The 399,754-nt window shown below is 36.8% G+C and carries 310 protein-coding genes, 4 tRNA genes and 2 pseudogenes; 183 read left to right on the top strand and 133 right to left on the bottom strand.

Annotated features, from left to right (window positions below):
• Positions 1 to 93 precede the first annotated feature (93 nt).
• The 10 genes from MR062_RS05945 to MR062_RS05900 all read right to left on the bottom strand — a co-directional run bounded on the left by MR062_RS05945 (position 94) and on the right by MR062_RS05900 (position 7,056).
• The gene (locus tag MR062_RS05945) at positions 94 to 519 is read right to left on the bottom strand and encodes a hypothetical protein (RefSeq protein WP_242203172.1); all 426 of its coding nucleotides are present in this window, start codon (positions 517 to 519) and stop codon (positions 94 to 96) included.
• Between the two features lie 221 nt (positions 520 to 740).
• Complete coding sequence (locus MR062_RS05940) at positions 741 to 1,604, bottom strand: hypothetical protein (protein WP_242203171.1); 864 nt, start codon at positions 1,602 to 1,604, stop codon at positions 741 to 743.
• Between the two features lie 146 nt (positions 1,605 to 1,750).
• Entirely contained in the window at positions 1,751 to 2,374 is a 624-nt protein-coding gene (locus tag MR062_RS05935; protein ID WP_242203170.1) for a Type 1 glutamine amidotransferase-like domain-containing protein, read from the bottom strand.
• Positions 2,375 to 2,540: 166 nt separating this feature from the next.
• Complete coding sequence (locus MR062_RS05930; RefSeq protein ID WP_242203169.1) at positions 2,541 to 2,954, bottom strand: hypothetical protein; 414 nt, start codon at positions 2,952 to 2,954, stop codon at positions 2,541 to 2,543.
• Between the two features lie 10 nt (positions 2,955 to 2,964).
• Positions 2,965 to 3,378, bottom strand: coding sequence for a DMP19 family protein (locus MR062_RS05925; protein ID WP_242203168.1), 414 nt, complete (start codon positions 3,376 to 3,378; stop codon positions 2,965 to 2,967).
• Between the two features lie 212 nt (positions 3,379 to 3,590).
• A complete protein-coding gene (locus MR062_RS05920; protein WP_242203167.1) occupies positions 3,591 to 4,001 on the bottom strand; it encodes a hypothetical protein in 411 nt (136 codons plus the stop codon).
• A 156-nt stretch (positions 4,002 to 4,157) separates the two neighbouring features.
• Positions 4,158 to 4,526: a hypothetical protein gene (locus MR062_RS05915; RefSeq protein WP_242203166.1), complete on the bottom strand. Its 369-nt coding sequence runs from the start codon at positions 4,524 to 4,526 to the stop codon at positions 4,158 to 4,160.
• A 154-nt stretch (positions 4,527 to 4,680) separates the two neighbouring features.
• Positions 4,681 to 5,202 carry a hypothetical protein gene (locus tag MR062_RS05910; RefSeq protein ID WP_242203165.1) on the bottom strand — a complete coding sequence of 174 codons (522 nt, stop codon included), beginning with the start codon at positions 5,200 to 5,202 and terminating at the stop codon, positions 4,681 to 4,683.
• A 133-nt stretch (positions 5,203 to 5,335) separates the two neighbouring features.
• Entirely contained in the window at positions 5,336 to 5,782 is a 447-nt protein-coding gene (locus MR062_RS05905) for a hypothetical protein (RefSeq protein ID WP_242203164.1), read from the bottom strand.
• A 140-nt stretch (positions 5,783 to 5,922) separates the two neighbouring features.
• Positions 5,923 to 7,056, bottom strand: a complete 1,134-nt coding sequence (locus MR062_RS05900; RefSeq protein ID WP_242203163.1) for a tyrosine-type recombinase/integrase — start codon at positions 7,054 to 7,056, stop codon at positions 5,923 to 5,925.
• A gap of 243 nt (positions 7,057 to 7,299) precedes the next feature.
• On the opposite strand from MR062_RS05900, the gene MR062_RS05895 reads away from it, so the two are divergent.
• Positions 7,300 to 7,373 (top strand) — tRNA-Ala (locus MR062_RS05895).
• Positions 7,374 to 7,665: 292 nt separating this feature from the next.
• Here MR062_RS05895 and MR062_RS05890 read toward each other — a convergent pair.
• On the bottom strand, positions 7,666 to 8,211 hold the full coding sequence (locus MR062_RS05890; protein ID WP_242203162.1) for an RNA polymerase sigma factor: 546 nt from the start codon (positions 8,209 to 8,211) through the stop codon (positions 7,666 to 7,668).
• Positions 8,212 to 8,349: 138 nt separating this feature from the next.
• Here MR062_RS05890 and MR062_RS05885 point away from each other — a divergent pair, with 138 nt between their 5' ends.
• The 7 genes from MR062_RS05885 to MR062_RS05855 all read left to right on the top strand — a co-directional run bounded on the left by MR062_RS05885 (position 8,350) and on the right by MR062_RS05855 (position 22,241).
• A complete protein-coding gene (locus MR062_RS05885) occupies positions 8,350 to 9,534 on the top strand; it encodes a FecR family protein (RefSeq protein WP_242203161.1) in 1,185 nt (394 codons plus the stop codon).
• Positions 9,535 to 9,793: 259 nt separating this feature from the next.
• Positions 9,794 to 12,985: a SusC/RagA family TonB-linked outer membrane protein gene (locus MR062_RS05880; protein ID WP_242203160.1), complete on the top strand. Its 3,192-nt coding sequence runs from the start codon at positions 9,794 to 9,796 to the stop codon at positions 12,983 to 12,985.
• Between the two features lie 17 nt (positions 12,986 to 13,002).
• Positions 13,003 to 14,655, top strand: coding sequence for a RagB/SusD family nutrient uptake outer membrane protein (locus MR062_RS05875; protein WP_242203159.1), 1,653 nt, complete (start codon positions 13,003 to 13,005; stop codon positions 14,653 to 14,655).
• A 6-nt stretch (positions 14,656 to 14,661) separates the two neighbouring features.
• Positions 14,662 to 16,296 carry a discoidin domain-containing protein gene (locus tag MR062_RS05870; RefSeq protein WP_242203158.1) on the top strand — a complete coding sequence of 545 codons (1,635 nt, stop codon included), beginning with the start codon at positions 14,662 to 14,664 and terminating at the stop codon, positions 16,294 to 16,296.
• A gap of 203 nt (positions 16,297 to 16,499) precedes the next feature.
• The gene (locus tag MR062_RS05865; RefSeq protein ID WP_242203157.1) at positions 16,500 to 17,513 is read left to right on the top strand and encodes a LamG-like jellyroll fold domain-containing protein; all 1,014 of its coding nucleotides are present in this window, start codon (positions 16,500 to 16,502) and stop codon (positions 17,511 to 17,513) included.
• A gap of 181 nt (positions 17,514 to 17,694) precedes the next feature.
• Positions 17,695 to 19,515: a DUF3472 domain-containing protein gene (locus tag MR062_RS05860; RefSeq protein WP_242203156.1), complete on the top strand. Its 1,821-nt coding sequence runs from the start codon at positions 17,695 to 17,697 to the stop codon at positions 19,513 to 19,515.
• 137 nt (positions 19,516 to 19,652) lie between these two features.
• The gene (locus MR062_RS05855; protein WP_242203155.1) at positions 19,653 to 22,241 is read left to right on the top strand and encodes an alkaline phosphatase D family protein; all 2,589 of its coding nucleotides are present in this window, start codon (positions 19,653 to 19,655) and stop codon (positions 22,239 to 22,241) included.
• A 256-nt stretch (positions 22,242 to 22,497) separates the two neighbouring features.
• On the opposite strand, the gene MR062_RS05850 is transcribed toward MR062_RS05855, so the two are convergent.
• The 5 genes from MR062_RS05850 to MR062_RS05830 all read right to left on the bottom strand — a co-directional run bounded on the left by MR062_RS05850 (position 22,498) and on the right by MR062_RS05830 (position 32,779).
• Positions 22,498 to 25,263: an alpha-amylase family glycosyl hydrolase gene (locus MR062_RS05850; protein ID WP_242203154.1), complete on the bottom strand. Its 2,766-nt coding sequence runs from the start codon at positions 25,261 to 25,263 to the stop codon at positions 22,498 to 22,500.
• 174 nt (positions 25,264 to 25,437) lie between these two features.
• Positions 25,438 to 27,111 carry a SusE domain-containing protein gene (locus MR062_RS05845; protein WP_242203153.1) on the bottom strand — a complete coding sequence of 558 codons (1,674 nt, stop codon included), beginning with the start codon at positions 27,109 to 27,111 and terminating at the stop codon, positions 25,438 to 25,440.
• 25 nt (positions 27,112 to 27,136) lie between these two features.
• Positions 27,137 to 28,240 (bottom strand): SusE domain-containing protein, encoded by a 1,104-nt coding sequence (locus tag MR062_RS05840; protein WP_242203152.1) that lies wholly within the window; start codon positions 28,238 to 28,240, stop codon positions 27,137 to 27,139.
• A 16-nt stretch (positions 28,241 to 28,256) separates the two neighbouring features.
• Entirely contained in the window at positions 28,257 to 29,858 is a 1,602-nt protein-coding gene (locus MR062_RS05835) for a RagB/SusD family nutrient uptake outer membrane protein (RefSeq protein WP_242203151.1), read from the bottom strand.
• A gap of 11 nt (positions 29,859 to 29,869) precedes the next feature.
• A complete protein-coding gene (locus tag MR062_RS05830; RefSeq protein ID WP_242203150.1) occupies positions 29,870 to 32,779 on the bottom strand; it encodes a SusC/RagA family TonB-linked outer membrane protein in 2,910 nt (969 codons plus the stop codon).
• Positions 32,780 to 33,130: 351 nt separating this feature from the next.
• Between MR062_RS05830 and MR062_RS05825 the strand changes: the two genes are divergently transcribed.
• The 9 genes from MR062_RS05825 to MR062_RS05785 all read left to right on the top strand — a co-directional run bounded on the left by MR062_RS05825 (position 33,131) and on the right by MR062_RS05785 (position 48,036).
• Positions 33,131 to 34,204 carry a LacI family DNA-binding transcriptional regulator gene (locus tag MR062_RS05825; RefSeq protein WP_242203149.1) on the top strand — a complete coding sequence of 358 codons (1,074 nt, stop codon included), beginning with the start codon at positions 33,131 to 33,133 and terminating at the stop codon, positions 34,202 to 34,204.
• A gap of 134 nt (positions 34,205 to 34,338) precedes the next feature.
• Positions 34,339 to 35,694, top strand: a complete 1,356-nt coding sequence (locus MR062_RS05820; RefSeq protein ID WP_242203148.1) for an MFS transporter — start codon at positions 34,339 to 34,341, stop codon at positions 35,692 to 35,694.
• Positions 35,695 to 35,700: 6 nt separating this feature from the next.
• Positions 35,701 to 36,399 (top strand): beta-phosphoglucomutase, encoded by a 699-nt coding sequence (gene pgmB / locus MR062_RS05815; RefSeq protein WP_242203147.1) that lies wholly within the window; start codon positions 35,701 to 35,703, stop codon positions 36,397 to 36,399.
• A complete protein-coding gene (locus MR062_RS05810) occupies positions 36,371 to 38,677 on the top strand; it encodes a glycoside hydrolase family 65 protein (RefSeq protein WP_242203146.1) in 2,307 nt (768 codons plus the stop codon). The genes pgmB and MR062_RS05810 overlap by 29 nt, the downstream gene beginning before the upstream one ends.
• Positions 38,678 to 38,941: 264 nt before the next feature.
• Entirely contained in the window at positions 38,942 to 41,050 is a 2,109-nt protein-coding gene (locus tag MR062_RS05805; protein WP_242203145.1) for a glycoside hydrolase family 97 protein, read from the top strand.
• 10 nt (positions 41,051 to 41,060) lie between these two features.
• Positions 41,061 to 43,016: a glycoside hydrolase family 13 protein gene (locus MR062_RS05800; RefSeq protein ID WP_242203144.1), complete on the top strand. Its 1,956-nt coding sequence runs from the start codon at positions 41,061 to 41,063 to the stop codon at positions 43,014 to 43,016.
• Between the two features lie 82 nt (positions 43,017 to 43,098).
• Positions 43,099 to 44,310 (top strand): alpha/beta hydrolase, encoded by a 1,212-nt coding sequence (locus tag MR062_RS05795; protein ID WP_242203143.1) that lies wholly within the window; start codon positions 43,099 to 43,101, stop codon positions 44,308 to 44,310.
• A 194-nt stretch (positions 44,311 to 44,504) separates the two neighbouring features.
• Positions 44,505 to 46,385 (top strand): alpha-amylase family glycosyl hydrolase, encoded by a 1,881-nt coding sequence (locus MR062_RS05790; protein ID WP_242203142.1) that lies wholly within the window; start codon positions 44,505 to 44,507, stop codon positions 46,383 to 46,385.
• A 1-nt stretch (position 46,386) separates the two neighbouring features.
• Positions 46,387 to 48,036, top strand: a complete 1,650-nt coding sequence (locus tag MR062_RS05785) for an alpha-amylase family glycosyl hydrolase (protein ID WP_242203141.1) — start codon at positions 46,387 to 46,389, stop codon at positions 48,034 to 48,036.
• Position 48,037: 1 nt separating this feature from the next.
• Here MR062_RS05785 and MR062_RS05780 read toward each other — a convergent pair whose 3' ends face one another.
• The 4 genes from MR062_RS05780 to MR062_RS05765 form a co-directional block, all read right to left on the bottom strand.
• Complete coding sequence (locus MR062_RS05780) at positions 48,038 to 48,877, bottom strand: alpha/beta hydrolase family protein (RefSeq protein WP_242203140.1); 840 nt, start codon at positions 48,875 to 48,877, stop codon at positions 48,038 to 48,040.
• Positions 48,878 to 48,879: 2 nt separating this feature from the next.
• On the bottom strand, positions 48,880 to 51,645 hold the full coding sequence (locus tag MR062_RS05775; RefSeq protein ID WP_242203139.1) for a PD-(D/E)XK nuclease family protein: 2,766 nt from the start codon (positions 51,643 to 51,645) through the stop codon (positions 48,880 to 48,882).
• Between the two features lie 70 nt (positions 51,646 to 51,715).
• Entirely contained in the window at positions 51,716 to 53,104 is a 1,389-nt protein-coding gene (locus MR062_RS05770) for an OmpA family protein (RefSeq protein ID WP_242203138.1), read from the bottom strand.
• A gap of 247 nt (positions 53,105 to 53,351) precedes the next feature.
• Positions 53,352 to 56,489: a UvrD-helicase domain-containing protein gene (locus MR062_RS05765; protein WP_242203137.1), complete on the bottom strand. Its 3,138-nt coding sequence runs from the start codon at positions 56,487 to 56,489 to the stop codon at positions 53,352 to 53,354.
• A gap of 259 nt (positions 56,490 to 56,748) precedes the next feature.
• On the opposite strand from MR062_RS05765, the gene MR062_RS05760 reads away from it, so the two are divergent.
• Entirely contained in the window at positions 56,749 to 57,357 is a 609-nt protein-coding gene (locus MR062_RS05760) for a superoxide dismutase (protein ID WP_242203136.1), read from the top strand.
• A gap of 1,014 nt (positions 57,358 to 58,371) precedes the next feature.
• On the opposite strand, the gene MR062_RS05755 is transcribed toward MR062_RS05760, so the two are convergent.
• The 4 genes from MR062_RS05755 to purN form a co-directional block, all read right to left on the bottom strand.
• Complete coding sequence (locus MR062_RS05755) at positions 58,372 to 60,270, bottom strand: amidophosphoribosyltransferase (protein ID WP_242203135.1); 1,899 nt, start codon at positions 60,268 to 60,270, stop codon at positions 58,372 to 58,374.
• A 77-nt stretch (positions 60,271 to 60,347) separates the two neighbouring features.
• Complete coding sequence (locus MR062_RS05750) at positions 60,348 to 61,289, bottom strand: PfkB family carbohydrate kinase (RefSeq protein WP_242203134.1); 942 nt, start codon at positions 61,287 to 61,289, stop codon at positions 60,348 to 60,350.
• An 81-nt stretch (positions 61,290 to 61,370) separates the two neighbouring features.
• Entirely contained in the window at positions 61,371 to 62,012 is a 642-nt protein-coding gene (locus MR062_RS05745) for a ribonuclease H1 domain-containing protein (RefSeq protein ID WP_242203133.1), read from the bottom strand.
• 107 nt (positions 62,013 to 62,119) lie between these two features.
• Positions 62,120 to 62,686, bottom strand: a complete 567-nt coding sequence (purN, locus tag MR062_RS05740; RefSeq protein ID WP_242203132.1) for a phosphoribosylglycinamide formyltransferase — start codon at positions 62,684 to 62,686, stop codon at positions 62,120 to 62,122.
• Between the two features lie 183 nt (positions 62,687 to 62,869).
• On the opposite strand from purN, the gene MR062_RS05735 reads away from it, so the two are divergent.
• From MR062_RS05735 to pyk, 5 genes are all read left to right on the top strand, one after another.
• Positions 62,870 to 63,103: an acyl carrier protein gene (locus MR062_RS05735; RefSeq protein ID WP_008269813.1), complete on the top strand. Its 234-nt coding sequence runs from the start codon at positions 62,870 to 62,872 to the stop codon at positions 63,101 to 63,103.
• 12 nt (positions 63,104 to 63,115) lie between these two features.
• Complete coding sequence (gene fabF / locus MR062_RS05730; protein WP_242203131.1) at positions 63,116 to 64,366, top strand: beta-ketoacyl-ACP synthase II; 1,251 nt, start codon at positions 63,116 to 63,118, stop codon at positions 64,364 to 64,366.
• 91 nt (positions 64,367 to 64,457) lie between these two features.
• Positions 64,458 to 65,198: a ribonuclease III gene (gene rnc / locus MR062_RS05725; RefSeq protein WP_242203130.1), complete on the top strand. Its 741-nt coding sequence runs from the start codon at positions 64,458 to 64,460 to the stop codon at positions 65,196 to 65,198.
• Positions 65,199 to 65,318: 120 nt separating this feature from the next.
• Complete coding sequence (locus tag MR062_RS05720; RefSeq protein WP_242203129.1) at positions 65,319 to 65,804, top strand: IPExxxVDY family protein; 486 nt, start codon at positions 65,319 to 65,321, stop codon at positions 65,802 to 65,804.
• The gene (gene pyk, locus MR062_RS05715) at positions 65,804 to 67,246 is read left to right on the top strand and encodes a pyruvate kinase (protein WP_242203128.1); all 1,443 of its coding nucleotides are present in this window, start codon (positions 65,804 to 65,806) and stop codon (positions 67,244 to 67,246) included. Before MR062_RS05720 ends, pyk begins: the two co-directional genes overlap by 1 nt.
• Before the next feature lie 574 nt (positions 67,247 to 67,820).
• Here the strand turns inward: pyk and dinB are convergent.
• The gene (gene dinB / locus MR062_RS05710; protein ID WP_242203127.1) at positions 67,821 to 68,918 is read right to left on the bottom strand and encodes a DNA polymerase IV; all 1,098 of its coding nucleotides are present in this window, start codon (positions 68,916 to 68,918) and stop codon (positions 67,821 to 67,823) included.
• A 60-nt stretch (positions 68,919 to 68,978) separates the two neighbouring features.
• On the opposite strand from dinB, the gene MR062_RS05705 reads away from it, so the two are divergent.
• Together MR062_RS05705 and MR062_RS05700 are read left to right on the top strand one after the other, a co-directional pair.
• A complete protein-coding gene (locus tag MR062_RS05705; protein WP_242203126.1) occupies positions 68,979 to 69,449 on the top strand; it encodes a CYTH domain-containing protein in 471 nt (156 codons plus the stop codon).
• A gap of 137 nt (positions 69,450 to 69,586) precedes the next feature.
• A complete protein-coding gene (locus MR062_RS05700) occupies positions 69,587 to 70,123 on the top strand; it encodes a YciI family protein (protein ID WP_242203125.1) in 537 nt (178 codons plus the stop codon).
• A gap of 1 nt (position 70,124) precedes the next feature.
• Here the strand turns inward: MR062_RS05700 and pbpC are convergent, their stop codons facing one another.
• From pbpC to MR062_RS05680, 4 genes are all read right to left on the bottom strand, one after another.
• Positions 70,125 to 72,476, bottom strand: coding sequence for a penicillin-binding protein 1C (pbpC, locus tag MR062_RS05695; protein ID WP_242203124.1), 2,352 nt, complete (start codon positions 72,474 to 72,476; stop codon positions 70,125 to 70,127).
• Between the two features lie 199 nt (positions 72,477 to 72,675).
• Complete coding sequence (locus MR062_RS05690) at positions 72,676 to 73,038, bottom strand: endonuclease domain-containing protein (RefSeq protein WP_242203123.1); 363 nt, start codon at positions 73,036 to 73,038, stop codon at positions 72,676 to 72,678.
• A gap of 352 nt (positions 73,039 to 73,390) precedes the next feature.
• Positions 73,391 to 78,952 carry an Ig-like domain-containing alpha-2-macroglobulin family protein gene (locus tag MR062_RS05685; RefSeq protein ID WP_242203122.1) on the bottom strand — a complete coding sequence of 1,854 codons (5,562 nt, stop codon included), beginning with the start codon at positions 78,950 to 78,952 and terminating at the stop codon, positions 73,391 to 73,393.
• Between the two features lie 129 nt (positions 78,953 to 79,081).
• Positions 79,082 to 80,137: an isoaspartyl peptidase/L-asparaginase family protein gene (locus MR062_RS05680; RefSeq protein ID WP_242203121.1), complete on the bottom strand. Its 1,056-nt coding sequence runs from the start codon at positions 80,135 to 80,137 to the stop codon at positions 79,082 to 79,084.
• 237 nt (positions 80,138 to 80,374) lie between these two features.
• On the opposite strand from MR062_RS05680, the gene amaB reads away from it, so the two are divergent.
• From amaB to MR062_RS05655, 5 genes and pseudogenes are all read left to right on the top strand, one after another.
• Positions 80,375 to 81,928, top strand: a complete 1,554-nt coding sequence (amaB, locus tag MR062_RS05675; RefSeq protein ID WP_242203120.1) for an L-piperidine-6-carboxylate dehydrogenase — start codon at positions 80,375 to 80,377, stop codon at positions 81,926 to 81,928.
• Between the two features lie 58 nt (positions 81,929 to 81,986).
• Positions 81,987 to 82,561, top strand: a pseudogene (locus MR062_RS05670) (zeta toxin family protein).
• Complete coding sequence (locus tag MR062_RS05665; protein WP_242203119.1) at positions 82,558 to 82,710, top strand: hypothetical protein; 153 nt, start codon at positions 82,558 to 82,560, stop codon at positions 82,708 to 82,710. Before MR062_RS05670 ends, MR062_RS05665 begins: the two are co-directional and overlap by 4 nt.
• Before the next feature lie 169 nt (positions 82,711 to 82,879).
• Entirely contained in the window at positions 82,880 to 84,256 is a 1,377-nt protein-coding gene (locus tag MR062_RS05660) for a DUF1800 domain-containing protein (RefSeq protein WP_242203118.1), read from the top strand.
• Positions 84,257 to 84,258: 2 nt separating this feature from the next.
• Positions 84,259 to 85,449, top strand: a complete 1,191-nt coding sequence (locus tag MR062_RS05655; protein WP_242203117.1) for a DUF1501 domain-containing protein — start codon at positions 84,259 to 84,261, stop codon at positions 85,447 to 85,449.
• Positions 85,450 to 85,582: 133 nt separating this feature from the next.
• On the opposite strand, the gene MR062_RS05650 is transcribed toward MR062_RS05655, so the two are convergent.
• The gene (locus MR062_RS05650) at positions 85,583 to 86,716 is read right to left on the bottom strand and encodes an ATP-binding protein (RefSeq protein WP_242203116.1); all 1,134 of its coding nucleotides are present in this window, start codon (positions 86,714 to 86,716) and stop codon (positions 85,583 to 85,585) included.
• A gap of 39 nt (positions 86,717 to 86,755) precedes the next feature.
• Complete coding sequence (locus MR062_RS05645) at positions 86,756 to 87,508, bottom strand: SDR family NAD(P)-dependent oxidoreductase (protein WP_242203115.1); 753 nt, start codon at positions 87,506 to 87,508, stop codon at positions 86,756 to 86,758.
• Positions 87,509 to 87,899: 391 nt separating this feature from the next.
• Here MR062_RS05645 and MR062_RS05640 point away from each other — a divergent pair, with 391 nt between their 5' ends.
• The 10 genes from MR062_RS05640 to MR062_RS05595 all read left to right on the top strand — a co-directional run bounded on the left by MR062_RS05640 (position 87,900) and on the right by MR062_RS05595 (position 99,084).
• Positions 87,900 to 88,991: a DUF4382 domain-containing protein gene (locus MR062_RS05640; protein ID WP_242203114.1), complete on the top strand. Its 1,092-nt coding sequence runs from the start codon at positions 87,900 to 87,902 to the stop codon at positions 88,989 to 88,991.
• A 211-nt stretch (positions 88,992 to 89,202) separates the two neighbouring features.
• Positions 89,203 to 90,204 carry an AAA family ATPase gene (locus MR062_RS05635; protein ID WP_242203175.1) on the top strand — a complete coding sequence of 334 codons (1,002 nt, stop codon included), beginning with the start codon at positions 89,203 to 89,205 and terminating at the stop codon, positions 90,202 to 90,204.
• Positions 90,205 to 90,290: 86 nt separating this feature from the next.
• Entirely contained in the window at positions 90,291 to 91,157 is an 867-nt protein-coding gene (locus MR062_RS05630; RefSeq protein WP_242203113.1) for a DUF58 domain-containing protein, read from the top strand.
• 16 nt (positions 91,158 to 91,173) lie between these two features.
• On the top strand, positions 91,174 to 92,832 hold the full coding sequence (locus MR062_RS05625) for a BatD family protein (protein ID WP_242203112.1): 1,659 nt from the start codon (positions 91,174 to 91,176) through the stop codon (positions 92,830 to 92,832).
• Positions 92,832 to 93,839 carry a vWA domain-containing protein gene (locus MR062_RS05620; RefSeq protein WP_242203111.1) on the top strand — a complete coding sequence of 336 codons (1,008 nt, stop codon included), beginning with the start codon at positions 92,832 to 92,834 and terminating at the stop codon, positions 93,837 to 93,839. Before MR062_RS05625 ends, MR062_RS05620 begins: the two co-directional genes overlap by 1 nt.
• A gap of 248 nt (positions 93,840 to 94,087) precedes the next feature.
• Positions 94,088 to 95,122: a vWA domain-containing protein gene (locus tag MR062_RS05615; RefSeq protein ID WP_242203110.1), complete on the top strand. Its 1,035-nt coding sequence runs from the start codon at positions 94,088 to 94,090 to the stop codon at positions 95,120 to 95,122.
• Between the two features lie 111 nt (positions 95,123 to 95,233).
• Entirely contained in the window at positions 95,234 to 96,100 is an 867-nt protein-coding gene (locus tag MR062_RS05610; RefSeq protein ID WP_242203109.1) for a tetratricopeptide repeat protein, read from the top strand.
• A 63-nt stretch (positions 96,101 to 96,163) separates the two neighbouring features.
• Complete coding sequence (locus tag MR062_RS05605) at positions 96,164 to 96,541, top strand: four helix bundle protein (protein WP_242203108.1); 378 nt, start codon at positions 96,164 to 96,166, stop codon at positions 96,539 to 96,541.
• Positions 96,542 to 96,560: 19 nt separating this feature from the next.
• On the top strand, positions 96,561 to 98,333 hold the full coding sequence (locus tag MR062_RS05600; protein WP_242203107.1) for a BatD family protein: 1,773 nt from the start codon (positions 96,561 to 96,563) through the stop codon (positions 98,331 to 98,333).
• A 1-nt stretch (position 98,334) separates the two neighbouring features.
• Positions 98,335 to 99,084: a tetratricopeptide repeat protein gene (locus MR062_RS05595; protein ID WP_242203106.1), complete on the top strand. Its 750-nt coding sequence runs from the start codon at positions 98,335 to 98,337 to the stop codon at positions 99,082 to 99,084.
• Between the two features lie 106 nt (positions 99,085 to 99,190).
• Here MR062_RS05595 and MR062_RS05590 read toward each other — a convergent pair whose 3' ends face one another.
• The gene (locus tag MR062_RS05590) at positions 99,191 to 99,724 is read right to left on the bottom strand and encodes a CvpA family protein (RefSeq protein ID WP_242203105.1); all 534 of its coding nucleotides are present in this window, start codon (positions 99,722 to 99,724) and stop codon (positions 99,191 to 99,193) included.
• A gap of 129 nt (positions 99,725 to 99,853) precedes the next feature.
• Between MR062_RS05590 and MR062_RS05585 the strand changes: the two genes are divergently transcribed.
• From MR062_RS05585 to pheS, 7 genes are all read left to right on the top strand, one after another.
• Positions 99,854 to 100,210 carry a hypothetical protein gene (locus MR062_RS05585; RefSeq protein WP_242203104.1) on the top strand — a complete coding sequence of 119 codons (357 nt, stop codon included), beginning with the start codon at positions 99,854 to 99,856 and terminating at the stop codon, positions 100,208 to 100,210.
• A gap of 14 nt (positions 100,211 to 100,224) precedes the next feature.
• Positions 100,225 to 100,788, top strand: a complete 564-nt coding sequence (locus MR062_RS05580) for a Crp/Fnr family transcriptional regulator (protein WP_242203103.1) — start codon at positions 100,225 to 100,227, stop codon at positions 100,786 to 100,788.
• Positions 100,789 to 100,930: 142 nt separating this feature from the next.
• The gene (locus MR062_RS05575) at positions 100,931 to 101,125 is read left to right on the top strand and encodes a tautomerase family protein (RefSeq protein WP_242203102.1); all 195 of its coding nucleotides are present in this window, start codon (positions 100,931 to 100,933) and stop codon (positions 101,123 to 101,125) included.
• Between the two features lie 5 nt (positions 101,126 to 101,130).
• A complete protein-coding gene (locus MR062_RS05570; RefSeq protein WP_242203101.1) occupies positions 101,131 to 101,874 on the top strand; it encodes an SDR family NAD(P)-dependent oxidoreductase in 744 nt (247 codons plus the stop codon).
• Between the two features lie 11 nt (positions 101,875 to 101,885).
• On the top strand, positions 101,886 to 102,650 hold the full coding sequence (locus tag MR062_RS05565; RefSeq protein WP_242203100.1) for a type 1 glutamine amidotransferase domain-containing protein: 765 nt from the start codon (positions 101,886 to 101,888) through the stop codon (positions 102,648 to 102,650).
• Positions 102,651 to 102,652: 2 nt separating this feature from the next.
• The gene (locus MR062_RS05560) at positions 102,653 to 103,021 is read left to right on the top strand and encodes a nuclear transport factor 2 family protein (protein ID WP_242203099.1); all 369 of its coding nucleotides are present in this window, start codon (positions 102,653 to 102,655) and stop codon (positions 103,019 to 103,021) included.
• 305 nt (positions 103,022 to 103,326) lie between these two features.
• Entirely contained in the window at positions 103,327 to 104,346 is a 1,020-nt protein-coding gene (gene pheS, locus MR062_RS05555; protein ID WP_242203098.1) for a phenylalanine--tRNA ligase subunit alpha, read from the top strand.
• Positions 104,347 to 104,349: 3 nt separating this feature from the next.
• Here the strand turns inward: pheS and MR062_RS05550 are convergent, their stop codons facing one another.
• Positions 104,350 to 105,345, bottom strand: a complete 996-nt coding sequence (locus MR062_RS05550; protein WP_242203097.1) for a serine/threonine dehydratase — start codon at positions 105,343 to 105,345, stop codon at positions 104,350 to 104,352.
• 94 nt (positions 105,346 to 105,439) lie between these two features.
• Here MR062_RS05550 and MR062_RS05545 point away from each other — a divergent pair, with 94 nt between their 5' ends.
• Positions 105,440 to 105,835 (top strand): hypothetical protein, encoded by a 396-nt coding sequence (locus MR062_RS05545; RefSeq protein ID WP_242203096.1) that lies wholly within the window; start codon positions 105,440 to 105,442, stop codon positions 105,833 to 105,835.
• Positions 105,836 to 105,846: 11 nt separating this feature from the next.
• On the opposite strand, the gene MR062_RS05540 is transcribed toward MR062_RS05545, so the two are convergent.
• Together MR062_RS05540 and MR062_RS05535 are read right to left on the bottom strand one after the other, a co-directional pair.
• Positions 105,847 to 107,064, bottom strand: a complete 1,218-nt coding sequence (locus MR062_RS05540) for a glycoside hydrolase family protein (RefSeq protein WP_242203095.1) — start codon at positions 107,062 to 107,064, stop codon at positions 105,847 to 105,849.
• Positions 107,065 to 107,067: 3 nt separating this feature from the next.
• Positions 107,068 to 108,069, bottom strand: coding sequence for an NAD(P)H-dependent glycerol-3-phosphate dehydrogenase (locus tag MR062_RS05535; RefSeq protein ID WP_242203094.1), 1,002 nt, complete (start codon positions 108,067 to 108,069; stop codon positions 107,068 to 107,070).
• A 133-nt stretch (positions 108,070 to 108,202) separates the two neighbouring features.
• Between MR062_RS05535 and MR062_RS05530 the strand changes: the two genes are divergently transcribed.
• Complete coding sequence (locus tag MR062_RS05530; protein WP_242203093.1) at positions 108,203 to 109,138, top strand: nicotinic acid mononucleotide adenyltransferase; 936 nt, start codon at positions 108,203 to 108,205, stop codon at positions 109,136 to 109,138.
• Between the two features lie 675 nt (positions 109,139 to 109,813).
• On the opposite strand, the gene nadD is transcribed toward MR062_RS05530, so the two are convergent.
• The 8 genes from nadD to MR062_RS05490 all read right to left on the bottom strand — a co-directional run bounded on the left by nadD (position 109,814) and on the right by MR062_RS05490 (position 122,257).
• Positions 109,814 to 110,398, bottom strand: coding sequence for a nicotinate (nicotinamide) nucleotide adenylyltransferase (gene nadD / locus MR062_RS05525; RefSeq protein ID WP_242203092.1), 585 nt, complete (start codon positions 110,396 to 110,398; stop codon positions 109,814 to 109,816).
• A gap of 14 nt (positions 110,399 to 110,412) precedes the next feature.
• On the bottom strand, positions 110,413 to 111,000 hold the full coding sequence (gene gmk / locus MR062_RS05520; RefSeq protein ID WP_242203091.1) for a guanylate kinase: 588 nt from the start codon (positions 110,998 to 111,000) through the stop codon (positions 110,413 to 110,415).
• Between the two features lie 38 nt (positions 111,001 to 111,038).
• Positions 111,039 to 111,896 carry a YicC/YloC family endoribonuclease gene (locus tag MR062_RS05515; protein WP_242203090.1) on the bottom strand — a complete coding sequence of 286 codons (858 nt, stop codon included), beginning with the start codon at positions 111,894 to 111,896 and terminating at the stop codon, positions 111,039 to 111,041.
• 207 nt (positions 111,897 to 112,103) lie between these two features.
• Positions 112,104 to 115,430, bottom strand: coding sequence for a VCBS repeat-containing protein (locus MR062_RS05510; protein WP_242203089.1), 3,327 nt, complete (start codon positions 115,428 to 115,430; stop codon positions 112,104 to 112,106).
• Positions 115,431 to 115,542: 112 nt separating this feature from the next.
• Positions 115,543 to 117,111, bottom strand: coding sequence for a SusD/RagB family nutrient-binding outer membrane lipoprotein (locus tag MR062_RS05505; protein WP_242203088.1), 1,569 nt, complete (start codon positions 117,109 to 117,111; stop codon positions 115,543 to 115,545).
• A gap of 13 nt (positions 117,112 to 117,124) precedes the next feature.
• Positions 117,125 to 120,517 carry a SusC/RagA family TonB-linked outer membrane protein gene (locus MR062_RS05500; protein ID WP_242203087.1) on the bottom strand — a complete coding sequence of 1,131 codons (3,393 nt, stop codon included), beginning with the start codon at positions 120,515 to 120,517 and terminating at the stop codon, positions 117,125 to 117,127.
• A gap of 81 nt (positions 120,518 to 120,598) precedes the next feature.
• A complete protein-coding gene (locus MR062_RS05495) occupies positions 120,599 to 121,600 on the bottom strand; it encodes a FecR family protein (protein WP_242203086.1) in 1,002 nt (333 codons plus the stop codon).
• A gap of 87 nt (positions 121,601 to 121,687) precedes the next feature.
• Positions 121,688 to 122,257, bottom strand: coding sequence for an RNA polymerase sigma-70 factor (locus MR062_RS05490; RefSeq protein ID WP_242203085.1), 570 nt, complete (start codon positions 122,255 to 122,257; stop codon positions 121,688 to 121,690).
• Between the two features lie 331 nt (positions 122,258 to 122,588).
• Here MR062_RS05490 and MR062_RS05485 point away from each other — a divergent pair, with 331 nt between their 5' ends.
• The 11 genes from MR062_RS05485 (at position 122,589) to MR062_RS05435 (ending at position 140,344) form a co-directional block, all read left to right on the top strand.
• The gene (locus tag MR062_RS05485) at positions 122,589 to 123,704 is read left to right on the top strand and encodes a formylglycine-generating enzyme family protein (protein ID WP_242203084.1); all 1,116 of its coding nucleotides are present in this window, start codon (positions 122,589 to 122,591) and stop codon (positions 123,702 to 123,704) included.
• Between the two features lie 46 nt (positions 123,705 to 123,750).
• Positions 123,751 to 124,665: an endonuclease/exonuclease/phosphatase family protein gene (locus MR062_RS05480; protein ID WP_242203083.1), complete on the top strand. Its 915-nt coding sequence runs from the start codon at positions 123,751 to 123,753 to the stop codon at positions 124,663 to 124,665.
• A gap of 576 nt (positions 124,666 to 125,241) precedes the next feature.
• Positions 125,242 to 126,723, top strand: coding sequence for an alpha-L-fucosidase (locus MR062_RS05475; RefSeq protein WP_242203082.1), 1,482 nt, complete (start codon positions 125,242 to 125,244; stop codon positions 126,721 to 126,723).
• A gap of 11 nt (positions 126,724 to 126,734) precedes the next feature.
• Entirely contained in the window at positions 126,735 to 128,963 is a 2,229-nt protein-coding gene (locus MR062_RS05470) for an alpha-L-fucosidase (protein ID WP_242203081.1), read from the top strand.
• A 16-nt stretch (positions 128,964 to 128,979) separates the two neighbouring features.
• Positions 128,980 to 131,364, top strand: coding sequence for an alpha-L-fucosidase (locus tag MR062_RS05465; RefSeq protein ID WP_242203080.1), 2,385 nt, complete (start codon positions 128,980 to 128,982; stop codon positions 131,362 to 131,364).
• 5 nt (positions 131,365 to 131,369) lie between these two features.
• Positions 131,370 to 132,050: an SGNH/GDSL hydrolase family protein gene (locus MR062_RS05460; protein ID WP_242203079.1), complete on the top strand. Its 681-nt coding sequence runs from the start codon at positions 131,370 to 131,372 to the stop codon at positions 132,048 to 132,050.
• A gap of 4 nt (positions 132,051 to 132,054) precedes the next feature.
• Positions 132,055 to 133,641 (top strand): sulfatase family protein, encoded by a 1,587-nt coding sequence (locus MR062_RS05455; RefSeq protein ID WP_242203078.1) that lies wholly within the window; start codon positions 132,055 to 132,057, stop codon positions 133,639 to 133,641.
• Between the two features lie 16 nt (positions 133,642 to 133,657).
• Positions 133,658 to 134,479 carry a glycoside hydrolase family 16 protein gene (locus MR062_RS05450; protein ID WP_242203077.1) on the top strand — a complete coding sequence of 274 codons (822 nt, stop codon included), beginning with the start codon at positions 133,658 to 133,660 and terminating at the stop codon, positions 134,477 to 134,479.
• Positions 134,480 to 134,495: 16 nt separating this feature from the next.
• Complete coding sequence (locus tag MR062_RS05445) at positions 134,496 to 136,646, top strand: glycoside hydrolase family 31 protein (RefSeq protein ID WP_242203076.1); 2,151 nt, start codon at positions 134,496 to 134,498, stop codon at positions 136,644 to 136,646.
• Between the two features lie 165 nt (positions 136,647 to 136,811).
• A complete protein-coding gene (locus MR062_RS05440) occupies positions 136,812 to 138,206 on the top strand; it encodes a sialate O-acetylesterase (protein ID WP_242203075.1) in 1,395 nt (464 codons plus the stop codon).
• Between the two features lie 20 nt (positions 138,207 to 138,226).
• A complete protein-coding gene (locus MR062_RS05435; protein WP_242203074.1) occupies positions 138,227 to 140,344 on the top strand; it encodes a GDSL-type esterase/lipase family protein in 2,118 nt (705 codons plus the stop codon).
• 42 nt (positions 140,345 to 140,386) lie between these two features.
• Here MR062_RS05435 and MR062_RS05430 read toward each other — a convergent pair.
• A tRNA-Leu gene (locus MR062_RS05430) sits at positions 140,387 to 140,468 on the bottom strand.
• A 16-nt stretch (positions 140,469 to 140,484) separates the two neighbouring features.
• Positions 140,485 to 140,679: a GIY-YIG nuclease family protein gene (locus MR062_RS05425; protein WP_242203073.1), complete on the bottom strand. Its 195-nt coding sequence runs from the start codon at positions 140,677 to 140,679 to the stop codon at positions 140,485 to 140,487.
• A gap of 265 nt (positions 140,680 to 140,944) precedes the next feature.
• On the opposite strand from MR062_RS05425, the gene MR062_RS05420 reads away from it, so the two are divergent.
• The 3 genes from MR062_RS05420 (at position 140,945) to pth (ending at position 143,296) form a co-directional block, all read left to right on the top strand.
• Entirely contained in the window at positions 140,945 to 141,886 is a 942-nt protein-coding gene (locus tag MR062_RS05420) for a ribose-phosphate pyrophosphokinase (RefSeq protein WP_242203072.1), read from the top strand.
• A gap of 55 nt (positions 141,887 to 141,941) precedes the next feature.
• Positions 141,942 to 142,580 carry a 50S ribosomal protein L25/general stress protein Ctc gene (locus MR062_RS05415; protein WP_242203071.1) on the top strand — a complete coding sequence of 213 codons (639 nt, stop codon included), beginning with the start codon at positions 141,942 to 141,944 and terminating at the stop codon, positions 142,578 to 142,580.
• 149 nt (positions 142,581 to 142,729) lie between these two features.
• Positions 142,730 to 143,296, top strand: a complete 567-nt coding sequence (gene pth, locus MR062_RS05410; protein ID WP_242203070.1) for an aminoacyl-tRNA hydrolase — start codon at positions 142,730 to 142,732, stop codon at positions 143,294 to 143,296.
• Positions 143,297 to 143,306: 10 nt separating this feature from the next.
• Here pth and MR062_RS05405 read toward each other — a convergent pair whose 3' ends face one another.
• The gene (locus MR062_RS05405) at positions 143,307 to 146,048 is read right to left on the bottom strand and encodes a zinc-dependent metalloprotease (protein ID WP_242203069.1); all 2,742 of its coding nucleotides are present in this window, start codon (positions 146,046 to 146,048) and stop codon (positions 143,307 to 143,309) included.
• Between the two features lie 94 nt (positions 146,049 to 146,142).
• Between MR062_RS05405 and MR062_RS05400 the strand changes: the two genes are divergently transcribed.
• Positions 146,143 to 146,661, top strand: coding sequence for a hypothetical protein (locus tag MR062_RS05400; protein ID WP_242203068.1), 519 nt, complete (start codon positions 146,143 to 146,145; stop codon positions 146,659 to 146,661).
• Between the two features lie 46 nt (positions 146,662 to 146,707).
• On the opposite strand, the gene MR062_RS05395 is transcribed toward MR062_RS05400, so the two are convergent.
• Entirely contained in the window at positions 146,708 to 149,500 is a 2,793-nt protein-coding gene (locus tag MR062_RS05395; RefSeq protein WP_242203067.1) for a reprolysin-like metallopeptidase, read from the bottom strand.
• 83 nt (positions 149,501 to 149,583) lie between these two features.
• Between MR062_RS05395 and MR062_RS05390 the strand changes: the two genes are divergently transcribed.
• The 10 genes from MR062_RS05390 to MR062_RS05350 all read left to right on the top strand — a co-directional run bounded on the left by MR062_RS05390 (position 149,584) and on the right by MR062_RS05350 (position 159,213).
• The gene (locus MR062_RS05390; RefSeq protein ID WP_242203066.1) at positions 149,584 to 150,522 is read left to right on the top strand and encodes a bifunctional riboflavin kinase/FAD synthetase; all 939 of its coding nucleotides are present in this window, start codon (positions 149,584 to 149,586) and stop codon (positions 150,520 to 150,522) included.
• A 57-nt stretch (positions 150,523 to 150,579) separates the two neighbouring features.
• Positions 150,580 to 151,851: a serine--tRNA ligase gene (gene serS / locus MR062_RS05385; protein ID WP_242203065.1), complete on the top strand. Its 1,272-nt coding sequence runs from the start codon at positions 150,580 to 150,582 to the stop codon at positions 151,849 to 151,851.
• A gap of 149 nt (positions 151,852 to 152,000) precedes the next feature.
• Positions 152,001 to 152,123, top strand: coding sequence for a hypothetical protein (locus MR062_RS17630; protein WP_262916818.1), 123 nt, complete (start codon positions 152,001 to 152,003; stop codon positions 152,121 to 152,123).
• A 178-nt stretch (positions 152,124 to 152,301) separates the two neighbouring features.
• Entirely contained in the window at positions 152,302 to 154,077 is a 1,776-nt protein-coding gene (locus MR062_RS05380) for a tetratricopeptide repeat protein (RefSeq protein WP_242203064.1), read from the top strand.
• A complete protein-coding gene (locus tag MR062_RS05375; RefSeq protein ID WP_242203063.1) occupies positions 154,078 to 154,593 on the top strand; it encodes a GNAT family N-acetyltransferase in 516 nt (171 codons plus the stop codon).
• Positions 154,594 to 154,757: 164 nt separating this feature from the next.
• Positions 154,758 to 155,342 (top strand): helix-turn-helix domain-containing protein, encoded by a 585-nt coding sequence (locus MR062_RS05370; protein WP_242203062.1) that lies wholly within the window; start codon positions 154,758 to 154,760, stop codon positions 155,340 to 155,342.
• 52 nt (positions 155,343 to 155,394) lie between these two features.
• Positions 155,395 to 155,718, top strand: coding sequence for a DUF4286 family protein (locus MR062_RS05365; protein WP_242203061.1), 324 nt, complete (start codon positions 155,395 to 155,397; stop codon positions 155,716 to 155,718).
• A gap of 69 nt (positions 155,719 to 155,787) precedes the next feature.
• The gene (gene rsmA, locus MR062_RS05360; protein ID WP_242203060.1) at positions 155,788 to 156,573 is read left to right on the top strand and encodes a 16S rRNA (adenine(1518)-N(6)/adenine(1519)-N(6))-dimethyltransferase RsmA; all 786 of its coding nucleotides are present in this window, start codon (positions 155,788 to 155,790) and stop codon (positions 156,571 to 156,573) included.
• 110 nt (positions 156,574 to 156,683) lie between these two features.
• Positions 156,684 to 158,090 carry a magnesium transporter gene (gene mgtE, locus MR062_RS05355; RefSeq protein ID WP_242203059.1) on the top strand — a complete coding sequence of 469 codons (1,407 nt, stop codon included), beginning with the start codon at positions 156,684 to 156,686 and terminating at the stop codon, positions 158,088 to 158,090.
• A gap of 139 nt (positions 158,091 to 158,229) precedes the next feature.
• Positions 158,230 to 159,213 carry a 2-hydroxyacid dehydrogenase gene (locus MR062_RS05350; RefSeq protein WP_242203058.1) on the top strand — a complete coding sequence of 328 codons (984 nt, stop codon included), beginning with the start codon at positions 158,230 to 158,232 and terminating at the stop codon, positions 159,211 to 159,213.
• Between the two features lie 80 nt (positions 159,214 to 159,293).
• Here the strand turns inward: MR062_RS05350 and MR062_RS05345 are convergent, their stop codons facing one another.
• On the bottom strand, positions 159,294 to 160,514 hold the full coding sequence (locus MR062_RS05345) for a serpin family protein (RefSeq protein ID WP_242203057.1): 1,221 nt from the start codon (positions 160,512 to 160,514) through the stop codon (positions 159,294 to 159,296).
• A 266-nt stretch (positions 160,515 to 160,780) separates the two neighbouring features.
• Between MR062_RS05345 and MR062_RS05340 the strand changes: the two genes are divergently transcribed.
• The 8 genes from MR062_RS05340 to MR062_RS05305 all read left to right on the top strand — a co-directional run bounded on the left by MR062_RS05340 (position 160,781) and on the right by MR062_RS05305 (position 165,100).
• Positions 160,781 to 161,242 (top strand): DUF4199 domain-containing protein, encoded by a 462-nt coding sequence (locus MR062_RS05340; RefSeq protein ID WP_242203056.1) that lies wholly within the window; start codon positions 160,781 to 160,783, stop codon positions 161,240 to 161,242.
• A 2-nt stretch (positions 161,243 to 161,244) separates the two neighbouring features.
• Positions 161,245 to 161,700 (top strand): DUF1801 domain-containing protein, encoded by a 456-nt coding sequence (locus MR062_RS05335; protein ID WP_242203055.1) that lies wholly within the window; start codon positions 161,245 to 161,247, stop codon positions 161,698 to 161,700.
• A gap of 8 nt (positions 161,701 to 161,708) precedes the next feature.
• Complete coding sequence (locus MR062_RS05330) at positions 161,709 to 162,095, top strand: VOC family protein (protein ID WP_242203054.1); 387 nt, start codon at positions 161,709 to 161,711, stop codon at positions 162,093 to 162,095.
• 24 nt (positions 162,096 to 162,119) lie between these two features.
• Positions 162,120 to 162,884 carry a sulfite exporter TauE/SafE family protein gene (locus tag MR062_RS05325; protein WP_242203053.1) on the top strand — a complete coding sequence of 255 codons (765 nt, stop codon included), beginning with the start codon at positions 162,120 to 162,122 and terminating at the stop codon, positions 162,882 to 162,884.
• Positions 162,885 to 162,937: 53 nt separating this feature from the next.
• Positions 162,938 to 163,330: a TM2 domain-containing protein gene (locus MR062_RS05320; protein WP_242203052.1), complete on the top strand. Its 393-nt coding sequence runs from the start codon at positions 162,938 to 162,940 to the stop codon at positions 163,328 to 163,330.
• A gap of 95 nt (positions 163,331 to 163,425) precedes the next feature.
• On the top strand, positions 163,426 to 163,749 hold the full coding sequence (locus tag MR062_RS05315) for an ArsR/SmtB family transcription factor (protein WP_242203051.1): 324 nt from the start codon (positions 163,426 to 163,428) through the stop codon (positions 163,747 to 163,749).
• 317 nt (positions 163,750 to 164,066) lie between these two features.
• The gene (locus MR062_RS05310) at positions 164,067 to 164,588 is read left to right on the top strand and encodes a DUF6428 family protein (protein ID WP_242203050.1); all 522 of its coding nucleotides are present in this window, start codon (positions 164,067 to 164,069) and stop codon (positions 164,586 to 164,588) included.
• Positions 164,589 to 164,677: 89 nt separating this feature from the next.
• Positions 164,678 to 165,100: an arsenate reductase ArsC gene (locus MR062_RS05305; RefSeq protein ID WP_242203049.1), complete on the top strand. Its 423-nt coding sequence runs from the start codon at positions 164,678 to 164,680 to the stop codon at positions 165,098 to 165,100.
• A 63-nt stretch (positions 165,101 to 165,163) separates the two neighbouring features.
• Here MR062_RS05305 and MR062_RS05300 read toward each other — a convergent pair whose 3' ends face one another.
• A complete protein-coding gene (locus tag MR062_RS05300; protein ID WP_242203048.1) occupies positions 165,164 to 169,252 on the bottom strand; it encodes a hybrid sensor histidine kinase/response regulator transcription factor in 4,089 nt (1,362 codons plus the stop codon).
• 309 nt (positions 169,253 to 169,561) lie between these two features.
• Here MR062_RS05300 and MR062_RS05295 point away from each other — a divergent pair, with 309 nt between their 5' ends.
• Both MR062_RS05295 and MR062_RS05290 read left to right on the top strand, forming a co-directional pair.
• Entirely contained in the window at positions 169,562 to 170,920 is a 1,359-nt protein-coding gene (locus MR062_RS05295) for a Gfo/Idh/MocA family protein (RefSeq protein WP_242203047.1), read from the top strand.
• 66 nt (positions 170,921 to 170,986) lie between these two features.
• Entirely contained in the window at positions 170,987 to 172,333 is a 1,347-nt protein-coding gene (locus tag MR062_RS05290; protein ID WP_242203046.1) for a DUF3472 domain-containing protein, read from the top strand.
• A 224-nt stretch (positions 172,334 to 172,557) separates the two neighbouring features.
• Here MR062_RS05290 and MR062_RS05285 read toward each other — a convergent pair whose 3' ends face one another.
• From MR062_RS05285 to MR062_RS05275, 3 genes are all read right to left on the bottom strand, one after another.
• The gene (locus tag MR062_RS05285; RefSeq protein ID WP_242203045.1) at positions 172,558 to 174,384 is read right to left on the bottom strand and encodes a GNAT family N-acyltransferase; all 1,827 of its coding nucleotides are present in this window, start codon (positions 174,382 to 174,384) and stop codon (positions 172,558 to 172,560) included.
• A 22-nt stretch (positions 174,385 to 174,406) separates the two neighbouring features.
• Complete coding sequence (locus MR062_RS05280; protein ID WP_242203044.1) at positions 174,407 to 175,657, bottom strand: aspartate kinase; 1,251 nt, start codon at positions 175,655 to 175,657, stop codon at positions 174,407 to 174,409.
• 160 nt (positions 175,658 to 175,817) lie between these two features.
• Positions 175,818 to 176,303 carry a GNAT family N-acetyltransferase gene (locus MR062_RS05275; RefSeq protein WP_242203043.1) on the bottom strand — a complete coding sequence of 162 codons (486 nt, stop codon included), beginning with the start codon at positions 176,301 to 176,303 and terminating at the stop codon, positions 175,818 to 175,820.
• Positions 176,304 to 176,556: 253 nt separating this feature from the next.
• Between MR062_RS05275 and fbp the strand changes: the two genes are divergently transcribed.
• Positions 176,557 to 177,564: a class 1 fructose-bisphosphatase gene (gene fbp, locus MR062_RS05270; RefSeq protein ID WP_242203042.1), complete on the top strand. Its 1,008-nt coding sequence runs from the start codon at positions 176,557 to 176,559 to the stop codon at positions 177,562 to 177,564.
• A gap of 51 nt (positions 177,565 to 177,615) precedes the next feature.
• Here fbp and MR062_RS05265 read toward each other — a convergent pair whose 3' ends face one another.
• The 8 genes from MR062_RS05265 to gltB form a co-directional block, all read right to left on the bottom strand.
• A complete protein-coding gene (locus tag MR062_RS05265) occupies positions 177,616 to 179,478 on the bottom strand; it encodes a SulP family inorganic anion transporter (RefSeq protein ID WP_242203041.1) in 1,863 nt (620 codons plus the stop codon).
• Positions 179,479 to 179,593: 115 nt separating this feature from the next.
• Positions 179,594 to 180,259, bottom strand: a complete 666-nt coding sequence (locus MR062_RS05260) for a DUF2490 domain-containing protein (protein ID WP_242203040.1) — start codon at positions 180,257 to 180,259, stop codon at positions 179,594 to 179,596.
• Positions 180,260 to 180,278: 19 nt separating this feature from the next.
• Entirely contained in the window at positions 180,279 to 180,908 is a 630-nt protein-coding gene (locus tag MR062_RS05255; protein ID WP_242203039.1) for a carbonic anhydrase family protein, read from the bottom strand.
• Between the two features lie 31 nt (positions 180,909 to 180,939).
• On the bottom strand, positions 180,940 to 181,764 hold the full coding sequence (locus tag MR062_RS05250) for a universal stress protein (RefSeq protein ID WP_242203038.1): 825 nt from the start codon (positions 181,762 to 181,764) through the stop codon (positions 180,940 to 180,942).
• A gap of 5 nt (positions 181,765 to 181,769) precedes the next feature.
• Entirely contained in the window at positions 181,770 to 183,362 is a 1,593-nt protein-coding gene (locus MR062_RS05245; protein ID WP_242203037.1) for a SulP family inorganic anion transporter, read from the bottom strand.
• Between the two features lie 96 nt (positions 183,363 to 183,458).
• Positions 183,459 to 183,740: a hypothetical protein gene (locus MR062_RS05240; RefSeq protein ID WP_242203036.1), complete on the bottom strand. Its 282-nt coding sequence runs from the start codon at positions 183,738 to 183,740 to the stop codon at positions 183,459 to 183,461.
• A 367-nt stretch (positions 183,741 to 184,107) separates the two neighbouring features.
• Positions 184,108 to 185,571 carry a glutamate synthase subunit beta gene (locus MR062_RS05235; RefSeq protein ID WP_242203035.1) on the bottom strand — a complete coding sequence of 488 codons (1,464 nt, stop codon included), beginning with the start codon at positions 185,569 to 185,571 and terminating at the stop codon, positions 184,108 to 184,110.
• Positions 185,572 to 185,575: 4 nt separating this feature from the next.
• Entirely contained in the window at positions 185,576 to 190,090 is a 4,515-nt protein-coding gene (gene gltB, locus MR062_RS05230; protein WP_242203034.1) for a glutamate synthase large subunit, read from the bottom strand.
• 513 nt (positions 190,091 to 190,603) lie between these two features.
• Here gltB and MR062_RS05225 point away from each other — a divergent pair.
• The 11 genes from MR062_RS05225 to MR062_RS05175 all read left to right on the top strand — a co-directional run bounded on the left by MR062_RS05225 (position 190,604) and on the right by MR062_RS05175 (position 200,188).
• On the top strand, positions 190,604 to 191,605 hold the full coding sequence (locus tag MR062_RS05225; protein ID WP_242203033.1) for an outer membrane beta-barrel protein: 1,002 nt from the start codon (positions 190,604 to 190,606) through the stop codon (positions 191,603 to 191,605).
• Between the two features lie 76 nt (positions 191,606 to 191,681).
• The gene (locus MR062_RS05220; RefSeq protein WP_242203032.1) at positions 191,682 to 192,020 is read left to right on the top strand and encodes a P-II family nitrogen regulator; all 339 of its coding nucleotides are present in this window, start codon (positions 191,682 to 191,684) and stop codon (positions 192,018 to 192,020) included.
• Positions 192,021 to 192,043: 23 nt separating this feature from the next.
• Positions 192,044 to 193,261, top strand: a complete 1,218-nt coding sequence (locus MR062_RS05215; protein WP_242203031.1) for an ammonium transporter — start codon at positions 192,044 to 192,046, stop codon at positions 193,259 to 193,261.
• Positions 193,262 to 193,604: 343 nt separating this feature from the next.
• Positions 193,605 to 194,585, top strand: coding sequence for a hypothetical protein (locus MR062_RS05210; protein ID WP_242203030.1), 981 nt, complete (start codon positions 193,605 to 193,607; stop codon positions 194,583 to 194,585).
• 69 nt (positions 194,586 to 194,654) lie between these two features.
• Positions 194,655 to 194,996 (top strand): lipocalin/fatty acid-binding family protein, encoded by a 342-nt coding sequence (locus MR062_RS05205; RefSeq protein ID WP_242203029.1) that lies wholly within the window; start codon positions 194,655 to 194,657, stop codon positions 194,994 to 194,996.
• Between the two features lie 451 nt (positions 194,997 to 195,447).
• Positions 195,448 to 196,017, top strand: a complete 570-nt coding sequence (locus tag MR062_RS05200) for a class I SAM-dependent methyltransferase (RefSeq protein WP_242203028.1) — start codon at positions 195,448 to 195,450, stop codon at positions 196,015 to 196,017.
• Positions 196,018 to 196,268: 251 nt separating this feature from the next.
• Complete coding sequence (locus MR062_RS05195) at positions 196,269 to 197,102, top strand: metallophosphoesterase (protein ID WP_242203027.1); 834 nt, start codon at positions 196,269 to 196,271, stop codon at positions 197,100 to 197,102.
• Positions 197,103 to 197,129: 27 nt separating this feature from the next.
• Positions 197,130 to 197,531, top strand: coding sequence for a DUF3995 domain-containing protein (locus MR062_RS05190; RefSeq protein WP_242203026.1), 402 nt, complete (start codon positions 197,130 to 197,132; stop codon positions 197,529 to 197,531).
• A 198-nt stretch (positions 197,532 to 197,729) separates the two neighbouring features.
• The gene (locus MR062_RS05185; RefSeq protein WP_242203025.1) at positions 197,730 to 198,533 is read left to right on the top strand and encodes a class I SAM-dependent methyltransferase; all 804 of its coding nucleotides are present in this window, start codon (positions 197,730 to 197,732) and stop codon (positions 198,531 to 198,533) included.
• A 168-nt stretch (positions 198,534 to 198,701) separates the two neighbouring features.
• Positions 198,702 to 199,619 carry a carbon-nitrogen hydrolase family protein gene (locus MR062_RS05180; protein WP_242203024.1) on the top strand — a complete coding sequence of 306 codons (918 nt, stop codon included), beginning with the start codon at positions 198,702 to 198,704 and terminating at the stop codon, positions 199,617 to 199,619.
• A 23-nt stretch (positions 199,620 to 199,642) separates the two neighbouring features.
• Entirely contained in the window at positions 199,643 to 200,188 is a 546-nt protein-coding gene (locus MR062_RS05175; RefSeq protein ID WP_242203023.1) for a nuclear transport factor 2 family protein, read from the top strand.
• Positions 200,189 to 200,287: 99 nt separating this feature from the next.
• Here the strand turns inward: MR062_RS05175 and MR062_RS05170 are convergent, their stop codons facing one another.
• Positions 200,288 to 202,876 carry a phosphoenolpyruvate carboxylase gene (locus MR062_RS05170; protein WP_242203022.1) on the bottom strand — a complete coding sequence of 863 codons (2,589 nt, stop codon included), beginning with the start codon at positions 202,874 to 202,876 and terminating at the stop codon, positions 200,288 to 200,290.
• A 262-nt stretch (positions 202,877 to 203,138) separates the two neighbouring features.
• Here MR062_RS05170 and MR062_RS05165 point away from each other — a divergent pair, with 262 nt between their 5' ends.
• From MR062_RS05165 to nrdD, 3 genes are all read left to right on the top strand, one after another.
• Positions 203,139 to 204,956: a hypothetical protein gene (locus MR062_RS05165; RefSeq protein WP_242203021.1), complete on the top strand. Its 1,818-nt coding sequence runs from the start codon at positions 203,139 to 203,141 to the stop codon at positions 204,954 to 204,956.
• A 303-nt stretch (positions 204,957 to 205,259) separates the two neighbouring features.
• Entirely contained in the window at positions 205,260 to 205,709 is a 450-nt protein-coding gene (gene nrdG, locus MR062_RS05160) for an anaerobic ribonucleoside-triphosphate reductase activating protein (protein ID WP_242203020.1), read from the top strand.
• A gap of 4 nt (positions 205,710 to 205,713) precedes the next feature.
• Positions 205,714 to 207,579, top strand: coding sequence for an anaerobic ribonucleoside-triphosphate reductase (gene nrdD / locus MR062_RS05155; RefSeq protein WP_242203019.1), 1,866 nt, complete (start codon positions 205,714 to 205,716; stop codon positions 207,577 to 207,579).
• Between the two features lie 38 nt (positions 207,580 to 207,617).
• Here nrdD and MR062_RS05150 read toward each other — a convergent pair whose 3' ends face one another.
• Entirely contained in the window at positions 207,618 to 208,091 is a 474-nt protein-coding gene (locus MR062_RS05150) for an RrF2 family transcriptional regulator (protein ID WP_242203018.1), read from the bottom strand.
• A gap of 130 nt (positions 208,092 to 208,221) precedes the next feature.
• Here MR062_RS05150 and nadA point away from each other — a divergent pair, with 130 nt between their 5' ends.
• From nadA to MR062_RS05135, 3 genes are all read left to right on the top strand, one after another.
• Positions 208,222 to 209,148 carry a quinolinate synthase NadA gene (gene nadA, locus MR062_RS05145; RefSeq protein ID WP_242203017.1) on the top strand — a complete coding sequence of 309 codons (927 nt, stop codon included), beginning with the start codon at positions 208,222 to 208,224 and terminating at the stop codon, positions 209,146 to 209,148.
• A gap of 5 nt (positions 209,149 to 209,153) precedes the next feature.
• Entirely contained in the window at positions 209,154 to 210,707 is a 1,554-nt protein-coding gene (gene nadB, locus MR062_RS05140) for an L-aspartate oxidase (RefSeq protein WP_242203016.1), read from the top strand.
• Positions 210,708 to 211,196: 489 nt separating this feature from the next.
• Positions 211,197 to 212,114 carry an amidohydrolase family protein gene (locus MR062_RS05135; RefSeq protein ID WP_242203015.1) on the top strand — a complete coding sequence of 306 codons (918 nt, stop codon included), beginning with the start codon at positions 211,197 to 211,199 and terminating at the stop codon, positions 212,112 to 212,114.
• 172 nt (positions 212,115 to 212,286) lie between these two features.
• On the opposite strand, the gene MR062_RS05130 is transcribed toward MR062_RS05135, so the two are convergent.
• The 3 genes and pseudogenes from MR062_RS05130 to MR062_RS17730 form a co-directional block, all read right to left on the bottom strand.
• Positions 212,287 to 212,619: a single-stranded DNA-binding protein gene (locus MR062_RS05130; RefSeq protein WP_242203014.1), complete on the bottom strand. Its 333-nt coding sequence runs from the start codon at positions 212,617 to 212,619 to the stop codon at positions 212,287 to 212,289.
• A gap of 490 nt (positions 212,620 to 213,109) precedes the next feature.
• A complete protein-coding gene (locus tag MR062_RS05125; protein ID WP_242203013.1) occupies positions 213,110 to 213,742 on the bottom strand; it encodes an NYN domain-containing protein in 633 nt (210 codons plus the stop codon).
• Positions 213,743 to 213,968: 226 nt separating this feature from the next.
• Positions 213,969 to 214,106, bottom strand: a pseudogene (locus MR062_RS17730) (transposase); the annotation flags it as partial.
• Between the two features lie 91 nt (positions 214,107 to 214,197).
• Here MR062_RS17730 and MR062_RS05115 point away from each other — a divergent pair.
• Together MR062_RS05115 and MR062_RS05110 are read left to right on the top strand one after the other, a co-directional pair.
• Positions 214,198 to 214,617: a JAB domain-containing protein gene (locus MR062_RS05115; protein WP_242203012.1), complete on the top strand. Its 420-nt coding sequence runs from the start codon at positions 214,198 to 214,200 to the stop codon at positions 214,615 to 214,617.
• Between the two features lie 38 nt (positions 214,618 to 214,655).
• Positions 214,656 to 215,636, top strand: a complete 981-nt coding sequence (locus MR062_RS05110; protein ID WP_242203011.1) for a thioredoxin family protein — start codon at positions 214,656 to 214,658, stop codon at positions 215,634 to 215,636.
• A gap of 294 nt (positions 215,637 to 215,930) precedes the next feature.
• On the opposite strand, the gene MR062_RS05105 is transcribed toward MR062_RS05110, so the two are convergent.
• The gene (locus tag MR062_RS05105) at positions 215,931 to 216,125 is read right to left on the bottom strand and encodes a cold-shock protein (protein WP_242203010.1); all 195 of its coding nucleotides are present in this window, start codon (positions 216,123 to 216,125) and stop codon (positions 215,931 to 215,933) included.
• A 498-nt stretch (positions 216,126 to 216,623) separates the two neighbouring features.
• Here MR062_RS05105 and MR062_RS05100 point away from each other — a divergent pair, with 498 nt between their 5' ends.
• The 3 genes from MR062_RS05100 to MR062_RS05090 all read left to right on the top strand — a co-directional run bounded on the left by MR062_RS05100 (position 216,624) and on the right by MR062_RS05090 (position 218,263).
• On the top strand, positions 216,624 to 216,914 hold the full coding sequence (locus MR062_RS05100) for a JAB domain-containing protein (protein WP_242203009.1): 291 nt from the start codon (positions 216,624 to 216,626) through the stop codon (positions 216,912 to 216,914).
• Between the two features lie 589 nt (positions 216,915 to 217,503).
• Entirely contained in the window at positions 217,504 to 217,896 is a 393-nt protein-coding gene (locus tag MR062_RS05095) for a DUF1801 domain-containing protein (protein WP_242203008.1), read from the top strand.
• Between the two features lies 1 nt (position 217,897).
• Positions 217,898 to 218,263 carry a DUF2200 domain-containing protein gene (locus tag MR062_RS05090; RefSeq protein WP_242203007.1) on the top strand — a complete coding sequence of 122 codons (366 nt, stop codon included), beginning with the start codon at positions 217,898 to 217,900 and terminating at the stop codon, positions 218,261 to 218,263.
• Positions 218,264 to 218,395: 132 nt separating this feature from the next.
• On the opposite strand, the gene MR062_RS05085 is transcribed toward MR062_RS05090, so the two are convergent.
• Positions 218,396 to 218,614 carry a hypothetical protein gene (locus MR062_RS05085; protein ID WP_242203006.1) on the bottom strand — a complete coding sequence of 73 codons (219 nt, stop codon included), beginning with the start codon at positions 218,612 to 218,614 and terminating at the stop codon, positions 218,396 to 218,398.
• Between the two features lie 102 nt (positions 218,615 to 218,716).
• On the opposite strand from MR062_RS05085, the gene MR062_RS05080 reads away from it, so the two are divergent.
• Genes MR062_RS05080 through MR062_RS05065 form a run of 4 tightly spaced genes read left to right on the top strand, consistent with a single transcriptional unit; the run spans position 218,717 to position 220,905 of the window.
• Positions 218,717 to 219,259, top strand: a complete 543-nt coding sequence (locus tag MR062_RS05080) for a DinB family protein (RefSeq protein WP_242203005.1) — start codon at positions 218,717 to 218,719, stop codon at positions 219,257 to 219,259.
• A gap of 9 nt (positions 219,260 to 219,268) precedes the next feature.
• Positions 219,269 to 219,793 (top strand): DinB family protein, encoded by a 525-nt coding sequence (locus MR062_RS05075; RefSeq protein ID WP_242203004.1) that lies wholly within the window; start codon positions 219,269 to 219,271, stop codon positions 219,791 to 219,793.
• A gap of 2 nt (positions 219,794 to 219,795) precedes the next feature.
• The gene (locus MR062_RS05070) at positions 219,796 to 220,146 is read left to right on the top strand and encodes a hypothetical protein (RefSeq protein WP_242203003.1); all 351 of its coding nucleotides are present in this window, start codon (positions 219,796 to 219,798) and stop codon (positions 220,144 to 220,146) included.
• 51 nt (positions 220,147 to 220,197) lie between these two features.
• The gene (locus MR062_RS05065; RefSeq protein ID WP_242203002.1) at positions 220,198 to 220,905 is read left to right on the top strand and encodes a hypothetical protein; all 708 of its coding nucleotides are present in this window, start codon (positions 220,198 to 220,200) and stop codon (positions 220,903 to 220,905) included.
• Here MR062_RS05065 and MR062_RS05060 read toward each other — a convergent pair.
• On the bottom strand, positions 220,888 to 221,376 hold the full coding sequence (locus tag MR062_RS05060; protein WP_242203001.1) for a CBS domain-containing protein: 489 nt from the start codon (positions 221,374 to 221,376) through the stop codon (positions 220,888 to 220,890). The two genes, MR062_RS05065 and MR062_RS05060, sit on opposite strands and share 18 nt — an antisense overlap.
• Positions 221,377 to 221,682: 306 nt before the next feature.
• Between MR062_RS05060 and MR062_RS05055 the strand changes: the two genes are divergently transcribed.
• Positions 221,683 to 223,962, top strand: coding sequence for a M20/M25/M40 family metallo-hydrolase (locus tag MR062_RS05055; protein ID WP_242203000.1), 2,280 nt, complete (start codon positions 221,683 to 221,685; stop codon positions 223,960 to 223,962).
• A gap of 216 nt (positions 223,963 to 224,178) precedes the next feature.
• Positions 224,179 to 224,892, top strand: a complete 714-nt coding sequence (locus MR062_RS05050) for a hypothetical protein (RefSeq protein ID WP_242202999.1) — start codon at positions 224,179 to 224,181, stop codon at positions 224,890 to 224,892.
• Positions 224,893 to 225,098: 206 nt separating this feature from the next.
• On the opposite strand, the gene MR062_RS05045 is transcribed toward MR062_RS05050, so the two are convergent.
• Both MR062_RS05045 and MR062_RS05040 read right to left on the bottom strand, forming a co-directional pair.
• Positions 225,099 to 228,554, bottom strand: a complete 3,456-nt coding sequence (locus MR062_RS05045) for a T9SS type A sorting domain-containing protein (RefSeq protein WP_242202998.1) — start codon at positions 228,552 to 228,554, stop codon at positions 225,099 to 225,101.
• A 5-nt stretch (positions 228,555 to 228,559) separates the two neighbouring features.
• Entirely contained in the window at positions 228,560 to 229,075 is a 516-nt protein-coding gene (locus tag MR062_RS05040; RefSeq protein WP_242202997.1) for a hypothetical protein, read from the bottom strand.
• Between the two features lie 386 nt (positions 229,076 to 229,461).
• Here MR062_RS05040 and MR062_RS05035 point away from each other — a divergent pair, with 386 nt between their 5' ends.
• From MR062_RS05035 to MR062_RS05015, 5 genes are all read left to right on the top strand, one after another.
• Positions 229,462 to 230,052, top strand: a complete 591-nt coding sequence (locus MR062_RS05035) for a HupE/UreJ family protein (protein WP_242202996.1) — start codon at positions 229,462 to 229,464, stop codon at positions 230,050 to 230,052.
• A gap of 284 nt (positions 230,053 to 230,336) precedes the next feature.
• Entirely contained in the window at positions 230,337 to 230,768 is a 432-nt protein-coding gene (locus tag MR062_RS05030; protein WP_242202995.1) for a deoxycytidylate deaminase, read from the top strand.
• The gene (locus tag MR062_RS05025; protein ID WP_242202994.1) at positions 230,768 to 232,357 is read left to right on the top strand and encodes a S41 family peptidase; all 1,590 of its coding nucleotides are present in this window, start codon (positions 230,768 to 230,770) and stop codon (positions 232,355 to 232,357) included. The genes MR062_RS05030 and MR062_RS05025 overlap by 1 nt, the downstream gene beginning before the upstream one ends.
• Before the next feature lie 100 nt (positions 232,358 to 232,457).
• A complete protein-coding gene (locus tag MR062_RS05020; RefSeq protein ID WP_242202993.1) occupies positions 232,458 to 232,682 on the top strand; it encodes a type II toxin-antitoxin system ParD family antitoxin in 225 nt (74 codons plus the stop codon).
• A gap of 2 nt (positions 232,683 to 232,684) precedes the next feature.
• A complete protein-coding gene (locus MR062_RS05015; RefSeq protein WP_242202992.1) occupies positions 232,685 to 232,987 on the top strand; it encodes a type II toxin-antitoxin system RelE/ParE family toxin in 303 nt (100 codons plus the stop codon).
• Here MR062_RS05015 and MR062_RS05010 read toward each other — a convergent pair.
• From MR062_RS05010 to MR062_RS05000, 3 genes are read right to left on the bottom strand one after another with little or no spacing between them, the layout of a single operon-like run.
• Positions 232,984 to 233,592 (bottom strand): FAD-dependent oxidoreductase, encoded by a 609-nt coding sequence (locus MR062_RS05010; RefSeq protein WP_242202991.1) that lies wholly within the window; start codon positions 233,590 to 233,592, stop codon positions 232,984 to 232,986. The two genes, MR062_RS05015 and MR062_RS05010, sit on opposite strands and share 4 nt — an antisense overlap.
• Complete coding sequence (locus MR062_RS05005) at positions 233,592 to 233,795, bottom strand: hypothetical protein (protein WP_242202990.1); 204 nt, start codon at positions 233,793 to 233,795, stop codon at positions 233,592 to 233,594. Before MR062_RS05005 ends, MR062_RS05010 begins: the two co-directional genes overlap by 1 nt.
• Positions 233,796 to 233,806: 11 nt before the next feature.
• Positions 233,807 to 234,388 (bottom strand): MarC family protein, encoded by a 582-nt coding sequence (locus MR062_RS05000; RefSeq protein ID WP_242202989.1) that lies wholly within the window; start codon positions 234,386 to 234,388, stop codon positions 233,807 to 233,809.
• 101 nt (positions 234,389 to 234,489) lie between these two features.
• Here MR062_RS05000 and MR062_RS04995 point away from each other — a divergent pair, with 101 nt between their 5' ends.
• From MR062_RS04995 to MR062_RS04980, 4 genes are all read left to right on the top strand, one after another.
• Complete coding sequence (locus MR062_RS04995; protein WP_242203174.1) at positions 234,490 to 235,053, top strand: DUF3109 family protein; 564 nt, start codon at positions 234,490 to 234,492, stop codon at positions 235,051 to 235,053.
• A gap of 293 nt (positions 235,054 to 235,346) precedes the next feature.
• Positions 235,347 to 236,327 carry a ribonucleotide-diphosphate reductase subunit beta gene (locus MR062_RS04990; RefSeq protein WP_242202988.1) on the top strand — a complete coding sequence of 327 codons (981 nt, stop codon included), beginning with the start codon at positions 235,347 to 235,349 and terminating at the stop codon, positions 236,325 to 236,327.
• Between the two features lie 189 nt (positions 236,328 to 236,516).
• The gene (locus MR062_RS04985) at positions 236,517 to 239,003 is read left to right on the top strand and encodes a ribonucleoside-diphosphate reductase subunit alpha (RefSeq protein ID WP_242202987.1); all 2,487 of its coding nucleotides are present in this window, start codon (positions 236,517 to 236,519) and stop codon (positions 239,001 to 239,003) included.
• A gap of 527 nt (positions 239,004 to 239,530) precedes the next feature.
• Entirely contained in the window at positions 239,531 to 241,303 is a 1,773-nt protein-coding gene (locus tag MR062_RS04980) for a Na/Pi cotransporter family protein (RefSeq protein WP_242202986.1), read from the top strand.
• Between the two features lie 156 nt (positions 241,304 to 241,459).
• Here the strand turns inward: MR062_RS04980 and MR062_RS04975 are convergent, their stop codons facing one another.
• The 3 genes from MR062_RS04975 to MR062_RS04965 all read right to left on the bottom strand — a co-directional run bounded on the left by MR062_RS04975 (position 241,460) and on the right by MR062_RS04965 (position 246,037).
• Positions 241,460 to 242,320, bottom strand: a complete 861-nt coding sequence (locus MR062_RS04975) for an OmpA/MotB family protein (RefSeq protein WP_242202985.1) — start codon at positions 242,318 to 242,320, stop codon at positions 241,460 to 241,462.
• Between the two features lie 135 nt (positions 242,321 to 242,455).
• Positions 242,456 to 244,756: an inorganic phosphate transporter gene (locus MR062_RS04970; protein ID WP_242202984.1), complete on the bottom strand. Its 2,301-nt coding sequence runs from the start codon at positions 244,754 to 244,756 to the stop codon at positions 242,456 to 242,458.
• A 72-nt stretch (positions 244,757 to 244,828) separates the two neighbouring features.
• Entirely contained in the window at positions 244,829 to 246,037 is a 1,209-nt protein-coding gene (locus MR062_RS04965) for a porin (RefSeq protein ID WP_242202983.1), read from the bottom strand.
• A 389-nt stretch (positions 246,038 to 246,426) separates the two neighbouring features.
• On the opposite strand from MR062_RS04965, the gene MR062_RS04960 reads away from it, so the two are divergent.
• Positions 246,427 to 246,747 (top strand): toxin-antitoxin system YwqK family antitoxin, encoded by a 321-nt coding sequence (locus tag MR062_RS04960; protein ID WP_242202982.1) that lies wholly within the window; start codon positions 246,427 to 246,429, stop codon positions 246,745 to 246,747.
• Positions 246,748 to 246,821: 74 nt separating this feature from the next.
• Here the strand turns inward: MR062_RS04960 and MR062_RS04955 are convergent, their stop codons facing one another.
• The 3 genes from MR062_RS04955 to MR062_RS04945 form a co-directional block, all read right to left on the bottom strand.
• Positions 246,822 to 249,056 (bottom strand): hypothetical protein, encoded by a 2,235-nt coding sequence (locus tag MR062_RS04955; protein WP_242202981.1) that lies wholly within the window; start codon positions 249,054 to 249,056, stop codon positions 246,822 to 246,824.
• Positions 249,057 to 249,162: 106 nt separating this feature from the next.
• Positions 249,163 to 251,943, bottom strand: coding sequence for a TonB-dependent receptor (locus MR062_RS04950; RefSeq protein WP_242202980.1), 2,781 nt, complete (start codon positions 251,941 to 251,943; stop codon positions 249,163 to 249,165).
• 296 nt (positions 251,944 to 252,239) lie between these two features.
• The gene (locus MR062_RS04945) at positions 252,240 to 252,635 is read right to left on the bottom strand and encodes a carboxypeptidase-like regulatory domain-containing protein (RefSeq protein WP_242202979.1); all 396 of its coding nucleotides are present in this window, start codon (positions 252,633 to 252,635) and stop codon (positions 252,240 to 252,242) included.
• A gap of 160 nt (positions 252,636 to 252,795) precedes the next feature.
• Between MR062_RS04945 and MR062_RS04940 the strand changes: the two genes are divergently transcribed.
• Together MR062_RS04940 and MR062_RS04935 are read left to right on the top strand one after the other, a co-directional pair.
• Positions 252,796 to 254,142 (top strand): deoxyguanosinetriphosphate triphosphohydrolase, encoded by a 1,347-nt coding sequence (locus MR062_RS04940; protein WP_242202978.1) that lies wholly within the window; start codon positions 252,796 to 252,798, stop codon positions 254,140 to 254,142.
• 175 nt (positions 254,143 to 254,317) lie between these two features.
• Entirely contained in the window at positions 254,318 to 257,512 is a 3,195-nt protein-coding gene (locus MR062_RS04935) for a PA domain-containing protein (protein ID WP_242202977.1), read from the top strand.
• A gap of 157 nt (positions 257,513 to 257,669) precedes the next feature.
• On the opposite strand, the gene dxs is transcribed toward MR062_RS04935, so the two are convergent.
• The 4 genes from dxs to MR062_RS04915 form a co-directional block, all read right to left on the bottom strand.
• Positions 257,670 to 259,430 carry a 1-deoxy-D-xylulose-5-phosphate synthase gene (gene dxs / locus MR062_RS04930; protein ID WP_242202976.1) on the bottom strand — a complete coding sequence of 587 codons (1,761 nt, stop codon included), beginning with the start codon at positions 259,428 to 259,430 and terminating at the stop codon, positions 257,670 to 257,672.
• Positions 259,431 to 259,449: 19 nt separating this feature from the next.
• Complete coding sequence (locus MR062_RS04925; protein ID WP_242202975.1) at positions 259,450 to 260,373, bottom strand: energy transducer TonB; 924 nt, start codon at positions 260,371 to 260,373, stop codon at positions 259,450 to 259,452.
• A gap of 78 nt (positions 260,374 to 260,451) precedes the next feature.
• Positions 260,452 to 261,822: a sensor histidine kinase gene (locus tag MR062_RS04920; RefSeq protein ID WP_242202974.1), complete on the bottom strand. Its 1,371-nt coding sequence runs from the start codon at positions 261,820 to 261,822 to the stop codon at positions 260,452 to 260,454.
• On the bottom strand, positions 261,812 to 263,158 hold the full coding sequence (locus MR062_RS04915; RefSeq protein ID WP_242202973.1) for a sigma-54-dependent transcriptional regulator: 1,347 nt from the start codon (positions 263,156 to 263,158) through the stop codon (positions 261,812 to 261,814). Before MR062_RS04915 ends, MR062_RS04920 begins: the two co-directional genes overlap by 11 nt.
• A 202-nt stretch (positions 263,159 to 263,360) precedes the next feature.
• Here MR062_RS04915 and MR062_RS04910 point away from each other — a divergent pair, with 202 nt between their 5' ends.
• From MR062_RS04910 to MR062_RS04875, 8 genes are all read left to right on the top strand, one after another.
• Entirely contained in the window at positions 263,361 to 264,611 is a 1,251-nt protein-coding gene (locus tag MR062_RS04910) for an efflux RND transporter periplasmic adaptor subunit (RefSeq protein WP_242202972.1), read from the top strand.
• Positions 264,612 to 264,707: 96 nt separating this feature from the next.
• Positions 264,708 to 265,385, top strand: coding sequence for an ABC transporter ATP-binding protein (locus MR062_RS04905; protein WP_242202971.1), 678 nt, complete (start codon positions 264,708 to 264,710; stop codon positions 265,383 to 265,385).
• A gap of 53 nt (positions 265,386 to 265,438) precedes the next feature.
• Positions 265,439 to 267,871: an ABC transporter permease gene (locus MR062_RS04900; protein WP_242202970.1), complete on the top strand. Its 2,433-nt coding sequence runs from the start codon at positions 265,439 to 265,441 to the stop codon at positions 267,869 to 267,871.
• A 2-nt stretch (positions 267,872 to 267,873) separates the two neighbouring features.
• Complete coding sequence (locus tag MR062_RS04895) at positions 267,874 to 270,249, top strand: ABC transporter permease (RefSeq protein ID WP_242202969.1); 2,376 nt, start codon at positions 267,874 to 267,876, stop codon at positions 270,247 to 270,249.
• A gap of 10 nt (positions 270,250 to 270,259) precedes the next feature.
• Entirely contained in the window at positions 270,260 to 270,928 is a 669-nt protein-coding gene (locus tag MR062_RS04890; protein ID WP_242202968.1) for an ABC transporter ATP-binding protein, read from the top strand.
• Between the two features lie 8 nt (positions 270,929 to 270,936).
• A complete protein-coding gene (locus MR062_RS04885) occupies positions 270,937 to 272,352 on the top strand; it encodes a TolC family protein (RefSeq protein WP_242202967.1) in 1,416 nt (471 codons plus the stop codon).
• A gap of 239 nt (positions 272,353 to 272,591) precedes the next feature.
• The gene (locus tag MR062_RS04880; RefSeq protein WP_242202966.1) at positions 272,592 to 273,041 is read left to right on the top strand and encodes a nucleoside deaminase; all 450 of its coding nucleotides are present in this window, start codon (positions 272,592 to 272,594) and stop codon (positions 273,039 to 273,041) included.
• 69 nt (positions 273,042 to 273,110) lie between these two features.
• Complete coding sequence (locus tag MR062_RS04875; RefSeq protein WP_242202965.1) at positions 273,111 to 273,695, top strand: FISUMP domain-containing protein; 585 nt, start codon at positions 273,111 to 273,113, stop codon at positions 273,693 to 273,695.
• Here MR062_RS04875 and MR062_RS04870 read toward each other — a convergent pair.
• The 8 genes from MR062_RS04870 to aspS all read right to left on the bottom strand — a co-directional run bounded on the left by MR062_RS04870 (position 273,692) and on the right by aspS (position 279,885).
• Entirely contained in the window at positions 273,692 to 273,928 is a 237-nt protein-coding gene (locus MR062_RS04870; protein ID WP_242202964.1) for a hypothetical protein, read from the bottom strand. The genes MR062_RS04875 and MR062_RS04870 overlap by 4 nt on opposite strands.
• Before the next feature lie 3 nt (positions 273,929 to 273,931).
• Entirely contained in the window at positions 273,932 to 274,738 is an 807-nt protein-coding gene (locus tag MR062_RS04865) for an META domain-containing protein (RefSeq protein ID WP_242202963.1), read from the bottom strand.
• A gap of 2 nt (positions 274,739 to 274,740) precedes the next feature.
• Positions 274,741 to 275,166 carry an META domain-containing protein gene (locus MR062_RS04860; RefSeq protein ID WP_242202962.1) on the bottom strand — a complete coding sequence of 142 codons (426 nt, stop codon included), beginning with the start codon at positions 275,164 to 275,166 and terminating at the stop codon, positions 274,741 to 274,743.
• Between the two features lie 2 nt (positions 275,167 to 275,168).
• A complete protein-coding gene (locus MR062_RS17725; RefSeq protein WP_394800523.1) occupies positions 275,169 to 275,342 on the bottom strand; it encodes a Pr6Pr family membrane protein in 174 nt (57 codons plus the stop codon).
• Positions 275,343 to 275,464: 122 nt separating this feature from the next.
• Positions 275,465 to 275,797 carry a helix-turn-helix domain-containing protein gene (locus MR062_RS04855; protein WP_242202961.1) on the bottom strand — a complete coding sequence of 111 codons (333 nt, stop codon included), beginning with the start codon at positions 275,795 to 275,797 and terminating at the stop codon, positions 275,465 to 275,467.
• Positions 275,781 to 276,134 (bottom strand): type II toxin-antitoxin system RelE/ParE family toxin, encoded by a 354-nt coding sequence (locus tag MR062_RS04850; RefSeq protein ID WP_242202960.1) that lies wholly within the window; start codon positions 276,132 to 276,134, stop codon positions 275,781 to 275,783. Before MR062_RS04850 ends, MR062_RS04855 begins: the two co-directional genes overlap by 17 nt.
• Before the next feature lie 90 nt (positions 276,135 to 276,224).
• Positions 276,225 to 278,012 (bottom strand): chloride channel protein, encoded by a 1,788-nt coding sequence (locus MR062_RS04845; RefSeq protein WP_242202959.1) that lies wholly within the window; start codon positions 278,010 to 278,012, stop codon positions 276,225 to 276,227.
• 118 nt (positions 278,013 to 278,130) lie between these two features.
• Entirely contained in the window at positions 278,131 to 279,885 is a 1,755-nt protein-coding gene (gene aspS / locus MR062_RS04840) for an aspartate--tRNA ligase (protein ID WP_242202958.1), read from the bottom strand.
• Between the two features lie 174 nt (positions 279,886 to 280,059).
• On the opposite strand from aspS, the gene MR062_RS04835 reads away from it, so the two are divergent.
• The 4 genes from MR062_RS04835 to MR062_RS04820 all read left to right on the top strand — a co-directional run bounded on the left by MR062_RS04835 (position 280,060) and on the right by MR062_RS04820 (position 290,433).
• Positions 280,060 to 282,639 (top strand): carboxylesterase family protein, encoded by a 2,580-nt coding sequence (locus MR062_RS04835; RefSeq protein ID WP_242202957.1) that lies wholly within the window; start codon positions 280,060 to 280,062, stop codon positions 282,637 to 282,639.
• Between the two features lie 289 nt (positions 282,640 to 282,928).
• Positions 282,929 to 285,865, top strand: coding sequence for a TonB-dependent receptor (locus MR062_RS04830; RefSeq protein WP_242202956.1), 2,937 nt, complete (start codon positions 282,929 to 282,931; stop codon positions 285,863 to 285,865).
• A 300-nt stretch (positions 285,866 to 286,165) separates the two neighbouring features.
• On the top strand, positions 286,166 to 289,135 hold the full coding sequence (locus tag MR062_RS04825; protein WP_242202955.1) for a SusC/RagA family TonB-linked outer membrane protein: 2,970 nt from the start codon (positions 286,166 to 286,168) through the stop codon (positions 289,133 to 289,135).
• Between the two features lie 17 nt (positions 289,136 to 289,152).
• Complete coding sequence (locus MR062_RS04820; RefSeq protein WP_242202954.1) at positions 289,153 to 290,433, top strand: RagB/SusD family nutrient uptake outer membrane protein; 1,281 nt, start codon at positions 289,153 to 289,155, stop codon at positions 290,431 to 290,433.
• Between the two features lie 95 nt (positions 290,434 to 290,528).
• Here MR062_RS04820 and MR062_RS04815 read toward each other — a convergent pair whose 3' ends face one another.
• From MR062_RS04815 to MR062_RS04795, 5 genes are all read right to left on the bottom strand, one after another.
• Positions 290,529 to 294,032, bottom strand: a complete 3,504-nt coding sequence (locus MR062_RS04815) for an efflux RND transporter permease subunit (RefSeq protein ID WP_242202953.1) — start codon at positions 294,030 to 294,032, stop codon at positions 290,529 to 290,531.
• 63 nt (positions 294,033 to 294,095) lie between these two features.
• Positions 294,096 to 294,458: a four helix bundle protein gene (locus MR062_RS04810; RefSeq protein ID WP_242202952.1), complete on the bottom strand. Its 363-nt coding sequence runs from the start codon at positions 294,456 to 294,458 to the stop codon at positions 294,096 to 294,098.
• Positions 294,459 to 294,648: 190 nt separating this feature from the next.
• Positions 294,649 to 295,818 carry an efflux RND transporter periplasmic adaptor subunit gene (locus MR062_RS04805; protein WP_242202951.1) on the bottom strand — a complete coding sequence of 390 codons (1,170 nt, stop codon included), beginning with the start codon at positions 295,816 to 295,818 and terminating at the stop codon, positions 294,649 to 294,651.
• Between the two features lie 110 nt (positions 295,819 to 295,928).
• Positions 295,929 to 297,338: a TolC family protein gene (locus MR062_RS04800; protein ID WP_242202950.1), complete on the bottom strand. Its 1,410-nt coding sequence runs from the start codon at positions 297,336 to 297,338 to the stop codon at positions 295,929 to 295,931.
• 14 nt (positions 297,339 to 297,352) lie between these two features.
• Entirely contained in the window at positions 297,353 to 297,955 is a 603-nt protein-coding gene (locus MR062_RS04795) for a TetR/AcrR family transcriptional regulator (RefSeq protein ID WP_242202949.1), read from the bottom strand.
• 275 nt (positions 297,956 to 298,230) lie between these two features.
• Here MR062_RS04795 and MR062_RS04790 point away from each other — a divergent pair, with 275 nt between their 5' ends.
• The 5 genes from MR062_RS04790 to MR062_RS04770 all read left to right on the top strand — a co-directional run bounded on the left by MR062_RS04790 (position 298,231) and on the right by MR062_RS04770 (position 302,138).
• On the top strand, positions 298,231 to 299,205 hold the full coding sequence (locus tag MR062_RS04790; protein ID WP_242202948.1) for a polyprenyl synthetase family protein: 975 nt from the start codon (positions 298,231 to 298,233) through the stop codon (positions 299,203 to 299,205).
• Complete coding sequence (locus MR062_RS04785) at positions 299,205 to 299,552, top strand: hypothetical protein (protein WP_242202947.1); 348 nt, start codon at positions 299,205 to 299,207, stop codon at positions 299,550 to 299,552. Before MR062_RS04790 ends, MR062_RS04785 begins: the two co-directional genes overlap by 1 nt.
• A 63-nt stretch (positions 299,553 to 299,615) precedes the next feature.
• Positions 299,616 to 300,050 carry an RrF2 family transcriptional regulator gene (locus MR062_RS04780; RefSeq protein WP_242202946.1) on the top strand — a complete coding sequence of 145 codons (435 nt, stop codon included), beginning with the start codon at positions 299,616 to 299,618 and terminating at the stop codon, positions 300,048 to 300,050.
• Between the two features lie 51 nt (positions 300,051 to 300,101).
• Positions 300,102 to 300,833, top strand: coding sequence for an iron-sulfur cluster repair di-iron protein (gene ric / locus MR062_RS04775; RefSeq protein WP_242202945.1), 732 nt, complete (start codon positions 300,102 to 300,104; stop codon positions 300,831 to 300,833).
• A 111-nt stretch (positions 300,834 to 300,944) separates the two neighbouring features.
• Complete coding sequence (locus tag MR062_RS04770) at positions 300,945 to 302,138, top strand: hypothetical protein (RefSeq protein WP_242202944.1); 1,194 nt, start codon at positions 300,945 to 300,947, stop codon at positions 302,136 to 302,138.
• 62 nt (positions 302,139 to 302,200) lie between these two features.
• Here the strand turns inward: MR062_RS04770 and MR062_RS04765 are convergent, their stop codons facing one another.
• The 16 genes from MR062_RS04765 to MR062_RS04690 all read right to left on the bottom strand — a co-directional run bounded on the left by MR062_RS04765 (position 302,201) and on the right by MR062_RS04690 (position 317,741).
• Positions 302,201 to 303,976, bottom strand: a complete 1,776-nt coding sequence (locus MR062_RS04765) for a nitric oxide reductase activation protein NorD (protein ID WP_242202943.1) — start codon at positions 303,974 to 303,976, stop codon at positions 302,201 to 302,203.
• Between the two features lie 118 nt (positions 303,977 to 304,094).
• Positions 304,095 to 304,868, bottom strand: a complete 774-nt coding sequence (locus MR062_RS04760) for a CbbQ/NirQ/NorQ/GpvN family protein (RefSeq protein WP_242202942.1) — start codon at positions 304,866 to 304,868, stop codon at positions 304,095 to 304,097.
• 91 nt (positions 304,869 to 304,959) lie between these two features.
• Complete coding sequence (locus MR062_RS04755; protein WP_242202941.1) at positions 304,960 to 306,303, bottom strand: cbb3-type cytochrome c oxidase subunit I; 1,344 nt, start codon at positions 306,301 to 306,303, stop codon at positions 304,960 to 304,962.
• A 14-nt stretch (positions 306,304 to 306,317) separates the two neighbouring features.
• Positions 306,318 to 306,752 (bottom strand): c-type cytochrome, encoded by a 435-nt coding sequence (locus tag MR062_RS04750; RefSeq protein WP_242202940.1) that lies wholly within the window; start codon positions 306,750 to 306,752, stop codon positions 306,318 to 306,320.
• Between the two features lie 24 nt (positions 306,753 to 306,776).
• Entirely contained in the window at positions 306,777 to 307,493 is a 717-nt protein-coding gene (locus tag MR062_RS04745) for an SCO family protein (protein WP_242202939.1), read from the bottom strand.
• A 4-nt stretch (positions 307,494 to 307,497) separates the two neighbouring features.
• Positions 307,498 to 308,274, bottom strand: coding sequence for a formylglycine-generating enzyme family protein (locus MR062_RS04740; protein ID WP_242202938.1), 777 nt, complete (start codon positions 308,272 to 308,274; stop codon positions 307,498 to 307,500).
• A 12-nt stretch (positions 308,275 to 308,286) separates the two neighbouring features.
• Positions 308,287 to 309,717, bottom strand: coding sequence for a copper-containing nitrite reductase (nirK, locus tag MR062_RS04735; RefSeq protein WP_242202937.1), 1,431 nt, complete (start codon positions 309,715 to 309,717; stop codon positions 308,287 to 308,289).
• A 175-nt stretch (positions 309,718 to 309,892) separates the two neighbouring features.
• Positions 309,893 to 310,675: an ABC transporter permease gene (locus tag MR062_RS04730; protein WP_242202936.1), complete on the bottom strand. Its 783-nt coding sequence runs from the start codon at positions 310,673 to 310,675 to the stop codon at positions 309,893 to 309,895.
• Positions 310,668 to 311,375: an ABC transporter ATP-binding protein gene (locus tag MR062_RS04725; RefSeq protein ID WP_242202935.1), complete on the bottom strand. Its 708-nt coding sequence runs from the start codon at positions 311,373 to 311,375 to the stop codon at positions 310,668 to 310,670. The genes MR062_RS04730 and MR062_RS04725 overlap by 8 nt, the downstream gene beginning before the upstream one ends.
• The gene (locus MR062_RS04720; protein WP_242202934.1) at positions 311,369 to 312,613 is read right to left on the bottom strand and encodes a nitrous oxide reductase family maturation protein NosD; all 1,245 of its coding nucleotides are present in this window, start codon (positions 312,611 to 312,613) and stop codon (positions 311,369 to 311,371) included. The genes MR062_RS04725 and MR062_RS04720 overlap by 7 nt, the downstream gene beginning before the upstream one ends.
• A 96-nt stretch (positions 312,614 to 312,709) precedes the next feature.
• Positions 312,710 to 313,147: a nitrous oxide reductase accessory protein NosL gene (locus MR062_RS04715; protein ID WP_242202933.1), complete on the bottom strand. Its 438-nt coding sequence runs from the start codon at positions 313,145 to 313,147 to the stop codon at positions 312,710 to 312,712.
• Positions 313,148 to 313,166: 19 nt separating this feature from the next.
• Entirely contained in the window at positions 313,167 to 313,766 is a 600-nt protein-coding gene (locus MR062_RS04710; protein ID WP_242202932.1) for a hypothetical protein, read from the bottom strand.
• A gap of 177 nt (positions 313,767 to 313,943) precedes the next feature.
• Positions 313,944 to 315,908, bottom strand: a complete 1,965-nt coding sequence (nosZ, locus tag MR062_RS04705) for a Sec-dependent nitrous-oxide reductase (RefSeq protein ID WP_242202931.1) — start codon at positions 315,906 to 315,908, stop codon at positions 313,944 to 313,946.
• 28 nt (positions 315,909 to 315,936) lie between these two features.
• Complete coding sequence (locus tag MR062_RS04700) at positions 315,937 to 316,512, bottom strand: fasciclin domain-containing protein (protein WP_242202930.1); 576 nt, start codon at positions 316,510 to 316,512, stop codon at positions 315,937 to 315,939.
• Between the two features lie 9 nt (positions 316,513 to 316,521).
• On the bottom strand, positions 316,522 to 317,022 hold the full coding sequence (locus tag MR062_RS04695) for a c-type cytochrome (RefSeq protein WP_242202929.1): 501 nt from the start codon (positions 317,020 to 317,022) through the stop codon (positions 316,522 to 316,524).
• 176 nt (positions 317,023 to 317,198) lie between these two features.
• A complete protein-coding gene (locus tag MR062_RS04690; RefSeq protein WP_242202928.1) occupies positions 317,199 to 317,741 on the bottom strand; it encodes an alpha-ketoglutarate decarboxylase in 543 nt (180 codons plus the stop codon).
• Between the two features lie 137 nt (positions 317,742 to 317,878).
• Here MR062_RS04690 and MR062_RS04685 point away from each other — a divergent pair, with 137 nt between their 5' ends.
• Together MR062_RS04685 and odhB are read left to right on the top strand one after the other, a co-directional pair.
• Entirely contained in the window at positions 317,879 to 320,623 is a 2,745-nt protein-coding gene (locus MR062_RS04685) for a 2-oxoglutarate dehydrogenase E1 component (protein WP_242202927.1), read from the top strand.
• 50 nt (positions 320,624 to 320,673) lie between these two features.
• Complete coding sequence (gene odhB / locus MR062_RS04680; protein WP_242202926.1) at positions 320,674 to 321,888, top strand: 2-oxoglutarate dehydrogenase complex dihydrolipoyllysine-residue succinyltransferase; 1,215 nt, start codon at positions 320,674 to 320,676, stop codon at positions 321,886 to 321,888.
• 1,457 nt (positions 321,889 to 323,345) lie between these two features.
• Here odhB and MR062_RS04675 read toward each other — a convergent pair.
• Positions 323,346 to 323,978, bottom strand: coding sequence for a response regulator (locus MR062_RS04675; protein WP_242202925.1), 633 nt, complete (start codon positions 323,976 to 323,978; stop codon positions 323,346 to 323,348).
• Between the two features lie 48 nt (positions 323,979 to 324,026).
• A complete protein-coding gene (locus MR062_RS04670; RefSeq protein ID WP_242202924.1) occupies positions 324,027 to 324,467 on the bottom strand; it encodes a retropepsin-like aspartic protease in 441 nt (146 codons plus the stop codon).
• Between the two features lie 80 nt (positions 324,468 to 324,547).
• On the opposite strand from MR062_RS04670, the gene MR062_RS04665 reads away from it, so the two are divergent.
• The 8 genes from MR062_RS04665 to MR062_RS04630 all read left to right on the top strand — a co-directional run bounded on the left by MR062_RS04665 (position 324,548) and on the right by MR062_RS04630 (position 329,696).
• Complete coding sequence (locus tag MR062_RS04665; protein ID WP_242202923.1) at positions 324,548 to 325,315, top strand: TatD family hydrolase; 768 nt, start codon at positions 324,548 to 324,550, stop codon at positions 325,313 to 325,315.
• A gap of 4 nt (positions 325,316 to 325,319) precedes the next feature.
• Positions 325,320 to 326,351: an asparaginase gene (locus MR062_RS04660; protein ID WP_242202922.1), complete on the top strand. Its 1,032-nt coding sequence runs from the start codon at positions 325,320 to 325,322 to the stop codon at positions 326,349 to 326,351.
• A 79-nt stretch (positions 326,352 to 326,430) separates the two neighbouring features.
• A tRNA-Ser gene (locus tag MR062_RS04655) sits at positions 326,431 to 326,518 on the top strand.
• A 73-nt stretch (positions 326,519 to 326,591) separates the two neighbouring features.
• A complete protein-coding gene (locus MR062_RS04650; protein WP_242202921.1) occupies positions 326,592 to 327,368 on the top strand; it encodes a MotA/TolQ/ExbB proton channel family protein in 777 nt (258 codons plus the stop codon).
• A 20-nt stretch (positions 327,369 to 327,388) separates the two neighbouring features.
• On the top strand, positions 327,389 to 327,823 hold the full coding sequence (locus MR062_RS04645; RefSeq protein ID WP_242202920.1) for a hypothetical protein: 435 nt from the start codon (positions 327,389 to 327,391) through the stop codon (positions 327,821 to 327,823).
• Between the two features lies 1 nt (position 327,824).
• Positions 327,825 to 328,433, top strand: a complete 609-nt coding sequence (locus MR062_RS04640; RefSeq protein WP_242202919.1) for an ExbD/TolR family protein — start codon at positions 327,825 to 327,827, stop codon at positions 328,431 to 328,433.
• A gap of 22 nt (positions 328,434 to 328,455) precedes the next feature.
• Positions 328,456 to 328,938, top strand: coding sequence for an ExbD/TolR family protein (locus MR062_RS04635; protein WP_242202918.1), 483 nt, complete (start codon positions 328,456 to 328,458; stop codon positions 328,936 to 328,938).
• A 68-nt stretch (positions 328,939 to 329,006) separates the two neighbouring features.
• A complete protein-coding gene (locus MR062_RS04630) occupies positions 329,007 to 329,696 on the top strand; it encodes a porin family protein (protein ID WP_242202917.1) in 690 nt (229 codons plus the stop codon).
• On the opposite strand, the gene MR062_RS04625 is transcribed toward MR062_RS04630, so the two are convergent.
• From MR062_RS04625 to polA, 14 genes are all read right to left on the bottom strand, one after another.
• Positions 329,691 to 330,296, bottom strand: coding sequence for a hypothetical protein (locus tag MR062_RS04625; RefSeq protein ID WP_242202916.1), 606 nt, complete (start codon positions 330,294 to 330,296; stop codon positions 329,691 to 329,693). The genes MR062_RS04630 and MR062_RS04625 overlap by 6 nt on opposite strands.
• The gene (gene rpoN, locus MR062_RS04620; protein WP_242202915.1) at positions 330,296 to 331,753 is read right to left on the bottom strand and encodes an RNA polymerase factor sigma-54; all 1,458 of its coding nucleotides are present in this window, start codon (positions 331,751 to 331,753) and stop codon (positions 330,296 to 330,298) included. The genes MR062_RS04625 and rpoN overlap by 1 nt, the downstream gene beginning before the upstream one ends.
• Before the next feature lie 116 nt (positions 331,754 to 331,869).
• Positions 331,870 to 333,306, bottom strand: coding sequence for an asparagine--tRNA ligase (gene asnS / locus MR062_RS04615; RefSeq protein ID WP_242202914.1), 1,437 nt, complete (start codon positions 333,304 to 333,306; stop codon positions 331,870 to 331,872).
• Positions 333,307 to 333,530: 224 nt separating this feature from the next.
• On the bottom strand, positions 333,531 to 335,936 hold the full coding sequence (locus MR062_RS04610; RefSeq protein ID WP_242202913.1) for an efflux RND transporter permease subunit: 2,406 nt from the start codon (positions 335,934 to 335,936) through the stop codon (positions 333,531 to 333,533).
• A gap of 59 nt (positions 335,937 to 335,995) precedes the next feature.
• Entirely contained in the window at positions 335,996 to 337,267 is a 1,272-nt protein-coding gene (locus MR062_RS04605) for a hypothetical protein (protein WP_242202912.1), read from the bottom strand.
• 85 nt (positions 337,268 to 337,352) lie between these two features.
• Positions 337,353 to 337,907 (bottom strand): ribosome recycling factor, encoded by a 555-nt coding sequence (gene frr, locus MR062_RS04600; protein ID WP_242202911.1) that lies wholly within the window; start codon positions 337,905 to 337,907, stop codon positions 337,353 to 337,355.
• A 42-nt stretch (positions 337,908 to 337,949) separates the two neighbouring features.
• Positions 337,950 to 338,657: a UMP kinase gene (gene pyrH / locus MR062_RS04595; RefSeq protein ID WP_242202910.1), complete on the bottom strand. Its 708-nt coding sequence runs from the start codon at positions 338,655 to 338,657 to the stop codon at positions 337,950 to 337,952.
• Positions 338,658 to 338,864: 207 nt separating this feature from the next.
• Positions 338,865 to 339,839 carry a translation elongation factor Ts gene (gene tsf, locus MR062_RS04590; RefSeq protein ID WP_242202909.1) on the bottom strand — a complete coding sequence of 325 codons (975 nt, stop codon included), beginning with the start codon at positions 339,837 to 339,839 and terminating at the stop codon, positions 338,865 to 338,867.
• 111 nt (positions 339,840 to 339,950) lie between these two features.
• Positions 339,951 to 340,724 carry a 30S ribosomal protein S2 gene (gene rpsB / locus MR062_RS04585; RefSeq protein ID WP_242202908.1) on the bottom strand — a complete coding sequence of 258 codons (774 nt, stop codon included), beginning with the start codon at positions 340,722 to 340,724 and terminating at the stop codon, positions 339,951 to 339,953.
• Positions 340,725 to 340,931: 207 nt separating this feature from the next.
• A complete protein-coding gene (rpsI, locus tag MR062_RS04580) occupies positions 340,932 to 341,318 on the bottom strand; it encodes a 30S ribosomal protein S9 (RefSeq protein WP_242202907.1) in 387 nt (128 codons plus the stop codon).
• Positions 341,318 to 341,773 carry a 50S ribosomal protein L13 gene (rplM, locus tag MR062_RS04575; RefSeq protein ID WP_242130770.1) on the bottom strand — a complete coding sequence of 152 codons (456 nt, stop codon included), beginning with the start codon at positions 341,771 to 341,773 and terminating at the stop codon, positions 341,318 to 341,320. Before rplM ends, rpsI begins: the two co-directional genes overlap by 1 nt.
• Positions 341,774 to 341,972: 199 nt before the next feature.
• Entirely contained in the window at positions 341,973 to 342,971 is a 999-nt protein-coding gene (locus MR062_RS04570) for a hypothetical protein (RefSeq protein WP_242202906.1), read from the bottom strand.
• A 185-nt stretch (positions 342,972 to 343,156) separates the two neighbouring features.
• On the bottom strand, positions 343,157 to 343,444 hold the full coding sequence (locus MR062_RS04565) for a YciI family protein (protein ID WP_242202905.1): 288 nt from the start codon (positions 343,442 to 343,444) through the stop codon (positions 343,157 to 343,159).
• A gap of 64 nt (positions 343,445 to 343,508) precedes the next feature.
• Positions 343,509 to 346,388 carry a DNA polymerase I gene (gene polA, locus MR062_RS04560; RefSeq protein ID WP_242202904.1) on the bottom strand — a complete coding sequence of 960 codons (2,880 nt, stop codon included), beginning with the start codon at positions 346,386 to 346,388 and terminating at the stop codon, positions 343,509 to 343,511.
• Positions 346,389 to 346,560: 172 nt separating this feature from the next.
• Here polA and MR062_RS04555 point away from each other — a divergent pair, with 172 nt between their 5' ends.
• From MR062_RS04555 to MR062_RS04540, 4 genes are all read left to right on the top strand, one after another.
• Positions 346,561 to 347,283 (top strand): copper homeostasis protein CutC, encoded by a 723-nt coding sequence (locus MR062_RS04555; protein WP_242202903.1) that lies wholly within the window; start codon positions 346,561 to 346,563, stop codon positions 347,281 to 347,283.
• Between the two features lie 165 nt (positions 347,284 to 347,448).
• Positions 347,449 to 348,687 (top strand): metallophosphoesterase, encoded by a 1,239-nt coding sequence (locus MR062_RS04550; protein WP_242202902.1) that lies wholly within the window; start codon positions 347,449 to 347,451, stop codon positions 348,685 to 348,687.
• Between the two features lie 407 nt (positions 348,688 to 349,094).
• A complete protein-coding gene (locus tag MR062_RS04545; RefSeq protein ID WP_242202901.1) occupies positions 349,095 to 349,391 on the top strand; it encodes a thioredoxin family protein in 297 nt (98 codons plus the stop codon).
• A 136-nt stretch (positions 349,392 to 349,527) separates the two neighbouring features.
• Positions 349,528 to 350,154, top strand: coding sequence for a carbonic anhydrase (locus tag MR062_RS04540; RefSeq protein WP_242202900.1), 627 nt, complete (start codon positions 349,528 to 349,530; stop codon positions 350,152 to 350,154).
• Positions 350,155 to 350,271: 117 nt separating this feature from the next.
• Here the strand turns inward: MR062_RS04540 and MR062_RS04535 are convergent, their stop codons facing one another.
• Together MR062_RS04535 and MR062_RS04530 are read right to left on the bottom strand one after the other, a co-directional pair.
• On the bottom strand, positions 350,272 to 350,943 hold the full coding sequence (locus MR062_RS04535; RefSeq protein ID WP_242202899.1) for a polysaccharide deacetylase family protein: 672 nt from the start codon (positions 350,941 to 350,943) through the stop codon (positions 350,272 to 350,274).
• A gap of 3 nt (positions 350,944 to 350,946) precedes the next feature.
• Positions 350,947 to 354,324, bottom strand: coding sequence for a glycosyltransferase family 117 protein (locus tag MR062_RS04530; protein ID WP_242202898.1), 3,378 nt, complete (start codon positions 354,322 to 354,324; stop codon positions 350,947 to 350,949).
• A 151-nt stretch (positions 354,325 to 354,475) separates the two neighbouring features.
• Between MR062_RS04530 and MR062_RS04525 the strand changes: the two genes are divergently transcribed.
• From MR062_RS04525 to infB, 4 genes are all read left to right on the top strand, one after another.
• A tRNA-Gln gene (locus MR062_RS04525) sits at positions 354,476 to 354,548 on the top strand.
• Between the two features lie 664 nt (positions 354,549 to 355,212).
• Positions 355,213 to 355,674, top strand: a complete 462-nt coding sequence (gene rimP, locus MR062_RS04520) for a ribosome assembly cofactor RimP (RefSeq protein WP_242202897.1) — start codon at positions 355,213 to 355,215, stop codon at positions 355,672 to 355,674.
• Between the two features lie 14 nt (positions 355,675 to 355,688).
• Positions 355,689 to 356,921, top strand: a complete 1,233-nt coding sequence (gene nusA, locus MR062_RS04515) for a transcription termination factor NusA (RefSeq protein ID WP_242202896.1) — start codon at positions 355,689 to 355,691, stop codon at positions 356,919 to 356,921.
• Positions 356,922 to 356,984: 63 nt separating this feature from the next.
• Positions 356,985 to 359,735 carry a translation initiation factor IF-2 gene (infB, locus tag MR062_RS04510; protein ID WP_242202895.1) on the top strand — a complete coding sequence of 917 codons (2,751 nt, stop codon included), beginning with the start codon at positions 356,985 to 356,987 and terminating at the stop codon, positions 359,733 to 359,735.
• A 112-nt stretch (positions 359,736 to 359,847) separates the two neighbouring features.
• Here the strand turns inward: infB and MR062_RS04505 are convergent, their stop codons facing one another.
• On the bottom strand, positions 359,848 to 360,237 hold the full coding sequence (locus MR062_RS04505; protein WP_242202894.1) for an SPOR domain-containing protein: 390 nt from the start codon (positions 360,235 to 360,237) through the stop codon (positions 359,848 to 359,850).
• 215 nt (positions 360,238 to 360,452) lie between these two features.
• Between MR062_RS04505 and MR062_RS04500 the strand changes: the two genes are divergently transcribed.
• From MR062_RS04500 to queG, 10 genes are all read left to right on the top strand, one after another.
• The gene (locus tag MR062_RS04500; RefSeq protein ID WP_242202893.1) at positions 360,453 to 361,748 is read left to right on the top strand and encodes a cytochrome c3 family protein; all 1,296 of its coding nucleotides are present in this window, start codon (positions 360,453 to 360,455) and stop codon (positions 361,746 to 361,748) included.
• 73 nt (positions 361,749 to 361,821) lie between these two features.
• Positions 361,822 to 364,920, top strand: coding sequence for a TAT-variant-translocated molybdopterin oxidoreductase (locus tag MR062_RS04495; RefSeq protein WP_242202892.1), 3,099 nt, complete (start codon positions 361,822 to 361,824; stop codon positions 364,918 to 364,920).
• A gap of 29 nt (positions 364,921 to 364,949) precedes the next feature.
• Positions 364,950 to 366,401 carry an NrfD/PsrC family molybdoenzyme membrane anchor subunit gene (gene nrfD / locus MR062_RS04490; protein WP_242202891.1) on the top strand — a complete coding sequence of 484 codons (1,452 nt, stop codon included), beginning with the start codon at positions 364,950 to 364,952 and terminating at the stop codon, positions 366,399 to 366,401.
• A 9-nt stretch (positions 366,402 to 366,410) separates the two neighbouring features.
• Positions 366,411 to 366,941 carry a DUF3341 domain-containing protein gene (locus MR062_RS04485; protein WP_242202890.1) on the top strand — a complete coding sequence of 177 codons (531 nt, stop codon included), beginning with the start codon at positions 366,411 to 366,413 and terminating at the stop codon, positions 366,939 to 366,941.
• A 7-nt stretch (positions 366,942 to 366,948) separates the two neighbouring features.
• Positions 366,949 to 367,500, top strand: a complete 552-nt coding sequence (locus MR062_RS04480; RefSeq protein WP_242202889.1) for a c-type cytochrome — start codon at positions 366,949 to 366,951, stop codon at positions 367,498 to 367,500.
• A gap of 21 nt (positions 367,501 to 367,521) precedes the next feature.
• Positions 367,522 to 368,877 carry a quinol:cytochrome C oxidoreductase gene (locus MR062_RS04475; RefSeq protein ID WP_242202888.1) on the top strand — a complete coding sequence of 452 codons (1,356 nt, stop codon included), beginning with the start codon at positions 367,522 to 367,524 and terminating at the stop codon, positions 368,875 to 368,877.
• 30 nt (positions 368,878 to 368,907) lie between these two features.
• On the top strand, positions 368,908 to 369,981 hold the full coding sequence (locus tag MR062_RS17785) for a cytochrome c oxidase subunit II (RefSeq protein ID WP_242202887.1): 1,074 nt from the start codon (positions 368,908 to 368,910) through the stop codon (positions 369,979 to 369,981).
• Between the two features lie 27 nt (positions 369,982 to 370,008).
• Entirely contained in the window at positions 370,009 to 371,799 is a 1,791-nt protein-coding gene (locus MR062_RS04465) for a cytochrome c oxidase subunit I (protein WP_242202886.1), read from the top strand.
• A 116-nt stretch (positions 371,800 to 371,915) separates the two neighbouring features.
• Positions 371,916 to 372,938, top strand: coding sequence for a Holliday junction branch migration DNA helicase RuvB (ruvB, locus tag MR062_RS04460; protein WP_242202885.1), 1,023 nt, complete (start codon positions 371,916 to 371,918; stop codon positions 372,936 to 372,938).
• A gap of 87 nt (positions 372,939 to 373,025) precedes the next feature.
• Positions 373,026 to 373,946: a tRNA epoxyqueuosine(34) reductase QueG gene (gene queG, locus MR062_RS04455; protein WP_242202884.1), complete on the top strand. Its 921-nt coding sequence runs from the start codon at positions 373,026 to 373,028 to the stop codon at positions 373,944 to 373,946.
• On the opposite strand, the gene MR062_RS04450 is transcribed toward queG, so the two are convergent.
• The gene (locus tag MR062_RS04450) at positions 373,930 to 374,982 is read right to left on the bottom strand and encodes a LacI family DNA-binding transcriptional regulator (RefSeq protein ID WP_242202883.1); all 1,053 of its coding nucleotides are present in this window, start codon (positions 374,980 to 374,982) and stop codon (positions 373,930 to 373,932) included. The genes queG and MR062_RS04450 overlap by 17 nt on opposite strands.
• Positions 374,983 to 375,152: 170 nt before the next feature.
• Between MR062_RS04450 and MR062_RS04445 the strand changes: the two genes are divergently transcribed.
• The 13 genes from MR062_RS04445 (at position 375,153) to MR062_RS04385 (ending at position 397,990) form a co-directional block, all read left to right on the top strand.
• The gene (locus MR062_RS04445) at positions 375,153 to 377,780 is read left to right on the top strand and encodes a TonB-dependent receptor (protein WP_242202882.1); all 2,628 of its coding nucleotides are present in this window, start codon (positions 375,153 to 375,155) and stop codon (positions 377,778 to 377,780) included.
• A 90-nt stretch (positions 377,781 to 377,870) separates the two neighbouring features.
• On the top strand, positions 377,871 to 378,248 hold the full coding sequence (locus tag MR062_RS04440; protein ID WP_242202881.1) for a glutaredoxin family protein: 378 nt from the start codon (positions 377,871 to 377,873) through the stop codon (positions 378,246 to 378,248).
• 1 nt (position 378,249) lies between these two features.
• Entirely contained in the window at positions 378,250 to 379,599 is a 1,350-nt protein-coding gene (locus MR062_RS04435; RefSeq protein WP_242202880.1) for an MFS transporter, read from the top strand.
• Positions 379,600 to 379,633: 34 nt separating this feature from the next.
• Complete coding sequence (locus MR062_RS04430) at positions 379,634 to 380,563, top strand: carbohydrate kinase family protein (RefSeq protein ID WP_242203173.1); 930 nt, start codon at positions 379,634 to 379,636, stop codon at positions 380,561 to 380,563.
• Positions 380,564 to 380,572: 9 nt separating this feature from the next.
• Positions 380,573 to 382,135 (top strand): sucrose phosphorylase, encoded by a 1,563-nt coding sequence (gene gtfA / locus MR062_RS04425; RefSeq protein WP_242202879.1) that lies wholly within the window; start codon positions 380,573 to 380,575, stop codon positions 382,133 to 382,135.
• Positions 382,136 to 382,261: 126 nt separating this feature from the next.
• The gene (locus tag MR062_RS04420) at positions 382,262 to 384,562 is read left to right on the top strand and encodes an NADP-dependent malic enzyme (protein WP_242202878.1); all 2,301 of its coding nucleotides are present in this window, start codon (positions 382,262 to 382,264) and stop codon (positions 384,560 to 384,562) included.
• 276 nt (positions 384,563 to 384,838) lie between these two features.
• Entirely contained in the window at positions 384,839 to 385,420 is a 582-nt protein-coding gene (ruvA, locus tag MR062_RS04415) for a Holliday junction branch migration protein RuvA (protein WP_242202877.1), read from the top strand.
• 6 nt (positions 385,421 to 385,426) lie between these two features.
• Positions 385,427 to 392,815, top strand: a complete 7,389-nt coding sequence (sov, locus tag MR062_RS04410; protein WP_242202876.1) for a T9SS outer membrane translocon Sov/SprA — start codon at positions 385,427 to 385,429, stop codon at positions 392,813 to 392,815.
• Between the two features lie 352 nt (positions 392,816 to 393,167).
• Positions 393,168 to 393,548 (top strand): glycine cleavage system protein GcvH, encoded by a 381-nt coding sequence (gene gcvH / locus MR062_RS04405; protein WP_242202875.1) that lies wholly within the window; start codon positions 393,168 to 393,170, stop codon positions 393,546 to 393,548.
• A complete protein-coding gene (locus MR062_RS04400; RefSeq protein WP_242202874.1) occupies positions 393,541 to 393,918 on the top strand; it encodes a VanZ family protein in 378 nt (125 codons plus the stop codon). The genes gcvH and MR062_RS04400 overlap by 8 nt, the downstream gene beginning before the upstream one ends.
• Positions 393,919 to 393,977: 59 nt before the next feature.
• Positions 393,978 to 394,700 carry an energy transducer TonB gene (locus MR062_RS04395; RefSeq protein WP_242202873.1) on the top strand — a complete coding sequence of 241 codons (723 nt, stop codon included), beginning with the start codon at positions 393,978 to 393,980 and terminating at the stop codon, positions 394,698 to 394,700.
• 141 nt (positions 394,701 to 394,841) lie between these two features.
• Complete coding sequence (locus tag MR062_RS04390; RefSeq protein ID WP_242202872.1) at positions 394,842 to 395,624, top strand: energy transducer TonB; 783 nt, start codon at positions 394,842 to 394,844, stop codon at positions 395,622 to 395,624.
• Between the two features lie 263 nt (positions 395,625 to 395,887).
• Entirely contained in the window at positions 395,888 to 397,990 is a 2,103-nt protein-coding gene (locus MR062_RS04385; protein ID WP_242202871.1) for a gliding motility protein RemB, read from the top strand.
• Positions 397,991 to 398,256: 266 nt separating this feature from the next.
• Here the strand turns inward: MR062_RS04385 and MR062_RS04380 are convergent, their stop codons facing one another.
• Positions 398,257 to 399,117, bottom strand: a complete 861-nt coding sequence (locus tag MR062_RS04380) for an MBL fold metallo-hydrolase (RefSeq protein WP_242202870.1) — start codon at positions 399,115 to 399,117, stop codon at positions 398,257 to 398,259.
• Between the last annotated feature and the right edge of the window lie 637 nt (positions 399,118 to 399,754).

Genomic DNA, 399,754 nt, shown 5'->3' with positions numbered 1-399,754 from the left:
ACAATAATAAAAGAAGGCATTCCTTTTTAGGAAATAAAACTATAAGAGAATTTGAATTAGATATGTATAACCAGAAACAGGCAGCTTAGTCATTCAACTTAAAGTCCATTTTTTTGTTGCAAGTCCATTTTCTCCGCTTTCTCCATATCCCAATTCGAGTCCGTTTTTCTTTTTTCCTAAATATTGACAACTATACGTTAGCTTTCCATTTTTAAATTGTTCAACAAGGATTTTTATTCCGTTGTCATTATAAGTTATAGTTTCAAAAACTTCACCATTCAGATGGTATTTAATTTCTTTTGAAAGAACTAATGGTTTATTCGGATTGTATATTGTTTTATTTGAAACTCTTATTTCTTTTCCATTGTAATATAAATTACTTGACAGAATAACTCCATTTTTGTATTCCTCTTCATAAACTAAATGTCCATTTTTCCGTTTGCTTTGAGCAATACCAGTTAAGAGTTCGTCATTTGAACTTTTATAAACTAAATTATTGTCAATGTAAACTTCTTTCATTCCAACTATTTCTTGCGAAATCAGTTTGTTGAAAGTAAAAAACATTAATAAAATCAGAAAGTTTTTCATTTAGACATAATTATTGCCAACGTGTTTGTGTATGATTTCGTTGCGTATTTCAGCAACTAATTTAGCAAATACAAACCGAATAGAAAATCCGCGAGGATTTTCGTAAGTAAGCCTGTACTAGCAATGAATTATACACGGTGTTGGCAAATCGTTTATTTTAATTCACTTGACAATTTATTTATTGATTCAATTACTTTTTTCAGCTTTAAAGGTGCTTTAGAGTAAGAATAATTTTTTAATTCATATTGTTCAACCACATTGGTGATAACCAAAGATGTAATTCTTGAGCACAATAAAGTCACAGTAGAAAATGAACTTTCGTATTCAGAACTATCATTTACCGCAGATTTTAATTGACGAATGCTTATATATTCCGAGTGAATATGATTTGAATACAAAGAATGAGTTCTTGATATGTTACCAATTTTTATTAATGGATATATTTCGTCCAATTTAATTAATCTTGCATATGATGGATTTATAAATCTTTTTCTCTGAGAAAAAGGTAATCTTTTGAATTCATCCAACTTTCTGATTTTCCTTAATTCTTCAGCCAGTTCATTCCTCATTTTTTTAATCGGTTCAAAATCCTTTGGATGCTTTTTAGTCAGCTCAATTTGTTTCCTCAATCCCTGTATTTTATAAACATATGCTCTTATTTCTTTGGAATATTCAGAGTCGACAAAAAATATGTAAGATAAATTTATGAATGTTTCTATTTGAAGCCTTGCAATAGAGTAAACAGCTGTTAGGTCATTTATTTTTAGTTGCTTATCCCGAATTTCAATTAATTTCCCACTTGTAAGGGTTAAAAGTGTTTCATTATGAAATATTATTTGAAATAGCAATTTTTCAAAAAGTCCAGCATCCTCAAATTTTTTTCCATTATCATATAAATCTTGAGTACATTCTATCAGAAGAGAATTTAATTCAGTAAGAATTGCTTTTTGATTTGACAAAGACAAGTCATTAACTAATATTAAGGCTTCTATGCTTGTTCTTTGTTGTTCGTTCATAAATGTTTGCCAACGTTTCGTATAAGAATAGTGCGGTGTTGAGTCAGAGGGTTTTCCGCAGGAAAATCAGAGTGACCAAAAACGCACTAACCTTTGATATTGTACTAAATTACGCATTATTTTTATACTTTGTTGGTAACAGTTTTTTATTCAATTATTAAGACCTCTCCATCTCTCAATGCTTTAAAAAGCCATTTATTATCTATACATCTTTTAACTTCTCTTCCAATTTCCTCCGATTCAGGATGGTTAGAATCATAATGAGGTAATATGCCATAGTTGAATAGATTTAGTCCGTCCCAAATAGTTTCGCTAATTTCTTGATAAGGAAAATCATTAGGATTATCCACAAATTGAATATATTTTAAAGAGTCCGAAAGAATACATACTCCAGCACTATAGCCTCCATAAAAAAAGTCGCTTCGTTTCTGTAATTCTTTAAAAATATTGTCAAATCCACTTAATTTCATTGCCTGTCTTAAAACGAAAGTGTTTCCGCCACTAATCCAAATTCCATTTAGTGAAGCAATTTTATTTCTTAATTTATTCTCTTTCCCAAAATAATTTTTTAAGTCCAAATGTTCACTAATAAAACCTAAACTGTCCATAAATTCCATTTCTTCTTTTAAATGGTCATCCCTAATTTCTGGATTAGCAGTTGTCCAATCTTTAGAATTATTTATATGACCAATTTTTGCACCTTGAGGAAGTAAGTCTTTCAGTTTTTCAACTTTTTCGCCAAATTTGTAAGAAGATAAATAGTATTTCATTGATTAGTTAAGATGTCAGCTCAAATTGTTACCAACGTCTCGGCTATGAGTAGTTGCGTGGGTTAGCACTTAACCTTGCAAGTACACACCAAACTGAAAATCCGCGAGGATTTTCAGAAGTAGGCGAGAACAAGCAATTACTTATAGCCAATGTTGTAGTGCGTTTTTAATTAATTATTTTTTTTAGATTTTCGGTGTATTTTTCTGGTTCTATAAAATCAATGAAATGTCCATAAATCGGACTAATCCATTTTTTCTTTTGGTTACTCCGAATTACAATCATGTTAAAGGTTTTATTGTAATCAACTTTTTCAATGTCATTCCAATAAATTTCTTTTTTCTGTCCAATCTCGTTCTTAATAGTCATTGATTTATCACCGATTACAATTCTATACTTTAAATAATGTAATGTTAGGTAAAATCCGATTGATGAAAATCCGATAAACATTGCAAGAACACTCAAAAGTCCGCCATTTTCATATTCCTTAAGTACAAAAAATAGAACGTAGATTAATATGAGGGAAATTGCGAAGCAAAACAGCCCAAAATAGAGAATCAATTTTCCAGGTTTTAAATCCATTTAAAGGTTTTTATTTTCCAATTCCGCTGTTATTTATATGTTCCAGTAGAGCGTTTTCCAATTTATCTGATACTTCCCAAAATTTATTGTCCATTTCCTCAATGTAATCTTCAAATTCGTCTTCATCATACTTGTCAAATTCCTCTTGTCGAGCGTCTGGTCCTTCAGGAACTCCGTTTGGTAAAAAGGTTTTATTGAATTCACGTAATTGATTGGCTACCGAATTGAAATTCAGATATTCTAAATCCGCAATTGTATCTGCGTTTTTGTCCGCACCATAATTCATATAATGGTCCCATAATCCGCCAGTTGTTAAAGGCTCAATGTTAAACCAAACACGTTGTTCACGAGTCAATTTTTCATAATTAGTAAATCCAATTTCAACTATTTTTTCCCACGCATCTTGGGCTTCGTCTCTTGTCATAATTTCGGTTTTCTTAAATGCACTACAACGTTTATGTATATGAAAAGTTGCGTGCTTGCGAGCGAGGATTTTCCGAAGGAAAATCAGAAGCTAGCAAAAGAGCAACTAACATTGGTTTAGCTAAAACTAGCAATTTTTTATATACAATGTTGTAAACAGTTTTTTTATTCAATTCAGTTTTGTCCGATTAATGTTTTCTATTTATCATAAATTTAATTGGTTCTTTTCTCAGCATATAACTCTAATCGGTCAGATTTTAAATTCAGATGCAGGGTATGAAACTTACCATTTGTTACTTTTTTTAAATTCACTTCATATACACCATTTAATCTTTTGTCAGAAGAATTGGTGATTGTGGCTACTGTATCGTTATTTTTTTCTAAGATAGTTATGTCAGCAGAAATCTTAATATTTTTATTATGGTTATCAATGTACAATTTGTTGAATTTATTTACAACCATTAAGTTCGTAATAAATCCTTTGTTAGAAATGTTATCTAAAATATTACTCTCATCTATTTTGATGTAATACAAAGCCCAATTATTCCTATAATCTTCAGGGATTGTTTTTCCTTTATTACAACAAAATGTCAGAATAAAAAGGAAGAAATATATTGGTTTCATACTGTTTCTCAAATTGTTTACAACGTTTAGGCTAAGGTTTGTTGCGTTAGTTGGAGACTAAGATAGTAAAAAGAGCCTTACAAAGTTTAGCGCGAAAATTTTCCGAAGGAAAATCAGAAGCAATAAACTTTAGCCATTGTTGTAACACGTTTTTTTTTATTCAGTTTTTATTATCTCTACATATTTTTCATTAAAAACATAAATCAAAATTCCAATGGTCAGAAGTAAAGCTTTGTTCAATAATACGGTTGTTTCTATCTCATCACCCAGAATGATTTTTACAATTTTTGCTAAGAATGAAAGTCCGTAGCTTAAAATCAGAATAATAGCCCAAATTTTAATTCCGATTTTGGCATATTTATGCTTGGAGAAAATCAAATACAATAAAATTCCTTGTAGTGTTATTGGAATTAATGCTTTGGTTATTCCAGTAGTCAGTCCGTAAATATTCCATAACAATTTTAGAATAATATATCCGATTAATGCATATTCAAAGGCTTTTTCTTTAAATCTGATTTTTTCCATTTAGTTTGGGTCAAATGTGTTACAACGTCTCGGCTATGAGTAGTTGCGTGGTTTAGCACTAAACTTTGCAAGTACACACCAAACTGAAAATCCGCAAGGATTTTCAGAAGTAAGCGAAAACAAGCAATTACTTATAGCCATTGTTGTGCGTTCGTTATTTTTTATTTGTTAAGTTCTTTTGAAATTCAGCATTTCGCTTTTCCCATTCTACTTTATCTAATTTATAATACTTTTCAAAGTCCGACAGCATTTTCAAGTAGTCGGCTTTTGTGAATTCGAGTTTAGTCATTTTCTTAAACCACTCAACTTTAAAACCTACTTTTTCAGGCTCAAAATCAGTTGTTTTATCAAGTCCGATTTTATTCCATTTAATAATATCTCCGCAATTTTGTATTTCGGCTACAATTAATGTGCAAGAAAAATCACAGTCATCAGGACACATCAATATTGGACAAATTGTGGTTTCATTTTCATTCGGCAGGATTCTTTTTTGGACAACTTCTTTCTCTTTTGGTATTTCCATTCCAAAAAGTAGAGTAGGAATTGTTCCTCCATAAAATTTGTCAGGATATAATTCCTCAAGTTTTTCGTCAAGCCAAAAGCTATCAATCCGATAATTTGCAAAATCATCAGCTCCATATTCGCTTTTATCTATTTCAACTTTTATCGTATTCATTGGTTTTCTCTAATGACGCACAACGGTTCGTATAACCGTCAGTTACGGGTTAATATGCGTTAATATTCGGTTTGGCACAAGCTTTAGCAATTCCGAGTGGATTCGGACGTAGTCGAATCCGCCGTAATTGCGGTTATACATTGTTACCAAACGGTTTTATCTTTTTTTTGTGTTTTCCTTTTTCAGTTATACAACCACAATCAATTTCCGAAATCGGTTTAATTGCGTTCCTTTTTATTTTCCATTCCGTTAGACTTAAATCAGGGATTATTGGAATTCCGATTCCAGGAATATTTGAATCTAAGGAATCCCTTTCCTTTTCTAAATATTCTTTGGTAAATTCTCTGTCATTTCTAAATCGAATACGATTTTTATCTACCGAATAAGTTCCAGTGATTTCCGATTGACAAGCACTCAACCCGTATTTATAATTAAAAATTCCGTTTTCTCGTAATTCCATTATCGACCATCTTTCGAATTCATTGTCAACCGAGTAATAAACTCCAATTAAGTCAGTTGTTTTATTTTGCTCAAATGGCAATAAAAATGCAAATAATATGATGCAAATAATGGTTCTCATTGAGTTTCTTCAACTGTTTGGTAACTTGTTTATATGCGGAATTTTCACCTTTATATCCGCCCAATTAGGTTGGCTATGCGGAAGTTTTGGTGGTGTATATATGTTTTAGTTTCCAACATGGTAAAGATGAAAATTCTTATTTAAAGCAATTTAGTAATCATTTGCAGATTATCAAATGGATTTTTTATTTTTTTTATGCTCAGTTCGCTTACATGGGTGTAAATCATTGTAGTTTTTGGGCTGCTATGTCCCAAGAGTTCTTGGATATATCTTATGTCCGTCCCGTTTTCCAGTAAGTGGGTTGCAAAACTATGCCTAAGGGTATGCAGGGTAATATGCTTTTTTAGCCCTGCCTTTTTTACGGCCTGCCTTAAAACCTTTTGCGCACTGGTACAACTGTATGGTTTCCCTTTTTGGCCTTCAAATAAATAGGTCTTGGGCCTGTACAGCTTGTAATAGTTTCTAAGTAAGGTTAAGAAGGTTTCAGACAATAAGGTATATCTGTCTTTCTTGCCTTTTGCTCCTTTAATATGGATAAGCATGCGTTTGCTGTCTATATCACTTGCTTTTAAATTTAAGGCCTCGCCAATCCTTAGGCCACCAGAGTAAAGAAGGCACAATAATGTTTTGTGCTTTAGGTTATTGACGGCATCAAAAAGGGATGTAACCTCATCTATGCTTAAAACAACAGGGAGTTTCTTTTCTTTTTTTGGACGTTTTAAAGCTAAGGCCTCTACTTCTATGCCTTTATAGTCCAGATATTTTTTAATACCGTTAATACATTGGTTTTGATAGGATATGGACTTGTCGGCCCTTACGATAAAGTCGTAGTTAAAAGATTCGATAAGCCGTTTGGTATAGTTATTAGTGTTTTTTAGGTGTGAGTAGCGTTTAAAAAATGTGGTCACTTCAACATAGGTATTAACCGTATTGTTGCTTAACCGTTGCTGCTGTAGCCATTTTTTGAATTTTTTTAAATCTTCTTTTTGGGCATAGTCCAAACGCGGTAGGGTGATGCTCAAGGTTTTTTGGGTCGTTGGCTTTTTGGCTTTTAGCGCACTGTAGTCCACCTTACAATTAATACGGCGCAAATGGGCGTAAACAATCCTTTTGTTTTCTGGCGAATGTTTAATGTAAAAGGTCTTGTGTGATTTGCTCCATTTAACCTCAAGCAATTGCTTTAAATGTTGTTTAATGTTTTCATCATAGCCAAAGGATATGGCAATTTGCTGTTCGTTTTTATGGAATAAAGGGCTTAGCTTAACGGTTTTCATAGAAAATAAATTATGGTAAAATATTCACAACAGTAAAAGTTAAGTCTTACAAATATAAAGAATGAAAACCAAACATCTCTTATGCTTGGGCAGATTAAGAATTATTTTAACTGGTGGTGGGTTTTGGTGGTGGGTTTTTGCATTAAAATGTATATATTTGCGCAGTTTTGCAGGTTAATGGTACCATAGCTTAAAAGCTATAACTGTTTGTAAAGGCTTGTAAACACTGTAAATAAAGGCAAAGGGGATGTAGCTCAGTTGGCTAGAGCGCTTGACTGGCAGTCAAGAGGTCGTCGGTTCGAGCCCGATCTTCTCCACTAGCAATAGCAAGGCTTTCAAGAGATTGGGAGCCTTTCCTGTTTTTGTTAAGCAAGCGATTAGGATCGGGCGAGAAGCGATGCATTGAGCCTGCCGAAATGTTTATCCTGAGTTTATCGAAGGGAGCCCGATCTTCTCCACCAGTGATAATAAGGCTTTCAAGACATTGGGGACCTTTCTTGTTTTTGTCTTTAAATGCCATTGACATATAAATCAAAAATCACAAAAAAGAGTAATGCATTAGTTTGAGTAAGCTTGCCTTATTGAGAAACCATGATTTTTTAAAATGTATTAGATAAAAAGTATCAAATAATAATTATCCTTTAAGAGTTCCCTAAGCTTTCTATAGGCATTTTTCTTTGCCGTATGTACCGTATGTGGTGAAATCTTTAATTGTGTAGCAATTTCTGGGTTTTTTAGCCCTTTCAATGAGAGCTCTAGAATTTCCTTTTGCCTTTGAGGTAAATTGTCAACGGCATTTCTAACAATCCTGAAGGTTTCTTTGTCAATTAAATTAGTTTTAAAAAACGATTCAGATTGTAGTTCCTTTAAAGCAGATAAATCAATATTACGCTTTGACTTCTTAAGTATGTTGATACAGTTATTTTTAATAATAACATATAAAAAGCCTTTGGCACCACGAATATCGTTAAACTCTGTACGTTTTTCCCAAAACTTTATCAGTGCTTCCTGGGCTACATCCTTACTTTGGTCCTCACTTTTAAGGTATTTATTGGCAAAGGAACATAAGATAGGGTAATAATCATCAAAAAATACCTTGAAGGATTTCTTGTCACCGCTTTGTATATCAGAAAGTATGTTTTGAGTTGAATCCATTAAAGGAAGTTCATATTGGTGTAAATATATGAAACTAGATTGCCTAAAATTTAAAGTTTTTTAATTTTTTTTTGAATCGGAATACCCATGTTTCTGTTTTGAATTGTATTAAAGGGTAGATGGTAATCTATAAAATAAATGGATCAAGAAAATATATATATAGAAATATCTAAACTAATCGCCCTAAAGCTCAATGGCGATTTGGAAAGTCATGCTGAAAAGCAACTTAATGATTGGTTAGAGGAGTCTGAAGAAAACCGGCAAATTTATTCCAGAATTATTTCGGAAGGCTGGTATCAATCCAATCTGGCCGAGTATGAGAAATTTGAAATTGAAGAAGGTTGGGATAGGGTAAGGTCTAAGGTTAAAACGAAGAACAAATTAATACCATTATGGTCCAATGTTTGGAAATATGCTGCTGCGGCAATCATAGTATTAGGCTTGGGATTTGTTTTTAAGGATAGATTGTTCAATGCATCTATTGATCAGGATGTTATTCCGGTAATTGTTGATACAAAACCTATTGAGCCAGGCACAGATAAGGCAACCTTGACACTCGAAGACGGATCGAAAGTGGCTTTAGAAAAGGGAAACACCTTTAAGGCCAATAATGTTAATAGTAATGGAGAGAAGATCGTTTATGAAGCGAGTAAGCAAAAAAAGAAAGCGCCGGTCTATAATTATCTAACGGTACCTAGGGGAGGTCAGTTTTTCATAGAACTTTCCGATGGCACTCAGGTTTGGTTAAATTCAGAATCGGAATTAAAATACCCTAAAGCGTTTGTTGAAGGAGAAACACGTGAAGTGGAATTAGTTTATGGGGAAGCCTATTTCGATGTTTCGCCAAGCACAAAACATAACGGCGCTAAGTTTAGAGTGGTAAACCGTTCGCAAGAAATAGAGGTTTTGGGAACAGAATTTAATGTTAAGGCTTATAAAGATGAGACTAACATTTATACAACGCTGGTAGAGGGAAAAGTTGTTGTGGATAACGGTACTTCAAAACAAAGCTTAACGCCCAGCGAACAATACAATTTAAATATAGAGACCAATAGCTTTACAGTTGCGAAAGTTAACGTTAAAAAAGAAGTGTCATGGAAAGAAGGCATATTTAGTTTTATAGACATGCCTTTAAAAGATATCATGAAAGTGATATCCAGATGGTATGATGTTGATGTGGTTTTTGAAAATAAAAATTTAGAATCCGTTGAATTTGTTGGAGTTTTAGATAAAAAACAAAGTATAGAAGATATTTTGTCTATAATAAAATCGACCTCTATAAATGACTATGTTATAGACAATAAAACCTTAATATTAAAATAATGCCGCCTGTTGTGCGCTTGATATAAATATAAAAGCCTTAATCTTAAATAAATAATTAAAAAAATATATGCTAATGACATAAATGATACAGAAGAACTAAAAAAAAAGGATAAGGTTTCACCCGCCAAAGTAAAGACCCTATCCCCTAAAATTTTATCAATTAATTAAAATGTTTAACTAACTAATAACAAACAAATTTATGGAAATTAAGTTAACTAACCTCTGTTTTCAAATACGAAAACGGACTTTAATGATCATTATGAGGACATTTATATTCTTATGTTGCACATTTGTCTTTTCACTGGCACCAAATGATTTAGTTTCTCAAAACTCTAAAGTTAAAGTTGAGGAGGATAAAGTATTAACTGTTGATGAAGTCTTCCAATTGATTATGGAGCAAACAGATTATAAGTTCTTTTATGAAAAAGGAATTTTTAATGACTTCCCAAAAGTTAAAATCAACAAAGGAACAATAAGTGTGAACAAACTGCTAAAACAAAGTTTGTCGCAAAAGAACCTTGATGTAACGTTAACCGATAATGATGCAATACTCATAAAGGAAAAAGAGACTTCACTGCTGGACCAGGCGCAACAAATAGAAGTTTCTGGAGTTGTTACAGGACCATCCGGTCAGCCCATGCCAGGAGCAACCATACTGGAAAAGGGGACCACTAATGGAACACAAACAGATTTTGATGGTAATTTCACGATTAAAGTAAGCAATAAGTATGCTATCTTGGTAGTATCGTACGTTGGTTATTTTTCTCAGGAAGTTTTGGTCGATGACAGTGAAAGTATTTCCATAACTTTAAAAGAAGATACCACCGAACTTCAGGAAATAATTGTTGTAGGGTATACGGCCAAAAAGAAATCAGACGTGACCTCTTCCGTAGCCAAAGTGACATCCGAAGAGCTAAAGGATATTACAGCTCCTAATGTTTCAACCATGCTACAGGGGAAAGCCTCGGGGGTACAAGTGGTTCAAGGGTCTGGGCAACCAGGGGCTTCACCTACAATTCGTATAAGAGGGGTGTCTTCAATAAGCAGCAGCAATGATCCTTTATGGGTTGTAGATGGCGTTATTGTACATTCGGTACCTAATTTAGATCCTAACGAAATAGAGAACATTAGCGTGTTAAAAGATGCTTCTGCAACGTCGTTATATGGATCTAGAGGTTCTAATGGCGTAATTGTGGTGACCACCAAACGAGGGAAAACAGGAAAAACACAACTGACCATATCCAGTAAAACAGGGTTTTCAATATTTAATCAAGGCAACTTTGAGGTCATGAACTCCCAACAACTTTACGATTATTATGGATTGTTTGCCAATCAAAATGCCATTCCGAGTTGGTACACACCAGAGTTGTTAAATACCGATTATAACTGGTTGAAAAATGGGACTCAAACCGGTGTTATAAAAGATCATTCATTAACATTATCGACAGGAAATGATGTCTCAAAAACTTTTGTGCTACTTGGCTATTACGATGAGACCGGAACCGTAAAAGGCTATCAGTACGATAGGCTAAGCTTAAGGGTTAACCATGAGGTTAAGGTGATGGATAAATTAACCATAAAGCCCAAGTTGGCCGTAAATTATACAAATCGAGATAATAAGCAGCATTCATTATATCAAATGTATAATAATTTACCTTGGGACAAACCATTTGATGAAAATGGAAATGTAAGGAATCCACAAGAGCCAGGTGTTACATGGTATGGTAGAGATCAGTCTAACTATTACGAGGGGCTTCAGACCAATTATAGCAAAGGCTCTGAGTTCAACTTATTTGCCGATTTTGATTTTGAGTTAGACTTGTTTAAAAATGTAAAATTCATTTCCACAAATGGTTATACTCTATTCATGACCAATGGGATGTCTTATACAGATCCGCTTTCCAACGCTGGAAAAGCCAAAAATGGGGAACTGTCTAATTCTAATGCCAAGCGTATTACCCGTTTTACCAATCAAATGATACGCTATAATAACACTTTTGGAAACTTAAGGGTTAATGCACTGGCAGCTTATGAATACAACGATTATGTTTATGAGAGTTTCTTTGCCGAAAAGTACAACTTAGTGTCAGGAACAGAAATTTTAGATAATGCCAGTGAGCCAGGAAATGTAGGAGGGACCAAAAATGACTATGCCTTACAATCGTACCTGTTTAATGCAGAACTTATATATGACGATCGTTATATGGCTCAGTTTTCCATTAGGAGGGATGGCGCTTCAAACTTTGGGGATAACAATAAATATGGTAACTTTTTCTCCGTAAGTGGAGGTTGGAATATCCACAAGGAAAACTTTTTTAACGTGCCATGGGTAAATGCCTTAAAATTAAGAGCTAGTTATGGTTCTGTGGGAAATCGTCCTACCTTTAACTATCCACAATATTCCTATTACAGTTTGTTGTCAACGTATAATGCTGCACCAACCACTACGCCTGGACAGCTTGGTAATGACGACTTATTATGGGAAGTGTCCTATCAAACCGATGTGGCTATAGACGCCCGAATCTTTAACAAGTTAGGATTAACCCTAGAATATTATAAACGCGATACATCCGATCTTATACAGCGTGTATCCTTACCAGCCACTGCCGGATACAGCTATCAATACCAAAACGTTGGAGCAGTAGTTAACGAAGGTGTAGAGGCCATTGCTAATTTAGATCTATTTGAAAATGCTGATGGTTTTAATTGGAATGTTAGTTTCAATATTGGTGCCAATAAAAATAAAATCACAGAATTGTATCAAGGCGAAGACCAGTTTTCTGGTAGTAAGATAAGACGCGAAGGATTGGATTCTAACTCATGGTATTTAAGAAAATGGTTAGGGGTAAATCCTAGTACAGGTAAACCACTTTGGGAAGTGATTGATGAAAATACTGGTGAAAAAAGTACAACCTCCGATGTTGAAAAAGCGACACGACAAGTAGTAGGAACATCTACCCCTGATTTTTTTGGAGGGTTTACTACCAAGTTTAGCTATAAAGGCTTGTCATTAAACGCCAATTTCACTTTTGTTAAAGGCGGTAAAATATATAATTCCACTCGGGAGTTGTTCGACTCGTCGGGAGCCTATCCTACATATAACCAAATGGTTTTACCAGATGAATGGAGTATTTGGCAACAACCGGGAGATTATGCAACACACCCGCTGCCCTATTATGGAGGCGATGGGTCTTCCAACAAAACGTCTTCAAGATATTTGGAAGATGGTAGTTTCTTAAGAATGCGTAACATAACACTTAACTATAGTTTAGATCCCGACTTGGTGAAAGCTATAGGGCTAAGCAGCGCTAGTCTCTATATTTCTGGAGATAACCTTCTAACTTTTACAGGGTTTACCGGTGTAGATCCAGAAGTTGGTATTGGTGGTGTTAGTGGTACGATATACCCTGTTTCAAAGCGTGTTAGCTTAGGTGTGAACTTATCATTTTAATTAAAAAATTGAGAAGAATGAAAAAATTTATAGCAGTATTAGTATTAGCCACGGCATTGTTTGCTTGTGATATAGATAGATTTCCTTATAATGCCATAGCAACTGAAGAGTTGTTTGAAAGTGAGGGTGCTTTGGCATCTGCAACTGCCGGTAACTATGCCATTTTGAAAGGAGATGACAATGGTTTTGGATTTATTCACCAAACCCATAGAATACCAGAATATGCGGGCGATAATGTGTCTTTAAGTGGAACGACTACCAACCCGTTGTTCTATACTTACAATTACTTTAATTCTACAACCACTTACCTTACCAATACCGTTTGGTCTGTAGGTTACAAAGCTATTGTGGGGTGTAACAGAATTATTGAAATGGCCGAAGAAGGTGTTTCTCAAGGCTTAGACCATCAAATAGGAGAAAATTACTTTCTAAGGGCTTATGCCTTGTTCTATATGAATAATGTATTTGGACGCCCTTATTCGCAAGGGACTTCAAATTTGGGGGTTCCCATTAAATTAACGACACGAGAAGATGACAATCCAGACCGTGCTACGGTGGGAGAGGTTTACGATCAAATCGTTTCAGATTTATTAAAGGCCGAATCCTTAATGAGCTTACCAAAGGATAATATCTTTGCTACAAAAGAAGCTGCACAAGCTTTGTTATCGCGTGTATATTTATATATGGAACAAAATGATAAGGCCATTGAGTATGCGAATAAAGTTATTGGTAAATTCAGTTTGGTATCTACAAGCGATTTTCCAAAGTATTTCGAAATGGTACCAGAAGAAAATCCTGAAACCATATTTTGTTTCAAATACACCGAAACAGAATATAACGAGAGTAACCCATGGCGTGCTGTTGGGTCATTATATGCTAGAATTGATGGTGTAGGTTGGGGAGAAATGTATGCTTCTAAGCCCATTATCGATTTATATGATCAAAATCCAGGAGATGTAAGACGATCATTCATATGGCCACAATATCTAGAAGATGATAATGGAAACTTGATTCCTGCCGTGTATTGGGTAGATAATTCGTATAAATACCAGTTTAGGGATACCTATGTAGAAAATGGTAAAACCTATTTCGATGATGGTAATACACAATACGAAGTGCTGTCTGAAACCCAAGGTAACCAAACAAAATACTATTTCACTTCTAATGGTACGAAAATCTATGTCACCAAAGATTTTGATATGGAAAAAAGAAATGGGTATCCTAGATTTTATATTACCAAAGCTTCTTTACAAGAAGGGATCGGCCACTTATGGTCACCAGTAATATCTCGTTTGGGAGAGGTGATTTTAAATAGAGCGGAGGCCTACGCCAAATTAGGTAATGTAAACTTAGCATTGGCCGATGTAAATACCATAAGAGCTCGTGCTGGTATTCCAACCTATAACAGTCCTTCCGATTTCCCAGCAGGGAAAACATTGATAGATGTTGTTTTAGATGAAAGACGAATGGAGTTAGCTTGGGAAGGTCATCGCAAATACGACATATTTAGAAATAATAAAACGTTGGATAGAAGGTATCCCGGTACCCATTTAAGTGGCGCCAATCCTTATGAAATGGTATTGCCAACTGATGATCGTGTAGTTGAGTATGTGCCTCAGGCACAAATTAATGCGCAGCCATCATTAATACAAAATCCACCTTTAAATTAATTGAATATGAAAAATATATTAAAATTACTTACTGTATTTCTACTTGCTGTTTCCTGTCAGCCAGATGCAGTGATATATAAACCTGAAGCTATAAAAATTGATGAATCTCCGGGAGCATCATATATAGAAAATCCTTTAGATATATGGTCAGTGAACCAAGAAGGACAATATGCCCTTAATGTGGTATTCTTTAAGCCTACCGATATGGAATTTACCAATGAAAATTTCAAAAATGTAAGCAACATGATGTTGTTTATACAAAGCTGGTATGGTGTGCAAATGAAAGCCAATGGTTATAACAAAACCTTTGGTTTAATGACCAATCAAGACGGAGAGGTACGTATTAATGTAATAGATGGAGCAGAAGCCAGTACGTCTTATGATTCTCAAGATTCTTCCAAAATTAAAGCAGAGTTAAATGCTTATTTTGCCGATGCACCCGATAAAAAAAGCAGTGACCATTATTTAGTTTTAGGCTTTAAGGATAGTGGTGTAGGGTTTTATGCAAATGGAAAAATTGGATTTGCGACGTCTCCAGATTTTGTTTTGTCCGAAACAGGAAAGACCATTGACGGATTGGAACTTTTAAAAGCTGCAAATTTGGGAGGTATAATTCATGAGTTGGGGCATGCCCTTAACTTACCGCATGCGGCTCATAAAGGCAGTGATAGTAAAATATCCTTAATGAGTTTTGGTAACCAGGCCTATCAAAATGGAAATGAAGAAAATGTATTTTTAATTCCTTCTAGTGCGGCTATTTTAAATACTTGTCAAGTTTTTAACAAAACCAATGATGGTATTGCCTATTATGCACAAAGCCCTGGAGTAACCTTAAGCACATATAAGGTGATTAAAGATGATGCTAACGGTAAATTAATGGCGTCGGGTACATTTAGTGCAGATGTTATGCCTACAGCGTTGTACATAGGAGAAGACGGATTTCCATATTCTAATGTAAACGAAAGTTATGATATGGTCACCTTCGTGAAAAAAATAGGGGTTCCCAATGCGGACAACCTCTATGAATTTAGTGTAGAGATACCTTATTCCGATTTATTTAATGGCTATAAAGATGATGCTAAAGATGCCATGGAGAATACCTTAAATATCATTTTTGAAAACGGAGAACGTATTGAGGCCTATAGTTATGAATTTACGATGGACTTAATTTCACAAGTTCCAAATAATGATGTTGTCTTGGATTATTTGGCATGGGAACTGTCCGATCGTTCCTCCTGGGCGGCGACAGCTAATACCTCCAGCCAACCCATAGGAAATATTATTGATAGTGATATTGCTACGTATTGGCACTCAGGGTATCCATATCGTTTTAGTGAAAAACCACCACATGAATTAACGTTTGATATGGGTGAAATGAAGAATTTCGATCAAATTTATATGTATAGCGACCGTTCTGGGGGGTACTTCTTGCCAAAGCAAATAAAAGTGCAAACCAGTACAGATGGTGTAACTTATACCGATGCCGCAGATTATAGCGTTCCAGACAAACCATCTGCAAAACACTTCGTTATTAAACTTAATAGCCCTGTTAATGTGCAGTACTTTAAACTTCTAGTAAGTGAAGTATATACATTTAACGGTGTAGACAACTTGTTTGTTTGCGAAGTCGATGTAAAATAATAATAAAACTTAATTATTAATCTATAAAAAGCATCCTTCATTAAATTACAAAAACTTAATAAGGATGCTTTTAATTCTTAAAACCCTTAGTGCTATTACAGCAGCAATGGCTTAAAATTTTGTCACTCTTTTATTGGAGGGATAGGAGTCCCATGTTTGTAGACGATGCGGTCAGCCATTGAAATATATTAAAAACTTAAAAGATGAAACGGAATATTACTTTTTGGAGGACCGCTTTATGTTTAGGCATGAGTATCATACTTGGCTATAACATACAAGCTCAGGATGCTAATTTAGTGGCACGTTACAATTTTACTAATAATTATAACGATTCAAGCGCCTCTGGTTTAAATTTAACGGCTACAGGGACAATAACTTATGTAGACGACAAGGATGCCACTGCCAATAGTGCCATTAATGTAGGCAACACCACTAGTTATTTAACCTCTAGTGCTAATAGTCCAATATCTGGTACTATGGCTAGAACCTATACTGCTTGGTTTAAATCAACAGACACCAACGGTTTTAAAGGCATTGTTGGCCAGGGGAGTGGTGCAGATACGAAATTTACGTTGGGTATTTCTGGAGCCTTTTACGGCGATGTCCTGCTCTTGGATTTAGGAAACAAGGATATCCGTTATGGAGATGCCGCTAGCAACCAGGACAATAATTGGCACTTTGCGGCCTGTACCTATGTTAATAATGGCGATGGGACCGGAACGGCACGCTTGTATTTTGATTTTGATGGCTCGGGTAATGTTGTAGAAGTAGCACAAGTAGTAAACGATGCCGCTTGGGGAAATAATGTAAATACAGCCGTAGCACCCCTTGCTGTTGGAACCGATGGTACAAGTACGTCAAGAGGCTTTAATGGGTCATTAGATGATGTACGCGTGTATTCAAGGGTGTTAACGCCAGCTGAGCTTACACAGGTAAAGAACGGCAATACCCTGTCTTTAAAGAACAGTATCTTTTCCAGCCATAAGATCGAAGCCTTCCCGACCAGAGTTGAAGAGGTCCTAAATTTTAAAATGGATTTGGTAGCGCCCATAACCATTAGTATTTATAGTGTTGTGGGAAAACAAATCCTTTCAACACAGTATAAAGACCATGCCGGTAATATTCAAATAGATTTTGATGGGTATTCAGCTGGTTTATACATCGCTAAGCTTGAGTCTGAAGGGAAATCAGGAACCATTAAGTTTATTAAAAATTAATGAGGATGCTCACTTCCTAGAGTAGTTTCATACATAGGCTACAAGCATAAAGTGAGCATACTGTAATTTAAATAAAAGATCAGTATAGAGTTCAGGTGTACTTCATAAACATCTGTTTTAAGTAAGGGGTATAACCAACCTTTTATCAATAATAATTATTAACTAACATAATCTTTAAATTATGAAAACAATTAAATTAATAGCATTTTTAGTTTTGACCACTTTAATGGTTTTTTATTCTTGTGATGACGAAAACGTTGTAGTAGAGCAAAGCGTTGAAACACAAGGGAGTTTAGCAAAAGGAAAACCAGTAAAATACAATTTTACAATATCGGTGCCAACCGAAGGTAATAGCTGGGTGGTTGGCAATCCAACGGCAACGACTAATATTATTGGAACTGGGGGAATAAGTAATTGGACCAATTCAGCAGATATTATTCGCACCTATTTTTATGCCACACAAACGGGTGATATACAATTAGGGTTACAAGCAATGTTTAGTTCCAATACAAAATTAAATGTTACACTGGATGGGGTGACCCAACAAACCACGTTTACATCAAGTAATGGATCATTTAATACATATTCCATTGGCACTTTTACCATTAACCAAACAGGATACCATTATGTTGAATTAGAAGGTGTTTCTTCCAATTCAGGGGATTTTGGGGATATTTCAGATATCTTGCTGGGAGACTCAACTTGGGACACAAGTATTAGTTTTATAGGTTCTAGCTCGTTTTATTTTGGTAGAAGAGGACCTTCTGTTCATTTAAGGTACACCAAACCAGCTGGTAAAGATATAACATGGTTTTATAACGAAGTAACTGTTCCTGTTAATAAGGATGTTGTAGGATCTTATTTTATGGTGAATGGTTTTGGTGATGGTTATTTTGGCATGCAAGTAAATTCAGAAAGTCAAAGAAGAATATTATTCTCGGTATGGAGCGCTTACCAAACCCAAGATCCAAGTCAAATTCCTGCAGAATATACAGTAATTCCTTTGGGTTACGGTGATGGAGTGACCGTTGGGGAGTTTGGGGGTGAAGGCTCTGGAGCCCAAAGTTATTTCAACTATGACTGGGTAGCAGGGAACACCTATAAATTTTTGTTAAAGGGTGAATCCACACAAAGCAACAGTACCGATTACACGGCCTATTTTTATGCGCCAGAAATTGGGGATTGGAAATTAATCGCTAGTTTTAGAAAGCCTTTTCCAAATTATGTTCATATTAATAACATGCATTCGTTTTTGGAGAATTTCAAAACAGAAATGGGAGATCAAGAGCGCGAGGCATATTATACTAATCAATGGGCTTACGATACCCAAGGCGTGTGGAATGAAATGACAACCGCAAAATTCACAACAGATAATACAGGAAATAATGGAGTACGATTAGATTATGATGGTGGACTTGACGGCGCAGGTGGTTTTTATCTTAGAAACTGTGGTTTCTTTGATGATAATGAAATTCCAAATACATATTTTACAAGAACAGCTGGTGGAATAGCTCCCTATATAGACTTTTCACAGCTAGAAGTACCTACCTTATCTCTTAATTTGTTAGATAGAACGAGCTGGACCATAGCAGACTATAGCTCTCAAGAAGATAATGGAGGAGAGGGAACAACAGGAAGAGCAGCAGATATTCTTGATGGAGATATAAATACCTATTGGCATTCATGCTGGTCTGGATGTACATCGGTAGCGCCACATCATATCGTTGTCGATATGGGGCAATCCAATACGGTAGATGGTGTGCAGTTTATACAAAGACAGAATTTGGGAAGAGCGGTCAAGGATATGGAACTCCAGATAAGTGATGACAATGTGAACTGGCAAAGCCTGGGCGATTATATATTGCAAAATATAACTTCAGAACAAAACATAGATTTTAGTCAAACACAAACGTTTAGATACTTGAAGTTTATCGCTAAAACATCCCATGATGGTAACCATAATGCTTCATTAGCAGAACTGGCTCCCTATATATATCAATAAAGTTAAATTTATTGATAGTAGTAATAAAATTTAGATTAATAGCAAACTAAATTTCCAAAGACCAGTATTAGCATGTGTTTAATACTGGTATTTTTGGTTTTTAATAAAATGTGAAATTTATATAAAATAATAATTTAATGCATCGCAGAGACTACATCAAAACAATTTTACTGGGATCGGTATTGCCCATGGCCTCGTGCTATAGCCCATTCTCCAAAAAAAAGCCCGTCACATTTAAGAGCGAATGGCACCTGTGGCACGACATGAAATGGGTGGGCCCACAGTATTGGGGCAATAGGTTGCAGGACTGGATCTTAAAGGACGGCCAAGCGGTCTGTACGTACAAGGGCAAGAACAGAAACCTACATTTGCTTACCCTCCAGAACCCCAAAGGGGATGCGGCGTATGGGACCAAGGTTACAATAGCAGTTTTGGACCAACAATTGGATGGGACAAAAGGCTGTTTTGGACTGCGATTGGGAGCCAAGGGACGCGTGGACGATTACCGTTCGGCCGCAGTATTTGGTAAAGGTTTGGATGTAGGGTTGAACCTTGAAGGTAATTTGGTAGTAGGGGACCAGGTCTTGAAAACAGGCTTGGGCACATTGCCAGGGCAATTTACGTTACAGGTCATTGTGGATAGCAAGAACGAAAATAGCCAAGCCCTTAACATCAATGTAATAAATACAGCATCTGGAGCTGTTATATATACGGCCAAGGATATAGAGGTGGCACAAGAACAGCTTGCAGGTAACTTTGCCCTATTATCTGATGTTGGTGTAAAGGGAGGGGATAATCATAAACCATTAGTGGGCTTTAAGGATTGGTCCATAGATTCCAAGGCACTATATGTCAATGATAATAATATATTTGGGCCCATATGCTTTGCGCAGTACACATTGCACCGCGGCAAATTAAAATTAACGGCACAGTTGTCCCCCGTAGAAGAGATAGAGGGCCATAAAGTGTTGTTGCAATTTAAAAGGGACGGTCAATGGGCCACTCAGGAAGAACAGACCATAAAACAATCCGGACGGGCTGTAAACTTTTCGATAAGCGATTGGGATGCCATATCAAACGTACCGTACAGGGTGCGCTTGCAGATCCCGTTAAGGGAAGGCATGCACCAATACGATTATGAAGGGACCATCCAGGCAGAGCCCATAAACAAAACCGATTTAAAAGCGGCCGTTTTTAGCTGTAACTTCGATTTTGGCTTTCCCGATGCCGATATCCATGAAAGCGTGTCCAAGCTCAATCCAGATGTATGTTTGTTCCTTGGCGACCAGTTTTATGAGGGTACCGGTGGTTTTGGGGCCCAATATACGGGCGACTACGACAAGACATGTCTGGACTATTTAAGGAAATGGATGATGTTTGGCTGGTCCTACCGGGAACTGTACAGGCACAGGCCCTGTGCCATCATTCCGGACGACCACGATGTATACCATGGCAACGTATGGGGCGAAGGCGGTAAGCTGGCAGATAACAGTAAAGGATTTGGGGCGTCTTCACAAGATAGTGGGGGCTATAAGATGGCTCCAGACTGGGTGAATATGGTGCAGTTTACGCAAACCAGCCATTTACCGGATCCTTACGATGCCACACCGGTCAAGAACAACATAGGGGTGTATTATGCCCATTGGAACTACGGCGGCGTTAGCTTTGCCATTTTAGAGGACAGGAAGTTTAAATCGGCACCGTCCCATGTGCTTCCAGAAGAGGCCAAAGTGGTCAATGGATGGATACAGGGCGAGAATTTTGATATAAAGGAGTACCGCGACCTGGATGCCGAACTATTGGGGGAACGGCAGGAGGCGTTCCTGGAGTCCTGGGTTGGGGACTGGTCCCATGGCGCACAGATGAAGGCCGTGTTGTCGCAGACCAATTTTGCCACAGTGGCGACATTGCCAGCAGAGGCCAAGTCCGATAATGTAGTGCCCCAACTGTACATTCCCGAAGTGGGGGAATATATTAAGGGTGACAAGCCTACCGTGGATATGGACTCCAATGGCTGGCCGGCCAATAAAAGGGACAGTGCTGTAGAAATTATTAGAAAGGGCTATGCCTTCCATATAGCAGGGGATCAGCACTTAGGGTCGTTCATACAATATGGTGTAGATGACTTTGGTGACAGCGGTTATGCCTTTGCAGGTCCCGCTTTAAACAATGTCTGGCCCCGACGGTTTTGGCCATCGGTGGACAGCTCGGCCCATACCTATGAGAATCCCGCCTATACGGGTGACCATATAGATGGCTTTGGCAATAAAATGACGGTCAGGGCGATTGCCAACCCCCATAACATGCACAAGGAGCCCGCCATATTGCACAACAGGGCGGTAGGTTATGGTATTGTGACGTTCAATAAGGCAGAAAGGACGATAAAGACGGAATGCTATAGGCGTTTTGACAATCCGTTGGAAGAGGGCTCACAGTATCCGGGTTGGCCGCAAACGGTTTCCCAGGAGGCAAATTATGGGCGTAAGGCCAAAGGGTATTTGCCGGAAATTAAAGTTCAGGGCCTTGAAAGTCCAGTGGTCCATATTATCAATGAAAGGACCAAGGCGTTGGAATATGCCATTCGCATTAACGGGCAAACATTTGAGGCAAAGGTCTTTGATGGGACATCAAGTTATACAGTGAAGGTGGGAGAGCCAGATAAAAATCTGTGGCAAGAACAAAAGGGCTTTACGGTTGATAGTGAGGCTGCTGATTTTGTGTTTTAAGTCAGTAGTTTATAGTTTTTTTGATCAAAGGAAATACAGAAACCTAAAGAAAGGACCCTTATAGATTCTAATGAAAAGAGGGTGTCTAAAAAGTAGGTTCTATGTCATATTGAGCTTGTCGAAATATTTTTAACTTACTGATAATCAATATCAGTTTCGACAGAGCCTGTGCTGAGCGGAGTCGAAGTACTCAACTTGACAAACCAAATTATAATGCCTTTTTAGACACCCTCTTTTACAAATAAACAAACTTAACTTACATTTTAGCCATTTTAAAATGGCCTTGCAATCCATCACTATTAATTAATTTAATCATATATATGCTTTTGGGTAGTTCCGAAATATCAAAAGCTTTACCTTTTGGGTAATTCCCTTTAAAGGATTTTACCAGTTTTCCTGTTAAATCGTAAATGTTTAAGGTGCTTATATGGTCATTAACTGCAAAGGTCTCTTGAGCAGGGTTAGGATAGACCCTGGCCGAAAGCAATGGTTTAGACTTTTCTGCGCTTAAGCTTTGGGTTTGGGAATATAATCGATATTCTCCTGGTTGTAAACTAATACTGGCCGTAGGGTTGGTAACGTTAATGGAGGTGCTGGAAAAGGTATCGTACCATGTTCCTGTAGATGGAAAATTAGGATTGACCGATTGTGCGGTCACATCGAAATTAGCAATGATAACAACATCCAAATTCCCAACATTATCATTTAAATTGATGCGTTTAACAAGACCGCTAACATTTAAATTAAAATCATTGGTGTTAAAGGTTGAAGGGTATTGTTTTTTTAACGAAATCATTTTCGCCATAACGTTATAAACATCAAGCCTGTCGCTATTGGTGTCGTAACCTAATGTCCAAGCCACGGGTTTTCTATCCAATCGGCAAGAGCCATCGGTAATATCGCTATCACAGTTAATACTTTTATCATACCCCAGTTCACCAAATTGCCAAAGCATTTTAGGGCCGGGAATACCATAAAAAATGGCCGCGGCAGCTTCTTGCCTGTCCAGTGCAGTGCCTAAGTCTTTTACATTATAGCCTCCGCTGGAATTGCCATAAGCTAAATTTTTAACCATAAGGCGTTCTTCATCATGACTTTCCATATAGCCTACTACATGAGGGTTGTTCCATCCCCTGTTTTTATAGGATAACCATGAAACATCGGCACCATCGGCATACCCCATCGTATTTTGGTTAAAGCTATGGTTTAAATTACCCCAAAGCATAATGCCATAGTTGGCCAGTTCGGTTTCTTCACTGTTATCGGATAAATGTTCGAAAATAACATAGGCTTCATTTCCAGGGTTGTTTGCCCAAACATGATCGGCATAGGCTTTTAGGTTTTCAATTCTTGCGGCATCGTAGGCACTGGCCCAATTATCCGCTCCAGTATAAATGGTATTCGAAAACCCTTTTGTAAAATCAAACCGGAACCCATCAATATTATATTCATTCATCCAAAAACTTAACACATCATTAAAGAAGTTTACGGTATAGTTGGATTCGTGGTTAAAATCGTAGCCCCAATGTGCATTCGTATTGTCGACCAAATTGTGGTTTTGATTATAATAAGGGCTGTCGGAGGCCGGACGGTTATTGGTACTGTCCCAATACATTTGTAAAAGCGGTGATTGGCTATACGAATGATTAAAAACGACATCCACAATTACTGCCATACCGCGTTGGTGACATGCATCAACAAAGGCCTTTAGATCGTTGGCTGTGCCATAAGCTTTATCTAAAGCCATGTAAAATGAAGGGTTGTAACCCCAGCTGTCGTTGCCTTCAAATTCGTTAATTGGCATAAGTTCTACAGCATTTACACCTAAGTTTTCAAGATAGTCTAAATGTGTCATTGCGTCTTGATAGGTGTCACTTTCTGTAAAATCGCGAAGCAGCATTTCATAAATAACAAGGTTTTCCTTATTAGGTCTTGTAAACGATGTGTTTTGCCAAGAATAATCTGTTTCGTTGATTTTAAAAGTAGAGACAATACCCATTGTTTCACCTGTTGGATAGGCCATTAAGTCGGGATAGGTACTATTGGGAATATACTGGTCGTTATCTGGGTCTAAAACTTTATGCGAATAGGGATCGGCTACTTTTATACTATAATCAATAAAGTACTGATAAGCATATTCGGTATCTGGATCTAATCCACTAACAGTTAACCAAAAGGTATCATTATCTTTTTTCATTTGATAGCTTTGATCCAACATCCAATTGTTAAAGCTTCCTATTAAAAATACATCAGTTTTTGAAGGAGCTTCTAATACAAATGTTACTGTACCATCTCCATTATCGTTAAAGCCATTTTCTAGCCCAGAGGGCAAGGTTTCATTTTGAGTAGTTGTTTTTACATAAACTGAAACTTCGTGTGTTTTTACTTCACTGTTTTCGGTAGCGATCGCTTCAATAGTATAACTTCCAGCAGAGGTAAATGTATATGCTTTTGAAATTGTAGTCGTGTTTAATGCTGTTTGTTCGGAAACAGTATTCACTTTTAATTCTAAATCGGCATTGATACTGGCTTCTGCACTTATAGTGATGTTGTCGTTTAAATTGAAAACAGCTTCGTCTGAAGGATTGGTAATAGTAATATTTAAACCTGCTTCATAAATTTTAATAAAGATATCTGGGCTGGTTTGTGCAGTTCCGGCACTGTTTCTAAAGACCAGGGCAATATCTGTAACGGTATCACTTCCCGAACCGTAAAAGGTTGGAATGTCTGGAGTGATTACAAGTTCGTAGGTGTTGGTTCCCAATCTCGTCAATTTGGGTTGTGTTGTATTATTGCCCCAACTACCTATAACATATTTCCAGTCAGTCGGTCCTGAGGACGCCGTGGTTATAACACCGGTATGGGCATAGACATCTCCTGTATAATCTTCTAGGCCAGTTCCAACAGCATTAAATGTAATTGTAATCTCATCGGATGCCGTTGGTATAACAGGGGAAGTTGTAACCTGTGAATAGATTATAGAAGAAAAAAGTAAACATGTTATATAGATTAGATTTTTCATTTTAATTTTTTTGAAGTGTGACAGTTTAAGTCATAAAAGGAATGAAAATGAAGAATCTCAAATAAATCAAATGGTTGATTTTATGAGGATTGAGATTCTTCATTTCTACTGCATTTTAATTTCGCAGTATTAACAACACTTAATCATAAACGTTAAGACTTTTATAGTCCTAATTTAATTTTTGGTGTATGTGGGGTTATTAGGGTCTGAGAAATCTAACACAAAGGAGTATGTTCCTGCTGTAGTTACAATATTGGCCCCTCCAGCCTCTAAAGTGCCATCACCACCATTGTCACCATAGTTTACAGCCCAATCGTTATTGGCCCTAAACTTAAACTCCCCATCTATTAAGGTAACGTCGTTAAGAATCCAGATATCGTCAAACGGACGCGACCAATCTCTTGTAAACTGTGCATCTGGTGTCGCTCCCCAATCGTTATAAGCACCACCAACAAGGCCCCATACATAGTCAATTTGCTCTAGAGTATAGGTGTTGTCGTTCATATCTACAGTGGCAATGTATATACCGGCAGAGACAACAATATTAGCTCCCCCTGCATCTAAAGTACCATCGGCGCCGTCATCACCCCAATTGGTTCCCCAATCATTATTCATTCTAAATTTCATTTCACCATCCATAAGGGTAACAATACCTCTAAACACATCAGAATATTGGTCGTATTGTAACATAAAGTCTGGTGTGGCTCCCCAATCATTATAAGCGCCACCAACTATGCCCAATGAAAAGGCTTCAATGGTATAAGTTAGGTCGTTAAGGTTCATGGTTATTTTATAATCCCCTTCGGTTACGGCAATATTTGCACCGCCATCTTCTAATGTTCCATCGCCACCATTATCACCATAATTATTGGTCCAATCGTTGTTTTCCCTAAACTTAATTTCGCCATCTATTAAATGAACATAAGCAACAAGTATGCCTGGCGTATCGGTAGACCAGAATGGTAAATCTGGCGTAGCGCCCCAGTTATTGGCAGCAGAACCAACAATACCCCATGTGGTGGATAAATCGAGAACGGTTAGATAAGTCGTTACAGAGATAGTTTTGGTTTCTGAAATTCTTTCAATAGATGCTCCAGAAGCACTATCTGTAATGGTCGCTTTAACCCTTATGTCTAAATTGCCGGCAGTATCTACCGGAATACCACTTTGAATGGCTACGGCATTTAATTGAGCGTGTGTTAAAGCTAAACTGTTGGTGTTGCTAACATTTCCAGCTTCAATAATGGTAGCAAAGTCTGTTCCTGCTGAAGCAGCCTCCAAAATATAGTCTACGGTTACACCTAACGACGATTCTAGAACAGGGTCGTCCCATGCTACGTTCATTGCTGTCATGTCGTTATTGTCCAATGATAGAACAAACGAATCGCCATTGTTCACATTATTTATTACGGGAGGGTTAACCGGATAAGTGGTTACCAATAATAGAATGGTGTTGCTCGTTTGGCTTCCTGCAGAAACCCTCATATAAATAGCGATGTCCTTAAAACTGTTAACTCCAGTATTTACAATGGCATTATTAAACTCTGTAACCGACATTGAGAAATTATTCTTATCGGTAGTGCCAAGTGTTGCTGGACTTGTAAAAGCTTCGTCTGTAGCCATTTCTACAGTGTATGAACCGCCATAAAGCTCATCGCTCCATGTAATGGTAAAAGCAGGATTGTCTGGTAAGGCAAAATTCAAAAATACGCTGCTAATACCTGGAGTGTTTAAAACAAAGGCAGGTTCTGGTTCGATTATATTTAGGCTTTCTTCGGTTTCGCAAGAATTAAAAAGCAATACCGAAAATAATAGTAGAAAGCTTATTTTGTTAATATAGAATTTCATGTCTTTTCGTTTAGGTTAATTAACACTATAGGTTTAATGGAATAAGAATGTAACGTCCTGTTAAATCATTAAACCAAATATCATAATCGTCTTCTACAACAACTGGTATAGCGCCACCGCCATTTGTTGCTACGCCCGAAAACGATGTTGTGCTTCCCCAAGAATCTCCAGATCCTGTAACAAACGAAACATCGCCTGGGGTTAAGTGTACTGAGTTGGCAAACCATATGTGTCCATCGAATGCCAAAGCGGTCATTGTAGTAGTTTCAACACTGGAGCCTTGTACCGATAAGGATGCTGGACTGGTAATTCCTGTAGCATCAAAAGGTTCGAAAGTAAAAGTGTTACTAGCAAAGTTAATGGTGAAGGTATAAAAGCCTTCAGGAATGCCGTCTCCACCGCCATATGGGAATCTTTCTGGGTCGGTTCCACCTCCTGGGTTAACGCCTACAGTCGAGCCATCGTCTGTGCCCCATTGTGGTTGCCAAAGCCCTTTTGTTTGGAGAACTTTAAAGTGTCCGTTGTCTGAAAACCTTCCAGTATAATAATAAACACTACTATTGTTTTCATCCCTAAATAATGGTGGGTTGTTGTTGTTGTTGTTCCACCCTGGAGCTGTAGCATCTCCTACCATATAATAATCATTAAATACGTAGTTGAAGAAAGGATATACTTGAAAGTTTATTACGTTTGAAGCAACAGGTTCACTTTGTTGTGTTCCTATTGAAGCCACGACTCTGGTGAATAACGTGGCCCATTCAAATGGATTTAAACCTGCATTACCAGCAGCGGCATTAATTTCACTAACCGATAATGTTAAAGCACTTTGCCCAGTTATGGTTGCAGCCACGACAGGATTGGTAAAAGCATCGTCATTAGCAAATTGAATGCTATAGTTAACGGCTGTTTGTTGTCCGTAATCAGACTCGGCCCAGTTTAATGTTAAAGCTGGGTTTGAGGTGTTAACAGGATCTAGTTCTATTTGAGTAAAGTTTAACTCGGCTAAAACTGGAGCTGTTGGAGTCGATATATGGAATGTGTCTGTTGTATCATCGCAGGATGTGGTAAAAAATAGCATAACCAGACCTATGATACTAACAGCTGAAAATTGTTTTAAATGTTTCATCATCTTTAAATTTTTAATGTTAATACCCTGGATTTTGTGTTAGGTTTGGATTGGATGCTAAGCTTCCAGATGGGATGGGATAAATAGCCATATGCTGCGGTAAGGCAATACCATTACTTCCATTGCCTTTCCAGGCCCAGTTGTAATTGCCTCCAGTAAACCTTCCAAACCTAATAAGGTCTTGTCTCCTATGGGCTTCCCAATGCAATTCGCGAGACCGCTCGTCTAAAATATAATCTAAGGTCATTTCTCCAGCAGTCAATGTAGCTGGGTTGTTGGCTCTAGATCTAAGGGCATTGAGGTATTGAAGCGCAGTAGATTCGCTTCCACCACCACCTCTTAGATGTGCTTCGGCATACATTAAGTATACATCGGCCAATCTAAATAAAGGAAAGTCGGTATCAACAAAGGTTTGGTCTACACCAAAACTTCCTGTAGATGTAGCGTTAGAATATTTTTGGATGATATACCCTGTGTCCTTGTCTGAGATATCGTCTATATCAATAGGTCTATCTTCGGTAATAAGCGTATTTCTATCGTCATCGCCAAAGGCACCGTTAAATAATTCGGCAAACTGTTTGCGAACCCTTAGGGCACCACCCCATCCGCCTGCTCCAACACCAACTTCAGTGCCATTTTGCTCAATACTTCCTACAGAGCCATTGATCATGACTGTAGTCGGCCCATAGTTTTGGGTTGTAATACCATCTGAAACAATAGGGAATATAATTTCCTTGGTAGCAGAATTGGTATTGTTATCTGCCATAAAATTGTGCAAGTAATTATCGGCCAAAGCATAACCGCTATTAATGATCTTTTCACAATAGCTAATACAATCGCTATACTTATTTTCGTTAATATAAACATCGGCATTTAAGTATATTTTTGCTAGTATCATATGGGCTACCCCTTTGTCGGCACGGCCGTATTCATTTTGTCTGGCGTCTACCAAGTCTGGTTCAATGGCCAATAATTCAGACTCTACAAAGCTGAATAGTTCTGCCCTGCCATAGGCAGGAGGTTGTGAGTTAAGGGCGTCATCTTCTGTAACAAAATTAGCTTTTCCAAAGATGTCCATCATGTAATAATATGCCATGGCTCTCATTAATCTGGCTTCGGCCCTGTAAGTTGGGATTTCATTTCTAACGGCTGCAGAAACATTTCTGGCATCTAATTTCTCTTCGGTTGTTTCCCTTAAAAAGTCATTGGCCAAAGCAATGGATAGATGGGCCCTACTAAACATACCCAGTAATAATGGGTTTTGAGCGGTCCAAAGATTTCTTTGGATTTCTCTTGTGCCAGGGTCGTTTTCATAAGACCAAATCATTTGATCTGCAGATAATGTTTGTACGTATAATAAAACACGCCCAAACTGACTGGTTCCTGCATCAATGTTTTTTAGGTTAGAGCTTCCCGCTCCGTCTGTTCCCGTTAAGGCTAAATTGGCATAGATACCTGCCAATACTTGTTTGTAGGCACCTTCATCGGTGTATAAATCTTCGCTTAAGGTGGTTTGGTCGTCATTTGGAACGATATCTAAATCACCTGTACATGAGGTTAATGCTATAACGAATAGAAAGATAAAACCAAATGCGTTTTGTATTTTAAATCTTGTTTTCATAGTTGTTTTTTTTAAAATTTAAAATTAGCTCCAGCTAAAATGGTTCTTGGTCTTGGGTAGATTAAGTTGTCTATCCCGTCAAATACTTCAGGGTCTAGACCCGAGTAGTTTGTAATGGTGAACACATTTTGAATACCGCCCCACAGTCTTAGGCTCTTTAATCCTTTTGATAGGTTGTTGAAAGTGTATCCTAAAGTGATATTATCCATTTTTAAGAATGAAGCATCTTCTAAATAAATATCGGAGATGATAACATCTGATGTTCTTTGGAAATTGGTGTTTAACACAGCACTAGGAAGGTTTCCTAATACAGCATTATCCTGAAGTTGTTCCAATTGTGCTCTAGAGGAATTAACATTGTTATACACATAGTTACCAAGATTAGCCCTCATGTTAAATGTTAAGTCGAAATTTTTATAAAATATATTGGACTGGAAGCCTAAAATAACATCGGCACCAGGATTCTCCTTTAAATAACGGTCGTCGTCATTAATAATGTTATCGCCATTAGTATCTAGGTAAGCCCCTTCTATTGGGTTTCCAGAGGTGTCGTATAACTGTTTAAAGACACTAAACGAATTAGGAGCCTCACCAATTCTATGTAATTGAATGTTGTTCCCTGTACCACCAGAGATACCTCCGGTCCTAACATCTTCACCAAGCGCTAAGGTTTTAATTTCCCTATCCAAGAAGGTAGCATTGAAATTAAAGTCTATGTTAAGATCATCTTTTTTAACCACATCGGCATTAACAGAAAATTCGATACCTTGAATTTGTAATTCACCAATATTTTGTATCACACTGTTTGAAAAGTTGGCGCCATCGGCAACGGCGGCAACAAAGAGAAGATCTTTAGAGTTTTTTTGGAAAAGGTTCAAAGCACCTGATAAACGGTTGTTAAATAATCCGTAATCTATACCAAACTCTAGGGTAGTTGTTTCTTCCCATTTTAAGTCAGGATTAATTTCTGAAGCAATCAACGATTGTATGACTTGATTGTCGAATTGATATTGGGAGTTTTCATTACCTGCTCTATAACGGTTTAAGAAGATAGACTTGTCAGGTATACTTTGTTGTCCAGTTATTCCATAGCCTGCTCTTAATTTTAAATTAGAAACAACGCTTGAATTTTTTAAGAAATCTTCGTCACTAATATTCCAGGCCAAGGCCGCAGCTGGAAAATCTCCCCATCTGTTTTTTTTAATAAAACGGGAAGTGCCATCACGTCTATAAGTTAGGGTTAATAAATATTTGTCTGCAAAAGTTAAATTGGCGCGACCAAAATAACCTATTAACACGACGTCTGGATCTGCATAAGTGTCGGGAAAATTGTTAGGATCTAGTATGTTTCCTGTATGGTTCCCGTTAAAGGTGAATTTTTGATAAGAGTACCCTGCTGTAAATTCAGTGCGCAGGTCATTAAACGCTTTAGTATAGGTTAAATAACCATCCAATAATTTGTTGGTCCTTTGTTCAAAACGTCTAAAAATATTACCCTTTACTTCATCGTTTGTAGCTACCAAGGGAGAGGTCCAATTTATTTCTTTGGATTTTGTTTCATCAAAACCAATGTTTAGAACTGCTCTTAATTCTGGAAGAAAATGAAACTTATAATCTAGGTTTATATTTCCATAACTTCTGTTGGAATCCCCTCTGTTATCGGTTTGTAATAGTGAAGCTACCGGGTTTGTTGTCCCGTTAGAAACAATAGAACCACTTCTATGTTGATAAAACCCTCCAAAAGGCGAGGATGGGTCGTAAACAGGTTGAGTTGGATCATACCTTAAAGCAGCACCTATTAGTCCTGAATCACCAAAGCGGTTATCCTCGAACGATAAGTTGGCGTTAATGTTAATTTTTAAATGGTCATCAAAAAAGCTGGGGTTTAATGCCAAACCTAAATTTCTACGCTCAAATTCTGAGGTTAAAAGAGCACCTTCTTGGTTCGTGATGCCAAAAGAGAAGCGTGTTGGAATGGCTTTAAATAATGAGCCTTGTAAAGATAAGTTGTGCTGTGAGGATACAGTATTTCTAAAAATTTCGTCTTGCCAGTTGGTGTTGGCATTACCTAAAAGGCTTTCGTCTAATGTCGTACCATTTACAGGTTGCGAACTTACCAGGTTTCGGTATTCATTCGCAGAGAACACGTTTATTCTATCGGTTAATTCACCAAAACTATATTGTGAATCTAGAGTAGCACTAAACGTTGACTTTCCTTTTTTGGTCACAATAATAATCACTCCATTAGCCGCTCTGGAACCATATATGGCAGTTGCAGAGGCGTCTTTTAAAACTGAGAATGAATCTATATCGTTAGGGTTGATGCTGGCCAAAACACCTCTGGAGCCTTTGTTGGTATCGTTAGTGATAGGTAATCCATCAATAATGATTAAAGGGTCGTTTGATGCATTAATGGAAGAACCGCCACGAATCCTGATTTGAGATCCAGATCCCGGTGCACCGCTTGTATTAATGCTTACACCAGAAATACGCCCGCTTAAAAGGTTTTCTGGGGTTACTATGTTGCCTCTGGTAAAGTCTTCTGCAGTAATGGCTTCCACAGAACCTGTAGCATCCTTTTTGGTTGTGGTACCATAACCAATAATTACGATTTCATCCAGTTGGGCTGCATCTTCAACCAATTGAATGTTGAGTAGCGCTTGACCAGAAAAGGTAATTTCTTGGGCTTGGTAACCCACATAGGAGAATACAATAATATCTCCCGCATTGGCTTCTATTTGATATTGACCATCAAAGTCGGTCGCTGTACCTGTAGAAGTGCCTTTAACGACCACATTAACACCAGGTAAAGGGATGGAAGTCGACTGTTCGGTTACTGTTCCTGTTACTAAGGTTTGGCCCAATACAAACATGGGAGCCAAAAGCAGAAAAAACAGTAAACTATTAGTAGTTGTTTTCATACGAGTTAGTTTATAAATGTCTTTTAAATAGTTTGTTATATTTTCACTTCTCGAATCAAACTTATGTAAAGAAAATGTTAAAAAATAATTATAAATTACGAAAAATTTAGCGAAAACGTTTTCGTGTTGACAACTTTCTATTTATAGGCTGTAAAATTGATGATAATTCATGTTTATAGCTTTTTTAATTTGTTTAAATTGCCTATGAATACTTACCAAATAATTATTACCTTGGAATGGATTAAAAAGGATGAAACCAACATGTTTAAAATCATCATTAAACACAAAGCGGAATGATTATTTTAAACATCAAAGGCTACATGTTACCGTTGAAGAACAATAATAATACGGATGAAAAGAAAAATTACATTAAAGCAAATTGCTAGGGAATTAGACGTCTCTATTTCAACGGTTTCAAAAGCGCTTAGTGGCAGTAAGGAAATAAGTGAGGATACCACACAAAAAATTCAGGCCTTTGCTAAGCTCTATAACTATAGGCCTAATAATATAGCCTTAAGTTTAAAGAACAGGAAAACAAAAACGATTGGGATTTTAATACCGGAGATTGTCCACCATTTTTTTTCTACGGTTATTCGAGGTATCGAACTCATAGCCAATAGACGTGGCTATAATGTTATTGTAGGCCTGTCTAACGAGTCCTTTACCAAGGAAATTATCAATATGGAAATGCTTGCTAATGGTAGCATAGATGGGTTTATATTGTCCATTTCCAAAGAAACCTTACTTAAGCAGGATTATCATCATTTTCATGCAACCATGAATCAAGGTATTCCTATTGTGATGTTCGATCGTGTGGTTAATGAAGTGGACTGCGATAAGGTTATTGTTGATGATTTTAATGGCGCCGTAAAAGCAGTGAACAAACTTATTGAAAACCAGTGTAAACACATTGCGTTAATCACAACAATGGATTATGTAAGTGTGGGTAGGCTGCGTACTCAAGGTTATTTAGAAGCCTTACAAAACAACAAGATAGAGGCCGATCCCAATTTAATATTAAAGGTAGATGATAGCTTGAACGTAGATAGCCATTTAGAGGATTTAGAAATGGAAATAGAGTACTTTTTTAAACACAATCCGGCTATAGATGGAGTCTTTGCCGTAAACGAACTGTATGCAGTTACAGCGATGAAGGTCGCCCGAAAATTGGGACGCACTATTCCAGATGATGTGCAGGTTATAGGATTTACAGATGGGGTATTATCCAAACACGCTACACCAAGCCTTACTACGGTGAGCCAACATGGTCAAAAAATAGGAGAGCAGGCCGCTAATTTGTTAATAGACAGGTTGGAAGCTTTAGATGCTGAATCCAGTCAGTACCTTGGAAATACAACGTCGAAATCGGACTTTATTAAGGTGGTTATAGAGACCGAAATTATTGAAAGAGAATCCACTAAATAAAATTTTATTTGGAAATAACAAAAAATCTTTTATATCTTTGACCCATAATCAAGACTTATATTTTCACTTCTCACCATAAGTTTTGATAAGTACATACCGCTTATCAAATAGTATTAATTAAAATATACTATTTAATGGAAAAGCGTAGATTAAGTTTCTGGGAAATCTGGAACATGAGTTTTGGGTTTCTGGGAATTCAGATGGGTTTCGCCCTTCAAAATGCCAACGCAAGTAGAATACTTCAAATTTTCGGAGCCGATGTTCATGAACTGTCATGGTTTTGGATAATAGCCCCGCTAATGGGACTAATTGTTCAACCAGTTATTGGGCATTACAGTGATAAAACTTGGAGCAGATTTGGGAGACGCAAACCATACTTCTTAGTAGGAGCTATTCTAGCATCTATTGGTTTAGTATTTTTACCTCAAGCAGATATTTTTATAGCTTTTTTACCAGCCCTTTGGGTGGGAGCAGGCATGCTCATGATTATGGATGCCTCGTTCAATATTGCCATGGAACCATTTCGTGCTTTGGTAGGGGATAATTTGAGGACAGACCAACGAACTTTAGGTTTTAGTGTACAAACTGCGCTTATAGGGTTTGGCGCTGTATTAGGTTCATGGTTGCCATATGTGCTTACCAATTGGTTTGGAGTATCAAATGAAACTACCGAAGGCACAGTTCCTTTTAATTTAATTTTATCTTTTATAATTGGTGCTATTGTCTTAGTGGGATCAATCCTTGTTACACTTACTACCACTAAGGAGTATTCTCCTGAAGAGCTTGCTGGTTTCGAGGAAAACCAATCAGATTCAAACGCCGAATTAAAAGAGGAAAAAGAAACATCGAACTTGTTGGATATTTTTGACGACTTCAAAAAAATGCCAGCCACCATGCGCCAATTGGCTTGGGTTCAATTTTTTTCCTGGTTTGGTCTTTTTGGTATGTGGGTTTTTGCAACCCCTGCAATTGCTCAACATATTTATGGTTTGCCACATACCGATAGTAGCAGTGGAAGCTATCAAAATGCTGGCGACTGGGTGGGTATCTTATTTGGGGTTTACAATTTCGTTTCTGCATTTTACGCTTTTGCATTGCCATATATAGCGAAGAAAGTAGGACGTAAAAAAACACATTCAATTTCTCTTATAATAGGTGGTTTAGGATTACTGTCTATCTACATCATGCCAGATAAAAATTGGTTGATTCTATCCATGATTGGAGTTGGTGTTGCATGGGCAAGTATTTTGGCTATGCCTTATGCTATTTTGGCAGGATCAATTTCGCCAAAGAAAATGGGAGTATATATGGGAATATTTAATTTCTTCATTGTAATCCCTCAAATCATTAACGCCTTAATAGGTGGGCCGCTAGTTAAATATGCCTATGGAAACCATGCCATATTCGCTTTAGTAATGAGTGGCGTTAGTTTTTTAATTGCTGCATCCTTAGTGTTTAAGGTTAAGGATGTAGACGATATAATTCAATAAAAAAAAATGAACAAGATAGGAGTCATATTCGATTTAGATGGGGTGATTGTAGATACCGCAAAATATCACTTTTTAGCATGGAAAAACCTTGCTGACGATTTAGGGATAGCCTTTACCGAAACCCATAACGAACTGTTAAAAGGGGTTAGTAGGGTAAGGTCTTTAGAGATTCTCCTGGAGATTGGCAACTTAGAGCTGCCAGAAGCAAAAAAGCAAGAGATTTTAGTGAGTAAAAATGAAGATTACTTAGGCTATATCACTAAAATGGGACCAGAGGAAATTCTGCCAGGCGTTAATGGGCTTTTGGATACTTTAGACGATTTAGGAATTAAATATGTGCTGGGTTCTGCCAGTAAGAATGCAACGTTAATACTTAAGCAAGTTAATTTATTGCATCGCTTTTCTGGAATTGTAGACGGTAACAGTGTGTCTAAAGCCAAGCCAGATCCCGAAGTTTTTCTCATAGGGGCAAAACAATTAAACCTACAGCCAGAACAATGTATTGTTTTTGAAGACGCCATTGCAGGGATTGAAGCGGCAAACCAAGCCAACATGATTTCCATAGGAGTTGGCGACAAAGAAACGCTTAATGAAGCAGATTATAATTTTAACAATTTAACTGAAATACCAGAAAATTTCTTCTCTCAGTTTATTTCAGACAAAAGAAAAAATAATAATGAATCAAGATTATATAAAACCAGATAATTGGTCTATTATCGAAGAAGGCTTTGACACTAATCGCGTCAAGTCTTCCGAGAGCCTATTCAGTATCGGTAATGGTGCTATGGGGCAACGTGCCAATTTTGAAGAGCACTATTCTGGACCAAGCTTTCAAGGAAGCTATATAGCAGGGGTTTACTATCCAGATAAAACACGTGTAGGCTGGTGGAAAAACGGCTATCCAGAATATTTTGCCAAAGTGCTTAACGCGCCTAATTGGATTGGGGTTAATGTGACGGTAAATGGCGAAACTTTAGATTTATATGCATGTAAAACCGTAAAAAACTTTAGGAGAGAACTTAACATGAAAGAAGGTTGGTTATCTAGAAGCTTTACGGCCACACTTCAGAATAACATACAAGTTCAGGTAAGCACAAAGCGTTTTTTAAGTTTGGATTTAGATGAACTTGGGGCTATTAACTATGAAGTTACTCCAATAAACTCGGATGCAGATATTGTTTTTGAACCCTATTTAGATTCTGGTATTACCAATGAAGATACCAATTGGGACGATAAATTCTGGAATACCCTAAAGGTTAGTCATGGGACTAATCAAGGATTTATCGAGGCCAAAACCATGAAAACAGAATTTCATACCTGTACCTTTATGGAGGCCATGGTATTTGCCAATAACAAACAATTAGAGATACAGCCCGAAATTAAAACAACAGAAAAAACAGTGGCATTTGCTTATCATTATCCAGCAAAGCAAGGCGAGTGTTTTACCATACAAAAGTTTGGAGGCTATACGGTTGATAGAAACCATGATAAGACCAAATTGGTAGAAGCCGCTAAGCAGGTTTTGAAAAATGCCACGGAAAAAGGGTTCGACCAATTGTTAGAAAGCCAAAAACAAGCATGGGCAAGCATTTGGAGCATGTCCGACATTACCATCTCGGGCGACGAAAAGGCACAGCAGGGCATTCGCTTTAATATCTTTCAGTTAAATCAAACCTATCTAGGAAAAGATTCCAGATTAAACATAGGCCCTAAAGGGTTTACAGGTGAAAAATATGGAGGGAGTACCTATTGGGATACCGAAGCCTATTGTATACCCTTTTATATGGCGACCAAAGACCAAAAAGTGGCAAGAACGCTTTTGGAGTACCGCTACAACCATTTAGATAAAGCCATAGAAAATGCTGAGAAATTAGGATTTACTAATGGAGCGGCACTATACCCTATGGTAACGATGAATGGTGAAGAGTGCCATAACGAATGGGAAATTACATTTGAAGAAATTCATAGAAATGGAGCCATTGCCTTTGCTATTTTTAATTACCATCGTTATACAGGCGATTATAGTTATGTTCCAGAAAAAGGACTGGAAGTGCTTATAGGCATAGCCCGTTTTTGGCAACAACGAGCCACTTATTCAAATGATAAAAAGCAGTATGTTATCTTAGGAGTAACCGGGCCAAACGAATACGAAAACAATGTAAACAATAATTGGTACACCAACTATTTGGCACAATGGTGTATTAACTATACCATTGAGAATTTAGATAAGATTGAAACTGAATATCCTTCAGATTTCTCTAGGATAACCAAAAAGGTAAAACTTACCCCAAAGGAAGTAGCGCTTTGGAAAGCCGTTGCAGATAATATGTATTTCCCCTATTCTGAAAAACACCAAGTTTATTTACAGCAGGATGGATTTTTAGATAAAGAACTCATTACGGTAGCCGATTTACCAAAAACCGAAAGGCCCATAAACCAAAAATGGAGCTGGGACCGTATTCTGCGCTCACCATACATAAAGCAGGCCGATACGCTTCAAGGACTTTACTTTTTTGAAGACCAGTTCACTGTGGAAGAAATAGAGCGTCATTTTGATTTTTATGAGCCTTTCACCGTTCACGAAAGTTCTTTGTCGCCTTGTGTGCATAGTATCCAAGCGGCGAAATTAGATAGAATGGACCAGGCCTATACCTTCTATTTGCGTACCTCGAGGTTGGATTTAGACGATTATAACCACGAAGTTCACGAAGGTCTTCATATTACCTCAATGGCAGGAACATGGATGAGCATTGTAGAAGGTTTTGGTGGCATGCGAATTAAAAATAATACGTTGTCGTTTACGCCTAAAATCCCAACACAATGGGAGGCCTATTCCTTTAAGGTGAACTATAGGGGATATATCCTTAAGGTAAACGTTTGTCAAGATAAAATCAATTTTGAGTTGGAGAGCGGTGCATCATTACAATTATTAGTTAACGATAAATTGGTCACCATTGAACCTAACAGTTTGGTTACCGTATAATTTTTTAGCGCATGAGAAAACATTTTTGAGCATCATTAAAACCTCCTCGTCTTCGGTTTCTTAAATGAAACCGAAGCCACTCCTCCTTTATAAGGAGGAGAGGTAGAATACATCAACAAACATAGCTCCTTCCCTTTTTAAGGGAAGGTGGCTTTAAACTCAATCAAGAGTTTAAAGTCGGAAGGGTATTATTAAAATAATACACAACCAAAGAAAAAGAGCGAAGAATTTTTGTCATACACTAAACATAATTTTATAAAAAATATGAAACACTTATTAAATATAATCTTTTTATGGGCCACGGTTTTGGTGTCTGCACAAGAGTTAAAATCGCCTAATGGTGAGCTTGCCATGCAATTTTCAATTCAGACTGAAGGCATTCCAACATATAAGCTATCTTATAAGGATAAACCAGTAATACTTTCCAGTAGTTTAGGGTTGGAATTAAAAAATGATGATAAGTCGTTGTTAAATGATTTCGAAATCACAGAAACAGAAACGGCAACCTTTGATGAGACTTGGGAACCCGTTTGGGGAGAAAGTAAAACCATTAGAAACCACTACAACGAATTGGCGGTAACGCTTAGCCAAAAAGAAACCAATAGGGTTATGCGCATTCGTTTTCGTTTGTTTAATGACGGATTGGGGTTCCGGTACGAATTTCCAAGTCAAAAGAACTTAGTGTATTTTATAATCAAGGAAGAGCGTACCCAGTTTGCCATGACAGGCGACCATACGGCCTTTTGGATTGCAGGTGATTACGATTCTCAGGAATACGATTATACCGAATCGAGACTATCGGAAATCCGCCAAAAGTTTGATACTGCGGTAACACATAATGCTTCACAGGAACAGTTTTCGAAAACAGGGGTGCAAACGGCATTAATGATGAAAACCGATGATGGCTTGTATATTAATTTACACGAAGCCGCCCTAATAGACTATTCCTGTATGCATCTTAATTTAGATGATGAAAATATGGTTTTTGAATCTCACTTAACGCCCGATGCCGTAGGAGACAAAGGCTATATGCAAGCCCCATGTACTTCCCCATGGCGCACCATAATGGTTAGTGACGATGCACGGGATATTTTGGCTTCAAACATCACCCTAAACTTAAACGAACCCTGTAAAATAGAAGATACCTCTTGGATTAAACCAGTAAAATACATGGGTGTTTGGTGGGAAATGATCACCGGTAAAAGTTCATGGGCCTATACCGATGAGTTGGCAGCCGTTCAATTGGGGGTTACCGATTATTCTAAAGTAAAACCTAACGGAAAGCATGCCGCCAACAATACCAAGGTAAAGCAGTATATCGATTTTGCAGCCGAACATGGATTTGATGCCGTATTGGTTGAAGGTTGGAATGAAGGCTGGGAAGACTGGTTTGGGAAATCTAAAGACTATGTTTTTGATTTTGTAACGCCTTACCCCGATTTTGATGTCGAGGAAATACATCGATATGCAAAATCAAAAAATGTAAAAATGATCATGCACCATGAAACTTCAGGTTCGGTTCGTAATTACGAACGCCATATGGACCAAGCCTACCAATTTATGAAAGACCATGGTTACGATGCAGTAAAGAGTGGTTATGTGGGCAATATACTGCCAAGGGGAGAACACCATTACAGCCAATGGCTAGTAAACCATTACCAATATGCAGTTGAAAAAGCTGCGGAATATCAAATTATGGTCAATGCACATGAAGCCATAAGGCCTACCGGAATTTGCAGAACCTACCCTAACTTAATAGGTAATGAATCGGCAAGAGGTACGGAGTTTCAGGCCTTTGGAGGCTCTAAGGCAAATCATGTTACCGTATTGCCGTTTACACGGTTAATAGGAGGGCCTATGGATTATACGCCTGGTATTTTTGAAATGGACATCAGCAAACTCAATCCAGATAACAATTCACATGTGAATAGTACTATTGCCAATCAGTTGGCCTTGTATGTTACCATGTATAGCCCGTTACAAATGGCGGCCGATTTACCCGAACATTACGAGCAGTTTATGGATGCTTTTCAATTTATTAAAGATGTTGCCGTAGATTGGGATAAAAGCGTGTATTTGGAAGCAGAACCGGGCAGATACATAACGGTTGCAAGAAAAGAAAAAGGAACTAACAATTGGTTTGTTGGAAATGTTAATGGTGAAGCCACCAGAACATCAATCATAACATTCGATTTCTTGGAAAAGGGCAAAAAATATCTGGCTACCATTTATGCCGATGCCAAAGACGCTCATTATAAAACCAATCCACAGGCCTATACCATCAAGACCAAAACAATAACCAGTAAGTCAAAACTGTCACAGTTATTGGTACCTGGAGGAGGTTATGCTATCAGTATTAAAGCACTGAATTAAAATAAATACAATGAAGTATTTCAGAAACCAAAGATTACCATATCCTTTTGTTATTAGCCTAATATTGGGGTTTATCTTGCTCAACGTGTCCTGTAAAGAAGGTGAAGATAAGGAAGCTCCAAGTGAAAAAGCAGAAATAACCATTACAGAAAGGCAAGACATTCAACGTGTCGAGCCTCCCAATTGGTGGGTAGGGTTTAAGAAGTCGCAATTACAGCTACTGGTAAAACACACTAATATTTCAGAAGCCCTTCCGAGCATGTCATATCCGGGAGTAACTATCAAAAAAGTCCATAAAGCCGATAGTCCTAATTATTTGTTTATCGATCTCGACATTGATAGTGCTGCCAAAGCGGGAAAATTTAATATCACATTCAAACAAAACAATAAAACCGATTTAGTTTATACTTATGAATTAAAATCCAGGGAAAAACCAGCCGAGGATTACAAGGGCTTTGATAGTAGCGATGTGATTTATTTAATTACCCCAGACCGATTTGCCAATGCCAACCCAAGTAATGATATAGTAGAAACGTTAAAAGAAAAAAGTATCGATAGAGCGCATGATTATGCCCGCCACGGTGGAGATATAGAGGGTATAACCAATCATTTAGATTATATAGAAGACTTAGGTTTTACAGCTGTTTGGCCCTGCCCTTTATTGACTAACGATATGCCTAAAGGGTCTTACCATGGCTATGCTATGACCAATTTTTATGAAGTGGATCCACGGATTGGGACTTTGGCAGAATATAAAGAACTATCCCATCAATTGCATGAGAGAGGGATGAAGCACGTTATGGACCAAGTGGTTAACCATTGTGGATTGGAACATTGGTGGATGAAAGATTTACCGTTTAAAGATTGGATAAGCTATCAAGAAGCGTTTGAAAAAGAAGGGCGCCCAATAATCACTAATCACCGAAGAACTACCAACCAAGACCCTTATGCTTCAAAAGTCGATAAAAAATTAGAAACTGGAGGCTGGTTTGTTTCTGAAATGCCCGATTTAAACCAACAAAATCCATTTATGGCCAACTACCTTATACAAAACAGTATATGGTGGATAGAAACCTTACAGCTCAATGGTATTCGTCAAGACACTTACCCCTATTCAGATAAAACCTTTTTGAGTAACTGGGCAGGTGCAATTATGGAAGAGTATCCTAACTTTAGCATTGTTGGCGAAGAATGGAGTTATAATCCGTTGCTTATAGCGTATTGGCAAGAAGGCCATGCAAATAAGGATGGTTATGATTCTAATCTTAAATCAACCATGGATTTTGCGATGCAATCCAATATTGTTCAGGCATTAAATGAAGATGAGGCCTTTGATAGAGGATTGATTAAAATGTATGAAGGTCTGGCAAACGATTTTTCCTATGCCTCGCCCAAGGATATATTGATATTTCCCGATAACCACGATATGAGTCGTATTTTTACCCAATTACATGGTGATATTGTAAATACTAAAATGGCTTTAAGTTACATGTTAACACTTCCCAGGATTCCACAAATATACTATGGCACTGAAATTTTAATGAACGATTTTAAAAAACCGGGAGACCATGGTTTAATTCGTACCGATTTCCCTGGTGGCTGGACTGGCGATGCTATTAATGCTTTTACGGGAGAGGGATTAACCGAAGCCCAAAAAGACATGCAGTCGTTTCTAAAAAGAGTGTTGCATTACAGGAAGGATAGTGAAGCTATCCATAAAGGAGAAACCATTCATTTTGCGCCTAAAAATGGGGTATATGTACTGTTTAGGGTATATGGTGATGAAACCGTGGTACACATCATTAATAAAAATATTGAACCAGTGACTTTGAATTTGGATAGGTTTAATGAAGTAGGGTTATATGGTAAAAAGTTAATCAATATTATTAATGGTGAACGTGTGGGTTGGAAAGATAGCTTGAGACTTGAAGAGCAAGGCAGCCTTATTCTAACAACAAAATTATAGAAACAAAGACCTCACAGGTTTTAAAAAAGTATACCAATAAGTAAATTAAATCTAATACCCAACGATCTAGAGAGCTCCATATATGAAACCACTTGGCATTGTTGCATTCATAATAACGGTATTTTTTTCCTGTAAAAAAGAAAAAAATACCGATTCAGAGAATCCAATCTTGGGCAATGAGGAGGTCACCTTTATCATAAAAGACTTGCCTGAAGACCACGATTTTAGTTCAGATATTTATCTGTCGGGCGATTTTGAAGGTTGGTCTGGCGGCCGTGAACAATTCAAATTAAAGAAAGAGAGCAAACAATACCGTATTACCATTCCCAAATATCGGGAGTTTATAAACTTTAAATTTACTAATGGAAGTTGGGAAACCGTAGAATGTCAATTAGATGGTAACCCCATTGAAAATAGAAGCTACACGTTTACTAATAAAAATGAAACGGTTGCTATAAATATATCAAATTGGAACAGCAAAGCACAAGACGAAAGGCCGTCGACAGCTTTAAATAATGTGCATGTATTTGATGAGGCATTTGCTATGCCACAATTAAAAAGAACAAGAAAAGTTAGTGTTTATTTACCGCCAAATTACGAAACGTCAAATCTAAGCTATCCTGTGTTATACATGCAAGACGGGCAAAATGTTTTCGATTTAAAAACATCGTTTAGTGGTGAATGGGAAGTCGATGAAACCTTAAACAAACTCTATAACGAAAACCATTTTAGTTTAATAGTTGTGGCTATAGACCATGGCGGAGATACACGGTTAAGCGAGTATTCACCATGGGATAATGTAAAATATGGAAAAGGGGAAGGCGAAGCCTATGTCGATTTCTTAGTAAGTACACTAAAACCAGCAATCGATAAAGCATATAGAACGAAACCGGACAGAGAAGACACAGCCATTATGGGCTCGTCTATGGGAGGCTTAATATCACACTATGCGTTTTTTAAATATCCAGATTTTTTTGGGAAAGCTGCAGTTTTTTCGCCTTCATTTTGGTATGCCGAAGACTGTTTTGAATTTACAAAACAACATGCCAATTTAAGTGATTCTAAAGTGTACTATTTAGTTGGAGGAAAGGAAGGGGAAGATACGATTGAAAACGTGCGTAAGATGGAACTCTTGTTAAGCATGAACAATTTTCCAGAATACCATTTGGATATCGAGATCATAGAAGCAGGAATGCACAATGAGTCCTTTTGGAAAGCTGAGTTTAAAAAGGCCATAGAATGGCTGTTTAATCGAAAAGAATTCCTCGAGGCTATGCCTCTGGGTGTCCGTTGAAATTGTCATTCCCGTGAAATCGAAGATTCATGAATACAAAAATTTAAGAATATGTATATATGAATAAAACGGGAATCTAAATAAGAGAATTTCGGTTTTTGGCTTATAAAGGTTAAAATGAAGCGAGCGAAATATCTCTATGACTCTGCCTCTGTGATAGTTCGTTTCAAGAAATTTTTTATTGTTGATTAAATATGAGAAATAAGTTTATAGTTTTAATTAGTACAGTTTTTCTAATCTTAACCAGTTGTGCTAACAAAGCGCAAAAACAATCATCTGAAAATACATTAGCTGTAAACGACCAGAAAAAGAAAGTGGTTTATCAGGTGTTTACACGTTTGTTTGGAAATACCAATACAACAAATAAGCCTTGGGGCACTATTGAAGAGAATGGCGTTGGAAAATTCAACGATTTTACCAATAAGGCCCTAACAGAAATAAAAGATTTAGGGGTAACGCATATTTGGTATACAGGAGTGTTGCATCATGATGTTATTAGGGACTATACGGCATACGGTATTTCCAACGACGATCCCGATGTGGTTAAAGGACGTGCCGGTTCGCCCTACGCCGTAAAAGATTATTACAATGTAAATCCAGACTTGGCAGTTCATGTCGAGAACCGATTGGAAGAATTCCAGGCACTTATTGACCGAACCCATAATGCCGGACTAAAAGTAATCATAGATATTGTACCTAACCATGTGGCCCGAAATTATAAAAGCATATCCAAACCCAATGGTGTTAAAGATTTTGGTGAAGAGGACGATACTTCAGTCACATATCATGTCAACAACAATTTTTATTACAACCCGAAAGCGTCGTTTAAAGTCCCTGTATGGGAAGAAGGTTATCTGCCACTTGGAGGAGAACAGCATCCATTAATAGATGGTAAATTTGATGAAAACCCCGCAAAATGGACCGGCAATGGTTCGCGGTTATCACAGCCCAATATGGGGGATTGGTACGAAACGGTAAAAGTAAACTATGGGGTGTCACCCGAAGGCAAAAAGGATTTTGACGAGCTGCCCGCCGGATTCGATAACAAAGGCTACAAAGCACATTTTGAATTTTGGAAAGATAAAACCGTGCCCAATTCCTGGATAAAATTCAAGGATATAGCCTTGTATTGGTTGGAAAAAGGCGTTGATGGCTTCCGGTTTGATATGGCAGAAATGGTGCCTGTTGAATTTTGGAGCTATATGAATTCTGCTATTAAAATGAAAAACCCTGAAACCTTTTTGTTGGCCGAAGTTTATAATCCAGCGCTTTATAGAGATTACATTAAAAAAGGGAAAATGGATTACCTCTACGATAAAGTACAATTGTATGATACCATAAAGCATGTGGTGCAAGGTTACGGCAAGACGGATAATATTCCTCCAATTTTTGAAGGTTTGAAGGATATTGAACACCATATGTTGCATTTTCTGGAGAACCATGACGAGCAACGTTTGGCTAGCCCAGATTTTGCTGGACAAGCAGAAAAAGGCAAGCCGGCAATGGTGGTTTCGGCGACTGCTACAACAGCGCCTACCATGGTCTACTTCGGACAGGAAGTTGGAGAGGATGGCTCTGAAGAAACCGGATATGGAGACCCTACACGAACGTCTATTTTCGATTATGCTGGTGTGCCAGCCCATCAGCGATGGATGAATAACGGCGCTTTTGATGGCGGACAATTAACCGAAGAAGAAAAAGCACTTAGGGATTTCTACAAACGCTTGTTAAACTTTACCATACAGAGCCCTGCTTTAACTGGGGAATATCGGGATATTCATTCATATAATCGTAAAAACACCAAAAACTATAACGATAAATTGCTATCTTTTGTGAGGTGGAGCAATGAAGAAAAACTCATTATCATCTCCAATTTTGATGCTAACAAGGAATATAGCTTTAACCTAAAATTACCAGAAAGCCTTATTGATAAATGGGGCTTAAAACATGGTAAATACCAATTAAAAGATATGTTATACAATCAATATAGTTCTAATTTAACAATTCATAAAGACCAAGCAAGCATACCCATTACAATACATCCTTTGGAATCCTTTATTTTAAAAGTACAGTAATATGCGTTCATTAATTTTTGGCATTTTAATAACGGTAACCCTAACAGGGTGTGTCCATAAAAACCCTGAAGAGCAACCAGAGCCGCCCTTTGTTTGGGAAGCTACCAATGTGTACTTTTTATTGATCGATCGTTTCAATAATGGGGATGCAACCAACGATATTAATTTTGACAGAACATTAGAAACAGGTAAACTAAGAGGGTTCGAAGGAGGCGATATAAAAGGCATCACCCAAAAAATAAAAGAAGGATATTTTACCAACTTAGGAGTCAATGCGATATGGATGACACCCATTGTGGAACAAATACATGGGGGTACAGATGAAAATACAGGGCTTACCTATCCATTTCATGGGTATTGGGCTAGCGATTGGACGGCTATAGATCCCAATTTTGGTACAGCGGCAGATTTACATGAATTGGTAAGCGTAGCACATCAATACGGTATACGGATTTTGTTGGACGCCATAATAAACCACACTGGCCCCGTTACAGAACAAGACCCTGTATGGCCAGAGGCTTGGGTAAGGACAGAGCCACAATGCACTTATAAATCTTTTGAGTCGACCATAACCTGCACTTTAGTAAAAAATCTACCCGATATAAAAACCGAAAGTAATGCCAATGTAGACCTGCCTCCCCAATTGATTGAAAAGTGGAAAGCAGAAGGGCGCTACGAGCAAGAAGTGACAGAATTAGATGCATTCTTTGAACGTACAGGATACCCAAGGGCACCACGATTTTATATTATGAAGTGGCTAACCGATTATATTACCAAGTTTGGTATTGATGGTTATAGGGTTGATACCGTAAAACATGTCGAGCCTTATGTATGGCAGGAATTTAAAGATGAATGCGATTATTCGTTTTCAGAATATAAAACGAATAATCCAGATAAGGTATTAGATGACAATGCGTTTTATCTAGTAGGAGAAGTGTATAATTATGGTATTTCAAGTACTAAGGCCTTCGATTTTGGAGATAAAAAAGTAAATTATTTTGATGATGCCTTCAGTAGTTTGATCAATTTTGAACTGAAATGGAATGCGGCCCAGCTAACTACAGAAGCGATGTTTAAACGCTATTCAGATATTCTGAATTCAGAACTAAATGGATATGGCGTATTAAATTATTTAAGTTCACACGACGACAGTCAACCTTTTGATGCTGCTCGTAATAAGCCTTTTGAAACAGCCACCAAACTATTATTAACACCAGGCACAGCACAGATTTATTATGGTGATGAATCGGCACGAGCCTTAATTGTTGAAGGCACACAAGGCGATGCTACGTTGCGCTCGTTTATGAATTGGGAGGCGATAAAGAATAATTCAAGAACACAAGATATTTTGAGGCATTGGCAAAAGTTGGGGCAATTCAGAAAAAACCATCCTGCTGTAGGTGCTGGCAAGCATCAAATGATTACCCAGAAACCTTATGTGTTCTATAGAAGTTACCAAAGCAATAACTATAAAGATGTTGTTGTTATAGGGTTGGATTTGCCCAATGGCGAAAAAGTATTGGACGTCTCAAAAGTATTTGAAGATGGCGATCAATTACAGGATGCTTATTCGGGAAAAACAATACAGGTAAAAAAAGGTAAAGTAGTCATTAATACTCCTTTTAATATTGTATTGCTGGAGAAGCAATAGCCTATAATATAAAAGCAATGGTGTGATTAATAGCCATTAATAAAGGCTCTGGCAAATAATCTTTATCCCAAGGATGCGATGCTCCAAAAACATGGTTAGCGCCTTCAATAACATATAGTTCACTGTTGTTGTTCCATTCGTGAAGTTGATAGGCTTCATCTATAGAAACACTGGTGTCTGCGTTACCGTGAATGATTAAATACGGGATGTTTAATTGTGAGACAGCGCGTTTAATGGTAAGTCGCTCTTCATTAGCAATAAAGTCTTCGTAAAACTGATAGTAATGTGGCATTTGTTGTTTGGTGCGTCCGTTTAAAACATATTTTACACCTGTTTTTTGCCATTGTTCCAAATCGCCTATTGTCGCCGTTCGTTTTCCAAAATCACAAACCCCTGCAAGGCTAACCACTTTCGTGATACGTTGGTCTTCTTGGGCTTTTATGGTAACTATACCGCCTCCCCGGCTATGGCCAATTAAATTGATATGGTCTAAATCGCCTACGGATTTTATGGTATTGTCATTAAAAACCCAATTGATTACAGACTCTAAGTCGTCCAGTTCCTTGGTGTAATTGTTATTGCCAAAAGCCTCTAAATCTGGAAAATCAATAGGTTGTTCTATGGTGCCACCATTATGTGAAAAATTGAATTTTATAAAGCAAAAGCCTGCTTCGGCAAAGGCCTTGGCCATTAAGTTCCAGGCGCCCCAATCTTTAAATCCTTTATAACCATGGCAAAAGATAACGATGGGCTTAATAGTGTCGTTTTCAGCATAAAATACATCAGCAAGTATGGGCTTGTTGTGTTTTCCTTCTATAATTATATGCTTCAGTATATTCATAATTAAACCTCCTTTTCAATAAAATTAATAGATGGGTTACAAATTTCGATAATAAGATGTTTGAGTTCTGTTTCAAAAAGGGAAAGGGTTTCTGGAGTAATTAAAGCTTCTTTTGTAGCGCCATAACCTATTTTGTCTTTTTTTGTGAATTTAATAAACCCTGAGCTTAAGTTTTTAAACGATACAATACCAGCTTCAACAGGTAATTGTATTTGTTTGGATTGTAACATCATGTAGGCGTATGTAAGCACTTGAAAGCTTTTGCTATACCTGGTGTAATCTGTTGTGATGTCTTCCCAATCTATAACTTCAACTTGGTTTTGCTGTACGTTTCCCGTTTTATAATCTATAATTCGTGTTAGGCCGTTACATTCATCAATTCGGTCCACTTTACCAGTAAGGTTTATTGGAAATCCTATTTCTGGAATATGGATGGGAACCAGATTATTGGCTTCAATAGCCAGTATTTTTATAGTATTTCCAGCTTCTAAATTTTTTAATTCCAAATCTAAAAAGTTAGCAACATAGCGTTTGGCAATTTCAAAGATGATTAAATTTTTACCCTTAGAAATATCACCTTCTTTGTATTCATTTTTAAAATGATGCGTTACTGTTCTGGAAATATTTGACCTGAAGGTTTTTATAATTTCTGGTGTTAGAAATTGTCCTTCCAAAGGTTTATAAAAATCTTCCAAAGTGTTATGAACCACTGTTCCTAAAGTATTAGCAGCAATAGTTTCTTCAACATCCTCTAATTCTTTTATGCCAAGTATTTTTTCATAATAAAAATCTATTGGGTTGCGCATATAGTGGGTTAAGGAAGAGGGCGAAAAGCCTTTTGCTGCGATAGATTTTAGTTTATGAATAACATCTTCTGATTTTTGTATTATGTTTAGCGATGGTTTAATTATAGGTACATCTGGTGCTATAATGCTGTGGTTAATATGGTGGATGTTTTCTATTTCCAATTGCGTTATGAACCTGCTTTTTTCGCCGCCAACCAGCACATCTGCTTCAGTATTGTATAATATATAAACATTTTTGGCCCGTTGTAATAATCGGTAAAAGTGATAGGTGTAAACAGCGTCTTTTTCTTTGAAGGTGGGTAAATTGTTTTCCAATTTAACATCAAAGGGAATAAATGAATTATTGGTTTTTCCGGCAGGTAACAAGCCTTCGTTTACAGATGAAATAATGATGGTCTCAAAATCCAAAACACGGGATTCCAGCATTCCCATAATTTGAAGCCCTTGCAGCGGTTCGCCTTGAAAATCTAAGGTTTCCGAATTCAATAATTCCTTATATATCCCATATAGTGTCGATACACCCTTAATATGGTTATATGCTGAATTTAATCTTGACAATTCATTGAATAAGACGTTAAAGCGGAATACATATTCTAAGGCCAATAAATTAGATGATTTGTTTTCATCGAGATGGGCCTTTAATAATAAAATTAAGGTAGTACAGTTTTCAATAACACGATCTATAGATGTTTCCCAGCCTGAAAACAAAATGTCCAGAAGATCATGAGAACCTGAGGTCATTCCTTTCAGTTGTGCGTTGGAGACATATACTAAATTGTTGGTGTTTATAGTATTGATGATAGTGATGGCATGATCTTCATTTTCATGTATAAATAAAGGCCTTATAAACTGATGGGATAATATTTTAATGATGTCTTTAAAATAAAATGTCTTGGAGTCCCTTTTATGAATTTCGAATAAGCTTTGAAAAAGTGAGGCCAATGGTACGGACTTTAAGGGAAGACCCATGGTAATATTTAAAGCGTCAAGGTCTTTAGGTAGCGAGTTTAAAACAGGAATTAGCAGGTTTTCATCCCCTAGAATAACGGCTGTATTTTGTAGTGATGTTTGTTGTTGCTTTAACTTTTTAAGAATGCTACCAATGTATTTGGCCTGTCCTACTTGCTTGGGAATACCATATACCGAAATGTTTTTCTTGGTACTGTAATGATTGGTTATCCAATTAAATGGGTGGTGGTTAAAATAATTCCATTGGGCTTTATGTTGTCTTACAAATAGACCTGCATCGTGTATGTTATTTTCTATAAATACTTGGTCTATATCCCAATAAATTTGAGCCAAGTTGTTTTCCAGTAATTCTTGAATGATTATTTCTTCGGCTGTGTTTAAGGCATTAAATCCTAAAAAGATGTGGTTTTTGTTAGAGTTGCTTTGAATGTAATTAGATATGTTTTTGGCGGCTTCGCGATATATCAACCCTTGATAACCTATCTGCTTTTTTAACATGGATTTGGTGAAATGGGTATAATAGCTGAAGAGTTTATTCCAGAAAGCCAGATATTTTTTAATGAAATCTGTTTGTTGCTCTTCTAAGGACCAATGCTGATGTTCAATTTCTTTTATGGCACCCAGGTAATTAAAAATCTTTTCTTGAGGCACCAAATAGCGATCTATTTCATTAAAATCCTGAAGTAGGAGCTGTCCCCATTTAGAAAAAGACTCAAACGATTCTGTAGCTTCTTTAGGGGTTAATTGCAGGTAACTGTTATAAAACAGAAAAAGAAGTTCGGTGTTGGTTGTTTTCTTTAGCTGCGATAAATCTTCTACAAATTCTTCAATACTAAGAATTTTAGGAGAAAATATAGGTTGGTCAATAAAATGATGAAGTTGGTGTTTTAGAAAAAGTCCAGCCCTTTTACTTGGTAAAATAAAAGTTGTTTCGGTTAAGTTTATTCGCTTTTCTTGTAAGTCGGTTAGAACATCAAAAATAAATGTTGTCATTATATAAAAATAAAAAACGCTTCGGATATCCGAAGCGTTTTTAAACTTATTTTAAAATTGTTTTAGCTTATTATTTTGCTAAGTTAATTTCAACACGTCTGTTGTTAGCTCTACCAGCTCTAGTTTTGTTAGTATCGATTGGCTTAGACTCACCGTAACCAAGTGCAGAAAGTCTAAATTCGTCAACACCATTCTTAACTAAGTAATCTTTTACAGAAAGCGCTCTAGCTTCAGATAAAGATTGGTTTAATTTTTCGCTACCTACGCTATCGGTATGTCCTTCAACTGTAAATTTAGCAGTTGGGTACTCATTAAGGATACCAATAATATCTTTCAATACTTCTTCAGATTGAGATTTGATAGTAGATTTACCAGTATCGAATAAGATCGTTTTAGCGTACTCGTTTAATGTCTTTTGAACTTCTTCAGTAACTTCTGGACATCCGTTGTTAGCAACAGTACCTTTAACGTCTGGACATTTATCGTCTTTGTCTAAAACGCCATCACCATCGGTATCTGGCCAAGGACAACCTTTATTGGCAGCAGGACCAGCAGTGTTAGGACAAGAATCATCACCATCTGTAACACCGTCACCATCAGCATCTGGACAACCAGCTAAAGATTTTAAACCAGCAACTGAAGGACAGTTATCGTTTTTATCGGCAACACCGTCACCATCAGAATCTGGACAACCGTTAAATTCAGCAGCACCAGCTTCGTTAGGACAATCGTCTTTGCTATCTTCAATACCATCACCGTCAGAATCTGGACAACCATTAAAAGCTTCTAAACCAGCAACGTCTGGACAAGCATCGTCTTTGTCGTAGATGCCATCACCATCTGTATCTGTTCCTCCAAATTTAATAGAGATACCAGCAGAATGTTGGAAATGTGTATCTAAATAGTCTTCGAAAGCATGCTTGTATGAAGTCTGTAAAGTAAGACCAATGTTTTCGCTAAACCATACATTGAAACCTAAAGTACCATTTAAAGTACCAGCTCCAACTTCGTCAACCCAAGTGTAACCACCACCTACACCAATATATGGATCAAAGGTTGTGTCTTCTAAGAAGTTGTACTTAATAGTTCCGTCTACACCATAGTAAGATAAATCGTCTGCTTCTGCTGCATCAGGAGTACCAGGAACCTCTCCCCAGCTCTCAATTTTATTGATTGATCCTGTTACACCAAAAGAAAATCCATCACTTAAGTATTTAGAAACAGAAATAGTGGTTAATGATGGTAAAATGTTGTAGTTGTCTGTGTCAACAAACTTACTAAAGATAGTTTCACTAGCTTCACCATTTCCAGTGAATAATGCACCATCTCCTGAAGGGAATGCATCTACTGCATTTACACCAATAGTAATTTGCCATGGGTTGTTTTTGTCTTGCGCATTTACGTTGCTATACCCAAGTACAAGCAACATAGCGAACAATAATCTGCTAAGATTTTTCATATTCAAAAAGTTTAATTTTTAAGTGTTAATTGCAAACAAATGTAAGTTGTAAAAATTTATTAACAAAGACAAATATATAAAAATATTGAAGACAGTATCAATCCTTATGTATTATAAACTCAACTTTCTTAACAAGAAAATACGATTAAAAGGACGTTTTAGGTGTTTATATCCGTGGAAAAATCTTTAATACCTGTATGTAAAAGCTGTAAATAGACTGTGGTTATGTTGTTGTTTTTTAGTTGGTTTATACTTTTTCTACTTCAATATTTTTATTTGTATATACCAAAAATTTGTGTTTAACTTTATAATGCATTTCTTCTAAAACATCTTGATATAACTGTAACTGTTGCTTGTGTGATTTATTGGCTTCTCCCGTTTTATAATCTATGATTATGGCTTCATTTTTGGAATTTACCACAACACGATCTGGTCTCAAAACAATATTTTGATGGGTTATAATATCTTGTTCATTATAAATGTTAAGATTGGTGTTAAAATAAGGGCTTAATTCTGGGTGTTGTACTATGTTTAAAACTTGTGTTTTTAATAATGTAGCTTGTTGTTTGTCCATCATGCCTTGGCTAAGATGTTGTTCAATTACAAGGTCAACATCGTCTTTTGTGGATATTTGGGACATAATATCGTGTAATAAGTTCCCTTTTTCGATAGCTTTTTCTTGATTAGTATCCCATAAAAACCCAGATTTAGTAACAATATTAATGTTATGGTCTCTTTTGTTCGTAGAAATGAATTCCAACGATGTTTTGCTTGGTATATCTAATACTTCCTTCTTTAAGGTGCTTTCCAATTTTCCAAAACGATAGGTTAATTGGGAGTCGTCCCATAAGTTAAGATGTTGCAAATAATTAATTAGCAAACCAGAATATTTTTTCGACCTAGCCTCATCTTTTAACATGCTATCGTTTTTAGAGATAACATAGAGTTGTTCAACGGCGCGCGTTAAAGCCACATACAACAAATTTATGTTGTCTAACTCTTGTTCTGACTTATGGTTATTATATATGGTCTTGCCAATTTCCCCATAATGTTCAAAATCTTTATTAAAATTGATTAGTGTATGGCTAAAGCCATGGTAGGTCTCCGGGTTTATAGGAAACCATTCTTTAGGCTCGCGTTCCAAATAAATATCTAAATCGGCATAAGGAAAGATGACTACTGGAAACTCAAGCCCTTTAGATTTATGAATGGTCATTATTTGTATGGCCTGCTCTTCTTTGGGGGATATTATGGTAAAGGTTTCTTTCTTTTTATCGAAATAATCCAAAAAGGCCAGTAAATCTGAACCTAGTTTTTGGGAGAATTCCAAAACCAAATCAAGGTAGAATTGCACATAAGCATTACCGTGTTTTACCAAGTTAAAGCTTCTAATAATAGTTTCTACTAACTCGTACAAAGGTAGTTGCAATAAGCTATCGTAACTTAAATGCACCTCATAGGCTTCAAGACTTTTAAATAGGTTTGGTAGCGGTTGGTTTATATGCTTACTAAAAAAAGAATGTTTATCATCTTCGTTGAATGCATTGGCTAAGTAATTTAGAACAGCAACTTTAACCGTGAGGTTTTTGGGTTGTGTTAATAGCGTTAATACATTATTTATAAAGGTAACTTCGGGAGCATGGGCAAGCATTAAGCCATCTTCTGAAATAACATTTATATCGTCGTGAGTCGATAAAAATGAAGCCAAATGTTTTTCGTCCTTTTTATAACGTGTAAGTATGCAAATATCTTTAAGTGTATATCCGTTTTGTAAGCATTCACGAATGGTTTGTAAAACCTTATTGGCATACAGTTCGTCTTTGTCGTCATCTTTTTCAATGTTTAAAAAAGATAATTCCACATAACCCTGTTCTTCTGTAGAAGGGTTTTGGTGCGAGCTTTTATATAGGCTTTTATAATCTTCTTTGCTAAAAGTATTATCCGATAAAAACGTAAAAAAGCCATTATTAAAGGAGACAATTTCCTTAAAACTACGGTAATTAAATTCAAGGTTGTTAACCTCTTGTTCAATTTGAAAAGGTAACGTTGATTTATTGAATAAATTAATAAACTGTTCGGCTACACCGCCACGCCACCGGTAAATGGCCTGTTTGGCATCGCCCACGATCATGGCGCTACCGTTTTCTGAAGACAGGGCATTGTCCAGAAGAGGTATTATATTTTCCCATTGCAGTTTAGAAGTGTCCTGAAATTCGTCAATAAAATAATGTCTAAACTTTTCGCCTAAGCGCTCATAGATAAAGGGCGTGGGCTGGTTTTTAATTTCGTTGCTTATAATGCTGTTAAATTCAGAAATCAGCAATTTGTTTTGTTCTGTTTTTAAGGCTTCCAGTTCGTTGCTTATAGCGCTTAAAACAGATAGAGGGATAATGTTTTTGTGAAAAGCGGTTAAGAATTTTAGTTGAAAAACATTATGTTTAGTAGCATCGAAGGCTTTTGCTAATTGAGGCTGAATGTCATCTATGGTAGCGGCTATGGCAGTGGTGACTCGCTTTGGGTAAAGGGTTTTGGTCGCTAAATCTTCTTGCCACTTGGCATTAAAGTTAAGATCGAAATTTTTGTTGCTCAGTTTGGTGAAATGTTTCGGGAGATAACCTGATGAAAAATCGGCATGCTCTAAACCAGCTTCATCTATTAAAGTTAAAATGCTATTTGCCTTTTGGGTAATTTGTTCCTCTAATGCTTTTATTGAGTCAATTAAGAGTTGCTTAAGGGCTTTAAAATCACCCAAACTTTTAGGGGTTAATGTTTTAACAAACGGAGCGTCGTTTTCGTTAAAAAGAAGCCTGCCTATTTTGTTAAAGTCTAAGGTAATATCCCAGCTCTTATCATCATCGGCTTTTTCAATGGCAAAATCAACCAGTGTTTTTGTTAAGGTATCATCACTTCCTGCTTTAGCAATCAAGCGGTTTACAGCTTCATTTAAAAGTGTGTCTTGGTCTAGTTCAACTTCAAAATTCAAAGGTAATTTTAAGTCGTACGCAAAAGTTCTTATTAATTTATGGGTAAAGCCGTCAATGGTAGATATGTTAAATGCCGCATAATTATGAACCATAATATGTAGCAATCGTTTTGCCTTGCTGTGGAGTTGTTTAGGTTCAATAGCCAATTCTTCGCATATAGCTTCAAACATGCTATTAGGGTGTTCTATAATGGTATCTTCTGAAAATTGCTTGAGTGTACCAATAATGCGATCCTTCATTTCGGCCACAGCCTTATTGGTAAAGGTTATCGCTAGTATGTTTTTAAAGCGGAAGACATTATTGGATTGGAATAAAATTTTTAAAAATTCCTTTACTAGTGTATAGGTCTTACCACTTCCTGCAGAGGCATTATATACTGTAAAAGGGCTATGGTTTTGCATCAATTAAAATTTGATTAAAAGTACGTGAATTTTTTCATTTGAAAATCCAAGGCGAACAAATGAAAACAAAATTATGGGCTAACAAAGTGGTTGCAGAGCATAGTCGAAAGTTAGGTTATTGATGTGAAACTAAATTTAATTTTTCACAGAAAATAGATAAAAACTATTAATGGTTGGATAACAATTTATTATTTTTAATTAATCTGTTTTATGCGTAAATTTGAAATCGTTTAATATTAAAATCTTAAAACAAAAAATTATGGCTTTTGAATTACCAGAATTGGGATATGCTTATGATGCTTTAGAACCTCATATAGATGCACGTACAATGGAGATACACCATTCTAAACATCATGCAGGGTATACAAACAATTTAAACAATGCTATTGAAGGAACCGATTTAGATGGTAAGTCTATTGAAGATATCCTTGCTAATTTAGATATTAATAATGCTGCCGTAAGAAATAATGGTGGTGGATTTTATAACCATTCTTTGTTTTGGAGTGTAATGAACCCAGAAGGTAAAGGTTATTTATCCGGAGAATTAAAAGATGCTATTGAAGCAGCTTATGGCTCTAAGGAAGGATTTGAGGAGGCTTTCTCAAAAGCAGCAGCTACACGTTTTGGTTCAGGTTGGGCTTGGTTATGTGTGCATAAAGGAGGAAAAGTAGAAGTTTGTTCTTCTCCAAATCAAGATAACCCATTAATGCCAGGTGTAGGCTGTGGTGGTACCCCTATTTTAGGGTTAGATGTTTGGGAGCATGCCTATTATTTAAATTACCAAAACCGTCGTCCAGATTACATTAAGGCGTTTTTTAATGTTATTAACTGGAACGAAGTTGAAAGACGTTACGCTGAAGCAAAGTAAGCAGCGAACCAATTCTGAGTTGATCAGAATTGTGTGAGTCGCTTATCCTGAGCTTAGCCGAAGGATCTCTTTAAGTGAAAGAGTAATTCAGCGAACCAATTCTGAGTTGATCAGAATTGTGTGAGTCGCTTATCCTGAGCTTAGCCGAAGGATCTCTTTAAGTGAAAGAGTAATTCAGCGAACCAATTCTGAGTTGATCAGAATTGAGTGAGTCGCTTATCCTGAGCTTAGCCGAAGGATCTCTTTAAGAGAAAGAGTAATCCAGCGAACCAATTCTGAGTTGATCAGAATTGAGTGAGTCGCTTATCCTAAGTGTCACATTAAATGATTATTTGTAATGTGAACATGAAGGGATGCTTATTATAAATTAAGAAGTCGCCTAAAATTTATTTTAGGCGACTTCTTTTTTGGGGAAATTCCAGAAAATGAAAAAGGTGAACTTTCGTTCACCTTTTTGCCCCAAATCTACCATAAACTTAACCTACTTATGTTATGGTGGCACAAATTTATGTTAGTGGTACTATTAAAAAAAATAATTTAGGTAAACGGCTAATATATTGGCTTAAGGGGGATTAGGATTTGCTGTAGAGGGTTAGAATAGTGCACAAAAAAAAGGCGAACGAAAGTTCACCTTTTTAGCCCCAAATCTACCATAAACTTAACCTACTTATGTTATGGTGATCCGAATATATGGGAGCTTAATACAACGGAAAAATATTTTAGGTAAACTACAAATATATCGGCTTAAAAGAGTTTTATAAAAACTTGATGTAAAAGAAAGCTGTCTTATAGGGAGTTGAAGAAAAAACTTAAAAAAAAGCATAAAAAAAGGCGAACGAGAGTTCACCTTTTTTTGCCCCAAATCTACCATGAACTTAACCTACTTATGTTATGGTGATACCAAGGTAAATCTAAAAAACATAATTCGCTTATTTTCTAGATGAACGGCACTTTTTTTAGATTAAAAGCTTATTTTAATAGATTAAAGGTCAAAATTATGTTAACTCAAAAAAATCAATAAGCACGCTCTTTGTTGCCTTCGTAAAAGTTAATAAAAGCTCTATTTACAACCCTGTTTCCTCCAACTGTTGGATAGTTGCCTGTAAAGTACCAGTCACCTAAGTCATTAGGGCAAGCTTTATGCAAATTGTCCACACTTTGGAAAATAATTTTTACTTCAGATTCTATGCTTTCATCGCTTAGTAACTGTGCTATTTTATCTGAAATTTGCTCGTCTGTAAATGGAGCATAAATTTCTTTTACAAAATTTTGCACATATTTATCGTCCAGTTCGGTTTGCTCGATACATTTTTTATAAACATCCTCTACAATATGGTATTGATCGGAATCCTTTAAAAGTTCCAGTGCTGCTTGAAATGCGACCAAACTTTCTAAGTTAGCCATATCGATACCATAACAATCTGGATAGCGAATTTGTGGAGCAGAAGAAACCACCACAATTTTTTTAGGATTTAACCTGTCCAGCATTTTTAAGATACTTTTCTTAAGGGTTGTACCACGAACAATACTGTCGTCTATGATAACGAGGTTATCATTTGGTTTAATAACACCATAGGTTACGTCGTAAACATGTGCTACTAAATCATCCCTGCTACTATCTTCTGTAATAAAGGTTCTAAGCTTAACATCTTTAATGGCTATTTTTTCTACTCTTGTGCGTTCTGATAGAATGTCGGTTACTTCTTCGGCCGAAATGGAACGTTGTCCGCTTAAAATGGCTGCCGTTTTCTTTTTGTTAAGTAAAGCTTCGGCCCTTTCAATCATACCAAAAAATGATGTTTCGGCAGTATTGGGAATATAAGAGAATACCGTGTTTTTTGTATCGTTGTTGACGGCATCCAATACCTGTGGCATTAGCAATTCTCCAAGTTTTTTGCGTTCTTGGTAGATTTCGGCATCACTTCCGCGGGAAAAATAAATACGTTCAAAAGAGCATGATTTTCTTTCTAATGGTTCCAGTATTTTTTTAATGGATACCTTACCCGATTTTTTAGTAATGATGGCATGCCCTGGATCCAGCTCCTGTACGTCTTCAAACTTTACATTGAATACAGTTTGAATTACTGGACGCTCTGAAGCGATTACCACAACTTCGTCGTCTTTGTAGTAATAAGCGGGTCTTATACCTGCTGGATCTCTTAAGACAAAAGCATCTCCATGGCCAATAAGTCCAGCCATAGCATAACCGCCATCCCAGTTTTTGGCAGCACGTTTTAAAATCTTGGATACTTTTAAACGTTCTGCTATAAGTGGTGAGGCTTCCCTTTTGTTATAACCCTCTTTTTTTAGGTTTTTATAAATTTTGCTAACAGCATCATCTAGGAAATGACCAATTTTTTCCATAATGGTTATGGTATCGGTGTATTCTTTAGGATGCTGTCCCAGTTCTATAAGGTTGCTAAAAAGTTCTTTAACATTGGTCATGTTAAAGTTTCCGGCCATTATAAGGTTTCTGTGCATCCAGTTATTTTGCCTTAAAAATGGATGTACACTCTCTACGCTGTTTTTTCCAAAAGTGCCATAACGTACATGTCCCAGTAGCAATTCGCCTATATAAGGAATATGCTTTTTTTGTAAGGCAACATCGTTACTGTATTCGGGGTGCGCTTTAAATTCGTTGTTAATGCGCTGGTTAATTTGAGCAAATATATCTTGAATGGGCTGCTGCTGAATGGAGCGAATTCTACTAATATATCTATCGCCAGGCTTAGTGTCTAATTTAATACTTGCGAAACCAGCACCGTCTTGCCCTCTGTTGTGCTGTTTTTCCATCATAAGGTACATTTTATTTACCCCATAAAAAGCAGTGCCATACTTTTCCTTGTAGTATTCTAAAGGTTTTAAAAGTCTAATTACGGCTATTCCGCATTCGTGTTTTAAAGCGTCACTCATTTTTAGTTTTCAATTTATTCGCTTCCAGATGGTTATTGGTTGCGAAAATATTATGTTAATTAAAAAACGCGCTTCTTTTAAGCGCGTTGAGATTCTGTTAATTCTATATCAAACTGTGTTAATTGCTTAAACTGCATTAATCGTTTATGTACTTCGTTGTTAGATAAATTAATCATGCGTTCTGTTCCAAATTTTTCAACGCAAAACGAGGCTAAAGTAGAACCATATATAATAGCGTTCTTCATGTTTTCAAATGAAAGGTCTCCTGTTTTGGCTAAATAACCTGCAAAACCACCAGCAAAGGTGTCACCAGCTCCAGTTGGGTCGAAAACTTCTTCTAGCGGAAGTGCTGGGGCATAAAATACATGCTCATCATGAAATAATAAAGCACCGTGCTCCCCTTTTTTAATTACCACATATTTTGGGCCCATGGCTTGAATTTTTCTGGCAGCAACCACCAGTGAATATTCGCCAGTTAGCTGTCTCGCTTCTTCATCGTTTATGGTGATAACGTCTACACGCTTAATAACGTTTAATAAATCGTTTAGAGCGCTGTCCATCCAGAAGTTCATGGTATCTAAAATAGCCAACTTAGGTTTTTCTACCATTTGGTCCAATACACTTAATTGTGTTAGTGGGTGTAAGTTGCCTAACATAACAATTTCGGCATCTTGGTAATTGGCTGGAACTTTGGGGTTAAAATCTGCTAGCGTGTTGAGCTCTGTTACTAAGGTATCCCTAGAATTCATGTCGTTATGATAACGACCGCTCCAAAAGAAGGTCTTTCCTTCCTTAATAATTTCAACACCGGAAAGGTCGATGTTTCTATCAGATAATAAATCTAAGTAATCTTGAGGGAAATCGCCACCAACTACCGATACCGCGGCGGTATCTACATTAAAATGTGAGGCGGCCAGCCCAATAAAAGTTGCGGCACCACCAAGAATTTTATCGGTTTTACCGAAAGGCGTTTCTATAGCATCAAAAGCTATGGTGCCAACTATTACTAATTTACTCATAAATGAGAAGCGCTAATTTTTTGCAAATATAAGCCTTTAAATAGTAATACAAGAATATTTTTATGGGGTTAAAGGGATGGGTTATTTTCTGCCAAAATCCGCGGGAATTTCTCCCCAGGCTTTGGTTTCCCATTTCACAATAACAGTTGTATAGGTGTTGGTATTTAGCCAATTAACAGCTCGATCAACTAACTCGAAAAGCGTTTTGTTCTTTTCTGTGCGTTCTAGTTTTGTATTGCACGTTTTCTTTTTAACCCAACTTATTGCTGTTTTGGAGTCGGTATAAATAATACGATCGCTATTATTTTTTTTCAATAGGGCTAGGCCATGTACTATAGCTAAAAACTCTCCTATGTTATTAGTGCCTTCTTCAAAAGGCCCTTGAATGAATAATTGTTTTTTTGTTTTGGTATCTACGCCACGGTATTCCATTTTACCTGGGTTGCCACTCGATGCTGCGTCAACCGCAATGGAATTATAGTTTGGTAGGCCAATCTTTTTTAATTCAGTTTCAGAAAGTTCACTTTTAAAAGCAGCCTTTTTACCTATATAGTCTTTATGGTTGCCTTTTAGGGCTTTTTTAGCAGCGTCAAACGATTCAAAAGCTTTGTATATGGCACCTTGGTAGTCTTTTATTTGGGCCTTACAGTCGTTCCACGTTTCAAAAACACCAGTTTTATGGCCTTTCCAAACCGTGTAATATTTTTTCTTTTTTTTGCTCATTTTGTCATTCCGCGTGTTATATTGAGTTTGTCGAAATAAAGGCAGGAATCTATTTTCATTTTGACGCATTAATATAAGACATGTCGACTGCGTTCAATATGATAGTATTATTGCTTTAAAAGTTTCTCCACTACCTTAGGGAAGTGTTCCATTTCCAGTTCATGGATTTTAGCAGCAACAGTCTCGGCCGAATCGTTTGCTGACACATCACATTTAGCTTGAAATATAATGGCGCCTTCATCATAATTTTCGTTTACATAATGTATGGTGATGCCGGTTTCGGTTTCATTATTGGCAACAACGGCTTCATGCACGTGCATGCCGTACATGCCTTTGCCTCCATATTTAGGTAATAAAGCAGGGTGTATATTAACGACTTTATTGGGAAACGCATTTAAAATGGATTCGGGCATTTTCCATAAAAAACCAGCAAGGACAATTAAATCAGGATTGGCGCTCTTTAAAATATTTAGAACGTCATTAGTTTTAGAAAAAGCTATTCGGTTAAAGGATAATGCGCTAACCTTAAGTTTTTTTGCTCGGTCTAAAACTTTAGCCTGTGGATTATTTGTAAGCACTTGTATTACAGAGGTGTTACTGCTGTTTTGAAAAAAGGTAATTAAGTTTTCGGCATTAGACCCACTTCCTGACGCAAAGATGACGATACGTTTCATATATACCTGTGATGTTAAATTATTCGAACAAAAAAAAGAATAATTATTAACAATTAGAAGGGAAAATTTAAATACTTAAAAGTTATTTTAGTAAATTACAGACACATTTTTAAAGTAAACACGTGTTTTAAAAATAAAGTTTTTTATTTTTGCCAACTAATTAAAACTTAAAATTAAAAGATTATGTCAGACATTGCATCAAGAGTAAAAGCGATTATCGTTGACAAATTAGGTGTTGATGAAAACGAAGTAGTAACAGAAGCTAGCTTCACAAACGATTTAGGAGCAGACTCATTGGATACTGTAGAATTAATCATGGAATTCGAAAAAGAGTTCGATATTCAAATACCAGACGACCAAGCTGAAAATATCGCTACAGTAGGTCAAGCTATTTCTTATATAGAAGAAGCAAAATAAGCACAATACTTTATGGAATTAAAGCGAGTTGTAGTCACAGGATTAGGGGCTTTAACACCAATTGGCAATACCAAAGACGAATATTGGGAAGGCCTAGTTAGTGGGAAAAGTGGTGCTGCGCCTATAACATATTATGATACCGAAAAGTTTAAGACCAAGTTTGCTTGCGAAGTCAAAAACTTTAACGCGACCGATTTTATAGACCGGAGAGAGGCTCGTAGAATGGATAAGTTTGCACAATACGCTATGGTTGCAGCCGATGAAGCCATTGCAGATTCCAAATTAAATCTGGACGAAGTCAACAAATTGCGTGTTGGTGTTATATGGGGTGCAGGAATTGGAGGATTGGAAACCTTTCAGCAAGAAGTTTTAAACTATGCTGCAGGTGATGGTTCACCAAGATTTAACCCGTTTTTTATTCCTAAAATGATTGCAGACATTGCGCCTGCAAACATCTCTATCAAGCATGGCTTTATGGGACCTAACTATACTACGGTTTCTGCATGCGCCTCTTCTGCTAATGCAATATTCGATGCGCTAAACTCTATTCGTTTAGGACATTGTGATGTAGTAGTTACTGGAGGAAGCGAAGCAGCAGTTACCATTGCAGGTATGGGAGGTTTTAATGCTATGCATGCGCTTTCAACCCGAAACGAAAGTCCAGAATCGGCTTCACGTCCATTTGATGGAACGCGTGACGGTTTTGTATTAGGCGAGGGTGCTGGAGCTTTGGTGTTAGAGGAGTATGAACATGCTAAGGCTAGAGGGGCTAAAATTTATGCTGAAATAGCGGGAGGGGGATTGTCCTCCGATGCTTATCACATGACAGCACCTCATCCAGATGGTATAGGGGTTATAGCCGTGATGAAGAATTGCTTGGAAAATGCTGGCTTAAAACCAGAAGATGTAGACCATATTAATACCCATGGAACTTCTACGCCTTTAGGAGATGTGGCCGAGCTTAAAGCAATTTCAAGTGTATTTGGGGATCATGCTAAAAACATAAATATTAATTCAACCAAATCAATGACAGGACACCTGTTGGGGGCAGCTGGTGCAATAGAAGCTATTGCTAGTATTTTAGCAATAGAGCATGGTATTGTACCGCCTACAATAAACCACAGTACGCCTGATGAAAATATTGATCCTGAATTAAATTTAACCCTAAATGAGGCGCAAAAAAGAGAGGTTAAGGTAGCCATGAGTAATACTTTTGGATTTGGAGGACACAATGCCTGTGTAGTATTCAAAAAAATAGACTAAATCCCGAATGAAATAAGCCAATAATAAATTAAACTTTACAGTAAAATGACACATGGTTTATTATATCTGAAAATAAAATAACAATTATCAGATGAGCATCATTCGCAACATATTAAATTCCCGTTATAAAGGTAGCGGGAATTTTTTTATGGAATTAAGAAAAATCCTCGGGTTCAAGCCTAAAAATATAAAGCATTACGTTACTGCTTTCACCCACCGTTCCATGAATATTAGGGATAAAAAAGGGAATGTCATTAACTATGAACGGTTAGAGTTTTTAGGTGATGCCATGTTAGGGGCTGTAATAGCCTCCCATTTATATACCGAAGTACCGAGTGGAGACGAAGGCTATTTAACCAAAATGCGTTCTAAGGTGGTAAGTAGGGAGCATTTAAATGAACTGGGGAAGGAACTGCATTTAATAGACTTGGTTGAAAGTAAAATTCCTCCAGGACAATTTGGAGATAACATACACGGTAACTTATTCGAAGCTTTAGTTGGAGCCATATTTTTGGATCGAGGTTATAAATACTGTGAAAACTTTATTTATAAGCGTATTATAACACCTTATGTAGATATTGAAAAATTAGAAGGTAAAGTAATAAGCTATAAAAGTTTATTGATAGAATGGTGCCAAAAGGAAAAGAAAACATTTGGTTATAATGTTTATGAAGATACAGGTAACGACGATGTTAGGCATTTTTCCGTTAAGCTATCTATCGATAATAAAGTGGTAGCTAAAGCACGGGCTACCTCTAAGAAAAAGGCCGAAGAAAAAGCATCAAAGCGCGCCTTTTTTGCTTTTCAAAAAAGCATCTCTAAAATGATTTAAAAAAAAGGCCTGTTGAGAAATTAACTATAACGTTTTAGTTTATTTAATTATTAACATTAGCCAAACTTAAATACCATTAGCGTATTAAATACTATATTTACAGCCTGTTAATGTAAAACTATGGCTGTTCGCAAGCTTGTTCTTGATGATTTTTTTGATGAGGAACAATATACTTTAATAGGTATTCATTGTACTCTAGAGGATTATCGTATAGCTTATCTGCTCAATAAACATTTAGAGATTAATTTATTGAGAAAGCCTGTGGACTTAGATTTTGATAATGGTAAATCTACGTATTCAATTTTTGAATGGGAGGATGATAGACATCTAAAAACATGGAGTTTAGTGTCTAATATTTGCAAGAGGGAAGAATTTCAAGACACAACATATACATCGTTGTTCGAAACTCAAGAACCTATTACAAAAACCTTTAATTTAATACCAGAATACAAGCGGGTTAACTTTTTTTTAAAGATTGAAAATGAGTATACCGACTCTAAAGAGAAGTATATTGTAAACCAAATTCTTAGTATACCACAAATCGTGACAGCTTATAGTATTGACGCAAGTCAATTAAAATCTAAAGACAATTTAATATTTAGTTAATGCCAACAAGAAAGAAAACAAAAATAGTAGCAACATTAGGTCCTGCTTCAAGCACGAAGGAAGTTCTAAAAGGAATGCTAGAAGAAGGAGTAGATGTATTTAGGATCAATTTTTCGCATGCCGATTATGAAGATGTAAAAACGCGTATTAACATCATCCGTGAGTTAAATGATGAATTAGGGTACAATGCTGCAATTTTAGCAGATTTACAAGGGCCTAAGCTTCGTGTAGGAGTGATGAAAGAAGAAGTGGTGGTAAACCCAGGCGACGAAATAACTTTTGTAACTGGTGAGTCTTTTGAGGGGACTAAAGAGCGTGTTTACATGACTTACGATCGCTTTCCAAAGGATGCAAAACCTGGAGAGCGTATTTTATTGGATGACGGTAAGTTAATTTTTGAAGTAGTTTCAACAGATGGTGATACCGAGGTAAAAGCCAAAGTAATACAAGGAGGGCCTTTAAAATCTAAAAAAGGAGTAAACCTTCCAAACACGAATATTTCACAACCTGCACTTACCGAAAAAGACATTAATGATGCCGTTTTCGCAATTAGTCAGGATGTGGATTGGATAGCCTTATCGTTTGTAAGACATGCAGAGGATTTAATGCAGCTAAGGGATTTAATAAGCCAGCATACTGATTATAAAATTCCAATTATAGCCAAGATCGAAAAGCCAGAGGCCATTGAGAATATCGATAAGATTGTGGCACATTGCGATGGATTAATGGTGGCGCGTGGCGATTTGGGTGTAGAAATACCTGCCCAAGAAGTGCCTTTAATACAAAAGCAATTGGTGCTTCGTGCCAAAAAGGCCAGGATTCCTGTAATTATTGCAACGCAAATGATGGAAACCATGATTTCCAGTTTAACGCCTACCCGTGCCGAAGTGAACGATGTGGCCAATTCGGTTATGGATGGGGCCGATGCAGTAATGCTTTCAGGAGAGACCTCGGTGGGGAGTTATCCGGTACAGGTTATAAAGCAAATGTCTGGTATTCTAAGCAGTGTAGAGGACTCCGATTTAATTCAAGTGCCCCAACTGCCACCACATATAAGAACTAACCGTTACATTACAAAGTCTATTTGTTACCATGCAGCAACTATGGCCAACGAAATAGATGCCAAGGCCATTTCAACACTAACCAATAGTGGATATACGGCGTTTCAAATCTCGGCATGGAGACCCTCATGTCATATATTAGTGTTTACATCCAATAAACGCATACTTACCCGATTGAGCTTATTGTGGGGTGTTCGTGCGTTTTACTACGATAAGTTTGTGAGTACCGATGAAACGATTGAAGATGTTAATACCATTGCCTGTAAAAAAGGTTACTTGGGTGTGGGCGATATGTTAATTAGCCTTGCAGCAATGCCTATTCAAGAAAAAGGCATGGTAAACACGTTAAGAGTAACAGAAATAAAATCCTGTGATTTTTAGAAGATATTAAAAGTTTTTAAACCAAATCTTATTGTTATTTATATAAAACCCGTCTAGATTAAGGCGGGTTTTTATTTATAAATAAGTGTATGGCTAAGCACACGATAAACATAATCTTCCCTTGTCTGCAATTCATCTATTCCTTTTTGGCAAGGGGCCAATAGTTTAAAAATTTGGGCGTTACCTAACGGCCCGGGCTTTCGGCAGTCGCTCCTTTCAGGGAGCTCCAACAATGCCTCAATCCCTAACGCACCCGCCTCAGTGGGCACTGCTAATTGCAGTCGGTAGTTGTTTGGTGGCAAATTAACCGAAGACCGATACCGGGTGCCCCATTCGCTAAGTTACTTAACACTTAATACAGAGTACTTAATACTAATTACCGTTCTGCTGCTGCGTTAGGGATTGAACGGTATGTTTGAGCTCGCCAACGCAGGAGGCAGCGAGTAGTGAAAGCCCGGCCCACGACCCATAGGGAGGGGGAACGCCATTATTTGGGTCATAGCATGCTTGCGCTTTTTAGTTTCCCGCTATTAACTTTTTGGGTAATTTTTTGTTAGGCACTAAAATTGTACGGCTAAAACCCAAACTTTAATTGAACACTAACACTGTCTTGTTTAGGCTTGGCTTTAGTTTCTGTATTTAAATTTGATAATGAAATGCCCAACAATCTAACGGAGTTACTTAGTTTTTCCTGATATAACAAATCCTTGGCCGTATCGAAAATAATGCTTTTGTCGCTAATATAATAGACCAATGTTTTACTTCGGGTTTGCAAGGTAAAATCGCTGTATTTTATTTTTAGGGTCACCGTCTTGCCAGCAACTTTACTTTTGGTTAACCGTCGTGATACCTCATCGGCTATCTGATCTAGTTTTTCCAACATAAAGACCTCGCTGGATAGGTTTTCACTAAAGGTACGTTCGGCAGCCAAACTTTTTCTAATACGGTTGGGCTTAACTTCGCTATTGTGTATGCCACGAACCACATCGTAGTAATAGCGCCCCGATTTTCCAAAATGCGCATCTAAATAGTCCAAGGATTTTTGTTTTAAATCGAGCCCCGTAAAAATGCCGAGTTGATACATTTTTTCGGCGGTCACTTTACCAACGCCATAAAACTTTCTAATGTCCAATTGTTCCAAAAATTCCAGAACATCTTCGGGGTTTACGGTTTTTTGGCCGTTGGGTTTATTGTAATCACTAGCCACCTTGGCAATAAACTTATTAATGGAAATGCCTGCCGATGCAGTAAGGCCTATTTCATTAAAGATTCGTTCCCGAATCTCTTTGGCAATTAAGGAAGCACTAGGGTTTCCTTTTTTATTTTTGGTAACATCCAGATAAGCTTCATCAAGGGAAAGGGGTTCTACCAAATCGGTATAATCATAAAATATGCGACGTATTTTTTTAGAAATTTCGGAATATCGCTCAAAATTTGGACGTACAAAGATTAGCTCAGGGCAGAGCTTGGCAGCCAAATTACCAGACATGGCACTTTTAACACCAAACTTCCTGGCTTCATAACTCGCTGCGCTTACTACACCGCGCTTACCGCCACCACCTACAGCTATGGGCTTTCCTTTAAGATTGGGGTTGTCCATTTGCTCTACAGAGGCATAAAAGGCATCCATATCCACATGAATAATTTTTCGTATGGGAAGATCATCAATCATAGTCAACCAAATTTACAATATAAAGTTTCATCAAGTCACTCAAATTTCCAATCTTTGGATATGACAATAGAAATAGAACGCAAATTTTTGGTGACTTCTGAAGCGTACAAAACCGAAGCTTTTAAGAAAACACGAATTATACAAGGGTTTTTAAACACCCATAAGGAGCGTACCGTACGTGTAAGAATTAAAGGAGATCAAGGTATTATTACTGTTAAAGGAAAATCTTCTCAAGATGGATTATCGCGTTTTGAGTGGGAAAAGGATATAACAAAACAAGAAGCCGAATCGCTTTTAAAGCTTTGTGAACCAGTTGTTATTGATAAGATGCGTTATGAAGTTAGAGCAGGAAACCATATATTTGAAATAGATGAGTTTTTAGCAGATAATGAAGGTTTGGTAATCGCCGAGGTAGAATTAAAAGATAAAAACGAGCTTTTTTTAAAGCCCGATTGGTTAGGCAAAGAGGTGACTGGAGATGTAAAGTATTATAATTCGCAATTGAGTATCAATCCTTTTAAAAAGTGGTGAATATAAATAGGAATGTAAATTTAATACCGATTTAAGAACCTCACCGTATTCGTTTTCTGATGGCTGAGCGTAGTCGAAGCCAAGAAATCAAAGACGGAAGGGTTGAAAATAAAATGCTTAAATAAAACCTATAGGATATGAAAACAATATTAATTTACCTTTCAATAGCCTTGTTTTTGTTTGCTTGTAAAAATGAAACAAAAGCAACAGAAAATACTATAAATGAAGAGGTAGTTGAAGAAGCGATAGATTCGATAATTGAAGTTGTCGAGGCCCCTATAAAAAAGTCGACAAAACAATTAAAAGAAGAGTTAGACGCTAAAGGCTTTAAAACGTTCGATTATGTTGATGAAAAAACACAGGATACCATTTTAATGCAGCAATATTTTATTGCCTTTCTAAAACGGGGGCCTATACGCGGACAAAATGAAGAGGAAGCAGCCGATTTACAAAAAGCACACTTAGCCCATTTAGGAAAAATGTACGAGCTGGGCTATGCAGATATTTCTGGGCCTTTTGGAGACGATGGGGATATACGTGGCATTACCATTTACAATGTGCCTACCTTAAAAATGGCCGATAGCTTAGCCAAAGCAGATCCGATGGTTAAAGCGGGGCGGTTGGAAATTGAAATTCACCCTTGGTGGGCGGCTAAAGGATTTCCATTGCGATAGGTTATTCAGATATTGTAATTTGTCGTTTAGCCTCATTCCCAAACGTGTCAACGACAGTAATTATATGGTTACCTGCATTTGGCTTAATGGCTAGTTCATGAATATCTTTGGTACTTCCTATATAGGTTTCATCCAAATACCAAAACACAGTACTTTCGGGTTTAGAATGGGCTATTTTAACAATAAGTGCATTGGTGTTGCCATTAAAATCCTTGGGCAAGAAAATGGTGTTGTCTTCTTTGGGGTAAATAAAATCAATGGCAATGGTGTTGTTGCTCAGGCAATCACTCCTAAACTTAGGCAAGGGTTTGTAAAACGGATTTTTAGTTTTGTAGTAGTATGCCATTAAGGGGGGTAATACAAACCAAGATTTATGCGTGATGTTCGATAGGTTTTCACAGGAGGTGTTAACCTGATATTGTTCTGTTTTATCTAAATGAACCAAAATGTGGTATGGGCAAGGTTTTGTTTTTAAACCACTATTCTGGATAAACTTTTCCTCGGTATCATTACAGTTTATGGATGCTCTATGGCCACTTTGTTTGCAAATGGTTACTTTCTGCATGTCATCAAAAGGTTTGGCAAACCAGTCGCTGTTGGGCAAGACATCAAACACGTCAAAAAGTATGGGGGCCGCTGCCTGGATGCCTACCAGCCCAGGGCGCCCTTCGCCATCGGCATTACCCACCCAAACGCCAACCACATAATCTTTGGTTGTACCAATAGCCCAGGCATCACGAAACCCAAAACTGGTACCCGTTTTCCAAGCAATGGGCCTGGAACCATCAAAAAACTCCCAACTTTCGTCACCTTCAGGACGGTTAACTTCTTTTAAACTTTCATAAGTTAAATAAATGGAAGCTGCATCAAAAAGTGTTTTCTCTGAAGTTTTGTTTCCAAAGTCAATAGCTTCTGAAGCTAAAAATGTTGGTTCGCAAAATTCATTTTCAAAATACTCACTGGAGGTATCAGAAAAGTGGTTTAATGTGGAAGATAAGGCTGCATAGCTTTTGCATAAATCCCATAAATTACTCTCGGCGCCACCTAAAATGAGGGACAGCCCATAATGGTTGGCATTGTACTTTAAGTCGTTTAGGTTTAATTGTTTCAGATAATGGTAAAATCGGTCCAAGCCAAACTGTTGCAGCATTTTTACTGCAGGTACATTTAACGAGCGTGATAATGCTCTGCTTGCGGGGGCAGCGCCATCGTAGGTTTTGTTATAATTTTCTGGGTTGTAATTTCCAAATTGTGTTGGGGTGTCGGCTACCAAGGTATTGGGCAATATGTCACCTGCATCTAGCATGGCCACATATAAAAAGGGTTTTAAAATACTGCCTGTGCTTCTGGGTTTGTCAATAATGTCCACATCCTTTTGGTGTGCTTTATCGGTAGGTGAGTTGCCTACATAAGCCATAACTTGGCGGGTATGTACATTTATAACCAACACGGCTGCATTATGGATTTCGTTTTGTTTAAGTTGGTTATAATGACTTTTTACAATTTGATTCACTTGCAATTGAAGTTGAACATCAATTGTAGTATGCACTCGCTTTCCAGAATATTTTTCCGAAACTTTTTGTAATAAATGGGGCGCTATTTGTGGTAATGCATAAGGTTTTTGTGGCAGTGTTTCTGTAATGGCCAATTTATAGGTTAAGGAGTCCAAAACTTGATGGTCTAAAAGTTTTTTAAGCAAGCCATTGCGTTTTTGTAACAAACGCTCTTGGTTTTTACCGGGATAAATTAAACTGGGCGCATTGGGCAGTACTGCTAAGGTGGCACTTTCGGCCCAAGATAAATGATACGGGTCTCTATTGAAGTAACGCCAGGAAGCGGCATCCAACCCTACAACATTGCCCCCAAAGGGGGCGTTACTGGCATAGTAAGCCAGTATGTTGTCTTTTGAAGTTCTTAATTCTAACCTAGTGGCTAAAATAAGTTCCTTAAATTTTTCGAGATAAGTACGTTGCTGCCCCTTTCTGGACAATCGAATCACTTGTTGTGTAATGGTACTTCCACCCCGTTTTACAGTTCCAGATTTTAAGTTTTCCCTCAAGGCCTTAAAAATGGAAATAGGGTTAAATCCAGGGTGTTTATAAAAGTATTCGTCTTCAAATTGAATGATGCATGTTTTGAATTTTTCCGGGAGGCTATCGTTATGTGGAAACCGCCATTGTCCGTCGTTGGCAATCTGCGCACCTAATAACTCATTATTTTTACTCGTTATAACGGTTGCGGTAGGAGCGTTAAAAAGCTGTTTGGGCAGGCAGAAATAATAGGTTATTAGGAGCATCGCAATAATGGCAGATTTTATCTTATGGTGTTTTATGTAGCTTACTATGTTGCTCATTGTTTTTATTAACCCTTCCGTCTTTGATTTCTTGACTTCGGGTACGCTCAGTCACCAAAATCAAATTCACCTTCCCTTCATTTCGACAAGCTTAATGACCGGGAAGGAGTTGTGTTTGTTGATTTATTTCAAATCCCCTCCTTATTTAAGGAGGAGTGGCTTCATCCCAGTATGATGGGATGAAGACGAGGTGGTTAATTTATTCTTTAAAATGTCTAGCAATTTCTTCTAAGACTTCAGTTAAATTTTCAAATATCATTTTGTTTTCAAACCGTAGCACTTTAAATCCTGAATTTTCCAAGATGAGGGTACGTTCATAATCATAATCTTGTTGTGCGAAATCCAAATGAATTGCTCCATCGAGTTCTATGATTAACTGTTCGGAGGCACAATAAAAATCTACTATATAATTTTTAATGCTATGCTGTCTTCTAAATTTTCTGCCTTTTAATTGTTTACGTTGCAATGATTTCCATAATGTGGCTTCGGCTGAAGTCAAGTTGTTGCGTAATTCTTTTCTCCTTTCTTCCAAATGTTTGCGATTATGGATTTTGTTGTTCATGGTTTTTGTTTTTAACCCTTCCGCCCTGCGGGCACCTTCCCTTTAAAAGGGAAGGAGTTGGTTTAAGCTAGCCTACAATTCGCTCCCCTTTAAAGAAATTAGTTAATGTTGATTTATAACTCTCCTCCTTTTTAAGGAGGAGTGGCTCTGGTTTCATACAAGAAACCAGAGACGAGGTGGTTTGTTTATTCTTTAATAACCCTTCCATATTTGATTTCTTGACTTCGGCTACCTGCCCGTCCGGCAGACGAGTGCTCAGCCACCGGAAATCAAATCCACCTTCCCTTGCTAAGGGAAGGAGTTGGTGCAGGCTTAAAATTTTCCTCTTTTAAAGGAAGACGAGGTGGTTAATTTATTTTTCAACAGTTATCCATTGTCCTTTGGTCCTAACCAAATAATCATTGTCGTACATGGCTTCGACTTGTGTGCCTGGCAAATAATACTTTCCTAGATATGAAGCATTAAGCATTATGTTAAAGGTTTTGGTGCTGTTCTTGCCTTTTTTATCCAAATCGAAATAAAAATTAACGCGATCGTCCCTAATGTCCGTATAGCGTGCTGTACTCGTAGTAGTATCTCCAAAATCGGTGAATCGGGTGTTGACAATTTCCCATCCAGACGGAAAAACTTGGGTTAAGGCTACATCGTTTACAGCTTCATCTTTAAGATTGCTTACGTTTACGTTAGCTACAAAATCCTGTCCTTGCATGAGCTTAGAGATATCAAGTTTATTGCCGTTTAAATCAGAGTAACTTACAGAAACACTCAAGCCACGTTGTTCTGTTAATTCTTTGCCTAATGGTAATTTACCCGAATTTAAAACATGAACATAGATAATGTTATCGCCATTATTGGTAAACGTTAATATATTGCTGCCTTCCATAATGTTTAATTCACGTTGGGCAATGGCGTTTTTGGTGTTAATGGTTTCTGTATTACCATTAATGGCATAGCTTAAATTTAAGGATTTACCGCCATTGGTATTGACCGTTTTAGCCATAGCCAATAAGCTATAAGCGGTGGTTTGGGTGCTCATCCAACGATTGCTGGATAAATCTTTGGCAATGTATTCGGCGAGTTTCCTTGTTTTTGGGTTTTTGGTAAGCACCATCGTTTCTAAAGCCATGGCGCGGTTGCGGTCTACAGAGCCATAGGTATAATAATTGTTTTTAACCGGTTTGAAATCAATATTAGCTAATTTCGAAATGGCATCACTGGCTTCTTGCTGTCCTGCTAGGGCATAAGCAGCGGCCAAGCGCCATTTGGCTTCATTGGAAATTTCACTAAACTCCCTTAGGCGGTTCATGGCAGCTAAATCTGGACTTCCTGCCAAGGCCAAAGTGTATAATCTATAGGCTTGGGCCAAATCGGAATGGTAACGTCTATAACTAGGGCGCCAATTACTTGCTGCTTCTTTTTGATAACGTAACCAATTGCTTTTAAAAGTTAAGGGTAAGGCAAAGCCTTTCTTTTCGGCTTCAATCATAAAGTGACCGGCATAACTGGTGCCCCAATCGTTAGTTGAGTTTTCTCCCATCCAATAGCTCATGCCTCCATTGGGCTGCTGAAAATGGGCCAAGCGCTTAATACCGTTTTCAATATTGGTTTGTATTCTTTGCTTTTTGTCTTGGGTTAAATCGAAAATATCGCTTAAAAATAACTGGGGAAACACACTGGATGTGGTTTGTTCCACGCAACCATGCGGATATTGGATGAGGTATGCCAAACGCCCTGAAAAATCCATAGGCGGTAAGGTTGAAAACTCCACCGTCGCACTATTGGTACCATCTACACCAAAGGTTGAAAATTCTAGTGAACCTTTCGTTTTAGCATTTAAAGTGTGGTCTATGGCTTTTGAAGTTATTGGGTTGGGGTTAACTACATCCAATTCGACTTTGTAAGTCGATTGTTCACCATGGCCTGAAGCGATTACCTCTACGGTATTGATGCCTTTGGCTTTACTAACGTCCAATTCAAAATAGGCCATTTGCTCATCGGGTTTTGTGAAGCTTAGGGATTTTTTGGAGTCGCCAACTACCGAAATACCGTTACTCAGTTTTAGCGATACTGTAACATTTTTTACTTTGTTTTCCATCGCAAAAATGGTTACGGGGAGTGTTACTGTTTCACCAGGGCTTAATTTTCGTGGCAGTGATGCTAATACCATTAAGGGTTTTTTAACTTCAACAGATTTGTCGGTACTGCCATAGGCTTCGTGCTCTGGGTTACCGGCAACCACCATAGTTCTAACGGCTCCAATATAGTTGGGCATTTTTAAGGTATGTGATACTTTATCTCCAGCTTTTAGTTCAAACGGACCCAAGTAGGTTACTACAGGTTTAAACCTATTGGCTTTTTTGTTTTTTCCCGCTGTAGCGCTTCCATCACCGCCAATAGCAAAGACTTGGTCTATACTGCCCGAATAGGCGCCAATAACATCATCGAAAACATCCCAAGTTTTTACACCTAGGGCTTCCCGTGCATAAAAGGCGTTCCAGGCATTAGGGGTTTTAAATCGAGTTAAATCCAATAGCCCTTCTTCTACCATGGCTATAGTATAGGTCATGGGCTTATTGCTTTTTTCAGAAACGGTTACTTTGAAGGTTTCCTTTGGACGTAAAACACTCGGCATTTTAAGTTGAGGTTCCAATCTGGTATTGGGGTCTTCAACCATTATAGGGATAACACCGAACAAACGTATGGGTAAATCGTTGGCGGTCATGGCATGGGGTTGTAATAGGGAGATATTGATAAATACATTTGGCGCCATTTCTGAGGTTACGGGAATAGTTACAGTAGTTTCACCCAGTTGTGTTTTCACCCATTTGAAATCCAAAACTTCTGTGCCGTTTTCTATGCTAACCAAAGCTCTACCCTCACTACTGGACTGAAAGGTAACTTTGGCCGTTTCCCCTACTTGATATTGTTCTTTGTCGGCTGAAAAGATTAACATTTTTGCGGCATCTTTATTGGCCGAAGAAGCATTCTGCCACCAGTTTTTATAGAAATAGGCCGTACGCCCTGTAGCATGACCACTTACGGGATCTATGATTCTAATAAGGTAGCGTCCGCGGTCTTCGTTTGGAATGTTAATGTTTAGATTGGCCATACCTTGGGTATTGGTGCTTATTTTTCGACTTAAATAAGGTCTATGGTAATTACTGGATACGTAACTCGACAGATCGTCGTAAGAGGAATTCCACCACCAGCGCCATTCTACTTTATAGATTTTAACTTCTAGATTATCGCGTTTTACAGGTTTTCCTTGGGCATCCACCACGACAACATCAAAGGTTTGGTTTTCGTCTGTAAAATAAGAGCCATAAGCATTGCCCTTAGGTGAGCGTAACCCCACAAAAGTGCTATAGGGGGCATATTTTTTGGTGAAGGCATCTATGGAAAAGTCACCTCCGCTTTCGAAAGCCCTAACCAAAAACTGAACATTTAACATGCCTGGAGCATTTTTGCCTACAGTTAGTTTGTTGTTAATGTTGGCAATGCCTTCTTCATTAATGTTTCCTTCAAACACATTAATATCTTCAGTCTTAAAATTACGGGTAGGATCATTAAAGATATAGTCCTTATAGTTTTTAAACCCAGTGTGCGAGGTACTGAATTTTGCTTTAACTTCGGCTTTTAGGTTCTTTGCTACTGCACCATGGAGCCACTTTACATCGAGTTTGCCTTTTAAAGGTTCGTTGTTAGTTAGGACATCGTTTTCAAAATCGATTTTAATTTTTAATCTATTGGGCTTTACGGTTTCAATTTTTAGGGTTTTGTTAAAGGTCGCCCCGCCTACCGATACTTTGGCATTGTAATTCCCGGTTTTATCCTCGGCTGAAGTAGGTACTATAAACTTGTAAAAATTGTTAAGGTTATCACTGGTTATGTTTTTATACACTAGTTTCCCGTTGGGATCTGTGATTTCCATTTTAACTGGGTGTCCTTTGGGCAGTTTGTTGGCTTTGTCATTGAGCATAAAAGTAAGATGAAGTGTGTCTCCTGGGCGCCACACCCCGCGCTCGCCATAAATATAGCCTTTAAGTCCGCGTTGTAGTTTGTTTCCGGATACATCAAATTTGCTTAACGATAATGTATTGCCATCATGAAGCTTAATGTAAGTATTGTTGTTGCCTTTTGAAACGATGGCAAAGGCAGCTTTTTTATCTAAATCGATTAAAGTCAACCCTTGTTCATCAGTCATTCTGCTGGCTAATTCTTGTTGCTGATAGTTATATAGGGCCACTTTGGCATTGGCCTCGGGATTGGTGTTTAAAATGTTGGTGACTGCAAAATAATAGGAATTGTTGGTGCCCTGTTTAGCAATTACCCCAAGGTTTGAAGCCAGTAGGTTTTGTGATACTATCCTGTTTTCGTTGTAATAGGCATCGTGGCATGGGTTGTTCTCTTCACGCCAATTATATGTGTAATTTTTATAGCGATAGAGGAGATTGTCCCAGTAGGCTTCTTCACGTAATTCGTCATCTTCAGTATAACTGGTATCGCCAGACCCTTCTTCAAATTCCTCATCATAATAGTTGTCGTAATCATCATTTTCAGAAATTTGATTGGCGTCACAATTGTATAACGAATAACTTTTGTTAAAGCTTAGCTCCACACGGTAAATGGCTCCGGGGTCTGCCGTAAAGAATTTAGACAGATCGATACTGTAAGCTTTCCATTTTCCTAAATTTTCGGCGGGGGTCTGTAAGGTAATGGTTTGTTTGGCAATGCGGCGCCCCACTTTTTTAATATCATAACTGTTGCTGCTGTTAAGGCTGTTATCCTGTAAAAATTGAAGGATATTATCTTCAAAAATTTTAATGATGCGTACGTCTACGGCACTCAAGTTCACCGCTTCGAAATTGAATTTCAGTTCTTCGGAATTTGGTAAAATAGTTCCGCTATTGACCAAGCGTACTTGAGGTTTTAAATCTTCAAAGGCAATCGTTTCAGAAAACGGTTTTTTGAGTTTATAATCTTCGGTGTTTTTTATGCCCTGAAATACATCAACCTGTATGTTGCCTACCAATTTGGTGTCTGGATATACTTTAAGTACATTGCCATCAACCACATATTTTGGATGCTGCACACCCTGAATGGATACTAAACCATCAAAATTTTGCTGTTTTTTTAAGGGATCTGAAAAGTTGATGGACAGGTATTGTTCTGGTAATTGGATGACATTTACTTCGGTAATGGTGAAATTGTTTTTACTGGGAATGGCAATCGTATTTTTACCTTTATTTGAAGCTTTTATGGCCTTTCCGTCCCATTTCACCAAGATTTCACTATCCTCAGCCGTTCTGTTAATGCTGTCTATTTTAAATTCGAAAACCTTGGCATGGTCATTCAATTCATTAAAAACAAGATTTAGCTTTTGGTTATTTTGTGAGGCTTCTACCAAAAGTTTGGCATCATCGATTGAAATAAGGTCTGCCGATTTAATAAGGCCTTCAATATATTGCCAATCCTTGTTGTACGATTGTAAACTTTGGGTAACAACATTGAAATTGGGAGTGATGGTCTTAAATTGAAAGGTGTAATTTTCGTAGCCCTTCGGGATATTTTTATAAATAGCATTAAGTTTTACCTTAACCGTATATTCGGTGTTGGGCTCCAAATGTTCGTTGGGCGTAAAAACAAGCGTATGAGTATTGGTCACGGTTAGTGTGCCTTCTGTAGAAGGTTTTATGGTAACCAGTTTGTCGGTTAAGGTGTCGCCTGTTGTCCAGCCTTGAACTTCGTTTGTCAAGCTAATTTGTATTGGACTTGCAACAGAAACCATTCCAGATGTGGTGTAACTAATATAATCCCTGAACTTAAAAAGGTTGTCGGTTTCGGTGTCTTTCTTTTTACAGGATATTGCTAAGAAGGCAATACATACGACTAGGAAAAGCTTTTGTATGGGCATGGCTTGATGGGTTTTTGTAAAAATTAAACTTAAAAGGTAAACGTAAGTGAATTCCGTATTAAAACTACGTTAATTTTTCCATCTTTAGATTTGGGCTACTTGTTAAATTACTCTTAAAGTTATAAGGTACTAGTCTTTGTATAAGCCAATGTACAATTCACCTTTATTGTTCATAGAAGCCCGGTACATTCCAGCGGTATTGAATTCCATAACCATATTGCCATATTGGTCTATGGCAATAATGCCTCCCGTGCCCCCTAGTTTGGTCAGTTTTTTTTGAATCACTTCTTTTGAGGCCTCTTGTAAAGTCAGGCCCTTGTATTCCATAAGAGCCGAAATGTCATGGGCCACCAAAGCACGTATAAAATATTCACCCCAACCCGTACTCGACACGGCACAGGTATTGTTATTGGCATAAGTGCCAGCACCAATTATGGGCGAATCGCCAATACGCCCCCAACGCTTGTTGGTCATGCCACCAGTGGAGGTTCCGGCAGCTAAATTACCATGCTTGTCTAAAGCAACACAGCCCACGGTACCAAATTTAGAATCTTTGATATCGGCATCATAAAACGATATTTTGGTATCGTGGTCTAATTTCGATTGCTCTTGTTCTTTAATTTTTTGAAGGGATTTAAAGCGGTTTTCTGTATAAAAATAACTAGGATCAACAATCTCCAGCCCTTGTGCTTTGGCAAACTGTTCGGCCCCTTTGCCCGAAAGCAACACATGGGGGGAATTGTCCATCACGGTCCTAGCCAAATTGATAGGGTTTTTTACGGTTGTGGTACCTGCTGATGCCCCTGCATTTATTGTCTTTCCATCCATAATAGAGGCATCGTGCTCGTTAGTGCCCTCATGTGTAAAAACAGCACCTTTTCCTGCATTAAAAAGCGGTGAATCTTCCAAAACATTAATCGTATTTTGAACGGCATCTAAACTACTGCCTCCATTTTTTAGGATGTCGTAGCCTGTTCGAATGGCCTTTTCCAAAGTCTCCCGATAGGCGATTTCCTTTTCTGGAGTTATATTTTGTTTTAAAATGGTTCCAGCACCACCGTGAATGACTATAGAAAATTCAGCCTTTTTAGGTTCTTCTGAATTTAAGTTTGAGGTTGTTTTTTTCTCATGCTTACAGGACATAAAAAGTAAGACGCCAATAAAGAAGTACAGGTAAGGTTTCATGTGTTAATATTTATTTTTTTCAAAAGTCACGCTTCGACAAGCTCAGCGCAGGTATGTAACATCCTAATTATCATTCTCGCTATGAATATAGTTTAATAATGGATGTTTCATTTCTAAATTTTATAAGGTTCAACGGCCATAAAGTTAGTCATTTTACCATTGATGAATTTCAGTAAAATCAACTTATTATTGTTATATTCGCAAATAATTCCAATTTAAATAATAAAACTATAATTCATGCAAACAGTAGCAACCAATTTTGGTATTGACTTAGCATTAAAAACACTAGGGGTAGAAGCAGTAAATGAAGGAACTTCAACAGGTTCAAATAACTTTTCAAACGGAGAACTAATTGAAAGCTATTCACCAGTTGATGGACAGCTGATAGGTAAAGTGAAAACAACTGCCAAAGCAGATTATGAACAGGTTATGGCTGCTGCTACTTCGGCTTTTAAAATATGGCGGTTAATGCCAGCACCTCAAAGAGGCGAGATTGTACGCCAGTTTGGTGAAAAATTACGGGAGAAGAAAGAGGCACTGGGCAAGTTGGTGTCTTATGAGATGGGAAAAAGCTATCAAGAAGGCTTGGGAGAAGTACAGGAAATGATTGATATTTGTGATTTTGCCGTAGGGTTATCACGTCAGTTGCACGGATTGACTATGCATAGCGAACGCCCAGGGCATCGTATGTACGAGCAGTACCATCCGCTTGGGGTGGTTGGTATTATTTCGGCGTTTAATTTTCCTGTAGCCGTTTGGTCATGGAACACAGCTTTAGCATGGGTTTGTGGTGATGTTTGTGTTTGGAAACCGAGTGAAAAAACACCGCTTTGTGGTGTGGCCTGTCAAAATATAGCAGCCGAGGTGTTTGCCGCAAACAATTTACCGGAAGGGATTTCCTGTTTAATAAACGGCGATTATAAAGTAGGTGAATTTATGACTAAGGACACCAGAGTACCTTTAATCTCTGCGACGGGATCTACAAGAATGGGTAAAATTGTGGCCCAGGAAGTTGCAGGTCGTTTAGGTAAAAGTTTGTTGGAACTAGGTGGTAATAATGCCATTATTGTAACACCCGATGCCGATATAAAAATGACGGTTATTGGTGCTGTTTTTGGTGCTGTAGGAACCGCTGGGCAACGTTGTACAAGTACCCGTAGATTGATTATCCATGAGTCTATTTACGATAAGGTGAAACTAGCTATAGTTGATGCTTATAAGCAATTGCGTATAGGTAATCCACTAGATGAAACCAATCATGTAGGCCCTTTAATTGATGTCGATGCCGTAAGAATGTACAATGCTGCTTTAGAGCAGGTTGTTGAAGAAGGAGGTAATATAGTAGTTGAAGGTGCCGTGCTGTCTGGAGAAGGCTACGAAAGTGGTTGTTATGTGAAGCCAGCTATTGCAGAAGCAGAACCACATTTTAAGATTGTACAACACGAAACCTTTGCTCCTGTATTGTATTTATTGAAATATTCCGGAGGTGTTGAAAATGCCATAGCGATTCAAAATGAAGTGGCACAAGGCTTGTCTTCGGCCATAATGACGAATAACTTACGTGAAGCAGAGCGTTTCTTGTCGCATGCGGGATCGGACTGTGGTATCGCTAATGTAAACATAGGAACTTCTGGTGCCGAAATAGGTGGTGCTTTTGGAGGGGAAAAAGAAACTGGAGGCGGACGCGAATCGGGGTCAGATGCCTGGAAAGTCTATATGCGCCGTCAGACCAATACCATAAACTATACTGCCGATTTACCCTTAGCACAGGGCATTAAGTTTGATTTGTAATGAGAACATAATGGTCTATAAGTTATAGCTGTTGAAAAAATATTAAATTTGTAGAGGAATGAAAGGTAAAAACCTTTACATAATTGCTGGATGTAATGGAGCTGGAAAGACAACGGCTTCTTATACAATTTTGCCAGAGATTATTGAATGTAAGGAGTTTGTAAATGCTGACGAAATTGCTAAAGGACTTTCTCCTTTTCAGCCCGAAAAAGTATCGTTTGAAGCAGGACGAATAATGCTAAATCGAATTAACGAATTGTTAGGAGGAAATGAAAATTTTGCATTTGAAACGACATTGTCAACCAGAAGCTATAAAAAGAAAATAATAAAGGCCAAAGAAAAAATTATACTGTAACATTACTTTTCTTTTGGTTAAATAATATAGAATTAGCAAAAGAGCGGGTAAAAACGAGAGTAAAAGAAGGAGGGCGTAACATTCCGTCAGACGTAATCGAAAGAAGATATTTGAAAGGGATTAAAAATTTATTCGAGATTTATATTGAAATTGTGGACGGAACCTTAATTTTTGATAATTCTTATGGAAAACACGAGCTAATAGCTCAAAAAATTGAAAATGAAGAAGTGATGGTTTTTGATGCTGATAAATTCAATCAATTAAAAAAAATGTTATGACAAAGAAAGATGAACAAATAGAGTTAAAAGAGAAAATCGTAAAAGGACTTGAAAAAGTATACGAAAGACTTATTGAGTTTAAGAAAGAGAAAAATAGTGAGCTTGTGATTATGAAGGATGGGAAAATCGTAAAAATCAAGCCCGAATAAAAAATTGCACTATGCAAAACATAATAGTATAGGCAAAGTTTTAAATGATTTACCAGAAAAACCGTTTCAATATACTGAAACGGTTTTTTTTGTTTATAGACATGTTGTTAAACCATTATAACATATTTCAGTCTAATGGATTAACACATCACTTGCTATGATTAGGCTTATGAAACGTAAACACATTCAGCATTTATTTTGGCGCGTTGGTTTTGGTATTTTACCAGAGGCCAATGATACCTTATCTAAAAAAAGCAAAAAGGCGATAGTCAATCAAATATTTAAAGATTCTCAATACGTTATCCCTTTAAAAATTGATACTTCAGAAATTGATAAGTTTTTAAATAGCGATCAAGTCATGGTTGCTGAAAACCGTAAAAAACTTCAAAAGCTAAGTAGGGAGAAAACCATTGATTTGAATGTGTCGTGGATAAATAGGTTAAAGCATTCCGAAGCAATACTTCGGGAGAAAATGACCCTGTTCTGGGCTAATGTTTTTGTTTGCGAAGATAATAACGTGGTTTACATTCAGCAGTTCAATAATACATTACGACAACATGCTCTTGGTCATTTTGGAGATTTTGTTAAAGCGATTTCCAAAGAGGCGGCGATGACCAAATACCTGAATACCAAACAAAACCGCAAACAAAGTCCCAATGAAAATTTCGCCAGAGAACTTATGGAATTGTTTACTTTGGGAGAAGGCCATTATACCGAAGAAGACATAAAAGAAAGCGCCAGGGCCTTTACAGGTTATAGCCATAACCTAAAAGGTGAATTTGTATTTAGGAATAGGACGCATGATATAGGAAATAAAACGTTTTTTGGGAAAACAGGGAACTTTACAGGGGATGATATCATAGACATTATTTTAGAAGAAAAGCAGTGTGCAAAGTATATCTGTGAAAAGGTATACCGCTATTTTGTTAATGACACCATTAATGAAAACCATGTAAACGAGATGGTAGCTGTTTTTTATGGGGATTATGATATTGAAAAGTTAATGCGTTTTGTATTGCTGTCCGATTGGTTTTATGATGAGGAAAATATGGGATCGAAAATTAAGTCGCCCATTGAGTTTTTGGTAGGCATGAATACCATAGTGCCTTTCACATTTCAAAACAAAAAGCAATTGTTATACTTACAAAAGCAGTTGGGGCAAATGCTTTTACACCCGCCAAATGTTGCTGGATGGAAAGGAGGCAAAAGCTGGATTGATAGCAATACTGTTGTGCTTCGTTTAAAATTACCTTCACTAATATTGAACAATGCTTATATCTCTAAAGCAAAAAACAACGCCTCAGATTTTAAGGAAACAAAGAAAGCAGCGTTTAAAAAGCAGTATGGAAGATTTATAAAAACGGTTGCAAATTGGGAGGTGTTCAATACAAATTTTGATGAGGTCACCATGGAAGCGATGGACGAATATATTTTAAATTGTGATATTCAAAAAGAAGCGCGCGTATATTTGAATACCTTAGATAAAGGTTCTAAGCAGGAATATTGTATACAACTCATGTCCTTGCCAGAATATCAAATGTGTTAATTATGGATAGAAGAAAATTTATAAAACATTCAACTTTGGCCAGCAGTTTGTTTTTCGTGCCAAGTTTTGTAAAAGGGTTCGAACAGGTTGCCAGCAATCGTTTGGGGTATAAGCGTTTGGTGATTATTCAGTTGTCTGGAGGTAATGATGGGTTGAATACGGTTGTGCCTTATAGAAACGATCTGTATTATAAAGCGCGTCCCAAGTTAGCAATTCCCCAAAACAAGATTATAAACCTAAATGATGAATTAGGATTACACCCCAGTTTAACACCATTAAAAAGGCTTTACGATAATGGTTGTCTGTCCATTATTAATAATGTAGGCTATCCCAATCCGGTTCGTTCCCATTTCAGATCGATGGATGTTTGGCAAACGGCAAGCGATGCCAATACGTTTTCCCAAACAGGATGGTTGGGCCGTTATTTAGATCGATATGGAAAACATCCTTATTCTGCAATTGAAATAGACGATAGCTTATCGCTCGCCCTAAAAGGAGAACATCTAAACGGTATAGCGACGCAAAATCCTAAAGTGCTGTATAACCTTTCCAAAGACCCTTATTTCAAGAACATAGGGACACATTATAACGATGCCCATTTAAGTGAACATAATTTAGGATATTTATACAAAACCATGATTGAGGCGCAATCTTCGGCGCAATACATTTTTGAAACCAGTAAAACTGGTACAAATAAAATGGAATATCCGAATAATAAATTTGGCAATCAATTAAAAACGACGGCACAACTCATTAATTCTGGGTTAGAGACCAAAGTGTTTTATACGTCACTAGGTGGCTTCGATACCCATGTGAACCAGTTAAATACACAAGGTAGGCTATTAAAAATGTATGCTGAAGGAATCGAAACCTTTGTTAACGATTTAAAATTGAACAATACCTTTAAAGACACTTTAATATTAACCTTTTCTGAATTTGGTCGACGGGTAGAGCAAAATGCCAATGTTGGTACAGACCATGGTACTGCAAATGCTGTTTTTGTAGTAGGCGACCAGTTGAAGAAACAAGGTATTTATAATGGTATGGCCAGTTTAAGTGATTTAGACGACATTGGTGACCTAAAATTCGAAATCGATTTTAGAACCATATACGCTACGGTTTTGAATAAATGGTTAGATGTCGATGATGAAAGCGTGCTTAAGAGATCCTTTACGTCTTTAGATTTTATTTAATACTACAAAAAAACCTTGTTCCAAATCCGAGGTTATCGGTAGAAACAAGGTTTGTATCATAAAAGATTAATAGCGGTACAAATGTAAGAAATTTTAATTAACATATGTTAATTAAATGTAAAGTTTTTACAATTTAGTTATATTGAACTTTTCGTAGCACGCGTAGCGATTCTTTGTATAGGGTGTAAAGGTCGTTATTATAAGATTTTAGGTAAGGTTTGGCTTCGTTAAGCTTAATAATAGCTTCAGGAAAAGTATTAAAATGACAGATTAAATAAGTTAATGGTAAGCTTTTTAAATCCATTTCCTCATGCTTTGTTAGTGTAAGTCCTTTTTTTAATTTTTCCAAAATGGCATTATTGGTATTGTAAATATGAAAGAGCATTTTTTTATCAAACTGGGGAGGCTCAAATAATAACTTGGTTTCAATATTATAATTGGCGTTGTCTGAGAAGTAAATAAGGGTTTCTTCAAGTTTATAATATTTGTTTGTATTCTGAAGCCCAAGATTTACGTATTCAATAATTTTAAAACTATCGTTGCTTATTTCAATAGAAACTTCATCCAAGGCAGAAAAGAAAAGCTTTACCTGTTCATTTATCAATTCTATATCTACCCTAGAGTAAAATGTTTCATCCTTGACTACTTTTTTTTGCCCCGCCCAGCATACCACAAAGTATTCTTTAAACACCTTATATCTCGGATTGTAATCAACACGTTTGTTCATAAAATCAATCACGCCATCTAAAGTATGTTCAATATTATTTTGCGCATTATTTTCTATGGCAGCAACAATTTTAGAGTTAATATCTTTTACTTCAATATCAAATACTTTGGGCATACTCATACTGCCTTCTCGAAAAAACACTGCTCCGCCATAATACTTCCAAATGTTTTTTCTTAGTGATGTAATACTATTGTTTGGCCTAATGGTAACTAAACCAACCACTTTATTTCCAGATAAATGAGGGAAAGGAATATTTTCGTATTGCACTATAGGGGGGTTACTCAAATAGGCATTAATGAGGTTTTGGATTTTGCTATCATCAAAAAAGTCAACACCTAAAATGCGATTGTCTTCATCTTCAACACCAATAACAATATACGAATTGTTTTTAGGGTTGCTGTTGGAGAGCGCACAAATATGTTTTAGAAATTTAGCTTTGCCCTCTTTGTGGCTTATATCGATTTTTCGCTTTTTATCGTAAAAGCTATTTTCGTCGTTATGCGCTAAAAGGTGTTTTATAAGAAGGCGCTTGTTAATCATGGCTATAGGCCTTTAAAAATTAAGAATTCGATTTGTTGTTTATAACTCTTTTTTTACGGTTGTACTGTTAGCTTGTGCTGTTGGAAATACTAATAAATCGGCAATGTTTACATGTTTAGGACGCGAGATAACAAAATAAATAATCTCTGCAATATCCTCTGCCTGCAAGGCTTCAAACCCGTTGTAAACCGTGTCTGAAATGATGTCGCCTTTAAATCGTACTTTAGAAAATTCGGTTTCTACCAAACCAGGGTTTATAGCGCCTACTTTTATCCCAAACGGATTTAAATCAATGCGCATCCCTTCGGTGATGGCCAGTACGGCATGCTTACTTCCGCAGTAAACATTACCTTTTGGATATACTTCCTTCCCTGCCGACGAACCAATATTTATAATATGGCCCGATTGCCGTTCGGTCATTTGAGGAATAATAGCTTTACTTACATACAATAATCCTTTAACATTAATGTCCATCATGGCATCCCAATCCTCAATACTTCCAGATTGAATAGGGTCTAGTCCGTGTGCGTTACCTGCATTATTAATTAGAATATCGATGGTATTAAAGTTGTTGGGAAGCGAATTGATGGCGTTTTCAACATCGGTTTTATTTCTAACATCAAAATGTAAAGTATGGACTTTGGTTAGTGGTTCCAACTCTTTTTTAATGGATTGAAGACGCTCTTGTCGTCTTCCGCATAGTATTAATTGAAGGCCGTGTTTAGCAAATTCATAAGCAGTTGCTTTCCCAATCCCACTTGTAGCTCCGGTAATTAATGCAGTTTTTGTCATTTTTATGGCAATACTTTTTGTTTGTTAATTTCTAGGTATCATGTTTATTTGACCTTTGAAATTCATGTATAAAAATACTTAAAACAACATTAATATAGTAATATTGTTTTTTGCATTTTGGGAATGGTCTCAATTAGCACCGTGCTTAAAACCAGATAGTTTTTTGCCAATGAACATAACTTTTAAGTTATTAGCATAATAGCTTTTCAACGAAAAAACTATGTCATTTATCGAGATAGGCAACACTTCGTATATTTTTTTTACAGTTCATGTAATAAACTGTAAAAAGGGCTGTTAATATCGTAATATTGTTATTAAAAATTGAACTTATAGTCCAAGATGTATTTTTATTCGTAAATATACTTGTAAACTAAAAAATGATATTCATACTATGAAAAATTTAAAATTAATCATTCCATTATTTATTTTATCCCTTTTCGTTTCTTGTAATGATTCCAACTCCGATGGAGCAGCAAAGAGTGCACCTACAATTTCTGTAAGATTGGTTGATAATCCTGGCGATTATGAAGCCGTTAATGTAGAAGTTGTTGATGTCATGATTAAAATGGATGACGATAGCGATAGTGACGAAGGGTGGATCTCCCTTGAAGCCAATAACGAAACGGTTAACCTTTTAGATTTTACCGGAGGCATTAGTAAAGTGCTTGTAGACCGTTTTCCTATTCCAGCTGGAACATTAAGCCAAATGCGTTTAGTATTGGGTGATGGTAATACCATTGTTATTAAAGACGAAAATGACGAGGATGAAACCTTCGATTTAAAAACACCCAGCGCACAGCAATCTGGTTTAAAAGTTAAAATAGATGTGCTTATTGAAGAAGGTTTTACCTACGATTATGTATTGGATTTTGATGTTGAAAAGTCTATTGTGCATGCTGGAAACTCAAGTAATATTATATTGAAACCTGTACTTTACGCCAGTGCCGAGGTTTCTTCTGGAATTATTGAAGGAACTGTTGAGCCTTCAGAGGCATTGCCGGCAATGGTTTCAGTATTAGTTGATGATATGGGTAATGAAGACCCAAACGATGATTTTATAGTTTCTGCTAACACCGATGAAACCGGTGCTTTTGCACTGTGGGGAGTGCCAGCAGGTACTTACGAAGTGATGGCAGAATCAACAAATTCTGATTATGCAGTAGGTAGTGCCATGGATGTTGTAGTCGTGAATGGTGAAATTACTACCATTCCCGAGCCTATTGTTTTAATGTTGAAACCGGGAACTATTAGTGGTACCGTATCAGGAGTTGCAGAAGGTGTTACCATATCTATAGCTATAGATGATGCAGACACTACTACAGTTGAAGCAGATGCAGAAGGAAAATACCTTATTGAAAATGTTGCTCCAGGAGATTATAAAGTAACTATTTCGGCAGAAGGTTATGTGACTCAAGAGTTTGATGTAACCATAGATCCAGATGAAGATGAAGTAGTAGATGCTACTTTAGCAGCAGTATCGTAGTACATCATATTACAAAATAGATTAAAAAGAGCAATGCTTAAAAGTATTGCTCTTTTTTTATGAAATAAAATGGGTTAAAGACCCTTAAATTATTTAACCTATCATTAACAACTATTTTAACCAACCATTAACATCATGTGCGAAATTATTTTAACAATTTGCAATGCTCAAATAAGCATGCTATATTCGGGCTTTTAAAAATTAAAACATGATGGAAGATACAGGTACAATTGATATTAAGACAATTAACGAGAAAATTGAAAAGGAAAGTGCTTTTGTTGATTTACTTACGCTGGAGATGAATAAGGTTATAGTAGGCCAAAAACACATGGTAGAGCGCCTACTTATTGGTCTCTTGGGGCAAGGGCATATCTTATTGGAAGGCGTGCCGGGTTTGGCAAAGACCTTAGCCATCAATACCTTGGCGCAAGCGGTAGATGGTAGTTTTAGCCGAATACAGTTTACGCCAGATTTATTACCTGCCGATGTTACCGGAACTTTAATTTATAATATAAAGGCCAACGATTTTTCCATAAAAAAAGGACCTATTTTTGCCAACTTTGTGTTGGCAGACGAGATTAACAGGGCTCCGGCCAAAGTGCAATCGGCATTATTGGAAGCCATGCAGGAAAAGCAGGTGACTATAGGTGACGATACTTTTGTATTGGACAAACCATTTTTGGTTATGGCAACGCAAAACCCTGTTGAGCAAGAAGGAACCTATCCGTTACCAGAAGCACAGGTAGACAGGTTTATGTTAAAAACAGTTATCGATTACCCAAAACTGGATGAAGAACAACTCATTGTACGGGCCAATTTAAAAGGCGCTTGGGATAAGGTAAACCCAGTGGTTTCCCTAGAGCAAATTTTAAATGCGCAAAAGGCCGTTAGGGATGTGTATATGGATGAAAAGATTGAAAAATACATTCTCGACATTATTTTTGCAACACGATACCCAGAGAAATATAAACTTGCCGATTTAAAACCTTTAATTTCATTTGGGGCATCGCCTCGAGGAAGTATCAACCTGGCTACCGCTGCCAAATGCTATGCTTTTATTAGACGCCGTGGTTATGTTATTCCTGAAGATGTTCGTGCTGTGGTACATGATGTGTTACGACACAGAATTGGTATTACTTATGAGGCAGAAGCCGAAAATGTTACTTCAGAAGACATTATCAATAAAATAGTAAACGAAATAGAAGTGCCTTAATCAGTACTCGGTATTCAGTTTACAGTTGGCAGTTATCATAATTTCTGCAACTGAATACTGTTTACTGCTCACTGCATACTGAAAAAATGGATACTAAAGAATTACTAAAGAAAGTACGTAAAATAGAGATCAAGACACGTCGTTTGTCCGATCATATTTTTGGAGGCGAATACCATTCTACCTTCAAAGGGCGTGGTATGACTTTTAGTGAAGTTAGGCAATACCAATTTGGCGATGATGTAAGGAATATCGATTGGAATGTTACAGCACGTTATAATGAGCCCTTCGTAAAAGTTTTTGAGGAAGAACGCGAACTTACCATGATGCTCATGGTAGATGTGTCGGGTTCCGAACTATTTGGTACGGTCGAGCAGTTTAAAAACGAAGTAGTTACCGAAATAGCGGCAACTTTGGCTTTTTCGGCAACGCAGAATAATGATAAAATAGGGCTGATTCTATTTTCAGACCAAATCGAATTATACATTCCACCAAAGAAAGGACGCTCCCATGTGTTACGTATTATACGGGAGCTTATAGAGTTTGAGCCCGGAAGTAAAAAAACCAACTTAACCGAAGCCTTAAAGTTCCTTACCAATGTGATGAAGAAAAAAGCCATTGTTTTTGTGATGTCCGATTTCATGGTAGATGACTATGAGCATACCATGAAAATCGTTTCGGGAAAACATGACGTAACGGGTATACGGGTGTATGATAAACATGAAGAAGCGATCCCGAATTTAGGAGTGGTACAAATGGAAGATGAGGAAACGGGAGAGCTTATGTTGGTCAATACGGCTTCAAAACGAGTGAGACGCCATTACGAAAAGTATCATAGGGATAAGGTTAATTATTTTAAGGAAAGCTTTTCTCGTTCTGGCGCAGGGACTATAGACTGTAGGGTGGATGAAAGCTACGTGAAAAAACTATTGGGCTATTTTAAACAAAGAGGATAAACTGAGTTAACGATTTATGAATTACGAATTACGAGTTATGAAAGCAAAATCTTCTGTCTTCGGCCTTCCGTGTTCGGTCTTTTTTTTAGTCTTTGTTCTTTGTTCTTTGTTCTCAAACGCTCAAGTCAAATCAACTATAGACTCCACCTCAATAAAAATAGGAGAGCAAATCACCTATAAGATTGAAGTAGAAACCGATACTACAAGTCTGGTGGTTTTTCCGGAAGGACAAACATTTTCGCCATTAGAAATGATTGAGTCCTACAAAATTGATACCGTCAAAACCAACGATAAATACAACCTTATAAAAAAGTATGGCCTAACCCAATTCGATTCTGGAGCTTATACCATTCCAATACAAAAAATACTTGTAGGCGATAAAACTTTTTTTACCGATTCGTTGAAGGTTGAGGTCAATAATGTGGTTATAGACACGACCAAACAAGGGCTTTATGATATTAAACCCATTATAGCCGTTAAGAAAAAAGGAAGCAATTGGTGGAAATATGTACTGCTAACCTTATTAATAATTGGAGCAATCGCTTTTTTAATGTATTGGTTTATTTGGCGCCAAAAGCCATTAACCGAAGCTGAAAAAATAGCCTTATTGCCACCTTATGATAGGGCAAAGTTAGCTTTAAAAAAATTGGATGAGAGTCATTATTTAGAGCAATCCGAACTCAAGGAATATTATTCAGAATTAACCCTTATCATTAGAAAATATTTGGATGAAAAGGTTTATGACCATTCTTTGGAGAGTACTACAGACGAATTGATAAGTAGGTTGCAATTGTTGAAGGAAGGCAATCAAATCGATTTAAGCAAAGAGACCATAAAGAATATTGAAAACATATTAAAACGTGCCGATTTGGTGAAATTTGCAAAATCGGCTCCAGATATTGCCTTGGCCGAATTGGATAGAAAAACAGTCGATGCAGAAATAGACCACGTAAAAGAAGTATTGCCCGAGCCAACAGAAGAAGAAAAACTCCTAGATGAAAAATATAGAGAGGAATTAGCCAGCAAGAAAAAACGCCGCAAAATAATTATAACTGTAGTCGTTGGGGTGTTATTGCTTATCATGACGTTGGTTGGATTCTCACTTAAGTATGGATTTAACTATGTAAAAGATACCATTATTGGCCACGACAGTAAAGAGTTGTTAGAAGGCGAATGGGTAACCAGTCAATATGGCGTGCCTCCGGTAACTATTACAACACCAAAGGTCTTAAAACGGATAGAATTGCCTATTCCAGACAATTACAAGGCCTCAGTGAGTATGTCGTCGTTTGTGTATGGTACTTTATTGGACGAATTTAGTATAGCTGTCAATACAACTACATTGGGGCAAGCGCCAGAAGGCGGTATCGATATAGAAAAGGCTATTGAAGGTAGTTTGAAAGGGATGGAGTCACAAGGTGCCAAGGATATTGTAAAACTAAACGATAAGTTTACAACACCTAATGGTGCAGAAGGCATTAAAACGTATGGTTCTTTAAAATTTGATGTGCTTAAAACAGGTAATTTTGTTGAAGCCAATTATGTTATGTTGCATTTCACATCAGAAAATGTGCTTCAACAAATTGTAATAACCTATCCCGTAAACGACGTGTATGCCGACCAAATGATAGAACGTATTTTAAATTCAATAGAATTAAAACCAGACGAAGAATAATGTTAGAAGGTATTGAGTTTGTAAATAAAGAGTTTTTTTGGGTATTATTAGTACTGCCCTTGGCCATATTATGGTATGTGGCAAAGCGCAATAAACAAACCTCCGAACTTAAGATATCCAGCTTGCAAGGGTTTAAGACAACCACATCATGGTTGCCTAAATTAAGGCATGGACTCTTTATTTTGAGGCTCTTGGCAATAGCCTTGTTAATAACGGCTTTGGCAAGACCACAAACCGTTGATGTGTCAACCAAAACAAAAACAACACGGGGGATAGATATTGTTATGGCCATTGACGTGTCTGGAAGCATGCTGGCCAAAGACTTGTCCCCTAATAGATTGGAAGCCTTAAAAGACGTGGCGGCCAATTTTATTAAAGGTAGACCAAACGATAGAATTGGGTTGGTGGAATATGCTGGAGAGAGTTATACCAAAACACCAATTACTAGTGACAAAGCCATTGTGCTTCGTTCCTTAAGAAGTATAAAATACAATAATGTTATTGAAGATGGTACCGCTATAGGTATGGGCTTGGCTACGGCAGTAAATCGCTTAAAGGATAGCAAGGCTAAAAGCAAGGTTATCATTTTATTGACAGATGGTGTTAACAATTCTGGGTTTATAGACCCCAAGATAGCCAGTGAGCTAGCTGTAGAATATGGTATAAAAACGTATACTATTGGAATAGGGACCAATGGAATGGCCCTGTCGCCAGTGGCAATAGACCCAAGAACAGGTGATTTTCAGTATCGTCGTATTCAAGTGGAAATAGATGAAGCCCTTTTAAAAGAAATAGCCGACGTTACAGGCGGTAAATATTTTAGGGCGACCAATAACAAAAAACTAGAAGATATTTATAAAGAAATCAATAAACTTGAAAAAACAGATATAGAAGAATTCAAGTTTTATAATTACGAAGAAAAGTACAGGCCATTAGTGTTATTGGCCGGAGCTTTGTTGCTTTTTGAGTTTTTGTTACGCTTTAGCATATTTAGAAGTTTTGTTTAATAATACATATTGAAAAACAATGGGCAATACTATAAACATAAAGGTTAATTATAAGGCCATTGTCATTTCGAACATAGTGAGAAATCACAAAAAAGGATTTTTAATTTATAGCTGAAAGTAACCCAATGGATTCTTAAGGAGAAATAAAGCGATTAAAGTGATGTAAATTATTAGTGAACCTGTCTATCGGTAGATAGGTTTGTGGCCAAACAACTAAACAAATCCACAAAAAACAAATAAAATAATTAATGCAATTAGAAGAAAAAATATGGTTTTGGATTTTAGGGATTATCCCCGTTATCGTGTTATTCTTTTTGGTTTTGCAACTATGGAAACATAAAACACAAAAGAAATTTGCAGATAAGGCTCTTTTAAAAAGATTGAGCCCCAATAAATCATTGTTTAAATCGGCATTAAAAGTGGCTATGCTTTGTTTAGCCTTTGCGTGTATTGCCATAGCTATGGTAAATCCTAAGGTAGGAACAAAATTAGAAACCGTTAAGCGCGAAGGGGTCGATATTGTTTTTGCAGTAGACGTGTCTAAAAGTATGTTGGCCGAGGATATTGCGCCTAATCGTTTGGAAAAAGCGAAACAATTAGTTACCCAGATTATAAACAATTTGGCCAGTGACCGTATTGGTATTATAGCATATGCAGGTAAAGCTTTTCCACAGTTGCCCATTACAACCGATTATGCGGCGGCCAAAATGTTTTTGCAAAACATGAATACCGATATGTTGTCGTCGCAAGGAACAGCAATTAATGAGGCCATTAATTTGGCTAAGTCCTATTATGACGACGAAGAACAAACCAATAGGGTGCTAATTATCATTTCAGATGGTGAAGATCATAGTGAAGAAGCTGCTGCCGTAGCAGAAGAAGCCCATAACGAAGGTATTAGAATTTTCACTATAGGAGTAGGCGATGTTAAAGGAGGGCCTATACCTGAGAAAAAGAATGGTATTGTAGTGAGCTATAAAAAGAATAATGAAGGTGAAACGGTCATTACTAAGCTAAATGAGGACACTTTAAAAAGCATTGCCCAAGAGGCTAATGGCGCATATATTAACGGGAAGAATACCACCGATGTTGTAGAAACCATTAGGGAGATATTAAATAATATGGATAAAACCGAGTTTGAAGCCAAACAATTTTCCGATTTTAAAGCGCAGTTTCAATGGTTTTTAGGGTTTGCCATTTTCTTTTTGGTGCTCGATATTTTTCTTTTAGAAAGAAAAACAGCGTGGCTAAAGAAGTTGAACTTGTTTAATGAAAACCTTTAGTTTCAGTGAATGTGAAAATCTTGTAAAGGAGATTCAAAAAAATAATTTATAAAATTTTTAACGAACAGCACAAGAGTGATTTTATATATTGCTATAAAGAATAGATTAAAAATGAAGAGGATAGTTTTTGTTGCGTTTATGTTTATTGTTGGGGTTTGCAATGCCCAAGAGGAGAGCAAAACCCAAGAGTTGACCTTTAAAAAGGCTAATAATTATATTTTTGAAGGTAACGAGCTTGCTAGCAAGGAAGATTTTGTTGAAGCCGAAATGGCATATAGGAAGGCTATTTCGGAGCAACCTTCAACTGTTGGTGGAAATTACAATCTAGGCAACTCGTATTATGAAAAGGGAAATTACGAAGAAGCCTTATTCCGTCATCAACAAGCCATTAAACATGCTACTTCCAAGTTGGAAAAACACATGGCCTATCACAACATAGGTAATATTTTAATGCAAAACAAAAAATGTAAGGAAGCTGTAGAGGCTTTTAAAAATGCATTAAGGAACGATCCTTCAGACGACGAAACCCGTTACAACCTTGGTTTGGCAAAAGCCTGTGCCGAACAACAAAAAGATCAGCAGGATCAAAACAAGGACGACGAGAACAAGGATAAAAACGACGAGAATAAAGATCAGCAGGATCAAAAAGACAAGCAAGACCAACAAGATAAAAAAGATCAGGAAGGCGATAATCAGGAAGATCAAAAAAACCAAGATCAAGGCGAAGACGATAAAAAAGAAGGCGAAGACCAAAAAGATAAAGATGGTGAGCCTAAAGATGAAAAAGAAGATAAAGGCAAGGAAGGGGAAAAAGACCAAAAGAAACCACAGCAACCTAAGCCACAACCAGGTCAGTTATCACCACAGCAAGTAAAAAGTTTGTTGGAAGCCATGAACAACCAAGAGCAAAAAGTGCAGGATAAAATTAATGCCGAAAAGCAAAAAGGCGTAAAAGTAAAGACTGAAAAGGATTGGTAAATTTTTGATTTCGGATTAACAATTGACGATTTAAGAATTTATGTCCTAATTTATAATGAACGAATGAAAACTAGCGATCTAGAAGATAGAATAATTGATTTTGCAGTTGATATAATAGATATTACTGAGTATATAAAAAACAGTTATGCAGGTAGCTATTATGGAAACCAAATTATACGATCTTCAGGGTCTCCGGCATTAAACTATGGAGAGGCTAGAAGTGCTGAATCCCATAAAGATTTTGTTCATAAAATGGGAATTTGTTTAAAAGAGTTAAGGGAATCATATAATTGCTTGAGAATAATTAAAAAAGCCAATCTTTATTTTGGAAATGAAGAGCAAATAAATAAGGTTATAGACGAAAACAATCAATTAATTTCAATTTTTGTAGCCAGTATAAAAACATCCAAGAACAATAATTCAAACCTCAAAAATCGTTAATCGTTGTTCGTTAATTATTATGTATAGTTTCAAAAACATATCAATTTTAATATTTCTATTAGTAACACCTTTTGCTTTTTCACAAGTGAAATTTGAAGCTAAGGTTAGTAAAAAAACACTTGGAGTAAATGAGCGGTTACGGGTAGATTTTGAGATGAACCAAGATGGCGACAATTTCAATCCACCTAGTTTTTCTGGGTTTAATGTTGTTGGTGGCCCAGGTCAATCGGTTAGCAATTCTTGGATTAATGGCAAAAAAACCTTTAAAAAGACATACAGTTATGTCTTGGCGCCAAAAAAACGAGGTGATTTTAAAATAGGCCAGGCATCAATAACTATTGATGGAGAAACCTATAAAACCATTCCCATAAAAATTACGGTTACTGCTGCAGTAGAAAAACCAAAAGACCCTAATGACCCTAGTTATATTGCCTCAGAAAATATCCATTTGGTTACCGAAGTATCTAATACCAATCCATATTTAAATGAGGCTATAACAGTAGTTTATAAGCTTTACGTGTCACCAAGTATCAATCTATACGATATAGATGTGCTGGATATTCCTAAGTTTAACGACTTCTGGAATCAAGAAATTAAGTTAAAGGAGTTAAAGCTAGAAAATGGCGCCTACAATGGTGAAGACTACAATTATGTTGTTTATAAGAAAGTGGTGTTGTACCCTCAAAAAACAGGGAAACTAAATATAGAACCATTAAGTTTAAATATTGTTGCAGCTGTGCCAACCAATAGGCGCGATATATTTGGTAGTCGCATCATGCAGCGTTTAAGTACAACTGCGACGAGTAGCAATAGGGCTATTAACGTTAAACCATTGCCAGAAGCAGGAAAACCAGTCGATTTTACGGGTGCAGTTGGTGATTTTTCATTTAAAGTAACGGCATCTAAAACCCAATTGGATGCTACCGAGTCTTTACAAGTTAAAGTTAATGTTAGTGGTAAAGGAAACCTAAAGCTTTTTAATTTGCCAAAGATTTCACTGCCCAGCTCTTTAGAAGTTTACGAACCAGAGCATACAGAAAATGTAAGGACCAATTTGGATGGCATGCAAGGCAGTATTTCAGATAATTATACTGTTGTGCCTCAATACAAAGGGAAATATCCTATACCAAGCATTTCGTTCTCTTATTTCGATTTAAAAACCAAAAGTTACAAACGCGTATCGTCCAACGAAATTGTTATCGATGTCCAAGATGGTCCGGTAAATTCGGGTGATGCTAACAATGATACAGTTTCAGGAAGTGTTAAACAACGTGTGGTTCTAAATAACGATCAGTTTAAGTTCATTAAAACCAAAACGAATTTTACTGCAATTAAGTCATCTCATTTCTTTAAGACCAATTTATTTTGGTCTTTGGTAACACTGCCATTTTTGTTAATACCGCTGGCAATGTTAGTTAGAAAAGAGAAAGCTAAAAGAGCTGCCGATGTGTATGGTAATAAAATAAGAAAAGCAGATAGGTTAGCCAGAAAATATTTAAGTAAAGCCAAGAAAGAGCTTGGAAAAAAGGAGGCCTTTTACATTGCCTTGGAAAAAGCCTTGCATAATTATCTTAAGGCAAAATTACATATAGAAACAAGTGAGTTTAGTAAAGATAGAATTAAAGATTTATTAAACGATAAAGGTGTAGACGCTGAAGTTATTAATGATTTCAATAGCATATTAGAAAATTGTGAGTTGGCAAGATATACACCAATCACAACGGTTACCATGCAAGATGATTACAATAAAGCAGCAAAAACAATAGCATTAATAGATAAACAGGCACGATAACATGAAGCGTTTTTTATTTATAGTATCAGTTTTATGGAGCTTTGGTTTAATGGCCCAAAACAGTGTGTTATTCGATAAAGCCAATACGTTTTATAATGATGGTAAATATGCCGAAGCTATAGATGCTTACAACCAAATTTTAGATACGGGTAAGCATTCTGCCGAATTATATTTTAATTTAGGAAATGCCCATTATAAACTTAATAATATAGCGCCAAGTATTTACTTTTATGAAAAGGCATTGCAGCTATCACCTAATGACGAGGATATAAAAAACAATTTGTCGTTTGCCAGAAATATGACCATAGACGATATTGATATTATTCCAGAAACAGGCATGGCCAAAATAATAAACAGCCTTACCCATTATTTAAGTTTTGATGGTTGGGCAAAGACTGTTGTGGTGTTTGTGTTTTGCTTTGTTATTTTGTTTTTAACATACTATTTTGCCTATAGTACCTTAAGAAAGCGTATTGCTTTTTTGGCTAGTATGGCTTCTTTATTTCTGTTTTGTATCACATTGGCTTTAGCATTTCATAAATATAATTTAGACCAAAAAGATAGGCCAGCTATTGTCTTTGCTTCAGAAAGTAAAGTAAAGAGTGAGCCCAACACCAGAAGTGAAGAATTATTCAGGTTGCACGAAGGTACCAAAGTACAAATTATGGATACCATTAGTGATTGGAAAAAAATTAAACTTTCCGACGGTAAAACAGGCTGGGTAACTAATGAAGATATTAAAGCCCTTTAATTTAAATAGCTCTCCTATTTTTTAAGGAAGAATGGATTCTTTTAAAAAATTTAAAGTCATGGCGGTCGCTCTATGTCTTAATATCAAGTTAACAGAAAAGAGTTTGTTAGATAATTCCACCGTTTGAAGGGGTTTCTCCATTTTCTTCTTCTTCTTCTTCAGCGTTAATTATGGAAGGTAAAATTAAAGGAATAAGAGACTTAACGGGTTTGTAGAGCATCGATTTATTTATTGCTTCTTCATCCATAAAGGATATTGGGGTATTTACTTTTTCAAAAATTATTAATACGACACTTAAAATTAGGGCGTATTTTAGTCCGCCAAACACAGAACCGAGCATTCGGTTTAAAAGGCCTAATGCAACAAAATTAGCTAGTTTTGTTAAAGCCTTACCGGCAAGCGCAATGGCCAATACAATAATAACGAAGGTAATGGCAAAGGCAGTAATGTTAATGGTTTTTTCTTCCCAGTCCACTTTTTCCATCAAGAATTCGGCAGCAAAATTGCTAAAATGAATGGCGCCATAAACCCCAGCAATTAGGGCAACCAATGAAGCTACCTCCACAAAAAGCCCTTTTATAAATCCGCGTACCAGGCCAAACAAAATTAGCGCCCCCAAAACTATATCTATAACACTCATAGTTGCTACTTTTTGTAAATATAGAGATAAATTCTTTTTTACCGTTAGATGTTATAAATAGACCAATAGCTTTTGTAACTTTGAACCCAAAACTTCAAACATCGTACGTTTAATTATTTACTTTGAGCTATGTCTAGGGACCAACAATTAAAAGAACGCTGGGAATTGGTAGTTAAAAAGCTGTCCAGTCAATTTGCCGATGGCGAAGTAATGGATCTTGATGCTATTATTTATTTAATTGGCGTACAGGAATTGGGGCAATTGCATAGAGATTTTAAAAAAGACCAAAAGCTAGACTTGATGCATATTGCCATTTGTAAGCTTTTAACCCCTTATGGTTATTACGAGCTCGATTTTGTTGATAACGATGGCTGGCCACATTACAAAGCTAAAGCCGAACTGCCCTTTTTAAAGGCTGGTGAACAAAGTGTGTTAATGAAAGAAGCTATAGTAAACTATTTTTTGGAAACAGAGTTTATAGACTAATTAGCAACAAATAAATGATTCATCCTCTTAGACAACATATTGAAGAAATAATTCCCCTTACTGATGAGGAATTTGATTTTGTTTTGAGTCATTTCGTATCAATAAAAAAACGCAAGCATCAATATCTTATTCAAGAGGGAGATTACGTCAACAAAGAATATTGGGTAATTAAAGGCTGTCTAAAGACCTACTTTAATGATGATTCAGGTAAAGAGCATATTCTTCAATTTGCTATGGAAAATTGGTGGAGCACCGACTATGAATCATTCATAAACAAGGCTCAATCTAAAACCTCGATAGATTGTCTTGAAGATAGCGAATTGCTATATATTACCTATGAAAACCGTGAAAAGCTTACGGCCGAAATGCACAAAATGGAACGATTTTGGGCTAAAAAAAGTAAAACAGGTCGAATAGCACTTCAAAACAGGATACTTTCGTTATTAAAAAATTCTGCCAAAGAGCGGTACGACCTGCTTCTTGAACAATACCCTCAGCTTTTTCAGAGAGTTCCTAAAAAATTAATAGCCGCTTATTTAGGTGTTTCAAGAGAAACATTAAGCAGGCTCAGCTCCTAGTATTTACTAGCTCAACACCTATTTATTGCAAAACCGTGCCGTGTGATTTACATCACATGTAAATAGTGATATACCTCCTTCTCTTTTATTCGACTTCACAGCAACTTTGTATTGTAATTATTAATCATAAAAACATACGACTATGCCGTACATTAACATTAGAGTCACAGATGAAGAAGTGACAGCAGAACAAAAGGGACAATTAATAGCAGGAGCAACTCAATTGGTTGTAGATGTGCTTAAAAAAAATCCCCAAACAACACATGTTGTAATAGATGAAGTACCAATTGAAAATTGGGGAGTAAACGGGAAACAATATTTAGGGGCTAAGAAATAGAAACCATGAAAAACAAAACAGTAATTATCACAGGGGCCTCATCTGGAATTGGGAAAGAAATGGCGAGGTATTTTATCGAAAAAGGAAGTAACGTTATCATGAACTCTTCTAATGATGAAAATTTAAAAACCAGTTATATGGAATTAGGATCTCCCTTAAATGCAACTTATTTCGCAGGAGATATTAGTAAGCAAGAAACAGGGAAAAGATTAGTAGAATTGGCAATCAAAAAATTCAATTCTGTAGATGTTCTAATTAATAACGCAGGGGTATTTGCCCCAAAACCATTTTTAGATGTAGATGAAAAGGACTTAGAGCTTTATTGGAATGTAAACTTAAAGGGAACATATTTCACCTCTCAGGCAGTTATTCCCCAAATGATAAAACAGCAAAAAGGTTCCATCATAAATATAGGAACAGTATTAGTTGAACACGCTATTGGGGGATTCCCAGCAACAGCACCCGTATCAAGTAAAGGCGCAATCCATTCTTTAACACGACAATTGGCTGCAGAATTTGGAAAAGATAATATTAAAGTTAATACCATTGCTCCAGGAATAATAAGAAGCCCATTGCAAGGAAAAATAGGAGTTGAAGATGCCGACAGCTTAGCAGGTTTACACTTATTAAACAGAATAGGTGAAGTAAACGAAATTGCAGAAGCAGCATACTATTTAGCTTCAGCTGATTTTGTAACTGGAGAAACCATAAACATAGCTGGCGGGCATACTGTCGGACACTCAATTTAAATTTTAAGAAGATGAACAATTTATATAAAATCGCTTTGATTGGAATATTGACCATAATATCAAGCGTTAGTTATTCTCAAGAATCAAATAAAATAAAAATTTTATTTGTTGTAACCTCACACGACCAATTAGGTGATACAGATAAAAAAACGGGACTTTGGATAGAAGAGTTTGCAACACCATATTACTATCTAATCGATCAAGGTATAGAAGTAGTTATTACATCACCTAAAGGTGGTCAGCCACCGATAGATCCGAAAAGTACCCTTGTTGATTATCAAACAAAATCAACTAAAAGATATTATGCTGATTCCAAAGCACAATTGATTTTTAGTAAAACTCTAAAATTAGCGAAGGTGAAGCATGAGGATTTTGATGCTGTTTTTTATCCTGGAGGGCATGGTCCGCTTTGGGATTTATCTAAGGACAAAAAATCTATCGAATTGATAGAATCCTTTTATAATAACAACAAACCGATAGCCTTTGTTTGTCATGCTCCAGCTGCACTTCAAAAAGTAAATGATTTAAATGGAGACCCTTTGGTAAAAGGAAAAAAAGTAACTGGTTTTACTAATGGAGAAGAAAAAGCTGTCGGACTTACCGATGTAGTTCCATTTTTAATTGAGGACATGTTAAAAGAAAATGGGGGAATTTATGTAAAGGGGGATGATTGGTCAGCCTTTGCAGTCGAGGACGGTTTATTGATCTCAGGACAAAATCCTCAATCAGCAAATTTAGTTGCAAAAATGTTAATCGAAAAATTAAAAAAACATTAATTATGTACGATAAAAATTCAACCGAAATTAAAGCTGTTATTTCCGATTATTTCAATGGAATATATAATGGTGATGCAACTCTGCTGGAAGATGTCTTTCATACAGAAGCGCTACTCTTCGGAGATATCAATGGAGTTCCTTATTTCAAAACTGCACCAGAATACATAGCCGGGGTCAAGAGCAGAAAAAGTCCTAAAGAATTAGATGAGGATTTAAAAATGAAAATAATTGGAATAGATATTATGAGCGAAATTGCCATGGTTAAATTACATGTCCCTATGCTCGGCTACAACTATTACGACTATTTGTCTCTAACCAAAATCAACAATGATTGGAAAATTGTTAATAAGATTTTCACTCATGTAGAATAAACAGTTGCTAGCAATGTATAAAAGCAATAGCGGTTTGGGCGATAACTCGAGCCGCTATTTTGATTTAATTTAGTGTTTTTCAATCCGAAGGATAGTGCGTATCTTCCGCTACTCCTCTTATACTAACCATATGTTATAATCACTTTAGAGAAATCATTTTCTCCGATGATGGTGTTTGAAAAACGATATTAAACGTTATTTCAGGAATCACTTTTACACGGGCGCATCCTCGTAATGCCAATATTTTCATTAAATTTGCCCTCAGTTTTTGAATACTGAAATAGATTCATTACAAGTAAGATATCATGATAGATAAGATAAAAGAGCTTATTGAAGAAGCAGAAGCTTTTAAAGCGCAAACAAAAGAAGAAGTTGAGACTTTCAGAATAAAATATTTAGGATCCAAAGGATTGCTAAAAGAATTTTATGGCGAGTTAAAAAATGTCGCTAACGAACAGAAAAGAGAGTTTGGGCAAATTATTAATCAGCTTAAAAACACTGCTGAAGAAAAAGTCAATACCTTAAAATTGGAGTTAGATAGTAAAGAGGAGGTTAAGGGTATTTATGGAGATTTGTCGCGTCCAGGAGAACCTATTCAGCTAGGGGCACGTCACCCTATTTCTATTGTGAAGAATCAAATTATCGATATCTTTTCCCGTATTGGTTTTAATGTAAGTGAGGGACCGGAAATAGAAGACGATTGGCATAATTTTACGGCCTTGAACCTTCCGGAATACCACCCTGCACGCGATATGCAGGATACCTTTTTTATCCAGACCAATCCAGATATTCTATTGCGTACCCATACCAGTTCTGTGCAGGTGCGTTATATGGAAAACAATAAACCGCCTATACGTACCATTTCACCAGGAAGGGTGTATAGAAACGAAGCCATTTCGGCACGCTCGCATTGCTTTTTTCACCAGGTAGAAGGCCTCTATATTGATAAGGATGTTAGTTTTGCCGACCTTAAGCAAACCTTGCAGCATTTCACTACCGAAATGTTTGGCAAGAGTAAAATACGTTTACGCCCATCTTACTTTCCGTTTACAGAGCCTAGTGCCGAAGTGGATGTGTATTGGGGCCTGGAAACCGAAACAGATTATAAAATGACCAAAGGCACCGGTTGGTTGGAAATTATGGGCTGTGGTATGGTAGATCCCAATGTTTTGGAAAACTGTGGTATAGACTCTAAGGAATACTCTGGTTTCGCTTTTGGTATGGGAATCGATCGTATTGCTTTATTGCTTCATCAAATTAGTGATATTCGCCTGTTAAGTGAAAATGATGTGCGCTTTTTAGAGCAGTTTAAAAGTGCCTTATAATATTTAGCGTTTATACGGTTCGGTTGTCAAACAATCGTTTTCCCATATTTTTTTGGTGGTTTCTTGGTCTATATTGGCTCCAGATAAAATAATGACTACCGTTTGTTTTTGCTGTTGTTTTTGTAGCCATTGAAAAGCAGCTTCCATAGAAAGGGCACTAGTGGGTTCAATACGTAATTTAAGTAAATGGGTAAGCCATTGTGTCCAATAAATGATGGCTTCTTCAGTAATTTCATAAAAGCCATCTAGCTGTTTTAAGTATTCAAAAGTAATATCGCCTACGGCCAAGGTCATCGCGCCGTCGGCTAAAGTTTTAGGCGCTTCGGTTAAATGTTGAATGGTATTTTTGCGAAGTGATTCGGCAGCATCATTTCCCATTAGGGGTTCGGCACCAATAACCTGCGTTGTTTTCGATAAGCCTTTTGCGGCGATTAAAGAGCCAGATAACAAACCGCCACCACCACAAGGGGCAAATACCGCTTCAACAGATCCTATGGCCTTTATGGCCTCAAAAGCGGCTGTGCCTTGACCGCAAATTACCTGTTCGTGATTGTAGGGCGGAATCCAATAGATGCTTTTTTCTTCTGAGGTTTGTTTCACTAATGCATCTGCCTCTTGCCTGGTTTGGCATAAAATAACTTCGGCTCCATAGGCTTTAGTGGCCTGGATTTTAACTTTTGAAGCATAAGCAGGCATGTAAATGGTCGCTGGAATATTAAACCGTTTAGCAGCCCATGCCACAGCTTGTGCATGATTTCCAGAACTGTTGGCTACGATATGTTTTGGGGTAAGGTCGTTTTCAATTAACCAAGCTATAGTATTGCTGGCGCCCCGTGCTTTAAACGCCCCAATTTTTTGAAACCCTTCAGCTTTAAAATAAATGGTGTGTCCCAACCATGCATTCAATAATGAAGAAGTAATAACCGGAGTTTCATTGATAACGCCATCGATTCGCGACTTGGCTTTAACGATATCTTTTAGTGCTAGTTGGGTGTTCATAATTTTAAAGAAAGGTGTCTTCAAATCAAATATATCAATATTACTATAATAATGGTCGAAATCCATTATTTTTGAAGCCTTAATTTAGTTTCTAATGAAAAAGGATATCCAAATTCCACAAGTAGAAGGTGTTTATATTGCGGTAGTAAACGAATTTAATGAGGTATATAATACGCAAGACTGGAGTGCTTATATTATTAACGATAAAGAGGTAGACATAGAGATGGTTATTATTGTAACCAGTGGATATTCACAAGATAAAACGACATCGGTGTTTAGAAAACGTATTGATGTGCTGCCCAAAAAGAGTTACGCTAAGATTGAGTTGATGCAAGAGGAGCTATTTGCACTTAACAATACCTTTAAGGTTTCCTTTTTTGAAGGCAATCAAATGTTTGATAATACCTATGTATTTAGAAAAAATACGATAAACGAAAAAGCATTACGACCCGTACCTTTAATGCAGGTTAAAGGGGTTTTGGTGAAGTAATTTACTAAAGTTTATTTAGTATCCCTTACCTCTAAAGGAATCTGCACATTAAACGAACTACCATCTTTACGATTGTTAACATTTACTAAAGCAGAGGCGCAGTAAAGCGTCGTTGGAAAACCGTTGTCATCAATTAACAACTGTGGGCGTTCCAAACGATCGACCTTAATGGTATCACCATTGTTAAGTATCAGTTGTTTTTTCATAAACAATGGATTTTGGGTTTTTGTCCATATGATACCATCATTCGATTCTAAAACAGCTAATCCAGGTACAGCATTCGTGATTTTCCCCGTAAAGTCTTTAAATACCACATAGAATTTTTCATGTTGATTGTGATACCAGACATAAGGATCTTCAGCCGAAGCAATAGAGCCATCGTCCATTTTTATATCAAAAACATAAGGGTCTAAGGGGGTGAATGGGCCTGTTGGGGTATCTCCTATGGCAACGCCATGTACACCACGCCATGAAGGAAGATATACATTGCCTTTAAAGTAAAGCAGGTATTTACCGTCTGAAGGCCGTTGTACAACCGATGGGTTAACCACAATAATATTATCTGGTTTAGTAATTGTGCCTTCGGGAGAAGGATTGACAATATTGTTAGGCTTAACACGGGTTCTGGGCGATAATAACGGTGCGTTTGGACGTTTGAAATTACCAGAAACTAATTGTTGGAAGTTATCGAATGCAATAACGCCTATTTTTTGGTTTTGCTGTATGCGATCCCTTTTACTTAATTTCTCGCCTGGCGAACCTTTGGGTTGTATTCCTGGATCCTTAGAACCTATGTAGTACAGGTAATATTTATTATTGAACTTTTTAAGATGCGGATTATGGACCATTTGTGCGTCCCAAGCTAGGGAATCTCCAGTTAAAGCACGCCCTTCCAACACTACCTTTTGAAATTTAAAGCCTCTATTCGGATATTCCGATACAGCATAGGCTATTTTAGAATGTAATACCCACGATTGACTAAAACTAGGAATGGAATCGCCACATTCCCAGGTGCTATACAACATATGGTATTTACCATCCTCCCCTTTAACCACGCTTCCGCCCCAAACAAAATGTGTGGAATCGTTTAAAACAGAAGTTCCTTCTAAAATATCACCATTAATTTTAGCGTCTATAGGCTGAGCGAAAACCTTTAATTCGTTAGGTTTTTTAGAGTTACAACTTAATAATAATACGATTAAAGTGATACTAAATAGGCGCAATATCATGGGTTAATCCAATTTCTCGGTTAGTTTTTTAAATACCTTTTTAGGGTTTTTGTTTTCGTAAAGCACACCGTATACTGCATTTATAATAGGAAGTCGAGTCTTTTTTAAATTTTTTAGGTTTAATTCATGTGCGCTTTTGGTGGCGTAGTAACCTTCTGCAACCATATTCATTTCCATCATGGCACTTTTTACCGTGTAACCCTTGCCTATCATATTGCCAAACATGCGGTTTCTGGAAAATGTAGAATACCCCGTTACCAACAAGTCCCCCAAATAGGCGGAGTTATTTATGTTGCGTTTTATTTTATGCATCTTTTTAATGAATCGTTTCATTTCCCTAATGGAGTTGCTCATTAAAACACTCTGGAAATTATCGCCATAACCTAAGCCATGGGCAATACCAGCAGCAATGGCATAGATATTTTTTAGCATAACGGCATATTCTACGCCTACAATATCATCGCTAATTTTGGTTTTTATATAATCACTGGAAAGGTTTTTGGCTATAGCCCTTGCTTTGTTGGGATCAGCACAGGAGATGGTTAGGTAAGACAAACGTTCTAAGGCGACTTCTTCGGCATGGCATGGGCCTGCAATAACGGCAATATTCTCGAAAGGGATGTTATAGGTTTCATTAAAATGCTCGCCAACCAATAGTCCTGTTTCTGGGACAATACCTTTAACCGCAGAAACCACTATTTTATTGGAAATATCTACATTAAGCTTTTCCAGTTCGCTATAAATAAAGGCCGAAGGAATTACAAAAATTAACACATCGGCATAAGATGCCATTTCATTAATGTCGTTGCTTAGTTTTAATTGTTCTAAATGAAATTCAACCGAGCTTAAGTAATTGGGGTTGTGCTGTTCTTTTAATAAATGTTCTTTGGTGTATATACTTCGCATATACCACCCTACTTCATCTAAATTTTCACATAGCATTTTTACTATGGCCGTGGCCCAGCTACCAGCACCAAAAACAGCATATTTTAAAGGGTTGTCCATAAGAAGAGAAATGATTATAGGGATCAAAAATAAACAAAATATTGCTCTTGGCTAAGGTAGCATTTTATAATGTTTTTGATTTTTGGCACGTGTTTTGGAATTACTTCAGAAGAAACCCAAAACATGTTTGATTATGAAGACTGTAAAATTACTCTTAAGTATCTCGTTGTTTGCAACATTATTTACTTCCTGTTATACTGAAGTTATCGTTGAGGACGAACCCGGAATTTCAATTCATCAATTGCTAGCGTCCCATGAATTATGGTACGTAGATATTAATAAAACGGTAGGCTATGGAGAAACGCCCTTTTTGCAAAAAGCATTTACCATTTCATTTAGAAATGGGGTAGTGTATGCGAACAATAATATTGTTGGTATTGGAGACACGGGGAATGGTTTTGGTATTGATATAGGTGAATATGAAGCTTACGATATGATTTTAGATGTATATCATGATATTGATGGGTTTGAGACCTTTGATGTCTATCAGGTAGATAGTAATACCATAGAACTTTACAACCTTAATAATGATACCTCTTATTTTTTAGAGGGGTACCAACGCAGCAATTTCGATTATGATTTTGTGTTTTATGATAACATTCATTATTTCTTACAGGAATATGAGGCTTGGGAAAAGACCTATACTAGCGAATATGGTGCTATTAATGAGTTTGATAATGAAAATTATCTGCAATTTTTAGCTGGAGGAAACGATTCGACATTTCAGAGTTCACAAGACGAAGTAGGGATGGACCCTGCAAACTTGGTATGGGATTACACAGGCGTTTATGGTGTTGGTGACGTCACAGGAAATATGTACCTAAAAACTTTAACATTAGATTATGATTATTTCAATAATGAATATTTCGAATTGAGCGTTATTAATGATGGAAAGATAGAGTTATTTCACCCTGCTTCCGAAACGGTATACGAGTTTGAAGGACGTGGTTATATACAGTATTTAAAGACTGCAAAAACGAAAGGAGAAACCGCTACAGGAACAACAGATAAAATGCGTAAACCTAGAAAAGACAAAGTGCCCAACCCGAGGGATAACACTAGGGTTTAAATAAAAAATAAATGGATGAGATCCTGTTCTGCAGCAGGATACGTTCAACTAGCTAATTTGAATGTTGTTTTCACAACTCAAATTAGAATTTCACATTATTTTGGTTGGTTATTTAGTTGAAAAGCCGTTTAAAGCAACTTGTTTTAGGCGGTTTTTTTATTAGGGATTTATGTGATTACAGGTTAAAAGGTTCTTTTACGCTGATTTACATTTGCCATATTAGATAGTTTAAAATCTATAGAATAAAAATATTTTTATTTCAGAAAGCATAATAATTCTATTTGGGTAAAAAACAAGATTGATAATAACCCAACGTTAAAAGCAGTTAAAAAGAGTCTTTCAAATTCAAACGTTTTCTTAAAAACCATTACCCCAATATTAATCAGTTGAATGATTCCAGCGATTAGTAAAGCAATCATTAAAAAAGCCTCCCCAAAAAAAATAAAAGCCCCTTCATTGTCTTTCCACAAATGGCTTGCATTTATAGCTACAAATAGGACCGAGATTATAAATGAAAATAATAGTTGCCTTTTCAATATTTGGTTTTTATAAATTAACCATAACTTCAACATAAAAAGCATTTAACAATTACTTTTTAGCAGGTGGTTGGTCATGAATAAGTGAGGCGACAACGAAAATAGTTGGAAATTTTTACAACACCAAAAAATGTAATCGTTAAGTTGACTTGTAAAAATTCATTTCATCCAAGTACTCCCAAACCAATTCAGGTAACATGGGCTTTACGTCTTTACCGTCCTTAATAGATTGACGGATAAAAGTTGATGATATTTCCATAATGGGAGCATCAATAAAATGTACTTTATTGTGCTTGTGAAATTGGGTATCTATAGTTCCCTGTGAAACCCTAGGATAGACATACAAATGATGGTTTTCGAGGATGAGTTCGTAGTTTTTCCATTTGTGGAAACTCTTTAAATTGTCTTCGCCCATAATCAAGGCAAATTCATTTTTTGGGTATTTTTCTTGTAAATGTACCAGCGTATTTATGGTATAGTTGGGTTGGGGCAGATTAAATTCAATGTCGCTAGGTTTTAGGTTGGTATACTCTTTTGTAGCGCGATATACCATTTCCAAACGTTGGTAATTGTCCAATAAGCTGTTTTTCTTTTTAAAGGGACTGTGCGGGGTCACTACAAACCAAACTTGATCGAGATCGCTGTATTCCACTATATGGTTGGCAATTATTAAATGGCCTACATGTATAGGGTTAAAGGAACCAAAGAACAAACCAACTTTCATTATTAAAGAATTAGTTAAGAGTTAACAAAATCACCTATAATGGTTTCGGCATCTTTGAGCGCTTTTTCCAAATGGTCATTTTCTATAATCACATCAAATAAAGGTGCTGTTGCTAATTCTGCTGATGCTTTGGCAACACGCATATTAATTTTATCCTCGCTTTCGGTCTTGCGCTTCTTAAGGCGTATTTTTAGTTCGTCTATACTGGGTGGTTTTACAAAAACAGCAATGGTTTGCTCTGGATATTTACGTTTTATGCGTAAACCACCAGACACGTCAATATCGAAAATAACATGTTTGCCTTTCGCCCAAATACGTTCCACTTCACTTTTTAAGGTGCCGTAAAAATTATCGCGATATACTTCTTCCCATTCCAAAAACGCTTCATTCTTTATTTTGTTTTTAAATTCCTGAGCCGATAAAAAGTAATAGTCTTTGCCGTCGACCTCGGTACCCCGTTTTGCTCTGGATGTTGCCGAGATTGAAAATTCTAAATTTAAACGGTCTATGCCTAATAAGTGTCTAACAATAGTGGTTTTTCCAGAACCTGAAGGTGCCGAAAATACAATAAGTTTACCTTGTTTAGAGTTGTTGTTTTCCACGAAAGTTTTTAAATTTTTTATACTGAAGAAGGTACTTCCTAAAGTACGTTTAATAATTGTTCCTTTATTTTTTCGAGTTCATCTTTCATTTGAACCACTAACTGTTGCATGGGGGCATAGTTGCTCTTGGAACCAATAGTATTAATTTCCCGACCCATTTCCTGACTTATAAATCCGAGCTTTTTGCCATTGGAGTCTTTAGAGTTTAAACACTCAATAAAATAGTTTAAGTGGTTTTTTAAGCGCACTTTCTCTTCGGTAATGTCCAATTTTTCAATGTAGAAAATAAGCTCCTGTTCAAAGCGGTTTTCGTCGAACTTATCTTTTAGGTCTTCAACACCTTTGTTTAAACGTTCCCGCACCCCTTCAATACGTTCGGGATCCATTTTAATAACATCATCTAGGATAGCATTTATAGTGTTAACTCTATTTCTAAAATCGGCTTCCAGAACTTTACCTTCATCCAAACGGTGATCGTTTAAATCGTCTATGGCTTTTTTAATTTCGGCTTCAATGATTTGCCATTCATTTTCATCAATTTCTTCACGAACTGTATTTAGGGCATCGGGAAAACGAACGGCCATTTTAAGAAGCTCTATTTCATCCCCATTAACAACATTTCTTAATTGTTCTATATACTGTTTTACAACAGGGGTATTTATTTGAGTTGAAGTATCTTCTGCAGTTGTTTCAACATAAATGGAAAAATCAACTTTACCGCGTTCCAATGCATTGGCCAGCAATTTTCTAATCGCCAATTCTTTTTCCCTATATAAAGAAGGCATTCTCGCATTGAGATCAAGGTTTTTGCTGTTGAGCGATTTAAGCTCTATGGTTAATTTTTTTGTTGGTAATTGCAATACAGATTTTCCATAACCTGTCATTGAATGTATCATAAACGGATGTTTTAAGTTATGCAAAAGTACATGAATTTTTTCATTAGAAATGTGTATGGCCTTTTTTGAGCATACCTTAGCCATAGGATTAAAACAAGTTTATGTAAATCTTTCTGCCTATTGGCAGAAAGATAGTGGTTATATTTTTCTTAAATTTTATGTTTTTTAGCGGCGATGATTAGTTCTTTTGAAGTTAGGGACATTAATTTAAGGAGTGTATTCAATAGCCTGAAGATAATCGTTGTTGTTGGCAACCAAAATAATTTGTTTGTCACCAACCTTAATAGTTTTCATTTGTTTGGCATCCCCAGGCGTAAAGAAACCACTTTCTTTAATTGATGTAGGGTGGAAATCACCTGCTCCATTACCTTTTAGCAGCAACCCTGTGCCTGCATCATTCCTGGGTGTTTCAATTTCTGAGGTAAATAGGTTTCCTGTTATAAGTAGGTCTTTATTACCATCGGAATCATAATCGTTAATTAGTATGCTGTTGATTGATGAAACCTGTGCCAGAGAGGGCAGCGGTTTAATGTTAAAATGCCCCTCGCCTAGGTTTTCAATATATGCTGAAGCAAAGGTTTTGGATTTTAGGTTTAAAGCATCACTTAGTGATGTTCCGTAAATATCGGCCAAATCTGAATTGCCAAACGCTTCATAGGTAGGGAATTTTTCTTTTAAAGAGGGGATTTGTTGTGTAGAGCAACTTTTTCCCCTAACAGGAAATGCTATACCATGTTCGTAATAGCTTAGCACGATATCAAGACTGCCATTGTTATCAAAGTCGTAGCTATATACTTCGAAAGGTTCTTCAACAGAAGCTTTGTATTTATAATTTAGGCCTAGATTGCCTACAATTAAATCGCTGTCTTGGTCATTGTCCATATCGGTCACTTTAACACTGTAATACCAACCTTCACTATTAGGTATTGATTGTTTATTAAATTTACCTTCTTTAGTCTGGTAAAAGAAGGTTATGGGCATCCATTCTCCCACAACCACAAGGTCATTTAATCCATCTTTATTGAAATCTCCCCAATCGGCTGAGGTAACCAGTCCCAGATTTTTAAGGTCTGGAGCTTTTTCTTTGGCTACATTAACGTAATGTCCTCCTTTGTTTTCCAGAATACAACTGGTAGCGGGCAACGGGTATTTACGGGGTGTTAGCCTACCACCAATAAAGAGGTCTATATCACCATCCTTGTCAAAATCATTGGGGATGACACACGATCCGCTGGTATAGTCTTTTGGAAGTTTATTTTGGCTTTTAGAGAATTTACCTCTACCATTATTTATATATAATCGGTCTTGTAGCTCTGGGGCATCTACATTAAATTCATTACCTCCACTAACAACATACAGGTCCAGATCGTTATCGTTGTCTACATCAACAAAGGTAGCCCCCATATCTTCACTTGCCTGATCCTGTGTCCATGCGCCTTGTTGAATTTCGTTAAAAGTTCCATTGTTATTTTGAATGAAAAGTTTTCCTGAAGCCCCTGCAGCACCACCTAAAAAGAAATCATCTTTGTTGTCGCCGTTGACGTCGCCCACAGCTATAGCCGGGCCAAATTGAGACATTTTATGGGGTAATAAAACTTCATACTTGAAATCATCGTTATTATTTTCGATATGCCTTATTTGAGAAAGATTTAAAGCTGCGGTAACTTCCTTAAACATGGTTGTTTTTGGTGCACTCTGTTTATCCGTTTCGTTTTCGGAAAGGTCTTTTGAAATTTGATATACTTTATTGGCTTCCAGATTATTTATTGTTTTTTCACTCCCATCAGGCCACTGGATAACTGCTTTTTCTATTGTATTCTGATCTCCAATACCGAAGTGAGCGATATCTTCGCATTTCGACATGTAGCCTCGAGAGTTCACTATTTGGTTAACCTGCCATATCTTATCTGCTTTATATAGGATTATTTTTGTGCCATAAATAATTCCATTTTCATCTGTAGACATTTTAAATCTCAAATAATTCCCTGTCTTATTTTCTACAGCATTATTTCTATAGAGTAAAGCATTATCATCGATGTTATTAATCACAAGATCCAAATCGCCATCATTATCAAAGTCTGCATAGGCTGCACCATTTGATAATGTTGGGAGTTCCATGCCCCAATCCTTAACTTTGTTGCTAAAGGTTAAATCGCCATTGTTTTTATATATGTAATTTGGGAGCTTATCTGTAGGAGCCATTTCAACAAATTCCATGACGTCTATCATTTTTGTTGGGTCCATATTTTGTTGTTGAGCAACTTTTTTTATGCTATCCAGTTTTTGTTGGTATTTGTTAAGTAGGTCACTATTACGAATATTACTTTTTATACCATTGGTAACAAAAAGATCTTTAAAACCGTCATTATCAAAATCGGCAAAAAGGGGTGCCCAACTCCAATCGGTGTTCGTTACACCTGCTAATTGCCCCAGTTCACTAAATGTCCCATTCCCATTGTTCCTTTGTAGCGTATTAAACATGTACTGGTAATGGCCTCCTTTATTGACAATATTCCAAAATTTTTCCGGTTGCATGCCTCCCATGTGGGTCTTTATTCTTTTGTGATCTTCTGCTACCATATCTACAACAACGATATCTAGATTGCCATCATTATCATAATCTGCAATATCGCTTCCCATACTAAAGAAGGATATATGTTTCGTAGCTTCACGAATGTTATCTTTAAATGTGCCATCTTTTTGATTGATGTACAAATGGTCGGCCACATCGAAATCGTTGGAAACGTATATATCTTGCCAACCATCATTATTAAAATCTCCAACTGAAGCTGATAGCCCAAAGCCAAAATTTCTGATATTGCTGGATATAGTTTGGTCTTCAAATGTCCCATTGCCGTTATTTTTGTAAAGCCTGTCACTAAAAAGTATATCGGAGAAGCGTGTTACATTCATTTTATCACCAATATTTGGAATACTTGGAGGTTGGTTTACCACATAAACATCTAATAATCCATCATTGTCATAATCAAAAAATATTGCTTGTACAGAAAATCCTTTGTCATTTAATCCAAACTCGGCTGCTTTTTCGGTAAATGTTAGGTCGCCATTGTTAATATAAAGTTGATTGGCGCTTTTGTGGTTTTCAAGATAGATGCTTCTGCAAACGTAGATGTCTTGGTCACCATCATTGTCTATATCTACAAAGGTGACTCCCATAGACCATTTGTTGTCTTGGCTAATGCCAGCTTTAATTGAGATGTCTTCAAATTTAAAATCTCCTTTATTTAAAAACAACCGATCCCTTACCTGATTTCCTGTAAAAAAGATATCTTGAAGCCCATCATTATTGATGTCTCCAACAGCCACACCACCTCCAGATATGAATTCTGAATTTATCATATGGTTGTTTTCCCTAGTTTGTTTGACGGTATTGCTAAAAATTAAATTAGAATGATCTTGAGAAATTATAGTAAATAGTGAATCACTTTTTATTTTTTCCTTTGTTTTATTTTGGCACCCAGAAATAATTAAGAGTATTGCTAAGTGAACCATGATTGTTCTAATATGTATCATTCTATTTTGATTTTTAAAATTAATTAGGAAATTGTTGCAGTATCATTTTAATGAAAAAAACGCCTGTAAAATGAGACTATTCTATAGGCGTTTTATCATTAAATTAACTAAACTACTTTTTATCCCACCATAATTTGGTGTTGTTTTTATCATTCCCTCCTAATTCAGGACTTGCTATTGCGGCATTTACTGCTTCTGAGTTTGTGTTGAATTCACTAGTTGTATAGATCATTCTTCTCATAATTTCATTTGCGGCAACATCAGGGTTTTCAGATTGAACTCTTGCATATTGCTTTGGATATCCTGTTCTTCGTAATTCAGCCCAGGCTTCCCATCCATTTGGATATAATGCTAACCATTTCTGTGTTATAATTTGTTCAAGTTGTTTTTCTGGGTCGCTATAAAATGCTACAGGGATATCTGTTACAGGCATAGCTCCAGAAGCATAAGGGACGGGTACATTGTTACTTGTTATGTAGGCTTCAATATCAGAGGCGCTAGCTCCTGTTTGTTGAGCCATAGACATTCTAATACCATCGGCATATAAGTCGCTGGCGGTTCCACCCATGTTCCATCCTTCCAATGCTCCTTCAGCTCTTAAGAAGAATACTTCAGCTGCATTCATTATTTCTATTGGAGGGTTTTCACCTCCTTTGGCCACATCGATGTATTTTGTTGCCAAATCTGAATGGCTAGCATTTTGACTGGTCTGTAAAGTGACCTTAGTTTGGCCATTCAATAAGCCTTCATAGGGATTCCCATCACCATCGGAATCACCATCTATAGCAGGCGCAAAATAGGCACTAATACGAGGGTCGTCATAACCTTTTAAGATACTTTCCATGGTAGCGCTCATTCTAAATTCTCCCCAATCGGTAATGGTCTCTAAAGGATTTCTATTGGTGTCATCGACAACCACACTGGCATTATCGTCATTTGTTAAAAATACACCATCAGCCACCGCTTTTTCAGCCTCGCTTTTGGCTTTTGCTGCATCAACATATTTAATTCTCAAAGCCAAACGTAGACGAAGGCTATTTGCAAACTTTAGCCACTTGTCTGCATTTCCGCCGTAGATGCGATCGCCTGCAGCGAATGAAGTAGCTCCAGAATTTGCTTTTAATTTACTAACCGCATCATCCAAAGTTGTAAAGAAATCAGTGTAGATGCTTTCTTGAGAATCGTATGGAACGGATAACTCTTCATTTCCAAATTGGCTATAAGGGACTGGTCCCCAATAATCTGTAATTCTATGGTAAGCATGTACTCGCCATATTTTTGCCATGGCATTACCTACATCATTACTATTGGCAGCGGATAGGTCTTCTATTAATTTTACTTGAGGAGCAGCTTCTCCATAAAAGGAGCTCCACGCTAAATCTGCCCATCTACCTACTTGTACATAGCGATCGGAGTCAAATCCAGATGCGGTGGTTGCAAAGTACTGGCACCAAATGTCTGAGAACAAATTTTGAGATATTTGGAAGCGCCAGTGTAAACCATTTACCGATGTGTATTGGGCTTGGGCAAATACCTGAGCTTGTAATGCTTGGCTACTTTCTAATTTATCGGTACTTAAAGTTAGCGGATTGGTGTTCAGTTCTTCGAAATCGCCAGTACAATTGAATATTATAATAGGCGTAAAGAATACTATAATTGATTTTATTATTGTGTTTTTCATTGTCATGTCTTTTTTAGAATCCTAATTTTAAATTTAATCCGATACTTCTTGTGGATGGAGGCGCAAATGATTCAAATCCATCTGCACTTGTATCAGTGCCTGTAACAACTTCTGGATCGACAGTAGCGCTGTTAGAAAAGAAGAATAAATTTCTGCCAACCAAAGATATTTTAGCCTTTTTAAAGGGGGTCTTGTCTAGCAACGATTGTTTAAAACTATATCCTAATGTAATTTCACGCATTCTAATATTTGATGCATCTTCAACGAAAGCTTCTCCCACAGGGGAATTTCTACCGCCTAAGTTTGCCCATAAAGTTTCAGAGTCAACTTGAATATTATTAGGGGATCCATCTTCTGTCACGGCAGTATTATTAGAAAATATGTTCTGGCCAAATACCAATGAGCCATCTCTGCCAGCTAGGGTTCTGTTAAGTGCGCCGTCAGAAAGTAAAATAGCATTGGTGAATGACACTACCTGTCCACCTTGGCGGATATCAATTAAGAAACTTAAGTTGAAATTTTTATACCTAAAAGTATTGCTTATACCACCCAACCAATCGGGGTTGTAGTTTCCAATGTTAACATCTTGACCGGAGGTGATTAATGGAACTCCATTGGAGCCAACAATAACTCTTCCTTGATCATCTCTTTGGAATCCTCTGGAAAATATAGTTCCCCATGCTTCACCTTCAATTAGCTTAAATTGTCTAACAAATTCACCACCAAAGCTTAAACTTTTGATGCCTTCTGCTAATCTTGTAACCTTGCTATTGTTTTTGGTAAAGTTTACTGCTACATCCCAAGAAAAGTTTTCTGTTTTTACTGGTGTACCCGTTAAGATTAATTCAATACCGTTATTTTGAATATCTGCACCATTTATAAATTTGGTAGAGATACCAGATGTAGTGGTAACTTGTTGGCCAAATAATTGGTCAATACTATTGGTTTTATAATACGTAAAATCAAGGCCTAAGCGGTTTTCTAAAAAGCGTGCATCAAAACCGAATTCAAAAGATTTTGTACGTTCTGGTTTTAAGTTGGCATTAGGAAGTGTTGTTGATAGTTGTATGAAACCACCAGGAACTAAGTTAGCGGTCCTTACCAAGCTGAAGGCTTTTGTATCATTTCCTACTTCTGCATAAGAAGTTCTTAGTTTTAAATAAGAAAGAAAATCAGGCAATGATACTAAGTCTGAGACAACAGCACTTACACCAGCAGAAAAATAGTCAAACCTATTATTTGCTTTGGGTAAAGTAGAACTCCAATCGCTTCTGTAGGTCAAATCCAAGAAAAGAGCATCATTATAGCCTAACCGACCAAAACTATATAAAGAGTTAACCTCTTTACGGCCTAAAGTTTGGCTTGCTGTTAAGTTGGACGCATTACTAATGGCAAAAATATTAGCAGCGTTTAATCCGCCATTGCTTGTAGACACGGTTTTAAAATTAGAAATCCTATGGTTTCCACCTACGCTAAGGTCAAAGGAAAGTTTATCATTTATTTCTTTGGTATAGGTTAATAAAAAATCAGAGTTCCATTCCAAAGAATTCCCATTTTCAGTAAGGTATTCTCCATTATCAGCAATAATATAAGAATCATTGTAATCTTTATCCTCTCGGGAATTTGTTTGTTGATCGACAGATGTCCTTGCAAGCAAACTTAAATTGTCATTAAAATTATAAGTGAGAGAAAGATAGCCTATAACTCTATTGATTGTAATTTCATTTAAGTTCCTGTTAATGGTCCAGTAAGGGTTAGCGCCACCATTATTTCCGGGGTCCCAATAATTCTGTCTTATATTTCCGGTGGCTGCTTCAATATATTCGAAGGTACGAATATCAGATGTTCTAATGTTTCTAGGTAGTCTGTAGGCATGGCGTAATGGATTTGCAAAGCTTTCTCCAGTGTCTAATTGATTATCAATACTTGTTCTTATGTAGTTAACTTTTGCGCTTAGGTTTAATTTATCGTTAATTAGTTTGTTATCAATTTTTAGGCTTACGTTATGTCTTTCTAATTCATTTCCAGGAACAATTCCTTTTTTTATGTCGTTTGTATAACCAAAAAAGGTTTGGTTCTTTTCACTTCCAGAACGTACAGAGATGTTATTGGCAATACTAACTCCAGTATTAAAAAAATCTTTAACATTGTTTCTCTGAGCAGAATAAGCATAAGGGTTAGTACTTAATTCGGGACTCGGTGACCAGTGTGCAACAGAGCTGCCGTCTAAAGAAGGTCCCCAGGAGCCTAAAGAAGCAGGATTGTAAACACCGCCACTTCCTTGGCCATATTGATTTTGATAATCGAAGAGGATATTGGCTGTTTCGGTGGTAATTGTAGAGCTTAAATCAACACTTACTCTATCTTTACTGCCAGACTTTGTTGTTACGATTATAGCTCCGTTATTTGCTCGGGCACCATAAAGAGCAGCTGCATTAGCTCCTTTAAGTACGTTTATCGATGCTATATCATCTGGACTTAAATCAGAAATATCACCTCCTAGTGGAACACCATCAACAATGTATAGCGGTTGACTACTGCCTGCAATTGATCTATTACCTCTTAGTACAACTTTGGAAGCACCGCTAACACCATTTCCTGAACGCTGAATTGATAAACCAGCTACTTTACCCGATAGGCTGTTTACTAAGTTTTGATTTGGTCTTGCCTCATCTATACCATCTACATCTACATTTTGAGTAGCATAGGTTAATGATTTTTTTTGCCGTTTAACACCAAGCGCAGTTACTACAACTTCGTCTAAACTTTCGGCATCTTCAACCATAACCACATCAATGGAGTTTGTGTCCCCTACGGTAACCGAAACAGATTTCAAACCTACAAACGAAAATTCCAAAATATCGCCTTTTGATGCTTGAATGGTATAATTCCCATCAAAATCTGTTTGTGTTCCAACTGTTGTATCCTTAATTATTATGTTTACCCCAGGAACAGGGGCTCCATTAGTATCGGTTACAGTTCCTTTGATTTCATTTTGAAGTACACTTTCAAAGAATGTTTTAATTTCTTCATGAGACTTCTCGTTGTTTACAAGGTCGTCAATAACTTCAATAATAGACGTATTATCTCTAGGGAATAATATAATTTGGTCCTTTAATAGCCTGTAGTCTATATTGGTGGTTTCAAACAAGTTGTTAAGAACTTGAGTAAGCTCTTGGTCTTTTGCTTCCAAAGACACTTTTTTTGTTACGTCAATTAAGCTGTTGTTGTAAAAGAAATTGAGTTCGGTTTTCGTTTCTATTTCAGCGAAAACTTTTTCAAGTTCAATGTTCTTCACATCAATTGTAACATTTTGTCCATTGGCCTCAACAGCAAAAAGCCTTGTCATGGTAACAAAAAGTAAGAGCATGTAAATTTTCATAATCCGTAAAAGATTTTTTTTCATAATTTTGTTTGGTTTAGAGGGTTATTACTTTCCGGAGTGATAATTTGAACTGGAAAGAGAATGTGGAGGCATTCTCTTTCTTTATTTTATATCATCCCAGAGTTTTATTTCCTTGTTTTTAACAGAGTACTTAATAGGTGAGGAAATGGTTAACACCTTAAGTACTTCATAAATACTTAAATTGTCGAATGTACCTGTATACTCATAGTTTAATAGTTTTTGTGAATTAATATTAATTTTAACGTTATATTTTCTTTCTAAGTCAATTGCAACTTCATGCAAGGGCGTTTTGTTAAAAATTAGGCTGCCATCTTTCCAGGCCACAACATCGTGTGATTTAACCTCTTCAATTTCCATCTTGTTTTCTTTTTTATAGAAAACGGCTTTTTGGGAAGGAGCTAATATAATAGGGGTCTCTTCGTCTTTTATAAGCTCTACTTTTCCTGTCACAAGCGTGGTTTCTATTTTTTTGTCCTTGCTATAGGATTTTACATTAAAAGAAGTGCCAAGGACTCTTATTTTAAGATTGTTGGAGTTAACAATAAAAGGTTTGTAGATGTTTCTTTTAATATCAAAAAAAGCTTCCCCAACAAGGGTAACTTCCCTTAGGCTGTCATTAAATTCTTTGGGGTATATCAACTGACTGTCTGCATTGAGTATTATTTTGGAACCATCTGGTAGATAAACTTCTTTTCTATCGCCTCTTTTTGTAGTAAAGCGCACGCTACCATCAGATTTAGCAATAGTTGCTTTTTGGGGATTTTGAATAATGGTTTCCGAATTGTTAACAAGAACACTAGAATTCCATAAAAGAGCTATTATAACTATTGCAGAAGCACATCCATATAATAATAGTTTCTTAGGCTTTCTCTTTTTTATACTGTTTTTAAACCTTTCAAAAAAGACGCTATTATTTACTGGGTTATTAGGAATGTTTTTAAATGTGGATACAACATGCTCAGCCTTTACCATATTGAATTTCTTATGGTTGTCTGGATGCTTTCTAATCCATTCTATCGTTTTTCTTCTTTCGATAGCATCTAATTCATTATTTAAGTACTTTATAAGTTGTTTTTTGTTCATTTTAAAGGTCTGCTATTAATATGACGAAATTAACCATGGGTATCCCCTAGTCGAAATGTGTTTTTTTACGAAGAGACAAGTTTTATGTTATAGAAAATGAAAAAAATCTCGAAGCGATACCCTTAAATGTTTAAGGGCTTTTGTTAAATGGTTTTCTACTGTTTTTGGAGAAATATTCATTTTTTTTGATATCTCTTTATGTTTAAGTCCTTCAATTCTACTCTTAATAAAAACGTCTTTGCATTTTTCAGGAAGGAGGTTGATGGACTTTAACACAGCTTCATTTAACTCCCTCTCAAGAACCAAAGAAGCGGCATCATCGGAAAGTGCATTATAATTTATGGAAGCTTCTAACTGAAGTAAATTGTTTTCAATATTCAATTGTTGCTTTTTGGTTCTTAAATAGTCTAAGCATGCATTTTTAGTGAGCGTGTATATATATCCGTTTAAATTGGATTTAATATTTTTCTTAGACCAGATTTTAATAAATACATTCTGTATTATTTCTTCGGCATCCTCTCTATTGGCTATATAATTAGAGGCTAAGAACAAAAGTTTTGATTGGTATAGGTTAAATAATATTTCAAAAGCAGCGACGTCACCTTCATTAATTGAATTGATGAAATCTTCATTATTTATGCTAGCTATATTGCTCAAAAAGAAGCTTTTAATTTAGGTTGGTGAAATATTATGATGGTTTGACCAAATTTAATGTAAAATTATTGAAGAAATCAATTAATTTTTATAAATATTTATTTTGAAAGGGTTTAATATGTTGTTGTTCAGTGCTTTGTATTGTGTTAAACTTTGCTTGGAAGGAGGTTTAAAGTTGGATTTTTAACAAATACATAAGTGTGTATAATTCTAGATGAATTTTTGTTATTTTCTAATCAATGTCTTTAAAGCTTCAATATTAAATATTTTCAACCTATAGATGTGATTTAATTTATTGATAACTACATTTGTCTTTAAAGATTAAAAAAGCCTAATGAAGAATTCAAAGTTTCTTGTTGCAATAATTTGTGGTGTTTTTATGATAGTATCTTGTAAAAACACAAAATCGGAATCCATAAAGTCTAATGATGATGAAAGAGGAGCTATTATTTCAAAGACCGAGCGTGATAGTCTTATTGCAAATCCGCCTAAAGGGATGGTATGGATTCCCTCAGGGACTTTTTTGCAGGGTGCTGTACCACAAGATAAAATGGCGATGAAACATGAAAAACCCCAACACGAAGTTTATGTAGATGGGTTTTTTATGAATATTACTGAGGTTACCAATGCCCAATTTAAAAAGTTTGTAGACGAAACAGGATACATTACCATTGCCGAACGTGATATTAATTGGGAAGAGATGAAAAAGCAATTGCCAGAGGGTACACCAAAACCACATGATAGCATATTACAGCCAGGATCATTATTGTTCAAGAAAACAAAATCTTCTGTTCCCAATCTTTACGATTTTTCGCAATGGTGGCAATGGGCTATAGGTGTAAATTGGAAGCACCCCAGCGGACCAGAAAGTACTTTGGATGGCAAGGATAACCATCCAGTAGTCCACATTGCCTATCAAGATGCCTTGGCCTATTGCGAATGGGCTGGCCATCGCTTGCCCACAGAAGCCGAGTGGGAATATGCCGCTAGGGGTAAAAATAAAGATGTTACTTACTTTTGGGGGGATGATCGTTCTAAATTGTCTCAAATGGCAAACAGTTGGGAAGGTGAGTTTCCAGTGTATAATACTTTAGAAGATGGTTTTGAAAGGACAGCGCCAGCAAAATCCTATCCGCCAAATAGTTTTGGCCTCTACGATATGGCCGGAAATGTTTGGGAGTTCACTTCAGATTGGTATAACGTGAACTATTATCAAGAGCTTGCCAATACCAATGGACTAACAAAAAACCCTAAAGGAGCCGATAAAGCTTATAATCCGAACAATCCATATTTACAAGAAAAAATAATTAAAGGAGGTTCTTTTTTATGTAGTGATTCCTATTGCGCAAGTTATAGGGCTTCTGCTAAAATGGGAACAAGCATGGATTCTTCTGCAGAGCATATTGGGTTTAGAACAGTAGTGACTATGGAAATGTTGAGTAGGGATTAAATCGTTTGTCCAAAAGCAGTAAAGTAAATTTTATTAAACAATAAAAATGATTTTAAAAAAAGTTAACATTCTATTCTTTTGTTTGATGGTGGTGGTATTATCGGCTTTTAAGTATGAAACTGGTAATGGTTTAGAAAGAACCACTATAAAAGTAATTAGTTATAACATTTGGAATGGCTTTGACTGGGGTAAGGATGTCAATAGAAAAAAAGCATTTATAAGTTGGGTAAATAAACAAAAGCCAGATGTGTTAGCGCTTCAAGAACTTTGCGGATACACTCATGAGAAATTATTGGAAGAAGCTAAAGCTTGGGGGCATGGTTATGCAGAAATTTTAAAGACAGATGGTTACCCCGTTGGAATTACTTCGAGCAAGCCAATAGAAATAAAAGAAAAAATTCTAGAGAATATGCATCATGGTGCATTGCATTGTAAAACGGCTGGAATTGATTTTTTTGTTGTGCATTTCTCGCCATTTAGTTACAAGAAGAGACTGGAAGAGGCAAAAATTATTCTGAATAGACTGTCAAAACTATCAAGTGAAGAAAGTAGATACATGATTTTAGGAGATTTTAATGCGGTTTCACCTTTAGATGCCGATTTATATAAGGATAAACCAACTGTGGTCGCTTCCATGCAAGAATCGGAAAAACAACATGAACACGTTCGAAACCTTTTTAATGACCAGTTAGAATATGGGGTGTTAAGTACATTTTTAAGTTTTCCCTTAATGGATGTTACTCAAAAGTATACCCAAGGATGGGATGACCGCATAAGTTTCCCTACACAGGTTTTTGAAGTAGAAAAGGGCAAGGGTAGAAGCGAAAACTCCATCCGTATAGATTATATTTTAGTTTCACCTATACTGGCTAAAAAATGTATTAATGCAACAGTGGCAAATAAGGAAGATACTTTTTATCTGTCAGATCACTATCCAGTAGTAGCAGAATTCAGTAAATAAAGGTTTTTAAATAATGGTAGTTGAGTGAAAAGTGTGTAAAAAAATTAGGAGCAAAGCCTTGGCCTTACTCCTAAAAAACTACAAAAACCATTTTTGATTTAAACTAAACTATTTACTAACTCAAATAATCTTAAACTATGGTACAAATTTACAAGTAGACATCATTGAAATCTACTAATAATAAGACTAGAACTAATACTTTTTTTGCACTTATAAGAGGCTTGTAGCATTTTTCATCATAAAATTGTTTAAACGAACTTGGGGTTTTGGAATATAAATGAAGTTGAGGGCTCCATTGTCTAGATATGAGATTTCTTTAAAGTTGCAATAAGAGGAGTTTAAAGAGTTATTTGGGCAAAAATAATACATACTTTGGTTTTATTTATAGTAGTGAATTAGGTTTTGTGAGCTTAAGTTTGTGTAATTTCCCTTATAAATTAAGAGTGGGGTTTATAGTATAAAGAAAGTTCAATAAGAAAATAAAACTTTTAACTATCAAAGGTTTTGTGCCTAAGGACACTTTTCAATGCTTTCATAAATTGGAGGGTGGCCATTAATAATCAATAGATAAAGCTTATGAAATATTCTCAATCTATTTTAATTTTAGTTTTTACCTTAAGCGTTTTAGTGTGTAAAGCACAAGATAAAGTTTATGAACCTACTTGGGAGTCTTTAGACACAAGACCAGTTCCAAATTGGTTTCAGAATGCTAAATTTGGGATATTTATTCATTGGGGACCTTATTCGGTGCCTGCATGGTCTCCTAAAGGAACGTATTCCGAATGGTATCAATATTGGTTGCAAAGCAAATCCCTATTTGGAAATGGAAAGTTTAAAGGGGATGAAGTCGTTAATTTTCATAATAAAACCTATGGTGAAAATTTTAGCTATTATGATTTTGGTGAAATGTTCAAGGCCGATTTGTTCAATCCAGACGATTGGGCAGAACTCTTTGAGAAAGCCGGGGCTAAATACATTGTATTAACTTCTAAGCATCACGACGGATTTACGCTATGGCCCAATGAACAGGCTAACGACAGGGGCTTTGCTTGGAATAGTATGGAAGTTGGCGCTAAACGGGATTTGGTAGGTGAACTATCTACTGCAGTAAAAAAAACCGATGTTAAAATGGGTTTGTATTATTCCCTTTATGAATGGTACCACCCTTGGTGGCAAAATGATAGAGAACGTTTTGTAAACGATCATTTTATACCGCAAATAAAAGATTTGGTAGTAAAGTATGAACCAGATATTTTGTGGCCCGATGGTGAATGGAGTATGGAAGCCGATAAGTGGAAGACTAAAGAATTCTTGGCATGGCTGTTCAATGAATCTAATGTAAAGGAAACGATTGCTATTAATGACAGGTGGGGTAAAGGTGTGAGAAAACATCATGGGGGGTATTTTACTACCGAGTATGAAGCCGCAACACCAGAATTTAATAAGCCTTGGGAAGAATGTCGCGGAATGGGCTTTTCATTTGGATATAACCGAAACGAAGATGCACAGGATTATAATAGCCCTAAAGCTTTGGTGTTAACATTAATAAATATTGTAAGCACAGGCGGTAATCTATTGTTAGATATAGGTCCTGATGATAGAGGTAGAATACCCGTTATTATGCAGGAGCGTTTATTGCAAATAGGCGGTTGGTTGGAAACCAATGGCGAAGCAATTTATGGTACGCGTCCCTGGAACCACTCGTTTCAGTGGTCTTTAAACGGAGAAAAGAATTATATGCCCAAGCAACATTATTTAGGGGGCGATGTTATTTTAAAACAGACCGTCGACCCAGAACCGGGATATGCTGTTAAAGAGTTGTTTTTTACACAAAATGATGAGGCTTACTTCGCCATATCGCCTAAATGGTCTGAAGAAGTAACGATAAGAAATTTTAAGGGATCGGAGCAAGCAAAAATTACATTGCTCGCTACTGGTGATGTATTAAAAGGGAAACAGGTCGGAGATGATTTTATAATCGAAATGCCGAGTTACCAACCTAATAAAATGAAAGCAACGGATGTTTATGCCTATGCTATTAAAATAACAAAAAAATAAAGTATTAACCCATGTACAGACTATCCAGTTTACTAATTGTTTTATTGATTTCCGTTTCTTGCAATCAAAAAAGAGGATTGGTATTAAATACCAATAATACTATTGAAATTAAAGAAGGCGAATCTAAAGATTCCATTGTATTAAAAGCGGCTCATGTGGTGCCTACGCCCAATCAGTATGAAGCACTTAAAAATGAATTTATAGCGTTTATACACTTCGGCCCTAATACGTTTACTCGTATGGAATGGGGCAATGGTATGGAAGATCCTAAGATTTTCGATTTAAAAACCTTAGATACCGACCAGTGGTGCGAATCCATGAAAAGTGCCGGAATGAAGATGGTGATCATTACCGTAAAGCACCATGATGGCTTTGTGCTTTGGCAAAGTCGCTATACCAAGCACGGCATTATGTCTACAGGGTTTAAAGATGGAAAAGGTGATATTTTAAAAGAACTGTCACAATCCTGTCAAAAATATGGATTGAAGTTAGGTGTGTACCTATCGCCAGCCGATTTATATCAAATAGAGAATAAAGAAGGCCTTTATGGTAATTTAAGTAAATATACAGATCGAACCATACCTAGACCTGTTGAAGGACGTCCGTTTGCCAATAAGACAACTTTTACGTTTAATGTAGACGATTATAATGAGTATTTCCTAAATCAGTTATTCGAACTGCTTACCGAGTATGGTCCCATACATGAAGTGTGGTTCGATGGCGCCCACCCAAAACGGAAAGGCGGGCAAAAATACAATTATTTGGACTGGAAGGAATTAATAAGCGCTTTAGCTCCAAAGGCTGTTGTTTTTGGTAAACAGGATATACGTTGGTGTGGTAACGAAGAGGGTAGAACACGAGATACCGAGTGGAATGTTATACCGTATAAAACCAATCCGCATGAGATGAATAGCTTTGCCGATATTACGGGTGAAGATATAGGAAGCCGGGAGAAGTTGTATGATGCCAAGTTTTTACATTACCAACAAGCCGAGACCAATACCTCCATTCGCGAAGGATGGTTTTATAGGGACGATGATAAACAAAATGTACGTAGTGCAGATGATGTGTTCGATATTTACGAGCGTTCGGTAGGAGGGAATTCCACTTTTTTATTGAACATACCACCTAATAGAGATGGCCGTTTTTCAGATGAAGATGTTAAGGTACTAAAAGAAGTGGGGCAGCGTATAGAGGCGACCTATGGAACCAACTTGTTTGAAGGAGCCTCTGGACCAAATAAAGTGTTGGATGCAGACATGGAAAGTTATGAATTGTTGGATCCTTCAAATGAAATAATCATTACCACCCAAGAACCTGTGACCATTAACCGCCTAGTGCTTCAGGAAGCCATAGCAACGCATGGAGAACGTATTGAAGCACATGCCCTTGATGCTTGGGTCGATAATACCTGGAAAGAAATTGCAAAAGCCACCAATGTGGGGTATAAAAGTATCCTGCGGTTTAAGGAGGTGACTTCCAATAAATTTAGAATTCGAGTTACGGCATCACGTTTTGTGCCTGCAGTTTCAAATATTTCTGCGCATTATTATAAAACGCGGCCCCCACAATTGGCCATTTCAAGAACCTTAGACGGTAAGCTTAATATCGCGCCCAAAAAGCATGATTTTGGTTGGAAACCGCATGGGGAAGACGCCATTAATAATTTGAACACAGGATATGAGATCCGCTATACAACCGATGGAACGACACCAACAAAATTGTCCAAATTATTTAATGATTCTGAAATTGTAGCATCAACCCAGGTTAAAGCCCTTGCCATTGATAAGGAAGAATTGGGCAGCGTAGCATCCTATGTGTTTGGTATTTTGAAAACTGACTGGAAGCTTGTTGGAACCGATAGCGATGCCAACAAACATCCGGGAACCGATGCTTTTGATGAAAACCCAGATACCTATTGGCAGTCTGAAGCAAAAGGGGATGCACATTATCTTACTGTCGATTTGGGACGTTCTTATAACCTAAAAGGCTTTGCGTACACCCCTCAAACAAAACATGCGGAGGGCATGATCGAGCAAGGAACCTTTAAAGTAAGTGAGGATGGTAAACAATGGCAAACAGTTGAAGCCTTTGAGTTTGGAAATCTAATCAATGACCCTGTAAAAAGAAGTCATTACTTTAAGAATACAGCTGTGGGTAGATTTATTAGAATAGAGTCTAAAGCTATTGCGGGAGGAAAGCAAACAGCAGCTATTGCTGAGTTGGATATATTTGAATGAACACATGTACGCTTGAATGGAGCAAATCGTAAAATATAATGTGATAGTCGTTTTATTCTTTTTAGTTAGCCTAGGTTGGGCTCAAAAGAATACAGATGAATTGCGCTTATATGATAATTTCAAACCCATAACTGCCGATAATGTTTTTAAAACAGAGGGCTATTACAATTGGGGAACTTCAATACTAAAAGGAAAGGACGGTCTTTACCATATGTTTTATGCCCGATGGAAAAAAGACTATGGGTTTACAGGTTGGCTTACCCATTCTGAGATTGCACATGCCATTTCTAAAAATCCCGCCGGCCCATGGCAATTTAAGGAGGTGGTTTTAGAAGGGGCTCGTAATAACCGATGGGATGCAATAACAGCACATAACCCTAAAATAAAATATTTCGATGGGAACTATTATCTGTATTATATAGCGACCAATTTGGGAGATAAAAAATTTACAGAAGAAGAACTCATAGAAACAGCCCATACAGGCTATAACCATCCAAACTGGAAAATTTTACGCCCAAACCAACGTGCCGGTGTGGCGGTTTCCAGTTCTATTAATGGTCCTTGGAAGCGTATGGAGGCCCCGTTAATAGAGCCTTCGGGACCTATAGCAACACTTACCGTAAACCCAGCTATCGATAAAGGGAAAGATGGCAACTATTATTTAATCGTTAAAGGTGATAAGCCCAATGAAAAACGTTTTATAAGAAATCAAGCAGTTGCTGTTTCAAAATCACCTACAGGACCTTTTAAAATGATGGATGAGCCCGTAATCGATTATATCGATACCGAGGATATGTCTGTATGGTACGATGAAAGTAGAGACCGTTTTTATGGTGTTTTTCATGCACATGGCTTTATAGGTATGGTCACCTCGCCAGATGGGGTGCATTGGAAAAAGGCCAATGAATATGTGTTAATGCCCAAAAAGTTAAAAATGGCAGATGGTACTATGCTTGTTCCCGATCGTTTGGAACGACCCTTTATTTATCATGAAAACGGAAAACCAAAAATATTAAGCCTTGCGGCCAAAAAAGGAAACGAATCCTATAGTGTTTTTATCCCCATTGAAGAAACAGCATATCCCAAACCAAACAGTAGGCAACTGGCTTGGCAAGAAGCAGAAATGGGCGTGGTTTTTCACTATGATCTGCATGTGTTTGATGGTGTAAAATACGGACAAGGAAATAATAGGATAGATCCTGTTCCCGATTATCAGATCTTTAATCCCAAACACTTGGACACCGACCAATGGGTTAAGGCGGCCAAGGATGCCGGTGCTAAATTTGCCATATTAACAGCAACGCACGAGACCGGATTTGCCTTGTACCAATCCAATGTTAATCCCTATTGCTTAAAGGCAGTAAACTGGCGTGACGGTAAAGGGGATATTGTAGCCGATTTTGTAGCATCCTGTAGAAAGTATGGGGTTAAGCCCGGTATTTATTTAGGTATCCGATGGAATTCCTTTTTAGGGGTTCATGACTTTAAGGTCAATGGCGAAGGTGCGTTCCGGGAAAATCGTCAGAAGTGGTATAACCAGATGATAGAAGGTATGGTAAAGGAGCTGTGTACCAATTATGGAGAACTTTTTGAAATTTGGTTTGATGGTGGTGCCGATCATCCCGATAATGGCGCCCCAGATGTATTGCCTATAGTAAGGCAGTATCAGCCAAATTGCCTGTTTTATCATAACGGGCAACTGGCAGAAGCACGTTGGGGTGGATCCGAATCTGGAACAGTTGGCGATCCGTGTTGGGCAACATTCCCTTATATAGCAACAGGTGCAGGAGAAAGTGCTAGAAAGAATATAGCAACTAATAGTTTTCAATTACTGAAAGAAGGCGACCCTAACGGCAAATTTTGGATGCCCGCCATGGCCGATGCACCCTTAAGAGGCTATAATGGACGTCATGAGTGGTTTTGGGAACCCGGTGATGAAGCACATATTTTCCCTTTGGAAAATTTAATGGATATGTATTACAAATCTGTAGGCAGAAATTCAACCCTTATTATGGGCTTAACACCTAATACCGATGGTCTGTTACCAGAGCCCGATGTTAAACGATTAAAAGAATGGGGCAATGAGATTAAAAGGCGATTTTCTAACCCGTTAAAAACAACATCTGGCACAGGAAACAAATTAACCATTAAGTTAAAGCAAGCCACAGAAATCAACCATATTATTATCCAGGAAGATATTACTCATGGCGAACGTGTAAGGGCCTATGTTGTGGAAGCTTTCGTTGATGGTAAGTGGAAATTGTTGTATAGCGGAGAAAGTATTGGGCACAAACGAATAATACAGTTTGAAACGGTGAAAGCTAGTCGGTTAAGACTTAGAATTTTAAAGAGTGATAGAGAACCTCGGATAAAGAATTTTAGTATTTTCAATGTAAATTAGGTAAAGTGGGACAAAAAAAGCAGCCATATAAACTAATCTACGTAATACTACTGTTAACCGTATTTGTTACAAGTAGTTTTTATGATGACAAACCCAAAATACTAATCATAGGAGATTCTATTTCTATTGGTTATATGCCTTTTGTAAAGGAAAGTTTATCAGGTGTAGCCGTTGTGGAGCATAACCTTGGCAATGCACAACATACAGGTACGGGGTTAAAAAACATTGAAGCTTGGATAGGTGATACCAATTGGGATATTATCCAGTTTAATTGGGGGCTTTGGGATTTGTGTTACAGGCACCCCGATTCAAAAGTGTATGGTAACAGGGACAAAATAAACGGAACCATTACCTATACAGTGAAAGAGTATGCCGATAATTTGGAGGCTATAGTACAGATGATTAAAAAAAAATCGAATGCAAAGCTCATTTTTGTAACAACCAGTTATGTGCCTAATCAAGAGGCTGGAAGATATACAAATGATGCTAAAAAATATAATAAGGCCGCTAAGAAAGTTATGCGAAAATATGATGTGGTTGTTAACGATATATATAAGGCATCAAAAGTTATTCATAAGGAATATGGCATAGGAGACCATGATGTCCATTACACCAAAGAGGGGTATATGAAGTTGGGCGAAAAAATATCAGAATTTTTATTAACTCAAATAATGACTAAAATTTAAGCGAATGAAAATAAAGTTGATAATTGTCGCACTTTGCATTTGTATATTACAGGTTTCTTGTGATAAAAAACAGAAAAAAGAGATAGAACAGGAAACTGTAAACCCTCCTAATATTGTTTATGTACTGGCAGACGATTTAGGGATTGGCGATGTTAAGGCCTTTAATGCCAATGGTAAAATAGAAACACCTAATTTGGACAAATTGAGCGCTGATGGTATAATATTCACCGATGCCCATACCTCTTCATCGGTTTGTACACCTACGCGTTATGGAATCCTTACAGGGCGATATAATTGGCGAAGTGAACTCAAAAATGGTGTTCTAACGGGAACCTCCAAAGCTTTAATTCCGAATGGCAGGGCTACAGTAGCATCATTTCTTAAAGAAAATGGCTATTACACTGGTTTTATAGGGAAGTGGCATTTGGGATGGGATTGGGCAAAGACACAAAGTGATAGCTTATTAGGAAATGGATGGGATCCAGGAGACTTTAAAAATATCGATTTTTCAAAGCCTATAACAAATGGGCCAAACGATGTAGGCTTCGATTATGCCTATGGACATTCCGGATCCTTGGATATGGCCCCTTATGTATATGTTGAAAATGGTATGCCAACTGCTATACCCGATACCATAACGGTCAATAAGGCAAAATACTCATGGTGGCGGGAAGGGCCTACAAGTCCCGATTTTGTTCATGAAGATGTAACGCCCAACTTTTTTAGAAGGTCGTTTAATTTTATTAAGAAACAGGCTCAAGAAGAAAAGCCATTCTTTTTATATCTGGCACTGCCATCACCCCATACACCTATTTTGCCAACCGAGGAGTGGCAGGGTAAAAGTGGGTTAAACCCTTATGCCGATTTTGTGATGGAAGTCGATGACTATATGGGACAATTGCAGGCAGCCATACAGGAAGCGGGAATTGAGGATAATACCATCGTCATTTTTACAAGTGATAATGGTTGTTCGCCACAAGCAGATTATGAGGTTTTGGCAACATTTGATCACGATCCAAGTAGTATTTATAGAGGGCACAAAGCCGATATTTTTGAAGGAGGCCATCGTGTGCCGTTTATTGTAAAATGGCCGAGTAAAGTAAAAGCAGGGTCTGTTTCGAACAAAACAATATGTACTACAGATCTGTTTGCAACCTGTGCCGATATTGTAAATGCAAAGCTGAATGATAATGAAGCAGAAGATAGTTTTTCGCTATTTCCGTTATTAATGAATAATGAACAGGAGTTTAAGCGAAAGGCAACCATTCATAGCTCTATAAATGGAAGTTTTGCCATTCGGCAGGGTGATTACAAATTGGTGATGGCTCCGGGTTCTGGTGGTTGGAGTTTTCCAAGGCCCAACTCAAAGGAAGAAAAGACATTACCAGAGATTCAATTGTATAATTTGGTAACAGACCCAGGAGAAACACAAAACATTTATAAAGAGCACCCTGAAAAAGTAACCGAGTTAAAGACTTTATTGGAAAAGCAAATCCTGGAAGGAAGAAGTACACCGGGTAAACCACAGAAAAATGATGAGGTAGACCACTGGAAACAGATTGATTGGATAACCAAAGTTCATAGTGATTAAAAAAAAGAGTAGCCCCATGACCAAATTTATAATTGTTTTATTTGCCTTAGTATTGGTTAACTGTAATACGTCTCGATCAGTTATTACAGATGAGTATATTTTCGTTCAAAAGGATACCTTGCAGACATCGAAGTGGCAAGTGGTGTGGGAAGATCATTTTGACCAATCACATATTGATACAACAAAGTGGGCAAAAATTCCTCCGAATAAAGCCGATTGGGGAAATTACATGTCCGATAGCCCTGATTGCTATAGCATTTCAAATGGTAAACTACACTTAAAGGGGATTGTTAATCCAGATACTATCGCCGATTCTCGGCCATTTTTAACAGGAGGCATTTATTCCAAGGGTAAGTTTGCTTTTCAATATGGAAAAATTGAAATACGAGCCAAATTGGAAAGTGCAAAAGGAGCCTGGCCGGCCATCTGGTTATTGGCAGAGCAAAAGAAGTACGGGAAGTACCCAAGAAATGGAGAGATTGATATTATGGAACATCTCAATTTCGATAATATAGTCTATCAAACCGTACATTCCTATTATACCTTGGAGCTCAAACAGAAAGAACATCCACTTTACTATAAAACAGCAAATATAAATCCAGACGACTTTAATACCTATGGATTGGAATGGTATCCAGATCAATTGGTGTTTACGGTTAACGGTAAAATAGCACATACTTACCCTAAATTAGAAGGTGCCGATCCTACCCAATGGCCGTTCGATCAGCCTTTCTACATATTAATCGACCAGCAATTGGGAGGTTCCTGGGTAGGTGATGTTGAGCCTAATGACCTTCCAGTAAATATGATCATAGATTGGGTGAAAGTGTATCAATGAAGTTATTATAAAACAGATGAAAAACTTAAAGATATTTTTTCTTTTTACGACAACATGGTTCTCATATTCTATGATAGCTCAAAACTTAGAATGGAATGAAATACACAATGGTGTTTGGCGAGCTAAAATAGGAGCCGAGCAACATATTAGTTTATTAAAGGCAGCAGAGGTTAAGCCAGATGTAAAGGCATTGGATAACCTTTCGGATGTAACATTTCCTTTAGATAAAGCCAAAATAAGTGCCGAAGTCATTAGCGGTAAAACTTATTTACGATTTCCTCTGGAAAAGGAAGAAGAACTTTATGGATTAGGATTAAATTTTAAGACACACAATCAGCGGGGAAGGATTTTAAATCTCCATGTTGACCATTATGGTAATGGTGACTCAGGTCGTACACATGCCCCGGTTCCTTTTTATGTGTCAACAAAGGGTTATGGTGTATTAATTGATGCTGCTAATTATTTAACGGTATATGCCGGTACAGGTGTGCGTGTCGAAGCCGATGAAAGGCCAGTATTAAGAAATCGAAATTCAGACCCCAAATGGGAGGCTCAGCCATATTCTGATGCAGTTGAAATATTAGTGCCGGCTAATGGAACGGAAGTGTATGTTTTTGGAGGCAACTCCATGCTAGAAGTCGTGCAGCGCTATAATCTGTTTTCAGGAGGAGGCTATTTACCGCCAAAATGGGGACTGGGTTTTACACAGCGTGTTCCAACCTTATTTTCGGCAAAGGATATTTTAAACGAAGTGGCCGATTTTGAGCATCATAATTTTCCTTTGGACTTTATTGGAGTGGAGCCCGGATGGCAATCTATGGCTTATCCCTGTACTTTTGAATGGGAGAAAACACGTTTTCCAGACCCTGAAAAATTCATCAGTACATTGCTAGATAAAGGGATACGAGCTAACTTATGGTTAAATCCTTACGTGTCTCCCGTAGGCAGTCTATATCCAAAGGTTAAGCCTTTATCGGGATCGCATACCGTATGGAATGGAGTTGTACCAGATTTAACTCTAGATAAAACAAGACATTTATTTAAAGAACACTTTTATAAAAACCATTTGGATATTGGGGTTAGTGGCTATAAAATTGATGAGGTAGATGGTTTCGATCAATGGTTATGGCCAGATGTAGCCACATTTCCTTCAGGAACAACAGCAGAAGAAATGCGGCAAGTATATGGGCTTTTAGTGCAGAATATGACAGCCAAATGGTTTAAGGAGATGAACCGGCGTACCTATAGTTTGGTTAGGGCTTCCAATGCAGGGGCCAGCAGCTTCCCATATGTGATCTATGACGATTATTACAGCCATAAAGATTTTATAACAGCCTTAATAAATAGTAGCTTTATTGGGGTGCTATGGACTCCCGAGGTGCGTGCCTCAAAGAGTGCCGAAGAATGGTTAAGGCGTATGCAAACAGTTTGCTTTTCGCCAATGGCCATGTTAAATGCTTGGGCAGATGGGACTAAACCCTGGTCATTCCCCGAAGTAGAAGCGCAAGTACGTGATGTGGCACAATTACGCATGCGTTTATTACCTTACATGTATACCTCTTTCGCCCGATATCGTTTTGAAGGAATACCACCATTTCGGGCCATGCAATTGTTGGAAGGATTTGTGTTTAAGACCGAAAAGATAGAGGGGAAACTGGATGGAACCGATAATCCCTATGCAGGACATAAAACCAAAGAGGTACGTTACCAATACATGATGGGAGATGCTATTTTGGTAGCGCCTATGTTTGTAGGTGAAACGTCCCGAGAAGTAGTGCTCCCCAAAGACAAATGGTATGATTTTTATACTGGAGCATTTGTAGGGGAAGAAGAAATAATCACCATTGAACCGGGATTGGACAAGATTCCTCTTTTTGTAAAAAATGGGAGTATTATTCCTATGACAGAAGCTAGAAATAGGGCGCCGAAGACAGATGAAAAACTGGATTTGACTATTCGGCATTATGGCGATAAAGAAGGACAGTTTACTTTGTATGATGACGATGGCCTGAGCTTTGATTTTGAGAACGGACAATTTTCTCAAGTTGAGATTAAAGTGGTTAGAGACAGATCTGGACACTTTATAGGAAGTATCTCCAAACCGGAAAGAGGTAAGCCCTATGGTTATAATAGAAAAGTCGCGTGGGAGTTTATGACTCAAAAATGACAACATCCAATAATGCATGAACTAGATTGTTAGGTATGAATAGGGAGTCCTATATACTATATAATGAAGAGATGGATTATATTTTGTTAGATGAACATGATAAGTAATCTTATAAGGCTTAAACAAAAGACTATTTCATAATCAAGTACCAATATTAATATACATATGAAAAAAATAATTCTGGGGTTGGTTTGTTCCCTGTCAATTACAAGCTTTACTTATGCTAAAATATGGTTGCCTTCCATTTTATCAAACAATATGGTATTGCAACAACAAAGTGAAGCTACTATATGGGGTTGGACAACCAATGCGGCCGAAACAATTACAGTAACAGCTTCGTGGCATAGTGAACCTTTTACAACAAAAGCTTATCAGGGCGTATGGTCTTTAAAGTTACCAACACCTAAAGCTGGTGGACCATACACCATTACCATTACAGGACATGAAGTATTGGAGCTAAAAAATGTGCTGATAGGAGAAGTTTGGTTTTGTTCTGGGCAGTCCAATATGGAATGGTCGCCTTTAAAGGGATTGGTTAATGCCGAGCAGGAAATAAAAGCAGCAAATTATCCTAAAATAAGGTTGTTTTCCGTAAACAAAAAAAAGTCGGAATATAAACAAGATGACGCAGAAGGGGTTTGGGAGTTCTGCAGGCCAGAAACCATGAAGAACTTTAGTTCTGTTGCTTATTTTTTTGGGCGAAAATTGCATAATGAATTAGATGTTCCAATAGGTTTGGTTAATTCCAGTTGGGGAGGAACACCTATTGAAACCTGGATAGATAAAGCACAAATTGAAGCACATCCAGACTTGAAAGCGGCGTCTCAAAAAATTAAAGACTATGTTTGGTGGCCTCGAGATCCTGGAGTAACCTATAATAGCATGGTGCATCCGTTTACCAATTTTGATATAGCAGGATGCTTATGGTATCAAGGGGAATCTAACAGGCAAAATGCTAAATCCTATTATAAATCGCTGCCACTTATGATAGAAACCTGGAGAAATGCATGGGGTAAGGGACTTCCGTTCTATTTTGTGCAAATAGCACCATTTGCATATAATGATTTTAAAGACGATGTGCCATTGGTAAGAGATGCACAGTTACAGACCATGATAACCGTAAAAAATACGGGAATGGTCGTAACAAATGATATTGGAAATCTAAAAAATATCCATCCAACAAATAAACAGGAAGTGGGTAAACGGTTGGCACTTTGGGCCTTGGCCAAAACCTATGGGGTTAAACATGTAGTATATAGTGGCCCTATATACAAGCAAATGGAAATCAAGAGAAATAAAGCGATTATTTATTTTGACCATGCCGAAGGCGGATTGAACTCAAAAGGAGAAGAACTAAAGGCTTTTTATATTGCAGGGGCAGATAAGGAATTTCATCCAGCGAAAGCAAAAATTATAGGGAACGTTGTAGAGGTGTATGCAAAGAAGGTTAAGTATCCAGTGGCTGTTCGGTTTGCGTTTTCAGACGATGCATTGCCAAATTTATTCAATGCTTCGGGATTGCCAGCTTCAGCATTTAAAACCGACACTTGGATAGAATAAGATTTAATCTAGATAAAATTATGAGTAAACATTTTATTTTATTGGCGCTTTTTTTAGCTCTTTTCAGTTGTAAAGACAACGAGCTAATAAAGATTGCCTGTGTGGGTGATAGTATTACTTTTGGTTCGGGCATTGCAAATCGTGAAATGAATGCCTACCCTAAGCAATTGCAGGCCCTGCTTGGAGAACATTATCAGGTTAAAAATTTTGGGGTTAGTGGCAATACACTTTTAAAGAAAGGAGATCGTCCTTACTGGAATTCAGATGCTTATCAAGAAGCTTTAGCGTTTAATCCTGATGTTGTTTTTATTAAATTGGGAACAAACGATTCCAAGCAACAAAATAGGGTGTATTTAGAAACCGATTTTGAAACCGATTATAAAGCACTCATACAATCGTTTAAGGAAAGGAATAGTAACGTACGTGTGGTATTATTGCTTCCAATACCTTCTTTTTTAAAGGATTCTACAAGCATTTGGGATCCTGTTATAAAAAACAAAATTATTCCGTTAACACAAAAGGTGGCCTATGAAACCAATAGCGAGCTTATAGATTTATATCAGTTGTTTATTGATAGTCCTAATCTTTTGCCAGATACAATACACCCTTCTTCATTGGGGGCAACACGTATAGCGAGACGTATTTATGAAGCAGTAACACAAGATATTTCAGATCATTTTAATATCACTTTAGATCGGTTCGTAGATAAACAGGTACAGAATTTCCATGGATACAGACAAACCAACTTTAAATGGAATGGAATTGATTGTAAAATAGTTGAACCTAAATTCGTGACCGAGGAACGTCCTTGGGTAATGAGAGCCAGGTTTTGGGGACATGAACCCCAAACCGATATAGCCCTTTTAGAAAGAGGTTTCCATATTGCGTATTGCGACGTAGCCAATTTATATGGTGCGCCAGAAGCGGTGTCGCGATGGGATGCGTTTTATGAATTTATGACAACCAACGGATTTTCAAAGAAGGTCATTTTGGAAGGCATGAGCCGTGGCGGACTAATGGTCTATAACTGGGCTGAAAAGAACCCAGAAAAGGTAGCCTGCATATATGCAGATGCGCCAGTTCTAGAGGTCAAAAGCTGGCCTAAGGGAGATGGTATTTATAAAGGAAGCCCAGAAGATTGGGAGCAATTAAAACAGGTTTATGGTTTAGTGTCGGATAGTTTGGTTGCGACATTTCAGGGCGATCCCATTCATAAAACAAAATCAATAGCTTCGGCAGGAATACCCATGCTTCATGTTTGTGGGTTAACCGATAGTATTGTGCCAGCCGATGAAAATACCGAGCCATTTGTAAGAGCAATACAACACTATGGCGGACAGGTAGAAGCCATATATAAAGAGAATAATGGGCACCATCCACACAGTTTAAAAAACCCAACGCCTATAGTTGATTTTATATTAAGAGCTACCAATAGAAAAATAAATTTTGCGGTATTGCCGGCACCAGGATCTGAATACCGTTCGGGAGCTGGTTGGAAAAAAAGTAAGGGTTGGTGGTCCCAAATGAAGGATATCGATTCTTTATGCCAAGCTACAAAGGATATTGATCTGTTACTGATAGGAAATTCCATAACCCAGGGCTGGGGAGGTAACCGTACTTTTACAACCCATAAACCGGGCCAGGCTGCAGCCGATAATTATTTTAAAGATTTGAAATGGATTTCGGCCGGGATATCTGGCGATAGAACAGAACATGTGCTTTGGCGGATTAAAAACGGCCATTACAATTATGCATCTCCAAAACTGGTGGTGTTAACCATTGGTGTCAATAATTTTCCTTTTAATACAGCCCAGGAAATTAGTGCAGGCATAATAAAGGTTGTCGCATTGACCAAAGCAACATTTCCCAAGTCTAAATTATTATTATTGGGACCACTTCCCACAGGATTGGACAAAAATTCAGATAGACGAAAAAAATATAATGACATTCATGAATCCATTCAATATTTAGGAGATGAACCATCGGTATATTATTATAATTTGGAGCAGTTTTTTTCTGATGATAATGGAAACTTGAAAGAACAATGCTATAGTGGCGATGGTATCCATTTAAAATCTGGTGGCTATAGCGTTTGGGGGCAATTTATTAGAGAGAGGTACGACGAATTAATCAAATAAAAAAACCTCAATCTAATAATAATTAGTTGAGGTTTTAGTCTGTACTCAAGGTGGGAATCGAACCCACACTTCCGAAGAAACTGGATTTTGAATCCAGCGCGTCTACCAATTCCGCCACTTGAGCTTAGTAAGGTGCAAATTTAACTTTTATCTCGAATTAAACGAAGCTTTTCTTTGCCTATTCCAGATTTCCAATATATTTCTCTTTTTCTGGCTTCGTGTCTTTCAACGTCTAGGGCTTCAGAATACATTAATTCTAAAGGTCTGTTAGCCTTGGTAGTTTTTTCTCTACCTTGATTATGTCTTTCAACTCTAGCCTCAAGATTTGTGGTCATTCCAACATAAATATAATTTCGTTTTAAACTTGAGATAGCATAAATATAAAACATAATCAGAACTTTTCAAGAAGCGCGCCTGCCTGTCGGCAGACAGGTCTACCAATTCCGCCACTTGAGCATTTCGGACAGCAAAAATATATATTTTTCTGGAAATAATCATAAAAATAGCATTCAATATACTTTTTAGGTTAAAATAAATGTATAAATTTGCACCTCGTTAAAAATAATGCGTCTTTGTGCGCTTAAAAACAAGAAGTTAACTATGCCAATTGTAATTACGGAAGCAAAAATTTTTGCATGTACACAAAGTAAAGTTCTAGGAGAGAAAATAGCTAAAGCTTTTGGAACAGAACTGGGCAATGTTATTACTTCTAAGTATAGTGATGGTGAGTTTCAGCCATCTTACGAAGAGTCTATAAGGGGGACACGTATTTTTATTATCGGTTCAACCAACCCAGGGCCAGAAAATTTAATGGAAATGTTGTTAATGATCGATGCTGCCAAACGAGCTTCAGCGAGACATATTACAGCAGTATTACCTTATTTTGGTTGGGCAAGACAAGATAGAAAAGATAAACCAAGAGTGCCAATTGCGGCTAAATTGGTGGCTAAAATGCTAGAGTCTGCAGGGGCAACTCGCATCATTACAATGGATTTACATGCCGATCAAATACAAGGATTCTTTGAAAAACCTGTAGATCACCTGTTTGCCTCTACTATTTTCTTACCTTATTTAAAGAGTTTAAACCTAGATAATTTAACTATAGCTTCTCCAGATATGGGAGGGTCTAAAAGAGCTTATGCATACTCAAAGGCACTTGAAAGTGATGTTGTAATTTGTTATAAGCAACGGGCTAAAGCCAATGTGATATCCCATATGGAATTGATTGGAGATGTAACAGGAAAGAATGTAGTCTTGGTAGACGATATGGTAGATACAGCAGGGACCTTGACCAAAGCGGCAGATTTAATGATGGAGCGCGGTGCTTTAAGTGTTAGGGCTATTTGTACACATCCTATATTATCTGGTAAGGCTTATGAAAATTTAGAAAATTCTAAACTGGAAGAGCTTATCGTAACAGACTCTATTCCTTTATCACAAGAAAGTGATAAAATTAAGGTGTTAAGCTGTGCCGATCTGTTTGCCGATGTCATGCATCGTGTACATGAGAACAGTTCCATTAGCTCTAAATTTATAATGTAGCTTCGACGTGCTCAGCTACCAAAATAGTATAATTTAAATTAATATATAAACAAAAATGAAATCAATTACAATCAACGGATCTCAAAGAGAAAGCGTGGGCAAAAAATCAACAAAAGCCTTACGTAATGCTGGTCAGGTTCCTTGCGTATTATACGGAGGAGATAAGCCAGTGCATTTCTCTGCACCAGAATTAGCTTTCTCTAAACTTGTATACACGCCTAATGCGCATACAGTTGTGATTGCTTTAGAAAGCGGAGAAACTTTTAATGCCATTTTACAGGACATTCAGTTTCACCCTGTAACCGATAGAATCTTACATATAGATTTCTATCAGTTGTTCGAAGACAAAGAAATAACCATGGATATTCCAGTACAATTTGTTGGAAACTCAAGAGGTGTTAAAAATGGTGGTGTTTTACGTAAAAATAAGCGTAGCTTAAGAGTAAAAGCCTTACCTGCTAACTTGCCAGATTTTATCGAGGCAGATATTACGCCGCTTAGAATAGGTAGTAAATTATACATCACTACTTTAGAAAACGATGCCTATAGGTTTATGCATCCAGATAATACAGTAGTTTGTCTAGTAAGACGTTCTAGAGCTTCTATGGATGTTGAAGACGAAGATGATGAAGAAGAAGAAACAACAGAAGCAACTGCAGCTGAAGCTCCAGCAGCAGAAGCAGCACAAGAATAGAAAGCTGTTTTAGTAAATAATAGAAAGCATCCTAATTTATTCGGGATGCTTTTTTATTTTTACACAAATTGAGACAAACAATGTTTAGGTTGATTAAGAATTTGTTTGAAAAGAAAACCAAATCTTTTATAGTTGAAGAAGGAAACCCTATGAAGAAATTTTTAATTGTTGGTTTAGGAAATATAGGTGAGAAATATGCAAATACACGCCATAATATTGGGTTTAAAATCCTGGACCATTTTGCAAAGGAAGAGCAATTAACCTTTGAGGCTCAAAAGCTGGGCGATATAACCACTTATAAGCTAAAAGGGAGGACCTTTATATTTCTAAAGCCAAGTACTTACATGAACTTAAGCGGAAAGTCGGTACTATATTGGTTAACAAAAGAAAAAATTCCATTGGAAAACCTGCTGGTTATTACAGACGACCTAAACTTGCCTTTTGGGAGTATACGACTCAAAACCAAGGGGAGCGATGGTGGTCATAATGGGTTGAAAGATCTTCAGGATAAACTTAATACCACCAAATACAATCGCTTTAGATTTGGTATAAGCGATACTTTTAGCAAGGGCAGGCAGGTTGATTATGTATTGGGTGAATGGAGTGTCGAAGAAACCGAAAAACTACCCGAACGTCTAGATAAATCTATTGCACTTATAAAATCATTTGCATTATCTGGAGTTAATAATACGATGAATGTGTTTAATGGGAAGTAAATAAGCCCTCTTAATCTATAACAATTTTTTTGGTAGATTGCCGATTGCCATCATTCACATTTAAAATATATATCCCCGTTTGCGCATTTTTAAGGCTTATGGTTTCGTTAAAATCACCTGAACCCTTGTAGCTATTATTGTAAATTTGTCGACCTCTAATATCAAAAACTTCCACCTTAATTAGATTAGATAGGGAACCTTTAAGAGTGATAGTAAACTCGCCTTTGTTTGGGTTAGGAAATATTTTTAGACTGGATATGTTGTTAAATGCTGGATTATCTAATGTTAAGCTTGTAGTGCAAAGCTCTATGTACCAAGAATTTAATGTTCCTGTGTCTCCATCTGCTAAATCAATAATGCCCAAGGTCCAATTTCCAGAAGGGTTTTCTCCATTAAAGTTATTTAAGGCATCGCCTGTTGGTTTATAAACTTCATTGTTTTCTGTGTAGGCACAATCAATTTGGGTTGAGGAATCGTCAAATTTAACCATTAGGCTTCCTGTAGAACAAAATGATTGAGTGGTTAAGTTTATTTGGGTCGATTCGGGGCTTACTAAAGCTATTTGTAAGTCTCCTTTATAGGTATGTGTAATATTGACTCCTACATTCAAATCGGTTATAGTTGAAGATTCGCTTACACTAATGGTACTGGTCTCAAAACTGTTGCCATTGTCGGGAATAGAAATAGGTAGATTTGTTCCGCCGCTGTATTGATTACAAGTTTCAGTTATGGTGTATCCAATAGAAAAATTTTCTTCGTTAATAGAAAAAAATATGTTCTGGGAAGGATCTGCTTCAATCATAATTCTGCAATATGGAGCTGCAACGCCTGAAGGAAAAGTGATGTCAGCATTACCATCATTATTAGTTGTAGTTAATATTGTAGGATATGTTAATCCGCCATCAATAGATAGTCTTATGTTAACCATAGATGTATTGATAGGGCTTAAATTAGTGTCGGCTACATTCCAAGTTATGGTTTGGGTGCTGCCCACAGGATAGCTGATGTAAGCATTTTGTGAAGTGACTTTGAAAGGGCCATTGGCATCAATAACTGTTATGGTCATTTCGTCATTGTCGGTCTGTCCGTAGTTGTTGTCTTTTCCATTATCCCTTACCGTTAATTGGAAATTTAAACTTCTGGGTACAGACGCTAATTTTTCCCAAGTTGTAGAACCATTAGAAAATCTAAGGTCTTTAAGATTAGGAATATATCTTACTGGATCTGAAGTTGGTTCAAAAGACCTTACGAGAGGGCCTGTAGTATTATTTTCTGAAATACTACCTTGAGATGTTGCTAAGTCAAATTGTTCCCATGTATAGGTATGTGTGCCTGTACCGTCAATATCTGTTGAAGATCCTGTAAGTTTATAAGGTGTTGATACTGGTATAGTATAATCTATTCCTGCGTTAGCTGTTGGAGCTGTATTCCCCGATGAGGCTTCTGTGTCACAATTACTGCTATTGCCACTGCTTATGTTAGCCCAAATCATTTGAAGACTTTTTTGGTGGAAATAATCGTCGCCATTAAGCTGTACGTTATCTGGAGCACATAAACCAGCATAAGACATAATAGTACTGCCACTTCCGGGTTCATAGGCATTTGTAGAGGACCATTCTGTTGCGGAACATCCGCCACTATTGCTTGACCAGGTATGCGGAGCTCCAAATTGATGCCCCATTTCATGGGCAACAAATTCGACATCAAACACATCGCCAACAGGAGCAGATAACCCAGTAACACCTTTAGCTTTGCTTCCTGACACACATGGTGAATTGAGGCTGGCTATACCTCCGCCTCCTGTACTAAACACATGGCCTATGTCATAATTCACAGAGCCTATTGCGTTATCTATAATGGTTTGGTTTTCGCTTAGCATAGTTTGCCCATTATCATTGGTATACCCGTCGGGTTCTGCTATAAAGATGATATTGGTATTGTCTACCATTTGCATGGTGAGGGATATTTCGCGTTCAAATATCCCATTTACCCGATTCATGGTAACCATCATAGCTGCTTTTACCGCATTTTTCTTTTCGGTATCTGTTCCTCCCGATACACCGGCTGCATCAATATGATATGTAGAATACTCAACTGTTGAAGCTAGTGCCAAGTCATATGTTCGTAAAATACCATCATTTGCATTTCTTGTCGAGTTTGATTTTGAGGATGAAGTATTTTTAAAATGTCCTAAATCATCAATATACTTGCAGTAAAAAGGGGGGGGTAAATTAACTAAGTCACTTTTATTATAAGATATATAATATTTGTTGTCGAGGCCAGCGGGATCTATTAGTTGAAGGCCTTTTTCTGATGACAATGTCATAGCGTGTAATCCAAAAGGGGTAATGCTGAATCTTATTTTATTCCCATTATTAGTTACGCTGGTGCCAACATAAGTTCTTAATTCTGGATGTTTTTTTTGAAAATCAGGTTTAAATAATGGTGCTTCATTAATTCTAAATGCTTCTAAGGTACCTTCACTGTTAGGAAAACTTATTATGATATCAGATGTTGTGTTATTGTTTCTTAGAGGGGCGTCTTTCAAAAGGGTTTTCAAGCTTTCAATGTCTAATTGATAGTAAGAAGCTCTATTCTGTTTTACATCTTTATTAGGAAGTTTTCCATTAAAAGCTTTTTCTTGAGAGGTTTTAGTCCATATTGTTTTTCCGTTTTGAGTATAAAGGGTGCTTGAAAAAAATAACAGTATTAAAAGAAAAACTATAGTAAAGTTAGAGAAAGCCTTTTTCATGAGACAAAAGTTTAAGGGACATAAAAATAACGTCTAAATTTGTTAATGGCAAAAATTAATATATAACATTATCTAAATTAATATATTTTTGAATATGAGATATTTAAGTGTGGTTGTCTTGATTGTTGCTCTTTTGTCATGTAAAACGAAAGAGCATATTAATAAAAAAAAGACTAATGAAGTTACTGTTAATTGGTGTCCAGATAATGGAAGGTGTTCTTTTGAAGTTTTTTCAAACAAAGAATTATTAATTAAGTACGACGAGTTCAATGAACTTTATTCAAGTATTGTTGATGGCAAAAATATTGTTCTAAAGATTGAATATGTAAGAAATGAAATGCCTAATACAGTAGATGGAGGGTTAAGGGAGCAAGTTTTTTTAGAAGTAAATCCAAAGACAATTAAAGAGGAGGCAAAAGATTCGAAAAGCATTAAGATAATATATGCTAGGTGGTGTTATTGTAAAGGACAGGCGGGATATTTTAGACCAAGTAACAAAGAGGTTTACTTTAAAAAAGTTAACAATGAAAGATATGAGTTAAATTTAGATTTCAAAATGAAAGAAATTCCACAATCAATTTCACATATTGTTCAAGTTTTTAATTTGCCTTAATACTAGTGGTAATTTGTTTTAAACCATGTCAACAATTATTTTCAAGCTACCAAATATTAACCTTTTTCTTGGTCTTTATATTGCCATCACTTATAGAGAGAACATACATTCCAGACTTTACATTTTTTAAATCAATAGCTTCCCTAAAGTTTACTGTTTTTGGGTAGGTTTTATGCAAAACAATACGGCCTCTTGTGTCACTAGCTATAATAACAATGTCTTGCTTGGATTTAGAAGTGAAAGCAACGGTAAATTCGCCTTCATTGGGGTTTGGGAATACTTTAATGCCTTCAACTTCATCACCAAGATTGGGATTTGTTATGCTAGTGGTTTGGGTGCATATTTCCATCCCCCAGGAATTTAATTTACCATCGTCTACAGAGGCCTGGTCGGCAACAGAAATACGCCAATTTCCCTTTGCGTTTAATCCATTAAAGACTTCTAATAAGCTTGCTGGAGCATAAGTGTTATTAGCGGAGGTATTATTGCAATTGATGTTATCTGCCCAATCTTCAAAATTTATAATAATATTATCCTCGGAATAACAATTTCTGTTCCATATTTTCGACAAAGTTGTTCCGTTGGGATGGGTAATTGTAATAACAAGGTCGTCAACATAGGAATGGGTAATATCTGTGCTAACTTTAACATGGCTAATAATGCCATCATCTGGCACATTAATGGTATGGTTTGTCACGGTGGTTTCGTTAATGTCCAAATTTAAGTTAGCAGGGGAACTATAAGCTTCTGGACAGGTTGTGTCTATGCTGTAATTAATGGCGAAGGCTTCATTGTTAATGGCATAAAAAATATTGTCTACGGCTTCCACTTTAATCCTGCAAAAAGGAGCCGATACTTTGGGGACTACAATCTCCTCTGTGCCATCATTAGGGGTGTTGCCAGCGAGGGTTATAGGGTAGGTTAATCCGCCATCTGTAGACAATAAAATGTTTACATGCGAGGTGTTTATAGGGCTACTATCGGTGTTGGCCTTGTCCCAGGTGATGGTTTCCAATGTATTTGGTGTCCATTCTATGCCGTCAATAGTTTGGGAAGATACAGTAAAAGGCCCAGCAGAATTATTAACGGTAATGGTCATTGTGTCAAAGCTCGATTGTCCATTGGACATAACTGTGGCAGGACTTTTGTCACGAACGGTAAATGCCCAATTAAGGGTTCGGTTAACTGTAGAAACCGATTCCCAAGAGCTTCCTATGCCAGGATTCGATTCGGTAAGTTTACCGTTTAGTACACTTTTTATATTGGGGATGTATCTGAATGGAGATGTGGTTGGAGCTAAGGATCGGTTTAAGGAACCATTGGCCAATGTAGCATTGAAATTGGCGCTGGTAACCACACCATCGTCTATCTGTTCCCAACAATAGGTATGGTTGTCGTTGCCATCGGCGTCTGTAGCACTACCTTTTAATACATAGGCCGTTCCGCTAGGGATAATGTAATCGGGTCCTGCATTGGCAAGAGGTGGATTATTGCTAATGGCTTGGTTTGTTTGACAATTCTTAGTACTTAGGTTTTCCAAAATTTGTTTAATGCTGTAAAAATGAAAATAAGCATCACTATTTAATTGGACATCATCATTCTCGGTAATACCAGCATAGGCCATAATGGTGCTTCCGCTACCAGGTTCAGCGTTCACTCCAGTACCTTCACTTTCATAGGACCATGTATGGTTGGCTCCCATTTGATGCCCTATTTCATGTGCTACAAAATTAAGGTCGAAAGTATCCCCTTCCGGGACATCATTAGCAGGAGAAGTAAAGGCGCTACCTTTATTCTTGTCGGTAGTAGACGAAGTGTCGTTAGTACAAACACAGCCAATACAGCCTGCATTTCCCCCGCCGCCACTGGCTCCAAACAAATGACCAATATCATAAGCTGCATTACGTTCGGCCAGTGAATTGCCCAAAGCACTTGTCGTGGACAGTTCATTTTGCAATTGTAGGCTCCATCCATTTAAATTATTAGAGTTATCATCATTAGCTCCAATATCGGCATCGGAATATGGATCGGTAGCGGCATCGGTATAAATTAAGCCATCGTTATTGGCAATAAGCTCAAAAGTTACGGCCATGTCGGTCTCAAATATTTGATTGACCCTTGTTAATGTCGCATTGATGGCTGCTAAGGCATCTGCAACTGTGCCTCCGTGGTATGCCGTATATTCACCAGTAACAGAAGTGGCAATTCTAAATTTGCGAAGCGTTTGGTCGTTAGCACCCCCTTCATTAGTTCCCTTTGCACTGTTATTCGGTTTATTATTTATGGCGTCATTTATGGCGTCAATGGTTTTACATTTAAATAGGGATGTAGAACGGTATTTGCTACCTCTGTCATATAACATATATTGCTCGGATCCTTTAGAAATAGGTTGCATAAACAAAGTAGGTTTATCGGGATAAGAGATCATGGTTTGAATTCCCTGGGGTGAAACACTCATGCGTATTTGCGTATTGGGGTCGTTTAGCGCAGTGCCTGCATACGATTTAATATTAGGGTATTTAGCTGCCAGTTCAGGAGCAAAAACGGAAGCTTCATGAATTTTAAATGACTCCAGTATGCCATTTGGCCCAGGAAGACTAATAATAGTGTTGCTTTTATTATTGCTGCTTTTCTTTAAGGAAGCAGAGGCTAAATTTTTAGCGAGTAAATTTGCATCAAGTTCAAAGAAATGAACGTTGTTTTTGTCGAGATGAAACTTAGATAAGTTTTGAGGGTTTTTAATGCTTTCAATACGTTTCCATAAAGAATCTTGGGCAGATACTGAAAAGACAAACAAAAACATTGTCATTGACAAAACATAATGTAGTTTTGTTTTCATAAAAAAAATTTAGGGCAAATTCATTAAATACCGAATTAACAAAGCTAACTTTTTTTAATTAATTAGACAATATAACTCGTTGGATGAGAGAGGTAAAAGATATTAAGGCCTATAAGTCGGAAGAACCAACCGTTGTAACCATAGGTACATTCGATGGTGTTCATATTGGCCACCAAAAAATTATTTCACGCTTAATAAACACCGCCAAAAAAGAAGGATTGAAGTCGGTTATACTTACTTTTTTTCCGCACCCAAGAATGGTATTGCAAAAGGATGCCAATATAAAGTTAATCAATACTATAGATGAGCGTTATGCTATTTTGGAATCGTTAGGGCTGGACTATTTGTTTATAAAAAAGTTTACCCCCGAATTTTCCCGTATTGGAGCGGAAGATTTTGTTAAGGAACTGCTAGTAGATAAATTGCATGCCAAAAAGGTTATTATTGGTTACGACCATAGGTTTGGGAGAAACAGGAATGCCAATATAGACGATTTAAGGCGTTTTGGAGATCAGTACGGTTTTGAAGTTGAAGAGATTTCTGCCCAAGACATTGATGAGGTAGCCGTAAGTTCCACTAAAATTAGAAGAGCATTAAGTGAAGGTGATATCGCAAAGGCTAATGCTTATTTGGGATATCATTTTGTGATTGTTGGTACAGTAACCAAAGGTAAAGGTTTGGGTAAACAATTAGGGTTTCCCACAGCTAATGTTAATATAGAAGAAGATTATAAGTTAATTCCAAGACAGGGGGCCTATATTGTGAGCTCGGTAATTGATGACGATTTGGTTTATGGTATGATGAATATAGGGGTTAACCCTACTGTTGATGGTAAAAACCTGTCTATTGAAGTACATTTTATAAATTTCAATAAAGATTTATACGGAAAGCAGATCAAGATAGAATTATTGGAACGTTTGCGGGATGAACAAAAGTTTGAATCTGTCGATTTACTAAAAGCCCAATTAAAAAAAGATGAAATGGCAGTAAGAAGTTATGTTTTAAGTACAGATAATAACTAAAGAAAAATTTCTTTACGCTTACGAATTCATTAAATTTGTCGCTTAAATTTTCAAGACATGTTACAGGTCCCATTTATTAGAGAAAACAAAGATTTGGTTATTGAAGGACTGGCAAAACGTAATATTGACGCTGCCGATATAGTAGACCAGGTTATTGCCCTAGATGAAGAGCGAAGAAGCATCCAGGCCGAATTGGATAATACCTTAGCAGAATCTAATAGTATTTCGAAGGAAATAGGACTGTTGTACAAAGCTGGAGAAGTAGAAAAGGCCAATGCTTTAAAGGCGAAAACAGGAGAGTTAAAAGAGTCGTCTAAAATACTTAATGAAACCTTAAACAATAAAGTAACCGAATTAAATGAGTTGCTTTATAAAATACCCAATGTACCAAACCGTTTGGTGCCAGCTGGAAATACCGAAGAAGATAACGAAGAGGTGTATCGCGAAGGCGACATACCTACATTATTTGATGGCGCATTACCACATTGGGAATTGGCCAAGAAGTACGATATTATAGATTTCGAACTCGGAAATAAAATTACCGGAGCCGGATTTCCGGTTTATAAAGGTAAAGGAGCACGACTTCAACGTGCTTTAATAGCCTATTTTTTAGATAAAAATACCGAGGCCGGTTATACCGAATACCAATTGCCACATTTGGTTAATGAAGCCTCTGGTTTTGGTACAGGACAGTTGCCAGATAAAGAAGGACAAATGTACCATGTAACGGCAGATAACTTATACTTAATCCCTACAGCAGAGGTGCCGGGAACCAATATCTTTAGGGATGTACTACTAAACGAAAGCGACTTACCTATTGGTATTACAGGTTATACGCCCTGCTTTCGTCGTGAAGCAGGAAGCTATGGCGCCCATGTAAGGGGATTGAATCGATTGCACCAATTTGATAAAGTTGAAATTTTACGTGTAGAGCATCCTACCAAATCCTATGAAGCATTAGATGGTATGGTGAACCATGTAAAAACCATTTTGCAGGAATTAAAATTACCATATCGCATTTTAAGGCTTTGTGGAGGGGATTTAGGATTTACATCGGCATTAACTTACGATTTCGAAGTCTTCTCAACAGCACAGGACAAATGGTTGGAAATCTCATCGGTGTCTAACTTTGAAACCTTTCAGGCCAATCGTTTAAAGTTGCGTTTTAAAAACAATATTGGTAAGAATGAACTTGCTCATACCCTTAATGGAAGTTCATTGGCCTTGCCTAGGGTGTTGGCAGGTATTTTGGAAAATTATCAAACAAAAGACGGTATAGAGATTCCCGAAGTGCTTAAACCATATACAGGTTTCAGTATTATAAAATAGTAGGTCTTTACTTTCAAATTGAGATAATGTTAATAGAAATAATCGGCAAAATGCATTTTTATATGTTTTTTTGCATTTTTCTTTGTTAATCTTTTGATTTTCATTAGAAATTTCCCAAGTTAGCATACCAAATCTTAAATTAACCTACCATGAAGAATGTTAAACGCATTATTTTGCTTATTGCACTTGTATTTTTCGTAAGTAAAGTTTTGTTTTCAGATTTTGAACTTGTAAAGTCTGAAAATAAAATTGCTGCTATTATCGGTAAATAACACAGGGATTATTTAATTAAGAATTATTGTCCCCAATCGAGTAATTATATCGTTTTTTAACTAACGGTAGTTAATAGGCAAATTTATTTTGGTTGGTTGGTGCCCGAATTTTTATTCGGGCACTTTTTTTATGTTAATATTAGCAATGTGGCCAACCCACATTTGTTATATTTACAGTATGAGATTCATTTTTATCATATGTTTTCTTTATACCATTGCAGGGGTGGCACAAAATGATGCTATTGCCAAAGACTATTATAGTAAAGGCGAATTTGAAAAAGCATTAGTTGAGTATAAAAGACTTTACGCACAGTCACCATCCAATATTAACTATATCAATAAAATAGTAAGTACACATCAGCAATTAGAACAATATGATGATGCCGAAACCTTTTTGCTAAAAATAATGGAACGCATTAATTATCCGGCATTTTTTGTTGAGTTAGGATATAATTTTCAGCTGAAAAATGACTTGGATAAAGCGAATAGTTATTACAATAAGGCACTAGCAAGTATAGAAGAAAACCCTAACCATGTGTTTGGCATTGCCAGAATGTTCCAATCGCATACGCTTTTAGACCAGGCTATTGAAGCTTATAATAAAGCCACGTTAATAAAGCCGGAATTTAATTTCGATTTACAGTTGGCACAACTTTATGGTGAGCAGGGTAACGTTGAAAAAATGTTTACCAGTTATATCGATTTTATTGCAGCAAACCCCATTGCCCTAACCAATATAAAACGGGCAATAAACGATTTTATAACTGAAGATAGTACCAACGAAAATAATATACTCTTCAGAAAGATTCTACTCAAAAACATTCAGGAAGAACCAAATTTATTATGGAATAAATTACTGAGTTGGCTTTTTATACAGCAGCGGGATTTCAAAAAGGCATTTGCCCAAGAGAAGGCTATTTTTAATCGTGAAGCCGAAAGCTTATCAGGATTGGAACAATTAGCACATATAGCATTAAATGATGGCCAGGACACTATTGCTTTGGAGGTGTTTACGTTTATAATTAACACCGCACAGGATATTGACACCCAATTAAGAGCCCATCGTAATATCATGCTTATAAAAACAAAACTGGCCAATAAAGAAGATTATAAAACTATTAATGAGCAATACCTTAACATTTTTGAACAATATGGAAAGTTGCCCCAAACACTGGACATACAAATCTCGTATGCCCATTTTTTGGCATTTAATATGGATAGCCCAGAGCAAGCGACCCAATTTTTGGAAATGGCTTTAGAGTTGCCACTAGCTCCATTGCAAAAAGCACAGGTTAAATTGGAATTAGGGGATATTTTATTGCTTCAGGAAAAGTTCAATAAGGCGCTCATCTATTTTTCACAAATCCAACGGAATTTAAAGAACAGTACCATTTCACAAGAAGCACGCTTTAAAGTGGCTAAGGCCAGTTATTATAAAGGTGATTTTAAATGGGCAGAAGCACAGCTCAAAATTTTAAAATCATCAACCTCACAACTTATCGCCAACGATGCGTTGGATTTAAAGTTACTTATTTCAGATAATAAATATGAAGATTCCACCCAAACCGCTTTAAAGCTATATGCCAAGGCCGATTTGTTAGCCTTTCAAAATAAAAACGAGGCTGCCATTGCATTGCTCGATAAAATTTTAAAGGAACACAAAACAGAGCCTATTGTCGCCCAAGCCCTGTATAAGCAAGGGCAGTTATTTGAAGGCCAATTACAGTTCGAAAAAGCCATGACCAATTACGAATTGGTAGTAGCCAATTACCGCGATGGTATTTTAATAGACGATGCCCTGTACAGGCTGGCCAATATTTACATAAAACAATTTAACGACAAAGAGAAGGCTAAGGCCCTGTTGGAACAAATTATTTTTAATCATGCCGATAGCATTTATTTTGTAGAGGCTAGAAAACTATATAGGAGCTTGCGTGGTGATGTAATAAATTAAATGATGGCTATAGCAGAAACATCACGATTAGTGCTTTCTAAAATAACATTAAAAGATGCCTCCTTTTTTGTTGAATTGATGAACACGCCAGGCTTTTTGAAATTTGTGGGAGACAGAAATATAAAAACTACAAAGGATGCCAAATCGCATTTAAGGAACAGATTTTTAAAAAGCTATAAAGAACACGGTTTTGGATATTATAAAATAACATTAAAAGAGCAGCCCAATGCTCCTATTGGTGTTGTGGGACTATTAAAACGAGAGGTTTTAGAATACCCCGATGTTGGCTTTTCCTTGATCCCGCAGCATGAAAAACAAGGATATGCCTACGAAGCTTCGGTGGCGGTTTTAAAATTGGCCAAAGATAAATTTAACCTTAAAACAATAACAGCCATTACAAATCCAAATAATGATAAATCCATTAAATTATTGGAAAAATTAGGGTTAACTTTCGAAAAAAGGGTAAATCCTTTTGATGAAGCCGAAGAACTCTTGTTGTTTTCAAAAGTTTTATAACAAGACATGATTTGTATAGAAAACCTTCAGATAGGCGTTAATTAGTTTTTGAATATATTAAAAACACTGGGTTTTGACACTTATGACGTAAATATGACACTCTAAAGACGCAATCAATTGAGTTCTTTTGGAGGTAATTTTACGCAAAATTAAAACCTAATAAAATGAGCGAATTGAATTTAGCACAACGCGTAAAAGAATTAAGAAACAGAAAAGGACTATCTCAAGAAGATTTAGCAGAAGAGTCTGGCTTGAGTTTAAGAACCATCCAAAGAATCGAAAATAGTGAAACAGAACCAAGAGGGGATACTTTAAGAAAATTGGCTGAGGCCCTAAATTGTTCTCCAGAAGACATTATAGACTGGAAAATTCAGGAAGATAAAGGTTATTTAGCTTTGTTGAGTATGTCTGCTTTGGGGTTTTTGTTTTTCCCGCTTTTGGGCATCATTATACCTTTAACCTTATGGGTTTTCAAAAAGGATAAAGTAAAGGGAGTAGACCTATTAGGGAAGTCTATTTTAAACTTTCAAATAACTTGGACGCTTTTGTTGTTTTCTTTTTATATTTTTCTGTTTTCTGGTGCTTTTGGACTTTTAAAGGGGTTAGACTTTTCATTTGGTCCAATAAAAATAGTACTGTTGATTATTGTTACTTATGGGTATAATTTGATGGTAACCTTAATTAATACAATAAGGATTTATCAAGGTAAATCATTTAAATATATACCAGCGATTAGAATTTTGAGGTAAATTATTTTGAAGATGGTCTAGAACAATAGACCTTTGCAAAAACACTTCCAAGATGTATATATATAACGTAACGGTAAACATAGATAAAAGCATTCACGACGAATGGTTGGTTTGGATTAAGCAGCACATCCCACAAGTATTGAGTACGGGAAAATTCGATAAAGCCACACTTACTAAGGTTTTGGTGGAAGAAGAGATGGGTGGGGTAACCTATTCCATTCAATACCGTTCCTACTCCCGTGAGGCATTAGATGCCTACTACAGAGAAGACGCCGATAGGTTAAGAACAGAAGGGCTTAAAAAGTTTGCAGATAAAATGTTGGCCTTTAGGACAGAACTTCAAATTATTGATGAATATTCGGTAGAATTTAAGTAATTGTCATTCCTACGGAGGCAGGAATCCATTCAGATAGCTTACTTTTGTTTTTAATAATAGCTCAAAACCGTGGCCAATAATTACCAAGTTAAAGCAAAAAAACATTTAGGACAGCATTTTTTAAAAGATGAAAATGTAGCCCGTAAAATAGCCGACACCTTAACCTTAACAGGTTATAATAAGGTGTTGGAGATAGGCCCGGGTATGGGTGTGCTTACCAAGTATTTGTTGGAAAAAGATCTAAAGACCTATGTTATTGAAATCGATTCGGAATCGGTTGAGTACCTTAAAGCTAATTATTTAAATTTAGCGCCACGGATTATAGAAAAGGACTTTTTAAAGTACGATTTAAACCAAGTTTTTAATAACGAACCTTTGGCCATAATTGGCAATTTTCCATATAATATTTCCTCACAAATCGTATTTAAAATGTTGGATATGCGAGAGCAAATACCTGAGTTTTCAGGGATGTTCCAAAAAGAGGTAGCACAACGTATTTGTTCTAAGGAGGGTAGTAAAGTGTATGGTATCTTATCAGTATTAACACAGGCGTTTTATAACGCCGAGTATTTGTTTACTGTGTCGCCATCGGTGTTCAATCCGCCACCAAAAGTAGATTCGGGAGTGTTACGCTTAACAAGGAAAGAAAACTATGCCTTGCCCTGTAGCGAAGCCTTATTCTTTAGAGTGGTTAAGCAAGCATTTCAACAACGCCGAAAAACGTTGCGTAACAGTTTAAAAACATTCAATTTGCCAGATAATTTAAAAGCAAATAGTATATTTGGCAAACGCCCGGAGCAATTAAGTGTGCCAGAGTTTATAGAACTCACCCAATTAATTGAAAATGGCCTATAGGTCATTGAGGTTCTCGAAATGATCCAGAGGGTTTTCTTGTTGGTTTCGAAAGCCTCAACCAACATTGAGAATAATTCCGAAATTAATACGGAATAGAATAGGTGAATTACATGTCCGAAGAAAAGGAAAACATACAATTTGAATTAACCGATGAGCTTGTAGAACAAGTTAAGTTACTTATTGAATCCAAAAACAATAAGGAACTTAAAAAGTTGTTGGACGAGTTTCATTATGCCGATATAGCCGAAATTCTGGATGAATTAAATCTGGAAGAAGCAATCTATATCATTAAGTTGCTGGATTCTGAGACGACTTCCGATGTGTTAATGGAACTCGATGAGGACAACAGGGAGAAAGTCTTAAAAAACCTGTCGGATAAAGAGATAGCCGAAGAAGTTGAAGAACTGGATACCGATGATGCGGCCGATATTATTGCTGAGTTACCAGAAGAGCGGCAACAAGATGTTATTTCCCAAATTGAAGACGAAGAGCACAAAGCCGAAATTAAGGAGCTTTTAGCTTACGACGAAGATTCTGCAGGAGGGCTCATGGCCAAAGAGCTCGTTAAGGTTTATGAAACTTGGACCGTTGCTGGTTGTTTACGACGCATAAGAGGGCAAGCCAAAGAAGTAACGCGGGTACATTCCATTTATGTAGTGAACAAACATGAGAAATTAATTGGACGCCTCTCGTTAAAGGATTTAATCGTAGCCAAGAGCGAACAAAAAATAGCAGACATCTATATTTCCAATGTAGATTATGTAAATGTAAATGATGATGCTGAAGATGTTGCCAGAGTCATGCAAAAATACGATTTGGAAGCGATTCCCGTAGTAGATGATAATTTCATATTGCTCGGAAGAATTACCATTGATGATATTGTAGATGTTTTAAAGGAAGAAGCCGATAAAGATTACCAACTCGCAGCAGGTATTACTGGAGATGTAGATTCAGACGATAGTATTTTAGATCTTACCAAAGCGCGTTTACCTTGGCTGTTTTTAGGATTGGTAGGTGGTGTGGGGGCCTTTTTAATTATGGAAGCTTTTCACAATACATTTAAAGGACCAGAGGCCGTAGAAATAGTTACAGGTTTTAGCAAATATGCAGTGTTGTTCTTTTTTACTCCGCTAATAGCAGCAATGGCTGGAAATGTTGGTGTGCAATCTAGTGCCATTATTGTACAAGGGTTAGCTAACGACGATATAAAAGGAAGTATTAATAATCGGTTATTAAAAGAAATGTTTTTAGCTTTATTAAATGGTTTGGTATTGGCTATATTTCTATTTCTTTTTGTTTGGGGGTATAAAGGAGAGCTAAATACCGCTTTTGCTATTTCAGTATCCTTGGTGGCTGTTATAATAGTAGCAGGCTTAATAGGTACTTTTGTACCGTTGTTCTTAGATAAAAGAGGTATAGACCCAGCCATAGCAACAGGACCATTTATAACCACTAGCAACGATATTTTTGGCATCCTTATTTATTTTTGGATCGCAAAACTTATTCTAGGTATATAATATTTGGGCGCCTGCCTGTAGGTTGCCCTTAGAGTTTATTGGGAGCACAGTCCTAAGATTATAATATTTAGCATGACAAAAGGATTTTACTGTAACCGCTAACACAAAACTTTGTAATTTTACGGTCTAAAATTCAACCATGAAAATCCTTCACCTCGACACCAATCATGAGCTTTTAATTAATCAATTAAACGATTTGGGATTTACCAATCATGAAGATTATACCGCTTCAAAAGAAGCTATAGAAGTTAAGGTTAAAGATTATGATGGTATTATCATTCGAAGTCGTTTTACAATAGATAAACAGTTTTTGGATGCAGCCACCAACCTAAAGTTTATTGGGCGTGTGGGAGCTGGTTTAGAGAATATAAATTGTGACTATGCTCAACAAAAAGGAGTACATTTAATTGCTGCCCCAGAAGGTAATCGTAATGCCGTAGGTGAGCATACTTTGGGCATGCTATTGTCGTTGTTCAATAAACTTAATAAAGCCGATGCCGAGGTAAGGCATGGTAAGTGGCTGCGTGAAGAAAATAGAGGTATTGAGCTCGATGGTAAGACCGTTGGTATTATAGGCTATGGCAATATGGGTAAGGCCTTTGCAAAAAAACTACAAGGGTTCGATGTTGAAGTGTTGTGCTACGATATTAAAGAGGGTGTGGGAGATAATCTTGCCAGACAAGTAAGTTTAGAGCTGTTTCAGCAAGAAGTAGATATCGTTAGTCTGCATACACCACAAACACCGTTAACGTTACATATGGTTAATGCAGCGTTTATTAATGGCTTTAAAAAACCGTTTTGGTTTTTAAATACAGCACGAGGGAAAAGTGTAGTAACTACCGATTTAGTGAAAGCCCTGCAATCTGGAAAAATTTTAGGCGCTGGATTGGATGTTTTGGAATATGAAAAAGCATCGTTCGAAAACCTGTTTAAATATAATGTCGGTTCGAGTGCGGTCACTGAGCATAGTAGAAGTGCAGTCGAGAACTTGCCCGATGCTTTTTCATATCTAATAAAGGCCAAAAATGTATTGCTTACACCACATGTTGCGGGTTGGACTATAGAAAGTAAAACCAAATTGGCACAAACCATAGTCGATAAAATTAAAGCTAAATTCTGTTAGGATTTGTTATAAAGTTGAGGTTAAAGTTCTCTTCACCCATTATCATTGCCCATTTTTCACTATTAATTATTCATTATTAATTATTCGTAGCTAGGATTGCCTACTTTTCCCATAAAACAAATGGAGCCGGTTTCTTTTTCTGTGATTATGAATATAAAAGGTTTATCTAACAATACGTGCTTTACACTACCGCTTGATGTCGTTTCTATTCCTACTGCAGTAACAGCAGCAGCCTCTGTTCCTTTTTCGTTTACTTCAATAAAAGTTTTTTGTATTACAAAAGATATTTTTGTGCTTACATCGCTTATACCACCAAAATTTGCTCCATCGCTAAAAGCAATGCCAAGACCTAGATTTTTTAAGGCGTCGTTGAATTGTTTTTCATAAGAAAAAGTAAACTTGGGGAGTGTGAGTTTTAAATTTTGAGGACTATAGTTATCTTGCCATTGTTTCCAGTTTTCAATAGTTATTGATGATATAACGTCATCAATGGTGCTATTAGCTTCCGGAAGTATAAGGGTCATAGTATATTTATCATTTTTATAAGGAAGTTCTACAGCAGAAAAAGTTGCGTTGGAAAAGTATTTTAAACTTTGATCCATAGTCATCATGTCTACTTGTTTTGTTGAACCGTCGCTTAGATGAAAAGGTAATGGTTCTGTGTCATTTGGGTTAAATTTAAACTTCCAGTCGCTTTTAAAGTAAAGTGCATTAATTACATAAAGCACTGCATTTTGTGAAATTTCATTTAATATTTTAGGAAGCTTTCCCTGTGTATTGTTTGAAACCCAATTATTTATTGATTCTAAAGTGTTGGGATCACTAAAATCTTTGTTTTGAACTTCTGCATAATAGTACGCTTTGTTAACATTCAGGAAAGATGTTTTGACAGGAAATGAGTTATTGGCCCAAATAGAATTGGCAATTTCAAAAGTTGTTCCAGAAGATGTATGGGTAAGATGATCTATAATACTTTTATTGACCAAGTTGGTTTCTGGTGTGGTGACATTGTCATAGTTAAATACGTCGACAAATGCTTGCTTGGTATCTCCATCGGCACCATTATATACCATGTTTAAAGCAAGAGAAGCGCTAGCAGGAGAAATCATAAAATTAGTTTCAGTCTCCGATTGGAAAATGTCATTAAATAAAGAAAAAGCAAAATCATTGTTTGCAGTCACAATGTCTTCACTCTTTGCAATGGATTCGAAAGGGGTTAATGGGGAATCATCAGTTGTAGTACAGGCCAGAAAAGTAATTAGACTTAAAAAAATAGTTAGACAAAAATTAATCGATTTCATAGTTATATTTATTAATTAGCAATGTTATTATTTTCTAGATGTGAAAAAATGCTAAAGGTTGCGAGGTTCGTCAGAAAAATTAACTAAATCCTTTGGGATAGTGGTGTGATATCATATGGACTATACAAACCATAATCAATAAAATAAAGCACTCAGTCATGGAGAGGAGCTAGGAGACGAGCCAATCTTTTTGTATTTTTAATGGCGTTCATTCATTGGCCTTTGTAAACATTGTAGAATAAATGTTTAAGTAAAATTCAAATTAAATGAAGACCACAATAATTAAATACGGCATTTTTGGGTGTTTTACAGGGTTTGTGATATTTCTGTCACATTTAACATTTGCCAAACACTTAAGTTATGACATACTTGAAATATTGGGGTATGTCTCAATCTTTTTGTCCTTATCATTCATTTATTTTGCGATCAAACACTATCGGGATAATGTAAATGAAGGCGTTATATCTTTGGGAAAGGCCATTTTAATTGGGACGCTTATTTCGTTGTTGGTTGGTATTGGCATTGGTGTTGCCGATTTTATATACACTCAATTTTTAAATCCCCATTTTTATGCCGATTATACCCAAAAACTTATAGATGAAGGAAGAGGCGATGAGGTTTTTGAAATGACAAGTCTACTTGGGGCACTATTAATGGTGGCATTGGTATTGGTTATTGGTTTCATTATATCTTTACTATCAGCATTAATCTTACAACGTCATAAATAATTATGAAGTATACTGCATCAACGCCAGAAGCATATATCGCTCAGATTCCAGAGAATAGAAGGGAAGCTGTGCAAAAATTACGTCAGGTCATTCTTGAAAATTTACCACAAGGCTTCGAAGAAGGTATGAACTATAATATGATAGGGTATTATATTCCACATACTGTTTACCCCCAAGGTTACCATTGCAATCCTAAACAGCCATTACCATTTATGAATATCGCTTCACAAAAGAACTCCATAAATGTGTACCATATGGGTATTTATGCTAAAGAAGATCTTAAGCATTGGTTTGTTGAAGTCTATAAAGAACAGTCGTCTAAAAAGTTGGATATGGGGAAAAGCTGTATACGATTTAAGAAGGTCGAAGATATTCCTTTTGATTTAATTGGGCAATTGGCTGGTAAAATATCGGCCAAAGAGTGGATAGCTTATTATGAAGCAGCTGTAAAAAAATAATAATACAAATGAAAAATCACGTTACAGGAATAGGAGGGATTTTCTTTAAAACTAAAGACCCTAAAGCAACTAAGGAATGGTACAAAAAACATTTGGGATTTAACACTGATGATTATGGATGTACCTTCTGGTGGAAGAACAAACAAGGGAACGATTGTTCTACACAATGGAGCCCTTTTGCTCAAGACACCAAATATTATGAGCCTTCAAAAAAGGACTTTATGTTCAATTACCGGGTTGCAGATTTAGAAAACCTACTTAAAACATTAAAAGAAGAAGGTGTAACTATTGTTGGGGAAATCGAGGAATACGATTATGGTAAATTTGGCTGGATATTAGATAACGATGGCAATAAAATAGAATTGTGGGAGCCTGTAGATAAGGCTTTTTTGTAACTTCGCCACCTTAAAAGAGCGCGGTTGTCTTACTTACAAATACTAGAATCTTATCACCTAACAGCATTACAATGGATTGCCATAAGTATTGCTGTTTTTGTATTGGGCCTTTCAAAATCTGGAATAAAAGGGATAGGGATCATCATTATTTTGGTACTTGCCTTTGTGTTTGGAGAAAAAGCATCTACAGGTATTTTACTACCCATGTTGGTAGTTGCAGATATTTTAGCGGTTATTTACTATAATAGGCATGCACAGTGGCAGTATATTTTTAAGCTATTGCCGTGGATGGTTGTGGGGGTGCTTGTTGGTGTTTGGGTAGGAAACGATATCTCTGAATTGCTTTTTAAACGCATTATGGCCGTTATCATTATTGCTTCGGTGATAGTCATGTTTTATTCGGAGCATAGAAATTCTACATCTTTACCTAAAAGTAAACTGTTTTCTAGTGCTATGGGTTTTTTAGCTGGATTTGCTACAATGATAGGAAATTTAGCTGGCCCTATTGCCAATATATACTTTTTGGCCGTGCGTTTTCCAAAAAATGAATTTATCGGTACGGTAGCATGGTTGTTTTTTATCATTAATGTGTTCAAACTCCCCTTTCATATTTTTGTATGGCACACGGTAAGTAAGGAAACCTTAGTGTTAAACTCGGTTATGGTGCCGGTCGTCATAATTGGGTTTTTTATGGGCGTATCTATAGTAAGGTTAATTTCAAACTTAAATTACAGACGTTTTGTCTTAATTGTTACCGCCTTGGGTGGTATTTTAATGCTATTTCGGTAGAAGATGACTTATTTTTTGCTAAATTTAGGCTGCTAATTTTAAACCAATAAAGAATGTCAGACGATAAGAATTTAAACGATATGCTAGACGATGCTAAAGAAAAAGCTAGCGAATTTGCAAAAGAAGCAAAGGAATCGGCTTCGGAGTTTGCCGAGGGGGCCAAAGAAACATTTGTTTCAAATGATAATAAAAAAATATTAGCTGGAGTTTTAGGGATTCTATTTGGAGGGCTAGGAATACATAAGTTTATTTTAGGATACAATAAAGAAGGCGGTATCCTTTTAGGAGCTACATTAGTTGGAATTCTTTTAACTTGTGTTGGTGTTGGAATTCTATTTGTTTGGATACCTGGAGTGGTGGGTTTTATAGAAGGCATTATCTATCTCACTAAGTCTGATGCTGAGTTTTATAACACTTATCAAGTAGGTAAGAAGCCTTGGTTCTAAGGGACAAAAAATATGAAAAAGCCAAAAAAATGTATTTGGCTTTTTTTATTTCATTTTATTATCGTAATATTGCAATATTAAAATGATAAATAATTATGGGAACTACTAAATCGCAAATATTTACAGAGCAACAAAACGATTTGGCCCAACTTTTTAAAGTTTTGGGACATCCTGCACGAGTTGCTATTTTACAGTATATAAGTCATCAAAATGCTTGTATCTGTAACGATTTGGTTGAAGAAATTGGTTTGGCCCAGGCTACCATTTCTCAACACTTAAAAGAATTAAAGGGTCTAGGCCTACTTAAAGGAGAAGTAGAAGGAAAGCGTATGTGCTATTGCATAGATATTGATCGTTGGAATAGTATCCAAAATCAATTGAACAGTTTTTTTAATACCACAAAATCTAATTGTTGTTAAACCTTAAATAAATAGAGTTATGAAATGCCCAATAATAATTAGTATGTCACCGATTATGAATAATTAGGGCATTACACCTGCCTGCCGACAAGGCAAGTCTAACCTTTTAAAAACAAATATTATATACAGATGAAACGAATCAATAAAAAATACGGATCGCAACAACCGTCTACCACGTTGTCAAACGAATTAAATTCAACCAGAAAATGTTGCAAGCATAGTCGCAAAATGTTAGTAGGATATTTTGAAGCTATGTCATTAGTTAAATAATTAATAAAAACCGCCTGTTGGATATGCAGGCAAATAAACATAAACACATGAAAACGCAAGACTTATTCACCATACTTGAAAACAATAAAGATAAAGCCTTATTGTTTGAATATACTCCAAGCCTTTTTGTAGGAGCCAATTACCACATTACCGAGGTTAAGCATGTTAACATAGATTCTGTAGACTGTGGTGCACAAACCGATGCATGGAAAGAAACCATAATCCAACTATGGGAAAGTCCCAACGAATTGGATAAAACAGAATATATGTCGGTATACAAAGCATTGTCCATTTTAAAAAAAGTGGCAAAAATGAAACCTTTTGCTTTAACTTCAGAGGTTAAGTTTGAATATAGCAATGCCACCTTTCATACCGCGCAGTTATTTGTTAACGATTTCGACATACGGGATAATAACTTAATTTTTAAATTAGCGGTCGAAAAAACAGATTGCAAGGCAAAGTCCACTTGTGGCACTTCGGCCTCGTCCAACACAAATGTTTCAACCCAACCAGAAGCTGTATTGGCTGAGACAGAACCCTGTTGTTCACCTGGAGGTAACTGCTGCTAAACTATTGCCATTCCTGCGGAGGCAGGAATCCATAATAAGAAAAACGATTTAAAATAGATTCCTGCCTCCGCAGGAATGGCAAGTTGAGTATGAAAAACATTTTAGTATTATGTACAGGAAATTCCTGTAGAAGCCAAATGGCACATGGGTATTTAAACCAATTTTTAGAGGGCAAAGAAGCAACTGTTTATAGTGCAGGCATTGAAACGCATGGGATTAACCCGGGAGCTGCTGCTATAATGAAAGAAGATGGAATAAGTATAGACCATCATACATCGAACCTTGTGGAAGAGTATGCCCATATTAACTTTGATTATATCATTACGGTTTGCGACCACGCAAATGAAAACTGTCCTTATATTCCCAGTAAGAATGCTGTAAGGTTACACCACAATTTTTTCGACCCTTCAAAAGTAGTGGGGACAGACGAAGAAAAACACGCCGCTTTTTTAAAGGCAAGGGAGGAAATTAAAACCTATTTTAAGAAATTTGTCGAGGAGCATTTATTATAATGAATAAAGGTTTTGGTCAAACACAAATAGTCCTATTTGCCTAAGATTGCCCAATAGGAGACGTTAATAATAAGAGTCTACCTTGTACTTGTTTAAGTAGTCTGTAACGCCTACTTTTTGTGCTTCTTTTTTGAATTCGGCAGGCGCTTTTTTAAAGGATTTTTTAAAGCATCTTGAAAAATACTTTGGATCGTTAAAGCCGGTCATAAATGCAGATTCTGAAACTGTATAACCGTATTTGGCAAGTAAGATGGCTGCTTTTTTTAATCGGATTAATCGAACAAAATCTAATAAACTATGGCCGGTTAAAGCTAGGCATTTTCTATAAATACTGGAATATCCCATATTTAACATATCGGTCAATTCCTCCATCTTAAAGTTGGCATCATCAATCCTTAAATTAATGTTGGCCACAAGGTTTTCAAGAAAGATTTCGTCTTGTGATTTTTTTTGTTTTAAATTGGGACTGCTTATAAGTTCTTTACGGTACTTTGAGATTAAATGTTCTTTAGACTTAATAATATTCTTTACCTTAAGCTGTAGCTCGTTAGTGTTAAAAGGTTTACTAATATATTCAATAGCTCCAGACTGTAACCCTGTTAATTTAGATTTTGTTGAGTTCTTAGCTGTTAATAACACCACGGGAATGTGCTTGGTTAAGTGATCTTCTTGAAGTTTTCTACACATTTCAATCCCATCTAGTTTGGGCATCATAATATCACTTAAAATAAGATCGGGAAAGTTGCTTTTAGCATAATAATAGCCCTCTTCACCATTTTCGGCTAAAATGATATTATAGTCTTTGGAAAGGATGTCCTTTAAAAAACTTTGAAGGTCATAATTGTCTTCTACAATTAAAACGGTCTTTTTTAATACATCTTCATCACTTTTTTCATTTGGTGATATGGCATTTTTTTCTTTTGCAGTTGTACCTATAACTTCTTCAGGTTCATCTGCAACAATGCGTTCCGAATCGTTATAGGAATCCTTTGAAATAGGGATAATGACAGTAAATACTGTGCCATTAACAGGTGAAGATTCAACTTCTATCTTTCCTTTATGCAAGTCTATTAATTCTTTGGTAAGTGCTAAGCCTATACCCGTTCCCTTATTGTTTTTACTGGTCTTCGATTGGTAAAACAATTTAAAAATATCATTCAGCTCTTCTCTGGGAATACCATGGCCAGAATCGGTTACGGTAAGCTTTATCATCTTTTTAGAGTTAATAGGCGTAACGGTTAATTGGATATTACCTTCTTGCGGTGTAAACTTAAAGGCATTGGATAGCAAATTATAAATAATATGCTCTAATTTTTCTTTATCATACCATACTTTTGATAGATTTTTAGGGCAATTGATAACAAAATCGATATGCTTTTTTCGAGCTAATTCTTTAAAAGATAGGCCAAGGGCTTCAATATTTTCATGCAAATTATTTTTAGTAACATTCAGTCTAATGTTATCTAATTCCTTATCCCTAACCAAGGTCAATTCGCGGGCAATACCAGAAAGGCGTTTGGCATTATAGGCAATAATATCAAGTCGTTGTTTAAGTAGTAAATTCCCATTGGCTTCAGCACGTTTCAACATGTCCTCAATAGGACCCAAAATCAACGTAATTGGCGTTTGGATTTCATGGGACATCTTAGCGAAGAAATTCATCTTGGATGCATTTAACTCGCTATCTTTTTTGTGGTTTATTTTTTCTAAGAGCAGGTTCTTTCTTAAAGCATACCAACGTTTTGTTCCATAAGCTATTGCCCCTAACACACATAGGTATATTATATAGGCTAAGGGTGTATTCCAGAAAGGTGGTGCTATGGCAATATCAATCTTTTTTACAGGAATATCCCATATCCCTTTTTTTGTTCCTGCCTTTACTTCAAAAGTATAATTCCCTGCAGGTATATTGGTATACGTTGCTATACGCTCTGTATTACTGGTAATCCAATTAGAATCAAAACCATTTAAGCGATATGCATAATGGTATTTAGGGTCTAGAACATTGTCGCTAACCGCAGAAAACCAAAATGAAAAGGAAGATTGCGTGTTTTTTAATTGTAAGGATGTAACATCGTATAGCTCACTTGGGATTTGTTCTGGGATTAAAGCACTCGCGGGTTGATTTAAAATTTCTATATTGTTTATTTGAAGTGTTGCTAGCAATGGGGTTTTGTCTAAATCTCTCGGGTAAAAGTAATTAAGCCCTTTAAAGCCGCCAAAATATAACATGCCATCGGGTGCTTTAAAGGCACTTCTGGACATAAACGCATTATCTTGTAACCCATCTGCTTTATAATATGTTTTGATAATGGAGTCTTTTACATTAAAATGACAAATACCATTACCGGAGCTTAACCATAAATTATCATGGTCTTCTGTTAATACAGCAGAGAACGATTTATCAGCTAGAACTTCTGTATCTTTAAATGAGGTATGAGTATAATGGTTTGTGTTAAACTTTAATAATTTCCATTTGCTGTTTATCATCCAAATGATATTGGAGTCACCTAAAGCCATAGATTTAATTCCTGTTGCACTGTCTGGAGAAGTACGATTTACAAAAGATGAGGCCCTGAAGTTGTCTTTATTTTCAAGAAACTGGAATAAACCACCTTCATATAGGCCTAACCAGACAGTCCCGTTTTGGTCTTCAATAATAGATTCAACAATACTTCCTTTTAGTCCGTACGCGTTATATTCAAACGAACCTAAAACCCTTTGGTCTTTGGTATATACATTTATAGAAACATCAGACCCAACCCAAATGCGTCCTTTAGAATCTTTGTAAACCGTTCTAACATCTGAGGCTTTTAATTTTTTTGAATTGGATACCTCTACTTTTTTAAAACTATCGTTTTCTGTATTACAAACCCATAAGCCATTTTTATAAGTTCCCAACCATAAATTAGAATTATCGTCTTCTGTTATAGATTGAATGTAAAGCCCTTTATTTAAAAAAGTGTCGGTTAGGTATTGTTTTTCCTCTGTGCTTCCGTCTTTATTGAAGGTGATTTTTGTGATGCCTTCACCATCGGTTCCAACCCATAATACACCTTTGGAGGTTTTGTACATACTAAGTATGCGCAACGGGGAATTGGTTTGGGAGCCTTCATGATAGTGAATACTATTATTGGCATTGGGCAAAATATTTACTTTACCATAATTGGTTATTACCCATAAGTTCTTATGGGCATCTTCATGAATATCTATAACCGTATTTGTACTTAATGAAGATTCGTTTGCATTTTGCTTTGTAAATAATGAAACTTCACCGCTAATCGTGTCTATTCTATATAAACCCCCGCCGTCTGTGCCTCCCCATACATATCCATTACTATCATTATATAAGACATAAAATAATTCCTTTCTTATATTGAATAAGTTTCCTTTAAAAAAAGTGTCTTGTATAAATTGCCTTTTTGCTATATCATAAACAAATAGCCCATTGTTTTCGGTTCCAATCCAAAGTTTACCCAGTTTGTCTGTGGCCAAGGTCAAACCTCCGGGGTACCCTTTAAAGGGAGCATCTAATACTTCCAGTCGTTTTAGTTTAGTGGAATAGTCAAGAATGGTTCCTGTTCCATATCCAATACTTAAAAATAGTTCGTTATCCGGACCTACTTCAATAGCATTGATGGCATTTTCAGGAAAACGATTTTTAGGAATTTTAACTATACTGTCCATAACAGCATTTGCATAACGGTATACAGTACCCTCTTGAGTACCTAACCAAATAGTATTGTTTTTTGCTTTTATAACATTAATAGTAGCTCCTTTTAGTAGGGGAGTAAGGTCCTCAAAATGTTTGCTTTTTGCATTGTATTTTGTCAATAAGCCTTGCTGTGAAATCAACCAAATGTTCTTAGCGTTGTCTAGAGCGATATCTTTAATATAATCACCAGGTTCTCGTTGGGGAAAAATAGTGGAATTACCTATAGCCTTATATCTATACCCGTCATAGATTAACAGACCTCCACCATGTTTCATCCATATATTTCCCGATATATCCTGTACAGTTTTAGTTACTCTAATTTCACGATTGTTTAGCGTTGGGGAAATATGACTAAAGTTTGTATGGTTTTGCCCGGTAGTTGTTAATGCAAAAAGTAACACACCTGCCAAAAACATATAAAATTTATACTTGCTCATAAGTTATATACTTAAACCATCAAACTGCTTAAAAAAGCACATGGAAACAATTAATATCTAAAGTAAATAGTATTATTCAGGTACTATTTAAAGTACTCAATAAAGATATTAATAATACATCTTGTAATTCAGGTTGTTACCACAAATTGAGATAACAATTTAATCAAAAAGGTGGATGTTTTCGGCAACTCTTGGAAAAAGCTAAAAATGTCCGCCTTTATGCGCAAAATAACACCATGTAAATAAATATACAAATAGCATCTTTGGGATATCAATTAAAAGAGTATTCAATTTTACCATAAAACACTTATGACTTCAAGACGAAATTTTGTTAAGACAACAGCACTTGCTGGAGCAGGAGCGGCTTTACTTCCAAACTTGTCGTTTGGATCCATGTTGGGCTCCAATGATCAAAAACTTAAGTTGGCTTTTATAGGTGTTGGCCTAAGAGGGACCAACCATTTGAACAATGCACTGCACAGAAAAGATATAGAGGTTACGGCCATCTGCGATATTGACTCTAATAGAATCAGTATAGCCCTGGACAAAATAGAAAAGGCAGGCCATAAGAAACCAGAGGTTTTTGGTAGCAACGAGCTAGACTACAGAAACCTTTTGGAGCTTAAAAATGTCGATGCCGTTATAATAGCGACCCCATGGTTATGGCATACCCGTATGGCCAAGGACGCGATGTTGGCAGGAAAATATGCCGGACTGGAAGTATCTGCTGCAAATACCTTGGAGGAGTGCTGGGACCTGGTAAACACGCACGAGCAAACTGGTACGCATATGATGATACTGGAGAATGTGAACTACCGTCGCGATGTATTGGCCGTACTTAACATGGTCAAGCAAAATGTATTTGGAGAACTGGTACATTTTAGATGTGGCTACCAGCACGACTTACGTTTCGTGATGCTCAACGATGGTAAAACGGCTTACGGTAAAGGTGTGGAGTTCGGGGATAAAGGTATTTCTGAATCTGTATGGCGGACCCAACATTCCGTATTACGAAATGCCGATGTATACCCTACGCATGGTGTGGGACCAATTGCAGCGATGTGCGACATCAACAAGGGCAACCGATTTGTATCGCTAACCTCCCATGCCACTAAGAGCAGGGGGCTGCACAATTATATTGTAGATCATGGTGGTAAGGATCACCCCAATGCCAAGGTTAACTTTAAAATGGGGGATGTGATAACCTCCACCATTGAAACGGCCAATGGAGAGACCATTATCGTTACCCACGATGTATCACTGCCAAGACCTTATTCATTAGGTTTTAGGGTACAGGGTACAAATGGCTTATGGGAAAAGGATGGTGATAGGATTTATATAGAAGGGCAATCGAAACCACACCGTTGGGACGATTCCAAAGAATGGTTAGAGAAGTACGACCACCCGTTATGGAAAAAGTATGGCGAGCTGGCCACAGGTGCCGGGCACGGTGGTATGGACTTCTTCGTGATGAATGCTTTTGTAGAGTCTGCCAAACAGAATATTGCACCGCCATTGGATGCCTACGATGCAGCGGCATGGAGCGCCATTACGCCACTGTCTGAAGCCTCAATCGAGAACAATGGTGAGCCACAGGACTTTCCAGATTTTACTAGAGGCACTTGGATAAAGCGCAAACCCTATAACTGGATGAAGGACAGTTTTTAGTTGTATCTAATTCTAGATTGTTTAAGGACGAAAATAATAATGTAAATGCCTAGTAAAAGTAAATTAATGCATTTAAGAAAAATCAATATTATAGTTGGTTGCTTTGTTGTTATAACAAGTTTGATGGGCTGTCTTTCTAATGCCAAATCGACTACAGTACAAAATATAGTAACTAAGGAAAGTATTGATAGTACGCAGGTACACATTCCAACGGCGGGAAATAGCTGGGTGGTGAATCGATTGGATGACAATGCATCTGTAATAGGAAAAGAGGGCATCCACAATTGGAAAAACTTAAATAGTGTTATACGCACCTACTTTAAAACGACTTCTTCTGGAAAGCTAAGTATTGCTTTACGTGCTAAAACCAACGAGGGGCCTTCAACAATTAAAGTCTCTATTGGAGATGTCAGCAAAACTGTTGATATAGACAACAAAGCCTTTACTTATGTAAACGTTGGAGGTTTTATTGTTTCTGAAGGTTATAATTATGTAGAAATACAAGGTCTAACTAAAACTGGAGAAACCTTTGCAGATATTACAGACATAGTGTTGAATGGTGAAGCTGTTAAGAGTAAACCGTATTATGTTAATGAAGACTTTTATTTTGGGCGACGTGGACCATCTGTTCATTTAAGGTACAATACACCAGAAGATAAAGAGGTGCTATGGTATTATAACGAGATAAATGTGCCCGAGGGAGAAGACGTTCTGGGGTCTTACTATATGGCCAATGGATTTAAGGATGGTTATTTTGGAATTCAGGTGAATTCTGAAAATGAACGTCGTATCCTGTTCTCGGTATGGAGTCCTTACGTGACGCAAAATCCTAAAGATATTCCAGATGAATATAAAATAAGACTCTTAGGAAAAGGTGAAGGTGTTACTACTGGCGAGTTTGGTAATGAAGGCTCTGGAGGGCAGAGCTATAAGGTGTTTAACTGGAAGGCTGGAAATACCTATAAGTTTTTATTAAAAGGCGAACCAACCAAGAATAATGAAACAGATTATACGGCCTATTTCTTTACGCCCGAAGATAATACATGGCACTTAATAGCGAGTTTTAGAAGGCCAAAAACGTCCAGATACTTACAACATTTCTATTCGTTCTTGGAAAACTTTAGAACCGATACGGGACATATTTCAAGACAAGCGAACTATCTAAACCAATGGGTATATACAACCGATGGTCAATGGACAGAGCTAACGGAGGCTAAGTTTACAGCCGATGCTACAGCGCGGAAAGAATCTAGAATGGATTACGCGGGAGGTGTAAATGGAAATGCATTTTATATGAAGAACTGTGGCTTTTTTAATGAAACCACTAAAATTGATTCTGAGTTTATAAGAGAAGCCAATGGCGTGGCTCCAAATATTGATTTTGCTAAGCTTGAAGTGCCGAGTATAAAATAGGAATAATATAAAGTTGTTTGTACAACATAAAAATATAGTAGTTTTTTAATTTTTTGAGTTAGTTTTTTTCAGTCACCTAAAAAGTGTTATAATGAATTTTTGAGATAAAGGATTCATTACTTTTTAGGTGGCTTTGTTGTTTGTTAAGGCTTTTAAATAGCTGTTAACAGCTTGCTAAATAGCAAGAATTAAATTGAAGTGTTGCAAATAAATAACGGTTAAGCCTAACTCCCATTATTTTCCAGTTTACGCTCCAGTTCGGCTTGAAATTCTTCCATAACGGGGCGAACGGTACTTTCGGGCAGATCGGCAATTTTAATGTACATTAAACCATCAACGGCATTATTAAATAAGGGGTCAACATTAAAGGCCACTAATTTAGCATTCTGTTTGATGTATTTTTTTAGCAGAACGGGTAAGCGTAAGGCTCCTGGTTCTACCTCGTCGATAATCTTATCGAATTTGTTTAAATCGGCTTCGGTTTCATCAAATACAAAGTCTTTATCGGCATCCTTAAGTTTTACCTTAAACTCCTTTTTAGGGTGTACGTATTGTGCAATATAAGGGTCGTAGTAATGCGATTTCATAAACTCTATCATCAACGATTTCGAGAAGTTGGAAAACTGATTACTAATACTTACACCACCAATTAAGTACTTATGCTCTGGATAACGTAATGTGGTATGCACGATGCCCTTCCAAAGTAAAAATAAAGGCATAGGGCGTTGTTGGTATTTTTTAATAATGAAGGCACGTCCCATTTCTATGGACTGGCTCATCATTTTGTAGAGTTCGGGTTCAAAGCGAAATAGGTCCTGTAGGTAAAACCCATTAATGCCATAACGGTCAAAAATTTGGGAGCCCAATCCCATACGATAGGCACCAACTATAACTTGTTGTTCGTTATCCCATAAAAACATGTGGTGGTAATACCTATCGAAATTATCTAAATCTATGGCTTCGTTTGTCCCTTCACCCACTTCCCGAAAGGTTATTTCCCTTAGGCGCCCAATTTCCCTTAAGATGTTTGGAATGTGTTCGGGCTGGGCCAAAAACACCTCATAATTTTTACTTATAAGCAAGCGGTTATCGTTTTCACGAAGCGCTTCAACCTCATTGCTCATGGAGTCACCATCAACAGGGGTAATTATATTCTTTGGGAGCTTAGGTGCTTTTAATGATGATGAAATGTTTTCCAATATTTTTGACTTATCCTCAAAAGCATTGGATAACATATAGGTTTTTTTACGTATAAAATTAGAGAACTCCTCAAGGCCTTCATATTCTTTTTGGTCGTTTACAGCAATAGGTTTCCCTATTCTAACCTTTATAACCCGTCGCTTTTGGGTTAATAGTTCCGAAGGTAGTTTAGCGGTTCTAAAGGTATCGCTAATTTTAGATAGCTTATAAAACAGTTTACTGTTCTTAGCATGAAAATAAATAGGTACGATGGGTACCTCGGCTTTTTTAATGAGTTTCATGGCCGCTTCTTCCCAAGGCTTGTCAACTACAAGCTTACCGTCTCTATAGGTCGATACTTCGCCAGCTGGGAATATGCCAAGCGGATGCCCTTCCCTTAAATGCAGAATGGAATTTTTAAAACCAGATACACTCGATTTAATTTCCTTTCGGTCCTCAAAAGGATTTACGGGCATAATATAGGGCTTAAGCGGGGCTATACGGTGCAGTAAAAAATTGGCAATTATTTTAAAATCCTTACGCTGTTCCAGCATCAATTTTAAAAGTAAAATACCGTCAATTCCGCCTAATGGATGATTGGAAACCGTAATATAGGCTCCTTCTTTGGGGAGGCGCTTTAAATCTTCTTCGGGGATTTCAAATTTTATCTGAAAATCGTCTAGAATACCATTTAAAAAGTCTAGGTCTTTAAGGTGTTTATTGCTTCGGTAAATTTTATTGAGAGTAGATATTTTAAGGACTTTCATTAATATCCATCCTATGAAAGTTCCTATAACACCATATTTATCCATTTGGATAGCTTTGGCAACTTCTTTAGCTGATACTAATCCAGAATGTTGTGGTTTGGTCATGGGCGTAAATGTACTAAAAAAACTATTTTGTAACTACTTGAACGGTTTCTTGTGTTAATTGTTTTAATAACACCATTTTGTCGGTTTCAATTTGAGCAATAGCCTTATCATTATAATGCCTAATCGTGTATAAAGACACATTTTCGTGACAAGTTACTTTAAATTTTGCTTTTAAATGCAACAATAATTCTTCAAGGTTATTGTAAATATTGTCAACGCACACCGAAAAACTAATTGCCGAATTTTGAATTACGTCCACTTTCATTTTATATAGGTGCAGTAGGTTAAAAATATGACTAATATTCTCTTCAACAATATAGGAAAAGTCTAAAGAGGATAAGCTAATGAGTACTTGATTTTTTTTAACAATAAAGCAAGGTGTCATGGGGTCTAAAACCACCTCTTTGCTAATTTTTGTGCCTTTGGCTTCGGGGTTTAAAAACGATTTAACATGTAAGGGGATTTCCTTGCGCTGTAATGGTTGCAAGGTTTTTGGGTGTATTACCGAAGCACCGTAAAAAGCCAACTCAATGGCTTCGCGATACGATATTTTATGAAGCAGTTTGGCATTTTCAAAATAACGGGGGTCGGCATTTAACACTCCAGGAACGTCTTTCCAAATGGTGACACTTTTGGCATTTAGGCAATAGGCAAAAATAGCAGCGGTATAGTCACTTCCCTCCCTGCCCAAGCTGGTAGTAAAGTTATTGGCATCGCTACCTAAAAATCCCTGCGTAATGTTTAAGGTACCCTTATTAAAGTTTGATGCGATTAAACCTTGGGAGGCTTCCCAGTTTACATTGGCACGGCGGTAATAGGTGTCGGTTTTTATAAATGACCTAACATCTATCCAATTATTTTTTAACCCGATATGGTTTAGGTATTCGCTAATTATGGTGGTAGAAAGTAACTCACCATAACCAATAACCTGATCGTAAACAAAGTTGTAATCTGGAGATTTATTGATGCTTAAGAACGAGTTTAATTCGTTAAAAAGTGCACTTACTTTTTTAAATGCTGAGTGGTTTTCATCATCGAACAACTCCAAAAGAATCTCGTTGTGATATTTTTTCACTTCTTGTAGCGCACTTTGTAATTCGGACTTATTGTTAAAATAATTTTTAATAACTACCTCTAGCGCATTGGTGGTTTTTCCCATTGCTGAAACTACCACTAGAGTATTGTCGTAACCTATGGTTTGCAATACAATGGCTAGATTTTTTACGCCATTGGCATCCTTTACCGATGCTCCACCAAATTTAAATATTTGCATTTTGAGTTAATGGTTATGAGTTATTAGAGTTGTATTGTTGCCACGAATTCACAAATGGGTTTTTGATTGAAGCTTGCCGAAAGATAAAACTTCTTAAAATGATGTTGGCTTAATTAATTCAACCAAATTGCGACTACTTAATAACCCAATAACTTAATTCTTAATTATCAATATTATCAATATATCTTTTAATCCCAGCTTCATTTAAGTGTACCACATCCCATTCGCGCATTACGTTGGCACCTTTATTTTCATAAAACGTAATTGCAGGTTCGTTCCAGTCCAATACTTCCCAATTCACACGTTTTACACCTAAGTTATGGGCATATTTTATAACTTCATCCAAAAGCGCAGTGCCTATACCACTTCCTCGCATGGCTTGGCTTACTATTAAGTCTTCCAAATGGATGGCTTTACCCTTCCAAGTGGAGTAACGGTTATAAATTAAAGCGATGCCTTCAATTTTCGAATTTACTTCGGCAACAAAGCAGTGGAATGCTGGTTGCGTGCCAAAACCATCGCGTTGTAAATCTTCTACAGTAACCTCTACGGCATCGGGTTCTTTTTCAAAAACAGCCAGTTCTTTTATCAGTTCAAGTGCTGCTGGCATGTCATGTTTTGTGGCTTCTCTTATTGTGTAATTCATAGTTTTTAAATAAATTCAAAAGTATGTGATTTTTTTTATTTGAAGACTTACCTAAGATAAATGAAAAAAATCAGATACTAACAAAGTGGTAACCAATGTGAATTAAATTTTTGTTTTTTTAAGTGCATACAATGTTTTGATTTTTACAGTGGAAATATAACTTAAAGTTAATTATTTTGGACTATTATTAATTTACGAAAACGTTGTAGTTAGATAAAATTTATTGGATATTTGCACCATAAAACGGCTATACATGACCTACAAAAAACAAACTCTAGGAGAATTTATTATTGAAAACCAAGCGGCTTTTAAGTACTCGTCTGGAGAACTGTCCAGTTTGCTTAATTCCATTCGACTAGCAGCTAAAGTGGTGAATCATGAGGTGAATAAAGCAGGTTTGGTAGATATTATAGGTGATGTTGGTGATACGAATATACAAGGGGAGAACCAGCAGAAGTTAGATGTTTATGCCAATGAAAAGTTTATACAAACCCTAACCAAGCGGAATATTGTTTGCGGTATTGCAAGCGAAGAGGAAGACGATTTTATTAGCATTAACAGCCAAGACGAAAACCATCAGAACAAATATGTGGTTTTAATTGATCCGTTGGATGGGTCATCGAATATAGATGTTAATGTTTCGGTAGGGACCATTTTTTCAATATACAGGCGTATTACACCAATAGGAACACCTGTTAGCCTTAAAGATTTTCTCCAGGAAGGGCATAAACAGGTGGCGGCAGGTTATGTGGTTTATGGAACGTCTACCATGCTGGTATATACTACTGGTGAAGGGGTTAATGGTTTTACGCTTAATCCCGCTATAGGGACGTTTTACTTATCGCACCCCAATATGCAGTTTCCTGTAGACGGCAATATTTATTCTGTTAATGAAGGGAACTATGTTCATTTTCCGCAGGGAATAAAAAATTACATTAAGTATTGTCAAAAAGAGGAAGGCGATAGGCCCTATACCTCACGCTATATAGGATCTTTGGTGTCCGATTTTCATAGGAATATGATTAAAGGTGGCATTTATCTCTATCCACAAAGCTCCAAAAACCCAAACGGGAAATTACGTTTGCTTTACGAGTGTAACCCTATGGCATTTCTAGCAGAACAAGCTAATGGTAAAGCCAGTGATGGATTTACCCGTATTTTGGATATTGAACCTACAGAGCTCCACCAACGTGTGCCCTTTATTTGTGGTAGTAAGCATATGGTTGAAAAAGCCGAAGCCTTTATGCGAGGGGATGAATAACAGAATTAAAAAGTGTCATCCCATACAGGTATAGCATGACACTTTAACTTTTTAAACTTCTTTTATATTCGCTTTTATCCAACTGGTACAGCTCTTAAAACTGGAGAAAATATGTTCTTTAGCTATTAAGTCTGGAATAATGTCAATGCGCTCCATCATATATCTTGGTTGATTAAGCACATTAACCAATAATACAGTAATGCCAGATTTTTCTAAATCTACCAGTACATCTTCCATAGCGTATAAACCAGATTGATCCATATATTGCATTCTCCCCATCCTTATAACCACCACTTTGGCGGTACTGGGGATTTGTTTGGCCAGTTGTTGAAAATCACTGGTCGACCCAAAAAACAAAGGGCCTTTAATATGTTTTATAAACACTTCCTCTTTTAAGTTTTCGGGGAAATTGGCCTCATCGTCCCAAGCTTTTTCTTTTAAGAGCGGTTTTACATCAGAGCGTTCGGCAGTTAAGTCGCCTATCTTTTTCATAAACATTAAGGAGGCAATAACCAGTCCTATACCAACAGCATAAACTAAATTCCAAAATGTTGAAAGCAATAAGACAGTAACCATGATAAGAACTTCTGAACTTAACTTTAAAGGGCCAAAACTTATATCCCTTGGCAAACTAGGTATGGCTTTTAGGCCTTTATAATCCATAACTCCAATGCCAACGGTAATTAATATTCCTGCTAAAACAGCGGCGGGAATTTTAGAGGCTATTGGGCCTAAACCCAATAAAATAACAAGTAACATAATACCGGCTATCATACCAGAGAGTTTAGTTTTTCCTCCAGAGGTTATATTTACAACGGTTCTAATGGTTGCACCTGCACCAGGAAGTCCGCCAAAAACAGCAGCTATACTATTGCCAATACCTTGACCAACCAATTCTTTATTAGGTTTATGCTTGGTTTTGGTCATGTTATCGGCTACCACACTGGTTAATAATGAATCAATAGCACCTAACAACGCTAATGTTAATGCCGTAAACACATATGGCGTAACACTGGTTAAGCTAAAACCGGTAAATATTTCTAAATTGGGTATTGGAAAACCACTTGGGATTTCTTCAATGGGTCTATAATCCAATCCAAAACCAACAGCAATACCAGACATAACTATTAAGGCAACCAAGGTACTGGGAACCGCTTTGGTAATATATTTAAAACCATAAATAATAAAAATGGTTCCTAAGGCCAGAATTAGTTCTAGCCAACTAATATTTTGCAGTGCCCGCGGTAGCATTTTAATGACCCCTAAGGTGTTTTTTCCTTCATTTTTAGCTATTGTTGCAGCTTCATTTAAGATTTCCGCTTCAGTAATTTCATTAGCTCTTTTTATGGTTTCCTTAAAATCCTCTAAAACTAAAATGCCTTCTTTGGCTTCAGCCTCAATGATGTTTTTTAGGATAATATCTTCAGCTTGAATTTTAAAGGATTTCACAAACTCCACATCTTCTTTAGGGTAATACCCAATAGACGGCAAAATTTGGGTGAGCAATATAATAACTCCAATAGCTGTCATAAAACCAGAAACTACGGGGTAAGGTATGTATCGTATATATTTCCCAAGGCCTAATATACCAAGACCTACTTGCATTAAGCCTGCCAATAAAAACACGGTAAGAATTATAGGTAAAGCTTTGTTAACATCACCATCGTTAACAGCTATTATAGTAGCGACCACCACCATACTTACAGCTGTCATAGGTGCTGTAGGGCCCGATATTTGTGTATTGGTGCCACCAAATAGAGCTGCGAAAAAGCTAATGAAAATGGCGCCGTATAGACCTGCGGTTGGTCCTAAACCAGATGATACCCCAAAAGCTAAAGCTAAAGGCAGTGCAACAATACCTGCTGTAATGCCTCCAAAAGCATCACCTTTAATGTTTGAAAACAAATTCTTCATAGTGTTAGTATTTTTATTTTTACTAATTTAATTTTTTTAAACAAATAAACAGTACAATGAAAAGCTAATACCAGAAGAATTAAAGGTGTTTTATTCCTATAATGTCGTACTGGTATTAGAAATTCACAAAAGTGATGATGTTTATTTGGTCCCTTCCAGAGTTCTCAAAAAACTGGTTCATATAACCTAGTTCTATTTTCACAGCATCTGAAAACTTATACCCTAAACCTCCGTACAAGCGGTTTCTGTCGAAAACCGAAGACTCTGAGTTTAGGAAAATTTCGTTGTATGCCGATAAATAAAGTGGGTTTTTACCAGATTCCTTATATTGTAAAGGCACATTTATGCCCAAAAAATACCGAAAACGCAATTTAAAATCACTTTCAACAAAGCGTTGTTCAAATCGGTAACGGTGATTTAATTTTACCTTCCCTATAGCTTGTTTAGCAATGAATTGTTGAAATATCCTGTGCTCATTTATGGAAACTTTATCGTCTTCATTTATATAATTTTCAGAAAGGATATAGCCATAGCCTAATAATACATTGTTTTTGTTGTTGTTAAAACTATATCCTAAACCAGTACGTAATAACAATTGCTCTAAATCACCAATGGCATTGTAATTTCTGTATTGTACTTCGTTATGAATGTTCCATTTATTGTTTAGTTTTTTGTTTCCAATATAGATTAACCAATTTCCAAGATCGCTGTCCTGACCATGGATATTAAGTAATGGCATTAACATAAAAGTCAATGCCATTACCGCTATTTTCTTTTTCATAAATATCATAGCGTACTTGTTATTCGTAAAAGTTTACAGCACCCGTTTTAATGTCATACATCGCTCCAATAATCTTAATTTCCCCGTTCTTTTCCATTTCAGATAGGATTGGGCTTTCCTCGTGGATTCTTTGTATTGTGAGCTGTACATTTTTTTCAGATACATTGTCAACAAACTCCAAATTTGAAGAGTTTCTAAGGTTTTCGTCTTTAGGTTCTTCTACGGCATTAACAGCAGGCGTAATCTTTTCAATAAGTTTGGTTAAATTACCCATTTCGGCATGGTCGCAGGCCCCTTTAACAGCACCACAACTGGTATGTCCTAATACTACGATTAGCTTAGTTCCTGCTAATTTGCAGGCAAACTCCATGCTGCCTAAAATGTCTTCATTTACAAAATTACCAGCTATACGTACGCTGAATATATCGCCCAAACCTTGGTCGAATACCAACTCTGCCGATACGCGCGAATCTATACAGCTTAAAATAGTAGCAAAAGGAAACTGGCCTTCGCTGGTATCGTTTACTTGTTCTAATAGATTTCTATTGGCTTTTAGGTTATTTTGAAATCGTACATTACCTTCTTTTAAAAAAGTTAATGCTTTATTTGGGGTCATTGTGGCTTGTGTTTCTTTTGTATGTGCTTTCATAATGTATGTTTTTAATGTTATTATTTTTAATTTAGGCTAAACTTGTATGGTTTTCTGCTGAAAGAAGAAGTGATACATTGAGTTCATTTATCATGGTATTAAGATCTTTTTTCAGCATGTTATCGCCATTAGATTTACTTTTAGTTCTATCAATATACAATAGGTTGACATTACTCTTTTCTAAATAATTTGAAAGGGTTGCTATTGCATTGTTGTTTTGACCAAATACAAACTCTACGGTTTCAGTATCAATCGCTAAACGGTCATCCGTTGTTGCATTAAGGTCATCCACTATTTTAAATGATTTAATCGGCTTTTGGGTTTGTGATATTAATGGCTTTAATAAATCTATATCAGCCATTTGGTTATTGCCGTTAAGAACCCCTAAATTTAATATTTTATTAGGGGTAATGGTATTGCTTTCATCAGTAATTAAAATAGTGCCTGGATGATACTTTAAAATATACTTAGTTAAGTTCCCGCCTGCCATTTTTAATAGCTTAGACTTTCTTTTGCCTATTACAATAATATCAGGTTGTTGTTCTTTAATATATTTTTTTATTTCATCCTTTATCTGACCTACAACAAATGAATAATTTATAGGGACACAAAAATCTTTTGCAACCGCTTGGGTTAGGGTTTTAAGCGTTTTATTCACTACAGTGTATTTCCCATTAATTTCGCGCATTGCAGACAGCTGATTGTCTTTTTTTACGACGTCGGTGGGATTTTCTAAGCAAAGTAAATTTATTTCAGCATTAATAAGCTTAGCTAAACTAACCGAACTATTTAAAGTAGCGCTAATAGTGTCTTTTAACTCTGTAAGTACTACTATTTTATATGTTTTGTTTGCCATGATCTTTAATTTAAACTTAAACTAGATTTAGGTCTTTCGTTAAAGAACTGTATAAAACTTGGGGGATTTTCGACAACACCACGTTTTGAAACAAGCTTAATATCTATATTTCTCTCTTTAGCTTTAAATGCAAAGTCTTCCAATATTTCTATTATGTCGTTGTCTAAATATCTGGTTTTTATTAAGTTTAATTCCAAATACGTGTCTTTTGGTAAACTATCCAGTTCTTTTAAAATGGCACCTTTGTTAAAAAAGGTCACTTCTTCGGCAAGGGTCATTTTTATTTTGTGCTTTCCGTTGCTTTTATCTTCAATATGAAGAAAATGGGAATTTTGGTAGCTCTTCAATAAGATAACAACTATACCTACTGCCAACCCAAGTCCAATACCCCAAAGCAAGTCAATGAATATAATACCTAAAACGGTTACGGTAAAGGGTATGGATTGTTTCCATCCTAAATCGTACATCTGTTTGAAAAGCTTTGGTTTAGCTAGTTTATAGCCAACAATTAACAAAATGGCAGCCAGTACAGACAGCGGGATCATATTTAACAATCTTGGAATTAATATTACCGAGATTAGCAATAAGATACCATGAATTATAGCAGACAATTTTGAAACGCCGCCCGATTGAATATTGGCAGAACTCCTAACAATAACTTGTGTAATGGGTAAGCCTCCAATTAATCCTGACAATATATTACCTGTTCCTTGGGCTAATAACTCCCTGTTAGTAGGGGTTACATTTTTATGTGGATCCAATCTATCGGTGGCTTCAACACATAATAAGGTTTCCAAACTAGCTACTAAAGCAATGGTAAAGGCTACAATCCATACATCTGGGTTAAAGATTACACTAAAGTTAGGGAAGCTAAATTGAGCCAAAAAGGAGCTGGTATCCTCTGGAACAGGTACACTTACCAAGTGTGACTGTGCTATGGAAAGAGCATCGTTTGATTTTGTTAACGAAAAGAATATAATACCAACCACAACGGCTACTAATGGCCCTTGAACTAATTGAAAGATTTTTGCTTTCTTGGTTAGTACTTTATCCCAAAGAATTAAAATGGCCAGGGCAATAATACCAACAATCATTGAACCTAGGGTAATGTTGTCGGTTATATTTAGTATGGATGTAAAGGTGTTTTCGCTAGAGGAACTAAAAAAACTGTCGGCACCTTCTGGTTCTGCATCATAGCCAAAAAAATGGGGTATTTGTTTTAAAATGATAATGATACCAATACCTGTAAGCATCCCTTTAATAACCGAAGATGGAAAGTAATAACCAATGACCCCCGCTTTTAAAATTCCAAATAATATTTGAATGATACCTCCCAACACTACGGCCACTAAAAAATTCTCATAACCACCTAAAGTACCTATGGCTGCTAGAACAATGGCCGCCAATCCGGCTGCTGGACCACTAACACCAATTTTAGAACCACTAAGGGCCCCAACTACAACACCTCCAATAATTCCTGCAATTAATCCTGAAAAAAGTGGCGCACCACTAGCTAAAGCAATACCTAGACATAAAGGTAAAGCAACAAAGAATACAACTATACTCGCTGGTAAGTCGTTTTTTATAGTTTTAAACATAAAAAATTAAGTTAATTTAATTGAATAATAAGATAGCTGGAACAACCTGTTTTTTTAAGAAAAACAGACCGTACCTAAATAAAAAAAACAAAAAAATTAACTTAAATCTGGTGGAGGAGAAATAAGATTTAAATGGGGTTTGGTGTATTTTTTAAAGAAATATTCTAAATTGTTTTCTGATTCAATTAAGTTAAAATCAGATTCAATTGCATTAGCGGCGAAAAAAAGTATTTTTTCTCCACCTTTTTCCTCTTCTTCTGCTAAAGAATAGAAAACAGAAATATCAATAGAATCATCAAGTATAGTAATGATTGATGGCGCTGTAATGAAGCCCATAAAAATTACCATAAAAAATGTTACTATTGCGTTTTTGTTCATATTGATATTTGAGATGCAAATATAATATATCTCTTTTTTGAAACTGTTAAAGGATGTTTAAAATTGATAAATGCCATTCAGAACGAATTAAATGAAGCGAAAAACCTTTAAATAAAAGAGTCTTCTGTCGACTTTCAAGTCTCCTTATGTAAGGCACTAATATATTTTAGTTACCCATTGTACTTTTAGGTTAAAATGATTTTAAGAATGTCAGTTCGAGTGTCCGCCAAAGGCGAGACGTATCGAGAACAATTGAACTTTCGACTATACAGGCTTCTCGACACAAAATTCTTCCAGAATTTCACTCGAAGTGACATCCTGAACCCTTAAACAAGGTTCGAGCTAAAACATAGTGGGTTTTAACTTTTTATAAAGCCACCAAATCACCACTAGCATCTTTGGTGGTTAAGTCTGATTTGCCCATAAGGAAAATATCAACTTGTCTAGCGGCTTCACGGCCTTCTGAAATGGCCCAAACAATTAATGATTGTCCACGACGCATATCACCAGCAGTAAAGATGTTAGGGATATTGGTTTGGTATTTGCCATACTCTGCTTTATAGTTAGATCGGGCATCCTTTTCAATACCTAGTTTATCTGCAAGCGTACTTTCGGGTCCTGTAAATCCTAAAGCTAATAAGGCTAAATCGCAAGGCCATGTTTTTTCGGTGCCTTCAATTTCTATTAACTGAGGACGCTCTCCAGGAACCATTTTCCATTCAACATTTACCGTTTTTAATGCAGTAAGCTTTCCGTTTTTATCGGTAATAAACTCTTTGGTGTTAATTAGCCAGTTACGTTCTACACCTTCTTCGTGAGATGATGAGGTTTTTAACTGAAGGGGCCAAAATGGCCATGGCGTTGTTGGCGAACGGTGTCCTGGCGGTTTAGGCATAATCTCGAAATTGGTAACCGATTTAGCTCCTTGGCGGTTAGAGGTTCCAATACAGTCAGATCCTGTGTCACCACCACCTATAACAATAACATCCTTTCCGGTAGCCAATACTTGATCTTTTACTTCCTTACCAAACAATACTTTGGTTTGTTGGGTTAAAAAGTCCATAGCCTGTACTACGCCATCGGCATCAATACCAGGTGTTGGTAAGCTACGTCTTTCGGTTGCACCACCACAAAGTACTGTGGCATCAAAAGCCTTTAATTCTTCAACATCGTAATTAACGCCAACGTTAACATTGGTTTTAAAGGTAATGCCTTCAGCTTTTAAAATGTCAATACGTCTGTCTATAATTTCTTTTTCTAGTTTAAAATTAGGAATCCCATAACGCAATAGGCCACCAATTTCATCGTCACGTTCAAAAACGGTTACCGTATGACCTGCCCTGTTTAATTGTTGGGCAGCAGCCAAACCAGCAGGGCCAGAACCTACAACGGCAATGGTTTTTCCTGTTCTTGTTTTTGGAGGTTGTGGCTTGATCCAACCTTCTTTAAAGGCGCGCTCAACAATCATCTTTTCTATATTCTCAATAGACACCGGGTCTTCAATAATGCCTAAGACACATGATTTTTCGCATGGTGCAGGGCATAAGCGTCCCGTAAATTCTGGGAAATTATTGGTAGAATGCAGTAGCCATGAAGCTTTTTGCCATTCTCCCTGATGCACCATATGGTTAAAGTCTGGAATTAAATTTCCTAATGGGCAGCCACTATGGCAAAAGGGAATACCGCAGTCCATACAGCGCGACCCTTGTTTGGTTAATTCTGGCTCGCTTAATGCAACTGTAAATTCTTTATAATGCTTTACACGATCCTTTACAGGGGCGTATTGCTCATCTTGTCTTTCAAATTCTTTAAATCCTGTTACTTTTCCCATGACACTATGCTATTGTTAGTTCTTCCACCATTGGTTCTTCTGTCTCGATGCGCTTTAAAGCGACTTTGTATTCTTTAGGCATTACCTTAACGAATTGTGGTAAATAGTCTTCCCAGTTAGCAAGGATGGTGGCTCCTTTGTCACTGTTTGTATGGGCCACATGCTTTGCTATAAGGCTTTTCAATTCGGCTTCATCTGCCTCATTAATTGGATCGAAGTCAATCGTCTCTTCATTGCAAAGGCCTTTTGTAAATTGACCGCTTTCATTTAGGACGTATGCATAACCACCACTCATACCAGCGGCAAAGTTTCTTCCAGTTTTACCTAGTACGACCACTTTTCCTCCTGTCATGTATTCGCAACAATGGTCGCCTACACCTTCAACAACCGCAGTGGCTCCCGAGTTACGAACAGCAAAGCGTTCACCTGCTATACCGTTAATATAGGCCTGACCTTCAACAGCACCAAATAAACATACATTACCTACAATAATATTTTTATCGGCAACAAAAGTTGCTTCGGTTGGTTTTTTAACGATAATCTTAGCTCCAGATAATCCTTTTCCAAGATAGTCGTTAGTATTACCTTCTAGTTTAAAGGATAAACCATGAGCTCCAAAGGCTCCAAAACTCTGTCCGGCTGAACCTGTGAAATTAACATTCAAGGTATCTTCAGGCAGTCCTAAATGGCCATATATTTTAGAGATTTCATTACTTACTATGGCACCTACAGTACGGTCGGTGTTTTTAATTTTGTAAGCTAATGTGGTTTCCTCTTTTCTGTATATAGCTCTATGTGAGTCTTTTAATATTTCAAAGTCCATAACCTCATTTAAATTATGGTCTTGTTGTTCTGTATTTCTTATAGGCAATTGGTTATATTCGGCAGGTCTGTGTAAGATATTCGATAAATCCAAACCTTTAGCCTTATAGTGTTTAATGGCCTTATTGGCATTTATTTTATGTGTTTGCCCTACCATTTCGTCTAAGGTTCTAAAGCCTAGTTGCGCCATAATACCTCTTAATTCCTCGGCTATATAGTAGAAGAAATTAATAACGTGTTCTGGCGTGCCTTTAAAGTTTTTACGCAATTCCTTGTCTTGTGTGGCTACACCAACCGGGCAGGTATTTAGATGGCATTTACGCATCATAATACAACCTGAAGCTACTAACGGAGCTGTAGCGAATCCGAATTCTTCGGCACCAAGAAGGGCGGCTATAGCAACATCGCGACCTGTTTTTAACTGGCCGTCACATTCTACAACAATTCTACTTCTTAGTTTGTTTAATACAAGGGTTTGTTGTGCTTCCGATAAACCAAGTTCCCATGGTAAGCCAGCATGTTTTAATGAAGTTAGAGGTGATGCACCGGTACCTCCATCGTAACCAGAAATAAGTACAACATCGGCTTTTGCTTTGGCTACACCGGCAGCAATGGTACCTACACCTACTTCTGATACTAATTTCACGTTGATTCTAGCGTCCCGATTGGCATTCTTCAAATCGTAAATCAATTGCGCTAAATCTTCAATAGAATAAATATCGTGATGCGGTGGTGGTGAAATCAACCCTACAAAAGGCGTTGAGTTACGTGCAGCAGCAATCCAAGGCAATACTTTTTCACCTGGTAGCTGTCCACCTTCCCCTGGCTTAGCACCCTGGGCCATTTTAATTTGAATTTCCCTGGCATTGGTAAGGTAATGTGATGTTACACCAAAACGTCCCGAAGCCACCTGCTTGATTGCAGAGTTACGGCTATCGCCATTAACATCTGGATGGAAACGTTTTCTGTCTTCCCCTCCTTCACCAGAATTGGATTTACCACCAATACGGTTCATGGCTATGGCCAGGTTTTCGTGGGCTTCGCGGGAAATAGACCCGTAAGACATGGCGCCTGTTTTAAAACGCTTCACTATTGCTGTCCAAGGCTCTACCTCTTCAATAGGAATTGGGTTTAAGTTGTCGAACTCGAACAGACCTCTTATGGTCATTAAATTTTCAGACTGTTCGTTAACCGCCTTGGCATAGGTATCGTAACTCGCTTGGTCATTCAATCTAACCGCTTGTTGTAGTTTGGCTACTGTAGTTGGGTTGAACATATGGCGTTCGCCATTACGTCTCCAGCGGTAATCGCCCCCTATGTTAAGGCCTAAACGTTTGTCTATATATTTATCTGGATAAGCGTATTTATAACGCTCATTAATTTCTTTTTCGATCTCATACAAGCCAATACCTTCAATTCTGGATGCCGTGTATGGGAAATATTTTTCTACGAATTGTGAGTTGAAACCAACAATTTCGAATATTTGTGAACCTCTGTAGGAATGTAGTGTAGAGATTCCTATTTTGTTCATAATCTTTAACAGGCCTTTACCTATGGCTTTGTTAAAGTTTTCTACCGCTTTATCCTCGTCCATTCCAATTATAAAGCCTTCCTTAACCTGCATTCTTATGATTTCGTTAACCATGTACGGGTTAATGGCACTGGCACCATAACCAAATAAAGTGGCAAAGTGGTGTGGTTCGCGAGGTTCGGCCGATTCGATAATAATATCGAAATAGGAACGCTTACGTAAACGGTTTAATTGGTGGTTTACGTAAGAACAAGCTAAAAGCGCAGGGATAGGAGCAAACTCTTGGTTTACACCTCTATCGGAAAGGATAATGATATTGGTCTTTCTTTCCAGAGCTTTTTCAACTTGTTTAACAATATCTTCTAAAGCATCTTCAAGTCCGTTTAACCCTTGTGCTTTAGGATAAAGCATTTGAATGGTTTCGGCTTTGAAGCTTTCAATTTGAATGGTCCTGATTTTTTCTAAATCGGCATTAGAAATTACCGGGTTTTGTATGCGTAGTTTTCTACACTGTCGTTCGGTAATACTAAATATATTGCGGTCTTTACCGAGATTTAAACTAATGTCGGTTACAATTTCTTCGCGAATACCATCCAACGGTGGGTTGGTAACCTGGGCGAACAATTGTTTAAAGTAGTTGGAAATTAATTGTGGTCTATCCGATAAAACAGCCAAAGGCGTATCTGTACCCATCGAGCCAAGAGCTTCTTTGGCATTCACGGCCATAGGTGTAATGATCTCCTGGATGTCTTCGAAAGTGTAATTGAATAAACGCTGTCTTGTTTTTATATCAATAGTTTCAATAGGACAGGTTTCGTTGGTATAAGGTACATCCCTTAAATGCAACCTAGTTTTGTCCAACCATTCTTTATAAGGGCGTTCTGAAACGATTTTGTTCTTGATTTCTTCATCATCAACAATACGGCCTGCGTTCATATCTACCAAGAACATTTTTCCTGGTTCCAATCTACCATGTTCTTCAATATCGGAAGGATCGATATCCACAACACCAACTTCCGAAGACATGATTAGTTTACCACTCTTTGTCAAGGTATAACGCGATGGTCTTAAACCGTTCCTGTCCAATAGGGCGCCAATATAATCACCATCGGTAAATGGTACCGATGCAGGGCCATCCCAAGGTTCCATGATACAACAGTTGTATTCATAGAAAGCCTTTTTCTCTGCGCTCATGGTTTTGTGTTTTTCCCAAGCTTCGGGAATCATCATCATCATGATTTCAGGTAGCGAACGGTCGGTATGTGTTAAAAGTTCAACCACCATATCCATGGAAGCCGAGTCAGACTTGCCTGGTAAGATGATAGGGAACAATTTATCTATTTGAGGGCCAAATACCTCACTTCTCATAATTTCTTCGCGCACGCGCATTCTACTAACATTGCCACGAAGGGTGTTTATTTCCCCATTCTGACACATAAAACGGAACGGTTGTGCCAATTCCCATGTAGGCATGGTGTTGGTAGAAAAACGTTGGTGTACCAAAGCTAGTCTGGTTACCAAATCCTTTTCCTGTAAATCGGTATAATAAGGACCAATATCTTCTGGCATGATAATACCTTTATATATAATGGTCGTAGTCGATAAACTAGGAACATAGAAATATGAGCTTTGCGAAATCTTTGATTGGCTAATGGCGTGCTCTGTTATTTTTCGAGCAGCATATAATTTAGCTTTAAAGATATTTTCGCTAATATCTTCTGTTTTGCCAATAAAGACTTGTTCTATTGAAGGCTCTGAAGCCAAAGCAATCTCACCTAATTGAGAAGGATCTACGGGTACCTCTCTCCATCCTAAGATGGTTAAGCCTTGCGCCAATATCTCTTTTTCAAAAGTGTCTTTACAATATTGGTATTGGTTTGCAATTTTAGGTAAGAATACCATACCTACAGCATATTCTCTTGCGGCAGGAATATCGAAATTACAAACGCGTTTAAAATAATCGTGAGGGATGTCTATTAATAAACCAGCTCCGTCACCAGTTTTTCCGTCGGCACTAACGCCACCTCTATGCTCTAATTTTACTAGAATTTCTAGGGCGTCATGTATAATTTGATTTGTTTTTTCCCCTTTAAGGTTACAAATAAATCCGGCGCCACAGTTTTCGTGTTCAAATTCAGGTAAATAGAGTCCTTGTTTCTTCAGCATAATCAACAAATTTTGGTTTAAAAATTTGAGTTGGAAAGGCTAAGATAGACACTAAGATTCGAATTGCAATGAGGGCAATTTCATTATTTCGATTTTAGGAGCTATGTGAATATAAAAATAAGTATATAACAATTAAAGAAGGAATTTTTAATAAATATTCAATAGGTAAAATTAAGGTATAAATGTATAAATATGAATTTATTCTAAAGAAAATTGACATTTCTAAAAATATAGTTACAAAATAAGAGCAAATGTTGGGAATAATCTAACCTTTTTGATTGTAGAAAAATCAAAAAATCAAAATATTACATTAGTACCCCTAAAAAAAGAGGGGTAAAATTTAAATATTGATAAAAATATGTTTTTAACCCATGAAATTTATGGGGGTATTAGTTTTTTAATATAGTTTTACGCCAGTCTTAAGGAAATTTTAGGTCTAATTGCAAAAAAAATAACTATAAACCAACTCAATTTTTAGGCCTAAAGCATTAATAACTTAAAATGAAAACTATTATGAAAAAAATTATTACACTTTCAATGCTTTTAATGGTAACTGCATTATTTGCCCAAGAAGAGGAAACAAAGAAAAAAGTTTCTATAAGCGGAACCGTAGATGCTTATTACCAAACCAACCTAACCTCTACAGATAGAGCCATTTTTGGTGATGCGGGAGACGAGTTTCAATCGTTTGGAACCTCATTTGCTAATGAAACAGGCTTTGCTTTAGGGATGGCCAATATTATAGCGTCTTACGAAGGTGAAAAAACAGGTGTTGTTGCAGATGTGGTTTTCGGACCTCGTGGAGATGCAGCTATTGGAGGTTATAACCTTAATCAGTTATATGCTTACTGGAATGTATCTGAAAGCACTACATTAACTATGGGGCGTTTTAATACTTACTTAGGTTACGAAGTTATTTCCCCAGCAGGAAACTTTAACTACAGTACCTCTTACTTATTTTCTAACGGGCCATTCTCTCATGTTGGTATTAAAGCCGACTTTGCTTTAAGCGACGATTTTAGCTTAATGTTAGCCTTAATGAACCCTACAGATGTTAATAACAATTTAGTAGGAGGTTATGCATTAGGAGCTCAATTAGGTTACGCAGGTCAGTATTTAAACCTTTATTACGACGATAACGAAGTTTTAGGGTTTGAAATTGATTATACCGGAGGGTTCGATGTTTCAGATTCTTTCTTTTTAGGTATTAATGCAGCCTATGCCGATAATGAAGGTAATGGTTTCTATGGCGCAGCGCTTTACCCACAATTATCAGTTTCTGATGACTTCTCATTAGGTTTAAGAGGGGAGTACTTTAATTGGATGATCGACGGTGTGTCTGATGAACCAAATGTATTTGCTACGACCTTAACAGCTAGCTATACAGTAGAAAACCTAACTATTAAACCAGAATTAAGATTAGATAGCAATTCAGAAGAAGTATATTTTGATAACGATTTGATGCCAACAAAGAGTTTAGGTACTTTTTTAGTGGCAGCCATCTATTCATTCTAAAGATTATAACAAAGCATTGCTAAAACATTTAGCAATGCTTTTTAAAATAAATGTCTAACCATAAACATGCTTAAATATGAAAAAAATTGAAGCAATTATTAGAAAGTCCAAGTACAGTGCAGTAAAAGAAGCGTTGCATGAAGTTGGGGTTAATTTTTTCTCCTACTGGGATGTTACCGGTATTGGGAACGAAAAAGAAGGTCATGTGTATAGGGGGATTTCCTATAGCACAAGCGATATACAACGTCGGTTTTTATCTATTGTTGTGAACGACGATTTTGAGGAGGCTACTATTGAAGCTATCCTTAAAGCGGCGTCTACGGGAGAAGTGGGCGATGGAAAAATATTTGTATCAGACATTAAGGAATGTTACAGAATTAGAACAGGAGAAAAAGGTGGGGAGACCTTAAGATAATATAAGCATCAAACATTAAAATTATGGAATTACTTACAATAAATAATGTATGGATGATGATCTGTACAGCACTTGTTTTCTTTATGCACTTAGGTTTCGCATTTTTAGAAATAGGTTTAACAAGACAAAAGAACACAATAAACATATTGTTTAAAAATATCTTTATCATCACGATAGGATTGCTTTTATACTACTTAGTAGGGTTTAATTTAATGTACCCTGGAGAATTTAATGGTTACCTTGGTTCTATAGTACCGGGTATTGCCCCTCCAGAAAATGGAATGACTCCAGATTATGCTAGTGGCGGTTACACGTGGTGGACAGACTTCTTGTTTCAAGGGATGTTTGCTGCAACAGCTGCAACCATTGTTTCTGGTGCCGTTGCCGAGCGTATAAAGATTGGACCATTTATGATTTTTACAATAATATATGTAGGGTTAATTTACCCAATTGCCGGTTCTTGGAAATGGGGCGGTGGATTCTTAGATGAATTAGGGTTCTACGATTTTGCTGGTTCTACTTTGGTACACTCTGTTGGTGGATGGGCTGCTTTAGTTGCCGTATGTGCATTGGGCCCTAGAATTGGTAAATTTAAGGATGGTAAGCCTCAAGCGATACCAGGTCATAGCATACCACTTGCAACTGCTGGTGTGTTGATCCTTTGGTTAGGATGGTTTGGATTTAACGGAGGTTCTGTACTTTCTGCCGATCCAGAATTAACCTCTTTAACTTTAGTAACAACCTGTTTGGCTGCTGCTGCCGGTGGTGTTGTAGCTGCTTTAGTTTCGTTCTTAAAGTTTAAAAACTTAGACCTTACCATGTTCTTAAATGGTATTTTAGGTGGTTTGGTTGGTATTACAGCAGGAGCAGATGTTATGACTCCAGAAAGCGCTATATTAATTGGGGCTATTGCTGGTGCATTAATAGTATTTGCCGTTAGCTTTATAGATAGATTACGTTTGGATGATCCTGTAGGTGCTATTGCAGTACATTTAGTATGTGGTATGTGGGGAACGTTAGCTGTTGGTATATTCTCAACAAACCCAGACCATACATTATACGCTCAATTTATTGGTGTGTTATGTTATGCTGCTATCTGTTTGGTTTCTGCATTCTTAATATTCTTTGTGATGAAGAAAACAGTTGGTATCCGCGTTTCTGAAAAAGAAGAATTGGAAGGTCTTGATGCCCACGAACATGGCATGGATGCTTATCCAGATTTTAGATTGAATGAGCATTAAATAATGACTTAATCAGTTTAATTAGTGTTAAAACGCCTTGCGAAAGCAAGGCGTTTTTTTATGGGGTTATTTAAGCTGTTAAAATGAAATACTATAGGGGGTGGTAGGGTGTTTAACTGTGTGCTTTATGGTTTGTGGTAACTCTCTGAAAAAGTTAAAAATCATATAATACATATGTTAAAAAACGAATAAAACTTTCTTTATAATAATAAAAAACTTACATTTCAGATGTGCTATGAAAGCAATAGCTTTTGTTGCTTAGTTTTAGGCATTTATTATACAAGGTCGGAATAAGCAGAAAATGGCTTTAAAGTGAAGTAAGATAAAATCTAAATCAATTAAAATGAAAGAAAAGTTTTGTGTAATCTTGTTAATATTGATTTTTTCTTCATTTTTAGGCTGTACTAGTGATGAAAATATTAATCTCCACAGAGAAACAATAATACAACCTAGATTTCTGGAACAAGATTTACAATGGGGAAATCTGTTTGCTAAAACAATTACCAATGCAGTATACCAATTAGAAGCAAAAAAGACAACTAATTCAAATGATGTATTCAACAGCATAGCTAAGGATATTAATAACTTCTATAAAATTCCAAGTAGAAAAGACTTAAAACTAACTAATAAGAAGAATAGTGAGTATACAAATGAAATAATTACCGCTATATTAGTTAATAATGCTAGGTCTTTAACATCTGCTCAAAAAAAAATATTAATCCGAATTGATAATGCTAAGAAAAAAAGCGAATCTTTTAGTGAATTCGTGAAAAAATTAACCCAAATTAATGAAGACATATATATAAATATACCTAAGAAAGAACAAAAAAAGCTTTTCTTTGTTACATCAACTCTTTTTTTTGGGTTCAAAGCTATAAATGATTATCACTTTAAGAAAGTTTCAATATCGAGTATCATTAGTAAAACATATTCACCTTTATTTTCAGTATTTGGTATAAATACCGCTTACGCTCAAGAAGATAATAATGATGATGATGATGATTGGTGGGGTGAGTGTGATGGGCAATTGCTTTCAGTATGGACAATAGCATTAGCTGAACCTACACCTATAGGTGAAGTTGTTGCTACTTTAGCAACAATTTATATTGGCGGTGTACTAGTAGCTGAATTAATTACTGAATGTTTTCAGAGTGATGAAATTAGTACACCTTTAATTGACATTAATACATGTATAGATGCTTATGTAACCTGTACAGAAGTCACTCCTTATGATGATTGTTCTACATGCTTGAGTTTCTGTGGAACTCAGGGGTATTGGCCATCAGATATATGTCCTTTGAGGTATGTTCCTGCACCAGAATAGTTTATAAGAGCATATCTTGGGCATTTTTTAAATTAAGTGTTAAAAAAAATCTAATAATTAAACAAAATAATGATAGGACTTGAATTACAAACGGATAATAAGACAATATCTGCCTCAATAGAAAATGGTGGTGTACAAATATTTGTTAACAAAGTATCAGGAAACAAAAATGGTAATACAGGGTTAACCTTTACAGCATACAATAAAGAGGATGGAAATATGATAACATTTTATAAAAAAAACGAGTTATCTTTAGGAGATAAATTTATTATCAAAGTTGTTGACGTTATTGAAAATTCTCCTTATATAGAAATTAACCCCCTAATAATGTCAAAGGAAAAGTTAATTGAACAAAAATTAATGAACTATAGAGTTCTTAAAAAGGAATTAGAAGAGCTTAATCTAATTTAAATAATGCTCATAGCCGGTGTATCAAAAATAGCAATTCAAGAGCCGAACCAAGTCTTTGGTTCTTGAAATGCAGCTTTTGGTATAATACGTCAGACTAAATTTGATATTTTAAAGATACATCCTTTACAAAGTTAAGGGGACATATTTTACACTTATTGGATTATAAAATACTTTAATGAAAATAAATAACTATTGTTAACATAGTCTTCCATAAAACTACTAACCGCTCTAGGCTTTCATAATAACAGAACCATAACCAAAACCGTTAGGCTGCATTCGAATTATTACATAATATGGCCAATTAGATACCTACAAATTAATTATGGCTTAATTATCTTGTTGCGTATTTAGCGTGTTTTATTATCTTCGGTTTATGGATAAACCCTCGCAGCGTTTCCCATTATAAACGCTTACTGAAGAGCGTTAGTAATTAATAATAGCATGATAAGACATGAGTGAGCATTACTATAAGACCAAAGCATCTGTTGAAGAATATATCAAATTAGCAAAAGATGTTAATGGAAGCCAATTAATTGCTAAGTTAAACAATTACCTTTTGCCCGGTGCTTCCTTGCTTGAGATTGGTTCTGGCCCAGGAACAGATTTTCAAATTTTGAGGCAGGATTACAGTGTTGTGGGTTCCGATTATTCAACAGAATTCCTTAAACGGTTAATGCAAAATAACCCCAAAGCGGAATTTTTAAATTTAGATGCCATAACGCTAGAGACCGATAAGAAATTTGATGGTATATATTCAAATAAAGTTCTACAGCATTTAACCAACGAAGATTTAAAGCGCTCCATTTTAAGACAAGTTGATGTATTGCATGACAATGGCATAATTTGTCATTCGTTTTGGAAGGGAGAAGGGGATGAGATTTTTAAAGGCTTACTTGTTAATTATCAAACCAATGAAAGCTTAAGACTTTTGTTTGGGAACTATTTTGAAATTTTGCTTATTGAAGCATATAATGAGTTTGAAGATGGAGATTCGTTAGTGTTAATTGGGAAGAAAAAATAGCGAACACATGCTGTGCAATTCGTAAGGATTTAAGATTAGAGTGTTATTGCCTGCTTGATTTTTATATAGAAAATCTTTAAACAAAATGTGTCATTACTTTAGTTAAGCAGTTAACTTCAAACCAAAACAAATGAATTTAACAAAGGAACAGTTACAGGATTTTTTTGCAAGAATTGAAAAATGGAACCCCAAATCAAGCCCAAAGTTTGGGGTTTGAAAAAGTAAAAAACCAGATATAAGATATTATAACTATGGCTTTACCACTAAATAGATATACAATATGGATTGCCTTATTTGTACTCAATATCTCTTGTGCCAAAAAGGAGCAAAAGCCATTTTCCTTTGTTCAATTGTGTGATACGCAATTGGGAATGGGAGGTTATATGCATGATTTAAAAACATTTAAACAGGCCGTTAAACAAATAAATGCGCTTAACCCTGATTTTGTTGTCATATGTGGCGACCTGGTCGATAAGGCTACAGATAGCTCCTATGCCGATTTCAAAAGCATTATGAAAGGGTTTAAGGTGCCTTGCCATGTCGCACCGGGAAATCACGATATAGGTAATACGCCCAATGATACCACGCTACATTATTACCGAAAAACCATAGGAAAGGATTATTACCAATTCCAACATAAGGATTATTCGTTTATTGTAACAAATACCCAATTGTGGAAAGTTAATGTTAAGGATGAATCGGAAACACATGACCATTGGTTTAAAGAAACACTTAAGGCGCAGCAAGACAAACAGTATCCGGTATTTGTTGTTGGGCATTATCCGTTATATCTAGAGTCTCCCGAAGAAGAAGAGCAATACTTCAACCTTCCTATGGAAAAAAGACAGGAACTACTGGACTTATTTGTACAGCACAAGGTAGTAGCGTATCTCTCTGGCCATACGCATAAGTTGGTGGTCAATAATTATAAAGATATCCAACTGGTAAGTGGTGAAACTACCAGTAAGAATTTCGACGATAGGCCTTTTGGCTTTCGGCTTTGGAAGGTTTCACCAGATTCGATAGCGCATCATTTCGTGGCCTTGCTATCGCCAATTGAGAAACAGAATAAAACAACTCATTAAAATATGGTTCTATCAATATTATTAAGTATGATCTTCATTGTACTCGGATTAATTCATTTCAATTGGGTTGTTGGAGGAACGTTTGGATTCGCACAATCCCTACCAACCAATGAAAATGGAAAAAGGCTATTGAATCCTAAAAAAATAGACAGTGCTCTTGTTGGGATAGGCTTAACAGCATTCGGAATGTTTTACCTGTTTAAATCTGGACTTATTGCCTATAATTTGCCCGAATGGTTAATGACCTATGGAAGTTGGATAATACCTATAATATTTCTTTTGCGGGCTGTTGGAGAATTTAAATATGTTGGCTTTTATAAACGTGTGAAAACTACTGAGTTCGCTAAGTGGGATACAAAATTGTTTTCGCCACTTTGTTTGGCAATTGGAGTATTAGGTATTATAATACATGTGCTTGAACCAGCTTAACTAACCATAATGTGTTAAGGGAATAAACCTGTTGAAAATGGCAAGCCCCGCTTTATCATTGTAAATTTTTGTAACCCTAAATTTCTTATATTTACAATAGCTCGGGACCTATCAAGAAACATTCAATGATTATGTATTACAGCAGGATTAAGACCGTGCCCTTTGGATACGATTCATAAAAATTTGCATTAGCATATTATGAGCAAGAAAGTAGATCATTACGGACCACAGTACTCCAATTTTGTGACCAATCTTTATAAAGAGATAAGGCAGGAAACATATGGGTCAGATATTGGTCAGAATGGTTGGATTACCCAAGAGGAGCAAGATCTTTTTATTGAATGGTTAAGCTTAGACAAAGAAGATGTACTGCTGGATGTCGCCTGTGGTTCAGGAGGGCCTACCCTACGCTTGGCCGAACGTATGGGTTGTTTCATTACCGGTGTAGATATTCATGAAGATGGCATTAAAGCTGCAAAAAAGCAAGCCAAAGAAAAAGATCTCACAAGCCAATCAAAATTTATGGTAATTGATGCCAGCGGCAAGCTGCCATTTGAAAATGCATCTTTTGATGCTGTTATGTGTATAGACGCCATCAATCATTTGCCAAATAGACTTCAGGTTCTAAATGAATGGAACCGTGTACTTAAGTCAAATGGGAAACTGTTGTTTACAGATCCAATTACGGTAACAGGATCACTTTCAAAAGAAGATATCGAAATTAGATCATCAATAGGATATTTTCTTTTTGTAGCAGACGGCGTTGACGAGAAGTTATTAAGTGAATCAGGGTTTAATATTGTGCATAAAGTAGATAGAACTGAAAATATGGCTCAGATGGCTTTAAAGTGGAGAAACGCTAGAGCAAACAAAGCAGATTTACTCATTAAGGCCGAGGGTAAAGAGGTATTCGAAGGGCAGCAACAATTCTTTGAAGTATGTGCTAGACTGGGAGCACATAAAGATTTGTCAAGATTTGCTTTCTATGCAACTAAAAAATGACAATGAATAAAAGATGGGTATTTATTCCAATGGCCATCAGTTTTTTAAAAAAACAGTCGGACAGGGAAAAGTTGCCTAAAGATTAGGAAGGGGTTAAATGAGTTACATTGAAGTAAGACGCAACCAAACAAAGCATAAAGCAATTGCACTAATTAGAAAATATACAATATGACTAAGATTACAAAGGTTGCAGCAGCTCAGTTGTCACCTGTATTCCTAAACAAAGAAAAAACGGTTGAGAAAGCATGCCAAGCTATTTTAGAAGCAGGTAAAAAAGGGGCTGGTTTAATTGTTTTTCCAGAGGCATTTATCTCTGGTTACCCAGATTGGGTGTGGCTAATCCCCAATAGCAAAGGCGCAGAATTAAATGAGCTGTATTTGCAATTGGTAGCAAACGCTGTTTCTATTCCAGATGAAACCACTAGTAGCCTTTGTAAAGCGGCCAAAGCAGCAAAAATAAATGTTGTTATTGGTCTCAATGAACGCAATACCGAAACCAGTAATGCGAGCTTGTTCAATAGCTTGTTGTTTATTGATGACAAAGGAGCAATTATTGGTAAGCATAGAAAGTTAATCCCAACGGGCGGGGAACGCCTTATTTGGTCACAAGGCGATGGTAGTACCTTGTCTGGCTACCATACTTCAGTTGGAAAAATAGCAGGATTGGTTTGTTGGGAAAACTTTATGCCTTTGGCCAGAAATGCCATTTACGAATTGGGAACTCAAATTTTGGTGTCCCCTACCTGGGACAAGAGTCCTAACTGGTTACAAACTATGCAGCATATAGCCAGAGAAGGGGGCTTGTTTGTAATAAGTACCTGTATGGCTTTAAAAATGGAAGCTATTCCAGATACCCATGAATTTAAAAAACGTTACCCAGAAGGCAGGGAATGGATAAATACCGGGAATAGTGCCATTATAGCACCTAACGGAAAAATTATTGCGGGGCCATTAGAGGCTGAAGAAGGCATTTTATATGCAGATATCGATCTGGATGAGATCGTAAAGGCAAAACGTATGTTTGATGTCGTGGGGCATTATTCTAGACCCGATGTGTTTCATTTTTCTGTAAAAAAGAAAGGATAGCAATTTTTTCAAACTCCTAACTTATGAATTCTATTATTAAACAGAGATTGTCCTATTGTAAAAGGGGTATTCTTGTGGCTATTATGTGCTCCAGTTTGTTCAGTTCCATTTTATATGCCCAAGAGAATATAAACTTTAGCAGTCCGGAACACCTCGTAAGCCACCTTTATGACCAAGTAACCTTTCCAGCTGGGAAAACCCCCGATTGGGATTATGTGCGAACCTTATTCTTAAAAGAGGCCATCGTAGTAATGCGTTTAGGGCCAGAAAAAACAGAAGCCTTGACCTTAGAGGGTTGGGTTTTGGATTTTGAGAATTTCATAAAGAACTACAATGTTAAAGAGACGGGCTTTGAGGAAAAGGTGGTAAAAATTAAATCAATGGTTTTTGGAAATATAGCCCATGTACTTGTTTTATACACTTCATATATCCCAGGTAAAAGTAAGGCGCCTAGAGAGGGTGTGGATAGCTTTCATCTAATGAAGCAAGAGGGGCGTTGGTGGATTGTTTCTATTCTTAATGAAATTCCAACTAAAAGTAGACCAAAACCTGAAATACTTTTAGACTAATTCAATTTAAATAAAACCCGAGTTTGGGTATTAAACTTCTAATAAAAAAGGCGCCATTACATGAATGGCACCTCTTATAAAAATGTAATCTTCTTTTATTTACGCCGAATTCCTACTGGCATTAATATTACCAAATAAAGAACGGGTAACGATTTTTTCAAAAATCTTAAGTTGCTCTTCGTCCTTAACATCGGCTTTATTCAATTCCTGAACCTTTTTAAGGGCGTATTGCTGTATCGTCAATAGAGGTAATACAATAGATTCGCGTACCTCGATGGAGGCTTTGCCCGAAGGTTCATTTTCCATTAGTTCCTTATAACCTGCTACTTTTAAGAGTAGGCGTTTAGTGGTTAGGTATTCGTCGTATATAATGCCCCAAAATGCACCAAATTCTTCGTCTTTCGACATGTATTTTGTAAGATCGAAGAACGATTTGGTTAGGGACATCATACTGTTTTCCAATAAAGTTTTAAAGAACTTAGAGTTATTGTAAAGTTGTATAACCTTGTCTAATTCTCCTCTATCTTCATAAGCTTTTATGGCCGTGCCCACACCAAAAAATCCTGGTACGTTTTGTTTTAACTGGCTCCAAGACCCTACAAATGGTATGGCCCTTAAATCGGAAAATACCAATTTATCAGATTTAGAACGTTTAGATGGACGGCTACCAATATTAGTTTTAGCATAGTATTTTAAAGTACTCATGCGTTCCAAATACGGAATGAACATAGGGTGACTTTTAAAATCCTTATAGGCTTGGTAACTGGTTTCGGCCAAATCGTTCATTACGGCTTTATCGTCGGCAGATATCGGAATTTTATTTTTTCCGAAGCGGTTAAACAATCCGGAACTTATAAGTTGCTCCAAGTTGTATTGCGAAGAATCCAAAGTTCCAAAGTTAGAACTAATGGTTTGTCCTTGTATGGTTAACTGTACTTCTTTGTCTTCTATGGTTGGGCCTAACGAAGCATAAAAATTATGGGTCTTTCCGCCACCTCTTGCTGGTGGTCCACCACGGCCATCAAAAAATATGGCTGTAATATCATATTTTCTGGACATTTCGGTAAGGAGTTCCTTGGCCTTGTAAATACCCCAGTTGGCCATTAAGTACCCACCATCTTTAGTACCGTCTGAAAAGCCTAACATAATGGTTTGTCTATTGCCGCGTTTGGCCAAATGCGCTCTATAGGCCGGGTTGCTATACAATTGCTCCATAACGGCAGGGGCATTTTCTAGGTCAGGAATGGTTTCAAATAATGGAACCACATCAACTGTTAAATCGTCTTTAAAGGCTGCCATTTTTAGCATAGCAAACAACTGCATAACATTTAAAGCCGTTTGGTTGTTACTAATAATGTAACGGTTAGCACCTTTTTCCCCGTTATTAGACTGAATGTCTTTAATGCACTTAATAGTCTTAAGGGTATTGACCACCATTTCATCATCGAATACACTTAAATCATCTATGTCATCGTTTGCTTTCGATAGGATCTCTATTTGTTCAGCTTCACTTAAATCGTGATAATTTTTAGGGAAGAATGAACTGCCTTTTTCAATCAAGTGGTCAATAACCGTAGTGAAAACGGTATGGTGTATTCTACTATCTTGCCTAATGTCCAATGTGGCAAAATGGTAACCAAAAAGATGGATTCTGTTAATTAAAGTGTTTATTTGAGAAACGTATAGCGATTGGTGTTCTTCAACAACCAGGTTTCTTATGCTTAGTAATTCCTTAATGAGTTCTTTATAAGTAATAGCATCTTCCTTATAAGGATCTAGGCTGTAATTGTACATAAGGGTTTCCAGCCTTACAATGCGTTCCTCAACATCCCTAAAGGTTAGGCGTCGTCTTAAATTCTTTAAGTCCTGATAGTATTTTTTAAGGACAGCCTGTTTAAGCTTTTTGGCTACTTTTAAGGTTGTGTCTGGCTTAACAAAAGGGTTGCCGTCACGGTCACCACCAGGCCAGAAGCCAATGTTAATGATTTCGTTGTGCTTCTTGCCGTCGTCGTAAATATTTTGTTGGATGTAATTGTAAATTTCTCCAAAAGAAGTATAAAACACATTCTCTAAATACCAGATTAAGCTTATGGCTTCATCGTAAGGGGTTGGTTTTTCCCTTTTGAAAAACGGCGTCTTACCTAACTGACCAAATAAATTATTAATCTCGTTTAGGTTGTTTTCTTTAATGGCTTCGGTTAAATCGGTTATAATACCTAAAACAGAGCCAGGGTAAAACTGAGTAGGGTGAGCCGTTAGGACGATACGTACCTTAAACTCCTCTAAATAGTCTTTGAGTTCCTGTAATCGGTTTTCAGAATTAGCAGTTTCCTTTAGGTTGCGTAAAGTTCCCAGCCCTTCCATATTATTGATTATAGGGAAAGCGGCATCTTCAATGGCATCAAATAAAACTACCTGGCGTTCTATGTACTGGATAAACCTAAACAGTAAATTTATTTGGCTTTCTTTGGTACGTCTGGCTTGGTATTTCTTAAAAAAAGTATCGACTATAGTGGTGGGATCATCACCTTTAGCAAACCCTTTTTGGCAGGTTTCATGGAATAAAGGCAATAAAACTCCTGTTTTTGTAATGGTGTCAAAAGGTAAGGTCATAAATATACTGTTGTATATTTGGTATTTTGACAATACATTTTGCTTAAATCGTTTTAATTTTGGTTCTACGGACATAGTATCAGTCTATTGAAAATTAGCCATAAAAATACTAAAGCTTAAATTAAGGAGCGTGTTTAAGGCTAAGTTTTATCAATTTAAGCTATTTGGTAAATTCTCATTAAGAATAATTAAAAAAAAGGCTTGCTATCCATGTATCTTTTTAATGCTTTCCTTGCATAAATTAGGGTTTTAATAAGCGGGATATGTTTTACTACATGACATAAATCATGTTCTGCGGGTTTTATACACAATATATTTGCCGATTAACGTAATTTTTATGAAAAACACACATTCGTTTCACATTCCCGTTATGGGAATTGGCTTTACAATTGATACACCTCTAAAAGTAGCACAATATGGTATGGATTCTGTAATTTCTTTGGTCGATGATATCTTGCTTGAGAAATTAAGAAAAATGTATTGCGAAAAATTTAAGCTGCCTTACCAAGAAATAACTAATAGAGCTGAAGATTTTCGAGCCCAAAGAATCACATCATATCTTAATTTAATAAGTGATTTGGCCACCAAGAAATTTGAGGAATTAAAACAGCTGTCAACCGAAAAAACCGAAGATTTTTTAGCCTATATAGATATGCTTCCAGAAACCTCTAAACTTAAAACAGAGTTTAAAAAATTGGCTTCCAAAGGGTTTGACTTTTCAGAAATAAAGCAATGGGCAGCTCATAATCTGTCTATGGGTAGTATTGATGTAAATATCATGACCAAGGTCGATAAGGACAATTATAAAAATAAGGAAAAACTACCTACCATATATAACGATGCCCATGCTGCTTTAAGGGGTTTTGTAAAAAGTAAACTAAATTCCTCGGTGGTGCTTTCTGCCGGAATGAACCCGAGGCTTTACAGTTACCTATCACAGTTCGATGATTTTTTCCCAAACGAAGAAGGCCTATTTAAAAAGAAGATCATCTTAAAGGTTAGCGATTATAGGTCGGCATTGGTTCAAGGTAAGTTTTTGGCCAAAAAAGGATTATGGGTTTCAGAATATAGAATTGAATCCGGTCTTAACTGTGGAGGGCATGCTTTTGCTACAGACGGACTCCTTTTAGGGCCTGTTTTGGCTGAGTTTAAAGAAAAAAGAGCCGAATTAAGGGTAGATATGGAGGCCTTGTTGAAAAAAGCATTGGAAGCCCAAGGGCGTACAGTTCCTAAACAACCATTACAAATAAAGGTTACCGCCCAGGGAGGTGTGGGAACAGATGAAGAGCATGCCTTTTTGTTAAAACATTATAATTTGGATTCCATAGGTTGGGGGTCGCCCTTTTTATTGGTGCCCGAAGCAACTTCGGTAGACGGTGAGACATTGGATAAGCTAGCTAAGGCAGAAGAAAAAGATCTGTACTTAAGTGATATATCGCCTTTAGGTGTGCCTTTTAACAACCTTAAAGATAATACTAAAGACGCCGAAAAGCAGACCCTAATTAACAAGGGAAGACCAGGGAGTTCATGCCCAAAAAAGTTTGTGGCACTAAATAAAGAGTTTAAGGATACGGGGATTTGCACGGCCTCCAGAGAATACCAACATTTAAAAATAAAGGATTTACAGAAGCAAGGACTGCCAGAAGAAGACTATCAAAAACAATACAATGCCATAACAGAAAAATCATGCACTTGTGTTGGGCTAGGGACTTCAGCGTTATTAAAATACAAATTGGATACTAAGGTAGAAGGTAAAGGTGTCTCTATATGCCCGGGTCCAAACATGGCATACTATTCAAAAGTGATGAGTTTAAAAAATATAACCGATCATATTTATGGTAGAGCCAATATGATAGCCAGAAAAGATCGTCCAAACTTATTTATAAAGGAACTACATATCTACATCGATTTTTTAAAAACCAAATTAGAGACTACTAAAGCCCCTTTCAATAAAAAAGAAGCAAACTATTTATTGGTTTTTGCTAATAATATGATAGCGGGTGTTTCATACTATCGCAATTTATTTAACGACACCAAGCAGGTGTTTGAAAGTATGAGAGAAGCCATTTTAAACGAATTGGATAAAAGTGAAATGGTATTAAATCGAATCCATTCTGAAATTATTGAGGTGCCCTCAAAGGTTAATTTAAAATAGTAAACTTTAATTTGTAGATTAAAAAGAGGTTTAACTTTTTTGCAATAGTTTGCTCTGCGTATCCATACTTTAGTGAAGTGTTTATATGAATTTAATTTCGTATAATAATACCGTCTATGGAGGCTTTTATGTGTGCTATTGCTGTGTTTTTATTTTGTAATAAATTCAAATTAAGCCATTTATTATTTGTGGGCGACTAGTTGTTGATAACCTTTTTATAACTCACTTTCGTACAGTTAAAATCAAACTACAAAACATTTTATTTTTAATAAATGATAAAAAGGTCTTTTATTATTTATTAAAATGAACTACCATAATTTTGAAATAGCGCTGCAAGAAGTGCCAGGGGAAATAAGTTTATGCTTTTCCATTTCCGGATGTCCGCTAAGGTGTGAGGGTTGTCATTCCCCATTTTTATGGAATGCCAAAAGTGGAACCCCGCTTACTGTTGAGGGTTGTAATAAAATTCTTAACAAGTATAAGGGCTTTGCAACCTGCGTCCTGTTTATGGGGGGAGAATGGCATGAAAAAGAATTGATACAGCTTTTGAAAATTGCAAAAAAAAACAATTACAAAACTTGTCTATATACAGGGGAAGAACATATATCTAAAGTCCTGATAAAAGAGTTGACATGGTTAAAAACTGGATCTTGGAATCCTAAATTAGGAGGACTTAACAGTGCCACTACCAATCAAAAGTTCATAGAAATAAAGACACAAAAATTATTAAATCATTTATTCATTAAAAACTAACCTTATGATTCGATTAACAAACGAACAAGTTACCAAGAAAATTAATTTTATTGACCAGTATATTGCTTCCCAAAATGCTGCAGATGGTTCTAAAGTAGATGCAAATGCCAATGTAGTATCTAAAAACATAGCAACAATGGAAGCAGAACTTAATAAGGATATTAATATACAGGTTAATAGAGCATTGGTTAAGCGCAAAATAAAAGCGCTTTTTGGTGAGGCATTAGCTCATGAATACACCCGACAAATTGAGGCACATGAAATTTATGTGCACGATGAAACGTCACTAAAGCCCTATTGTGTATCCATTAGTATGTATCCGTTTTTATTCGATGGTTTGACCAAATTAGGAGGAGAAAGTAGGGCACCACAGCATTTGGAGAGTTTCTGCGGAGAATTTGTAAACCTTGTTTTTGCTATAAGTTCGCAATTTGCCGGTGCCTTGGCAACAGTTGAGTTTTTAATGTATTTCGATTATTTCGCCTCAAAAGATTATGGTGACGATTATTTGAAAACTAACCAAAAGTTAATTGCCAACCATTTACAGCATGTGGTTTATGCTATAAACCAACCTGCCGCCGCACGAGGTTATCAGTCTGTTTTTTGGAATATTTCGATTTACGATGAACCGTATTTTAATAGTATGTTTGGTGATTTTGTGTTTCCCGATATGACTAGACCACAATGGCATAGGGTAAAAGCATTACAAGCCTTTTTCATGAAATGGTTTAACCAAGAACGAACCAAAGCCATACTAACATTTCCTGTGGTGACTGCGGCCATGCTAATAAATGAGGGGCAACCTGTTGATACAGAATTTACTAATATGTGTGCCCAAGAATTAAGTGAAGGCAATTCATTTTTTATATATCAATCTGAAAACGCCGATAGCTTAGCATCGTGTTGTAGACTTAGAAATGAAATCAGCGACAATACTTTTAGTTATTCATTAGGTGCAGGAGGTGTGGCCACAGGATCCATTAATGTAATAACCTTAAATATGAACAGGTTGGTGCAACAAGGAAAGGATATTGTTCAAGAGGTAAAAAAAGTACATAAATACCAAGTAGCCTATAGATCTTTAATTGAAGAATATGAAACCGCAGGATTATTGCCAGTATATAAGGCTGGGTTTATTTCTTTAGATAAACAGTTTTTAACCATTGGTATAAACGGGATGGTAGAGGCAGCAGAAAGCCAAGGGATAAGCCCAGGGAACAACAAGGTTTACAAAAAGTTTATAAATAAGCATTTGAAAGCAATTTATGATGAAAATAAACGCGCTAAAAAACAATATGGTTATATGTTTAATACCGAATTTGTTCCAGCCGAAAACTTAGGAGTTAAAAATGCAAAGTGGGATAAGGAAGATGGGTATTTTGTGCCACGAGACTGTTACAATTCTTATTTCTACAAAGTTGAAGATCAGCAAACCAATACTTTAGATAAAATAATTTTACACGGCAAAGAACTTATTAAATATCTTGATGGAGGCTCTGCTTTGCACCTTAATTTAGAAGAAGCACCAAATAAAGAAGGTTTTGTTAAGTTAATTCACGCTACGGCAACATCTGGGTGTAATTATTTTTGTTTTAATATTAGAATCACCGTTTGTAATACTTGTGAACATATCGAGAAACAAACCAAAAATAACTGTAATGCATGTGGTTCAGAAGATGTAGACCATGCCACTCGGGTAATAGGATATCTTAAACGTGTATCCAGTTTTAGTTCGGGAAGGCAAAAAGAACACGATTTAAGACACTATCATTTTGAAAAGCCGGGACAACACTTATCAAAAAACAGAGTGGATGCGTTATCAAAAAAAACAAAATCAGAAAATACTGGTGTTCACAGTACGCAATTATAATATAAAGCCTTTTAGAAAACCATTAGTTGTATAACTGTTTATGAGCTCTTGTTAATCTTATCTCCTAAAGGATTAAAATCTTTTAAGGAGATAAGTTTCCCTGTTTTTTTTATTTCATTGCTGTATTCGAGAATTGTTTTACCTCTAAAGTTTTCAGTAATATAAACCTTAAAAGGAGCTACAATAGCATGAACTGGGCAGGGGTTTTTATCGTCACAAACCGATAAACCCAAAAAGCACTCATCAAATTTATTTCCGCCATCGATACTTATAATGATATCCCAAATGGTATTTTCTTTATTTTTTTCAGATAAATAAAATCCACCATTAGGGCCTTTGGTTGATGATACCAAGTTGTTTTTAGCCAGCTGTTGCAATAATTTAGAGAGGAAAGGTTGTGGTATATCCAATGCGTTTGCAATTGATTTTGCACCTACTTTATTCTCTCCGTTGCTCTTAAGGGCTAAATATAAAACAGAACGAATGGCATTTTTACAAGCAATAGATAACATGGTCGGTATTTAATTCAAACATAATAAAAAAAGAGGTTTCATTAACCATTAAAAAATAATTAAGATATTTGCAAAAAAATATTGATTACTGGAAGTCAAGTGTATTGACATGTATTCTGAAGAGATAGCTATGGATTTAGTAAAAGAGATACAACGCCTAAAAGAAGAAAAGAACGCCGTGATTTTGGCACATTATTATCAAGTGCCAGAAATACAGGATATTGCCGATTATGTAGGAGACAGTTTAGGCTTGTCGCAAAAAGCCGCCGAGACAGATGCCGATATTATTGTATTTGCAGGGGTGCATTTTATGGCCGAGACTGCCAAAATATTAAACCCAAACAAAACCGTAGTATTGCCCGATCTAAATGCGGGCTGTTCTTTGGCAGATTCTTGTCCGCCAGAGGCTTTTAAACAATTTACGGAAGCACACCCTAACCATGTGGTGATTACTTATGTGAACTGTTCTGCAGAAATCAAGGCGTTGAGTGATATTGTATGTACATCCTCAAATGCTTTAAAAATTGTACAGTCCATACCTAAAGAGACTCCTATGATTTTTGCCCCGGACAAAAACTTGGGGGCGTATATTATCAAAGAAACAGGACGCGACATGTTGCTTTGGGATGGTAGCTGTATCGTACATGAAGCATTTTCAATGGATAAGTTAATTGAACTTCATAAAAAACACCCAGATTATAAAATTATAGCACATCCAGAGTCGGAAGACCATATATTGAATACGGCCACTTATATTGGCTCTACATCCGGTATGATCAATTATGTGAAGCAGCACCAAGACCAAAAATTTATTGTGGCTACAGAGGCAGGTATTTTGCACAAAATGCAAGAAGAAATGCCAAATACAGAATTGATCCCTGCGCCAGCAAAAGAAGATAATACCTGTGCCTGTAGTGAGTGCCATTTCATGAAAATGAATACCATGCAAAAGCTCTACGATTGTTTGTTAAACGAATCGCCGCAAATAGAAGTAGATAAAGCCATAATAGATCGTGCTTTACTCCCTATTGAGCGTATGTTAGAGCTGTCTAAATAATTATAATGACTACAGACTATTTAGTAATTGGTTCCGGTATAGCGGGCTTAACGTTTTCGGTAAAAATAGCCGAGAAATTTCCTAATAGACAGGTAACCGTTGTTACTAAATCCAGCGAAGAAGAGTCTAATACCAAGTATGCCCAAGGCGGTGTTGCCGTGGTTTTAGACGATGAAAAGGACTCCTTTAAAAAGCATATTGAAGACACCCTAATTGCTGGAGATGGCCTGTGCGATGAAGCCGTGGTTGAAATGGTCATTAAAGAAGGACCACAACGGTTTAAGGAGCTTGTCGCGTGGGGAGCCAATTTTGATGTCGATAAAAGTGGTAACCTGGATTTGGGTAAAGAAGGCGGGCATTCCGAATACCGCGTGGTGCACCACAAAGATATTACCGGGGCAGAAATAGAGCGGGCCTTGTTGGCAAGAGCCCATCAGTTGGATAATATTACCCTTTTGCCGCATCATTTTGCTATCGATTTAATTACAAACCATCATATTAAAGGCCAAAAGCCCAAAGCAGATGCCTGTTATGGAGCCTATGTTTTCGACCAGGAAGACAATAGCATTTTCACCATAACTTCTAAAAGCACATTATTGGCGTCGGGCGGTATAGGTCGTGTGTATGGCCATACTACCAATCCGGTTATTGCCACTGGTGATGGTATTGCGATGGCATATCGAGCCAAGGCCCTGATTAAGGATATGGAGTTTGTGCAATTTCATCCTACGGCCTTATATGAAGTAGAAGGCGAATCGTCGTTTTTAATATCGGAAGCTGTTAGGGGCTTTGGTGCCTACTTACGAAATAAATCAGGCAAGCGGTTTATGTTGGATTACGATGCGCGTGCCGAATTGGCCTCCCGCGATATTGTGTCGCAAAGCATTGATAACGAGCTGAAAAAAACAGGTGAGACCCATGTGTTTTTAGACTGTACCCATTTGGATATTGAAAGGTTCAAAATCCATTTCCCCAATATTTATGATAAATGCAAGGCGAACCATATAAATATTGAAGAAGATTGGATTCCCGTGGTGCCGGCATCGCATTATTTGTGTGGTGGTATTGTGGTAGATAAAGCAGGGAAAACCTCGGTGCCCAATTTGTTTGCCTGTGGTGAATGTACGCGAACAGGCTTGCATGGCGCCAACAGACTGGCTTCAAACTCATTGCTGGAAGCCTTGGTCTATGCCCATAATATTTTTAAATATCACAGTACCCATGAACTTCAGGATGTTGAGGTTGCTATTCCCGATTGGAGCGATGAAGGAACGACCATAGCCAAGGAACATGTGTTAATACAGCATAACCTAAGGCAGTTGCAAGCCTTAATGCGAAACTATGTAGGTATAGTACGTAGCAATAGCCGTTTAACCAAAGCCATAAAGCACCTCGATTTAATTTATAACGAGGTCGAAGATTTATATAAAGCTTCCAAGATTACCACTTCACTTTGCGAATTACGAAATATGGTTAACGTAGCGCATTTAATTATCAATCAGTCGTTGCAGAGAACCGAAAATAAGGGCGGCTATTATAATCTGGATAACGTAAAATAATAAAAACTTGAGTTCGATTTTATTTAATTGATTTTAAGTCAGTTAAGATGATTCTGCGATGCAATCTGTCATTCCGAACGAGATATGGGGAGGAATCCCATCTTGATGAGATTTCTCGTCGCTCATGCTTCGCTCTTTCTAAATGACAAACAACTGGTTTCCTAATGCTTATATTCAATTTAGCTTAACTATTTTTAAACGAACTTAGGTTAAGAGGTTTTCTGAAAAGTGATTTATCTTGTGCCTTCAACCTTTTAGGCTTTTAGACATTTCCGTAGATTCTTTCCTATCATTAATAACATAGAAACTCACGTTAAATAGCTATAGTTTTTACAGCTCATTACTCTCTATATCAGTATGATAATGTAGATTGGTTATTTGAAGGTTTGTCAAGTAATTTGTAAATTTATAGGGCCAAACGCAACCGTTGTTATACTTCTTGCCTGTCCTTAACATCCATGACAATTAGCCCTTATAAAATCAACTAATATGAAAGCACTTGTAATTTTTTCATTGTACTTGCTTATGGGTCAGTTGTCCTTGCCTTCATTTAGTCAGGAGCGACCACCCATAATAGACATGCATTTGCATGCCGACCTTCCTCCGCACGAATATCATGGAGGAGAACCGTCTCTCTGTAGGCCAGATCCCTGCGAGGGAGTAGGTCATGCTACGGCCAATCATGAGGAAACATTAAAAAGAACCCTGGAGATAATGGACCGTTACAATATTGTAAAAGCCCATTTAAGTGGGCTCGATCCTGCTATTGTTGCAAAGTGGGTTGAAGCAGCTCCAGATCGTTTTATTGCTTCACCCTTTATCTTGATGGCTGGGCAACCCAAAGCAGAAGATCTTAGGCAGAAATATGAAGAGGGGTTTTTTACAGGTATGGGAGAGATTGCCACACAACTTACGGGCACTGCTCCCAACGACCCAAAACTTGAGCCTTATTTCGCTTTGGCCGAAGAATATAACTTACCCACTCTTATACATACTGCGGGAATTGGACCCTATTTGCCTAGTTTCCGATCTGCTTTAGGAAGTCCATTGCTGTTGGAAGACGTCTTGGTGCGCCATCCTAAACTTAGGCTTTTTGTGGAGAATTCGGGATATCCCTATCTAAATGAAATGATTGCCATGATGTACCAATATCCACAACTCTATGGAGATGTATCGACTATTACCTGGGTGATTCCCCGACCAGCTTTTTACAATCACCTTAAAGCACTTGTAAATGCAGGTCTTGGAAAAAGGTTGATGTTTGGTTCAGATCAAATGCGTTGGCCCGAAATGATTGAAAAAGGCATTGAGGCCATTGAAGAAGCCGACTTTTTGACCGAGGAACAAAAAAGAGACATTCTATATAACAATGCCGCAAATTTTCTTCAATTAGACATCCAGGATTAGCAACGGATAAATTAAATAAAACACCTTTCTCAAATTCGAAAGGTGTTTTTCTTTGACGGAATTCTGCTTTAGCGCATAACATTAATAACGGTTAAATTAATTATCGGGGCACAGATTATCAAAAACGGGACCCGTAACCACGAGTCCCGTTTACAAAAAAATACCGGAGATATTATTTACTAAGCATTAATAGCTCATGACATGCAATTTCTGTTAGGTAACGTTTGTTCCCATCCTTATCATCATAAGTGCGAGAGACTAGTTTTCCCTCGATGGCAATTTCTTTGCCTTTGGTGATATAGTTTTCAACCACCTTTACTAAGCCACCTTTAACAACAACTTGGTGCCAGTAAGTGCGTTCTACCTTGTTGCCTTCTTTGTCTTTGTAGCTATCGTCTGTAGCCAAATTAAACCGTGCCATTTTAGCACCATCTTCAAAAGTGATAATTTCTGGGTCTTGCCCTAATCTACCAATCAACTGTACTTTGTTTCTAAGCGTGTTCATAATTTTAATTTTTTTATCCTGAATTTATTTCAGGAACGTTAAACAATTGATACTATCGAGTTCTTATGTATCGACAGTGCAAATTTGGAATGGTTTTTCGGGCTTATTCGGGTGTTACTTGTTTAGATTCGTTTGTAAATGTTTGTAGTCGTTTGGAAATGGATATTTTGATGCTTAGTATGGCATCTATATACAATTTACCACAAGATTATAAAGAGATTTTATAAAAACGGGAAAGTCCGTTTTTTTGAGAAGTACGCAATTCATTTGACCCACCTTTGACCGTTACTAATTCAACGATTCCCAGTTGCGCTCTTGCTAGCTATCCAAAGCCTGACCAAACTATTGCAGTCAATGAGCGTAGGACTATTTTTTGTCCTTTGGTTTCTTTGGTACGGAAACCTTTAATACGTCGTCCAAAGTTCCCTTAACGTGTAAAGGCTTTTCTTTTGGCTTTTTGCCTTTTTCTTTGTTCATAGTACAAAGTTAATCATTTCCATTCATTTGGAATTTCAATTTCAACACCATTTTTAAGTGTTATTTTTTCCTTAAATTGATTATCTGATAAGTTTTTTCTACCCAATACAAATGAACTTCTTGCTACTTTTTGAATAGCTTTATTTGCTCTATTAGGCGGAAAAAATACAATGACATGTTTGTTATTAAAATTATCATGCACAGCTTTAATTGGAGGGGCTAAATCACTATCACCAGAGATTAAAATTGCTTTATCGTACCTATTATTCATAGCATCAATAATCAAACTAACAGAAATATTAACATCTGTCATCTTTTCTTCGTTGCTTTTCCATTTTGACCCACAATTAAAACATATTTTAGGTTTTGATAGATATTTCCCAGGTATTATTTTTACGCCAGAATCCTCTAAGGCATCTATATAGGTTGATTGTCTTTTTTGCTTTAGAGGATCCTTTTTTATTCTTGCTGTGAAGTACTTAACCTCTACTAATTCTTGGTGAGGTTTTAGTAGTTCTTTTGATAGTGAAAGTAAGTCTAACCATTTAATTTTCTTATACTTAGATGTCATGCCAAAATACAGGTTAAAACCATCTACATATACTATCACACGTTGTTTTTTAACATTTTTTTTGAAGATTGCCAACTTTTTTTTGTATTTTTGCACTACAAAACATCACTAAGGATAGTATCCTTAGCCCGACGCACCAGAAATGGTGCGTTTCTTATTTTATAAGTGTGGTTATAAATATATACTTCTGTAAAAGTACAAATCTTTTTACTTATTTTGAAGTTAATCTCTTATAGCTCAAAGTACTTTCACTTTCTAACAAAAACTTTTCAAACCTTTCTTGACTTGTCAAGGAGCGTGTGTTAAAACGTGCGCTAAACTCATCTAAATAGCGCTCTAAATGCTTGTCGCTTACTTGGTGGTAAACACCATAAAGACCACGCTTTAAAACACTCCAAAAGTTCTCTATAGTATTGGTGTGAACTGAACCTTCAATATAAAATCAGCCTTGACACTAAGAATTTTAAGCTGCTAGATGTTTCTTTTAACTTTATTCGGAATAATCTTATATTTGATAAAACTAAAATGAAATGAACGTACGCATTCCAAAAAATGAAAGTACACGCATAGAGGATTCGCGGGATATTGCCCGTATCATGCGCAAGATTCTTCTAAGACAGAATAAATTACACAGGAAAAAGGAATATTTCTGGACCATAGGACTAAACATTAAGAACGATATAGAATATATTGAACTGCTAACCATAGGGATACTGAACCAAAACAATATAGACCCTGTTGAGGTATTTAATTTTGCAGTGGCCAAAAAATGTAAACGATTAATTCTTTGCCATAACCACCCATCGGGAGATACAACACCCAGTGAAGCCGATATAAAAATCACGCAGAAAATAAAGAAAGGAGCAGAAGTACTGAACATAGAATTATTAGACCATATCATTATATGCGATGGTAAGGCATTTACGAGTTTAGTTGGACTGGAGATGTAAGTTTTTGTTTTTATGATGTATATTTAGTTACCACACTTATGAAAAGAATATTGCTAATCATTATATTATTTCAATTCTTGACAGAAATATCTCACTCCCAAACAGAATGTGAAAAAATTCTATCTGAAGAAATTAATTTAACTTTTTCAGAGAAAAGTGATTTAGACATCTTGAACGGTACTTTTTCCAAATTAATAGAGTGTGGGTTGGAACAAATTGATGTTGATTTTTTAGCTAACGGACCTATTTTGGCGACATTATTAGTCCCTTTAATAAGCGAAAATAACGGGAAGGTAACCTACCAAAACTTGTTTGACAAAATAATTGAATTTAAAAAAACTCCGCAATATGAAAAGACAATTGAACTCTTTAAAATTTCTAATGAGCTAGAGAAAAGAAAAGCGGATATAAATAACTGGGAAGAAGACAAACCTCTTTTTCAAAAACTACAAGTTTCTTCTGATTTTACGGATAAATTTTATGATTATTTAAAAGAACATTCTAATCCAGAAAAAACATACAAAGAAGTTTTTGCAAATTTCAGAGAAACCCAAAAACCTAAACAATTAGAAAATAAGTCAAACAATCAAGAATTTGACGGAATCTTTAAAAATGCAGGCAATGTCAATTATGAGGATCTTTTAAAAAAATCCATTGAACTAAAAAGGCCATTACTGCTCTATTTCACAGGATATGCTTGTGTAAACGCAAGAAAAATTGAGCATTACGTCTTATCTGATAATTCAATTAAAGAGAAACTTAAAAATGAATTTTATTTTGTAAACTTATATGTTGATGACAAAAAATGTTTGCCCGAAAATGAGCGAACGGAATCTAAATTAAACGGGAAATCACTCAAGTATGTTGGACAAAAACATTCTGAATTACAAGAAACAAAATTCAAGAATAATTATCAACCATACTTTGTAATATTAGATAAAAACGGTAATAAAATAAAGGAACAAGGATACACAACGGATATTAAATTATTCGAAGATTTTTTGAATTTAGAAAAATAAAAACGTGTGCCAAGCCGAGTAAATATAATTGCTTGGTTCTAGTCTACTAGGAAAATCCTATGGATTTTACTCTGGTTTGTTCCATCTTAGTAAGTTATTTGCCTGCACGCGTAACTATCCTTGCATATAAACGGTTCCCAAAAGCTTGAAAACAAGAGTCGTATTGAAATAAGTTGAGTTTTAACCAATCTGATTTTTATAAAAATTATTTTAATTCATAAAAAAAGACCGCTTAAATAAAACGGTCTTCTTGTAACAAATTTTTATCTTTAAAGGATAAAATATTTTTATGAATTAATCTATAACTTCTACGTTAATAGCATTTAATCCTTTTCTTCCTTGTTCAGTATTATACTTTACTTTGTCGTCTTCTCTAATTTCATCAGTTAAACCAGAATTATGTACGAAAATTTCTTCGCCTGTTTCTGATGATTTAATAAATCCGAATCCTTTTGAATTGTTGAAAAATTTTACTGTGCCTTCTTGCATCTTTACTTAATTTTAAATTATTAATTATTTTTTCTCAATAAAAAACATCCCAGTTAAGAAAAGCATACTAAAGAATTATAATTAGACTGAAAAAACAATCTATTAACTTAATAACACTATTGAAAAAGTAATTGTAAAAATAAAATTGGAAAGAAGAGATAAACTCGTAAAAACTAATTGTACTAAATACTACCTTAAAACTCTAATAGAGTATATTTTATTGAACTGCAAAGATACGCTATTTATTTAACGCCACCTAATTTTTTGATTTAGTAGTTAATTTAAAGCTTTTTATTTTAATAGTCAGATTTCTAAATGTTGAAATAGAATTCAATAAAATTTAAAAATAACGAAATAAAAAACAGTGGGTAAGACGTGTATAATTCATTGCTTGAGCAATTGCCTACTTGGAAAATTCCTTCGGAATTTTCTCTGGCACGTCTTTGTTTGCTAAATTAGTTGCTTAAACACGCAACTAACCATACAAAAACGTTGTAGATGCTTAACATTAAGAACGATATAGAATATATTGAACTGCTCACCATAGGGATACTGAACCAAAACAATATAGACCCTGTTGAGGTATTTAATTTTGCAGTGGCCAAAAAATGTAAACGATTAATTCTTTGCCATAACCACCCATCGGGAGACACAACGCCAAGTGAAGCCGATATAAAAATCACGCAAAAAATAAAGAAAGGAGCAGAAGTACTGAACATAGAATTATTAGACCATATCATTATATGCGATGGTAAGGCATTTACGAGTTTAGTAGGACTGGAGATGTAAGCTTTTGTTTTATGATGTATATTTATAGTTGCCACACATTTGAAAAAAATGATAACTAATAAGCTGGATGAATTGAACACTACCGATTTTTTGAAAATTAAGACAAATTATCTCGGAATTGGAATTAGGACAATTCTATTTTTTGGAGTTCTGCTACTTATGATTTTTATTGAGATTTTGACTTTTTTCCTAATATATGGCTCTGGAGCTAGTTCAAGTAGAATTGCGGAATTATGGTATGTTGACTTGATTTTAAATTATCTGCCCATTTTATTTGTTGGTGGGTTTTTAGTTTATAGAATAATATTAGAATATAGAAAACAAGAAAAAGTGAAATTCAAAACGAATCTGATTACACTTTTGATTTTAATTTTTCTATTTTCAATTAGAAATCAACTCGAACAACTGATTTTCTGAAAATAAAATAAAAACGTGTGGTAAGCAGTGTATATATAATTGCTTGGTTCTAACCTATTCGGAAAATCCTCGAGAATTTTCTATTCGTTTTTTTATTTGTTAAATTAGTTACTTAACATCGCTACTAATCATATGCAAGCACATTAGCTATGTCAAAATAAAGCAACAAAAAATGAATCCAGACATTCAAGCATTCAACGACAGGCAAACCTTGGAAGACAAAAATATTTGTGATTTACTGGCTAAAACTATTGACAGTGAATTAACTGAAGCCGAAAGTAAAATTTGGCACGCTCATCCTGTTTGGTTCTTGGACGGCAACCCTACAGTTGGTTACAGCAGACAGAAAAAAGGAGTAAGACTGATGTTTTGGAGCGGTTCCGACTTCGACGAAGAAGCATTGCATATCAAAGGCGAAACATTTAAAGACGCGTCAATTTTTTACAACACACTTTCTAGCGTTAATACGAACGACTTAAAAAGATGGCTTCAAAAATCTAGAGAAATTCAGTGGGATTATAAAAACCTGATAAAAAGAAAAGGGAAATTAGAAAGACTCAAGTAATATGAAAATCACAGCAGAACATAATGAACGAATAGCAAAGTTGACATTTGCATCTGTCTATCCTCACTACGTTACCAAAGTCGAAAAAAAAGGAAGGACAAAAGAAGAGTTGCATCAGGTTATTGAATGGCTCACAGGGTTTGATAAAAATACGATAGCCGAGCTTATTGACGAAAAAGTAACTTTTGAAACTTTTTTTAAGCGGGCAAAATTGAACCCTAACGCTCATTTGATTACTGGTGTTATTTGTGGATACCGGATAGAAGAAATTGAAAACCACTTAACAAGACAAGTCAGGTATCTTGACAAATTAGTCGATGAGTTGGCGAAAGGCCGAAAGATGGAGAAAATTCTAAGGAGCGTATAAGCAAGTAAATAAAAATACAATAAAAAACAGAAACACAGCCTCTAAACCTATATGCTTAAAGGAGCTTTGTGTTTTGTGAAGTTCAGGTGCCTAAAAAACTTTTCAAACCCTTCTTGATTCTTATTTAGTATTTTAATCAACTTTCAATGTCTCTAACTCAAGTTGCTGTCTATAACGTTCAGAAACCCATACGGTTCCCAGTGGCTCGGCTGGAGCTAATCCACAATCTTCTGCCTGTTTAATACTTTCAGGATCATTTAGGTTTATTTCTATAATATCTGGACAATCATTGCCGTCTGAAGAACAATTCAAAAACGTGAAGACCATTAAAGCTAAAAGCAAAAGCTTCATAAGTTTAATCATATTGAAAATTTTGTAAGTAAATATATAACAAAATCATCTCCTGGAAAGCGGTAATTTTCTTAAATTCACAGTATTGAAATTATATACTAATTGAAGCGTAGGCTTTTTAATGCATTAGTTCCCATGAAACCAGAAGCCATTACCAACACATTAGAGCGCAACCAAACCGTTTTTAGGGGGTTGTTGCAAAACAAGACAACAGAGGAATACTTCTGGCGACCAAAAGTTAATAAATGGAATCTTTTGGAAATTACCTGTCATTTGTTGGACGAAGAACAAAGAGACTTTAAAGCACGTATTCGGTATATTTTTGAAAAACCAGATTACCCAATGCCTTCCATTAATCCGGAAGCTTGGGTGGTTCAACACAGCTATAGGTCTAGGGATTATCATGAAGTTGTAGCAGCTTTTTTAAACGAACGCCAACTGTCGGTGGCTTGGTTGCGTGAACGGATTGATGCAAATTGGAACCAAAGCATTATACATCCCAAATTAGGGGAGATGACGGCAGGTGTGTTCCTCGCCAATTGGCTCGCCCACGATTATTTGCACATTCGGCAAATAGTAAGCTTGGATTACCATTTTTTAAAGGCCAAAAGCGGACTTGACTTAAATTATGCGGGAAACTGGTAACATTTAATTATGAAGTATACTATAGAAAAAGCACTTGAAATTTTGGAACGCACGCCAAAAATCCTAAATATCCTTCTTTTAGATTTATCCGAAGAATGGATCGGTCAGAATGAGGGAGAAAACACATGGAGCCCTTTTGATGTTGTTGGGCACTTAATCCATGGTGAAAAAACCGATTGGATTGAACGCACAATGGTAATTTTAAGTGATAATGCCGACAAAACTTTTGAATCTTTTGACAGGTTTGCCCAATTTGAAGCCTCTAAAGGCAAAAGCCTTGCAGACTTGCTACAAGAGTTTTCAGAGTTTAGAGCCAACAATTTAGAACAGTTTAAAGCTTTAAACCTTACCGAAGACCAGCTCGATTTAAAAGGCAAGCACCCTCAATTGGGCAGTGTTACCTTAAGGCAATTACTGGCTACATGGGTCACGCACGATTTAGGGCATATAGGCCAAATTGTAAGGGTGATGGCAAAGCAGTACAAAGATGAAGTTGGGCCCTGGCAAGCCTTTATTCCAATTTTAAGCCGATAATTATGGAAAGACTGTGTTTAGAATGCGGCGAAAAGATTGTGGGTAGAATAGATAAAAAATTCTGCGACGATGCCTGTAGGAATGCCTATAACAATAGGGTGAACAAAGACAGTAAAAACCTAATTCGGAATACCAATAACCGCTTGCGAAAAAATTACCGGATATTAGAGGCCCTAAACCCAGAACAAAAAACAAAGACCTCACGGGCAAAACTCATAGAGGCAGGATTCGATTTTAATTATTTTACCAGTATATATACCACCAAAACAGGTACGGTCTATTACTTTGTGTACGATCAAGGCTATTTGCCCTTGGAAGGTGATTATTATGCCTTGGTAAAACGGGACAATTAAAATTGTAACATTTTTAATAAAATATTTACCAATAGTTATAACCATCGCTTTATGTTTTTAAGTCCCAAAGTTTTTCCAATTATTCCAGTTCTGGCTTTTAGTGCCATTGCCTTAATTATTATACTGGCTGTTGTGTTCAACCGAAAAAATATGGTGCTAAGAAAGTTGGCCAAATTTAAGCACAAGCGGGTAAGCCAGTTTCGAAATGACGAACCTACCAAAGTAACGGGAAAAGTTTTGGAAGTAGCAACACCATTTATAGCCCCATTTAGCAAGCGGCCCTGTGTTGCCTATATTTTTGAAGTCAAACAGAAAGTGAGTACAGGAAAGAGTTCCCATTGGAAAACCTTGGTGAAAAAAGAAGACATACAGGATTTTTTTATAGAACAAAAAGGCGAGTTGGTTATGGTGAAGCCTTCAATGCGTGCCAATAATTTTTACAGTTATATGGTAGAAGACCAAAGCGTAAAGTCAGGGGTCTTTAATAGTCCAACACCAGAATTTAAGGAGGTGCTAAATGATTTAGGGGTAACAAGTGAAACCTGGTTGGGATTCAATAAAACATTAAAATATACCGAACGGATCATAGAAATTGGTGAAACCATAACGGTAGGAGGGATTGCCAAATGGAAAGCAGTAACCGAACCCATTAATGGCCATAACTATTCTAAAATTGCGGCACTGGAAAGCGGTCCCAATCAAAAGCTTATCTTTACCGATTATCCCAAAGCTGTAACGCCTTTATATAGAGGGGTTTGATTTATTCCACCAATTTTGGCCTTTTAATTTCATAGCGGCCTTGAGCACATCCTTTTGGCTTATCTGTCCCACTAATTTGCCGTTTTCAACAATAGGGAACCGACGTCTCTTGGCATTTAAAAACTTGTTGGCTGCATCAAAAATATTCATGTCGCCATCAATAGTCTCAACATTGGTTACCATATGCTTTTCAATGGTTTTATCTTGCATGGGCATATTGTAGTAACGGCTTTCGCTAATCTGTTTAATACAGTCGCCTTCTGAGATTATGCCCACAAGTTCATTCTTGTCATTAACCACCGGTCCACCGGAAATACGGTTTTTTATAAGCGTTTGCATCACGCTTTCAATGGTTTGGTCTGGGGTAAACGTAATCAAATTCCGTGTCATATAATCACTAACCTTTAAAGGCGTATCGTCTATTGCATTGGCCTGTTGCCTTCTAGCACCTTGAAAACTTTTTATTCCCATAATTACTGAATTTTAAGAAAACTAAATGTAATTATTTTTTTTGAGTTTTCCTAAAAAACGAAGATTACTGCATGTTAGGGATTGGAAGTTGGAGGTTGGAGGCTGGAAGTTTGGGACTAGCTTTTAATGCCTGAAATTCTGCAAAAGCGATAGGAGCGGCAGCTTTTTTAAAATTCAAAAATTTTAAAAAACTATAGCGGATAGCGCGGTGGCTTGCCATTTGCCCTGATCCATTCTTTTGGAGTTGGTTTCAAAACAGGCTTTATTTGTGTACATTTATGGCATAACCATGTTAGCTTTTAAACCATGATCAAAAAAGCCATAGCCTTAGCAGTAATAATTTGTACTGTATATTGGAGTTTCTCAACACTTATGCCTAGTGAAGTAACGTCTATAGACAGTCCAGAGACCCAATTCTCAACACATCGGGCGCTCCTTCATCTTAAGGAAATTGCCCAAGCCCCACATTATTTAGGGAGCAAGGAGCATGATAGGGTACGGGATTATATTGTAAAGCAATTACAGGATTTAGGTTTGGAAACCCAAATTCAAACGCATTTTTCTATTGACGATTCTGGGAACTTGGCAAAGCCTAAAAATATTATTGGGTGTTTACGCGGGAGGGAAAAAGGCAAGGCCCTTTTGCTGTTAACCCATTACGATAGCGACCCGCATTCTTCCGTAGGAGCAAGCGATGCAGGGTCGGGCGTAGTAACTATTTTAGAAGGACTTAGGGCGTTTTTGAAAGCCAACAAAACGCCAAAAAATGATATTGTTGTTTTAATTTCAGATGCTGAAGAATTAGGTTTAAATGGCGCCAGTACTTTTGTAAACCAACATGAATGGGCCAAAGATATTGGATTGGCAGTAAATTTTGAAGCCAGGGGTAGTGGAGGCCCGAGTTTGATGTTTATTGAAACTAATCAAGGGAATGCTAAGTTAATAAAAGGGTTTATCGAGGCCAATCCCGATTTTCCTGTAAGTAGCTCACTATTTTACAGTATCTATAAAATTTTGCCTAACGATACCGATTTAACTGTTTTTCGTGAAGATGGCGATATCGATGGCTTTAATTTTGCATTTATCGACGATCATTTCGACTACCATACCCAACTGGATAACTACGACCGTTTGGATAGAAATACCCTGGAACACCAAGGCCGTTACTTAATGCCTATGCTACATTATTTTTCTGAAGCTAACCTAGAGGACTTAAAGAGTGACCAGGAGCAGGTCTATTTTAATACGCCTATTTTTAAAATGGTGTCCTATCCGTTTTCTTGGATTTATCCTATGCTAATCATAGCCATGGTTGTATTTATCATATTGTTGGTTTATGGATTCAAACAAGAAGTGCTTAGGGTTAAGGAAATAGGAAAGGGGTTTTTGGCAATTTTTTCGGCCTTAATTCTGGCAGCAGTGGTTGGTTATTTTGGATGGCCCATGTTTAAAGCAATCTATCCGCATTACAACGAAATGTTACATGGGTTTACCTATAATGGTTATGCTTATATTACAGCCTTTACGTTTTTATCGCTTGCCATTTGTTTGGGGGTCTACCATAAAGTGTATAGAAATAACAATACGGCAAGCTTGCTTGTGGCGCCACTAATGGTATGGATAATCATTTGTTTGGGCGTCGCTTTAAAGTTGAAGGGTGCTAGCTTTTTTATTGTTCCAGTCTACTTTGCATTATTGAGTTTGTTTGTTATAATTCGGCAAAAACAGCCCAATAGTATTGCCATGGCTTTATTGAGTGTCCCCATGTTGGTTATTTTGGTGCCTTTGGTAAAACTCTTTCCCGTTGGTCTTGGTTTAAAAATGATGGTTGCCAATACCGCTTTGGTGGTTTTGATTTTTGGATTGCTCATTACCGTATTTGGCTTTTTTAAGCATAAAAAGCTGTGGGGGTATTTGTGTGTATTGGTAACGTTGTATTTTTTTGTTTCAGCACATTTGCAATCTGGGTTTTCCAGTGAACGCCCCAAACCCAATAGCTTATTGTATGTTTATAATGCCGATGATAATACAGCCATTTGGGCTACTTACGATAAGATGTTGGATAATTGGACCACACCATTTTTTGGGGAACAGCCAGAAGATGCTTCAACACTGAACAACAATATTATTGACAGTAAATACAATTCGGGGTTTACATTTACTAAAGCCGCCCCAGTAAAGGCGTTAAGTGAACCTATCGTTCAAGTTTTTAAAGATACAATTATTGGGGAGTATAGGCAGGTAAGGCTTGCCATAATACCGCAAAGGCCTATTAATAGAATGGAATTGTTTGCCGATAGCTTAACTACATTTCAATCGTTTAAAGCCAATGGCCAGGTATTGAAAAACAAGGGTAAATTTAAAAGTAATAGACTGCTTAGCTACTTTGTTGCCGATAACGATTCGTTGGCATTGGAATTTGAGGTGCCTAAAAATCAAAAGACGCGTTTTACACTTTTAGAGGCGTCATACGATTTGTTACAGGATGGCACTTTTGAAATCCCAAAACGGGAAGCAGCTATGATGCCGAAGCCTTTTGTGCTTAATGATGCCGTTGTAGTTCAAAAAACGATATCAGTCCCATAAATTAATTAGCATTCTTTTAAGAGTTTAATAGGTAAATTTTTATAGATTTAGCAAAATTTTTAAATAAGTAGAGATGAAACCTTCATCTTGAAATAATTATTAATTAAGAAAAGGAATAATTATTGAAAACAGGTAAGGTTACATACTTGTACTGAGAGTCTGTAAAATAGGAATTCAGTCGAAGTATGACAATTAAGAACAATTAAAAATAAACACATGAAACGATTATTGCTGTTGATTTTGATGGTAAGTGCAGTTAACTTAAATGCACAGAGTAATTCAGAGTTAGTAAAACATTTTGAAGGCTATTATGCCCAAATGAAAGCCCAGGGTGATGTTCAGGGTATTATCAATGCCATGACGCATTTAAATGTCATTGCGCCATCACAGGCCAGAAAAGATACCTTGGCTTATATTTATATGAGTGAGGGGCAGCATGTGCAAGCCTTAAACACCATTGGGATAGATAAAGCAGCAACAGATTCTGATATTGCTGTTGAGGTGAAGGCCATTGCCCTAAAAGCCGTTAAGCAACCGCAATTGGCCGTGGGGCATTTTGAAGAGCTATTTAAAAGAAGCCCTAGTGCTTTAATTGCCTATGAATTGGCTGAGCTTAATCTGCAATTAAAAAACCTTACCGGTGCCCAAGAGCACATTAATTATGGTTTAGCAAATTCAAAACCAGAAGAAACCAAAGCATTTTACGAAACCCAAACGCCATACCAAGTATCGCTTAAATCGGCGTTTATGTATTTAAATGCCTTGTTGACCTACAATAGAGATCCTAAAGCGAATATTGATGCTGCGGTGGATATTTTGGATGCCACATTAAAAATAGCACCAAACTTCAACTTGGTGAATATTAGTAAGAATGAGCTGTTAAGACAAAAACAAGTATTGCAAGCACAAGAGGCGCAGCCTAAGAATTAATAATTAAGAATTAATAATTAATAATAAGGTGAGTCTAGGATAAGAGTTCTGGGTGTCACTTCGAGTGTGCCGACGGTAAACGTCGGTATGTATCGAGAAGTTTGTTTAGCCAAAATTTACTTGTTACAATAGTTTTATAGGCTGTTTAAAAATTACTGAAAGTTGTCTTCTAGACAAAATAAATAATTTTTTAGACAGCTCTTTTTTTACTTAAGAATCAGTTTTTTGGTGATTTTTCCACGTTCTGAAGTGATATTCAAAAAGTAAATTCCTGAAGCATAGTGGCTCATATCTAAGGTATAGTTGTTGTTTTTGACTTCTACCTTCGGATGTTGCATGACTAACTTTCCGGTTATATCGGTAACGCTAAAACCAAAGTGTTGCATGGTTTTGGTATTGATGTTAAAGCGGTACTCGGAAGGATTGGGATATATCCTGAATACTTCTGGAGCAAAACCAGAAACGTTTAGTGTGCCTTCTATGCTTAAGTCATCAATAAGAACGCCTTCATTAACCGTATATTCATCGGAATGGAATACAAACCTAAAGACGATGTTGGTTTCATTATTTAAGGCTGTTAAATCGTAACTGTATTCTTTCAGGGTAGCATTGGTTCCTGTCCATTGTTTGCCGGGGCAATTAAAGCAGTTGGTTTCCGGTAAGGTATCGCTATTGTACCAGTTGGGGTCATTGGCAGTTCCTAAAACGTTCCAATTTAAACCGGCATCGGTAGAATATTCAACATAAAGGATGTCCCAATCTTCCTCTAAATCAAAAGCCATTTTGAATTTGAGCATGGGGCTGCCCAAAATGGATAAATCATAACAATTGGTAACCAAATAGCTTTTTATATTATTGTCATAATTGCCACTTAAATTTGTTCCAAAAACATTATTGCTGGAAGTTTCAGTGTTTAATACACTTCCCGTAGCTATGCCACGGTCCCAATAACCACTGCTACTATCGCAGTTGCTCATGGCATTGAAATTAATGATGTCATCAGAAGGTGCTTCAAAAGTATTTACGGTATTGATGATGCCTGAAGTATTTGCGTAAAACGAAGCGGTTAGCTCGTTATTGCTTAAAAAGCCATCGTTGGTAATGGTGGTGTTGATTTTTAATTCCTGTAAGCCACTGCCAGAAACATTCATGGATGGAATGTCAATCAATTGTATGCTACCGGAAGTTATTGCGCCATTCCAAACGGTTTGGTTGCTATTGCCTTCTAGGGTATAGGTTACGGTTACCGAATTGATGGTATTGGTGCCTCTATTCTTTACGAGTGCTTTTATAGAACCAATAGAACCACAAACCACTTGTTCATCAATGCCCTGTATGGCTTCTAGGCTAATTTCATCGGATTGGGATGTTGTTGGGATATCCGATTGCCATATGCCCCTGCCATAAGTGGCTGCAGAGATATTGCCATCGTTTACATTAATCTCTAAATCCCTAACCGAAACGTTAGGTAAATTATTGCCAAAGGCTTCCCAATCGCCCATGGTATCATCGTATCTGTAAACACCTAAGCTGGTACCTAAAAATAAAGGGTTTTGGCTATGTAAAGGCTGGTGTTTAATGATGTTTTTGGTTATGCTGGGGAGGGAGCCTGTGATGCTGTTAAAAGTAGTGCCGCCATCAGTTGATTTGTATACACCACCACTTGAAGCACCAGCAGTTGTAACGTATACGGTATTGCTGTCGTTGTTATTGACTTCAATAGAAGTGATGTTTGTAGAGAACGTATAAACGGTAGAAAACGATTGTCCCTTATCGGTGCTTTTCCTTAAGGTTTTGTCGATGGCAATATATATGTTATTGGTGTTAATGTCATCAATTTCCAAAAAATCGATATTCACATTATTTCCAAATGAAGGCGATATGGCTTCCCATTCTGTACCGCATAGTTTATATAAGCTCGAATAACCAGCATACAATATGCCATCCTTATCCATGGTTAAGGGGGTTATCCAATTGCCACCACTATCATCAGTTCCAGTTTCGTTATCAGGAGCAGGGACATAAGCATCGTTACTAGCTCCTGTTGTATTTGATAGGTATAGGTTGCTTCCATATTGTATAAAACCGTACATCAAGTTGGTGTTGCTGGGGTGTATAGCGGTATCCATACCGTCTGCGCCATAATATACTTGCCAGTTATTGTTATTATAGGCGTAGCCCCCATTATCCTGCAAGCCGCCAACCATTGTATTTGATGTTTCTTTAGAAACACTAAGCCTGTAAAACTGCCCAATTTGTAAGCCGCTGCTTAAATCGGTGAAATTGGTGCCGCCATCTGTGGTTTTATAAAATCCGCCATCGGTACCGGCAAATAATACACCATCATAAAAACGCAACAAATGGATGTCGGCATGCGAATACGAGGCCGAACTGGGTTGCGACCATTCGTTGACCTTAGTGAAATTGGCTCCTCCGTTAATGGATTTCCAAATATTTAGTACACCAACATAAATTTCATTTTCATTCGTGTTAGATACAGCCAATGCCATATCGTAGTACGCTTGTTTACTGTCGTCAAAAAGATCTACATTAGAAGGTGTGCTGGCAGCCATTTGTGTAAAGGAGACTCCAGAGTCGGTTGACTTGTAGAGTCCCTGAAAATTATTGTTTAATGCGCTTAATACATAAACCACACTATTGTTGTTAGGTGTAACATCTATAACTAATCGATTTGAGGATGCTGGTAAGTTGGACCCAAAACCACTTGTGGTAAAAGTGTCCCCACCATCGGTAGACACATAAAAGGCGTCTGCTGTAACAGCATAGAGGGTGTTAGGGTCACCTGGTTTAAGTTTAAGGTCCTTAATATTCAAATTTTGCGTGCCGTTAGCGTTGGTCCAATTAGTGCCGCCGTCAATGGTTTTGTAAACGCCTTTATTGGTAGCTACCCAAAGAATTTGTGAATTGGAGGGGTGCATATAAATGTCGTTCATATTGGTTGGATGTCCTGCGGTTGTATTTAGACCCGTAGTATTCCATGTGGTACCGCCATCGGTTGACTTCATCACCCCAACACTATAGGTGTCTGCGTTGTCATCATCGCCAGTGGCAATATAAATAATATCAGAATTGTTATAGTCAATGGCAATTCCCGAAACACCAATTTGCGGTAAGTTGTCCGATAAGGGTGTCCAGTTGCTGCCGGCATCTGTAGATTTCCAGATACCACCTGCTGGGGCGCCTGTATAATACGTATTGCTATTGTTGGGATCTACAATAATGGCATTGATACGGCCTTGGCCCGAGCTCCACGATCCGGTATTGGTATGGCTAAACGGCCCTACCGGTTGCCAATCGCTTAAGTCTGCCTTAACACTACTTGTTTTAGCCTGTTGCACTTCAAGCCAGGTGTTCCAAAGTTCGTTTGAAGATGGTAGGGTGCCATCATCCTTCACAAAATGTTCCCAGTAATTTTCCCATCGCTTAAAGGGTTTATGGCCGCTTCCTTTGGTGTTGGGGTCTTTATCCTTCCAATAAGTGTTGAAGGCTTCAACAATAGTGTTAAAAGTAACTTTGTTAGCTTTTGAAGCTTGGTTCTTGGAAGTTGTGTTTAAGTTTTTCATCCAAGGCGCATCGGGGTTGTATTGTGCTTGGGCTACAAGCGATAATAAAATGGCAACCGTATAGATTAAGGATTTCATAACCATTAAGGTTTTTGGATACTATCATTGCGTTTAAACTCCATAAGCTTGTTGAGTTGTAGGTCTAAATTAGAGACGGCAATTAAAAGTTCTTTAATACCATCTATAAGTTCTGGTTTTGTAGATGTAGAAAGCTGTACCAGGCCTTCAAGTTTGTATGTTATGGTTTCAATGGCTTTTAACCTGGCTAATATGGCGTTGTCGTTAAGGTGGTCTGGGATATTTTTATTCAAGCCCTTCAACAGGGTTTCAATGGCTTTTTTGTTGTCGTTAAAATAACTTAAATCCCCTTTTTTAACATAGCCAATTTGTTCTTGCAGTTGGCTGTATTCTGCCCAGTTTTCGATGGCTTTTTGGGCTTCGGGGCTTAGAACGAATTCGGTATATTTAATTTTGGAGACGTCACTTTCGGTAATAGACCGATTAAGGGTTTGTTCTGTCTCATTATCAGTTTGAGTGGCTTCCTGCTTTTTACAGGAACAAAGCAATACAAGTAGACTGAGAATATATAAAAATTTCATCTGTTATATAATATATGTTTTTCAAAGGACTGATCTGCCTTGCCGGCAGGCAGGTGTAATGCCCAAATTATTATCGATTGGTTGATTAATATTAATGGACATTTCATGGGCCTCTTGTGAATTATGAGTCTCTACAAAGATATAGGAATATTTTATTTGTTTCATGGGGTTGCTTGAGATTAGAGGCTAGAAGTTAAAAGCTAGATGCTAGATATTGGAAATGTGGAACTTATATTGCTTGTAGGTTGTTCGTCTTCAGATCATATAATTTGAAATTGTAAACTACAACTGTAGCTATGTGATGGTTTCTGATTTTGGTTTTGAAATTGCCATCCGAACTATCAACTAAAATCGTATATTTAGCAACTTGAATAAAAAGATATACCATGCTTGAAAATTTTTGGTTTAATGTAGAATACGGTATAAACCATGTTCTTGATATTAATGCCTACGACCATGTACTTTTTTTAATAAGCCTAACGGTGCCTTATGCTTTTAAGGACTGGAAACGGGTTGTTTTATTGGTTTCTATGTTTACTTTGGGGCATACCTTGTCGTTGATATTGGCTGCTTATGGCATAGTGAGTTTCGACGCCCAATTGGTGGAATTTTTAATTCCCGTTACTATTTTGGTAGTTGCGGTTTACAACGTGTTTACTGCTGGGAAAGGCGCGCAAAAAGAACGTGTTGGGGTTTTGTTTTTTACGACCTTGTTCTTTGGACTGATTCATGGTTTGGGTTTTGCTCGAGAGTTTAGAATGCTTTTAGGCGACTCGGATAATAAATTGGTATTGCTTCTTGAATTTGCCCTAGGTATAGAAATATCACAAATTATTATTGTGTTTATGGTCCTCTTTTTAGGGTATTTGGGGCAAACCATTTTTAGGTTTTCTAAGCGTGATTGGGTAATGGTCATTTCATCTGTAGTGATTGGACTGGTCATCCCGATGTTACTTAATAGTGGTTTTTTTAAGTAATGGGTAGTAAGATATTCGAGGAAAAGATTTTGTGAATTTTGAAGGTTATTAATGGGGATTTGTACTCGATTATTGCGTAAAACTTTCATAAAACTTTAACGCCCTGGGGTTGTAATTAAAATACGAACCAATTATATTCGTTATAACGTTTGCGTGAAGGATTGCAGCGGCATCCTTATATTTTATTCTGGTGGCTGAGGCTCTCGAAGTACCAGAATAAAATATAAGATATAGCGGAAAGCCTGATTGCCCTAAGGCAACACGCCATAATTTAAAACATATTAATGCCAGAACATAAACAACTAAAATACGATAAGGCTTACTTAAGAATAGCGAAAGAATGGGGTAAGCTATCGTATTGCAAGCGCAAACAAGTTGGCGCGCTTATTGTAAAGGATAGAATGATTATATCTGATGGATACAATGGAACACCAACAGGTTTTGAAAATTTTTGTGAAGATGAAGCTGGTTATACCAAATGGTACGTTTTGCATGCCGAGGCCAATGCCATATTAAAGGTGGCTTCCTCTACCCAATCGTGTAAGGGGGCAACGTTATACATTACCTTATCGCCCTGTAAGGAGTGTAGCAAGTTAATTCACCAGGCAGGGATTGTTAGAGTGGTATATAACCAAGCTTATAAAGATGATTCTGGATTGCGCTTTTTGGAAAAGGCAGGGATCAAATTAAAATTAATAGAAGATTTAACAGCATAATGCCCTATCAAAAAAAATATTTACCCTTAGTTTTAGGTATCGCTATTGCGGCCGGAATTTTAATTGGTGGAAAGTTGAACTTTACCGATTCGCCAGACCGATTATTTTCTACCAACAGCAAGAAGGATAAACTTAACAGGCTTATAGATTATATAGAATACGACTATGTAGACGATATCAATACCGATAGCATTGTTGATGTTACGGTGAACGGTATTCTGGAAAATCTGGATCCCCATTCGGTGTATATTCCAAAAAAGGATATGGAGCGTGTGGCAGAGGAGATGCGTGGTGATTTTGTGGGCATAGGGATTAGTTTTTATCCTTATAAAGATACTATTACCGTTATACGTCCTTTGGTTAATGGCCCCAGTGAAAAAGCGGGCATAAAAGGTGGGGACCGGATTATTATGGCCAATGGCGATTCCCTTGTTGGTAAGCGTATGGCAGATGATAGTCTTGTGAAAAAATTGAAAGGGCCTATTAACTCAAAGGTGCATTTAAAAGTATATAGAAGGGGCGAACCGGAACTTTTGGATTTTACCGTAAAGCGCGGCGTAATACCCATAAAGAGTGTTGATGCAGCTTATATGTTAACGGATAAGTTGGGTTATATAAAAGTTAATCGATTTGCTGAAACGACATACAAGGAATTTAAAAAGGCCTTAAAAAAACTAAAAGGGAAAGGAGCAACCGAAATAGCCTTGGATTTGCGTGATAACCCAGGCGGATTTTTAGATGTTGCCGAAAAAATAGTCGATGAATTTCTGGAAGAAGATAAGCTCATTTTGTTTACCAAAAATAAACGTGGGGACGTAGAGGAAAGCTATGCTACTCGTAGAGGAGACTTTGAAGATGGTAAGCTGTACGTGCTTATCAACGAAAATTCGGCGTCGGCCAGTGAGATTGTTGCTGGGGCGCTTCAAGACAACGACAAAGGGACTATTGTGGGGCGTAGGTCCTACGGGAAGGGCTTGGTGCAGCGCGAAATGGATTTGGGCGATGGTAGTGCCGTACGCTTAACCGTGTCTAGATATTACACACCAACGGGACGTTCCATACAACGGCCTTATGTAAATGGGCATAAAGATTATTATGATGAATATCTGGAACGTATAGAGAGTGGTGAGCTGTTGGATTCGGAAAACATAAAAGTAGCCGATTCATTAAAATATACGACCCCAGCTGGTAAAATAGTCTATGGCGGTGGCGGTATTATCCCCGATGTGTTTGTGCCTATAGACAAAGGGTTATTCAATGAAACCCTAAGCTATTTGTTGCGTCGCGGTTATATGGGGTACTTCGTATTTGAAGAACTGGAAAAAGACAGGCACCTGTATGATGGTATTTTACGACAGGATTTTATTGATAATTTTAAAGTGAGTGACGATTTGGTTACGTCCTTTCAAGATTACCTAAATGTGAGATCGGATACAGATGTTACCTTTGTGGCTTATTACGAAGAGATTCGCCAATATATTAAAGCTTCCCTGGCAGATCAGCTCTACGGTGATGGCGCTTTTGAAGAGGTGTTCAATAAAAGCGATATTATGGTCGATGAGGTGATTCGGTTGAGTGAGGGGGAGTAGACACTTCAATTACGGGTCCAGAAATTTGAAAACGAAAGCAATGTCTATATTTGTTAAATATAGACATTTTTAGTATTTTTATATATCAAAGTAATCAATAATGAATGTAAGTCTAACAAAAAAACAAGAAGCCTATATTGCAAGTCAGATTGAGTCTGGCGATTTTCAAAATGCTAGTGAACTGGTTAGGGATGCGTTGCGGTTGCATGAAACCTATAGGCATCGTGTTATTTTGGATTTAAAAGCTGAAATTGAAAAGGGTTGGTCGGGAGCGTCAAGTAGCCGTTCTGTAAAGGATATTATTAAAGGCAAACTTTCAAAATAATAATGAAACCTAAGTTAAAGGGTTATAAATTATCTGAAAGTGCAGATATAGATTTAGAAGATATTTTTGATTATTCTGAATATCATCATGGTATTTCACAAGCAGCTAAATATCTTACCGATTTAGATTTGGTTTTTGATGCATTGGTTTTAAACCCTCAAATTGGAAGAAAGCGGGACGAAATTAAAAAAGGGCTTTATAGTATACCGGAACAAGAGCACGTTATTTTTTATAGAATTTTAAAAGACCATATAAGAATTGTAAGAGTACTTCATGGTAGCAAAGATTTGCCAAAGCATTTTTAAGGTGACATCTTATCATGCACCTTTGTATGTTTCCCACCATTCCAAAGCGTTAAAATATCGGTAGCCACATGGGCGCCACTGCCACTTGTTATGGCAAACTGGCTGCGCCAACCGGCTAACGAACCAGCAACATATAAGTTGTCTTCAATTAAGTGATCGGTATTCTTTAGCCAGATACGGTTTTTTTCGATTGCAGCCCTTGGATGTGGCTCTATATACTGTTCTAAGCCTGTAATACGCATTAAATTGGTATAGCCTACGGCAATGACAACAATTTTTGAACTATAAGTATTCTTATTGGTTTTTATAGTAAAATAATCTTTGGTTTTTGATACTTCTAAAACTTTTTCTTTGTCAATTTGTTCAACATGAGGATAGAGAGTCGATAACTGTAATTTGCCACCTTCCAAAATAGAAATGCCTGTAGTGCCGGGTGTAAGCCCCAATACATTGTTAAACAAGGCGTCCTGTAAATGGGATGCTTTTTGATGAACAATAATGCCAATGCGTTTGTCTTTAGCAAAAGGTTTGTCTTTGGCAGAACCTAAAACTAAAGCGCAGGACAAGCCTGCTGCACCACCACCAACTATTAAAGCGTCAAACATTACTTTTTGTTTTTTACTTTTTCCTCAATACGTTTCGATATTCTTAAAATAAACATCAGAACAATGGCACATAACGCTGCCAGTATGGTAATTAGTGCTACAATGCTGTCGCCTTCAAAAGGGTTGCTTAGGTCTACTTTAGTAATGTTAAAAATACTAAGCCCTATGGCTATGATGATGATTACGATTGAAAGGTACTTCATTTTATAAAGGCTTAATTAAATAAAACTTTAATGTTGTGTGCAAATAGTTTAACGGCAATGGCCAATAGGACCACGCCAAAAACTTTCCGTATAATGTTAATGCCATTGGCGCCTAAAAAACGCTCAATCCTGGAAGAAGTCTTCAGGACAATATAAATGAATATAACATTTGCTATTATGGCTACAATGATATTTTCAACTTCAAATTCTGCCCGTAATGAGAGTAGTGTGGTTAAGCTACCTGGGCCAGCAATTAGTGGGAATGCCAAAGGAAAAACAGAAGCCGTCATAGCGTTTGTGCTTTCTTCTTTATAGAGTGTTATGCCCAATATCATTTCTAGGGCAATAAAGAACAAAATAAAAGCACCGGCTACGGCAAACGAATTCACGTCAATGCCTATAAGGTTTAAAATGCTTTTTCCTAAAAACAGGAAAAGGATCATGATAATACCTGCAATAATAGCTGCTTTTTCACTTTGGATGTGTCCTACTTTTTTACGTAGATCGATAACAATGGGAATATTGCCGATAATATCTATCACGGCAAAGAGCACCATAAATGCAGTAAATATTTGTTTAAAATTTAAATGCATGGTTTTACAGTTAAAATCCGCTGCAAAGGTCTATATTAATTATTAAATAACAAGTAGAATAAATGTAAAGTTTGTCTATTTTTGCGGCAAGTAAGCGCGTTATGTTTCAGTTAGGAAAAACCATAGTTTCAGAAGATATTATTGAAAAGGATTTTGTTTGCAACCTTTCGGCCTGCAAGGGGGCTTGCTGTATCGATGGTGATGCCGGTGCGCCATTAGAGGAAGAAGAGGCAAAGGTGCTTGAGTCTATTTATCCTAAGGTTAAACCTTTTTTAAGGCGAGAAGGGATAGAGGCTATTGAAAAGCAAGGCACATCCATTAAGACTGAGGAAGGTGAATTGGAAACGCCATTAATTAATGGTGCCGATTGTGCCTATGTTATTTTTGATGACAATAAAGTGGCACTTTGTGCCATTGAAGAGGCTTATAACCAGGGTGAGGTAGCGTTTAAAAAACCAGTGTCCTGCCATTTGTATCCTGTACGGGTTAAAGATTACTCCGAATTTTCGGCAGTCAATTACCATAGGTGGCAAGTTTGTGATGATGCTTGTATCTTAGGAAAAGAACTTCAGGTCCCTATTTATAAATTCGTAAAAGAGGCACTTATTAGAAAGTTTGGAGCCGATTGGTATACCGAATTGGAAAAGGTTGCCAAAACACTTTAGGGAAGTCAATTAAAACCGCTTAAACTACCTGTCCTTATTAAGGATTTTAATTTTTGAAGCTTAATTTTTTTGATAACTTTTTCAAGATCAAAAAATTATAAAATGCTGAAAATCAGAATAATAACTATTTTTTTGTGTAAACTTCTGTTTCTTAGTGTTTTTCAATTTTGTTAAAAACTTGTTGAAAAGGTTTCTAGGTTTTTTAAAAAAAATAGCAATCATTTTACAATCTTTGTTAATCTCAAATCGACACGTATTTTCGTCAAACTTTTATAAAAAAATCCATTTCAACTATGTCTCAAGCAGTAGAGCCTATCCTTCAAGAAAACAAAGACCGTTTTGTAATTTTTCCTATTCAACACCATGATATTTGGGAATGGTATAAAAAGCAAGAAGCTAGTTTTTGGACTGCTGAAGAGATAGATTTGCATCAGGACATTACAGATTGGGCAACTAAATTAAATGATGACGAACGTTATTTTATCAAACATATCTTAGCCTTTTTTGCAGCTAGTGATGGTATTGTTAATGAAAATTTAGCCGAAAACTTTGTTAGTGAAGTACAGTATAGCGAAGCTAAATTTTTCTACGGATTTCAAATCATGATGGAGAACATTCACTCCGAAGTGTATTCATTACTTATTGATACCTATGTGAAGGACGAAAAAGAAAAAGACATTCTTTTTAAGGCTATAGAAAATTTTCCTGCTATAAGGGAAAAAGCGGAATGGGCCTTAAAATGGATTGAATCGCCAAGCTTTGCTGAGCGTTTAATTGCGTTCGCAGCGGTAGAAGGTATCTTTTTCTCTGGAAGTTTCTGCTCCATATTTTGGTTGAAGAAACGAGGGCTTATGCCTGGGTTAACCTTCTCTAACGAACTTATTTCAAGAGATGAAGGCTTGCATTGCGATTTTGCCGTGCATTTGCATAACAACCATATAGTAAATAAGGTGCCAAAAGAGCGTATTACAGAAATTATTACCAATGCGCTTGATATTGAGCGCGGATTTATTACAGAATCCTTGCCCGTTAGTTTGATAGGGATGAATGCTAAACTAATGACACAGTATCTGGAATTTGTAGCCGATAGATTATTGACGGAGTTTGGTTGTGATAAAGTCTACAATTCGACCAATCCGTTTGATTTTATGGACATGATTTCCTTGCAAGGAAAAACCAATTTCTTTGAAAAGCGAGTTTCAGAATATCAAAAGGCAGGTGTTCTCAATAAAGAAGAGAATGAGAACAAGTTTAGTTTTGATGAAGACTTCTAAGAAGATTCTAAAGTAACAACAAAAAATGTCGTCATCTCTTTGAGTTCTTAAAGGGAAGCGATTTCAACCATAAGTAACTATTTAAATTAACTGGATTTGAACCTAATAATATGTTAGTTTCAAATTTAGAACAACTAACTAACCATTTTTCTGAAGGTGTATCAGGAAATCTAAAAAACGTGTAAAACAATGTATGTAGTAAAAAGAGACGGAAGAAAAGAGCAGGTCATGTTCGACAAAATCACCGCAAGGGTGAGAAAATTGTGTTATGGATTAAACGAATTGGTAGATCCATTAAAAGTTACCATGCGGGTAATAGAAGGATTGTACGATGGTGTAACCACCAGTGAATTGGATAACTTGGCTGCAGAAATTGCAGCAACGATGACTACAACGCATCCCGACTATGCACGTTTGGCGGCGCGAATTTCGGTGTCGAACCTACATAAAAACACGAAAAAAACGTTTAGCGAGGTCATGCAAGACCTATACACCTATGTAAACCCAAGAACAGGTAAAGATGCTCCGTTACTTTCTGATGAGGTTTACAACGTTATCATGGAACATAAAGACCGTCTCGATTCTACCATTATTTACAATCGCGATTTTGGATACGACTATTTTGGGTTTAAAACCTTGGAGCGTTCTTACTTATTAAAACTTAATGGAAAAATAGCAGAACGTCCTCAACACATGCTTATGCGCGTTTCGGTTGGTATTCATTTAGATGACATTGAATCGGCCATAGAGACCTATGAGCTTATGTCCAAAAAATATTTTACACACGCTACACCAACCTTATTCAATTCGGGTACGCCAAAACCACAAATGTCGTCTTGTTTCTTATTGACCATGAAGGAAGACAGTATTGATGGGATTTACGATACCTTAAAGCAAACTGCTAAAATATCACAATCTGCAGGAGGTATTGGTTTAGCTATGCATAATGTGCGTGCCACAGGTAGTTATATTGCAGGTACCAATGGTACCAGTAATGGAATTGTACCAATGCTTCGTGTATTTAATGATACAGCACGTTATGTAGACCAAGGTGGAGGTAAGCGTAAAGGTAGTTTTGCAATATACTTAGAGCCATGGCATGCCGATATTTTCGATTTCTTAGAACTGAAGAAAAACCATGGTAAAGAAGAAATGCGTGCACGCGATCTATTTTATGCCATGTGGATTCCGGACTTGTTCATGAAACGTGTGCAGGAAGATGGTAATTGGACCCTCATGTGTCCTAACGAATGTCCTGGCTTGCCAGAAACGCATAGCGAAGCGTTCGAGGCCTTATATCTTAAATATGAAGCCGAAGGGCAAGGGAGAAAAACCGTTAAGGCACGCGAGCTTTGGGAAAAGATTTTAGAATCCCAAATCGAAACAGGAACGCCTTACATGTTGTATAAAGATGCGGCCAATCGTAAATCCAACCAGCAAAACTTAGGGACTATTCGTTCTTCTAACTTATGTACCGAGATTTTGGAATATACTTCTCCAGATGAAGTGGCAGTATGTAACTTAGCCTCTATTGCGTTACCTATGTTTGTTAAAAATGGTGCATTCGATCATAAAGAACTGTTCCGTATAACAAAGCGCGTAACTAAAAACTTGAATAGGGTAATAGATAGAAATTACTATCCAGTACCTGAGGCCGAAAATTCTAATATGCGCCACCGTCCTATTGGTCTAGGGGTGCAAGGTCTAGCCGATACCTTTATTCAATTGCGTTTGCCATTTACTAGTGATGAAGCTAAGCAATTAAACCAAGATATTTTTGAAACCCTATATTATGCTGCGGTTACAGCAAGTATGGAAGAAGCCAAGGCCGATGGGCCATATGAAACGTATGAAGGTTCCCCAATAAGTAAAGGTGAGTTCCAGCACAATCTTTGGGGGCTAAAAGATGAAGAATTAAGTGGTAATTGGGATTGGGCGAAATTGCGTAAGCAAGTGCTTAAGAATGGGGTACGTAACTCGTTATTGGTAGCGCCTATGCCAACCGCTTCAACGTCTCAAATATTGGGGAATAATGAGTGCTTCGAGCCTTATACTTCAAATATTTATACACGTCGTGTGCTTTCGGGTGAGTTTATTGTGGTCAATAAGCATTTGTTGGAAGATCTTGTAGAACTAGGGCTATGGGATGAAAATTTAAAGCAGGATATCATGAGGGCCAATGGTTCTATACAAAACATAGATATTATACCTCAAGATATAAAAGAACTGTACCGAACCGTTTGGGAATTGAGCATGAAGGATATTATAGATATGTCCCGTCAGCGTGGTTATTTTATAGATCAATCGCAATCGCTTAACCTGTTTATGGAAGGCGCTACGATGGCTAAATTAACATCAATGCATTTCTATGCTTGGAAGAGTGGACTAAAAACGGGAATGTACTATTTGCGTACCAAGAGTGCTGTTGATGCGATTAAGTTTACCTTGCAGACTTCTAAAAAGGAAGAGCCAACTGCTGAAGCAGTCGAGGTTAATAGTGCTTCGGTACAACAGGAAGAGGCTAAGAAAAAGAAATTGGCAGTCCAAAATGCAGCCAAATTCGCAAAACAAAGTACACCGGTTGAAGTTGAACCCATGAGTGCCGAAGAAATGAAAGCACTTATTGCACAGGCAAAAGCCAGTGAAGGGGACGACTGTCTCATGTGTGGGTCTTAAATCTTAATAGGAACACTATTTTATTAAGTGTTGAACAAAAAGCATCCGCCAAGCGGGTGCTTTTTTGATTTAACGATATAAGAACCAATAGGCTTGAGTTCGATTTTCACACACTTAAAATGAATTGATTTAGACTTGATTTAGGTTAGGTTGTCAATTACGAACCTTACTGAAATCAAAATATATTTTGATTGAAAGTACTTTGCAGAGCAAACGAGGAGGAATCCCATCATGTTCATTATTTTATGAGACTCAACTATGTTTAGCCCTTTTGTTTTCAGCCGTTATGACTGTAAACGTCAGGACTTTGTGGAAATGGCAAATCACGAATATTTATTTTTTTAGGAAAGAAACTTGGTTAGCAGGTTCCAAAATCCTGTTGGATGACTAAATTATTGATGTTCTTTCAATAGTTGTTTTCTTGATATTATGTCTATATTTATATCAATAAAGTTATAGCCTATGTGTGGAATGAATAGCCAATTATCAGGTAACTTCAGACTCATATTCCTAAAAAAATTATATATATGATTAGGAAGTCTATTTTCTACGGACTTTTATTTGTCTTGGCTATTTTGCTTTATGCCTATCCAAACTTTGAAACCATATCGGCTGGGGTTGCAGTATTACTGTTTGGTATGATTATGCTGGAAGAAGGGTTTAAGGTTTTTACTAAAGGACCTCTTCAAAATATATTAAAGGCAGCAACCAATAAGCTTTATAAGGGTATTACAACTGGGGCTTTGGTTACGGCTTTAATACAGTCTAGTTCGTTGGTCTCAGTCATTACCATTTCGTTTATAAGTGCCGGATTGATATCATTATCGGGTGGTCTGGGACTTATTTTTGGAGCCAATATTGGAACGACGGCTACCGCATGGTTAGTAGCTGGTTTTGGGCTTAAAGTCAAGATATCTGCCTTGGCATTGCCCATGTTGGTTTTTGGGATTATTTTTTCCTTTCAGAAGAAAGTATCGCTTAAAGGTCTTGGTAATATATTGGCAGGATTGGGCTTTTTCTTTTTGGGGATCCATTATATGAAAGAAGGGTTCGATGTTTTTAAAGATCACATCGACCTATCGCAATATGCGGTATCCGGTTTTTTGGGAGTTTTTGTTTATACGGGACTTGGTATTATTATTACCACCATTTTACAGTCAAGCAGCGCTACCCTGGCTTTGATTTTAACGGCGCTTTCGGTAGGACAAATAGAGTATGAAAATGCTTTGGCTTTGGCTATTGGAGCCAATGTAGGTACTACCATAACCGCTATTTTAGGGGCCATTAGTTCCAATAGTGCGGGAAAACGCTTGGCAACAGCACATTTTATATTTAATGTGCTAACTGGTTTGGTCGCTATTGCTTTTATTTATCCTTTGGCCAATCTTGTTAATAACACCTCTAATTTACTAAACATAGCCTCTACTAATTATACATTAAAACTAGCGTTGTTCCATACCTTTTTTAATGTATTGGGCGTTGTTTTAATGATCCCTTTTATTAAGGTTCTTGAGCGGACTTTGTTGCGTTTTTATATTGAAAAAGGTGATAAGGATATTGATGAGCCTAAATATTTAACCCCATCTGTTTTAGGATTTCCCTGGACGGTTATTTCTGCATTAATTAAGGAGTCTAAATATTTATACCAAAACAGTGTTTTTGAAATCGTAACACATGCCTTAAGCATTCATAGGGAAGATGTGAAATCGGATAAAAAGTTGAAGACTGTCATTAAGACATCCCAAACCGATTTCCATATTGATGTAGAAGGTTTATACTATACCAAAGTTAAGTCAATTTACGGTAAAATAATAACCTACGCCACCACAGCCCAGAGTACCTTAAAGTTAAATAACAGGCAAAACAAAGCTATTACCGATATAAAGATTGCTAATAGAAAAATGGTGGAAATCATTAAGGATGCCAGGGAGCTCAATAAAAATATTACCATCGCATTAAATACTAAGAATGCTTATTTAGCTAAAGAATATGATAGCTACAGAAAAAAGTTGGTTAACGTATTGCGTACAATCTATTTGTTTAGGAAGGAGGATGATAGTAAAAATCACGAATTGAAACTTAAAAAGTTAAAGAATGAAGCCAAAACCAATATTAGGCAGAGCAATAAATCTATTGATAAATTAATTCGTAAAAATTTAATTACTGTTGAAATGGCCTCGTCATTGTTTAATGATTATGCCAATGTAAATGATATGATAAAAAAGTTGATAGAAGTAGCAGAGTTACTTTATGGTAAGAAAGATGCATTGTTCGAGGACAATGGTAATGGTTCTGCCTGATATATAAGTATTGGGTTATAAAAATGGAAACGTCATTACGAGAAAATTTATTTCGAAGTAATCTGGTCATCAAATTAGATTGCTTCGTTTCGCCTGCCTATCGGCAGGCAGGCTCGCAATGACGTCTTCAAAGAACGCTTAGTTCTAAGTGTAAATTTAATCCAAAATCGTATTTTCAGCAACAGCATTATCTTCTGCCATTAAGGCAAAAAACTTGTCGATATTCGGTAATATGATTATACGTGTTCTTCTGTTTTTAGCCATGTTTTCACGAGAGCTATTTTCAACAAGAGGTTGGTAAGAACTTCTTCCCGCAGCAATCATTTTTTCTGGAGCTACGTTGTATTTTTCCTGTAGTTTGCGCACTACCGATGTTGCTCTAAGTACACTTAAGTCCCAGTTGTCTGCAATGTTTGCTGTGTTGATAGTTCTAGAATCGGTATGGCCTTCAACCATTACATCTAAGCTAGGCTCAGAGTTTATGACATCGGCTAATTTTTGTAAAATGGTATCAGCCTTAGAACTTAATCTGTAGCTAGCTGTATTAAACAACATATTGTCTGCGATAGAAATCATAACAACCGTTTCGTTAATGTTAACAGCAAAGTCTTCATCTTCGTTCATGTTACTTTCGCTTATGGTTTTTTCTAGGTTGTAGGCAATAGCTAAGTTCATAGAATCTTTAAGTGTCTTGGCTTGGCTTAACTTATCGGCATCCACGTGTTTTAAGGTTTCTCTCATTTTGGTTTTGGTATCGTTAGAGATAACACCAACGTTTTCTACGAGGTCTAATTTCGAATCGTTTTCTTGCTTGAGGGAAGCTATTTTATTGTTGTAGTCATCAACACGCTTTTGAATTTTTTCAAATTTAGCTTCTAAGTCTTCTTTTGCTACTCTGGTCTTTTGCAGTTCACTTTTAATTTCTCCATTTTCATGTTCCAGGGCTAAGTATTTTTTCTTTGATACACATGAAAAGGTAATCATGGTTAATGCTAATAAAACTGAAATTTTCTTCATAATAGTAATAATCTTTAGGTTTTTTCTATTTACGAGGAAAAGGCAGGTACAGATGTTAAAAGGTAAATTTATTTTGAAATAAAAAAGCATCCGCCTTTGCGGATGCTTTTTTAAAACGTATATATAATGCTTAGTTTACTCTTCTTCTGTGCTTATTGTAGCAGGCTTAACCGATGCATCGTGTGCATTATGGTATTCTTCTAAAAGATTCATAGTGGCAGTAAGCAAATCTTTGGTTTCCAATAATAGACCAAAGTAAAGTGTCGTGTTCTTGGGGCTAGACTCTTCGGTGCGGGTACGCTCGACCTGTTTTTGGATTTTTTCGGAAACAACACTAAAAATAGCTTTTTCATTATTTAAAATGTATCCTATCTGTTCAAAAGAACGCGTATCGAAAGCCTCTTTAATTTCGTTTAGTAGCTTTTCGAGATCGCCATCAACTTCTTTTAGTTCTTTTATTTGGTTGAATTTTAATTTTTTATGGTTGTTGTTTACGTGTTTATGGCTTACTTTGGAAATGTATTCCAAAGATTGGGTCATATCCTGTAGGTACCCTAAAATATTAATATAGAAATTACTTGCTCCCACACTGGACTCATCCAAATTTTTAATGAAATAGAAAATATTGTCCCTTAAACCATCAACTTCGTCAGAGAGTTTTAATATTTGTTTTTTGTTCTTTTTCAATAAGGCCAAATCTTGCTTGGCAAGTCCGTTTATGGCAGTAGTATATATTTTGTTACCTCGTTTTACAACATTAGCAATGTTGTTGGCACTTTCATGTATAACACCTTGTATAGAGCTGCTTTCAGCTTTTATCAAGCTGTCCTCGGCTTTGATTTCTTTAGACTTTTTGTTGTGTACTATGGTGCTTCTAATAAGTAATGCGAATGCTACTACTAACAGAATAGGGAACATAATACTTACGTTCAAATTCAATAAGTAGGCCACTAAAGCAGCTGCAGTAAATGCACTAATTGCAGTAAAAAACCATCCTCCAATAACGTTTATAACACCAGCAACGCGGTAAACGGCGCTTTCTGCACCCCAAGCCCTATCGGCCAAGGAAGTACCCATAGCCACCATAAAGGTTACGTAGGTGGTAGATAAAGGTAATTTGTATGACGTAGCTATAGAAATTAGTACAGCGGCTACCATAAGGTTTACAGCGGCTCTTACTAAATCGAAAGCAGGTAATTCATATTTTTTGTCCTTTGCTAATTTTATAACGGGAGCTTCAAATTGTTTGTCAATTTTTGCTTGCCACGATTCCGGTAATATATATGAAGACATTTGCGACATTAACATGGCAGATCTCACAAATCCTCTTGATAAGAAGTTTGGTTGAAAGCGTTCTTTGGTTTCCCCTTGGCTTGATAGGTCCAAAGATGTTTTTACTACATTCTTAGCTTTTGTTGAAAACCAAAGTGTTAAAACCATGATCATTCCGGCTCCAAAAAGTAACCAGTTGTTTGTAGGTACTTTTTTGGCTAACACACCCATTGAAAAATCGGATGCAGGTAAACCAGAAGCTGTCCACTCTAAAAATGAATTATAGGCTGCAACAGGTACACCAATAAAGTTAACCAAGTCGTTACCGGCAAAAGCTAAAGCTAAAGCAAAGGTGCCTACTATTATAATGAGTTTGTAAATGTTGGTTTTTAAGAAGCTAATTAAAGCATAAGATAATAAAGACCAAAAGACAGAGCTTACCAAAACAATGGGAAGTACTTGAGCCTCTAGAAAGTCTTTCATGGTGTTGCCGCCTAGTAAATCAAAGTTTTGGCTGGCATAAGAAGTACCCTTTAATCCTTTCATAAAAATGAAATAGGTAATTGCGGTTAAAGCTACACCGCCAAATAAAGCACCAACCCAGGCCGCTTTCTTTTCAAAATTATAAGACAACAAAAGTCTTGAGAACCATTGTATAATAGCGCCAATGGTAAAGGCGACAATCACCGAGAGTAATATGCCAAATATAATCTGGGAGGCCTTGGAGGTGTTTATATAGTTTATAACATCACTAAAGTTGCCACCGTCGTGCCCTATTTTAATCAAGGCTATGGCCACGGCCGCACCTAATAATTCAAATACAATAGAAACCGTAGTAGAGGTTGGCATCCCTACCGAATTGAAGAAATCCAGCAAGAGGATGTCCGTTATCATAACGGCCATGAAAATAATCATGATTTCATCAAACATAAACTCTCCAGGGTTAAAAATACCCTTTCTGGCCACTTCCATCATGCCACTGGAAAATACAGCTCCTACAGCTACCCCTAAACTAGCGACTATCATGATGGTTTTAAATGAAATGGCTTTAGAGCCTATAGCGGAATTTAAGAAGTTAACCGCATCGTTACTTACACCTACAACCAAATCGGCAATTGCTAAAATGGCTAGTGCAATAATCATGTACAAATAGATATTATCCATTGGGTTTAATTGTAAAATGTTTGCAAATATCATGATTATTATTTATTAGATTGTTATATAATTGTTATCTTTTTAAAAGTGGATGTCAACCTGTAAACGATACATTAGTTCATTGTTTCCGCCGTCTACTTCTAAATGGCTAATGTCGGTCTGTACTTTAAGGCTATGTCCAACTATGTATTTGGAGAGGCCCAATGTGTATTGGTTTTCAGGGTTTTTGCCTGTAATGGTTTGATCTAGTTCTATATTGGTATATCTAGCAGATATTTCCCAATTGTTGGTGAATAAATAACCAGCTTGAAGGTTTAAACCTTTGCCCACCTGAACAGCAACTTGTTTCCCTTTGCTATCTAATAAAGGAGAGCCATCAGAGTTTTTGGCATATGGGTCTTTAGCATCCCTATCGGCATATTCGGCCATAAGTGAAAAACCTTGGTATTTAAGCATGGCATCGATAAAAAGCGTATTGATATTGGTTTCAAAAAAGCCAGTATCCGTAACCATGTAAGAGCCTTGGTTACTTCGTGTTTTTACCGCATTGTTATTATGGTCGTAACTTGCTGCTAATGATAGTTTAGGTTGTTTTTCACGTTTTAAATCACCACCTTTATAATCGCCTTTGCTGGCGAAAGTGCCAAAAGGGAAAAGTTCAATCCTACCGGTATATTGATAACCTCCAAGGTTGCCTGTTGTTATGTTTCTGCCTTCACCTTGTGCTAAGGAAAATATTTCTTTTACAACAAATTTGTCGGTTAAATTAAAATGGTGTCTTAACTGAAAACCAAAATCGCGGTCAATAGTAAAACGTTTGTTTAATAGAGAACGATCGACTTGTTGTAGGTTTGCTGAAGAAATAACACGCTCCCTGTTTCCTGGTAATTTGGTTTGTCCGAACCAAATTTCGAAATTTTCGTAAAAGTTCCACATTAAAACGGCATCCAAAATATATCTAGGCGCATTGCTGGTAAAAAGTGAAGCTCCAGATTGATCTCTGTTGGACAGCCCTAATTCAATTTTATATTTTAATTTAGGACTATAGGCGTAACCATCAAATTTTAATCTTGATCTTCTAACGAGAAAACTGGTTTCATTGCTTTCGCCTTCTCCCCAAGTTGAGGTGCCTAACAGTTGTGCCCTTAAGCCAACTTTCATAGTCCAAGAACTATCTTTTCCTACGATGTTGAATAAGCCTTTGCCGAATTTTCCAGATTGGACCTCTTGCGCATTTAATGAGATAACCGCAAGTATTAAAATACCTATTAAGGTATATTTAGTATTCATAATATAAGTATTAGTTTTTGTCGCTGCAAAGAACTAAAACCAATGTTAACTAAATGTTTCCTAATTGTTATTGTTGAGTTTAATTAAAAAAAGACTGCCTTGGCCAAAGGCAGTCTCATTAGGCATCATAATAATGTAGTCGACAAAAACTAATAGATTATATGATATACTAATTGTTTTGTCTTAAGACAAGCACAAATATCAATGTTCAAGTTAAGTTAAATGTAACCCCAATATTAAGTAAACATTAATATTGTAATGTTAAATTTTAAAAAATACAGTGAAGAAAGTCAGCTGGTTACGGGTCCAATGTTAACTTAACGTTAAGATAATGTTGCTTTAATGTAAAGTTGTTTGTATATTTGATATATAATGTAAAACCCATAATTATGAAGAAATTATTTTTATTGTTTGCCTTCTTAATTACAGTGGTAGCTTTTGCCCAAGACAAGCAAAAGAGAGAATTAAAGCTTAACAAGGATACCAATTTAATTGAAGTGGTTTATTATCATGACAATGGTGTTGTAAGTCAAACAGGATTTTACACATTAGATGGTAAATTACAAGGTGAGTGGTTAAGCTTTAACAAAGAAGGCAAAAAAACGGTTTCGGCAAATTATGATAATGGTAAAAAAGTCGGCAAATGGATTTATTGGATTGACGGGGAAAAAAAGATCGTCAATTATACTGATAATGTAGCTTCGCTATAGCAGTATAGTAAGTTAAAAAACAAAAAGCATCCGCCAAGGCGGATGCTTTTTGTTTTTTAATGAGCCGTTATCCTTTATAGACCTTTTGTCCAACCAGCTGCCCAATCTGGTGCAGAAGCACCATTTCCAGCTCCAGTTGCAGTTCCTGTAGTATAGAAACTTTGGTTCGCTCCAGCGTAATCTGTTGCGTTAAAACCTGTGGCCTGATTTGCAAATTCTATGTTGGTGATTACTAAATCTCCAGCTTCAATTCTTACAGCTGCTTCAGCATCGGTACTTTTAACTTTAATGCCTAAATTGATGCCAGATGTATAGAAATTATCAATATTGAATTTTCCTCCGCCTTCTTTATAGTAAAGCGCACCTTCAGAAACAGGGCCTATAACTGTTATGTTCTTTAAAGTGGCATTGGTAACAGGAGTCGCATTACCGTTGTCGCCGTTGTTAGAACCTTCAACACCAGCTTTAGCGGCACCAGTAATATACCAGTTTTCTCCTGTTCCAGCCCAACCATCGGCAAAATCAATACCGTCATCCTGGCTGTTGGTAGACACTAAATATTTACCATTTACAGTACCTCCAAAGAACTCGATACCATCATCACTACCTTCGTAGGATTGCACATATTCAACAGTTGTACCAGAGCCTACCCCAAATAATGATAGACCGTTAAATTCTTTGTTTGGCGTAAAGTTAGCACCTGTATACTCTAATCTTAAATATCTAATTGAACCGGAATTGTCGTCTGAAATAGATCCTCCGTATGTTAGGTCAGCAACTTCAGAGGTTGCTGGTGCTGTCACATTTGTTGGCGCTTTGCCACAAACAACTAGGCCACCCCAATCTGCAGCTGCAGGAGATGCAGCTCCAGAGGTCATTACAACCGGATTAGTTGCTGTACCTTCTACAAATATTTTACCTCCTTGAGCAACGGCAATATATGAAGCTGTTCCTCCTGTGGCTTTAATTACAGTTCCTGCTGGAATGGTTAAAGAACCTCCATCTTTTACTACAAAGGAGCTAGTTAATTTATATTCAATAGAAGCATTTAATGACACATTTCCTGTAACTATACCAGCTAAGTTTTCACTGGTTACACCACTGTTATCAAGGCCTTTGGTCCATCCAGCGGCCCAATCTGGAGCGGCAGCACCATTACCGGCACCTGTTGCAATTCCTTCTTGTATAAAATCTTGATTGGCTCCAGTATAATCGGTATAAGTAAACCCAGACGTATTTTCAGCAAATTGAACATTAGTCATAACTAAGTTATCAGCTTCAATTCTAACACCTGCTTCTGCATCGGTATCTTTTACTTTTACGCCTAAATTAACACCAGCAATATAGAAATTGTCAATATTGAAATTTCCTCCACCTTCTTTGTAATATAGGGCTCCTTCTCCAACAGGACCAACTACTGTGATATTTTTAAGCGTGGCATTGGTTACTGGAGCAGCGTCACCGTTATCGCCATTGTTTGAGCCTTCAATACCAGCTTTTGCTCCTTCTGAGATATACCAATATTCACCAGTACCGTTCCATCCATCAGCAAAATCAATAGAGTCATCCCCACTTCTTGTTGAAACTAGGTATCGTCCGTTAACAGTTCCTCCAAAGAACTCAATACCGTCATCCCCGCCTTCGTAAGATTGTACATACTCTAATGTGGTTCCCGATCCAACACCAAATAAAGATAACCCGTTAAATTCTTTGTCATTCGTAAACGTAGCTCCTGTGTATTCAATTCTTAAGTATCTAATGGAACCTGAGTTGTCATTTGCTATGCTTCCTCCATAAGTTAAGTCGGCAACTTCTGAAGTTGCTGTTGTCCCACCAATAGCGACATTGGTTGGTGCCTTACCGCATACAACTAACCCACCCCAGTTTCCTGCAGCGGGAGAGGTGGCGCCAGAGGTCATTACAACGGGCTTGTCTGCAGTTCCTTGCACATAAATCTTCCCTCCTTGAGCAACAGCTATATAAGCTGCTGTACCTCCTGTTGCTTTAATGACAGTTCCAGCAGGAATGGTCAAGGATGCTCCATCTCTTACGACATAAGCAGAAGTTAATTGGTATTCAATAGAAGCATCTAAAGTTATATCTCCTGTTACATCACCTTCTAATGTGCTATTTGCAGCACAAGGTTCGCAAGCAGATCCTCCGCAATCAACTCCTGTTTCATCTCCATTTTGAATGCCGTCACCACAAGTGGCAGTATAGCTAGGGCTATCGTCTGATGTACATGATACAATAAAAGCTGAACTTGTTATTGCAAATATTAGTGTTAATAATTGGGTTTTAAATTTCATTTTTTTGTTTTTTAGTTTTTTTGAATTTTCAGCAAATAAATAACTCTAGTGTAAACTAATCATGTTCTAAAATTTATGATTTCATTACTCTAAGGTTAACTAAAGGTTAAAAGCTGTAAATAAGGGATAGTTTTAAATTTACACCTCTTTTATAGGAAGAAACCAATACATTTTGAACTTCCTGATGTCTTTCTATTGTGGGGTTTAATAAGTTTTTAGCTGATAGGTTAACACCCAAGTTTTTGTTTAGTTTGCTTTTAAAAACAAAGTCTAAAGTACCAATACCTTTATCTATCAAATCACCTTTGCCTTCAGTGCCTAAAGCAAATACCCTGTCTGAAAAATAGTTGTAAGCTATAGTGGTTTGTATACTTTTATCGTTTTTATATTCTTTAGTATAGGTAAGGTCGGCATTTAATAATAAATCGGAGGCACCAGAGAGTTTATCTTCTTTGTTTGTAAAATCAACACTAATAGGGGAGCCTGCTGCTGTGGTTTCCTCGATAACTTTGTCTTTATCCAGTTCCTGATTTGTATACATGTAAGAAGCATTAACGCCCACAGAAAAGTCGTTTTTTAATTCGTCATCACTCTCAAAGATATTTTTTCTTGCTTCAAATTCTCCTCCAATGGCTAAGGCCCAATCACCGGAATTCACATAGCTAATATCATTTGAAGCTGAATTTATAATGGATTCGTTTATGGGGTCTTGAATGTATTTACCAAAGGCTCCAATAGATATCAACTCTCCGTTTTTAGGAAAAATTTCCCATTTTAAATCGGCATTGTAATCGGTAGAAGCGTATAAGCTAGGGTTACCTATAAATGATTGAGTAGCACCTACAAATTGAAAAAAGGCTCTTTCAATATATTGAGGCAAAGTGTATGTCTTACTAGCAGCAAGTTTTAAGTTTTGTTTGTCGTTCAATTGGTATTTTAATGACAAGGACGGTAAAATTTCGGTTTCGTCAAGCACGCTTGATCCAGCCGATAGGGAAGTATTCCAATTTATCGTCTGACTTATTTTTTCTCCTCTTACACCTACCAACATTGTAAGTTTAGGAGTTAAGGCATATTCTAAAGAAAGAAAGGCTGCATGGATATCTTGAGGGCCATCAAAAGTTTGAGGGTCTAGTGCATTGGTAATAGAAGCGTTCCCCCTAAAGGTTTCAATACTAAATAAACCAGCATTTAGGTTGTTTTGGTTAAAATAGCTGTCTAAGTTATAGATATCAGATATTAAGGGTTGAGATACTTTTCTGTTAATTCTGAAATTGAATTGGGTAGCATCGAAATCTACATTTTTAAACCTTCCACTATAACCAACAGTTATTTTGCCTTTATAGGAGTCTTCTTCATCTTTATTGAAATGATATGAAGCCGAAAAATTAGCAGCAATTTCTTCTTCTTCTAAATCCTGATAGAATCTATGGTTATCTGACGCGTTATTGGTCTGTAAAAACGACTTTGGGCCTTCTGGATCATCCCAATTATTAGGGGTTAAGATATTTTGTCTTCTGTTAGGAATGTTATTCTTAACAAAGTTGTAAGAAGCTCCCCAATTAATTTCAAAACTTTCACCAATTTCATGGTCACCTAAAATTTGATGTACAACAAGTTGGGTTCTTTCAAAAGTTTGTCTTTGTAAAAAGGCGCCACCTTCAGGAGCATAATCAAAGGCATCAACCGTACCAAAATATTCATCTTGATCTTGGCTGGAAGTATTTACATATAATCCGTTGTATTTTAACTTATGATCCTTGAATTTTATACCTGCATTACCCATTAAGGTTGTGTTGGTATTATAAGAGTAACTAGAAAAAGTGTAATCTTTTCTTGGTACACCAGAGACATTTACACTTCCTCTTGAGATTCCTTCTTTATAGTCGTAGTCATTGTTAAAGGATGCAACACCAAAGAAATTAATTTTAGTGTCATCGTTAATCACGTAAGAGTCGCCCAACTTTAAGGATGCCCCAGAATTTATTGGAGTCCCAACTTTTTCCCTGTCCCAGCTTGTTGTAAAGTTATAGTTGTTTAAAGGAAAAGCAGGATATGTTTTTGAGTAAAAACCTGTTTGATTAGGGCCATCGTTTAAATAAAAATCTTTTTGGGAAATAGCATTTGTGCTAACGCCAGATTCCAATTGTATTTCTGCCATACCTTTACCAGTATAGTTTTTTGAGGCTATATTGATGTTTGCTCCTGCAAAATCACCATAGTTTTTAGTGTCATAGGTCTTGTCTATGTCAATGGACCCAACAATGTCTGTTGAGAAAATATCTAAATCAATATTTTTATTGGAAGGATTGTTTGAAGGGAGAGGCAATCCGTTTAAAGTTGTAATATTATAACGGTCTCCTAAGCCACGTACAAATATATTGCCAGACCCTTCTTGTTTAGAAATACCTGTTACTTTAGTAACTGCAGTAGCAACATCTCCAACACCTTTTCTTGAAAGCTCGTCTGAACCGATTGCTGTTTTAAAACCAACCGCCTTCTTTTGTTCCAATAGCAAGGCCGTTTCACTTTCTCTTTTGGTAGTGGTGGTTATCACCACTTCATCTAAAGAAGCGGCGCTGGCAGCCATAGTTACGTTAACTTCCGATACTTTTCCAGCAACAACAGCAACGTTTATTTCTCGGGTTTCGTAACCTACAAAGCTATATACTAAGGTATAGCTACCTGGTTCTAAATTTTCGAAACCATAAAGACCGTCAAAATCTGAGGTTGTGCCTTTGGTTGTGCCTTTAATTAAAACGTTAGCAAAGGCTAAAGGTTCGTTGTTAAATTCTTTGTCTGTTAATTTTCCGGCGATGGTTCCGGTGTTTTGAGCGCTTGAAAACGAAGCTATTAAAAGCGCCAATAGTAGTATAAAATGTCTCATTAGTTTTTATGTCAATTATGGCGCAAAGAAACTGCCGTTGTGTAAACCTAGTGTTACCTGGAGATTAAAGAACCGTAATAAAAGTGTTAGCTCAATGTTATCGTGTTAACAGATCTAGTACGCATAGATTACAATTAGTTAACATTGGATTTTTGCTTTTGGAATTTAAGATTTTATAAAGGAAAGTTCAATGTGTAAAAGGAAAAGAGAACTTAGGGGCGAACAGAGTTTAGGCTAGCAACCTTTACTGAAAAAATGAAAAAGATACTGGTTAATAAATAAGAGGAGGATTTATTTTACTGCGTAACCGAAGATGTGTTTGAAGTGCTTGTGTCGTTATCAGCACTAGCCAATGTAAGAGCTAAATCGTCAAGGGAAATAGTGCTTGCAGATAAAGATAATCTAACGTTGCTTGTTTTACCATTAACTATGTTGGCCTTAATCGCTTTGCTGTCGTAACCTACAAAGCTGCAAACCAAAGTGTAGGTTCCTTCACTTAAGTTTTCAAGTTTAAAAAAACCTTTGTCGTCCGATAAGACCTCAGCTCCAGTTTCTTTTACCTTAACTTTCGCAAAAACCAAAGGCTCGTTAATGGCGTCGTCGTCCATTAAAGTACCACTTATAGTTCCCTTGTTTTGGGCAAAAGTTATGGCTGAAACAAAACATACGGCGATTAATAAAAGGTTCTTCATTTGATTTAAACTTATCACTTGCAAATAAAGGGCATTATTATGATGCGTGTGTTAAGCGATTTTTAAATCGGTGTCATTAAAATGTTACCTTAATGTTAACAAATTTAGCCTTTAAGCTTAGGTTGAATTTAACTATCTTGTCGCCACTTAAATTGATACAATGAACTGGGAGCAATTATTATCCTTAAAACGTTTTGGAGACACCAATAAACGTATTCGAAAAGAGCAAGATGAAACCCGATTGGGCTTTGAAGTGGATTACGACCGTATTATTTTTTCATCGGAATTTAGAAGCCTACAAGATAAAACCCAGGTTATTCCATTGTCTAATACCGATTTTGTGCATACTCGTTTAACGCACAGTTTGGAAGTGAGTGTTGTGGGGCGATCTTTGGGGCGTTTGGTAGGCCAAAGGCTATTGGAAAAACATCCCCATTTGCAAAGCATCCATGGCTATCAGGCCAATGATTTTGGAGCTATCGTTGCAGCAGCTGCTTTAGCACACGATATAGGTAATCCGCCATTTGGGCATTCAGGCGAAAAAGCAATAGGTGAATTTTTTAAAAATGGCTTAGGACAGTCGTTTAAAAATGAGTTAACGCCTAAAGAATATCAAGATTTATGTGACTTTGAAGGTAATGCTAACGGATTTAAAATTCTAACCGAAAGCAGGGCGGGGCGTCAAGGCGGTTTGCGTTTAAGCTACGCCACTTTGGGTGCTTTTATGAAATATCCTAAGGAGTCGTTGCCTAAAAAACCAACCAACCATATTGCTGATAAAAAGTATGGATTTTTTCAAAGTGAAAAAGACGTTTTTATTGATGTTATTAATGAATTAGGGCTATTAAAAAGAAGCCAAACCGATATTAGTTTTTCCCGTCACCCATTAGCCTATTTGGTTGAAGCTGCTGATGACATTTGTTACACCATTATAGATTTCGAAGACGGGATCAATTTAGGGTTGATCCAAGAGGAATTTGCGTTGGAATATCTATCGAAAATAATTAGGAATACCATAAGACCTGAAAATTATTATGCGCTTTCAACTAAAAAAGACCGTATAGGCTATTTACGAGCTTTGGCCATAGGAACCCTTATTAATGAAGCTGTAGACATATTTATGAAGTATGAGGATGCTATTTTAAACGGAACCTTTGATTGTGCGTTACTTGATAAGAGTAGCTACGACGCTCAAATAAAGGATATTATAAAGGTTAGCATTGAAAATGTATACCAAAGCAAAGAAGTTGTTGAAAAGGAAATAGCTGGATATAGGGTTTTATCCGATTTATTGGAGGTGTTTATTACGGCGGTAAACAACACACATGATAATAAGGCTTCCAATTACGACAAACTAATCTTGCACCTTTTACCAGAAAACTTTAAAGATATTAAAGGGTCGTTATATGCCAGATTATTGTCCGTTTGTAGTTTTGTTTCGAATATGTCTGATAGATTTGCTATCTTGTTGTTTAATAAAATAAAAGGGATTGATTTAAAGCATTGATAGGTCTTTAAATCCTATTAAATAAGTTATAATAGTTAAGTTAATACCTCCCCAGAACTATCTGAATAAAATGATTGTTGACATACATGTCACATGCCGTATTGAGTATGGTTATGATTACTGAATATGGACGAAGTGTAGTATCTTCTATAAAGAACAATGAAATTTTAAATAGATGAAAAAAATTCTAATTTTTCTTTCGGCAATTATCATCGTGATTGTTTCAATAACCTTTTTTGTAAATCGTTCCCAAGAACAGGTTCATAAAATGGTAGCATTAAGAAAGCAGCATGAGCATTTCTTAAAGAACAGTCCATTTAAAGAAACGCTTAAACTTTCAAAGGAAGAGCGTAAAGCTAAAGGTATTCCTCCAAATAAATATTTTGAACGAGAATGGGAGTTAACTATGAATCCCGCCACGGGCAAGCCAGAACCGGAAAAATTATTCAAACTTCAAGATGAATTAAGAAGTAGTAATTCCAAGTCTATTGCGAGCAAATTACCAGGGGAAAAAAATAATGATTGGACAGAAAGAGGGCCTAATAATGTAGGCGGTAGAACCCGGGCCGTTATGTTCGATCCTAATGATACAAATCATACTCGGGTATTTGCAGGAGGTGTAAGCGGTGGTTTATGGGTTAATGATGATATCACCGATGCTAACTCGTCTTGGACAGAAGTTGATATTCCGCAAAATTTGGCCGTTTCCTGTATGACTTACGATCCTAATGACACCATGACTTTTTATATTGGCACAGGAGAATCTTATGTTCAGGGAGATGTTAACGGTAATGGTGTTTGGAAATCTACTGATGGTGGAGTCAATTGGGCAAGAGTATTTGGGGGTGTTACGGGTGAAACTACTTTTGAAACCAGTGCTAAGCTTACAGTTAATTCGCCTGCAATGTCCCCCAATGAATTTGTGGTTACTACAGCTGTTTTTGGACCTGCGTTAACAATAGTTACTGGAGATCTTGCTTTGGTAGATGATGGTACGGCAGATCCAACATTAGGGTGTAACGCATTGGTAAATGGAGCCTCTATAAGTGGGAAAGTAGCAGTTGTAGAACGGGGAAGCTGTAATTTTACGGTTAAAGTAAAGCAGGCACAAGATGCTGGAGCTATTGCTGTAGTTGTTGTTAACAATGTTGCGGGTGCTCCCATTATACTTGGAGGTGAAGATGCCACAATTACTATTCCATCTGTTATGATTTCCAGGGATGAAGGACAGGATTTGATTAGTCTTTTGGGCGGTGGGGTTAATGTAACCCTTCAATCGGTTGCATCACCAGTTCAGGCAAGTTTTGTAACACCGGGGATTCATCATATAAATGATATTAAAATAAGAGACAATGGTGGTACTAGTGAATTATATGTAGCTGCTGGGGCTGCGTTTTATCCAGATGCTAATCCAGCTTCTTTATTTGGGGTAGAAGATTTTGGGCTTTATAGATCCAGTAATGATGGTGCGAGTTGGGCTAAAATAAATTTACCTGCTGTTTCTGGGGGCTATGAGCCTAATGACATTGAAATTAGTGCAGATAATTCTGTTTGGGTGGCTACTAAAGATAATTTGTATGGTGCAGGTGGTGGGGCTATTTTATCATCAAGCAATGGCACTAGCTTTACTTTGAAAAAAACGATAACCAATGGTTCCCGTACCCAAATAGCAGTTTCATCAAGTAATGCCAATACCATTTATGTGCTAGCGGAAGTAAATACTGTTGATGTAAATGATGGAAGTCTTATAGCACCATTTTTATACATGTCCAAAACAACAGACGCTTTTGCAAATGAAACCAATTTAACGTTGCCCGATGATGCAGATACAGATATTGAAGCTAATGACTTTACACGGGGTCAAGCCTTCTATGATTTAATGCTTGAGGTAGACCCTTCTAACGATGCTGTTTTATATGTTGGAGGTATAGATTTATTTAGGTCTTCAGATTCTGGAGCAACATGGGGCCAAATTTCGAAGTGGTCCAATAATAATGATTTAGCAACCCTTAATCAGCCACTGGTGCATGCCGATCAGCATGCTTTGGTATTTCATCCAACAGATAATGATAAGGCAGTATTAGGAAATGATGGAGGGGTGTATTATGCCTCGACCTTATCTTCATCGCCTGCCGTAATTGAAGCTAGAAATAATAGTTATAATACCGTACAGTTTTATAAAGGAGGTATTGGACAAGAAGTAGGAAATGTAAAAATTCTTGGTGGGTCGCAAGATAATGGCACGTTGTATGAAGAGAATGGTGTTGGTGGGTTGAATGGATTTAATATTATTAATGGAGGTGATGGAGCTTATGTGTTTGTCGATAGGGATAATGAATTTGTTATTGCTTCTTATGTTTATAATAGCTACGTTAGGAGAAGTTATGCCGACGGTAGCTTTCAATATACTATAGATTCCGACCAAACTACTGGGGATTTTATTAATCCTGCAACTTTAGATAGCGATGCAAATTACCTTTATACCAATGGTACTCCAATAGGAACGACAACCTACCAAATTAACAGGTATAAATTAGGGGTAGGTTCTGCGCCACCGCCAAGTACTTTAAGTGATGCAGCAATGAATGGTGCGCCGTCTGCTTTTAAATCGTCGTCATCTGGTGTCTTGTTCGTAGGAACCGATAATGGTAAGTTGTTCAAGCTTACAGACCCAACAAACAACTCCAATCAAGGGTGGTCAGAAATTACAGGAATCGATTTTTATGGAAGCATTTCGTGTGTGGAATTGGGAGCAACCGAAAATGATATTTATGTTTCGTTTCATAATTATGGTGTTACTAATGTGTTCTATTCTTCAGATGGTGGTACAACTTGGCAAAATAAAGAAGGCGATTTGCCCGATTTGCCCGTTAAGGCCATAATGCCAAATCCATTAAATGCCAATGAAGTTATATTGGGTACCGATTTAGGTGTTTGGGCCACTCCTAATTTTAGTGATGCGAATCCTAATTGGTATCAAGCACAAAACGGGATGAAAGATGTGAAAGTCACTAGTTTTGATTTAAGAACTGCAGATAATACTGTGTTGGCTTCAACTTATGGAAGGGGGATGTTTACAGGCCAATTTACTGCTGCTCCAAGTACATTGTCTATAGAAGATACAACGTTGAGTAAGGCCATAAAAATTTATCCAACAGTATCTAATGGAAGTTTTAATATAGCTTCAGATGGAAGTTTAGGAAAAGGATTCGTATATATTTTTGATATTAATGGTAGGCAAGTATATCATTCAAAAATAGATTTTAAAGAACAAATTCATAAAGTAGATATTCAAGTATCAAGTGGATTGTATTTGGTAGAATTGACTTCGGGGAATTTAAAGGCCACCAAAAAAATTATTGTTAATTAAGAGTAATCAATCCTGTTGTGTGTTTTGGGTTAAACTAGTTCCAAAAATGTCAGTTCGAGTGTGCCGACGTTTACTGTTGGTATGTATCGAGAACCATTTCAAAGACTAAAATTCTTATAGGTCTGCCAGACGGTTAAGTTTACAGGATTTTAGCGGTTTAGTCAAGCATCCTGTTAAGATAATTAGCTATGCTTATAGTGTCTAAACCTATAGCAATCTGTAACTCATCAACACTACCTTGCTCAATAAATTCATCAGGAACCCCTAAGAGCTTTATAGGGTTTGTGTAGTTGTGCTCTGAAGCAAATTCTAAAATGGCACTACCAAAACCGCCTTTAATGGTACCGTCTTCAATAGTAACTATGGTTTCATAGGTGTTGAAAATGTGATGTAACAAAACTTCATCTAAAGGTTTCGCAAAGCGCATATCGTAATGTGAAATGTCCATATTTTTAATGGCTTCTGTAACATTTTTAGCGATGCTTCCAAGGCTTAATACCGCAATCTTAATACCCTTTTTTAAAGTAACGCCTTTACCAATTTCAATTTTAGAAAAAGGCTGTATCCAATCAATGGTAACACCTCTACCTCTAGGGTACCGAATAGCTATAGGAGTGTTCAACCCTAATTGCGCAGTATACATCATGTTACGTAATTCCACCTCGTTTCTTGGGGCAAATACAATAAGGTTTGGAATGCACCTTAAATAGGCCAAATCGAAAACGCCGTGGTGAGTAGCCCCATCTTCACCAACCAAACCAGCCCTATCCAGGCAAAATATAACGGGTAGCTTTTGTAAGGCCACATCATGGATAACTTGGTCGTAAGCACGTTGCAAAAATGTAGAATAGATGTTGCAAAATGGTATAAGGCCTTGTGTAGCCATCCCAGCAGCTAAAGTCACAGCATGTTGTTCGGCAATACCCACGTCGAAAGCTCGGTCTGGGATTTTATCCATCATATACTTTAAAGAACTTCCCGTAGGCATGGCTGGGGTTATGCCTACAATGTTCTTATTATTTTGGGCCAGTTCAACGATGGTATGGCCAAAAACATCTTGATATTTAGGTGGTTGCTGGTTAGAGCTGGATTTGGCAATAAGTTCCCCTGTAATGGCATCGAACTTTCCAGGGGCATGGTATTTAACTTGGTCTCTTTCGGCCTGTTTTAGGCCTTTACCCTTGGTGGTAATTATATGCAGGAACTTAGGCCCTTTTACGGTTTTTAAGCGTTGTAGTTCTGAAATTATAGCCTCTAAATCATGACCATCTATAGGGCCAGAGTAATTAAAATTTAAAGCCTCAAAAATATTGTCCTGTTTTTGTGTGCCCTTTTTAACGTTGGTTAAATACTGCTTTAAAGCCCCAACACTGGGGTCAATGCCAATAGCATTGTCGTTTAAAATAACCAGAAGGTTGGCCTCTGTAACCCCAGCATGGTTTAAGCCTTCAAAGGCCATACCGCTAGCGATACTGGCATCGCCAATTACAGCAATGTGGTGTTTGTCTTCACCTTTTAATTGAGAGGCTATGGCCATGCCCAATGCTGCCGATATGGATGTCGAGGAATGCCCAACACCAAAGGCATCATACTCACTTTCATCGCGTTTTGGGAATCCACTTATTCCTCCCCATTGGCGGTTGGTATGGAATTGGTCCCGTCTTCCAGTTAAAATTTTATGCCCGTAGGCTTGGTGCCCAACATCCCAAATGAGTAAATCGTCTGGGGTGTTAAACACATAATGAAGTGCAATGGTTAGTTCTACTACACCCAAACTTGCCCCTAAATGACCTTCTTTTGTAGCAACAATATTAATGATAAAATGGCGCAGTTCCTGAGCCAATTGAGCTAACTCATTTTGGTCTAAAAGACGTAACTCCTCTGGCGAATTTATAGTATGTAAAAGTTTGCTTTTCACGACGCAAAAGTACGAGAATTTATTGTTCTTCTGCTTGAAAAACGATGGGCAAACTATAAATTACAGTTATTGGCTTATTTCCTTGTATAGCTGGAATGAACTGGGGCAAAAGTTTTAGGACGCGTACTGCTTCAGATTCAAATTTTGGATGGGGTGCACGAACTTTAATGTCTACAACATTCCCCCTTTCATTAATCTTAAATTGTGTGTATATTTTTTGCTTTCCAGCGAAGCCTAATGCCCCTTGTGTAACCATGAAGTTTTTAGAAACGATTTTGGCTATTTGATTCGTAAAGTATTTTCGTTTTTCTTCAGCATTTAAGCCTTTGGGTGTGTTTTTGAATTGAGGAACTTGTTCAACTAAGGCAAATGGAATAGGATTGTTCAAATCTATTGTAGGTATAGTCAATCCTAAAACTTCAACTATATCACCAGTAATAATAGGTTCGTCTATGTTTTTTTGTTCTTTTGTAGGGGATTCAATTTCCTTTTTAGGGTAATTAGATGAAGAAATCGAATCGACTTTATCTATAGCAGGGAGTCCTAAGGTAACATCAACACAGTTGTTGTTAATGCTGTCTATAATTTCAATACTATCAATCTTTTTTTGTTTTCCATTATTGTTTGTGCAATTAAAAAAGGTAGTTCCCATAACTATTAGTAATATGAGCAAGAATGCTTTGTGGAAACTTTTTTGTTCTTCTATTACTTCTTTTGGGATAAATAAGTTAATACTATCCAGTTGGGTTTGTTTGAAATGACCACATATGCGCTGACTTTGGTTTTCACTTATAAAATCCTGAATTTCGTAAGTACTCATTTTTGTGAAGTCAATAACCGTTTTAGCACAGGAATCGCAAAATTTGCCTTTTTCTTTTGGCGTCATGGTATTCCAGTCTTCATGGCAAGGGTTGGGAATTGAAATGGCATAGTAGTTTTTCATGATGTTTGCCTTTTTATTGCAACAGCAAACTTCTTGCCGAAAGTGTTTTAATGATTTTAGGGTTTGCAGATTTGTAAATTAAAAGACCAATTGAACGCTTGTACCTTGATTCTCTTTGCTTTTAATTTGAATCTTGCCGTGGTGTAACAACATAATTTCTTTAGAAAGGCTTAAACCAATACCGCTTCCATTCTTTTTGGTACTGAAAAAAGGGATGAAAATGTTGTCTAAAATATCCTCGGGGATGCCTTTGCCATTATCGATAACTTTTATAATGCCACGAGCGCCAATGCTTTTTTCGGCAGCTACCACAATTTTAGGGTTGTGATTGTTTTTACAAGCTTCAACGGCATTAAGAATAAGGTTAATAATAACTTGCTCAATTAAGTACCTATCCATTTCTATTTGTAGATCGGGCATGTCATTTTTAAAGTGGAGTTCAATATTTTTACTTTCCAAAGACGATTGCATCAATGTTTTTATGTTTTCAAACAAATAATCAACTATAACATTATTTTTGTTTAAGGTAGTCACTTTATTGAGGCTTCTGTAGGTTTTTGCAAATCTTAAAAGGCCTTCACTTCTGCTTTTTATGCTTTCAATACCAGCGTCAAGGTCATTTATATTTAACTCCTCTTTTGAAGTATCCTTTAAGGCTAATTGTATCTTGGATTGGAGTGTGTCTGCCAAAGAAGAAATAGGTGCAATGGAATTCATAATTTCATGAGTCATGACGCTTAAAAGTTTTTTCCAGGCCTCCGATTCTGTACGAGTTAGTGTTTCATCAATATTCTGGAGCACAATCAATTTAAATTTATCGTCCTTTACATAAAATACTGTGTTCGAAATAAGCACTTCGATTTTTTCATTATTGACAGAGATACTAATATGCGTGTGTTCGCTATAATTGGTTTGGAAAATATCTTTATATAGCTTGGGATGCCTTTTCTCAACAAAATGAACCGATTTGAAAGAAGGTAAATTTAAAGTGTTTTTAAAGGCCTCATTAACCCATAAAACGGTTCCAGATTCCATATTAAAGGCAATAATACCCGTATCAATAAGTTCCAATATTTTTTTTAGGTATAAATGCTGTTCTTCTTTTTCTTTATTTAAGGAAATAATGGTTTTGTTTACACTGTTAAATCCTTTGTGGAGTTGTCTAATGTCTTCTGGACCACTTTTTTCTGGGTACCATCTGGAAAAGTCTTTGTATTTGGTAGATTCAAAAAAATCATCCATTTCGTAAAACCGCTTGGTGATATATTTTAATAGATTTCTAATACTAAAAACTATCAGGACAATAATGGGGAATAATACTATAATGGTAAGGGCTGTGTTGGTAGCTGTAAGAAGTAGCTTGTTTATGGCAAATGCCAATGCTATAAGCCATATCAATAGGATAACCACTCGAAAAATGAGACCCCATTTGTGTTTTTTATAAGCCATGTTTATCGAGTCTTCTATAAAGTGCAGATCGCGTTATACCCAATTCTTTAGCAGATTTTGAAATATTGCCGTTATGTTTTTCGATAACTTTTAGAATGGTGTTTTTTTCTACCGTTTCTAATTTTAGATTGTCGGTTTCTGTTCTTTTTGAGTATTTTTCAATAGGAGAAAATACCAGATCACTTTCGATTAGCGTATCACTTTCGGTCATAATAACGGCTCTCTCCAAAGCATATTGAAGTTCTCTAACGTTACCTGGGAAGGCATAGGTTTTTAGCTTATTAAAAAAGTTTTCGTTAGCTGTTAGGTTGGGCTTAAAATATTTTTCACTGTATAGTTCAATAAAATGTTTTGCCAATACCATAATATCTTTGCCTCTATCCCTAAGGGGAGGAATATCAACTTCAACAGTATTGATACGATAAATTAAATCTTTCCTGAATTTTGATTCGTCTGCCAGATGTTCTAAGGGGGCATTGGTGGCACAGATAAGCCGAATATCAATAGGGATTTCGGTATTAGACCCTAATGGAGTAATCAATCTATTTTGCAAAGCTGTTAACAAACGGGCTTGCTGTTGTAGGCTTATATTGCTTATTTCATCTAAAAATAAAGTGCCACCATTAGCGGCTTCAAATCGACCTGTTCTATCGGTACGGGCATCAGTAAAAGCTCCTTTTTTGTAACCAAATAACTCGCTTTCAAACAGAGAGGTAGTTAAGGCACCAACATCAACCTTAACAAAGGGCTTGTCTTTTCGTAAAGAATTATCATGAATGGCTCTGGCAATAAGGTCTTTTCCCGTTCCATTTTCACCTAAAATTAAAACATTGGCATCGGTAGGTGCTATTTTTTTAACTTTAAATAAGACGCGTTCCATGGGATAGCTTTCGCCTAAAAGTTTAACACCGTCTACTTGTGGCAGCCATTTTTTGTCTTTTTTACTTTTTTTGGGAGTAAGAACCTCTCGTATGGATTGTATTAATTTATTGTTTTGCCATGGCTTTACTAAAAAATCGGAGGCACCTTCCTTAAGGGATCTAATCGCTAAATCCATATCCCCAAAAGCCGTTATTAAAATCACATTAACGTCTTTATTAACACCTCTAATTTTATTGAGCCAATAAATACCTTCATTACCTGTATTGACCACACTGTTAAAGTTCATGTCCAAAATAACAAGATCGAAGGTTTGTTGCTTAAGTAAGGGCAGAATATTGTCGGGATATTGTTCTACAACGATGTCTTTTACCTGGGATTTAAGAAGAATCCGCATAGCTGTGAGTACATCCTTATCATCATCGACAACTAATATAGAGGCATTTTTTAATAGCATAATCACAATATTACAATTTTATTGTCGTGCTTAGAAGTATTTTAATGTAGAAAATGTTTAAGAGCAAAAAGTGTCTCATTTCGAACACCAAGTGTATCAAAACCGAACACTTTTATATTTATGATTAAACTTAATGTATTGATATTAAGAATGTTGATTTGTTGGCATAATTATCTCTATCTATAAGGTAAATTAATGCGCAATGGATGTCCCTTTAGAGAAAAAAAGATTTAGCAAGTCAAAGATCACCATGATTATAGGGGCAACCCTTTTGGTTTTGCTTATCGCTTTTGTGGTGGTTGCTACCAGTGGAAAATCTCGGTTGAATGTTGAGATGGAGCGTATTTCCATTAGTGAGGTTGAATCTGGAATTTTTCAGGAAAACATTTCTGTGACTGGTAATGTGCTGCCCATTACCACTTATTATTTGGATGCTTTGGAAGGTGGTATCGTAGAGGAGTTATTTGTTGAAGACGGTGCCATTATGAAACAGAATGATCCTATATTAAGGCTTTCCAACACCGATTTGGAATTGAGTTTGGTAAATCAGGAAACTTCGGTATATAATCTCCTCACCCAAATGCAGATATCACAAAATGCGGCACGGCAAAATACCATTAATAAATTGAACCGAATGACCGATGTAGAAAATGCCCTAGTAGAGGCCGAAAGAAAATACACGCTTAGTAAAAAGTTATTTGAAGCAAAAGCTATAGGGAGTCAAGAGTTTAAGGAGGCCAAAAATAATTATGTCTACCAAAAACAGCGTATGGAATTGGCAAGGGAGGTCTTGCAACAAGATTCTATTTCGGTTAGACAGGAAGCCATACAGTCTAGAAGTTTGTTGACACGTACCCAAAGCGCCTTGGAATTGATGCGGAAAAAAGTGGGCGACCTCATTGTACGTGCGCCTGCCGATGGGCAATTAACCTCTTTGGATGCCGAAATTGGACAATCCAAAAATAAAGGAGATCGTTTAGGGCAATTAGATGTATTAAGTGGCTATAAAGTGCGGGTGGATGTCGATGAACACTATATCTCTAGAATATATACAGGACAGGTAGGTACTTTTACATTTAATGGAGAAGCATACAAGCTAGTTATTAAGAAGGTATTTACACAAGTGACTTCTGGAAGGTTTCAGGTAGATATGCAGTTTGAGAGCGACGTGCCCGAAGGCATTAGACGTGGGCAATCGCTACAGATCCGATTGGCATTAAGCGAAGAGAAACAGGCTGTTATGGTTCCTAAGGGAGGGTTTTTCCAGCAAACCGGAGGTAACTGGATTTTTAAGTTAAGCGATGATGGAAAAACAGCTTATAGAACAATCATTCAACTGGGAAGCCAAAACACAGCATACTATGAGGTGTTGGAAGGTTTAAATGTTGGTGATAAAGTTGTAACATCCAGTTACGATAATTTTGGAGATAAGGAAGAATTAATATTAAAATAATCGTCATTACGATCCCGAGTATTCGGGGGATGTAATCTGTAAAATGGAAACAGATTGCTTCGTTCCTCGCAATGACAAATAAATAAATATAAAATAATGATAAAAGTAACAGATCTAGAAAAATACTATAGTACCGAAGAAATCAAGACCATTGCGTTAAACCAATTTTCGTTCGAGGTTAATAAAGGAGAGTTTATAGCTGTGATGGGGCCTTCGGGGTGTGGTAAATCTACCCTTCTTAACATCATTGGTTTGTTAGACGATTTAGATGGGGGCAGTTTTATATTTAATGGTGAAGATGTAACGCATTATAATGAGCGTAAAAGAGCCAACCTGCGAAAGCATAATATTGGGTTTGTGTTTCAAAGTTTTAATTTGATCGATCAGTTGACCGTTTTCGAGAATGTAGAATTGCCACTTATTTATATTGGTATGAAAAAGGCCGATAGGAAGAAACGCGTGCACGAGGTCTTGGAAAAAATGCAGATCATGCACCGTCGCAATCACTTTCCACAGCAATTGTCTGGCGGACAACAACAGCGGGTTGCGGTTGCTAGGGCCGTAGTGAATAATCCCAAATTAATTTTAGCCGATGAGCCTACCGGAAACCTCGATAGTAGTAACGGTGATGAGGTAATGGAACTCTTAACCGAGTTAAACGATCAAGGCGCTACCATCATTATGGTAACGCATAGCGAGCATGATGCCAAATACAGTCATCGAATTGTAAGAATGCTCGATGGGCAAAAAGTAACCGAAGTAAGTTTGGTTTGATAGCATCTTAAGATTAATCAATAACTCAATTATTAATACCTTAATAAGACTCAATGGTTTTAAATTTTCTTAAAATATCCTTACGAAATTTAAAAAAAAGACTTCCATTTACTTTAATCAATATTTTAGGGTTAAGTATTGGCATGTCTTGTTTTCTGCTTTTAATGGCGTATACGAAATATGAGGAGAATTACGACGACTTTCAAGAGAACAAGAATCAATTATATAGAATAATTTTTGAAAGATATAAAGGACAAGAATTGATATCTGTTTCACCCGCAGTAATGCCAGCGCTAGGATATAAAATTAAAGATGAAATTTTAGGGATTAAACACATGTCTCGATTTTCTTATGGTGGTGGTATTGTAAAAAATGAACGCATTACTGCAGAAGAAGGAAAAATATTTTATGCTGATGCTGATTTTTTTAAAATGTTTTCTTTTCCTTTAATAGTAGGGAATCCAAGTAATGTTTTAGAAAGTCCAAATTCAATGGTGTTAACAAAATCCAGTGCTTTAAAATATTTCGGAAAACTAAATGTTATTGGAAAAGAGCTGGAAGTATCCAATGAGTTTGGAAGCGTAAAATTCAACATAACAGGAATAGCAAAAGATCTTCCATTAAATACAAGCTTTAATTTTGACTTTTTGTGTTCCTACAACTCCATTTATTCAGGGCAGGGCTGGTTTGAACATCATTGGATGTGGTGGTCGTATCCAACAATAGTATCCGTTTCCAATACTAGAGACCTAGAAAATGTAAAAAAGCAATTTCCAGAATTTATAAAAAAATATAAAACCAATCCTATAGAAGCAGATGTTACATGGACTTTCGATTTTCAACCCATTCAGGATATCCATTTAAAATCCGATTTTAGAAAGGAAGCTTTGGGGCGAGATTCAAGAGCAAGAACTTTAAACCTACTCAAAATTATTGCGATATTAATATTGGTAATATCATGGGTTAATTATATTAATTTATCAACAGCCAGTTCTACAGAGCGTGCTAAAGAAGTGGCGGTTCGAAAATTCATTGGAGCTTACAGAAGTCAAATTTCCAAGCAATTTCTATTTGAGGCAGGTTTAATAAACTGCATGGCCGCTTTACTGTCAATTGGTATACTTTTTTTAGTGATAACGCCTTTTAGCAGTCTTTTAGGTTTAGATTATAGCATTGAAATATTAATGCAACCTAGTTTTTGGAGTTATTTGTTACCATTGGTTGTATTTGGTATTATGGCTTCAGGGTTATATCCTGCCTTTGTATTAGCCTCGTTTAAACCAACAGATATACTAAAGTCAAAGACAATTAGCACTACAGGAAGCAATACTGTTAGAAAGGTTTTGGTTGGTGTCCAGTTTACAATTTCAATTATTTTGATTGCTTGCACAGTTATTATGATGCACCAAAATGATTTTATGAAAAATCAGGATTTGGGAGTTGATATCAATAATGTAATTGTTATAAAAAAGCCAAACTTTGTCGAAAAACAGGTTTACGAATCACGTCTTAATAGCTTCACAAAGGAATTGCAGAAGTCTACAAAGGCTGAATATGTCTCGGCAAGTTTTGGTTTACCTTCAATTGGCAGTTGGGGATTGGCTGTATGGAAAAGCACGGAAGATTCAGATACACAACAGGTTCATATAGTTAATGGTGTTGATGCTAATTATATCCCTGCTTATGATTTAAAATTATTGGCAGGTCGAAATTTTGATGAAAATAGGGTGGCTGATGAAAGTGCTGCCATTCTATCAAAAAAATCATTAAAAATACTGGGGATTGATAATCCTAATGATGCTATTGATATAGGATTAAGATTGGAGATTTTTGGGGATAGGGTGTTTCATGTTATAGGTGTTATTGATGACTACCACCATAACTCATTAAAAACAGAAATAGGAGGAATGGTTTTAATTCCCAATACAGGATATTGGTATGGTTCTCCAAGATTTTTTTCCCTAAAATCAAATGGTGGTTTGCCAATAAACAAGGTTCTAGAGGAGGCAAAGCATACCTATGATACGTTTTTTCCTGGAGACCTTTTTGAGTATTATATTTTAAAAGATAAATTCCAGAAGCAATATGTTGAAGAAGATAGAAACCAAAGTGTATTTACACTATTTTCGGTTATAGCTATTTTTCTTGCCTGTATTGGGATTTTAGGTATGTCATCATTCATAGCTTTTATGAAAATGAGAGACATTGCTATTCGAAAAGTATTTGGAGCAGACAAATTTGTTATCCTTTGGATCTTATCAAAAGAGTTTTTAGTTGTTTTAATAGGGGCGAGTTGTGTCTCTATACCTGTAGCTATATATTTTATGGGAGATTGGCTAGCCGATTTCCCATATAGGGTAAGTATAGGTGTTTGGCATTTTACAACAACAATATTTTTAATTGTAATAATTACATCAATTGTTATTGGGATTAATCTCTACAGGTCTTTAAGTAGAAAACCAATAGGAGTTTTAAAAGGAGAATAATTATGATTCGAAATTATTTTAAAATAGCATTTAGGCTTTTCAAAAAGGAAAAGCGCACTACCTTGACTAACATAATGGGAATGGCCCTTGGTATAACCTGTAGTATTCTTATCTACTTATGGGTGCAAGATGAACTACAGTATAACGATTTTGTTAAAAATGGGGACAGCGTATGCTATGTAATGACCAACCACCCTATAACTGGTGGCGATATCAAAACGTGGGCTACAACACCACAACCACTAAAAGCTGTTCTGGAAGAAAAATATCCGGTAGTAGATAAAGTGGCTCTATTATCCTGGGAGCCACCAACCAATTTTAAAATAGAAAACGGATTTTTACAACAAAATGGCAATTATGCTTCGCCTGAAATTTTCGATATTTTTCAATTTCCTTTTGTTAGGGGAGGTCATGAGGAACTTTATAATAAGACCAAAACTATAGTTGTTTCAGAGCGTTTTGCAAGTTATTATTTTGGTGAAAATTGGAATGCCAAAAACATTATTGGAGAATTTATAACTACAGACAATGAAGACTCCTATGAAGTGGTAGGTGTTTTTAAAAACTTACCTGTACATTCAACATTACAGTTCGACTTTATTATACCTTTTGCCGAAAAGTTGAATAAGAACCCATGGTTAAACCATTGGGGAAATTTTCAGAACCAAATGTACGTTCAGCTGGTAGATGGTATCTCTGTTGAAGAAGCTAATAACCGTATTAAAAATGCCATTATAGATAACCGCCCCGATGAAGCAACTACAGAAGAACTTTTTCTTCAACCGTTTTCAGAGACCTATCTCTATTCTAATTTTGAAGGTGGTAAAGTGGCTGGCGGACGGATTGAATATGTGCGCATCCTATCTGTAGCAGCTATCCTGATTTTGTTGCTAGCCAGTATCAATTTTATGAATTTGTCTACAGCTCGAGCAGCAAAACGATCTAAAGAAACTGGTGTTAGAAAAACCTTGGGTGCTTTAAAAGCTAACCTAAGGGTTCAGTTTTTAATAGAATCGGTTTTAATTACAGGTTTCGGGTTTATAATGGCGATGGGTATCGTTTCCGTGCTGTTGCCAGAGTTTAATGCCTTAACAGGAAAAGACATTGGCCTGGCTTTTTTCACGCCTAAATTTATAATGATGTTAGTGGCCTTTATTGTTTTACTTGGATTGGCCTCTGGAATTTACCCAGCGTTTTATTTATCAGCACTTAAACCTACACGCTCGTTAACAGGGGGAGGTGTCCACAACAAGAATGAGGCTTTTTTTAGAAAGGCACTTATGGTCTTTCAATTTATCATTACTATGGTTATGATTATCGGAGCGACTTCAGTATATAAACAAGTTAGTTATATACAAAATAAGAATATTGGATTCGATAGAGAGAACCTGGTTGAAGTGAGTATGGGCGACATAAACCCTACAGGCAATTATCAGGCATATAGAAAAGAGCTTTTGGAAAAACCGGGAATACTTGGGGTTACTCCAATAAACCAAAACATTTTAGATATTGGTAATTCGACGTCAGACCCAGAATGGGATGAAAAGGATTTTAATGAAATCACCTCTTTTACCATCATGTGTACTGATCCCGACTTTTTAAGTACTACGGGCATAAGATTAAAGGAAGGCAGGAACTTTAATAGGGCTATGGCTATCGATACAGCCAACTTCATTATTAATACGGCGGCACAAAAAGTCATGCAAATGAAAGACCCTATAGGCAAACGATTAGGGTTTTGGGATAGGGAAGGTAAAATTATTGGGGTGATAGAAAATGTGCATATCAATTCGTTGCACGTGCCAATAGAACCTTTTATTATTCGGTACGATCTACCAATGACTTCTAAATTGTTGGTGCGTGTTGAAGCCAATAAAACCACACAGGCCATAGCTTCTCTAAAAGCACTTCACGATAAGTTTAACCCTGGTAAAACATTCAATTACAATTTTATTTCAGATATGTATAAGGGGCAATATAAAAGTGAATTGTTGATTAAGGATATGGTTTTCTATTTTACCATTATTGCCATATTAATTTCCTGTTTGGGGCTTTTAAGTCTTGTTACCTATACCACTAATCAAAGGGCTAAGGAAATTAGTATACGGAAAGTATTGGGAGCCTCTATAACAACTATTTTACGGTTGCTTTCAAAAGAGTTTTTAGTCCTTATCATATTATCTATGGTTATTGCGGTGCCAATTGCTTATTATTTTATATGGGGCTGGCTTCAAAATTTTGCCTATAGAATAACCCTCAGTTGGGTATTGTTTGTTATATCAGGAGCAGTTACCATTGCCATTGCCATTTTTATCATAGGGATGCAAGTGTTAAAGGCCGCCAACGCAAACCCTATTAAAAGTTTAAAAACAGAATAAAAAATTTAACATGCTACTACAAATAAAAGATTTGTTTAAATGGGTAAACTCTGGAGGGAATCGTGTTTTCTTATTAAATGATATAGATTTAACCGTAAGCAAAGGCGATTTTATTTCCATTATGGGGCCTTCGGGTTCGGGGAAAACAACCTTGCTCAACGTTATTGGTATGCTCGACGATTTTAATGAAGGCGAATATACGTTTCTAGATAAGTCCGTGCATACCTTAAAAGAAAAACACCGTGCCAATTTATATAAGGAATATATAGGTTTTGTGTTCCAGTCGTATCATTTAATTGATGAACTAACGGTTTACGAAAATATCGAAACCCCATTATTGTATAAAAAACATTCGCGATCGGAACGAAAGGCCTTGGTTGCCGATATGTTGGACCGGTTCAATATGGTAGGCAAAAAAGATTTGCTGCCGTCGCAGTTAAGTGGAGGGCAACAACAATTGGTTGGTATTGCTAGGGCGCTTGTTGCAAACCCTAAACTTATTTTGGCCGACGAGCCTACGGGAAATCTAAATTCAAAACAAGGAACAGAAATAATGGAGGTTTTCAAGACCTTAAACGAGGAGGGGGTTACCATTATCCAGGTAACGCATTCCGAAAAAAATGCGGCCTATGGTTCCCGTATAATTAATTTATTGGATGGAAGAATTATTTATAATTAGGAAGTGTAATGGGCAAGAAAATAATTAGAATATGGATTGTTGTATGGAGTATGTTTTTGGGTATGGGACATGCACAATCATTACTTACTTTAGAAGATTGTATTAAAATAGCTCTTGAAAACAATTTGGATTACAAGGTTGCCACTTTAGATACAGAAACGTCTAGAATTAACTATAAACAGTCCCGGCAAGAACTATTACCCAGTGTTAACCTGGATTATAATTTAGGACAAAGCTCTGGGCGCAGTTTAGATCCGTTTACTAACGATTTTATAAATCAAGAACTCACGTTTTCGAATGCAGGACTGCAGCTCAATGCAACCATTTTTAATGGGTTTCGCCTAATGAATAAAATTAAACAAAACAGATTTCGTTTGTATGCGGCACAAATGCAAAAGGAGGAAGAGAAACAAAACCTTATTCTAGAGGTTACCTTAACCTATATTCAATTGCTTAATAGTCGTGATGCCTTAGTTCTTGCAAAGAATAGATACAGTACAACGGAAGAACAGTTAAAGCGGATTGAAGCAAACTATAATGAAGGTTATGGGAATCCAGCCGACTATACAGATATTAAGGGGCAGCTGGCCATGGATAAAGTAGGTATAATTAATGTGAAAAATGAACTCAATTTTGTAAACCAACGACTTATTAAGTTACTAAATACCGACCTTCAAAAAGAACGTGTTATTAATTCCTTTTCAGATTTGGATGCTATTGAAGCCTACGGCCACTCTATAGATAATGTTTACAATGATGCTCTAAATAACCTGGCAACTTTTAAAGTGAAACAGTATCAAATTGAAGCCACTAAGAGTAGTATTAAGGTCGCAAGGTCCTATTACTTACCCAATATAGGCTTGTTTGGGAAGCTAAGCACTAATTATTCTAGTATTGCTGAAACATTTCAGGACACAGGAACGCTTACTAAAGAAACAGGTGATTTTGTAAATATAAATAATCAAGATATTCCTGTTTTGAGAAATGAAACGCAGTTCCAGAGCAATAAAATAGGTTATGCCGATCAATTCAATAACAACTTAAATTCGGTGGTAGGACTATCGATAAACATTCCTATTTTTAATGGCTTTTCGGCAAAAAATAGGGTGTCACTACAAAAAATAGAATTAGAACAAGCTGTTGTCGATTTAGAGAACACCAAAAGGCTTCTTAAACAGGCTATTGCAAATACATATAATAACATGGAATCGGCTTACGAGCGGTTTAAAGCGTTTAAAAGTCAGGTAAATGCGTTTCAAGAATCGTACCGCATTAATAAAGTTAAGTTTGAAAACGGTGTTTCAAACATCGTAGAATATATAGTGAGTAAAAATAATATGGATACTGCGCAATTAAACCTTAATAAAGCAAAGTATGAGTATCTTTTGCAGGTAAAGGTATTGGAGTATTACAGAGGATTGTAATTCAATAAAGGGTGCCATAAAGATTTTCAAGGTAGCTATTTGGTGATTGATATTAGTTTTGAAATGCACATTTACAAAAGTTGCAAACCCAACTGAAATCGAAGATTCACGAACTCCTATTTTCAAAATAAAAACACGTGAGTATATGATAATTAGGGTATTGCACCTGCCTGCCGGCAAGGCAGGTATGACCTCTAAAAACAATAAATATTAACGGATGAAATCGTATTTTTGCTGCTATGGAAAACATTTTTGATGATAATTACTTTATGAAAAAAGCCTTGCAGGAAGCCGAGTTGGCTTACGACAAAGGTGAAATTCCTGTTGGAGCGGTTATTGTTATTGACAATAAAATAATTGCCCGGGGGCATAACCTAACTGAAACGCTCAATGACGTTACCGCTCATGCCGAAATGCAGGCCATTACAGCAGCAGCCAATTTTCTAGGCGGTAAGTACCTCCAAAACTGTACCTTGTACGTTACTTTAGAGCCGTGCCAAATGTGTGCCGGAGCCTTGTATTGGAGTCAAATATCAAAAATAGTGTATGGTGCAAGGGATTTAGAACGTGGCTGTATTAATTTAAAAACAAAGCTGCATCCAAAAACGGTTATTAAAGGGGGGATTATGGAGCAAGAAACGGCTTCCCTCTTAAAACGCTTTTTTATTGAAAGGCGAAATTTGAATTAATGTATTGACTTTAAGTAATTTAATTGTATTTTTAACAATAAAAAAATTACAAAAAGCACCAAACTACAAATGAAATCTTATTTATTATTAGGCATTGTTCTATGTCTTTTGTCATGTTCTAAAGATAATGACGACAATGATGTTTTAGCTAATCAATTTACAGACCCTAGGGATGGACAGGTTTACGATATCGTAACCATAGGAGAGCAAACCTGGTTTGCCGAAAATTTGAATTACGATACCCTTGACAATTTAAGTACTTGCTATGATGATAATAGCGATAATTGTTTTATTTATGGGCGTTTATATACAGGAGATGCTGCACAAACGGCATGTCCAGAAGGTTGGCATTTGCCTTCTAAAGAAGAGTGGGATACGCTTATAGATTATTTAGGGGGTATAGAGGCTGCCCATATTTTTTTTAAGCCTTATGCCATGCAACAAGGAAAGCCAGTTGGGTTTAATTTATTAGCCGGAGGATGGTATTTTTCTGAATTCAAGGAGATAGGAGAGAAAGGCCATTACTATACATCAACAGATGGGGGTTTTCCCGATTCGTTTAGAAATGTTACACTTGTTCCAGATGTTTCCGTAAGTACTAGTGGTATATCTAGTTCTGGTATTATGCAAAATTGCAGGTGTATTAAAGATTAATATTTCTTTTCGCGTTGGTTTTCTCGCATTTTGTCCAAATTCTCTTTGGTGAGCATATAATCTTTCATGTTTTTGTCTTTCCATCTATAATAAGCAAACAGCGGAAAGACAACAATAAAAAGCCCTAAAACTCCAAATCCGATTAGTTTTTGTGAGTATTCGGAATTTAGAATATAACCCGTGACAATACTTCCTGTTGCAAGTATAAACAATATGGCGATTAGATATTTCATGGGTCAATCAATTTTTTTAAAGGTCATTAACATTTTATCAGGATTTGATAAGGACAACCTATTGTTGGCTATAGTATAAGATACGGAATTATTAAGCGCTTGTATAAATTCCTGTTCTTTTTTATTGTCCGGCAGGCACATCATTTTTGTTGATGCAATATTGAGAAACCTTAGTTTATCTCTTTCGGAGAATAATTTACCTCTAATTTTATTACAGCCTGTTGTTCCAAAGAAGGTGTTTTTACCAGAATTTATTTCAATGGACGGAAGTGTTTTTCCAAAATCTCCTTGAGATACTGCCGTTCCATTTAGATTTTCCAGTACCCAGATGTCATGTAAACGATAATTGGTGAGGTATATTCCGCACCCTTCTAGTTTTGTAAATTCGGTATCCCTTCCTTTCATGTATTCAATAGTTACCGAATATGGAGATGCCATACCGGACATGGCATTGATACATTCAGTTTGACTAATTTGAATGTTCATTTTAGCCAATTCGGTATGTAAAGTATATCGTTTCACATTGCTATCCTGAGCATAAATGGGTTCGGTATGTGGCGTTAAGATGGAATCGGCAATCGTTTTAAGTTTGATCATTTTTTCTGAAATGGTCAAACTCCAAAAAGGTTCTGTGCCATTGGCCTTAAAATAAGCCTCTGTGATAGTTTTGTTTTCGCCTAAGGCCTTTGCAATGGTATCTGGTTTAACTGCTTCAATTGAAGCATCGTCAATTTTCTTATCGGCTTTTTTATCGACACATGACAAAACCACGAAGCAAGCACCTAGTAGTATTGTTATTAGTTTTTTCATTGTTACTCTACCTTTTTAAATCGCATCATAGGCACATCGTCTATCATTAAATTTAATTTGCCTTCAGCATCAACGTTGTATTTTTTAATCTTTTTTATAGTATTCAAAAACACCTGTTCACCTTCACCACAGTACATCATGGTGGTTGGCCCTGGTTCGCCAAAAGAGATGGCTTCGCCGTTAAGGTTGAAATCGGCCGAATAGCCATTGCAGCCATTATTGCCTTCTGCTTTTTGTGTTTCTTTATTGAATGTTATTTGAGGCTTTTTATTTGGGAATAGGCCTTCAAAAGCAATGCGTGGCCCAGAGATGTGTTCCAGCTCCCAGGTGGTGTTGTAAAGTGCCGCACTGGTTTGTTTTTTTGATGAATTGCAAGAGAACATCATAATGATTAGTGCAAACAGTGGGGTGAAAACAGTTTTTTTCATAATTAATGGATTTGTCGTTTAGGCTTTAAGGTCCTCCCAGCGAGTATTAAAATACCCATCAAGAAGAGTGACAGAACTAAGATAATTAAAATATTGATGATGGATTGTTTAAGTCCAATGATATTAACGTTAAGAAATGGATAGGGATAAAAACCAGAATAACGACCTCTTACCATTATAAAAAGCAGGATAGGTTACATTTAGGGGAGAAAAGCCTATTTAACCTATGAGCTAGGTAATCTTATATCTTAAAAAACATGGTTTTTTTGTACTGGTTATAGGTCTAGCCAGAAGTGCTTTATGTTACTTTGAATTCAAATTCATTCATTTCCACACTAAATCGAACGTTAGCTTTTAATGCTTTGAATACTTTTAAAATCGTTTCGATAGTCATGTTTTTAGCATTTCGTTCCAATTTAGAGATTTGTGATTTCTGTACTCCAATTAATTCTCCAAGTTGTCCTTGAGTTAAATTCCGTTCTTTTCGGACAGACTTTATCATATCTCCAAGTACTTCCATTTGTAAGTCAAATTCGTATTTGTCTCGTTCTGGTGTTCCAACTTTTCCAATGTCTTTGTCCTTCATTTGGTCAAGTGTCATCATTTTCATTTTTTTATTCTTTGTGGCCATAATTTTGTTCGTTAAAATATTCAGCTCTAATTTTCAATGCTTTTTCAATTTCCGATTTAGGAACTTTACTCACTTTTTTAACCATTCCGTGTGTTGATAAAACTAGTATTTCCGTTTTTTTTGTTTTGTCCCAAAAGGCAAAAAGTCTGTATTGAATTCCTTGATAAAGTGTTCTAAATTCCCAAATATCCTCAGTAAGTTTCTTGAATAGTTTTGGATCGTTTTGTAATTTTGCTTTATCCAAATTGTAATAGATTTTCTTTTTTGCTTTAGCGTCCAATTTGGACATGAAATCAATAGCTTGTTCAAGAAATATTACTTCAAATTTTGGTTTCATTCAGGTTTATAGGGCATTGTATTCTTGCAAAGATAATTAAAAGTTGAATTATATGGAAACTTTTATTGATTTTGCCTATATTAATACCAACTACTGCGTAAAATTAATTAACTGTCGCCTATAGGCTGTTAACAGTTTGGATTTGGAGATATAGCCATAATATTTTCCATCTTTAATAACAGGAATGTTCCATGCACCACTGGTTTTGAATTTGTCCATAATAGCATTCATGGAATCATTATCGTAATCAATAATGTTAGTATCTGCATGCATGAGACTTGAAGCGTCTACTTTGTGGTATAGGTCGGTATTAAACATAATATGTCTAATGTCGTCCAATCTAATAACCCCTAAAAACTCATGGGCATCATTTACAACGGGAAAATGGTTTCTGGACGATTTGGCAACGGCTTTCTTTAAAATATCTTCTAGCTTCATATCTGGTGACAGGATAATGAAATTGGTTTCAATAACCTTGTCGATATCCAAGACCATCAATACGTTTTGGTCTTTGTCGTGGGTCATAAGTTCACCACGTTCGGCGAGCTTTAAAGTGTATATGGAGTGTGAAATAAAATATTTGGTAATGGCAAAGGAAATGGTTGAGACAATCATTAAGGGCACGAACAGTTCGTAGCCTCCGGTAATTTCAGCAATAAGGAATATTGCGGTTAATGGGGCATGCAATACCCCAGCCATTAATCCGGTCATGCCTATTAAGGTGAAATTGGATTCAGAAACCTCAAAATTGAAACCAATGTTATTGATTATTTTAGAGAAAGCATTGCCCAAGGCACTTCCCATAACAAGAGTAGGAATAAAAACTCCGCCTACACCACCAGCTCCAAAAGTAGTGGTCATGGCAATGGCTTTAAAGGCTGTAATACCTAATAACAGGCCAATAACAAGCCATATATTAGAAAGGTCCAAGTTAAATGGTGTGGTACCAATAGCCGACAAATGATCGCCTTTTAAAAGATTATTCATAATTCCATAACCCTCACCATAGAGAGGTGGGATAAAATAAAGCATGGTTCCTATAGCTAAAGCTCCAATCAATAAACGCTTGGCCCTGCTTTCAAATTGTTTGAAAAAATTAGTAATTCCAAAGAATACTTTCGAAAAATAAACAGATGTTAGCCCGGTTACAAGTCCTAAAACTACGTAGAAAGGGATATCGTTGATTTGAAATTTATCAATGAGTTCAAATCGCAATAGAATATCTGTCCCTAAGAAAAAGTAAGAGGTTACCACAGCAGAGACCGAAGCTAGTAAAAGAGGGACTAGAGACGTAAAAGCAATATCTAAACTGAATATCTCAATAGCAAAAATGATTGCTGCAATGGGGGCTTTAAACATGGAGGCCATAGCGCCGGCAGCAGCACACCCAATAAGTAACATGCGTGTTCTTGTGTTCATATGGAAGAGCCTTGCAGCATTTGATCCCAGGGCAGCACCAACGCTTACTGCTGGGCCTTGCAATCCAACCGAACCACCAAAACCTACTGTTAAAGGTGCTGTAATAAGAGAGGCGTAAAGATTATACCTAGGGATAATTCCGTTAAGTTTGGATATGGCGTGTAGTGTTGATGAAATGCCATGGCCAATATGTTTTTTAAGCCACGTTTGTTTGATAATATAAACCAATAGCAGACCAATTATAGGAAAAATAAAATAAAGAGAATTTTGATAATCTCTAAAAAAGTCCAGCTCAAAAAGTAGTTGAATGTAGTGTGTTAGGTTCTTTAGGGAAACAGTGCCTAAACCAGCTAAAAAACCTACTAGAATACTTAAAATATAGATGAAATTCTGTTCTGAAATATGTTTGTATTTCCAGATTAAAAATTTACGTAATAGGCTCTTTGTTTTAGAAGGCATTTTATAAAATTACTAAATATTCTACTAAAGTAGAGCATAACGATTTTGTTAAAAAGGTTTGCTTAACCATATTGCCCCATTAAAAAACCTGTTCTTAAGTTAGGAACAGGTTTTGTTTTTATAGCTCTAAACTAAGTTTTAAACTTAGCTCTTTTAATTGTTCATCATCAATTGGTGCGGGGGCGTCTATCATAACGTCTCGTCCTGCATTGTTTTTTGGGAATGCAATAAAGTCCCTTATGGTTTCTTGACCTCCAAGAATAGCAACCAATCTATCCAATCCAAAAGCAATACCACCATGAGGCGGTGCACCATATTGGAAGGCATCCATTAAAAAGCCAAATTGTGCTTTGGCCTCTTCTGGTGTAAAGCCTAGATAATCGAACATAAGTGCTTGCGTTTTCTTATCATGTATACGAATGGATCCGCCGCCTATTTCATTGCCATTTAAGACCAGATCGTATGCATTGGCTTTAACCGCCCCTGGGTCTGTTTTTAATAATTCTATTTGCCCAGGTTTAGGCGATGTAAACGGATGGTGCATGGCGTGGTAACGTTCGGTCTCTTCGTCCCATTCCAATAAAGGAAAGTCCATAACCCATAATGGCGCAAATTCGTTAGGTTTTCTAAGACCTAAGCGCTCTGCTAATTCCATACGTAAGGCACTTAATTGGGCTCTTACCTTATTGGTTTCGCCCGAAAGAATGCATATAAGGTCTCCTGCTTTTGCATCCGTAACTTCTGCCCATTTGGCAAGATCGTCCTGATCGTAAAATTTATCTACCGAAGACTTAAAGCTGCCATCGTCGTTGCAACGACAATAGACCATGCCTAAAGCACCTATTTGCGGGCGTTTTACCCAATCTATTAGTTTGTCGATCTCTTTTCTAGTGTAATTGTTGCCTCCCGGAACGGCAATACCAACAACCAACTCGGCATTGTTAAAAACACCAAAATCTTTGTGCTGGGCTACTTCATTTAATTCTCCAAAAGCCATCCCAAATCGAATGTCTGGCTTGTCATTTCCGTACAAACGCATGGCATCGTCATAAAGTATGCGGGGAAATTTTTCAACTTCAACACCATTAATTTCTTTTAACAAATGACGTGTTAAGCCTTCAAAAGCATTTAAAATATCTTCTTGTTCAATGAATGCCATTTCGCAGTCTATCTGGGTAAACTCCGGCTGTCTATCGGCACGTAAATCTTCATCCCTAAAACATTTAACAATCTGAAAATATTTATCCATCCCGCCTACCATAAGCAATTGTTTAAAGGTTTGGGGCGATTGTGGCAAGGCATAAAATTGGCCCTCATTCATTCGGCTAGGAACCACAAAATCACGGGCGCCTTCTGGAGTGGATTTAATTAAATAAGGGGTTTCAACCTCTATAAATCCTTCTTTAGAAAGGTAATTGCGTACTTCTTGTGTAACCTTATGTCTAAAAATTAAATTATTTTTTACGGGATTACGACGAATGTCCAAATAGCGGTATTTCATACGTAATTCTTCTCCGCCATCGGTTTTATCCTCAATAGTAAAAGGTGGTAATATAGCATCATTTAGGATGGTCAGTTCCGAAACTAAAACCTCTATGTCTCCAGTGGGCATATTGGGGTTTTTAGAGGCACGTTCAATAACTTTACCTTTAACTTGAATAACAAATTCTCGGCCCAGGTTTTGTGCTTGCTCCATTACGGCTTTAGAAGTACGTTCTTCATCAAAGACCAATTGGGTAATACCATAACGATCCCGTAAATCGACCCAGATAATAAAGCCTTTATCTCTAGATTTTTGAACCCATCCAGCTAAGGTTACATCTTCATTTATATTTAAGGCACTTAATTCGCCACAATTATGACTCCTGTACATAGTAGTAAAATTAAGGTGCAAATTTAAAGAAATACTATAGAGATAACTTAATTTATAGGTCTTTTTTCAGGTTTTTAAAAGTTATTAAGAGGTTGCACGCTGTTGCTAGTCGAAATAATAGTTTCAAATAAAATTAAAAATTTAATTTTATCTTAAAATTAAAGAACATATTAAATGAAGTTAGCTCATATTAAAACACTAAAGGTCGTTTTAGTGGTATTGTTTTTCTCGTTCGTGTTAAATGCACAGCAGAAAACGGGAAATATTGTTGAATATTTTGGTAAAGAAAAGGTCAACACGATTGAAGAGGGTAAATTGTTGCATGTTTTTAAAACAGGACTGGCCTTAAAAGTGCAAAATTTTGGATTTAATTCATCGTCGTTTCCAAAAGATCCTGTGTTTAACAGGTTTTTAATGGAGCCTTATTATGTTCCAAAACAGAATGATGTTTTCGATATTGATTTTTCAGGAAATATAATGCCTTGGAAACCCATAGCGGTAGATTCCACCAATAGCTTTAATGATAGTAATTTAAGATCTAGCTATTTGTATTTGAATTATGTGTCAGATAGTGAACGGATAGTCCTTTTTGAAGCATCGGGGCATTCGTTGGCATTGATTAATGGATTGCCGCATGAAGGCGATCACTACGATTTTGGTTGGAATTTAATTCCGTTAAAATTAAAAAAAGGAGACAACACTTTTGTTTTAAAAGTAGGGCGATTTCCTAGAATACGGGCGCGTTTAATAGAACCGGAACAGTCTGTGCAATTTACCACTAGGGATTTGACTTTACCAGATCTTTTGGTGGAAGAAAATAAGGATTACCTAGGCGCTATGCGTATTGTAAATGCTTCGGAAAATTGGGTTAAAAATTATACGATAAAGACATTGGTTAATGGTGGAACACGAGAACATGAGGTTGTTGATTTACCGCCTATGAGTGTTCTAAAGGCACCGTTTAAAATTGCCGCTGTTTTAGATGAAGTCCAATTGGGACAACAGGATTTAAGGGTCGACATGCTTGATGGGAATAATCAATTGGTAGATACTAAAACCATACCTGTAAAAGTTACCTCTAAGCACGAGCATCACAAGCGTACCTTATTAAGTGCTATAGATGGCAGTGTGCAGTACTATAGTGTTGCACCGTCTAGTGATAAAGCGCTTGAAAATGGAGCATTGTTTTTATCGGTTCATGGAGCATCTGTAGAAGCGGTTAACCAGGCTAATGCTTACAAAAAGAAAGATTGGGGTAATTTAATAGCGCCAACAAACAGGCGTCCGTTTGGTTTTGCCTGGGAAGATTGGGGACGATTGGATGCTTTAGAAGTTTTAGCAGATGCTAAAGCAATCTACAAGCCAAACCAAAGTAAGGTTTATTTAACAGGGCACTCTATGGGAGGACATGGTACTTGGTATCTGGGGGCGACTTATCCTGACTATTTTGCGGCTATAGCGCCTTGTGCTGGTTATCCAGATTTGTTGTTATATCGAGATAGCTTTTTAAAAAGGCTCTTAGATGGGCCCGAAGAAAGATTGTCGCGTTTTGGAATGACTCCAAAAATGGTTGAGCGTTTAAAAATGGACTATGTCCAGACTCCTGTAGAAAGCACTATTGAACGTGCGGGGACACCAAGTAGAACACTTAAGCTTATCCGTAATTATTTGCACCATGGAGTTTATATATTACACGGTGAAAAGGATAATGTGGTGCCTACTTACTTAGCTCAGGATATGCGGGAGCGTTTGGGTAAGTTCCACCCAGATTATACCTACTATGAATACCCGGGGGGAGAGCATTGGTATGGAGACCATAGTGTAGATTGGGAGCCTTTATTCAATTTTTTTAAAGCACGAACCATTCCTAATGATAAGGATATTGATAAACTTGAGTTTTATACAGGTTCGCCAGGAGTGTCGGCAACATCGCATTTTGTAACCATACATCAACAAGCTAAGCCTTTTGAGTTGAGTTCGTTCAAGTTTTCAAAAGGAAATCAGTTTAAAATAGAAACTGATAATGTATTGGTAATTGAAGTCGATTTTAGTAAGTTGGAAGATACCGTTAGCCAGATTGTTATTGATGATGTAACATTTGAAAGGTCTAAAAAGGGTAGTGGTTTTTTCAAAAAAGAAAATGAAGGATGGAAAGCAATTGCAGCACCATCCTTAAAGGAAAAAGGGCCACACAGGAATGGTGGATTTAAAGATGCTTTTAGGCATCACGTTGTTTTTGTTTATGCCACAAATGGTACAACAACAGAAAATGAATGGTACTACAACAGGGCACGTTTTGATGCAGAAACATTTTGGTACCGTGCTAACGGGCATGTTGAAGTGGTTAAGGATACCGATTTTTCTTTGAAAAAATACCCGAACCGCAATGTGGTACTGTATGGTAATGCCGATAATAACTTGGCGTGGAATTTATTGCTGAAGGATTGCCCTATACAGGTAAAAGACTATGGTGTTAATTTTAATGGGAAAACATTATTTGGAAACCAATGGGGCATGTATTTTATTGTGCCAAGAATTGATAGTGATTTTGCCAGTGTAGGTGTGGTTACTGCAACGGGAAATAAAGGAATGAAAGCGGCTTACATGAATCATTATTTGGTAAACGGAACCACGTTTCCAGATGTATTGCTGTTTGATGATGCAGTGCTGACCGAAGGTATGAAAGCCGTAAAATGTGCAGGTTTCTTTGGAAACGATTGGTCTATTGAACTTGGGGACTTTGAGTGGAAATAGCAGTTTTTTAAAAGGATATTTATAAATACAAAAGCTTCAATATTATGTTGAAGCTTTTTTTGTTATTGTATAATAGAGTGAAACTTACTTGCAGGATGCTAAGTAGTTTTGTGTTTGTTAAAAGTTTATGGATGTGTAAAAATAAGGTAGTCGAGATTGTTAAATTCGTATTTATAAAAAGGTTTTTATGAGTAATTGTTAATATTGGTAGTAAAAAAATTACAAAAACATAATTAAAACGGTAATATATTGCATATATTAGTGGTAACTAACTCAAAATTATTTAATTATGATTAAACTATTACCGATTAAATGGATTATGTTTTTGATGCTATTTGTAGCGTCAGGCGAACTTTTAGCACAAGAGGTTTCGGGAACAGTAATTGATGATTCCTCACAACCTCTTCCAGGTGTTTCTGTTGTTGTTAAGGGGACTACCTCTGGAACGATAACAGATTTTGATGGCAATTTTTCCATTAGTGCAAATAATGGAGATGTATTAGTGTTTTCCTATGTTGGGTTTGAAACCCAGGAAATAGTTGTTGATGGCAATACAGTAAATGTAACCATGCAATCTGGTGTGGCTTTAGCAGAAGTTGTTTTGGTAGGCTCTAGAAATCCAAGCAGAACAGCAGTTGATACACCAGTGCCTGTAGATGTTATAAATATATCTGAATTAACATCCCAAGGGCCGCAGGTAAACTTAAATCAGATTTTAAATTTTGTAGCGCCATCATTTACCTCTAATACCCAAACCATATCGGATGGAACAGATCATATCGATCCAGCTTCATTGAGAGGTTTGGGACCAGATCAAGTATTGGTACTCATTAATGGTAAAAGAAGGCATAACTCGTCTTTGGTGAATGTTAATGGAACCTTTGGGCGAGGTAGTGTGGGTACCGATTTAAATGCGATTCCTTCTGGGGCAATCAAGCGTTTAGAAGTGTTACGCGATGGTGCGGCGGCACAGTATGGATCCGATGCCATTGCAGGGGTTATCAATATCGTGCTTAATGATAATGTTAACGAGTTAACCTTTAATGTAACCACAGGAGCCTTTTTTTCTGAAAATGCAAATGAACAAACAGGAGGTGTTGATGGGGAAACCGTTAATGTTAGCGTAAACTATGGTTTGCCTATAGGTGATAATGGCGGGTATATCAATTTTACGGGAGATTTTGATTTTAGGGAGCATTACAGTAGAATGAAGGAATGGGAAGGTACTATATTTAACCTTTATAATACTATAGAAAGATTTGCCGAAAATGATGATTATGATTTATCTAAACTATTAGATGATGATTTTGATGATGTTGAAAAATATGCTATTGCTGCAGGCATAAATGTAAATGGAGCAACTTCCAAAGAAGATTGGATCGGAATCAATGACGGGGCTAATTCTGTAGCTGGAGTTTTAACAGAGTTAACGATTAACAGCGATGGAGAAGTGACTGGGGTTAGGCCTATAGATAATACTGCAGTAGAGTTAGCTTCCAGAGGGCTTGTACGTAGCGACTTTAACATGCGTGTTGGCCAATCTGAGCTTCGAGGAGGGCGCTTTTTTGGAAACATGTCCATTCCCTTGGATGATTCGGGAACCGAAATATATTCATTCGCAGGGGTGAGTTCCAGAAAAGGGAACTCGGCCGGATTTTACAGGTTGCCCAATCAAAGTAGAACCTATACACCGGCATATATGAATGGCTTTTTGCCTGAGATCAATTCGACCATAACAGATAAGTCTTTGGCTGTTGGTATTAAAGGTATGGTTAACGGATGGCATGTGGATTTAAGTAATACTTGGGGAAAAAATGCTTTTTTATATACCATAGGTAATACCTTTAATGCATCTTTGCAAAAAGCTTCTCCTACTTTTTTTGATGCCGGAGGATTTAACTTTATGCAAAACACGGTTAATTTAGATATTAACCAGTTTTTTGATGATACTTTAAGCGGAATTAACATTGCATTTGGAGCAGAATATCGATTGGAAAACTACGAAATAGTTGCAGGTGAAGAAGCTTCTTATGGGCAATATACCCAAGAAGGTGAATTAATAACTTTGCCAACTCAAAGTCCTGCGGTTGATTTCTTTGAAAGAACACGACCAGGAGGGTCCCAGGTTTTTCCAGGATTTAGCCCTGCTAACGAACTGTCTAGGGGAAGAAACAGTATAGCGGCTTATTTTGATTTAGAAGCAGATTTTTCTGAAACGTTCTTAGCCAGTTTTGCAACACGGTTTGAAGATTATTCAGATTTTGGGTCGACCATCAATTTTAAATTGGCAACACGAATAAAAGCTAGTGAAAATGTAAATATAAGAGCGGCTTTGAATACAGGGTTTAGAGCACCTTCGTTGCATCAGTTAAATTTTAATTCTACCTCAACAATATTTCAGGATGGTATACCTGTTGAGGTTGGGACATTTTCAAACGATAGTAGAGCGGCTAAACTTTTGGGAATTCCGCAGTTAAAAGAAGAGACTTCGCAAAGTATAAGTTTAGGTTTTACAGCTAAAATGCCAGAAGCTAATTTAACAGTAACGGTAGATGGTTACTTTGTAGCAATAGACGATAGAGTGGTTTATACTGGGCAGTTTAGAGGACCAGGAACGGGTTCAGAATTAGATAACCTTTTATCGCAAGCTAATGCTTCGGCGGCCTCATTTTTTGCAAATGCTATTGATACGGAATCCAAAGGGTTGGATATTGTGCTTACCCATAAAACAAATATAGGAACCAATTCACAATTGAAATCCGATTTGTCCGGTACTTTTTCCAAAACAAAGCGGGTAGGTGATATTAAGGCGTCCAGGGTATTGGAAGATGCAGGTTTGGTTGGCACCTATTTTCCTGAAGATAGCAGGATTTATTTAGAAGAAGCCGTGCCTAGAACTAAAGTTAATTTAACCAATAGTTTTACTTCTGGTAATTTTAATGTCTTCCTAAGGAATGTGTGGTTTGGGGAAGTGTCTGAAGCAACAACTAATGTGGATAACCAACAGGTTTATGGATCTAAATTGGTTACCGATTTGTCTTTTGGCTATAAGGCATCTGAAAGTTTAACGTTTACCATTGGGGCAAACAATTTATTTGATGTATTCCCAGATAGGACTATTGAAGCAAACCGAAGTAGTGGTCGCTTTGATTGGTCAAGACGTTCGCAACAATTTGGTGTAGGAGGGCGTTTCCTTTTTGCAAGGTTAAGTTTTAAGTTGAAGTAGATAATTAAAGTATTGCCGAAAAGCCCCAATATAAATGTTGGGGCTTTTTAGGTTATACTAATCATTCCCAAGAGGTTTTGTTTTCCTATAAGACAACAAGGTGTCATTCGGCTTAAACTATTTGTTATAAATAAGTAGGAGAGCAATACTGTAAGGGGATAGATCTGTTTTATTTAGGTTTGAAAGAATTATAAATAAGTAATATGAAAAATGGGATTAACATAATTTATGTGTTAAAAATATGATTATCTGGCAAAAAATCATGATATTTAATGTGACTAATTCAAAAAAATACATATTATGAGCAAACTTTTACATTTCAAATTGTATTTGCTTTTGTTATTTTTTATACCTGTAATGGCCTTTTCGCAGCAGATTACAGGTAAGATAACAGATGGGGCAACAAACTTACCTTTGCCTGGAGCAAACGTAATTATTAAAGGAACTACAACGGGTACTACTACCGATTTTGATGGAAATTTTAGTTTAAACGTTTCGAACTTTCCTGTTACTTTGGTGATTTCTTCATTGGGTTTTGAGACCGTTGAAGAGGTGGTTACTGAGGCACGAACAGTTAATGTTACGCTGCAGGAATCCTTAACGGCTTTGGAAGAAGTTGTTGTTACAGGATTGGCTACTTCTGTAAAAAGATCCAATGCAGCAAACGCGGTAGCTTCTGTTTCAGCAGATGATTTAGCAGGACGGACCCCACCGCAAACTTTAGATGGGGCTTTGGCTGGTAAATTTGTCGGCGCTCAAATAACATCTGCTTCTGGAGCACCAGGAGGAGGTATCTCTGTTAAATTAAGAGGTGTGACATCAATTAATGCTAATGGGCAACCATTGTATATTATTGATGGAGTATATGTTAATAATAATAGTGTTTTTGCAGGTGGATTGAATGATGTGTCCAGTGCTGCAAGTGGTGGGGCATCAACAACAGATAATCAAGATAATGCCTCAAACCGGATTGCAGACATAGATCCTCAGGACATTGCAAATGTCGAAATACTAAAAGGAGCCTCTGCAGCTGCAATTTATGGATCGAGAGCTGCCGCTGGTGTGGTAATAATTACTACAAAGAAAGGAAAACAAGGGAAAACCAAGATTAATTTTTCCCAGGCCGTAGGGTGGAACGAAGCGGTTAACCTATTGGGACAAAGAAATTGGACGGCTGAGTTGGCAGAAAGTGTTTATGGCGAAGGCGCATTATTTACAGCTGCACAGCAAGCAGGAACTTTAATTGATTATGAGAAAGAAATCTATGGGGAAAAAGGCTTTATTTCCAACACTAATATTAGTGCTTCTGGAGGTAATGAAAGAACTTCTTTTTTCACCAGTTTTACCAATAGTGAAGAGGATGGGATTGTTAAAAGAACGGGAGCCGAAAAGAAGTCGTTTAGACTGAATATGGATCATAAAATCACAGATTATGCTAAACTATCAATTACGGGAAATTATATCAATTCAAAAGCAGATAGAGGATTTTTTAACAATGACAACACAAACACCACAATAGGTCTTTCAACATTGTTTACAAGACCTTGGGATTATTTGCTGCCTGATGCTAATGGCAATTACCCAGATCATCCTGCAAACTCTTCTAACCAAATACATACAAGGGATGTGATGAAAAATAGGGAGTTGGTTAAACGCTTAATAGCTGGAGGATCATTGGATATTAATTTATTTAAAAATGATAACCACAATCTTAAAATGGTTTTAAGGGCAGGTGTTGATACATATACATTAACAACCGATGTGTTCTTTCCAAGAGATCTGCAATTTATGAGTCCATCGGTAGGGGGTGTAGATGGCCTTACTTCTGAAGGTACTACAAGAAATACCGATGCTAACTATTCGGCATTTTTGGTACACAACTTAACAACAGACAGCGGGTTAAACTTTACTACACAAGCAGGTTTAACCAATCAGCAATTTTCTCAAAATACCATTAGAGTTACTTCAACAGGTTTAATTGCATCTGAAGAGAATGTCGATCAAGCAGCTAATGTTGGTGTGGATCAATTTAGATTAGAGCAGGAAGATTCAGGATTTTTTGTTCAGGAGGAAGTTAATTATCAAGATAAAATCATTGCAACTTTAGGATTAAGAGGTGATAAGTCATCCAATAATGGTGATGCCAACGAATTCTTTTATTACCCAAAGGCTTCAGCAGCTTTGAACTTGCACAATTTCGATTTCTTCAACATAGAGTCTTTAAACCGTTTTAAAGTTAGGGCGGCTTATGGTGAAGCTGGTAACTTTGCTCCAAACGGCGCTTTGTTCACCACTTATAGAAATTCTCTAATTAGTGGTAATGTTGGAATTATTACACCAACAACCTTAGGGGACCCTTCTATTAAGCCAGAACGACAGAAAGAATTGGAAATTGGATTTGATGCTGGATTGTTAAATAATAGAGTAAGTATAGAGTTTACTTATTATAACAAAAAGGTTGAAGACTTAATACTTCAGGCAGACAACGAGCCTTCATCTGGTTACACCTTCCGTTGGGCAAATGCAGGGGCATTAGAAAACAATGGTGTTGAGATTGGAGTGAATTCAAGGGTTTTTGATACTGAGGACTTTACATGGGATTTGGATGTTAACTGGTTTAAGAATAAATCGGAGATAACCGAGTTAAATGTAAATTCTTTCGATACTCAAGGTTTTGGTACTGGTTTAGGGACATTTAGAATTGAAGAAGGTAAAAGTGCTACACAAATTGTGGGGAATGATGTTAATGGCAATGTAGTAGTATTGGGTGATGCCGAACCAGATTTTCAAATGGCATTCAATAATAACTTTAAGTACAAAAACTTTACATTATCCTTCTTATGGCATTGGAAAAAGGGTGGGGATAATGTAAACCTTAGTCGCTTATTGTCCGATTTTGGAGGGACAAGTGCCGATTATGATGAAACAAATATAGACCCTGCTGGAACTACATCGAATGGAGATTACAGAATTGGCGCATTTTTAGGCGGTAATGCCGAACCTTTTGTTGAGGATGCTTCCTATTTAAAATTAAGAGAGCTAGGCTTGTATTATAATATACCAAGTAACACATTAGATAAGTGGTTTGGTGGTAATATAACAGATGTTAAGCTTGGTTTCTCCGGAAGAAACCTGATTAATATTTTTGATTATAACAGTTACGATCCAGAAGTGTCCAATTTTGGGCCAACGGCGGCAGGTATAGGAATTGAGGTAGCACCATTTCCTTCATCTAAACGATTTATGTTTCACTTATCAGTTGGACTTTAATAAAAAAATTGAACAATATGAAAAATTCAAATATATATAAAATCATTGCTTTAGTCTTTTCCATTTGTCTTTGGTATTCATGTGATATTGAAGAAGGGCAAGACTTAAACGGACCACAAACCTCATCTATTTCTGAAGGAGTGTCTAGACCAGAGTTGCCGCAAGCGGTAGGCGGAATTTTAGCCGATATGAGAGATCGATTAAATACCCAACGAGATGTTTTTTCTGTGCTTGGAAGAGATTATTGGAGACATCAAAGTTCAGATCCTAGATGGACGGGAGATTTAATGACAGGTGTTTTAGATGATAATGCGTTTTATTTAACCACGCCTTATGCTGCAAGATATGCGGTGGTAAAGGAGTGTAACCTTTTACTGGAAGGGTTAGAGAATACAACAGAAGCATTTACAGATGCTGAAAAGGCAGCAATTAGAGGTTTTGCAAATACCATAAAATCATATGAGTTATTAACTGTATTAACGATGCTTTATCAAAATGGTATAAGAACAGACGTTTCCGATCCAAATAACTTAGGCGCTTTTGAAAGTTATGATAACGCATTAACAACAATTATAGACCTTTTAAATAATGCTGCTTCCGATTTACAAACTGGTGGCGATGTACAGCCTAATACGCTTGGGGTATCTTATTTAGAGTTTAACAGGGCTCTTACCGCTAGAGCTGCGGCTTATCAAGAAAACTATACTTTGGTTTTAAGTGCTTTGGCAGATTCATTTATGGATATGAATGCCTCTATGGATTTAGGGGCCTATTATCAATTTTCGGCTACAGGAGGGGATGAATTAAATCAATTGTTTTTCGCTCTAAATTCAACTGGAGCTAATGCAAGGATAGCGCATCCAGATTTTGTTAATTCTGCCGAACCTGGAGATAATAGAGTAAACAAAGCAGTATTAAGAACCGACGGTCCCTTAAATATTGCTGATTTAACACCGGGTACCCACGATGTATATATATATAAATCGAATGTAGATCCCGTGGGTATGATAAGAAACGAAGAGCTTATTTTGTTGTATGCCGAAGCAAACATGGTCAATAATCCAGGAGCTGCCGAAACGGCAATTAATGCTGTTCGAGCGGCTGCTGGTTTAGGGCCAGTAGCGGCTGGATCTGTTGATGTTGATAGGATTCTTTATGAAAGACGTTATTCGCTATTTGCTGAAGGGCATCGCTGGGTTGACCTTAGACGTTTTGATAAGTTAAGTGAACTTGTTATAGATAGAACTGGCGATGGTATAGTTAGTCAATTCCCTATACCTCAAAATGAAGGTCAATAGTGCGAATAGTAATGTAAACAAAAAAAAGCTTCAACATCATGTTGAAGCTTTTTTACTAATAATAAAGAGCTAGTCACACTTTAAAAATAGGTTTATCAATTTCCTATAGCATCAATTTTATTATATTTCGCTACTCTATCACTAAACAGCCACATTTTAAACTTGGTTATTAAATAGAATAGTATTGGAACTACTATAAGTGTTAAGAATGTCGCTATTAGTAAGCCATAAATAACGGTTTTGGCAAGTGGCCCCCAGAAAATAACATTATCTCCTCCCGTATAGATATTAGGATCCAAATCGCTAAATAAAGTAAAAAAGTTAATGTTTAAACCTGTTGCTAACGGAATTAAACCTAAAATAGTTGTAATTGCCGTTAACAGTACGGGGCGTAAACGGGCTTTACCGCCTTTAATAATGGCTTCCAGTAATTCTGGGGTTGCGAGATATTGATCGTCTTCTAAATCCAGTTCTACTTTCTTTCTGTCAATAAGCAGTTGGGTATAATCGAGGAGGACTACGCCGTTGTTTACCACAATACCTGCCAATGAAATAATCCCCATCATGGTCATCATAATCACAAAGGAGCTTCCTGTAATTAAAATACCGCCAAACACACCTATAAAGCTTAAAAATATCGCCATCATAATAATACCTGGTTTAGACACTGAATTGAACTGGAATATTAAAATAAAGAAGATTAGTCCCAGTCCGGCCATAAAAGCACCATTTAGAAAGCTTTGTTGCTTTTCCTGTTCTTCAATTTGTCCGGTATAGTCTATTTTAATACCATCGGGTTTTCCAGTGTAACTTTTCATTTCATTCTGAATCTTGGTCACAATGGCCCTGGCATCTATAAAGCCTGGGGCTAAAGCCGAGTATAGGGTTACTACCCGCTTGTTGTCGCGATGCTTTATAGCACTAAAACCAGAGGTGTTATTGTGTTTGGCAACCGACGAAACAGGAATTTCCTTGATTTGTCCAGAGGCCATATCCCTAAATGTTATTTTTTGGTTGAAAATGGCACTGGTATTATATCTGTTTTCTTTATTAAAGCGCACATTAATATCGTAATCTTCGCCATCTTTTTTATAAATACCTGCTTTGGCACCAAAAATAGCATTACGTAATTGCTGCCCCACTTGCCCCGAAGTAACGCCTAACTCGCCTGCTTTTTTGGTATCTACAATCACCTGCATGGAAGGTTTCGATTTGTTAACGTCTATCTTCAACTCGTCTATCCCTTCAATGTTTTTGGAATTGATGAAATTGCGCATGTTCTCTGCTGTAGCAATTAATTCTGAATAATCATCGCCTTCAAGCTCGATGTTTATGGGGTAACCAACAGGAGGGCCAATAGGATCTTTTTCTACCGAAATGCTAACGCCTGGATAAATGCCTTTTAAAGCTTCCTGAACTTTTTTTAGCAATTCTTCACTATCAACACCTTTTCGGTATTTAAATTCCCGCATGGTGGCCGTAATCTTACCGCGATGCGGCATTTCGGCTTGCGAACCACCATCGGTTTGTGGGTTTCCAGCACCAGCACCTACTTGGGAAACGGCACTTTCTGTTAAGAAGTTATAGCCATTATCCATATAGGCTTCATCATTAATAATCTTATAAACCCGTTGCTCGATATCCAGGGTTATGGCATTGGTCTTTTTAATATCGGTACCTTCAGGGTATTCGATATAAACTATAATTTGATTGGGTTTGTTGTCTGGGAAGAACTCAACTTTGGTGTTTCCCTTGCCCATTGATGCTCCAAATAAACCAAAAACAATAAACAATAAAACGGTTATGCTCAATGTTATAAAAACAGGTTTTCTGCCCCGTAAAGCCGTACGCAATGTGTTTTCATAAAAACGCTCCCATTTAGGTAATACTGAATTCTGAAAGGTGTTGGCCCAACGCCTAAGGAATAGCCTGTAAATCCAAAGAAGCAATACGGTAACTAACATTAGGGTGCCTAGGCCTCTATAGCTTCCGCCAACTATAAAAATTAATAGGCCAATAAGCCCAAAGACCACCGAAATTTTAATGATTAGTTTTAATGGCATGTTCTTGTCTTCTGTAGTCATGAACTGAGATACCATTACCGAGTTAAAGAAAATGGCAACAAATAACGAAGATCCTAAAACCACAGATAGTGTTACCGGGAAATAGATCATGAATTCACCCATAACGCCTGGCCACATGCCTAATGGAATAAATGCTGCAACAGTTGTAACTGTAGAGATGATTATAGGAAAGGCGATTTCACCAATTCCTTTTTTGGCGGCTTCAATTCTTGGCATGCCTTCAGACATGAGGCGGTACACATTTTCAACAACCACAATACCATTGTCTACGAGCATCCCGAGTCCCATTATGAGTCCAAAAAGGATCATGGTATTCATGGTGTAGCCCAAAGCGTTTAAGATCATTAAAGACATGAACATGGACATTGGGATGGCAAACCCAACAAAAAGTGCATTCTTAAACCCTAAAAAGAACATTAGTACGGTAACTACCAGTATAATACCAAAAATAATATTGTTGACTAAATCATCAACCTGTCCAATAGTCTTCGAAGATTGATCGTTAGAAATGGTAACCTTTAAATCTTGCGGAAATACATTGTCTATGGCATTTTTAACAATAACGTCTATTTGTTCTGCAGCGGCCACCATATTTTTTCCGGCACGTTTTTTTACGTCCAGCATCACTACAGGGGCGCCAAACTCCCTGGCATAAGTAGTTTTGTCTTCGTCTTTAAAAGATACCTCTGCTATATCTTTAAGATAAATGGTATTGCCTCTTTCAGACTTTACAGCAAAATCTTCAAGTTCTTTAGGGTTTTCAATTTCACCTAAAACCCGGATGGTACGGCGTTGCCCACTGGATATTAAGTTACCGGCAGACATGGTCATGTTTTCCCTGCTTATGGTGCCAATAATGTCATCGAAACTCACCTGTGCAGCCATCATTTTGTAAATGTCTACTGCAACTTCAACTTCTTTTTCCTGGGCCCCTCGAATATCTACTTGTTTTATTTCCAAAAGCCCTTCAATTTCATCTTCTAAATACTCACCATACTCCTTTAGTTTGTCTACAGGGTAATTTCCTGAAATATTGATATTGAGGATTGGTATTTCTTCAGACATACTCAAATCGAACACATTGGGTTCTACTTTGGCACCATTAAAAGTAGGCCAATCTTCTCCTGCTTTTTCTGAATCTACCTCATCCTTCACTTTTTGTTTGGCAGATTCTACAGTAATGCCTTCATCGAATTCTACTATAATTATAGAATAGTCTTCTTGTGATGTTGAGGTAATCTCTACCACATTACTTACCGTTTTAAGCCTATCCTCAATAGGGTCTGTAATGAGTTTTTCTATGTCTTCGGCAGTATTCCCTGGGAAAACAGAGCTTATATAGATTTTAGTCTCCTTAATTTCTGGAAAGCTCTCACGAGGCATGCTAAAGTATGCGCCTGCACCAAGTATAAAGATTAGGCCAATTAAAACATACATGGTTGTTTTATTGTTGATGGCCCAAGATGATAAAGCAAATTCTTTATTTACCTTTTTATGTTTTAAGTCTTTTGTCATTTCTTAATGAGTTTAGTGGTTTAGGAGTTTAGAGGTTTAGAAGAAAGCTTCTAATTATAAACCCTAGTTTTTTAATTGAGATTTGTACAAACCATCTAGCATAGCTGTGATTTTTCCTATTTTATCCCTGATAATTTCATAATCTATTGTTGTAACAAATTCAAGGTCATTGGACAAAATTGCCTGATTGAGTAACTCTAAGGCCGAACCATAGGCTATCTCTGTGAACCTGGCCTTATCTTTATTAGAATGTCTGCCTGAACCTTCTACAATATTTGAGGAAATTGAAACTGCACTTCTTCGCATCTGGCTAACCAATCCAAATTTTTCTTCCGATGGAAAAGATTTAGTGGTCTTATAGATAAATAAGGCTAAATGTCTTGCTTCTTGCCAAACAACTAATTTTTCAAATGAGAATAATTTCATAATTAATAATAGGTTTTTGGGTTTAGTAGTTTATTAGTTTAGAGGTTTAGGAGATAGCTTTAAACCTCTAAACTTTTCCACGTCTAAACATATTTATAGGTTTAGAGTTTTTATGGGTTTCGTAGTTTGGTTTTCGCTTGTCCATTTCTTCTAAGCTTTTCCACTTTTCCACTTCTAAACTTTGTTGCTCTTATTGCATTTTTAGAATCTTAACCTGTTGTCCGTCTTTTACGCTACGGGCGCCTTCATCAACAATTTCAACGCCATGTTGCAAGCCCGAAGTCACTTCAATATAATCGCCTTGTGTTTTTCCGGTTTCGATAATTTCACGTTTGGCGGTAGCTGTTTCTCCTGTTTTACCTATTATGGTGTAAACGTATTGCTCGCCTTCGGCATTTTCAGAAATGATGCTCTGCGGAATTAAAATGGCTTTTTCGTTGATGTAATCGTTTATTTTAAGTTTTGCCGTTAGGTTTGGTTTGATGTTTTTATCGGTATTTCCTATGGCTATTTCAACTTTAAATGTTCGGTTGGCTGGATTGATAAAACTTCCAGCCTGGCGTACTTTAGCTTTTACCTCTTTATTCAGAACTGGGAAATTCACTATAACTTCTTTACCTGCAGTGACATCTGAGATATAGCGTTCTGGCACATCGGTTTCCACATACATGTTTTGAAGGTTTACTATCCTGAATAGTGGCGATTGCCCTGGAGCAACAACACTTCCTTGTTCTGTAATAACATCATCTATAGTGCCGGTAAAAGGGGCTCGAACTGTAGTTTTTGCTATTTGTTCTTTTAGATGGTTAACTGCTTTTTGTTGTGCTTCGTAAGACGATTTGGCTTGTAGGTATTGAATCTCGCTACCTATGTTTTGGTTCCATAAGCGCTCTTGGCGTTCAAAAGTCGTTTTGGCTAAATTGGCTTGTATTTCCAATTGTGCCAACTGTTGGCTTAATCCACCATCATCGATCTTAGCCAATAATTGGCCTTTACTAACATGCTGCCCTTCTTTTACGTAAACATGGGTTAGGGTACCCGCGTATTCTGGATATATAACCAAGTTTTGTTTGGTGTTTACATTGCCTTGCAATTCCACAAAGTGTGTAAATACAGTTTCGTTAGCCTTAAACGTTGTTATTAAAGGTATTTTTTCCTGCGGATCCAATGCTTTTATTTTCGTTTCCAATTGTTTTAATTGGGCCGTGATTTCTTGTTTCGTAGCATCCAATTCCGACTTCTTCTTGCGGATTAATTCTAAATTATTGGTTTCAATAATGTCATCAACAGATTTTTTCTTGGTATTATCGCAGGACGACAACACTAGTGTAACGATAAAAAGAGTGTATATATATTTCATCTATTTAAAAATTTTACCAACCGCCAATAATCAGTGTTTTAGTTATGTTGATTGGTATAGGTTATTATTTGTTAAATGCCCATTATGGGCTTTCATTTTTATGATTGATTTTAGTTGTTTACTGTATTTAAAATGGTTTCCAACGCAGCTTTTTTATTAATAACATCTAGCATGGCTTGTAGAAACTCCTGTTGCGAGCTGTATAGCTGTACCTGCGCCTGCCTGAGCTCAAAACTGCTAGCAATGCCTTCATAAAACTTGGTTTGGTTTTTTTGCTCTATGCGTTCGGCCAAGTTTAGGTTCTGTTTTTTGTTTTCGTATTCTTCTATGGCAAACTGATAATCGCTTTTAGCTGAAGCAATTTGAAGTTTAAGTTTTTGTTCTACTTCAGTAAGGTCGTCTTTGGCTTTTTCAAGGTTTATCCTAGCACGTTGTGTTGAAGCGCTTCTACCTCCCGAACTAAAAATAGGGATGTTCATACTAACCCCTAATAGAGATGAGCCAAACCATTGTTGGCTACTATTTAAGAATGTGAAGCTATCGCTAAAACCACTATAACCAGCATTAACAAAAGCGCTTATATTAGGTAAGGCTTTGCTTTTTTCAAATTTTAAAAGCAGCTCTTTAGAGGTTTTGTCATTGGCGGCTATTTTATAATCAATGGTGTTTTCAACATTGTTTTCGGTATTGAGTAAAGCGATATCTATATGTTGGCTCGTTAAGCTTTCCAAATTATCGGTTAAGATTGTATTGGAATTAATATCGATTCCCAGAGTGATATTTAACATTTGATATGCCAACGTTTTTAAGCGTTGCGTATTTTTTAAATTACTTTGTACGCCAGAAAGGGTTATTTGTAGTTGCTCTACACTTTCTTCCTCGGTTAACCCATTTTCATAAATTTTGGAAGTTTCACTTAGGTTTTTTTCAAGCACACTTATGTTGCGCTCTAAAATGCTTACGCTTTCTTCTGCTAACAAGACATTTCCGTAGGCATTAATTACAGCCTTTCTAACCTCTAAATCGGTTTTTTCTTTAGCGTTTTTAGAAATTTCCAGAAATACTTTAGCCGATTGCAAGCCCACTAGGTAAGAGCCATCAAAAATAAGTTGGCTTAGGGTCACCGATGCGTTCATGTTCTGTTTGGTGCCAAAGCGTAACGGTATAAAACCTTCAGGGGTATCAACTTCTTTGCTGTTTCTTATGGGACCATCAAAGTAATCGTTAACAATATCTATAGTACTTTGTGTATTATCGAAAGCGGCGGCCGGCAACAATGAGACCTGTTGTTTGAGCCAATTTTGGAATTCTATTTTTCCATTTATTTGTGGCAATCCAATGGTGGTAGTTTCCCATTTTTGCTGTTCGGCAGCCTCAATATCGCGACTTGCATTTTTAGCAACTCTATTGTTTTCGAGTGCATAATCTATTGCTTCCTGTAAAGTAAAGCTATGGTCTTCTTGAGCATAGGTTAATGTAGTTATTAGTAACCCGAAAATGATAATTAATCGGTTTTTCATATGTTGTTTAGTGTTTAAGACTGAGTATTAATAAATTGGTTCAATGTTTCAAGGCCTTTTTTAGAACAAATACCCCTTAAATGATACTCAAGAAAATAATCCATAAGAGCATTCATAGAGAAATGCTTTAATGGAAATAAATCCTTGTCTTTTAAAGCTATCATGGAATTGAAATATATTCTGGATATAAATTCTATATTAATGGTGTCTCTGTATAGTCCAAGGGTAATGCCACGCTCTAAATTTGCTTTAACGCAACACTGCATGACTTCAAACTGCTTTTGTTTTAATGTCGCAAATATGGCAGGATAATATTTTTGAAGCTGGTATTGTGGCGATGACTTTTCGTCTTTTAAATGATTCATCACGAAACGTTTAATGTCGTAAATCTCTTCAATTGGATTCTTTTCCAATGCGCAAATACAGTCAATACCTTCTGAAATATTTTCGAAAACATACATTGTTGTAGCTTCTACTAACTTGGTTTTATTATCGAAATGCTGATAGATTGTTTTTTTGGAAATGCCCAAGGCATGTGCTATGTCGTCCATTGTAACGCTCTTAAACCCGTAGTTTAAGAACATTTCTCCTGCGTTGTGTAGTATTTTATCTCTCATAATGTGGTGCAAAACTACGTCAGGAAACTTTAAAAACAAAAAAAGTTTCCTAAGTTTTGCAATTTTTTAACATTTATTTTATAAAAGAACAAATCCACCACTTTTTAATTTATGGGCCTCTGTAAAAACTTAAATTTTGTTTCATAACCTATAAAATTTAAGCTCATATTGTTAACCATACTTCGACATTGCTCAGCAACCACTTCGTTTATGCATGGATTTTTTCAAGCGTTTTTTTGAATTTACAAATGAAAAAATTCATGTACTTTTACCCCATGTTATCAGTAGAAGAATACCAACATCAATTTGTTACATATTTAGAGAAATATACTGTAGCGAGAGAGCCAAAAAACCTTTACGAGCCAATTCGTTATATTTTAAATTTAGGAGGTAAGAGGCTAAGACCTGTGTTGACTTTGTTGACTGCAGAAATTTTTAATAGTACTTATAATAAGGCTTTAAACGCAGCATTGAGTATAGAAGTGTTTCATAATTTTTCGCTGGTTCATGACGATATTATGGACGATGCCCCTTTGAGACGAGGGAAACAAACGGTGCATGAAAAGTGGGATGTCAATACCGGAGTCTTATCGGGCGATGCCATGCTTATTATGGCTTACCAATTATTTGAGAATTACCCGCCGCATACTTTTCAGGCATTAGCGCAATTATTTAGTAAAACGGCTCTAGAAGTTTGTGAGGGACAACAATACGATATCGATTTTGAGTCCAGGGACGATGTTTCTATTCCGGAATATTTAAAAATGATTGAGTATAAAACGGCTGTTTTAGTGGGTGCTGCTATGAAAATGGGAGCTATTGTGGCCAATGCATCATTAGAGGATCAACATAACATATACGAGTTTGGCAAAAATTTGGGCATAGCCTTTCAGTTGCAAGATGATTATTTGGATGCTTTTGGCGATCCCAAAACCTTTGGAAAACAGGTTGGAGGTGATATTATTGAAAACAAGAAAACCTATTTATACCTGAAGGCTTTGGAGTTTTCCAATGAAACCGATAAAACGACATTACGACAACTATTTGCTTCAAACCCAGAAGATATTGCTACAAAAATAGAAACTGCAAAACAGTTTTTCTTATCCTCGGGTTCTGCGGAAGAAACAACAAAAGCTATTAAGGATTATACCCAAAAGGCTTTTTTGGTTTTAGAATCCCTTCACATTTCTGATGAAAAGAAGCAGTTGCTAAAAGATTTTGGGACTGGATTAATGCATAGAGACGTGTAATGCAACTACCAACTACTTTTGACGCCTTAATAGAAGAAGCCAACCAATTAGATTTATACACTAAGTTGATTAGTCAAATTAATAAGGATTTCCTTTTGGCTAATATCGATTTAGAGTTTGATAATGCTATTGAACCGTTAAGCCTTAAACTGCTGCTTCACGAAACAATTTACAAACTCATACAGGAGAAATTCGCAGATTATCTTAATTTACTATACATCATAGATGTGTCTGAAGCCCAAATAAAGGCATTGGATGGAACCGATATTCTAAAACTATCGGAAGATGTTGTTTTTTTAATATTGCGACGGGAATGGCAAAAAGTTTGGTATAGACATAAATATTAATTAAGATAAAATTGTCTTAATTGATTGTTTTGTCTTAAATTTGTAGTCTATTAAACTAGTAATATGTTTTCCAAAGCTTGTGAGTACGGTATAAAAGCAACAATTTTCATCGCCATAAAATCTTATGAAGGTGTACGCGTAAGCCCTAAGGAGATAGCTAAGGAAATAGATTCGCCAGAAGCCTTTACTGCTAAGATTTTACAGGCACTTGTGAGGCACGATGTTATAAGCTCTTTAAAGGGAGCCTATGGCGGTTTTGAAATTGCCAAAGATAGGATCCCATTAGTAAAACTAGCAGATATTGTTAATGCCATTGATGGTGATGCCATCTATAATGGTTGTGGTTTGGGCTTGCATAAGTGTAGCGAAACGCATCCATGCCCCGTACACGATAAATTTAAAGCCATAAGGGAAGGTTTAAAAGACATGTTAGAACGTACTAGTTTGGAAGAATTAGCATTAGACATCAAATCTGGAGCTTCATTTTTAAAGGTTTAAAAAAAATTTACAAATAAAAAGGATAAAAATATCCGAATTAAATATTTAGTCATGATAACATTACAAAACGATTCACAAAAGCAAATAGGACAATTTGTAGCCGAAGATTTTAGAACAGCAGCTGTTTTTTCAAAATATAACATAGATTTTTGCTGCAAAGGAGACCGTACTATAGAGGAAGTGTGTGAAAAGAAGGGTATAGACACTAACGGACTGTTGGACGAAATCCATAGTGTCTTAAACGCAACAACCGACCAATCTATAGATTATAAGTCTTGGCCGCTGGATTTGTTAATAGATTATATTGAAAAGAAGCACCATCGATATGTAGAGGAAAAAGTACCTGTGTTACTTCAGTTTTTAAACAAGCTTTGCCATGTACACGGTGAGCGCCATCCCGAATTATTGCAAATCAATGAACTGTTTAAAGCCTCGGCAGGTGAGTTGGCAGCCCATATGAAAAAAGAGGAGTTGATCTTGTTTCCGTTTGTTAAAAAAATGGTGAATGCCAAACTGGGACAAGGAGCTATTGAATTGCCCCAATTTGGTACCGTTGAAAACCCTATAGCCATGATGAAGCACGAGCACGATAACGAAGGCGAGCGTTTTAGACAAATTGCAGATCTTAGTAATAATTATAACCCACCGGCCGATGCCTGTAACACTTATAGGGTTACTTATGCCATGTTAGACGCGTTTGAAAAGGATTTACATTTACACATTCATTTAGAAAATAATATTTTATTTCCTCAAGCTATAAAGCTAGAGCAACAATTTGGTTAGTATTGTAATGCATTTTTTTGCAATTACTTTGGTTGGTGAAATCCCAGAATGTGTTTAAACCTTCTGGGATTTCTTTTTAATTAACTATTTTAACCCAGAAAAATAAATGATATGCCAAAAAGGTTTGTTGTTGTTTGCCTTGTAAACTTTTTTATTACTGCTTTAATGGGTTTGGTTTTACGGTATTCGTTTATAGAAGCCATTCCTTTTAATTATAGGTTTTTAACGCATGCCCATTCGCATGTGGCCATGTTGGGGTGGGGGTATTTAATGTTGTTTGTATTCATAGTACATTATTTTATACCCAAACGTAAGCATGCCCATTTTAAGCGATTGTTTTGGATAACACAGATTGCTGTAGTGGGCATGATACTAAGCTTTCCATTTCAAGGCTATGCAGCAATATCCATTACCTTCTCTACTTTGCATATTTTGTGCAGTTATTATTTTGTGTACCTAGTTTGGAAACAGGTTAATATAACATCCAAAACGGTTAGGCGCTTAATAAAAGCAGCTTTGGTTTTTATGTTGATATCTACATTAGGTGTGTGGTGCTTGGGGCCCGCGGTGGCTACTTTGGGGCAGGCCTCTGCTTTCTATCAAATAGCCATTCAGTTTTTTTTGCATTTTCAGTTTAACGGATGGTTTTTAATTGCAGTGATAGCTATCTTTTTTTATTTTATCAATATTCAGGAATCCAGGCTGTTTCGTGTTTTTTTTAGGCTTCTTGTTATTTCAACAATTTTAAGTTTTGCTTTACCGGTTCAATGGTTTGCACCGCATAAAATCTTGTTTTGGATAAATGGTTTGGCCATGTTTATGCAATTGGTTGTGCTTATTATGTTTTTACGCCTTATTAAATTCAAATTAACACTTGTGTTACAACATAAAAATAAGCTTTTGCTTTACCTATACAGTTTTGCTATTTTTTGTTTTGTGTTAAAAATGGGGTTACAGTTGGCGTCTGTTTTTCCAGAATTCTCACAAACCGTTTACCAACATCGTAATTTTGTAATTGGTTTTATTCATTTGATCATGCTTGGGATTGTTAGCGGATTTTTATTGGCTTTTATTTTAAAAAGCGGTTGGTTACAAAATAGCAAAGTATTAAATGTTGGTGTAGCTTGTTTTTTGTTTGGCTTTGTGTTGACAGAAGCATTATTGTTGCTTCAAGGTTATCGTTTTTTTATAAGGGAAGGATTGTTTTCCTATTACTATACCTTGCTTTTTGCTTTTAGTATTTTACTACCATTGGGTATAGGTTTGTTGCTGGTCAATAATATAAATTGCTTGAAGGCAAAATGATGTGATATCCATTTATTTTTATATTATGGAGATTTGCAATTGAAGTTTAAGGAATGGTAGTTTCAAGACTGATGTTTAATTTTTTCATAGAGCTTTACCAACGATTGTAACAGCTCTGTGGGGTTTGTGAGTATTTGGTAGTGGTTTTGGCCAAACATTTGGGGTAGATAGTATTTGGCCTGGGCTTCAATGGCCAAAGCATACGAATTTATTTGACGCTCATTCAATTCGCGAAGTGCTTGTTTTACATCGTTAATACCGTATTTGCCTTCGTATTTGTCGTAGTCGTTTGGTTTGCCGTCCGATATTAAAATGACCCATTTGTTTTTGGTGTTACGTTTATCAAGTAATGCACCAGAGTGTCGTAAAGCCGCCCCAATGCGTGTATAGCCACTAGGTTCTATGCCTCCTACTTTGTGTTTAGCGGTATTCCAACTTTCATCGAATCCTTTCAAGGTTAAATAACTGGAATGGTTACGGGTTTTGGAATAAAAGCAGTCGATAGAAAAATCGATGTTAAACTCATTTAAAATTTCTCCGAAAAGGATTGATACTTGTTTTTCAACGTCAATAATTCGGTTGCCAGCGGCATAGCCATCACTGGATAAGCTTATATCTAGAAGCAGTAATATGGACAGGTCTTTCTCTTTTTTTCTTTTGGAGAGGTAGATGTTTTCTGAAGGGGTGTGCCCCGATTTAATATCGGTAAATAAATCTGTAATGGCATCAATATCAAGTTCCTCACCTTGTGGTTGCCTACGTTGTTGCTGGTATTTGTTATTTACGGTAGTTAGCATTTTACGTAAACCCATTAACGTTGAACGGTTGTCGTATAAGGTCTTTTTGTAAAAGGCAGTATCGATCTTGGAGGGTGCTTTGGGATAAACTTTGCAATAATTTTCTTTATAGGTTCTATTGGTGTAATTCCACTCGTCGTAACTAATATAATAATCGTTGCTTTGGCTTTCGGCACTTTCAGCAATGGTCGTGTTTTCAATAAAATCGGCTTGGTAAACCGAATGCGCCATATCGTCAACGCGAACCGTATACTTCATGTTTATTTCGTCCAGAGCATTCGAGTGGTCATCAAGGTCGTCATCACCATCCATATCCCTAAAATTTCCGCCAAATTCTTCGGCAGTTTCTACCTTTTCAAATTGATGTTGTAAAACGGCATCTTCCATTTGCTTCTGGTCGATTTGCACTGAAATAATTTCTTCTACCGCTTTCGATTTTATAATGGTTTTAGCTTGTTCTTCTTGGGCTTTTTTTACTTTGTCTGAAAAGTTTTCCAAGCGTTCCATACGATTGTCCTTAATGTCGTTTTTCATCCACTTGCCATAAATAAAACTAAAGTCTGCTGGTTTGTTATTGGTGGCTTTTGCTTTATAAAAGGCTGTAAAGGCTTTGTGGTATGATTTGGTAACTGGAAATTGCTCAAATAAAATAGACAATACCTTGTCTGATGTCTCAATAGCCTTTTGTTGTGAAGTCTTGGTATCGTAATCTAAGGTAGTGTTCCAATTAAGGTTCAATTTTTTTTGAACCGATAAGTACAACACCCGAAATAGATAAAAGGCAATATTTTCTTCAACAGTTTTAAATTCGGAAAAACGTGCAGGCAAAAAGAAATTATTGTTGCGGTAGCCGCCTTCGCGCTCAGCTTCAAAAATTTCTATAGCTTCACCTGTAATGGCACGAGCCAAGATAGTGAGCCTTGGCTTTATGTGGTTTAAATTAACGGCATAGACAAGTTCTGCTTCCTTAACTTTTTGTCGTTTTTTAAAGAAGAAAGCAAACTTGGTGAAAATATACTCATCTGGTTCAAATTCAAACATAGTATTCAGTACTCAGTATTCAGTACTCAGTATTCAGTATTCAGTGTTCAGTGTTCAGTAGTTCGTTGCAGGGGGTATATTTTCCTGCTTACTGCGACTGTTAACTGCCTACTGATGGTTAGATCATTAAATCACTTAAATCCTTAAGTGCTTGTATAACTTCCAAATCGTCCGTTAGAGGTTCAACAATTGCAACATGAACTGCCAATCGTTTTGGCAAACCAGCATGGATTAATTTAGCGGCATCGACCAATAACCTTGTAGAAACGGTTTCTGTTAGACCCAATTCAGTAAGGTTTCTAATTTTGGTTGCAATGTTTACCAGTTTTTTGGCAACATCATTTTCAATACCTGTTTCGGAAACTAAAATTTCGGTTTCTATTTTTGCTTCGGGATAATGGAATGATATGGCAGCAAAACGTTGTCGGGTGGAAGGTTTTAATTCTTTAAAGCCTCGTTGATAGCCAGGATTGAATGAAGCTACTAACATAAAATCTGGGTGCGCCTTTATGGTTTCTCCAAGCTTATCTATAAATAATTCACGCCGGTGATCGGTAAGGGAGTGAATGGCAACTATCACATCGGGTCGTGCTTCTGCAATTTCATCGAGATACAAAATATGGCCTTCTTTAATGGCTGTTGTCAAGGGGCCGTCCAACCATATGGTTTCTGCTCCTTTTAAGATAAAACGACCAATTAAATCGGTTGAAGAGGTTTCTTCATGGCACGATATGGTTATCAGTTTTGTTTTTAGCTTATAGGCCATATGTTCTATAAACCTAGATTTTCCAGTTCCAGTTGGGCCTTTCAACAGGAAAGGTATTTTACAGGTATAGGCGTGTTCAAACACTTCATGTTCCTTGGCTATAGCACGATAATATGGAATATGCATCTTGTATTTGTTTAAAAGATACCCGCATTACATATGGATTTCAGGTAATGCGGGCTCCATTGAGTTAGTCTTAGGCTTTTGTTTTAATATTTTATTGGGCGTTTGTATTGACTAAAGCTTCATCTGTAGGCTTGCCATGTTTATAAAAGTCTATCATGTAGGCAATAATACCTGTTAAGAATAGTGTGGCACATAGGATGAGAACAATGAAATGAATTTCAATTTCCTTTTGTACGGCCATGAATTCCATTTTAAACTTACGTTCTAAATAGACCTGGGCAACGCCCGCTACACCAAAGGCTACGGTCATACCAATAATACCTATGTTCGATAGCCAAAAAGCAACTCTACCACGTGTGCTTTCATATAATTTTCTACCGGTCATGTTTGGTAAACTATAGCTAATAATGGCTAAAACAATCATGGCATAAGCTCCCCAGAAAGCCAAGTGGCCATGCATAGCAGTTACAAGTGTCCCGTGGGTATATATGTTTGTTTGTGGTAAGGTGTGTGCGAAGCCCAATAATCCAGCACCTATAAATGATACTATGGCAGCTCCAAGTGTCCAATAGAGCGCTAATTTATTTGGATGTTTCTTTTCACCCTTTCTATACATGTTAACAGCGAATAGGGCCATTGCCAAAAATGCCAAAGGCTCTAAGGCGGAAAAAATACCGCCAACAATCAACCAAATTTTGTTAACGCCAATGTAGTAATAATGGTGGCCTGTACCCAAAACTCCAGATAAGAAGGTAAGACCAACAATTACGTATAGCCATTTTTCTATAACCTCTCTATCTACCCCGGTTAATTTTATTAATAGGAACGATAGGATACCACCCATAATTAATTCCCAAACACCTTCTACCCATAAGTGAACTACCCACCACCTAAAGAAAGAGTCTTTTACTTGACTGTCGAATGGCAACATGCCCGGTAAGTATAATAAGGCCGCAAATAATAATCCCATGGATAGTACCAATGCGGTTGTGGTTTTTCGTTTACCTTTAAAGAGGGTGGCTAAAATTAATCCCAAAAACAGGAGTACGTTTACTACCACCAAGTAATCCAAAGGCCTTGGGATTTCCAAAAACTTACGTCCTTCCCAGTAGTTAAAATGATAACCAACAATTGCTATAACGCCTACTACGGCTAAGCTTATTAATTGCACGTAAGCTAATTTTACGTTTACCAACTCACGTTGGGCCTCTTCTGGAATAATGTAATAGGCAGCTCCCATAAACCCTGATAATAACCATACTACCAAAAGGTTAGTGTGGACTGCTCTTGCTGTGTTAAATGGTATAATACCATGAAGGTTGTCAAAGCCTGCATGGGCGAACCCCATGATAAAGCCATAAACAATTTGAAGCCCAAACAACAACATGGACAGGGCAAAAAACCAATACGCTACTTTTTGTGATTTATATTTCATAATATCAATTTAGATTAGTTGTTATCTTCGGCTAATGGGGATACTACGGTATCGAACCCGTTTAAATCGATGTTGCCTATCCAATTAAAAAAGGCGATTAAATCGGCGGCTTCTTCTTGCGAAAAACCATAGGCCACCATTTTTCTGCCATTTGGAGCCCAATCTACAGGTGTAGTCAATACGGCTTTTATATAGCCTTCACCTCTACGCTCTACAACTTTTGTTAGCTCTGGCGCATAATAAGCGCCCTCACCTAAAATGGTGTGGCACCCCATACAGTTATTAGCTTCCCATAGGTTTTTACCTCTTACTACGGCGTCTGTAATGTCTTCATTATTGGATTGGTCTTGCGATTTACCAAAAGAAAAAATGGTAAGCCCAATAAATATAAGGAAGGTAACAGCTGTTCCTCCCAGAAAAAATACGCGTGCTTGTTTTTTTGATAGCATATTTACTTGTTTTTAGTTAGAATTCTATTTACTTGTTAGTTCCAGAATGGATTGTACGGTTTCTTTATTATCTACGCCCAACCCTTCTTGTTGGTGTGCCAGTTCACCTTTTGGATTAAAGACACTTATAATATTGGAATGTGAAAAATCCATGGGAGATATTTGTTTGTATTTTACGGCCAATACATTGGCAAATTCACGTACGCTACTTTCGGAGCCTTGTAAAAAAGTCCAATGGTCACCATCCATAAAGTTTTCCTTGGCAAAGCTTTTTAAGCGTTCTGGGGTATCTGTTTTTGGGTCGATACTTACCAAAACGAAGTGTGCATTCTCAAGCTGGTTTTTGGGGATTTGTGCTTCAATATTTCGCATATCGGCAACCAGTCGTGGGCAAGCAGCCTTACAGGTTGTGTAAATCATGACCATAACCAAGGTTTTGCCCTTTAAATCTTTAAGCTGAATAACTTCACCTTCTTCGGTATGCCATGAACTGGTTAGGTTGAAAATAGATTCTTCTGAAAACGTATTTTGATTCATGGCTAATTTTGAAGATGTCTCAATGCGTTTTAAATCCATCTTACATACAGGACAGCTTCCAAAATCACTATAAGTTTTATTATCTTCACATAGCATGGGACACTGATAAGTCTCTGCCAATTCTTGTTTTGTTTCGTTATTGGTTTTGCAACTTAGAACGGTTAATGTAATTGCAAATACCAAAAGAGTGTATATAGTTTTCATGCGTTTACAGGTTTTTATCTATATCTTTCACACAACGAAATCCTAAATTTTTCATCGTGTATTTGGCTTTTAAACTGCCCCGTATGGCATACCTCATAAATGCCGCATAGTTCATGAGGTCTGTGGCGCCAACGGCAGCGCTTCCGCAGAATAAATTAGTGTCTTTATCGACATCTTTTCTGGATTCACCAGACACTAATACCGAGTTGAAATCGAGTGTCCATTCCCAAACCAAACCATGAAGGTCGTACACATTCCAATAATTTTTAAAGGTTGAACCAACAGTATTGTTATCTGTCTTTGGTTTTTCATACCAGCTTAAAATAAATGTGTTATAGGTTTTTAATTGCCTGGCATCTGGCAATGTTTGGTTTGCCATGGCTACATATTCCCATTCGTCTATGGTGGGTAACCTTTTTCCTTGGCATTCGCAATAATCTTTAGCGGCAAACCAAGAGATGTTTGTAATTGGCGCTTTTGGTAATTGGTTGCTTCCTAGCTCTGTATCAGACCTCCAATATGTTAAATAGCTTTTGTCTGCAAATAGTTTTTTTACTTGTGAGCGTTGCCATTTAGGGTGTTTTTTTACGAACTCCAAATATTCTAAATTGTTTACTGGGTAAACATCCATTTGAAAATTTGAAATGGTAACTTTAAGTGAATCCCTCCCATACAGTGGAATATAAGTGCCTCCCTTAATGGTAACCATTTCAGATTGACCATTTGCATGGTATGTACCAATGGTGATTAGACAAATTATCAATCTGAAAATGGTTTTCATTTTAAATAGTGTTTAGTGACCGCTTTTTACTTGGTCTACTTGAGATTTTGTTACTACGGTTTTGTTATTGCCCCATGAATTATATACATAGGTCAATACGTCTGCTATTTCTTCATTGCTAATTGCTTGCCTAGTCATAACACTATTGTATGTTTCGCCATTAACGGTTATTTCCCCGGTTTTTCCTTTAAGAACAATATTAATGGCACGATTAACATCGGCATTTAAGTAGTCTGAGTTTGCCAAAGGAGGAAATGCATTCGGAATGCCTTGACCTTCGGCTTGATGGCAAGCAAAACAGGTTTGCATGTAGATTTTCTTTCCTGCCTCCATTTTTTCAGCTAAGGTTTTAGATGTTGCTACTTCAGCTTTTTTACCATTTCCGTTTGGCATTACTTGAATTCCGCCACCTTCTGGATTATAAATGCCTTCTTGTATAACACCAGAATAGATTTTTTTGTTTTCTTTACCTTCAACCTTTAACATGCCTAGGGCCCCTTTGTTAAAGGCTCTAAAAATGGAGTGGTCTACTAGGATAAAGGTTCCTGGAACATCAACTCTAAACTCGACTATGGCGGCGCCTCCAGCAGGAATTAATGTGGTTTGAACATTTTCGTTAATGGTTGTGCCCCCTTCAACATGAACCTTGTCAAAAATCTCACCAATAACATGGAAAGAAGACACTAAATTAGGGCCACCGTTACCAACAAAAAGACGAACGGTTTCGCCAACATTAGCCGTTATGGCATTGTCTCCTGTTAAAGCGCCAACACTACCATTAAATACCACATAATCGGCATCTTCATCAACGGCTTTTTTCATATCGAATGCTTGTAAACCGGGCGCTCCATTTTCACCTTTGGTATAAAAATCCCCTTGCATGATGTAATATTCTTTATCCACTGGAGGAAGACCACCATCCGGTTCAACCAATATTAATCCGTACATTCCATTGGCAATGTGCATCCCTACAGGAGCCGTTGCACAATGGTAAACATATAACCCTTCATTTAATGTTTTAAAACTGAATTTTTTCTCGTGCCCTGGAGCAACGAAAGATGAGGTAGCGCCACCACCAGGCCCAGTTACTGCATGTAAATCGATATTGTGGGGTAATTTATTATCTGGATGATTGGCTAGGGTGAATTCTACTTCGTCACCAACCCTGGTTCTTATAAAACTTCCTGGGACCGAACCTCCAAAGGTCCAGTAATTATAGGTTGTTCCATCTGTCATGGTGCCTTCTTTTTCTAGAATCTCCATGTTAACAATAAGTTTTTTTGCCTTTCTTCTACCAACAGGTGTGGGGACATTTGGTGGAGCAGTTAATTCGGCAACCATCTCTCTATTCACAGGAATGGTGCTGGCATCTGCATATTCCTTTTGTTCATTATCAATACATGCTGTGAACGATAAGATAGAAGCCAATAATGTATAGGACATTATTATTGATTTTAGTTTAGCCTTCATTGTACGTTAGATTTTGTTATGGTTAATTTAATAAAAGACAAATTTGTCTTTTTTGTTAAAACAAAAATATAGGTTAAGGTCATATTAAAACATGACTTATGTCAGTTATTTGCTAATTCTTAGGAAAGTTTATTGTAAAAGGAAGTTCTTAAAAATCTTTCCGTTTAGCTTTAAATACAATTCTTAAAACGGGTAAGATCACCCAAAGAGATAACATGGAAAGGGATGTGATCAATCCAAAATTAGTGCCAAAGAACTTTTTAAAAATTGCGCCAGTATATCCCAATAATGCCGATATATCCAACTTTAAAAGTATAAGTGTTCGAGATAGGTCTATAGGATTTAGCATAGTGCCAACCAGGGAGAGTTTATCTAAAGGGTAATCTTCAAACAAGATTAAGGACATTAAAAAAACGCCGTCGTAAATTATGGCAAAGAATAGCCAAAGCAGGATAGCATATCCAAACCCTTTAATCTTATTTTCGTTGGAAAGTGCCATGTTAAAAGCCAATGCTGTAAATATGAATGTTAAAAAAGTACCTGTAACTAATAAGAGTGAAAAATCCCAGATAGCAGAAGATTGGAACAGACCGTAAAAAATAAAAGGGATGCCCAAACCCAAAATCAAGCTCATGGACAGCGATAGGGCAACACCTAAATACTGCCCGAGAAAGATGGACGACCGTTTTAAGGGTTGTGCCAATAACAATTCGGTAAATTCTTTAGAGTTGTAATAATACATAACGCCAAAAATAGTACCTATTAATGGTACAAGTATAATGATAACATTCATTAACGTGATGACCGCTTTGGAGAGGTCGTTGTTTAAAAACAACAAGACAATGCCCAATAGTAGATAGAAGGCAAAATACACATAGCTCCATCGGCTACGCATGAGATCGAAAAAACTGTATTTTAATATTTTAAGCATGATTTTCTTTAAGTATTGATGCTATGGCACGTTCGAAATCTTGTTCATTAGTTTTAATTTTCAAAGCAGAGGTAGACCCCTTAAAATAAATTTGTCCTTCCAAGAGAAATACAATTTCATCGGAAACCTCTTCTACAAAACTCATAATATGGGATGTTATCAATATCGTTTTTCCTTTACTTTTTTCTGATTGGATAAGTTCCTTTAATTGGATTAATGAAATTGGATCCAGCCCTGTAGTAGGTTCGTCTAAAATAATCAATGGGCTGTCAAACATGAAGGTTAGGACGATATTTACTTTTTGTTTTGTTCCGCCAGATAAGGTGCCCAATTTTTTGTCTAAAAAAGGTTCTAATTTAAAGCGTTTAATAAGTTCAAGGTCCATTTTGGTTTTGCCTCGTAAATCCTTAATCATTTTAATGAGTTCTTTAACCTTTAAATTACTGGGGAAATTGGCTATTTGTGGCAAATAATCAATTTGGTGACGATACGCAGAACTATGTTTAATATCCTTTCCCAGGACACTTATTTTTCCTTTGTTAGGAATTACCATGCCCAAAATAGATTTAATAAGCGTGGTTTTTCCAGAGCCGTTAGGTCCTAGTACAGCAAAAATGCCACTGTTATCAATCTCAAGGTTTACACCGCTAAGCACCTTATTTTTATTGAATTTTTTATGTAGATTGGTTATGTTTACCATTGTATTTTTTTTGTTAAAGGGTTTTGGTCCTGTAGATTGTCTGGCGTGAAAACTGGAGATACTTTCTCTGAAAAATCAAGAATATCAATAAACAGGCTGCGAAGCAAAATGATGGTTTCGGGAGTGCGATTTACAATATACGAAAACAGTTTTACCGGGCGGTAGGGTACGTCGCCAATACCGTCTTTATTTAGATCGTAGCCCGTATAGTTGCTCCAATAGTTTTTGTCGAATATATTGTCGTTTACCTTGCTGTTGTAAGAAACGTCAAAGGAGTTGTATAAAAAGTTGTTTTCTAGAAATTTATTGGTGTAGCAGGCACCACGTACTTTAATGGCCCAACCATTATTGCTAAAGTTATTGTTTTTATACAGGATTCGATTAGAACCTTCAATGTTAATGCCTATGGTGTTTTCTTTAAAGGTATTACCAATAATTTCAGCGTCGTTAATTTCTTTAAGCAACATGCCATAAGATGCAGTTCCCCAGTTTTCTTTAAAGAGATTGTTATACATTTTTATGTTTTTGGAAAACATCACAGCTACACCTGCACCATTATTCTCAAAAGTATTGTCTTGGTATGTGTCATAATTAGAGAACATAAAGTGTAGGCCATAACGTAAATTTTCGGTGCTTGTGTTGTTTTTGATGAGGCAATTGTTGGAGAACTCTAAATAAATACCGTCACGAACTTGTGTTATATAGTTATGTTCAATATCTATATGGTTGCTGTACCATAATTGAATACCATTACCAGAATTGTACTCTTGGACTGCATCCCCAATAATTTTGTTATGATATATTTTTCCATAGTTAGATTTTTCTAAATAAATTCCGAAGAACAGTTTTTCAAGCACTAGATTTTTAATGGTAAAATGCTTGCTACGCTTTACCCTAATAGCTGCATAATCTGATGTGTAACTGTTGCCCACATTAATAATGTAGAGTCCGTCTACAGTTACGCTATCTGAAACAATGGTAATAATTTCACCTTTGGATTCGCCATCTATAACAGGGTAATTTTCGCCTATAATGGTCACAGGTTTATCAACTAAAATATTATGTTCTATATAAGTTCCTTTTTTTACAACAATGGTATCAAAATCTTTGGCGGCCGAAATAGCACTTTTTAATGAAGTTATCTCGCAGGTATCACAAACTTCAAGGGGCTGTGAAAAACCACTATAGCTTAAAATAGTGAGCAAAAACCCAATGATATGTTTTAAAGAAGGTTTCATTAATATGTTAATTGTTGATTGTATAAGGCGTAAAAAGCCTTATAAAGTAAATAAATACTTTTTATATTTAAATGAATAAAAGAAATTAATAGGGTCTTATTTATTTAAATGGTCAATAAGTTCGTACCAATTATAAAGTGTGCCACCTTTGTCTTGAAGGACTTTTTCGGCATTGGCTTTAGTTTTAAAGGCAGATAGATAGGCGCCCATGGGACTGGGGATATTTTCGCTTATTAAAAATGTAGCCTTAGTGGCATCTATTAACTCTTCAGGTTCTGTGTAGTTATTGGATAGGTAAAATTTAATTTCTGAAGTATCAAATTCCTTTAAATAATTGATCATACATTCCGAAGCATCAAATTTATAGATTTTACCTTTTTGGGTGACAATTTCGGCGGCATGGAGTTTGTCTACAATGGTCATTTTACAGAAATGGCAGACATCATTGCCATAATCTATAGCTTTGGGAGCTATGTTACAGCCTATAAACAGGAATAGAACCGTAAGTATTGTATAGTGTTTTAGTGTTTTCATGTTTTAGTGTTTTTCTTTCTTATATAGGTACAGTTTTTTTATTGTTTTTTTTGTCCATAAAAAAGGCTATTAAAGATGCAGCAATACCAAGCCCCAAAAAGCATGCTCCCAGACGAGGGTAAGAATGCGCTTTAAAATTCAATATGTCTTTAGTGCCAAATAAAGGCGGTTGAAATCCCATAACACTGCCATCTGGGTTAGTAAATTTCATGATGGCCTTAGGGTCTAGATTATGGCCATAATCGTGTTCCCATAGATAAAAGTCGTACAGTCCAGCACAACTTAATACAATCATTAAAATAAACCAGAACAAGAACCATTTGTAATTGCCCTTAAAAGCGATAAGGAGTCCAATAACCGTTGTGATGATGATCCCTAAAGGAAAAATTTTAAATTCAGGAATGGCATCTGGTATATATTTCATGCCTACATAATGGTTCATCAAGTTAATGTTTTTGATGTCATGCGGGTTGGCATCGGAAAAATCATTAATATGAATGTACATGCCCAATGGTGTTGGATATTGGGGAGCTTCCAGTGTGATTTTCCAAAGCGGAAAAAGAAATAGTCCTAATGGAAGTAAGGCAGCAATAAGCATGATGATATTAGACCTTTTCATAGGTGTCGTTTTAATAATGTAACTTATAATAAAAATACACTTTCCTTGATGGTTATCGTGCGTTTTATTCCTGTATATACAGGAAGTGTAGTGTTTTTAAAAGTAAGGCGAGGGCGAAAAATAACCCTCGCCTTGAATAGGAAAATAAACACTAAAACAAAATTTTCCTAATTTTAATTATTCAATATCTTCTCCAAGCGACCATTTTAGTGGTGTATTGGCATTAGCAGCAGATACACGTACATAGCCTTGCATTTCCTGGTGTAATGCCGAACAGAAGTCTGTACAGTAGAATGGCCAAACACCTACTTGTTTTGGTTCCCATAGGAAGGTTTCTGTTTGTCCCGGCATAATTAATAATTCGGAAGTTTTAGCTCCAATCATACTTATGCCATGGGGTACATCGTAATCCTGTTCTAAATTGGTGACGTGGAAATACACTTTATCTCCTACTTTTATCCCTTCAATATTATCTGGGGAGAAGTGACTACGAATAGTTGTCATATATATATGAACAACACTTCCTTCACGAACAACTTTTGTATCTGCTTCAGATTTTGTAGCATATGGATGCTTGTTATCTTCTAAATTGTAAATCTTTTTAGAATTCGGTTTGATCAAATCTGCTGGGCATCCTGCTGCATAGTGTGGTTCACCTATAGTTGGAAAATCTAGCAGTAATTCCATTTTATCGCCTGAAATATCATAAAGCTGAGCCGATTGGGTAACCTCTGGCCCCGTTGGTAAGTAACGGTCTTTTGTGATTTTATTCAAGCCTACAACATACTTACCAAACGGTTGTTGTGAATTTCCACCAGGAATCATTAAGTGACCAATGGAGTAATAACTTGGTTGTCTATCTAAAACTTCCCATGTGCCTAATTTCCATTTTACAATTTCTGAAGATATAAAGAACGATGTATAAGCGTTCCCTTCATTATCGAACTCTGTATGAAGAGGGCCTAGCCCAGGTTGTTCAACAGCTCCAGCTAGAACATCTTCAAAGTTTAATATTGGAATGCCATAGGCTTCTCCTGCAAACTTTTTGTTTTCAATGGCATCAATCATTTTGGTATAAGAGTGAACAGTAACGTTGGCCGATAATTTACCACTACCAACAATGTATTCTCCTGTAGGGTCTACATCACACCCGTGAGGCGATTTTGGTGTAGGTAAAAAGTAAACAGCACCAGGTACTTCTGAAGGGTCAACAATTAGAACTTCTTTTTTCATGGTTGAAGTAGCCATTTGTGTATGTTCGTCATATACATTATGAGCGTAGTTTGCTGGTACGGTTTTACCACCACCGTTGTTTACGTATTCTTCAATTTTCTTCCAGTTTACCGCAGCGATAAAGTCTTTGTCATTTTGCGAGGCATTAACCTCTAGAAGGGTGCTTGCTTCTTCGGTGTTATAAGTTGTAAAGAAGAACCAGCCATGTGATTTCCCTCGTCCGGGATGCGCTTTGTCATAATCGAAACCAGGCATTAAAAGTTGGAATTTAATGCTCATGCCACCATCTTCTGGGTTCACTTTTATAAATGAAAGCGTACCTTTAAAGTTACCTTTGTATTCTTTTATAGGGATGTCCTTTTGTGGAATTGGCACAGCAAATCGTGTTCCAGCAACAACATATTCTGTATTGTCTGTAACATAAGAAGAACTATGGTTTCCGGCACTGTTTGGAATTTCTATAATTTCGGTAGTCTCAAAAGTGGTTAAGTCTACTTTGGCTATTCTTGGGGTGTTGTTCCCGTTTACAAACACATATCGCCCATCTAATTTTCCATTGGTTTGGGAAATGTCTGGATGGTGTAAATCATCCCAAGGTATGAAGCCGTAAGAGGTATTTAGCATAGGTTTGGTTTCTTCACTATAGCCATAAGCTTTTTCTGCATCTTGGGAGAATACAGGAATGACCTTAAATAAACGACCAGAAGGGAGGCCGTAAACCGATAATTGTCCGTTAAAACCTCCAGAAATGAAGGCATAAAATTCGTCATGCTCTCCTGGAGCTACATATACTTTATCAGCTACATTACTTGCCAATGCGCCAGAACTGGATTGCTTGGAATTATTACAACTCGTAAATGCTATAAGAACACTTAATGTTGCGGTTACTAATTTTATTATATTCTTCATTGTAGTATAATTTTAAATTAAGATTATATCATTCTGTAGGAGGGAGTAATACCTTATCGATTACATGTACTATACCATTGCCTGCTTTAACAGAAGCGATAATATTGGCTCCGCCAATAACGGGTTTGCCATCCACAACTTCTACTTTCACATATTGGTTGTTGGCTTGTCCCAATTTTGGAAGTTTGGTTAAAATGGTTGTGCTTAAATTACCGGGAGTAACATGGTATTTTAAAATATTGGCTAAGGTTTCCTTGTTCTCTGGTTTCACTAGGTTTTCTACTGTACCTTCGGGTAATGCTGCAAAAGCGGCATCGGTAGGAGCAAAAACCGTAAGTGGGCCTACATTAACCAGTGCATTTTCTACTTGAGCTGCTTGAACGGCTGCTACCAGTGTTTTATGATCTAGGGAGTTAATGGCAATTTGTAAACAATTGGGAGTGGCCTCATCGTCTGTAATGAAGGCTTGCCCTGTTTTTTCATTAGATTGATTTTCAGCTTGGGAAGCTGTAGGGGTCTTTGGGGCATTTTCGTTATTGTTTTTGCATGAGCAAACTAATGCTAAGAGAGCGAAAACAAAAAATAACTTTTTAATTGTTTCCATTGGTTGTTGTTATTTTAGTGTTCTAAAGTATTCTAAGACAGCTCTTGCTTCTTCTTGAGTTAAGTTTTGGTTCGCCATGGGAGAACCATTGAACTCAATAAGCAATGCTTTAGCTAGGGGGTCTTTTTGAACCATTTCCTCCGGGTTTAAAATGATGTTCATAATCCATTCTGGAGAACGACGCTCTAAAATACCAGTGGGAGCTGGGCCTATAAATTTTTTATCCGGTCTGTGGCAGGCTGTACACATTTTTTTATAAATGTCGGCACCATGGGCAGCCATAGTTTGGTCTATTTCAGCCTCTAATTCTATCGATGTAATAGGGCCAATGCCCTTGTTGTTGAGGTCTATTCTTTTTGAAGCAGGAACAGTTTCTTCTTTCTTTACGGTTTGTTCTGTAGTTGCTTTTTTTTCATAAGAAAAACCTTCTTTCTTTTTTTCTTCCTTACCGCCACAGCTAAGCAATAGTGCAGCAGCTAAAACGGCAGTTAATTTTAGCGTTGTTTTCATGTTTTATATTATTTGTCTTCACAAAATTAGGGACAAACTCAGATAATAAATATGATAAATATCATATTTAGGACAAAAGAGTCTTTTTTAATAAAGACTTTAAGTTTAGGGAAGTACAATCAAAAAAAATAAAAGCAAGACTTAAATGGGAGAAGGGTTTGTTTTTCAGTGTTCATTTAGAAATAGAATCTAACAAAAGGAGCCCAAGGATCAATATAGATACTTTTGTTCTTGTCATAAAGCACATCGTATCGAATACCAAGAGTAACATTGCCACTTCTATAGCCTGCACCAAGATAAAGTGCGGGAACCCAATAATTGTCACGCGGAAGGTTTAGATTAACATTATAACGCGTATTAACATTTAAATTTTCAAATTCGGCAGATAGCTGGACTTCATTTACAATGTTAAAGAGTCCAATTAGGCTACCACCCAAGATGGTGGATTTGTATTCTCTTTTTAAATTAACAAAAGAGGCATTCAACCCAAGGCCTAGAGCAAAAGCATCATTAAATTCATAAATAGCACTTGGGGCTATTGTGCTGCTAAAATAGCCGTCTCCAAAGTTTAGTCCCAAACCACCACCAAACCTAACATGGTTCCAGAAATCCTTTTGGCTTTCCTGTGAGCTTAAATACCCAAAAAAACCTAAGACAAAGGTGATTAAACAAACCTTGGTTTTTTGATTATTTGTTAAAAAGAATCTTAAAAATTGCATATTACCTAACATAAAAAAGGCGCTTTTTTCAAAATGATAAATGGGCTTATAAATATAATAAATACAACTTCTAATTTTACTAAAAGTTGTATTTTTGGGAAATATTTTGACCAGGCCTAGGGCCATTAAAAATTATAATGGATAAATTTTCATTTTTAAATGCAGCGCATTCAGCTTTTTTTGCTGATTTATACGATCAATACTTACAAAACCCAGATAGTGTAGAACCTAGTTGGAGAGCCTTTTTTCAAGGTTACGATTTTGGTAGTGAGCATTATGGGTTAAATGGCGAAAGCATAGAAGATGTTTCGGCACAGATCCCAGATCAAGTCCACAAAGAGTTTCAAGTTGTTAGACTTATAGACGACTATAGAATGCGTGGACATTTGTTTACCAGAACAAATCCGGTAAGGGACCGAAGAAGCTATTCGCCAACATTGGATTTAGAAAATTTCGACCTGTCCGAAAACGATTTAGATACTGTTTTTAATGCGGGTGAAATTTTAGGTATTGGGGCAGCTACATTGCGTGATATTATCATGCACTTAGAGCGTATTTACTGTAGCTCTATTGGTGTAGAGTATATGTATTTGCGTAATCCTGAAGTTATCAAATGGTGGCAAGACCGATTAAATAAAAACGACAATCACCCTAATTTTTCAGTAGAAACCAAAAAATATATCCTTTCCAAATTAAACCAAGCGGTTACTTTTGAAAACTTTTTGCAAACCAAATACGTTGGGCAAAAGCGTTTTTCGTTAGAAGGAGGGGAGTCCTTAATTCCAGCCATTAGTAATGTGCTATTTTACTCTGTTGAAAAATATGGTGTAAAGGAGTGCGTATTGGGAATGGCACATCGTGGACGTTTAAGTACACTTGTGAATATTTTTAGAAAGCCAATAAAAGAGCTATTTAGTGAGTTTGACGGCAAAGACTTTGAAGATGAAAATATAGATGGCGATGTTAAGTACCACTTAGGATTTACACTTGATAAAACCTACCAAAACGGGAAGAATATCAAGATGAATTTAGTACCTAACCCTTCGCATTTAGAGACCGTGGCTCCTGTAGCAGAGGGTATTGCCCGTGCAAAAATTGACTCCGATTATAACGGCGATAATTCTAAAATAGTACCTATTATAGTACATGGCGATTCGGCCATTGCCGGTCAAGGTGTAGCCTATGAAGTTGCTCAAATGAGTATGCTAAATGGCTATAAAACAGGGGGGACTATTCATATTGTGGTCAATAACCAAATTGGGTTCACCACTAATTACTTAGATGCTCGTTCCAGTACCTATTGTACCGATGTAGCAAAAGTGACATTGTCACCAGTGTTACATGTTAATGCCGATGATGCCGAAGCTGTGGTACATGCCGTAGAATTGGCATTGGAGTATAGAATGCGTTACCAAAAAGACGTCTATATAGATTTATTGGGATACAGAAAATATGGGCATAACGAAGGTGATGAGCCTCGTTTCACACAGCCCAAACTTTATAAATACATTGCAAAGCATCCTAATCCGTTTAAAATTTATTCCGATAAGCTTATTGCTGAAGGCACAATAGATAAGGCCTATTTAGATGGTATCGTTGCAGAGTTTAAAGATACTCTTGAGCGTGAATATGAAAAATCACGCCACGCAGAATCTTCTAAAGTTAGGGAGTTTATGCAAGAGCGCTGGGAAGGTTTTAAACGAAAAGGTTTAGACGCTATGTTAGAATCTGTTGAGACGACTTATCCAAAAGAAAAGTTAGAACATATTTCTAAAATAGTATCTACAGTTCCAGAAGGAGCCACTTTCTTAAGAAAGGCAGAGCGTATTTTAGATGGTCGCTCTAAAATGGTTTTTGAAACCGATACCTTAGATTGGGGAATGGCAGAGACCTTGGCTTATGGTAGTTTAATGGAGGAAGGTTATAACGTACGTATATCAGGACAAGATGTAGAACGCGGTACCTTTAGTCACCGTCATGCTATTTTACGTGATGAAAAAACCGAAGAACGCATCAATCTCTTAAACACTAACCCAGATAATAAAGGGACGATGGACATTTATAATTCATTGTTATCCGAATATGGTGTACTTGGTTTCGATTATGGTTATGCCATGGCTAACCCTAACACTTTAACCATTTGGGAAGCACAGTTTGGGGATTTTAGTAATGGTGCCCAAATTATTTTCGACCAATATCTATCGGCAGCAGAAGATAAGTGGAAATCGCAAAATGGTATTGTGGTATTGTTGCCACATGGTTATGAGGGGCAGGGTTCCGAGCATTCATCGGCAAGAATTGAACGCTACTTACAATTATGCGGTAATGATAATATGATAGTTGCAGATTGTACGACGCCAGCAAATTTCTTTCATTTATTGCGTAGACAAATGAAGCGCGATTTTAGAAAGCCACTGGTGGTTTTCACACCTAAAAGCTTATTGCGTCACCCTAAAGCGGTATCCTCTTTAAACGAATTGGCCACAGGTAATTTTGAAGAAGTTATAGACGATACAATAGCACCAAAACAAGTTAAAAAACTAGTGTTCTGTACAGGTAAGTTCTATTACGATTTATTGGCCGAAAGGGAAAAACTGAATAGAGAAGATGTTGCTTTAGTGAGAATAGAACAATTGTTCCCATTACATTTAGATAAAATTCAGGAGGTTATTAACAAATATCCAAATGTTGAAGAATATGCTTGGGCGCAAGAAGAACCAAAAAATATGGGGGCTTGGAGTTATATGCTTCAGCGTATGGAATTAGTCAACTTAAAAGTGTACTCTAGAACCTTTAGTTCTGTTCCGGCACCAGGATCCAGTACTCGGGATAAGAGTAGGCAGCAACGTGTTATCGATGCGGTTTTCGACACCTTGATATAAAACCTTATAAATTTAGATATTAATACAACATACAATTAAAATTATAAAAAATGATTTTAGAAATGAAAGTGCCTTCTCCGGGGGAGTCTATTACTGAAGTAGAAATAGCAACATGGTTGGTTGAAGATGGAGATTATGTAGAGAAGGATCAGGCCATTGCAGAAGTAGATAGTGATAAGGCAACGCTTGAATTGCCAGCAGAAGCTAGTGGAACCATAACGCTTAAAGCTGAAGAAGGTGATGCCGTAGCGGTTGGCGCAGTAGTGTGCTTAATCGATACAAGTGCAGAAAAGCCAGATGCTTCGACAAGCGCAGCAACCGAAGAAAAAGCAGAAGCCCCAAAAACTGAAGCGGTAGCAAGTGAGCCAACACAACAGGCGGCTACCTATGCAACAGGATCTGCCAGTCCAGCAGCAAAAAAGATTTTAGCAGAGAAAGGTATAGATGCAGCTTCAATTTCTGGAACGGGAAAAGACGGTAGGGTAACTAAAGACGATGCTGTAAAAGCCGTGCCTTCTATGGGTACTCCAACAGGCGGTAACAGAGGAACGACCAGAAGCAAAATGTCTATGTTACGCCGTAAAGTAGCCGAACGATTGGTGGAGGCTAAAAATACAACAGCGATGTTAACCACTTTTAATGAAGTGGATATGTCCCCAATATTTGGACTTCGTAGTGAGTATAAAGAAGCCTTTAAAGCAAAACACGGCGTTGGTTTAGGGTTTATGAGTTTCTTTACTTTAGCAGTAGTTAGAGCTTTAAAACTATATCCAGCAGTTAATTCAATGATCGATGGGAAGGATATGATTTCCTATGATTTTTGTGATATCAGTATTGCGGTTTCTGGTCCAAAAGGACTTATGGTTCCAGTAATGCGTAATGCAGAAAACTTAAGCTTTAGAGGTGTGGAAGCCGAGGTTAAGCGATTGGCATTACGAGCAAGAGATGGGCAAATTACGGTCGATGAAATGACTGGTGGGACTTTTACTATTTCTAATGGCGGTGTGTTTGGTAGTATGTTATCTACTCCAATTATCAATCCACCACAAAGTGGTATTTTAGGAATGCATAATATAGTAGAACGCCCTGTGGCTATAGATGGTAAAGTAGAAATTAGGCCTATTATGTATGTAGCGCTTTCTTATGACCATAGAATTATTGATGGTAAGGAAAGTGTAGGGTTTTTAGTGGCCGTTAAAGAAGCTTTGGAAAATCCCGAGGAGCTATTAATGGATAATGATGTTAAAAAGGCATTGGAATTATAAGCTGTAAAACGATACAGTGCAAAGAGGTCGTTTATTTTTTAAACGACCTCTTTTTTTTTGCAAACTGTTTAAGAAAGGTTAACTACAACATTCACAAAAATTATAGTTGCCACTACGATAATTAATCCAATTGTGAAAAGTTTTTCGACATTGCTGTTGCCTTGATTCATAGGTTAAGTTTAAATGTTATGGGGGTCGTCAATGACTTAGAAAACTCTGTGCCATTACAGCACAGAGTTTATAATAAATTCTCCCTCTCTCAAAAAAGAGAATTGTTAATAGCATCGTAAAAGTAATGGACAGCATACTAAAAAAAAATACATACTTGTGCGTATTTTTTAAATAGGGCTTTAACACTAAAAATAATTTGTGTAAAAAACGAAACCACTAAATCCTTCTTCAAGTTCATAATCCTATTTTTGGTTTTTAGGCGAATTTTTATTTATAGCAATAGAATAAAATAAAAAAACAGCAGAAAAGAGTGAAAATAGTAAGCACCAATGCATCATAGGGTCATTGATATGTTCTTTGATTGTTTGAAAAGAAATAGGTTTGTCATCAAAGTATAGCGATATGAACATAATTGTTGCCACCAATATACTCAGAAAAATTTTAGATGCTGAAAAATGTTTAGTTACAAAATTTTTAAAGTTCATGTTTTAAAGTTCTAATGTCAAGTTAATTTTTACATTGTTTTACGAAACTGAAAGTGTAGAATCTATTCGTAAAGGTTCTCCACCATCAATTCCTTGATAATCATTTCATACTCATTATCGACCACTAGTCTCATTTCCCTTAAGCCATCGGTAGTCTATAAGGGATCAAAAGATGCTTCGCAATTGATATTCTTGCTTGTTCCCAATACTCCCCATGCAAAAGGACCTGTGGCCGTACCAACACCTGGAAATAATACAGTTCTTCCTGTCTTCAGTATAACTCCAAAATCTACCTCTATTGGTTTTTGAGATTAAAGTATTTTTCAGGAAGCGTTCCCTGGTAAATGGTATCCAATGTTTCTATCAAATATTTTGCCGAATTTAAAATGACTTGAAGAATGTTGTTTCCATAGCTTGTTTTTGTTAAGGTTTAAATACTGATTAAAGGGCGTGCAAAATGTTATAAAAGTAAGAAAAAATACTTGATGAAATTATATTTTATTACAATTTTAAGATAATCTAATAATAGGAACGATCAATCTATGCCTTGAATTTCTGAATAATGTTCCTCTAAGAATTTATAACTATTGATAAAGATTGGCTGATTGAAGACTTGATAATTAGTATTTTATATATTTTGTTTTAAGTCGCTTTAAGCTGAAAATAATTTGTATAAAAAACGAAAGCCCTAAATCCTTATTCAAGTTTAGAGCTTTCTATAATTCTCCCTAAGAACTAATTAATAGCATCTCAAATTTATGGGAATTAATTGGTTAAAAAAATACATACTTGTACGTATTTTTACAGGAATGCTTTATTTAAATTGGCCCAAATAGAAAGGGATGTAGGTTTGTTGTCTAAATTTAATTTACCAACAATATTGCTACGATGTTTATGTATGGTCTTAATGGAAACACTAAAGGCATCTGCTATTTCCTGACTTGTTTTGTTTTCGGCAATAAGCTTCAAAACCTTTAATTCGGTTTTGGTTAACGCCTCCATTACTTCAGGTCTATGGGATGTATTATTGTTTTCTAAATAGGACGTAATTTCTTTACTAAAATAGGCATTGCCTTTAATGGCATGTTCAATACAGGTTTCTATTTCTTCAACAGCAAACTCCTTTAATATATACCCATAAACATTGTGCGCTTTTGCTTGCTCGAACAATACTTCCTCCTTATCAAAAGTTATTAGAATAATTTTAGTGTCCAGAAGGTTTTTTTTACAGTCTTCGGCTATTTCCAACCCTGTTCTATAAGGCATTCTAATATCTAAAATAGCAATATCTGGTTTGTGCTTTACAATAAGATTATAGGCTGCATTGCCATCTTGGGCGCTTCCAACGATATTAAACCCTTTTGAAGATAAAAAATCACTCAGACCTCTAAGCATAAGAGGATGATCGTCCGCAATTACGATGTTAGTACTCATTAATAATTCTTAGGGTTAGGTGCTATTTATATTGTGTAAGATCTATTCTTACAGTTTTAAATATAGATATTTCTTTTGATAATCTATAATAGCTTTGGCTTTTTTTAAAATATCGGCACCAATGATACCGTCAACAGGTTTTGAATTATGTTGTATTAGGGCAGTATTAACATGAGAGAGATTAAATAGTACCAAAGCAATTTTGTTGTTTTTCCATTTGCCAATTTTCACCTTGTTTTTTTTGGCGGTTTTGGTATCCATATCAATAGCACCTGCACCTGCTGCTTTAACAATGGAATCTTCGGCGTTTAATTTAAAAGTGTCTACAGCTTCAAAATCCACACAGGAATTTGAGGCACCCGTATCTAAAATAAACACTCCTTTAACACCATTTATGGTTGCCTTAATCTCAAAATGATTGGTTTTGGTAAGGTGTAATTTTACTCGCGTATAGTTTTTGGCACTAAGAAATTCATGAAGTGACTGCATCTTATGGTCTTTTGGCAAAGATAGTCATGTAAAACGATTATTTTTACAAATTAAAATAGGTTCACTAAAACAATTTTATTTTGATTATTACCGATACTCATACCCATTTGTACAGCGAAGCCTTTGATGATGATAGGAACGAGAGGATACAAAGTGCCTTAAATCTAGGAGTTTCTAGGTTTTTTATACCGGCTATTGACTCTACTTATACCGAATCCATGTTGCAATTGGAAAAGGATTTTCCAGAACATGTGTTTTTAATGATGGGGCTGCACCCAACCCATGTCAAGGAAAATTATGAAGAAGAACTTAGGCATGTGGAGTACATGTTAGGCCAACGTCAATTTTATGCCATTGGGGAAATAGGTATTGACTTGTATTGGGACAAATCAACTTTAGAGATTCAGAAAAAGGCATTTAAACATCAAATACAATTGGCTAAAAAATACAAGTTGCCTATTGTAATTCATTGTAGGGAGTCCTTTGATGAGATTTTTGAAGTTTTGGAAGGTGAAAAAGACGATAGTTTATTTGGGATTTTCCATTGTTTTACAGGAACATTGGAGCAAGCCCATAGAGCCATATCCTATAATATGAAATTAGGTATAGGTGGTGTAGTTACCTTTAAAAATGGAAAAATAGACCAGTTTATCAATCAAATAGATTTAAAACATATAGTGTTGGAAACCGATGCGCCTTACTTGGCTCCGGTACCTTACCGCGGTAAGCGAAATGAAAGTGCCTATATAGTTAATGTGTTGGATAAACTGTCCTTATTATATAATAGGTCTGCAGAAGAGATTGCTGCAATAACAACACAAAATTCAATAGACATTTTTAAAGTATAGTGTTATGGCCCAAACAACTCCAAACATACTCCTTATATATACTGGTGGTACCATAGGTATGGTAAAAGATTTTAAAACAGGAGCGTTACGTGCTTTCGATTTTAAAACACTTTTGGATAAGATCCCCGAATTACAACTTTTGGAATGTAATATCGAGACGATTTCTTTCGAAGACCCTATAGATTCCAGTAATATGAATCCGAATTATTGGGTTCAGATCGCAGAGATCATAGAAACTCACTACAACTCATTTGATGGTTTTGTGATCCTTCATGGCAGCGATACCATGAGCTATACAGCTTCGGCATTGAGTTTTATGCTGGAAAACTTAACGAAGCCAGTAGTCTTTACAGGATCTCAATTGCCTATAGGTGATTTGCGTACCGATGCTAAGGAGAACTTAATAACTTCCATACAGGTAGCTGCTTTGCAATCGAATAATAGACCAGTAATACAAGAAGTGTGTTTGTATTTTGAATATAAGTTATACAGGGCCAATAGAACTACAAAAATAAATGCAGAACATTTTGAGGCTTTCCAATCGCCCAATTATCCCGAGCTGGCCCAGTCTGGGGTGCATTTAAAAGTTAATAGTGAATATTTGTATAAGGCAGATGTGGCAAAAACAATCAGAGTCCATAAAACGCTTGATACCAACGTAGCCATAATAAAACTGTTTCCGGGTATTACAAAAGCATTATTGCAAAGCATCCTGCAAACACCAAATTTAAAAGGCGTGCTTTTGGAGACCTATGGCGCAGGTAATAGTACTACAGAACCTTGGTTTGGTAATTTGTTGGAAGAAGCTATTGCTAAAGGCCTTTATGTTGTAAACATTACCCAGTGTGTAGGCGGAAGTGTTATTATGGGACACTATGAAACCAGTAATCAATTAAAAAACATAGGCGTTATATCGGGTAAAGACTTAACAACAGAAGCTGCAATCACTAAATTAATGTGGTTATTAGGGGAGAAAATTGAATCTAAAGTATTCAAAACCATGTTTGAAACCCCATTAAGAGGGGAAATGTCTTAAAATTAACGGCTAAAGTTTTATCATTTAAAGAATTTTTTGTTATTTGAGCCACCAAATTTAAAGGCTCTTAAAAAGAAACAGAGAGGTGGCCGAGTGGTCGAAGGCGCACGCCTGGAAAGTGTGTATACGCCAAAAGCGTATCGAGGGTTCGAATCCCTTCCTCTCTGCTGTTATTTTTATTTTTAATTGCTTTTTTTTTATATCTTTAACACTTTAACTAATAAAATTAAGATCTAGAACATGAAAAGATTATTTTCTATCCTTGCCATCACAGGAATAATGGCATTCGGAACTGTTAATGCAACTACAACTGCTACCACAACAACTACTACAACGGTAGCCACTATGACACAAGATGATGATGCAGCTGCTGCACCCGCAGAAGAAGTAGGGTTTCATCAAAAATTAAAGAAACGTTTTATTGAAGGAGGCCCAGAGTTCATGGGTATTGTATTACTATGTTTAATTTTAGGTTTGGCCATCGCTATAGAGAGAATTATCTTTTTAAACTTATCCACTACAAATACAGCTAAATTAACTAAAGAAGTAGAAGATGCTTTAGCTTCTGGTGGTGTTGAAGCCGCTAAGGAAGTTTGTAGAAATACTAAAGGCCCTGTTGCTTCTATTTATTACCAAGGATTGGATAGAACCGATGAAGGCTTAGAAGCTGTTGAAAAAGCAGTTGTAGCTTACGGCGGTGTTCAAATGGGACAATTAGAGAAAAATGTATCTTGGATTTCATTATTTATCGCATTAGCACCTATGTTAGGGTTCATGGGAACGGTAATTGGTATGATCCAGGCATTCGATAAAATTGAAGCAGCTGGAGATATGAACCCATCTTTAGTAGCTGGTGGTATTAAAGTAGCTCTTTTAACAACAGTATTTGGTTTGATTGTTGCTATTATACTTCAAATATTCTACAATTATATTATTGCTAAAATCGATAGCATCGTTAACAATATGGAAGACGCTTCTATTACGTTAATGGACTTGCTTATTAGAAACAAAAAGTAATAATTTAAATTGTAAACATTATGAAAAAAATAATAACCATAGTATTAGCATTGGTAGGCGTACTGTCTATAGTATTCCTAGCAATGATAATGTCAGCGGGTGATGAAGCTGTAAAAATGGGTGAAGCTAGTGGTTCTGTTAATTCTTTTATGTATATCGCATATGCCATTTTCTTTATCACTTTATTTTTTGTAGTTATCTTCACTTTAAAAGGAGTATTTACTAACGCCAATACACTTAAAAGCACGCTAAAGAGTGTAGGTTCTTTTGCTTTGCTAGCGCTAATTTGCTATTTTGGTTTAGCAGAAGGTGTTGAGACCCCATTAAAAGATGGTGATATGTTATCGGAAAATGGATCTCAATTAGTAGGAGCAGGTTTGTATTTGTTCTATGTACTTATTCTTATAGCAGGAGCACTTATGTTGCTCTCTGGAATTAAAAAAATGATAAAATAATATGGCAAAACGAGCAGCACCGGAAGTTAATGCAGGCTCAATGGCCGATATTGCCTTCCTTTTATTAATATTTTTCTTGGTTACGACAACCATTGAAAAAGATTCGGGGATTAACCGTAAGTTGCCCCCAATGGAGGAATCGGAAGAGGATGTGGTTATCAAGCAAAAGAATATTTTTACGATTTCAATCAACAGTAGAGATGAGTTACTTGTTGAAGAAGAACGTATGGAACTTAAAGATTTACGTAAAGCAGCGGTTGAGTTTTTGGATAACAATGGGGACGGGTCTTGCTCTTTTTGTAAAGGCAAAAAAGATTCTAAATCTTCAGACAACCCAGATAAAGCTATTATATCGTTAAAAAACCAACGTGAAACGTCATATGCTGCCTATATAGCAGTCCAAAATGAAGTGGTTGGTGCTTACAATGAGTTAAGGAATAGACGTGCTTTGGAGCTGGGCCCACAAAAGGGTTTTTCCGGTATGGACTTTGTGAAAATGCAGGAAAATTATAAGGACGTAAGATGGTCGGGCAATAAAGATAGACTTAAGGCAGTAATCGACCAGATTAAGGAAGAGATTCCCCAAAAATTTTCAGAAGTAATCGAATAATTTAGAATCAAACAAAAGAATTATGTCTAAATTTAAAAAGAAAAAGGGAGGTGATTTACCTCCAATTAGTACGGCTTCGTTACCAGACATTGTATTTATGTTGTTATTCTTTTTTATGGTTGCTACCGTAATGCGGGAAAACACGCTTTTAATACAGAATACTTTGCCTGTTGCCAATCAAGTTGAAAAGTTGGATAAGAAGAATCCTATTAGTTATATTTACATGGGTAAGCCCAGTGATAACTATAAGAAAAAATATGGTACTGAGGCAAGGGTACAGCTTAATGATAAGTTTGCAGATGTAAATGACGTAGGCGCTTTTATTGAGGCAGAACGAGCTGCTTTAAGGGAAGAATTAATACCTTATTTAACTGTCTCTTTAAAAGTAGATAAAGAAGCGCAAATGGGTATTGTTGGTGATGTCAAGCAAGAACTAAGAAAGGTTAATGCCTTAAAAATTAACTATACTACAGGTGTAGGTGATGCATTATCGAATATAGAATAAATATCTTAATTTGTTAAAAGTTAGAAGGCATCCCGCTTTAGCGGATGCCTTTTTTTAGTTAATAGTGTATGCGAAGGTTACTTATAGCAATAGGGTTTATGTTTTTTTTGGCGTTTTTAAATGCACAAGAGCAAGCCAATAGTGTTGTGGATTCTCTGTATAGGGAAGACCAGTTTTATGCGGGGGTTACCTATAATTTGTTGGGCAGTACATCAGATAATTTATCCCAAAATGGATTTTCTGGAGGATATCATTTGGGTTTCATAAGGGATATGCCCATTAACAAAAACAGAAACTTTGCTATTGGTTTAGGTTTAGGGGTTTCGGCAAACTCATACAACCAAAATATATTAATAAGTAAGTATGATACGAATAATATTAGTTATACCGTATTAGATGGCAATGCCTATTCTAAAAATAAATTTACAACGTATTTAATCGAAACTCCTTTGGAATTTCGTTGGCGTACATCATCACCAACCCAGTACAATTTCTGGCGTATTTATGCAGGATTTAAACTGGGCTATTTAGTAGCGCATAACACCAAGTATAAAGGCGATTTAGGTAAAATAAAACACAATAATATAGACCATTTTAACGACCTACAATATGGTCTAACTTTAAGCGTAGGGTATAACACTTGGAACATTCATTGTTATTATGGACTTAACCCAATTTTTTCTAAAGATGCCCAATTAAATGGAAGCACCATAGATATGAATTCGATTAAAATAGGGTTGATGTTTTATATTTTATAGCCAGTAATTCACTAATATAAGTTGAGGAATAACCCCTAAAAAAAAGCCAATAGCCAATTCTTTGTAATTATGTGCTTTTAAATGTAACCTTGATGTGGCTACAGCACCAATAATAATGGCCATAAATGCCAGTGTTCCATTTATGTTAATGCTAAAGTGTATACTCAATGCAATAAAAAACATAAGTAAACCAGAAACGGCAATCATATGTATACTGGCTTTAAACTTTAGAATGGCTAGTATAAGGCACGCCAATGTAGACACTAAAATACCCACAAAAAAGAAATACAACTCAACAACTTGTGAAGGTGTTAGAATTTGTTTTATAATTACTAAAGTCACCGCAAAATTTAGCATTAGGGGTATAATGCGTTCTTTTGTACTCTTTAAATAAATAGAATTGGCTTTGCCTATAGTTTTTAATAAAAAATATAAAAGAATAGGGAGAATAACTGTTAATATAAAAAGCGACACTAATTTAGCATAGATAACTTCAATAGGGATGTATCTTGGAGACTTCGAAAAATAAAATATAACCCCAAAAATGGGCATCAATAATGGATGGAATATAAACGAAATACTTTTTAAAACTTTATCCATTATATTTTTTTACGCAGTCTAGCCACAGGGATATCCAGTTGTTCTCTATACTTAGCCACGGTACGACGTGCTATTGGGTAGCCTTTGTCCTTTAAAATGGCCGCTAAGGCATCATCTGTTAAAGGCTTTTTCTTGTTTTCTTCTTCTATTACGGTTTCAAGTATTTTCTTTATTTCACGAGTAGAAACATCTTCGCCTTGATCATTCTTCATGGATTCTGAAAAGAATTCCTTTATTAATTTCGTGCCATAGGGCGTATCGACATATTTACTGTTGGCCACCCTGGATACGGTCGATACATCCATTTGTATTTCATCGGCGATATCTTTAAGGATCATGGGTTTTAATTGGCGTTCATCACCGGTTAAAAAATAGTCTTTTTGGTAATGCATAATAGCACTCATGGTAACAAATAAGGTTTGCTGGCGTTGTTTAATGGCTTCTATAAACCATTTTGCGGCGTCCAGTTTCTGCTTAATAAACAGAATGGCATCTTTTTGCGATTTCGATTTATCTTTGGCATCCTTATAGCCCTTTAGCATATTGTTGTACTCCCTCGAAACATGTAATTCTGGAGCATTTCTGCCATTAAGGGTGAGTTCTAGCTCACCATCTTCAATCTTAATGGCAAAGTCTGGAACAACGTGTTCTACAATTCTGTTATTGCCAGAGTAGGAGCCTCCAGGTTTTGGGTTGAGGTGTTCAATTTCATTAATGGCTCCTTTTAATTGTTGTTCGGTAATGTCAAACTTCTGAATTAATTTCTTATAGTGTTTTTTGGTAAACTGATCAAAGGCGGAGTCTATAATTTTTAAAGCCAGTTCTGTATTTGAATTTTTATCTTTTCTATGCAGTTGAATGCTCAAGCATTCCTGTAAATTTCTTGCACCAACCCCAGCTGGATCTAGCTGTTGAACCACATGCAGTACCTGTTCTATTTTGTGTTCGGTAGTATAGACGTTTTGGGTAAAGGCTAGGTCGTCCATAATATCAGAAAGCGATCGTCTTATATAACCGCTTTCATCTACACTGCCTACTAAAAACTCGGCAATATCTCGCTCTTCATCATTTAATCTGTAGGTATTCAGTTGGTTTACCAAATGTTGTGTGAATGAAACCCCTGCAGCATAGGGAATCGTTTTTTCATCATCATCACTGCTGTAATTATTAACTTGCGTACGATAGTCGGGTATTTCATCATCACTTAAATACTCATCTACGTTAATATCTTCGGCATTTATGGACTCATTGTCGTTATAGTCATCATCGGTATTTTCAAAATCCGAATCAAATTCATTATCGGTTTCTTTACCACTTTCTAAAGCTGGATTTTCTTCCAATTCCTGTTTTAAGCGTTGTTCAAAAGCTTGCGTAGGCAATTGTATCAATTTCATTAATTGAATTTGCTGCGGTGATAGCTTTTGAGATAACTTAAATTGTAATTGTTGTTTGAGCATGAGCTACGATTTGGTATGCAATATAAAGATAGAAATTTAGATTGAAAAGATTAAATAAATGGCACCTTAGGTGTTACACTGAGCGCACTCGAAGTGCATTCGAAGTCACCATTTATTTAAAACTCTGCATTCTGTGGTGTTCTAGGAAACGGAATAACATCCCTTATATTGCCCATTCCCGTAGCAAACATAACCAATCGTTCAAAGCCTAAACCAAAACCAGAATGAACGGCTGTACCGTATTTTCTAAGGTCTAAATACCACCATAAATCTTCTTCAGGAATATTAATAGCTGCCATTTTTTGTTTTAAAACATCTAGGCGCTCCTCGCGTTGTGCACCACCAACAATTTCGCCTATTCCTGGGAATAAAATATCCATAGCACGTACGGTTTTACCATCGTCGTTAAGGCGCATGTAAAATGCTTTTATATTGGCTGGATAGTCGAACAGTATAACGGGGCATTTAAAATGTTTTTCTACCAAGTAACGTTCGTGTTCACTTTGTAGATCGGCTCCCCATTCGTTAATAATGTATTTGAACTTCTTTTTCTTATTGGGCTTACAGTTTCTTAAAATCTCTATGGCTTCGGTATAGCTTAAACGCTTGAAATGGTTTTCGGTTACAAACCTTAATTTTTCAATTAAGGACATTTCGTTGCGTTCGGCTTGTGGTTTTGTTTTGTCTTCGTCTTGTAAGCGTTTGTCCAAAAACTCTAAATCTTCTGTATTGTTTTCTAAAATATACTTCAAAACAAACTTTAAAAAATCTTCAGCTAAATCCATATTGCCTGCTAAATCCAAAAAGGCCACTTCGGGTTCAATCATCCAAAACTCGGCAAGGTGTCTAGACGTATTAGAGTTTTCTGCTCGAAACGTTGGCCCGAAAGTATATACTTTACCAAGCGACATGGCATAAGTTTCGGCTTCCAATTGGCCAGATACGGTTAGGTTGGTTTCCTTTCCAAAGAAATCTTGGGTATAATCTACTTCACCTTGATCGTTTAATGGTGGATTTTTAGCATCAAGGTTTGTTACACGGAACATTTCTCCGGCACCTTCGGCATCGCTACCTGTAATTATGGGGGCATGCATGTAATAAAACCCATTGTCGTTAAAATACTTATGGACAGCATACGATAAAGCCGATCGTAAACGCATAACTGCACTAAAGGTGTTGGTTCTGGTACGTAAGTGCGCTTGTTCCCTTAAAAACTCAAAAGAATGCTTTTTAGGTTGAATAGGATAAGATTCTGGGTTGCTATCGCCCAAAACGGCAAGTTCACTTACCACAATTTCTACTTTTTGACCCTTGCCTTGGCTTTCTACCAATTCACCTTTTATGTGCAAGGCAGCTCCTGTGGTAATGCGTTTTAAGAGCGATTCGTCAAATTTTTCAAAATCTATAACGCATTGTATATTATTTAAAGTAGAACCATCGTTAAGGGCTATAAATCGGTTGGCACGAAAGGTTCTTACCCAACCTTTAATTTCTACGGACGCAAATATAGATGGCTCTGTTTGTAGTAGTTCTAAAACGGTAAATGATTTCATGTGTTAATATTTGTTGTTTTTTAATGGCACGCTTCGACTAAGCTCAGCGCAGGCATGTAACATTCAAATTATCATTCCGCTGTGTGTCGAAATTTTAATCATGAATGTTTCATTTATACATCAAAATTTAGAAAGTAAATATAAAAAAAGGCTTTCGGCTTTCAAGTACTAAAACCCTAAATTCTAGTTAAAGATGCGGGTTAAACTTCTTTAATCTTGCTTAATTATTTAAACAGGTCTTCTTGCTCCTCTTTTTCTTCATCTGGAATAATGTTTATGGAAGGTTCCCTTAACACTTTTTTATTGGCAATACTGCGTTCTAACGATAATAATAGCGAGGGTAGCAATAGTAAATTAGACAACATAGCAAATAATAATGTTGCAGAAACCAAGGCTCCCAATGCTACGGTGCCTCCAAAACTGGAAATGGTAAATACCGAGAACCCAAAAAACAGTACTATGGAGGTATAGAACATGCTCACTCCTGTTTCGCGTAGTGCCCCATAAACCGAAGTTTTAATTTTCCAGTTGTGGGCTTGAAGTTCCTGGCGGTACTTTGCTAAAAAGTGAATGGTGTCGTCTACCGAAATACCAAAAGCAATGCTAAATACCAATATGGTAGATGGTTTTATAGGTACGCCCAAATAACCCATTAAACCAGCAGTAACCAATAGGGGTAATAGGTTGGGGATAAGGGAGACAATAATCATACGTCCCGAACGGAACATATAGGCCATAAACAGCGATATTAAAAAGATTGCCAAGGACAATGAAATGGCTAAATTTTTAACTAAATAGGTAGTTCCTTTTTGAAATACCAATGCTTTACCTGTCATGGTAACATCGTAACGTTCTTTAGGGAAAACCTTATCTATTTTATGTTGAAGGTTTTCTTGAATACGTTCCATTTTATCGGTGCCAACATCTTTCATAAACGTAGTGATACGAGCATATTGGCCTGTACTGTCCACAAAGTTTTTTAACAGATCGACGTTTGAAGATGAGTTTTTGGCATAAGCCAAAATAAAATTGTTTTCTTGCGATGATGGTAATTGGTAAAACTTGGTGTTGCCGTTGTAATAAGCTTGTTTGGAATACTTAACCAACCCAACGACCGATATGGGTTTTGACAGTTCTGGCGTTTCAATAATTAAATCCTCAAGTTCGTCCATGCGCTTCAAGGTCGATAATTTCATAACGCCTTTTTTGCGTTTGGTGTCAATCATTATCTCCAGGGGCATGATACCATTAAATTCCTCTTCAAAAAAGCGGATGTCTTTAAAGAACTCAGTTTTTTTGGGCATGTCTTCAATTAAACTACCCGATATTTTTATCTGATAGATGCCAATCATACTAATAATTAACAAGACAACAGAAGTAGCATATATGGTAATGCGTTTATGTTTTACCATACGCTCCATCCAATTCACAAAACCACCAATCCAGCGTTTGTTTAAATGTTCTAAGTGACGATCTTTTGGGAATGGTAAAAAAGTATATATGATAGGAATGATAAGTAGGCATAAAATAAAAATAGCTAAAATACTTAGCGAGGCTACAATACCAAATTCTTTTAAAAGGTTGCTTTCTGTTAATATAAATGTGGCAAATCCAGAAGCTGTGGTAACGTTGGTCATTAAGGTGGCGTTGCCTATTTTCGTGATAACACGTTGCAACGATTTTACTTTGTTGCCATGTAGCTTAACCTCGTGCTGGTATTTATTAATCAAAAAGATACAATTGGGTATTCCTATAACAATAATAAGTGGAGGAATGAGTGCCGTTAAAACGGTTATTTCATAATTTAATAACCCAATAATACCTAAGGTCCACATAACTCCAATACACACCACAATTAGCGAAATGAATGTAGCTCTAAACGATCTAAAAAAGAAAAAGAAGATAATTGAGGTTACTAATAGGGCAACACCAACAAACAGCCCAATTTCGTCTACAATATTTTGTGAATTTAAGGTCCTTATGTAAGGCATTCCCGAAACCCTAACATCAATATTGTTTTTGTCTTGAAACGCTTCAATTTCAGGAATTAAGTTTTTTACAATAAAGTCTTTTCTAACAGGGGTATTAACAATATCCTTTTTTAAATAAATGGCTGTTCGTATGGTCTTTGTTTCCGCATTAAACAAAAAGTTGTCATAGAATGGATATTTATTAAAAAGGTCATTTTGAAGGGTGTTGAGCTCACTTAACGAACTTATGGAATCTTTAATGAACGGTTGAAGTTTAAACTTTTCGTTATCGGTATCTTTAATTAGTTTTTGAAGGTCCTTAATGGAAACTACAGTTTCTACTTCATCGTATTTTTTAAAGCCATCGGAAAGCCTGTTCCATGCATTAAACTTTTCAACCGAAAACAAAGTACTGTCCTTCACCCCCAAAACAATTAGGTTGCCTTCTTCACCAAATGTTTTCAAAAAGTTGTCGTAGGTAATATTGGCCTCGTGGTCATTTGGCAATAAATTGGCCTCGGTATAGGTAAAGCGCATGTTTTCCCATTTCATACTAAAGAAAAGGGTCACTAGAACAATGGCCACCAGAATGACTATTTTATTGCGTAAAATCAGGCGAGCCGCGACGTCCCAAAAATCTTTAGTTAAAAGTTTTAGCATGCTTTCTTATAAAGTTGCGCAAAGGTAGAAAAAACAAAGTATTAGCAACCTTAATTAGCTTATAATGTTACGTTAAATGTAAATTTAAACGCGATATTATCTTCAAAATCGGGCAAGTGGTATGCCCCATAGCGGTAGGTGAAACTTAAACCAAAGCCGAAAAGGAGTTTGTTTATTTCGAAACCGGATTCTGTATAGCCTTTTTTAAGTGATCCAAACGTTATGTTTTCGTGTTTTTCTGGGTGGTTCATGTCGCCTATGGCATAGCGTGTAATTAGTACCAATTGAGGTTTGTAGCGTTGAGAGACCGTAAAGGGTTTTAAATAGTGCTTGAGTTGTAATGTGGCAAACCTATCTGAAAAGAACTCATTAAAGTACATGGTCTCAAAACTTGTTAATCCTGCTACCGAAAAGCGTTGTAAAATAGTTTCCTTGGTAATGTTATTGGGATAGGCATGGTAAAGGTGCGTAATTGGGGTATTGCCTGTTGCGATACCCGAAACTAAAGTGAATTCTGAAAAGGTAGCTTTTTCATCGCCTATTTTATAAATGGTCTTAAAGTCAACTTTTGAAAAGCTAAGATTACTTTTAAATACTTTGTTGAAACTTTTGGTATACTGAACAGTAAATTTTGGATAAGCCGATTTGGTTTCTTCTTCACCTTTTTCGGAGGATTTAAATTTACTAAAAGGGCTCCACTGTAAAGCGGTTTTTAATGTACTTAAGTGAAAGCTGTTAATTACTGAGTTGTTTATATGGTATCCGTAGCTGTAGGTTGGATTTATATTACTTATGGCAAACTCAGCTTTGGTGAATATTTTGGGACTTAGTTCATGTTCTACGGTAATTGCTTTGGTAATGTGTTTGTGAAATAGGCTTATGTTGAGCAAACGAGGCTCGAAAAACTGAAAAAAACGCCCGTCGGTTAAAAATGTAGTACTACCAGATTCCTGTAAATCGTTGGTGTAGGATAGGTTAATCCAGGTATTGGTTTTTTCTGAAATCCTAAAACCGCCTCCAACACTGTATTTAAAGCGATGGTCCCTAAAGCCATATACCGTATAGGAATTTATTCTGTAACATTTTGAAAAATTGTCGTTGGTGATGCCTCCAAGTCCGGTTCTAATACCTTCATATTGATTGAACTTTATAAGGTATCTTAAATCGACATTGAAATATTTAGTAGGGAAGTAACCATTGCCAAGGCTCATTAAAAGTGAGCTTTTTTTTATGGAGTCTTGTTGGGGTTCTTTAGCCGTTTCGGTGAATGACTGTGATTGTGCTAATGCGATAAAGAAAAAGAAAACTATTAACGTAAAAAATCTTAGCATTAGCAAGTAAACTAGATGGGTTATGTAAAATGAAAAAAAGCGACTCAATAGCTTAACGAAGTAGAAACTATTGAGCCGCTTTTTATTAAACAGTCATAATTTCTTGTTCCTTCACCCCAAAAAGATCGTCCACTTTACTAACGTACTTATCGGTCATTTCTTGTACGTCTATTTCGGCATTTTTTTGAAGGTCTTCAGAAACGTCATCTAACTTTTTAATGTCGTGGTTAGCATCCTTACGTGCAGTTCTAATACTCACCTTTGCGTCTTCGGCTTCGGCTTTGGCTTGCTTTGCTAAGTCTCGGCGACGCTCCTCAGTCAATGGAGGTATGTTTATAATAATTGTTTCGCCATTATTCATGGGATTGAACCCTAAGTTGGCATATAAGATAGCGCGTTCTATTTCCTGAAGCATGCTTTTCTCCCAAGGTTGAACAGTAATGGTTCTTCCGTCTGGTGTATTAACGTTAGCTACTTGGCTTAATGGGGTTTGTGATCCATAATAGTCTACCGTGACGCTACCCAACATAGCTGGGTTTGCCTTTCCTGCTCTAATGTTCAAAAATTGCTTTTCCAAATGCTTTATGGCATTGTCCATAGCTTCTTTTGTCGTATCTAGTATAAATTGTATATCATCCATTGTTTTATAGTTTTGGTCAATATATTCAAAAATTACGCCAATTTACAAATTAACTTCGGTTCCTATATTTTCGCCCGAAACAACTTTAAGCAAATTACCTTTTTTATTCATATCAAAAACAATGATAGGTAATTTATTTTCTTGGCTAAGGGTAAAAGCTGTGGAATCCATTACTTTTAGTCCTTTTCTTAGTACGTCATCAAAAGAAATGAAGTTAAATTTTGTAGCAGTTTGGTCTTTTTCTGGGTCGGCATTGTAAATACCATCTACACGGGTGCCTTTTAAAATCACATCGGCTTCAATTTCAATGGCTCTTAGTACAGCCGCCGAATCGGTAGTAAAATACGGGTTCCCAGTACCGCCTCCAAAAATAACCACACGTCCTTTGTTTAGGTGGCTCAAAGCTTTTCTCCTAATAAAAGGTTCTGCCACTTCATTGATTTTAATGGCTGTTTGTAATCTCGTTTTTAATCCGGCATCTTCTAGGGCACTTTGTAAAGCCAATCCGTTAATAACGGTAGCTAACATGCCCATATGGTCGCCCTGTACGCGGTCCATACCGTTACTGGCGCCAGCAACGCCTCTAAAAATATTACCGCCGCCTATAACAATGGCGACTTCAACACCTTTTTCGGTTATTTCTTTTATGTCCTGTGCATATTCTGCCAAGCGTTGTGGGTCAATCCCGTATTGGCGATCCCCCATTAGGGCTTCACCTGATAGTTTGAGGAGTATTCTTTTGTATTTCATAAATGCGTGATGAGATTTCCGCTAGAGCGGAAACAAGGTTGTGCAAAACTAAACATTTTTTTGCTGTTTAACGATAAGCAGATTATTAAAAAAGATGGAATGTATTAATTTATCTAGTTCTAGTTTTGAACTCAGTAAACATATGACATAAAAAAACCACCAAGTTCTATACTTGGTGGTTTTAAATATTTTAATTGTACTTAATGCCTATCCTACAGAAGCACGTTTGAAACCAGCGATTTCAACGTCGCCGTAAGAAGCAACATATTTAGCAACAGTTTGCTTTTCGTCTTTAATGAAGTTTTGATCCAACAAACACTTCTCTTGATCTAAAGTGGTGTTGTCTGAAATGAAACGCTCCATTTTACCTGGTAAAATTCTGTCCCAAATTTGCTCTGGTTTACCTTCGGCTTTTAATTCGGCTTTAGCATCTTCTTCAGCTTGCGCTAAAACTTCAGGAGTTAATTGAGCCATAGAAATGTATTTTGGTACATTTTTAAGGGTTTTACCTAAACGTGCTAATTCTTCATTGTCTTTTTCGATAACCGCAATTCTAGCTTCAGTTTCTGAAGCGATGTATGCAGGATCGAAATCTTTGTATGATAATGTGGTGGCTCCCATTGAAGCAACTTGCATAGCGATATCCTTAACTAAAGTTTCAGCATTATCTACTTTTGCAGATAAACCAACTAAAGCAGCAATTTTGTTAATGTGAACGTAAGAACCAACATAAGGCGCTTCTAATTTTTCAAACGCTGTAATGTCTAGTTTTTCACCAATAACACCAGTTTGCTCAGTTAATTTTTCGGCTACGGTAATGCCTCCAAAATCTGCAGCTAAAAAGTCTTCTTTAGTATTGTAGTTTAAAGCGATATCTGCTAATTGGTTAGCTAATGCCACAAAGTTTTCGTTTTTACCAACAAAATCTGTTTCGCAACCCAATACAATGGCAACACCAGCAGTTTGATCTGCATTGATTTTAGCTACTGCAGCACCTTCAGAAGATTCTCTGTCGGCTCTCTTTTCTGCAACTTTTTGTCCTTTTTTACGTAGTACCTCGATAGCTTTGTCGAAATCACCTTCAGCTTCAACTAAGGCTTTTTTACAGTCCATCATACCGGCACCGGTAGCTTGTCTTAATTTATTTACTTCAGCGGCTGTTACTTTTACTGTAGTACTCATAATTAATTATAATTTAAAAAAGTCGTTTAATTTGTTTTTCAGTAACCCTTCGACTAAGCTTAGGACAAGAGAAAAGAATTAAACGACTTGTTTGTGTTGTGTTAACGTTATTTATTCTTCTTCTTCAGCAGCTACAGCTTTCTTAGCTTCTTTTTTAGCTTTTGGAGCTTCTTTTTCAGCTGCAGAAGCTTCTTTTTCGGCTTTACGCTCTGCCAAACCTTCTGCAATTGCAGATGTTACGTGAGATAAAATCTTATCGATCGATTTTGAAGCGTCATCATTTGCAGGGATAACATAATCAACTTGACGAGGGTCTGAGTTGGTATCTACCATTGCAAAAATTGGAATGTTTAATTTTTGAGCTTCCTTAATCGCGATGTGCTCACGCTTAATATCTACAACAAATAAAGCACCAGGTAAACGGGTCATGTCACTAATAGAACCTAAGTTCTTTTCTAACTTCGCTCTTAAACGGTCTACTTGTAAACGCTCTTTTTTAGATAACGTATTGAAAGTACCATCTTTCTTCATTCTATCGATTGAAGCCATTTTTTTAACAGCTTTTCTAATAGTAACAAAGTTAGTTAACATGCCACCTGGCCATCTTTCTGTAATGTAAGGCATGTTAATGGCTGTTGCTTTTTCTGCAACAATATCCTTAGCTTGCTTTTTTGTTGCAACGAATAAAATTTTACGTCCGGATGCTGCAATTTTAGCTAATGCATTTCCAGCTTCTTCAATTTTAGCCGCTGTTTTGTAAAGGTTGATAATATGGATGCCGTTACGCTCCATATATACGTAAGGAGCCATATTGGGATCCCACTTACGTGTAAGGTGTCCGAAGTGTACACCTGCTTCTAGTAGTTCTTTTACTTCTACTGCCATTTTGTGTAATAGTTTACGTTCTGTTGAATTAGCAATGGTTAAGTGGTCATTATTTTAAATCGCCTTAACCATTTAGATGCTAAACTAAATCCTGACTTCCGATAACTTACGGAACGTCATGGACAACAATAACTGGTTATAAATTTTTGTTTTAACTGAAATGATAATGCTTCGACTATGCTTAGCACGACATTCCAAATCGGGATCTTAACGTTTAGAGAACTGGAATTTCTTACGCGCTTTCTTCTGACCGAATTTTTTACGCTCTACCATTCTTGGGTCTCTGGTTAATAATCCTTCTGGCTTTAAGATGGTTCTGTTTTCGGCATCTAATTCGCACATTGCACGAGAAATCGCTAAACGTACGGCTTCGGCTTGTCCAGTAATACCACCTCCATATACATTGATTGTAATATCAAAGTTGCCATCATTGTTAGTCATAACCAAAGGTTGCTTTACTTTATACTGCAATGTAGCAGTAGTGAAGTAAGCGGCTATGTCTTTTTTGTTAACTGTTATGTTCCCATTTCCAGGGGCAACATAAGCACGAGCAACAGCCGTCTTTCTACGGCCAATTTTGTGAATTACTTCCATTAATTAAATTCGTTTAAGTTAATTGCTTTTGGTTTTTGTGCTGCATGAGCATGTTCTGAACCAACAACAACTGTTAGATTACGGAATAAATCTGCCCCTAATTTGTTTTTAGGCAGCATTCCTTTTACTGATTTTTCTACTACTCTTGCAGGATCTTTTCCAAACAATTCGGTAGCAGTTAAACTTCTTTGACCACCTGGGTAACCTGTGTGACGAATGTAAGTTTTGTCATTCCACTTGTTTCCGGTTAGGTTGATTTTTTCTGCATTGATAACAATTACATTATCGCCGCAATCAACATGTGGTGTGAAGTTTGGCTTGTGTTTACCTCTTAAAAGTTTTGCAACTTTAGAAGCTAAACGACCAAGCGTTTGCCCTTCAGCATCAACTAAAACCCACTGTTTGTTTACAGTAGCTTTGTTGGCTGAAATTGTTTTGTAGCTTAATGTGTCCACACTTTTAAATTTTCTGATTAAACATTCCTCTCTCAAAAAGAGTTTGCAAATTTACGATTATATATTTGATTACCAAATAGTGAGGCAGGATTATTTTTAATTAAAAAGTCCTTGTATTTCACTGTGTGAAAGCGGTTTATTTGATGGCCTTAAATTAACGCGTTTTCAGTAACTGTGATTAAGCGCATTCTATTCGTGCTTAAGGCATGCTACTCGTGTTGCTAACTTCTAATTTTCTAGAGGCTTCACCATCAACCAACTTGTAGGAAACTTGTCGGGTGCCGCCCGTTGGTTTGGCATTGGTATCGCCTTCTTTATATACTGGAAATTGTTGAACCAAAACAGTCTCTACAATTGAAAACTCATCATGGCCTTTATAACCTTTGTTGATCTTGGTGTTGTCTGCTGTTGGCTGAAAATAAACCTGACTCATAGATTTTTTATTGTTTACCGAAAAGGCATAAACATTTCCGTATTTATCGCCATCAATGGATTGGGTGTATACAAATAGATCTGGTGAACCGTCAGCATTAAGGTCTTCGACTTCTGCATCGATAACTTGTTCGCCAGCAATATCGAATGTTTCGTTATAGTCTTGTTCGGTTAGACCAAAAGCAAAAACGGTAAGTGTGTTTTTACCATTTTTTTTAATGGAAGAAATGTTGAACCCAATATTTTGTAAATTCAATAGTTTAGTAAAAGATGTTTGGTCTACTTGTCGAGCGTCTAAATCTTCGCTAATCTTTTTATAGGTGCCACCTATGGTAGCGCCCCCACTGCAAAAGAAGTTGAGTATACCTGAGTCTTCTGTATTTCCGGTTGAAATGGATATGCTGTCTTCTGTAAAGTCAAAGCTTATTGTCTTTCCATCGTATACCGCTTCATAGGAATGTTCGTTTTTTTGATATGCTTTGGTATCAAAGGTACAGGTAGGCTTTTTTTTGTCGGCTCTTGAGCGTACAGAAATAGAAATTGAATTATCTCCAATTGGTTTGACCGATACGGCTACCCAATCGTATCCCTCTGCTTTTTTTGCATAGCTGTTGTCTACATAATTTCCATAAATGGTTGGGCTTGTATTGGGTATTTGAGCTTCTGGTTTGTTGGTGTTAACTTGTTTTTCTTCAGTGTTTTTTTGCGATTGCTTACAGGCTATTACTAAAATACTAAATAGGGCTACTAAAATTATTTTTTTCATATTCCTTGTATTTGAATTCTATGCTATATACGAAAAAGTTACTCGTAAAGGCCTAATAAAATTAGGTTTAGCACGTAAATTACGCATTATTTTTATGGTATTGTAAATGCGTTTTTAATTGAACACAGGTTTTAAAGTAAGCTTGGCTGCAGGGTTTAGATTGGGTCAGTTTTGTATTCGTGTTTTTATTTCGTCAAAAAATTCAGTTCATCACAGGTTTTACTAGGTACAAATTCAATTAATTCGTAATTGGCTAATTCATTACTTTTGAAAGGGTCTTTTTCAATAATTTTTTCTAATTCCAATTTCGAATCAACATTTGATAAAATTATGCCTCCCGTTCTTGGAATTTTTCGTCCAGAAGCAAGGAAATTCCCCAATTCATATTGCTCATTTAAAAACGCAATGTGTTCGTTTAAAAATTGGTCGATTTTTTCCAATTCCGTTCTGTAGGTTATATTTATAATGAACATTTATTTTTTCGTTGGTTAAGTATCCAAATTATAAGTATTGCAATTCCTGTAATAATTAAATTTTTTAATGCGCCTCCAACCAATCATGACCAATACCTAAATCCACATCTAGTGGAACTTCCAACTTGTAGGCTTGCTCCATTTCTGTTTTCACCAGGGTTTTAATGGCGTCCAGTTCTGGTTTGTACACATCAAACACCAGTTCGTCATGCACTTGTAACAGCATTTTGGTTTTATACTCACCTTCCTGTAGCTTGTTGTAAATATTAATCATGGCCAATTTAATAATATCGGCGGCACTACCTTGTATGGGGGCGTTTACGGCGTTGCGTTCGGCGGCACCACGTACCACAGCATTACGCGAATTAATATCCTTTAAATAGCGCCTGCGTCCCAAAACGGTCTGTACATAACCATGGTCGCGGGCAAAATCTACTTGGGTACTTATATAGCTTTTTAGCTTGGGATATGTAGCATAATAGGTGTCAATAAGCTCCTTGGCCTCACTGCGGGTAAGGCTGGTTTGGTTGCTTAATCCAAAGGCCGATACGCCATAGATAATCCCAAAGTTTACCGTTTTGGCATTACTACGTTGCTCTCTTGTTACTTCGGCAAGGGGAACGTTAAATACTTTTGAAGCGGTCGATGCGTGGATATCCTCACCTTGTTTAAAAGCATTTATCATGGTTTCTTCTTGGCTTAAGGCGGCTATGATACGTAGTTCTATCTGGCTGTAATCGGCAGCCAAAAGCGTGTACTCATCGCTTCGCGGAATAAAGGCCTTGCGCACTTGTCGCCCGCGTTCGGTGCGAATGGGAATATTTTGAAGGTTAGGGTTATTGCTGCTCAACCGACCCGTAGCGGCTACGGTTTGCATATAATCGGTATGTACATGGCCCGTAGAGGCTTCTACCTGGTTGGGGAGTGCATCAACATAGGTGCTCTTTAATTTGGAGAGCCCCCTAAAGTCCAGTATATCCTGTATAATTTTATGGTCCTTTGCTAAATAACTCAATACATCTTCGGCTGTTGAATATTGTCCCGTTTTGGTCTTTTTGGGCTTGTCTACCAATTTAAGTTTATCAAATAAAATTTCGCCCAATTGTTTAGGGGATGCTATATTAAATTCCTCGCCAGCTTCAGTATAAATTTTGGTTTCTAAGTCTTTAATGTCTTTGTTCAATTGTTCCGAAAGGGAGTTTAAAAAGGCTTTATCTAAATTAATACCTTCCAATTCCATGGCGGCCAAGACACGCAGTAAGGGGATTTCAATCTCGTCGAATAGCTTTTGGGTATTGGCTTCGCCCAATTCGTTTTCAAAATGGGTTTTAAGCTGTAGGGTGATATCGGCATCTTCGACCGCATATTCGGTTTGCTTGTCTATAGTAACCTCGCGCATAGACAATTGGTTTTTGCCTTTTTTTCCAATAAGGGTCTCTATGGAAATGGGGCTGTAGTTTAAATACGTTTCGGCCAAAACGTCCATGTTATGGCGCATATCTGGATTAATTAAATAATGGGCCAACATGGTGTCGAACAATTTGCCTTTAACCGTAACATTATATTTTGCCAGAACCTTGATGTCGTATTTTAAATTCTGGCCTATTTTTTCAATAGCCTCGCTTTCAAAAAACGGACGTAATTGTTCGATGAGCTGCTGGGCTTCTTCCTTGTTGTCTGGAAATGGAATGTAATAGCCCTTACCTGCTTCCCATGAAAAAGCAATACCAACTAATTCGGCAGTAATAGGGTTGATGCCTGTAGTTTCGGTGTCGAAACATACGCTGTTTTGCAGCATTAATTTTTTTAGAAATAATTCCAATGCCTTTTTGGAAGTAATGCTTTGGTAAAAGTGAGAGGTAGTTTCGGTAGTTTGTCTGGTGTGTGCTGAAGTGTTCTGCCCTAAATTTTGATTTTGGCCATTAGAATCTGAAGGATCGCCAAATAGCGAAAATTGTCCCGCACCCGCAGAAGTAGACTTTGAAGCTTTTGGTTGTTCTGCTGTTAAAGTCGAATTTGAATTTTGGCGACTAAGGTTACTGGAAGCCTCATTGTTTTCAGAAGCAAAGGTCTTAAGGAAGTTTTCGGTTAAACGCCTAAATTCCAATTCCTGAAAAATCTGTTTTACGGCCTCGATATCGGGGTGCTCCATTTCAAAATCCTTGGCATCGAACGTTACGGGCACATCCAACATAATACGGGCCAATTTTTTGGAAAGCAAACCCAATTCTGCATTGGCTTCAATTTTCTCTTTCATTTTGCCTTTAAGCTCGTGGGTATTGGCCAAAAGATTTTCCATACTGCCATAGGCCTGAATGAATTTCTTGGCCGTTTTTTCGCCCACGCCCGGTAGCCCAGGAATATTGTCGGACGAGTCGCCCATCATTCCTAAAAAATCAATCACCTGTTCGGGGTGCTCTACTTCAAACTTTTTTTGTACTTCGGGTATGCCCCAAATCTCATAACCACCACCAAACGATTTTGGGCGGTACATAAATATATGTTCTGAAACCAATTGCGCAAAATCTTTGTCTGGAGTAACCATAAAGGTTTGGTAGCCTTCCTTTTCAGCTTGTTTGGAAAGGGTTCCTATAACATCGTCGGCCTCATAGCCTTCCTTTACCATAATGGGGATGTGCATGGCCTTTAATATTTCTTGAATGTAAGGGACGGCAACTTTTATGGCTTCGGGTGTTTCATCCCGGTTGGCTTTATAAGCTTCGAACATTTCTACACGGTCGGCACTGCCGCCTTTGTCAAAACATACTGCTAAATGGTCTGGTCGCTCCCGTTTTATCACATCTAATAACGAGTTCATAAAGCCCATAATGGCAGAGGTGTCTATACCTTTGGAATTAATTCTCGGGTTTTTTATAAAAGCATAATAACCGCGGAAAATTAAGGCGTAGGCATCGACTAAAAAAAGGCGTTTTTTATCAGACATGGTGTTCTAAGGATTTTAAATTGAAACAGACTGTCTCTTCATGCACAGTAAAGATAGTTCTTGATTGCGCTTGAACAGACAAGACAACCAAAACTACAAAAACTATTTTTGATTTGTGGTTTATAATTCGGAATTTGGCATTCTAAATTTAGAACCAAAAAGTATAAGCATTATGATTCTTGAAGTTTGTGCCAACTCATACCAATCGGCTATGAATGCCCAACAAGCTGGAGCACATCGTATTGAACTGTGTTCAGAATTGGCTGTAGGAGGTATAACTCCGTCTTATGGACTTATTAAGCAGGTAACAGAAGCATTGTCGATTCCTGTATTTATTTTAGTTAGGCCCAGAAGTGGTAACTTCACTTATACGAATGAAGAATTCGATATTATAAAGCAAGATATCCAAATCTGTAAAGACTTAGGTTGTGCCGGTATTGTTTCTGGGGTATTACATGACGATAATACTGTTGATGTGGAGCGAACCCAAGCCCTGGTAGAACTCTCTAGGCCTTTGCCATTTACCTTTCATCGTGCTTTCGACTGGGTGCCAAACCCTGCAAAGGCTTTGCGGCAATTAAAGGATATGGGGGTAAATCGAATCTTGACATCAGGACAAGAGGCTTCGGCCGAAAAGGGGGTTGCTCTACTTTCAACATTAAAGGAACAGGCAAATGGTGCGATAGGGATACTTCCTGGTGGGGGAATAAAACCGAGTAATGCAATGCTATTTAAACAAGCCGATTTTTCCGAAATTCATGTTTCAGCTTCAAAAATAGAAGTGGTTAACGAATACCCCTCTGTACCCATGAACAGCGATAAATTCTTTGATGAAACCATAAGGTCTTATTCATGTAAAGAAACCATTGAGGATATTTTAAGGGGTATTGCTTAAAATAGAAGGGAAAGTTTAACCGCTAAAGTTGTAGCGCTAAGACTTTTTGCTATGAGCACTCTTACAGTTTCTAGTTTCTCTACACAAAATCTTAAGGTATCGTTAAAATGAGGTAGCCACTAAACTACTGTGTTTAAATGCTGTATCTTTGACTTAAAAAAGAGTATGCTGCGTTGGGCTGTTTTTATAATCATTTTTAGTATTATCGATATTTATGCTTACCAAGCGTTTCGAACGGTAAGTAAAAACCAATGGCTAAACATTCTGTATTGGGTGATTACGGTGTTTGTAATTGGTAACTTTGTTTTGCATTATTATGGCTTTAATAGAAGGGATGGCTTTACGCATAGCCATGCTTATGCCTTTGGATTCTTTATAGCTATTTTAATTCCGAAAATGGTGTTGCTTATAGTGATGCTTGGAGAGGATGTTTGTAGGGTGCCTTTAGCAATCTACCGCTATTTTACCGAAGGAGAAACAGCCAAAGGGAATTATTTTCCTTCCCGTCGCCAGTTTATTAGCCGTATCGCTTTAGGGCTAGCCGCAGTGCCGTTTGCTTCTATATTGTATGGTATATATAGGGGCAAGTACAATTATAAAGTGTTGAATTATACGCTTCATTTTGAAGATTTGCCCGAGGCCTTCGATGGGTACCGCATAACCCAAATTAGTGACATCCATTCTGGGAGTTTCGATAATATCGAAAAGGTGAAGTATGGTGTCGATTTAATTAATGAGCAAGGCAGTGATGTGGTCTTGTTTACCGGCGATTTTGTAAATAACAAGTCTGATGAGTTATTGCCTTATATAGAGGTGTTCAGTAAGTTAAAAGCCAAGGACGGTTTGTTTTCGGTGTTGGGTAATCATGATTATGGTGATTATGTACGCTGGGAATCTGCCGATGCCAAAGCTAAAAATTTAGAAGACCTAAAAAAGCTGCAAAAGCGTATTGGCTTTGATTTGTTGTTGAATGAAAGCAGGTATTTGGAAAAGGACGGCCAACGGTTAGCCTTAATAGGTGTTGAAAACTGGGGTGCTGGAGGCTTTAAAAAAGCAGGTGATTTAAAAAAGGCTTCCCAACATATCGATAAAGATGACTTTAAAATATTGATGAGCCACGATCCATCGCATTGGGACCAACAGGTCGTTAAAGACGATTACCATTACCATCTCACCCTAAGCGGTCATACCCACGGTATGCAGTTTGGTATTGAAATACCTGGTTGGTTTAAATGGAGCCCCGTAAAGTGGCGGTATAAACATTGGGCTGGTATTTATAATGATACAATGGGGCAATACATTAATGTAAACAGAGGATTTGGTTATTTGGCTTTTCCTGGACGTGTTGGAATTTGGCCGGAAATTACGGTTATAGAACTTAAAAAGGGCGTAGCCAATGCTTAGTTGAAAAGATTGATTAGCATTGAAGGGAGATTGGTAAGATTGTAAAGAACCAAGAATCAATTACCAATACCTCAATAGCCCAAGAGTCAAGAGCCAAGAATTAGGGACAAAGTATTAAGAGGCTTTACCCTCTGTCGTTAACCTTTAATCATTATTCGATAATCATCAACCTTCTAATCTCCAACTTCTAGCATTCTAAAAAGTTATGGTCTATGGAAAGAGGCTTGCCATTTAGCTTAAAAATCTGGAAATGTTATATTTGTTGTGTGCCCTGTTGTGTGTGTGGCTAAATTTCTTAAATTTAGACTTAAATATTAGGTTTTACGCACTTATATGGCCCAAAACAGTATTATATTAAAAAAATACGTAGGTTTGTATAAGTACATTTGACTATTAAACACATACTTATGTCAAAATTTGGTGAACTAATTGATGTGGAGGTTCCAGTGTTATTGGACTTTTACACCGAATGGAACGAACAGTCCACTACGATGCACGCAGTACTAAGAGATGTGGCTGCTGCTCTGGGCGATAAAGCCAAAGTAATTAAAATTGATGTCGAAAAAAACGAAGAACTCGCCGAAGCCCTTCGTGTGAAAGGGTTACCTACACTAATTATTTACAAAGATGGGGAAATGAAATGGCGCCAAAGTGGCGAGCAGGATGCCAATACCTTGATAGGTATTATTCAGCAATATGTTTAAAACCTTTAGGTGAAGCATTACCCAAAGATAATCTAAGAAAGAAATAGTTTTACAAGAGTGATTGGGGCTTATTATGGGCGAACCAATAGAAAGTGAAACCAGTTATTAATTGAGTTTACCGTAACGGACAATACAAATGGACATTAAATACATTTTCGATAGAAACAAAGCGTGGGTTCAAAATAAATTAAGTACAGATTCAAATTACTTTAGCGACTTGTCAAAAGGACAAAATCCAGACATTTTATATATAGGTTGTTCCGATAGTAGGGTAACGGCCGAAGAATTAATGGGGGTTGCTCCAGGAGAAGTATTTGTGCATCGAAATATTGCGAATATGGTACCTAATACCGACTTGAGTGCCATGTCTGTAATAGATTATGCTGTGCTGCATCTTAAGGTAAAGCATGTTGTGGTGTGCGGACATTATTTTTGTGGTGGGGTAAAGGCAGCGATGCGGTCGCAGGATTTGGGAATACTTAACCCTTGGTTAAGGAATATTAGGGATGTATATAGGACCCATAGGGAAGAGTTGAATGCTATTAATGACGAAGAGGAGCGCTATAAAAGGCTAGTTGAATTGAACGTACAGGAACAGTGTATTAATGTGGTGAAGACAGCAGAAGTGCAAAGGGCATTTCGCGGCAGGGGAATTACAGTTCATGGTTGGGTTTTTGATATCCACTCGGGTAAGCTAATTGATTTAAAGATTGACTTTTCTAAAATCATGGATGAGGTAAGGGAAATTTACCGTCTTGAATAATTTATCGATACACTACAAATTTCATCTTTGGCTTAAAGAGATTGATGGGATTGAAACGGCAAACTGGAGTTTGGAGGCTGGAAGTTGAAGGTTGGGAGTTTGGGGCCAGGAAAGGGGTTAGTCAATGGCCTTAAATACATATCCTTTTTTACTAAAATGTTCCAACACCTTAGGTAAGGCATATTGCATGTTTTGGGCGGCCTTAATGCTATCGTGAAAAACAATAATGCTGCCATTGGTAGCTTTAGAAATAACGTTGTTTAAACAGTCTTCTTTTGAAATGGTCTTATCCCAATCGAAGGATAAAACATCCCACATTACAATCTTATAGCCCAAACCCAGTAAAGCTTTACTTTGTATGGGTTTTATTTTGCCATAAGGCGGACGAAATAGATTGACGGTTTTAGGCGTATTATTTCCAGTTCCTAACCTTGGATCTTGAACTTGGGTTTTCAAAGCCCTTTCACATAATTCAATATTGCTTAAGTAATCTTTGGTTTTAGTGTTCCACCCCTTAAGGTGGTTATGGGTATGGTTGCCTATGCTATGACCTGCTTTTAAAATAGACTGAAAAATTTTGGGATGCTTTTCTATATTGGCACCAATGCAAAAGAAAGTGGCCTTGGCCTCATACCTATCTAATGTTTTTAGGACCCACTCCGTAATTCCAGGTGTAGGGCCATCGTCGAAGGTAAGATACAAGGTTTTACTTGTGGTAGGGATGTCCCAAATATAATTAGGGAACATCCTTTTTACTACAAGAGGTGTTTTTACTGGTGTTAACCCCATATTTTATTCTGTTGAATCTATAATAGGTACACTATCTGTTGGGAAATCTTTATCTGTTATTGGTTCTTCCGGTGCTTCGCCTCCTAAGAAATGATCAAACAGTTTTAAATGATTATTGAAAATATCACCTTCTGTGTCAGCAAATTCAGGATCGTGTTTTACCAAGACATCTAAAAGGCCTTTATAGCGTTGTATGTCGGTATAAATGTCTTCAAATAAACGTTCTTGGTTTTCAACTTTTAAGTTGCTGTAGTAGGTCAAGTTTTCTTGATATTTTTTAGCCACATCCTTGAATAATTGACGGGCCTTGTCTTTGTTGCCTACTTCATAATAGGCATTAATATAAGGCTCTAAAAGGGTGTAATAGCCAAAATAAGCTACCGGCATGTTTTTCATGGCTATGTCTGCTATTTCTTCGGCTTTATCCAATTTGTTTTCATTGAGGAGTTGCTCTATCAATCGAGCTAAATTACTACGATAGGTAATTGAATTTTTACGGGTTTCGGGATCGTGGTATATGTCTGGACTGCCACTATTGCCCCAATCCCAATGTATTACCTTTTCATACATTAAGTCACTATCTACGCGTCCCATATCAAACGGATTGGCACGATCTATAGGGGTGTGTATAGGCACCAATTTGTAGCACATGCCATCTAATTGTAAATAGTCTTTCATCCAGATGTAATCGTCGTCACCAAAAGCACCGCCAGTAAAATAAATTGGACGTTTCCAATCGTTATTAGCCACTATGTCCAACATGAGCAGCCTGTTTTTATAAAGTGCACCACCGCTTAATTTAAGATAAATGGTGTCTACCATTTTGTTGGCATCTTTCTGCATTACAATGCCATACTTTAAAGCATTGGCTTTGTTTACTGGTAATTTTAAAAATGAGGTAGGTAAATAGTTGGCATTTAAATCTTGTTTCCGGTATTGTGAGAGATCAATACCTTCTTGTTGTAACAAATACCTGTACTTGGTTCTTGTATTGTCACTTGCCACAAAATTTAATGCTTTTTTTATGTCTAGGGTGTCTTTAACAACATCTTCAATCATTACAACATCGTTGGTGCCCCATTGGTAATTTTTATGTTCTAATTGTGATGGTATTGGATCACTTTCGTATGCTTTGCGCTTCATTTGGTCTATATACCAGTCGGTTTGGAATAGGCTGGTGTTTACCACGCGTACATCGGTTCTATAGCCTTCAATTTCTTGAGCATACCACAGGGCAAACGTGTCATTATCGCCAATGGTAAATAAAATGGCGTTCTCGGCACAGGAATCCAGGTATTTTTTGGCCATGGCCCTGGCGGTATATTTTTCAGACCGATCGTGGTCGTCCCAGTTGTTGGCCACTAAAATGCCAGGTACTAATACTAAGCATACAACTGTAATTATAGGGGCGGCCATTTTTTGGGGAATATGCTTTTTTAATGCGTCATAAATAGCAAATACACCAAACCCAATCCAGAGCGCAAACACATAAAACGAACCAACTACCGAATAATCCCGTTCGCGAGGTTCAAATGGGCGGACGTTAGTATAAAACTGTATGGCCAATCCTGTAAATAGGAAGAAAACCAGCATGACCCAAAACAGTTTTTTGTCCTTATTGAATAGGAAGAAAAAACCAATAAGCCCTAAGATAAGGGGTAAAAAGTAATAAGTGTTTCTAGCTTTGTTATCTTTTACATCACTGGGGAGGTTCTCTTGCGACAATCCCAAATGCCATTCGTCTATAGGTTTAATCCCGCTTATCCAATTACCATGGTTGTCGTAGCGCCCTTGAACATCGTCTTGTCGCCCTACAAAGTTCCACATAAAATAACGCCAGTACATGTAGCCCAATTGGTATTCCAACATGTAGGCTATGTTGCTGCCCAAAGAGGGTTTTTCAATATCTAATAAACTTTTTTCCTTTTTGAGGAAATTGTTATAATCTTCATAGTCTACTTGGCCTTGTGCTATTTGATTTTTAAAATCATTGATTTGGGATTTATATTCTATAACTTGGTTTAATGCAAAATTGTTGGCTTCTTCTTCGCTTGCACCAGCATTTCTAGCCATATTGTAGTACCTGTTTTGTACACTAAGCGTATTTACTTTAAAATCTAAAAAGCCAGAGAACATCATGTAATTTTCGGCATGTTCTGGACTCCACATACGCGGTAAAATGGCAGCATGCTTTGAGTTGTAGTTTTGCTTTGCGTTTTTATAGTCATTTACGATAACATACTCGCCTTTGGCTTCGTCTTTTTCGTATTTAGGCTTATCGTCCACAAATGGATTTTTTTCATCTAAATACGCAAATTGGTCGGTAAACAATGGGCCATAAAACAAATGGGTTTCTGGGTATTGTTCTAGGTTATAATAAGCCAATAGCTCTCGAGCACTCGACGGATTATTTTCATTAATCACCACATTGGCATTGGCTCGAATAGGTAACATTAACCAGGTGGAAAACCCAATAATCACAAAGGTTAAACACAACACACCAGTGTTTAGGTGAATGTATTGTTTCTTTCTCGTGTATTTAAGGGCGTAGTGGATAATGGCAATCAATACAATGCCGGCAATAATGGATCCAGAGTTAAAAGGAAGTCCTATGGAGTTTACAAAAAACAGTTCCGAAGCACTAAAAAACTTAAGAATATTGGGTGCCAATAATTTAAAAATGAATAATAAGATGGCAATGGCCACGGCATTGGCAATAATAAAATTCTTTATGGTGATGGTTTTGTAATTTTTAAAATAATAAATCAACCCAATAGCAGGAATGGTTAATAATCCCATAAAATGAACACCAAAAGACAGGCCTATAATAAAGGCAATTAAAACGAGCCACCTGTTGCCTCTGGGCTTATCCATATCTTGTTCCCAACGTAGGGCTAGCCAAAATAATACAGACATAATCAAGGTAGCCATGGCATACACTTCGGTTTCTACAGCATTGAACCAAAACGAATCGGTGAAGGCAAAAGCCAAACTGCCAACTAAACCGCTCCCTATAATAGCTATACCTTTTTGTGGGCTTAAATCACTGTTATTAACAACCAGTTTTTTAAGTAATAAGGTAATGGTCCAAAACATGAATAGAATGGTAAAGGCACTAGCTACAGCGCTCATCATATTCAGCATCCAGCCAACAAGTTCGTTATTACCAAAAGTAAACAATGAGAAAAAGGCGCCTAACATTTGAAACAATGGAGCTCCTGGAGGGTGTCCCACCTGGAGTTTCGATGAGGTTAATATATATTCCCCTGCATCCCAAAAGCTTACTGTGGGTTCAACAGTAAGGCTGTAAGTTATAAGCGCTATTAAAAAAGAAAACCAGCCTAGGATAGTGTTCCATTTTTTAAAGTTGAAATGTGTCATAAATATCTGCGTTTTTTGGCATGGCGAATTTAACAATAAATATGCTATTACTGCTATTTTTAAGTAAACGTTAAGTTTTTACAATTATTTTTTCAAAAAAAATCTTGTGCAAATAAAACTTTGTGCTAAATTTGCACCCTCAAATAGGTATTGGCCTATGGTGTAACTGGCAACACGTCTGGTTTTGGTCCAGAAGAGTCTAGGTTCGAGCCCTAGTAGGCCAACAAAATTTTGATAAGCTCTTTACTTTATGGTAGGGAGCTTTTTCTTTTAAATAGCCTGTATGGCGAGAAGCCTGTCCCGAGCGTAGTCGAGGGGAGCCCTAGTAGGCCAACAAAATTTTGATAAGCTCTTTACTTTATGGTAAGGAGCTTTTTCTTTTAAATAGTCTGCATGGCGAGAAGCCTGTCCCGAGCGTAGTCGAGGGGAGCCCTAGTAGGCCAACAAAATTTTGATAAGCTCTTTACTTTATGGTAGGGAGCTTTTTCTTTTAAATAGCCTGTATGGCGAGAAGCCTGTCCCGAGCGAGTTTGCCCTGAGCACAGACGAAGAGAGGGGAGCCCTAGTAGGCCAACAAAATTTTGACAAGCTCTTTACTTTATGGTAGGGAGCTTTTTCTTTTTATAGAAGTTTGAAAGGGGAAAAGCTTCCGCTGAGCCAGTTTAACTAGACCGTAGACGAAGGAAAGGAAGTCTTGTAGGTATGGCCCTATCACATATCGAGGTATAAGTAGGTGTAGGTGAAAAGTCCAGTCTTACAAAAGGGCGGGATTTTTTTATTTCATTAGCAATCTGTATAATAATTAACTAAAAAGTTATATATTTGCAGCGTTGAAAGGAAAAAATTAAATATCGAGGGGACGGGAAGTCCCCTCTTTTTATACTAAAAATGTTTAATACCACTGTTGAAAGCTTATTGAATAAAGCCTTAGCCGAAAGGGACGATTTGTTCCTTATCGACTTTACCATTTCCAGCGATAATAAAATTAAAATTATCATTGATGGGGATACGGGCGTAAAAGTGGAAGATTGTATGTTTATAAGTCGTGCCATTGAGCATAATTTAGACCGGGAGGAACAAGACTTTTCTTTAGAGGTTATGTCGGCAGGTGCAACATCGCCTTTAGTAAACAAAAGACAGTATAAAAAACATATTAATAGGATATTGGGATTAAAGACTGCTACAGAAAAAATAGAAGGCACTTTAACCAATGCAACCGATGAAAATATTATATTAGAATGGAAAGTTAGAGAGCCTAAGCCGGTTGGTAAAGGTAAAGTAACTGTTAAGAAGCAAGCCAGTATTGCTTATGAAGATATTGTAGAAGCAAAAGTTATGATTAAATTTTAATTCAGTAAAGCGTTATGGAAAATGTTGCGTTAATTGAGTCTTTTTCAGAATTTAAAGACGATAAATTAATAGATCGTGTAACCTTAATGGCCATCTTGGAAGATGTTTTTAGAAGTGCCTTAAAAAAGAAATATGGCGACGATGATAATTTTGATATTATTGTAAACCCAGATAAAGGGGATTTGGAGATATGGAGAAATAGGGTGGTGGTTGCCGATGGTGAAGTAGAAGATCCAAACCAGGAAATATCGTTATCTGAAGCCCGTAAAATTGAACCAGATTTTGAAGTTGGGGAAGATGTGTCTGAAGAAGTGAAATTAATTGATTTAGGAAGACGTGCCATTCTAGCGTTACGTCAAAACCTAATCTCTAAAATTCACGAACATGATAATACTATAATCTATAAGCAATTTAAGGACTTAATTGGAGAAATTTATACGGCCGAAGTACATCATATTCGTCATAGGGCAGTTATTTTGTTGGATGATGAAGGCAATGAAATTGTGTTGCCAAAAGACAAACAAATTCCATCAGATTTCTTTAGAAAAGGGGATAATGTTAGGGGTGTTATTGAAAGTGTTGAGCTTAAAGGAGCAAAACCGGCTATTATCATGTCCAGAACCTCTCCAGCATTTTTGGAGAAATTGTTCGAGCAGGAAATCCCTGAGGTTTTCGACGGACTTATAACCATTAAAAATGTGGTAAGGATTCCAGGCGAAAAAGCAAAAGTAGCTGTAGATTCTTATGACGACAGAATAGATCCTGTAGGTGCCTGTGTTGGAATGAAAGGGTCTAGAATTCATGGCATAGTACGTGAATTGGGTAATGAAAACATCGATGTTATTAATTATACCAATAACCTTCAGCTTTTTATCACAAGGGCATTAAGTCCGGCACGCGTTACTTCAATAAAAATAGATGAAGAGAACAAACGTGCCGAAGTGATTTTAAAACCTGAAGAGGTAAGTAAAGCTATTGGTCGCGGTGGACATAACATTAGATTAGCTGGGCAGTTAACTGGTTACGAAATTGATGTCTTTAGGGAAGGTGCAGAAGAAGATGTTGAGTTAAGTGAATTCTCTGATGAAATCGATTCTTGGATTATTGAAGAATTCAGTAAGGCAGGTTTAGATACGGCTAAGAGCGTATTAGAGCAAGAAGTTGCAGATCTTGTAAAACGAACCGACCTGGAAGAAGAAACCATTAAAGAAGTTGTTAGAATTTTAAAAGAAGAATTTGAAGATTAAAAGCTGTTCAATGTATGATTGAAACAGTATTATAGATATATTTGAGTATTTTAAAGGCGATTTATGGCTGAAACAATTAGATTAAATAAAGTATTACGCGAACTTAATATTTCTTTGGACCGCGCAGTAGAATTTTTAGATTCTAAAGGCGTGGAAATAGAAAAGCGTCCCACAACAAAAATTTCTGAAGAAGTTTATCAAATTCTCTCTAATGAATTTGAAACAGATGCTAGTAAAAAAATAGCATCCTTAGAAGTTAGTGAGGCAAAACAAAAAGAAAAAGATTTATTGCGGGAGCAGCGTGAGCGTGAACTGGAAGAAAAGCAAAAAGAATTAGCCAAAAAAGAAGAAGTTGTAAAAGCAACTAAAACCCTTTCGGGACCTAAGACTGTTGGTAAAATAGATCTTAACCCTAAAAAAGAAGTAGCTAAAGAACCTGTTGCTAAGAAGGAAGAAGTTGTTGAGCCGCCTAAGGAAGAAGCACCTAAGGAAGAAGCTAAACCTACGCCTAAGCCAGAGCCTAAAAAAGAAGAGCCTGTTAAAGAAGCTAAGCCGGCACCTGTAAAAGAAAAGCAGGCTGAGAAACCTGAGAAACCAGCCGCAAAAGCAGCTCCAGTAGAAGGAGCGCCTATAACAGAAGAAAAGGTAGAAACAAAATACCAAAAGTTAACCGGGCCTAAAATAGCTGGAGATAAGATTGATTTATCCCAGTTTAATAAGCCAAAGAAGAAGAAAGAAGATAAAAAGGTCGACAAAGACGACTCCAAGAATAAAAAGAAACGTCGTCGTATTAGTAAAGTGGCTAGCCCTTCAGAAAACAGAGGAGCAGGACAAAGAGCTGATAGACCAGGTAGTAGGTTTAAAGGAAAACCAGGTCAGGGGCGTCGTAGTATTGTAAAAGAAGAGCCTAGTGAAGAAGATGTAAAAAAACAAGTGCGTGAAACACTTGAAAAACTTCAGGGTAAATCGGCAAAAGGTAAAGGTGCCAAATATAGAAGAGATAAAAGAGATCAACATAGAGAACAATCGCAACTCGATCAAGAACAACAAGCTGCAGAAAGTAAGATTCTTAAGGTTACCGAATTCGTAACTGCCAGCGAAGTAGCAACAATGATGGATGTTTCTGTTACCCAGATTATTTCGGCATGTATGTCTTTAGGTATGATGGTAACCATGAACCAACGATTGGATGCAGAAACCTTATCTATAGTAGCAGAGGAATTTGGTTATAAAGTAGAGTTTGTTACTGCAGATATCGAAGAAGCTATTGAAGAGGTAGAAGATAAACCAGAAGATTTAGAGGCAAGAGCGCCTATTGTAACCGTAATGGGTCACGTAGACCACGGTAAAACGTCTCTTTTGGATTACATACGTGAAGAAAATGTAATTGCTGGGGAATCTGGTGGTATTACACAGCATATAGGTGCTTATGGTGTACAACTGTCTGATGGTCAGAAAATAGCATTTTTAGATACTCCAGGTCACGAAGCGTTTACCGCAATGCGTGCCCGTGGAGCTCAGGTAACCGATTTAGCTATTATAGTAGTTGCTGCCGATGACGATATTATGCCACAAACCAAAGAGGCTATTTCTCATGCGCAAGCAGCAGGCGTGCCTATTGTATTTGCTATAAATAAAATTGATAAGCCAGATGCTAATCCAGATAGGATTAAAGAAGGTTTGGCCAATATGAATTTGTTGGTGGAAGATTGGGGTGGTAAAATCCAATCGCATGATATTTCAGCCAAAATGGGAACTGGAGTGAAGGAGCTTTTAGAGAAAGTATTGCTTGAAGCTGAATTATTAGAATTGAAAGCCAACCCAAATAAACCAGCAATAGGAACTGTAGTAGAAGCTTATTTAGACAAAGGTCGTGGGTATGTATCTACTATATTAGTACAGGCAGGAACCCTAAGTGTTGGTGATTATGTATTGGCAGGTCAGCATAGTGGTAAGGTAAAAGCAATGCACGACGAACGTGGTAATAATGTAAAAGAAGCTGGGCCATCTACGCCAGTGTCCATATTAGGATTGGACGGTGCGCCACAAGCAGGTGACAAGTTTAATGTATTTGAGGATGAACGCGAAGCGAAGCAAATAGCGACCAAACGTGCCCAGTTACAACGTGAACAATCTGTAAGGACACAACGTCATATTACCTTAGATGAAATAGGCCGTCGTATAGCTTTAGGAGATTTCCAAGAGTTGAACATTATCCTTAAAGGTGATGTGGATGGTTCTGTAGAAGCACTAACCGATTCGTTCCAAAAATTATCAACAGAAGAAATTCAGGTAAACATCTTGCATAAGGGTGTAGGAGCCATAACCGAAAGTGATGTGTTGTTAGCTTCGGCATCAGATGCTATTATAGTTGGGTTTAACGTGCGACCTGTGGGTAATGCCAGAAGTCTGGCCGATAAGGAAGAAATAGATATTAGAACCTATTCTATTATTTATGATGCCATAAACGATCTTAAGGATGCGATGGAAGGCATGTTGTCTCCAGAACTTAAAGAGGAAATTACCGGTACAGCCGAAATAAGGGAAACCTTCAAGATTTCTAAAATCGGAACCATTGCTGGATGTATGGTTACCAATGGTAAGATATATAGAAGTTCTAGTATCCGATTAATTAGAGATGGTGTCGTGGTATTTACGGGTGAATTATCTTCGTTGAAACGTTTCAAGGACGATGTTAAGGAAGTGAGCAAAGGCTACGATTGTGGTATGCAGGTTAAAAACTACAACGATATTAAAGAAGGTGATATTATTGAAGCCTTCCAGCAAGTTGAGGTTAAGAAGAAGTTGAAATAAACAGAAATATTCAATTATAGAATAATAAAAAAGTGACCTAATGGTCACTTTTTTGCTTTCTAATAGTTGTTGAATATCTAGTGATAATTCAATAGCTAATGTAATGGCTACATTAATTTTTTGCCTTGGGCTTAAATATAAAAGCACTTGGGAATTCCTGTTTAATTTGCTTTAAGGCCCTATCTGCTTCTAAGCGTGTTTTAAAGTTTCCCGCCCAAATTTTGAAGTTAGGTGGCTCGTAGATGTCGGTTGGATTCCAATCGGTAAAAGCCTCTTTAAATTCTTTTTGGGCCTTTTGAGCACCATTTCTGTCTCCAGAATAGATTTGAATTTTGTAATAATCATCACTGTTTTTATTCATTTCTTTCTTTAATTCCAATAAAGAATTAATAGTACGGTCTTGGTTTAATACCACCTGTCCCTGTTGGGCATTAGTGTAATTAATTGTAATAAAGCAAGTTATTGCTATAAGTAGTGTGGGCTTGAACAGTGATGATTTCATGTGATGGAATTATTTATACAAATGTATACGATATTAACGTAAATGTAGACTTTTTTGTTATTTAGAATTTTTCTAAATTAACAATTAACAGTTCTGTAACATTTCTAAAATCGACTTTAAATATTACTTTTGCGACAGATTTTTTGAAGTGTGTTTTTTTTGTTCTATTAATGAAAAAATCATACCAAAGTAAAGAAGTTAATTTAACCAAAAATATGATACAGGTAAATTACCGTAAATTAAGCGACAGCTTACTTCGTTTTGGCTTTATTGTTTTATTAGCATTTGCAACAACCCTTTCTGCACAAGAAGGCGATCCTGCAAAAGGAAAATCCTTGTTTAATACAAACTGTGCCGCTTGTCATAATCTTGATAAAGATATGACTGGGCCTAAATTACGCCATATTGAACAGCGTTTGGCAGATGAGCAAGGTTTGGATAAGGAATGGATCTATGCTTGGGTGCGTAATAGTTCTGCACTTATTAAGTCTGGAGACGCGTATGCCAACGATGTGTTTAATAGGTATAACAAGACGGCAATGACTGCGTTTCCACAGTTGTCTGATGATGATTTGAATAATATTTTGGCCTATACGGCTCAGGAAAAAGCAGCACCACCAACACCTGCGCCAGGAACAGAAACGGCTGGACAAACAGCGACAACATCTGGAGGGGTTTCCAATGAAATAATCTTAGGGGCCTTAGCCATACTATTTGTGCTATTGGCTTTGGGCTTGTATTTGGTGAATAAGACCTTGCGTCGTTTTGCTGAAGCCCAAGATATAGCATTGCCAGAAGAAACTAAAAGAACGCCGCTTTGGAAAGCTTTTGTGCAAAACCAATTTTTAATGTTGGTGTTGGCCATATTCTTTTTGTTAACCAGTGCTTATTATGTGTATGGCTATTTAATGCAGGTAGGTGTCGATCAAGGTTATCAACCAGTGCAACCAATACATTTTTCACATAAAATCCACGCAGGCGATAATGGTATCGATTGTAAATACTGTCACTCTTCGGCTCGTGTTAGTAAAACATCTGGTATTCCATCATTAAATGTTTGTATGAACTGTCACAAATCCATTTACGAATATAATGGAGAGACTTCAGTAGAGCATACCAAAGAGTTTTACGATGGTGAGATACAAAAACTATATGCTGCTGCAGGATGGAGTGATGCAGACCAGAAATATACAGGAGAGTCACAACCGGTAAAATGGGTGCGTATCCATAATCTGCCAGACTTTGTATATTTTAACCACTCACAACACGTTTCGGTAGCTGGTGTAGAATGTCAGACTTGTCATGGCCCAGTTGAAACTATGGAAGTATTATATCAGCATGCGCCATTAACAATGGGGTGGTGTGTAAACTGTCATAGAGAAACAAATGTGAAGGTGAAAGACAACGCTTATTACGAAAAGATTCACGAAGAACTTTCTAAGAAGTATGGTGTAGAGAATTTAACAGCTGCTCAAATGGGTGGTCTGGAATGTGGTAAGTGTCACTATTAATAACAAATAGATTGTCACACTGAGCGTAGTCGAAGTGTTAAAAATTAATTAAGAAGTAATTCAATTATATAATATGTCATCAAACAAGAAATACTGGAAAAGTGTTGAAGAGCTAAACGAGAATAGCTCAATTGTTGAGACGCTAAAACAAAACGAGTTTGTAGAAGAAATTCCTACCGATGAATTTTTAGGAGATAAAGATACATTGGAAGCGACTTCCACAACACGACGCGATTTCTTAAAATATGTTGGGTTTACCACAGCAGCAGCTTCTTTAGCGGCATGTGAGGGCCCTGTTAAAAAATCAATACCTTATGTAGTTCAGCCTACCGAGATAATTCCTGGTGTGGCAAACTATTATGCAACTACTATTGCAGATGGATTTGATTTTGCTAGCGTATTGGTTAAAACACGTGAAGGTCGTCCAATTAAAATAGAAAATAACACTTTAGCTAACGGTAATGCCAATGCTAGGGTTAATGCGTCTGTTTTAGGGTTGTACGATAGTTTAAGGGTTCAAGGACCTAGAAAAAACGGCGAATCGGTTACTTGGGATGAGTTTGATGCTGAAACAACTTCAAAATTAAATGATATAGCTGCTGCAAATGAAACTATTGTGTTGTTAACACAGACTTTTGCAAGCCCTTCAACTAGTAAGTTGATTGCTGAGTTTAGTGAAAAATATGGTAATGTGCGTCACGTTGTTTATGATGCAATTTCAGAATCTGCAGCTTTAGAAGCTTTCCAAGCTAAATATGGTGAACGTGGATTAGCGAATTACGATTTCTCTAAGGCCATGACCATTGTTTCTGTTGGTGCCGATTTCTTAGGCGATTGGCAAGGCGGTGGTTTTGATGCTGGGTACTCTAAAAATAGAATACCAGATCATGGTAAAATGTCACGCCATATTCAATTTGAATCTAATATGTCGTTAACTGGTGCAAATGCCGACAAGCGTGTGCCATTAACACCAAGTCAACAAAAATTGGCTTTGGCAAAATTACACAGTTTAATAACAGGGAAGAATGTTGCTGTTGAATTGCCAGAAGCTGTAGAAGCTGCTGTTGCAAGTGCGGCTTCACAACTTCAAAAGGCAGGAAGCAAAGGGGTTGTTATTACTGGTATTCAGGATGTGAATGCACAAACTGTTGTGTTTGAAATTAACGAAGCTTTAGCTAGTAAAGCATTCGATCCAAAAACACCTGTAAAAACAAGACAAGGTAACGATAAAGCGGTAGCCCAATTAGTAGCCGATATGAAAGCTGGTAAAATAGGAGCTATCATTATGAGTGGTGTTAACCCAGTGTATACTTTGCCTAATGCAGCCGATTTTGTTGAAGGTTTAAAGCAGACTAAACTATCTGTGGCCTTCTCAATGAAAGAAGACGAAACAGCTTCAGAAGTACAATACATTGCTGCAGCGCCACACTATCTAGAGTCTTGGGGCGATGTTGAGTTGAAAAAAGGTCACTATGCCTTAACGCAACCAACCATCCGTCCGTTATTCGATACAAGACAATTTCAAGAGACTTTATTAAAATGGACTGGAAATGACAGTTCATATCACGATTATATAAAAGAAGCTTGGGGAGCAACTATCTTAGGAGGAAGCTCTTTCAACCAAGCGTTGCATGATGGTATTTATGTAGGGAATATTGCTACAGAAACCGAAGAAGCAACAACTTCAAATACAGTAGAAGAAGCACAAGAAGCAGTAGCGTCTAACGCAGCTCAAGCTTTAGTGTCTTCAGCAAAGGCTGCTAATGGCTTAGCTTTAACCTTATATACTAAAACAGGTATGGGTGATGGGCAACAAGCTAACAACCCTTGGTTACAGGAATTCCCAGATCCTATTACAAGAACATCTTGGGATAACTATTTAACAGTTTCAAAAGCAGACGCTGAAGCTCTTGGTTTAACCAATATTCATGTGGCTAATGGTGCATTAAACAGTAATTACGCTAAAGTAACAGTTAATGGTGTTAGCGTAACGGTGCCAGTTATCATTCAGCCAGGACAAGCTAAAGGTTCGGTAGGATTGGCATTTGGCTACGGAAAAACCAAAGGATGTAAGTCTGAAATGCAAGTAGGTGTTAATGCTTACCCTTTATACCAAAACTTCAGTAATGTTCAAGACGTTACAGTAGAAGCTGTTGGAGGGGAACATGAGTTTGCCTGTGTACAATTGCACAATACCTTAATGGGACGTGGCGATATTGTTAAGGAAACTACATTAGAGATATTCAATACTAAAGATAAAGCACACTGGAATGCAGTTCCTGTGGTTTCATTAAACCACGAAGAAACACCGGTAACCTCTCCTGAAGTTGATTTATGGGATGAGTTCGATCGCTCAATAGGGCATCACTTTAACCTATCTATCGATTTGAATGCTTGTACAGGTTGTGGAGCATGTGTTATTGCATGTCATTCTGAAAACAACGTGCCAGTTGTAGGTAAGACAGAAGTACGTCGTAGCCGTGATATGCATTGGTTACGTATTGATAGATATTACTCCTCTGAAGACTCTTTCGAAGGAGATGATGAGAAAAAAGAAAATATCTCTGGTTTAGGAAGCTCGTTAAGTGAGTTTGGAGAAATGGAGCATGCTTCAGAAAATCCTCAAGTGGCCTTCCAGCCAGTTATGTGTCAGCACTGTAACCACGCACCTTGTGAAACAGTTTGTCCAGTAGCAGCAACGTCACACGGTCGTCAAGGCCAAAACCATATGGCTTATAACCGTTGCGTTGGTACGAGATACTGTGCGAACAACTGTCCGTATAAAGTACGTCGTTTCAACTGGTTCTTATACAATGGCAATGATGAGTTCGATTATCATATGAACGACGATTTAGGACGTATGGTATTAAACCCAGATGTTGTAGTACGTTCACGTGGTGTTATGGAAAAATGTTCGATGTGTATTCAAAAAACACAAAAAACAATCCTTGATGCGAAACGCGATGGAAGAGAAATTAAGGATGGTGAATTTCAGACGGCTTGTTCTGCAGCTTGTGGCAATGGAGCGATGGTGTTTGGAGACATTAACGATAAGGATAGTAAAGTTGCAAAACTTAAAGAAGATAACCGTATGTACCACTTATTGGAACACGTTGGAACAAAACCAAACGTGATGTACCAAACCAAAGTGAGAAATACAACAGAAGCATAAATCTAAATTAAAGAATCAATTATATAATTATGGCGTCTCATTACGAAGCACCTATTAGAAGACCTTTAGTTACAGGCGAAAAATCATACCACGACGTTACTGTGGATGTAGCAAAACCTGTAGAGGGAAAAGCAAATAAACAATGGTGGATAGTTTTTGGTATTGCACTAGCTGCTTTTCTTTGGGGAATTGGATGTATCATTTATACGATATCTACAGGTATTGGAACTTGGGGTTTAAATAAAACCGTAGGTTGGGCCTGGGATATTACTAACTTTGTTTGGTGGGTAGGTATTGGTCACGCAGGAACGCTTATTTCTGCCGTGCTATTATTGTTCCGTCAAAAATGGAGAATGGCTATTAACCGTTCTGCGGAAGCGATGACTATCTTCTCAGTTGTTCAAGCAGGGTTGTTCCCAATCATCCACATGGGTCGTCCATGGTTAGGATACTGGGTATTACCAATCCCAAACCAATTTGGGTCACTTTGGGTAAACTTTAACTCGCCATTACTTTGGGACGTATTTGCAATTTCTACCTATTTATCGGTATCGTTAGTATTCTGGTGGACGGGATTATTACCAGATTTTGCAATGATTCGTGATAGAGCCGTAAAACCATTCCAAAAGAAAATCTATTCTTTATTAAGTTTTGGTTGGTCCGGTCGTGCTAAAGACTGGCAACGTTTTGAAGAAGTATCTTTGGTACTTGCAGGTTTAGCAACACCATTAGTACTTTCGGTACACACTATTGTATCGTTCGATTTCGCTACATCGGTTATACCAGGATGGCACACCACTATATTCCCACCATATTTCGTTGCTGGCGCGGTATTCTCTGGATTTGCTATGGTAAACACCTTACTTATTATTATGCGTAAAGTGTGTAACCTAGAAGATTATATAACAGTACAGCACATCGAATTAATGAACATCGTGATCATGATTACTGGTTCGATAGTGGGTGTAGCTTATATTACCGAGTTGTTCATTGCATGGTATTCTGGAGTAGAGTACGAACAATATGCGTTCTTAAACAGAGCAACAGGGCCTTACTGGTGGGCTTATTGGGCCATGATGACCTGTAACGTGTTCTCACCACAGTTCATGTGGTTTAAGAAACTAAGAACAAGCATCATGTTCTCATTTATCATCTCTATTGTTGTAAATATAGGAATGTGGTTTGAGCGTTTTGTAATTATTGTTACGTCATTGCACAGAGATTACTTACCATCATCATGGACCATGTTCTCTCCAACGTTTGTTGATATAGGAATATTTATTGGAACTATAGGATTCTTCTTTGTATTGTTCCTGTTATATTCAAGAACATTCCCGGTAATTGCGCAAGCAGAGGTTAAAACAATTTTAAAATCTTCAGGAGAAAGATATAAGAAATTAAGAGAAGCAGGAGAAAGCCTTGTGGGAACAGGTGCCGATGCAAGAACCTCTGGAAGTACTAATAACGAACCAAAAAACTAAAAGTAGCATATGGAAGCTTCAAAAGTAATTCACGCTATTTATAACGACGACGACATCCTGATGTCTGCCGTAAAGAAAGTTAAGGCAGAGAGACATCATATAGAAGAAATATACACACCATTTCCAGTTCACGGGCTAGACAAAGCTATGGGATTGGCGCCAACACGAATAGCCATTACTTCTTTTATGTATGGACTAGTTGGTTTAACAGTTGCAATTGTTATGATGAATTTCATTATGATTGAAGACTGGCCACAAAACATAGGTGGTAAACCAAGTTTTAGCTATTTAGAGAACATGCCGGCGTTTGTGCCTATTATGTTTGAGATGACCGTGTTTTTTGCGGCGCACTTAATGGTTATTACATTTTATTTACGTAGTAGAATGTGGCCATTTAAGAAGGCAGAAAACCCAGACCCAAGAACTACAGACGACCACTTTTTAATGGAGATTGCTGTAAACGGTAATGAAAAAGAACTAGAAGACTTGCTTAAGGAAACTGGAGCTGTAGAAGTAAATTTAATTGATAAAGCGCATTAATAAAGAGATGAGAAGCTTAATTAAGATATTAGTAATAGCAGTCGTATTTGTGGCTGTGTCATGTAAAAAAGATACTGCACCAAATTATCAGTTCATGCCTAACATGTATGAATCTGTAGGATACGAAACTTATGGAGAAGCCGCTTTCCGTAACGGTGTTGAAGCGCAGTTACCAGCAGAAGGTTCTATCGCTAGAGGACATATACCATTTGATATAGCGAATACTACCGAAGGGTTTGAATTAGCCAAAGCGACATTAGCCAATCCATTAGATTCAACACAAGTGGATTTAGTAAGAGGTAAAGAACTTTATGATATTTATTGTGGTATTTGTCATGGCAACAAAGGCGATGGACAAGGCAACTTGGTGAAGCGTGAAAAAATATTAGGTATTCCTAGTTATGATGATGCTGGTCGAGCTATAACCGCTGGTAGTATTTACCACACTATATATTATGGTAAAAACGCTATGGGTAGTTATGCGAACCAATTAAACGAAGAAGAACGCTGGCAAGTAGTTTCATACGTATTGAAATTAAAAGCAGATTTAGAAAAGTAAGAAGAATAAGATTATATAGATATGTACACATTTTCAAATAAATTAAAGACATCTTCTATCATACTAATGGTTTTAGGCCTGTTAGGTGTTGGATATGGTTTTATGACATCTCATAAATCTTTTGAAGAAGTAGAGCATTTGATTGCTTCGGAAGGAGCACATCATGGCGGAGGCCATGATGAAGCAGCTGCACATGCAGCACCATCACACGATGCTCACGCTACCGATGCCCATGCAGATGATGCCCATAATGGAGCAGATGCTCACAAAAAGCATGTGGAGCACGTACAGCATCAAATTGCTAACAGACCTTGGTCTGCCCTGTACGTTGCAGCATTCTTCTTTATGATGATCGCTTTAGGGGTATTGGCGTTTTATGCCATTCAAATTGCCTCACAAGCTGGATGGTCTCCAGTATTGTTTAGGGTTATGGAAGGGATTACCGCCTATTTGTTACCAGGTGCTTTAATTGTACTTGCTATAGCCGTAGCTTCAGGAACTATTGGGCACTATAATTTGTTTGTATGGATGGATCCAGAGGTAGTTGCCCACGATAAACTAATTCAAGGAAAATCAAGTTTCTTAAATTTACCTTGGTTCATCATTAGAGGCTTGGTATTTATAGCAGGGTGGAGTTTGTACCGTCATTTTTCACGTAAATTTTCTATAGCACAAGATACAGCCGAAGATAACAGTAACTTTAAAAAGTCGTTTAGAATTGCTGCCGGGTTCTTAGTATTCTTTATCTATACAGAATCGATGATGTCTTGGGACTGGATTATGAGTGTAGACCCACACTGGTTCTCAACCTTATTTGGATGGTATGTCTTTGCAAGTATGTTTGTAAGTGGTATTACCGTAATCGCATTAATCACGATTTACTTAAAGTCTAGAGGCCATTTAGAATTTGTAAACGAAAACCACTTGCACGATGTAGCCAAGTTTATGTTCGCTATGAGTATTTTCTGGACTTACCTTTGGTTCTCACAGTTTATGCTTATTTGGTATTCAAACATCCCGGAAGAAGTAACTTATTTTGTGTCTCGTTTTAACGATTACAAATTACCGTTCTTAGGTATGGTAGTGTTGAACTTTGTATTCCCTATTCTAATGTTAATGAATGCCGATTATAAGCGTATTCCTTGGTTTGTTGTTATGACAGGTTTAGTGATATTGTTTGGACACTACATAGATATTTTTAATATGATTATGCCAGCAACAGTAGGAGACAGATGGTTTATTGGAATTCCTGAGATAAGTTCAATTTTACTTTTCGCTGGGTTATTCATATTTGTGGTGTTTAACGCATTGACCAAAGCGCCATTACTGGTAAAAAGATATCCGTTTAAAAAGGAAAGCGAAGAGTTTCATTATTAATTAAGATTTAAATAAAGAAGAACGATAACAATGACTACTTTATTAACCATAATAGTTTTAGTATTTATTTTAATTGCCATTTGGCAAATGGTAAAGATTTTCGATTTGGCCCAAGCTAGAGTCGGAGATGCAATACCTGGAGTAGCTACAGATAAGGATAATACCTTGAACGGGTATTTAATGATGGGCTTTTTAGCTTTCATTTATGTAATAACCATTGTTTGTTGCGTAAAATATGGTGACTTGCCTTTATTGTCTAATTCAGCTTCAGAACATGGGCCAACCATAGACAATCTTATGATTATATCTTTAGTAATCATTTTTATTGTTCAAACAGTAACCCAATTTTTGTTACACTACTTTGCTTTTAAATACAAAGGAGAGAAAGGGAAAAAAGCCTTGTTTTTTGCAGATAACAATAAGTTGGAAGCCATCTGGACGATTATCCCGGTAATTGTTTTGGCAGGGTTGATTATTTATGGATTGAATACTTGGATCAACATTATGGGCGTAGACGAAAGTGAAGATCCTCTAGTGGTGGAGTTATATGCCCAACAGTTTAACTGGAAAGCTAGATATGGAGGTGCAGATAATACGCTTGGAAAATCTAATGTACGTTTAATAGATATAGATCGTGCCAATATCTTAGGATTGGACGAAGCAGATCCAAACGCTCAAGACGATATCATCACTACAGAGTTACATTTACCAGTAGGACGTCCAGTGCTATTCAAAATGCGTTCTCAAGATGTATTGCACTCGGCTTACATGCCTCACTTTAGAGCACAAATGAACTGTGTTCCAGGTATGATTACACAGTTTGGTTATACCCCTACAGTGACAACTGAAGATATGCGCCAAACGCCTGAAATTATCGAGAAGGTGGCAAACATCAATAAGATAAGAGTAGAAAAGAGTAAAGCATTAGTAGCCAAAGGAGAAGAAGCTTTAGACCGTTACGAATTTGATTATCTATTGATTTGTAATAAGATTTGCGGTAAATCGCACTATAACATGCAAATGAAAATTGTTGTAGAAACCGAAGAAGAATTTAATGCCTGGTTAAAAGAGCAAAAAGAATTCAAAAACTCTCTAATTAACTAATTAAAAAGATAAAAACGATATAAGATTATGTCAGCACACGCAGATACACACGCTCACGACGACCACGGACATCATCATAAAGAAACTTTTGTAACTAAATATATATTTAGCCAAGACCATAAGATGATTGCCAAGCAGTACCTCATTACAGGTACTATAATGGGGGTTATAGGTGTTTTAATGTCTATGATGTTTCGTATGCAAATTGCATGGCCAGAAGAGCCAAACGTGTTATTCGAAGCTTTATTGGGTAAATGGGCACCAGACGGTGTAATGGATGCCGACATTTATTTGGCTTTAGTGACCATACATGGTACTATTATGGTGTTCTTTGTACTAACAGCAGGGCTGAGTGGTACCTTTAGTAACCTATTAATTCCATTGCAAATTGGAGCGCGCGATATGGCATCAGGTTTCCTTAACATGGTATCGTATTGGTTGTTTTTCCTATCTAGTGTTATTATGGTAATATCCCTGTTTGTAGAAGCAGGACCAGCAGCAGCAGGATGGACCATTTATCCGCCATTAAGTGCATTACCTATGGCCCAAGGCGGTTCGGGAATGGGAATGACCTTATGGTTAGTTTCTATGGCTATATTTATAGCTTCCTCTTTATTGGGATCGCTTAACTATATTGTTACAGTACTTAATTTGCGTACTAAAGGAATGTCTATGACAAGACTTCCATTAACCATTTGGGCGTTTTTTATAACGGCAGTTATTGGTGTGATTTCTTTCCCAGTTTTGTTATCGGCAGCCTTATTGTTGATAATGGACAGAAGTTTTGGGACGTCGTTTTTCCTATCGGATATTTTTATTCAAGGAGAAGTATTACATTACCAAGGAGGTTCTCCAGTATTATTTGAGCACCTGTTCTGGTTTTTAGGTCACCCAGAAGTATACATCGTTATTTTGCCAGCAATGGGTCTAGTATCCGAAATAATGGCCTCTAACTCACGAAAGCCAATCTTTGGATATCGAGCGATGATTGCCTCCATCTTGGCCATTGCTTTCTTATCGACTATCGTATGGGGTCACCATATGTTCGTGTCGGGGATGAATCCTTTCTTAGGGTCGGTATTTACATTTACAACCCTATTGATTGCTATTCCATCGGCAGTAAAAGCGTTTAACTGGATAACGACCATTTGGAAAGGTAATTTACAATTGAATCCAGCCATGCTATTCGCCATAGGTTTTGTGTCTACATTTATCACAGGTGGATTAACAGGGATTATCTTAGGAGATAGTGCTTTAGATATTAATGTTCACGATACTTATTTTGTTGTGGCACACTTCCATTTGGTAATGGGTATATCTGCATTGTATGGTATGTTTGCCGGGATTTACCATTGGTTCCCTAAAATGTTTGGTAAGATGCTAAATAAAAACTTGGGTTACATCCATTTCTGGATTACAGCGGTTTGTGCTTATGGGGTGTTTTTCCCAATGCACTTTATAGGTATGGCAGGTTTACCACGTCGTTACTATACTAACAGTAACTTCCCATTGTTTGACGATTTAGCCAATGTGAACGTTATTATTACCATATTTGCATTAATAGGTGGTGTTGTACAGATAGTATACTTATATAATTTCTTTTCAAGTATTTTCTTCGGAAAGAAAGCCGTACAAAACCCATGGAAGTCTACAACTTTAGAGTGGACAGCTCCAGTAGAGCATATGCATGGTAACTGGCCAGGAGAGATTCCTCATGTACACCGTTGGGCATACGATTACAGCAAGCCAGGACATGATGAAGACTTCGTGCCACAAAATATCCCACTAAAAGAAGGAGAAGAAGAGCTACAACACTAAGTGAAGTTCTAGATTATAAAATACACTGAAAGCCTTTCCCAAACGGAAAGGCTTTTTCGTTATATTTGCCAGTACAGAACCTTTTGTCATTCCTGCGAAGGTAGGAATCCATTGTTATGAACGAAAACCTAGATCCAACAAACGAAAATTTCTCTCCAGAAGAGATAGATGTCGAAAAAAAGTTAAGACCTTTATCTTTTGATGATTTCACTGGACAGGATCAAGTATTGGAAAATCTTCAGGTTTTTGTACAAGCAGCCAATTTAAGAAGTGAAGCTTTGGATCATGCCCTTTTTCACGGGCCTCCAGGATTGGGGAAAACAACCTTAGCCCATATTTTGGCCAATGAATTGGAGGTTGGCATAAAGGTGACTTCTGGTCCAGTTTTGGACAAGCCAGGAGATTTAGCAGGTTTGTTGACTAATTTAGAAGAACGGGATGTCTTGTTTATAGACGAAATACATCGGTTAAGCCCTATTGTGGAAGAGTACCTGTATTCAGCTATGGAAGATTACAAGATTGATATTATGATTGAAACGGGACCCAATGCCAGAACGGTACAAATCAATTTAAATCCGTTTACATTGGTTGGCGCAACAACCCGATCAGGTTTGCTTACCTCACCCATGCGGGCACGGTTTGGCATCCAAAGCCGATTACAATATTACAATACCGAACTTTTAACAACTATTATCCAACGAAGTGCAAGTATTTTAGATGTACCCATAGCTATGGAGGCGGCCGTAGAGATTGCAGGTCGAAGTCGGGGTACACCAAGAATAGCCAACGCACTATTACGTCGGGTTCGTGACTTTGCACAAATAAAAGGAAATGGTTCCATCGATATTAAGATAGCCAAGTTCGCATTGGAAGCCTTAAATGTAGATGCCCATGGACTTGATGAAATGGATAATAAAATACTATCGACCATTATCGATAAGTTTAAAGGAGGTCCTGTTGGAATAACCACTATCGCTACGGCTGTTAGTGAAAGCCCAGAAACTATAGAAGAGGTATACGAACCCTTTTTAATACAACAAGGTTTTATTATGCGTACGCCACGTGGACGTGAAGTCACCGAACAAGCCTATAAACATTTGGGACGAACCAAAGGCGGGGTACAAGGTGGTCTATTTTGATACGCGCCATTACTTTGAAATCTCTTTTTTGTCATTCCCGCGAAAGCAGGAATCCATAATATATTCTTTGAAGTAGTTATTTCGTATATGAATCCTAAAACCAAACATACCCAACTCATCAAAGCCGAAGCCAAACGCCTCGGTTTTTTGTCTTGTGGTATTTCTAAAGCTGAATTTTTAGAAGCAGAAGCTCCTAGATTGGAGCAATGGCTTCAAAAAGGCATGCATGGTGAGATGCACTATATGGAAAACCATTTCGATAAGCGATTAGATCCCACAAAGTTGGTGGAAGGCTCAAAAAGTGTAGTGTCCTTGTTGTTGAACTATTACCCAAGCCAAAAGCAAACTACCAATAGCTATAAGTTGTCAAAATATGCCTATGGTACAGATTATCATTTTGTAATCAAGGATAAACTTAAAACCTTATTACAGTACATTCAAGAGGAAATAGGAGAGGTGAATGGTCGCGCTTTTGTGGATTCGGCACCAGTACTCGATAAAGCTTGGGCAGCAAAAAGTGGATTAGGTTGGGTTGGTAAACACAGCAATCTAATTACCCAACAAGTGGGCTCGTTTTATTTTATTGCAGAGTTGATAATAGATTTAGAATTAGAGTACGACACCCCAACAACCGATCATTGTGGTACATGTACCGCCTGTATAGATGCTTGCCCAACAGAAGCCATAATAGAGCCTTACGTAGTTGATGGCAGTAAATGCATATCCTATCTAACCATTGAGTTAAAAGATAACATCCCAACAACATTTAAAGACAAAATGGACGACTGGATGTTTGGTTGCGATGTCTGCCAGGATGTGTGTCCTTGGAACCGTTTTTCGAAAGCGCATAAAGAACCTTTGTTCAATCCGCATCCAGAATTACTTTCAATGACCAATAAGGATTGGGAGGAAATCACAGAGGAAACCTTTAGAAAAGTATTTAAAAAGTCGGCAGTTAAGCGTACTAAATTTTCGGGGTTAAAAAGGAATATTAAATTTCTAGAATAGTATTGGTTGATTTTTTTGTCGATTCCCTTTTAACAAGTACGGTTTCCAAGGTGATGATTTTCGGAATGATAGACTTGTTTTTTTTATGGGCTTTTATTTCTTTAAATAATTGTTTAAATGCTGTTTTACCCATTAAATAACCTGGTTGATCTATAGTAGTTAGTGTGGGGGAGATAACAGATGACATAAACCAATTACTGAATCCTACAATGCTAATATCCTCTGGGATTTTAATGCCTTGATTATTAAATTCGTTTAAGGCGCCTATAGCAACTAAATCGGTGTTTATAAATATACCATCCACATCATCATGGTCTTCGAGTAATTTTTTCGCATTCATTTTTCCTTCTTCAAAACTCATATCTCCGCATTCACAAATATAAACCAAAGAAGGATCGTAGGGTAGACCATTATCTGTTAAGGCTTTTTTATAGCCTAGAAACCTATCAATAGAATTTTGAGGTAAAAGAGGACCTCTGAAATGGGCAATACGTTTGCAGCCAATATCTATTAAATATTGTGTTGCGGTGTAAGCCGCTTTTCTGTCATCAATGATAACCTTAGAGCAGTTTACAATTTTTGCAATCTTATCGAACATGACCAAAGGTTTTCCTTGATTAATCACTTCATTTAAATGGTCAAACCTTGCAGAGCCATTAGCCAATGAAATTAGGATGCCATCCACACGTTGGCTCATCAGTAAATCGATTTGTTTCTTTTCCAGTTCGTAGGATTCATTAGACTGAAGAATAATAACCAAATATCCTTTCTTTTCGGCTTGTGCCACAATACCCTTAATCACATTGGCAAAAAAATGATGTACAATAACAGGGATTATCAATCCAATGGTTTTAGATTCTTTGGTTCTTAAATTAACCGCAAAGGTGTTGGGTCTGTAGTTTAAGGTTTTGGCCAACTCCTTAACCATGGCTTTAGTTTTTTTGCTAACGTCTGGATAATCTTTTAGAGCTTTTGAAACAGTAGTGACAGATATGTTTAACTGTTCGGCTATTTGTTTTAGGGTGATGGGTTTCATGTAAAACGCAAAATTTCTTCAATAAATATAATGAAAAATCACAAATCGAAAACGTTTTCGTTAAAATCGAAAACGATTTCGATAAAGAAAACCACAAATAAGTATCATATCCTTTATAGATTTGGTATAAAACCACTAAATAATTTATCAAATAACTAAAAAAGACAAAAATGAATTCAATTAAAAAAAGAGCATTTTTATTAGTATTGATGTTGTTGTCAACAAGTGCTTTAATTGCACAATCAATATCAGGAAATGTTAAAGATCAAGCAGGAATACCTTTGGGGGGCGTTAATGTTATTTTAGATGGCACATCTAAAGGAGCCGTTACAGACTTTGATGGCAACTATACCATTAGTAATGTAGAAAACGGAGCATATACATTATCTGCAACTTTTATAGGGTATGCAAAATTTTCACAAAGTGTTACAGTTCAAGATGATGATATTACTTTAGATTTTATAATGGTTGAAGATGCTCAATCTTTAGATCAGGTGGTTGTAACAGGTGTTGTAAACCCTAAATCTAAAATTGAATCCAGTGTATCTGTTTCTACTATGGACGTAGAACTTATAGAACAAGCATCTCCAAGAAGTGCAGGCGAACTTTTTAGAAACATACCGGGTATACGCGCAGAGTCTTCTGGTGGTGAAGGTAATGCTAACTTTAATGTTCGTGGTGTTCCTATTTCTTCAGGAGGTTCAAGATACTTTCAAATACAAGAAGACGGCTTGCCTTTAAACTTATTTGGAGATACGTCTTTTGGAAATGCCGATAACTTTTTAAGAATAGATTCTAACATTAGTAGGGTTGAAGCCATTAGAGGGGGGTCAGCATCTACACAAACATCCAATGGTCCTGCTGGTATCATTAACATGATTAGTAAAACAGGGGCAAAAGAAGGAGGTTCTATAGGAACTACTTTTGGTTTGGATTATCAAACTAGCAGATTAGATTTTGAATATGGTCAACCATTGGATAATGGATTGTCATACCATATAGGTGGTTTTATTAGAACAGGTGAAGGGCCAAGGGAAATAGGTTATCAAGGCAATAAAGGGGGACAATTTAAAGCTAACCTCACTAAACGATTTGATGCAGGTTATGTGCGTGTTTATGCTAAACTATTAAACGACAAATCAGTAATGTATTTGCCTATGCCAATGTTGCTGAAGGGAAGTAATGATAGCCCTACGTTCTCTAACCTACCAGGTTTTGATATTACCAGCGATTCTCCTCACTCTGCATATTTACAACAAAGCGCAGGAACAAACCCTTTTGATGGCGGAGGAAGACATGTTAACGATGTTAGAAATGGGAACAACCCTAGATCTAAATCTTTAGGAGCTGAATTTTCGTTTGACTTAGGTGACGATTGGAAAATAGCAGGTAAAGCGCGTTATTCAAATAACAACGGAGAATGGGTGTCCCCATTTACAGCCGCAGTAGGATCAGTTTCCGAAATTGAAACAATTGCAAGAGACGCTTCTAATGCTACAGGGGCATTGGTGTATTCAGATGGAGATAGAGGTGCTTTTAACCCGTCTAACGGATTGGCTCAAATTATACACATGTTTGATGTTACTATTGATGATTTAAGCAACTTTTTCAGTGACGTTAAAATTTCTAAAAAAATAAGTGATAATGTTGGCCTTACAGCCGGTTTATTTACAGCAACACAAAACACTAAAATAGGATGGCAATGGAGTTCATTTATTTCAGAAGTTAAAGGAGGAGGTGAAGCAAGGCTAGCAGATTTTGATGGCTTTTCAAGAAACGGTCAATACTCTTATGGTACACCTGTTTGGGGTAATTGTTGTCAACGCAGATATAATACTGTACACAATGTAAATTCTCCATATGTAGGTGTTGATGCTGACATTACTGAAAAATTAAATTTCGACGGAAGTATTCGCTTCGAGAATGTAAATGTAAATGGAACAATAGCCAATGGCCCTACTAGTCAAGGTTCTTATGATTACGATGGTAACGGAACTATTGAAGGTATAGAGCAAGTAGTACCAGTTGTAGCAGGAGGCGCAGGACAAATAGTAAATGATGATTATAACTTTGTGTCTTACTCTGCTGGTTTAAATTATAAATTAAACGAAGGCGCCGCGTTGTTTGCAAGATATAGTTCTGGTGCATCAGGTAGAGCAGCAGATAGAAATAACTATGGTACAGACGGTAAAGCCGATGTGCAATATGATGAAGTGTCTCAACTAGAAGTTGGTTACAAGAAAAGGCTCAAAAATGGAGTTCTTAACTTAACTGGATTTATGAGTAATACTGATGAAGGTTTAAGTAACGAGTTAAATAGATCTGTTGGAAATCCATTTAAAGCTTTGGGTGTAGAGGCTGAAACAGCTTTGGCATTTGGAGAAAACATCTCTTTTAATGGGTCTTTTACTTGGACTAAAGCCGAAATTGATGGTGGTGATAACAAAGGTAACACACCAAGAAGACAAGCAGATTTAGTTTACAACCTATCGCCATCTTATAATTTTGGAGAAAACAGCCAACATGGTATTGCTTTAAGTGTGTTAGGCACAACAAAATCTTATGCTCAAGATGATAATGATCTGGTAATGCCAGGGTATGCCTATTTTAACCTAATTGGTAGATTAGGTTTAACAAAAGGCCTTTCGCTAGTATTGAGCGTAAATAACCTTTTTGATACGGTAGGGATAACAGAAATAGAAGGTAATGGCGATGGCTCTTTTGGTTCAAATCGTTTAGTGAGAGCAAGGTCAATTAGTGGCCGTTCTTCAACATTATCTTTACAGTATAAATTTTAAGAAATAAGTTTAATTTTTATTTGAGTTTGTTAATAAAAGAGTTGGAGTTTTATGATAAGTTTCAACTCTTTTAACTAAATATTTGGAGTCATGAAAGCTTTAGTTTTATCAATAGTATTTATAATAGCTTTAACTTATGTTAGTTTTGGTCAAGTTTCAGATTCAATATCAAAGACTGTCACTGAGCAAAAAACATCTGAAAAGGTAATTGTTTATGGTAGTGATACTTGCCACTATTGTATTGATACAAAAGCTTATCTAAAGGAGAAAAAGATCGATTTCATTTATTATGATGTAGATGTAAACCTTTTAAAGCAAAGAGAAATGCTGGTAAAACTTCAAAAAGCAGGTGTTCCAGTAGATAATTTGTCATTGCCAGTTGTAGATTTAAATGGTAAACTTGTAATGAATGGTTCTAATTTTGAGGATTTTCTTAAAAAACTGGGAGCTTCTAAAAAACTAAAATAAGATGAAGATCACAAAACCAAGTTTATCATTTTGGCAAATTTTTAATATGAATGTAGGGTTCTTAGGAATTCAATTCAGTTTTGGTTTGCAACAAACAGCTGTTAACCCAATATTTTCCTTTTTGGGAGCACATCATGAAGATTTGCCATTGTTGAACCTTGCGGGGCCGGTAACTGGTTTAATTATTCAACCCATAATTGGTGCTATTTCAGATAAAACTTGGTCGCCTCGCTGGGGAAGACGTAAACCATTCTTCTTAATTGGAGCTATAATAGGCAGTTTGTGTTTGTTTGCATTTCCATTTAGTCCAGCACTTTGGTTTGCCGTTGGTTTGCTATGGATTCTTGATGTTGGCAATAATATGGCTATGGAACCTTATCGTGCCTTTGTAGGTGATAAATTACCAAACAAGCAGTTAAGTTTTGGGTATCAAATGCAGAGTTTGTTTGTAGGTGCAGGTATTGTTTTAGCGAACGCATCAATTTTTCTTTTTCAAGATTGGTTTGGAGGAGCCGAGACAGTTGAAGCTGGCAGCGGTATTCCTAAATGGTTGTATTATTCTTTTTTTATAGGTGCTTTATTATCAGTTTCTACCATTTTATGGTCTGTATTAAAAACACCGGAAATCCCTCCGTCTGATGAGGAATTTGATGAGATAAAAAAACACAATGCCTTACCACTTTCAGAAAGAATTAAAACACCTTTTCTAGAAATTGTAGATGCTATAAAAGATATGCCCAAATTTATGTGGAAATTATCTGCCGTTTATCTTTTTCAATGGTATGCCTTATTTGTGTATTGGCAATTTATTGCGCCTATGTTTAGCGAGAGTATGAATTTTGATGCTTCCCAAGCTTTAAGTCAAGCAGCAAAAATGAATACCACATATAATGTTTCAACAATAGTTTTTGCATTGGCACTCGTGCCATTGGCTGTAAAATTCGGAGGCAAAAAAGTGTATGTGTTTAGCTTGTTTTTAACGGGAATTGCAATGCTCAGTATTCCATATATCCAAGATCCGGTTTTGGTTATTCTACCTATGATTTTATTTGGCATAGGATGGGCAGCAATGATGGGTATTCCATATTCAATGGTTTCCAAAATAGTGCCTCAAGAACGACGAGGTGTTTATATGGGTATATTGAATATGATGATTGTTATTCCTATGGGAATTCAAACCTTAACATTTGGGCCTATTGTAAAAAATCTATTGAATAATAGTGCCGTTAATGCTATACTATTTGGAGGTGTATTTTTTGTCATTGCGGGTGTTTTGGCATTACGACTTAAACAACCAAAATCTAATGGAGAACATGAGAATGTTGCCATTTCTATTAGTAGTGGGCATTAGTTTTAATTAAGAAAAGAAAATAGTTTTGAAAAACATTAATAAAGATATAGATATCCTTTGTGTTGGTGAAGTGCTTGTTGATTTCATAGGACATCAAACAGGAGTGCTCATCAACAATACACGAGATTATCACAGATATTTAGGAGGTTCTCCTGCAAATGTGTCTATGAATTCAGCTAGATTGGGCTTAAAATCTGTTATGGTGGCTACTGTTGGGAATGATGGTTTTGGAGATTATATTTTTAAAAGGTTAGAAGGTGTTGGGGTGGTTACAAGCTATATTAGAAAGCTTGAGAAAAAACCAACAAGTGTTATTTTTGTGTCTAGAACGGATGGCACTCCAGATTTTATTCCATTTAGAGAAGCAGATTATTTTATTATAGAAAATCAAATTTCTAAAGAGCTGCTATTAAAAACCAATATTTTCCACACAACTTGCTTTGCATTAAGTAAACAACCGGCGCAATTGACTATTTTAGAAAAAGCTAGGGAAGCATTTAATTCAGGATGCAAATTAAGCATCGATGTAAATTATGCTAAAAAGCTATGGGGCAGTCAAGAAGAAGCGATTGAGGTCATTAAGGCGTATTGCAAATTCAATCCTTTGGTTAAAATTAGCGAAGATGACATGCTTAGGCTTTTTGAACAAAAAATACCTCATGAAGATATATTTGATTTTTTTCATTCCGAAGGTGTAGATACAGTTTGTTTAACTTTGGGAAGCAAAGGTGTTAAACTATCCCAAAAAGGCGGGGGAATCATTCAATTACCAGCCATACAAATAGATGTAGTGCAGGATGCGACAGGGGCTGGAGATGCCTTTTGGTCCGGTTTCTTGTTCGCTTATATAAAAGAAAAACCTATTGAAGAATGTTTGAAAGTAGCTTTGAAATTAGCCGCTTTAAAGCTTCAAAACGTGGGGAGGCTGCCAGACAACATTAACATATTATCAGAACTTCTATAATTCTTAAAAATGACAAAAAATTCTATTATTGGTAATGGTGTTATGCTTAATGCGTACCCTGATAGCATTGGAGAGAAGTTAAGTGATACCATAAGAATGTTGAAAAAGCCTGAGTTTATAGATGTTTTTTCCCTGTTTTATGTGCTACCAACTTTTTTTAACAGCGATTTAGACAGAGGGTTTTCTATAATCGATTACAATATAAATGAAGATTTAGTTTCAAAATCCGATTTGGAAGCTTTAGAAAAACTCAATATACAGTTGAAATTTGATATTGTTTTAAACCATTTATCGGTAGCATCACCACAGTTTAAAGATTTGTTAGAAAAAGGAGACCAATCAAAATACAAAGATTTTTTTATCAATTGGAATAGCTTTTGGGAAGGAAACGGAATCATAGGAGATAATGGTGTTATAATTCCTAAAAAAGAGTTTCTCGATAAATTATTTATGAGAAAATCTGGTTTGCCTATTTTAAAAGTACCTTTCCCTGATGGTACAGAAAAACCTTACTGGAATACCTTTTATCAGAAAGTAAATTTGGATAAAAGTTTTTTAGGGCAAATGGATGTTAATGCCAAGTCGCAAATGGTTTGGGATTTTTATGATGAAACCCTTTCCAATTTAAAAGATTTTGGGTGCAAAATATTAAGATTGGATGCTTTTGCTTATTTACATAAAGAAATTGGGCAATCGAATTTCTTTAATAAACCTGGGACTTGGGACTATTTGGAGCGTATAAATACAATGGCCAAAAAAAATGATTTATTGTTATTGCCAGAAATACATGCGGAGTATGGTTCTGGACTACACAAGGAAGTGGCACAGCAAGGTTATTGTATTTATGATTTTTTTCTGCCGGGATTAATACTATACACAATTGAAAATGCAGATAATAAGGCGCTTTTAAAATGGATCACTGAAATTATTGAGAATAATTATAAAACCGTAAACATGTTAGGATGTCATGATGGCATTCCTGTCTTGGATTTAAAAGGAAAAGAGGTTAATGGTGTATATCATGAGGGACTTTTAAAAAATGAAGAGATAGAAACGCTCATGGATACAATCATAGCTAGAGGAGGAAAAGTTAAAAATCTTTATGATGCTTCGGGCAAAAGGGTTTCTTATTATCAAATAAACGCAACATACTTTAGTGCACTTGGAGAAGATGAAACAAAACTTTTATTGGCTAGAGCCATACAATTATTTATGCCTGGGATTCCACAAGTGTGGTATTTAGATCTTTTTGCAGGTAAAAATGATTACGATGCAGTTAAAAAAGCTGGAGATGGAGGACACAAAGAAATTAATAGAACAACAGTTGCCCTAAATAAAATGGAAGAAGGGTTAAAGACCGATATCGTACTTAATCAACTTCAACTTATTAAATTAAGAAATACATCCAAAGCCTTTTTAGGGACTATCCATATTAATGAAACTTCTTCAGATGTAATAGATATTAAATGGGTAAATAACTACGATTTAGCACATTTAAGAGCACATTTAAAAACGTTGGATTTCTCTATTACGTATACATGTTCAGGGGAAACAAAAACTATGAACTTTTAAAGAGGAGGTTTTTTGCATTCATATGATTTATATATGAGAAAAGAAATATCAATTTTTTAAAAGCATAGGGCCCCACAAAATTAGGATTGCTATCTTTGTAAGTTCATTAAAAAAGCCATCCATCATATGAGCGAAGAAAGTAAACGTAGAGAAGCCCTTATATATCACGCTAAACCCACTCCTGGTAAAATTAAAGTAGTTCCCACCAAAAAATATGCTAGTCAAAGAGACTTGTCTTTAGCATATTCTCCTGGTGTGGCAGAGCCCTGTTTAGAGATAGAAAAAGATAAGGATAAAGCTTATAAATATACAGCAAAAGGTAATTTGGTAGCTGTAATTTCCAATGGTACCGCAGTATTAGGTCTAGGAAATATTGGCCCAGAAGCATCCAAACCAGTTATGGAAGGTAAAGGGCTGTTGTTTAAAATCTTCGCCGATATAGATGTGTTTGATATTGAAGTCAATACCGAAAATGTTGACGAATTCATTGCAACCGTTAAGAATATTGCACCAACTTTTGGAGGAATAAACCTTGAAGATATTAAAGCACCTGAAGCTTTCGAAATAGAAAGACGCCTGAAGGAGGAATTGGATATTCCCGTAATGCACGACGACCAGCATGGGACGGCCATCATTTCTGCGGCGGCATTATTAAATGCCGTAGAGCTTGCCGAGAAAAAGATGGACAAAGTTAAGCTAGTAATTAGCGGTGCCGGAGCAGCTGCTATTTCATGTTCGCGTCTCTATCAGGCCTGTGGTGTGAAGCGTGAAAATATGGTGATGCTAGATAGTAAGGGCGTTATAAGAAACGATAGGGAAAACCTTTCCAGTGAAAAAGCAGAGTTTGCCACACATAGAAAAATAGACACGCTTGATGAAGCGATGAAAGGAGCCGATGTGTTTATAGGACTCTCCTTGGCTAATATTGTGTCGCCAGATATGTTGCTGTCTATGGCAAAAAATCCTATTGTTTTTGCAATGGCCAATCCAAATCCTGAAATAGCTTATAATTTGGCGGTTTCTACCCGTAAGGACATCATCATGGCTACAGGACGTAGTGATCATCCTAACCAAGTGAACAATGTACTAGGGTTTCCGTTCATCTTCAGAGGGGCACTCGATGTTAGGGCAACAAAAATTAACGAAGCCATGAAAATGGCAGCAGTAAAAGCATTAGCAAAATTAGCAAAAGAGCCAGTGCCAGAACAGGTCAATATTGCTTACGGAGAAACCCGACTAACATTTGGAAAGGAATATATCATACCTAAACCATTCGACCCTAGGTTAATTGCCGAAGTGCCACCAGCAGTAGCTAAAGCAGCAATTGAAAGTGGTGTGGCCAAAAAACCAATAACAGATTGGGAAAAATACAAAGACTCATTGCTGGAGCGATTAGGATCCGATAATAAATTAGTGAGGTTATTATTAAACCGCGCAAAGCTAGCACCTAAGCGTGTGGTTTTTGCAGAAGCCGATCAGTTAAACGTTTTAAAGGCGGCGCAAATAGTTTACGAAGATGGTATTGCACAGCCCATTTTGTTGGGAAGAAAGGAAACTATAGAAGCCTTGATGAAGGAAATCGAGTTTGAGGCTGATGATGTACCCATTATTGATCCTAAAACAGAAGAAGAAAACCCTAGGAAAGATAGGTACGCCAAGGTATATTGGGAACAACGCAAACGTAGGGGGGTAACCTATTATTCGGCACAACGCCTAATGCGGGAGCGTAACTATTTTGCTGCTATGATGGTTAATGAAGGTGATGCAGATGCGTTAATTTCTGGATATTCACGTAGCTATCCAACCGTAGTGAAACCAATGATGGAGTTAATAGGCAAGGCTCATGGGGCTACAAGAATAGCGACTACCAATGTGATGATAACCAAAAGGGGACCATTGTTTTTGAGTGATACCTCAATTAATATTGATCCCACGGCTAAAGATTTAACCAAGATAGCCCAGATGACCTCACAAGTTATTAAAATGTTTGGAATGAATCCTGTAATGGCAATGATTTCCTATTCAAACTTTGGTTCTTCAGACCATACAGGGGCATCTAAAGTTCGTGATGCGGTATCCTATTTGCACCGTCACTATCCAGATTTAGATGTTGATGGCGAGTTGCAAACCGACTTTGCTTTAAACGATGAAATGCTTCGTGAAAAATTCCCGTTTTCAAAATTAGTAGGAAAAAAAGTGAATGCTTTAATATTCCCTAATTTAGACTCGGCAAACATTACTTATAAATTATTGAAGGAACTAAATGAAGCCGATTCCATAGGGCCTATTATGATGGGCATGCGTAAACCGGTACATATTCTTCAATTAGGAGCTAGTGTAGACGAAATTGTAAACATGACAGCCATTGCAGTAATTGATGCCCAATATAAAGAGAAGTGGGAACAAGAAAATACTGAATCAAAATAGGTTTGTAATAAATGGCTTTAGAGACCTTAGTGTTTAAATATCATCAGAAAGCCAACAAAGAAGTACAAAAAATTCATAGTAAAATTAATTTTTTGTGTGCATAAGAATGCCATTTGTACAGAATCTGGTTAGATTTAGTGAGGCTTTTTTCGGTTTTTACAAAGGTCCTGTAAAGCATTAAAATCTGTTTATTATCTAGTTTTTATGCTTTTCAAAAAAGTTTAAATGAGTTCGTTAATAATTTTATTACATTTGAGTAGTTAACTAGGGGGGTAAATGATTACACATATTCAAGGAAAACTTACTGAAAAAAATCCAACACATGTTGTTATAGATTGTAATGGTGTGGGGTATATGTTAAATATTTCGCTTCATACATTTTCTCAAATTCCAGACAACGAACAGTTAAAGTTATATGCACATTTACAAGTAAAAGAAGATTCGCATACACTTTACGGATTTTCATCTTTAGCTGAACGTGAGATTTTTAGGTTGCTAATTTCTGTTAGTGGCATTGGGGCCAGTACAGCACGTACCATGTTGTCTTCCTTAACGCCAAAGCAAGTACGTGAAGCCATAGCGATGAACGATGTGGCTTTAATACAATCCATTAAAGGTATTGGGGCTAAAACAGCACAACGGGTTATTTTAGATTTAAAAGATAAGGTTTTAAAGATTTACGATATAGATGAAGTTTCTGTGTCGAAAGACAATACCAATAAAGAAGAAGCGTTATCTGCTTTAGAGGTGCTTGGTTTTATGAAAAAACAAGCGGAACGTGTCGTGGATAAAATTGTTAAAAGTCAACCAGAGGCTAATGTGGAAACCCTGATTAAAGAAGCGTTAAAAAATTTATAATAGATTTTGAACACAACTAACCATAAAGTTTGTAAACCTATAAAAAAATGTCTTGTATTAGTAACGGTCTGTTTGTTCACCCTGGTTTCATGGGCGCAACAGCCAACGCCACAGGATTCTACAAAAACAGGATTTAGCTTAGGGACGCTCAAAACACCTAACCCCAATAGTATACAGTCTAAGTACACTTACGATCCACTTACAGATAGATATATTTATACAGAAACAGTAGGGGATTTTAATATCAACTATCCCGTTATATTAACGCCCAAAGAGTACTACGAATTAGTAGCGAAAGAAAATTTAAAGAACTATTACAAGCAAAAGATTGATGCCTTCGATGGTAAAAAGGAAGGAGCCGATGATGCACAAAAAAATCTACTGCCTGAATTTTATGTGAACTCTGGATTTTTTGAAACCATCTTTGGAGGTAATACCATTGAGGTCGTACCACAAGGATCTGTGGAAATGGATTTGGGAGTATTGTTTTCCAAACAGGATAACCCTTTGTTTTCCCCAAGAAACCGTAGTAACTTTACTTTCGATTTTGATCAACGCATCAGTTTAAGCCTTTTAGGTAAGGTAGGAGAGCGTTTACAGGTAACGGCCAATTACGACACCCAATCGACCTTCGATTTTCAAAATTTAATAAAGCTTGAATACACGCCAACCGAAGATGATATCATCCAAAAGATAGAAGTTGGTAATGTAAGCATGCCATTAAATAGTTCGCTTATTACAGGAGCCCAAAGCCTTTTTGGGGTAAAAGCACAATTGCAGTTTGGAAGAACAACGGTAACAGGTGTGTTTTCTGAACAGAAATCACAATCAACATCTGTAATTGCCCAAGGCGGAGGTACTTTAGAAGAATTTGAATTGTTTATTCGCGATTACGACGAAAACAGGCACTTCTTTTTGGCGCAGTATTTTAGGGATAATTACGATAACGCATTAAGCACTTATCCCTATTTAAATACCAAGGGCTTACAGATTACAAGAATTGAAGTGTGGATGACCAACCGAAATAATCGTACCGAAAATGTGAGGAACATTGTGGCGCTTCAAGATTTAGGGGAATCTGAATATAATCCAGCAAGCCCAAGTAATGATAACCTTTTGTTAGATCCAATCCCTAATGGGTTTATAAACAATCTACAACAGTTGCCAGATAATGGAAACAACGACTACGACCCTACAGCAATTGGCTCAGGTTCTGTGCTTACAGAACTCATAAGAGACCCTGCAACCGTTCAACAAGGGTTTGGTTCACTATCATCGGCGGTTAGTGAAGGCTTTGATTATGCCAAGTTGGAAAACGCGAGAAAACTTATTGAAGGTCAGGAGTATATATTAAATAAGGATCTTGGGTATATCTCATTAAACCAACGTCTAAATAATGATGAGGTTTTAGCAGTTGCATTTCAGTTTACCGTAGCGGGTGAAGTTTATCAAGTAGGAGAGTTTGCCAACGATGGAGTGAATGCAACAGAGGTAACTAATAACAATCAAGGACAGGTAACATCGGTAGTCAATTCAAACTTAGTGCTTAAAATGCTTAAGAGTAGCATCACTAGTGTTAATGATCCTATTTGGGACCTGATGATGAAGAATATATACGACACTGGGGCCTATAATTTGAATCAAGACGATTTCAAACTGAATATTTTTTATAACGAAGCATCTCCTTTAAATTTTATTCAGCCAGTAAATGATCAGTTTTATTTGGATATTAATGGAAAAGTGGTGATTACAGATCCTAACAATCCAAATTATACCCCAGAAGAAGATTTAATTCAAAATAATCCATTACTAAAAGTATTTGGGCTAGATAAGTTAAATTTTAATAACGATCCACAAGGTGGGGGCGATGGCTTTTTCGATTTTGTACCTGGAATAACAGTAATTCCCCAGAACGGTAAAATTATCTTCACTAAAGCAGAGCCATTTGGGCGCTATTTATTCGATATTTTGGATGATGATGGTGATCCAAATGATAACCAAGAAGATTACAATCAAGAAACCTATACTAACGCCAACCAAGAAAAGTACGTTTACGACTTGCTCTATAAAAGCACAAAAACAAAAGCGCTGGATGAGGTTGAGAAAAACAAATTCAAATTAAAAGGACGTTATAAATCGGCAGCTGGTGATGGTATTCCAATAGGTGCTTTTAATGTGCCCCGTGGTTCGGTAGTGGTTACTGCAGGCGGACGCCAATTGGTAGAAGGTATCGATTATACGGTGAATTATCAGTTAGGCCGTGTTCAAATTTTAGATGAAGCATTAAAAGCCTCAAACACACCAATTAACATTTCAACAGAAAATAATGCCGTGTTTGGCCAGCAAACCAGACGCTTCACAGGTATCAATGTAGAACACAAATTCAATGAAAATTTTGTACTGGGTGGTACCTTGCTAAATTTAAACGAGCGCCCCATTACCCAAAAGGCGAATTATGGGACAGAACCCATTAACAATACCATTTTTGGATTTAATGGCAACTATGCTGCCAAAGTACCCTTTTTAACACGATTGGCCAATAAACTACCTAATATTGATACCGATGTAGAATCTAATATGTCAGTTAGGGGTGAAATGGCGTATTTGTTACCGGGAGCACCTAAAGGTACGAATTTAAATGGTGAAGCCACGTCGTATATTGATGATTTTGAAGGCTCACAGAATGCGATTGATCTAAAATCACAGCAATCGTGGTTTTTGTCTAGTAGGCCAAAAGGTCTTGGCAGGTCTTATATTGAAGGTCCAGAGGATGAAAACGGCATTCAAAATGGTTTTGACAGGGCCATGTTAAACTGGTATACCGTAGACCCTATATTTTATAGTAGTCAGCGACCAGGTGATGTGAGTGACGACGATGTGTCCGACATTTATACCAGCCGTGTATTTATAGAAGAGCTTTTCCCTAATCGGAATATTGTACCGGGACAAAACTCGGCCATATTCACTTTGGATTTAACTTATTATCCTGAAGAACGAGGGCCTTATAATTTTCAGCCAGGTTCCGAAAACGGGAATTTGAGTAACCCGGAAAATTCTTGGGCAGGTATAACCAGGCAATTAACTTCAACCGATTTAGAGCAAGCCAATGTGGAATATATCGAGTTTTGGCTTCAAGATCCGTTTCAGGAAAACCCTACTAACCCAGGAGGGACGTTAGTGTTCAACTTGGGTAATATTTCAGAGGACATTCTTAAGGATGGACGTAAACTTTACGAAAACGGGCTGCCTGAAAATGGTGATGTGAGTTTGTTGTTGCCTACAGATTATGGAACGGTAGTGCCTCAAAACCAATCTTTGGTTTATGCGTTCGACACCACGGGAGAGGAACGCGATAATCAAGATGTAGGGTACGATGGTTATGGTGATAATAAAGAAAAAACCCCCATTGCAACAAATAGTACAGACCCTACGGAACAAGCTCGTATAGCTCAAATTAATTCTATAATGGCACCATATAGAGATTTGGATGACCCAGCAAACGATAACTATACTTATTTCTTAAATGCTCCGGGTGATATTTTTGAGCGTTACAAACGATACAATGGAGTAGAAGGTAATACACCAGATACCTTTAGCCAAACTGATAGAGGAGCGAATATCCAACCTGATGTAGAGGATATCAATCGCGATAATACCATGAATACGATTGACAGTTATTTTGAGTATGAGTTGGAGCTCTCCAGACAGAACTTACCAACAGACCAAAATGGGTTTGAAAACCTGCCAGCTAGCAATCCGTTAAAAACATTCTTAACCGATTTTAAGCAGCATTCCAGAACATTACCTAATGGTGATAGTAAAAAAGTAACCTGGTACCAATTTAGAATTCCTGTAGAGGGTAATCATAGAAAGGCAATAGGGGAGATAGCCGATTTACGTTCGGTACGCTTTGCCCGGGTGTATTTAAAGGATTTTACCCAAAAAACGGTGTTCCGTTTTGGAACTTTGGATTTGGTGCGTAGCGATTGGAGACGGTATAGGCAAGCGTTGAATAAAAATTTTCCTAAACCTGAGGATTCAGGTACCGATTTTTCAGTGGGCATTATCGGGACTATTGAAAATGAAGGCCGCTATGATAGGCCTCCTGGGATAGAGCCTGAAGAACTGTTTAATAACAATACCGTTATTGAGCAGAACGAGCAGTCTTTAGTATTGAATGTATGTAATCTAAAGCCTAAAGATTCTAGGGCAGTATATAAAAATATTAATATAGACATGCGCCAATTTAAGCGTATGCGTATGTTTATACACGCCGAGGAGGATGAGATAAACGGTTTGAGAGATAATGACTTGGTTGGCTTTATTCGAATGGGTAATGACCTTACTGAAAACTTCTACCAGATTGAGGTTCCGTTAGAAGTTTCAGTGTCACAAACAAGGGATGGCCTTTGGCCTCTGAAAAATGAGATTAATTTACCAATTGATGTTTTGGGTAAAATTAAAGCCCAAGGTATTTCAGACGGAACATTAACAGATTTAGACCCTACCTTTTACGATGTTATAAATGGTGAGCCCGTACCTGTACCTAATAATGATCAGTTTTCAGGTTATGTATTAGGGCAGCACCGTGTGGCCATTAAGGGAAACCCAAATTTTGGAGACATCAGAACCTTAATGGTTGGAGTTAAAAACCGTACTGATAATAATGACGTTTGTGCGGAGGTATGGTTTAATGAATTACGTCTCTCCGATATGGATAACGAAGGCGGGTGGGCAGCCGTAGTAAGTATGGATGCCAATATAGCAGACTTTGCCACGATTAGTGCTACAGGGCGCCAAAGTACTTCTGGATTTGGTTCATTAGAACAGGGGCCGAGCCAGCGTAGTTTGGAAGATGTTAAACAATACGATGTGGTAACCAATGTTAATTTGGGGCAATTGCTTCCAAAAAAGGCAGGCATCCAATTGCCGTTTAATTATGCACAAAGCGAAGAGTTGATTACGCCTAAATACGATCAGTTCTATAAGGATTTAACCTTGGACTCTCGTTTGGATGCCGCTAATTCAAATGAAGAACGGGAAACCATCAAACGACGATCAGAAGATTATACCAAACGAAAGAGTATTAACTTTATTGGAGTTAGAAAAATTAGAACCAATGAAGAGGCCATACCGCGTTTTTACGATGTGGAGAATTTAACCTTTAACTATTCTTATAACAAGTTAGAACATCGCGATTTCGAAATAGAAAACTTAGTCAATAAAACAGTGCGTGTTGGAGCTAATTATGCCTTTAATTTTAACCCAATTAAAGTAGAGCCTTTTAAAAAGAACGATTCGCTATTTAAAGGTAAATATTTAAAGATCTTAAAAGATTTTAATTTCAATCTGCTACCTACAAGCTTTACGATGAATACCAATATTAACCGCCAGTTCAACAAACAAAAGTTTAGGGAAATAGACCTTGGTGGGGACAATATTGGTATTGAAGAATTGTTTAGAAGAAATTACACCTTCGATTTTCAATATACCATCAATTATAACATAACCGATGCGTTGCAGTTAAACTTTGTAGCGTCCAATAACAATATTGTTCGTAATTACTTTAAGGATAATATTGTTAATGGTGAACAAGACCCAACATTGGATGTGTGGGATGGATTCTTTGATGTTGGCGATCCCAATAGACAAAGTCAACAGTTGGGCATAACCTATCAATTACCATTAAATAAGATACCAACCTTTAACTTTTTAGATGCAACCTACCAGTACAGTGGCGATTTTCAGTGGCAGAAAGGATCTGATTTATATGGAGATATTGAGCTAGACTATACCGATCCAAATGACCCTAATTCACAGCTTACAGGAAAATTTGATTTAGGAAACACCATTCAAAATGCCAACACGCATAATATCAATTCGTCCCTAAATATGGACCGGTTGTATAAATACCTTGGCTTGGTAAAAAAACCGGTTAGGGGTGCTCGTACAAGAAGAGCAGGCCCTCCCGGGGCGGACCAAGATACGAATAAGCCTAAGGCAAAAAACAATACAGGAACAAAATTGTTAAATGCCGGGGTGGATATTTTAACGAGTATTAAACGTATTCAGGTTAATTATTCTGAAAATAACGGAACCTTTTTGCCAGGTTATATAAGAACACCTGGGTTTATAGGAACTTTAAAGCCAACGTTGGGTTATACCTTTGGAAGCCAAAGTGATATTAGATATTTGGCAGCGCGTAAAGGCTGGTTAACGGTCTTTCCGGAATTTAATCAGCAATACACCGAAACCCATTCCAAGCAATTGGATATATCGGCTAACATAGAACCGTTTAGGGATTTAAAAATTGATATAGTAGCCAATAGGACACATTACGAAAATTACAATGAAAATTATAGGGTTGAAAATGGTGTGTACAATTCATTAACACCCAATGCCTTTGGAAATTTTAATATTTCAACCATCTTAATAAAAACGGCATTTAGCAAAAGTGATGAAACCAGCTCTGATGCCTTTAACGATTTTAGAACCAATAGGCTTATTATAGCAAGACGTTTAGCCCAACAAAATGGGGCCGATGTAAACGATGTAGATGCCGATGGTTTTCCAAAAGGCTTTGGTAAAAATAGTCAGGCGGTATTATTGCCAGCATTTTTAGCAGCCTATTCTGGTCAGGATGCCGGCAAGGTTAAAACAACGGCATTTAGAAATGTGCCTATTCCTAACTGGGATTTAAAATATTCCGGTTTTATGAAATTCAATTGGTTTAAAAAACGTTTTAAGCGATTTTCAATAACGCATGGTTACCGATCTAATTATACCATCAATCAGTTTCAATCTAATTTAGATTATACGGCACCAGACTTTAGTTTAGGTTATGATGATCCGCAAAATGATAGTGCAAAAAACCAATCTGGGGACTATAAGAGTAAAACACTGTTTAGTAACATCAATTTAACCGAGATGTTCAGTCCGTTAATCCGTGTCGACTTCGAAATGAAAAACTCGGTTAAAATTTTAGCAGAGGTTAAGAAAGATCGTTTATTGTCTCTGAGCTTCGATAATAACCTGATAACTGAAATATTAGGTAACGAATATGTGATGGGCTTAGGCTATCGTATAAAGGATGTGCGTATACGCTCGCAATTGGCTGGGCCAAGAAAGCGTATTGTTAGCGATTTGAATATGAAAGCCGATATTTCCATAAGGGAGAACAAGACCATTATTAGGTATCTCGATTTGGAAAATAACCAAGTGACCTCAGGACAGACCATTTGGGGCCTAAAATATTCGGCCGATTATGCCTTTAGTAAGAATCTAACAGGAATTTTTTACTTCGATTATGCCTTTTCAGAATATGCCATTTCAACGGCTTTTCCACAAACTACTATTCGATCTGGTTTGACCCTGCGTTATAATTTTGGAAATTAGATGCTGGAGGCTGGAAGTTAGAAGCTGGAAGTTGGATGTTGGAAAAAACCTTTGTTCATTGCGTCTTAACAAGAGATTATAAGGCAGGTGATTGGTGTGAGTATAGCCAATGCAATAAGTCTACAATCTTGAGGGTGGAAACCAACAATTAACGGTTGAAGATTAACAATTGAAGATTGATGAACGAATAGTTTGGTCATGGCACTAGGCGCTTAATTTTCGGATCTTAATTCTTGATTGTTTTCAATCTAAATCAATCCTTTCAACCTTAAGGGAAAATTTGTTCTATGGCCTATTTGATTTTATAGTGGGATTAAATACATTTGCTGAAATTAATTAAATAAAACAATAAATGAATATTCCATCAGAATTAAAATACACTAAGGATCACGAGTGGGTAAAGATTGACGGCGATATCGCTACAATTGGTATTACCGATTTTGCTCAAGGTGAATTGGGTGATATTGTTTACGTTGAAGTAGAAACTGTTGACGAAACACTTGATGCCGAAGAAATTTTTGGTACGGTTGAAGCTGTGAAAACAGTATCTGATTTATTTTTGCCACTTGCAGGCGAAATAATAGAGTTCAATGAAACTTTAGAAGACGAGCCTGAAAAAGTAAATTCCGATCCTTATGGTGATGGATGGATGATTAAAGTGAAGTGTTCCGATTTGTCGCAAGCCGAAGCTTTACTATCATCAGATGACTATAAAGCGCTAGTTGGTGCTTAAAAAATACGCTTATTTTATTGCTATAGCTTATTCGCTTGGTTTAGCGTTTTTATGTTTAATTAACTTAGGGGAATTACCAAAAGCGCCATATAACTCAGGGGATAAGCTATTTCATTTTTGTGCCTATTTTATATTGTCTTTATTGTGGTTTAATGTGTTTGTGTCTCAAGTAAAATTAAAAAAAAGCCCAGCCATATTAAGCGCAAGTTTGTTGGCGTTTGTGTTTGGTATAATTATTGAGCTATTACAAAGTGCACTCACGTCTACCAGAGCTTCAGACGTTTATGATGTGTTGGCAAATACCGTGGGAATACTTTTAGCAGCATTAGTATTGTTGTGTTATAAGAATAAAGACGTTAAAAATAGTTGATCACTTGTTTTTTTGACAAATAAATAGTTATTTTAGCAATCCTGAAAAACGATAAGATTATGGAACCAAAGAAAAATCCCAAAGCTAATGTAGGACGTAACAGCTCACTCTATTTTGCTGTTGGTTTGGCTTTAATGATGTTTTTAGCAAATTTTGCTATAAACTACAAGACTTATGATAAAGAATCTATTGATATAGGTCAGTTGAATTTAGATGAATTGGATGATGAAGAAATTCCAATTACAGAACAAATTCAAACGCCTCCACCACCTCCACCACCACCAGCGGCTCCAGAGGTTATTGAGATAGTAGAAGATGAAGAGGAAGTTGAAGAAACTGTTATTGAATCTACAGAAACCGATCAAACAGAAGAAATTGTTGAGGTAGAAGAAGTAGAAGTAGAAGAAGTAGAAGAAGATATTGAGGTGCCGTTTGCAGTTATTGAAAACGTACCCGTATTTCCAGGATGTGAAAATAAGAAGAACAATAACGAAAAGCGGGCTTGTATGTCTGAGAAAATCTCAAAGTTCGTTAATAAAAAGTTCAATACAGACTTAGCTGGCGATTTAGGATTGTCTGGAAGACAACGTATTAATGTAATTTTCAAAATAGACAAAACAGGAAGTATAGTTGGTGTTAGAGCAAGAGCACCACACCCGGGCTTGGAAAAAGAAGCCGCAAGGGTTATTAATCTATTGCCTAAGATGAAACCAGGAAAACAACGTGGTAAGCCAGTAACTGTTCCATATTCGTTGCCTATTATTTTCCAAGTTCAAGATTAAATTTACATAGCCTATAAAAAGGTGTTGTTAGCCTAAGTAGAGCTGAAAATATAAAATCCCGTTACAAAATCTGTAACGGGATTTTTTTTGGTATGCTTATTGTGATTTTATCATAATATTAACATTTAAACTATAATTATTATGAGAAATCCAAAAGATTCTCACGACCTCATTCGGCAAAATGAGGAATACGTGAGGAAACCACAAAAGCATGATGCAAATTTACAAAAAAACTCCACCCTTTACTTTCAAATAGGCTTAATAGTTTGCCTACTGTTTACCCACGGTTTATTTGAAATGGAATTTGAAACGACCATTCATAGTTACACAGATCTACCACAACTTGAAGAACCAGACTACATTGAGTCTCCACAAGTGAAACTGGAAAAACCGGTTTTTGAGGAGCCAATTCAAAGAAGGGCAACAAAGGATCCTAAATATAAAGAAGTTCCAGATGATACCCCAGATCCTCCGTTTATAGACAAACCTAAAGAGACCTTGCCTGATAATCCAGTTTTTGATCCTGACGCTTTGCCTGATTTACCTGATGAGCCTGAAGACAATCCAGTACCTTTTGCTTTTATAGAAGTAGTTCCCATTTATCCTGGTTGTGAGGGCAAAAAAACTAATGATGCTAAACGGAAGTGCATGTCTGAAAAAATAAGCAAGCTGGTCCGTCGTAAGTTTAATGGGGACGATGTAGCTTCAGACTATGGTTTGCAAGGTATACAAAAAATAGATGTGCAATTCACCATTGATAAAACAGGAAATGTGAATAACATTAAGACCAGGGCACCACATCCTAAGCTGGAGGATGAGGCCGTAAGAGTTATTAATTTAATACCTGAAATGACTCCAGGAAAGCAAAATGATAAAAATGTTGGGGTGATATACAATCTACCTATCGTATTTAAGGTGCAATAAAAATAATCACCTGTAAATTAAGTGGTTGTCTTAAAAGTCGATTTTCAGAACTTGAACTGTCACACTGAGCGTGGTTGCTGAGGTAATGAAAGTGCAGTGGAAGTGTTGTTTCAAGTTCTGAAAATCGATAATCAATAGGATTAAATTCTGAAATAAATCCAGAATGACATCGTTTGAAGCTTTTGAGACAGCTACTTTGTTTTAACGCTCCATTGTTAAAAATATAGTATCTTTCGGCATAAAACCAAAGCTTGCCATTTACCATGAAGAGATTTGTTGTGCTACTCCTGCTTACAGTTCAGTATAACACTTATGCCCAGGCCATACTATCTAACGAAAAACCTCCAGTGTTCCCAGATTGTGAAGGAGTTGCTGTAGATAGTTTACAAGCTTGTTTTAATACTAATGTATACAATCACATTTACGATCATTTTAAAGTTCCCCAAAATCTTACAGAGGAACATTATAAAGGAGAGGTTTCAGTGCTTTTTGAGGTAGACACCACAGGCGTATTTCAGGTTGTATATGTAGGTGCCCTATACGAAGCTTTAAAAGTAGAAGCCAAACGGGTGTTCTCAACATTTCCAAGGATAAAACCAGCCATCTATAGTGGACGTACTACATATAAACAGTATGCCATGGCTATTAAAATACCTTTGGTAAACCAGAGTGTAGATTATAGCGATTCACAGACTAAGATTAACGCGGTATCAAAATTAGAGCAACAGGCAAAGTCTGAGTTTGATAGTGTAGCATTGTCTCTTATGGCCTATGAAGATAAGCGACTCTACAGTCAGTTAAATGTGCCTTTTACCCATAGCGACTACGCAAAGTTCGATAGGCATATGAATGTTGTTGGTACTAACAGTCATACGGCTTCAAAACCTTTTTTGTTTGATGACGTTTCGAGGTATTACGATTTTAAATCTGAAAGGGATAAGCTTAACAAAGAAACCGATACTTGGCTAGGTAGAAAACTATGGAATGAGCATTTGGTACAATTACAAGGCAAGGACTATTGGTTTACCATTGATCCTATTTTGGACCTGCAAGTGGGAAAAGATACTGAAGCAGACTTTAGTTCCACTTATAATAATACGCGAGGTATTTTAATCCAAGGTGGACTGGGCGACAAATTTAACTATTATGCCTCGGTGTTTGAAAGTCAAGGGCGCTTTGCCCAATACGTAAACAGTTATGCCGAAAGTTTAAAAGCTTTTGGCCCAGACCCGGCAATCATTCCCGGTCGTGGCATTGCAAAACGTTTTAAAACAGATTCTTACGATTACCCAGTTGCCGAAGCCTATATGTCCTATACCCCAACTAAGTTTGTCAATATTCAGTTTGGTCATGGTAAAAATTTTATAGGTGATGGCTACCGTTCCTTGTTGTTAAGTGATGTGGCCAGCCCGAGTCCGTTTTTTAAATTGAACACCACGTTTTGGAAGATTAAATACACCAACACATGGATGTGGTTAAAAGATGTGCGCCCCGAGGCAACGGAAGATGGCGCGTTTTTAACGAAATATATGGCGAACCACTATTTAAGTTGGAATGTATCTAAACGTTTGAATCTAGGCTTTTTTGAATCGGTTATATGGACCAATACTAACAACCGCGGATTTGATATTAATTATTTAAACCCAATTATTTTTTATAGAGCCATTGAGTTTGAAACTGGGCAAGGCGCAGGAAATGCCATTTTAGGGGCTTCGGCGAAATACAAGTTTAATGATCATGTGAATGTCTATAGCCAGTTCGTGCTTGATGAATTCTCATTAAGTGATGTCAAAGCAGGAGAAAAAAGTTGGAAAAATAAATTTGGTTATCAATTGGGGCTTAAATATTATAATGCCTTTAAGGTGGACAATTTAATGCTACAGATGGAATACAACCGTATACGTCCCTACACCTATTCCCATAATACCATAGTGTTGAATTATGGGCATAACAACCAATCTATGGCCCATTTGTGGGGAGCTAATTTTAGTGAGCTGGTACTTATAGGGCATTACCGTTATAAGCGTTGGTATGGCGATGCCAAATTTATTTTTGGCACACGTGGATTGGACTTTAATGATGGTGCCGATAATTTTAGTTATGGTGGCGATATTTACAGGAACTATAACGACCGCCCTTTTGATACCGGTGTTACAGTAGGGCAAGGGGTCAACACCAAAACGTTTTATGGCAATGTGCAAGGGGGGTATTTAATAAATCCGTCAACCAATTTAAAGTTGTTTGTAGATGTAACGGTTAGGAACTTTAATCCGGATGCGACGACGTCTTCAACATTTAAAAGCGATACGGTCTGGTTTAACCTTGGGTTAAGAACCGATTTGTTTAATTGGTATTTTGATAATTAAGTGTGTTGTCATTCTTGCGTGTCACACTGAACTTAGTCGAAGTGAAAGCAGGAATCTACTTTTTAGGGCATGAAACACTTTTTTGAATTCATCCTGATGCTTATGGGAAGGCCGTTTTGTGTTAGCGATTGCAATGATATCCTTTTGCATTGTTGGCCAAGATGGTTGTTGGATTGTTGTACGATGTGTATTAATTACGAGTTCTAAATTTTTGAAGTTAACAATGCAAAAGATTTAATGGAAAGCGCGACCCGCAGGGGAACACCCTAACCGTTAGCTTTCAGACTCCTATAAAACGTTCTTCTTATTTTTTCTGAAGAAATAAAATTCCAACTATAGCCTAAATCGTCATATGTTTTAGTAAGGTTTGTGTTGTTGACTACTTCTTCTTCAGATTTTCCTGTTTTAATTTCGGCCAAAACCGTAGTTTTTAAATCTTCCAACATACTTAAAAAGAATTGATAGCTTTTTTTGTTTGAAGCCTCACCGTGACCCGGAATGATTTTAGTGTTTTCATCAATAAGAATCAAAGCGCTTTTAACGGCTTCAATATAACCATTAACGCTGCCGCCAGAATTCAAATCAATATAAGGGTAACGTTGGGCAAAGAAAATATCGCCTGTATGCAGGACGTTGCTTTCGGTAAAATATAGCATGCTGTCGCCATTGGTATGGGCATTATCGAAATGCATTACAACCACCTGTTCTCCATTAATATAGAGGCTAAGTTTGTCGTTAAATGTAATAGCGGGGAGTTTGTCATTTTTATTGTCTACCAGTAAATGTTTTCTAACATTATCATGCGCAATAATAGTAGCATTATGTTTCGCTATATTAGCATTGCCCCCGGTATGGTCGCCATGATGATGGGTGTTGACTAGATACTTTAAGGGCTTATCGCTTAAGGTTCTAATGGCTTCCAATAATTTTGGAGTAAGTTGGGCAAATTGGCTATCGATCATCAAAACACCATCGTCGCCTATAGAAACCCCTATATTGCCACCTTGTCCTTCTAACATATAAATATGATCGGATAACTGGACGGTCTTAATAATGACTTCATCGTTTTGCGCACAGACCATTAATGAAAAAGTAAGCAATGTAAAAACAAGATGAAATGGCTTCATAAAGGAGATATTATCGTTTCAATAAAATTACAAAAATTATTAGTCGTTTAAGAGCCATTGAATAATTAATAATGAATGATGAAGTAAGAGAGACTAACCAATTGATGGGAGATTGAAAAAGATTGATGGGAGATTGAATGGGGATTGATCATGATTAAAAGATTAACGATTGAAGATTAACGAAATTTGATTAACAGAACATATAACATAGAGCATAGAACACTGAACACCCCTGTGCTCCGTGGCCTTTGTGAAAACCTTTGTGGCCTTTGTGGTTAAAGGCAGAAGATGGGTGATTGATGGGGTTGATGGGATGGATTGAATGGAGATTGATCATGATTAAAAGATTAACGATTGAAGATTAAAGAAATTTGATTAACAGAACATAGAACATAGAGCATAGAGCACTGAACACCCCTGTGCTCCGTGGCCTTTGTGAAAACCTTTGTGACCTTTGTGGTTAAAGGCAGAAGATGGGTGATTGATGGGGTTGATGGGAGATTGAATGGGGATTGATCATGATTAAAAGATTAACGATTGAAGATTAAAGAAATTTGATTAACAGAACATAGAACATAGAGCATAGAGCACTGAACACCCCTGTGCTCCGTGGCCTTTGTGAAAACCTTTGTGACCT

The organism is Aestuariivivens insulae, from assembly GCF_022662195.1.
Classification (GTDB): domain Bacteria; phylum Bacteroidota; class Bacteroidia; order Flavobacteriales; family Flavobacteriaceae; genus Aestuariivivens; species Aestuariivivens insulae.
This window is presented reverse-complemented; position numbering and strand designations above follow the sequence as displayed.

Excerpts from the sequence above, each read along its gene's own strand:
- MR062_RS04450 (WP_242202883.1), bottom strand. The coding sequence starts at position 374,982 with ATGAAACCCATCACCCTAAAACAAATAGCCGAACAGTTAAACATATCT.
- MR062_RS05810 (WP_242203146.1), top strand. The coding sequence starts at position 36,371 with ATGAATCAAGATTATATAAAACCAGATAATTGGTCTATTATCGAAGAA.
- MR062_RS05855 (WP_242203155.1), top strand. The coding sequence starts at position 19,653 with ATGCATCGCAGAGACTACATCAAAACAATTTTACTGGGATCGGTATTG.
- MR062_RS04810 (WP_242202952.1), bottom strand. The coding sequence starts at position 294,458 with ATGAAATTATTCTCATTTGAAAAATTAGTTGTTTGGCAAGAAGCAAGA.
- MR062_RS05545 (WP_242203096.1), top strand. The coding sequence starts at position 105,440 with ATGAAAAAGGATATCCAAATTCCACAAGTAGAAGGTGTTTATATTGCG.
- MR062_RS04625 (WP_242202916.1), bottom strand. The coding sequence starts at position 330,296 with ATGGATAAAGTTTTAAAAAGTATTTCGTTTATATTCCATCCATTATTG.
- MR062_RS05205 (WP_242203029.1), top strand. The coding sequence starts at position 194,655 with ATGATAGGACTTGAATTACAAACGGATAATAAGACAATATCTGCCTCA.
- MR062_RS05565 (WP_242203100.1), top strand. The coding sequence starts at position 101,886 with ATGAACAATTTATATAAAATCGCTTTGATTGGAATATTGACCATAATA.
- MR062_RS05640 (WP_242203114.1), top strand. The coding sequence starts at position 87,900 with ATGAAAAATTTAAAATTAATCATTCCATTATTTATTTTATCCCTTTTC.
- MR062_RS05790 (WP_242203142.1), top strand. The coding sequence starts at position 44,505 with ATGAGAAATAAGTTTATAGTTTTAATTAGTACAGTTTTTCTAATCTTA.
- MR062_RS05105 (WP_242203010.1), bottom strand. The coding sequence starts at position 216,125 with ATGCAAGAAGGCACAGTAAAATTTTTCAACAATTCAAAAGGATTCGGA.
- MR062_RS05870 (WP_242203158.1), top strand. The coding sequence starts at position 14,662 with ATGAAAAATATATTAAAATTACTTACTGTATTTCTACTTGCTGTTTCC.
- MR062_RS05415 (WP_242203071.1), top strand. The coding sequence starts at position 141,942 with ATGAAATCAATTACAATCAACGGATCTCAAAGAGAAAGCGTGGGCAAA.
- MR062_RS04990 (WP_242202988.1), top strand. The coding sequence starts at position 235,347 with ATGTCTCAAGCAGTAGAGCCTATCCTTCAAGAAAACAAAGACCGTTTT.
- MR062_RS04825 (WP_242202955.1), top strand. The coding sequence starts at position 286,166 with ATGAGCAAACTTTTACATTTCAAATTGTATTTGCTTTTGTTATTTTTT.
- MR062_RS05340 (WP_242203056.1), top strand. The coding sequence starts at position 160,781 with ATGAAGACCACAATAATTAAATACGGCATTTTTGGGTGTTTTACAGGG.
- MR062_RS05020 (WP_242202993.1), top strand. The coding sequence starts at position 232,458 with ATGAATGTAAGTCTAACAAAAAAACAAGAAGCCTATATTGCAAGTCAG.
- infB (WP_242202895.1), top strand. The coding sequence starts at position 356,985 with ATGGCTGAAACAATTAGATTAAATAAAGTATTACGCGAACTTAATATT.
- MR062_RS04540 (WP_242202900.1), top strand. The coding sequence starts at position 349,528 with ATGGACATTAAATACATTTTCGATAGAAACAAAGCGTGGGTTCAAAAT.
- MR062_RS05845 (WP_242203153.1), bottom strand. The coding sequence starts at position 27,111 with ATGAAATTCTATATTAACAAAATAAGCTTTCTACTATTATTTTCGGTA.
- MR062_RS05395 (WP_242203067.1), bottom strand. The coding sequence starts at position 149,500 with ATGAAAACAAAACTACATTATGTTTTGTCAATGACAATGTTTTTGTTT.
- MR062_RS05420 (WP_242203072.1), top strand. The coding sequence starts at position 140,945 with ATGCCAATTGTAATTACGGAAGCAAAAATTTTTGCATGTACACAAAGT.
- MR062_RS05800 (WP_242203144.1), top strand. The coding sequence starts at position 41,061 with ATGAAGTATTTCAGAAACCAAAGATTACCATATCCTTTTGTTATTAGC.
- MR062_RS05685 (WP_242203122.1), bottom strand. The coding sequence starts at position 78,952 with ATGCCCATACAAAAGCTTTTCCTAGTCGTATGTATTGCCTTCTTAGCA.
- MR062_RS04935 (WP_242202977.1), top strand. The coding sequence starts at position 254,318 with ATGAAAAAAATTCTAATTTTTCTTTCGGCAATTATCATCGTGATTGTT.
- MR062_RS05200 (WP_242203028.1), top strand. The coding sequence starts at position 195,448 with ATGAGTGAGCATTACTATAAGACCAAAGCATCTGTTGAAGAATATATC.
- MR062_RS05805 (WP_242203145.1), top strand. The coding sequence starts at position 38,942 with ATGAAACACTTATTAAATATAATCTTTTTATGGGCCACGGTTTTGGTG.
- MR062_RS05045 (WP_242202998.1), bottom strand. The coding sequence starts at position 228,554 with ATGAAATCCTTAATCTATACGGTTGCCATTTTATTATCGCTTGTAGCC.
- MR062_RS05010 (WP_242202991.1), bottom strand. The coding sequence starts at position 233,592 with ATGTTTGACGCTTTAATAGTTGGTGGTGGTGCAGCAGGCTTGTCCTGC.
- MR062_RS05315 (WP_242203051.1), top strand. The coding sequence starts at position 163,426 with ATGGGAACTACTAAATCGCAAATATTTACAGAGCAACAAAACGATTTG.
- MR062_RS05375 (WP_242203063.1), top strand. The coding sequence starts at position 154,078 with ATGATGGCTATAGCAGAAACATCACGATTAGTGCTTTCTAAAATAACA.
- MR062_RS04855 (WP_242202961.1), bottom strand. The coding sequence starts at position 275,797 with ATGGCCACAAAGAATAAAAAAATGAAAATGATGACACTTGACCAAATG.
- MR062_RS05215 (WP_242203031.1), top strand. The coding sequence starts at position 192,044 with ATGGAATTACTTACAATAAATAATGTATGGATGATGATCTGTACAGCA.
- gltB (WP_242203034.1), bottom strand. The coding sequence starts at position 190,090 with ATGCTGAAGAAACAAGGACTCTATTTACCTGAATTTGAACACGAAAAC.
- MR062_RS05305 (WP_242203049.1), top strand. The coding sequence starts at position 164,678 with ATGAAAAACATTTTAGTATTATGTACAGGAAATTCCTGTAGAAGCCAA.
- MR062_RS05885 (WP_242203161.1), top strand. The coding sequence starts at position 8,350 with ATGGATCAAGAAAATATATATATAGAAATATCTAAACTAATCGCCCTA.
- rpsI (WP_242202907.1), bottom strand. The coding sequence starts at position 341,318 with ATGGAAGTAATTCACAAAATTGGCCGTAGAAAGACGGCTGTTGCTCGT.
- MR062_RS05455 (WP_242203078.1), top strand. The coding sequence starts at position 132,055 with ATGAAAATAAAGTTGATAATTGTCGCACTTTGCATTTGTATATTACAG.
- MR062_RS04885 (WP_242202967.1), top strand. The coding sequence starts at position 270,937 with ATGGGCAAGAAAATAATTAGAATATGGATTGTTGTATGGAGTATGTTT.
- MR062_RS04485 (WP_242202890.1), top strand. The coding sequence starts at position 366,411 with ATGGAAGCTTCAAAAGTAATTCACGCTATTTATAACGACGACGACATC.
- MR062_RS05185 (WP_242203025.1), top strand. The coding sequence starts at position 197,730 with ATGAGCAAGAAAGTAGATCATTACGGACCACAGTACTCCAATTTTGTG.
- fbp (WP_242203042.1), top strand. The coding sequence starts at position 176,557 with ATGACCTACAAAAAACAAACTCTAGGAGAATTTATTATTGAAAACCAA.
- MR062_RS04870 (WP_242202964.1), bottom strand. The coding sequence starts at position 273,928 with ATGAAATATCTAATCGCCATATTGTTTATACTTGCAACAGGAAGTATT.
- MR062_RS05070 (WP_242203003.1), top strand. The coding sequence starts at position 219,796 with ATGGAAAGACTGTGTTTAGAATGCGGCGAAAAGATTGTGGGTAGAATA.
- MR062_RS05755 (WP_242203135.1), bottom strand. The coding sequence starts at position 60,270 with ATGAGTGACGCTTTAAAACACGAATGCGGAATAGCCGTAATTAGACTT.
- MR062_RS05015 (WP_242202992.1), top strand. The coding sequence starts at position 232,685 with ATGAAACCTAAGTTAAAGGGTTATAAATTATCTGAAAGTGCAGATATA.
- MR062_RS04535 (WP_242202899.1), bottom strand. The coding sequence starts at position 350,943 with ATGGGGTTAACACCAGTAAAAACACCTCTTGTAGTAAAAAGGATGTTC.
- MR062_RS05210 (WP_242203030.1), top strand. The coding sequence starts at position 193,605 with ATGAAAGAAAAGTTTTGTGTAATCTTGTTAATATTGATTTTTTCTTCA.
- pyrH (WP_242202910.1), bottom strand. The coding sequence starts at position 338,657 with ATGAAATACAAAAGAATACTCCTCAAACTATCAGGTGAAGCCCTAATG.
- MR062_RS05940 (WP_242203171.1), bottom strand. The coding sequence starts at position 1,604 with ATGAACGAACAACAAAGAACAAGCATAGAAGCCTTAATATTAGTTAAT.
- MR062_RS05350 (WP_242203058.1), top strand. The coding sequence starts at position 158,230 with ATGAAAATCCTTCACCTCGACACCAATCATGAGCTTTTAATTAATCAA.
- aspS (WP_242202958.1), bottom strand. The coding sequence starts at position 279,885 with ATGTACAGGAGTCATAATTGTGGCGAATTAAGTGCCTTAAATATAAAT.
- MR062_RS17630 (WP_262916818.1), top strand. The coding sequence starts at position 152,001 with ATGAAGAATGTTAAACGCATTATTTTGCTTATTGCACTTGTATTTTTC.
- MR062_RS05680 (WP_242203121.1), bottom strand. The coding sequence starts at position 80,137 with ATGAAACCTTACCTGTACTTCTTTATTGGCGTCTTACTTTTTATGTCC.
- MR062_RS05610 (WP_242203109.1), top strand. The coding sequence starts at position 95,234 with ATGAAGAGGATAGTTTTTGTTGCGTTTATGTTTATTGTTGGGGTTTGC.
- MR062_RS04875 (WP_242202965.1), top strand. The coding sequence starts at position 273,111 with ATGAAATCTTATTTATTATTAGGCATTGTTCTATGTCTTTTGTCATGT.
- rimP (WP_242202897.1), top strand. The coding sequence starts at position 355,213 with ATGTTTAATACCACTGTTGAAAGCTTATTGAATAAAGCCTTAGCCGAA.
- pth (WP_242203070.1), top strand. The coding sequence starts at position 142,730 with ATGAAGAAATTTTTAATTGTTGGTTTAGGAAATATAGGTGAGAAATAT.
- MR062_RS05090 (WP_242203007.1), top strand. The coding sequence starts at position 217,898 with ATGAAAATCACAGCAGAACATAATGAACGAATAGCAAAGTTGACATTT.
- MR062_RS04975 (WP_242202985.1), bottom strand. The coding sequence starts at position 242,320 with ATGAAGAAAATTTCAGTTTTATTAGCATTAACCATGATTACCTTTTCA.
- MR062_RS04435 (WP_242202880.1), top strand. The coding sequence starts at position 378,250 with ATGAAGATCACAAAACCAAGTTTATCATTTTGGCAAATTTTTAATATG.
- MR062_RS05620 (WP_242203111.1), top strand. The coding sequence starts at position 92,832 with ATGTTAGAAGGTATTGAGTTTGTAAATAAAGAGTTTTTTTGGGTATTA.
- MR062_RS05255 (WP_242203039.1), bottom strand. The coding sequence starts at position 180,908 with ATGAAAGCACATACAAAAGAAACACAAGCCACAATGACCCCAAATAAA.
- rnc (WP_242203130.1), top strand. The coding sequence starts at position 64,458 with ATGAGCATCATTCGCAACATATTAAATTCCCGTTATAAAGGTAGCGGG.
- MR062_RS04725 (WP_242202935.1), bottom strand. The coding sequence starts at position 311,375 with ATGGTAAACATAACCAATCTACATAAAAAATTCAATAAAAATAAGGTG.
- polA (WP_242202904.1), bottom strand. The coding sequence starts at position 346,388 with ATGTCTGATAAAAAACGCCTTTTTTTAGTCGATGCCTACGCCTTAATT.
- MR062_RS05060 (WP_242203001.1), bottom strand. The coding sequence starts at position 221,376 with ATGGGAATAAAAAGTTTTCAAGGTGCTAGAAGGCAACAGGCCAATGCA.
- MR062_RS04500 (WP_242202893.1), top strand. The coding sequence starts at position 360,453 with ATGATACAGGTAAATTACCGTAAATTAAGCGACAGCTTACTTCGTTTT.
- MR062_RS05625 (WP_242203112.1), top strand. The coding sequence starts at position 91,174 with ATGAATTACGAATTACGAGTTATGAAAGCAAAATCTTCTGTCTTCGGC.
- MR062_RS04890 (WP_242202968.1), top strand. The coding sequence starts at position 270,260 with ATGCTACTACAAATAAAAGATTTGTTTAAATGGGTAAACTCTGGAGGG.
- MR062_RS04545 (WP_242202901.1), top strand. The coding sequence starts at position 349,095 with ATGTCAAAATTTGGTGAACTAATTGATGTGGAGGTTCCAGTGTTATTG.
- MR062_RS04635 (WP_242202918.1), top strand. The coding sequence starts at position 328,456 with ATGTCTAAATTTAAAAAGAAAAAGGGAGGTGATTTACCTCCAATTAGT.
- MR062_RS05175 (WP_242203023.1), top strand. The coding sequence starts at position 199,643 with ATGAATTCTATTATTAAACAGAGATTGTCCTATTGTAAAAGGGGTATT.
- MR062_RS04760 (WP_242202942.1), bottom strand. The coding sequence starts at position 304,868 with ATGCATATTCCATATTATCGTGCTATAGCCAAGGAACATGAAGTGTTT.
- MR062_RS05750 (WP_242203134.1), bottom strand. The coding sequence starts at position 61,289 with ATGAGTAAATTAGTAATAGTTGGCACCATAGCTTTTGATGCTATAGAA.
- MR062_RS05505 (WP_242203088.1), bottom strand. The coding sequence starts at position 117,111 with ATGAAAAACACAATAATAAAATCAATTATAGTATTCTTTACGCCTATT.
- MR062_RS04565 (WP_242202905.1), bottom strand. The coding sequence starts at position 343,444 with ATGTTCATTATAAATATAACCTACAGAACGGAATTGGAAAAAATCGAC.
- MR062_RS05440 (WP_242203075.1), top strand. The coding sequence starts at position 136,812 with ATGAAAAAAATAATTCTGGGGTTGGTTTGTTCCCTGTCAATTACAAGC.
- MR062_RS05830 (WP_242203150.1), bottom strand. The coding sequence starts at position 32,779 with ATGAAAACAACTACTAATAGTTTACTGTTTTTTCTGCTTTTGGCTCCC.
- MR062_RS05575 (WP_242203102.1), top strand. The coding sequence starts at position 100,931 with ATGCCGTACATTAACATTAGAGTCACAGATGAAGAAGTGACAGCAGAA.
- MR062_RS05705 (WP_242203126.1), top strand. The coding sequence starts at position 68,979 with ATGACAATAGAAATAGAACGCAAATTTTTGGTGACTTCTGAAGCGTAC.
- pbpC (WP_242203124.1), bottom strand. The coding sequence starts at position 72,476 with ATGAGCAACATAGTAAGCTACATAAAACACCATAAGATAAAATCTGCC.
- MR062_RS05380 (WP_242203064.1), top strand. The coding sequence starts at position 152,302 with ATGAGATTCATTTTTATCATATGTTTTCTTTATACCATTGCAGGGGTG.
- MR062_RS04570 (WP_242202906.1), bottom strand. The coding sequence starts at position 342,971 with ATGAAAAAAATAATTTTAGTAGCCCTATTTAGTATTTTAGTAATAGCC.
- MR062_RS05310 (WP_242203050.1), top strand. The coding sequence starts at position 164,067 with ATGAAAACGCAAGACTTATTCACCATACTTGAAAACAATAAAGATAAA.
- MR062_RS04800 (WP_242202950.1), bottom strand. The coding sequence starts at position 297,338 with ATGAAAAACCGATTAATTATCATTTTCGGGTTACTAATAACTACATTA.
- MR062_RS05920 (WP_242203167.1), bottom strand. The coding sequence starts at position 4,001 with ATGAAACCAATATATTTCTTCCTTTTTATTCTGACATTTTGTTGTAAT.
- MR062_RS04710 (WP_242202932.1), bottom strand. The coding sequence starts at position 313,766 with ATGAAAAGGTCTAATATCATCATGCTTATTGCTGCCTTACTTCCATTA.
- MR062_RS05265 (WP_242203041.1), bottom strand. The coding sequence starts at position 179,478 with ATGAAGAATTTGTTTTCAAACATTAAAGGTGATGCTTTTGGAGGCATT.
- tsf (WP_242202909.1), bottom strand. The coding sequence starts at position 339,839 with ATGAGTACTACAGTAAAAGTAACAGCCGCTGAAGTAAATAAATTAAGA.
- MR062_RS05795 (WP_242203143.1), top strand. The coding sequence starts at position 43,099 with ATGAAACCACTTGGCATTGTTGCATTCATAATAACGGTATTTTTTTCC.
- MR062_RS05450 (WP_242203077.1), top strand. The coding sequence starts at position 133,658 with ATGACCAAATTTATAATTGTTTTATTTGCCTTAGTATTGGTTAACTGT.
- nirK (WP_242202937.1), bottom strand. The coding sequence starts at position 309,717 with ATGTCCTATACATTATTGGCTTCTATCTTATCGTTCACAGCATGTATT.
- MR062_RS05085 (WP_242203006.1), bottom strand. The coding sequence starts at position 218,614 with ATGAAGCTTTTGCTTTTAGCTTTAATGGTCTTCACGTTTTTGAATTGT.
- MR062_RS05590 (WP_242203105.1), bottom strand. The coding sequence starts at position 99,724 with ATGAGTGTTATAGATATAGTTTTGGGGGCGCTAATTTTGTTTGGCCTG.
- MR062_RS05905 (WP_242203164.1), bottom strand. The coding sequence starts at position 5,782 with ATGAGAACCATTATTTGCATCATATTATTTGCATTTTTATTGCCATTT.
- MR062_RS05560 (WP_242203099.1), top strand. The coding sequence starts at position 102,653 with ATGTACGATAAAAATTCAACCGAAATTAAAGCTGTTATTTCCGATTAT.
- MR062_RS05225 (WP_242203033.1), top strand. The coding sequence starts at position 190,604 with ATGAAAAAAATTATTACACTTTCAATGCTTTTAATGGTAACTGCATTA.
- MR062_RS05405 (WP_242203069.1), bottom strand. The coding sequence starts at position 146,048 with ATGAAAAAGGCTTTCTCTAACTTTACTATAGTTTTTCTTTTAATACTG.
- MR062_RS05065 (WP_242203002.1), top strand. The coding sequence starts at position 220,198 with ATGTTTTTAAGTCCCAAAGTTTTTCCAATTATTCCAGTTCTGGCTTTT.
- MR062_RS05470 (WP_242203081.1), top strand. The coding sequence starts at position 126,735 with ATGTACAGACTATCCAGTTTACTAATTGTTTTATTGATTTCCGTTTCT.
- MR062_RS17725 (WP_394800523.1), bottom strand. The coding sequence starts at position 275,342 with ATGGTAAGAGGTCGTTATTCTGGTTTTTATCCCTATCCATTTCTTAAC.
- MR062_RS05655 (WP_242203117.1), top strand. The coding sequence starts at position 84,259 with ATGGATAGAAGAAAATTTATAAAACATTCAACTTTGGCCAGCAGTTTG.
- ruvB (WP_242202885.1), top strand. The coding sequence starts at position 371,916 with ATGAACGAAAACCTAGATCCAACAAACGAAAATTTCTCTCCAGAAGAG.
- MR062_RS04900 (WP_242202970.1), top strand. The coding sequence starts at position 265,439 with ATGGTTTTAAATTTTCTTAAAATATCCTTACGAAATTTAAAAAAAAGA.
- MR062_RS04780 (WP_242202946.1), top strand. The coding sequence starts at position 299,616 with ATGTTTTCCAAAGCTTGTGAGTACGGTATAAAAGCAACAATTTTCATC.
- MR062_RS05665 (WP_242203119.1), top strand. The coding sequence starts at position 82,558 with ATGACAAAGAAAGATGAACAAATAGAGTTAAAAGAGAAAATCGTAAAA.
- MR062_RS04555 (WP_242202903.1), top strand. The coding sequence starts at position 346,561 with ATGATTCTTGAAGTTTGTGCCAACTCATACCAATCGGCTATGAATGCC.
- MR062_RS05595 (WP_242203106.1), top strand. The coding sequence starts at position 98,335 with ATGAAGCGTTTTTTATTTATAGTATCAGTTTTATGGAGCTTTGGTTTA.
- gtfA (WP_242202879.1), top strand. The coding sequence starts at position 380,573 with ATGACAAAAAATTCTATTATTGGTAATGGTGTTATGCTTAATGCGTAC.
- MR062_RS05945 (WP_242203172.1), bottom strand. The coding sequence starts at position 519 with ATGAAAGAAGTTTACATTGACAATAATTTAGTTTATAAAAGTTCAAAT.
- MR062_RS04605 (WP_242202912.1), bottom strand. The coding sequence starts at position 337,267 with ATGCTAAGATTTTTTACGTTAATAGTTTTCTTTTTCTTTATCGCATTA.
- MR062_RS04965 (WP_242202983.1), bottom strand. The coding sequence starts at position 246,037 with ATGAATACTAAATATACCTTAATAGGTATTTTAATACTTGCGGTTATC.
- nrfD (WP_242202891.1), top strand. The coding sequence starts at position 364,950 with ATGGCGTCTCATTACGAAGCACCTATTAGAAGACCTTTAGTTACAGGC.
- nosZ (WP_242202931.1), bottom strand. The coding sequence starts at position 315,908 with ATGAAGAATATAATAAAATTAGTAACCGCAACATTAAGTGTTCTTATA.
- MR062_RS05040 (WP_242202997.1), bottom strand. The coding sequence starts at position 229,075 with ATGAAATTTTTATATATTCTCAGTCTACTTGTATTGCTTTGTTCCTGT.
- MR062_RS05095 (WP_242203008.1), top strand. The coding sequence starts at position 217,504 with ATGAATCCAGACATTCAAGCATTCAACGACAGGCAAACCTTGGAAGAC.
- MR062_RS04690 (WP_242202928.1), bottom strand. The coding sequence starts at position 317,741 with ATGCAATTTTTAAGATTCTTTTTAACAAATAATCAAAAAACCAAGGTT.
- MR062_RS04420 (WP_242202878.1), top strand. The coding sequence starts at position 382,262 with ATGAGCGAAGAAAGTAAACGTAGAGAAGCCCTTATATATCACGCTAAA.
- MR062_RS05280 (WP_242203044.1), bottom strand. The coding sequence starts at position 175,657 with ATGCAAATATTTAAATTTGGTGGAGCATCGGTAAAGGATGCCAATGGC.
- MR062_RS04970 (WP_242202984.1), bottom strand. The coding sequence starts at position 244,756 with ATGGATAATATCTATTTGTACATGATTATTGCACTAGCCATTTTAGCA.
- MR062_RS05365 (WP_242203061.1), top strand. The coding sequence starts at position 155,395 with ATGTATATATATAACGTAACGGTAAACATAGATAAAAGCATTCACGAC.
- MR062_RS05580 (WP_242203103.1), top strand. The coding sequence starts at position 100,225 with ATGATTCATCCTCTTAGACAACATATTGAAGAAATAATTCCCCTTACT.
- MR062_RS04745 (WP_242202939.1), bottom strand. The coding sequence starts at position 307,493 with ATGAAAACTATATACACTCTTTTGGTATTTGCAATTACATTAACCGTT.
- MR062_RS05180 (WP_242203024.1), top strand. The coding sequence starts at position 198,702 with ATGACTAAGATTACAAAGGTTGCAGCAGCTCAGTTGTCACCTGTATTC.
- MR062_RS05615 (WP_242203110.1), top strand. The coding sequence starts at position 94,088 with ATGCAATTAGAAGAAAAAATATGGTTTTGGATTTTAGGGATTATCCCC.
- rpoN (WP_242202915.1), bottom strand. The coding sequence starts at position 331,753 with ATGCTCAAACAACAATTACAATTTAAGTTATCTCAAAAGCTATCACCG.
- MR062_RS04440 (WP_242202881.1), top strand. The coding sequence starts at position 377,871 with ATGAAAGCTTTAGTTTTATCAATAGTATTTATAATAGCTTTAACTTAT.
- MR062_RS05220 (WP_242203032.1), top strand. The coding sequence starts at position 191,682 with ATGAAAAAAATTGAAGCAATTATTAGAAAGTCCAAGTACAGTGCAGTA.
- MR062_RS05260 (WP_242203040.1), bottom strand. The coding sequence starts at position 180,259 with ATGAAAAAGAAAATAGCGGTAATGGCATTGACTTTTATGTTAATGCCA.
- MR062_RS04765 (WP_242202943.1), bottom strand. The coding sequence starts at position 303,976 with ATGTTTGAATTTGAACCAGATGAGTATATTTTCACCAAGTTTGCTTTC.
- MR062_RS04505 (WP_242202894.1), bottom strand. The coding sequence starts at position 360,237 with ATGAAATCATCACTGTTCAAGCCCACACTACTTATAGCAATAACTTGC.
- MR062_RS05250 (WP_242203038.1), bottom strand. The coding sequence starts at position 181,764 with ATGGCAAACAAAACATATAAAATAGTAGTACTTACAGAGTTAAAAGAC.
- MR062_RS05030 (WP_242202995.1), top strand. The coding sequence starts at position 230,337 with ATGCCAGAACATAAACAACTAAAATACGATAAGGCTTACTTAAGAATA.
- MR062_RS04550 (WP_242202902.1), top strand. The coding sequence starts at position 347,449 with ATGCTGCGTTGGGCTGTTTTTATAATCATTTTTAGTATTATCGATATT.
- MR062_RS04945 (WP_242202979.1), bottom strand. The coding sequence starts at position 252,635 with ATGAAGAACCTTTTATTAATCGCCGTATGTTTTGTTTCAGCCATAACT.
- MR062_RS05635 (WP_242203175.1), top strand. The coding sequence starts at position 89,203 with ATGGAAGATACAGGTACAATTGATATTAAGACAATTAACGAGAAAATT.
- MR062_RS05820 (WP_242203148.1), top strand. The coding sequence starts at position 34,339 with ATGGAAAAGCGTAGATTAAGTTTCTGGGAAATCTGGAACATGAGTTTT.
- MR062_RS05170 (WP_242203022.1), bottom strand. The coding sequence starts at position 202,876 with ATGTCCGTAGAACCAAAATTAAAACGATTTAAGCAAAATGTATTGTCA.
- nadA (WP_242203017.1), top strand. The coding sequence starts at position 208,222 with ATGGATTTAGTAAAAGAGATACAACGCCTAAAAGAAGAAAAGAACGCC.
- MR062_RS04650 (WP_242202921.1), top strand. The coding sequence starts at position 326,592 with ATGAAAAGATTATTTTCTATCCTTGCCATCACAGGAATAATGGCATTC.
- MR062_RS05005 (WP_242202990.1), bottom strand. The coding sequence starts at position 233,795 with ATGAAGTACCTTTCAATCGTAATCATCATCATAGCCATAGGGCTTAGT.
- MR062_RS05825 (WP_242203149.1), top strand. The coding sequence starts at position 33,131 with ATGAAAAGAAAAATTACATTAAAGCAAATTGCTAGGGAATTAGACGTC.
- MR062_RS05035 (WP_242202996.1), top strand. The coding sequence starts at position 229,462 with ATGCTTGAAAATTTTTGGTTTAATGTAGAATACGGTATAAACCATGTT.
- fabF (WP_242203131.1), top strand. The coding sequence starts at position 63,116 with ATGGAATTAAAGCGAGTTGTAGTCACAGGATTAGGGGCTTTAACACCA.
- nadB (WP_242203016.1), top strand. The coding sequence starts at position 209,154 with ATGACTACAGACTATTTAGTAATTGGTTCCGGTATAGCGGGCTTAACG.
- MR062_RS04995 (WP_242203174.1), top strand. The coding sequence starts at position 234,490 with ATGTTTCAGTTAGGAAAAACCATAGTTTCAGAAGATATTATTGAAAAG.
- MR062_RS05915 (WP_242203166.1), bottom strand. The coding sequence starts at position 4,526 with ATGGAAAAAATCAGATTTAAAGAAAAAGCCTTTGAATATGCATTAATC.
- MR062_RS04895 (WP_242202969.1), top strand. The coding sequence starts at position 267,874 with ATGATTCGAAATTATTTTAAAATAGCATTTAGGCTTTTCAAAAAGGAA.
- MR062_RS04920 (WP_242202974.1), bottom strand. The coding sequence starts at position 261,822 with ATGGCTTATAAAAAACACAAATGGGGTCTCATTTTTCGAGTGGTTATC.
- MR062_RS05840 (WP_242203152.1), bottom strand. The coding sequence starts at position 28,240 with ATGATGAAACATTTAAAACAATTTTCAGCTGTTAGTATCATAGGTCTG.
- MR062_RS05235 (WP_242203035.1), bottom strand. The coding sequence starts at position 185,571 with ATGGGAAAAGTAACAGGATTTAAAGAATTTGAAAGACAAGATGAGCAA.
- MR062_RS05765 (WP_242203137.1), bottom strand. The coding sequence starts at position 56,489 with ATGCAAAACCATAGCCCTTTTACAGTATATAATGCCTCTGCAGGAAGT.
- MR062_RS05925 (WP_242203168.1), bottom strand. The coding sequence starts at position 3,378 with ATGACAAGAGACGAAGCCCAAGATGCGTGGGAAAAAATAGTTGAAATT.
- MR062_RS04385 (WP_242202871.1), top strand. The coding sequence starts at position 395,888 with ATGAAGAGATTTGTTGTGCTACTCCTGCTTACAGTTCAGTATAACACT.
- MR062_RS04820 (WP_242202954.1), top strand. The coding sequence starts at position 289,153 with ATGAAAAATTCAAATATATATAAAATCATTGCTTTAGTCTTTTCCATT.
- MR062_RS05320 (WP_242203052.1), top strand. The coding sequence starts at position 162,938 with ATGTCAGACGATAAGAATTTAAACGATATGCTAGACGATGCTAAAGAA.
- MR062_RS05865 (WP_242203157.1), top strand. The coding sequence starts at position 16,500 with ATGAAACGGAATATTACTTTTTGGAGGACCGCTTTATGTTTAGGCATG.
- MR062_RS04695 (WP_242202929.1), bottom strand. The coding sequence starts at position 317,022 with ATGAAAACAACGCTAAAATTAACTGCCGTTTTAGCTGCTGCACTATTG.
- MR062_RS05480 (WP_242203083.1), top strand. The coding sequence starts at position 123,751 with ATGATTTTAAAAAAAGTTAACATTCTATTCTTTTGTTTGATGGTGGTG.
- MR062_RS05930 (WP_242203169.1), bottom strand. The coding sequence starts at position 2,954 with ATGGATTTAAAACCTGGAAAATTGATTCTCTATTTTGGGCTGTTTTGC.
- MR062_RS05290 (WP_242203046.1), top strand. The coding sequence starts at position 170,987 with ATGCATTTAAGAAAAATCAATATTATAGTTGGTTGCTTTGTTGTTATA.
- MR062_RS05115 (WP_242203012.1), top strand. The coding sequence starts at position 214,198 with ATGAACGTACGCATTCCAAAAAATGAAAGTACACGCATAGAGGATTCG.
- MR062_RS05515 (WP_242203090.1), bottom strand. The coding sequence starts at position 111,896 with ATGATACATTCAATGACAGGTTATGGAAAATCTGTATTGCAATTACCA.
- MR062_RS05275 (WP_242203043.1), bottom strand. The coding sequence starts at position 176,303 with ATGAATTACACAATAAGAGAAGCCACAAAACATGACATGCCAGCAGCA.
- MR062_RS04830 (WP_242202956.1), top strand. The coding sequence starts at position 282,929 with ATGATTAAACTATTACCGATTAAATGGATTATGTTTTTGATGCTATTT.
- asnS (WP_242202914.1), bottom strand. The coding sequence starts at position 333,306 with ATGAAATCATTTACCGTTTTAGAACTACTACAAACAGAGCCATCTATA.
- MR062_RS05510 (WP_242203089.1), bottom strand. The coding sequence starts at position 115,430 with ATGATACATATTAGAACAATCATGGTTCACTTAGCAATACTCTTAATT.
- MR062_RS04685 (WP_242202927.1), top strand. The coding sequence starts at position 317,879 with ATGGATAAATTTTCATTTTTAAATGCAGCGCATTCAGCTTTTTTTGCT.
- MR062_RS05300 (WP_242203048.1), bottom strand. The coding sequence starts at position 169,252 with ATGAGCAAGTATAAATTTTATATGTTTTTGGCAGGTGTGTTACTTTTT.
- MR062_RS05835 (WP_242203151.1), bottom strand. The coding sequence starts at position 29,858 with ATGAAAACAAGATTTAAAATACAAAACGCATTTGGTTTTATCTTTCTA.
- MR062_RS04880 (WP_242202966.1), top strand. The coding sequence starts at position 272,592 with ATGGAAAACATTTTTGATGATAATTACTTTATGAAAAAAGCCTTGCAG.
- MR062_RS04610 (WP_242202913.1), bottom strand. The coding sequence starts at position 335,936 with ATGCTAAAACTTTTAACTAAAGATTTTTGGGACGTCGCGGCTCGCCTG.
- MR062_RS04395 (WP_242202873.1), top strand. The coding sequence starts at position 393,978 with ATGGAACCAAAGAAAAATCCCAAAGCTAATGTAGGACGTAACAGCTCA.
- MR062_RS05075 (WP_242203004.1), top strand. The coding sequence starts at position 219,269 with ATGAAGTATACTATAGAAAAAGCACTTGAAATTTTGGAACGCACGCCA.
- pgmB (WP_242203147.1), top strand. The coding sequence starts at position 35,701 with ATGAACAAGATAGGAGTCATATTCGATTTAGATGGGGTGATTGTAGAT.
- MR062_RS05935 (WP_242203170.1), bottom strand. The coding sequence starts at position 2,374 with ATGAAATACTATTTATCTTCTTACAAATTTGGCGAAAAAGTTGAAAAA.
- MR062_RS05535 (WP_242203094.1), bottom strand. The coding sequence starts at position 108,069 with ATGGACAACCCTTTAAAATATGCTGTTTTTGGTGCTGGTAGCTGGGCC.
- MR062_RS04955 (WP_242202981.1), bottom strand. The coding sequence starts at position 249,056 with ATGAAATTTAAAACCCAATTATTAACACTAATATTTGCAATAACAAGT.
- nrdG (WP_242203020.1), top strand. The coding sequence starts at position 205,260 with ATGAACTACCATAATTTTGAAATAGCGCTGCAAGAAGTGCCAGGGGAA.
- MR062_RS05445 (WP_242203076.1), top strand. The coding sequence starts at position 134,496 with ATGAAAAACTTAAAGATATTTTTTCTTTTTACGACAACATGGTTCTCA.
- MR062_RS04985 (WP_242202987.1), top strand. The coding sequence starts at position 236,517 with ATGTATGTAGTAAAAAGAGACGGAAGAAAAGAGCAGGTCATGTTCGAC.
- MR062_RS05150 (WP_242203018.1), bottom strand. The coding sequence starts at position 208,091 with ATGTTATCTATTGCTTGTAAAAATGCCATTCGTTCTGTTTTATATTTA.
- MR062_RS04950 (WP_242202980.1), bottom strand. The coding sequence starts at position 251,943 with ATGAGACATTTTATACTACTATTGGCGCTTTTAATAGCTTCGTTTTCA.
- MR062_RS04785 (WP_242202947.1), top strand. The coding sequence starts at position 299,205 with ATGCAACTACCAACTACTTTTGACGCCTTAATAGAAGAAGCCAACCAA.
- MR062_RS05240 (WP_242203036.1), bottom strand. The coding sequence starts at position 183,740 with ATGAACAAAAACGCAATAGTAACATTTTTTATGGTAATTTTTATGGGC.
- MR062_RS05285 (WP_242203045.1), bottom strand. The coding sequence starts at position 174,384 with ATGACCAAACCACAACATTCTGGATTAGTATCAGCTAAAGAAGTTGCC.
- MR062_RS05645 (WP_242203115.1), bottom strand. The coding sequence starts at position 87,508 with ATGACAAAAACTGCATTAATTACCGGAGCTACAAGTGGGATTGGGAAA.
- MR062_RS04865 (WP_242202963.1), bottom strand. The coding sequence starts at position 274,738 with ATGAAAAAACTAATAACAATACTACTAGGTGCTTGCTTCGTGGTTTTG.
- MR062_RS17785 (WP_242202887.1), top strand. The coding sequence starts at position 368,908 with ATGACTACTTTATTAACCATAATAGTTTTAGTATTTATTTTAATTGCC.
- MR062_RS04380 (WP_242202870.1), bottom strand. The coding sequence starts at position 399,117 with ATGAAGCCATTTCATCTTGTTTTTACATTGCTTACTTTTTCATTAATG.
- MR062_RS04740 (WP_242202938.1), bottom strand. The coding sequence starts at position 308,274 with ATGAAAACCATTTTCAGATTGATAATTTGTCTAATCACCATTGGTACA.
- MR062_RS04750 (WP_242202940.1), bottom strand. The coding sequence starts at position 306,752 with ATGCTATCAAAAAAACAAGCACGCGTATTTTTTCTGGGAGGAACAGCT.
- MR062_RS04860 (WP_242202962.1), bottom strand. The coding sequence starts at position 275,166 with ATGAAAAAAACTGTTTTCACCCCACTGTTTGCACTAATCATTATGATG.
- MR062_RS05370 (WP_242203062.1), top strand. The coding sequence starts at position 154,758 with ATGAGCGAATTGAATTTAGCACAACGCGTAAAAGAATTAAGAAACAGA.
- ruvA (WP_242202877.1), top strand. The coding sequence starts at position 384,839 with ATGATTACACATATTCAAGGAAAACTTACTGAAAAAAATCCAACACAT.
- MR062_RS05700 (WP_242203125.1), top strand. The coding sequence starts at position 69,587 with ATGAAAACAATATTAATTTACCTTTCAATAGCCTTGTTTTTGTTTGCT.
- purN (WP_242203132.1), bottom strand. The coding sequence starts at position 62,686 with ATGAAACGTATCGTCATCTTTGCGTCAGGAAGTGGGTCTAATGCCGAA.
- MR062_RS05540 (WP_242203095.1), bottom strand. The coding sequence starts at position 107,064 with ATGATATTGCGCCTATTTAGTATCACTTTAATCGTATTATTATTAAGT.
- MR062_RS05195 (WP_242203027.1), top strand. The coding sequence starts at position 196,269 with ATGGCTTTACCACTAAATAGATATACAATATGGATTGCCTTATTTGTA.
- odhB (WP_242202926.1), top strand. The coding sequence starts at position 320,674 with ATGATTTTAGAAATGAAAGTGCCTTCTCCGGGGGAGTCTATTACTGAA.
- dinB (WP_242203127.1), bottom strand. The coding sequence starts at position 68,918 with ATGATTGATGATCTTCCCATACGAAAAATTATTCATGTGGATATGGAT.
- MR062_RS05500 (WP_242203087.1), bottom strand. The coding sequence starts at position 120,517 with ATGAAAAAAAATCTTTTACGGATTATGAAAATTTACATGCTCTTACTT.
- MR062_RS04715 (WP_242202933.1), bottom strand. The coding sequence starts at position 313,147 with ATGAAAACACTAAAACACTATACAATACTTACGGTTCTATTCCTGTTT.
- MR062_RS05025 (WP_242202994.1), top strand. The coding sequence starts at position 230,768 with ATGCCCTATCAAAAAAAATATTTACCCTTAGTTTTAGGTATCGCTATT.
- MR062_RS05465 (WP_242203080.1), top strand. The coding sequence starts at position 128,980 with ATGGAGCAAATCGTAAAATATAATGTGATAGTCGTTTTATTCTTTTTA.
- MR062_RS05530 (WP_242203093.1), top strand. The coding sequence starts at position 108,203 with ATGAAGACTGTAAAATTACTCTTAAGTATCTCGTTGTTTGCAACATTA.
- MR062_RS05785 (WP_242203141.1), top strand. The coding sequence starts at position 46,387 with ATGCGTTCATTAATTTTTGGCATTTTAATAACGGTAACCCTAACAGGG.
- mgtE (WP_242203059.1), top strand. The coding sequence starts at position 156,684 with ATGTCCGAAGAAAAGGAAAACATACAATTTGAATTAACCGATGAGCTT.
- MR062_RS04940 (WP_242202978.1), top strand. The coding sequence starts at position 252,796 with ATGAACTGGGAGCAATTATTATCCTTAAAACGTTTTGGAGACACCAAT.
- MR062_RS04465 (WP_242202886.1), top strand. The coding sequence starts at position 370,009 with ATGTCAGCACACGCAGATACACACGCTCACGACGACCACGGACATCAT.
- MR062_RS04720 (WP_242202934.1), bottom strand. The coding sequence starts at position 312,613 with ATGAAACCTTCTTTAAAACATATCATTGGGTTTTTGCTCACTATTTTA.
- MR062_RS04480 (WP_242202889.1), top strand. The coding sequence starts at position 366,949 with ATGAGAAGCTTAATTAAGATATTAGTAATAGCAGTCGTATTTGTGGCT.
- pyk (WP_242203128.1), top strand. The coding sequence starts at position 65,804 with ATGCCAACAAGAAAGAAAACAAAAATAGTAGCAACATTAGGTCCTGCT.
- nrdD (WP_242203019.1), top strand. The coding sequence starts at position 205,714 with ATGATTCGATTAACAAACGAACAAGTTACCAAGAAAATTAATTTTATT.
- MR062_RS05130 (WP_242203014.1), bottom strand. The coding sequence starts at position 212,619 with ATGAACACGCTTAGAAACAAAGTACAGTTGATTGGTAGATTAGGGCAA.
- MR062_RS04790 (WP_242202948.1), top strand. The coding sequence starts at position 298,231 with ATGTTATCAGTAGAAGAATACCAACATCAATTTGTTACATATTTAGAG.
- MR062_RS05650 (WP_242203116.1), bottom strand. The coding sequence starts at position 86,716 with ATGATTAACAAGCGCCTTCTTATAAAACACCTTTTAGCGCATAACGAC.
- MR062_RS04960 (WP_242202982.1), top strand. The coding sequence starts at position 246,427 with ATGAAGAAATTATTTTTATTGTTTGCCTTCTTAATTACAGTGGTAGCT.
- MR062_RS04980 (WP_242202986.1), top strand. The coding sequence starts at position 239,531 with ATGATTAGGAAGTCTATTTTCTACGGACTTTTATTTGTCTTGGCTATT.
- MR062_RS04640 (WP_242202919.1), top strand. The coding sequence starts at position 327,825 with ATGGCAAAACGAGCAGCACCGGAAGTTAATGCAGGCTCAATGGCCGAT.
- MR062_RS05475 (WP_242203082.1), top strand. The coding sequence starts at position 125,242 with ATGAAATATTCTCAATCTATTTTAATTTTAGTTTTTACCTTAAGCGTT.
- MR062_RS05860 (WP_242203156.1), top strand. The coding sequence starts at position 17,695 with ATGAAAACAATTAAATTAATAGCATTTTTAGTTTTGACCACTTTAATG.
- MR062_RS04835 (WP_242202957.1), top strand. The coding sequence starts at position 280,060 with ATGAAGTTAGCTCATATTAAAACACTAAAGGTCGTTTTAGTGGTATTG.
- MR062_RS05000 (WP_242202989.1), bottom strand. The coding sequence starts at position 234,388 with ATGCATTTAAATTTTAAACAAATATTTACTGCATTTATGGTGCTCTTT.
- MR062_RS05660 (WP_242203118.1), top strand. The coding sequence starts at position 82,880 with ATGAAACGTAAACACATTCAGCATTTATTTTGGCGCGTTGGTTTTGGT.
- MR062_RS05605 (WP_242203108.1), top strand. The coding sequence starts at position 96,164 with ATGAAAACTAGCGATCTAGAAGATAGAATAATTGATTTTGCAGTTGAT.
- MR062_RS04475 (WP_242202888.1), top strand. The coding sequence starts at position 367,522 with ATGTACACATTTTCAAATAAATTAAAGACATCTTCTATCATACTAATG.
- amaB (WP_242203120.1), top strand. The coding sequence starts at position 80,375 with ATGCAAACAGTAGCAACCAATTTTGGTATTGACTTAGCATTAAAAACA.
- MR062_RS04925 (WP_242202975.1), bottom strand. The coding sequence starts at position 260,373 with ATGAAAAACTACTATGCCATTTCAATTCCCAACCCTTGCCATGAAGAC.
- MR062_RS05245 (WP_242203037.1), bottom strand. The coding sequence starts at position 183,362 with ATGTTTAAAACTATAAAAAACGACTTACCAGCGAGTATAGTTGTATTC.
- MR062_RS04770 (WP_242202944.1), top strand. The coding sequence starts at position 300,945 with ATGCCAAAAAGGTTTGTTGTTGTTTGCCTTGTAAACTTTTTTATTACT.
- MR062_RS05330 (WP_242203054.1), top strand. The coding sequence starts at position 161,709 with ATGAAAAATCACGTTACAGGAATAGGAGGGATTTTCTTTAAAACTAAA.
- MR062_RS05735 (WP_008269813.1), top strand. The coding sequence starts at position 62,870 with ATGTCAGACATTGCATCAAGAGTAAAAGCGATTATCGTTGACAAATTA.
- MR062_RS05190 (WP_242203026.1), top strand. The coding sequence starts at position 197,130 with ATGATCTTCATTGTACTCGGATTAATTCATTTCAATTGGGTTGTTGGA.
- MR062_RS05570 (WP_242203101.1), top strand. The coding sequence starts at position 101,131 with ATGAAAAACAAAACAGTAATTATCACAGGGGCCTCATCTGGAATTGGG.
- MR062_RS05050 (WP_242202999.1), top strand. The coding sequence starts at position 224,179 with ATGAAACGATTATTGCTGTTGATTTTGATGGTAAGTGCAGTTAACTTA.
- MR062_RS05890 (WP_242203162.1), bottom strand. The coding sequence starts at position 8,211 with ATGGATTCAACTCAAAACATACTTTCTGATATACAAAGCGGTGACAAG.
- MR062_RS05295 (WP_242203047.1), top strand. The coding sequence starts at position 169,562 with ATGACTTCAAGACGAAATTTTGTTAAGACAACAGCACTTGCTGGAGCA.
- queG (WP_242202884.1), top strand. The coding sequence starts at position 373,026 with ATGAATCCTAAAACCAAACATACCCAACTCATCAAAGCCGAAGCCAAA.
- MR062_RS05100 (WP_242203009.1), top strand. The coding sequence starts at position 216,624 with ATGCTTAACATTAAGAACGATATAGAATATATTGAACTGCTCACCATA.
- MR062_RS04915 (WP_242202973.1), bottom strand. The coding sequence starts at position 263,158 with ATGCTATTAAAAAATGCCTCTATATTAGTTGTCGATGATGATAAGGAT.
- MR062_RS05495 (WP_242203086.1), bottom strand. The coding sequence starts at position 121,600 with ATGAACAAAAAACAACTTATAAAGTACTTAAATAATGAATTAGATGCT.
- MR062_RS05110 (WP_242203011.1), top strand. The coding sequence starts at position 214,656 with ATGAAAAGAATATTGCTAATCATTATATTATTTCAATTCTTGACAGAA.
- MR062_RS04905 (WP_242202971.1), top strand. The coding sequence starts at position 264,708 with ATGATAAAAGTAACAGATCTAGAAAAATACTATAGTACCGAAGAAATC.
- MR062_RS05400 (WP_242203068.1), top strand. The coding sequence starts at position 146,143 with ATGAGATATTTAAGTGTGGTTGTCTTGATTGTTGCTCTTTTGTCATGT.
- MR062_RS05345 (WP_242203057.1), bottom strand. The coding sequence starts at position 160,514 with ATGAAATCGATTAATTTTTGTCTAACTATTTTTTTAAGTCTAATTACT.
- MR062_RS04730 (WP_242202936.1), bottom strand. The coding sequence starts at position 310,675 with ATGCTTAAAATATTAAAATACAGTTTTTTCGATCTCATGCGTAGCCGA.
- MR062_RS04845 (WP_242202959.1), bottom strand. The coding sequence starts at position 278,012 with ATGCCTTCTAAAACAAAGAGCCTATTACGTAAATTTTTAATCTGGAAA.
- MR062_RS04910 (WP_242202972.1), top strand. The coding sequence starts at position 263,361 with ATGGATGTCCCTTTAGAGAAAAAAAGATTTAGCAAGTCAAAGATCACC.
- MR062_RS05585 (WP_242203104.1), top strand. The coding sequence starts at position 99,854 with ATGTCTAGGGACCAACAATTAAAAGAACGCTGGGAATTGGTAGTTAAA.
- MR062_RS04805 (WP_242202951.1), bottom strand. The coding sequence starts at position 295,818 with ATGAAATATATATACACTCTTTTTATCGTTACACTAGTGTTGTCGTCC.
- MR062_RS04660 (WP_242202922.1), top strand. The coding sequence starts at position 325,320 with ATGGCCCAAACAACTCCAAACATACTCCTTATATATACTGGTGGTACC.
- nadD (WP_242203092.1), bottom strand. The coding sequence starts at position 110,398 with ATGAAAGTTGGTTTGTTCTTTGGTTCCTTTAACCCTATACATGTAGGC.
- MR062_RS05630 (WP_242203113.1), top strand. The coding sequence starts at position 90,291 with ATGGATACTAAAGAATTACTAAAGAAAGTACGTAAAATAGAGATCAAG.
- MR062_RS05055 (WP_242203000.1), top strand. The coding sequence starts at position 221,683 with ATGATCAAAAAAGCCATAGCCTTAGCAGTAATAATTTGTACTGTATAT.
- MR062_RS04700 (WP_242202930.1), bottom strand. The coding sequence starts at position 316,512 with ATGGAAACAATTAAAAAGTTATTTTTTGTTTTCGCTCTCTTAGCATTA.
- MR062_RS05485 (WP_242203084.1), top strand. The coding sequence starts at position 122,589 with ATGAAGAATTCAAAGTTTCTTGTTGCAATAATTTGTGGTGTTTTTATG.
- MR062_RS04390 (WP_242202872.1), top strand. The coding sequence starts at position 394,842 with ATGAGAAATCCAAAAGATTCTCACGACCTCATTCGGCAAAATGAGGAA.
- nusA (WP_242202896.1), top strand. The coding sequence starts at position 355,689 with ATGGAAAATGTTGCGTTAATTGAGTCTTTTTCAGAATTTAAAGACGAT.
- MR062_RS05880 (WP_242203160.1), top strand. The coding sequence starts at position 9,794 with ATGAGGACATTTATATTCTTATGTTGCACATTTGTCTTTTCACTGGCA.
- MR062_RS04850 (WP_242202960.1), bottom strand. The coding sequence starts at position 276,134 with ATGAAACCAAAATTTGAAGTAATATTTCTTGAACAAGCTATTGATTTC.
- MR062_RS04795 (WP_242202949.1), bottom strand. The coding sequence starts at position 297,955 with ATGAGAGATAAAATACTACACAACGCAGGAGAAATGTTCTTAAACTAC.
- MR062_RS05875 (WP_242203159.1), top strand. The coding sequence starts at position 13,003 with ATGAAAAAATTTATAGCAGTATTAGTATTAGCCACGGCATTGTTTGCT.
- MR062_RS05390 (WP_242203066.1), top strand. The coding sequence starts at position 149,584 with ATGAGAGAGGTAAAAGATATTAAGGCCTATAAGTCGGAAGAACCAACC.
- MR062_RS05720 (WP_242203129.1), top strand. The coding sequence starts at position 65,319 with ATGGCTGTTCGCAAGCTTGTTCTTGATGATTTTTTTGATGAGGAACAA.
- MR062_RS05760 (WP_242203136.1), top strand. The coding sequence starts at position 56,749 with ATGGCTTTTGAATTACCAGAATTGGGATATGCTTATGATGCTTTAGAA.
- frr (WP_242202911.1), bottom strand. The coding sequence starts at position 337,907 with ATGGATGATATACAATTTATACTAGATACGACAAAAGAAGCTATGGAC.
- MR062_RS05745 (WP_242203133.1), bottom strand. The coding sequence starts at position 62,012 with ATGAGCAAAAAAAAGAAAAAATATTACACGGTTTGGAAAGGCCATAAA.
- MR062_RS04645 (WP_242202920.1), top strand. The coding sequence starts at position 327,389 with ATGAAAAAAATAATAACCATAGTATTAGCATTGGTAGGCGTACTGTCT.
- ric (WP_242202945.1), top strand. The coding sequence starts at position 300,102 with ATGATAACATTACAAAACGATTCACAAAAGCAAATAGGACAATTTGTA.
- MR062_RS04630 (WP_242202917.1), top strand. The coding sequence starts at position 329,007 with ATGCGAAGGTTACTTATAGCAATAGGGTTTATGTTTTTTTTGGCGTTT.
- MR062_RS05910 (WP_242203165.1), bottom strand. The coding sequence starts at position 5,202 with ATGAATACGATAAAAGTTGAAATAGATAAAAGCGAATATGGAGCTGAT.
- MR062_RS05165 (WP_242203021.1), top strand. The coding sequence starts at position 203,139 with ATGAAAAACACACATTCGTTTCACATTCCCGTTATGGGAATTGGCTTT.
- MR062_RS05435 (WP_242203074.1), top strand. The coding sequence starts at position 138,227 with ATGAGTAAACATTTTATTTTATTGGCGCTTTTTTTAGCTCTTTTCAGT.
- MR062_RS05425 (WP_242203073.1), bottom strand. The coding sequence starts at position 140,679 with ATGACCACAAATCTTGAGGCTAGAGTTGAAAGACATAATCAAGGTAGA.
- gcvH (WP_242202875.1), top strand. The coding sequence starts at position 393,168 with ATGAATATTCCATCAGAATTAAAATACACTAAGGATCACGAGTGGGTA.
- MR062_RS04495 (WP_242202892.1), top strand. The coding sequence starts at position 361,822 with ATGTCATCAAACAAGAAATACTGGAAAAGTGTTGAAGAGCTAAACGAG.
- MR062_RS05135 (WP_242203015.1), top strand. The coding sequence starts at position 211,197 with ATGAAAGCACTTGTAATTTTTTCATTGTACTTGCTTATGGGTCAGTTG.
- MR062_RS05550 (WP_242203097.1), bottom strand. The coding sequence starts at position 105,345 with ATGAACACCCAACTAGCACTAAAAGATATCGTTAAAGCCAAGTCGCGA.
- MR062_RS04815 (WP_242202953.1), bottom strand. The coding sequence starts at position 294,032 with ATGACAAAAGACTTAAAACATAAAAAGGTAAATAAAGAATTTGCTTTA.
- MR062_RS05335 (WP_242203055.1), top strand. The coding sequence starts at position 161,245 with ATGAAGTATACTGCATCAACGCCAGAAGCATATATCGCTCAGATTCCA.
- MR062_RS04530 (WP_242202898.1), bottom strand. The coding sequence starts at position 354,324 with ATGACACATTTCAACTTTAAAAAATGGAACACTATCCTAGGCTGGTTT.
- MR062_RS05780 (WP_242203140.1), bottom strand. The coding sequence starts at position 48,877 with ATGAATATACTGAAGCATATAATTATAGAAGGAAAACACAACAAGCCC.
- rpsB (WP_242202908.1), bottom strand. The coding sequence starts at position 340,724 with ATGGCAGTAGAAGTAAAAGAACTACTAGAAGCAGGTGTACACTTCGGA.
- MR062_RS05770 (WP_242203138.1), bottom strand. The coding sequence starts at position 53,104 with ATGAAAAATCTTAGCAGATTATTGTTCGCTATGTTGCTTGTACTTGGG.
- MR062_RS05850 (WP_242203154.1), bottom strand. The coding sequence starts at position 25,263 with ATGAAAAATCTAATCTATATAACATGTTTACTTTTTTCTTCTATAATC.
- MR062_RS05900 (WP_242203163.1), bottom strand. The coding sequence starts at position 7,056 with ATGAAAACCGTTAAGCTAAGCCCTTTATTCCATAAAAACGAACAGCAA.
- serS (WP_242203065.1), top strand. The coding sequence starts at position 150,580 with ATGTTACAGGTCCCATTTATTAGAGAAAACAAAGATTTGGTTATTGAA.
- MR062_RS04670 (WP_242202924.1), bottom strand. The coding sequence starts at position 324,467 with ATGCAGTCACTTCATGAATTTCTTAGTGCCAAAAACTATACGCGAGTA.
- MR062_RS05690 (WP_242203123.1), bottom strand. The coding sequence starts at position 73,038 with ATGAACAACAAAATCCATAATCGCAAACATTTGGAAGAAAGGAGAAAA.
- MR062_RS04755 (WP_242202941.1), bottom strand. The coding sequence starts at position 306,303 with ATGAAATATAAATCACAAAAAGTAGCGTATTGGTTTTTTGCCCTGTCC.
- MR062_RS05600 (WP_242203107.1), top strand. The coding sequence starts at position 96,561 with ATGTATAGTTTCAAAAACATATCAATTTTAATATTTCTATTAGTAACA.
- MR062_RS04445 (WP_242202882.1), top strand. The coding sequence starts at position 375,153 with ATGAATTCAATTAAAAAAAGAGCATTTTTATTAGTATTGATGTTGTTG.
- MR062_RS05775 (WP_242203139.1), bottom strand. The coding sequence starts at position 51,645 with ATGACAACATTTATTTTTGATGTTCTAACCGACTTACAAGAAAAGCGA.
- pheS (WP_242203098.1), top strand. The coding sequence starts at position 103,327 with ATGATAGATAAGATAAAAGAGCTTATTGAAGAAGCAGAAGCTTTTAAA.
- MR062_RS04675 (WP_242202925.1), bottom strand. The coding sequence starts at position 323,978 with ATGAGTACTAACATCGTAATTGCGGACGATCATCCTCTTATGCTTAGA.